The sequence below is a fragment of the Litchfieldella rifensis genome (assembly GCF_042646605.1).
GTDB lineage: Bacteria > Pseudomonadota > Gammaproteobacteria > Pseudomonadales > Halomonadaceae > Litchfieldella > Litchfieldella rifensis.
Map to the genome: position 1 here is coordinate 153,015 of NZ_JBHRUG010000031.1, position 390,226 is coordinate 543,240.

Below are 390,226 nucleotides of genomic sequence, written 5' to 3' on the forward strand. Positions count from 1 at the left end.
GCGTCGTCTGCCAGGGCATTACGCAGAAGAGTGGCCTGGGCTTCGTTCCAGAACGGGGCATCGGCCAGTGCGATGTCGTCAGGCAATGGAGCGTGGCTCTCGATGAATTGCTCGATGGCAGCGGCATCGGCGGGCAGGCCGAGTTGTTCGAACAGTTCGCTGAAGTGATGGATGGGCTGCTCCATGGGGCCTCCAGGCGGCTGGCAAGACTCTCCTACCTTAGTCCCTTTGAGGCCGCCGTGCCCGGAAGGTGCGGCATGTTTCTCAACGCTCGCCCACCAGCGGAGTGACGAAGCGTCGACGTCGTTCGTCGCTGGGCAGGGGTTGAGCCAGCAGGTGGATCAATTTGCTCATGACGGCTTCCGCGGTCATGTCGTCGCCGGACAGGACACCGGCGTCCGCGAGGCCGCGTCCGGCGGCATAGGCGCCGATGGCGATGGTTCCCAGGGGGCACTGGCTGATGGCGGCCAGCAATTTTCCTTCCCCGGTCGCCTTGGCCAGCGCGCCAAGCAGCATCGAATCTTCGGGGGCATTGCCGCCTCCCCAGACTTCCAGCAAAGCACCGTGGATCCGGTCGTCGTTCAGCCAGTCCGCGACCAGGTGAGGGGCGATGCCCGGCCATAGCACGATTCTGGCAACGGGAGATGCCCCCAGGGCGCGGTAGTCCTGGAGTTCGAAGCGCGGTGCTCCACGCTGTGGCATGTCGAGTCCCCGATCATCGAACAGGATGGCCTGATGGTCGACGATTTCGCCCAGCGGTGGGCAGTTGGGACTGATGAAGGCGTCCGGGGCATAAGTGTGCCACTTCCGTGCGCGTACGCCGCGCAGCAACTTGCCGGCAAAGCACACCGCCACTTCCTGCAGGCCGGGTTGTGCCGCGAATCGCAGCGCATCTTCCACATTGTCGAGGGCATCGCTGGACGGCGCCCCCAATGGGCGCATGGCTCCGGTCACCACCACTGGCCTGTCGATGCCTTGAAGCTGGAAGGCCAGACTGCTGGCGGTCCAGGCCAAGGTGTCGGTGCCATGCAGGATCACGAAACCGCGATAACGAGTATGCTGGGAGGCAACCAGCCTTGCCAGATCCTGCCAATCGCCGGGCGTGGCGCCACTGGAGTCGATCGGCCGGGATGTTTCCATGATCTCGAAGTCGGGTAGCGACTCGCGGCGCGCGGGAGGTAGCGATTGCAGCGCTTGTTGCAGGCGTTGTGAAAAATCGCGGCCCGGTTCCAGCCCGCGGGCGCCCTCGACCATCCCCAGGGTTCCCCCGGTATAGATGACGAGGAGGGAAGGGGGAAGCTGGGACATCGACAATCTCCTGTGCTGAGGATACGGCGTTGGCGTTCTGAATGGCGCCATGATAGCCGATGCGTGGCACCCGGCGGAATTTGTCGTCGACATCAGTAGCGCAGGATGGCCTTGGCGCGACCGGTGGAGGGGGGCTCGGCGTTGCGTGCGGGTCAGGCTTCCAGGCGAATCAGACGCCCGTGGAGTTCGTCCAGCGACTCGGCGATGCGCAGGACTTCCTCGGAGGGGATCTGGCGAATGGTCTCGCCACTCTCGCGATCGATGATGCGAGTCACGGTGCGATTGTCATATTCGTTGATATGAAATTCGACCCCGTAGGGGCGCATGACTTCGTTGATGCGAGCGATGGGCTCGACCAGTTCGCCATGGGTGGGGGGCGCAGCGGGACCGGTGACCGAATCCCTTTCGGGAAGCGGCGTCGTCGTCTTGCCGAGCTGAGCGAGCATGCTGTCGAGGCGCTGCTGGACACTCAGGCCCCTGGTGGCTTGGCTGATATCGTGGATCAGATCGCTCATGATGAGCCCCTCCTTGGTCATGGTGGCCATTGGCACAAACGATTATCGGCAGGCCGATGGATAACTTGAGGGGCGTCAAGAGGAGGCGGCGCGAGTCGGCGTCAGGCCTCTGCTATGGCGGCCTGGGGAGTGCCCAGGCGCTGGACCATGGCTTCGACCATGCGTGCCGAGTGCGTGGCGGCCTGATCGATGAACGCCTTGAAGGAAATATTGGATGCCTGGCCGGCGATATCCGACAGCGCGCGGATCACGACGAAGGGGCAGCCGTAAAGGTGGCAAGTCTGAGCGATGGCGGCGGCTTCCATCTCGGCGGCGAGCATGGTCGGGAAGCGTTCGCGCGTGAGAGTGACGGCGGCGGGGTCGGCCATGAAGATATCGCCGGTGGCGATCAAGCCTTCCGTGACGCGCAATTCGCCCAGGTCGTCAATGCATTCCCGAGCGACCCTCACCAGGTGCGGGTCGGGGCGATAGGCGGCCGGCATCCTGGGTACCTGTCCGTGCTCATAGCCGAACACCACCGCATCGACATCGTGGTGGCGCACTTCCGAGGAGATCACCACGTCGCCGACTTCGAGGTGGTCGCCGAAACCGCCGGCCGAGCCGGTATTGATCACCGCTACGGGATGGTACATGTCGAGCAGTAGCGTGGTGCCGACCGCCGCATTCACCTTGCCGATTCCCGATTGCAGGATCACCACCTCGACGCCGTGGAGTCGGCCGGTATGAAAGGTCGAGCCAACATGCTGGCGGGTCTGGCGATTGTCCAGGCGTGAGGTCAGCAGGGCGACTTCTTCGGCCATGGCACCGATGATGCCGATCTTCTTCATGCTAAGGGGTCCCTGTTCGGCATGGTATAGATGCCCAATAATGGCTACGAGCTACGAGCTACGAGCTACGAGCTACGAGCTACGAGCTACGAGCTACGAGCTACGAGCTACGAGCGTTTCATTGTCTGCGGGTGTTTGGTTTTCATTCGCGGACGACCTGGGTCTCAGGGGAAGACTTGCGTCCATTCGTCACGCTTGGCGAGGAAGCCGTGCGCGATCTCCTTGGCACCCTCCAGGCTGTGGCTCGCGGCCCAGCCACACTGCATCTCGTTGCAAGCCGGCACGGCGTCGGCGTTCAGCACGTCGTTGAGGGTCTTTTCCAGCAGGCGCAGGACGCCATCGTAATCGTCGTGGTTGATCAGGGCGATATAGAAACCGGTCTGGCAGCCCATGGGGCTGATGTCGACGATCTTGTCGCTATGGTTGCGCGACAACTCGGCCATCAAGTGCTCCAGGGAGTGCAGCGCCGGCATCTCCATGTGCTCCCGGTTGGGCTGGCAGATTCGCATGTCGTACTTGTGGATGGCGTCGCCGTTATCGCCGACCTTGATCCCGGCCAGGCGCACGTAAGGGGCCTTGACCTGGGTGTGGTCGAGGTTGAAGCTTTCCACGTTCATCTGCTGCTGTTCGCTCATGACAGGACCTCGAGGCGTATGAAACAAGATGCGAAGGGCGCGCATTCTACCGCAGTGCGCTCAGTCCTGCATGGCATCATGGAGTTCCGCGGCGAACAGGGTGTTCTCCAGTAGCGAAGCTACGGTCATGGGGCCGACGCCGCCGGGTACTGGGGTGATGTGGCTGGCGCGAGCCGCCGCCGGCGCGAATTCCACGTCGCCGACGAGACGGCCGTCATCTTCGCGGTTGATGCCCACATCGATGACGATGGCGCCTTCCTTGACCCATTCGCCCTGGACCAGGCCGGGTTTGCCGACCGCGACTACCAGGAGATCGGCGCGTCTGACGTGGGATTCGAGGTCGCGGGTGAAGCGGTGGCAGATGGTGGTGGTACAGCCGGCCAGCATCAACTCCAGTGCCATGGGGCGCCCGACGATGTTGGAGGCCCCGACGACGGTGGCATCCAGGCCGCGTACCTTGAGGCCGCTTTCCTGAAGCAGCGTCATGATTCCCTTGGGGGTGCAGGGGCGCAATACCGGCAGCCGCTGCGCCAGTCGCCCCAGGTTGTAGGGATGAAAGCCGTCGATGTCCTTGTGCGGCAGGATTCGTTCCAGAATCGGGCGCGGGTCCAGATGCTCGGGGAGGGGGAGTTGGACCAGGATGCCGTCGATACTGGGATCGACATTCAGGTCATCGACCAGCCCCTCGAGCTCCCGTTGCGTCGTGCTGGCGGGAAGTTGATGACGCAGAGAAGCGATGCCGGCTTCTTCACAGGCGCGGTGCTTGTTGCGCACATAGACTTCCGACGCTGGATCTTCGCCGACCAGAATGACGGCAAGCCCGGGAATTCGTGCGCCGGCCTGGCGACGAGCCTCGACCTGTCGGGCGACCTGTTGGCGGACGTGGGCGGCAATGGCCTTGCCATCGATCAGTTGGGCGGTCATCAATGTTTCCCCTGGGTATGGGCGGTAGCACGGATAAGGAAAGATCCCGATTTTCGCACGCCCGGGCGTGCAGTCAAAGCGCCGACATTTGCGCAAGTGCCTGATGATGTTGCTAAGGGCTTGACCAGCGGCGAAACATACGTAGAATACGCCTCGCATTGACGAGCCCAGGTGGCTGTCCGTCAAGGCCGTGCAATATGCCGGCGGGGTGTAGCGCAGTCTGGTAGCGCGCCTGCTTTGGGAGCAGGATGTCGGGGGTTCGAATCCCTCCACCCCGACCACAACCAATTGATTCTATTGTAATAATTTTATCAGGCGGTTGCAGGCAAGTGGCTTGAGGCCGTAGAATGCGCCCATAGCTCAACCGGATAGAGCAACGGCCTTCTAAGCCGTAGGTTGCAGGTTCGAGTCCTGCTGGGCGTGCCATCCTTCGATGGTGGCGGTTGGCAGGTTGGTCGGGCCGAGTGTCGATATGGTGGATGTAGCTCAGTGGTAGAGCCCCGGATTGTGGCTCCGGTGGTCGTGGGTTCGATCCCCATCATCCACCCCATTGTCGACGCCTAAGGTTTGAAGCCCCCTTTACGGGTGTCATGTTTCATGTGATGGTGGATGTAGCTCAGTGGTAGAGTCCCGGATTGTGGCTCCGGTGGTCGTGGGTTCGATCCCCATCATCCACCCCATTGCATGATCTCTTGTTGTTTCTTTTCTTTCCCGTCCCGTTCGCCTGGCCTTGCGTGCGCCGTGACTATCATGGATGGCGTGCCCGGCATGTGTCGTCATGATGACCCGTGGTCCGGGGTCGGTGGTGTCTCGCCCCTTGTATCCTGCCGCATCGCCCCCATAGTCAAGACACGGCGCGCTTGCCAGCGCGTGGCGAGGTTCTTAGAATTACTCTTTTGATCTTCCAACGCATTCAGTAGAACGCCCCCAGTCGGTAGAGGACTATTCATGCAAGTTTCCGTCGAAACGACCTCCCAGATCGAGCGCCGCGTCAAGGTTCAGGTGCCGGCGGGCGAGGTCGACCAGGCCGTCACGGCCCGCCTCAAGGACACCGCCAAGAACATCCGTCTGAAAGGTTTCCGTCAGGGCAAGGTGCCAATGGCCGTGGTTCGTCAGCGCTTTGGTCGTGACGTGCGTAACGAGGTGGTGGGCGAGATGATGCGTGAGCGCTATGTTCAAGCCATCACCCAGGAGAGCCTCAACCCCGCCGGCTACCCCCAGATCGAGCCGACCGTCAACGAGAACGGCAAGGACCTCGAGTTCATCGCCACTCTCGAGGTCTATCCCGAGGTCGAGCTCAAGGGGATCGAGGGCGCCGAGGTCGAACGCCCGGTGGTCGAGGTGTCCGACGCCGACGTCGAGCAGATGATCGAAACGCTGCGCAAGCAGAATGCCTCCTGGGAGGGCGTCGATCGTGCCGCTGACGAGGGCGATCAAGTCACTATCGACTTCCAGGGGTTCCTGGACGACGAGCCCTTCGAGGGTGGCCAGGCCGAGAACCATGACCTGGTGCTGGGCTCCGGCAATTTCATTCCGGGCTTCGAGGAGCAGTTGGTCGGCGCCAAGGCGGGTGACGAGCTGGAGATCAAGGTGACCTTTCCGGAGGACTATCAGGCCGAGACCCTGGCAGGCCAGGAAGCAACCTTCAAGGTCAAGGTTCACAAGGTCAGCGCCCAGCGGCTCGCCGACGTCGATGCGGACTTCATCAAGCAGTTCGGGGTGGAAGACGGGGACGTCGAGAAGTTCCGCGCCGAAGTCAAGAAGAACATGACTCGTGAAGTGGGGCAGGCTGTCGATAACCGCATCAAGCAGCAGGTGCTCGAGGCGTTGAAGAACGCCAACGATATTCCGGTACCTCAGGCGCTGGTGCAGCAGGAGACCGATGGTCTCAAGCGCCAGGCGGCTCAGCAGTTTGGCCTGGGAGAAGATTTCGACGTGTCCCAGTTGCCTAACGAGTTGTTCACCGAGCAAGCCAAGAGTCGGGTCCAGGTCGGCCTGTTGCTGGCCGAGGTGATCAAGGTCAACGAACTCGATGCCAGCGACGACGAGATCAAGGCCAAGGTCGAGGAGTTGGCCCAGCAATATCAGGAGCCGCAGCAGGTCGTCGACTATTATCTGAGTAACGAGCAGCTCAAGAATCAGGTGAAATCGTCGATATTGGAAGAGAAGGCCGTCGAAAAACTTCTCGAGCAGGCGACTGTCAAGGATGTAGAGATGTCCTACGAGCAGGCGCTGCAGGCGGCACAGCAGCAGGCGGAAGCCGATGAAGGTGCCGACGAGGACAGCGGCGAAGACGCTACCACGACCTGAGCGGCTGCTGAGAACGTTGGCAGGCCCGGGGGGAAAACCGGGTCATGTCACGGTTTCAAGGCGCGAGGGCTCTGTCTCAGAGCCCTGGCTTCAGTCATCGGATAAAGGACGCCTCACTGATGGGTAACGAGTTCGATATACAAAATACCGGCGGCCTGGTGCCGATGGTGGTCGAGCAGAGCGCGCGCGGCGAGCGGGCCTACGACATCTACTCGCGCCTGCTGAAGGAGCGCGTGATCTTCCTGGTCGGTCCGGTGGAAGATTACTCGGCCAACCTGATCGTGGCTCAGTTGCTGTTTCTCGAGTCCGAGAATCCCGACAAGGACATCCATCTGTACATCAACTCCCCGGGGGGGTCGGTAACAGCGGGTATGTCCATCTACGATACCATGCAGTTCGTCAAGCCCGATGTGTCGACCGTATGCATCGGTCAGGCAGCGAGCATGGGGGCATTGCTGTTGGCCGGTGGTGCCGCCGGCAAACGATTCTGCCTGCCCAATTCGCGGATGATGATCCATCAGCCGCTGGGCGGCTACCAGGGGCAGGCGTCGGATATCGAGATTCATACCAAGGAAATCCTCAATATCCGCCATAAGCTGAACCGGATCCTGGCGCACCATACCGGTCAGGATATCGACACGATCGCCAGAGACACCGACCGCGACAATTTCATGGACGGTGCTCAAGCGGCGGAATATGGCCTGATCGATGCCATGCTGGATAAGCGTCCGGCTTCCTGATAGCGTAAATTCAAGGCGCATTAGAGACAGGCAACTCCCGGCGGTCCTAGGGCCGCCTTCCGTTAAGAGGTACGCGAATGGCCGACGGCAAAGGCAAGGACGAGAATGGCAAGCTGCTGTACTGCTCGTTCTGTGGCAAGAACCAGAACGAAGTCCGTAAGCTGATTGCGGGTCCGTCCGTCTATATCTGCGATGAATGTGTCGATTTGTGTAACGACATCATTCGCGAGGAAGTCCTCGAAGCCGACGCAGAGGGCGAGGAAGATCGCCTGCCGGCTCCGCGTGAAATTCGTCACACGCTCGACGATTACGTGATTGGCCAGGACCGCGCCAAGATGGTGCTGTCGGTTGCGGTCTACAATCACTACAAGCGTTTGCGCGCCGAGGTGAAGTCGGACGATGTGGAATTGGGCAAATCGAACATCCTGTTGATCGGGCCGACCGGTAGCGGCAAGACGCTGCTGGCCGAAACACTGGCTCGGTTGCTGAATGTGCCCTTCACCATCGCCGATGCCACGACCCTCACCGAGGCGGGTTATGTCGGTGAAGACGTCGAGAACATCATCCAGAAGTTGCTTCAGAAGTGTGACTACGACGTCGAGAAGGCGCAGAAAGGGATCGTCTACATCGACGAGATCGACAAGATCTCGCGCAAGTCGGACAACCCTTCCATTACCCGCGACGTCTCGGGCGAAGGGGTGCAGCAGGCGCTGCTCAAGCTGATCGAGGGCACGACGGCCTCGGTGCCGCCCCAAGGGGGGCGCAAGCATCCACAGCAGGAGTTCCTGCAGGTCGATACCGGTAACATTCTGTTCATTGTCGGCGGTGCTTTCGCCGGCCTGGACAAGGTGATACGCGATCGTGCCGAGAAGGGCGGTATTGGTTTCAATGCCACGGTCAAGAGCAAGGACGATGGCAAGGGGGTCGGTGACATATTGGCCGATGTCGAGCCCGAGGACCTGGTCAAGTTCGGCTTGATCCCCGAGTTCGTGGGGCGTCTCCCCGTCATTGCCACCCTGACCGAGCTCTCCGAGGATGCGCTGATCCAGATCCTCACCGAGCCCAAGAATTCCCTGATCAAGCAGTATGCGAAGCTGTTCGAGATGGAAGGGGTGGACCTGGACTTCCGCGAGGACGCCTTGCGGGCAGTCGCGGCCAAGGCCATGGCGCGCAAGACGGGTGCCCGTGGCCTGCGCTCTATCCTCGAGTCGGTCTTGCTCGATACCATGTACGAGATCCCGTCTCTCGAGGGTGTCTCCAAGGTGGTCATCGACGAATCGGTGATCGCCGGCGAGAGCGAGCCGTTGCTGATCTATTCGCAGCAGGACGAAACCAAGGTGGCCGGCAAGGGCGGTTGAGCCGTCGAAGCGCTTGAGTCGAGCTGTCGAAGCGCTTGAAGAGGGGCCGCCAGCGGCCCCTCTTCTCGTGTTATCCACGGGCCGTCTGGCTTGTAAATTGCCATCCTCGCCCCCATCACCCGATTAAATCCCGATTGTTGAGGAACGTCTGCGATGCAGCAGAACGCCGAACAGACCCTGAGTCTGCCATTACTGCCCCTGCGTGATGTGGTCGTCTATCCGCAGATGGTCATTCCGTTGTTCGTGGGGCGCGAAAAATCCATCCAGGCACTGGAAGCGGCCATGGATGCCGACAAGCGGGTATTGCTGGTCGCCCAGCGTGAAGCCGGCCAGGACGACCCGGATAGTGCCGACCTGTTCGCCGTGGGGACGGTGGCCGAAATCATGCAGCTCCTGAAGTTGCCCGACGGCACCGTCAAGGTGCTGATCGAGGGAACTTCGCGCGCCGACGTTGGCAGGATCACCGTCACCGAGGAAGGTTACAGTCAGGCCGAGGTGGTGTTTCGCCAGAGCGAGCCGCTCTCCGAGCGTGAGCAGGAGTCGCTGGTGCGGGTGCTGCTTAACCAGTTCGAGCAGTACGTCAAGCTGTCCAAGAAGGTCCCCAACGAGGTGCTCAACTCCCTCACGGGCATCGAGGACCCGAGCCGTCTGGTGGATACCGTCTGCGCCCACTTGTCGCTCAAGATCGACGACAAGCAGCAACTCCTGGAGATGGACCGGGTGCGCGACCGGATCGAGCACTTGATGGCGCTGATCGAATCCGAGATCGATCTGTTGCAGGTGGAAAAGCGCATCCGCTCGCGGGTCAAGGATCAGATGGAGAAGTCCCAGCGCGAGTACTATCTCAACGAGCAGATGAAGGCCATCCAGAAGGAGATGGGCGAGCTCGAGAACGTGCCCAACGAGGCCGAGAAATACGAGCAAGCCATCAAGGAATCCGGTATGCCCAAGGAGGCTGCCGACAAGGCCAATCAGGAGCTCGGCAAGCTGAGGATGATGGCGCCGACCTCGGCCGAGGCCACGGTGGTGCGCTCCTACCTCGACTGGTTGGTTTCAGTGCCATGGAAGAAGCGCACCCGGGTCAAGCACGACCTGGCGCGTGCGGCCCAGGTGCTGGACGAGGACCATCATGGGCTCGAGGAAGTCAAGGAGCGTATCCTCGAGTACCTCGCCGTGCAGAAGCGGGTCAAGAAGCTCAAGGGGCCGGTGCTGTGCCTGGTAGGCCCGCCCGGGGTGGGCAAGACGTCACTGGGGCAGTCCATCGCCAGGGCCACCAACCGCAAGTATGTGCGTCTGGCGCTGGGTGGTGTGCGTGACGAATCCGAGATCCGTGGGCATCGGCGGACCTATATCGGTTCGCTACCCGGCAAACTGATCCAGCGCATGAGCAAGGCTGGGGTCAAGAACCCGTTGTTCCTGCTCGATGAAGTCGACAAGATCGGCATGGACCACCGCGGCGATCCAGCGTCGGCGCTGCTCGAAGTGCTCGATCCGGAGCAGAACGACAAGTTCAGCGACCATTATCTGGAGCTGGACTACGATCTGTCCGAGACCATGTTCATCTGTACCGCCAACTCGATGAACATCCCGAGTCCGCTGCTGGATCGCATGGAGATCATCCGTCTCCCCGGTTACACCGAGGACGAGAAGCTGGCCATCGCCAGACGCTACCTGGTGCCCAAGCAGTTGAAGGCCAATGGCTTCAAGGTTGATGAGTTGACCTTTGCCGATGAGGCGTTGATGGAGCTGATTCGCTACTATACTCGTGAAGCCGGGGTGCGCGAGCTCGAACGTCAGATCGCCAAGGTTTGCCGCAAGGTGCTACGTGAGCGATTGGAGGCCGAAGGCAAGGAGGGGGCGCAAGCGCCCCGTGCCCTGACGGCGGCGGACATCGAAGAGCATGCCGGGGTACGTCGTTACAGTTATGGCCTGGCCGACCAGGATGATCAGGTGGGTCGCGCGACCGGTCTTGCCTGGACGTCCGTGGGTGGAGAGCTGCTCAATATCGAGTCGGTCGTTACCCCTGGAAAAGGGCGTATCAACAAGACGGGGTCGCTGGGCGATGTGATGAAGGAATCGGTCAGTGCGGCGCTCACTGTGGTGCGTGCTCGTGCCGTTGCGCTGGATATCGATCCGGAGCGTTTCGAAAAGGAAGACCTGCATATCCATGTACCCGAGGGCGCCACGCCCAAGGATGGTCCCAGTGCCGGGATCGCCATGGTCACGGCCATGGTATCGGCATACACGGGGCGTGCTGTGCGTTGTGACGTTGCCATGACCGGCGAGGTCAATCTGCGTGGCGAGGTATTGCCGATTGGTGGATTGAAGGAGAAATTGCTGGCCGCTCGGCGCGGTGGTATAAAGAAAGTGCTTATACCCGAAGAGAACCGCCGGGACCTCAAGGAGGTGCCGGATAATATCAAGGATGCGTTGGATATCAGGCCCGTTCGATGGATCGATGAAGTCCTGGAAGCGGCATTGGTAGGAAAGCCGGAGATTGAGGGTGACGAAAAACGACCCGATGACCCCGCTTCTTCCCGTTCGATGATCAGTACGCATTAGTGATAATTGCTCTATCATGGCGGAGTGAAAACCCCGCCATGGTGGGGTTTGGCGCCAAAGGTTGCTTGACAGATGTTTCATCGCATTGCTATAAATTGCGCTTTGCTGTGATCGCGTAAGCCACCCAAAGATAACGCCGAGTAGAAGTCAATTTCCGTAACAGTCAAGGGGTGAAGTGTGAACAAATCCGAGCTGATCGAAGCCATCGCTGCGTCTGCCGACATTCCCAAGGCGGCAGCCAGCCGCGCGCTCGACGCCATGGTCGAGAGCGTTACTGAAAGTCTGAAGAAGGGTGACTCCGTGTCGCTGGTGGGGTTTGGTACCTTCTCTGTCAAGGAGCGTGCCGCGCGTACTGGCCGTAACCCGCAGACCGGCCAGCCGATCGAGATCAGCGCCGCCAAAGTGCCTAGCTTCAAGGCCGGCAAGGCGCTCAAGGACTCGGTCAACTAAGACGCTGACCCGAGGTTAGCGGGCTTAATGACCCGTCATCAGGCGCACCGCAAAGCGGTGCGCCTTTTTGTTGCCGGTTTTCCGGGCGTCGAGAGGGCAAGGTGGTCTGTCCAGATCCTTGTCGGGTCGGGCAGTGAGTCGAGCCTTGGCCGCGGTGCCGGTTTGCCGGGTATAATGCGTTGCGTTTTCGTGCCAATCTTCAACCGAGGCCAGCATGCTGCAAAGTATTCGGGATCGCTCCAGGAACTGGGGCGCAAAGATCATCATTGGGGTGATGGTCGCTGCCATGGCCCTGTTCGGAGCCGATGCCTTGATAGGCTTTTTCACCGGCGGATCGGATGACATTGCCAAGGTCAACGGTCAGTCCATCACCCGCCAGCAGGTCGAGATGGAAGTTCAGCGGGCGATCCGTAGCGGCCAGGTGCCACCGGATCAGGAGCGGGCCGTGCGGCGCCAGGTGCTCGATGAACTGATCACCACGTCACTGCTGGACCAGTATGCCGAGGAAGGCGGCTTGCATCTGTCCGACGAGCAGATCGATCAGGTGATCGTCTCGCTGCCCGAGTTTCAGGATCAGGACGGTCATTTTTCCCGTGATCTCTTCCGCAATCGCCTGGCCAGTGCCGGCTATACGCCTTTGGCGTTTCGTGAAGCCCTCAAGGTCGACATGCAGCGTCGGCAACTGCAGCAGGGACTGGCGTTCAGCGACTTCACGTTGCCTTCCGAGCGCGAACGCCTGGTAGCGTTGCAGCGTCAGACCCGCAGCTTTCGCTATCACACGCTGGGTGTCGACGACCTGGAGGCCCCGGTCGATGTCAGTGAGTCCGAGTTGAAGGCGTATTACGAAGCCCATACGCAAGACTACCAGCGTCCCGAACAGGTACGCCTGGAATATGTGATCCTCGACCGTCAAGCCCTGGCCGACAAGGCCTCGATCGATGAGCAGGACCTGCGCGATGCCTATGCGCGCCGCGCCAGCAACGCTGAGCGTCGAGTGTCGCATATCATGGTGACGTTCAACGGCGAACGTAGCCGCGAAGAAGCCCGTGCACGTCTCGAGGAAGTGCGCGGGCGTCTCGCTGAAGGGGGGGACTTCGCCGATCTGGCGGCCGAGTATTCCGACGATGGCACCACGGCTGAAGACGGTGGGGATCTGGGCTATATCAACCGCGGTTTCTTCGGCGAGGCATTCGAAGACGCCGCCTTCTCACTGGAGGAAGGTCAGGTTTCTCCTATCGTCGAAACCGACAACGGTCTGCATTTGATCAAGGTAACCGAAATCGAACTGCCGCCGTTCGAGGCGTTGCGCGATGAACTGCGTGACGAAGCGGCGTTGTCCGCCGTCAGTGACGAGTTCAACCAGCGGCTGCAGCAGCTCATCGACGAAAGCTTCGCGGCCGATGACCTGGAAAGCGTGGCGCAAAGCGTCGGTATCGAACTCCAGGAAAGCGACTGGGTCTCTCGTGCCGGTGGTGAAGGCGTGCTCTCCGAGCCTGGGGTCATGGACGCCGCTTTCAGTCCCGATGTGCTGGAGGAGGGCTTCAACAGCGAGGTCATCGAGCTCGATGAAGATCGCCATATGGTGCTGAGGGTCGCCGACCACCGTGAAGCGACCGTTCTCGATTTCGAGGAGGTGCGCGACCAGGTCGTGGCCGCCGTGAAGTCCAGCAAGCAGCGTGATGCATTGCTCGAGCTGGCGCGTGAGCGGGTATCGGCCTTGCAAGAAGGCGACGACACGACGCTCGAATGGCAGCAGGCCGACAATGTCGCTCGGCAGTCGCGGGGCGATGTTCCCGAGGCCGTGCATCAGGCGGCATTCCGTCTGCCTCACCCCGAGAACGATGCCCCGGTCTACGGTCACGCCGTCACCGAGAATGGCGTGGCGATCATCGCGCTCGATGCGGTCGAAGACGGCAACGTCAACGATCAGGCGGAAACCTTCGTGGCGCAAATGGCCGAGCGCCTGCGGGCCCAGGCAGCGATCCAGGCGTTGCTTGCCGATCTGCGCCGCAAGGCGGATATCGAGCGCCTCTGACGACGAGTGTATGAATGCGCGGTGAGATACCGCGCATTTTTTTCAATCATTAGTGTTATAGTATAACCATTCTTCGTCGATGAGTGAGGTCATCATGACGATCCAATCGCGCTCGGGGCCGATCCCCGTGCACGTGATCACCGGCTTCCTGGGCAGCGGCAAGAGCACCCTGATTCGCCATCTGGTGGCTCACAAACCGCACGAAGAGCGTTGGGCCATCGTCATCAACGAGTTCGGCCGGGTGGGCATCGATCAGGCGATGGTCGAGGCGGATGACGATGTCATCGTCAAGGCATTGCCGGGTGGCTGCATGTGCTGCCAACTGTCATTCGTGCTGCAGGCATCGCTGGTCAATCTGTTGCATCGCTACCGGCCCGATCGTCTGATCATCGAGCCCTCGGGGTTGGGGCACCCGGCAGGACTTCTCGATCTGCTACGCGGCGAGGCCTTTGCGGGTGCCCTGCAGGTGCATGAGGTCATCGCCTTGCTGGATCCCAGGCGTCTCGAAGATCCACGCTCGCGTGAACACGACACGTTCCAGGATCAACTGTTGATGGCCGATGGTGTGGCCTTGACGATGACGGATCTGGCGAGCAGCGCTCAGCGCCAGGCGGGCTGGCGCTATCTCGAGGCCATGTGGCCACCCAAGCGGTGGGTGCTGGAGGCTGAGCACGGTCGGATGCCAATGTCTCTGCTGCTCGCCGGTCACCAACATCTGCGGGAGGTCGAGACATCCGATCGACACGGTGCCGAAGCGCATCACGCCTTGAGGGATGCGGCACCGGCGATTGCCCTGGAGGAATTCCGCTACCGCGAGCCGTCACCGGGCCAGCCGGTATGTGAGTCGGGCGAGGCCCTGGGTCATGCAAGCCTGGGGTGGCGCTGGCATCCCGACGATCGCTTTTCGCTGGATGCGTTGACGATGTTTCTCGATCGTATGCCGGCAACGCTGCGGGTCAAGGGCGTGATGCATACCGATGATGGCTGGAAGCTCTATAACCGCGCCGGGGGCTGCACCACCTTGACATCCACCGCCTGGCGTCGCGATTCGCGTCTGGAACTCATCGGTCTGCAAGCGGGGTTGCCCGAGCGCGAGCCGCTCGAAAGTCGCTTGGCAGCCTGCCTGCTCGATGCCGAGGCGATGGGGGCCCGGTAGGTGGCCGGCTCGCCCCGCTCAATCGTGCAGCGGGAAGTCTCGTAGCCGGGGACGCTGGTCATCCTCGATGCGGACCTCCCAGCCCTGGTTCGGACGCCAGTCGCCGAGTACCAGGCGTGTGGCGGGATGGCCATTCACTTCCAGCCTGTGCTCGGCGGGGCGGTGGGTATGGCCGTGAATCAGTCGCTGGACACCATGCTCGGTCATGGTCTTCACGACCTCGTCCGGGGTGACGTCCATGATGTCATCGGCCTTGTTGGAGGTGGCCTCGCCAGATTGCAGGCGCAGGCGCTTGGCCAGTTCGAGTCGCTGGTCCAGCGGCATGGCGAGTACCTGTGCCTGCCATTGAGGACTGCGCGCCTGTTCGCGGAACGCCTGGTAGGCCGTATCGCGGGTACACAAGCTGTCGCCATGCATCAGCAAGACGCGCTCGCCGGCGAGTTCCACCACGGTGGGTTCGGCAAGCAAGGTCAGTCCGGCAGCGGTGGCGAAGCGCTCCCCCAGCAGGAAGTCGCGATTGCCATGCATCAGATAGAGGCGGGTGCCGCCAGCGCTGATCTCTCGCAATGCTACGATGACGCGTTGTGCCAGGGGCGCCATGCCGGGGTGGTCGAGAATGTCGTCGCCGATCCAGGCATCGAAGAAGTCGCCGAGAATGTACAGCGCATCCGCATGCCGGGCATGCTCGTCGAGATAGGCGAGAAAGCCCTCGGTGATCTCGGGAGCGTCGGCATGCAGGTGCAAGTCGGAAATCAGCAGAGTGGTCATGGGTCAGGGCCAATGGCTGGGTGAACGAAACACGCCCGCAGCGGAGGCGGCGGGCGTGTGGACGCGTCGCGAAGATCCTCAGGCGTCGCCTGCGTCGTCCTTGAGATAGGCGCGCTGAATCACCACGTCGTCGGCAGGCACGTCGGCATGCATGCCGCGACGGGTGGTGGGGACTTCCTTGATCCTGTCGACCACATCCATGCCTTCGACCACTTCACCGAACACGCAGTAGCCCCAGCCCTGCACGGTCTTGGCGCTGTGGTTGAGGAAATCGTTGTCGGCGACATTGATGAAGAACTGGGCCGTGGCCGAATGCGGATCCTGGGTGCGGGCCATGGCCAGCGTGCCGGCACGGTTCTGCAAGCCGTTGTCGGCCTCGTTGTCGATCGGATCGCGGGTCGGTTTCTGTTCGAAATCGGTATCGAAGCCCCCGCCCTGGATCATGAAGCCATTGATCACCCGGTGAAAGAGGGTGCCATCGTAGTGGCCATCGGTCACATACTGTTGGAAATTGGCGGCGCTTTTCGGCGCCTTGTCGAAATCGAGCGCGATGGTGATGTCGCCGAAATTGGTCTGCAGAACAATCATGTCAGAATCCCGAACGGTATTGGGTGGCGCGCCTTGGCGTAGCGCGACTGCGTCACGCTATAATAGCCGTTTTGCATCGGCGCGCGAAGTCGACACGAACAATGGCTCGCTGCCTGCTTCGCCGTCGCCGACCATCGCGAGCAACCAGAGGTTCCCAGACGCCCCATGAGCAATGACAGCACCAGCGCCCCGAACTTCATTCGCAACCAGATTCGTGAAGAAGTCGATGCGGGCAAGGTCGAGACCATCGTCACGCGGTTCCCGCCGGAGCCCAATGGCTTCCTGCATATCGGCCATGCCAAGTCGATCTGTCTGAATTTCGGGCTCGCCGAGCAATTCGGCGGTGGCTGTCATCTGCGTTTCGACGACACCAATCCGGCCAAGGAGGAGCAGGCCTACATCGATGCGATCAAGGAGGACGTGGCCTGGCTGGGCTTCCAGTGGGCGGGCGAGGTGCGCTTCGCCTCCGATTACTTTGGTCAGCTGTATGCCTGGGCGCAGCACCTGGTGCGCGAGGGCAAGGCCTATGTCGACGACCTTTCCCCCGACGAGATCCGCGAATATCGCGGTACCCTGACCGAGCCGGGCCGGCCCAGCCCCTATCGCGAACGTTCGGTGGACGAGAACCTCGATCTGCTGGAGCGGATGCGGATCGGAGAGTTCGCCGAGGGCGAGAAAGTCCTGCGCGCCAAGATCGACATGGCTTCACCCAATATCAATCTGCGCGATCCGATCCTCTACCGCATTCGCCATGCCAGCCACCATCAGACTGGCGACAAATGGAAGATCTACCCCTCCTATGACTTCACCCATGGCCAGTCGGATGCCATCGAGGGCGTGACGCACTCGATCTGCACGCTCGAGTTCGAGGACCACCGCCCCCTCTACGAGTGGTTTCTCGACAATCTGCCGGTGCCGTGCAAACCGCGCCAGATCGAGTTCGCGCGGCTCAACCTGAACTACACCCTGACCTCCAAGCGCAAGCTCAAGCTGCTGGTGGACGAGGGTATCGTCGATGGTTGGGATGATCCGCGGATGCCGACCATTTCCGGCATGCGTCGACGCGGCTATACGCCGGCCTCGATCCGCAAGTTCTGCGAAATGATCGGCGTGACCCGTGCCGACGGTGGGCTAGTGGATATCGCCATGCTCTATCATGCGATCCGTGCCGATCTCGAAGACAACGCGCCGCGTGCCATGTGCGTGCTGAAACCCTTGAAAGTGGTCCTGACCAATGTGCCCGCGGACCATGAGGAGGTCTTCGAGGTGCCTGGCCACCCGGCTCGCGACGACATGGGGATGCGCAAGCTGCCGCTCACACGCGAGATCTGGATCGATGCCGATGACTTCATGGAAGAGCCGCCGAAGAAGTTTTTCCGTCTGGCACCGGGCAAGGAAGTGCGGTTGCGCAATGCCTATGTGATCCGCTGCGACGAGGTGATCAAGAACGCTGCCGGCGAGATCGAGGCACTGCACTGCTCGGTTGACTTCGACACCCTCGGCAAGAACCCGGAAGGCCGCAAGGTCAAGGGCGTGATTCATTGGGTCAGTGCCGCCCATGGCGTGCCGGTGGAAGTGCGGCTGTACGACAACCTGTTCCAGGTCGAATCCCCCGACAAGGACAAGGACACCGACTTCCTGGCGCATCTCAATCCCGAATCGCTGGTGACCCTCGAGGGGATCGGTGAGCCCGGCCTGGCCGGGGTGTCGCCCGAGACGCGCCTTCAGTTCGAGCGGGTGGGCTATTTCTGCACCGACCGCCATGCCTGTCGTGATGGACGACTGGTATTCAACCGGACCGTGGGACTCAAGGACAGCTGGGCGAAGATTCAGAAGAAGGACTGACATGCAGATCTACAACACTCTTACACGGCGCAAGGCAGAGTTCGTGCCCCTTGAAGCGGGCAAGATCCGCATGTACGTGTGCGGCATGACAGTCTATGACTACTGCCATCTCGGCCATGCTCGCGTCATGGTGGCCTTCGATGTCATCACCCGCTATCTGCGGGCGCGTGGCTATGAGGTGACCTATGTGCGCAACATTACCGATATCGACGACAAGATATTGAGGCGTGCCGAGGAGAACGGGGAATCCATCTCCAGCCTGACCGAACGCATGATCGGGGCCATGCACGAGGACGAGGCGCGCTTGAACGTGCTGCGTCCCGATCATGAGCCTCGGGCGACCGATCATATCGACGAAATCGTCGCCATGATCGAGACCTTGATCGACAAGGGCTACGCCTATGCGGCGGACAATGGCGACGTCTATTACCGGGTGCGCAGGTTTGCCGACTACGGCAAGCTCAACAACCGCGACCTCGACGATATGCGTGCCGGTGCCCGCGTCGAGGTCGACGAGCACAAGGAAGACCCGTTGGACTTCGTGCTGTGGAAGGCGTCCAAGCCGGGTGAGGCCGGTTGGTCGTCGCCCTGGGGCGAGGGGCGCCCGGGCTGGCATATCGAGTGCTCGGCGATGTCGACCTGCCGCCTGGGCGAGACCTTCGACATCCATGGTGGCGGGCCGGACCTGACGTTCCCGCATCACGAGAACGAGATCGCACAGAGCGAGGCGGCCACCGGCAAGCCCTACGTCAATACCTGGATGCACGCCGGAGCGGTGCGCGTCAATGAAGAGAAGATGTCCAAGTCGCTGGGCAACTTCTTCACCATTCGCGATGTGCTCGAGGTCCACGATCCCGAAGTGGTGCGCTACTTGCTGGTGGCCAGCCACTACCGAAGCCCGATCAACTACGCGCCGGACTCGCTCGACGAGGCGCGCAAGTCGCTGGAGCGTTTCTATACCGCCCTGGAAGGGGTGACGCCTGCCGAAGGCGACGTGGAGACGCGTTTCGATGAGCGCTTCACCGCGGCCATGGACGATGACTTCAATACCCCCGAAGCCTTGGCGGTGCTGTTCGATCTGGTGCGTGAACTCAATCGGGCCAAGAAGGAAGCCCCTGAGCGGGCACCGGCGCTGGCCTTCGAATTGCAGCGGCTCGGGGGGGTGCTGGGGCTGTTTACTCAGGAACCCTCGACCTTTCTCAAGGCCGGTGCCGAGGCGTTGCCGATCAGTGAGGCCGAGATCGAAGCGCGCATCGAGGAGCGAGCCGCGGCCAAGAAGGCCAAGGATTTCGTTACCGCGGACCGCATTCGCGACGAACTGGCGTCCCTGGGAATCGTGCTCAAGGACTCCCGCGAAGGCACCTCCTGGGTCTTCGAGCGCCCCGTGTCTCAGGAGGAGTGAAGTCTCGCCAAGGGTTGCCAGGGGGTAGCGGTAGTTGGTGCGGCCAGTCGTCGCCGACCAGGAAGATGCGCTGCCAGCCGGTGTCGGGGGCATGCAGGCTCAATAGCAGCGGTGAGCGCGGCAGGCTGAAATGCCCCGCCAATTGGGCCTCCAGGTCGGGCAGTGGCTGCAGGACAGCCTGCGGCGGTGGGGCCAGCCAGTGTGGCTTGCGCAATATGCTGCCCCGTGTGGTGTGGGGCAGGCGCTCGCGAAATGCTGGCCATTGGCGCCAAGGCAACCACTCGCCGCGCAAGTGTTGGCGCGTGGCCTCTTGTGGGGCCGGCATGGCATGACCCCAAGGGTAGAAAAGAATGCCTGGCAGGGCGAGTCGCTGCTCGATATCGCATGCCTTGCCGAGCATCTCGCCCAGAAGGCGACGTGCCTGTCGCGCATTCGATAGGGGTAACTGGTGCCGGTGCAGGTGCTGGCGTTTGATGGCCAGGCTGTCGGCGCAGCCTGGCCCCACCCAGCGGGCCTGGCTGCTGGCCTGGCCTGGGCCTTCGGGCAAGCCGAGATAGAACTTGATGGCGACCTCGAGGTGGATCGGGCGGGGGGAATCGTTGCCGAGATAGAGCAGGTCCAGTTCTCCCAGGGTGCGCTTGTCCTCGACGATGGGCAGGTTATGGGCCAGCAGGTGGGTGCCCGGTGCCTCGGCAAGCATGAATTGCCACAGTCGCTCATGATAATGGCCGAGCCGCCCCTGGCGGTGAGCGGCGACATGGGCGTCCAGCGCCCGGGGATCCTGCGCCAGCGCTCCCAGCCAGGGGGTGAGACGCCCGTTATCCAGCCCCAGCTCATGCAGGCCGGGGCGGGCGGAAGTCGGCGTCTCGAGTAAGTCCGGCGCTGCGATCAGCCAGGCCAGATCGCGCACCAGGGGGTGCCGATAGCGTTCCCAGAGGAGGGGCGAGCGTTGACCGGGCATCTGACACATGTTGCTGCGTTCCTTATACTGACTGCACATCTTTTCATACCGGAGTGATCTCGATGAGCAGGACAATGGGGTGGATGATGGCGGCCGCGATGGGCTCACTGCTGTCCGTGGGGATCGCTCAGGCGCAGGACCCGGTCGTGGTGTCATCGAAGATCGATACCGAGGGTTCGGTACTGGGGCAGATGATCCTGCAGGTGCTCGAGCGCAATGGCATCGAGGTCGAGAATCGGCTGCAGCTCGGCGCTACCAGTATCGTGCGCGGCGCCATTACCTCGGGAGAGATCGACATCTATCCAGAGTATACCGGTAACGGGGCCTTCTTTTTCGACATGACCGACAGCCCGGTATGGAACGATGCCGAACGGGCCTATGCCACGGTCAAGGAGATGGACTACGAACGCAACCGGCTGGTCTGGCTGACGCCGGCGGACGCCAACAACACCTGGGCGATGAGCGTACGCGGCGACCTGGCCAGGGAGCATGGCCTGCACTCCCTCGAGGACCTGGCCGATTACCTGGAGCAGGATGGGACGTTCAAGTTCGCCGCCAGCGCCGAGTTCGTCGAGTCGGAGTCGGCACTGCCGGCCTTTCAGCGAGCCTACGGCTTCGAGCTGTCGTCCGATCAACTGGTGGTGCTCTCCGGTGGCAACACCGCGGCGACGATGCGCGCCGCCGCCTTGCAGACCGATGGCGTCAACGCCGCCATGACCTACGGTACCGATGGAGGGCTCAATGCCCTGGACCTGGTGGTGCTCGAAGACACCCTGGGCGTGCAGCCGGTCTATCAGCCTGCGCCCGTGGTGCGCGAGCCGGTACTCGACGCCTATCCGCAGATCGAGTCGCTGCTGAACCCGGTCTTCGAATCCCTGGACCTCGAGACGTTGCAACGGCTCAACGGTGAGGTGGCCGTGGGCGGCGCCGATCCGCGCCAGGTCGCCGCCGACTATCTCGACTCCCTCGATCTCTGATCACGTCGGCACCGTGTCCGACGCCAAGCGACAGGCAAACAGCGTCATCATCACCCTGATGGCGCTGGCTTTGGCTGCGATGCTGGGCCTGGAGTTGGCCAGTGTCCAGCCCAATCGCATCGTGCCCGGAACCGCCTACCGCCTGACGGAGATTGTCGGGGGGGAGGGCGCGCTGCTGCTGTCATTGCCGCTGCTGGGCAATCTGTGGCTGGCCAGGCGACCTACCGTGTCCCGCTTGTACCTGGTGCTGGCCATCACGGTGGCGCTGCTGATGGCATTGCCGTGGGGCCTGGCCGCTTTCACGCTGCACTTTGTCGATACCGATCAACCCTATGCCCGGACCGGTATCGGAGCGGGTGCCTGGACGATGCTGTTCGTGTTGCTGTTGACGCTGATCGAACTGCGCACACGGTTGTTCCTGAGACGTCGCGTACTGGCACTGATCGGAGTCCTGGTATTGGGGTCGCTGGCCTTGGCGCTGTCGTCGGGCTGGCTCGACCCGCTGGCACTGGCACGTGAATATGCGAGTCGCCGCGATCAGTTCGGTGCCGCAGTGCTCTACCATCTGGCGCTGGTCGGTGCGGCGGTGGCCCTGAGCCTGGTGATTGGCTTTAGTCTGGCCTTGGCGATTCGCCGCTTGACGCGCGCCCAGACGCTGACCTTCGGCGTATTGAGCGTTATTCAGACGATTCCCAGCCTGGCACTGTTCGGGTTGTTGTTGGCGCCGCTGGCCTTTCTGGCCGCGCGCTATCCCATGCTCGCCGAGCTTGGTGTCCAGGGCATCGGCTGGGCACCGGCGTTGATCGCGCTGGTGGGGTATAGCCTGCTGCCGATGACGCGCAATACCTTCGTCGCCCTGGAAGGTGTGCCAGCCGATGTGATCGAGTCGGCTCGCGGCATGGGCATGAGTCCCTGGCAGGTTTTCACCCAGGTGCGGCTGCCACTGGCCTTGCCGGTGCTGCTGGAGGGGATTCGCATCACCGCGATCCAGGCCATCGGCCTGGCCGCCGTAGCGGCCCTGATCGGTGCCGGGGGCCTCGGCACCTTCATCTTCCAGGGGCTGGGGCAGGCAGCCATGGACCTGGTGGTCCTGGGCGCGCTGCCGATCCTGGTCATGGCGCTGGTCGTCGATGCCTTCTTCAGTGCCCTGGCCGACTATTGCCGTCGTGGAGGGGCGCATGATTGAGCTGCTGAATGTCAGCAAGGTTTTCGGCGAGGAGCGCGCCGTCGATGGGATCTCGCTGACGGTGGCCAGTGGCGAGCTGTGCGTACTGGTGGGAACATCCGGCTGCGGCAAGTCGACCACGCTGCGCATGATCAATCGGCTGATCGAGCATAGTGGTGGTCAGATTTTGATCGATGGCCATCAGATTCGCTCTTTCAACGCGCAGGTGCTGCGGCGGCGCATCGGCTACGCCATCCAGAGTACCGGCCTGTTTCCTCACTGGACGGTGGCACGCAATATCGGCCTGGTGCCGCGTTTGCTGAAATGGGCCCCGGCACGAGTCGAGGCGCGGGTCACGGAGCTGATGGAATTGCTGGGGCTCGAGCCGGCGCTCTTTGCCGATAGAATGCCCGCCCAGCTTTCCGGTGGCCAGGCCCAGCGCGTCGGTGTGGCGCGCGCCCTGGCCGCCGATCCGGATATCCTGTTGATGGACGAACCCTTCGGCGCCCTGGATCCGATCACTCGCGAAACCTTGCAAGATGAACTGCTGCGCCTGCAGTCGCGGCTCAGGAAGACCATCGTCTTCGTCACCCACGACATGGATGAGGCGCTCAAGCTTGCCGATCGCATCGTGGTCATGCAGCGCGGGCGAATCGTCCAGCAGGGGTCGCCGCAGGCGCTGTTGCGCGATCCCGCGGATGACTTCGTCGAATCGCTGCTCGGGGGTCCCGACCGCGGGCTCAAACAGGCCGCCCTGACGCCGGTTTCGGCATTGATGCAGGCACAGGACCAGGACCTCCCCATGGGAAGCGCGGCATCGCCGTCGGTCAGGGTCGACGACAGCTTGCGCCTGGCGTTGTCATTGATGCTCTGGCATCGTCGCGAACGCTTGACGGTCATCGACCACACCGGCCGGCCTATTGGAACGCTGTCGCTGCATGACCTGTTGGGAGCGCCGCAATGAAGCGCGTGGTCGGTGCCTGGTGGCCCCGACCCTCGCCATGGTGGCGGTGGGGAGTTGCCATGGCTTGGCTCGTGGCGCTGCTGGTGATGGTGCAGGTCATGCCGGAGCTCGAGGGTTTCTTTCAGCAGGTCGCGCCGGACAGCCGTGCGGTGATCTACCGGCGCGACGACTTCTTCACGCTGCTGGGTAGCCACGTCGCCATCGTCGGCGCGGCGTCGCTGATCGCCATTGTCGCCGGGGTGGGAGCGGCGATCATGGTGACCCGCCCTTGGGGGCGGGATTTCCTGCCGCTGGTCGCACAGCTCGCTTCCATGGGGCAGACCTTTCCCCCCGTTGCCGTGCTGGCGCTGTCGGTACCATTGCTGGGCTTCGGTACCGAACCGACGGTCGTGGCCCTGGTGCTGTATGGCTTGTTGCCTATCGTGCGCAATACCCTGGTGGGCCTGCAGGACATCGATGTCGCCGTACTGGAAGCCGCACGCGGCATGGGCATGTCGGATAGGCAGGTCCTGTGGCAGGTGGAGCTTCCATTGGCTTTCAAGGTGATCGTGGCCGGTATCCGTACCTCGGTGACCATCAATATCGCCACCGCAGCCATCGGCTCGACGATCGGTGCCAAGACCCTGGGCGATCCGATCATCGCCGGCATCGTCAATGGCAACACCGCTTATATCCTGCAGGGCGCCATCCTGATTGCGCTATTGGCCTTGTGCGTCGACAGTGCCTTCGAGCGCTTGGTCCGCCGCCTGTAGAGGGGGCGGGGCTATCGACCATCGTCGTATCCTGCCGGGCGTCTCAATCGTGTCCCCGCTGCTCATTTTACGTTAACGTTAACGGTAGATTGGCGTTGACGGGGCGCATGTCGAATCCCCGGCACACTGACTACATTTGACATATCGATACCCTCACAAGGGGTATCTCGTTCCTCAAGCCACTACCCAAGGAAGAGGACCATGACGACAACAACACCCGAGGTCGTGTACACCCCGACCTTTACCGACGGTGATGAGTTTCGCATTCCTACCTTCAAGCTCCTGCAGCAGGACGGCACCCTGTACGAGGGGGCCGTAGCCCCGGACCTGGATCGTGACAAGGCCCTGCGTATCTACCGCACAATGGTTTTCACCCGGGTACTCGATGAACGCATGCTCGCTGCCCAACGACAGGGGCGGCTGAGCTTCTACATGCAATGCACCGGAGAGGAAGCCGCGGTCATCGGCAGCACTGCCGCGCTCGACGATGCCGACATGATCATGGCTCAGTATCGCGAACAGGGCGCCCTGGCCTACCGCGGTTTCACCACCGACGAGTTCATGAACCAGTTGTTCGGCAACGAACAGGATTACGGCAAGGGCCGCCAGATGCCGATCCATTATGGTTCGAGCAAGCTGCACTACATGACCATTTCCTCGCCCCTGGCGACGCAGATTCCCCAGGCCACGGGCTACGCCTATGGCCAGAAGCTGGCCGGTGACGGTCACTGCACGATCACCATCTTCGGTGAAGGCGCGGCCTCGGAAGGTGATTTTCATGCCGCCCTGAACATGGCGGCTGTCCACCGTGTGCCGGTGATCTTCCTGTGTCGCAACAATGGCTACGCGATCTCGACCCCGGCGGTCGAGCAGTTTGCCGCCGACGGCGTTGCCCCTCGTGCCTTCGGTTACAAGATGCATGTCATTCGTGTCGACGGCAACGATATCCTGGCCGTCCATGAGGCCACCAAGGCGGCCCGGCGCATGGCGGTGGAAGACAACCGGCCGGTACTGATCGAGGCCATGACCTACCGCCTGGCGGCGCATTCGTCGTCGGACGATCCTTCCGGTTATCGCAGCAAGAAGGAAGAAGAAGCCTGGCGCGAGAAGGACCCCATCCTGCGCATGCGACGCTGGCTGCAGGATCGGGAATGGTGGAGCGAGGATGAGGAGAAGCACCTTCAGGAGAGTCTGCGGCGCGAGGTTCTCGAGACCATGAAGCGAGCCGAGAAGCGACCGGCACCTCCCCTGGAAAGCCTGGTCTCCGATGTCTACGACGAGGTGACCCCGGCGCTCGCCGAACAGCTCGAGAGGCTCAAGGCGCATATCCGCAAGTACCCGGAGGCGTATCCCAAGAGTGCCCATCAAGCCAAGGGAGGGGCATGACATGGCGAAGATGAACATGCTGCAGGCCATCAACGATGCCCTGGATACCGCCATGGCCGCCAATGAGCGGGTACTGTGCTTCGGTGAGGATGTCGGCGTCTTCGGCGGAGTATTTCGCGCCACCAGCAACCTGCAACAGAAATACGGCAAGTCGCGTTGCTTCAATACGCCGCTGGTCGAACAGGGGATCGTCGGGTTTGCCAACGGCCTCGCCTCCCAAGGGTCGACTCCAGTGGCCGAGATCCAGTTCGCCGACTACATCTTTCCGGCCTTCGACCAGATCGTCAATGAATCGGCCAAGTACCGCTATCGCTCCGGCAATCTCTTTAACGTCGGCGGACTGACCATTCGCGCTCCCTATGGTGGGGGAATTGCCGGTGGCCTCTATCACTCGCAATCACCGGAAGCCTATTTCGCTCATACGCCGGGGCTCAAGATCGTGGTGCCGCGCAACCCGCATCAAGCCAAGGGGCTGTTGTTGGGAGCGATTCGCGATCCCAACCCGGTTCTCTTCTTCGAGCCCAAGCGGTTGTATCGGGCATCGGTGGGCGAGGTGCCGGAAAGCGACTATCAGCTGCCGTTGGGCGAGGCGGAGATCACCAAGGAGGGCGATGACATCACCCTGCTGGGGTGGGGCGCGCAGATGGAGGTGATCGAGCGTGCCGTCGAGATGGCCGAAAAGGAGGGCATCTCCTGCGAGGTCATCGACTTGCGAACGATCCTGCCTTGGGACGTGGAGACCGTTGCCGAGTCGGTGCTCAAGACCGGCCGTCTGGTGGTGACCCACGAGGCGCCCTTGACCGGGGGCTTTGCCGGTGAAATCGCCGCCACGATCCAGGCACGTTGCTTCCTCTACCTCGAGTCGCCGATCGCTCGGGTGACCGGGCTGGATACGCCTTTCCCGCTGGCACTGGAGAAAGAGTATTTACCCGATCATTTGAAGATCTTCGAAGCCATCAAGGCGAGTGTCGAATTCTAGGCCGATATCAGGACAGGAGAGCAACCATGAGCGATTTTATGCTGCCCGATATCGGCGAAGGTATCGTGGAGTGCGAACTGGTCAAGTGGCTGGTCAGTGAAGGCGACATGATCGAGGAGGACCAGCCGGTCGCCGAGGTCATGACGGACAAGGCGCTGGTGGAGATCCCGGCGCCCTACAAGGGGCGTGTCAGCCGTCTCTATTATCGCGAGGGCGAGGTCGCCAAGGTCCATGAGCCGTTGTTTGCCTTGATTGCCGAAGACGAGGAAGAGGACGCGGACGCAGGCGGCAAGGAGGGCACGCGCGACGCTGAGCGGCCTGATTCCGCAGCCACCGATTCACAGGCCGGCGTGCCACCCGATGCCGCGATACGTCGGGAAGCGTCCCCGGGGGCACCTGCCGGCGAGGAAAGCGAAGACTTCATCCTGCCGGATATCGGCGAGGGGATCGTCGAGTGCGAAGTGGTGGAATGGCGTGTCAGCGAAGGGGACGAGATCGAGGAAGACCAGCCGGTGGTCGATGTGATGACCGACAAGGCACTGGTCGAGATCACGGCGCCCAAGGCCGGTCGCGTGACCCAGCGCCACTACCAGAAAGGCGAGAATGCCCGGGTACATTCGCCACTGTTCGCCTTCGTCCCTCGCGAGCGAGAGGAAGGCGGGAAACCACGGGCTTCTGCAGTGTCGTCTCGTCAGGCGCCGGTTGACGAAGCCGGAGAAGTGTCGGTCACGCATGCCGCCACCAACCAGCGGCGACAGCGGATTCCCGCCAGCCCGGCGGTGCGGCGCCTGGTGCGCGAGCATGGGCTGAAACTGGCCGATATCACCGGTTCCGGAAAGGAGGGTCGTGTGCTCAAGGCCGATGTGCTGGCGCATCTCGAGCGGGCGCCCGCGGCCGAGCCTCGTGCCGCCCAGGCGGCAACGACGAGTGAGACGCACCTCGCGCCCGAACGCGAACGCGAGGTGCGGGTCGAACCGATCAAGGGCATGCAGGCGGTGATGGCCAGGCGCATGGCGGCCGCGGCGGCGACCATTCCGCATTTCACCTATGGCGATGAAATCGACGTCACCGAGCTGTTGGCCCTGCGCGAGCGGTTGAAGCCCGAGGCCGAAACCCAAGGGTCGCGCCTGACGCTGATGCCCTTCATCATGAAGGCCATGGCACTGGCGGTGAAGGAGTACCCGATCCTCAACAGCCGGGTCAGCGACGAGGTGACCGAGATTCACTACTTGCCGCATTGCAATATCGGCATGGCCGTCGATAGCCGAGCCGGCCTGATCGTGCCCAACGTCAAGGGGGTCGAGCGCCTGACCCTGCTGGAGATTGCCGCCGAGGTGGCGCGCCTGACCGAAGCCGCCCGCGAAGGGCGGGTGAGTCAGGAGGATCTCAAGGATGGCACCATCAGTATCTCCAACATCGGGGCCCTGGGCGGTACCTACGCCTCGCCGATCATCAATGCCCCCGAAGTGGCCATCGTCGCACTGGGGCGGACCCAGCGTCTGCCGCGCTTCGATGACAAGGGACAGGTCGTGGAGCGGGCGATCATGACCGTGAGCTGGGCGGGGGATCATCGCATCATCGATGGCGGCACCATCGCGCGGTTCTGCAATCGCTGGAAAGGCTATCTCGAGGCGCCGCAGTCGATGTTGCTGCACCTGGGCTGATACACGACCATGTCACAGGCACCGCTGCAGCAGTTCTACATTCCCGAAGAGCAGTCGATCTATCTGCTCAGCCATGACGATGCCAAGAAGCTCAAGGACTGGGTGGCGCTATGCACCACCCAGCTCGAGCAGCTCGGCTATCGGGATATCGAGCTGATCGGCAAGGGCGCCTATGGCTTCGTGTTCGCCGGGCTGTTGGTGCGCGACGGTGCGCCCGATCTCCAGTATGTCTTCAAGTTCACGCGTGTCACCCTGCCGCAGCATCTCCAGGACCGACTCGAGGAAGAGGCGTTCATGCTCGAGCAGGTCGAGCACCCCCGGGTGCCCCGCCTGATCGCCTATCAGCGGGTACGCAACCAGTCGATTCTGGTCATGGAACGTGCGCCCGGCATGAACCTGGAAGAGGTGTCGTTGCGTGAGGGACGACTGCGGCCACGGCTGGTGGTGCGTATCGCTGCCCAACTGGCGGATATCCTGCGAAGCCTGCGCCGCGAATCCGATCCTGTCGCAGAGCCGGGCACGGCTCGTCCCGGCATGGCGCGACCCAGCGTGGCCCGACCCATCGTGCATGGCGACGTCAAGCCATCCAATCTGGTGTTCGATGCCGAGCACGAGAACGTCGCGCTGATCGATTGGGGCTCGTCGGTGTTTGCCCAGCTCGACGAGAATCAGCAGTTCGTCGCTCCCAACGTCATGGAATTGATGTCCGACAATCTGCAACAGACCAATGCGCGGTTGGGGGATGTCTACTTCATCGGCGAAGAGCAGCTGAACGGTGGCCTGTCGTCACCGCGATTCGACGAGCAGGGGGCCGCCGGAACGCTCTATGCCCTGGCCTCGGGGCAGTCATGCCGTTTCGGCCATCGGGCGATTCCGGCCACGTCGCTGGGGTTGCCGATGGAATTCGCCCGCATGCTCGATGGCATGCTCGCCCCGGATCCCGGAACACGTCGGCGTGCAGGCGACTATTTCCTGAGAGAGATGCCACGCATCGCGCGGACCGTGATGCTCGATCTTCCCGAGCCGCCTGCCACCCCGTTGGTGCCGGTCTGGGTGCGCCCGTCGCGCCGTGAGATCGATACCGTGGTCTACAGCTCGCGCAAGTCGTTCCTGCGCGAGGAAGGGGCACCGGAAACGCTCAGCGACGTCAACGACGTACAGCTCGATCGCTACTACAAGAATTTCATGCAAGGCATGGGAGAGACCGAAAAGGCCTTTCTGGCCTCAGTCAGCCGGCTAGGCAAATACCCGGTGGTGGGAGGCCTGGCGGTACGCTGGGAAACCGACGGCATCTACATCGACACCTCGCTGAACTTGCACGATCCCAATCTCAAGACCGCCTTCGTGACGGCGGTCAACAACATGGTCAACCTGGCGCGGGCGATCTACCGCCAGGGGATCTTCAAGAGCTGCTTGTTCAATGCTCGCGATACCCTGCATATCGACCGCCCCGATCCCGAACGACCCTTCGAGCCGTCGCCGGAAATGCGCTTGCCCTATGAGGTGAGTGCCGCACCGGAGCTCGAGGATCGCTCGCGCGTACACTCGTATTTCGAGGATGGACCGGATCCCGAGGAATTCCTGGTCCTTCCCGAGAAGATCATTGCCTCGCTGGAGGCCCTCAACGCCATTCACCATACCGGCATGATCATCTTCGAGGCCCTGCCGAACCACCTGAAGATCCATAGCTACTATCGTCTGCTGGATCCGGACCGCGAGGAGGAGTTCCGTCGTCGACTCGACGACATCCTCTCCGCGGTGGGGCTGATCGAAGGGCTCGGGGTCTCGGGCTTCATGAAGATGCCCTACAAGGACACCAAGTTCTTCCCCCATATCGAGCGGCTTCCCGAGCGCTATTATCCCAAGAACCCCAGAGCCGAGGACGGTTCGCCCAGGCACTCGCGGATCGAGGATGCCTCGTGACGCCGGTGAAATGCGGCAGGGTCACAGCGAAGCGGCGGCGCGCGCCGCCTGGTCGTAGAGGCCGGACATGGCGCGTAGTACACCGGCGATCTGGTGCATGTCCTCGCGGCCGATGCCCAGCGACGCCAGTGAGTCGACCAGGCACGCCTCGCGAATCTCGGCATAGCGCTGGCAGGCGGTACGGCCTTCCTGGGTGGTGCGGAAAAAGGTTTCCTTGCCGCTCTTCTCGCCGACCACCAGTCCCAGCTTGGCGAGCTTCTTCAGCGCATAGGTCACGGTATGGGTGTCCTCGACATTGAGCACCAGGCAGATGTCCGCCTGACGCTTGGCGCGTTCGCGGTGATTGACACTGTGCAACACCAATACATCCAGGGCGCCCAGCTCGGGAAAGCCGGTGGCGGTCATGCAGCGCACCATCCAGCGACTGAAGGCATGGTTCGAGATGATCATGCCGAACTCGAACTCCGAGAGCTCCTGGGCATTGCGCGACAGGTGTTCCGAGGAAACGATCGGGCCGCGTGAATGGCCGAAGGAGCGGGAGTCGGTTTCCTGGTTCATCAACGGTTCCCCATGCTGTCAGGTAGATAGGTGGCGATCTGTGGAAAGAGGGTGATCAGGACGACACCCAGCATCATCAGGCAGAAGAACGGCAAGGCCGACTTGGCGATATGCAGGATGTTCTTGCCGGTCATGCCCTGCAGCACGAACAGGTTGAAGCCTACCGGTGGGGTGATCTGCGACATCTCGACCACGATCACCAGGAAGATGCCGAACCAGATCAGGTCGATGCCGGCGGCCTCGACCATCGGCAGCATGATCGACGTGGTCAGCACCACGACGGAGATGCCGTCGAGGAAACAGCCCAGGATGACGAAAAATACCGTGAGTGCCGCCAGCAGCATGAACGGCGACAGGTCGAGGGAGGCGATCCAGGCCGCCAGGTTGGTGGGAATCTGGGTGAACCCCATGGCGGCGGTCAAGAACGAGGCGCCGGCCAGGATGAAGGCGATCATGGTCGAGGTCTTGACCGCTCCCAACAGGGCGTCACGGAAGATGGCGACGTTCATCGCCCCTTGCAGGCGTGCCAGCAGCAGCGACAGCACCACCCCCACGGCGGCGGCTTCGGTGGGCGAGGCGAGGCCGGCATAGATGGAGCCGATCACCCCCACGATCAGGCCGAGCATGGGAATCAGGCGCTTGGAGCGGCGCAGCTTTTCCCGGAAGCTGGTGTGCTCGTCGGCGGCCGGCACCTTGTGCGGGTAGCGCCAGGACCACAGCATCAGATAGGCGGCGAACAGGCTGATCAGCAGCAGGCCGGGGAGTATGCCGGCGATGAACAGCCGGGCGATCGACTGCTCGGTGGCCACCGCGTAGACGATCAGGATGATCGACGGCGGGATCAACAGCCCCAGCGTGGCGGAGCCGGCCAGGGTGCCCAACACCAGGCGTTCGTCATAGCCGCGCCGCGTCAGTTCGGGAATCGACATCTTGCCCATGGTGGCGCAGGTGGCTGCCGAGGAACCCGAGACGGCGGCGAACAGGCCGCAGCCGACCACATTGGTATGCAGCAGGCGACCGGGAATGCGCGTCATCCAGGGCGAGAGCCCGGTGAACATGTCCTCGGCCAGGCGCGAGCGGAACAGGATCTCGCCCATCCAGATGAACATCGGCAGGGCGGTGAGCTCCCAGCTGTAGCTGGCACCCCAGATATCCGAGGCCATGACATCACCGGTGGGGACGGTGGTGAACTGGCTGATGCCCAGCCAGCCCATGCCCATCAGCGCAAAGGCGACCCATACGCCGCTGCCCAGCAACACCAGCAGGGCGGTCGTCAGAACGAGTATCATCGATAGCATGACAACATCAGCCTCGCTTAATAGTCGCCGCCATCATCGGCCTGATAGGACGATGGACGGCTCACGGCAATGGACAGGGTGACAATCCAGCTCTCGAGCAGTGCCAGACAGAACAACAGGATACCGAGCAGCATGGCGCTCTGGGGAATCCATAGCGGAATGCTCAGCAGACCATAGGAGGTCTCGCCGAAGGCGATGCTGTCCTCCAGCAGCCACACGACATTCCAGGCCAGGTAGGCGCATAGCAGCAGGGCAATGCCCAGACTCCACAGTTCGACGAAGACGCGAACCCTGGCCGGTAGATTGCCGATCAACAGGGTGACGCGAATATGACCGCCGTTGACGAAGGTATAGGCCAGGCCCAGGAAGCTGGCGCCGACCAGCAGGAAGCCCGAAATCTCCGCCAGGCCGGGAATGGCCAGGCCGATTCGATCGCCGCCGACCCAGGTGATGAATATATCGACGATGCGGCCGAGGACCTGGGCGGTGATCATGGCACAGATCAGGCACAGGCAGAGGGCTGCCAGATAGGCACCCAGCGTATAGAACGGGCGTAGGCGATAATGCATAAGGGGCACTCACGAGAATTCGACCAAGGGGCGATCCCCCGGCGCTGGCGCCGGGGGACGAAGGCTTACTGACGCGCCTGTCGATAGGCGTCGAGAATCCGCCTGCCTTGTTCACCGGCGCGCTCGCTCCATTCCTCGGTCATGGTGCGGCCGATCTCCCTCAGGTCCTCGGCCAGTGCCGGGGTCGGTTCGCTGACCTCGATGCCGTTTTCGCGCAGTGTCGCGAGGGCCTGCTCGGTTTCCTGCCGGCTCATCTCCCATCCGCGCTGTTCGGCGTCGTCGGCGGCGTCCAGAACGGCCTGTCGGGTGGTTTCGTCCAGGCGCGAGAAGGCCTGTTCGTTGACGATCACCATGTTCTTGGGAATCCACAGTTGCGCGTGGTTGAAGTGGCTCAGGTAGTCCCAGGCCTGGGTATCGGCCCCGGTGGCCGGAGAGGTGACCATGGCATCGACCCGTCCGGTGCTGAAGGCGGTGGGGATGTCCGGCACTTCGACCTGGGTCGGCACGGCACCGGCCAGCTGTGCCAGGCGTTCGCTGGCCGTGTTGTAGGCGCGCATGTTGAGGTTGCGCAGGTCGTCGACGTCTTCGATCGCCTGCTGGGTATAAATGCCCTGAGGCGGCCAGGGAACGGTAAACAGTAGGCGCAAGCGTTGCTTGGCCAGCTCTTCGGCGATCACCTCGCGGGAAGCCTCCCACAGGCTCCAGGCCTCCTCGTAATTGGTGGCCAGATACGGGATGGAGTCGACTTCGAAAATGGGGTTCTCGTTGGCCAGCCGTGACATGATCAGCTCGCCGATGGGTACGATGCCACGGCGTACCGAATTCTTGATCTCCGGGTGGGCGATCAGCGAGCCATTGGAGTGCACGGTGATCGAAAGCTCGCCGTCGGTGCGCTCGGCGACGTCATCGGCGAATTCACGGATGTTGACGGTATGGAAAGTACGATCGCCATAGGGAGTGGGCATGTCCCACTCGGTGGCGGCTACGGTCGTGGTGGCGAAACCCAGGGTGGCGGCCCCCAGCCCCAGGGCCGCGATGCTGGTCATGCCCATTAGGTGGTTCCTGGTGATCATCGAAGGGTCCTCATCTTGTTGGTCTGTTTTGTTGTTGGTCCGCCAAGCGGCCATGGCATGTCGCGCGGTGACGTCATGGCGCCATACTTGCGGGACGCTGAGATCACATCTTCACTGAGCATAGACGCCAAATCTCCATCAAGGTTAGGCAGCCTGATTGTGAATCGTCAATATTGTTTTGTCTTGTTGAAGATATTTTTATGGTAATTTATCTATAAATTCACGATAAAGAGCGAGCCCGAGAGGTGCCATCATGGCAGCACTGCTATTGAATGCAGATATGGGAGAAAGCTTCGGCCCGTGGATCATGGGGCTCGACGAGCAGGTGATGCCGTATGTCGATCTGGCCAATGTGGCGTGCGGTTTTCATGCCTCCGATCCCGATACCATGCGGCTCACGGTACGCCTGTCGGCGAAGCATGGGGTGACCGTGGGGGCTCATCCCGCCTACCCGGATCTGGTGGGGTTCGGACGGCGCTCGCTGGCTTGCTCGCCAACGGAAATCGAGAATCTGGTGCTCTACCAGATCGGTGCCCTGGCAGGGATCTGCCGTGGCGAAGGAACACGTCTCGGCTATGTCAAACCGCATGGCGCTCTGTACAACGACATGATTCACGACCCGGACAAGCTGGCCGCGGTCATGCGCGCTGTAGTGGCTTTCGACCCTGAACTACCGCTGATGGTCATGGCCACGCGCGACCCGGCTCCTGCCCGGGAGCTGGCGCAACGTGAAGGCGTGACGCTGTGGTTCGAGGCCTTCGCCGACCGCGCTTACGACGGCCAAGGCCGGCTGGTGTCGCGGCGCGAGCCGGGCGCGGTGCATCATGACCCCGCGGTGATCGTCGATCAGGCCCGACGTATCGCCCTGGGGCAGCCGCTCACCGCAAGCGACGGCAGTGAACTGGTCCTCGTCGCCGACACGCTCTGTGTCCACGGCGACAATCCCGAGTCGGTCGCCGCCGTCAAGGCGATCCGCCAGGCCCTTCGGGAAGTCGGGGCGTCGTCATGACTCGCGACTTGCCCCTGCCGCGTGTGGAACATGCCGGCATCGATGCCTGGCTGGTTCGCTTGTTCCACGATATCGACGAGGGCAACATGCCTTGGCTGACGGCCTTGGTACGCCGCTGTGAAGAGGCATTCGGCCCGGCTCTGGTCGATCTGGTGCCATCCTATACCACCCTATTGGTTCACTATGACCCGCTGGTGATGTCCGGTCTCGAGGCGCGACAGCGACTGCTTGTGATGTTGGCCGATCTGGCGCCGGAAGACGAAGTCTCCACCGCGGCGGCCAAGGAACTGCCGGTATGGTACGACGACAGCGTCGGGCCGGAACTTGCGCGCCTCGAGCGAGCCAGCGGGCTGGATCGTCGCGGTGTGATCGAACTGCACAGTGCCCATGAGTACCGCGTCTTCGCGTTGGGTTTTGCGCCCGGCTTCGCCTTCATGGGCAGTGTGGACGAGCGACTGGCCGTGCCTCGCCTCGAGACGCCACGACAGCAGGTACCGGCGGGCAGTGTGGCGGTGGCCGGCCGTCAGACGTCTGCCTATCCGCGGTTGTCTCCCGGCGGATGGAACCTGATCGGGCGCACGCCGGTGACGCTCTTCGACCGTGAGCGCGAAGGCTTCAGCCTGTTGCAGGTCGGCGACCGGGTGAGATTCGCCGCCATCGAGCGTCGGGAATTCGAACGCCTCGGGGGCGATACGACGCCAGTGAAGGAGAGAGCATGACGCCTGTCAGCGATGCCCAAGAGGCGCTTGTCGTCGAGCGTGCGGGTCCGCTGGCGCTGTTGCAGGATGCCGGGCGGTTCGGGGTGCGTCGTCTAGGGGTGACCCAGGGCGGGCCAGCGGACCTGCATGCCTGGGCCTGGGCGAATCATCTGTTGGACAATGCCTGGGGCGCGGCGGCGCTGGAGATCTCACTCGGGGGACTGGTGCTGGTGGCCGAGCATGACATGACGCTGTCGCTGTGCGGTGCCGACCTGGAGGCAACGCTGGACGACACCCCCTTGCCGAGGTGGCAAGTGGTGGCAGTAGCGGCGGGACAACGGTTGTGCTTCGGTTCGCCGCAGAGCGGGGTACGCGCGTATCTGGCGGTGGCCGGTGGATTCCGGGCCGAGCCAGTGTTGGGCAGTGTGGCCTGCGTGACCCGGGAGGGGCTGGGTGGACACGATGGCCAGGGAAGGCCGTTGGCGGAGGGAGATCGGCTGTGCATCGCTCGCTCCCATCAGGCTTCGGTATTCGAGCGCTGCAAGGGAAGGCAGGTGCCGGGGGTGGAACGCATCGACTATCGTCAGCCTGCCCGGCTGGCGCTGATGCCGGGGGCCCAGATTGCCACGTTCAGCGGAGCCAGCCTGTTCGATGCCTTCAATCGGTCATGGCATGTCGATGCGCGGGCCGATCGCATGGGGGTGCGTCTACAGGGTCCTCAGCTACGCTGCCGGCTGACGACGATGATTTCCGAAGGGATCGCTCTGGGAGCGGTACAGGTGCCGCCGGATGGCCAACCCATTGCTCTGCTCAACGACCGCCAGACCATCGGCGGCTACCCGCGCCTGGGCGCGCTGACGCCGCTGGCCTGTGCGCGACTGGCGCAGTGCTTGCCGGGGCAGGAGGTCAGGCTGGTCGCCCAGGCGCCGCAACGTGCCCAGCAGGAATACCGGTGGTTCCGGGCGCAGTTTGCCCCTGCGGCCTGATCTCCCTGGAAAAGCAGTGTCCGTCACTCATACCAGTCCTCGGCGCTGCATGACCTCGGTGATGATCGGTACTGGCGTCAGCAGGTGTTCATGCATCATGGCCGGGGCGCGTTCCACCTCGCGAGCCAGCACTGCGTCGACCAGCGCCGCATGTTCCTGACGCTTGGTTTCCAGTGCCTGTTCGGAAAAGACCGTTTCCCGCAGCCACAGGTGCCGATAGCGCTCGGCCTGGTCGAACAGGCTGGCGCGAACCCGCAGCAGATGGCGTGAACCGCAGCCCGCGACCATGGCCTCGTGAAAGGCCTTGTGGCGTGCATCCCAGACATCCAGCACCTCGTCGGCGCTCTTGACCTCGACCACCTTGGCCAGCGTGTGCGCCTTGGCCAGGATGTCGGCCTCCCAGCTATCGTCGCCGCGTTCGATGGCGAGTCTCAGCAACATGGCCTCGAGCTGTGAGCGGGCGTCGTAGATATCATGAAGCTCGGCCAGCGACATCGGCGCCACCCGGTAGCCGCGCTGGCTGATGGCCACCACCAGGCGTTCGGCGACGAGCTGCGACAACGCCTCGCGGAGGGGGCCGACGCCCAGGTCGTAGCGTTCCTTGAGACGGCTCATCAATAACTTGTCACCGGGCGGAAAGACGCCGCGAATGATATCGTGCTTCAACCAGGTGTAGGCGCTGATGCCGAGGTTCTGACGAGGAGGGCTGTCCATGGGCGATTCCGGCACGAATATGGCGTCATGATACGCAAAGTGGCCAAGGTTGGCGAAACTATGCGAAACAAGCTGATATTATGCAATAACGTCAACAATTAACGGCGAGGCGCTCGAGTGTACGACTTCATCATCATCGGGGGCGGCATCCTCGGCATGTCCACTGCCATGCAGTTGATCAAGACCTATCCGGAACGCAAGATGCTGGTGGTGGAAAAAGAAGCCGAGCTGGCGCAGCACCAGAGCGGGCATAACAGCGGCGTGATTCACGCCGGTGTCTATTACACGCCGGGGAGTCTCAAGGCTCGCTTCTGCCTCGAAGGCAACCGTTCGATCAAGGCCTTCTGCGACGAGCACGATATTGCCTATGAGGCATGCGGCAAGCTGCTGGTGGCGACCAACGAGGTGGAAGTGCAGCGCATGCAAGGGCTGTGGGAGCGTGCCGAAGCCAATGGCCTGGAACGCAGCTGGCTATCTGCCGAGGAACTCAAGGACCGCGAGCCCAATATCAACGGTGTCGGCGCGCTCTTCGTGCCTTCCAGTGGCATTGTCGACTATGCCGAGATCACGCGAGCGATGGCCCAGGAATTCGAGCGCCTGGGGGGGCAGATCCGTGTCTCGACTCAGGTGACCGGACTCGACGAGCGGCTCAACGAAGTGGTGGTGAAGACCCGAGAGGACGAGATTCCGACCCACTATCTGGTGTCGTGCGCGGGCTTGATGGCCGATCGGGTCGTCAGAATGCTGGGCAAGGACCCGGGATTCACCATTTGTCCCTTCCGCGGCGAATATTATCGACTGCCGCCCGAACACAACGACATCGTCAATCACCTGATCTACCCGATTCCCGATCCCAGCATGCCGTTTCTCGGCGTGCACCTGACGCCCATGATCGATGGCACCGTCACCGTGGGGCCCAATGCGGTGCTGGCGTTGAAACGCGAAGGGTATCGCAAGAGCGATGTCTCACTGCCGGACATGGCGGCAATGTTCGCCAATTGGGGGATTCTCAAGGTCCTCAAGGCCAACCTGCGCCCGGGCATGATCGAGTTGAAAAACTCACTGTTCAAGAGGAGTTATGTGGAGGAGGTGCGCAAGTATTGTCCCAGCCTCACCGCCGCTGATCTGATGCCATACCCGGCTGGTGTGCGTGCCCAGGCGGTATCACGCGACGGCAAGCTGATCGAAGATTTCCTGTTCGTCAACAGTCGGCGTACGGTGAACGTCTGCAATGCCCCGTCGCCGGCGGCGACTTCGGCGATTCCCATTGGCGCACATATCGTGAGCAAGGTCAGGGAACAGGTGGAGGGGTGAGTGCGGGATACCGTCAACCGGCTGTCAGTCCCTTGCTGGCTAGCCACTGCGGGTTGAAAAGTCGCGAAGAGTAGCGAGCTCCGCCGTCGCACAGGATGGTGGCAATGGTATGTCCCGGTCCCATGCGCTGGGCGAGTTGCATGGCCGCCGCCACATTGATTCCGGACGAACTGCCCAGAAACAGCCCCTCTTCGCGCAGCAGGCGATAGACGAAGGTGACCGCCTGCTGATCCTCGATCATCAGGGCATCATCGATGGGCGTGCCCGCCAGGTTGGCGGTGACGCGGGAGCTGCCGATGCCTTCGGTGATCGAGTTGCCACCCACGACTTCCGGCGTGCCGGTCGTCACGTAGCGGTAAAGCCCGCTACCGGTGGGGTCGGCGAGGATACAGTCGATCTCCGGGCGCCGTTCCTTCAAGTAGCGTGCGACGCCCGCAAGGGTACCGCCGGTCCCGGTCGCCGCGACGAAGGCATCGATGCGGCCATCGGTCTGGATCCAGAGTTCCGGGCCGGTCGTTTCATAATGGGCTTGCCGGTTGGCAAGGTTGTCGAACTGGTTGGCCCAGATGGCATTATCCAGGTCGGCGGCCATGCGGCCGGCAATCTTCTGGTAGTTGTCGGGGTTGCTGTAGGGCACGGCGGGCACGGTGTGCACTTCGGCACCGAGCGTACGCAGCAGGTCGATCTTCTCTTGGGTCTGGGTCTCGGGGATGACGATGACGCAGCGGTAGCCACGGGCATTGCAGATATGCGCGAGACCGATGCCGGTGTTGCCGGCAGTACCTTCCACGACCGTGCCGCCGGGGCGGAGCTCACCGCGTCGTTCGGCATCGAGCACAATATAAAGCGCGGCGCGATCCTTGACCGAACCGCCCGGGTTCATGAATTCGGCCTTGCCCAGAATCTCACAGCCGCTTTCGCGCGACAGTCTCTGCAAGCGGATCAGCGGCGTATTGCCTACCGTGCCAACGAAGCCATCGGATAGCTGCATGTTGCCTCCGCGATGCCGGGGACATCCTGTTGACGATTGCGGCAACGAGAGGGCTGCCCCCCTTCATGCAGAATTGACTAAAATTTTAGAAGGACAAACGCCCATCGTCGACAGGAGGTTGGGCCATGATTCAGTCGATACTGCTAGCCGTCGATTTGTCGCCGTCAGCCAGGGTGGCAGTCCAATGGGCGATCTATCTGGCACGCAAACTCGAGGGTGGCGTGCATGCGGTCTTCGTCACCGACGCCCGACTCACGGAGGTCGGTTTCTATGGAGAAGACGCGCGGCCGGAAATGGTCGAGGCCGCCTTGCGACTCAGGCGCGAAAACCAGGAGCAGCTCGAGGCGCAGGGCGAGCGCTTGCTGGCATCGATCAAACGCCAGGTCGAAGCGGCAGGTGTCGAGTGCCGCAGCGAAATGCTCAGTGGCGTGCCGGCGGTACGACTTCTCGAGGCGGCGTCCGATAGCGACCTGATCGTCATGGGGCGGCGCGGTGAGTCCGCCGGCCTGGGTGACACCAAGGGGTTGGGGGAAGTGGTGGAGCGGGTGCTGCGGACGGCCGAGCAACCGGTATTGCTCGCTGGGGCCGAGTTCCAGGATATCTCGCGTGTCCTGCTCGGGTTCGATGGCTCCAAACCGGCCCGTGAGGCGATGGTGTACGCCATCGAACTCGCACAACGGCTCGCGGTGCCAGTGCAGGTGGTCAGCGTGCATCATGATGATGTCATTGCGCGTCGCCAGCTATCGACCGTCGAGCATTATGCCGAGGGACACCGGATCGAGATCGAAACCGCGATCCGCAAGGGGGATCCGGCAGACGTGATTCTGGGCATGGCCCAGCCGGGCGATTTGATCACCATCGGTGCCTTCGGCGATGGGCGCATTCGCGAATGGTTGCTCGGGTCGACCACGGAGGCGATCCTGCGCGCGGCGGTCCAGCCGGTACTTCTGCACCGTTGAGCACGGTCTAGCGGAAAGCGATGCGTGTGCCGTGGGCCAGGGCCTCTTCCGGGCTGATGGACTGGCTGGGAATGCCGATCATTTCATCGCCGAGCTGATCCGCCCAGGTGAGAATCCCGTGCTTGATGCCCATCGGGCCCAGCAGGTCACTGACACGGCCGGTACCCGTGAAGCGCATCACGTCGCCATGCTCGTCCACCAGTTGTGCCATGCCGTGAGAGTGATGCAGGCGCACGACATAGATGCCATCCAGGGATAGTACCTCGACGATGGGAGTGTTGCCTGCGGCCAGGTAGTGGGACAGCTCGGAGACACTCATCATGTCGTCGCGGTGGCGGAGTTTGGCCATGTCGTTCTCCCTCTATGCCTATGGTGGGTACACAGGGTCGACTCGTGAATGGATGACAGGTTCCGGAAGACGCTGTCATGGCGTTTGTGTCGCCATGTTTTCATTCGGTGGGGCGCCGCCGCAACTCGCTCCAGGCGGCGAAGGTGCTGAGGAAGACGCGGCCGGTGAGTTCGTCGAGGAAGTCACTGTTGTTCAACCGGTCCATGACCGGACCCTTCACCTCCGCCAGATGCAGGGTGACATGGGAATCCTTGAGGCGCGCGTTGATGGCGTCGAGGCTTTCCAGTGCCGAGGCGTCGATCAGGTTGACGGCTGAGCAGATCAACACCACATGCTCGAGTTCCGGGCGGCTGGCGACCAGGTTGTAGACGGTATCTTCCAGGTAACGAGCGTTGGCGAAATACAGGCTCTCGTCGATACGCAGCAGTGCCACATGGCTGGCACTTTCGACCTCATGGCGTGCCACGTTGCGGAAGTGCTCGGTGCCCGGCACCCGGCCCACCAAGGCGCTGTGGGGACGGCTGGTGCGGTAGAGAAACAGGCCGACCGACAGCGACACGCCGGCGATGATCCCGGCTTCCACGCCTTCCACCAGGGTCAAGCCGATGGTGACCGCCATGGCGGCGAAGTCGCTGCGCGAGTAGCGCCAGGTCTGCTTGATCATCTTGATGTCGACCAGGGTCAGGATCGAGACGGTGATGGTGGCCGCCAGGGTGGCGATTGGCAGGTGATAGAGCAACGGCGTCATGGCCAGGGTGACCAAGCCGATCCCCAGGGCGGCGAAGGTGCCCGCGGCGGGTGTCTGGGCGCCGGCATCGAAGTTGATCACGGTGCGTGACAGACCGCCCGTCACCGGCATGCCCGCCGAAATGGCGGCGGCGATATTGGCACTCCCCAGACCGATCAGTTCCTGGTTGGGCGAGATGCGTTGGCGACGCTTGGCGGCCAGCATCTGGCCCATGGATACCGACTCGACGAATCCCACCACACTGATCAAGAGCGCAGGTACCAGCAGCTCTCGCCATAGCGGCAGGTCCACGCTGGGAAAGGTCAAAGGAGGGAGTCCCTTGGGAATGGCGCCGACCACGGCCACGCCCGAGGCCGCCAGGTCGAAACGCCAGGACACCAGGGTGGTGACAATCACGGCAAACACCGGCCCTGCCTTGGCCAGCAACGATGCCAGCCCCGGTCCCAGCCACAAGCGGGTCAACAGCCATTGGCCACGCCTGCGCATCAGGACCAGGAAGGCCAGGCAGCCAGTGCCGATGACTAGGGTTGGCCAATGCGTGTTGGTGATGTCGGTGACCAGGCTGACGGTGAGCTCCATCACCGTGAAGCCCGACCCGGAGATCCCCAGCAGGTTGGCCGCCTGGCTGGCCGCGATCAGGATACCCGAGGCGGTCAGAAAGCCCGAGATCACCGGATGGCTGAGGAAGTTGGCGAAGAAGCCCAGCTTCATCATGCCCATGGCAGCGAGCATCAGGCCCGAGAGCAGCGCGAGCACCATGGTCGCCTCGAGGTACTCGGCGCTGCCGGGTGGGGCCACGCCAGCCAGCGCAGCCCCGGTCATCAGGGCGAGGATCGCCACCGGTCCGACTGCCAGGGTGCGGCTGGTACCGAACAGGGTATACGCCAACAGCGGCAGGATACTGGCATACAGCCCGACTACCGCCGGCAGGCCGGCAAGGATGGCATAGGCTAGCGACTGGGGGATCACCATCACGGTCACGATGATACCGGCCAGCAGGTCGGCTCCGCACAGACGTGTGTTGTAATGGGGTAACCAGGCAAGAATCGGCAGGTAGCGCTTGAGCATCACGGGCCCTTATCGGCGGGCGGTCGAAAGCGTGAGCCTACCGGAAAACGGCGGATGATTTCACTCCGGAATGGCACCCGGTGAAATGCCGCTTCGCAGCGAGTCGGTGCATAAGGACCCTTCTAGTCTATCCATAACGTGAAGAAAGCAGTACGTGGAAACCAGCCTGGGCGGAATCGGCGGCAACCGCAAGCATTACGGTCGGCTACCCTATACCCGTGGGCAGGCGGTAACCGGCGAGGAGTTGGAACGGCTCTTCGATGCCGTTGCCACCACGCTCGATCATCTGGCTTGAGTCGTTTCGACCAGCGAACCGGTTGTCTACGGCTTTGGTGGATACGTCCAAAGTCCTACGCAGATTCCTCGGGGAATGCCGATAAGCTCCTGTAATGGAAACAATAACCACAGAGAGCTGAGATGATGGGCAAGATCATGATGGTGTTGTCTTTGGCGCTGGTGGCGGTGGCCGTTGGCGTCGTCGATCGGGTATCGGCCCCGTGGGGGAGCTATCTGGCGGTATTGCTGAGTGGCTTGGCCGGGGCGGGAGCGGTGCTGGCGGGAGGCGTATCGATCTATACCGCCGATCGCAAGACATTGACCGGTGACAGCCGACAACCCTGGCTGCCACCCCAGCGCGATTACCAGTCGCTCAAGCGCATGGCGCATCGCTTGATCCGACGGGCCGGACGCACGGCCATCGCCTCGGCAGAGGTATCGCATCATGCCGATCGCCTTGACCAGCGATTGGCGCGCCAGGACTCCGTGGTCAAGGAAGCGGTGTCGAGCATGGCGGCGATCACCGCGGCCATCGAGCAGGTCTCGATCAGTGCGCAGCAGGTCGCGGAATTGGCCAGTCGCTCGCGTGAGTCGAACCTGTCCAGCCGTGAGGCACTGGATCAGGTCATCGAAGAGATGCGTTCGCTGGCGTCACGCTCCGAAGAGGCGCTGGAGTTGCTCGAGGCGCTCGGCCGCAAGAGCGACAGTGTGCGACATGTGACGGCGCTGATCGAGGAAATTGCCGAACAGACCAATCTGCTGTCGCTGAATGCGTCCATCGAAGCGGCGCGTGCCGGGGAGCATGGGCGCGGCTTTGCCGTGGTGGCGGGGGAGGTGCGCGAACTGGCCAAGCGCACGGCCGATGCCACCCATCAGGTCGAGTCGCTGGTGGGGGAGATCGGAGACAGCAGTCATCGTGTGGTCGATACCATCGGCCATCTCATGAAGCGCGTCGGCGATCGCGCCAAGGAGGTCGAGTCGGTGGGTGGCCATCTGAACGACCTGTCCCGCGATTTCGATAGCGTCGAGCAAAGTATCGGCAGCATTGCCGAGGCCATGGCCGATACCAACGGTCATGGCCGTCAGGTGGCCAACACCCTGACCACCCTGGAAACGGAGGTCTGCGAGGGCACCCGCGACATGCACGACCTGGCGGCGCAAGCGCGTGCCCTGATGGAGGCCGCCGAAGGGGTCGACGGCGAGCTGGCCCAGCAGCGCCTGGACGGGCGTCACCAGCAGGTGTTCCTGGCGGCCAGGGCGGCGGCGGACCGCATCGGCAAACTCTTCGAGCAGGCGCTCAAGCGTGGCGAGCTCGATCAGCGGGCGTTGTTTTCCGACGATTACCGGCTCGTCGCCGAAACCAATCCTCCCCAGTACCGCACCGACTACGACGATTTCACCGACCGGTATTTGCCGGAGGTGCAGGAACCCCTACTCGAGGCCTTGGGGGTTTCCTATGCGATTACCTGCAATCGGCGGGGCTATGTGCCGACTCATAATCGCCATGTCAGTCGGGCGCCTACCGGCGACTATACCCATGACCTGCAATACAGTCGCAGCAAGCGGATCTTCGACGATCCCACCGGCAGCCGCTGTGGCGCCCACCGCGAGCCCCTGCTGGTGCAGACATACAAGCGCGACACCGGTGAAGTCATGCATGACCTGTCGGTACCCGTCTTCGTTCACGGGCAACACTGGGGAGGCTTCCGCATCGGCTACCAGCCCGATACCGCCTGACAGCCAATCATTCGGGCCTTTGACTGTGCCGATTGGAGCATGGGCAAGGCTCTTGCCGCTTATTTGCTCAAGTTTTCTACCGACAAGCCGTTAATATTGATTACATTGCGGTTAAATAAAATAACCTTTTACGGTGGGGAGCTGTCGGAGGGGGCATGGCGAAGGACTTTGGGCAATCGGGCCAAGGGTTGCAAGATGCGCTGCTGGGGCAGCCGGCCAGGCTGCTGTTCAACGACAGCGCTCTCATGGTCGATGTCACCAGTGCCTGTGATGAGATGGCTGGGCCCTTGCGGCGTTTGTCGGGCAGTAGTAGCGAAGCGTCCTGGTGTGGCGACTCTCTCAAACATCAGATGCTGGAAGCGGCACAGCGCTGGAAAGCCTTGGCGTGTGGCGAGCGGAGCCTGCTGAACTGGCTGGACGAAGTTCCCGGCGCGGGCGAGACCCTGAAAGACTTCGTCGATTTCGTGGCGTTGACGCGAGCCTTGGCGGCGCAGAGAAGCGGATCCGGCTGGCCACGACTCGAGCATTTGCTGGGCTTGGCCGCGCTGCGCCTGAAGCTCGATCCCGCTTCGGAGCTCGCGGAAACGACTGCCGAGCGCCTGGGGTTGGTGATCCACCGGCCGGGGATCGTCGACCATCGAGAGATCGCGGCGGCCTGTTCGTTGCGGTTGGCCACGGTACGCAACGCCTTGTCTCGTCGGGAAATGCACTATCGCCGAGGGCAGGGGGTGGTGATTGGCGAGGCCGTGGACTGGATGATCAAGCGCAAGGGATTTCTCTATCCTGTCGTCAATGCCGCCAGTCGCGAGCGTCGCATCAATGGCCGTCTGGCGGCGACCCATCTGGCGAAACTTCCCGAGGTCGAGCTCCGTCGGCAGATCAGCCGGTTGCGCTTGAGCGAATGGCAGGTGCGTGCCTCCGGACAACGCTTCGCCATCAACTCCCAAGGGATTCAACATTGCCTGGTGATGCTGCCCATCGACGACGCCGAACCGCTGTATCGGCTGGGCGTCCAGGCGCTGGAGAACCGCAGTCACGACCCGGGGGCCAGGCTGTATCTGGAGAGTTTTCCCACCGCACCGGGTCAACGGCTCTGGCAATGCCAGGTGCCGACCATGGCCGTACTGGACGCGCTGATCGCCTATCTTGCACGGCAGGCGGGGGACGCCGAGGCGGCCCCGACTCGCGAGCATGCGGATTCCTGACTCAGCCCTGGCCGCTGGATAGGGTGCTGCGTGATCTGGGGCGTGATTGCCAGGCCGACCAGGAGTAAAGTGCCAACCCCGTCCAGATCAGGGCGAAGGTGGTGAGTTGCACGGACGTCAAGGGTTCGCGAAATACCAGCAAGGCGATGAAGAACTGGATGCTGGGATTGAGGTACATCAGGAACCCCAGCGTGGCCAGGCGCAGGCGTCGAGCCGCACCGGCGAAGGCCATCAACGGCAGGGCGGTGATCACCCCGCTGGCGATCAACAGCAGGGTCGTTGAATTCGTTTGCAGAAAGTGCGAGGCCCCGCTGGCACTCAACCAGGCAATGGCCGCGAGACCCAGCGGCAACAGCAAGAGGGTCTCGACGAACAGTCCCGACAGGCCGTCCAGCGGAACCTGCTTGCGCAACAGGCCATAGGTGCCGAAAGACACGGCCAGAGACAACGTGATCCAGGGCACCTCGCCCAGTACCAGCAACTGAATGCAGATACCCAGGGTGGCGAACCCTACCGCGACCCCCTGAAGCCAAGCCATCCTCTCGCGCAGTACCAACATGCCCAGCGCCACATTGACCAGGGGCGTGAGGAAGTAGCCGAGGCTGGCCTGGAGCACCTGGCGACTCTCCACGGCATAAATGTAGATGCCCCAGTTGAGCCCGATCAACACGGCACAGGCGAGTACACGGCCCAGTCGGCGTGGCTTGCCGAGTGCCAGCCTGACCGGCGCCCAGCGCCTCAGCAAAGTCACCAGGCCGGCCAGAAACACGCACGACCAGATGACGCGATGGATCAGTACTTCCCAGGCGGGGATGCCCTCGAACAGGGCGAAGAACAGTGGGAAGCAGCCCCACATCAGGTAGGCGGCAAGACCAAAGCCCACACCCTTGCTGGCTTCTCGGTCGGCGAAGAAGGGGGCGCCGGATGCGGGACTCATTTCCACCTCATTATAGAAAAGTCCTAATCTAACACAGTGGTAGGCGAAGCCCAGTGCCACTGACCATCCATCGACACGCCGGGGCTACGATGAGGCGCTGTCTCGTTGTACGCTGGGAGCATAGCTCCAATTCAACAGTCGCCGGGAGGAATCAGAATGAGTGAACTGCGCACGACCCTCGTGCAGTGCGATCTGCGCTGGGAAGATCCCGACGCCAATTGCCGGATGCTGGAAGAGCTGCTCGGCGAGCTTAGCGGGGACGATACCGACCTGATCGTGCTGCCGGAAATGTTCGCGACCGGCTTCACCATGAATTCGCGGGACATGGCCGAGCCCATGGAGACCAGCCGCACCGTGGCGTGGCTGCGTGAGCAGGCGAGAACGCGCGGCTGTGTGATGACCGGCAGCGTGGCGATCAAGGCAGACGACGAGTATTTCAACCGCCTGATCTGGGCCACACCCGATGGCGAATTGGTGCATTACGACAAGCGTCACCTGTTTCGCATGGCCGGCGAGCACGAACGTTATGGCATGGGGCCAAAGCGTGTGGTCGTCGAACTCAAGGGCTTCCGCCTGTTGTTGACGGTGTGCTACGACCTGCGCTTTCCGGTGTGGCTACGGCAGCAGCCTGGCAGCGACGAGCCCTTCGAATACGACGCCTTGCTGTGTGTGGCCAACTGGCCGGCACCGCGTCGCCAGCCGTGGCGAACCCTGCTCCAGGCTCGCGCAATCGAGAACCTATGCTATGTGATCGGGGTCAACCGGGTCGGGGAGGACGCCAAGGGGCTCGCCTATGCCGGCGATTCGATGCTGATCGACTACAAGGGCGAGCCGCTGATCGACGAGCCTCGCGATGTGCCCTTCCTGTTGACCGGTACGCTCGACCGTCAGGCACTGGCCGATTTCCGCGACAAGTTCCCGGCCTGGATGGATGCCGATCGTTTCGAGGTGCGGGTTTGATGCGTCTGGACAAGTTTCTCTGCGAAACCACCGACCTGACCCGTAGCCTGGCCAAGAAAGCCATGCATCGCGAAGAGGTCAGCGTTGACGGCGAGGTGGTCAAGAATCCGGCGACCCAGGTCGATGCACAGAGTCGCGTGCAGTGGCTGGGACAGTCGCTCGAGTTGGTCGGGTTGCGCTATGTCATGTTCCACAAGCCGTCCGGGGTGGAGTGTACGGCCAAGCGCGGCCTCTATCCGCTGGTCACCGACCTGATCGGCTTGCCCAAGGTGGAACGGCTAAAGGTGGTGGGGCGTCTCGATGTGGATACCACTGGCCTGGTGTTGCTGAGCGATGATGGTCAATGGTCGCATCGGATTACCTCTCCGCGTCGCCACTGTGCCAAGGTCTACCGGGTGCAGTTGGCCGAGGCGTTGACCGGGGCGGCCGCCGAACGGGCCGTCGTGGCCTTCGGCGAAGGGATATTGCTGGATGGCGAGGACAAACCGACGCGTCCCGCCGAGCTTGTGCTGACGTCACCCCGCGAGGCCAGGCTCACCCTCCATGAGGGCAAGTATCACCAAGTGAAGCGGATGTTCGCCGCGATCGGCAACCACGTCGAGACCCTGCACCGGGAGTCGATCGGTGACATTGCGCTCGACCCGACCTTGGCACCGGGCGAGTGGCGCGAATTGAGCGACGAAGAAATCGACGCTTTCTAGTTTATACCGTTATCTTTTTTCGTGAGAGGCGGGTTGCCATGGCGCTGACGATAACTTCCATGGCACACCCGTCAGCGCGTTGCCAGGGGGGCGGGCGCCGTGAGTCCCGCTGCCTCCACCAGGGCCTGGGTATAGGGATTCCGTGGCGTGCCCAGCACTTGATCGCAGTCGCCCTCTTCCACCACCTCGCCGTCCTTGAGAACCATCACGCGGTGCGCCATGGCGCGCACGACCGCCAGGTCATGGCTGATGAAAAGAAAACTCAAGCCGCGCTTGCGTTGCAGTTCGCGCAGCAGGACGACGAGTTGTTTCTGCACGCTGCGATCCAGCGCCGAAGTGGGTTCGTCGAGGACGAGTAGGTCGGGTTCGAGGATGATGGCACGAGCGACGGCGATGCGTTGGCGCTGGCCGCCGGAGAATTCATGCGGATAGCGTGAGGCACAGTCCTGGGGTAGACCGACCTCCCTGAGGGTGTCCTGCACGCGCTGCCCGATGTCCCGTTCGTCGAGTTCGGGATGGTGGAATCGGAGACCTTCGCTGATGATCGCCGAGACCGGCAAGCGCGGCGAGAGCGAGCCGTAGGGATCCTGGAAGACGATCTGGAAGCGCCTGCGGCTCTTGCGCAGGGGGGGGCCGGTGAGGGTATCGAGGCGTTCGCCGTCGAAGCGTATTTCACCCTGACTGGGGACCAGGCGCAACAGCGCCATGGCCAACGTCGTCTTGCCTGACCCGGATTCGCCGACGATGCCGAGCGTCTCGCCGCGAGCCAGTTCGAGCGACAGCGGCTGAACGGCAACGAAGGGGGGCGGACGCTTGGCGAACAAGCGCTTGGGCCGGGAAAAGGTCACCGACAGTCGCTGGGCATCGAGCAGCGGATGTCGGGTGGCCAGAGCCATCGGGCTGCCTTCCGGTTCGGCATCGATCAGGCTGCGGGTATAGGGACTGCGCGGGGTGGAGAAGATCTCGTCGACCGGTCCGGTCTCCTGTTCGCAGCCCTGATTGAGTACACAGACGCGATCCGCATGGCGCCTGACCAGGTTCAGGTCGTGGGTGATGAACAGCATGCCCATACCGTAGTGATCGCGCAGCTCGGCGAGCAGGCCGAGGATCTCTTTCTGCACGGTGACATCGAGGGCGGTCGTGGGTTCGTCGGCGATCAACAGCACGGGGTCGTTGGCGATGGCCATGGCGATCATGACACGCTGGCGTTGACCGCCAGAGAGCTGGTGGGGCCAGACATCGAGCAACTCGTCGGGACGCGGCAGCTTGACCCGGACCAACAGCTCGCGTGTGCGCTCACGGGCAGCGCGGCCGCTCAGGCCCTGGTGCAGGCGGAGCGTTTCGCCGATCTGCTTGGCCACGGTGTGCAGCGGGTTGAGCGACGTCATGGGTTCCTGAAAGACGAAGCCCACGCGACCGCCGCGCATGGCACGCCATTCGCGCCCCGACAACCGGTCGAGGTCCGTGTCCTCGAGCCACCGTCCGCCGCGGACGCTGGCATTGGCCGGCAGCAGGTCCATGGCGCCAAGGGCGCTGACCGACTTGCCGGAGCCCGATTCGCCGACCAGTGCCAACGTCTCGCCACGGCGGATCTCCAGTGACAAGCGATCGACCACCGTCACGCCATCGAAGGCGACACTCAGGTCCTGCAAGCGAAAGAGAGAATCAGTTGGCATGGGGCGGCACCCTTGGTGTCGGGCTTGCGGAGGCCTCGATGTGACGAGGGTCGAAGGCGTCGCGCAAGCCTTCGCCGATGAAGACCAGCAGCGAGAGCATCACCGACAGGCTGACGAAGGCCGTGATTCCCAGCCAAGGTGCCTGCAGGTTGTTCTTGCCCTGGGCTACCAGTTCGCCCAGCGAGGGCGAGCCGGGTGGCAAACCGAAGCCAAGGAAATCCAGTGCGGTGAGGGTGGTAATGCCCCCGGTGAACAGGAAGGGGATGAAGGTCAGGGTCGCGACCATGGCATTGGGCAGTACATGACGCCACATGATCAGATGCGAGGGGAGTCCCAGGGCCTTGGCAGCGCGCACGTATTCGAGGTTGCGGGCACGCAGGAATTCGGCGCGCACCACATCGACCAGGCCCAGCCACGAGAACAGCAGCATGATCCCCAGTAGCCACCACAGGTTGGGTTCCACCAGGCTGGCGAGGATGATCAACAGGAACAGCACCGGTAGCCCGGACCAGATCTCCGTGAGGCGCTGGCCGATCAGGTCGGTCTTGCCACCGAAATAACCCTGGATGCCGCCGATCAGGACGCCGAGCATCAGCGAACCGATGGTCAGCACCAGCGCGAAGACGACCGACAGGCGAAAGCCGTAGATCACGCGCGCCAGCACGTCACGCCCCTGGTCGTCGGTGCCCAGCCAGTGACGGCTGTCAGGAGAAGAGGGGGCCGGCCGGCTGAGTTCCATGTCCAGGGTCTGGTAGGAAAAGGGGATGATCGGCCACAGCATCCACCCCTTGCTCTCGATCTCGTTTCGCACGTAGGGGTCGCGATAGTCGGCGGTGGTCGGCAGGAAGCCGCCGAACTCGGTTTCCGGATAATCCACCAGCAAGGGAAGGTACCATTGTCCCTGGTACTGCATCACGATGGGTTTGTCGTTGGCGATCAATTCGGCGGCCAGGCTGAACACGAACATGCCCAGAAAGACCCACAGGGCGATATAGGCACGGCGATTGCGACGGAATACCGACAGCCGGCGCCGGGAAATGGGAGACAGTCGTGCGCTGAGTCTTGCAAACATCGTGATCAGGACTCCCGCGTCGCGAAATCGATGCGTGGGTCGACCCACACATAGGTCAAGTCGGAAATCAGCTTCAGGATCAGTCCGATCAGGGTGTACAGATAGAGGGTGCCGAAGATCACCGGGTAGTCGCGTTGCATCACCGCTTCGAAGCCCAGCAGGCCCAAGCCATCGAGCGAGAAGATCACCTCGATGAGCAGCGAGCCGGTGAAGAAGATGCCGACCAGGGCCGAGGGCAGCCCGGCGATGATGATCAGCATGGCATTGCGGAATACATGACCGTAGAGGACCCGGCGGTCGCTGGCGCCCTTGGCACGTGCGGTCAGCACGTATTGCTTGTGGACCTCGTCGAGGAAGCTGTTCTTGGTCAGCATGGTGAGCGTGGCGAAGCTACCGATGGCGGACGCCAGCACCGGCAGGGTGATATGCCAGAAATAGTCGCCTACCTTGCCCAGGGCCGAGAGCTCGTCGAAGTTGGGCGAGGTCAGACCGCGCAACGGAAAGACACTGAAATAGCTGCCGCCGGCGAAAAGCACGATGAGCAGGATGGCGAACAGGAAGCCGGGAATGGCATAACCGACGATCACCAGTCCCGAGCTCCACACGTCGAAGCGCGAGCCATGGCGCAGCGCCTTGCGTATGCCCAGTGGAATCGAAACCAGATAGACCACCAGCGTGGTCCACAATCCCAGCGAAATCGATACCGGCAAGCGCTCGACCATCAGCTCGACCACCGGACGATTGCGAAAGAAACTGTTACCGAAATCGAAGGTGGCGTAATCGCGGATCATACCCAGGAAGCGTTCATGTGGGGGCTTGTCGAAGCCGAACTGGGCCTCCAGCCTCTCGATGAGCCGCGGGTCCACGCCACGGGAGCCACGAGACTCGCCGCTGGCGACGGTATCACCACCGCCGGCATCCAGGCGGGTGCTGGCCGCACTCTGGAGTCCCTCGAAACGTGCCAGCATCTGATCGATGGGGCCGCCGGGAGCGGCTTGCACGATGACGAAGTTGAGCAGCATGATCCCCAGCAGGGTGGGGATCATCAGCAGCAGACGGCGGAGAACGTATGAGCCCACGGTGATTCCTTCGGTACGGGGAACGGATCAGCGGCGTTGGCGGTTGGTGATCGCGGTGTCGCGCTCCGGGTCGACCCACCAGGCATCCAGGTCGAGATTGTACTCCGGGAACGGCTGCGGATAGGCGAATTTGTCCCACAGGGCAATGCGGGTTTCGCCGAGAAACCATTGTGGAATGACGTAGAAGCCCCAGCGCAGTACCCGGTCGAGTGCGCGTGCCGCGGTGTCGAGTTGCTCGCGGGACTCGGCGCGGATCAGGCGTTCGACGAGAGCATCGATGACTGGATTGCTCAGGCCGATCAGGTTGCGACTTTGTGGGCTGTCGGCATATTCGCTGGTCCAGTATTCGCGTTGCTCGTTCCCCGGATTGGCGGATTGGGGGAAGCTGCCGACGATCATGTCGAAGTCGAAGCTGCGCAGGCGATTGAGGTACTGATTGACGTCGACCGTGCGGATACTACCTTGTACCCCCAGCCGCGAGAGGTTGCGCAGCAGCGGCTGTACCACACGCTCGAACTGGGTGTCGAACAGCAATACCTCGAGCGTGAAGGGACGGCCGGTCCGGGAATCGATGAGAACGCCATCGCGCACCTCGTAGCCGGCGTCCCGGAACAGTTCCAATGCCTTGGCCAGGCGAGCGCGCATGTCCTCGGGTTGCTCGATGGGTAACGGTTCCTCGAACACGCGTGCCGGCAACTCGTCGCGGAAGGGCTCGAGTATGGCCAGTTCGGCCTCGCTGGGCATGCCCTGGGCGGCCATGTCGGAATTCTCGAAGAAACTGTGGGTGCGTTGGTAGGCACCGTAGAAGAGGTTGTCGTTGAGCCAGTCGAAATCGAAGGCCAGGTTGATGGCCTCGCGTACCCGTGCATCGCGAAACTTGTCGCGACGCAGGTTCATCACGTAGGCCTGCATGCCGGCCGGTTGGCCGTCGGGGACGCTGAGGCGCTTGACGAACCCCTCGTTGGCAGCAGGGAAATCGTAGGCGGTGGCCCATTGACGAGCGCTGCTCTCGATGCGCATGTCCAGATTGCCGGCCTTGAACGCCTCCAGGGCCACGGTCTGGTCACGATAATAATCGAAGATCAGGCGGTCGATATTGTAGCGGCCTCGATTGACCGGCAGGTCCTTGCCCCAGTAGTCGTCGACCCGTTGATAGACGATGCGGCGGCTAGGCTCGACGGCGGCAATACGATAGGGCCCGGAGCCAAGCAGCGGTTCCAGCGTGGGGGCGGTGAATTCCCGGTCGGCCCAAAAATGCGCAGGCAGAACCGGCAATTGGCCGATGATCAGCGGCAGCTCCCGGGAATTGTTCTCGGCAAATTCGAAGCGCACGGTGTCTTCATCGAGCACCTGCACCGATGTCACATCGGCATAATAGGCACCGTAGAAGGGTTGTCCCTCATCGCGGAGCGTTTCGAAGCTGAACACCACATCCTCAGCGGTGACGGGTTCGCCGTCATGAAAGCGAGCCTCGGGATGCAGGTCGAATTCGATCCACTGACGATCAGGAGCCAAGCGAATGCCTTCGGCCAGCAACCCGTACATCGAGAAGGGCTCGTCGGGATTCGAGACCATCAACGTATCGTAGATCTGGGCCAGGCCCGTGGCGGGAGTGCCACGAATGATGAAGGGGTTGGTGGTATCGAAGCTGCCGATGGCCGAACGTACCAGGCGCCCCCCCTTGGGGGCCTCGGGATTGACATAGGGAAAGTGGGTGAAGTCCGCCGGGAGTGCGGGATCGTCGTAGAGGGAGAGGCCATGCACGGTGGCGACGTTCTCCGCTTCCTCAGCCAGCGCTGCGGTGGTCAGAGGTGCGACGATAACCAGTGAAAGGCTCAACAGGCTAGCACGGGCAGCGATCATGGGATGACATCCTTGAGTCCTGACAGGCAACGAGATGGCAGCTCAAGGCCGCCGCATCGATAAGGTGTCAGGCGCTGCCGCAATTGTAAACACACCTCAGCCACTGGATGCCTGGGCCTGTGCCAGCGTGGGGCGGGGGATGTTCAGTGTCTGTCCCTCATAAATGAGATCACCGTCGAGGCCGTTGAGATCGCGAATCAGGGTCAGAGTCACGCCGTGCAGGGCGGCGATGGTCGACAAGTTGTCGCCGCGTTGGACCACGTAGGTGTCTTCGGCAACGGCGCGCTCGGCTGGCGACCAGGATTCGAGATTCGCCATCAGGGTGTCGTGATGCTCCACCGGTACCAGCAGCACGCTGGAATTGGAGGGCGACAGACTGCCGTTCAGCAGACCGGGATTGAGGGCTTCGAGTTCCGCGCGAGTGGTGCCGGCGAGCGAGGCGGCGCGGTTCAGGCTCAGAGGACCATCGAGTTCGACCGTGGCAAAGGCTGGGCGGTTGGCGATGTCCGCAAGCTCGACGCCATGTTTCTCCGGCTCGGCGACGATAGCGGAGATGGCCAGCAGCTTGGGAACATAATGCATGGTTTCGCCGGGCAGGCGCAGGTGCCAGTAGTCGTCAGGTTCGCCGCGGTGGGCTGCGGCGTGGCGGGCCTTGTTCACGGTACCGGCGCCCGCATTGTAAGCGGCCAGGGAGAGTTCCATGTCACCGTCGTACCACTGTTCGGCTTGTTGTTCGAGGTAGTCGAGGGCGGCACGTGTCGAGGCGACCACGTCGAGGCGACCGTCATACCCCCGTGAGCGGGATAACCCCAGCGCGTCGGCGGTTCCCGGCATGAACTGCCACAGCCCGCTGGCGCCGTGGGGGCTGCGGGCTGTGGGGGCGAAGGAGCTCTCGATGAAAGGCAGCAGCGCGATTTCGCCGGGTAGATCGCGCGCCTCGAGCTGCTCGAGGATCCAGTGCAGCCAAGGGCGGGCGCGTTCGGTGATTTCGGCGATATTCTCTGGGCTCGAGCGGTAATGCTCGATCCATTCCTGGACCCGCGGCTTATCGGTGTCGGATTGCCATTGAAAGGCATCACGCAGGCGGGTCCAGGCATTCAGGGGGGCAGGCTCGAGAATCAGCGCCTGCCAGAAATCGCTGGGTTCGGTGGTGGCGGTGAGACGACTGACCATCGTGTCGCCGATTTTGGCCTGAGCGGCAGCCTCCAGGCCGAGGGTAGTCAATAGTAGGGCGCCCGCCAGGCTAATCACCTGGCGGCGGGTCGTTCGGTATGTCATGGCAGGGAGTCCTTTCGGGAGCTGACCATCGAGCTGGCGTCCTTGGAGTGATTAGAAGTGGTCTTTCCAGGCTCGCAGCGTGGCAAAGGTGGATAGCGGGGAGTCGGCATTGCCTTGTGTCGCCGCGGCCTGTTGCACGCCGGGTTGGTTCGCCCGCAGGAAGGGGTTGACCTGGTGCTCCCGAGCCAGGTTGCTCGGCAAGGTGGGCTTGTCCTGCTCCCGGGCACGCCGGCATTCCTCGAGGTATTCGTCGATGGCCGTATTGTGGGGATCCGCCGCCTTGGCGAAGCGCAGGTTGGCGAGGGTATATTCGTGAGCGGCGAAGACCAGCGTCTCGTTGGGCAACGCCGCCAACTTCGAGAGCGAAGTATGCATCTGCTCGGGAGAACCTTCGAACAGGCGACCGCAGCCAGCGGAGAACAAGGTGTCGCCACAGAACAGCAGGGGCGGGATGCCGGCGGCGAAGAAGGCGATATGATCGAGCGTATGTCCCGGCACCTCGAGCACCTCGAAGCGACGCCCCATGACCAGGCACTCGTCGCCTTCAGCGAGGCGTTCGTCGATGCCCTCGATATCGGGGTTTTGCGGGCCGATGACGCGCGGGCGATACTGACGAATGAGTTCGGGCAGGCCACCGGTATGGTCGTGGTGGTGATGCGTGATCAGGATCGTTCCCAGCGTCAGGCCTTCACGCTCGAGCAGGTCGATCACGGGACTGGCGTCGCCGGGATCGACGACGGTAACGTCAGGACTCGTGTCCTGACGCAGCAACCAGATATAGTTGTCGCTAAAGGCCGGAATCGGTGTCACGCTCAACATGGGATCGCTGTCCTCGCTCCTAAGTCATTGACTTAACCATCCGGGCCGCTCCCGCTATAGTATCAAGCGAGCCATTTTACCGGGTCGACCGGTGGCAAAAGGAAGCGCTGCCTGGTAGCGGATAAGCTGCACAAAACCGAATACTGTGGGGAGAACACCGCGCTGTGTCAAATTCGGATGTTACGATATCGCTGGCGCAGTTGGTGCGCGATGGCCGCCGTTATTGGTCTTCGGCCGATGGGAAGGCGCATTGGCAGGCGGAGCGTGCCTGTGTGGGACCCGTCTGTGAACGCCTGTTTGGCGCGCATAGCCTGGAACTCGGCATGGCACCTCGCCTCACCGATATGTGTCCGGTACGCCATCCCATGCGTTGGGCGCCCACTCGCGAGTTGGCCGAGTCTGCCGAGACCCTGGTCTGCCAACCCGATCGGCTGCCACTGCCGGATGGCGCGCTGCAACTGGTGGTCATCCATCACCTGTTGGAAGTCGTGGCCGATCCGCATCATGTGCTGCAGGAAGCGGCGCGCGTCACGGCCGATAGCGGGCGACTGATCATTTTCGGCTGGGGGCCTCTGGGGATGAGTGGGCTGTCGCGGGTCTGGCCTCAGCGACGGCGGTATCTGCCTTGGCGGGGGCACTGGAGAACCCCTGGCCGACTGGGCGACTGGCTGACGTTTGTCGACTTCGAGATCGAGCGGGTAGACTACTGCGGTTTTCATTTGCCGGGCCGCATGCCACGCAATGCCATGCTGGAAACCCTGGGACGGCGTCATAATCTGCCGTTGGGCGATACCTTCATGATTCGTGCCCGGCGCAAGTCACAACTGGCTCAGATCCAGCGGCCCAGGATCGCCATCGGGGCGTCGTCCCTGGGGGGAGCCTCTCTCGGGCATGCCACCCGGATAAGCCGCCAACCAGACAGGATGACAGAGGGTGACTGACGCCTCCTTACCGCGTGTGACCATCTACACCGACGGCGCCTGCCGCGGGAATCCCGGCCCCGGCGGCTGGGGAGCGGTCTTGACCACCGGTCGTCACGAAAAGACCTTGAAGGGCTACGAGGCCCAGACGACCAACAATCGCATGGAACTGACGGCGGCGATCATGGCGCTGCGCGAGCTCAAGCGTGAGTGCGTTGTCGACCTGTGGACCGACTCGGAGTACCTGCGCAAGGGGATCACCGAGTGGATCCATGGCTGGCAGAAGCGTGGCTGGAAGACCGCCGCCCGTCAGCCGGTCAAGAATGCCGACTTATGGCACGCCTTGCTGGACGAGGCAGCCCGACACCGTGTCAATTGGCACTGGATCAAGGGACACAGTGGGCACCCCGGCAATGATCGCGCCGATGCCCTGGCCAACGAGGCCATCGATGAGCTTCAGGCCTCGCGAGCCTGATTTCCGAACCCGTCCCCGTCAACTTCGAGAGAGCGCATGCGTCAGATCATTCTGGATACCGAGACTACCGGCATCGACCCCAAGGAAGGCCATCGCCTGATCGAGATCGGTGGAGTGGAGATGGTCAATCGTCGTTTCACCGGCAACACTTATCATCAGTTCATCAATCCGCAGCGTGAGATCGAGGCCGAAGCCATCGAGGTACACGGCATTACCAACGAGCGCGTCGTCAACGAGCCGGTATTCGCTGCCATTGCCGACGAATTCTGGGACTTCATTCGTGGCGCCGAACTGGTCATTCACAATGCTGCCTTCGACGTGGGCTTCATCGACCATGAACTGAATCGGCTGAACAAGGAGCGAGGAGAGCCGCGCCTGGGACCCGTTGCCGAGCATTGCCGCATTCTCGATACCTTGAAGATGGCCCGCGACAAGCATCCGGGACAGCGCAACAGTCTCGATGCGCTTTGCAAGCGCTACGACATCGACAATGGACACCGGGTACTGCACGGGGCCTTGCTGGATGCCGAGATCCTGGCCGAGGTCTACCTGGCGATGACCGGTGGTCAGACCGCCCTGTCGCTGGATGCGACATTGCAGAGCGCGGACAGTGATCAGCCGGCGGCCGGTAGCGTCGGTATCCGTCGTCTGTCCCCGGAGCGTAGTCGCCTGCGGGTCGTGAGTCTCAGTGACGATGAGCTTGCCGCGCATCGCGACAAGCTGGAGAGGATCCGCCAGGCAGCCGGCCAATGCCAGTGGGATGCATTGCCAGGAGGTTCTCAGCAGGAGCCGCATTGATGTTTTGTCGTGAGCTGCCCCATGACGCCAGTCACGGCTATCTGATTCAGCTGGCCGGGGGGCATATCGCCCCGGGGGATGACGGCGGCTTGCTTCAGGCGCCCCAGGATTGGCCCGAGCCGGCCGTGCCCTTGGGATGGTGGCACGACACGCCCGTGGCGCTGATCGTCGAGGAGGGTGCGCCAGGTGAAAACTGGCCCGATGGTCGCGAATGGCTGTCAAGGCTGCCCGAGTCGCAGTTCGTGCTACTGTCCACGGCGCTGCAGGTCGGGGCCTGGTGGCGGGATCATCGCTTCTGTGGACAATGCGGCACCCGAACCGAGCGTTTGGCGCACGAGTTCGCCATGCACTGCCATGCCTGCGGTCATCGTAGCTACCCGCGTATCTCGCCTTGCATCATTACCCTGGTCACGCATGGCGATGCCATGTTGCTGGCGCGCAGTCCGCGCTTTCCGCCGGGACGCTACTCCACTCTGGCGGGATTCATCGAACCAGGGGAAGCCGCCGAAGAGGCGGTACGTCGTGAGGTGTACGAGGAGGTCGGCATTGTCGTGGGCCGGGTCAGCTACTATCGCAGCCAGGCCTGGCCGTTTCCGCATTCGTTGATGCTGGGTTTCTTTGCCGAAGCCGCCAGTCGTCGCATTTGCATCGATGGCCAGGAAATCGCTGATGCCGCCTGGTTTTCGCCGACAGCCTTGCCGCAATTGCCGCCGACCTATTCCATCTCCCGCGCGCTGATTGAGGCGCATCGGCGTGGGGTATTGCAGCGCAATCACTGACGGCTGCAAGGCGAAGAGAACGGCCACCCGACGGGCGGCCGCGACACGCAATCCCGTCAGGTGCTGGGGAATAGATTGGTCAGTTTGGTGGCCAGCATGACATTGCCGGTGGCCTTGAGTTTGCCGGTCATGAAGGCGTTCATGCCGTTGAGTTCACCGCTCATGATGCCCTTCAGGGTATCGGTGGCCATCGATAGGGTCACGGAAGGGTCGTCGTGTTCCCCTTGTCGAACGTCGAGACGGCCATCCTTGATCACCAGGTAATAGTCATCGGTGTCGCTGAAGATGAACTGAAAGACATCGTCCATGCCCTGGGCGGCATCGGCATCGAAGCGCGCCTGGAGCTTGTCGATAATGGGATTGGCCATGTCATGTATCCTTGATGTCGAATCACGGGTGACATCGAGAATATTTCAAACAATCGTTTGAAGCAAGCCTCTTCCAGGGCAATGGCAATGCTGGAGATGGTGGCTCAGGCGATGGTGAGCACAACGAGGAGTGCCAAGTGACCGAATGGTTGACGGATTATGGCATGTTTGTGGCCCAGGCGCTTACCCTGGTGGCCGTGGTGGTCTTGCTCATTGCGCTGGTGACGAGAATGCGCAGTGAGGGGGGAGATCGTACCCGATTGCGCATCGAGGACCTCAACGAGCGCTATTTGCAGCGCCGTCGACGCCTGCGGCTGGCGAGCACCGCTCGAGGATTGCGCAAGGGGCAACTCAAGGCCTTCCGCCGCGCCGACAAGGACGAGAAGCGTCAAGCCAAGGGAAAAACAGCGGCAGGGCCCTGTGTCTGGGTGCTGGATTTTCGCGGTGACTTGACGGCTTCGGCCACGTCCCGTCTGGCCGAGGAGATTTCCGCGCTGCTGGGTGTCGTCAAGGAAGGCGACGAAGTCGTGATTCGCCTGGAATCCGCCGGTGGCCTGGTGCATGCCTATGGACTGGCGGCGGCACAGTGGGATCGTCTGCGTGAGGCGGGGGTGAAATCCACTGCCTGTGTCGACAAGGTGGCGGCCAGTGGCGGTTACCTGATGGGGTGTTGCGCCGATCGGTTGCATGTCGCCCCTTTTGCCGTGCTTGGCTCTATCGGTGTCGTGGCCCAGTTACCCAATGTCCATCGCTTGCTGAAGCGTCATGATATCGACGTCGAGGTGCTGACCGCCGGGCGCTACAAGCGAACCCTGACGGTGTTCGGCGAAAACACCGAGGAAGGGAGAGAAAAGTTCGTCGACGACCTGGAGAGGACCCATGAGCTGTTCAAGCATCATGTCGCCGATCGTCGCCCTGAGCTGGACATCGATGCCGTAGCGACCGGTGAAATCTTTTACGGCTGCGAAGCCGTGCAGCGCGGACTGGCGGATAGTCTCGGTACCAGCGAAGCGTATCTGCTGGAGCGCATGAACGAGGCTCGAGTGATGACCGTGCGTCTGGAAACACGCAAAAGCATGAGCGAGCGTCTCGGCTTGGCCGTCACCCGCGGTGTGGAACGTGGCATCGAGCGTGTTATCGAAGTGATCGACGCCAGTCGTTGGTTGCGAAAATAGCCACGGCATCCGTTGTGTGGAGACAATCCTGGATACCGGGATCAAGCCAGATAAAGCTTGGCCAATGCGTCGATGATGCGTCTGGCATGTTCGCCTTGCAGTGAGTAGTAAATTGTCTGGGAGGAGCGACGTGTGGTCACCATGCCTTCACGGCGCAGGATGGCAAGGTGCTGCGAAAGTGCCGATTGGCTAAGGCTGAGCTTGGCGTTCAACTCCGACACCGACAACTCGGTACCGTCCAGCAGACACAGGATGCGCAGTCGATTTTCGTTGGCCATCGCTTTGAGGAGGGCGGTGGCGTCACCGAGTACCGGGTCCCCGGCGTCCAGCAGTTGGCTAGCGGATTGGCGTGTGCTCATGTCGAGTCTCCTGGCTGTCAGGCCACACAGGAGGGAGTCGTGATGCCAGTCTGTCACGGCCACCTACCGCTACCCGACACCATTGCAACGAGAGGGACGCTGCCGTCTTGTTGTTTGTTTTAGTGACGCATCTATATTTATTTAGTAAATCTTTAATAACTAAGCAAGCCTTGTCCGGGCAGGGATTTAACGTTGAATCAATGCGTGTGCCCCGACGAGTGCCGCTATGACGGGCAGTGTGGGGTTGTTGACAATAATGTGAGACTGGGAAGGATTAGGCGATGGTATGAAGGGAAAAATCGTTCTTTTGCTCTACAGTGTCAACAATCATGGGGTGTCGAATACCACTCGGCACTCAGTGGATTGTTGACCGTGAATAGGTACTGCCATGAGCTCTTATCAAGACGAATACCGCCAGTCCATTGAGCGACCCGAAGCATTCTGGGCCGAACATGCCAAGCGGATTCCCTGGTTTACCCCACCGCAAACCATTCTCGAATATGATGATCAGGGGCATGCACGTTGGTTTGTCGATGGCGAGATGAATACTTGCCACGCCGCCCTGGATCATCACGTCGACGCCGGGCGTGGCGATCAGATAGCGGTGTTCTGGGACTCACCGGTCACGGGCGGGCAACGGCGCCTGAGCTATCGCGAAATGCGCGACCAGGTGGCCAGTTTTGCCGGCGCGTTGGCCGGGCTGGGGGTCGAGAAGGGCGACCGGGTGGTGGTTTACATGCCGATGGTGCCGGAAGCCTTGGTCGCGATGTATGCCTGCGCGCGACTGGGAGCCGTGCACTCGGTGGTCTTCGGTGGCTTTGCCCCGCACGAACTGGCGGTACGCATCGAGGATGCCGAACCCAAGGTGGTCATCGCAGCGTCCTGCGGTGTGGAAGTGGATCGGGTGATTCCCTACAAACCGATCATCGACGAGGCGCTGCGTTCGAGCCGGTATCACCCGGAGGCCTGCGTGATCCTGCAGCGTGATCAGATGCATGCCGAACTGGGCGAGAGCGACCATGACTGGCAGGCGCTGGTGGCCAGCGCCACGCCGGCGTCCTGCGTCCCGGTCAAGGCCACGGACCCCCTCTATATCCTCTATACGTCCGGGACCACCGGCAAGCCCAAGGGCGTGGTGCGCGACAACGGCGGTCACGCCGTGGCCCTGCACTATTCCATGGAGACCATCTACGGCATGGCACCGGGCGAGGTATTCTTCTCGGCTTCCGATGTGGGCTGGGTGGTGGGGCACTCCTATATCGTTTATGCCCCCTTGCTGCGCGGCTGTGCCACCGTAGTTTATGAAGGCAAACCGGTGCGGACGCCGGATGCCGGGGCCTTCTGGCGCTTGATCGAGACGTACCGGGTCAAGGCGTTCTTTACCGCGCCCACCGCGTTTCGTGCGATCAAGAAGGAGGACCCCGACGGCCAGTGGCTGGAGCGGTACGACATCTCGAGTCTCAAGGCGCTGTTCCTGGCCGGTGAACGACTCGATCCTCCGACCTTCCACTGGCTGGAGGACATGCTGGACGTGCCGGTGATCGATCACTGGTGGCAGACCGAGACCGGTTGGCCGATTGCCGCCAACCTGCAAGGGCTGGAGCCGATGCCGACCAAGGCGGGATCGGCGACCGTACCGGTACCGGGATTCGGCGTTCGGGTGCTGAATCGCGATGGCGAGTCGGCGGAGGTCGACGAGCAGGGCAGCGTGGTGATCCGCGAACCCATGCCGCCGGGGTGCCTGACAGGAATCTGGCGCGATCCACAGCGTTTCCATGCCGCTTACATGGCTGCCTTCCCCGGGTATTACCTGACCGGCGATGGCGGTTATTTCGATGATGAGGGCTATCTGTTCATCATGGGGCGCACCGACGATGTCATCAATGTCGCGGGGCACCGATTCTCGACCGGCGAGATGGAAGAGGTGCTGGGGGCGCACCCGGCAGTGGCCGAGTGCGCCGTGATCGGCATTCACGATGCGCTGAAGGGGCAGCTTCCGGTGGGGCTGGTGATTCCCAAGGACAGCTTCGCCGGTGACGAGACTGTCCTCGAAGAAGAGTTGATCGCAATGGTCCGCGAGAAGATCGGTGCCATCGCCTGCTTCAAGCAGGTGCTGGTGGTCTCGCGACTGCCCAAGACGCGTTCCGGCAAGATCCTGCGCAAGTTGCTGCGCCATATCGCCGATGGCAAGGAGTACGGTGTGCCTTCGACCATCGATGATCCCACCAGCCTCGAGCACGTGCATAGCGCGATGCGCGATCGAGACCTGGGCCAGGCCGCGGATGCCCGGCAGGTGTGAACTTGCACATCGTGGCTCCCGCTCGGGTATAATCGCCGGCCGTTGATCGCCGCCACGGCACTGCCGTGGCGTTGTTTATCCAAAGGGCCGGTACTCGATGTTCACGCTGTCTTCCTCCCAGGCTCGCCGGCTATTGGCGGCGTTGGTCGCTTTCCATATCCTCGTCATCGCCGCCAGTAACTATCTGGTGCAGTTGCCATTCACGCTGTTTGGCTGGCACACCACCTGGGGCGCCTTCAGTTTCCCGTTCATCTTCCTGGCCACCGACCTCACGGTGCGTCTGTTCGGCAAGGAACCGGCGCGGGCGATCGTTGCGCGGGTGATGTTGCCGGCGCTGGTGATTTCCTATGCCGTGTCGGTGATTTTCCCCCGCGGGGGCTTCGCCGGTTTCGAGGGGCTGGGCGAGTGGAACCTGTTCGTGGCGCGTATCGCGCTGGCCAGCTTTATGGCCTATGTGCTCGGCCAACTGCTGGACATTCATGTCTTCGATCGTCTGCGGCGGTTGCGCTTTTGGTGGGTGGCGCCGGCGGTTTCCACGCTGTTCGGCAACCTGGCCGATACGTTCGCCTTCTTTTCGATCGCCTTCCACAACAGCCCCGATCCTTTCATGGCGGCCAACTGGCCGGAAATCGCATGGGTCGATTACGTGATCAAGCTGTCCGTCAGCCTGCTGTTCTTCCTGCCCCTGTATGGCCTGTTGCTGGGATGGCTCAGCCGTCGCCTGGTAAGGTTGACGGGGCAGCGGGACCTTGCTCCCGGCCTGCCGGCGCAGAAGGCACGCTGAAGGTCTCATGCTAAGGAACCGAACCGCGTAAGGAGAATCGCATGGCTCTGGAGCTTCATACCCTCGATACCGGTGGCGAAGGGACGCCGCTGGTGGTCATTCACGGCCTGCTGGGGAGTGCCGACAACTGGCGTTCGCATATCAAGCAGTGGCAGGACAAACGGCGCGTGGTGGCCCTTGATCTGCGCAATCATGGCCGTTCGCCGCATGCCGAGGGCATGAGCTACCGGGAGATGGCCGACGATGTGCTGGCGGTGCTCGATCGGCTCGAGATCGCGCGCTGCCACCTGCTGGGACATTCGATGGGAGGCAAGGTCGCCATCACCGTGGCGCGATTCCATCCGCAGCGGGTGGCATCACTGGTGGTCGCCGATATTGCACCGGTTCGCTACGGCCATGATCACGACGCCATCTTCGCCGCGCTGCGCTCCGTAGAAGCCGAGGCTCCGAGTAATCGTCGCGAGGTCGATGCCTTGATGGCGGACCATGTGCCGGAAAAGCCGATTCGGTTGTTTCTGGCCACCAACCTCGTGCGCGACGACGAGAGCGTGATGCGGTGGCGGTTGGGGCTCGACCAGATCCAGGCCGGTTACGAGGATATCCGCGGCGAGCCCGATGGCGACGTGCCTTACGAGGGGCCGTCCCTGGTGCTGCGCGGCGCCCGATCTCGTTATGTCACCGATGAGATGCTGCCGCGGACCCGGGAGGTGTTGCCGAACGCCGAGCTGGTCTCTCTCGATGCCGGTCATTGGCTGCATGCCGAACGGCCCGAGGCTTTCCAGGCGGCGGTCGATGCCTTTCTCGACCAGGTCGGTGACGGCTGACGCGACCCAGCGATGGCCTTCGCTCGAGGAGCATTCGACCTCAGGGCGCGCTCAGGTCGACGGCGAGCCGCTCGATCGGGTGGCGCTCGTCGATTACCCCTCGTTCATGGAGAAACGCCTCGAACGACAGGTAGCGACTGGCATCGAGGGCCGCCGGGCGCAACGATAGCCGGCGCAATATCTCCGGCCATGCCTGCCGGTTGGCGGCGGTATCCAGGCTGGGCTCGCTGAGCGTCACCAGTTCCCAGGCTTCCTCTGGGTGGTTGATGATCCAGTGCGTCGCATCCTCGATGGCAGTGATCAGGTGGCGGATATCGTCCCGCTTGCCGTTTAGCTGATCGCGATTGGCGATCAGGATCAATTCTTCGTAGCGTGGCAGGCCGTGCTCCTCGACCAGGAAGCTGCGCGAGCGAATCCCCTCTTCGTTGAGCTGGAAGGGCACGACGTGGCGCATGGCGCCGATCACGGCGTCGACGCGCTTATCCGCCAGCGCCGGTCCCAGCGCGAAGTCCACGCCTTGCACGCTGATGTCATCGAGTGAAAGCCCATGATGAATGAGCATGGTGGACAGGATCGGTTGAATGTCGTCATCGATGGCATAGCCAACCGACTTCCCCGCCAGCTTCGACAGGCTGTCGATACCGCTGTCCTCGCGCACCACCAGGCTGTTGAGGGGGGTGCCGACCAGGGTGGCGACCCGGATCAATGGTAGGCCCTCGGCGATTTGCCGGTGCAGCTGGGGCTGGCGACCGAGGGCCAGGTCGGCGCGCGAGGCAGCGACCAACTTGGTCGGCACGCTGGGGTCGGCAGGGGCGGAGATGCTGACAGTGAGTCCCTGTCGGTCGAATTCGCCCCGCTCACGTGCCACGATCAGAGCGGCATGTTGGGGGCTCAGATACCAGTTGAGTACCAGGCTCAATTCGCGCATGGGCGGGGGTGCGATGGGCTCGGGGGTGCGCAAGGTGATCGAAGGAGCGGTGGGCTGGTTGGGGGTGTTGACGCGCGGCCCACCGACCGGCCTCTTCTCCAGCCTGGTGACCCGGGACGCCGCGTCGATGGCCACCTCGTCGACTCGGTCTGCCGGTGCGCTCCCGGAACGGTCGGCCAGCAGAGGGGCGGCCAGGATCAGCGCCAACAGCAGGGCCAGGCTCAGCCTGCCCAGCCGACATTGCATGCTCGTCATCAGAGTGTCTCCACCAGCGAATACCCTGGCCATCATGGCGAGCATGACCAGCGACACGGAGCCCAAGTGTATCCTCGGGTTTCGTTGACTGCCTAGTCACAACGGCGGTCGCATACGGTTGCATTCGTCGCTGTTGATGCGGGGGCATGGCATAATCCGCTTTTTGGTCGTCAGCAGCTTGCCATGGATAGCATCAACAGCCTTTTCCTTTTCAGCGGTTTACTGATTGCGTTGAGCATTCTGGCCAGTCGCCTGTCGACGATGGTCGGCGTGCCCTTGCTGTTGATCTTCCTGGGGCTGGGAATGCTGGCCGGTGAGGAGGGCGTGCTGGGGATCCAGTTCGACGACTACTCGCTGGCCTTCTTGATCGGACACCTGGCGCTGGCGATGATCCTGCTGGATGGCGGCTTGCGTACGCGGCTGAAGACATTTCGTGTCGGCTTCAAACCGGCCTTGTCGCTGGCCACGCTAGGGGTGTTCATTACCAGTGCCCTGGTCGGCATGATCGCCATGTCGATCTTCGAGCTTTCGTTGGTACAAGGGCTGCTGGTGGGCGCCATCGTTGGCTCTACCGATGCCGCGGCGGTGTTCTCGATGCTCAGCGGGCGCGGGGTCAATCTCAACGAACGCGTTGGGGCGACCCTCGAGATCGAATCGGGCACCAACGACCCGATGGCGATCTTTTTGACCATCATGCTGGTCGAGCTGCTGGTGGGAGAAATCGGTGGTATCGGCGAGACGGTGATCTTCCTGTTGTCGCAGTTCGGCTTGGGGTTGGCCATCGGGGTTGGGGCAGGGTGGTTGATCGCGCGGTTGTTGCGTTGGCTGGATCTGGCCCCGGGGCTGTATTCCTTGTTGGCGTTGGCGCTGGCTTTCTGTGTGTTCGGGGTGACCAGTGGGCTCGGCGGAAGCGGCTTCCTGGCAATCTATCTTACCGGGCTGATGATCGGCAATCAGCCTGGACGCCATCTCAACTTCATCCTGCCCGTGCACGATGGGTTGGCATGGCTGAGTCAGATCGGGCTGTTCCTGGTGCTTGGCCTGTTGGTGACACCCAGCGAGATGCTCGAATATGCGTTGCCGGCCTTATTGGTGGCCCTGGCACTGATCTTTATCGCCAGGCCCTTGGCGGTACTGATCTCGATCAAGCCGTTCTTCAAGTTTCGCTGGCGCGAGATCGGCTTCATCTCCTGGGTGGGGTTGCGCGGCGCGGTCCCCATTGTACTGGCGATCTTTCCGGTGATCGGTGGCGTGGAGAATGCCTCGCTGTATTTCAACGTGGCCTTCGCGGTGGTCCTGATGTCCCTGTTGATCCAGGGGGGGTCGCTGTCGATGATGGCACGCTGGATGAAGGTCGAAGTGCCGACGGGCGTGACGCCCAACAGGCGAGGACCGTTGGGCATCCTGCCAGAGAATGACTATGAGATGTTCGTCTATCAGGTCGATAACGAAGATCTCGACGACGTACCGATCCGGCTGCTGCGCTTTCCTTCCGGCGCACTGATCTCGGCGATGTTCCGTCAGCACGCCATGCTGCATCCCAAGGGCAGTACGCGGCTACGGCTGGGGGACGTGATCTGTGTGATCGGGCGTAGCGGCGATCTGCCGGCACTCAATCGGTTGTTCAGCGGCGATGCCAAGCTAAAGCGCGAGCGTGCTTTCTTCGGTACCTTTACCTTGGATGGCGATGCCCTGATGAGCGATGTGGCGGCTGCTTACGGCCTGACCTTGAGCACGGGGGAGCAGGATATGACCCTGGGCGAATTCGTGTCGCTCCGGGTCGGTGGGCATCCGGTGGTGGGGGATGACGTGGGCTGGCATGGCATCCACTGGGTTGTCAGCGAAATGGAAGGCAACAAGGTCACCAAGGTCGGCTTGCGGCTCTATCATTAGGTTTCCTTGGGCTTGATAACACCTTGATCGCAAACCGGCTCTTGACGAAGGCATCAAAACTGGTAGTATTCAGCGCCGTGAGCCGGAGGGATGGCAGAGCGGTTGAATGCACCGGTCTTGAAAACCGGCGAAGGTGAGAGCCTTCCCAGGGTTCGAATCCCTGTCCCTCCGCCACTCACCCTGATTATCCGGCGCTTGTGAGGCATTTCACAGGCTGCCCGACAAAAAGCCCATCATCGGAAAATATGGTGGGCTTTTTGTTGTCCCATCGATAACAAGCATGGAAGATCGGCCCGAGTCTGGCGTGGGCCGGACTCCGAGCGAGTTTAGCCTCGAGTTAGGGAGTGGGTCTCGTGCCCATGATTGCCATGGCGTTCATTCCCTGCAGGTTCCCCGCCAAGCAACGATACTGTTTCTAAGCGTCTTGAGTGCAGGAGGCAAAATGCTTCAGCGCTTCTCGGCCAATACCGTGGGCCGCGACTTTGTCGTGAGCGATATCCATGGTTGCTATGATCTCTTGATGAACGAGCTCGACCGTGCAGGCTTCGAGCGCTCACGCGACCGGTTGTTCTGCGTCGGCGATCTGATCGATCGTGGGCCGAACTCTCGCGCTTGCCTGAGTCTGCCTTTCGAGCCCTGGTTTCATGCGGTGCGGGGCAACCATGAACTGTTGGCACGCGATGCCCTGGAACAAGGGCACTGGGGCATGTGGTTGCTCAATGGTGGTACCTGGGTGCGCGATGAAGACCCGGAAACCGTGCGCCAGCGGTTGCACGAGGCCTTGTCGCGGATGCCTTACGCCTTCGAGATCGAGGTCGCGGGCATGCGGCTGGGTATCGTGCATGCCGAGCCACCGACGGATTGGGCGATGATCGAGCGCGATGACGCCACTATCGCACACGATCTGGTGTGGTCGCGTCGCCGGATCGGCAAGGGCGATAGCTCGAAGGTGAGGGGGATCGATGCCGTGGTGGTCGGCCATACCATACTGCGGACGCCAAAATGGCTGGGCAATGTATACTTTATAGACACCGGAGCATTCATGACCGGCCGGCTCACGCTGCTGGCGCTCGAGGACATTGCCAGGACTGTCCCGCGATAACGGCGATGGCGAGGGCAGGGGGTAGACGTCCGTGTGACGTGGCCGACAAGAGGTAGCCGGAAGGGAGGTGTGGTGATAACGAGCAGCAGAGGGGGCAGCCCCGTTCCGGCAGTGTTGGCGGTAGTGGTACATGATCGCAAGGTGCTGCTGGTGCGGCGTGCCAACCCACCGGACGCCGGCTGCTGGGGTTTCCCTGGTGGCCATATCGAGTGGGGCGAGCGGCTTTTTGCCGCGGCAGAGCGCGAGTTGCACGAGGAAACCGGGGTGGAAGCCTGCGCTGACGAGGTGCTGACCGCGTTGGACGTGCTCGCCGGTGGAGCCGATGAGTGTGTCGCCCATCATTACGTGCTGGTGGCGGTGCGCTGCATTTGGCGATCCGGTTCGGGGAGGCCCGCCGACGATGCCCGGGCGGTGGATTGGTTCACCCTGGAGCAGGTCGCCGCGCTGGGCGATACTGCTAGTGTGGATGTACTTGCCCTTGCCGAAACGGCACTAAGCCGCCATCTTGAGAAAGCATGAGGTGAGGCCGGTCGGTCGCCGATAGACGCTTGGTGATCAAAACGTTAAGCGGTAAATCTTGCGTCGGGAACCTCGAAACGGCATCCTTGGCCGACTGGCTTGGTCAACAACAGAGGGAGCATCGATCGATGGCCTATCAAGATACGCAGGCGAGACAGCACCAGGTAAGTGCCGTCAGTGCCAATAAGGTACTGCGCAACACCTATGCCTTGTTGGCGATGACATTATTGTTCTCCGCCGTGACTGCCGGGGCTGCCATGGCCATGGGCATCGAGCGGATGAACATCCTGGTGTTCTTCATCGGCGCTTATGGACTGATGTTCCTGGTCCACAAGACGGCTAATTCCGCGGCAGGGTTGCTGGCGACCTTCGCCTTCACCGGGTTCATGGGCTTCACGCTGGGCCCGATTCTGAGTGCCTACGTGGCGCTTCCCAACGGTCCGGCACTGATCATGAATGCGTTGGCCATGACCGGCGCAACCTTCATCGGTCTCTCCGCCGTGGCACTGGTTACCAAGAAGGACTTCAGCTTCCTTGGCAACTTCCTGCTCGCAGGTGCGATCGTACTGGTTCTGGCCATGGTGGCGGCGCTGGTCTTCAACATCCCGACGCTATCATTGGCAGTTTCCGCCGGCTTCGTGCTGTTCTCTTCGGCGGCAATCCTCTACCAGACCAGTGAGATCGTCCACCGGGCAGGCGAGACCAACTATATTCTCGCGACCATTACACTGTATGTGTCGATCTACAACCTGTTCATCAGCCTGCTCTCGCTGCTGGGTATCATGAGCAGCGACTGACACGGCATACTCGTGGTGACCACTGGCCCCGCCGTCTCGGTGGGGCCAGTCCGTTTGTGATCCACATCGAGGAGGGCTGAGGTCATGCAATATGCGCTGCTGGTACAAGGTGGCCCCTATAGCTACCAGGCGTCACACTCGGCGCTGCGCTTCGCCCAGGCGCTGGTGGCGCGAGGGCACCAGCTGGCGGTGGTGTTCTTCTATCATGATGGTGTCTACAATGCGGCGCGTTTGTCGGCACCGCCCCAGGACGAGCCGCACCTGCTCGACGCCTGGCGCCGCTTGCACGACGAGCATGGCACCGAATTGCTGGTATGCATCGCAGCCGGCCTGCGCCGCGGCCTCCTCGACGAGCGCGAGGCGACACGGCATGGCAAGCAGGGTTACAGCCTGGAAGCACCCTTCGAGTTGACCGGGCTGGGCCAGCTGATCGAGGCCGGTAGCCGCCATGATCGCCTGGTGACCTTTTCGCCGTGACGGCTGGCAATGACAGGACTGGAAGATGAACGATATTCCCGAAGGCGACCTGCTGGTTATCCTGCGTCATGGGCCGCATGGCAGCAGTTGGTTGCGTGAAGGTCTCGAGGCGGCCTTGGTCGCAGCCGCTTTCGGCCAGCGGGTCAGCCTGTTGTTCCTCGGCGATGGTGCCATGGCCCTGCTCGACGGTCAGCAAGTCGGACCGCTGGGGCAGAAAGGCACACAACCGATGCTGGAAATGCTGGGCATGTATGATATCGACACTCTGCTGGTCGACGATCGGGCGTTGGCCGAGCGAGGAATCGATGTCGATGATCTGTCCGTGCCGGTCTCGCGACTCGAGGGCGGGACCATTGCCGGCGTCTTGGCGCGCCATCGGCAGATTCTGAATTTCTAGTCGAGTAGGCCGTGTGGCCCATCGAGGAGTACGCCCGCATGATTCTTCATATACTCAACCGGTCGCCGAGCGCGAGTCGCGTTTATCAGCAAGCCCTGGATGCCATGGGCCCGGAAGACCGTCTGCTGTTGATCGAGGATGCGGTGCAAGGGGCCTTGCCGCAACTGGTGCGTTACTTCGAACCGATCATCGGGCGGCTCTTCGCGCTGCGCGAGGATCTGGTGTCACGCGGTCTGGATGGCCGCTGCGATGACCGGGTACTGGTGGTCGATGTGGATGGCTTCGTCACCCTGACCGAGGAAGCCGACAAGACAGTGAGCTGGTTCTGATGGCTTCAGTAGAAATATACCGTTATCTCTCCGTGAATGAGCGGGAAATCGCTCTGGACCCGGAAGGTTATCTGGTCGATCTCGACGATTGGTCCCCCGAGGTGGCGCAGGCACTGGCGGCCGAGGAGGGCCGTGAGTTGACGGATGAGCACTGGGAAGTCATTACGGTATTACGGGATTTCTATGCTCATTTCGAGACGGCACCCGCCATGCGGCCGCTGGTCAAAGCAGTTGGACAGGCCTTGGGGCCTGACAAGGGCAAGTCACTCCATCTGCTGCGCCTGTTTCCCGATAGCCCGGCCAAGGTCGGCGCACGCCTGGCCGGGCTGCCCAAGCCGGCCAATTGTCTGTGAGGTCGTGTGAACTTTCTTGCGCATGCCTGGTTGGCCCACGGTGGGAGTGATGACTTCCTCTACGGCAACCTGATTGCCGATGGCGTCAAGGGACCCGATCTGACGGATTGGGTGCCGGCCATTGCCGCGGGGATCCAACATCATCGACACGTCGATGCCTTTGTCGATAGGCACGATATCGTGCTCGAGGCGCGCCACCGGGCCCCGGATGGTCAACGTCGCTATGCCGGGATCGCTCTGGATCTGATGTGGGATCATTTCTTGGCTCGTCGCATGCGGATGTCTCCGGTCCATCAGCGGCTGGTGGCGCGCTGCTACCGCCTGCTCGATGAACGCCCGGCGCCGGACCGGTTGGCGACGATGATGCCGGTACTGGTCCAGGAGGACTGGTTGCGCCGCTATGCCGATTTTGGCTTTACCTGTCGTGCCGTGACGGGGATCGGCCAGCGGCTCTCCGGGCCCAACCGGTTGGCGTTACTGGTGCCTTGGCTGGAAGGTGACTATGCACGCCTGGAAGCGGACTTCCAGGCGCTCTGGCTCGAGCTCCACGAGCAACTGGGAGTCGGCTCAGGCTTCGACCAGCCATAGACAATCCACCGGATCACCCGAGTGCAGTTCACTGTGGGCCGGAATCACCGCCAGTGCATTGGCCGTGACGCAGGACGACAGGACTGCCGAGTTCTGATCGGCAAAGGCATGGGCTCTGGCGCCGTCTTCGTCGAAAGTCAGTGAAACGCGCATGTAGTGGCGTCGTGCCTGGGTGCGGGTAGCAAAGTCGCTGCGCGCGCGAATGCGTGGCAGCGTCTTGAGCGCCGGGCAGCCCAGCAACTCCCCGAGCAGAGGGCGCAGGAACAGCCAGGCACCGACGTAACCGGATACCGGGTTGCCAGGCAGGCCGATGAAGCGCGCTTCCGCCCCCTCATGCGGTAACCGGCCCAAGGCCAGGGGCTTGCCGGGACGCATGGCCAGGCGCCACATATCCAGTTGCCCCAGGCGTTCCAGGGCATGCTTGACGTGATCCTCTTCGCCGACGCTGACGCCACCGGTGGTGATCACGACATCGGCGATTTCCGCTGCCTCGGTCAATGTGCGGCAAGTGGCCTCGAAGTCGTCGGGAACACCAGCGGTATACACCACGTCGCCGCCGAAGCGTTCCACAAGCCGTGTCAGCATGGGCCTGTTGGAGTTGTAGATCTGCCCTGGGGCCAATGGCTGACCGGGCGTAATTACCTCGTCGCCGGTGGACAACAGCGCGATCCGTGGGCGTCGGCGCACTTCGACCTCGGTCACCCCCTGGCCGGCGAGCTGGCCCAGGGCGGCGGCCTCGAGCCGCGTACCCGCGGCCAGCAATTCGTTGCCGGCCTGGACGTCGCGGCCGCGGCGGCGCACATTGTCGCCGGAGGGGATGTCGCCGGGAACCCGGATGCCGTCTTCGCGCACCTCGACGCGTTCCTGCATTACCACGCAGTCGGCGCCGGGCGGTATTTCGCCGCCGGTGAAGATTCGTGCACAGGTGCCAGCGATCAGAGGGCCGGCGGGCTGGCCGGCAGCGATACGCTGCGATATGGGTAGCACTCGGCCGGCATCCACGGCGCGTAGAGCGTAACCATCCATCGCACTGTTGTCGAACGGTGGCACGTCGAGGCGGGCGGCCACGGAGGCGGCCAGCACTCGCCCGGCGGTCTGGTCACAAGGCACGGTTTCAGCGGGCAGGGGAGCGACGCCATCGAGTAGGGCGCCCAGGGCCGCTTCCACACTCTGCAGCTCGTCAGCCATGCGTGCCTCGCCCGGGGATGACCAGATTGGCGTAGTTGCATGGCTTGTGACGACTGTCGAGCTGTTCGCGCAGAATACCGTCCCAGGCGGTACGGCAGGCTCCGGTGGAGCCGGGTAGGCAGAACACCACCGTGGCATTGGCCAGCCCGCCGAGGCAGCGGCTCTGGATGGTCGAACTGCCGATCTCCTGCCACGACAGGTGTCGGAACAGTTCGCCGAAACCTTCGATGGTCTTGTCCAGCAGCACACTCACGGCTTCAGGCGTGGAGTCGCGACCGGTGAAACCGGTGCCGCCGGTGGTCAGTACCACCTGAATCTCCGGGGCGGCGATCCAGGCCGCAACCTGGGCACGAATACGGTAGACGTCATCGACGACGATACGTTTCTCGACCAATGCATGGCCGGCCTCTCCAAGCCGCTCGACCAGCGCCTGACCGCTGCGGTCGGTGTCCTCGGTGCGGGTATCGGAGACCGTAAGGACGGCAAACTTCAAGGGCACGAAATTCGTGCGATCGTCGCTCATTGCCGTTCCTTCTTCTGCTGCTGACGAGCGTCCAGCGCGGCGAGCTGCTCGGCGGTGGCCGGGGCCTGATACTTGACCTTCCACTCCGCGTAGGGCATGCCGTAGACATACTCACGTGCCGCTTCGTAATCGAGCTCGGCGCCGCGCTCTTCGGCAGCGGCCACCAGCCACTTGGACAGGCAGTTGCGACAGAAGTCGGCCAGGATCATCAGGTCGATGTTCTGCACGTCCTTGTTGTCGTCCAGGTGCTTGAGCAGCCGGCGAAAGGCAGCGGCTTCGAGTTCGGTACGGGTACTGTCGTCTAGGTGATACATGACGTGAATCTCCTTGAGGAAACTGCCCCAAGCATAACAAAAGACACCGCCCGGGGGCGGTGTCTTGTGGGTGGCAACGATCAACTCGTTCGTTCGCCGGCCGGCGCGCTATCATCGGGCCCCGGGCGAGACCGCGCCGCGACCTGGTCGGCGTCGATGGCCTGGTCCTTGACCTGTTCGTACCACAGGTTGTGGTGTTCCTTGGCCCAGGTTTCGTCCACGTAGCCGGTGGCCATGCCCTCGAGCGAGCCCTCGGTGCCGAGCGTGCCGATGTAGATATGGCCCAGCGCCACCGCGGTCAGCCCCAATGCGCCGACAGCATGGACGATATTGGCCCACTGCATGGTATCGCGACTCTGCCCGTAGTTGGGGAAGTCGAGCACCAGGCCGCTGGCGATCACCGCCAACCCGGCGGTGGCGAGCAGCCAGTACCAGACCTTCTCGCCGCCATTGGCGAAACCGGCGTCGGGATGGCGTCCCTTGCCGATCAGGCCGCCACCTTGTTTGAACCACGCCCAGTCGCCTTTCTTCGGCAGGTTACGCATGAGGAACTTGGCGAGGATGATGATCAGCAGCGCACCGAACAAGGGGCCCAGATAGTTGTGCAGTACCTTGGTACCCGACATCATGCCGGCCCAGAAAGCATCACCGAACAGCGGGCGGAACACGAACTTGCCATACAGCAGGTTCAGCCCGGTGAGGGCCAGGACGATGAACAGCGTCGCCACCGTCCAGTGCAGGGATCGTTCGAGGACCGTCCAGCGCAGCAGTTTGCGGCCGGTACGTGGCTCGTCCAGATCCTTGCGGCCAAACACCAGATAGAAAAGCGTGATCATCACCAGCATCGCGCCGATGGCGATCAGGCCGAAGGGAGATACCCAGCGGTTGCGGATCTGGCGCCAGGTCTCGCCGCCGGCGTTGATCAGGTTGTAGTTGCTGTCAAAGCGGGAATCCCGGTAGTTGGGGCCGGTCTCCCCGCTGCGTACCTGACGCCAGGCATCGGCATTGATCGCCGGTACCGCCGTGGCGATCTCGGCATCGGGGTCGGACTGGGCCAGGGCCGGCTGGACGAGTCCCAGGCCGGCCAACAGGGCCAGGGCGAGCAGCGACATTCGCCACAGCGCCGGCCAGGCATTGAAAAGGATCATGACATGGCCTCCTTACCCCTGGCGGGTGGCGTCATAGGCCAGCGAATCCGCCTTGGCCCGGGGGTTGCCCGACCAGGCGCCATCCTCGTGCCCGCGCTGGACGACGCGCTGGCGGAAGATGTCGGCCACGGTCTGGGCGTCGCCGGCGAGTAGCGCCTTGGTCGAGCACATCTCGGCACACAGCGGCAACTTGCCCTCGTCGATACGGTTGGCGCCGTATTTCTGGTATTCCTCCTCTTTGGTTTCCGCCGGGCCGCCGGCACAGAAGGTACACTTGTCCATCTTGCCGCGCTCGCCGAAGGCGTTCTGTTTCGGGAACTGTGGGGCACCGAAAGGGCAGGCGTACAGGCAGTAGCCACAGCCGATGCAGAGATCCTTGTCGTGCAATACGATGCCATCATCGCGCTGATACAGCGTCTCGGTGGGACAGACGGCGATGCACGGGGCATCGTCGCAGTGCATGCAGGCCACCGAGATCGAGACTTCGGTGGGTTCGCCGTCGTCAAGGGTCACCACGCGGCGGCGCTGGACACCCCACTCCACCTCGTTGGCATTCTTGCAGGCGGTGACACAGCCGTTGCACTCGATGCAGCGTTCCGCGTCGCACATGAACTTCATCGTGGCCATTATTGTTCTCCTCAGCTTGCCTTCTCGATGCGACACAGGGTGCACTTGGTTTCCTGCATCTGGGTCACCGAGTCATAGCCGTAGGTGGTGGCGGTGTTGGCGGCTTCGCCCAGGATGTAGGGCGCCGAGCCCTCTGGATAGCGGTCGTGCAGGCTCTCGCCCTGGAACATGCCGCCGAAGTGGAAGGGCATGAACACGACTTCGCGAGCGACACGCGGCGTGACCAGGGCCTTGACGCGAACGCGTCCGCCTTCGGCGCCCTCGACCCAGACCATGTCGCCTTCCTGAATCGCCAGGTCATTGGCCAGTGCCGGGTTGATCTCGACGAACATCTCCTGTTGCAGTTCGGCCAGCCATGACATGGAGCGAGTTTCCTCGCCGCCACCCTCGTATTCGACCAGGCGTCCGGAGGTCAGGATGATCGGGTAGTCGCCGGTGACATCCTTCTCCTGGATGCTCTTGTAGAGCGTCGGCAGGCGATAGTGCGAGGCCACGTCGTCCCAAGTCGGATAGTCCGCGACCAGATCGCGGCGGCTGGTGTAGAGCGGTTCGCGATGCTTGGGGATGGGATCGGGGAAGGTCCAGACGTTGCAGCGCGCCTTGGCGTTGCCGAAAGGCGCGCATTCGTGGGCGATGGCCACCCGCTGGATGCCGCCGGAAAGGTCGGTCTTCCAGTTCTTGCCCTCGGCCTCTCGTTGTTCTTTCTCGCTAAGGTCGTCCCACCAACCGAGGTCCTTGAGCATGTCGGCGGTGAACTCGGGGTAACCGTCCTCGAGCTCGGAGCCCGCGCTGAAGACACCGTCGGCGAGGAGGTTCTCGCCGTTACGCTCGATGCCGAAGCGGGCACGGAAGGTCAGGCCGCCTTCGGACACCCGCTTGCTGGTGTCGTAGAGGATCGGCGTGCCGGGATGCCCCATCTCGGCGGTGCCCCAGCACGGCCACGGTAGGCCATAGTAGTCTCCGTCCGCCGGGCCGCCTTCGGCCCGTGAGGTGTGGAAGTCGAAGGTATGCCAGTTCTGCTGATGAGCCTTGAGTCGCTCCGGACTCTGGCCGGTATAGCCAACGGTCCACATGCCGCGGTTGAACTCGCGAGTGATGTCCTCGACCAGCGGTTCGGTGCCGTTGACCTCGATGTGCTTGCACAGCTGGTCGGCGAAGCCCAGCTTGCGGGCCAGCAGGTACATGATTTCGTGGTCCGGCTTGGACTCGAACAGCGGCTCGATCACCTTGTCGCGCCATTGCAGCGCGCGGTTGGTGGCGGTGACGCTGCCCGAGGTCTCGAACTGGGTGGCGGCGGGCAGCAGGTAGACCCCATCGCTGCGGCCATGCATGACGGCGGCCACGGTCGGGTAGGGGTCGACGATGACCATCATCTCGAGCTGCTGCATGGCTTTCTGCATCTCGGTGCCGCGGGTCTGGGAGTTGACCGCATGACCCCAGTAGAACATCGCCTTGAGCCGTGTTCGTTGAGAAATATGCTCCTCCTCCTCGAGTACCCCGTCGACCCAGCGGGAAACGGTGATGCCGTTGGAGTTCATCGGCTTGCCGTCGGCATACTCGGTCGGGTCGAAACGGCTCTCGAGCCACCCGTAGTCGAGGTCCCAGACGCGCGCCCAATGCCGCCAGGCTCCCTCCTCCAGGCCGTAGTAACCGGGCAGCGAGTGGGACATCAGACCCAGGTCGGTGGCGCCCTGGACATTGTCGTGACCGCGGAAGATGTTGGCCCCGCCACCGGACTTGCCGATGTTGCCCAGCGCCAGTTCCAGGATGCAATAGGCGCGGGTGTTGTTGTTGCCGGTGGTGTGCTGGGTGCCGCCCATGCACCAGACGATGCAGCCGGGACGGTTCTCGGCCAACTGGCGGGCGGTGTCGCGCATCACCTCCTCGGGAACGCCGGTGATGTTCTCGACCACGCCGGGCGGGAAGTTGGCGACTTCGTCACGGACCTCGTCCATGGCATAGACCCGTTGATTGATGTACTCGCTGTCCTCCCAGCCGTTCTCGAAGATGTGCCACAGCAGCCCCCAGATGAAGGCCACGTCGGAGCCGGGGCGGAGGCGGACGTAGCTGTTGGCCTTGGCCGCGGTGCGGGTGAAGCGTGGATCGACGACGATGATATTGGCGCCATGCTCCTTGGCGATCAGGATGTGCTGCATGGCCACCGGGTGGGCTTCACAGGGGTTGGAGCCGATGAACATGATCGACTTGCTGTTCTGCAGGTCATTGAGCGAGTTGGTCATCGCTCCGTAGCCCCAGGTGTTGGCCACCCCGGCCACGGTGGTGGAGTGGCAGATGCGTGCCTGGTGGTCGGTGTTATTGGTGCCGGCCAGGGCGGCGAACTTGCGCAGCAGATAGGCGCCTTCATTGCTGAACTTGGCCGAGCCTAGCCAGTAGATGCTATCGGGGCCATGTTGTTCGGTCAGCTCCAGCACCTTGTCACCGATCTCCTCGATGGCATCTTCCCAGCTCATGCGCTGCCACTCGCCGTCGACCAGCTTCATCGGATACTTCAGCCGTCGGCTGGAGTGGCCGTGCTGGCGAAGGGAGGCGCCCTTGGCGCAGTGGGCGCCACGGTTGATGGGGTGGTCGAAGGCGGGCTCCTGCTTGGTCCAGATGCCTTCCTGGACCTCGGCGTAGACACCACAGCCCACCGAGCAGTGGGAGCAGACGGTGCGCTTCGTTTCCACCGGCGTATCCAGCACCGGTGTCTTTTCGTCGGCCTCGGCCCGGCGCATCATGGGGGCGCCCATGAAACTGGCGGCAGCCAGTCCACCGGTGGTGGCCCCGCTACGCATGAGGAACTGGCGACGGGAAATACCCAGCCCGGCAGCCCTCGGGGTATCGGATTTTCGAGTCAAACGCATGGCATCGATCTCCTGGCTGTCGGGCCGTCAGTCACGCAAGGTGGCGTAGAAGGCACGGATGTGATCGGTTTCCCGGTATTGGCGGGTCGTGTCGGCCTGCTCGGGGGATTTCGATTCGGCCTGTGCCAGGGTGACGTGGCCGATGGCGGCTGCCGCCCCGGCGGCTGCGGTACCTACCCCGAGGGTCTTGAGAAAGCGGCGTCGCTCTGGGTTGCGTGTCTTGCGCATGGGGTATCTCCTCGATCATGCAATGGCCGTTGTTTGGCCTTGTTGTCGTTGTGTCATCACGGTCCGATGTGAGGGGGGCAAGGCTCGACGAGCCGAACGGGTTCCTGGCTCGCCTCTCTTTCGAGGCGACCAAGCTCCATGTCCGTAAAGGCCCGCCCGAGTTGGCCGAGCCGAGAATAGAAAGGGGTATCGACCGCTTCCAGGTCGGCGAAACAGCGCGCGGCCCAAGGTGCCAGGTGACGCATGAAGAACTTCGCCTCGGCAGGGGAGCGGGTCTCGATCAGCATGGCCATGACCTCGCACAGCGCGGCCAGGTGATCCTCCGGGTCGCGCGTGTGCTCGGTGCGCTCATAGCCGAGCTGCCTGAGGTCGCGGCGCAGGGCGAGCAGAGCCTCGTCCATCAGGCAACCGTTGCGATACCAGGAAGCGTAGGGAAGTACATCGCCCTCGATCACTCCCACCAGATGGCGAAAATGAGCGCGCGCCAAAGCCTCGGGCGAGGTTTCCCGAGCGGCCGCGGCCAGTGCCGCCCAGCCCGAGGCAAGGGCGCTGCCGTCATCCTCGGCTTCCAGTCCGGAGAGCCAATCGATCAGCGTCCGATCCGGCGCTTCGCGCAGCAGCCGTGCCAACAGTCGATAGACATCGGCCCGCAGGGCATGGGGTTCGTCGAGGTCGGGTAACTGTGTCGTGGTGGCATCGGTCATCTGTGTTACACCTTCAGTTGCGATTCGGGGTCGCGTGCCATTTCCTTCCAGACGTCCTTCACCCGGCAGTCTTCGCACATCTCGAGACGCGACAGGGCATCACCGGCGAAATAAGGATGATCGGCCAGCTTGGCCTTGATGTTGGCGATGGTGCTGACCGTGGCGAAGGGCTTGCCGCAGCGAATGCATTCGAAGGCCGCTTCTTCATGGCACACCCGCCGTTGCTCGCGCCCTTCGTCGGACAAGAACCCCGGGACCAGGGAAATGGCATTCTCCGGGCAGGCGTTGGCACAGAGTCCGCACTGAACGCAGTCGGCTTCGCGAAAACTCAACTGGGGGCTGTCCTGGCCGGCCGCCAGTGCGGGGGTGGGGCAATTGGACACGCAGGCCATGCACAGCGTGCAAGTCTCGGTATTTACCTCGATGCCGCCGTAAGCGGCGCCGGCGGGTACCGGGTGACGCTGTCCATCGGGCCGGCCCGGCGCGGTCAGCCGTGCCAGCACTTGATTCAGACGTTCGCGCTTTCCGTCCGCCTCGAAGGCCAACGGGGCGGTCGTCAGAGGAGGGAGTCTTGGCAAAGCATCACGGGACGCGCTATCAGCGGCGTCGATACGCCTCACGCGATCCCGCGAATGACCCAGAGCCTCGAGCAGGGCGTGAGCCTGGGCGAGTTGGTCGTCTATAAAGGTTGCGAGCCGCTCGGGCATCTTCGGGTGGCACTGGATACGCACCTCGGCGGCACCACCCGCCAGAGCGGTCAGCCACTGGTCGTGGCCGGCGGCACCGAGCTCTTCGAGAGGGATATCGAGGACATGGCCGGCGGTCTCGTCTTCCCCCGCGATATCCTCGGCCTCGGCGAAGCGAACCACCGGGGTCATGCCACCGGCCTGATGGTAAGCGTCCAACCAGGCCAGCAGGGTCTCCTGTTGACGCTGGGTTTCCGGCACGTGGTACTGGATGGCTCCAGTGGGACAGGCGCTGGTGCAACTGCCGACGCCATGACAGCGGAAGGGGTCGATCTCGATCCAGGCCTCGATGCGGCCCTGGTGGCTGGTGACGGCGTCGGCCGGACACACTTCCAGACAGCGAGTACAGCCGGTATTGCCGCTGGCGGCATGGGCGCAGATCTCGTTGTTGATCTGAAAGTAGCGCGGCTTGTCGAATTCGCCGACCAGGCTCGAGAACTCCTCGAGCACGGCATCACGATCGGCGTCTCCCGGCTGGCTGGTCAGGTAGCCGGGAGGAGGTAATTCGAGCGGCAGGGCGGGTGTCGTGCCGAGATCCAGAATCAGGTCGAAATGCTCACGAGAGGCCAGCGCCGTTGCCAGGTTCAGGAGTGCCTCGTCCTGCGCCAGGCTGACCGAGAAGCGGCCCAGATAGCCTTCAATGCGCAGGGCATGTGTCTGTGCGTGCGTCAGGGAGTGACTGTTCAGGTCGGCGGTGTCGGCCAGCAGGACCGCATCATCGTCCTGCGGGTGGCGAGATCCGTCAACGGGCTCGGTGAACAACAGGGTCAGGGAGGCGAGGCCCTTGCCTCGCAGTGAACGGGCAGCACTCCGGGCTTCGCGTTCGTTGCCCAGAATCAGGGCATGACCATCACTCACATACCCGATAGTGCTCGGTATGAGATTGATTGGCCATGATACCCTGCGGTGGGCGTCCTCTTTGGCGTGCCGGTTGAGTGGGTCATCCACCGGCATCAGGTCGATTCGCTGGTTCATGAGGGCTCACGGTCTGTGTTTCTATAGTTATTGTTAAGCCTTGCTAATACAGTGTTGGTTGGTTTGTGAGATTTTGCCAACGTATCCTTCGTCTAATCCCTGGACGTGATGCGCGACTTGGCATCGGCGATGGCCTTGCTTGCCGGTTCGATGGCGTCGCCAGCGTGATCTTCGTCATCTGAATCCAAGGATGCCGTTGTCGCTTCCCGGTCATTCGCTTCCATCCCGGGTTTCGTTTCGACGGTCTCGGGTTCCGTTTCGGTGGTTTCGGTCTCGTCAAAGCGGTCGGCCCATTTCCTCAGACGCTGTGCCACCTCGCTGGTCAGGGGCTTGAGGCATTGCCGGTAGTCATGGTCATAGTCATTGAGTCCGTCGCGAATGCCATAACGCTCTGCAGCGAAAAGGCGACGCAGGGCGCGCTTGCGCAAGCCAGCACTGACTCCCGGCGCCATGAAGGCTTTGATGTCACTGCCGGCCGGCAGGGTGTCAGGGTCGGGCAGGGTGTGGTCCAGGCTGCCGGGTTCGGGGTCGGGCGGAGCCGTGTCCTCCGCGCTGGGCGTCTCGATATCGTCAGGGCCGGGGTCCGGCATCTCGGCGTCGACTGGCGGCGCAGCAACTTCCTCGTTGTCGGCGCTATCCTCGCCCAGCTTGCGCCGTGACCAGCGGCTGAGTCGGCTCATGCGATGTCCTCCCGAGCGCGTCCCGCCCCCTTGCGCTTCTTCTTGCGTCCCTCCTCGGGCGCTTCTCCGTGATGAACGAGATAGGCCTCCAGCCAGGCCTGAATCGCCAATGGCATGCCGACTTCCAGTACCCGCTGCTCTCCATCCAGCCAACTGGCAGCGACATCCTGGCTAGCGGTAATGGCCGACGGGAGCGGCTTGTCATCGGACCCACCGCAACGAATGAACAGCCGTGGCGTGCGGGCCGTCAGGTTGAAGCGGTAGGCGGCTCGTTCGGTGAGATAGAGCTGCAGTTTCAAGACACAAGGGCCCTGGTCGCCCGGTTGCAGATCGACAATTCGCCAGTGGGTGGTGGCGAACCCTTTTATCCGTCGGGATTCACCCGTGAGAGCGAAGCTGAGTACTCGTGTGCTGCTGATGGACGTCATGACGATGGCACTCGCACTATTCAACATTGAGTAAAGACAGTAGAAGTGGAGAATGCCATCATCGTATTCAACGCTTTGCCAAGGAGCCTCTGGATGCACGCTATCAAGCTGAGTCGAGCACGGTTACCGACGACCCTGGAAATCGACGTCACCGACGAGTTCGGTGAATGCCGGCGTCAGGCGATCGCCGCCGAGCGGGCCTTGACGGTATACCTCAACCGCCACGAGATCGTCACCTTGATGACCCTGGGGGCACAGCCGGAAGCCCTGGTGGTGGGCTATCTGCGGAACCAGGGACTGGTGGGAGAGCGTGACGACCTGCTCGCGGTTCATGTCGACTGGGAAGTCGAAGCTGCCGCCGTGGTGACGCGACACTTGCCGGAGGACCTGCAGGAGCGGCTCGGTCAGCGCACCGTGACGACCGGTTGCGGGCAGGGCACGGTATTCGGCCGCCTACTGGACGCCACTGCCCTGAAGCCGCTACCCAGGACGTTGCTGCCGCAGTCGGTGCTCTACCGATTGCTGGAGAATCTTGGCGCCTACAACGAAACCTATCGCAGCGCCGGAGCCGTGCATGGCTGCGCCTTGTGCCGGCAGGACGAGGTGCTGGATTTCATCGAGGACGTGGGACGCCACAATGCCGTGGATACCTTGGCCGGGCGCCAGTGGCTGGAACAGTCCGAGTCCCAGGGCGCCGACATCTTCTACACGACCGGTCGTCTGACGTCCGAGATGGTACTCAAGGTTGCCCAGATGGGCATCAGCGTGCTGGTATCGCGCTCCGGGGTGACGCAGAAGGGCGTCGAACTGGCCGAACGTTTTGGCGTGCTGCTGATCGCCCGGGCCAAGGGGCGTCACTTCCAGGCCATTCATGCCAGTGATCGTCTGGTGCTGGATGCGGTGCCGGCCAAACGGCCGGGGGAAAAGCGCAGTACCAAGGTGGCCAGATCCTCTTGATGCGCTTTGACGTGAGGTTTGCGAATCAGGCCGAATCGCTTCGCGTGCAGACCGACAGCACCACGGCGTCTTCCTCGCTGACAGACACCAGGGCATGGCCCATGTCGCTGTCGAAGTAGATGCTATCGCCACGCTCGAGCTTCAGCGGCTCGTAGAATTCGGTGTAAAGCAGGATCTCGCCGTCGAGCACGATCAGAAACTCTTCGCCATCGTGGCGCACCCACTCGCTGAACTCCTCGAAGTGTCGTGCCCGGACGATGGTCTTGAACGGGATCATGCGCTTCTGAGCCAACTGGCAGGACAGTAGCTCATGTTCGTAGGTCGGGGTGGGGTGCAACTGGCCTTCACCGACACGCGTCAGATCACGACGCCCCAGGGTACGGCTCTGGGGTTTGGGGGGGCTGAGCAACTGGGGCAGGTCGATCCCCAGCCCGTTGATCAGCTTCTGCACGGCGCTGAAGGTCGGCGAGATCTGATCGTTCTCGATCTTGGAAAGGGTCGAGCGGGCCAGGCCGGTACGCTGGCTGACATCCTCCAGGGTCCATTGATTGGCCAGGCGGATTTCCTTGAGGCGCTCTCCCAGACGCAGGGGCTCGACGAAGGCCTTGCGGCCGGAAGCGATGCGTAGCGCGGCATCCTGATCGGTGGTGGCGGTCATGGTGGTTCACTATTGGAAACATTATTTCTCAATAGGCTACCACAAAACGTTTTGGTCACGTGGCGCAGACACGCTGCGCGATTGCTTCACCACGACACTTTTCAAGCTCCGCTTCGCCCCGAATACGGCTGAGCCGGCCTAGTCCGTTTCCTCAGCGCAGGAAACACGAGTCGGTCATGACGGGTATGGCAGACCCAGCAGCGCCTTGACATGGGCCTCGGCACAGCGGCCCAAGGACTCGAGATCGTAGCCGCCTTCGAGCACCGACACCAGGCGATTGTCGGCATAGAGTGCGGCGATTTCCATCGCCAGGCGAGTGACCCAGTAATAATCGTCCTCCTCCAGGCAGAGTTCGGCCAAGGGGTCGTTGCGATGGGCGTCGAAGCCTGCCGAAACCAGCACCAGTTCGGGCTTGAAGGCGTGCAGGGCGGGTAGCCAGTCGTCCTCGATGGCTTGGCGGAACTCGTCACTGCCGCTGCCGGCCGCCAGTGGTGTGTTGATGATGTTGTGCCATTCGCTTCTAAGGTAGCGCCAAGGATAGAAGGGGTACTGGAAGCTGGAGCAGACCAGGACATTCGGGTCGCCCTTGAAGATATCCACCGTGCCATTGCCTTGGTGGACATCGAAATCGAGAATGGCGACACGCTCGGCTCCATGGCGAGCACGGGCATGGGCGGCGCCCACCGCGATATTATTGATGAAGCAGAAGCCCATCGGGTCGGTGACCTCGGCGTGATGGCCTGGCGGGCGCACGGCACAGAAGACGTTGTCGGCCTGACCGCGGAAGACCTGATCGACTCCTCGCACCACGGCGCCGGCGGCCAGGCGGGCGGCGCTGAGACTGGCGGGATTCATCAGGGTGTCGCCGTCGAGGGCAACGAGGCCGTGTTCCGGCACGCACCTGGCCAGCGCCTGTAGATGGCGATCGGGGTGGACACGAGAAAGCTGTTCGTCGGTAGCCGGCTTGGCATCCGATTGCATGGTTTGCTGCAGCACGCCGGTCAGTGCCAGACGGGCACGGATCGCTTCCAGTCGCAAGGGGCTTTCGGGATGCTCCGGTCCCATGTGATGGTCATGGCAGTGGGGGTGAGAGATATAGGAAGTGATCATCGCTGGCTCCACTGAAGATGTTGTACCTTAAGCGTCGCAGCCCCTTGCATGACAGTGCCAATAAGTCGTACACAGGGGAAACGATTCGAGGAGGGCCAACCTTGGGTACGCGATTTCTGCGTCACTTTTTCGAGCCTCAGAGTCTGGCGGTCATCGGCGCCTCCGAAAAGCTTCACTCGATGGGCGGCCTGGTGATCCGTAACCTTCAGGAGGCCGGTTTCCCGGGATCGATATGGGCGGTCAATCCCAAGGGCTATGCCAGTGTGTTCGGACAGCCTGCCGTCAAGCGGGTCGTCGATCTGCCCGAGGTGCCGGATCTGGCGGTGATCTGTTCGCCGGTGGCATCGGTGCCCAAGCTGATCGAGCAGTTGGGACGGTTCGGTGTCAAGGCGACCATGGTGCTTTCCGGCGGCGCCCATCTGGATGACCGCAGCGCCGATGGTGGCTCGATCCGTGAGCGAATGCTCAAGGCCGCGCGGCGTTCCGGCATCCGCGTCCTGGGGCCGGAGTGCCTGGGGGTGGCAGTGCCGGGGCACAAGCTGAATGCGACCTACGCCAGCCAGCCGATCCTGCCTGGCCGGGTCGCCTATCTGGGGCAGTCGGGCATGCTCGGCAACGCCATGATCGACTGGGCAGCGGGGCGCGGCATCGGGTTCTCGCATCTGGTCACCCTCGGCGACAGCGTCGATGTGCTGTTGCCCGATCTGATCGACTATATCAACCAGTATGCACCCAGCCAGGCGATCCTGTTGCACCTGGAGCGTATCCAGGATGCCCAGCACTTCATGACCGCGCTGCGCGAAGCCTCGCGTCATCGCCTGGTGCTGGCGATCAAGAGTGGTCGCACGCCACAGTCGGATCTGTCCGGTCAACCGCCGACACCCGGCATTGCCAACCGCGATGTCATTGTCGACGCTGCCCTGGCGCGGGCCGGCGTCGTCAGGGTCGACAATTCCGATGAGCTCTTCGATGCCCTGGAAACCCTGTCGCGCATGAAACCGTTGCATGGCGATCGCCTGGCGATCGTTTCCAATGGCTTGGGCCCGGCGCTGTTGGCCATCGACAAGCTGACCAGCGCCGGCGGACGACTGGCGGAGTTCGATGAGGCCACGTGCCAGGCGTTGCGTGAGGGAGACTTCGACATGACGCTGCCGGGACGCAATCCTGTCGACCTGGGGGGCAATGCCACTGCGGAGAAAATGGTCGATGCGCTGGAGGTGGTGGCGGCCGATGCCAATGTGGATGCAGTGCTGGTAGTACACGCCCCGACGCGCATGGCGCCCTCCAGGATCACCGCCCAGGCCATCGTGGCCAATCGCAGGCGCTTCAAGCGCAACCTCCTGACCAGTTGGATGGGCCTGGAAGAAGCCTTGTCGGCGCGCCATGAAAGCAACCTGGCAGGTATCCCGACCTATATCTCGCCCGAGAAGGCGGTCAAGGCCTTCATGCACATGGTCGACTACCAGCGGGTGCAGGCGTTACTGCAGGAAACGCCGCCGAGTCTGCCGTTCACCACCACCGCCGGGATTCGCGCTCGCTGCCGCACCTTGCTGGACAATGCCAAGGAGCAGGGGCGCAATTGCCTGACCCATTCCGAGACCGCTCGTGTCCTGGAAGCCTATGGGGTTCCCGTCGCATTCGGTCGCTATTTTTCAACGGCGGAAGAGGGTGCCCGTGCGGCGGCTGATTTCGACGAGCGCATGGCCCTCAAGGTCGTGCACGAGCACAACTGCGTGCCGTATCGCTATCGCCGCCATCCCCACAAGCTCTCTGCCGGCCTGCTTCAGGACCTGGCAACGCCCGAGGAGGTCGTCGAGGGCGTCCAGCGCCTGGCTGACAAGGTGCGCGAGAAATTTCCCGGCACCGCGATTCACGAATACTGCCTGCAGTCCATGCAGCGTGGTAAACATTCCATGCAGCTCTGTGCCGGTGTGACGCGTGACTCGGTCTTCGGTCCGGTGATCGTGTTCGGTATCGGTGGGTACAAGGTGAATGTGTTGGCCGACCGCCATGTGGCCTTGCCGCCCCTGAACATGACCCTCGCCGACGATCTGGTGTCGAGCACGCATGCCGCCAAGCTGATTCGTGAGCACTCCTCGGATTCGCGGCGTGATATCGAGCGCCTGTGCCAGCTACTGGTCAAGCTGTCGCAGATGGCTTCGGACCTCCCGGGAATGAAGGGGCTGGAACTCAATCCGTTGCTGCTGAATCGCGATGGCCTGGTGGCGGTGGATTTCGCCATGGATCTGGGCGTGCCGGCTCGTCATGCGATCATGCCGTATCCTGAAGAACTGCGCGATTGGGTGACGCTCGACAATGGCATGCGCGTCGAGGTACGCCCGATTCGCGCTGAAGATGCGCCGCTGATCACCGCCTTCCATACGCAGCTTTCCGAGGAAAGCATTCGCTTTCGCTACTTCCACCACAAGGCCGATCTCACCAAACGCGACCTGTCGATGCTGGCGCACATTAACTACGACCGCCAGATGGCGTTTATCGCCGAGCACCATCGCGACGATGGCGGCAGGGAGATGCTGGGCGTGGTGCGGGTATGGAATGACCCCGACAACATCCGTACCGAGTTCTCGGTCATCATCCGCGATGACCTGCATGGCCAAGGGCTGGGAAGCCTGCTGATGAACAAGATGATTCGCTACTGCCAGAGCGTGGGTACCCTGGAAATGGTCGGCAAGGTCATGGTCGATAACCATCCCATGCGGGCGTTGATGAAACACCTGGGGTTCCGGCTGCGCTACAACATGGAAGAACAGGTGGTGGATGCGACCCTGCGCCTTAACGAACCGCACAGCGATTGGCAGCGCCATCGCCTGGAAAGTCTGCCTGACTGAGCGAAGCTCTCCATGCCCGGCACAAGGCCGGGCGTCTCTCGTCAGGAGATAACAATTGCTCGATCAGGGCGCGAGACGGTACTTCGCCCATCGCTCCTCGCGGAGCTCGTAGCGGATTCGATCATGCAGCCGGCTGGGCTGCCCCTGCCAGAACTCGATCATTTCCGGTATGACCCGATACCCCCCCCAATATGCCGGGCGAGGGATCTCTTGACCCTCGTAGAGTTGTTCGAAGCGACGCTGGCGCTCCTCGATCCAGTTGCGATCGGGAATTTCCACGCTTTGCGTGGCGATCCAGGTGCTGAGCTGGCTGCCCCATGGGCGAGTCTCGAAATAGCGATCCGACTCCTCGTCCGGCAACAGTTCCACGCTCCCTTCGATACGGACCTGGCGGTCGAGCGATGGCCACCAGAAGACCAGTGCAGCATGAGGCACATTGGCCAGTTCGCTCCCCTTGTGGCTTTGGTAGTTGGTGTAGAACACCAGGCCTTGCTCATCGGTGCCCTTGAGCAACACGATGCGCGCATGGGGCAAGCCCTGGCTGTCGGCAGTGGCGAGTGTCATGGCGTTACCATCGTCGCCTTCGGACTCCAGCGCCAGGGTCAGCCACTCGTCGAACAGTGGCATGGGGGTGTCAGGCGTGTTGGCTTCGTCCAGACTGCCTCCTTCATAATCACGCCGGATAGCGGCAATATCACGTGTCATGGCAATCTCCCTGGAGTTTTTATACATCTTCGCCGTTGATGGTGCCGGGCTCAACACCTGTCTTGCAATTGACGCCGGCCATGGTCACGACGGATTCCGCGTTCATTGCCGTTGCTGGCGACTGCGAAAGCGGGCATAGCACATGCTGCCGATGAACAGGGCCAGCGAGGCCAGGATCTCCAGCATGCCTAGCCAGGCTCGGTCGGGCAGGGTGGCAATCATTACGCCTTGCATGAAGTACAGCAGGCTGACGAACGCCAACCAGGCGTGGCCGCGAGGCCGCTTCCCGAGAATCGACGGCAGGAACAGGATCAACGGCAGCACCCTGAACAGGATCGGTGTCATGCCGCCCTCCGCGACGTTGTGCATGGTCAAGCCACCATAGCTCAACAGAACCAGCAACGCGATGTAACTGGCGAGGACGACTTGGCGGGACAGCGAGGTCAGGTTGTCGAGGCCATGACGGTCTTCCAGACGATCGAACAGTTGGCGCATCAGCGAGCCTCGTGCAAGGAATTCAGAACCAATGCCAGTCTTGCCACGCGGCGTCCCTGGGCGTATGCCAGCCGGCGTTCGTCGTCGTCGAGGGGGCGGTCGCTGCGCACCCCCGCGACGTGACTGGCGCCGTAGGGGGTACCACCGCTTTGGGTCGTGAACAAGGTGGTTTCGCTGTAAGGCAGTCCGGCATACACCATGCCGTGATGCAACAGAGGCATCAGCATGGTCAGCAGAGTGCTCTCCTGCCCGCCATGCAGGCTGGAGGTCGAGGTGAAGGCGGTGGCGGGACGATCGACAAGGCTGCCGTTCATCCACAGTTCGCTGGTGCCGTCGAGAAAGTATTTCAGCGGCGCCGCCATGTTGCCGAAGCGGGTCGGGCTGCCCAGTGCCAGGCCGGCACAGTGGCGCAAGTCGTCCAGGCTGGCATAGATGGCGCCTTCGGCGGGAATCTCGGGTGCCACCGCTTCACTGGTCGTGGAAACCGCGGGAACCGTGCGCAGCCGTGCCTCGATACCGGGCCAGGATTCGACACCGGCGGCGAGCCGTTCGGCCATGGCACGGGTTGCGCCGTGCCGGGAGTAGAAGAGGATCAGTACATAGGGCAGGTCAGAAGTCATGGAGGCTCCACTTGGGATGCGGAAGAGAGCGCCGGGATCAGTGGTCGGTCAGCAGTGAGAGAACGGCTTCAGGTGGCCGGCCGACCACGGCCCGGTCGCCGCGGTCGGCAATCGGGCGCTGCATCAGCTTGGGGTGCTGGGCGATGGCGGCGAGTACGGCCTGGCTATCATCGGGATCGAGGTTCAAGGCCTTCCACTCGGCTTCGCTGGTACGCAGCAGTTGCTCCAGTCCGCCATCGAGACGGTGCAGCAAGGCTTCGAGTGCCGGAGTGTCAAGCGGAGTATCGAGGTAGCGATGTATCTTGAGTTCGATATCCTGGGCTTCGAGCAGCTCGAGTGCCTGGCGTGATTTGGAGCAGCGTGGGTTGTGATAGAGCGTCAGTGTGGCCATGGCGTTTCGGTTAACCGTGAAATCAAGGAATTAGCGTATTGTAGAGTTGGCCGGATCGGCTCCACAACACCCAGAGTGGCATCACTCTATTTATACCGTTATCTTTCCATTGCGCACTCATCACAAAACCCGGCTCAAAGACGTCGATATACCCAAGCCCGTTGGCCGTTCGCTAGCGTCATGCATACGCGTTTATAGCGCAGTCCCCGACGTTCGTAACGATCGAGTCGCGCCAATTCCTTTGCATCGACGCGCAGCAACAATCCCCGGACACTTTCCCCCGGCGCCTTAACCAGGTCCAAAGCGTCACGCCGGTAGCCCTCGAGGGTGGCGGGCATGGGGTTGCCCGCTCTGCCGTAAACCAACCAGCGAACCGGTGCATAGCGTAGCGTGCCATAGACGAAGACCTGGTGCTCACCGCTCTCGATGGGCGCCAGATGCTCGGGAGCCTCATAGGTATAGGGGCTGAGCAAGATCAGCCATAGATAGCTGGCCAATGCCACGGTCAGGCTGGCAGTCCCGATCAGCAGGTAGCGCAGATAAGCCACGGCAGAGCTCCCTGGATATGCAATCCTTCCATACTGTCATGATTGTCATGGTGGTACCCGGTTACTCTGAGCATGAAGCGATGCTATCCAGGCAGCAAAGGCGTCCATGAAGACCGCCAGGCCACTTTGGTATCATGAATCGTGACAGTGATCCGGGAGGGCACTACATGACTCAGGACGACGTGAACTTCCAGCGCTTGATGAACGATGTAAGGCCGCTATCCCGTGGACGGGACAAGGCCGACCTGACACGGCATCGGCGTGGCTCCCCTTCCGAGGCCCAATTGGCCCGGCGCGAGAGTGCCTTGTCGAGCCAGGAGGAGGATAATTTCCTGTCCGATGATTTCGTCGACCTGGTTGGCGCCCACGATCCCCTCGAGTATCGACGCGACGGCATTCAGACCGGCGTGGTGGAGCGACTGCGCCATGGCGGGTATGCACCGGAAGCGCGCCTGCATCTGATCAGACATCCGCCCGCCGATTGTCGTCGGGAATTGTTCTCCTTCATCCGTGAAGCCTACGCACATGAGCTACGTTGCGTGTTGGTCGTCCATGGCCGCAGCCGAGAGATCGATGGTCCCGCCAATGTACTGCGCTCGTATCTAGCCAAATGGCTGTGCCAGTTCGATGAAGTTCAGGCCTATGCCTCGGCACAACCGGTTCATGGCGGGTTAGGGGCGACCTACGTCATGCTGAGGAAATCCGAGCGGGCACGGGCGCGTAACCGCGAGCGCCAGCAAAAGCGGCGTGGCTGAGAGAGCGCGTTCTCACGACGACGCCCGGCAAGGGCCGGGCGTCGTGTGCGACATCGCGTGCGAAAGGCTGGCTCAGGCGTGCCCGGACTCCCGCAAGCGGCGTTCGAACAACGCCTCCTTGACGTCGACGCCGGGCTGGTAGCTGACGCTGAAGGCACCCAAGGCGCGCAGTGCGTCATCGAGGTGTTGATCCTCGCGCAGCGCCAGTGCATCGAAGCCACAACGGCTCATGTAATAGAGCTGGTCGACCAGTACATCGCCAATGGCACGAATCTCGCCTTGATAACCGTAACGCTCACGCAACAGGCGAGCCAGGGTATAGCCGCGGCCGTCGGTGAAGGCCGGAAAGTCGATGGCGATCAATGGTGCACCGGCCAGGCGGTCGGCGAGATCCTGCGACAGTTCGGTATCGCTGGCGAGCCAAGGGGCCAGTTCCTCGTCAGCACTGTGCTCGAGCCATAGCGTGAGCGGCACGATGACCGGGCGTGCCCGGGGCAGGGCATCGTCGATGCGCGACAGCGACCAGGTATTCTGTTCGGGTTGACCCAGCTTGATCAGGGTCTGGGCATGCTCGAGTTGACTGTCAGGCATAGACCCGCTCCTTGAAGGGCTTCAAGCCGATACGGCGATAGGTGTCGAGGAAACGTTCGTCGTCGTGACGCTGTTCGACATAGACCTTGAGCACCTTGTCGATCACTTCCGGGACGTCCTCACGATAGAAGGAGGGGCCGAGGATCTTGCCCAGCGAGGCATCGTCGGTGGCGTTGCCGCCCAGCGAGATCTGATAGTATTCCTCCCCCTTCTTGTCGACTCCGAGAATGCCGATGTGCCCCACGTGGTGGTGACCGCAGGCGTTCATGCAGCCGGAAATGTTGAGGTCCAGCGGCCCCAGGTCATAGAGGAAGTCCAGATCCTCGAAGCGTTCCTGCAACGCCTGGGCAATCGGGATCGACACGGCATTGGCCAGACCGCAGTAGTCGCCGCCAGGACAGCAGATGATGTCGTTGAGCGTGCCCACCGTGGGGTTGGCCATGCCGAGCGTTTCGAGCTCCTGCCACAGGGCTTCGATCTGGTCGACGGGAACGTCGGAAAGCACCAGATTCTGTTCATGGGTCACGCGCACTTCGCCGAAGCTGTATCGGTCGGCGAGATCGGCCACGGCATCCATCTGATCGGCAGTGACGTCGCCCGGGGCATGTTCACGGCGCTTGAGCGACAGCGTCACAGCCTTGTAGCCTGGCACCTTGTGAGAGGTGACATTGTTGGTCACGAAGCGCGAGAAGGCACGATTGTCGGCTCTCAGTCGCTCGAAGTCGGCGATCGCCTGCTCGGGCACCGCGCGGCGTTCGGGATCGGGGAAGTGGGCGCGTGCGGCATCCACGGCAGCCTGAGTGAGGGTCTGGGGGCCGTCCTTCAGGTGGGCCCACTCGGCGTCGACGCGACGGCGATATTCTTCGGTACCCAGTGCCTTGACCAGAATCTTGATGCGCGCCTTGAACTTGTTGTCACGGCGACCGAACTGGTTGTAGACACGAACGCAGGCTTCCAGGTACGTCAGCAGGTGCTGCCAGGGCAAGTCGTCCCGGACCACGTCACCGATCATCGGCGTACGCCCCAGGCCGCCACCAGCGAGAACCCTGACCTTGAGTTCGCCCTGGGCGTCGCGCCATAGCCGCAGGCCGATATCGTGCACCTGAATCGCGGCACGGTCTTCATCGGCGCCGGTCACGGCGATCTTGAACTTGCGGGGCAGGTAGGCGAATTCCGGATGCAGCGTCGACCACTGGCGAATCAGCTCGCACCAAGGGCGCGGGTCCTCGATTTCATCCTCGGCGATACCCGCAAACTGGTCGCTGGTGGTGTTGCGGATGCAGTTGCCGCTGGTCTGGATAGCATGCATCTGCACCTTGGCAAGCTCGCCGAGGATGTCGGGGACATCTTCCAGCGCCGGCCAGTTCAGCTGCAGGTTCTGGCGCGTACTGAAGTGGCCGTAACCCCGATCGTAGCGGCGTGTGATGGATCCCAGCGCACGCAGCTGCTGGCTCGACAGCATGCCGTAGGGGATGGCGATACGCAGCATCGGCGCATGCTTCTGAATATAGAGACCATTCTGCAAACGCAAGGGACGAAATTCTTCTTCTCCCAGGCGACCGGCCAGGTAGCGATCCATCTGGTCCCGGAACTGAGCGACGCGTTCGTCGACGAGCGTCTGGTCGTAGGTGTCGTACCGATACATTCAGGCGTGTCCTGCTAGTCAGGGCGAATGAAGGAATATGACATGGATAGGACCATACTCCTCTCTGCATATTCTATGAAAGAATAAATGATCATAGAATTTTATTAAAGGGTTATTAAAAATCACTCGAGGCTATGCTCGGGGCGCAAGAGGCAAGCAAGGAAGCGCTCCGCCGGCAGAGGCCGAGCATAATGGTAGCCTTGCAGATGATCGGCGCCAACCTTCCGGCAATAGGCAGCATGCTGAGCATTCTCGATGCCTTCGACGGTGACTTTGAGGCCGAGGGCGTGACCCATCTCGATCATGGCTTTCACCAGTTGTGCCTGATGCGAGGCATCGGACAGCTCCTGTACGAAGCAACGATCGATCTTGATGATATCGAAGGGTAGGTGCTGCAGGTAACTGAGCGAGGAAAAACCGGTGCCGAAGTCATCGATGGCCAGGCGACAGCCGAGCGCTCGTATGGCGTGGAATTGCTCGAGAATTGCTGGACTGGATTCCAGCATCAGGTTTTCGGTGACCTCGAGAATAATGCGCTCGGCCATGAGCTCATGGCGAGCCAGAGTGCTGGTCAATCGTTCGACCAGACCGCCGTCGTGAAACTCGCGCACGGAGACGTTGAAGGACAGTGTCAGGTCCGGGTACCCCTGCGTGCTGACATCGGCTAGCCATGCCAGGCCTTGCTCGAGCACCCACTGACTGAGGGGAATGATCAGGCCGGACTCCTCGGCCACCGGTACGAAGATCTGCGGCGAGAGTTCGCCCCGTTCGGGATGTTCGATGCGTAACAGTGCCTCGGCGCCGATGATCCGCTCTTCGTCATGGCTGACGATTGGCTGCAGCACCAGGCGCAAGCCGCCGTGGTGCAAGGCATGATGCAAGTCGCGCTCCAGCGCGATCATCTCGCGGGCGGGTAGTCGCGATGGGGTTGGCTGATAGAGGCGATAGTCGCCGCGGCTGCGTTCCTTGCCTTGGTGCAGTGCCAATTCCACGCACTTGAGCAGGCTTTCCAGCGTCTTGGCATGCAATGGGAAGAGGGCGCCACCGATACTGAAGGAGATGAACAACTCCTGTCCGGACACCGTCAGGGGAAAGTGCATTCCTTGCTGGAGCCTGCGCACTTCACGTTCCAGCAAGGAGGCATCCGCATCGGCAAACGCAAGCACGAATTCATCGCCACCGAGCCGTGCCGGGGGGAGTGTCGCACGTCCCTCGCTGAGGGACATGAGTCGCTGGGCGACATCCTGCAGGACATGATTGCCGGCCTCCTGGCCGAAGCTCTCGTTGATCCAACGGAAGTGGTTGATGTCCAGATGCAGGATGCCCAATGAGCGTCCCGGGCAAGCGTCGAACCAGGAGGCGAGGGCTTCCTGGAAGCCCGCACGATTGAGCAGGGGGCTCAGGCTATCGCGGCGTGCCTGCTGCTCGATCTGATCATGGGCCTGGTCGAGCTGCGCCCCCAGCATGTTGAAAGCCCGTAGCGCCTGACCGACCTCGCCTGGAGCGTCGCTTGCGACCGGCGAAAAGCCCTGTCCAGCGCGTAGCGCTCTCAAGGTGTCGAGAATCGCATTGAGTGGCGCTATCACATGGTGCCGATTGAAACGCAGGGTCCACCAGGAAACGGTCAGCACCATCAGGCCCACCGCCAACAGGGTGTAAAGTATCGACCACAGGATCTGGGAGGCGAGGCGCTGTCGGGTGAACACCAGTTCGACACTGCCGAGTACACGCTGCAGCTGCGCATTTTCGAAGACGATCGGCTCGGAGCGAGCCTGCAGGCCATTGGGCCGGTGACCGTCGTGACGTGCCAGCATCAGGCTGCCAGCATTGTCGCGGATCGAGACGCTGGCCACATCCGGATCGGCCAGCAGGGCATCGGTGAGCTCGGTCAGGCTATGTTGATCGGAGTCCCACAGGGGCGCCGCCAACAGGGTAGCGCCAATCCGCAGTAGCTCGACTTGCTTGCGGGCCAGCTCTTCTTCGAAACGGTGCTGGAGGTGCCAGGCGTTGATCAGCCCCAACAGCAAGCTGATCACCAGGCCCAAGGGAATGACGCGCAGCAGAAAGAGACGATTCAATGAGGGATGGCGATACATTGGTATGTCTCCGTCAGCGCCGCGAGGGCTCGTGGGATCATCAGAGTATCAGACGCTGCCAACGGCGACGTTGCCAGATCACCGCGAACCACAAGGAATTCAGGCAGCGATAACCGAGCTGGGCCCACCAGATCCCCAACAGACCATAATCCAGTGTGACACCGACCCACCAGGCCAGCGGCAGAAAAATCAGCCACTGCGTGGCGAGGGTCGTGGTCATCACGGTACGGTTGGCACCGGCGCCGAGCAGGGCCTGGCCAAGCACCAGGGCGGCGGCGTCGAGTACGATCATCAGGGCGGTGAGCTGTAAGGGAACCCGTCCCATCTCGATCAGCGCTTCATTGTGCAGGAAGATACCCAGTACCAGGTCCGGGATGACCATCATCGGCAACGCCAGCAACGCCAGGCAGGCCCACGCCACTCGCACCACGTCCCAACCCCAGCGATGGGCATCGCCGTGAGCGTCTCGCCCCATGGCCTGGCCCACCAGGCTCATGGCGGCCAACCCTAGCCCCACGCCGGGAAGAATCAGAAACAGCGACAGATTGACCAGCACATGGCCCACCGCCACGCTGGCGGTATCGAGTTGGCCGAGGATCCAGAACAGCACCGCATAGCCGGCGGCGAACCACAACTGCTGGAAGGAGTGCGGTGTGGCCAGGCGCAAGGTGGCAACGAAGGTGTCGCGCCTGGGGAGGCGCACCAGAAAACCGCTGCTGGCGGCCCCTTTGACGCTGAACAGCGACCAGATCGCCAGTCCCGCGAACAGCGACAGGGTAGTACCCGCCCCCGCGCCGGCGGCGCCCATCTCCGGTAGGCCGAGATAGCCGAAGATCAGACCGATGCTGGCCAGCACATTGATCAGGTGCATGACCAGGATGATGCGCAGATAGATACCGGTCTGCTGGATACCGTTCCAGTAACCGCGGAAGCAGAAGATCATGGCCACGGGAATCAGGCCGGCGACACGCCAGCGGAAGTACTCGACTGCCACCCGATTGACCCCGAGATCCTGGTTGATCAGCCACAGCAACCGCGGTGCCTGCCACAGACACACCAGCATCAAGGGCAAGGCGACGGCCAGGGCGATCACCAGGCCGGCATTCAGGGCCACGGCGCGACGATGCCAGGCTTGTTCGCCATGGCGTCGCGCCGTCTGGGCCTGCACGCCGGACGATAGGCCGAAGACCATGGCCGTGATCAGGAACATCGCATAGCCGCCGATACCGACCCCGGCGAGGGCGATTTCGCCCAGCGAGCCGACCAGGGCGGCATCGATGAGATTGAGCAGGCTCTGCGAGAGCATGCCGGCGATGATCGGCAGGGCGAGTCTCAGGATAATGTCGCGGCGGGAACGCTCAGGCAGCATGCCGGATTCCGGTGAATAGATAGGAGAGGGCCCGCTTGCGCGGGCCCACGGAGAGTGCGCAGCCGGTCAATCCGGGTCGTAGGACAGTACCGGTGACAGCCAGCGCTCGAGTTCGACGAGCGACATCCGCTTGCGTTCGGCCAATGCCTCGACCTGGTCGCGAGTGATCTTGCCGGTGGAGAAGTATTTCGCCTGGGGGTGCGCGAAGTACCAGCCGGACACCGCGGCCGCCGGCCACATGGCGAAGCTTTCGGTCAGTTCGAGCCCCGAGTTCTTTTCGGCCTCGAGCAGGCGGAACAGGGTGGCCTTCTCGGTATGGTCGGGGCAGGCCGGGTAGCCGGGCGCTGGGCGGATCCCCTGGTACTTTTCGGCGATCAGCGCCTCGTTGTCGAGGGCTTCCTCGGGGACATAGCCCCAGAACTCCTTGCGCACCCGCTCATGGATGCGCTCGGCGAAGGCTTCCGCCAGGCGGTCGGTCAAGGCTTGGACCATGATGGCGTTGTAGTCGTCGCCGGCCGCCTCGTAACGCTTGGCCAATTCGTCGACACCGTGGCCGGTGGTCACCGCGAAGCCGCCGATCCAGTCCGCTTTACCGCTCGCCTTGGGCGCGATGAAGTCGGCCAGGCTGTAGCAGATGCCATCGCGGTTCTTGGTCATTTGCTGGCGAATATGATGCAGTTGCTCGACGACCCGGGTGCGCGATTCATCGGCATAGACCTCGATCACGTCGTCGTCGACGCTGTTGGCCGGCCACAGGCCGATCACGCCGCGGGCGGTAATGTGTTTCTCGTCGATCAGTTTCCTGAGCATCGTCTGGGCATCGGCGAACAGGTTGCGTGCCGCCTCGCCGACCACCTTGTCGTCGAGGATCTTGGGGTACTTGCCGGCCAGTTGCCAGCTCATGAAGAACGGCGTCCAGTCGATGCGTTCGACCAGCTCGTTCAGGTCATAATCGTCGAAGACCTTGAGGCCGGTGAAGGCCGGCTGGGGAGGCGTGAACGTCGCCCAGTCGGTACGGAAGCGGCGCTCGCGCGCCTCGGCGTAACTGAGATCGGCCGCCTTGGGCCGGCGCTTGGCATTGCGCTCGCGGACCTTTTCATACTCCTCGCGGATTTCGGCTACGTAGGCTTCCTTGAGCCCCGGCGAGAGCAGTCGGCCGGCCACGCCCACGGCACGCGAGGCGTCGGTGACGTAGATCACCGGATGCTGGTACTGGGGTTCGATCTTCACCGCGGTATGCGCCTTGGACGTGGTGGCGCCGCCGATCAGCAACGGTAGGACGAAGCCCTGACGCTGCATCTCCTTGGCCACGTGGACCATCTCGTCCAGTGACGGCGTGATCAGCCCCGACAACCCGATGATATCGGCCTTCTCGTCCTTGGCCGTCTGCAGGATCTTCTCGGCGGGCACCATCACACCCAGATCGACGACGTCATAGTTGTTGCACTGCAGGACCACGCCGACGATGTTCTTGCCGATATCGTGGACATCCCCCTTGACCGTGGCCATGACGATCTTGCCCTTGGCCTTGGTATCCTCGGTCTTCTCCGCCTCGATGTAGGGAATCAGATAGGCCACTGCCTGCTTCATGACGCGTGCCGACTTGACGACCTGGGGCAGGAACATCTTGCCGGCACCGAACAGGTCGCCGACCACGTTCATGCCGTCCATCAGCGGGCCCTCGATGACTTCGATGGGGCGCGTGGCACGCTGCCTGGCGAGCTCGGTATCTTCCTCGATGTAGGCGGTGACGCCCTTGACCAGGGCGTGTTCGATGCGTTTCTCGACCTCCCAGCTACGCCACTCGAGATCTTCCTTCTTGGCTTCGCCGCTGCCATCGCCCTTGTACTTGTCGGCGATCTCCAGCAACCGCTCGGTACCGTCGTCGCGGCGGTTGAGTACCACGTCCTCCACGGCGGCACGCAGTTCCTCGGGCAGGTCGTCGTAGACCGCCAACTGGCCGGCATTGACGATACCCATGGTCAGGCCGGCGCGAATGGCATGGTAGAGGAATACCGAGTGAATCGCCTCGCGCACCGGGTTGTTGCCGCGGAACGAGAACGACACATTGGACACGCCGCCGGACACCAAGGCGTGGGGCAGGTGCTCACGGATCCAGCGGGTGGCCTCGATGAAGTCCACCGCGTAGTTGTTGTGCTCCTCGATGCCGGTGGCGATGGCGAAGATATTGGGGTCGAAGATGATGTCTTCCGGGGGAAAGCCGATCTCGTCGACCAGCAGCCGGTAGGCACGCTCGCAGATCTCGGTCTTGCGCGCGAAGGTATCGGCCTGGCCGTCTTCGTCGAAGGCCATCACCACCACGGCGGCACCGAACCGTCGGCAAGCGCTCGCCTGCTCACGGAAGGCCGCCTCGCCTTCCTTCATCGAGATGGAGTTGACCACTGCCTTGCCCTGCACGCACTTGAGCCCGGCCTCGATGATCTCCCACTTGGAGGAGTCGATCATGATCGGCACCCGCGAGATGTCCGGTTCGCCGGCGATCAGGTTGAGGAAACGCACCATGGCTTCCTGGGACTCGAGCATCCCTTCGTCCATGTTGATGTCGATGATCTGGGCGCCGTTCTCCACCTGCTCGAGCGCCACTTCCAGGGCGGTGGTGAAGTCCTCCTCGACGATCAGCCGCTTGAAGCGGGCCGAGCCGGTCACGTTGGTGCGTTCGCCGACGTTGACGAACAACGAGTCGGCCCCGATGTTGAAGGGCTCGAGTCCCGACAGGCGACACGCACGTGGTCGTTCGGGCAGCGCGCGTGGCGTGGTGTTGGTCACCGCCTCGGCGATCGCCTGAATGTGTTCGGGGGTACTGCCGCAGCAGCCGCCGATGATGTTGACCAGACCGCTTGCCGCGAACTCGGCGACGATGGCCGCCATCTCCTCGGGGGTCTGGTCGTATTCGCCGAACTCGTTGGGCAGGCCGGCATTGGGGTGGGCCGAGACGAAGGTGTCGGCCTTGTTGGACAGTTCCTCGAGGTAGGGGCGCAGTTCCTCGGCACCCAGCGCGCAGTTGAGGCCGATGGACAGCGGCTGGGCATGCCGCACCGAGTTCCAGAAGGCTTCGGTGGTCTGGCCGGAGAGCGTACGGCCGGAAGCGTCGGTGATGGTGCCGGAGATCATCACCGGCAGGCGTTCACCGTGCGCCTCGAACAGTTCCTCCAAGGCATAGATGGCCGCCTTGGCGTTGAGCGTATCGAAGATGGTCTCGATCAGGATCAGATCCGCACCGCCGTCCACCAGCGCCTCGGCGGCTTCGTAATAGTTCTCGCGCAGTTCGTCGAAGGTCACGTTGCGCTTGGCAGGGTCGTTGACGTCCGGTGACAGCGAAGCGGTGCGCGAAGTGGGGCCCAGGACCCCGGCCACGTAGCGCGGTATGCCGGTTTCCCCGGCCACCTCATCGCAGACCTCGCGGGCCAGGCGTGCCGACTCGCGATTGAGTTCGGGCACCAGCTCCTGCATGCCGTAGTCGGACTGCGACAGACGAGTACTGTTGAAGGTATTGGTCTCGACGATATCGGCGCCGGCCAACAGGTAATCGCGATGGATCTCGCGCACCACGTCGGGCCGGGTCAGCGCCAGCAGGTCGTTGTTGCCCTTGAGGTCCGATGGCCAGTCCTGAAAGCGTTCACCCCGGAAGTCGGCTTCGCCGAGGTTGGCGTTTTGCAACATGGTGCCCATGCCGCCATCCAGGATCAGGATGCGGCGGGTGAGGCGCTCGATGAGAGTGGCGGTCAGGGGGGTGAAGGCGGCGGCCATGGTCGGGTTCGTTCTCCAGCGTCACTAACGGCGTCTTGGTCGCGTTTCACGCGTTCTCGATATCCGGCCTATGGTACCAGAAAGCGTCTGGTGCGGGGCAGTGGGGGCATAACCGAGTATTTCACTCGGGATTGTGTCGTTAGGCACTTTTCCTTACCATATGGATATATCGTCATTTCGCGTCAGGATTCCCGCATCATGAGTCAGCCTATCCAGATTACCGACAGTGCCCAGGAGTACCTCGCCGAATTGCTCGAGAAGCAGAACGTCGAGGGCATCGCGGTGCGCATCTTCATCACCCAGCCGGGCACTCCTTACGCCGAGACCTGTCTGGCCTATTGTCGGCCGGGCGAAGAAGAGCCCACCGACGAGAAACTAACGCTGGAGAAAATTACCGTTTTCCTCGACAAGCACAGCTTGGCGTTTCTCGAGGAGGCGGTCGTCGACTTCAATGCCGACCGCATGGGCGGGCAGCTTACCATCAAGGCTCCCAACGCCAAGATGCCCAAGGTCAATGCCGATAGCCCCTTGGAGGACCGCGTCAACTATATCCTCTACAGCGAGATCAACCCGGGGCTGGCGGCACACGGCGGTGAAATCAAGTTGATTCAGCTGACCGACGAGAATGTGGCCGTGCTGCAGTTCGGTGGCGGTTGCCAAGGCTGTGCCGCCGTCGATCTGACATTGAAGCAAGGCGTCGAGCGTACCCTGCTCGAGCGCATTCCCGAGCTGGTCGGCATTCGCGACGTGACCGACCATACCGATACCAGCCAGGCCTACTATCGCTGATAGCCGCTTCGCGCGAGCAGGACGATGACGATCAAGGGCCGCCAGTAGGGCGGCCCTTGGCGTTTTCACTCCCTAATACACGAAGGGCGGCAGCGATACTTTGGCCAGGCGCTCTTCGGCTTGCTTGAGTTGTTCGCTCAGGCGCTCCACCATCTGCGCCTTTTCGCTCAGTGCATCCTCGAGCTTGTCGTAGCGGTGTTGCAGGTCCCGGAGGCGATCTTGCTGCTGTTGTTCTTCCCAGGCTTGTTGCTGTCGCTCCCTCTCTTCTTCGGTGAGTCGCTGACGCAGCGCCTGTAGTTCGTGGTCGCGCTCGGTCAGGCGCTTTTCCCATTGCGTTTCGCGGCTTGCATGCTGCTTGTCGGCCGCCTGGCGTTCCTGGCGGGCGTTATCGAGAAGTGTCATCAAGCGCGCTTCGGCGGCCTCGTGACGCTGTTCTTCCTGCGCCAGCTGCTGCTGATGCTGTCCGGCAAGGGTGCGTAGGGCCTGCTGGTGCTCGGCGGCCTGTCGCTCGTTGCGTTCCTGCAAGTGGCTCAGTTGTTCCTGGAGCCGGCTGACGCGATCCTGGCACTGCGCTTCCTGGGCGGCCGATGCCTCGCGTGCGGCTTCCGCCCGCGCGAGTTGCGTGCCTCGCTCCTCGAGTCGCGCTTGCACCTGCGCCAGATGCTCCGACAGCGCCGTTTCTCGCTGTGTGGCATCCTCCGCCTGGCGAGCCGCTGCCATGGCCTCTTCACGCGCCTTCCTGACGCGCTGGTCGGCCTCTTCACGATAGTGTGCCAGGCCTTCCACGGCCGCTTCCCGTGCCTTGTGCCATAACTCCTGTGTCAGGGCATATAGCGGTTCGGGGATGTCCTGTGGCGGTGGTGCGTCGCGATTCTGCTCGCGCTGCAGGCGCCATTCGCGAAGATGGTCGCTGATGGTGGTGAAGCTGCCGGTGCCCAGTATCTCGCGTACTTTCTGCACGCTGGGTGCTTCCCCGCGTTGCAGCAAGGCATCGATCGCCCGCTGCACGTCCTCGTATTGCACTCCTGTGCGCGCCATCTCTTTCTCCTCGTGCGTCCCACCGAACATAGCTGCCTAGCTATCTCAGCATAACTGCGATCGGAAGGGGAATAAAGATTTATTACATTATATGTATTACGTAATTATATTTATTAAATCAAAGGAAAATTCATGATTACGCGGCTTATCTTGATTGCTTGCCAGGGATGCGGCGACAATGGCGTCGTATAAGGTTGAGCTCGCCGCCGCTGGCTCGTCGTTGGTCGACCGAGAAGGAAAAGCGTGTTGAATAACAAAGGGTTTCCGATTGTCGAAAACGATGAAAATGGAGCGGTGCGCTCAGTCAGTCAGGAAAGGGTGCGAGGGGCGCCACCGAGTCGGATCGCGGCCAACAGCGATGTGGAAGCGGTCGGCGAATGGCTAGCCGAATACCGGTACAGCGCGCAGACGTTGCGTGCCTATCGCAAGGAGGCCGAGCGGCTATTGCTATGGCTGGATGGGCAAGGGCTTGGCTTGCAGGAATTACGGCGCGACGACTTGGCGCGTTTCGACGGCTTCCTGGCCGATCCACAGCCAGCCGAGCAGTGGGTCGGGCCGCCGCGGCCACGCCAGCACCCCGGCTGGAGACCGTTTCGTCGCCCTTTGTCGGCGGCCAGTCGACGCCAGAGCCTGGTGATCCTGCAGGGACTCTATAGCTGGTTGGTGGAGGCAGGGTGGGTCGACCATAACCCCTTTCGGCTGATGCGTGGCAAGCGCCGGCGCCTGGACAACCGTCAGCCTGGCCTCGAGCGCTACCTGGAGCGCCCCCTGTGGGAATGGTTGTGGCAGTGGCTCGAGCGGCCGCCGGGGGAGGGCGCAAGCCCGCGACAGCGTCTGGTATGGCAGCGGCGCCGGCTGATCTTCGGTTTTGCCTATCTGCTGGCACCACGCATCGGCGAGATGGCTGAGGCTGCCATGAGTGACTTCGAACAGCGCGAAGGGCACTGGTGGTGGCGCGTGGTGGGCAAGGGGGACAAGCTGGCAACCATTCCCGTGCCACCCGATATGCTGGGGTTATTGACGGACTGGCGAGCAACACTGGGGTTGCCGGCCCTGCCGGTGCCCGACGAGGAGGGGCCGGTGTTGCGTGCGCTGAATGGTCGCAGTGGACTCGGCGATAACCAACTCTATCGCTTGATCAAGGCGACTTTCGAGGAAGCGGCAAGGGGGCTGGAGGCGGAGGCGGGCGAGGGCGCCACGCACCTGGCGGCGACGCTACGACGAGCATCACCGCACTGGTTGCGACATACCGCCATCACCCATCAGGCTCAGGCGGGGGTCGAGCTGCGCTATCTGGCGAAGACGGCGCGCCACTCGCGTCTCGATACCACGGCGCGCTACCTGCATGCCGAAGACGACGAGTGGCAGCGGCAGTTGGCGGTGCACGGACTGGCGCGACGCGACCGGCGGTGACGCGATATAATGAAGGCATTCAGTGAGAGGAGAGCATATGACACTACAAGATGCCCAGACCGAACTGGTCGAGGAATTCGAGATATTCGACAACTGGATGGACCGCTACCAGTACATCATCGATATGGGCAAGCAGCTCCCGGCTTTCCCGGAGGAGTGGAAGACTCCCGAATGCAAGATTCAGGGCTGCCAGTCGAACGTCTGGATACACCATCGCCGAGACGCTGACGTTCTCCACTTCGACGCCACCTCCGACGCGGCCATCGTCTCGGGGCTGATCGCCGTGCTGATGCGCATCTACAACGACCGCGCACCGCAGGAAATCGTCTCTACCCAGCCCAGCTTTCTGGAGGACTTGGGGCTCGACAAGCATCTTTCGCCGACGCGCAGCAATGGCCTGCACAGCATGTTGGCCCGTATCTACGAAGTGGCGGAGCAGGAAGCCGCCTAAGCATTGTCTGAAAAGTCGACGAGCGAAGGTCAGACAAGGCAAAAATCAGCGAATAAGTGGAGTTTACGTGGGTGTAAATGAGCATTTTGAGCTGATTTTTTAACGCAGTATGAGCGAGCGCAGACAGTTTTCAGATAGTGCTTAAGGTGGTTCAGTCTTCGTGCCGACTACCTGGCCGGCAGCAATAGTGCTCATCCAGCTCCTCATCCTCACGGCACAGTGCCTCACTGGGACCGCCCGGCACCGGATCGATGCCACCATTGCCGGAATGCCAGGGATGGCACTTGAGGACTCGTATGAGCGCTAGCCAGCCTCCCTTGAGCGGGCCATGGGTGTGGATCGCCTCCAGCGCATAGTGCGAACAGCTGGGCCAGAAGCGGCAGCGTGGGCCGAGCAGGGGGCTGATGCCGTATTGATAAACCTTGATCAAGGCGATCAATGGCCAGGACACCAGCTTGGCCACGCTACTGTGCCGCGCCGGCCGTCGAGCCATTATGTCCTCCGGTAGAGCTCGTCGGGGTCGATGAGGGGCGCGCTGTCGATTTCGCCGCCTTCGGCATCCAGCGCCATATAAAAGCAACTGCGCCGGCCGGTATGGCAAGCCGGGCCTGTCTGGTCGACGCTGAGCAGCAGGGTGTCACCATCGCAGTCCAGATGGGCGGCACGCAGTTGCTGCTCCTGTCCCGACGTCTCGCCCTTGCGCCATAGCTTGCCTCGCGAACGAGACCAGTAGCAGACGCGGCCGGAAACCAGTGTCTCTTCCAGTGACTCGCGGTTCATCCAGGCCATCATCAGCACCTCGCCACTGTCATGCTGCTGGGCGACGGCAGGCACCAAGCCGTCGGCATTCCAGGCGATGGCGTCCAGTATCTCGGCAATGGGGCGGCGGGCGCCGAGAGGGGCTTTTTCCAACTGCTTGAATAATTCGCTCATGAGGTGTCCACTTGGCTGCCACTGCCTTTGCAGACGTCACAGTTACCCAATAGTTCGATGGTCTGGCGCTCGACACGAAACCCCAGAGCACGGGCGCGCTGCGAGAGCTGAGCGTTCACGTCATCGAGGTGTAATTCCTCGACCCGGCCACAGTGGCGACAGATCAAGAGTTGAAAGCCATGGGCATGTTCGGGACAAGGGCAGGCGACATAAGCATTGAGTGATTCGATACGATGTACCAGGCCCTGCTCGATGAGAAAATCCAGGGCCCTATAGACGGTAGGAGGGCGCGCCGATGCGTGTTCCACCGCCAGCTTGTCGAGCAGGTCGTAAGCCTTGAGGCCACCGCGCGTGGCGGCAATCATCTCCAGGACACGGCGTCGGATCGGCGTAAAACGCGCACCATGCTGCTGGCACTGGCGCTCGGCTTGCTGCATCAGGGCGCTGATATCGAGCATGAGGGGCCTGGTCGTCAAATAGGAAACCTACATTCTACGTGTCCAGGGCGCCGACAGCCAGGCGATCGGGTTCGGCGACTGTCGGCGGCTCCTGCAGCTCGCCGCGGCGGGCGAAATGTTGCTGCGCGAAGGCGACACGCTTCGCGACGTCGGCTCCTTCAGGCTGCCGTTCGATAAGATCGAGGCGTGGACGCAGCCCCTCGCCATTGGCCATCTGGATTGCCAGTCCCGGCCGTGCGTTCAATTCCAGCAGCATGGGGCCATGCTCGCGATCGAGCACCATATCGGTCCCCAGGTAACCGAGCCCGGTCATCTCATAGCAGCTTGCGGCCAGGGTCAGCAGCGTCTCCCAGCCCGGGATTCGCAAGCTGGCCAGCTCATGGCCGGTATCGGGATGATCGTTTCTCGGGCGATCGAACTGCACGCCACGCAGCGCAGTGCCAGTGGCGATATCCAGCCCCACGCCTACCGCGCCCTGGTGGAGGTTGGCCTTGCCATCGGAGGCCGCCGTGGAGAGTCGCATCATGGCCATCACCGGGTAGCCCTTGAACACGATGACGCGAATATCCGGCACGCCTTCGTAGGTGTACTCGGAAAGTGTCACATCGAAGTTGATCAGCGCTTCGACCAGCGCGATATCCGGCGACCCACCCAGGGAATAGAGTCCCGAGAGGATGTTCGAGACGTGGCGCTCCAGGTCCTCGCGCTCCAGGCGAGCGCCACTGGGCTTGATGTACGTGTCGCCCTCGACATGCTCGATGACCAGGATGCCCTTGCCGCCGCTACCCTTGGCCGGTTTGATGACGAAGCCTCGATGGTCGGTCACCATCCGAGTGACCTGCTTGACGCCGAACTGGGTGGTGACGGTACCGATCAACGCCGGCGTGGTGATGCCGTATTCGTGTGCCAGCAGCTTGGTCTTGAGCTTGTCATCCACCAACGGATAGAGGCGCCGGGAGTTGTAGCGCCCGATGTAGCGAATGTTGCGCCGGTTCATGCCAATGATTCCCTTGGCACGCAGCTTGTTGGGCGAGCTCCACATGCTCGTCAATCCTCCGTGACCGGTTTGAAGCGGCGTAATTCAAGCAGCCGGTAACCGGTATAGTTACCCAGCAGCAGGATCAGCGACATCAGGATCATCTGCACACCGAGAAAGTTGAAGGTGATATGGCGTACCCAGGGATTGTTCATCGCCAGATAGGCCAGCACTGCCGTGAGCAGACTGCCGCCACCCTGGATCAGCACTTCCTTGGGGCCTTCCTCCTCCCACAGGATCGACATGCGCTCGATGGTCCAGGCGAGGATGATCATCGGGAAGAACGTGATGGTCAGGCCGGCGTTGAGGCCGAAGCGATAGGACAGTACCGAGAACACCGAGATGATGGCGATGACCGTGATGATCACCGCCGACACTCGCGCCACCAGCAGCAAGTTGAGATGCGATAGGTAGCTGCGAATGACCAGGCCTACTGCGACGATCAGCAGGAAGCCGACCAGACCGGTGATCAGTGTCGTCTGGATGAATGCCAGGGCGATCAGCACCGGCATGAAGGTCCCCGAGGTCTTGATCCCGACCAGCACGCGCAGAAAGACCACGACCAGAGCACCGATGGGGATCAGCAGGATGGTCTGGAACAGGGCCTGCTCTTCCAGCGGCAGGCTATGAATCGAGAAATTCAGCAGGGTATCGTCGACCAACTGGTTACGAACGGCAGCCGCCGCCGGTTGGTTGTGCTGAATCATCGAGAAGCTGATATTCGAATTGACCCCGCCCTGGACCTCCAGCACCGCCTGGCCGTTGTCTTCCCAAAGCAACAGGTTGTCGGGGCGCCCTTGTTTGCCGGTGTCGGGATTGAACAGTGCCCAGTCGCTCTCGCCACCATTCTCGCCGCTCTTTGCGTCGACATCCTCGCCACTCTTCTCGTCGAAGACCTGCAGCCAGGAGGTCAGGTTCTGGCGGCGGCGTCCGTCCTCGAGCAACAGGCCGCTGACCTCGCGGGCATGTACGCCTGCTTCGTTGAGCAGGCGTACCAGGAGCGGGGTGCGTTCGAATTGGGTCAGCAGCAATCTGGCATTCTCGTCCTGACGGTCACCGGTGAAGTCGCGCACCAACTCACGGGCGAACGTGTAGGGGTCGGCGCTGCGCTGATGGGCACGCTCGATGACCTGGCTGGCGGCGGTATCGAAAGGACGCTCCCAGATGATATTGCGAGGGAGAGGTGGACGCTCGCTAAGCGGGGCACGGCTATCCGGTGCCACCAGCACTTGTGCGGAATAATAAAGCTGCTGGGCACCGGCTGCTTGCCGGATCGACCATTGTGCTCGACGACCGCGCTGGTCCTCGAGAAACGAGAGGCCATACCCCGAGGAAGCGGTATTCTCGGTCAGTATACGGAAACCTTGCTGGTGAGAGGGCAGCGCCATGTCGACAAGGACCGGATCGCCCTTGGCACTGAAGCTGACCTGGGCCTCGATCTCCCAGACTTGTCGCTGTTCGCCGGGTGTCCAGGGGACTTCGAACTGGACATGGCGGTAGATGCTGAGGGCGATACCGGCGATCAACAGAACGCCGGTCAACAGATAGAAAGGTAAACGTGACATTCCGTGTCCTTATTCAGTGGCTTCGGCCGCATCGTCTTCATCGTCGCCGACTTCGTCTTCACGAGCCTGGTCGGAGGGGGCGCCACCAGGGAATTCCGGACGCGGATGAACATAGGACTGGGAGACGTCGATCATGGCGATATCCATCATGAATCGACGACCGAGCAAGACAGGGTAGTTGAGATGGCTGCGATCATTGAGCGTGAACTCGACCTGTTCCTGAATCGGCCCCAGGGTCATCGGTAAGCTGATGACGGGGCGCGAATCGTTGCCGGCGGCCTGCATGACGCGCACACGACGCACCACGGGCGCTTCGATCCATTCATCGCGTACCTGGTCGATGGCGATATCGTCGTCCGTCAGGGCCAGCTTGAAGCGTACCCAATTCTCGCCATCGCGCTCGAAACGGGTAATGTTCTTGGCCGACAGTGACGAGGTGTTGGCGCCGGAGTCGATCCGGGCCTTCAGGTAGGTGGCGATATCCGGCAGGCCGATCCATTCGCTGCGCCCCAGGACCGTCTTGTCGCGCAACGGGCTATCCTCGGCAACGTCGCACTGGGCCGCGACCACGGTCGGTTCATCGCCGAACTGTTTGACATCCGCACGCAGGTGGCGCACTTGGCTGCCGACTTCACTCACCGCGGCGAACAGGGCACGAGTCTGATCGGCCTGGTGCTCATGCGTCATTCGCTCTCGTTCACAGCGAGCCGCCAGTTGTTGCTCGAGCTGAGCGATACGTGTCTCGAAGGCTTGTGGATGCAATGTGGGAGTGGGCTCGGGTGGAGGGGATTGAGTAAATGCGCAGCCGGTTATCAGGCTGGCGGTCAATAGGGCCGCGGGAAGCAGGAGACGCCGAATTTGCATGACGAAGGATTGTTCCTTGAAGGATTCCTGTTGAAAAACCCCGTGGGGGAATTACCGTTCGGCGAATGTTACGGTGGGACTGCAGAGCTGTCCAATGCTGTAGTAGGGATCGCTGTAAAACGACGAGCGAGAGGTAGCGGTTTCTATAATTGCATCTCTAATTTAACATAATATACATTATGCGAAGTGCTGGGTAATCCTTGATCGAGTGAAACCTACGCCGGCCACGATCCGGTTTCACCCATAATGTGTCGCCTGGCCCAGGAACAGCTCGGCGCACTCGCCGACGGTTTCGCTCAGCGTCGGATGCGGATGTACGGTCAAGGCCAAGTCTTCCGCCACCGCTCCCATCTCTATGGCGAGCGCGCCTTCGGCGATCAGCGACTCGGCTTGGGGACCGACGATGCCCATGCCCAGAATACGGCCGCTGTGCGGTTCGACGATCAACTTGGTCATGCCATCCTCCGTTCCCATCGACAAGGCGCGGCCCGAGGCTTGCCAGGGAAATCGCAGTACCTTGATGTCGATGTCGTCGCGTTCGGCCTGTTGTTCCGTGAAACCGCACCAGGCCAACTGCGGCGTGGTGTACACGACCGCCGGCACGGCGCGGGCGTCGAATTTGGCAGAATGACCGGCGATGGCCCTGGCCGCGACCTTGCCTTCATGCATCGCCTCGTGAGCCAGCATCATGCCTCCGGTGACATCACCGATGGCATAGATGCACTCGTCGCCGGTGCGACGCTGGTCGTCCACCTCGATAAAGCCCTGGTCATCGCAGACCACATCGGTCTCGTCCAGGCTTAAGTCTTGCGTATTCGGCTGGCGTCCCACGGCAACCAGGACGCGCTCGAAGTTCCTGTCGCGGCTGCCGTCTTCGCCTTCCAGCGTGACCCTGACTTGTTTCCGGGTTTCTTTTAGCCTGCTGACCCGGGTCTTCAGATGGGTGGCGTCGAACAACGCCTCGACCTTGGAGGCAAGCGGTTTGACCAGGTCGGCATCGGCGTTGACCATCAGCCGATCGGCCATTTCAACCAACGTCACCCGGCTGCCCAGCGCCTGATAGACCATGCCCATCTCGAGTCCGATATAACCACCGCCAACGACCAGCAGCGATTCGGGAATTTCCTCCAGGGCCAGAGCATCGGTCGAGTCCATGATGCGATCGCTGGTGGCGAAATCGACGTCCGGCAAGGCCATGGGGCGTGATCCGGTAGCAATGATGGCATGGCCATAATCCAGCGTGTCGCGCTCGGCACCTTCGAGATGCAACTGTTGCTTGCCGGCGAAGTGGGCACGCGCCCGAACCAGACGAACGCCCCGCTGCTTGCACAGGCCGGCCAACCCATCGGTAAGCTTGACGATCACCTGGTCCTTCCAGTTGCGCAGTGCTTGGGGATCGATGTCGGGACGCTGGAATGCGATCCCCATGGTATCGGCGTCCTGCGTGGCATGCAGGAGTTCCGTGACATGCAACAGCGTCTTGGAAGGAATGCAGCCACGCAGCAGGCAAACCCCGCCGATACGCTCGTCATCACTGATCAGCGTGACGTCGAGTCCTTGGGCGGCCGCTTCGAAAGCCGCCGCATAACCACCCGGGCCACCGCCGATCACAGCCACATCGGTACGTTCAGGGACCGCTGAGTCTCGTTCCTTGCCTGCCATCCATCGCCTCTTCTGTGTCAGATCCTGAGCAGCAGCGATTGCGGGTCTTCCAGTGCACCGATCAACGCCGTGACGAAGTTTGCCGCATCGGCACCATCATTGACGCGATGGTCGAAACCGAGCGACAGCGGAAGCATTCGTCTTGGTTTGATCTCGTAGTCTTCCAGGTCGCCATGCACGACGGGCTGCAGCCGTGCCTGCCCCAGACCCAGGATCGCCACCTCGGGCAGGTTGATCAGTGGCGCCAGTGCGGTGCCGCCCAACGGCCCGGGATTGGTGAGGGTCATGCTGCCTCCTTCCATATCCTCGCGACGCAGCTCGCCATTGCGCGCTTTTTCCACCGTGGTACTGACCGCCTCCGTGAGCTCGATAAGGTTCTTGCGATCGACATCGCGAATGACCGGCACCAGCAACCCACGGTCCGTGGCGACCGCCATGCCGATGTTGTAGTAGTGCTTGAGCACGATTTCCTGGCTCTCGACATCCAGGCTGGCATTGAAGCGGGGGAAACGTTTCATGGCGAAGACCAGCGCTTTCATGACCAGGATGGTCAGCGTGAACTTGCCGCCATTGGCCTGGGCGCTGGCCTCGTACTCATGACGGAAGTGCTCCAGCTCGGTGATATCGGCCACGTCCTGATGAAAGACATGCGGTACCTCCTGCCACGATTGCGTCATGCGCTCGGCGGTGACTCGTCGAACGGAGCGCATCGGCTGGCGCTCGGTCTCGCCCCAGCGGCTGAAATCAGGTAAGGGGGATGGCTCTCGGCGTTCCCGCTTTCGTGTCTCTCCCCGGCTTGCGGCTTCGACGTCTTCGGTCGTTACCCGACCCTGGGGGCCGCTGGGTTCGACGTCGCGAAGGTCGATACCGCGCTCATGGGCGATGCGTCGTGTGCTCGGCGACGCGGGAACCGGTGTCTGCCGGCGGCCCTTTCGTTCCTCGCGCGGCTCTTTCCGTTCCTCTCGCGGCTCCTTCCGCTTCTCGTCATCGGTCTCTTCCGTTTCGCGGTCGCTCGGCTCCCCGCGTCCTTCATCACGCTTGTCGTCACCTTCTTTCGCTTCCGGCTGTCGCTCGTCCCCTTCGGGGGAATAGCTAAGCAGCACGTCATCGACCCGGATCACATCACCGGCCTTGACGTGAACCTTGTCGACCGTTCCGGTAAAGGGGGCGGGAATGTCGGTGGCCGCCTTGTCGGTTTCCACCGTCAGCACCGTATCGCCGTCATTGACGTGAGCCCCCTCCTCCACGTGGATTTCCAGTACTTCGGCTTCCTGCAGCCCCTCGCCGGGGTCGGAGAACGTGAATTCCTGGCTCATAGTCCGTTACCGCTCTAGTCGTTCATGGCACCGCGTGCGGCCTCTAGAATGCGTTCGACATCGGGCAGGTAATCCTGTTCGCGCGCAAACAGCGGCACGATGGTGTCGAAACCGGTGACCCGGCGAATCGGCGCCTCGAGGTAATAGAAGGATTCCTCGATCAGCCGGGCCATGATCTCCCCCGCGGGCCCATAGCTCCGATGCGCCTCGTGGACGATCACCACGCGCCCCGTGTTGCGTGCCGACCGGGTGAAACGCGCATGGTCCAGCGGCGACAGGCTCAACAAATCGATGACCTCCGCCTCCACGCCGTCTTCGTCGGCGAGTCGCTCGGCGGCCTCGAGGGTGCGGTGCAACATGGCACCATAGGAGATCATGGTCAGATCGTCTCCCTGGCGGGCGGTCCGTGATTGGCCGAGCGGCAGTGTCTCCTCTTCCTCGGGAACCTCCTCGCGAAACGCACGATAAATGGCCTTGGGTTCGAGGAAGACCACCGGGTCGGGGTCGCGGATGGCACTGACCAGCAGTGCGCGTGCATTACGCGGTGTGGAAGGAATTACCATCTTGAGGCCGGGCGTGTGGGCATAATAGACCTCACGACTCTCGGAATGGTGCTCGAGGGCGTGCACCCCTGCCCCATACGGCATTCTCAGCACCATGGAAATCGGGTAACGACCGCGGCTGCGCCAGCGCAGGCGGGCGGCATGCGATTCCATCTGATGAAAGCCCTGATAGCTGAAACCGGAGAACTGCATCTCGCCGACCGGCTTGAGGCCATATGCGGCCATCCCGATCGCGAAGCCGGCGATCGCCGTTTCCGCGACGGGGGTGTCGATGACTCGCCTCTCACCGAAACGATCGAGCAGGCCATCGGTGATGCGGAACACCCCGCCATCGACACCGACATCCTCCCCGAGGACGATGACATCCTCGTCCTTGTCCATCTCCTGCCTAAGCGCCAGGTTCAACGCATCCGCCATGTTCAGATTGGCCATCGAATCAACCCTCACTCTTGAGCCGTTGTTCGAACGCTTCTCTCTGCGCCTCCAGGTATTCCGGTGGTTGCTCGTAGAGGTGATCGAAGATCACCGACGGGTCGTCGAGCTGCTGCATCCGTTGGTCTGCTTTCTCCCAGGCCTCGTCGACCTCCTGCTCTATTTCCTCCTCCAGCTTGTCGACCTCCTTGTCTGTCAGGCGTTTCCTGGCCTTGAGGTATTTCTGCAGGCGCAGGATCGGATCCAGTTCCTGCCACTGCTTCACTTCCTTCTCATCCCGATACTTGCCAGGGTCATCGGCCGTGGTATGCACCGACATGCGATAGGTGACCGCTTCGATCATCGTCGGCCCCCCACCGTCCCGGGCACGCTTGGCCGCTTCTTGCACGGCCGCATAGACCGCGAAGACATCGTTGCCGTCGACCTGGAGCGCCGGAATGCCATATGCCAAGGCCTTCTGGGCCAGGGTCCTGGATCCACTCTGGCGCCTGCGTGGCATCGAAATGGCCCAGTGGTTGTTCTGGCACAGGAAGATAACCGGTGTCTTGAAGACACTGGCGAAGTTCATCGCTTCGTGAAAATCGCCCTCTGACGTCGCTCCGTCACCGAAGAAGGTGATGACGATCTCGTCGTTTTCCCGATATCCTGCGCCGTAGGCCAGGCCTACGGCAGGGGGGAGCTGCGATGCCACGGGGATGGAGATCGGCAGATCGTGGCTGTCTTCGGGGATCGCTCCGCCCTCATTGTAGCCGGCGTTGTATAGGAGCAGGTTTACCGGATCGAATCCTCGCCATAGCATCGCGGATGTCTCGCGAAACGCCGGTACGAACCAGTCGCGGGAGGAAAGCGCCGCCATGGCTGCCACTTGGCACCCCTCTTGCCCGATGGCTGGAGCAAAGGTGCCGATACGCCCCTGTCGCTGCAGCGTGAGCATCCGCTCGTCGAGGCGTCGGCTCAACAGCATCGTGCGATGCATCTGCTGCAGGCGTTCGTCATCGATCTGGGGGGCCAGCTTCTCATCCACCCGGCCCCGCTTGTCCATGATCGAAAGGTATTCGACGGAGTGTTCGAGCCGAACCTGCTTTCTCGGCATGCGTTGCCCTCCGAGGAAACAAGAGAAAGCTGTCGTGCCCACTGAAAAACAGTGAGTTAAGTCAGCTAGTAGCAGCTAGTGACTGTAGAAGCTCTGTCGCGAGAATACCAATCCCGTCCAGGCCATGGGGAAGCCTGCGAACACTCGCGCTGGCTGCCCAAGGCCGTTCCCATCATCGGCCCGCGCCAGTGCTGCCCGGAATGTAAAAAAAGGTCATTTTTTGTCGCCGCCCCTTTCCCCCTCCCTGTGTAGCGATCGGGCACGAAAAAGCCCAGCAGGCTCGCCTGCTGGGCTTTGAGAGTGAGCGGCAGATCAGGTGTCGTCGGCCGGCGCGTAGGAGCCGTCCTCGCGATGCACTTCCTTGCCGGTGATGGGCGGCGTGAAGACACAGGCCAGATGCATGGTCTTGGTGGCGCGAAGCAGGTGCTCGTCGTTCTGGTCGAGAATATAGATGTCGCCGGGCTTGATTGGCCAGATCTTGCCGTCGGCCACGGTTTCGACCTCACCTTCGCCTTCCATGCAATACACCGACTCGAAATGGTGCTTGTAATGGATGTGGGTCTCGGTCCCGGCATAGATGCGGGTGATATGGAACGAGAAACCACCCCCATCGCTGGCCAGCAGCAGGCGTGTACTATCCCAGCTGCCGGTTTCGGAATTGACCAGACGCTCGGACTGGCGAGCTTCTTCTATGTTGCGCACGATCATCGCGGAGTTCCTCCCGTCAGCGGAAGCCGATACGACTTCGCTATTCAAACAAACGACCGGTCCCGCATGCCTCGGACCGATCGGGTCAGGTACCACCCGAACGGGGCAGCAAGCACGTCACGATACCATTATCAGCCAAAGACTTTCTTGATGCTGGCTTCGAGGATATCGAGGCCCTCGAGCAGATCTTCGTCGCTGATGGTCAGCGGGCACAGGCACTTGACGACATGACCGTCGTGACCGCTGGTTTCGATCACCAGGCCGTTCTCGAAGGCTTCGGCGGTGATCTTGTCGGCATGGCCGCCACTGCCGACATCCAAGCCGCGCATCAGACCGCGACCGCGCTCGGAAGCCGGGATGCCTTTTTCGGTCAGCCAGGCGGCAAGCTTCTGGAAACGGTCCTCGACCACCCTGCCCTTGCGCTGCACGTCGCGCTCGAGGGTGTCGTCGCTCCAGAATTGGCGCATGGCCGCGGCGGCGGTGGTGAACGCCAGGCTGAAGCCGCGGAAGGTGCCGTTGTATTGGCCCGGCTTCCATTTGTCGAGTTCCGGACGCATCAGCACGTGGGCAAAAGGCAGACCGAAACCGGACAGCGACTTGGAGTTGGTGACGATATCCGGGGTAATGCCGGCATGCTCGAAGCTGAAGAACTTGCCGGTACGCCCGCAACCGGCCTGAATGTCGTCGACGATCAGCAGGATCCCCTGGTCACGGCAAATCCGTTCCAGGCGCTTGAGCCAGTCGATGCCAGCCGGGTTGATGCCCCCCTCCCCCTGCACCGTTTCGATGATCACGGCGGCGGGACGATCGAGACCGCTGGAGTTGTCGCCGAGCAGTTTCTCGAAGTAGTCGAGGGTGTCGATGCCTTCGCCGAGGTAGCCGTCAAACGGCATGAAAGCGCTGCCCTGGGTGGGAATGCCGCCGGTCGCCTCGCGGAACTTGCGGTTACCGGTGGTCGCCAGGGCGCCCATGGTCACGCCGTGAAAGCCGTTGGTAAAGGACACGATGTTGTGGCGGCCGGTCGCCACCCGTGCCAGACGAATGGCGGCCTCCACGGCGTTGGTGCCGGTCGGACCCGGGAGGTGGACCTTGTACTCCAGGCCACGTGGCTTGAGGATCACCTCCTCCAGGGTTTCCAGGTAGTCGCGCTTGGCCTTGGTCCACATGTCCAGCCCGTGCACGATCCCGTCACTGGCCAGGTAGTCGATCAGGGCCTGCTTGAGCTTGGGATGGTTATGGCCGTAGTTCAGGGTCCCGGCGCCGGCGAGGAAATCGATGTACTGCTTACCGTCCTCAGCGGTCAGGCGCGAGCCCTTGGCTTCGGTGAAGACCACCGGAAAGGAGCGTGAGTAGGTACGCACATCCGATTCCATGCGTTCGAGAATCTGGGTCTGCATCTTGACCTCCTGGTCGATGGATAAAAGAGAGCCCGCAGCCTGCCCAAAGGACCGGCTGTCAGCCAAAAAAGAGGCGGGTCTTCAGATCTGGTCGGGCTGGAAGGGACCGATTCGTACCAGATTTTCCGGATCATGCTCACCGCCGAGCTGATCGGTAGAAAAATATTCACGGCTGTTGAGAGGGGCTTGCCAGCGATCAGCCAGCCGGGTAAAGAGTCCCCATGAGGCCTCGTTGTCGGGCGTGATGGTGGTTTCCAGGTGACGCACTTCCGCAAGCTCCGGGCGGCTCATCACGGCTTCCACCAGACGGCGGGCCAAGCCGGTGCCTCGGGCCTTCTCACCTACGGCGACTTGCCACAGGAAATAAGTGTCCGGCGCGTTGCTTTTCACGTACCCGGATACGAAGCCCACGATCTCGCCATCCTCGTTGGCCGCCACGGCACAGCTGTCGCGAAACTGGGTTGCCAGTAACAGGTAGGCATAGGCCGAGTTCACATCGAGTGGCGGACAGGATTTAACCAATTCATAGATGCCCCAACCATCGTCGGGGTTGGGCCTGCGAATGAACAACGGGGTCTGGGTATTGCCGACCACTGCATCGGCGACGCTCGGGCGTGCCAGGTCGGCAGAAGGAGTGAAGGGCTGTGTCGATAGGTTCATGTCTATGCTTCGCTGTTGGCGAATTTGCGCCTTATTATAACAAAGGCTTATGTGCAAATCAAAGAACTTCTTATCGTTGAACATCGGTTCCATAAAACAATATTATAGATAATGTTTCCCCCCTCGGTTGTGACCCACTGCGGTGCACTTTCTCAGTTTAGTCCAGCCGGGGGGAGGCATCGGCCAGCAGGCAGCGAAAAGGCCACCTACGCAGGTGGCCTTAGAGTCTGGCTAGTCAGGATGACCGGCAGATGACGGAGAGGTTGTCGTCCCGCTATCAGCGGCGCGTCACGCTGCGCATGGTGACGAATTCCTCGGCGCCGGTCGGGTGAATACCTACGGTGGCATCGAAGTCGGCCTTGGTCAGGCCGGCCCTGACCGCGATGGCGATGCCCTGGATGACCTCTCCGGCCTCTTCGCCGACCATGTGCGCGCCCACCACGCGGTCGCTGGCATCATCGACGAGCAGTTTCATCAGGCAACGTTCGTCGCTGCCCGATAGGGTATGCTTCATGGGACGGAAGTCGGCACTGTAGACACGAATCGCGCCGTACTGCTTGCGAGCCTCTTCTTCGGATAGCCCCACGGTACCGATATTCGGATGGCAGAATACCGCGGTCGCGATATTCCGATAATCGAGCGGGCGCGGCGGATTGTCGGTGAAGTGGTGTTGAACCATGTGCATGGCCTCGGCCAGCGCTACCGGCGTCAGCTCGGGGCCGCCGGTGACATCGCCCAGTGCCAGGATCGAGGGGATGGACGTCTCGAAGCGATCGTTGACCTTGAGGGTGCCATCGTCATTCAAGGCGATATCCAGCCGGTCGAGGCCCAACCCGGCGAGGTGTGGCTTGCGCCCTGTGGCGACCAGCACCGCATCGACGTCGAGTCGTTCGCCATTGGTCAGGGTGACCTGCAGCCCGTTGTCGAGCTTGTCGATGCATTCGATGTTGGTCTCGAAATGCAGTTGGACGCCCTTCTTGCCCATTTCGTCGCGAGTGAATTCACGCACTTCGCGGTCGAAGCCGCGCAGGAAGAGTTCGCCACGATAGACCAGATGGGTATCGCTTCCCAGGCCATTGAAGATGCTGGCGAACTCCACCGCAATGTAGCCGCCGCCCAGGACCAGGAAACGCTCGGGGAAACGCGGTAGGTCGAAGATCTGGTTGGAGTTCAGGACATGCTCGTTACCCGGGAAGTCCGGCACCCAGGGCCAGCCGCCGGTGGCGACCAGGATCTTTTCGGCGCTGATGGTCTCGCCGGCCACTTCGATGCGGTGGGCATCGAGCACTTTGGCACGGCCGTTGATCAGGCGCACGTCGGCACCCTCCAGCAGGCGTCCATAGATGCCGTTCAAGCGCTTGATCTCTTCGATCTTGTTGTCGCGCAGCGTCGCCCACTCGAAGCGCGGTGCTTCGGGCAGGGTCCAGCCGAAGCCGGCACTGTCCTCGAAGGCATCGTGGAAGTGCGCGGCATAGGAATAGAGTTTCTTGGGGACACAGCCGACATTGACACAGGTGCCACCGAGATAGCGGTCTTCAGCGATGGCGACCCGCGCACCGGTAGCCGCGGCGGTACGCGCGGCACGTACGCCGCCGGAGCCGGCGCCAATCACGAAGAGATCGTAGTCGAACTCGGACACATTGAACTCCTGAAACATGAGACTCACGAAGAATAACCGTGATGATACCAGTCCTCGGCATTCGCCGGGAGTGTCAGCCGTTGACCCCGCGGTGGCATGGCGGTAAAAGAGGCGCACCCTCCGGCTTTCCTTTCAGGAATCGCGACCATGAAAAAAGACATGCAAGCTTTGCTCGAGCGTAACCGGCAATGGGCTGACAGCGTTCGCCAGCAGGATCCCGACTTCTTCGCGCGGCTTTCACAGCAGCAGAATCCCGACTACCTGTGGATCGGTTGTTCGGACAGCCGCGTGCCGGCCAATCAGATCATCGATCTGCCGCCCGGCCAGGTTTTCGTCCACCGCAATGTGGCCAACCTGCTGCATCACAATGACATGAATGCCCTCTCGGTGGTGCAGTACGCCGTCGACGTTCTCAAGGTCAAGCACATCATGATCGTCGGTCATTATGGCTGTGGCGGTGTGCGGGCGGCCGTGACCGGTGGCGAATTCGGTATCGTCGATTTCTGGCTACACACGGTACGCGAACTCTACAGCCGGCATCGGCGCAGCATGTCAGACCTGAGTCTCGATGAGCAGGTCGATCGCATGTGCGAGCTCAACGTCAAGGCCCAGGTCGACAACCTGTGTCGCACCAAGATCATCCAGCGCGCCTGGCAACGCGACCAGCCCCTGGCGGTCCATGGCTGGGTCTATGGGCTGGGCGATGGCCGGGTCACCGATCTGGGCTGTACCGTCGAAGGGCTCGATCAGGTGCCACAGTTGTACCGCGTCGATCGGCTGGATCCCGTCGATGGTGTCAGTGACTGACATCCGGTTTCGCCAGGGTTGCAGGGACATCATTCGGAGAGCGAATGATGTCAGTCATTATTTCGATTGTCTCACGGCTAGCTGGCTGACTATGGTGAAGCTCTGGCTGCTGCGCTTTCGTGGCGGTCCATAACAATCGACAAGTGGGGATCACCATGACCTTCAACAAGACCTTGCTGGCTACCCTGGTGGGTGCCGCCTTGACTGGCGCGGCATTGATGCCGATGACCGCCAGTGCCGAGACGACCCTGCGCATTGGCTACAGCGCCGACCCCGAAACCCTCGATATCCATGAGCAGCTTTCCGGCGGGATGCTGCGTTTCTCGCATCTGTCGTTCGATCCGCTGGTGCGCTGGACCAAGGACTTCGCCTTCGAGCCGCGCCTGGCCACCGAGTGGGAACAGGTCGACGACACCACCATGCGCATGACCCTCCGCGATGACGTGACCTTCCATTCCGGCAATCGCTTCACCGCGGAGGACGTGGTCTGGACCATCGAGCGCCTGAAGGAAAGCCCCGACTACAAGGCCATCTTCGAGCCGATCGCCGAGGCCAAGGCCATCGACGAGACCACGGTGGAGATCACCACCCACGAGCCCTACCCGATCCTGCTCAATCTCGCGACCTACATCTTCCCCATGGATCGTGAGTTCTACACTGGCACCACCGGTGACGGCGACGACAAGGCCGAGATCGTCAAGAGCGGCAACTCCTTCGCCTCGCGCAACGCTTCCGGCACCGGGCCGTTCATCGTCACCGAGCGTCGTCAGGGCGTACGCGTCAGCTTGGAGCGCTTCGACGACTATTGGGACAGCGAGTCCCCGGGTAACGTCGAGCGGATCGAGCTCACGCCGATCAGCGAGAATGCCTCGCGGGTTGCGGCGCTGCTTTCCAACGGCGTCGACTTCATCGACCATGTGCCGCCCAACGACCTGGAACGCGTGCGCAACGCAGATGGCGTCGACTTGGTGGAGATTCCCGGTACCCGCATCATCGGCTTCCAGTTGAACGAGGAACTGGTAGAAGCCTTCCAGGATCCTCGGGTACGCCTGGCGGTTGACTATGCCATCAACCAGGAAGGGATCGTCGAACGGCTGATGCGAGGTTTTGCCACCCCGGCCGCCCAGTTCTCGCCACGCGGCTATTCCGGTCACAACCCGGACCTGGCACCCCGCTATGACGTCGACCGCGCCTTGGAGCTGATGGCCGAAGCCGGCTACGAAGACGGTTTCGAGGTCGACATGATCGCGCCCAACAACCGCTACGTGAATGATGCGCAGATCGCTCAGGCGGTGGCCAACATGCTGGCACGTATCAATATCGACGTGAACCTGCGCACCATGCCGCTGGCCCAGTACTGGCCGGAGTACGACACTCGCCAGTCCGACATTGCGATGATCGGCTGGCACGCGGACACCGAGGATAGCGCCAACTTCTTTCAGTACCTGACCGCCTGCATCGATGAGGAAACCGGCGCCGGGCAGTACAACTACGGCAGCTACTGCAATGAGGAACTGGATGCGCTAGTGGCCGAAGCCGACAGCGAGACCGACATCGAGAAGCGCAACGCCATGCTGCGTGAAGCCGAACAGATGCTCTATGACGATGTCGGCTATATTGCGCTGCACTGGCAGAATCTGGCCTATGCGGCCCGCGACGGTGTCGATGCCGAGCCGATCCTCAATGCCATCGACTTCCCCTACCTGGGCGATCTGGTCATCGAAGACGCTGACTGATCCACCTATCCTTAGAGCATATCGCCCGTCCTCCGGTCACGACCGGAGGATGGCGAGGCATTGTCACGACCCTCCTTGAAAGGTGGCGCAAGCCATGATTGCTTTTCTGATCAAGCGGCTGATGCACGCAATTCTGGTGATGTTCGTCATCAGCGTGATCGCCTTCGCCATCCAGGACAACCTGGGTGATCCCATTCAACAGATGGTGGGCCAATCGGTACCCGAGAGCGAGCGCGAGGCCCTGCGCGAGCGTCTGGGGCTCAACGATCCCTTCCATGTGCAATATCTGCGCTTTGCCGGCAATGCGTTGCAAGGCGACTTCGGATATTCCTATTTCTACCGTGAGCCGGCGTTGGACGTGATCGCCCGCCATCTGCCTGCCACTCTGGAACTGGTGTTCGGCGCCACGCTGATCATCGTGCTGCTGTCGGTGCCGATCGGCGTCTACAGCGCCATCAAACCACGTTCGCCGATTTCGCGATTCTTCATGGGCATCTCGATTGTCGGTATCTCGGTCCCGGTGTTCCTGACCGCCATCGTGCTGATCCAGATTTTCGCCATCGGCATGAAGGTCTCGCTGTTCCCCGAGAGCACCGGCTGGGGAAGCTGGCTCAATGCCGTGTTCTCGACCGAAGGCGGCATGCCTTCCTTCGGCCGTGGCCAGGACCTGGTCCATGTGATGGGCTACTGGGACTCGAACCTGTTCAGCATCGGTGGCCTACGGCATCTGGTGCTGCCCTCCATCGCCCTGGCCTCGATCATGCTGCCGCTGTTCATCCGGCTGATTCGAGCGGAAATGCTGGAAGTGCTGCAGTCGGAGTACGTGAAATTCGCCCGAGCCAAGGGGATCTCACCACGTCGCATCTACTTCGTGCATGCATTGAAGAACACCATGTTGCCAGTGATCACCGTGGGTGGCGTCCAGATCGGCACCATGGTGGCCTATACCATTCTCACCGAGACCGTTTTCCAGTGGCCTGGCATGGGACTGATGTTCCTCGACGCCATCAACCGTGCCGACATTCCGTTGATCGTGAGCTATCTGATGATCGTGGGCGTGATCTTCGTGGTCACCAACACCATCGTCGACCTGATCTACGGCCTGGTGAACCCCACCGTCAAACTGACCGGGAAGCCCGCATGACGACTCAAGCTTCTTCTCCGACGCGCTGGGCCAGGTTACGTGACTCCTATTTGCTGTACAGCTTCAAGCGAACCTGGAGCGCGCAACTGTGCCTGGCGGTCTTCATCTGCCTGGTACTGGCGGCCTTCATGGCCCCTTGGCTGGCGCCGACCGATCCTTACGATCTGCGTCAGATCGACATCCTCGACTCCGAGCTGCCGCCGTTCTGGGTCGATGGTGCCGACGAGCGCTACGCTTTGGGTACCGATGCCCAGGGCCGCGATCTGTGGTCGATTATCCTCTACGGCACCCGGGTCTCGCTGATCATCGGCTTCGGGGCGGTGATTCTGCAGGCCGTGTTGGGGGTCACCTTCGGCCTGCTGGCTGGTTATCTGGGTGGGCGCGTGGATGCCATCCTGATGCGCCTGGCCGATATCCAGTTATCGTTCTCCACCCTGATGGTGGCCATCGTGGTCGGGGCCGTGGTCAAGGCCACGCTGGGCAGCAGCTTCTACAGCCACTATGCGGTGTTGATGCTGATCCTGATCATCGGCCTGGCGGAATGGCCGCAATATGCACGTACCGTGCGCGCCTCGGTGCTGGCGGAAAAGAGCAAGGAATACGTCGACGCCGCTCGTGTGATGGGGCTCGCCAGCCGGCGCATCATGTTCCGCCATGTGCTGCCCAATACGCTGTCGCCGATCTTCGTGATTTCGACCGTGCAGATCGCCAACGCCATCATCTCCGAGGCCGCCTTGTCGTTTCTGGGATTGGGCATGCCGGAAACCCATCCCTCGCTGGGCTCGCTGATCAAGTCCGGTTTCGATTATATCCAGTCCGGCTCATGGTGGATCACCCTGATCCCCGGGGCAGTGCTGGTGGCGCTGGTACTGGTCATCAACCTGCTTGGTGACTGGCTGAGAGACGTGATGAATCCGCGTCTTTACAAGGGGTAAGGAGTACAGCATGTCTTTGCTTGAAGTTTCCGATCTGGACGTGCGCTTTGCCCTGCGACAAGGCGAAGTGCGCGCCCTGCGCAACGTCGGCTTTTCTCTCGACCGCGGCGAGCGCCTGGGTATCGTCGGTGAATCCGGTGCCGGTAAGTCGGTTGCGGCTTTCACCCTGCTCAACCTGATCGCCAAACCCGGCTTCATCGCCGGCGGCAGTATCCGTTTCGATGGGCAGGAACTGATCGGCCAGTCCGAACGGGCGTTGCGCAAGGTGCGTGGCAACCGGATCTCGATGATTTTCCAGGACCCGATGATGACACTCAATCCGGTGCTGTCGATCGGCGAGCAGATGGTCGAGTGCCTGAAGGCGCATCGTCGCATCTCGGCTCGCGAGGCACGCGCCATCGCCCTGCACAAGCTCAACCAGGTACAGATCCCTTCGCCGGAGACGCGTCTGGACCAGTATCCCCACGAGCTTTCCGGCGGGATGCGCCAGCGCGTCATCATTGCCATCGCCCTGCTGCTCGATCCGGATATCATCATTGCCGATGAGCCCACCACGGCACTCGATGTGACCATCCAGGCCGAAATCATGGCACTGCTGCTGGAGCTGTGCGAGAAGCACAACGTCGGCCTGATCCTGATTACCCATGACCTGGGGGTGGTCAGCCAGGTCACGCAGCGCATGCTGGTGATGTATGCCGGCCGCGTCATCGAGCAGGGCCCGACGCGCGAGATCATCAACGACCCACAGCATCCTTACACCCAAGGCTTGATCAATGCCTTGCCTCAGATGGCCACGCCGGGCGAGCGGCTCAACCAGATCCCCGGCAGCATGCCATCATTGTCCAACTTGCCCGGTGGTTGCGCTTTCCACCCGCGCTGTGGCTTCGTCAAGGATGCCCACGGTCGGCCACGACGAGCCTGCCTGGAAGTGGTGCCGGATTTCGTCAGGTCCGGCAACTGTCGGGTCGCTTGCCATATGGTCGCCGAGATGCTGCAGGAGGAACAACGCCACGCCAAGGAGGAAACGCAATGACGCGCGTCGCCAATGCTCCAGACCCCGTAGCTACTGCGTCGTTGCCGAATGAGCGCACGACACGCTCCGAGGCGTTGCTGGAAATCCGCGACCTGACCAAGCGCTTCTCGCTGTCGGGGGATTTTCTCGAGCAATTGCGTTTCAAGGGAGGACGCCTGATCCGCCATCAGGAGCATGTGCATGCCATCAACGGCGTGAGTCTGGACATCCAGCGTGGCGAGGCGCTATGCGTGGTCGGTGAATCCGGTTGCGGCAAGTCGACCGTGGCGCGCATCGTGATGGGCCTGCTGACGCCGACCAGTGGTGAGATCCATTATGACGGTCAGCGTATCGATCACCTTAGCGCTCGCCAGCTGCTGCCCTATCGCAAGCGTATGCAGATGATCTTCCAGAATCCCTACGCGTCGTTGAATCCGCGCATGACCATTCAGCAGACCCTGGAAGAGCCACTGCGCCTGCACCAGCCCGACTGGACGCGTGACGAGGTGCGCGACAAGGTCATCGAGGTGATGGCCTCGGTGGGTATCGACCCGGACTGGGGCAAGCGCTTCGGCCATGAATTTTCCGGGGGACAGCGTCAACGCATCGCCATTGCCCGGGCGCTGGCTGTGGATCCGGAGTTCATCGTTGCCGACGAACCGATCTCGGCGCTGGACGTGTCGATTCAGGCCCAGGTGCTCAACCTGCTGATGGATGCCCAGCAGCAGCATGACCTGACCTATCTGTTCATCTCCCATGATCTGGCGGTGGTCGAACACTTCGGGACCCGGGTCGCGGTCATGTATCTGGGTACGGTCTGTGAAGTGGCCCCCACGGCGACGCTGTTTGCCACGCCTCGCCATCCGTATACCCAGGCCCTGATGTCGGCGATCCCACGGCTGGAGGATGACCGCCCTCAGCACATTCGTCTCAGTGGCGAGGTCCCCACGCCGGTCAATCTGCCCTCAGGGTGTGTTTTCCATGCGCGCTGTCCCCATGCCAGTGAACGTTGTCGTCGGGAAATTCCCGCCTTGATCGCGCGTGAGGACGGCACACGTGTTGCCTGCCACGGCGTCGAGGAAGGGCGTATCTAGGGGGCCGAGGGTATGGAAATCCGCTGGCTGGAAGACTTCGTCGCCTTGGCCAGAACGCGACACTTCTCACGCGCAGCCGACGAGCAGAATGTTACCCAGCCGACCTTCTCGCGGCGCATCAAGCTGCTGGAAGAGGAGATGGGGACCACGCTGATCAACCGGCAGACTCTGCCACTGTCGCTGACCCCCGCGGGCGAAGAGTTCCTGCAACTCTGCGAACAGGTCACCGACCGGGTACGCCTGACGCGTGAACGCATTCAACGACTCACCGATGAACAGGCGCGTCGAGTGCTGATCGCTGCGCCCCAGAGCCTACTGTCGCACCTGTTGCCGCAGTGGCTGGCTGACCACGGCCTGCAAGAACTCGTCGTTCCCTACCTGCGGGCGACGAGCTGGCTGTTGGCCGATTATTTCCAGGCGCTGGAGCGCGGCGAGTGCGATCTGGCACTGTGCTACTGGCCGGTGGAACGCTGTGAGCTGGAGTTGGATACCAGCGCCTTCCGTTATCGGGTCATCGGTGAGGAGCGGCTGGTTCCTCTTTCCGTGGCCGATGGCAGCGGGCGGCCGCGTTTCGTGCTGCCGGGCAGTCGTCGATCACCCTTGCCGTTGATGGCCTACCATCCACGCGGACTGTTGAGTTCGGCGATCGCCGCCCACTTGGCCAGGCAGCCCGAAGCCAGTCATTTCAACGTGGTCAATGAAAGTATCCAGACCACCAACATCAAGGAACTGGTCGGGCTGGGCTATGGCATCGGCTGGCTCCCGCAACGTGTCGTCCAGCGCGCCCTGGATAGTGGGCATCTGGTGCGTGCCGGTGACACGCGCTGGGACGTCCCGCTGGAGATACGCCTGTACCGCTACCACAGCCGTCAGCACGGTGGCCTGGAAGCGCTGTGGAAGCATTTCGAGCGTATCGGATCACCGCTCTCTTCCTTGTCATCCTAATCTGGAGTCCTATCATGACCCCTGCCCTCGCCACCTTTCACCTCAAACACCTGGACGCCCTGGAGAATGCCTACCAGCGCGTGCTCGACGAGCATGGCTATAGCGGAGTGCTGCTCTATAGCGGACATGCCCGGCAACACTTCGGCGATGACCAGACGGCCAGTTTCGCCACCTATGGGCACTTCCTGCACTGGGTACCGCTTCCCGGCATCGAACATGGCTGGCTGTTGATTCGTCCTGGCCAGCCGCCTCTGCTGCACTGGTACGCACCCCAGGATTTCTGGCATTTGACGCCAGAGCTTCCCGATGAGCCATGGGTCGAGCGCTTCCGGATCGAGTCGGTCACCGAGCCTGGCCCCCCGCGGTTACCTTCCGGACGCTTCGCCGTGCTTGGTGATGTGGAGGCCGATGTCGCCACCGCCCTGGGTGCCGAGTGCAATCCCGAGGCGCTGACCATCGCCCTGGACGAATTGCGTGTCCGCAAGAGTGACTACGAAGTGGCCTGCCTGCGTGAGGCCAATGCCCAGGCCTGGGCGGGCCACCGGGCGGCGCGCGAAGCATTCGATGCCGGCGCTGCGGAGCTCGACATTCAGCTCGCTTACCTGGCGGCCAGCCGCCAGCGCGAGTCTGCCGTTCCCTATCAGAACATCGTCGGTGTCAATCACCATGCCGGCGTCCTGCACTATCAGCATTACGATATCCAGCCGGTCCGCAAGCGCTATAGCCTGCTGGTCGACGCCGGCCACCGCCATCATGGCTACTGTGCGGACATTACCCGTACCTGGGCCGGTTGCGATGCCAGCGATACCTTTGGCGCCTTGATCGACGGGGTGACGCGGCTGCAGCGACGACTGATCGCATCGCTGGGGCCCGGCCAGTCCTTTGTGGCCCTGCACGAGCGAATGCATTGGGAACTAGGCCACCTGTTAGCCAGTCAAGAATTGGTAAGTTGTAGCGCCGATGCGGCCGTCGCCCAAGGCATCACCTATGCCTTCTGCCCGCATGGTCTGGGACATTTGCTGGGCATACAGGTACATGATGTTGCAGGACGCCGTCGAGCGGACGGTACTCCGTTACCGCCACCGGCAGGCTACCCTGCCCTGCGGCTGACCCGGGAGCTGGTGAGTGGCATGGTGCTGACTGTAGAGCCCGGTTGCTACGTGATTCCGATGTTGCTGGCACCGCTGCGTGAGGGAGCCGTCGGTCGGGATATCGACTGGGATGCCGTCGAGGCACTAGCCCCTCATGGCGGCATCCGTATCGAGGACAATGTGCTTATCACGACAGAGGGCCACGATGACCTGACACCGGCGGTCTGAACGACGCGACGGATTTGCTTGCCCGAGCAGTCGCGATAAGCTTAAGGAGACAAGATTCGAGCGAGGCCGGCATGTCACGCACTATCGTTTCTGCCGATTTCCGTGCCCCACGAGGATTCGGCAATCGTCATGTGCAAACCCTGCTGCCACGGCTATTGCCCAAGCCGTGGCTGGCGCGAGACACCGAAATCCTCAATCTGCCCGATGGCGACTTTGTCGAGCTGGCTTGGGTGCGACCGGCGCCATTGCGTGATGACGCACCGCTGTTCATGCTTTTTCACGGCCTGGAAGGCTCCTTCGATTCTCCGTACGCCAGATCGCTTCTCGCCATGGCATCGAAGCGTGGCTGGCGGGCGATGATGATGCACTTTCGCGGCTGTGGTCAGGCTCCCAATCGCTTGCCTCGGGCCTATCACAGTGGCGATACCGCCGATGCCTATTGGCTGATTGGGCAGGTGGCCCAGCGCTACCCCCATGCCATCAAGGTGGCAACGGGCGTGTCGCTGGGTGCGAACATGCTGGTCAAGCTGGTGGCCGAACAGGGGGGGGATGGCCTCGATCTGGCGGGTGCGATCGCCATCAGTGCCCCACTCGACCTGGCCGCCAGTGCCGATGCCCTGAACAACGGCTTCTCACGCTATTACCAGCGTCATCTGCTCAAGTCTCTGAAGCGCAAGGTCGCGGCCAAGATGGCCCAGGCACCGCTGCCGATCTCGCTATCGCCCCACCAGTTGAAGGAACTCGATAGTTTCTGGGCCTACGACAACGAGGTCACCGCTCCGCTGCATGGCTTCAGCTCGGCAAGCGACTACTATCAACGGGCCTCGGCGGGACGCCTGATCGGGGAGATCGAGCTGCCGACCCTGATCCTGCATGCGGCCGACGATCCTTTCATGCCTGGCGAACTGTTCGATCGTTTGCCGACGCCTTCCGATGCGGTGCGTGTGGAGATCTCCCGTCAGGGCGGACATGTCGGCTTTATGCACTTTCAGCAGGGGCGCCTGCGGTCGTGGCTGGTGCAGCGCGTGGCCCGCCAGCTCGAGGACTGGGCGAATCTCTCTCCTGCCAACGACTGGCTGCGGGCTGCACCGATCAGCCGATCGGACAACTGACGCCGGTGCCCTTCAGCCCACAATAACCGCCGGGATTCTTGGCCAGGTACTGTTGGTGATACTCCTCGGCCACATAAAACGCGTTCAGCGGTGCGACTTCGGTGGTGATGCGTCCCTTGCCGGCGGCATGCAGCGCCTTCTGGTACTGGTCGCGGCTGTGCTCGGCCAGCGCCTGCTGGGCATCCGTCGTGGTGTAGATCGCCGAACGGTACTGGCTACCCAGGTCATTGCCCTGGCGCATGCCCTGTGTCGGGTCATGGGCTTCCCAGAACACCTGCAGCAACTCGGGCAGCCCGATCACCCGGGGGTCGAAGACCACCCGTACCACTTCGGCATGACCAGTCAGGCCGGTGCAGGTTTCCTCATAGGTGGGGTTGGGCGTAAAGCCGCCAGCGTAGCCCACCGCCGTGACATGGACGCCGGGCAACTCCCAGAACAGGCGTTCGGCGCCCCAGAAGCAACCCAGACCCACGACCACCTCCTCCAGGCCCTGGGGAAAGGGTGGCAGCATCGTGCGCCCCGTCACATGATGCACACCACTGATCTTGAGCGGCGTATCGCGTCCGGGTAGTGCCTGCTCTGGGCTGACCAGGCGCGGTTGGGTGGATGTCCACATGGCTTTGGCCCTCATGATCGGATGACCCCGGAGTGGTATTGCTCCACGGAGTCACGGGCGTTGCTGTGCGCTGCCCAGGCTGAAACTGTATATCAGGTCTACCGCCTGGGCGGCACCGGATACGGCTTGTAGATAGAGGTCGCGCCACAGCGTATAGCGTAGCGTCAACTCGGCGATTGGCGAGAAGATGCCCACACCATAGCTGACACGCAGGTCCTCGAACAGGTAGCCGCTGACCACCACCTGACTTTCGTCACCGGTGCCCGCGGACTCCAGCGACAGGTCGCTGATCCCGAAGGCCTGTCCGATCTGGCCGACGGCACCGCCGGTGCGCGACAGTGACAAACCGATCAGTGCCGAGGTCAAGGCACCATCGCTATCGCCATCCTCGGGTGGTCGGCCGCGCAGCAGATAGGACAAGGCCCGCGACTCGTCCATGGCCGGCTCCGAGAAGACCTCTAGATTGGGCGCTTCGGCCGAGCCACTGACCCGCAGCCCGGCGATGACATCGTCTTCGGTGACGTTGGGGTTGCGGATGGCTTCGAACCGCAGCAGCGGTTGGTCCGCCGGACCGCTGAAGAACAGTTGCCCCTGCCGAATCAACAAGTCCTGACCGAAGGCTTGGAATCGACCATCGATCAGATTGACATCGCCGAACAGCTGCACGGGTCCACCCTGCTGGCGCACCTCGAGATTGCCACGCAAGCCCGTTTCAAGACCATAGGCCTCGAGCTGCATGTCTGGCCCCAGGACCAGGTCGATAAGGACATCGATGGTCATGCCCCTGTTGGCCAGCGCCTCCGCCGTCGTGCCGCCGACACCTTCTTCTGCCTCACGCCGGGCGCGCTGCTCATCGCGCTGGGTGATAATGATCTCGTCGCTGCTGGGGCTGACCGCCGAGGCAGGCACCTGCCCGACCTTCAGCCTGGCCCAGGGGACCTCGACGCGACCGCGCACTTGCAGCAGAGTGGGATCGATGTCGATCTGCAGGTTAGGGGCCACTCGCAGGCGTCCGAAGGCCGGCAACGCGACCAACAGTGGGTCGTCGCGCCCATCGATCCGCAGCGCCATCTCCCACGCGTCCGTACTGGGCCAGGCGGCATCCCCCTCGATGGCGAGACGCCCCTGTTCGGCGGCGATGAACCCATCGATGGTGCCGCGATCGCCGCGCAGCCGGACATCCAACTCGCCGTCGCGCACCTCCAGGGGGACACCTCCTCCTCGCACTTGCAAGCCCGACAGGCGAAGGTCACCGTCCAGGGTCGGGGCCTGCAGATTGCCACCGATGGCGACATCCCCCGATACGCCACCACGCAACCTGTCCATGCCCGCGACCAGGGCGCGATAAGGCGATAGCCGGATATCGTCGGCCACCAGTCGACCGCTGAGGCCGCCTCGGGTCATGGGCTCGGCGACGACGACCTCGAGGCGTATCTGGCCAGCCTCGGCCAACGTCACGTCGAGACCCGCCTCGGCACGCGCTTGCGTGGCATCGACTCGCATCGAGAGGCGTGATTCGGGGAGCTCCCAAGGCTGGCCGTAGGCATCTTCCCCGCTCAAGGCCAACTCACTGTCGAGATCGGCTTCCAGCGACCACTGCGCCCCACCCTGACGCCAACCGGCAATGACATTGGCACGCGTCTCGCCGTCGAGCTGCCAGCCTTCGGGCATCGTCTGCTCCAGCACGGCCATGGGCAGGTCGCGCAGGGCGAGCACCGCACGCCCCCGGACGGCGGAAGCCTCAACCGGTTCGGCGAGGCACAACTCTCCGCCCTGCTGGCGGCGCAGGCAGAATGGCTGCAGCGTCATGCTGCCGTCGCCAAGATTGGCGGCGAAGGCCATCGGCGAGGCGAGCCGCATGTCACCGTATTCGGTGTCCACCTCCAGTGGTGTCAACTGGCCTCGGTAGCGGCTGCGCTCGGCGTTCATGGCCCCCTCCAGTGCCAGGGACGCGCGCGACAGCGGCATGCCCTGCCCGGCCTGCGCCTCCAGGGTCAGCCGGTGTGCCGACTGCCGCCCCTCCAGGGTCAGGGCGATACTGCGGAAACGCTGGCCGCCGGCGTTGAGGCGCTCGATGTCCAGTTGCGCATCCAAGCGTGGGTCGTCGAGCCCACTCATGCTGGCCACGAGACGCAAGCGTTCCATGCGATTGTCGGCGACGCGCAGGTTCTCGCCCAGCAGGTTCAGCTCGATCCGGGGTGTCCCGAAGGTGCCGGACACGTCGAATTGGCCCCGCAATACCCCACCGAATTCGGGAGAGAGCGCCGCCAGCGCCGGAGCTTCGAGGTCGCCGCTCAGAGCCAGGCGCTCGCCCACTTGCCCTTGCGCGCTCAGGCGGTTATCGCCCTGGCGGAAGTCGAAACGCTCGATCTGCCAATGCATGTCGCTGTTACCGGTCAAGCGGGCATCCAGCGCGAGCGGCAGGTCCTGAAGTTCTCCGCGAATCGCCAGTTCGGGAATCGCAAGCCGCCAACCATCGGGTCCCTGCGCGAAGCGCAATTCCACATTACCGTTCAGACGACCGGCAACCGCTTCGGTGAACAGGCTTGGATCGACGTCGGTCAGCCGCAGCCCGGCATCGACCGTTACCCCCTCGACCCAGCGGACCTCCCCATGGCTGATCAGCGAGCCACGTTCGACGGCCACCGAAACGGGTGACCAGGCGAAGTGTTCCAGGTCGCCATTGCCGGTCAAGGCCAGCCTGGTTGCCGGAATCTGCGGTCCGGACGCCTGAAGCGATAGCGCCGCCCGGTAACCGAGCAGGTTGCCGTCGATCTTCATCAACAGTTGCCGGAGCCGATAGGGGGACGCATCGTCGCTGGACACTGTGTCGGCGTTTGCTGTCGTCCCCGGTAACGGCCAAACCAGCTCCTCGGCACGCAGCGTGGCGGTGAACGGCAAGGTCGGGTCCAGCGCGTCGAGATGGCCGCTCAACGCGAGCGTCACCGGCCCTTCGGCATCCAACTGAAGGGCGAGATCGGCCAGGCTGCCGCTGGCATGGAGTGTTACGCGCTCACCTGCGAGCTCGGGCATCCGTTCGGGTAGCCACAGTTCACCGGTGAGGTGCGCTTCGAGGGGGTAGTCGTCGCGTAGCTCGACGTGGGCCGACAGCTCGGCGTCGGCATCCACGCTGCTGACGCGTAACGGAGAGATTCGGACCTCATGCTCGTGCGCCTCGAGCGTCAGCGCCAGGTGTTCGACCCCATACTCGAAGGCGCCATCGACGCGGAAATCCTCGACCCTCAGGTCGGGTATCTCGATCGCCAGTGGCAAGCGCACGTCGGGCAGCGTCAGCCGTTCGCGCTGGTCAAGCGGTACCGCTTCCCGCTCCTCGGTCTCTGCCGCCACGGCGGGCGACGGGGATTGCGACGCCATGGCGGCATCGATCGCGTCGGCGGACAAGCGCCGGGGGGATGGAACCATCGCCTCGTCGTGTGCGGCTGACAGGGCCAGGGCGGCGCCCGGCGACACGGGTAGGGTCAGCCGCCCTCCTTGCCACAGGGTGGGTGCGAGGCGCAGGGTATCCTGCTCGGCGCGGGCGGCGGTGCTGAAATTGTCCCAGTAAAGCCGTGTGCCATCGGCCAGCCGAATCTCGACATCGCGCAGGAACAGGGCGCGGATCTCGACGGGAAACGGCAGGCTCAAGCGGGCTGGCTGTGCCGGCTCGGTGGGCGCGGTGTCCTGACGATCGGTGTCGCCGGCCGCGAGGCGGATGCTGGCCCCTTCCACTGCCAGAGCGTCGATGCACAGTTGGCCAGCAAGCACGCAGTCATCCGCCCAGGTCAGCGTGAAGCGCTCGAGCCTGATGCGTGCCGGCCCGGCCTCGAGCTGAAGCCCTTGCAGCACCAGATGGTCCAGTGGTGCCCCCTCGACGCTGTCGAACTGATACCAGCCTCGCGCCTGGCCCTGCTCCATCAGTACCTCGGTGCCCCAAGGCGACAGCGCCAGGCCAAGGGCGAAGATCACCAGACCCAGCAACCACAGGGGCAACCAGACCAGAACGCGTAAGAATGCCCAGATCAGAACGATGATTTTCAAAACTCAGGCCCGATCGCAAAATGAATACGGAACGGATCTTCGTCATCGAAGGGGTGGGCGATATCGAAACGGATCGGCCCTACCGGCGAGATCCAGCGCACACCGAGGCCGGCGCCGGTATTGAGCGCACTCGGCAACCAATCGTCGAAGGCGTCGCCGGTATCGACGAAGGCAGCTCCCCACCAGTCGCCGGTGACACGTCGCTGTACTTCCAGACTGGCAGTGAACAGTTGTTGACCGCCGCGTAGCCGTCCCTCTTCGTCGCGTGGAGCCAGGCTCTCATAGGAATACCCTCGCACGCTGCGATCACCACCGGCGAAGAAACGCAGCGACGGGGGAATCTTATCGAAAGTATCGGTGCTGATCGCTCCCAGACCGGTGCGACCGACGAAGCGGGTATTGGTACCCAGCATGCGGATCCACTGGGAATCGAGGGTGGCACGCACGAAATTGGCATCCGACCCCCAGACGCGGTTCGAGTATTCCAGCGCCAGACGCTGGCGATCCCCCCAGGTGGGGAAGCGCGGATTGCGGGTCCGGGTACGCGACCAACTGATGCCCGGATACAGCAGCAGCACCTGAGCCGATTCGTCGGCCTGAGTGAAATCTTCGAAGGTAGTGCGCCAGTACAGACTCTGCACCCAACCGTTGTCGAACTGCCAGCGCCGGGCGAGTTCCACGGACGTTTCCAGGCTGCGCGTATCTTCATTATCGCGCTGTCGGAAGCCGTATTGCAGACGATAGCTGTCGCGCAACGGGTCTTCCAGCGGGAGGACATACTGCCCTGTCAGGAGCTGCTCGGGGGCGGACAGGAACAGGTCGTGATCGAGGCTATGGCCGGCACGGTTGAGCCATGGCTGGTGCCAGGAGAACCGTAGCCGGGGACCGACATCGGTGGCATAGCCTATCCCCACCTCGAACTGGTGTCGGTCGGCCGGCGTCAGCGCAACATCGAGTGGAACCTCCCGGCGCTGGGTGTCGTACAGCGACGTGGCGCTCACCAGGGCGACGGGGTCGATGCGCGGAGCCTCCATTGCCGGCGCCGGGGAATCGGGTTGCCCGGCATCACCCCGGCGGTCCACCTGCTCCCACCAGTGCGTCGTGGATGCCGGTAGCGCCAGGCTTTCTTCCTCGTGCAAGCGAGGGCGCACCGCAATCGAGGAAAACCACTCGCTCTGTCCCAGGCGCTGGTTGTATTCGGCGAGATCGCCGGCCAGATAGGGGTCGCCCGGAGCGAACGGCAACATCCTCCGCAAGCGCTCTTCGTCGATCTGGCTGCCTTGGTAGTTGATCTCGCCGAAGCGGTAGCGGGGTCCACTGTCGAGATGCAGATACAGCCGCGCGCTTTGCTCCCAGGGGCGGATCTCCATGCGCCGGTCACGAAAGGCCGAGTCGAAGTAGCCACGCTCCAGTGCCAGACCCGACAGGCGAGTGCGCAGCCGGTCGTAAGGCGCATGCCGCAGAGGATCGCCTTCGCTCAGAGGAAAGTCATCGAGTGCTTCGCGAAAGGCACTGTCGTCTTCGGCTTCGCCACTGACGCGAAGGTCCAGCACGGTAATGACGACCCGCGGTCCTGGCTCGATCGTCAGATTGACCGCTGGCGGTTCCTCACCCTCGAATTCCACGGCGATGTCGGGCTCGTAATAGCCAAAGGCACGCAATGCCTCTTGCGTGCGCCGGCGCACTTCGCCTTCGAGATGGTTTCGGCTGTACTGCTCCGCGTCGAGCCCTTCCAGATAGTTCACGACATTGCTGGCCGGAGCGCCCGTCAGCCCGTCGACTCGTGCCTCCAGGGCCAGAGTGGGTGACGTCAGACACAGGGTCAACGCCGCCACGCCCAGGGGCGCAAGTGTGCGATGTTCCAATATCACCTCGACTTTCTACGGACCTTGCAGGGCTTCCAGACGAGCGCTGAGGGCGACCTGATTCTGCCGTAACTCGGTCAATGCCGCCTCGCTGCTGTTCAAGCGGCTGCGCAAGGCTTCCAATGCCTCACGGTCATTATTGCGTTGTTCCTCCAATGCCTCAACCGTGCTGATCAATGTTTCCAGTTCCTGTTCCAGACGCTGCTGTCGGTCGGGGTCCAGTGTCGGTATGGCTGCCACCCGTTCTTCAAGTTCTCGCTGCGCCTGGCGCAGCTCTGCGTGGGTGTCTTCGGTATGTTCGAGACGTCGCTCATGATCCCGCTGGGTTTGACGTATCGCCGTCTGATTTTCCTCGGTATTTTCGAGACGCTCGTCGTGGCGTCGCTGCGCCGCATCGAGACCGCTCAGGCGAGTCGCCAGGGCTGCCCTGCCTTCGTCGCCGGCACGTTCCAGGGCATCGAGTGAGTTACGGGTGGCGGTCACCACCGACTCCAAGGTGTCGAGACCCGCACTGAGGTCGTCCAGGCGCTGCGTGAGCGATGCCAATTCGCTGTCATCGACACTGGCCTGACGCACCGAATCGAGGAGGCGTTCCTGCTCCTCCACACGCTCGCGCAGGGAGCGCTGGTTGTCGGCCAGCGTTTCCAAGCGGGCTTCCAGGGTATCGACACCGCCGAGGCGTTCATCATCGAGCGTATCGAAGCGGGCATGGACATTGGAGAGTTGGCCTTCCAGACGGTGAACTTCCTCCAGCATGGCCTGACGCTCCAGCCAAGCCAGATAGGCAAACCCGCCTAGTGCCATGCATAACAGCAGGACCAGGCACCACAGTGGCCATAACCGGGGCGGGGGTGGATAACGCCATCGATGGGCCGTCACACTGGCTTCGGCATCCGGGACGATAGGGGGCGAGAGACGCTCTTCCTCCGGGCGCTCAGCCATAGAGACACTCCTTGAACCATGCACGGACGAGGCAGCGACACTTTGTCATCGTGGGGGGCGTTACTTTGTCCGAGTGACGCTATCGGAATTGGCGAGCATACCCCAGGGTGCTATGATGCCGCGACACCACCTTCGCAGATGCTTGGTATTGTAAGGTTTTTTTAGCCCGGACGGATAGCGGGCCAAGTCGTTTGATATCTTGCCCACCCCTTGACGACCGCGGCAGGAAGCCCCATAACACCAAGCGCTGTTTCCATTGGTGACAAAAAGGAGCAAACCATGGCATTTGAACTTCCCGCCTTGCCTTACGAGAAGAACGCGTTGGAACCGCATATCTCCGCCGAGACCCTCGAGTATCATTACGGCAAGCACCATCAAGCCTACGTGACCAAGCTCAATGAGCTGGTCGAAGGTACGGCCGACGCCGGCAAATCTCTGGAGGAGATCATCAAGTCGTCTTCCGGCGGTCTTTTCAACCAGGCAGCTCAGGTGTGGAATCACACTTTCTACTGGCATTGCCTGTCACCCAATGGTGGCGGTGAGCCGACCGGCGCCCTGGCCGACGCCATCAATGCCAAATTCGGCTCCTTCGACAAGTTCAAGGAAACCTTCAACGCCCAGGCAGTGGGCAACTTCGGCTCCGGCTGGACCTGGCTGATCAAGACCGACGATGGGGGCGTGGACATCGTCAACACCAGTAACGCCGATACGCCGATCGCTCACGGCCAGACCCCGCTGCTGACCATCGATGTGTGGGAACACGCCTACTACATCGATTATCGCAATGCGCGTCCCAAGTATCTGGAGAACGTCTGGAAACTGCTCAACTGGGACTTCGTCGCCCAGAACTTCAGCTAAGGTCCAGACCCTGGCGTGTCGTGATCCGCGGCATGCCAGGCCGACAGAGAAAAGGCCCCGCCATGGCGGGGCCTTGCTGCATTGGACCGAACGCTCCCTAGGGGTCGGCGCGCCGACCGATGCCGCGGTAGGTCAGGCCTCGCGCCGCCACATAGTGCGGGTCGAAGATATTGCGACCATCGAGTACCAGGCGTTCGTGGAGCATTTCCCTGAGGCGTCGCCAGTCAGGGTTCCAGTAGCATTTCCACTCGGTAACCAGCATCAGGGCGTCGGCGCCTTCGCACGCCTGATACGGATCGTCCGGACACAGTGTCATCAACTCATGCGCGCCGAAATGTGCCTCCAACGAGGCCAGCGCGGCCGGATCGTGCAACCTGACCTGGACGCCCTGAGCCCACAGCGCTTCCAGTAGCGTCAGCACCGGAGCATGGTCGATGCGTGCCGTACCCGGTTTGAAGGCGACCCCCCAGATCGCTATCGTGCGCCCTTCCAGTTGCCCGTGGAAGTGGGCCCACAGTTTGCGGAACAAGGTCTCCTTCTTGTGCTCATTGATATCCAGCACGCGATCGAGCAGGGCCGAAGCCCGCCCGCTGGCCGATTGCACATCGGCCAAGCGCATCAGGTCTCGTGAGAAATTGGGGCCACCGAAGCCGCAGCCGGGATACAGATACTCGTAACCGATGCGGGTGTCCGCCCCCATACCCTGGCGCACATGCTCGACATCGACAGCGAGTGAATCGGCGAGGCCGGCGATCTCGTTCATGTAGCTGATGCGTGTGGCCAGCATGCCGTTGATGGCCAGCTTGGTCAGTTCCGCTGCCCGACGCGGCATGCGCTGGAAGGTGTCCTGGCGACGGTTGAACGCTCGCAGCAATTCCCGTACCTGGATGGCCGCCTGGTCATCCTCACAACCCAGCAACCAGCGCGAGGGACGAGTGAAGACCTGCCAGGCACGCCCTTCCTCGAGCATGTCAGGCAGTGCGACCGCCACCTGGCCGACATGGCCGAGCAGCGATTCAAATTGCTCGGTCGTCCCCACCGGGAAGGTGGAATTGTTGACCACGACCAGCGGGCTGGTTTGTCGACTGGCCAGGGTCGTCACCAGCGTCTCGGCATCACTGCGCTGGTCCGGAGCGAGTGCCAGCCACAGGATATCGATGTCCTCGACACTCGAGCTATCGCTGGGCAGCGCATCGAAGATGCGCAGCGTGCCGCTCTGGCATGCGGCCTGCAGATGCACGAGCAGTTCGGGTTCGCGAGCCAGCCATTCGGCCTCGTGCAGCACGGCCCAGGGTTGCTCGTCGTGGGGTATCCAGTTCACCTGATGGCCGACGTTGGACAGCGCCGCCGCCGCTGTCGCCGAGGCCAGCTCGCTGCCATGAACCATGACGTGCATCGGGATCTACTCCTGATCGTTGGCGTAACGGGACAGCAATTCACCAAACTCACGCCCATGTTTGGGATGGCGCTTGGCGAAGGCCAGGATCGCTTCCAGATAGCCGAGTTGATGGCCACAGTCATAGGTCGCGCCTTGCATGCGATAGGCGGCAACGCCGGTCTGTCGGTGCAGGGTGTCGATGGCATCCGTCAACTGGATCTCGTTACCGGCGCCGGGAGGCGTTCGGGCCAGTAGCGGGAAGATCTCCCCTGGCAACAGGTAACGACCGATCACCGCCAGTGTGGAGGGGGCTTCCTCGACCGCAGGCTTTTCGACCACACTGGTGATGGCAGCCGATTGCCCGGGTGCCAGATCGGGATCGTCGAGGGCGACGATGCCGTACTTGTAGACCAGCTCACGTGGCACGTTTTCGACCATGATCTGTGCCTGGCCACTGGCATCGAAGGCATCTATCATGCCGGCCAGGTCATTGCGCGCCAGGCCCCGGTCATCGACCAGTACATCGGGTAACAACACGGCGAAAGGCTCATGGTCACCAACGATGGGGCGGGCGCAGAGTACGGCATGTCCGAGCCCCAGGGGCTCTGGCTGGCGCACGCTGATGATCTTCACATCCTCGGGAATGATATTGCGTAGTTCCTCGAGCAATTCGTGTTTGCCCTTCGCTTCGAGCGTGTTCTCCAGTTCAAAGTGCTTGTCGAAGTGGTTCTCGATAGCCGCCTTGCTGGAGTGCGTAACCAGCACGATTTCCTTGATCCCGGCGGCCACGGCCTCTTCCACCACGTACTGGATCACCGGCTTGTCGACGATGGTGATCATTTCCTTGGGAATCGCCTTGGAGGCCGGCAGGCAGCGAGTGCCGAAACCGGCGACGGGGAGAACGGCCTTGCGAATCATCACGGGTCCTTCCTGGTCGGTGGATTCATCATGGAGTATGTCACAGCCCTGCTTATCCACGAGCTGTGAACAAGTGCGAGATGGCGGATCGATCCGGTCGCTCGATGACGCCCTGCTCACAGACGATAGCATCGATCAGCGATGCCGGGGTGACATCGAATACCGGGTTGTAGATATCGACCCCTGACGGTGCCACGGCGCGCTCGCCCTGGTGGGTGAGCTCACGGGCGTCGCGGCTCTCGATGGGAATCTCGACGCCGCTGGCCAGTCCCAGGTCGAAGGTACTCGACGGTGCCACGACCATCACCTTGACGCCGAAGTGACGCGCCTGGACGGCCAGCGCCAGGGTACCGATCTTGTTGGCGACATCGCCGTTGGCGGCAACCCGGTCGGCACCGACGACGAGCCAGCCGATCCGGCCCTGTGCCATCAACAGCGAGGCAGCGGAGTCGACCGCCAGGGTCACGGGAATCCCCTCCTGCTCAAGCTCCCAAGCCGTCAACCGTGCCCCCTGCAGCCAGGGTCGCGTTTCGTTGGCATGCACCCGGGTGATCAGCCCCCTGCCCCAGGCACTGCGAATCACGCCCAGCGCCGTGCCGTGGCCACCGGTGGCCAGCGCGCCGGTGTTGCAGTGCGTCATTACCGCACAGGGAGCGCTGCGGGCGATCAGGTCGGCCCCCAATTCTCCCATGGTCAGGTTGTCTTCGAGGTCCTGGCGATGGATCGCGCGTGCGGCTTCCAGCAATGCCGCGACCGGGGCCGCTTCGGTATGCTGGTGGGCGGCGATGATCTCGCGCATATGCTTCAGGGCCCAGAACAGGTTGACAGCTGTGGGGCGCGATTCTGCGAGAGCCGTCATGGCGGACGCCAGCCGCGCTTGCCATGAATCATTGCCCTCCTCCAGCGCGGCCAGTACCACGCCGTAAGCGGCGGTAATGCCGATCGCCGGCGCACCGCGCACCACCATCTCGCGTATTGCCGTGGCCGCTTCGGCGGCGCTGGTCACGACCAATGTCTGGTGGCGATCAGGCAGGGCTCGCTGGTCGAGCAGTTCCAGGTGGCCATCGTCACACCAGCGAATCGGGGTAATGGAAGATGCGGACATGGTCTCTCCTGAAAGGCTCTCGAACGCGATGGGAAACCGGCAACGAGAGCGGGTAGAATGGCGCCATCATACCGAAGGAGTCTTGCGATGCCATCCACCGCACCGCGCGAAGTCGACCTGCTGATCGAGGCCCGCTGGGTGTTACCCATGAGCGAGGGGCTCCCGACACTCGAAAATCATGCCGTCGCCATGCATGAGGGACGCCTGTTGGGCCCCTGGCCCAACGCCGAGGCTCACCGGCATGTTCGACCGCGACGGGTCCTGCGACTGGAGCGTCATGCCCTGTTGCCGGGGCTGATCAATGCTCACAATCATGCCGGCATGAGCCTGATGCGTGGTTTCGCCGACGATCTTCCCTTGATGACCTGGCTTCACGAGCATATCTGGCCGGCCGAGGCCGCGCATGTGAACCCCGACTTCGTCGCCGCGGGAACACGCCTGGCCTGTGCCGAGATGTTGCGTGGTGGCACTACGACCTTCGCGGACATGTACCTCGCGCCGGAAGCGGTGGCCGAGGTTGTCACCCATGTGGGCATGCGGGTTCAACTCTGCACGCCGTTGATCGATTTTCCCACTCCCTGGGCAGCCGACTTCGTCACAGGGTTGGCGAAGACCGAGTCGCTGCTCGAACGCTATCGTGGACATCCGCGCATTTCCCTGGCGTTGGGCCCCCATGCGCCCTACACCGTCAGCGATGATAGCCTGGGGCGTCTGCGGGATGCGCGTCAGCGCCTCGCTCTGCCAATCCAGATGCATGTCCACGAAACCGCGGACGAAGTCGAACAAGGGCTGGCCAAGGATGGCAAGCGACCGCTCACGCGCTTGTTCGACGCCGGCCTGCTGGGCCCCGACTTTCAGGCCGTGCATATGACTCAGGTCGACGACGAGGACCTGGCGATCCTGCGCGAGACCGATACCCGTGTTGTCCATTGCCCGCAATCGAACCTCAAGCTTGCCAGTGGCTTCTGCCCAGTAGCACGCCTGCTCGAAGCGGGGATCACCGTGGCCTTGGGGACCGACGGCGCCGCCAGCAACAACGACCTGGACATGTTCGATGAGATCAAGTGCGCTGCGCTGCTGGCCAAGGGAGCCAGCGGCAATGCGGCGGCGCTACCCGCCATGGCCGCGCTGGCGATGGCCACCCGGGAAGGGGCGAAGGCGCTCGGGATGGGGGCACGGATCGGCCAGCTCCGGCAGGGCTTCGAGGCGGATGTGATCGCGGTCGATCTGGAGCGTCTCAACACGTTGCCGGTACACCATCCGGCATCGGCGGTGGTCTATGCCATGCAAAGCCAGCAAGTGAGCCATGTCTGGATCGGTGGGCAGCCGCAGCTTGTCGATGGCGAGTTCCAGACACTCGACATCGAGGCGGTGATCGCCGCCACCCAGCGCTACCAGGACGCCATGGCCACCACTCGGAAACAGGGAAAGCAATGACATGACGACAGCACGAGACAGCCAGCATCGCCACAACGTCGATCACGCCGAAATCGCCAAGTTCGAGGCGCTGGCCAGTCGCTGGTGGGACAAGGAAGGCGAGTTCAAGTCACTGCACGACATCAACCCGTTGCGCCTGGACTTCATCGAGTCGCGCGCCGGGCTGGCCGGCAAGACGGTCATCGATGTCGGCTGTGGCGGCGGCATCCTGAGCGAGGCCATGGCCCACCGAGGCGCCCGGGTCACCGCCATCGACATGGGCGAGGCGCCGCTGGAGGTGGCCCGTCTGCACCAACAGGAAAGCGGTGTCGACGTCGACTACCGACAGGCCAGTGCCGAAGAGATGGCCGCTGCGCACCCCGGCGAGTTCGATGTCGTTACCTGCCTGGAAATGCTCGAACACGTGCCCGATCCTCAGTCGGTAGTGCGGGCCTGTGCCACGCTGGTCAAGCCCGGCGGTCAAATCTTCTTCTCGACCATCAACCGCAATCCCAAGGCCTATGCTTTCGCGGTGCTCGGCGCGGAATACGTCTTGCACCTGTTGCCCAAGGGAACCCACGAATATCGCAAATTCATTCGTCCGGCGGAACTCTCGAGCTGGTGTCGAGCGACAGGGCTGAAAGTGTGCGAGCAAAGCGGCCTGGTCTATAACCCCGTCACGCGTCGTTACCGGCTTGCTCCGCGCGACGTTTCGGTCAACTATCTGATGCATTGCCGACTGGAGATGCCGTGATGGGCGATACGCCGACGCTGCCCCGCGCCCTGCTCTTCGACCTCGATGGCACCCTGGTCGATACCGCCCCGGACCTTGCCCGGGCGACCAATGCACTGCGAGCCCATCATGGCCTCACCGCCTTGCCCTACCCGGTGATTCGTGCCCAGGTCTCCAACGGCGGCAGCGCGTTGGTCCGACTCGCTCTGGGTCTGGACCACGAGGCCGATGGCCACGCCGAAGCCCGGGCCTTTCTACTCGATGCCTATGGCCGCGACGTTGCCGCCGAGAGTCGGTTGTTCCCTGGTCTGGAAAGCCTGATCGTTGCCTGGTCCGCGCCCCCTCGGGCGTGGGGCATCGTCACCAACAAGCCGCGCGCTTATGCCGAGCCATTGATCGAGGCATTGCAGCTGACCCCGGGAGCCCTGCTGTGTGCCGATGACCTGCCTGTCAGGAAGCCGGCCCCGGAACCACTATGGGAAGCGGCACGTCGCCTCGGGGTCGCGGCCGACGATTGCTGGTATATCGGCGATCACCGGCGCGACATGCAGGCGGCTCGGGCGGCGGGCATGGTGGGCATCGCCGTAGGATATGGCTATCTGGAGGAAAACGACGACATCCATGCCTGGCCGGCAGATGGCTGGTTCGACACCCCCCAGGCACTGGTCCGGGCGCTGCAGGGCGCATGATGACACTGCGCGCCTCCAAGGGGGCGGAGGCACGCACGGGAATCGGTGACGATGGTTCGCGGCCGACGCCCGATCATGCTCCCTCGGGCTGGGCGTCGAAGCGCTCACCGGTGTGGCCGCGGCTGTCGGGGCCCATCAGCCACAGATAGGTCGGCATGATTTCTTCGGGGTTGCGCAGCTTGTCGGGATCCTCGCCAGGATACGCGGTCTTGCGCATCTGTGTGCGGGTGGCGCCGGGGTTGAGGCTGTTGACCCGTATCGTAGTCAGGTTGTCCAACTCGTCGGCCAGCACTTCCATGAAGCCCTCGGTGGCGAACTTGGAAACGGCATAGGCCCCCCAAAAAGCACGCCCTCTACGCCCGACGCTCGAAGACGTGAAGATCACCGACGCATCATTCGCCGCCTTCAGCAGCGGCAACAGCGCCTGGGTCATCCACACCGGGCCATTGAAGTTGACCTGCATCACCTGATCCCAGAGCTCGGGATTGTACTGTTCGAAGGGCGTGATACGGCCCAGCAATCCTGCATTGTGCAAGAGGCCATCGAGACGGCCGAACTCCCTGTCCAGCGTCTCGGCCATGTCATGGAAGTCCTTGAGGGTGGCGCCTTCGAAGTTCAGCGGGAAGATGGCGGGTTGCGGTCCACCGGCAGCCTCGATCTCGTCATAGACCGTTTCCAGCTTGGCGATGGTGCGTCCCAGCAGAATCACCGTTGCGCCATGGCGGGCATAGGCCAGCGCGGCAGCACGGCCAATGCCGTCACCGGCGCCGGTCACCAGAATCACGCGGTCGGCGAGCAGGTCCGCCGGCGCTTGGTAATCGATCTTGCAACTCATCAATGTTCCTTTTGACGACAAAGAACGCTAAAACCCGGACTGATTGAGGAAGTCGTTGGCCAATCCCGCAGCGCTGCTCTCAGGGTAGTCATTGCGCACGCGGGTCAACAATTCCCGGCTGGCATCGGGCTGGCCCTGGCGAGCCCGCAGCAGTCCCAGCTTGTAGAGGGAATCAGGCACCTTGCTGCTCTGCGGGTAATCATTGATCACTCGCTCGAAGGCGCGCGCTGCCGGTTCGAGGTCGGATTGGGCCGAGTACAGCTCACCCAGCCAATAATACCCGTTGGCGGTCAGGGTAGTGTCAGGATAGTTGTTGACAAAGGCCTCGAAGGCCTGAATGGCTGCCGGGAAATTGCGATCCTGGACATGTTGGAAGGCCTGCTGATAGGTGGCCTGGGCATCGGCAGTGGGATTGCCGGGGCCACTCGGCGCCGTAGCCACATCACGGGCGACATCGGCATCTACCTGGCTATCGGGGCTAGGCCTACCGCCTAGGCCGCCGCCGCCTCCACCAGCCATGAAGCGCTCTTCCAGATCGAGATAGCGCTCCTGGGAAAGGCGCCGCAGCTGCTCCACCTGATAGCGCAGCTCTTCGAGCTGGCCACGCAACTGTTGGATTTCCTGTTGATTTTCCTGCAGCTGATTGAAGAGGATCAGGTTGCCACCGGCCTCTTCGCGAGCTTCGGTTTGTTCGTAGAAGCTTCGCGGCTGTGCCGTGAGGTCTTCCACTACGGGGGCGGCCCATACGGACAACGGGAGCACCAAGGCTCCCGCGCCGCACAGTCCTTTCAGACTGCGTTTCATGCTTCACTCCATCGGAGCCTAGTCACACGGTTCTCAGTAAGAGAATACCACACGACGGTTTTGCGCGTAGGCGTCTTCGCCATTACCACGGACGGCGGGACGCTCTTCGCCATAGCTGACGATCTCGAACTGTGACGGCGACACACCCTGTACGGTCAGGAAGCGCTCGACGGCCTTGGCCCGGCGCTCGCTCAACGCCATGTTGTATTCCCGGGTGCCGCGCTCATCGGTGTGCCCCTCCAGCACCACAGTGACATTGCCGTTGCTGCGCAGATATTGCGCATGGGCGGTCAATACCGACTGGAATTCGCTGCGAATCTGGTCGCTGTCAAAATCGAAATAGATGGTGCGCACATCGGGAATGCGGCCCTGCTGCCCGGCCTGCATGCCGGCGCCGCCCTGCTGACCGGAAGTCATGCCCTGGCCGCTCATGCTGCCAGTGCCGATGCCGTTGCCTGCGGTGCCATCCATGGCCCCATCCTGGGTACCGCCGCTGCTGGAACAGCCGGCCACGAAAGCGAGGGACAGGGCGACTGCCAGGCTCTTGGCGTACGGTTTGAATTGCATTGTCAACTCCTTGCTAGGATTGAATGACACGGGTCGTCGAATGACATTAGTTCAAGAACGGTGACCACGCGGGTTCGCGCACATCACCCTGTGCCGCGGGCAGCAGGAACGAGGCTCTGCCGTCTGCCGACACCGCTCCCAGCACTCCCCTGTTTCCCTGCTGGGTAGCGAAGATTACCATGCTGCCATTGGGCGCGACACTGGGCGATTCGTCCTGGCTTGAGTCGGTCAGAGTCACCAGGCGATCGGTCTCCAGATCCTGTTTGGCAACCTGATAACCATTGTTGCTACGGTGGATCAGAAACAGCGATTCACCGTCAGGAGAATACCGCCCACGCGAATTGTAATTGCCGGTAAAGGTTATGCGTTCCGCCTGCCCGCTGGCAATATCGTAGCGGTATAATTGTGGCCCACCACTGCGGTCGGAGGTGAAGACGAGGCTGTTACCGTCCGGCGACCAGCTGGGTTCGGTATCGATGGCATCGTTATTGGTCAGGCGCTGGAAGTTGCGGCCAGCGATATCCATCACATAGATTTCCGGCTGCCCATCCTTGGATAGTGACATCGCCAGTTTGCGGCCATCCGGCGACCAGGCCGGCGCGCCATTGATGCCAGGGAATGACGTTGCCCGGATGCGCTGGCTCGAGGCCAGGTCCTGGATGTAGATCGCCGGACGTTCGGTTTCGAAGGACACGTAAGCCAGTTTGTCCCCATCCGGCGACCAGGCCGGCGATAGAATAGGCTCTCCGGACGTCAGGATTTCCTGACTGTTGCGGCCATCGGCATCGGCTACATAGAGGCCATAGCGGATGTTGTCACCGCTTCCCTGGGACGTCACGTAGGCGATCTTGGTGGAGAAGGCACCACGTATGCCGGTAATCGCCTCGTAGATCTTGTCGCTGATGAGATGCGCCGCACTGCGTAGCTGGTCAGGGTTCGTGGTGATGTACTCGCCGAGCATGCGCCGCTCGCCATAGACGTCCAGCAACTCGTACTGGACCTGGTAACCGGGGCCTTCCTGAGTGACTTGCCCCACGACCAGATAGTCGCTGTCTACGGCCCGCCAGTCACGGTAGTTGACGTTGGCGCTGCTGTTGGGGCGAGAAATCAGCGAATTTCGCGCTAGCGGCTCGAATTGACCGCTGCGTTCGAGGTCGTCGCTGATCACCTGGGCGACGTCCTCGGGCAATGAGATTCCGCCTTCGGCAGCGAAAGGTACGATGGCAATGGGTGTGGCACGGTCGCTGCCACGGGTAATCTCGATGGTCAGGTCGGCCTGGGCCTGAACACCGATCATCATCAGCATCACGCCCAGCCATAGGGTCACATAACGTTTCATCAGCGGACATCCCCCGGTTGGAATCTCAAATTGAATTGACGGAATTCACGTTGCGTGGTGACGGGCAAACGCCTCAGCTCCGAGAACGGTTCCGCTCGCTGTACCGCTTGTAGTGCGGATTGGTCAAAGGCACTGTTACCACTGCTTTGGCTGATGGTGGCATCGAGCAGTTCACCCGAGGGGCCAAGCCGGACCGAGATCACTGCCAGCACACCGTCGGTGCTGCCTGGCGGAATCGACCAGGACTGTTCCACTGCCTGCCTGACCAGGTTGATAAAGCCATTGGCCGCTTCTTGCCCCTGGGCAGCATTGGCCACCGACTCTCCCGCAATGGCTTGTTCGAGGCTTTGATTGGCAGCAGCTTCGGCGGCACGCTGGGCGGCTTCCGCCTGACGTTGACGCTCGGCTTCCGCCTGGCGCTGGCGCTCGGCCTCCTCCGCCTGACGTTGACGCTCGGCTTCCGCCTGACGCTGGCGCTCGGCCTCCTCCGCCTGACGTTGACGCTCGGCTTCCGCCTGGCGCTGGCGCTCGGCTTCCGCCTGACGTTGACGCTCGGCTTCCGCCTGGCGCTGGCGCTCGGCCTCCTCCGCCTGACGTTGACGCTCGGCCTCCTCCGCCTGACGTTGACGCTCGGCTTCCGCCTGGCGCTGGCGCTCGGCTTCCGCCTGACGTTGACGCTCGGCTTCCGCCTGACGTTGGCGCTCGGCCTCCTCTGCCTGACGTTGACGCTCGGCTTCCGCCTGACGCTGGCGCTCGGCCTCCTCCGCCTGACGTTGGCGCTCGGCCTCCTCCGCCTGACGTTGGCGCTCGGCTTCCGCCTGGCGCTCGGCCTCTTCCTGCTGGCGACGCTGGGCCTGCTGCTCGGCTTCCTCGGCACGGCGTTGTGCTTCGGCTTCGGCCTGTTGACGTGCGGCTTCCCGCTCGCGCTGGGCGGCTTCCCGCTCGGCTTCCCGCTCGGCTTCTGCCTGGGCGCGCTGTTCCTCGGCGCGGCGCTCAGCCTCTGCCTGTTCGGCTGCCTGACGTTCGGCCTCTTCGGCCCGGCGAGCGGCCGCTCGCTCACGGGCTTCCTGGGCGCGTTGTGCCTGGTCGGTAGTGGTTTCGGTACTGACCAACGTCGCCTGAACGATCGACGACGAGGTCGGCTCGGGCTCCCCCGTCGGCAGGCTGATCGTACTCAGTATCACCATCAACACATGCAGTCCGATGGCGAGTACCGTCGGCAGGACATAGCCTACACGCCGATCGTGTCTGGCCATGACGAATCCTCAAGTCTCACTGGAATCACGGGTGGGCGGCTCGGAAATCAGCCCGACATTCGCGACACCGGACATCTGCAGGGTGCTCATCAGGGTGACGACCTGGCCATAGGAGGCGTTGCGATCGCCGCGCACCATCACCGGCGTATCCGGACGCCGGTCAAGGATGGTGATCACACGATCGGCGATGTCATCCAGCGATACCGGGGACTCCTCATCGCCCACCGAAATGTAGTACTGACCATCGCGATCCACCGAGACCACGATAGGTTCGCGGTCCTCCACATCCTCGATGGGTTCGGAACTCACCTGCGGCAGATCGACCTGCACTCCCTGGGTCAGCATCGGCGCCGTGATCATGAAGATCACCAGCAGTACCAGCATCACGTCGATGAAGGGCACCACATTGATTTCGCCCATTGGCTTACGGCTGCCGCCGCGATGGAACGGTCCATGCGTCATCATTGTTCCCCCTCAGGCCGCGTCACTGTCAGCACGACCTTGCAGGTTACGGTGCAGTATCGAATGGAATTCCTCGGCGAAATCTTCGTACTTGCCCAGCAACTTGTTGGATTCAGACGACAGCCGGTTATAGAAGATGACCGCCGGGATGGCCGCGAACAACCCCATGGCGGTCGCGATCAGGGCTTCGGCGATCCAGGGAGCCACCGTGGATAGCGTGGCTTGTTGCGCCAGGGACAGGCTCTGGAAGGAGCCCATGATGCCCCACACGGTACCGAAAAGGCCGATATAGGGGCTGGCCGATGCCACGGTGGCAAGGAATACCAGGTGCATGTTCAGGCGCTCTTCCTCACGCGACCAGGCAACTCGCATGCTGCGCTGCACACCGTCGAGAATCGCCTGTGGGCTGCGGGTCTTGGGCAGCAAGCGGTTGAACTCGCGGAAACCAGCCCGGAAGACATGCTCGGCACCGACGGTTTCCTGTTCGGAGGGAGTCTCGCGGTAGAGTTCATTCAGGTCGACGCCGGACCAGAAACGCTCTTCGAAGACTTGATGAGCCTTTCTGGCACGACGGATCACGAAGCTGCGCTGAAAAATCACGATCCAGGAGATGATCGAGCCCACCAACAGTATCAGCATGACGAGCTGCACGATGAAACTGGCGTTCACGATCAGATGGGGAATGGACATGGGGTCGTTCACGGGCATCCTCGTCTGTCTTGCAAATTAACCATTGAAAGCCGCGGCGAGCGCCGACGGCCAGCGTGTTGGCTTGAGCCGGGTCGCATCCAGGCAGGCGATGTCGACCTTGGCATCACAAAGGGGTTCCCCGCGACACGTGACTTCCTGGCGAAAACTCAGCCGGCAGGAGGTATGCGTTTCGACGTCGGCGCTGACCAGCAGGCTATCGTCGAGGCGGGCGGGCTTGGCAAAGCGACATTCCAGACGGTGCACGACCAACTGGATGCCGGCCTCGAGCAGTTCGCGTTGCGTGATCCCGAACCGTCGGAGCCATTCACTGCGTGCCCGCTCCATGTACTTGAGATAGTTCACGTAGTAGACGATGCCTCCCGCATCGGTGTCTTCGATATAGACGGTTACCGGCCATCGGAAGCCCTGCATCACGTCGCCCCATCGCTCGTTTGCGGCACGCTGTCGTCCGCCGCCAATCCGAAGTGCAGATAGGCCGAGCGAGTGACGACTCGTCCCCGCGCGGTACGCATCATGAAACCCTGCTGAATCAGGTAGGGTTCGATGACGTCCTCGATGGTGTCGCGCTCTTCGCTGATCGCGGCGGCCAGTGAATCGACGCCCACCGGCCCGCCATCGAACTTCTCGATCATCGCCAGCAACAGGCGACGGTCCATGTGATCGAGGCCATGGCGATCGACATGCAGCATGTTCAAGGCGCGGTCGGCGATCTCGGCATCGAGGCGACCGTCACCGCGCACCTCGGCGAAGTCGCGTACACGACGCAGCAGGCGATTGGCGATGCGCGGCGTGCCGCGTGCGCGGCGAGCGATCTCGGTCGCCCCATCGCGGTCGGCTTCGACTCCCAGGAGGCGAGCGGAACGTGCGACGATTTCGGTCAACTCTTCGATACTGTAGAACTCCAGGCGCTGGACGATGCCGAAGCGATCACGCAGCGGCGAGGTCAACAATCCCGCGCGGGTCGTGGCGCCTACCAGAGTGAAACGCGGCAGATCGAGCTTGATGGAGCGAGCCGCCGGCCCTTCACCGATGACGATGTCGAGCTGGAAGTCTTCCATGGCGGGATACAGCACTTCCTCCACCACCGGCGACAGGCGATGTATCTCATCGATGAACAGCACGTCGCCGGGCTGCAGGTTGGTGAGCATGGCAGCCAAGTCGCCGGCACGCTCGAGCACCGGTCCGGAAGTCGACTTGATGTCCACCTCCATCTCGGTGGCGATGATGTTGGCGAGTGTCGTCTTGCCCAGTCCTGGTGGTCCGAACACCAGGGTATGATCGAGGCTCTCGTCGCGTCCACGAGCCGCGGTGATGAAAATATCCAGCTGCTCACGCACCCCGGCCTGACCGATATAGTCCGTCAGTCGGCGTGGGCGAATGGCATGATCGACTCGCACCTCGCCGTCTTGCGGCTGGGCGGCGATCAGTCGATCACTTTCGATCATGGGGCATTCCCTTCATCGACATGTGCCTCTGCTTTCGTCCATGTCAGCCTGCCAGCTTGCGGGCCAGCGCAGCCTTGATCAAGGCCTCGGTAGACAGTCCCGCGTCCAGTCCGGACAGCATCCGTGTGGCTTCCGTCGGCTTGTAACCCAGCGATACCAGTGCCGCCTCGGCGTCAGCCAGCGGGTTCGCGCTCGGAGCCACGGCGCTGGCACCCTGTTCGGTCAGGCCATCCAGCGTGTCGCGCGTCCAGTGCGGGAAGCGGTCACGCATCTCGATGATCAGGCGCTCAGCGGTCTTCTTGCCGACACCGGGCAACCGGGTCAGTGCCTTGACATCGTCGTCCATGACACAGCGGATGAACTGCTCCTCTTCCATGCCGGACAGGATCGCCAGGGCCAGCTTGGGGCCGACGCCATTGACCTTGATCAAGGCGCGAAACAGGGCACGCTCCTGCTCACGGCCAAAACCGTAAAGCAGGTGCGCATCCTCGCGCACCGTCAGGTGAGTGAAGACCTGCACCGTCTCGCCGGGGCCGGGCAGCGCCACCAGGGTGTTCATGGACGCTTCGAGTTCGTAACCGACACCGGCCACATCGATGACCAGCCAGGGAGGATGTTTCTCCAGCAGAGTGCCGCGCAGGCGTCCTATCATGGGTATCGCACGATCCAGTGAATGGTTGCAGGCCACTATACTCATCGCCCAAGCGACTGGCCAGAGCTTATCTCAAACGCTGTTTGATAACCTTGTCGAGCAGGATGACCAATGCCCGTCAGCTGGGACGGAAATCCCGCCAGCGTTTGGCCTTGCCCTGCCCGCCTCGCCGACCGCCGTAGCTGCCGGTGCGCACCAACCCCAGTCGCGCATGAGCATGGGTCAAGGCGATGGCCAAGGCATCGGCGGCATCGGCCTGAGGGGTGCCGTCGAGGCCCAGGATGGCGGTGACCATATGCTGGACCTGATGCTTGTCGGCATTCCCGGTACCGGTCACCGCCTGCTTGATCTGGCGAGGCCCGTACTCGCTGACCGGCAAGCCATGATTGGCGGCGCACACGATGGCCGTCCCCCGGGCCTGACCCAGTTTCAGCGCCGAGTCGGCATTGTTGGCCATGAAGACCTGCTCGATGGCGAATTCCCCCGGCCGATGCACGGCAATCAACTCGCTGATGCCGGCATACACCTGGGCGAGCTTCTGGGCCAGGTCATCGGCCTGAATGCGAATACAGCCGCTGGCCACATAGGTCGGTTTGACGTCGCTGACATCGATGACGCCGTAGCCGGTAAGCCGCGAACCGGGATCGATGCCGAGGATCAACATCGGCGCCTCGTCTTACTCCAACTGCTCGAGGACATCATCAGCGAAATCGGCGTTGGAATAGACATTTTGCACATCGTCGAGGTCCTCGAGCATGTCGAACAGCTTGGTGATCTTCTGCGCCAGTTCGATATCGTTGATGGGCGTGTAGTTGTCCGGGTATAACCCCACCTCGCTGGACAGAGGCTCGATGCCAGCAGTGGCCAGGGTATCCTTGACGGCGCCGAAGCTCTCCGGGGTGGTGACGATTTCAAGCGTCCCATCCGGCTGACTCACGATATCCTCGGGCTCTGCCTCGAGCGTCGCCTCGATGGCAGCCTCTTCGCTAATACCTTCCGGCAACAGCACACGGCCCTGCTTATGAAACATGAAGGCCACCGAGCCGGGGGTCCCCAGGTTGCCGCCGTTCTTGGAGAAGGCATGGCGGACTTCCGATACGGTGCGATTGCGGTTGTCCGTCAGGCATTCGACCAGCACCGCCACGCCTTCGGGGCCGTAGCCCTCGTAGACGATTTCTTCCATGCTGTCGGCGTCGGCGTTGCCGGCCCCACGATCGATGGCGCGCTGGATGGTGTCCTTGGTCATGTTGTTGGCCAGCGCCTTGTCGATCGCCGCGCGCAGGCGAGGATTGTCGGCCGGCTCACCACCGCCGTGGCGAGCGGCTACGGTCAGCTCGCGAATCAGCTTGGTGAAGATCTTGCCGCGCTTGGCATCCTGGGCCGCCTTGCGATGCTTGATGTTGGCCCATTTACTATGACCTGCCATAAAAACACTCCCGTCATACGCTGCCGGCGCCCTAGGGCGCCGGCAGCATGGTTGACTTGGCAACGTCGCGTCCGTCTCCGCCGGTGCCTTACTCGCCGGCCGTCTCGGTCTTGGCCTTGTGGCGCAAACGGATATTGAGCTCCTTGAGCTGCTCGCCGGAGACGTCGCCCGGGGCGTCGGTCATCAGGCAGGCAGCGCTCTGAGTCTTGGGGAAGGCGATGACTTCGCGGATGGTACGGGCACCGCTCATCAGCATCACCAAACGGTCGAGGCCGAAGGCCAGGCCTCCATGAGGCGGCGCGCCGTACTTCAGGGCCTCGAGCAGGAAGCCGAACTTCTCGTTGGCTTCGCTCTCGTCGATCCCCAGGACTTCGAGCACCGCACGTTGCATGGCCTGATCGTGGATACGGATCGACCCGCCACCGAGCTCGGTGCCGTTCAGGACCATGTCATAGGCACGCGAGAGTGCCTCGATGGGGTTGGCCTTGAGCGTTTCGACGTCGCAGGAAGGTGCCGTGAAGGGGTGGTGCAATGCCTGCATGCGGGCACTGCCATCGTCCTCGAACATCGGGAAATCGACGACCCACAGGGGTGCCCACTCTGTTGTATAGAGGTCGAGGTCCTCGCCCAGTTTGACGCGTAGCGCCCCCAAGGCCTCGTTGACGACCCGCGCCTTGTCGGCACCGAAAAAGATGATATCGCCATCGCGGGCATCGACACGATCGAGGAGCCGTTCGACAACATTCTCCATGAACTTGACGATCGGCGACTGCAAGCCCTCCAAGCCCTTGGCGCGCTCGTTGACCTTGATCCAGGCCAACCCCTTGGCGCCATAGATGCCGACGAACTTGGTGTAGTCGTCGATCTCCTTGCGCGACAGCTTGGCCCCACCCGAGACCTTGAGCGCGGCAACGCGACCGTCGCTGGCCTGGGCCGGTCCGGAGAATACCTTGAAGTCGACCTCCTTCATCAGGTCGTCGATCCCCACCAGTTCCAGCGGGATACGCAGGTCGGGCTTGTCGGAACCATAACGCTCCATGGCTTCAGCGTAGGGCATGCGCGGAAAATCCGGCAGTTCGACTTCGAGCACGTCCCGGAACAGGCTGCGAATCATCGATTCGGTGATGCCCATGATGTCGTCTTCTTCGACGAAGGACGCCTCGAGGTCGATCTGGGTGAACTCCGGCTGGCGGTCGGCACGCAGATCCTCGTCGCGGAAGCACTTGGCGATCTGGTAGTAGCGGTCGAAGCCCGACACCATCAGCAACTGCTTGAACAGCTGCGGCGACTGCGGTAGAGCGAAGAAACTGCCGGCATGGGTCCGGCTGGGCACCAGGTAGTCACGAGCCCCTTCCGGCGTGGCACGCGTCAGGATCGGTGTCTCGATATCCAGGAATCCCTGGCTTTCGAGGAACGCCCTTACGCTGTGCGAAATCCGCGAACGCAGACGCAGCTTGTCGATCATTTCCGGACGACGCAGGTCGATATAGCGGTACTTGAGACGCACCTCCTCGCCGACCTTGCCATGCTCATCGAGCTGGAACGGTGGGGTTGCGGCGATGTTGAGGATCTCGACGTCCTTGGCCAGCACCTCGATCATGCCGGTCGGCATGTTGGGATTCTGGGTCCCTTCCGGACGCAGGCGAATACGCCCCTGAATGCGCAGCACGAATTCGTTGCGTGCCCGGTCGGCATTGGCGAAAGCCTCGGCGGTATCGGGGTCGACCACGACCTGAGCGATGCCGTCACGGTCACGCAGGTCGAGAAAGATCACCCCGCCATGGTCACGGCGGCGGTGCACCCAGCCGCACAGTGTGACCTGCTGGTCCACCAGAGTTTCGTTGAGCTGGCCGCAATAATGGCTGCGCATGTCAAATCCTGTTCTGTTGCGTTGTCTGAAATTCGTCGTGGTCGGAGCGACCGGCATCGACGCCGGTCTGACTCTCAAGCGGAGGCTGCCGTGCCGCTTTTGTCGGATGCCTTGGGCGCGACGCTATCCTTGGCGCCATCCCCGGCCAGGTTCTTCTTGCTGCCCGACTTGAAATCGGTCTCATACCAGCCACCGCCGGCCAGGCGAAAACCGGCGGCCGACACCAGGCGTGACAGCTCGGCGGCGTCACAGCTCGGGCAATCGGTCAGCGGCGCGGCACTGATCTTCTGCAGTTTTTCCAGACGATGGCCACAGGCCTTGCACTCATATTCATAGATCGGCATGGTTTTCATCACCCTCGGATACGAAAACGCCTGTAATAACGTGATAGCAGATGCATCACGCAGACTCTGACTGGCAACTGGCAATATGTGGCCACTCGTCGTACTTTCCAAGCTGAACCTGAAAGCCCAGTATTATAGCGTGTTGCGCCCCCCGGCGGGCAAGTTGGCGCTTGCGATGCCATGAAATAAGGAACCCTGATCATGAAAGCCGTGATTCTCGATGCCGCCAGTCTCGGTGATGATATCGATCTCTCACCCTTGCGTGAGCAGGTCGAGACTCTGGAGGTCCACGCCACGACCGCGCCAGAGGAACGCCTCGCGCGCCTCTCCGGCACCCAGGTCGCCATCGTCAACAAGGTGGTGCTGGACGCCGAGGTACTCAAGGCGCTGCCCGACCTCGAGCTGATCTGCGTGCTGGCCACTGGAACCAACAATATCGACATGGATGCCGCCGAACGTCTCGGCATCGCGGTCAGGAATGTTACCGCCTACGGTACTCAAAGCGTGGCGCAGCACACTCTGATGCTGATGCTGGCCCTCGCCAACCGCTTGCCGCTGTACCAGCGTGACGTGGCCGCCGGGCGCTGGGGAGAGAGCGCCTTCTTCTGCCTCATGGACCACCGCACCCTGCAACTCGCCGGCAAGCAGTTGGTGATCGTCGGCCAGGGAGCGCTGGGACAGCAAGTGGCGACACTGGCCGATGCCTTCGGAATGCGCGTCAGCTTCACCGCCCGCCCCGGCAATGAAGCCAATGACCGCCGCCCTGCGCTCGCCGAGGTGGCGGCAGATGCCGACATCGTCAGCCTGCACTGCCCACTGACGGCAGACACCCGACACCTCATCGATGCCGCCATGCTGGCTCGCATGAAGTCCGATGCACTGTTGATCAACTGTGCTCGTGGCGGAATCATCGACGAATCGGCGGCACTGGAAGCCCTGCGTAGTGGGCATCTGGGCGGGCTGGGTGTCGACACCCTGCCCGTGGAACCGCCCCGCGAAGGCCATCCCTTGATTGCAGCGCTCGCGGAGCCGCTCAATCTGATCGTCACTCCCCACAATGCCTGGATCACTCCCGAGGCACGCGCCAACGTGGTCCGTCTTACCAGCGACAATCTGCGTCGATGGAGAGACCAGAACGAGCAAGGCTGATGCCATCGAGACAATGCCCCTATCCGGCTTCAGGAGAACCCATGTTGTACAACTTCGGTTCGATCAATATCGATCATGTCTACCGGGTGGCGCATCTCGTGCGCCCCGGTGAAACCCTGGCCAGTTCGAGCTATCGCCAGGCACTCGGTGGCAAAGGGGCCAACCAGTCGTTGGCCATGGTGCGAGCCGGGGGCCGTGTCTGTCATTGGGGACGGCTCTGCAACGCCGACCGCTGGGTGCTGGATACCTTGTCCGCTGCCGGCGTTGATACCGCTAGTGTCGAGCTGACCGACGATCCCAGTGGTCATGCCCTGATCCAGGTCGATGACAGCGGCGAGAATGCCATCATTCTGTTCCCGGGAGCCAATCACGGTTTCGATGCCGCACGGATAGACGCCCTGATCGGCCAAGCCAGCGAGGGCGACTGGCTGTTGCTGCAGAACGAATGCAACGCTTTGTCGCGTGCCATGACCCGGGCACGGGAACGTGGCATGTCCATCGCCTTCAACCCGGCCCCCATGTCGGATGAAGTGAGACAACTGCCCCTGGAAACGTGCCAATTGCTGTTCGTCAATCGCGGTGAAGCCGCGGCCTTGGCCGGGCTCGACGCACAGAGTCCTTGCGAGGCTCTGCTCGATGCCTTGCATCGTCAACTGCCGACGGTCGAGGTCGTGCTGACCATGGGGGACGAAGGCGTCTGCTACCAGCATGGCCAACAGCGTCTGCGGCTGCCCGCCCACCGTGTCGAGGCCATCGATACCACGGCCGCCGGCGACACCTTCATCGGCTATTTCATGGCCGCTCGTCAGCACGGTCACGATGTCGAACGGTGCCTGCGCCAGGCCAGTGCGGCATCGGCACTGTGCGTGCAGCGAGCCGGTGCGGCGCCGAGCATTCCGGTATTCAGCGATGTCGAGGCGACCACTCGCGACTGGCCGTCACTGGAATTGACGTCATACTGAGAAAGGAAGGAAATCTCATGAACCATCCAATCATCTTCGATACCGATCCGGGCGTCGACGACGCCCAGGCCATCGCCATTGCCCTCGCCCATCCCGATATCGAGCTGCTGGGCCTGACCACCACCTACGGCAATGTGGACATCGCCACCGCCACTCACAATGCCTTGTTACTCAGCGAGCTGGCCGGTCAGCGAATCCCTGTTGCCCAAGGGGCGGCCGGCCCACTGGTCAAGACCAAGTACCCCGCTCCAGCCTTCATCCACGGTGAAAATGGCCTGGGCAATATCGAACTGCCACCGGTCAAGGGGCAGGCCGAGGCGACGAGTGCCGCCCAATTCATCATCGACCAGGTCAATGCCCGTCCGGGCGAGATCAGCCTGGTCGCTGTCGGCCCCCTGGGTAACCTGGCCGCTGCGCTGCAGCTCGATCCCGGCATCGTCGACAAGGTCAAGCAGGTCGTGATCATGGGCGGTTCGATCAAGGAAGGCGGCAATGTCACACCGGTGGCCGAAGCCAATATCTTCAACGACCCACATGCCGCTTTCCGAGTGCTGACCGCCGGTTGGCCACTGACCATGGTGGGGCTGGATGCAACCCATCGCTGCGTGCTGCGGCCTGCTGACATGGACATCATCGCTGTCGGCCAGGGGCGTCTGGGGGACATACTGGCCGGCAGCTACGCATTCTACAGCGACTTCTATCGGGGAGCCCTGGGCATCGATGGCTGCTGCCCGCATGATAGCTGCGCGCTGGCCTGGCTACTCAAGCCCGAGCTGTTCACCACCGCACGCGGCCATCTCATGGTCGTTACCGAGGGGGATGCCGAAGGGCAGACAATCTTTGCTCCCGAGGGGCGACCCTTCATCGATGCCCGCTGGTCACGAACGCCGCTGGTTGACGTTTGTACCGGGGCGGATGGCAAGGCGGTCGTGGAATGGATCGTCGAGACGCTCAAGTAGCGTCACACGATCGATGGCGGCAAGGCCGTCGGGGTGGTCGGCAGACTAGAGAGTGAGAAAGGTATCGTGATCGCGCCACTCGACACCCTCCAGTTCGACATGCGTGACCCGGGCGTCGGGCGGGCCCTGCCATAGCCACTGGGTCACGCTGTTGACGGCCTCCCCCTCGCCGCACAGCAGCACTTCCACGCGCCCATCGGGCAGGTTCCTGGCATGGCCGGTCACGTGGGCCTTGAGTGCCTGCTCCTGGGTCGCGCGACGAAACCACACCCCTTGCACCCTGCCCGACACCAGCGCCCTCACACAGCATTTCGACATCGTGACCTCCGTTCACTTGTGCCGCTGTTCTAGTTCTAGCAGCTTGCTCGCTCGCCGACCAAACCGAGCACTGGCAAGAACGCTCCTGAAGTGTTCTAGTCTAGATAGTGGAAGCCACAAGCTTCCTCTCTAGACGGTCACGGTCCCACCCGACCCGACCGAACAACAACGATCCTCATAAGGGAAATTACCATGCATGTCTTCCAGCATCCGGAATTCGACCAACACGAGCAAGTCGTCTTCGGTAGCGATACCGCCAGTGGCCTGCAAGCCATCATTGCCATTCACAATACGCATCGCGGACCGGCCCTGGGGGGATTGCGCATCTACCCCTATGCCAGCGAAGACGATGCCCTGACCGATGTGCTGCGCCTGTCGCGTGGCATGACCTACAAGTCGGCGCTGGCCAATCTCCCTCTGGGGGGAGGCAAAGCCGTCATCATTGCCGATCCCCGGCGCCATAAGACCCCTGCCCTGCTCGAGGCCATGGGACGCCTGGTCGACTCCCTGGGCGGACACTACATCACCGCGGAGGATTCCGGCTCCGACGAGGCGGACATGCAAGTGATCGCCAGGCGGACCGCGCATGTTGTTGGCCTGCGCAGAACCGCCAACGAGTCAGGAGACCCGTCCCCCTTCACCGCCCGCGGCGTGTTCTGCGCCTTACGCTGCGCCGTCCGTCACGGCCTCGGACGCTCTCAGTTGGATGGCGTGCGGGTCGCGATCCAGGGAGTAGGTCATGTCGGCGCTCACTTGGCCCGCGAGCTGCATGCCGCCGGTGCTCAGCTGGTCATCAGCGATGTGAATGGGCCGGTCGTATCACGCCTGGCCGAGGAGCTCGGCGCCAAGGTCCTGCCACCGCAAGCCATCTTCGATGCCGACGTGGACGTCTTCGCCCCTTGCGCACTGGGAGCGGTGATCGATGAGAAGGTCTGTGAGCGGCTGCAAGCCAAGGTCGTCGCCGGCGCAGCCAACAATCAGCTCGCCAGCCCGGCCGCGGGGCAACGGCTACATGAGCGCGGGATTCTCTACGCCCCGGATTATGTCGCCAACGCCGGGGGTGTGATCGAGGTTGCCTGGCAGCGTCGTGACGATTATCGCCGCGATGCCGTGATGGCCCACATCGACAGGATCGAAGCGACCCTGGACGAGATCTTCCAACGGGCTCGGCGTGAACGGACCCGCCCGGAAGAAGTCGCCGACCGGATCGCCGAAGAACGCTTCAAGCCACAGGCACACTGTGCTGCCTAGATGGTGGTTGCCTGCGCCTCGTGGAGGCGCAGGTATCGCTCGGCCTAGGCTAGGTATCGGTCAACAGCTCACGCTTGACCAGCACTGCAGAGTTGCGCGGCACGATAGCCAGCCCCCGACCCAACAAGTGGCACTTGGTGAAAGCCGCGCCGAACAGCAGAATCAGAGACGAGTAGTAGACCCATAGCAGAATCAGCACGACCGAACCGGCCGCCCCATAGGTGGAAGCCGTCGCGGTATAGGCCAGGTAAGCGGCGATGGCATAGCGCCCCAAGGCGAACAGCAATGCCGTGACGACGGCGCCGACCAGCACATCTCTCCAATGCAACACCACGTCGGGTAACACCTTGAAGATGGTGGCGAAAAGCACCGCGATCACCGCCAGCGAGATCAGAAATTCGGCGCCACCCGCCAGCAAGCCGATGAAGGGCAACAAGCCTTCGGCATGGTGCAGTATGGCTCGCAGAACCACCCCGAATACCAGTGAGACGAGCAGAATGAAGCCGATCGATAGCACGACAGTCAGCGATAGCAGACGATTCTTGAGAAAGATCAGTAGGCTGTTGCCGCTGGGCTTGGCGGTCACTCCCCATATGGTGTTGAGCGAAAACTGCATCTGTGCAAATACCGTGGTTGCCCCTAGCAGCAAGGCACCGATCCCCATCAGCGACGGCAGGAGCCCCGACTCCTCGATCCGCGACTGGGCCACGGCATGTTCGATAGCCGTGGCTGCCTCCCGTCCCATGGTGTCCTGAAGCTGCGCCACGACCTGGCCCTGCGCAGCGTCTTCTCCCATTACTATGCCGATTACCGTCACCGCAATGATCACCGTCGGCGCCAGGGAAAACAGGGTATAAAACGCCAGCGAACCGGCGTAGCTGAAGGCATTGCGCTCGATCCACAGGCGCATGGCGTCGCGTGTGATACGCCACCAGAAGAGGGTTGTATCCTTGATCACGAGTGCTCCCTAGTCATGTCACAAGACGTATGCAGCATAACAGTTCGCGCAATTAATCAAGCGTTTACTGTCAAAGCTGCATTGCAGCGAGAAGTCTTGCCGCGGATAATGACTCACGACCTGCCGCCGATCCATCGTCATTCGCAATGCCGGGAGTCCCCATGGCGTCACCGCCACCACCCTCGCCCACTCAGCCCCCCGACTTCGACTGCCTGGTCTTCATTGGGCGATTTCAGCCGCCCCACCTGGGGCACCTGGCGGTGATCCATGAGGCCTTGAAACGAGCGCGTCAGGTCATCGTGCTGGTGGGATCGGCCTGGCAGGCTCGCTCATTGCGCAATCCTTGGCGCTTCGAAGAGCGCTTGTCGATGCTGAGGAGCTGCTTCGACGACGAGGATAACCGGCGCCTGGAGATCGAACCGCTGCTGGACGCCCTCTACAACAACGATGTCTGGGTGCGTGATGTGCAACGCAAGGTCCGCGACATCGCCAGCCCCAGCCACGGCAAACTGCCGCGTATCGGCCTGATCGGCGCCAGTCGCGGACAATCGAGTTATTACCTTAGCCTGTTTCCGCAATGGGAGTCGGTCAGTGTTCCACTGGTCGAGGGGATTTCTGCCAGCCAGATTCGCGAGCGACTCTTCCGCTCACCCTCTTCGTCGAACGATTACCTGTCGACCGGTGCGGCCCATGACTTGCCGCCCAGCGTGCACCAGGCCCTGCGCGACTTCGATGCCAGTGATGCCTGGCAGCGGCTGCAGGAGGAACAGCGGCTGCTGAACCAGTATCGCCAGGCCTGGGCCGATGCGCCCTACCCTCCGATCTTCGTCACCGTCAACGCCGTCGTGGTGCAATCCGGTCATGTGTTGCTGGTCAAGCGAACGGCGGCTCCCGGCAAGGGGCTGCTGGCCTTGCCCGGGGGGTTCATCAACTCGCACGAGCGACTGCTGGATGCCTGTCTGCGCGAACTCCGCGAGCGCGTTCGGCTTAAAGTGCCCGAGCCGGTACTGAAGGGATCGTTGCGCGGGCAGCGTCTGTTCGACGAGCCGCATCGAAGCTGGCGTGGCCGAACCCTGGCGGAAGCCTTCTACTTCGCGCTGCGTCCCGAACAACAACTCCCCCAGCTCAAACCGACCAAGGGGGGCGAGCATGCACGCTGGGTGGCGCTGGCCGACCTGGAACCGGAGACGCTGTTCGAGGACCACTTCTTCATCATCCAGAATTTCCTGGGCTTGCCGGCCGACTTCAGCGGAGCCTGATGACTGTTGGGATGCCTCGTTCCGTGACCATCGTTCCCTGCCGGTCAAGGATTTCGACGGGATCACGCCTGAAGGAAATCGCGTGGTAGCTTCATCATCTGCCGCCAGAGTTTCTCCACGCCGGGTTTGTGGACCAGTGAGCAGCGATACAGACGAATCTCCAACGGCACGTCCCAGGCACTGTCTGCTGCCCGGACCAGACGGCCACTGGCCAATTCCTCGCGGATGCAGAAATCGGGGATCCAGGCCATACCCACCCCCTGCAGCATCATGCCCTTCAAGCCCTCGGCCATGGCGGTTTCGTAAACGGTGCGCAGGCGCAATCGCAAGGGGTCGTTCTTGAGCAACATGCGCACGCTGCGGCCGAGAAAGGCGCCCTGGGTGTAGGCCAGGTAGGGAATCGGCTCGCTACCCGCCAGCGGGAACCGCGGCTCCCCCTGTTCGTCGGGCAGGCAGACTGGAATCATCTTGACCTGACCGATCGAAAAGGACGGAAAGGCCTCGGAGTCGAGCTGCATACTGGCGTAGGGGTCGTAATAGCCGAGCATCAGATCGCAGTTGCCTTCGCGTAGCACATGAATGGCATCGCCGACATTCATCGCCACCAGCCGTGTGGGCAGTTCCCCCAGCCCCTGCTGCAGACGCGAGATCCACTGCGGGTAGAAGGCCAAGGCCAGGGAATGGGCCGCGACGATGTCGAGTGCCTCATTGGCCATCGACAGGCCACGCAGATGGCCGAGGCATTCGTTCAGTTGCTCGACCAGGTTGCGCGCCGTAACGAGGAAGAGTTGTCCTTCCGGCGTCAATCCCACTGGCGTGGTAGAGCGATCCACCAAGGTCACCCCTACCGCCTGTTCGAGCGAACGGATACGGCGACTGAACGCCGGCTGGGTGACATGGCGTTGCCGCGCCGAGGTGGAAAAGCTACGGGTATTGGCCAGGGCAACGAAATCTTCCAGCCACTTGGTTTCGAGGTTCACCGCGACTCCCGATGGCATGCCGTAAAAATCAACAGTTTACTTGAGTGCCGGTCAGACGACCAACGCCACGGTCGACTTTCTGCAAGCACCTGCCGCAGCATCGAAGATTGTGCAAACGATTCTGGTATCCGTCTCTATTGTATCGGCGACAGCAGATAGGCAGCACGTGCAATCAACTTGCTCCATAGGGGGCGCCGCTTGAGTTCGTCATAGCTGATGCGGCGACAGGCGGCGAAGTCTCGCTCGAGCATCAAGCGAACTTCCGCGGCGAAGCGCTGATCGTGCACGAAGGCGGTAATCTCGAAATTGAGACGAAAGGAACGGTTGTCCAGATTGACGGTGCCGACGGTGGCACTGTGATTGTCGATCAGCATCACCTTCTGATGCAGGAAGCCTGGTTGATAGCGATAGATCTTCACACCGGCACGCACCATGTCGGGCAGGAAAGCAAAGGCAGACAGGAAGACCAACAGGTGGTCGGGGCGCTCGGGAATCATCACCCTGACATCGACGCCGCGCATCGCCGCCAGGCGCAAGGCATCTTGGACCCCTTGGTCGGGAACGAAATAGGGGCTGGTTACCCAGAGACGCTCGCGCGCATTATGCATGGCCTGCTGCATCAACAGACTTGCAGTCTCGAGACGGTCGGCAGGCCCCGAGGGCACGATCACCACGTTCTGGCACTCGGTACAAGTCACCTGAGGAATCCAGGTCAGGTTGAGCACGTCACCCGTGGCCCAGTGCCAGTCCTCCCAGAATGCTTCCTGCAATCCCAGCACGCTTGGCCCGGTCAGCTTGAGATGCGTATCGCGCCAAGGGCCGTGCCGCTTGTGTTGGCCAAGGTACTCCACACCGACATTGAAGCCACCCAGCCAGCCGATGCGGCCATCGACAACCAGAACCTTGCGATGATTGCGAAAGTTGAGCTGGAAACGATGACGCCACCCCCGCGAGGAATTGAAGGCGCTCACCTCGACGCCTGCCGCGCCGAGATCCTTGAGATAGCCTTCGTTGAGCTTGCGGCTGCCGACTTCGTCGAACAGGAAATAGACTCGCACGCCACGCTCTGCGGCATGTTCGAGATGTTGTTTGAGCTTGAGCCCCAGAGCATCGTGGCGAACGATGAAAAATTGGATGAGGATGTATTCCTCGGCCTCGTCGATGCCCGTAAACAAGCTGTCGAAGGTAGCTTCTCCGTCCACCAGCAGCTCGGCACGGTTGCCACTGGTCAGCGGCATCCTGGCGAGCTGTTCGATAGCCAGGGTATCGCCTTGGTAGGTCGTGGCCAGATAAGGCTCGATCAGATGGCGGTAGCGTGCCAGCACGCGCCGCAAAACAGTGTCTCGCTCGCCGCGAGCCGAAACATAACCATAGAAGCGTGGTCGCCCGAAGACCCAATACGCAGGGAGCGCGGCATACGGAAAGGTCACCAGTGAAATGATCCAGGCGATGGCACCCTGTGAGGTACGACTCGACATCAGCGCCAGCACCGCGGACAGTACCCCCAGCAGGTGAACCATGAAGATGGCCAGCCCGATCAGCCAAGAGGTCATGTCGCTCCTCGTCTACATGCAAGTGCGGTAGATGACGCCACGTCAATGGCATGGCATGGTGCCTTGACGTGGCGGTTGCTCAGGCCCGTTCGGCGATGATCTCCTTCCACTTCGCCGGACCGATCCGATGCACTGATTCGCCTTGGCTATCCACCGCCACGGTGACCGGCATGTCCTCGACCTCGAATTCATAGATCGCTTCCATGCCCAGATCCTCGAAGCCTACCACGCGTGATTTCTTGATGGCCTGTGCGACGAGATAGGCAGCGCCCCCCACTGCCATCAGATAAGTGGCTTTGCTGTCGCGAATCGCGTCAATAGCGGTGGGCCCACGCTCCGCCTTGCCGACCATGCCCAACAGGCCAGTCTGCTCGAGCATGGTGCGAGTGAACTTGTCCATGCGTGTAGCGGTGGTGGGACCGGCCGGACCGACGACTTCGTCGCGCACCGGATCCACCGGGCCAACGTAATAGATAAAGCGCCCTTTCATGTCCACGGGCAAGGGCTCCCCCTTGGCCAGCATATCGACCATGCGCTTGTGAGCGGCATCTCGGCCGGTCAGCAATTTGCCGTTGAGCAAGAGAGTATCCCCGGGCTGCCAGTTCTGGACCTCCTCGGCGGTAATGGTGTCGAGGTCGACGCGCTTGACGTTCTCGCCCACTTCACGGGTGATTTCCGGCCAGTCCTCGAGCTTGGGGGCTGGCAGCTCGGCGGGACCGCTGCCGTCGAGGTGGAAGTGCACATGGCGGGTGGCGGCGCAGTTGGGAATGATTGCCACCGGTTTGTTGGCGGCGTGGGTCGGGTAGTCCTTGACCTTGACATCGAGCACCGTGGTCAAACCGCCCAGTCCTTGGGCGCCGATGCCACTGCTGTTGACCTTGTCGTATAGCTCGAGACGCAATTCCTCGGCGCGGTTGCTCGCGCCGCGGGCCTGCAACTCCTGGATGTCGATGGGATCGAGCAGCGCTTCCTTGGCGATCTCCATGGCCTTTTCAGCGGTGCCGCCGATACCGATGCCCAACATGCCGGGCGGACACCAACCGGCTCCCATCTTGGGCAACTGTTCCAGCACCCAATCGACCACGCTATCGGATGGGTTGAGCATGGCGAACTTGGACTTGGCCTCACTACCGCCGCCCTTGGCGGCCACGTGCACCTCGACACCGTCGCCAGGCACGATCTTGTGATGGATAACGGCTGGCGTATTGTCCCTGGTATTCTGACGCTTGCCGTCCGGATCGGCGAGCACCGAGGCACGCAATACGTTGTCCGGCAACTGATAGGCCCGGCGCACGCCCTCATTGATCATGTCATCGAGGCTCATGTCGGCTTCCCAGCGCACGTTCATGCCGACATGCACGAAGACCGTGACGATGCCGGTATCCTGGCAGATCGGGCGGTGGCCGGTGGCACACATGCGTGAATTGATCAGGATCTGGGCAATGGCATCCTTGGCCGCCGGGTTTTCCTCGCGCTGATAGGCGCCATGCATGGCGTCGATGAAGTCCTTGGGGTGGTAATAGGAAATGTACTGGAGGGCGTCGGCCACGCTTTGGATCAAGTCATCCTGACGGATCACGGTCATGAGGAAGGGACTCCTGGGCAGTGACGGATGGCCCGCCGCTGGCGCTGTCAGGTTGCGCAGAGCGGGCCCTGGTGGGCGCGAATTATACCCTATTACCTGGTAGACGTCAGATGGCACGTCCGGGTAGATGAGAGGTAAGCGCAGATAGATAACGGTATAAATTCTTGGTTACCCCAAGACCAGCAACTGCTCCTTATACTGATGAATGCGGTCGCGCAACCTTGCCGCCTCCTCGAACTCCAGGTTCTGGGCCGCTTCGAACATGGCATCTTCCAGGCGCGAGATCTCGCGCTTCAGTTCGTCGCCGCTCATCGGCTTGCCCTTGCTCTTGTCGTAGACCGCATCGCGTTCGGCCACCAGACGCTCGGCGCGTTTGCGCCCCCCCTTCTTGCCTGGGGTCTGGGCACCTTCCATGATGTCAGCCACCGACTTGGTCACCGACTGCGGCGTGATGCCATGCTCCTCGTTGAAGGCGATCTGCTTGGTGCGACGGCGCTCGGTTTCGTCGATGGCTCGCCGCATCGAGTCGGTCACCCGGTCACCATAGAGAAGTGCCTTGCCGTGGACATGACGCGCAGCACGCCCGATGGTCTGGATCAGCGAACGTTCGGCACGCAGGAAACCTTCCTTGTCGGCATCGAGAATCGCCACCAGTGACACCTCGGGAATATCCAGGCCCTCGCGCAACAGGTTGATGCCGACCAGCACGTCGAACTTGCCGAGGCGCAGATCGCGGATGATTTCCACCCGCTCCACGGTATCGATATCCGAATGCAGATAACGTACCCGTACATCGTGCTCGCTCAGGTATTCGGTGAGATCTTCGGCCATGCGCTTGGTCAAGGTGGTGACCAGCACCCGCTCCCCCACCTCGGTGCGCAGGCGAATCTCGGAGAGCAGATCGTCGACCTGAGTCGAGGCCGGGCGCACCTCGACCTCGGGATCCACCAGACCGGTGGGGCGCACCACCTGTTCGACCACCTGGCCGGCATGCTCGGCCTCATAGGGCCCCGGCGTGGCCGAGACGAAGATCGTCTGTGGACAGATACGCTCCCACTCCTCGAAGGTCATGGGGCGATTGTCCAGCGCCGAGGGCAGGCGAAAGCCGTACTCGACCAGTGTCTCCTTGCGCGAGCGGTCGCCACGGTACATCCCTCCCACCTGGGGCACACTGACATGGGACTCGTCGATGAACAGCAGGGCATCGGCCGGCAGATAATCGAAGAACGTCGGCGGCGGCTCGCCCGGCGCTCGCCCCGACAGGTAGCGCGAGTAGTTCTCGATACCGTTGCAATAGCCCAGTTCGTGCATCATCTCGATATCATAGAGAGTGCGCTGTTCGAGACGCTGGGCCTCGACCAGCTTGTCGTGCTTGCGCAGCCAGTCGAGTCGTTCGACCAGCTCGCTCTTGATGTTCTCGGCGGCCGCGATGATCGTTTCCCGCGGCGTGACATAGTGACTCTTGGGATAGATGGTCATACGCGGCACCTGTCCGCGCACTTCGCCGGTCAGGGGGTCGAACAGCCGGATCGAATCGATCTCGTCGTCGAACAGCTCGACACGCACTGCCTCATCCTCGGCATCGGCGGGAAAGACGTCGATGACATCGCCGCGTACCCGATAGGTGCCACGCCGGAAATCCATGTCGTTACGCGTGTACTGCAGCTCGGCCAGCCGCCGCAGGAAGCTGCGCTGGTCGATCAGCTCGCCACGATTGAAGTGCAGGCGCATCCTCAGGTACTGGTCGGGGTCGCCAAGGCCGTAGATGGCCGAGACCGAGACCACGATCAGCGCATCACGACGCTCCAGCAGCGCCTTGGTGGCCGACAGGCGCATCTGCTCGATATGGTCGTTGATCGAGGCATCCTTCTCGATGAAGGTGTCCGAAGAGGGCACGTAGGCCTCGGGCTGGTAGTAGTCGTAATAGGAGACGAAGTACTCCACGGCGTTGTCGGGCAAGAACGACTTGAACTCACCGTAAAGCTGCGCCGCGAGGGTCTTGTTGGGCGCCATGACGATGGTCGGGCGCTGCAGGCGCTCGACGATGTTGGCCATGGTGAAGGTCTTGCCCGAGCCGGTCACGCCGAGCAGGGTCTGGTGCGCCAGACCCGCCTCCAGTCCCCTGACCAGACTATCGATGGCCGTCGGCTGATCGCCGGCAGGCCGGAACTTGGAATGGATCTGAAAGGCTTTGCTCATCAGCGATCTCTCGTCATCGACGGGTAGCCCGGGATTCATGCGATGACTCATCTCTGGCGAGTGGTGATCTCGACCGTGGAGGTGGTCATCAGGCGGTGAATCGGGCAGCGGTCGGAAATTTCGGTCAGCCGCGCGCGCTGCGCCTCGTCCAGATCGCCACGAAAGCTTAGCGCCACGTCGAGTCGATAGACTCCATTGCGCTCGTCACGTTCATCACGGCTAACGGTGGCCGTGACACCTTCGAGCGGCCACCCCTTGCGATAGGCGTACATCTGCGCCGTGATCGACTTGCAGGCCGCCAGGGACAGGTCGAAATAGTCATGCGGATCGGGGGCGCTTTCATCGCCACCGACGATCCTCGGCGCATCGACGAACAGATCCTCGAAGTTTTCAAAGGTCGCCTGCTGGCGATACTTGCCATCACGTACACTGATCACCGTGATGGTCATGTCAATGCACCTTCACGCCGAGTGCCTCGACGGCCTCGATCAATGCTTCGCGACGCACGCGCCCTTCCACTTCGGCACCATGGCGCCCGACTTCGACACTGTCGACGCCATCGAGCATCATTAGCGCCGTGGTAATGCGATTGACCAGGTCGGCACTGTCGACGCCATCGAAGCTCAGGGAAATATGCGCCATGATCGGCTCCTATCAAAACGGTATGAACTCTCGCATTAGTCTATCATGCGTCCGGGACCGTGGGCCGACCTTGAATCGTCGCGCCAAGCCCCCAATACCATATACTGTGATGACGCCATGCCCGATGCGATAACGGAGTGCACCGTATGACCGACTGGAGTGCCCTGGTGGGCGCCACGCCCCTGAACGAGCGGCGGGTGACATTCGACACCCCCAACCAGGCACGCCAGGCGCTGGATGCCAGCGTCCGTATTCCCTTGATTCACCTGGGAATCCTGGAAGTCGCGGGGACCGATGCCGAACGCTTCCTGCAAGGACAGGCCAGCGCACAGCTTACCCTGACCTCTTCGGGATTCGCTCCGTTGACCTGCTTTTGCACGCCCAAGGGGCGCATGCTGGCCAACGCCCAGGTGGTACATGTCGAAGAACAGCGCTTCTGGCTGATTCTCGAGCGCAGCCTGCTGGCATCGTTGAAAACGCATCTCGACAAGTTCGCGGCCTTCTACAAGGCCGAGATGCAGGTTCGCGACGATCTGGCGCTGCTGGGCATGATCGGTAACGATGCACCGGCGCTGCTGGAAACCAAGCTGGATATCGAACCACCGGCCATCTGGCACCATGCCTGCCATGGCGATGTGCATGCGCTACGCCATCCCGGTCCTCGCCCACGCTTGCTGCTCATTGTCCCTGCGCGGGAAGTGAGTGCCGTCTGGGAGTCACTGGCTCACCAGACGTTGCCGGTGGGCAATGCCGTCTGGTGCCTGCACGACATCCAAGCCGGTCTGGCCTGGATGAGCGACGTGCACCGGGACGCCTACTTGCCGCAGATGATCAACTGGGAGGCCTTGGGCGGCATCAGTTTCAAGAAAGGCTGTTACACCGGCCAGGAGGTTGTGGCGCGTGCGCACTTCCGCGGCCAGGTCAAGAAACGCCTGATTCGCGCTCAACTCGACGGCGCGGAATTACCGGCCCCGGGGTCGCCGGTGGAAGATGCCGAAGGCAAGATCCAAGGGGAGGTATTCAGCGCCGAACTCGATGCCTATGAGCAGGCGGAAATTCTGGCAGTGATGACCACCAAGGAAGTGGCAAGTCCTCTATCGGTGGCCGGTCAGCGGCTCAAGCCGCTCAAGCTGCCCTACGCCGTGGAACGTCTCGACCCGGAAAGTCTGGCAGAGAAGGGATGACACAGGTGCCCAGCTGCGCTCGCTCAGCAGCTCCCTAAGGAACTGCCGAAAAGTCGTCTCGCCGTCGTTGAACTGTCGGCAGCCACTGTCTCGGCTGACTGCCCGCGCAAGAGGGCCACTGCCTCACAGACCGCGGCCACCCGCGCTGGCTCGTTACGGGTTCCCTGATAGCCCGCCAACGGCATATCGGGACTATCGGTTTCCAGCACATAGCCGTCCTTCGGCACGCCGGCCACGGCCCGCCGCAGCCGCTGGGCCCGTTGATACGTCACGGCGCCCCCCAGCCCGACCACGAACCCCAACTCGATAAAGCGTTCCGCCTGCTGCAGACTGCCGGCGAACGCATGAATCAGACCACCCTTGGGCAGGTCAAGCTGGCGCAAGCGCTTGGACACCTGGTCGTTGGCGCGCACACAGTGGATCACTACGGGTAGGTCATGTGACTTGGCGATGCGTAGCTGGGCATCGAACAGCGCCCACTGGGCGTCCAGCGTCTCGCCGAAGCGGGCATCGATCCCGCACTCGCCGACTGCCACCACCTCGGGATGGACGTCGAGCGCCTGTTGCAGTGCATCGAGATCGCCATCGTCATGCTCGGCCAGGAAGCAGGGATGCAACCCCAGGCACACACTGACATCGGCCCGCGCCCCGAGTGCCAACACGCCACTCCAGCGGTCACGGGTCGTCCCCGGCACCACGACATGCCCTACGCCCGCCGCCCGGGCCCGTTCGAACGTCGCCTCACGATCGATATCGAAATCGGGAAAATCCAGGTGGCAATGGGCGTCGATCAACATAAGGCAGCCGTAAGTTCGGAGCTGTAAGCTGTAAGCACCTCGCAGATCCCTTGAGCTTTAATAACTTAAAGCTTACGGCTTACAGCTTACGGCTGGGTTTAATGCTCGCGAGTGGCGGCGAAGCGAATCTCCGGCCAGCGCTCCTGGGTCATCTGCAGGTTGACCCGCGTCGGGGCGATATAGGTCAGATAGCCGCCACCGTCGACGGCGAGGTTGGTGCTGGCCTTGCGCTTGAACTCATCGAGCTTCTTGGCGTCGTCGCAATAGATCCAGCGCGCGGTCTGCACGTTCACGGCCTCGTAGACGCAATCGACCTTGTACTCTTCCTTGAGGCGATGAGCCACCACGTCGAACTGCAGGGCCCCTACCGCACCGAGGATCAGATCATTGTTGTCGAGCGGCATGAAGACCTGAGTCGCTCCTTCTTCGGAAAGCTGCTGCAACCCCTTCTGCAACGCCTTCATTTTCAGCGGATCCTTCAGCCGCACACGCTTGAACAGTTCCGGGGCGAAGTGGGGAATGCCGGTGAAGCGCATGTCCTCTCCCACGGTGAAGGTATCGCCGATCTGGATGGTACCGTGATTGTGCAGGCCAATGATGTCGCCGGGCCAGGCCTCCTCCACCTGGGCACGGTCCGAGGCCATGAAGGTCAGCGCATCGGCGATCTTGACGTCCTTCTTGATCCGCACATGGCGCATCTTCATGTTCTTCTCGTATTTGCCCGAGCAAACGCGCAGGAATGCGATCCGGTCACGGTGGTTGGGATCCATGTTGGCCTGGATCTTGAAGACGAAGCCGCTGAAACGCTCGTCATTGGCCGTCACTTCCCGAATATCGGTCTCGCGCGGCTGAGGGGCGGGGGCGTACTCGACGAAGCCATCGAGCATCTCGCGCACTCCGAAGTTGCCCATCGCGGTACCGAAGTACACCGGGGTCAGCTCGCCGCGGCGATAGGCCTCGAGATCGAACGCGTGAGACGCACCGCGCACCAGTTCCACTTCCATGCGCAGTTCCTCGGCCTGCTCCGTGCCCAGCACCTCGTCGACCTCGGGGTTGTCGAGCCCTTCGATACGCTTGTCGTCGGGGATACGGTTGCCCTGCCCCTGGGTATAGAGGTGAATGACATCGTTATAGAGGTGGTAGACCCCCTTGAAGTGACGTCCCATGCCGATCGGCCAGGTCATTGGCGCACACTGGATATCGAGTACCGTCTCGACCTCGTCCATGACCTCGATGGGATCGCGGGTATCGCGATCGAGCTTGTTGATGAAGGTCAGGATCGGGGTGGTACGCAGTCGACAGACATCCATCAGCTTGATGGTGCGCTCCTCGACCCCCTTGGCGGCATCGATGACCATCAGTGCCGAGTCGACCGCCGTCAACGTTCGATAGGTATCCTCGGAGAAATCCGCGTGCCCCGGCGTGTCGAGCAGGTTGACGATGCGCCCGTGGTAGGGGAACTGCATCACCGAGGTGGTCACCGAGATGCCCCTTTCCTGCTCCATCTTCATCCAGTCGGAGGTGGCATGGCGGTCGGCACGCTTACTCTTGACCGAACCGGCCAACTGGATGGCATTCCCGAACAACAGCATCTTCTCGGTGATGGTGGTCTTGCCCGCATCGGGGTGAGAGATGATGGCAAAGGTTCTTCTGAGCCCGACTTCACGGGCTAGCGATGTTTCGGACATGTAAGGCGATTCACGACGTCTGACGCGACAGAAGCCATGAAGGCCTGGTCGCGAGTGGATGGAGTTAGGCGGCAATTCTACGGGGTTGAGCAGACATCGTGTAGGCCTTGCGTGAAGGAAAGACCGACTCAGCGCTCTCGCTGATAACGAACCCCGTCTTTTTCCAGCTCCACGACATAGGCAAACGACTCCATGACACCGTCCAGATCGCCTGGCTCGCCGTGACTGTCATCCAGCATCGACTCGGGAATCACTTTCACTCCGGTTCCGGTTACATACTGGACACGGGCGGGATAGTGCGTGCCATCGTGATCGATGACGACGTGCTCACCGGCGAAGCAGCGCCGCAGTTTTTCGAAGAACACCTCATCGTTCACCGTTTCCGTACGCATGATAGCTCTCCATCCTTCGCTGATAGACATGCTTTCGAGTCTAGAACTCGCCGATAGCGCCGGCAACTGGCGCCATCAAGGCTGAGAAAGCGCGCCACGATCGGGTATCATGACCACCATTGCCTGAGCGGAGTGATCATGCATCCAGCCCTGCCCCTGCCGCTATCGACGCCCAACCGCAATCTGGTGCGCCTGACCATTGTGCGTGGCATCACCTGGACCGGCTTTCTGGCGGCCATCATCTTCGGCATCGAGGTACTGGGTTTCCAGTTGCGAGTGATCCCGGTGATCAGCGTCATCGTCGCCATGGGATTGGTCAATGTCGCCACCTGGTGGCGTCTGGGCCGGCCCCGGGCCGTGACCGACACCGAGTATCTGCTGCACCTGCTCGCCGACGTGGCCGGCTTGACGCTGCTGTTCTATTACACTGGTGGGTCCACCAACCCCTTCATCACCTACTATCTGGTGCCGGTGACCATCGCCGCCGCCACCCTGCCTTGGCTGTACGCCTGGATCATCGCCAGCGGCGCCATGGCCGGCTATACCTTCCTGATGCTACTCTACGAGCCGGTGCCACAGCTCAGCCATGGCGTGGTCGTCGGTGCCATCAGCCTGCACGTGCTGGGCATGTGGCTGAATTTCGGCTTGTCGGCGGGATTGGTGACGTTCTTCATCTACAAGATGGCGCATGCCTTGCGCCGGCGTGACCAGACGCTATCGCGCACTCGCGAGACGGCATTGCGCAACGAACAGGTACTGGCAGTGGCTACGCAGGCGGCGGGTACCGCCCACGAGTTGGGCACACCGCTTTCCACCATGGCGGTATTGCTCAAGGAAATGCGTCAGGACGTCTCCGAAAGCTCCCCGTTACGCCAGGACATCGACCTGTTGCGTACCCAGGTCGATACCTGCAAATCGCGTCTGCAGCACCTGGTGGCCAATGCCGACCGGCGACGCCTGGCGGAACCCGAAGTCAAGACCGCCGAGACATGGCTTACCGAAGTCGTTCAGCGCTGGTTGGTCTTGCGCCCGGATGTCAGTCACCGCTTCCAGGTGGCCGAGCGCCGTGGCACTCCCCACCTGGCCGTCGATGCCACCCTGGATCAGGCACTGATGAACCTGCTCAACAACGCCGCCGACGCCAATCCCGAGAATATCGTGATCAACCTCGACTGGGATGCCGACCAGGTCATTATCGACATTCGTGATCACGGGCCCGGGGTGGCCATGTCGATCGCCGACCAACTCGGCGATACCTTCGTGTCCACCAAGAGCAAGGGCATGGGTATCGGCCTATTCCTGACCCACGCCACCATCAACCGTTTCGGCGGCGGAGTCAGTCTCTACAATCATGAGGAAGGCGGCACCCTGACCGAGGTGAAGCTGCCTCGACGCGATGCCGATCAGAGTTGAGGAAGAGCGCCCGAGATGGGCCATCGAGAGGACACCATGCAAGACGCCAAGCAACGCCTGCTGATCGTCGACGACGACGAGATGTTCTGCCATGTCATGCAGCGCGCCATGGCACGCCGCGGTTTCGAGGTCATGGTCGCCACCGACGCCGACCAGGCCCTGGCCCTGGCTCGCCAGACCCCGCCGGCCATCGCCACTCTCGACCTCAAGCTGGAGCACAGTTCTGGACTCAAGCTATTACCCCAGTTGCTGGACATCGCCCCGGCGTGTCGGGTGGTCGTACTGACCGGCTATTCGAGCATTGCCACCGCCGTGGAAGCCATCAAGCTGGGTGCCGTGAACTACCTGTGCAAACCGGCCGATGCCGACGAGATCCTCGCCGCTCTCGACAAGGAAGGCGGCGACCCGAACACCGAGGTCGCCGACAACCCGCCGTCGATCAATCGCGTGACCTGGGAGCATATCCAGAAGGTGCTGCAGGAGCACGACGGCAATATTTCCGCCACCGCCCGGGCCCTGGGCATGCACCGCCGCACGCTGCAACGGAAGCTGCAGAAGCGGCCGGTGAGGCGATAGCCGTAAGCCGTAAGCCGTAAGCCGTAAGCCGTAAGCCGTAAGCCGTAAGCCGTAAGCCAAGACGATGAATCCACCTTTGCTCGATGCAACGGTTCTTCTTACAGCTTATAGCTTACAGCTCCCGTAGGAGCTATTGGGCCGTCCACCCCAAGTCGATATTCCAGCTTGCCCCGGTCACCGCGCCGGCGGCGTCCGACGCCAGGTAGGCGGCCAGTGACGCCACCTCCGAAGGATCGATCAGGCGCTTGATAGCGGCATTCTTGAGCATGATCTGCTCGATCACTTCCTGCTCCTCCATGCCGTGCATGCGTGCCTGGTCGGCGATCTGGTTGTCGACCAGCGGTGTCTTCACATAAGCGGGACAGATGGCATTGGCGGTGATGCCGAGCGCACCGCCCTCCAGCGCCGCCGTCTTGGTCAACCCGACCATGCCATGCTTGGCACTGATATAGGCCGCCTTACCGGGCGATGCCACCTGGGCATGCACCGAGGCGATGTTGATGATGCGTCCCCAACCCGCCTTGCGCATATAGGGCCAGGCCGCCTGGGTCAGCAGGAAAGGCGCGGTCAGCATCAGGTCGAGTATCTGGCGCCATTTGGCTTCGGGAAACTCCTCTATGCTTGCCACATGCTGGATACCGGCATTGTTGAGCAGGATATCGAGATGCCCGAAGCGCTTGACTGCCTCGGCCACTGCCGCGCGACAGGCATCGGCCCCGGTCAGGTCGGCCTCGAAGAAGGCGGCGCCCGCCGCATCGGCTATCGCCTTGCCGTCGGGATTGTAGTCCACCGCCAATACCTGATGCCCCAGGTGACAGAAATGCTTGACGACGGCCTCACCGATGCCGCTGGAGGTGCCTGTCACCAAGGCCACGCGAGGGATGGTCGGCTGGGAAGTGGGGCTCATTGTACACTCCTGAAAGTCGAAGGGCTCGGTGGGGAAATATCGTCGTCAGCATAAGCCGAGGGCGGGCCCCGAGGCTAGCGCGCCACGGCTCAAGGCTCTTGCGTATTGTCAACGGCCGGCGTCATGACCCGCTCCAGCAGATGCTGGGCCAGACGATTGGCATCCTGCAGCGAGTCCAGATCGGACAGGTCGTCGAGCAATGGGCACCGCCACAGCCACGTCTCGTCATCGATAGGTTCCGCGTGAAAGGGATAGCGTCCTCCCGGCAAACTGACCAGCCGTCTCTGCCCTTCGGCGGGCATGGCCTCCCCCGGAGGCGGCACGATGGCCAGTGACAGCGACAGTGGCGTGATCAGGGCCCCGACCAATTCCTCGCCGACGTCCCCATCCCGGTGCTGGCCGGGTAATGGCTGAAAGCACAACGCGTCCACGCCCAGGCGAGGATTGCGTTCGGAAGACCGTTTGATGGCCTGGGCATGGCGGTGTTGGTAACCACGTGCCAGGCGCTGCAAGCGCGCATATTGTTCAACGCCGAGAGCCTGCATGAAAGCGCCCCTACCTTGATGGTGAAAAAACCCAGTATAGAGGATACGTAAGCCGGCGACAGGAGCTGTTAGACTGACAACCAGACGCCACCGACACTGTTAGGAGACCCCATGTCACTTGCCAAGCGCCTAGAGGATGCCGTCGAAATCGCCCACCAGGCGGGGCAGGTCATTCGCGAGGCCCGCGCCGCACAGGATTTCAGCCAACGCTACAAGAATGGCAGCGAGCTGGTGACCGATACCGACGTCGCTGTGGACACTCTGATCGCCGAGCATCTCGAGCAGCGGTTTCCCCACGAATCCCGACTGACCGAAGAACTGGCGCCCGATCGCGACGGTCTCGACCTCCACGCGGCCCTATGGGTGGTGGACCCCATCGATGGAACCGTCAACTTCGCCCATGGTCTGGCCCATGTCGGGGTATCCATCGCCTGGGTCAAGGAAGGCCGCACGGAACTCGGCGTGGTCCATGCTCCCTTCCTCAACGAGACCTTCACCGCAATACGAGGCGAAGGTGCCTACCGCAACGGCGAACGCATTCGGGTCAGCCGGCAGACCAGCATGGCCCGCAGCCTGATTGCCACAGGCTTCCCCTACAATCGCGACCGTCGCGTTCCCCTGCTGCGACGTTTTTCCGCCGTGTTGATGCACTGTCAGGACATCCGCCGCAACGGCTCAGCGGCGCTGGATCTCTGCGACGTCGCCTGCGGTCGTCTCGATGCCTATTACGAGAGCGTCTCGCCCTGGGATTTCGCTGCCGGCCTGCTGATCGCGCGGGAAGCTGGGGCTCGCACAGGACACCTGTATCCTTGCCCCACTGGCATCCCCGAGGACCTGTACGGCGAGAACATCATCGTCAGCACCCCGGATATCCATGCCGAACTCGCCAAGCTGTTGAAACGCGCCGACGAAGACCGCCTCGAATGGCCGCCATAGCGCCATGCAATGACCAATTTAGCCAGTGCCTATTGGTAAAATCCCACACAGTGGGGAACAATGGCGCTCAACATTTACTCATTTCAGACATTCATCATTTTGCTTTGCAAAGGAGAACGCCATGTTCGTCGTGATCTTCGGTCGCCCTGGCTGCCCTTTCTGCGTCCGCGCCAAGGAACTCGCCGACAAGCTGCGCGATGCCGGGGCCATCTCCGGCTATCGTTATGTCGATATCCACGAAGAAGGCATTACCAAGGCCGACATGGAAAAGACCATTGGCAAGCCGGTGAACACCGTGCCGCAGATCTTCGCCGACCAGACTCACATCGGGGGCTTCACCGAGTTCGACCGGTACGTGCATGATAACGCGTTGATGCCGGCCACCACGCCTCAGTAAACCGGGCCGTTCGAAGCCTGGCCCTCCGGCCTCGATGCCGCCCTTTCGGGCGGCATCGTCGTTTACGCATCTCCTCTTGATGTACGTCAAGACGGTGATCGAAAGGACTGTCGAGACTGTTTTCATCTACCGTAAAGTGACGACTGACGCGTGGAGTGAACGGTTCAATGAAGGCATATCGAAATCTCGAAGGTGTGGCACCGGGACACCACCACACGGTTGGCGAACGCCACCGTCAATTGATCGAGTCGACCAGGACCCAGGCAGCGATTCGTACCGCTGTGGTGCACCCTTGCGATCCCGCCTCGCTGGGTGGCGCTCTCGCTGCCTGGCAAGAGGGCTTGATTGACCCCGTGCTGGTAGGCCCCAGGGAACGTATCGAAACCACGGCCCGGGCTCTCGACAGCTCCTTGGACGGCATCGAGTTGATCGATACACCGCATAGCCACGCCTCCGCCGATACCGCCGTGGCATTGGCGGCCAGCGGTAGTGTCACGGCCCTGATGAAAGGAGCCTTGCATACCGACGAGTTGATGGGCGCGGCATTGTCACGCGATGCCGGCCTGCGTACCGAGCGCCAGATGAGTCATGTCTACGCCCTGGACGTGCCGAGTTACCCCCTGCCCTTGTTGATTACCGATGCGGCCCTGCATATTGCCCCGGACCTCGTGGCCAAGCGCGATATCGTGCAGAACGCCATCGACCTGGCCCATGCACTGGGGCTTGAGCGCCCCCGCGTTGCCCTGTTGTCGGCGGTGGAAACCGTCAGGGCCAATATCCCTTCGACCCTGGATGCCGCTGCGCTATGCAAGATGAGCGAGCGTGGCCAGATTCACGGTGGCCTGCTCGATGGCCCCCTGGCCATCGATAACGCCGTGTCCCGCGAAGCCGCCCGTCAGAAGGGCATCGTCTCCGAGGTGGCCGGACAGGCGGACATTCTTGTCGCCCCGGACCTGGAAGCTGCCAATATGATCGCCAAGCTACTGATTTATCTGGCTGGAGCCCAAGCCGCCGGGCTGGTCGTGGGGGCCAAGGTGCCGATCATGCTGACCAGCCGTGCCGATGATATCGATACCCGGCTAGCCTCGGCAGCACTGGCCCTGCGGCTGGTGCATTTCCAATCCCGCAACGAGCGCCGCCCATGAGCCTGCTGGTCCTCAATGGCGGTTCGGCGACGCTCAAGTTCGCCCTCTACCGACGGCAGCAGGTAGTACTGCGCGGACGGATCGAACGCATCGGTAGCCGGCCGCAGCTGGTCGCCATCGTGGGCATCGGCAGCACTCTGCGTGACATTGCCTTCACCGGTAACGATCACGCCGCGGTGAGTAGCGCGCTGCTCGACTGGCTCGAGGAGCAAGACATGCTTGATGGCCTCGAGGGCATCGCACATCGCATCGTGCATGGTGGCCGCGACTTCGCCGATCCCGTGCGCCTCGACCATACGGTCCTGGCCCGGCTCGACACCCTGGTGCCACTGGCACCTCTGCACCAGCCGCAGGCGCTGGCGATTGTACGCCATCTCCTGGCCCGTTACCCCGAGGTGCCGCAGATCGCTTGTTTCGACACCGCCTTTCATCGTACCCAGCCCTGGGTCAACCAGCAGTTCGCCCTGCCGCGCACCCTGACCGAGGAAGGCATCCTGCGCTATGGCTTTCATGGCTTGTCCTATGCCTATATCACCCGACGACTGCGAGAGATGCTGGGAGAAACCGCGGGTGGCCGGGTCATCGTCGCCCACCTGGGCCAGGGATGTAGCCTGTGTGCCCTACGCGATGGCCGGAGCCAGGCGACATCGATGGGCTTCACCGCCTTGGATGGACTGATGATGGGCCGTCGCTGTGGCTCACTCGACCCGGGGGTGATCCTCTACCTGATGCAGCACAAGGGATTCAACGCTCAGGCGGTAGAGCACCTGCTCTATCACGACAGCGGCTTGTATGGAGTCTCGGGTATTTCCGACGACATGCGTGACCTCGAAGCCAGCGAGCATCCCCATGCCCAGGAGGCCATCGCGCTGTTCGTCCAGCGAGTGGTCCATGAGATCGGTGCTATGGCCGCGGTGAACGGTGGCCTCGACGCCCTGGTATTCACAGCCGGCATTGGTGAACATTCCCAGCGTATCCGTGCGGCGATCTGCCAGAGACTCGCCTGGCTGGGTGTGGCACTCGACGAGACGGCCAACCGCCACCACGCCCAGCGTCTGGACAACGGCAGCGGGCCTTCGCTCTGGATGATTCCCACCGACGAGGAAGAGGAGATCGCCACCGCCAGCCGCACCTTGCTGAGCGACATGACCCCAGGCTCTGGTTTTTCCACATAGCGTCGCCCTGGCGTTGAAAGCCCTGCCACACCTTGCGCCTATACTTCCGAATAATCATCAGGGCGCAGCAGAGGGAGAGGGCGTCGCATGCAACGGCAAGAGTTTCTGCAGCAGCTGTGGCTCGATTATATTCATCAGCACCCGGAACTGGGGGCGCTGCGCCTATGGCCTCTCGATAGCACGCCGGAGTACCTGGCACTGCTGACGCTCAACTACGGCCCCTTCGCTGCCGATGCCCTGGTCCCTACCCTGCAGCATTTCGGTTACCGTCCCGTCGACCGTTATGCCATGGCCGACCGTGGGCTGCTGGTGTCACTGCTGGCCGCTCCCGACGACGGCGCCTGGCTGGTGCTGGGCGAATTGCAACTCGGCACCTTGACACGCCAACCGCGCCATTATCTGGAGACCCTGATTGGTCAGACCCCGCTAGAAGAGCGTCGCGGGCAGAATCTGCTGGCGCGTGGCCGCCCCTGGCCGATGCCCGACTGGAATGGTTTCGAGCAACTGCGCAAGGCCCATCCCCTGGCGGCCTGGCTGTCGGTCATGGGTCCCAGGTTGCACCATGCCGGCTTCGACTGCGAACGCTTGGGCAGCGACCTGCTTAGCCTGGACCGGCAAATGCAACAAGCCGGCCTGATCGGCAATGCCGACCGCCACCATGGCGTGTTTCCCGTCTCGCCGCTCCTCAACTATCGCTTCTACCCCACCTGCTCACAACGGCTCCCCTTCGCAGGTGGCGACGAGCATCGCATTTCCCTCGGTGGCCTCGCCCTGGTACAGAAGTGCCTGCCAAGCAACCAAGAGCGTGCCGCCGAGCTCCTCCTGCCCCAACATACTCGCTGCGAGATCGTTTAGGAGCGTCCGGCTTGACCAATCGTCAGGTCCGGCAGCCCCTAGGCCTGATCCTCGTATGGCTGAGACGAGGTGACTTCCGGCTCGCCGACGAAGGCCAGGGGCTCCGGCTCCAGGTCGAGCTCATACTGCCGAAACTCGTGCCGTGGATCGAGTTCGCTGATGTAATGCATCGACTCCATGACCGGTACCGCCACATAAGGCTCCTGTTCGACCTCCGGCGCCATTTGTGGCTGGTCGTGCAAGCGAACCAGGACGAACATCGCCAGCGTCAGCGCCACCGCTCCCAGGAACAGCCACAGACCATCAGGGCCGACGACCTGCATCACCAAGGAGGCGCTGAAGGGGCCGACAATCGAACCGATACCGTACCAGATCATCAATTTGGCATTGGCCGCCACGGTTTCTGCCGGCTCCAGCCAGTCATTGGTATGCGCCAGGCTAAGGGAGTACAGCGTATGCAGCATGGCCGTATGGAAGCAGGCCACCACCAGCAGCATCGTGAAGTTGACCCGCGCCGCCGCCGAGATGAACACTCCGGCAATGGCCATGACCACCGCCATGCACAGGATCACCTTGCGCCGGTCGAAACGATCCGAGATTCGGCCCAGCGACCATTGGGCGCCCAGTGCCACGAGAGTGGTGATAGCCATGAACTGGGCGGTCTGCGCCGTGCTCAGGCCGATCTCCTGACCATAGAAGGGCGTCATGGCGAAGAAGGCCTGGACCATCAAGCCGGCGACGAAAGCGGCGACCAGTCCAACCGGCACGCGCTCATAGAGCACGCGCAGTTTGATCTTCTGAGGCTGTACGTCGCCGGCATGACTCGGCCCGTGAATCCGATGAATGGAAAGAGGCACCAACGACAATGCGAATAGCATCCCGGCCACCGAGAACAACACCGAGGTCGCCGGATCCGCGACATTGAGCAGCCACTGGCCACCGGCCAGGGATGTGGTCGAGATCACCATGTACCAAGCCAGCACCCGGCCACGGTTTTCGTTGGTCGATTCGCCCGACACCCATGACTCCATGACCATCAGCAATCCGGCGGTGGCAATGCCACCGAAGAGGCGCCACACCAGCCAGGCCCAGGGATTCACCCACAGGCCATGCAGCATGGCGGTCACCGCCAGCAAGGCGGCACAGGCCGCAAAGACACGGATATGGCCGACCGCACGAATTCGCTTCTCGAGCCAGTAGCTGCCTACCACGAATCCCAAGGAGAAGGTCGACATCAGCAAGCCTGCCATCTGCGAAGGGAACCCTTCCAGCGACATGCGCACCCCGAGCAGGGTCATGATCAGACCATGGCCAAGCAGGAAGCTGATTTCACACAGGAACAGAATCGGCAAGGTCGCTGGCAAACTGCGCACGAGCACCTCCCTGGATTGAGGAGAGCCTCGCTTCGAACGAGGCACCTCGGATTCCAACGTCATGCAAGCGGAGACCATGAAGCGAAGCTGCCATGGCCCAACAGCGATTCAGTGTGAGTGTTGCGCATTCTACACTTTGAATAATACCTATCCCAGCCGCCGTAACGCGCAGGCATTTATACACAGTTTCTGTGGATAACGCTGTGCAAAGTCGCTGCACAATCGTACCGAGCCGGGATGCGGGGGGAAGTCGTCACACAATGGTCAGTTTTTCGTCATCGCGCGGACTTCTTAGCATTTGGTATTACATGCAACGACTTGTGCGGTGCAGCAGCTTTGCATCACCCCGAAAGGCTGGCAGGCTATGGCCAGAACCACCCATCATTCAGCCCACAAGAAAGAAGGAGGGGCGTCAATGACCACCCCACTGTGGCAACCATCGCAGGCCACTATCGATGCCACCCAGATGACCGCCCTGATGCGGCATATCAAGGACAAGGCAGCCACCGATCTCAACGACTATGCCGATCTGCATGCCTGGAGTGTCGAGCACCTGGAAGCTTTCTGGTCATTGTGGTGGGACGAGAGCGGCGTCGTCGCCGATGTCAAGGGCGAAACCGTGCTCGAGCACCCCGATGCCATGCCCGGTGCGCGTTGGTTTCCCGAGGCGCGACTCAACTTCGCCGCCAACCTCCTCAAGCGCCGCGATGAACACCCCGCCCTGGTGATATGCGACGAACGCCTTCGCCGCAAGGTGATCAGCTATGCCGAGTTACATGACCAAGTGGCCAAACTCTCACATTCACTGCTGCTGAGTGGTGTCACCGCCGGCGACCGGGTCGCCGGCTTCGTCCCCAACAGCGAACATGCGGTGATCGGCATGCTGGCGAGCGCCAGTATCGGTGCGGTGTGGTCATCGTGCTCCCCGGATTTCGGCTTCAACGGTGTACTCGACCGCTTCGGCCAGATCCAGCCCAAGGTGCTGATCGCCACCGATGGCTATACCTGGAACGGCAAATCCATCGATACCCGCGAACGCGTGGCAAGAATCAGCGACGCCATCGACTCGCTCAACCAGGTGGTGATCTTCCCGTTCCTGAACGACGAACCCGATACGCACGGCATCGACAGGGCGGTAAGCTGGGAGGATTACCTCAACAACGCTGCCACCGAGGTCGCCTTCGAAGCCCAGCCCTTCGACCATCCGCTGTATATCCTCTATTCCTCCGGGACGACCGGCGCCCCCAAGTGCATCATCCATTCCGCCGGCGGCACGCTGCTGCAGCATCTCAAGGAACATCGGCTGCATACCGATCTCGATGAGCGGGACGTACTCTTCTACTACACGACCTGTGGCTGGATGATGTGGAACTGGCTGGTGTCGGGCTTGGCCTGCGGTGCCACCCTCGTGCTTTACGACGGATCGCCCTTCTCGCCGGGCCCGGAAGTCTTGTGGGAGATGGCCGAACGCGAAGGCGTGACGGTGTTCGGTACCAGTGCCAAGTATATTGCAGCTTGTGAGAAGGAAGGTCTGACCCCGGGCAGGAGTTTCGATCTATCGCGACTCCAGACGGTGCTATCGACCGGCTCGGCACTCTCCCACGAGTCCTTCGACTACGTCTATCGCGAAATCAAGGGTGACTTGCTGCTGGCCTCGATCTCCGGCGGCACCGACATCGTGTCCTGTTTCGCGCTGGGCTGTCCGATTCGCCCGGTCTATCGCGGACAGCTGCAATGTCGGGGGCTGGGCATGGCGGTGGATGTCTACGACGACGACGGCAATCCCCTGCGTGGAGACAAGGGCGAACTGGTATGTACCCGCCCCTTCCCCTCGATGCCCATCGGCTTCTGGAACGACCCGACCGGGGAGCGCTACCGTAATGCCTATTTCGCCACCTTCCCCGGAATCTGGGCGCATGGTGACTATGCCGAGATCACCCCGGAAGACGGCCTGATCATCCACGGCCGTTCGGATGCCGTGCTCAACCCTGGGGGCGTACGCATCGGGACCGCCGAAATCTACCGCCAGGTGGAGAAGGTCGAGGGCGTACTGGAGTCGCTATGCATCGGCCAGGAGTGGGAAGGTGACGTGCGCGTGGTCCTGTTCGTGCGCCTCAAGGAAGGCCTGAGCCTCGACGATACGCTGCGCGACGAGATCAAACGCACCATACGCGCCAATACCACCCCCCGCCACGTACCGGCCAAGATCCTGCAGGTCGCCGACATTCCCCGCACCCTGTCAGGCAAGATCGTCGAGCTCGCGGTCCGCAATGTGGTACATGGGCGGCCGGTCAAGAATCAGGATGCCCTGGCCAATCCCGAGGCCCTCAAGCTGTTCGAGAACCTCCCCGAGCTGCAGTACTGAGTCTCCTCCCGGCCATTGTCGAGAGCCGGAAGCCTGTCGAACTCGACCGATCGCCAGTAGTTCAGCGTTAAGTCGGCAGGCTCCTGGCGGCTGGGCAGCCATCGACACTTCCAGTAGCATTAGGATTCAGTCATCGAAGGCACGTCATTGAAGGAGACTGCATGTCGACCCTGAAAGGGATCGTCAGCATGCTGCTGCTGGTCATCGTCACGCTATTCTGGGCAACCCCATTGTTTGCCCTCGCCCTGCTCAAGCTGGTCACGCCGACACGCGCCTTGCGTCGCCGTGTCCTGATGGGGCTCAACCATCTAGCCCTGAACTGGATCGGCACCAACCTGTGGTGGATGCGTCGCTGGCTCAAGCCCAGACTAAGTGTCAAGCTCCCGCCCGGCTTGTCGCCGCATCAGTGGTGGCTGGTGATTTCCAATCACCGTAGCTGGACCGATATCTTCATGCTGCAGATGGCCCTGCATCGGCGCATCCCCATGCCACGTTTCTTCCTCAAGCGAGAGCTGATCTGGGTGCCGATCATCGGGTTGGCGTGGTGGGCTCTGGAATTCCCTTTCATGCATCGTTACAAGCGCGACCAGCTCGAAAAGAATCCACAACTGGCAAGACGTGACCGCGAAGCCACCGAACGCATGTGCCGACGAGCCCGGGAGATGCCGATAGCCATCTACAACTTCGTCGAAGGCACCCGCTTCACGCCTGCCAAACGCGATGCCCAGCGAAGCCCCTATCGCCATCTATTGCGCCCGAAAGCCGGGGGCACGGCACAAGTCATCAGCCTGATGGGGGAGCACTTGAGTGGCATTCTCGACGTGACGCTTCGCTACACCAATCCCAACCCCAGTTTCTGGGGATTCCTGTGTGGCCGCGAGGGTGCCGTTCACCTGCATGCCAGACGGCTGGAAGTTCCAGCCTGGATGCTGGGTGGTGACTATCATCAGGATCCGCTTTACAAGGAACGCTTCCAGTCATGGCTCAATGCCCTATGGCGAGACAAGGATGGCTCCCTCGACTCGCCTGCCTGATACTCTTGATGATACTGGCCGGTTGCGCCGCCAGCCCCTCGAGCACTCAACGCCTGCCATCGATTGCCGGCGACTGGATCACCATCCAGCGCGGTGACACCCTGGGCGCCATTGCGGCTCGCGCCGAGGTGCCGCTGGTTCGACTCGAGCGCTTCAACCCCGGCGTCGATGCCCGACGTCTGGCGGTGGGCCAGCGCATTCTGGTGCCCTCGACTCGGGAACGGGCGCCTTCCGGGGGCCCTTATCGTTATCAGGTCCGCCCCGGCGACACCTATTCCGCCATCGCACGACGCTTCGGCACTACCGCAGGGCGTATCCAGGCGGCCAACCACAGCCTCAACCCCAGCAATCTGAAGGTCGGCCAACTGATCCAGGTACCGCTGAGCGGCGGTAGCCAAGCCACTGCCCGTCGACGCAGCAGTACTGGCACTCGCTCGACTCCGCCACCCTCGCGTCCGGATCCGGGTCCATTGCCTGGGCAGGCCCGTGGTTGGTCCTGGCCATTGGATGACTACCGTGTGGTGCGCCAGTTCGGCACCGACTCCCGAGGCACCCTGCAGCCCATGCTGCTGGCCACCAGTAACGGTCAGCAGGCCAAGGCCGTCGCCGATGGTGAAGTGCGCTTCGCCAGCAGCATGCGCCAGCTGGGCCAGGTGGTGATCGTCCACCATGCCGACAACCTGCAGAGCGTCTATGCCTTATGCGACCGCCTGGCTGTCGCCGATGGAGACAGCGTCAAGCGGGGCACGCCCCTGTGTGAGATCGGCTACAGCAATGCGACGGAGCGCTACGACCTGCTCTTCGATCTGCGCCATGGCGGTAAGCCCATCGATCCACGCAAGGTGCTTCGTTAGGAGAACGGCTCACGCCAAGAAAGCAGCATGGGCTGGCATCGCGGTGCCGCTGCCTGTCATGGTTCGGTCATCGTGCTGTCCATCGCCTGTCATCGGATTTTGCGACAGTGTCGCAAAACGACGATAACGGGACACCGCATGCGCATTTGCCTGGTCAGCGAAACCTGGGCACCGGAGATCAATGGAGTCGCCCATACTCTCGGTCATCTGAGCCATGAATTGCAGCGCCGGGGCATCCGGCAGCAGTTGATTCGTCCCCGACCGGCAGACGGCTCCAGCGCCGACATGATGGAGGCCGAGCTGCAGGTCAGAGGCTTCCACCTCCCTCGCTACGCCGAGGTGCAGTTTGGCCGCCCCTCAGACCGGGCCATTGCACGGCTATGGGAAAAGCAACGTCCCGATGTCGTCTACATCGCGACACAAGGTCCACTCGGGTGGTCCGCACTGCGTACCGCCCAACGCCTCGCCATTCCGGTGACCAGCGGCTTTCATACCAATTTCGACCATTATGCCGGCGACTACGGCGTGCAATGGATGAAGCGGCCGATACAGGCACTACTGCGCCGTTTTCACAATCGCACACGAGCCACCCTGGTTCCCACTGCCAGACAGGCCGCCACGCTCGAGGAACAGGGATTCGCCAATGTGCGGGTCATGGGACGAGGTATCGACAGCCAACACTTCACTCCCGAAAAGCGCGACCCCATGCTGCGCCGACAATGGGGCGTCAATGAGCATCAGCCAGTCGCCCTGCACGTCGGCCGACTGGCCAGTGAGAAGAATCTCGCTCTCCTGGTAGACACCTTTCAAGCCATGCAAGCGGCCCATCCCGACCTGGTGACGGTTCTGGTCGGCGATGGTCCACAACGCGCCAAGCTACAACAGTGCCTGCCGCATGCCATCTTCACCGGCTTCATCGACCGCGATGCCCTGGCGCGCCACTATGCCAGCGCCGAGCTGTTCGTGTTTCCGTCGCTTTCCGAAACCTATGGCAATGTCGTCGCCGAAGCCATGGCCAGTGGCCTGGCCGTCGTTGCCTTCGACTATGCCGCGGCCAGCGAATTGATCGGCAACGATCGCCATGGCATCACGGTGCCATGCGGTGACGGCCGGGCGTTCGTTTCCGCCGCCGCCGAGCTCTGCCAACACCCCGCCCACTATGGCCGCCTGGGACGAGCTGCGCGCGCACGCACCCAGTCGTGTCGCTGGGAACAGATCGCCGACCACTTCCTCGCCATCCTTGCCAGCGTACAGGAGCCCCTCGATGACGCCTCGCACTCCTACCGTCTTTGAACGCCTGGACATGCTCGAGTGGCACCTCTGCCAACGCCTGGCCAGCTTCAGTGTCTACCGCCCCTGGCTTGCCATCCTGCGTCTGGCCAGTCGGCTCGGGGACTGGCCGGCCTGGGTCGCCCTGATCATGGCACAACCCTTACTGCATGGCCGCATGGGTTGGAAACTGCTGGTACAGTTTACGCTGACCGCGTTGCTGGCGATCCTGATCTATCGACTGATCAAGACACGTCTGTGCCGCGAACGCCCCTTCATCACGTTTCGCAGCATTCCCTGCACCATGCCGGCTCGCGATCGCTACAGCTTTCCGAGCGGCCACACCATGCACGCAGTGATGTTCTGCTGGCTTAGCGCCGCCACCCTGCCCTGGCTATTGGTGATCGTGGCACCACTGACCCTGCTGATTGCCGCTTCACGTGTGGGGCTCGGCCTGCACTACATCAGTGACGTCGTCGCGGGTGCCATGCTCGGCACCGCTTTCGCCTGGCTGAGCCTGTGGCTGATGCCGCTGAGCCCATGAGCTGACATGGGAGCCTGGTGCTGGCAATCTGGGTGCCATGACATCCGCTAATGACAATGGCCGTTGGCAAGCGCTGCTCGACGACCCACCGTTATGGCGGTTTCAGGGTGTGCTGGGCGATCGCGGGAGCCAGCAGTTGTTGGCGAGGCTCGATACCGAGCTGCCCTGGCAGCGACCGAGTCTGCGCCTGTATGGACGCGACCATTCGATTCCGCGCCGGCAGGTGTGGATGGGCGATCCGCATACCCGTTACCGCTATTCCGGTCAGGAGTTTCAGCCGATTCCCTGGCACCCGTCGGTGGAGGGACTGCGCCTGCACATCGAAGCCTTGCTCGAGGAAAAGGGCTCACCGGTACGCTTCAACAGTGTATTGCTGAACCGCTATGCCGACGGCAACGAACGCATGGGCTGGCACAGCGACGACGAGCCGGAATTGGGGCCAGACCCATTGATCGCCGCCGTCAGTCTCGGCGTCGAACGCCCCTTGCGCATGCGCTGGCGGGATCGACACGCTCCCGCCTTCAATGTCTGGCTGCCTCACGACAGCCTGCTGGTCATGGGGCCTGGCACCCAGCAGCGGCTCCAACATGCCCTGCTGCCCAGACGGCTACCGGGATTGCGGATCAGCCTGACCTTTCGCTGGATAACCCCGCTTTGACTCAACCGCGATAATATCCCGGGGTGACGAACGGCATCTTGCTGACCACCATCGGCAGACGCTTGCCCCGTACCTCGGCATAGACCTGGGTACCGATTGCCGCCTGGTCGATGGCAACATACCCCATGGCCACCGGCTTGCCGACACTGGGCCCGAAGCCGCCCGACGTCACCACACCGATCTTGCGGTCATCCTCGGAGTAGAGCTCGGCGCCTTCACGCACCGGGGCGCGGCCTTCCCCGAGCAACCCGACCCGCTTGCGGGTGTGATCCCTGGCCTCTATCTGCTGCAGGATCAGGTCCGCGCCGGGGAAGCCGCCTGCCCGCTCACCATCATGTCGACGAGGCTTGCCGATGGCCCAGATCAGGCTGGCTTCCACCGGGGTGGTGGTCGTGTCGATATCATGGCCATACAAACATAATCCCGCCTCCAGGCGCAGCGAGTCGCGAGCGCCCAGCCCGATCGGCTCGACTTCCCCTTCGGCCAGCAAGCGCCTGGCCAAACGCTCGGTATCCTCGGCGGCCACCGAGATTTCGAAACCATCCTCGCCGGTATAGCCACTACGACTGATCCACACCGGGATGCCGGCGATCTCGAAACGGCCATGCTGCATGAAAACCATGTCGCAGGCGGCAGGACACAAGCGTCCCATTACGCTAGCCGCCAGGGGTCCCTGCAAGGCCAGCAACCCCCGATCGAGCACCTCAACCTCGGTGTCGTGGCCAAGACCGGTACGTAGATGCGCGATATCCTGATCCTTGCACGCCGCATTGACCACCAGATAGAGAACATCGCCGGCATTGACCACCATCAGATCATCGAGGATGCCGCCCTCGTCGCTGGTAAACAGCGCATAACGTTGCATGCCTTCGGGCAACCCCACGATGTCCGCCGGCACCAGCGTCTCGAGTGCGGCTGCCGGCCCTTTGCCCCGGACGATCACCTGCCCCATGTGCGACACGTCGAACAGGCCACAGGCGGCGCGGGTATGCTCATGCTCCTTCTTGACCCCCAACGCGTACTGTACCGGCATGGCATAGCCGGCGAAGGGCACCATCTTGCCCCCCAGTTCGACATGCAGATCGTGCAGTGGAGTTTTTCTGAGTTCGCTCATCGCTTGCTTTCACCCCTAGGGTTGCATCGCTCAAGGTAGCAGAGGGGTGGCGCCGGAGCGTCACCCCTCTGACGCCCACTTATTCGAGTTCTTCGCCCGGCAAGACTTCCTTGCCTTCGAAGTAATCCTTGGTCAACTTGAAAACCACCGGTGACAGCAATGCCAGGGCAATCAAGTTGGGAATCGCCATCAAGGCGTTGAAAACGCTGGCCACCAGCCACACGAATCCCAGCGGCATGAGAGCCCCTAGCAGAATCGCCAGAATGTAGACCACCCGATAGATCTTGATCGCCCCCACCCCAAAAAGGTACTCGAAACACTTCTCGCCATAGAACGCCCAGCCCAGGATGGTGGTGAAGGCGAATACTGCCAGCGCAAATGACACCACGTACTGGCCAACACCCGGAAGAGCCTCATTGAACGACATCGCAGTCAAGGTGGCACCTGTCTCACCCGAGGTCCACGCCGTGGTTAAAATCGCCAGCGCAGTAATGCTGCACACCACAATGGTGTCGATGAAGGTTCCCAACATGGCGATCAGACCCTGGCGAACCGGGTTCTTGGTCTGCGCCGCGGCATGAGCGATCGGTGCACTCCCCAGGCCGGCCTCATTGGAGAAGACCCCGCGTGCCACGCCAAACTGGATGGCCTTGGCAACCGCTGCACCGGCAAAACCGCCCGCCGCAGAAATCGGCGTGAAGGCATGACCAAAGATCAGAGCAAGGGCGCTGGCGACTTGGTCGGCATTGATGATCAGCACCAGCAGGCCGCAGCCGATGTAGGCGATCGCCATGATCGGTACCAGTTTGCCCGCCACCTTGGCAATGCGCTTGATACCACCGAGGATCACGGCACCGGCGAGCACCATGATCACCACCCCGGTGATCCAGTGCGGCAGGTTGAGGGATTCCCCCAAGCCATCGGCCACTGAGTTGGATTGCACGGTATTGCCGATGCCGAAGGCCGCCACGGCACCGAAGAAAGCAAAGGTGCCGCCCAGCCAGCCCCATTGCTTGCCGAGGCCGTTACGAATGTAATACATGGGGCCACCGACGTGGTCGCCAGCCTCGTCGACCTGGCGGTAACGTACTGCCAGCACCGCCTCAGAGAACTTGGTGGCCATGCCTACCAGGGCGGTAATCCACATCCAGAACACTGCACCCGGCCCGCCGAGAAAGATCGCGGTCGCCACGCCGGCGATGTTGCCAGTGCCGATGGTTGCCGACAGTGAGGTCATCAGGGCATTGAAGGGCGACACCTCACCCTCACCTTCTTCTCCCGCAGCGGTGGTACGCCCCTGCCAGAGCAGCCGGAAGCCCATGCCCAGCTTACGAATCGGCAACACCTTCAGGCCTATTTGCAGGTAGCAGCCCACCCCAAGGAGCAATACCAGCATCAAAGGCCCCCAGACCACGCCTTCAATAGCGGTCAATAGACTCGTCAAGGTTTCCACGACTTAATCTCCCCAAAGCTGTCTTGTTGTTATGCACAGACGTGCATGCGGTGGTTGATCGGATAATCCCAACAAGTGGAATCCGCGTACCATAGCGGATTCCCCTGCCTTCTCACCAGAGCCCCATAGAAAACTTTGTCATATCCCGCCACTACGGAACAAAATATAGGGGACTTTGCCACTATCGGCCACTATCCTCGAACCGAAACCGCAGCCATTAAAAGAAATTTTGTTTCTTATTGGAAACAAGAGTACATTAGCCGTCATCGGGGCACGATACAAGCAGGTGGTGAAATCGGATGTCCTTCTTCCCAAGCGTAGCCACTATACCGGCGACATGGCGGTCACTTGTCCCGCTTGGCGACGAAACGATATCGCGGTTCTGGACGATACCGGCAAAGCCGGCCACCCTTAGGTGGCGGTCAATCGCTACGAACGATGAATCGGCCGGGAGCTGCCACCGGGCTCGCCATTCGGGCATAATGGCGTTACGATTCCCCAAATCAGAAAACCTTTTCGTATAGGAAAACGTGATGAGCACTATCCCCGCGAACCTGCGTTATACCGAAAGCCATGAATGGGTACTGGACAACGGTGATGGCACTATTACTGTCGGTATCACCGATCATGCCCAACAAGCGCTGGGCGACGTGGTCTTCGTCGAACTTCCCGAGGTCGGGCGCGAGCTCGATACCGGCGAGGAATTCGGTGTCATCGAGTCGGTCAAGGCTGCCTCGGACCTCTATGCGCCCCTCTCAGGTGAGGTTCTCGAAGTCAACGACGCGCTCGAGGACGCTCCGGAAACCATCAACGAATCCCCCTACGAAGATGGCTGGATCGCCAAGTTGAAACCCGTCGACATCGATGCCGCGCTCAACGGCCTGCTCGATGCCGATGCCTACGGCCAACTGGCCGAGGACGACGACTAACATCGCTGTCCGGGCGAGCCCCGCTCTCGCCGACTCCGATTGCCATTATCCGTCAGGGGTTTGACCGCTCCGCCACCATTACAGGGTGCTCCATGGCTCTAGACAATCGCCGCCTGGCCGAACTGGCCGGCCACGACGCCTTCCTCCATCGTCATAATGGCCCCAGCGCCGATGACAGCGCACGGATGCTCGAGGCACTGAACCTCGACAACATCGGGTCGTTGATCGAGAAGACCGTACCAGCCGGCATACGCCTGGGCCGTGAACTGGATCTCGATGGCCCGCGTGCCGAGGCCGAGGCGCTCGATTACCTGAAGCGCCTGGCGCGCCAGAACAAGGTTTTCAAGACCTATATCGGCCAGGGTTACCACAACACCCACCTCCCAGCGGTGATTCAGCGCAATGTGCTGGAAAACCCGGGCTGGTATACCGCCTACACCCCTTATCAGCCGGAGATCGCTCAGGGCCGGCTGGAGGGCCTGCTCAACTTCCAGCAGATGGTCATGGACCTTACCGGCATGGAGCTGGCCAACGCCTCGCTGCTGGATGAAGCCACTGCCGCTGCAGAAGCCATGGCCCTGTGCAAACGGGCCAACAAGAAGAACAAGAGTCAGGCGTTCTTCATTGCCGACGACGTACTGCCTCAGACCTTGGACGTGGTGCGCACCCGCGCTCATTATTTTGGCTTCGAGCTGATCGTCGCCCCGGCTGAAGAAATCGCCTCGCATGACGTCTTCGGCGCCCTGCTGCAATACCCCAGCCAGAGCGGTGAAGTTCGCGATCTCGCTCCGCTGCTGGCGGCTGCCGCGGAGCGCAACATCATGACCTGCGTGGCCGCCGACATCATGAGCCTGGTGCTGCTCAAGGAACCCGGCAGGCTGGGAGCCGATATCGTGGTCGGCAATACCCAGCGCTTCGGTGTTCCGATGGGCTTTGGCGGCCCTCATGCCGCCTTCTTTGCCACCACCGACAAGCTCAAGCGCTCCATTCCCGGCCGCATCATCGGTGTCTCCAAGGACAGCCGTGGACACCAGGCACTACGCATGGCCATGCAGACCCGGGAGCAGCATATTCGCCGCGAGAAGGCCACCTCCAACATCTGCACTGCCCAGGCACTGCTGGCCAACATCGCCGGCTTCTATGCCGTCTACCATGGCGCCGAAGGCCTGCGCACCATCGCCTCGCGCATCCATCGCCTGACCACCATCCTGGCCGAGGCCGTCAAGCGCAAGGGCATTGCCCTGGCTCACGATAGCTGGTTCGACACCCTGCGCCTGACCCGCGTCGACGCCGGCAAGATCCATGGCCGTGCCATGACCCACGAGATCAACCTGCGCTATTTCGATAACGGCGATATCGGTGTCAGCCTCGACGAGACCACCACGGCGGCAGACTTGGGAGTGCTGTTCGACGTCCTGCTCGGCGAAGAGCACGACCTGTCCGTGCCATCTCTGGACGACGAGGTCATCGCCAAGGGCTTGAGCGGCATTCCCGACGCTTGCCGCCGCGAATCCGGCTTCCTGACGCACCCGACCTTCCAGCGCTATCGCAGCGAGACCGAGATGCTGCGCTATCTCAAGCGGTTGGAAAACAAGGACCTATCGCTGACCCATGCGATGATCCCACTGGGCTCGTGCACCATGAAGCTCAACGCCACCAGCGAGATGATCCCGGTGACCTGGCCGGAGTTCGCGCATATTCATCCCTTCGCGCCCAAGGATCAGGTGGTGGGGTACAAGCAGATGATCGACGAGCTGGCTGCCTTCCTGGTGGAGATCACCGGCTACGAACACATCTCCATGCAGCCCAACTCCGGCGCGCAAGGCGAATACGCCGGCCTGGTGGCCATCCGCCGTTATCAGGCCGCGCAGGGGCAAGGACACCGCGATATCTGTCTGATCCCCAGTTCCGCACACGGCACCAACCCGGCCTCGGCCGCCATGGCACACATGAAAGTGGTCGTGGTGGAATGCGACAAGGACGGCAATATCGACCTGGCCGATTTACGCGCCAAGGCCGAACGGCACCATGACGACCTGTCGGCGATCATGCTCACCTATCCGTCGACTCACGGGGTGTTCGAGGAAGGCGTGCGGGAGGCCTGCCAGATCGTCCACGACCATGGCGGTCAGGTGTACATCGACGGCGCCAACATGAACGCCCAGGTCGGCCTCGCCCGCCCCGGCGACTTCGGTGGCGACGTCTCGCACCTCAACCTGCACAAGACCTTCTGCATTCCTCACGGAGGTGGAGGCCCCGGTATGGGGCCGATCGGCGTCAAGTCCCACTTGGCTCCTCATGTGTCCAACCATGTGGTCACTCCGCTTCAGGGGGTCAACGACGACTGCGGCGCGGTGGCAGCGGCGGCGTTCGGCTCGGCCTCGATCCTGCCGATTTCCTGGGCCTACATCAAGATGATGGGGGCTCGTGGCCTACGCGAGGCCACTGAACTGGCCATCCTCAATGCCAATTACATCGCGGCACGTCTCGGCGACCATTACCCGGTGCTCTACAAGGGCGTCAACGGTACCGTGGCTCATGAGTGCATCATCGATATCCGACCGCTCAAGGCGACTTCCGGCATCAGCGAAGAGGATATCGCCAAACGGCTGATGGACTACGGCTTCCATGCCCCGACCATGTCGTTCCCGGTGCCAGGCACCCTGATGGTGGAGCCCACCGAGTCGGAGTCACGCTACGAGATCGATCGGTTCTGCGATGCCATGATCGCCATCCGCGAAGAGATCGCACGCGTGGAAAGCGGTGAGTGGCCAGGCGACAACAACCCGCTGGTGCATGCCCCGCATACCATGGCGGATCTGATGGACGCTCACTGGGAGCGCCCCTACTCCCGCGAGCAGGGAGCCTTTCCCTCCGCCGCGGTCAAGGCCGCCAAGGTCTGGCCGGCAGTCAACCGTGTCGACAATGTGCTTGGCGATCGCCAGTTGATCTGCTCCTGTCCGGGCATCGACGAATACCGCGACTGATTCTCCTTGCCCATGCCGACAAGGCCCCGGACTGGTCCGGGGCCTTGCTATGCATCGAGGACTCCCTGCCGATCACAGGGAACTATCGAAGCTCGGTTCTTCGGTATAGCCATACAGCGCATGGCGACGGTGACTGCGAAAATCGTCCAGCAACTGAGCATAACGGCGCGGCAGCTCTCCATCGGAAGGCGTGACCACATGCAGAGCCTCGTGAACCGGCTGGGGCAATGCCAGTTCCTTGACCTGACGCTGCCAGGGCGATGTCTCGAGTACCAAGCGCGATATGACGGTAAAGCCGAGACCTCGTGCCACGGCATCCAGCACCATGGATATCTCGTTGGTATAACCCTGCTGGGGAAAATGGCTCATGGAGCGAAATTCTCCCGGGAAATTGGCACGCAGCAACTGACTGGCGTGGTTGATACCATCGGAATAGTTCATGAAACCCAGTCCCAACAGGTCGTTGAGAGAGGTGCCGGTAAAGTCCGCAGGCACCACGAGACACAGCGGCTCCTGAAGCCAAGGCTCATAATGCAGATCGGGATGTTTGATCACGTCGGTGACGATGCCCAGGTCATAGCGGCCAGCCAGCACATCCTGCACGATCTCGCCATTGAAGGCGAAGCTGTAGCTTACCGTGAGCCCCGGATACATTTGCTGATAGCCGAGAATGAAAGGGTAGAACATCAGGCCAACGCTGCCCGGCGATGCGATACGACATTCCCCGGAGTCGAGTGAGTCGTTATCCAGCGAATGGCGAAAGTGCTCATGCTCGGCGAACAGCTTGACGGCATAATCGTAGGCACGACGCCCGGTCTCGGTCAGCGTGAACCTGCGGCCATGACGGTTGAGCAAGGGCTTGCGCAGATACTGCTCGAGCTTGCGGATATGTTGGCTCACCCCCGGCTGGGTCATATCGAGCCGCTGCGCGGTATGCGTGAAGCTACCGGTTTCGACCAGGGTAATGAAGGTGCGAAAATACTGGGCGTTGAACATGGAGCAGCGGTTCACTCATTGGCCTGTTGGATGCGCGTATCTAGGCGGGTTCCCAATTTATCAGATTTCGGCAATCTACGCAGCGCTGCGAGTATGTCACGGACATGATAGCATCACGGAAGAACCGTCAACCAAGAGTTCCGACCGTCTTCGCCCCCGCGCCTGTCGAGCCGATGCCGCTCCTCAGGCACCCTTGGCAATGACGCCCCCGGGCCCGTTTGTCGAAGATGCCATGAGTCGCGATGACCAGTTGCCCCTTCGCCAATTGCTGACTCCAGACCGACACAAGGCCGACGCTGCATGACAAGGATTCCTACCGTGCCCGAAACGATCTCCACCACCATTTCCCCCGAAGGCAGCCTCGAGGTGCTGTCCCAGCACGAGGTGAATCGGCTGCGCGACACATCGGCCAGCGGTCTGCATGACCTGTTGCGCTGCTGTGCCCTGGCCGTACTCAACTGCGGCAACCCGACCGACAGTAGCCGCGAGGTCATGGAAACCTACCACGACTTCGATATCGAAGTGCTGCAGCAGGATCGCGGCATCCGCCTCAAGCTAAGCAATGCCCCTGCCGAGGCCTTCGTCGATGGCAAGATGATCCGCGGCATCCGCGAACTGCTGTCGGCGGTGCTGCGCGACGTCGTCTATGTCTATAACGAGATCCAGACCCAGCAACGCTTCGACCTCAGTACCGGGGAAGGCACCACCAATGCCATTTTCCATATCCTGCGCAAGGCCGGCGCGCTTAAGCCCTCCCGGGACCCCAGCCTGGTCGTTTGCTGGGGAGGGCACGCGATCTCCCGTGAGGAGTATGAATACACCAAGGATGTCGGCTATCACCTGGGCTTGCGTGACCTGGATATCTGTACCGGGTGCGGCCCGGGTGCCATGAAGGGGCCAATGAAAGGCGCCAATGTCGCCCACGCCAAGCAGCGTCGTAGCGTGAGCCGCTACCTGGGCATTTCCGAACCGGGCATCATCGCCGCGGAGTCACCCAACCCGATCGTCAATGAGTTGGTGATCATGCCCGATATCGAGAAGCGTCTGGAGGCTTTCGTGCGCGTCGGGCACGGTATCGTCATCTTCCCCGGCGGCGTCGGTACCGCCGAGGAAATCCTCTACTTGCTGGGCATCCTGCTGCATCCCAGCAATCGAGACATGCCCTTCCCGGTCATCTTTACCGGACCTGCCGACTCGGCCGACTACTTCAAGCGTATCGACGAGTTCCTGGCCTACACGCTGGGCGATGAGGCACGAAGCCGCTACCGCATCCTGATCGACGATCCGATCGGCGTGGCGCGCTGCATGAGAGTGGGCGTCAACGAAGTGACCGAATTCCGACGCGCCCATCAGGATGCCTTCTATTACAACTGGCGCCTGAATATCGCGAGAGACTTCCAGGCCCCCTTCGCACCGACTCACGAAGCCATGGCCGGGCTCGCCCTGCATCGCAACCAACCCGTTCACGAACTAGCTGCCAATCTGCGCCGAGCTTTCTCGGGTATCGTCGCCGGCAATGTCAAGGAACCGGGTATTCGCGCGATCGAAACCAATGGACCCTTCCGGCTGCACGCCGAACCCGACCTGATGGCGCGGTTGGACGAACTGCTCAGTTCCTTCGTCGACCAAGGGCGCATGAAACTGCCGGGCAGCACTTACGTGCCCTGCTATACCCTCGGCTGACCGGGAGAGATGCTGAGCGAGGCGCCGTGGTTGGTCGCGCCTCGCTTCTCGGCAGCATTCTACGACGCCTCCAGCCCCCTAGCGCTCAGGCGCCGGCTTCCACCACAATCCCAGCACGTGCAGCAGCACCCCCAATGTCGCGCCATGCGATATCAGGATCTGCCAGCGCCCCCAAGCGGAGGAAAACGCCTGCCAGACCGCCATCAGTGCCAAGCCGACCAGTACGGCACCCCCCAGGCGGCGCAGCAATGGTAACACCCGTGCGCGTGCCGCCGATGTCAGTAGACGCCAGTGCACAACGGCCATTATCGCCACCACCACGAACACCATGCCGATCAATGACAGGCGGGTATCCTGCCCTTCATTCACATAACGCGGTAGCGTGGCAAGAATCACCAGCAACAGGCCCAGCATCACGCTGAGCCGCTCGGGGCTAGGATTGATCCGCATCTCAGGCAACCTGAAGATTCTCTTCGTCGATCCAGGCCTCGGCCCAAGGCAGTGCCGCATCATCGGCCATGAAGGTTTCCATGGCGTCGACCTCGAGACGCTCGCCGAGGCGATACGCACCATGTTCGCTCAACAGCGCGTCCAGGGAACGCCCTGCGCCGCAGAACGTATCGCCGTAGGAACTATCTCCCAAGGCGATCAGGCCATAGCGAAGCTCGCTCAGGTCGGGCCCATCATCGACAATGGCCCGCGTGAAAGGCACCAGATTACCCGGGTAGTCCCCACTTCCGGTGGTGGAGACGCAAAACAGGGCCAGGTCGGTGGGAGAACCGACCAGGTCATCCAGAGTCGGCTGGTCATAGATGCTGACTTCATAGCCAGCCTGCTCGAAGAGCGGCTTCACCTGTTCGGCAACATCCAAGGCACCGCCATATACGGTGCCAACGAAAATCTTCAGAGTGGGCATGAGTGAGATTGCTTTGCTCGAGAAATTTTCTCGAATGGTAACATAGCCGGTGATCGAGCCGAATCCCGACTGCCATATGCGCCATTACACTGCCCACGTTGCGCCTGCAAGATACGAGGTTGGCAAGCTATACTTCGCTCTTTTCAACACGCAGGAGAGAACATGCAGCAGACGTTCGAGGCCTGGATAACGCCGCTCTTGATAGGTGGCTTGATCCTGTTCATGTGCTTCATCATCTGGGATCTGGCGCGCAAATCCAAGGCCGGAAGATTCGGCACCATCATGCTGTTCATCGTGCTGGGAGCAGGGATGCTGGGCTATATCGTCAAGGTCGTGATCGCCTACCTGATGGAAGGCAATGTTTGAAAAAGGAACCCTGTCATTCCGTTTTGGAATGACAGGGTTCCTGCCATGGCATCGAGACCATCCCTTCAGTGCTGCAAGGGACCATCAAAGCCTTCGACTCGGCCCTTGAGCTTCTGGCCGGGCCGGAAGGTCACTACCCGCCGCGCCGAGATGGGAATTTCCTCCCCGGTCTTGGGGTTGCGTCCGGGACGTTCACGCTTGTCGCGCAGATCGAAATTGCCGAACCCTGACAACTTGACCTGCTCGTTTTCGCGCAGACAGCCACGGATCTCTTCGAAGAAAGCCTCCACCATCGATTTGGCCTCGCGCTTGGACAGACCAAGCTCGACATGCAAATGTTCGGCCAGTTCCGCCTTGGTCAACGCACCCATGGTCATTCCCTCGTTGGATATCGCCACCACCTCGCCTCCTTCCGGCTCAACCTCTCAGCCGAGCCCCGAAACGTTGCTTGGACTCAGTGACGATTGCATCGACTAACTGATTGATTTCTTCATCATTGAGCGTGCGTGAAGGATGCTGCCAGGTCAAGCCCAAGGCGACACTCTTGTGCCCTTCTGCCACCCCCTTGCCCTGATAGACGTCGAACAAACGCAGTTCCGTCAGCCATTCGCCAGCCTGCTCGCGCAGGCAGTCGAGCAATGACTGGACGGGTAGCGTTTCATCGACCAGCAAGGCCAGGTCGCGACGGACTTCCGGATATCGAGATAACGGTATAAATTCCGGAAGAATCCCTTGTGACAAGGCTTCCAGCTGCACTTCGAACAATACCGCATCGACCTTCAAACCCAACTCGGCGCGTACCGCCGGATGCAGCGTCCCAAGCCAGCCGACGGCATCGCCCCGGTACAACACCCGTGCCGTCTGGCCCGGGTGCAAAGCGGGATGCTCACCCGGCTCGAAGCGCCAGGCCGAGATGCTCCCGCCCATCGCCAACAGGCTTTCCAGGTCACCCTTGACGTCATAGAAGTCGACCGTTTCGCGTCCTCCCGCCCAGCCCTCCGGATCTCGAGAGCCGCAGGCCAGACCACCCAGCATGGGAATCTGCGCGAGATCGTCCAGATCGCCGTGGAATACCAGCCCCGATTCGAAAAGCCGTATGCGGCTCTGCTGCCGGTTGAGGTTATGCTCCAGGGCCTTGATCAACCCCGGAAACAGACTCGCACGCATCACCGCCATATCGCTGGAGATCGGATTGGCGAGCCGGGGCGATATCGCCTGTGGCAACAGGGTCCGTTGCAGGTCGGGAGATACGAAGCTATAGCTGATGGCCTCCTGATAGCCCCGTGCCACCATCTGATGACGTAACCGGGACAATGGCTGACGACGCTCGCCATCCGGGCGCAGCGACAACCGGGCCAGAGGGCGACGCACCGGCAAACGGTTATAGCCATGAATACGTGCCAGTTCCTCGATCAAGTCTTCCTCGATAGCGATATCGAAGCGCCAGCTCGGCGCCTCGACCCGCCATCCCGCCACGGTGTCGGTCACCGACATGCCCAGGCGTTGCAGGATATCCACCGCCCGATCGGACTCCAGGCGCATGCCCAGCGCCTGCTCCAGACGCGCCGCGCGCAGCTCGATCCAACGCGAGGGCGGCAAATGGTCGTGGCTGGTGACATCGACCACCGGCCCTGGCTCGCCGCCGGTGACTTCGCGCAATAGCGCCGTGGCTCTCTCTACCGCCATGAGCGTCAGCTCAGGATCGACACCGCGCTCGAAGCGATGGGACGCATCGGTATGCAGGCCATAGGTGCGCGCCTGCCCCGCCACCGCCAAGGGCGTGAAGAAGGCCGACTCGAGAAAGATGTCGCGCGTCTCGAGTCCGACGCCGGAGTGTTCACCACCCATGACACCGGCGATGGCCAAGGCGCCCCGGCTATCGGCGATCACCAGGGTATCGTCCCGCAGGGCGATCTCCTGCCCATCGAGCAATACCAGGCGCTCCCCCTCCCGGGCCAGGCGCACCTCGATGGCATCGTGAAGATTGTCGAGGTCGAAGGCATGCATCGGCTGGCCAAGCTCGAGCATCACATAATTGGTAATGTCGACCACTGGATCGATACTGCGGATACCGCTGCGACGCAGCCGCTCGACCATCCATAGTGGCGTCTCGGCGCCGACGTCGACGCCCTTGATCAGCCGCCCGACATAGCGCGGGCAACGCTCCGGATCGCTGACATGTATCGTGAAACGGTCATCGTGCGTCGCCACCTGCGTCTCGATGGCCGGCCCCGCTACCGCCAGGCAGTTGAGCACACCAACCTCACGGGCCAACCCCTTTATGCTCAGGCAATCCCCGCGGTTGGGGGTAAGGTCGACTTCGATGGTGCTGTCGTCCAGCCCCATCCAGGCACGAAAATCCTCGCCCAGCGGTGCCGATGCGGGTAGCACGAAAATTCCGGCCGAATGCCCCTCTTCGAGCCCCAATTCGGAGGCAGAGCAGATCATGCCCTGTGACTCCACGCCGCGCAGCTTGGCCCTCTTGATCTTGAAGTCGCCGGGTAGCACCGCACCGACACGGGCAAACGGCACTTTCTGGCCCACTTCCACGTTGGGGGCGCCGCAGACCACCTGCCGAACCTCACCGCTGCCGTCATCGACCTGACACACATTGAGCTTATCGGCATCGGGATGCTGGGCCTTATGGGTCACGCTGGCCACCACGACACCTGCGAAGCCCTCGGCCACCGGTTCTACGGCATCGACCTCCAGGCCCGCCATGGTGATCTGGTCGGCCAATGCCTGGGTCGCCAGTTGTGGAGAGACCCACTCGCGCAACCACTGTTCGGAAAATTTCATGGGAGATCCTGTCTTCTGGTATCGGTCGGTGCGGTCAGGCGAACTGGCGCAGGAAGCGCAGGTCGTTTTCGAAGAACAGCCGCAGATCGTTGACGCCATAGCGCAGCATGGCCAAGCGCTCGGCGCCCATGCCGAAGGCGAACCCCTTGTAACGCTCGGCATCGATACCGGAATGCCGGAACACTTCCGGATGCACCATGCCACAGCCCATCACTTCCAACCAGCCGCTGTGCGAGCAGACTCGACACCCTTCCCCGCCGCACATCACGCACTGGATATCGACCTCGGCGGACGGTTCGGTGAACGGGAAGTAGGAAGGGCGGAAGCGCACCGAGAGTTCGTCGCGTTCGAAAAAGGCCTTCAGAAAGTCCTCGATGGTCCCCTTGAGGTCGGCAAAACTGACGTCCTCATCGACCAGCAATCCTTCGACCTGATGGAACATCGGCGTATGCGTCAGATCCGAATCGCTGCGATAGACCCGCCCCGGGCAGACAATGCGGATCGGGGGAGTGGTTTCCTTCATGGTGCGCACCTGTACCGGTGAGGTATGGGTGCGCAACAGTCGTGTGGCATCGAAATAGAACGTATCGGCCATGCCCCGCGCCGGGTGATGGGCGGGAATATTCAAGGCTTCGAAGTTGTGATAGTCGTCCTCGATTTCCGGCCCCACCGCCACATCGAAGCCAATGCGGGTGAACAACCCTTCAATGCGTTCCAGCGTGCGAGTGACGGGATGCAGGCCGCCACTGACCTGACCTCGCCCGGGCAACGTCACATCGAGGCGCTCCGCCGCCAGGCGTGCGTCCAGAGCGACTTTTTCCAGCGCCTGTTTGCGGCTCTCGAGCTCAGCCCCCAGTTGCTGCTTGGCCAGGTTGATCCGTTCGCCTGCTGCGGGACGCTCTTCCGCCGGTAGCTTGCCCAGCCCCTTGAGCAGGGCGGTGATCTCACCCTTCTTGCCGAGATAGCGCACCCGCACCTCGTCGAGGGACTGCATGTCCTGGGCAGCCTCGATGGCCTTGCGAGCCTCGGCAACCAGATTGGAAAGATGGTCCATCCGTTGCGCTCCGAAAGCGTTTCGACTGGCGCGGTGACCGTCGAAACGAGGTCATATGGTAAAAAAACAGGGGAAGAGCGGCTGCTCTTCCCCTGCGACGTTCACACGACGTTCCGGTACGCGGTCAGGCCGCCTTCGAAACGTCAAAACGGCCAGTGTCACTTACTGAGCAGCCTTGGCCTTCTCGACGATGGCAGCAAATGCCGCTTTCTCGTGAACGGCGAGATCGGCGAGAACCTTGCGATCGATCTCGATACCGGCTTGCTTCAGACCGGCAATGAAGCGACTGTAGGACAGACCGTTCTGACGAGCCGCCGCATTGATACGCGCGATCCACAGTGCGCGGAACTGACGCTTGCGCTGACGACGGTCACGGTAAGCGTACTGACCGGCTTTGATGACCGCTTGCTTGGCAACGCGGAATACCCGCGAGCGGGCGCCATAGTAGCCTTTGGCCTGCTTCAGAATTTTCTTGTGACGGCGACGAGCAACGACGCCACGCTTGACACGAGTCATAGCTTTCTCCTGACGTTAAAAAGGGTCAACCAGGCTTAGAGATTCGGCAACATGCGCTGAATCAGTTGCTTGTCGGCATCGTGGATCTGCTTCATTCCACGCAACTGACGCTTACGCTTGGTGGACTTCTTGGTCAGAATGTGGCTACGGAAAGACTGCTTGTGCTTGAAGCCATTGGCCGTCTTCTTGAAGCGCTTGGCAGCGCCGCTGTTACTCTTGATCTTCGGCATGAGGGAAAACTCCGCTCGGTGTTTTTCAGAAAATCCTAGGCCGATGCTCCGTCACCGCCGCAGCGATGGCGGGCATCCGTTTACCTGCCTATGGATCACTTCTTCTTGGGGGCAAGAATCATGATCATCTGGCGCCCTTCCATCTTGGGGAAGGACTCCACACTCGCCACCTCCTCGAGGTCCGCGGCGATCCGCTCCATCAGCTTGCGGCCGATGTCCTGGTGCGCCATCTCGCGGCCGCGAAAACGCAGCGTGACCTTGCCCTTGTCGCCACCTTCGAGGAATCGGATCAGGTTTCTCAACTTCACCTGATAGTCCCCCTCGTCGGTGCCAGGCCGGAATTTCACTTCCTTGACCTGGATCTGCTTGGTCTTCTTCTTCTGAGCAGCCTTCTGCTTCTTCTGCTCGAAGACGAATTTGCCATAATCCATGATCTTGCAGACGATGGGATCGGCATTGGAGATCTGCACGAGATCCATACCAGCGGCTTCGGCCTGCTCCAGCGCTTCGCGCGTGGGGACGATGCCAAGCTGTTCGCCGTCGGCGCCGATGAGGCGGACTTCGTCTTCGCTGATACGCTCATTCATTGGGGGGCGCTTGTCTTGGGGACGCCCACGCTGAGTATTCCGCTTGATCGTTACATCTCCGTGTTGGTTGACGTTGTCGTTATCCCCGCTCGGCCTCAAGCCGGGCAATGAGGTCATCGACTCTCATGGTGCCGAGATCCTCGCCACTGCGGGTGCGCACGGCAACTGCGTCGGATTCGACCTCCTTATCTCCCACTACCAGGAGATAGGGAACTTTCTGCAACGTATGTTCCCGGATTTTAAAGCCGATCTTCTCATTCCTCAAGTCCGCCTTGACGCGCAGACCAATTTTCTGCAGGCGCTGCTCCAGGTTCCGCGCGTAATCACGCTGCGCATCGGTGATGGTCAGCACGACCGCTTGCTGCGGAGCCAGCCAGAGTGGCATGGCACCGGCATAATGCTCGATAAGGATACCGATGAACCGCTCCATGGAACCGACAATGGCACGGTGCAGCATCACCGGGGGCCGACGAGAACCGTCCTCGGAGACGTACTGGGCGCCAAGACGGGCCGGCATCATGAAATCGACCTGCATGGTCCCGACCTGCCATGCGCGACCCAGGCAATCCTTCATGTGGTATTCGATCTTGGGGCCATAGAACGCCCCTTCTCCGGGCAACTCTTCCCACTTCACATCGCAATGGGCCAAGGCGCCGCGGAGGGCGCGCTCGGCCCGATCCCAATCCTCATCGCTACCGAGGCGCTTGTCGGGGCGCAAGGCGATCTTGACGGCAATGTCATCGAACCCGAAGTCGCTGTAGACCTTCAACGCTTGACGATGGAAGTCCGCAACCTCCGATTCGATCTGCTCCTCGGTACAGAAGACATGCCCGTCATCCTGGGTAAACGCCCGCACGCGCATGATACCATGCAACGCACCGGAGGGCTCGTTACGGTGGCAGCCACCGAACTCACCATAGCGTACCGGCAGCTCACGATAGCTGCGCAACCCGGAATTGAACACTTGCACATGGCCGGGACAGTTCATCGGCTTCAACGCATACTCACGTTTTTCCGATTCGGTAAAGAACATGTTCTCTGCGTAGTTGTCCCAGTGCCCCGATTTTTTCCATAGCGACACGTCCATGATCTGCGGACACCGGATCTCCTGATAGCCGCCGATCTTGTAGACATTACGCATGTACTGCTCGACAACCTGCCACAGCGTCCAGCCTCGCGGATGCCAGAACACCATGCCGGGCGCTTCTTCCTGCATATGGAACAGATCCAGTTTACGCGCCAGCTTGCGATGATCGCGCTTCTCCGCTTCTTCCAGACGCTTGAGGTAGGCATTGAGCTGCTTCTTGTCCGCCCACGCCGTGCCATAGATGCGCGTCAGCATGGGGTTGTCGGCATCGCCGCGCCAGTAGGCGCCGGCCAGCTTGGTCAGCTTGAAGGCCTTGAGGTGGCGCGTATTGGGAACATGCGGCCCACGACACATGTCGATATATTCTTCATGGTGGTAGAGACGGATGGTCTCTCCCTCCGGAATCCCGCGCACGATCTCCTCCTTGTAGGGCTCGTCGCGGTGCAGGAAGGTCAGCATCGCCTTGTCACGATCGACGTACTCGCGCACCACATCGTAGCCGCGTTCGATCAATTCCTTCATGCGCCGTTCGATGGCGTCCAGATCTTCCGGGGTCACCGAGTGACCGAAGTCGATATCGTAATAGAAACCGTCATCGATCACCGGTCCGATGGCCATCTTGGCCTCGGGGTAGAGCTGCTTGACGGCATGACCGACCACGTGCGCGCAGGAGTGGCGGATAACCTCGAGGCCTTCCTCGTCGCGGGCGGTGAGAATCGCCACTTCGGCATCACGGTCGATGACATCGGCGGCATCCACCAGTTTACCGTCGATCTTGCCCGCCACACAGGCTTTGGCCAGCCCTGGACCGATGGATTCGGCCAGTTCCATGACGGTCAGGGGAGCGTCAAAATGTTTCTGACTGCCGTCAGGCAGTGTCACGATTGGCATTACGAATATCCTTCAACGCAGTGGTGAGCCATACCAAGGCTCACATGTCGCAGGCTGTGGGGAAAGAACATGCCACTATCATACCGACTGGCCATCATCAGGGTACAAGACGACCTTGCCCTGCCCGGGATGAGACGGTGCCAGCAGTCATTGATGCAGCAGAGGGCGAACATTAGCAGCCTCGCCAACCCGACGTCCAGCACCAGAGGCCGTCTAGAACGCCGGCGAGCGCAGAGCGGACACAACGACGTCAGGGGCGCCCGAAGGCACCCCTGACCCCAGCAGGCGAATCAGCGCCTGCGATTACCACTCATGTCGAAAAACGACGCTTTATTCCCACTCGTCGAGCTCGACGCGGCGGTTCTCGGCGCGGCCGGCATCCGTCTCGTTGGTCGCGATCGGGCGCTCCTCACCGAAGCCTTGGGCACGCATGCGCTCCCGCTCGACACCGCGCGACTCCAGGTAATCGACAACCGATTCGGCACGCCGCTGAGAGAGGCGCTGGTTATAGTCGGCCGGACCCACGGAGTCGGTATGACCGTCGATGCTCACACGCACATTGGGATTGGCCACCAAACGCTCGGCAACGCCATCCAGGACCTGCTCCGCTCCCGGCGTCAGCTTGGCGGAGTCGAACTCGAAGTTCACGTCACGCAGCACCAGGCTCTCGGGACAACCCAGAGCATTGACCTCGGAACCTGCCGGCGTATTCGGGCATTGGTCGCGGTAATCCGGCACACCATCGCCGTCGGAATCCAGCGGGCAACCTTCAGCATTGACCTCAACGCCGGCCGGTGTACCCGGACACTGGTCACGATAATCCGGTACGCCGTCGCCATCGGAATCCAGCGGACAGCCCTCAGCATCGGTAGCAACGCCCGCAGGAACGTCACCGTAGGCCGGACACTGCGGCTCGACGGGCTCCGGCGTGCGATCGGCACACAACATCGCACCAGCGGTGGCACCAACAGTACCACCTATGGCAGCGCCATCCTCTTCATCGGACTCACCGCTGGTGGCATAACCGATGCCACCGCCAATCAGGCCGCCCGCAAGCCCGCATACCACCGGGTGCTGATACCAGGCACGATCTGCAGAGGCAGAAGCCTGGCCGGAGGTCTGCCCCCCCGAACTGGCGCAGCCCGAAAGGCCGACGACCAGAGCGGAACCGAGCATTAAGCCAGTCGTTGATTTCTTCATGTAAGACTCCTTCTTAACACAGCGCTAGTCGCAACTTTACGTTACACAGCAGGTCCATCGTTTTGTAGAACCCAAAAGCGGAGAGAGATTACCCCACCTCACCCCGCAAAAGAAAGCACAACACACGTGATTAGGCTAGTGCTTTATCACCATAGCAGGCTTGTCGGTCAGAATGACTTAATACCAAAAATGTCGCAAATCTTGATCTTCACAGCGTCGCTGAGCAGCACTCATCGGCTGACAAGGCCCTGGTGAATCGAGCCAGATCTCAGTGAAGACCTTCCGGCCAGCCTGACGTTAATTCACGCACAGCCTTCGCGGCATCGAACAAGTCCGAGCGATACTCGTCCTCTATCGCCAAGCGCTCACGATCTTCCTTCATACGCGCTCGGCGGCTCAAGGCCTTGCGAGCGGAATGGGTATGCAAGTGCGCGGTACGCGCATGCATCATGCCGAACACGTGAAAACATGGACGCTCCATCAGCGCCGGCTCGATAATTTCGAGCAGGACCTTGCAGCGCAGCGCCCCTTCGGTCAGATCAACCTGTTCCTGCAACATCGCTCTGGCAATCGCATCCAAGCTCGCCAGGCACTTCTCATTGGCGCGACGAATTTCATCGCGTTTGAATGCTTCCCGCCGTCGTACTTCCTGCCACAGGGAGCAAGCGTAGGCACCGAGGCCAGCCAGAAACACCAGCGCGATACCCAACAAAATCATCGCAGTCATTTCACTCATCGACGCAACATCTCACTTCGGTCTTTGCGCTGGGGAGTATACGTTGACTGAGCATTCGACCCAACCGGTCACGAGCCGATGAAATCATGCCAGAAACCGCCCGGGTCGACGCACACGAAGAAGGGATCGCGAAATCCTGCATATAGGAGGCAGTGTGAGAGCACCTGCCTATCAGCCTGGGATCCCGCTTCACGGCTCTTGCAAGAACGCGCAAGCCCCCTCGATCATGCCAACAGGCCTTCAGCTGATCCAGCCCCGAGCATAATGATCCAGCAACAGGACTCCGAACACGCCAAGGAGATAGCGAATCGAAAACCAGAAGGCCGCCAGCGGCGCCGCGGGATCCTGGCCGCGCCAGACCTTCCAGTTCCAGAACATGAAGCGGACATTCAACGCCATCACCCCTACCAGATAGAGCAAACCGCTCATGCCAATCACGAAAGGCATCAAGGTCACGGCAACCGTCAACCAGCCATAGAGCCACACCTGCAGCCGGGTGAAGGCATCGCCATGAGTGACCGGCAGCATCGGCACGCCCGCCTTGGCATATTCATCACGCTTGTGAATGGCGAGTGCCCAGAAATGCGGTGGCGTCCAGGCGAAGACGATCAGCACCAGCAGCAAAGGCTCCGGGCTCAACTGCCCAGTGACCGACGTCCAGCCCAGCAGCGGCGGCGCTGCACCGGCCACCCCGCCGATCACGATGTTCTGGGGTGTGGCACGCTTGAGAAACGCCGTGTAGATCAGCGCATAGCCAATCAAGGAGCCTAGCGTCAACCAGGCCGTCAGAGCATTGACTTGCCACAGCAGCAAGCCGATACCGGACACCGACAACAGGCTCGCCCAGACCAAGGCATAGGCCGTAGGCAATCGCTGAGTAGCCAGAGGGCGCCGGGAGGTCCGCAGCATCAACGCATCGAGACGGCGATCCAGGACATGATTGAACGCCGCAGCACCACAGGCCGACAGGCCGATTCCCACCAGGCCATGGACGACCACTGTCGGTGAAGGTAGCAGCGGTGATGCCAGTGCCATCCCCACCAATGCACAGGCGAGCATCACGACCACCACGCGCAGCTTGCACAGAGCGATCAGGTCTCGCCATTGCCAGGTGGCCTGCGACAAGGCTCCGTTTCGCTCTATTACCGCATTACGCATGCACCCACTCCTTCTTCGACCCCTGTTCTTCTTTCGCCGTGGTCAAGCATCCCGGCAATCGAGACTGCCACACGGCGAGTGCCATCACGATCACCAGCGCCACGGCACCTGCGGTATGCAATAACGCCAAACCCAACGGCAACCACCACAGGACATTGGCCACGCCCACCCCCACCTGTATCGCGTAGCCTCCCAGCAATGTCGCCAGCACCGGGCGTAAACGCCGCTCTCGCCAATGTCGCCACGCCAGTGCCAGGAGCGACAACCCCAGCAGCAAGGCACCAAGCCGGTGACCGACCTGGATCGCGGTACGCGCTTCGGCATGCAGTTTCCCGTGCAGGTAATTAGGCCCGACCGTCTGCGTCAAGTGAAAACCTTCACTCCAGTCCGTGTCCGGCCACCACTCGCCATTGCAGGTAGGAAACCCTTGACAGGCGATCCCGGCATAATTGCTCGAGGTCCAGCCACCCAGCCCCAGCTGCAGGACCAGCAGCGCCATGGCCACTCCCCACAAGGGTGACAAGCGTCGTCGCGCTAGCGGTGCCCGGCGTCGTTCATACTGGCGGAGGCGCAGATGCAACCACAGGAACAGCAGCATGACACTGATACCGCCAAGCAAGTGCAAGGTCACTACCTGAGGCCATAACTGCAGCGTCACGGTAAAGGCGCCAAAGGCACCCTGCAGCAGGATCACGGCCAACAAGGCGAGACAGACGCCCCAAGGATAGCCGGCATGGCGACGCAACGGCATCCCCACTAGGAGTATGGCCAGCACCAGCATCCCCAGCCCCGAGGCGATGTAGCGGTGCACCATTTCCACCCAGGCCTTGAATGTCTCGAGCGGAGCATCCGGCGAGTGCAGATTGGCCGTGTCGACATCAGGAACCACCAGACGACCATAGCAACCCGGCCAGTCGGGGCACCCCAGCCCTGCGTCGACAAGACGCGTCCAGACTCCGACCAGGATCACCGTCACCGTGAACACGACCCCCGCCAGGCTCAGCCGTTTCAGCAGTCGAAGCCTAGCGTCGACATCCAGCATGGCAGCTCCTCTTGTGCATTTTGGGCCTCCCTGAAGGAATCACCTTGTCGTCAGGGGCGGGTCAACCTTCCAGGTTCTCGGGCTTGTCCGGATTCATCCGCAACAGCCGGTTGAGATCATCCAGGACATCGTCAGGCTCGGCGCCAGCAGTATAGCTCAGCACCACCTTGCCCCGCGGGTCCAGCAGCCAGAGTTGCCCGTCGCTCTGCCAGTCGGGAGCCTCTTGCCACTGCCCCAGAACTTCCCCGGGGAGAGGTGTCGCGGCATCACCGATACGCAGACGCGTGACTCGCGGGGCTTCACGACCCAGCGCCCGATGCAAACGCCACCACTGATCGGCAAGCGCATCACACGAGGGTGGACAGTCGAAGGCCATGACCCAATCTCCCGCCTCTAGCACATGGGGCGCATCGCGCAAGGGCCACTGTGCCAGGGGAGGAACGTCGGGATTGAGCTCACCATGGGCGGTACGCTCTTCAGGAACTCCCAGACGCCATTCGACCATTACCCAGGCGGTGGCCAGCGGGGCCACGAAAACCGCTATCAGGGCGATTAGTTTCCAGCGTTGACGATTGGCAGCTGTCATCGATCTCACTCCTGCATGCTTGAGCCGGTTGCTCGCTCCTGACGATCATCGCGATAGAAAAGATGCCGTCCTCCCACCAGCATCACCACCAGCGCGGTAGCCGCCAACCCCCACCATTGCACGGCATAGCCCAAGTGGCGGCTGGGCGGCATCACATTGGGTTGCCACCAGGGTTTCAGAGCACCGCCTCCCTGCTCGAGATGTACCCAGCCATCATGGGCAAAATCGGGCAGCGACGACCAGGCAGCCAGGTCGATGCTCTGCAGCCTGCGACCTTCCTGATTGTCACCAAAGACCAAGGCATCGTCGTTTGCTGGCTGCCACTGGCCACTGAGGCGTACCGTTCCCGCTGGCGTCGCGACGCTTGGCTCGTCACGAGTGGGGCCGGTAGGCAAGTAGCCGCGCTGAATCAACCACAAGCGACCGTCCTCTCCCCGCAGAGGGGTCAGCGCCGCCACACCAACCCGGCCATCGACGACCCGGTTATCGAGGAAGTAGGTCTCCTCGGCCAGATATTCTCCGCTCAGCACGATGCGCGCCCCCTCCGGAGGGGTGTTCTGTGGCGCCTGAAGCTCCGGGGCCTCGTGCAGGCGCGCCAGATAGGCACGCTTGTCTCCCGCTCGCTCCCACTGCCATGTCCCAAGCCCCACGCCTAGCACGACCACTAGCCCCCAGAACAGCCACCAGAAGCTTTGCCGCTTGACATCATGCCCTCTCTTGCTTGAACTGATCACATTCTGCCTCACGGAGCTCTTCATGCTGAAAGCACTGATTGCACTGGTCTTTCTGGCCATGCTCACCAGTCTGGTGGCAGGCGCCGGCTTCTTGCTACGCGACCAAAGTCGCTCGCGCCGCTTACTGACATCGCTCAAGGTGCGCGTCGCCATGGCCAGCTTACTGGTCATCTTGCTGCTCTATGGTTTCTATATCGGCGATCTCGGGGGGTAAAGCGACCCGTGGACCGCTTTGAGGGCGGTCCTTTTCGGTCTTCGGTCATCTCGGCCTCTGGCTCGTCAGGGCTTAGAATACATAGACGAACAGGAACAAACCGATCCACACCACATCCACGAAATGCCAGTACCAGGCTGCCGCCTCGAAGGCAAAGTGGTTGTCGCGAGTGAAGTGTCCCTTGATCACGCGCGACAGAATCACCGCCAACGTGATGGCGCCGACAGTCACGTGAAGGCCATGAAATCCCGTCATCAGAAAGAAGGTCGAGCCATAGATCCCGGCCTCGAGGGTAATACCATAATGCGTATACGCCTCATGGTATTCGAATCCCTGGACCAGCAGGAAACATACCCCCAGCAGCAGGGTACCTATCAACCAATTGCGGGCAGTCAGGCGATACCCTTCCTTCAAGGCCTCGTGCGCAATGGTCAGGGTGATGCTGGAAGTGACCAGGAACAGTGTATTGACCAACGGCAACTGCCAGGGACTGACCGCCTCATGAGGCCCGCTGATATCGCTGCCCGGTGGGTTCATCAGCGGCCAACTCGCAGTGAAATCCGGCCACAGCAGTGCCGTCACTCCCTTGGCCCCCTCACCATCCAGCCAGGGCACCGCAAAGGTACGCACGTAGAACAAGGAACCAAAGAAGGCAGCGAAGAACATCACTTCCGAAAAGATGAACCATCCCATTCCCCAACGAAAGGAACGGTCCATCTGGGCATCATAGAGGCCTCCACGCGACTCGCGCACGACATCGCGAAACCACATCCACATGACGGTCAGCACGGCAACCAGTCCCACCAACATGACCAGGCTTCCACTGCCATGCACCAGCATCGTGCCGATACCCACCATCATGGTCCCCACTGCCAGTGAACCTAGTGCAGGCCACTTGCTGCTCGCCGGAACGTAGTAGCTGCCACCACTCATGCGTCACCTCCTTTACCAGACGCGGCCTGCGCCTGTAGCTGTGCTTGGGCACCCGATACGGGATACAGGGTATAGACCAGGGTTACCGTCTTGATCTCGTCAGGTAGGTCCCGGGTCAACTGAAACACCAAGGGCATTTCGACCCGCTCACCGGCCTGAAGATGCTGCTGCTCGAAACAGAAGCAAACCACCTTGCGCAGATGCAGGGAGGCCTGTGAAGGCGACACACTGGGAACCGCACGGCCTGACAATGCTTCATCGCTCTGATTGGTGAAGGTGAAATTGACCTCGGCGGACTGGCCGGGATGTATACGGATCTGCGAATGCTCCACGTCCAGGCGCCAGGGCAAGCCACCTCCCGAGCGGGTGATGAATTGCACGTTGATATAGCGCGAGGTGTCGACCTCCTCGTTGACGAGCGACCTGGCCCTGTCGCTCACCTTGCCGTTGAGGCCCGTCACCTGGCAGAAGACGTCATACAGCGGCACCAGCGCGAAGGCAAAGGCGAACATGCCGATCAAGGCTATCACCGTGCGAAAGACCGTTCGCTGAACCGGGTTCATGGCGCTACTCCCCCCGCCCCTAGGCATTGGCGGCGCATGAGCTGTCTGATTGCTGTCAGTGGGCGATCGGCTTGAAGTCCGGTGGCGTGTCGAAGGTGTGCAGAGGAGCCGGGCACGGCACGCTCCACTCCAGATCCTCCGCGCCATCCCAGGCTTTGGCGGGCGCTTTCTCACCGCCGCGCACGCACTTGACGACTACCCATATGAACAGTAACTGCGATGCTCCAAACAGGAAGGCGCCGAGGCTGGACACCATATTGAAGTCGGCGAACTGCAACGCGTAGTCGGGAATACGACGCGGCATGCCGGCCAGCCCCGAGAAGTGCATGGGGAAGAACGTCAGGTTGACGCCGATGATGGACAGCCAGAAGTGCCAGCGACCCAGGCGTTCGTCGGCGTAGTGGCCTGTCCACTTCGGCAGCCAGTAATAGGCTCCAGCCATGATGGCGAACACCGCACCGGGGACCAGCACATAATGGAAGTGAGCAACCACGAAATAAGTATCGTGATACTGAAAATCCGCCGGGGAGATGGCCAGCATCAACCCGGAGAAGCCGCCGATGGTGAACAGCACCACGAATGCCAGAGCGAACAGCATCGCCGTTTCAAAAGTGATCGAGCCACGGAACAGGGTCGTGATCCAGTTGAACACCTTCACCCCGGTCGGTATGGCAATCAGCATCGTGGTGTACATGAAGAACAGTTCCGCCACGAGGGGCAGGCCGACCACGAACATGTGATGCGCCCAGACCAGGAACGACAGGATGGCGATCGAGGCCGTGGCATAGACCATGGAGGCGTAACCGAACAACGGCTTGCGAGCGAAGGTCGGGATGATCGCCGACACGATGCCGAAGGCCGGCAGGATCATGATATAGACCTCGGGGTGGCCGAAAAACCAGAACAAGTGCTGGAACAGCACCGGGTCCCCGCCACCGGCGGCATTGAAGAAGCTGGTGCCGAAATTGATGTCCATCAGCATCATGGTGATCACCCCGGCCAGCACCGGCATCACCGCGATCAGCAGGAAGGCGGTGATCAACCAGGTCCACACGAACAGCGGCATGTCCATCAGGCGCATGCCCGGCGCCCGCAGGTTGAGGATGGTGGCGATGATGTTGATCGCCCCCAGGATCGAACTGATCCCGGCCATATGCAACGAGAGAATGAAGAAAGTGGTCGACGGTGGTGCATAGGTGGTCGACAGCGGCGCATAGAAGGTCCAGCCGAAGTTGGGCCCTCCGCCTGGCATCAGGAGGGTCGACAGCAGCAAGGTGAAGGCCACCGGCAACAGCCAGAAACTGAAGTTGTTGAGCCGCGGCAACGCCATGTCCGGGGCGCCGACCTGCAATGGAATCATCCAGTTGGCCAGGCCGGTGAAGGCCGGCATGACCGCGCCGAACACCATGATCAGGCCATGCATGGTGGTCATCTGGTTGAAGAACTCCGGCTGCACCAGTTGCAGTCCCGGTTGAAACAGCTCGGCCCGCACCACCAGCGCAAAGATCCCGCCGATCAAGAACATGGTCAGTGAAAAGACCAGATAGAGCGTACCGATTTCCTTGTGATTGGTCGTCAACAGCCAGCGCCAGAGACCGCCCGGCCGGTAATGCTCTTCATGAGCGATGCCGCCAGCAGAGGCCGTGCTGTGCTCCAGAGTCGGTTTGGGTGGCAAATTCGAAGCCATCGGAAATCTCCTGTCCTGTCAAAGATACCCAGAGGGAAAATCCTGTCATGAGCGACTATTCGAGCAGTGACTGGATTTCCGACGGTTGCACCACGTCGCCGCTTTCATTTCCCCAGGCATTGCGCTCGTAGGTGATGACGGCTGCCAGCTCCACGGGGTTGAGGTTGCTGCGGTATGCCGCCATGGGTGTCCCGGAGACACCGTTCAATACCACATCGATGTGCCGGTCGATATCGTTCAGGATACCCTCGTTGCCCGCCAGCGCCGGGAAGGTGGGCTCGACCCCCGAGCCGTCTGGCTGATGGCAGGTTGCACAGATCGAGCCATAGACCTGTTCGCCTCGTTCCATCAGCTCATCCATTTGCCACTCGCGATCGACACCGCTCGCTTCGGCTTCGGCTGCCGCCTGCCGCTCGGCCAGCCAGGTATCGAACTCCCCTTCCTCCATGGCATGCACCACGACCGGCATGAACGCATGATCCTTGCCGCAGAGCTCGGCACACTGGCCACGATAGATCCCGGGCTCATTGATACGCACCCAGTTCTCGTTGACGAATCCCGGGATGGCGTCCTGCTTGACGGCGAGCTCGGGAACCCACCAGGAATGGATGACATCATCGGACGTCATCAGGAAGCGGACCTTGCGGTCGACCGGCAGCACCAAAGGCTCGTCGACATCGAGAAGATAATGTTCGGTCCGCTCCTCTTCACCCCGCACCTGGGCGCGAGGTGTGCTCAGGTTCGAGGTGAAGGAGACGTTCTCACCCAGATAGTCATAACGCCAGCGCCACTGCTGGCCGGTGATCATCACGTCCAGATCGGCTTCCGAGGCATCGTACATGCGCTTGAGCGTGGCCGTGGCCGGCAACGCCATGCCCACCAGAATCAGCAGCGGGATCGCCGTCCAGATCACTTCGACGGTGGTATGTTCATGGAAGTTGGCGGACTTGGCGCCCTGCGAGCGGCGATAACGGAACAGGGAAAAGAACATCATCCCGAACACCGCGACCCCGATCACCACGCAGATCCAGAAGATCGTCATGTGCAACGCATGGATCTCACGGCTGACATCGGTGACCCCCACCGGCATGTTCCAGCCATTGGCCAAGGTGGCTGACGCCAGCCCCAGGAAACATCCCCCACCCGTCAACCAAACGAGCGTCTTGCGCATCGGCCCCTCCTTGTCATTGTCATGCCTACCTTGGAGCGTTGTGGCAATATTAGGCGTGTCTTTAACGTCTATAGAAAAGGATTGCAAGTCGAATGGCAAGCGTCCCTGGCGGTTTGCCAAACGCGAGCATCAACGCTAGGACACGGCAGCGTCAGCGAGCGGCCATGATCGCCACGCCGGCCATCAGGATCACCAGCACCACCCCCATGGCGACGCCTACCGCGACGAAGGTCTTGGGCTTGCCATGCTCGAAATCCCGTTGACGCTGACTTTCCTTCTGTACGCCGAAAAACGCCGCCAGCACTGACTTGATCACTTCCCACATCGGAGGCCTCATACTTCAGGGATTAACGAAAGAGCGCCCACCGGACCTAGCGTCCGCTTCCCTTGTCGCATGTCAAACAGAACATCGTTCGGATATACCATTTGCAACAACTTGCTGGCTCCTCAGCCACTATACTCAGGATTGCACTTGACACTATAAGTGAGGGCGAAGACATGACAACCGCAATGCATGACGTTGCCCCGGTGGGAGAGCCTGTTTTCGAGGTAACTCAACCGGTCGTCGAATGGTGGATGCAGCACTGGATGGATGCCGCTACTCCCATGGCTCGCATGCAGCTAGCATGGATGGAAACCGTCGGCGAGGCCATTCAGCATGAAGCCGAATTCCTGACGGCTTGCGCCATGTCTAGCGAGAGGATGGCCAAGTGCTTCATGGATCAGGAGATGCACAAGGATCCCGCCACACTAGGCGAGTGTTATCACAATATGGTCAAGCAAGTGACCGACGCCCATCTGACCCGGATGGGAAAGGTCACCGAACTGTCGAACGAGTTCCGAGAGCGAGTCTGGGAAGAGCTTTGATTGGCCTCTTATGTGCATGACTATGGGGTGTCCACTGCCGCGGCCACCCCTTTTTATTCCCGACAGACTCATCAACCTGCATTACGATCATCGCCACACCAGCATCCCTTGACGCAAAAAGCCGCTCCGGACGAATCCGTAAGCGGCTTTTCTGAAGATAGTTGGTCGGAGCGACAGGATTCGAACCTGCGACCTCTGCAACCCCATTGCAGCGCGCTACCAAGCTGCGCCACGCTCCGACTCGTCTCACGGCATGCCCCGAGAACGAGGCGTATACTACCTGGGTTCCCGGCAAATGGAAAGCCCCTTTTGGGCTTGCCTTTCAAAAGCTTGCCAGCGGCAAGCCGAAGAGTCAGTGGAAGAAGAACTCCAGGCGAGCCAGTAGCGTATAACGACTCTCGAGCGCCATCAGGCCCATGAAGAACACCAATACGCCGGGAGGCACCAGAACGACACAGATGATCGCCAGGCGTTCCCAGACCATATGCATGAAGACCGCCATGATCAGGCCCGCCTTCATCAGCATGAACGCGGTGATCAACGTCCACTTCAGATAGCCCTCGAGGCCGACATAGTCCACCAGATAGGAGAATAAGCTGAGTACGAACAACAGGAACCACACCCATAGATAGATACCGATGGGGTGTTGTTGAGCTTCTGCATGCGCCATGTCGTCCTCCACTGGTATCGCACGAGACGCCAACACGCGATGTCGGCTCGCGTACGACACTCACCAAAGATAGAAGAACGCGAAGATGAAGACCCAGACCAGATCGACGAAGTGCCAGTACAGGCCCAACGTCTCGACCATCTCGTAGCGCCCCTTTCGCCCGGTCAAGAAGCCGGGGCGGGCAGCATCCAGCGAGCCGCGCATGACCTTGAACGTCATGATGATCAGGAAGATGACGCCAATGGTGACATGCGTGCCGTGAAAGCCGGTGATCAGGAAGAAGGAAGCCCCGAACTGGGGAGCTCCCCAAGGGTTGGACCAGGGCCTGACCCCCTCGTGGATGAGCTTGGTCCACTCGAATGCCTGCATACCGACGAACGAAGCCCCGAGCAAGGCGGTCAGCACCAGCAGGGTCGCCGTCACGCGGCGGTTCTTCTCATAGCCGAATTTGACCGCCAAGGCCATGGTGCCGCTGCTGCTGATCAGGATGAAGGTCATGATGGCGATCAGCAGCAACGGCACATTCTGCTCACCGACATGCAGGGCGAACACCTCGCCGGTATCTGGCCAGGCGTCGGTGGACGAGATCCGTACCGTCATGTAGCCGATCAGAAAGCACGCGAAGATGAAGATGTCGCTGAGCAGGAACAGCCACATCATCGCCTTGCCCCAGGGAACCTTCTTGAACGCCCGCTGATCCGACGCCCAGTCCGCTGCCAGGCCTTTCATGCCCGACAGTGATGGGCTACGGGAATCTATCTCAGACATTGCCGCCTCCTCGCCGCGACGGGGCAACGTTCAGCCAGACAGCACCAGGCCAAACAGGATGATCCAGACCGCGAACAGGTAGTGCCAGTAGAGGGCACACAGCTCGACACTCGAGCACACCCTCATCGGCGCAACCCCCCGCCACACCTTGGGCAGCAGCCTGCCCCAGGCAATCAGACCGCCCAGCAGATGAAGTCCATGCAAGGCGGTCAACATGAAGAAGAAGGAGTTGGCCGGATTCCCTGCCATGTAGTAACCGGCTGCGCTGAGCTGGTACCACACCAGCAATTGCCCAAGGATAAAGACAAGGCTGCAGGCCCCTCCCACCATCAAACCGATTGTCAGCCCCGACTCGTCATTGCGTCTAACCGCATTCCAGGCCCACTGCAGAGCGATGCTGCCTAGCAGCAGTGCGCCGGTATTGAACCACAGCAGTCCCGGTATCGGCAGGGGACGCCAGTCACCACTGGCGTGCATGCGCATCATGTAGGCACTGATAGTCAGTGCGAACAGCGAGGTCGCTACCGCCAGAAAGACCACTAGCCCCACTCGTCCCGCCGTCATGGCAGGCGGCAAGTGGGAACCATGGGCCACCGGGGCCGATTGGGGCTCCCAGGGCCTGACATTGAATGACTGTCGCAATAACCAGCCGGCCAGGACGGCCATCAATATCGTCAGAAATACCAGGCTGACGGTCATGAGTGTCTCTCCACGGCTTCCGGCGGCACGTTCTGGGGGATGAAGTCCTGTTTCGCGCCCGGCACGGCATAGTCGTAGGCCCAACGATAGACCACCGGCAGGTCCTTGCCGAAGTTGCCATGCCGCGGTGGCGTATGCTCGGTCTGCCACTCCAGAGTGGTCGCCTCCCAGGGATTGGGACCAGCGTCACGGCCGCGGAAATAGCTCCGCACCAGGTTGAAGATGAACAGCACCTGCGCCACGGCCACGACGATGGCCGCCATCGTGATCACTGCATTGAGATCCTGGACGGAATCGGAAATGGAGGTGGTTTCACCATAAGCGTAATAACGCCGCGGCACCCCTTCGAGCCCGATGAAATGCATCGGATAATAGATCAGGTAGGTGCCCAGAAAGGTCACCCAGAAATGGATCTTGCCCAGGGTATCGTCAAGCAGGCGACCGGTTACCTTGGGGTACCAGTGATAGATGGCCCCGAAGATCACCAGTACCGGGGCCACCGCCATGACCATATGGAAATGCCCGACCACGAAATAGGTATCCGACAGCGGCACATCCACCGTGACATTGCCGAGAAACAGCCCGCTGAGACCGCCATTGACGAAGGTGAAGATAAAGCCAATGGCGAACAGCATCGGCACGGTCAGGCGGATATTGCCTCGCCATAGCGTCAACACCCAGTTATAGACCTTGATCGCGGTGGGCACGGCAATCACCAGTGTCGTGGTAGCGAACAGGAAGCCGAAGTAGGGATTCATGCCACTGACATACATGTGATGCGCCCAGACCACGAAGCTGAGAACACCGATGATGATGATCGCCCAGACCATCATGCGATAGCCGAAGATGTTCTTGCGGGCATGACAGGCCAACAGGTCGGAAACGATACCGAAGGCCGGCAACGCCACGATATAGACTTCGGGATGACCGAAAAACCAGAACAGGTGCTGGAAGAGAATCGGACTGCCGCCTCCATATGCCGATGCCTCGCCCATGCTCAGCATGTCCGGCATGAAGAAGCTGGTCCCCAGCAGGCGATCGCACAGCATCATCAGACAGGCTACCAACAGCGCCGGGAAGGCCAGCAGGGCCAATACCGTGGCCATGAAGATACCCCATACGGTCAGCGGCAAGCGCATCAGCGTCATGCCACGGGTGCGCGCCTGCAGGACCGTGACCACATAGTTGAGCCCCCCCATGGTAAAACCCATGATGAACACGGCCAGTGACACCAGCATCAAGATGATGCCCCACTCGGCACCCGGTGTTCCTTCGCTTATCGCCTGCGGGGGATAGAGGGTCCAACCGGCTCCCATCGAACCACCGGGCACGAAGAAGCCGGCCACCAGTATCAGCACCGAGGCCAGATAGAACCAGAAGCTGAGCATGTTGAGATAGGGAAAGACCATGTCCCTGGCTCCGCACATCAACGGAATCAGGTAGTTGCCAAAGCCCCCCAGGAAGAGAGCGGTGAGCAGATAGACCACCATGATCATGCCATGCATGCTCACATACTGCAGATACTCGCCAGGATCGATCAGGGAAAAGGTATCGGGAAACCCCAGTTGCAATCGCATCAGGATCGACAACACCAGCGCCACCAGGCCAATGGCGGTCGCGGTCACCGCGTACTGGATGGCGATGACCTTGGCATCCTGGCTCCAGATATACTTGCCGATGAAAGTCTTCGGATGGACCAGCTCCATCTCTTCGACTTCCGCCGGCGGCACATAGGATCCGGCATCATATTCGCGTTCGCCCATGAGTTACTCCTCGGCGCTTGCTTGACCGGCATCAGCCTGCGACGTCTCGGCCAGGCTGCCGATATACGCCACCACGTCACGCAAGGCGGCGTCGTCGACTAGTATCTGCGCCATATCGACCATCTGATTGCCGTACCAATCCTGAGGATGACGGCCACGAATCCCGTCCCTGAAATGCTGTAGCTGCCGCACCAGATACCAGTCGTTCATGCCCGCCAGACGCGGCGCCCTATGCTCCACTTTCCCCTGCCCCTGGGCACCATGACAGCTGCCGCAGGAACGGTAGAGCCGGGCTCCACGACGGGCATCCCCCGTGATGGTGGCTCGCGTGGGTTCGACAGGTAAGGTTTCGATATAAGCGACGAGATCCTCGATACTTGACTCGCTTTGCAGACTGAGAGCGAAGGGACGCATTTGCTGACCGAAAGTGTCGCCCTCATGTTGCCCGCGAGCACCAATACGAAAATTACGCAATTGGCGCCTGAGATAGTCAGCCCTCAAGCCGGCAAGACGCGGCGCATTGGTTGCCTGTTGCCCCTCGCCCTGGGGACCATGGCAGGCTACGCAACGAGCATATTGCTCGGCGCCAGCCTCGGGATCGCCAGGCCCGCGCGCCACCAGGTCCGCATAGGTGGGCTGGGTCCCCAGCCAGTCATCGAACGCCTCCTGCTCCACCACCTCCACTCGGCCGCGCATGGCGAAATGGGCGATGCCGCAGAGCTCGGCACAGACGGCCTCGAACTCACCGGTTTTCGTAGGCGTCAGCCACATATAGGAGACTTGCCCCGGCACCAAGTCCATCTTGGCGCGGAACGGGGCCACCGTGAAGTTATGAATGACGTCCTGCGAGCGCAGCCTCATCTTCACCGGTCGATCGACAGGGAGCTTGACGTGCGGTCTCGCCACCAGGACATCGTCCTGGCCCTGCGGATCGTCCGGGTCGAGGCCGAAAGGATTATCCTCGTCGACCAGACGGGTATGCACCGCACCGAAGCGGCCATCCTCGCCGGGGAAGCGAAAGCTCCAATGCCATTGCTGGCCCACCACTTCGACTTCGTGTGCGTCTTCCGGCACCGTGACAAAGGCCCCCCAAACGAAGAGCCCGGGCGCCAGCAGGGCGGCGATGCCCAAGGTGGTCAGCCCGGTGAGCCAGGCCTCGAGCTTCTTGTTCTCGGGTTCATAGTGCGAGCGCTTGTGCCGCTTGAAGCGGAAGCGAAAGATGGCGCAGGCCATGAATAGATTGACGGCAACGAACACGCCACCCGTGACCCAGAAGGTGATCAGAATCGTGTCGTCGATGGTGCCCCAGTTGGACGCCAGCGGCGTCAAGTTCCAGGGACTGAGAAAATAGAAGACGACCGACCCCAGCGCCAGCACGATCAGAGCAATCGCCATCGCCATAGGTCGCCCCCCTCCCTAACATCAAGAAGAAGCCTCGTTCAGAGAAAAGATGTTAGCGTTACCTCAATATAGTGACTGCCCTTGGGACTCGCCAATTTATAGCTTTACGTGATATGGCCTGCTACAAGCGTGCTAACCCTGAGCCTAACGCCCCTGTCGCTTGGTCCCGGCCGTCGCCTTCGCCGCCCACGGGTCCTCTGGCCAGGGATGCTTGGGATACCGCCCGCGCATGTCCTTGCGCACTTCGAAATAGCCCTGGCGCCAGAAGCTGGCCAGGTCGCGGGTCACCTGCAAGGGGCGCCGCGCCGGTGACAACAGGTGCAGTACCACCGGCACGCGGCCGCGCACCAGGCGTGGTGTCTCGGCGAGCCCGAACAACTCCTGCAACTTGACCGACAGAATCGGCTCCTGGCCCCGGTAGTCGAGGCGAATCCGGGAACCACTCGGTACCATGAGATGCATGGGAGTCTCCTCGTCCAGTGCTTGACGCTGCGGCCACGTCAAGGTATCGAGCAGCAGACGTGCCAAGGGCAGCCGGTCGATGTCCGCGAGTCGCAGGACACCAGGTCCCAGCTGCGGCGCCAGCCAATCGTCCAACGTGCCAAGCAATGCTGCCTGCGACCAGTCGGGCCACTCCTCGCCCAGCACTCGACGCATCAGTGCCATGCGCCCCAGCAACTGTTCGCTCTCGGTATCGAGAGCCAGGTAACCACGCCGCCTGAGCGCGGCCAGCAATGCCTGATGCACGGCCCCGGTGGGTAGTGTCGCCAGCGGTCGACGTGCCAGCACCAGCTCTCCCAGCCCCCTGACCTCTTCGCCCACCAGGCGTCCCTCGGCCTCCGACCACACCACTCGAGGCCGCCACCGCCTCGATTCAGGAAAGCACGCTTCCAACCGCTCCAGCGAGACGGCAGCCGCCCGGTAAATACGTGCCCCCCGAGCCTGGCCATCAAGTTCGACCGCGACCAGGGCCTCCGCATGAGCCAGTGGCTGGGCAACGTCCAGCAACGCCAGGCCGCCGTTGGCCAGCTTGAAACAACCGGGTTCCCGGCACCGTGCTACACGCTCGGGATAGGCCAAGGCCAGCAACTCACCCAGTGGCGCCAGCGAATCGACATCGAGGCTACAGCCGGCCAGTCGCGCCAAACGGCTGGTATCGCGATACCACTGCCCTGCCGGCCCGCCCGTCTTGCCAGCGGGCCGGCGCGCCAGGCTGACGGCCAGGTCACATGCATCGTCGCCGTCACGCCCCTCCAGCAATGCCACCAGCCAGCAAGCCAGCGGCCGAGCGTTCCGTTCGGCAGCACGTTCGAGCAGCACCGCCAGACGCGGATGCAACGGCCATCGAGCACTGGCCCGCCCCAGCGGTGTCAGGCCATACTCGGCATCCAGTACCCCAAGGCGCTGCAACAGCTCACGTCCGGCCGCCAGGGCCGCCGCCGGTGGCGCCGTTACCCAAGCCAGCTGTTCCGGCGCCTTGATGCCCCAACGCGCCAACTCGAAGGCCAGCCCTGACAGATCGGCCTGCTCGATTTCCGGTTCGCCATGCGTCGGTAGCGGCTGCTCCTCTGCCCACAGCCGGTAACAGACACCCGGCCCCTGGCGCCCGGCTCGTCCACGCCGCTGATCGGCGCTGGCGCGGTTGAGACGCTGAGTGGCCAGGCGAGTCAGGCCGGTACGCGGCTGGAACACCGGCACCCGTTCGAATCCTCCATCGATGACGGTACGCACCCCGTCCACGGTGACGCTGGATTCGGCGATGGCGGTGGACAGCACCACGCGCCGGCGGCCGAAGGGGTCGGCACGCAGGGCCCGTTGTTGGGCCTCCAGCTTGAGCCGGCCATGCAGCTCGAGTACCACGACCTCGTCCGACACCTCCGTCAGGAGGCGGGCCAATCGGCGGATTTCTGCCACCCCGGGCAAGAAGACCAGAACATCGCCGCCGTCCCGGGCCAGCGCCTCACGAACCACGGCGGCCTGTTGGGTGGCAGCATCGTCGCGACTGTTGAGCGCCCGGTAACGCGTCTCGACCGGGAAGGTGCGCCCCGGGCAATCGATCAGTGGCGCCGTTTTCCCCATCAGGGGACGCAAGGCCTCGGTATTCAGGGTTGCCGACATCACCAGCAACCGCAGGTCCTCGCGCAACCCGGCCTGGACATCCAGCGCCAGCGCCAATCCCAGATCGCCCTCCAGGCTGCGCTCATGAAATTCGTCGAACACGATACCGGACACGCCCTCGAGCATCGGGTCGTCCTGCAGCATGCGCGTCAGCACCCCTTGGGTGACGACCTCCAGGCGGGTGGCAGCTCCCACGCGGCTCTCCCCTCTGACCCGGTAGCCCACGGTTTCCCCCAGTGGCTCGCCAAGCTGCTCGGCCATGTAGCGGGCGGCCAGACGCGCCGCCACCCGCCTGGGTTCCAGCAACAACAGCTTGCCCGGTCGGCACCAGGGTTCATCCAGTAGCGCGAGCGGCACGCGGGTAGTCTTCCCGGCCCCCGGCTCCGCCACCAGCAGCGCCCGCGTATGACCGGCCAGCGCCCGGCGAATCTCGCCCAACCGATCATCGATGGGCAAGGCATCGGCGGCTGTCATGAACTGTCCTCCACCTCATATACGATGTAACATATATACTGAAAATCACCTGTCTTTTCGGCAAGGAGAACCCCCATGACCGAGCATGCCACTCGGCTGTTCAAGTGCCTGGCCGACGAGACTCGGCTGGCGATCCTGTTGCTGATTCAGGCCGAGGGAGAGCTCTGCGTGTGCGAACTGACCTACGTCATCGACGCTTCGCAGCCAAAGGTCTCGCGCCACCTGGCTCAACTGCGCAATTGCGAGTTGGTGGCCGACCGTCGCCAGGGACAATGGATCTACTATCGCTTGCATCCTTCGCTGCCTTCCTGGGCACTGGAAACCCTGACCTGCGCCGCGAGAGGCTGCCACACGGAGGTCGGTCGGATGCAGGACGCGCTGACACGGATGGGCAACCGTCCCGAGCGTCAGGCAGGCTGTTGCTGAGCGGGTGCATCAGACTCTCAACCGGCGCGCCTTGTGGCCGGATTCTTTACGAGCATTCGGCGAGCGAGGGACCGGCAGGGTCGAGGACAGGCAGTTTCCGTACGGACTCATCCTGCCTTGCCGAAAATCGCCGCCAGATCGATACGGGCCTCGTGGGGGCGCAGATCGAGCAACTTCTCCAACGCCGTGAGATGGGCTTGCACGCAGCGCCGCGCGGCCTCCGATTCGCCACGTTCCAGGTGTTTCAGCAGATCGGCATGATCGTTCTCCAGATAACAGGAGGCCAGGCCCGAGCGTTTGTAGAGGGCGATCACGATGGAGGTGCGCAGAATCAGGTCGGACAGCATCATGCCGAGGATGCGGTTGGGCGACTGGTCGGCCAGATAATGGTGAATGGCCAGCGAGTGTTCGATCCGCTGACTCTCATCGCCACGCAGATGTGCCTGATACTCGTCGTCGACATAGGCGGCCAGGGTCCGGCACTGCGCATGTCCGAGGTGACCGGCAAGTAGTGCCACGACCTCTCCTTCGATCAGGCGGCGGGCGGCAAAGATCTCGCGCGTCTCGTCGACACTGGGCGCACACACCCTGGCCACTTGATTGGGCTGCTGAGTGATCACGTGATCCGACGCCAGCCGCGTCAGGGCCTTGCGCACCACCGACCGACTGACACCGAAGATCTCGCCCAGCGCCACCTCGGGAAGCCGTGTTCCCGGCGGCAGGCGCTGCATCAACACCGCCTGGCGAATCCTGTCGACGATATGCCGATCATTGATGCGTCCCCCCGCCTTGGCGTCGGCGAGCATCTCGTCATGCCAGTTATCGCTCATCTTGCGTTGTCCCCGCGACTCCGTCGTTTTCCCTCACCATCGCATGTTGCGGGAAAATTGGCCATCATTTTGGATGGTATTTGTATACAAACTATGGACGAACGCCACAACCCTTGAGGATCACCCGGCACAGGAAGTCGGTGATCCGCCGATAGTCCTCGTCGCTCAGTGTCTCACGGTTGGTAATGCCCAGTACCTGGGACTCGAAATCGGCATAGTGCTGTGTCGCCGACCAGATCAGGAAGATCAACCACACCGGATCGACCGGGTCCATCAGGCCACGTTCGGCCCACTGCTCGAAGACTCTGGCACGGGCCCGGACCCATTCGCGCAACTCGCCATGCAGGTACTCCTGCAGAAAAGGCGCGCCGCCGAGAATCTCGGCGGCGAACAACCGCGACCCCTGGGGATGCTCCTTGGTCAATTGCATCTTGCTGCGAATGAAGGCCTCGAGCACTTGCGCAGGATCGTCCTCGACGCTGATATCGTCCAGCGTCGCGTTCCAACGCGTCACCATGCGTTCGAGAAGCGCGATGTAGAGCTGTTTCTTGCTACCCACGTAATAGAGCACGTTGGATTTCGGCAGACCGGCGACCTCGGCGATCGCCTGCACGCTGGCTCCCCGGTACCCATGCTGGGCAAACACACGTTCCGCCGCCTCGAGAATCGCCTTTTCGTTACGCAGCCGCGTGCGTGTCGCATCGGGCGTGCTCATCGATGTCATAACTCAAGCCCTTGAGTGGAAAGCCTCAAGCTTGCCGCAGCCACCGCCGGGCTGCAATGGGACAAAAACATGACGATCCCCCTTGCACTCGGCGTCACTTTGAGCCACGCTTTATGGAAGTTGACCAAATGGTCAAAGGAAGCGATACCTGGACAACACCCTGGCGACAGCATAACAAACAGCGGATTCTGCGATGATCGACTTCTATCTCAACGGCAAACGTCGGCAATGCGCCGACATTACCCCCGACACCAGCATTCTGGAACTGCTGAGGACACACCTCGGCCAGACCGGCACCAAGGAAGGCTGCGCTTCCGGCGACTGCGGCGCCTGCACCGTCTCCATTGGCGAGCCCGACGCCAGCGGCGAGTTGCGCTACCAGTCCGCCAATGCCTGCATTACCCCGGCGTATCAGCTCAATGGCTGCCACCTGGTCACCGTCGAGGGCCTGTCTCGCGGCGATGCCCTGCACCCCGCGCAGGCGGCGATGGTCGGGTGTCATGGCAGCCAATGCGGCTTCTGCACGCCGGGCATCGTGATGTCGCTGTTCACCTTGCATGAAGAACAACGTCGCCGCCCCGCACCACTGACCCAGGAACGGCTGGAAGCCGCGCTGGGTGGCAATCTCTGCCGCTGCACCGGCTATCGGCCGATTCGCGATGCCGCCCTGACGATGGACGATTACCCCGACACCCATCCCACCTGGGCCGACGATCCGGATCTGGCAACCAATGTCGCCGAGTTGCGGCGCAGTGCTGCCACGACTCCCGAGCTCGCCGCCCAGGGACACTTCACCGCACCACGCGATCTGGCCACCCTGCGTGAACTCAAGCGCGCTCGTCCGCGGGCCCGCCTGGTTGCCGGCGCCACCGACCTGTGGCTGGAAACCACTCAGCAGTTGAAGGCCCTGGACGACCTGATCGATGTACGTCAGGTCGCCGAGCTCAACACGATCGAAGAAGCCGAGGACGGCTGGTGGATCGGTGCCGCCGTGACCTACTCGCGCCTGGAGCCGCTTTTCCAGGCGCACTACCCGGCCTTCGCCCATCTGATGCACCGTTTCGCGTCGTCGCAGATCCGCAACCGCGGCACGCTCGGCGGCAACGTGGCCAACGCCTCGCCCATCGGCGACACCCCGCCGGTGCTGCTGGCCCTCGACGCCCGCGTGGCACTCGACGGGCCCGCCGGCGAGCGCGAATTACCGCTGGATGAGTTCTTCCTCGACTACAAGCAGACAGCCCTCGAGGCCGACGAATTCATCCGTGCCATCTTCCTGCCGCGCCCGGCAGCCGGACAGAATCTCAAGGTCTGGAAACTGTCGAAGCGTAGGGAGGACGATATTTCCGCCGTCCTGGCGGCCTTTGCCTGGCGCCTCGAGGACGGGGCGATGCGTGATGTCCACCTGGCCTTCGGCGGCATGGCGGCGATTCCGCGCCGTGCCCCACATGCGGAAAGGGCGCTGGAAGGTCAGCCGCCTACCGTCGCGGCCTTCGAGGCGGCCAAACGCGCGTTGCGCGACGAATTCCAGCCCATGACCGATGTCAGGGGCGGAGCCGAATACCGCCAAGTGGCTGCCGGCAACCTGCTCGAACGCCTGCGCCTCATGATTGCGGCATCCAACAACAGCACCGATGCGGAGGTGACCCTCGATGCGTACGCTCACTGACATTCCCCAGGACTCATCTCGGAACCGCCGCCAAGCGACCGCGCGAGATGGTGGTGCCGCGGGCAGTGCACGCGCTCACGAGAGTGCCATCAAGCATGTCACCGGCCGCGCCGCCTATATCGACGATATTGCCGCACCGGCCGATGCCGTGCATATCGCCCTGGGCCTGTCGCCGGTTGCGCATGGCCGCTTGACCCGCCTGGACCTGGAAAAGGTCAAGGCAGCCCCGGGAGTGGTCGACGTGATCACCATCGTCGACGTGCCCGGCCATACCGATATCGGCCCGGTGTTCCCTGGCGACCCGATCTTCGTCGACGACGAGATCAGCTATGTCGGCCAATGCCTGTTCGCGGTCGCGGCCACCAGCCACAAGGCGGCCCGACTGGCGGTGAAGGAAGCCATCGTCGAGATCGACGAGCAGCCGGCCAGCCTCGATCCGGTGGCGGCCGCCGAGCGCGGCGAGTTCGTGCGCCCCACCCATGTCCAGGAAAGCGGCGACTGGCAGCAAGCGCTCGACGGCGCCCCGCACGTACTGGAAAGCGAACAGTTCGTCGGCGGCCAGGAACACTTCTACCTGGAGGGCCAGGCTTGCCTGGTCACCCCTACCGAAGACGAAGGGGTGATGGTGTATACCTCCAACCAGCACCCCAGCGAAACCCAGAAGCTGGTCGCCGAGGTTCTGGATATCCCCTTCCATGCGGTGACCGTGGAAATGCGCCGTATGGGGGGCGGCTTCGGCGGCAAGGAAACCCAGGCCTCGCCCTGGGCTTGCATCGCCGCCATCATCGCCCGGCGCACCGGGCGCCCGGCGCGGATCCGCCTGCCGCGCGCCGAGGACATGCGCGTCACCGGCAAGCGGCACCCCTTCCATAACCGCTACCGTCTCGGCTTCGATGACGAGGGGGTGCTGCTGGGCGGCGACATCACCGTGATCGGCAACTGCGGCTATTCTCCGGACCTGTCCGAAGCGATCGTCGACCGAGCCATGTTCCACGCCGACAACGCCTATTCACTGGGCCAGGCGCGGGTCACCGGCCATCGCGCCCGGACCCATACCGCCTCCAACACCGCCTTCCGCGGTTTCGGTGGTCCCCAGGGCATGATGATCATCGAGGCCGCCATGGACGATATCGCGCGCCGGATCGGCGAAGACCCGCTGACGGTGCGCAAGCGCAACCTGTATCGTCCTGGGCGCGACGTGACCCACTACGGTCAGCAGGTCGAACAACTCGATCTTCTTCACGACATCGTCGCCCAGCTCGAGCAGAGCAGCGACTACTGGGCACGCCGCCAGGCGATCGCCAATTTCAATGCCAGGAGCCCGGTCATCAAGAAGGGGCTGGCCCTGACCCCGGTGAAGTTCGGCATCTCCTTCACCGCCAAGCACCTCAACCAGGCCGGCGCCCTGCTGCACGTCTATACCGACGGCAGCGTGATGATCAACCACGGCGGTACCGAGATGGGCCAGGGCCTGCACACCAAGGTCTGCCAGGTGGTGGCGCGCGAACTGGGGCTGGATCTGGAACGGGTACGGATCACCGCCACGCGTACCGACAAGGTGCCCAATACTTCGCCCACCGCGGCCTCGAGCGGTGCCGACCTCAATGGCCAGGCGGCTCGCGATGCCGCCAGCCAGATCCGCGAACGGCTGTTCGACTTCGCCGCCGAGCATTTCTTCAAGGATCAGGGCGGGCTCGACCGCGAAGGCATGCGTCTCGAGAATGGTGCACTGGTCGTCGGTCATGGTTCCGATGTCAAGCGCATTCCTTGGGGGGAACTGGTGCAGGCCGCCTACCTGGGACGTATCTCACTCTCGGCCAAGGGCTTCTACTCCACGCCGCTGATCCACTATGACCGCGAGACCGGCAAGGGCCGGCCCTTCTACTACTATGCCCATGGTGCCGCCGTGAGTGAGGTCAGCGTCGACACCCTCTCCGGCGAATATCAGCTGACTCGTGCCGATATCCTGCACGACGTCGGCGACTCCCTGAATCCGGCCATCGACATCGGCCAGATCGAGGGCGGTTTCATCCAGGGCATGGGCTGGCTGACCAGTGAAGAGCTCAAGTGGAACGAAGCGGGTCGCCTGGTTTCGGATGGCCCGGCAACCTACAAGATCCCGGCCTTCGGCGATCTGCCGCCGGTGTTCAACGTCGCCTTGATGCAGGGCCATCCCAACTCCCAGGCCAGCATCTACCGTTCCAAGGCGGTGGGCGAACCGCCCTTCATGCTTGGCATGTCGGTGTGGTCGGCACTGCGCGATGCGCTGGCCAGCCTGACCGGCTATCGCGAGTCCCCACGGCTCGACACCCCGGCCACACCGGAACGGGTACTGATGGCCGCCGAAGCCCTGCGCCAGCGCCAGATGACCACCACCAACGTGGAAGAAACCAGCGATGACCTGGTCTGAGTCACAGCCACTCCCCTGGCACGCGGCACTGCATCACCTGCAGCGGGAGGCCCGCCCACACGCCCTGGCCAGCGTGGTCGGGACAGCGGGCTCCACACCACGCGAGCCCGGCGCCAAGATGGTGATCACCGCCGAGGCCGTCTACGACACCCTGGGCGGCGGCACCTTCGAATTCCAAGTGATCGCCGCGGCCCGAGAGGCCCTCGAACGGGGTGACGGCGGACCGCACCTGGAAGCCTTTCCGCTGGGCGGGCGCAGCGGGCAGTGTTGCGGTGGCTATGTGCATGTGCTGATCGAGGTCTTCGGTGGTGCCGATATGTGCGTCGCGCTGTTTGGCGCCGGCCATGTCGGTCAGGCCCTGGTGGGATTGCTGGCCCCGCTGCCGTGGCGTGTGCTGTGGTTCGACAGCCGCGCAGACGCCTTCCCCGCGGGTAGCGAGTCACAGCCGCGGCTGAGCTGTCGGCGGGTCGAAACGGGGCCGGAGGGCCCGGACATCGAAGCCGCCGTGGCCTCGCTGCCGGCGGGCAGCCATGCCCTGGTGATGACGCACGATCATGGCGAGGATCGTCAGTTGGTCGACGCGCTGCTCAAGCGCGGCGACTGCGCCTCCATCGGCCTGATCGGTTCCGACAGCAAGTGGGCCAGCTTCCAGCGCCGCCTGCGCGACGCCGGCCACGACCAGGCGACCCTCGATGCGCGGGTGCGTTGCCCGATCGGCATCCCCGGCGCCAAGGGCAAACGGCCCTACGAGATCGCGGTAGCGGTGGTCGCGGAACTGCTGACCCTCAAACCGGCCACCGACCAGGACGATCGCCGTGGCGTCTCCCCCGAGACATTGCGAGACGCCTTCTCGGCACCGAATCCCCGGGACGCCGCATCCTGATAACGACAAAGCGGTCACACCGCCAACGACTTTTTCGGAGAAATCCATGACCGAGGCTCAACAACAGCGCACGCACGTGCTGCGCGGCCCCCTCCTGAGCTTTCTCAACGACCCCGGCGAAGGCGACAGCCCCGACCCGGGCAGCGTGCTGCATCTGGAAGACGGTGCCATCTGGATCGAAGGCGGCCATATTCGCGCCATCGGCGATTACCGTGAACTGGCCCCAAGCCTTCCCCAAGGCATCGAGGTGGTGGACTATTCGGGCAAGCTGATGATGCCCGGCTTCATCGACAGCCATGTGCACTATGTCCAGCTCGACATCATGGCCTCCTATGGTCGCCAGCTCCTCGACTGGCTGAACGAATACACCTTCCCCGAGGAGTGCCGGTTCGCCCAACAGGCACATGCCGAGAACGTCGCCGAGGCCTTTCTCGACGAGCAACTGCGCGTCGGCACCACCACCGCCCAGGTGTTCTGCACCTCGCATCCGGTCTCGGTGGACACCTTCTTCGCCGCGGCGCGCCAACGCGGCCTGCGCATGCTGGCCGGCAAGGTGCTGATGGACCGCAACGCGCCCGAGGGGCTGACCGACACGGTCGCCGACGGCATCCGCGACAGCGAACGGCTGATCGGCGACTGGCACGGCAAGGACCGCCTGGGCTACACCCTGACGCCACGCTTCGCGCCGACCTCGACAGCGGCGCAACTCGACGCCACCGGCGGCATCCTGCGCAACGCCCCGGACCTGCACCTGCAGACCCACCTGTCCGAGAACCAGGGCGAGATCGCCTGGGTCGCCGAGCTGTTCCCGGATTGCCAGGACTACCTCGGCGTCTATGAGCGCTACGGTCTGGTCGGGCCACGCAGTACCTTCGCGCATGGCATCCATCTGACCCAGGAGATGCGCAATCGACTCGCCGCGGCCGGCGCCAATGTGGCCTTCTGTCCGACCTCCAACCTGTTCCTCGGCAGCGGGTTGTTCGATCGCCAGGCATGCCGCGACGCGGGGCTGAACACCACCCTGGCCAGCGACGTGGGCGGTGGCACCGACCTCTCGGGACTGGCCACCCTCAAGGCCGCCTATCAGGTCGGTCAGTTGCTCGGTCAACCGCTGACTGCCTGGCAGGGCTTCTACCGCCTGACGCTGGGCAATGCCCGGGCCCTGCACCTGGATGCTCATATCGGCAGCCTGCGCGCGGGCGCCGAGGCCGACATCGTGGTGCTCGACCCTCGTGCTACCCCGCTGCTGGAGCGGCGCAGTGCCCGTACCCGCAACCTCGCCGAGCAGCTCTTCGCGCTGATGATGCTGGGCGACGACCGTACCGTCTTCGCTACCTGGGCGAACGGCCGCTGCGTGCACCGACGTCAGACGCCGGCACCACTGGCCTGATTCTTTACTCTTTTGCCTCGCGCTGTTGGGCGGCCCGTCATCGACGTGCCGCCCTTTTTTGCGCGCGGCGCTTGAGAACGCCGCCCGTCGATCAGGCTTCCATCACCACCCTGTCGAGCTCGGCCCGTAGTGCCTGGCGGCGGCTATCGTCCAGGAACGCCACCTCGATGGCATTGCGTGCCAGGATGGCAAAGGTCTCCTTCGACCAGCCGAAGGCGCGCTGACAGGCCAGATAATTGGCCAGCACGCCCCCGCCGAAATAGGCCGGATCGTCGGAGTTCAGGGTCAGCAGCAGACCGGCATCCATCAGCTTCGGCAGTGGATGATCGTCGATATGCTCCACCACCTTCAGTCGCACGTTGGACAACGGACAGACGGTCAACGGAATCCGCTCCTCACGCAACCGTTCGACCAATGCCGAATCCTCCAGGCAGCGCACGCCGTGGTCGATACGGCAGACATCCAACAGGTCGAGCGCCTCGCGGATGTAGCTCGGCGGCCCTTCCTCGCCGGCATGCGCCACCCGCGGGATCCCCAACGTCATGGCGCGGGCGAAGACCTCGCGGAACTTCGACGGCGGATGACCGCACTCGGCGCTGTCGAGTCCCACGGCGTCGAGCATTTCCCAGTAGGGAGCGGCCTGCTCCAGCACGCGCATCGCTTCGTCCGCCGGACGGTCGCGCAGGAAACTCATGATCAGCGCCGTGGACATGTCCAACTCACGTTCGGCCTGGCGCCGGGCACGGCTCAGCCCTTCCATCTGGACACCCAGCTCGATCCCGCGCGCCAGGTGCGCCTGGGGATCGAAGGAAATTTCCACGTGCACCACACCCTCGGCATGGGCGCGGCGGAAGTAGTCCATGGCCAGGTCGAAGAAGTCGTCGGCGCTGCGTAACACGGCCATGCCCTGGTAATAGAGATTCAGGAACGACTGCAGATCCTCGAATTCGTAGGCGGCACGCACCTCGTCCACCGATGCATAGGGCAACTCGATGCCGTTGCGTTCGGCCAGGGCGAACATCAACTCGGGCTCCAGCGAGCCCTCGATATGCAGGTGCAGTTCGGCCTTCGGCAGCCGCTTGAGGAAGTCTTGCATAAGGCACTCCACGCCGGAACTTTGACTAATCCTGCGACAATCTGACCGTTTGCGCAAAGTGCACGATGCTGCCGTGAGTTAAGGAAGCGCTGAACAAATCGACGAGCGGCGTGAAGCGCAAGGCACCCGGAGCACAGGAACCGGAGCCTATGGGGTATATGTGAGGATTCCGACCGGGCTGGCGCACCAGCACCGCGTAACGCAGCGATTTGCCCGCGTAGGCATTTGTTCAGTCTTTCCTGAACGCTATTGTTCCCGCTCCACTACTGACTCCAGCCGCCCCGCTACCAGCCGGAGGCTCCTCTGAATGCCTACGGGGGTGACCTGTTCATCGCCCAACTGATGGAGTAGATAGAGCACCGTGCGCCCGGCCAGCCAGGACTCGAGGCGAGTCGCAATGCGTCTTGCCAAGGGGCGATCCAGCCCGGTGAAAGGCTCGTCGAGGATCACCACCGGAGCGTCGAGAAGCAACACTCGAGCCAGGCCCAGGCGACGCGCCTGCCCTCCGGATAGCTGGCGCCCGCCCTCGCCCACCGAGGTTTCCAGCCCCTTGGGCAGATCACGAGCCCAATCGGCCAGCTCGACCGCTTCCAGAACTCGCCACAGTTCGGCCGCGTTGGCCTCGGGCCTGGCCAGACGCAGGTTGGCCGCAATGCTGTCATGGAACAGTTCGACCCGCTGGGTCAGATAACCGATGCGCGAGCGCAGGCTGCCCAATTTCAGCTCTTGCAGGTCCACCCCGTCGAGACGTACACGTCCCCGGTCCGGATCGAGCAGGCGGGCGAAAAGCAGGGCAACGCTCGACTTGCCGGCACCGGAAGCCCCCAGCAGCGCCAGTTGCTCGCCACGGCCGAGCGTCAGGGAAACCTCTTCGAGTGACGGCGTCAACGCGCCGGGATAACGTAGGCTGACCGCCTCCAGGCACAGCTCGGCGGGGCCATCACCGACCAGACGTGGTGCCGGGGACTCGACGATGGCGCTGCGCGATTGGCCCAGCGCATTGAGGCGACGCGCCGCGGCACGCGTCGCGCCCAGTTGGGTGAAGGCCACGGGCAGGCCGACAAAGGCCTCGCCGAGCGCCAGCACGGCCAATGGCATCATCACCATCAACGGCCCCGTCAAGGTGCCCGCCGCATATGCCTGCGCCGCCAGCCACAGCGCCAACAGCATGGCCAGACTCACGCCCAGCCCCACCAGGGCATTGCCCGATGCCGCAACACGTCCCAGATAGCGCTGGTCGCGGTAGAGGCTCGTTTCCACGCTGGCCATCTCACCCCGGTGCCTGCCCAGGCTGCCATAGGCACGCAACTCGGCGAGTCCCTGCAGATGTTCGATGGCGTGTGCGCGCAGGCGATCGAGTGTCGCCACCCGCCGCTGGCTGGCTGCCATCCCCAGCCACGCCTGTCCCAGCACCAGCCAACACCACAGCCCCAGCAGCACCAGCCCGACGGCAGTTCCGACGCGCGGTGCGAAGATACCCAGCAGCAGCGCGGCACCGAGAATCGCCAGCAGCGCCACCGCGGGCGGTGCCAATAGCCGCAGGTACAGGCTGTCGAGGGTATCGATATCCGCCGTCAGACGATTGAGCCACTCGCTGGCGCGGCGCCGTGACAACGCCTGGGCATCGAGTCGCGCCAGCACCTGAAACATGCCGCCGCGCAGATCGGCCAGCAGCCGCAACACGCTGTCGTGGTTATAGAGCCGTTCGAGATAGCGCGAGACGGTACGCATCACGGCGAACAGGCGTATCCCGCCGCCGGGCACATAGACGTCCAGGCTCGCCGCCCCCCCTGCCGCCAACAGAGCGCCGGCCACTGCCGTGGCGGTAATGAACCAGCCCGACAGTGCCAGCAAACCGATGGCGGAAGCCACGGTCATGACCAGCAACAGCGTGCCGAGAATCAAACGACGACGGCGCCGGGCCAGCAGCCGAAGCCAGGGAGCCAGCTCCCGATGCAACCGGCGCAGCGAGGTCATGACCATCCTCCCGCCACGCCTCGTCCCGGATCGAGCGCCACCACCCGCCCCTCGTCGAGGGTCATGACCCACTCGGCCATCGTCATCAAGGCCGGATGGTGGGTGGCGATCACCAGGGTGCGCCCCTCGTCGAGCAGTGTGCGAAGGGCCTCGATCACCCGCGCTTCGGATGCCTCATCGAGGCTCGCCGTCGGTTCGTCCAGCAGTACCAGGCGTGCCGGCGACAGAAAGACCCGCGCCAGCGCCAGGCGCTGCGCCTGGCCGCCGGACAGACCGCTTCCGCGTTCCGCCAAGGGTGTCGCCAGCCCCTCGGGAAGGCGTGCCATCAGCTCGCCTAGCCCGGCCCGCTCCAGCGCGGTACGCATCTGCATCTCACTGGCCTCGGGAGCCGCCAGACGCAGATTGTCGGCGATCGTGCCCTGGATCAGCAGCGGACGCTGATCCAGCCAGGCGATTCCATCGTCGGCGTCCACCGCCACCTCACCGGTCTCAGGGCCGATGAACCCGGCGATCAGCTGCAGCAACGTCGACTTGCCTGCTCCCGATGGGCCGACCAGGGCCAGCGAGGTACCGGCCGGCACCTCGAGGTCGACGGGGCCCAACACACGGCCGCGACCGGGATGGCTAGCACTGACGCCTTGCAGGGCGATCATCGATGCCGGCTTGCCCGCTTCATCGATCCTTGCCGGCTTTACTCCGCCACCTGCATCCGGCAACGGCTCGCCGAGCAGCGCCACCAGGCCATCGGCGGCCCCCAATGCGGCGGCACGATCGTGATAGTGCTGGGACAGGGTACGCAGCGGCTGAAAGAACTCCGGTGCCAGCAACAGCACCGCGAGACCACTGAACAGCGTCAGCCGTGGCGCGGGACCGAATTCGATATATCCCAGCAACCCGAAACCGATATAGATCGCCACCACGGCAATGGCCACCGAGGCGAAGAATTCGAGCACCGCCGAGGACAGGAAGGCCAGGCGCAGGATACGCATACTGCGACGGCGATAATCGTCGGCAGCAGCGAAGACCTCGTCGGTAGCTTGGGACGTGCGATTGAACAGTTGCAGTGTGGTGATCCCACGAACCCGGTCGAGGAATTGTCCCGCCAGACGATTCATCGCGGCGAACTGTTGTCGGTTGAGCCGCTCCGCACCGATCCCGACCAGTGCCATGAACAGCGGAATCAGCGGTGCCGACAGCAACAGAAAGAGTGCCGCCAGCCAGTCCAACCAGACCACCACCAGTAGCACCGCCAGCGGTAGCGCCACGGCCAGGCGCAGTTGGGGCTGGAAACGCGCGAAATAGCCATCCAGTGCCTCGACCTGCTCCACCAACTGTCCGCCCAGGCCGGCACTGTGGCGCCCGGCCAGACGCACCGGCCCCAGCGCCTCGAGACGCTCGACAAGCGCCGACCTGGCCGCCGAGCGAATGCGCAGGCTGGCCTCCTGAGCGGCGACCTCCTGTCCCCATTGGGCCAACGCCCGAAACGCGACAGTTGCCACCATGGCCATGAAGGCCCCGGCCAACTCGCTGGGCACGGCGCTCCGGACCAGCACGGCACTGACGGTCCAGGCCAACAGCAACATCTGGACGATCGTCGCCCCGCCGGCGGCAAAACCGGCCAGCATGGCGAGACGCAACAAGCGGCGCTGGCGAGTCGCCAGCGAGGCCAGCCAACGCCGCGGGGTCAGTTCACCATCGTCACCCATTGGCGTCGACATCGGCTCAATGATAGCCCTCGCCGACCTTGACCTTGCCGCGGAACACCCAGTAGGTCCAGGCGGTATAGGCCAGCACGATGGGGATCACGAACAGCATCCCGAGCAGCAGGAAGAGCTGCGATCCCGGTGCCGAAGCGGCATCCCAGATGGTGTGGTTCGGTGGCACGATCACCGGCCACTTGCTGACCACCAGGCCGAGGTAGGTGAAGACGAACACGCCAAGGGTGGCAATGAAGGGCTGTCCCTCACGGCGCTGCTTCACGGCACGCCACAGCAGCGCCGCACAGGCCAGGGCCAGGAACGGGAAGATCCAGATCAGGTGCAGATGACCGAACCAGCGATCACGCACGCTGGTATCCACGAACGGGGTCCAGAGGCTGATGATGAAGAAGACCGCCAGTACCGCGACCAGTAGCGGCGGCGTGATGCGATAGGCCCAGGCCTGGATATGGCCTTCGGACTTCATGATCAGCCAGGTGGCGCCGAGCAGCGCGTAACCGGCCATCAGCCCCAGGCCGGTGATCACGGTAAAGGGTGTCAGCCAATCGAGCGCCCCCCCCACGTAGACGAAGTCCTCCACCGCAAAACCCTGGATATAGGTGCCCACCACGGCCCCCTGAGCAAAGGCGGCCACCGCCGAGCCCCAGCAGAAGGCACGGTTCCACCAGTGGCGGTTCTTGCGCGACTTGAAGCGAAACTCGAAGGCGATACCGCGAAAGATCAGCCCGGCCAACATCAGGAAGACCCCGATGTAGAGTGCCGGCAAGAACACCGAGTAGACCAGCGGGAAGGCCCCCAGCAGACCGGCGCCGCCCAGCACCAGCCAGGTCTCGTTGCCATCCCACACCGGGGCGACCGAGTTCATCATCACGTCACGGGATTCCTCGTCCGGGGCAAAGGGGAACAGGATCCCCACCCCCAGGTCGAAGCCGTCCATCAGCACGTACATGATCACCCCGAAACCGATGATGACGGCCCAGATCAGAGACAGATCGAACATTTCCATGGCTCAGCTCCTCACCGGGTGGCCGGCATCATCATCGAAGGGTATATGCGAGGCGGAGAGGGGGCGCATGGCGCGTTCCACCTCGTCGACGATTCGATCTTCTTCCTCGGGCAACATGCCGCCCCGCACGACCCGGGTCAGGTAATAGACACCGGCCCAGAACACCACGCCATAAACGGCCATATAACCGAGCAGGGTGAACAGCGCCATGCCGCCGGTCAGCGACGGCGTCAGCGCCTCGGCCTGGTTCATGATGCCGTAGACCAGCCAGGGCGCCCGTCCCGTCTCGGTGACGATCCACCCCGCCAACACGGCGATGAAGGGCGTGACGCTCATCAGCCGCAGCAATTGCAGATAACCGCGGTGCTCGTACAGGCGACCGCCGCGACGCAGCCACAGACCCGCCACCGCCACGGCAATCATCAGAAAGCCCAGCGCCACCATCACCCGGAACGCCCAGAACACCAGCCATACCGGCGGCTGCTCCTGTGGCGGCATTTCACTGACGCCAGGCACCACACCATCCAACTCGTGGGTCAGAATCAGGCTGGCCAAGCGGGGAATGCCCAATTCGATGCGGTTCTCCTGCGCCGCCTGATCCGGCCAGGCAAACAGCAGCAGTGGCGCCCCTTCCCGGGTTTGCCAATTGCCCTCCATGGCCGCCACCTTGGTCGGCTGATGCTCCAGCGTATTGAGGCCATGGAAGTCGCCTACCACCGCCTGCGTCGGCGCCAGTACCAGCAGTAGCCACAAGCACATCGACAGGGCCTTCTTGTTGGCCGGCACATCACGCCCCAAGAGCAGATACCAGGCGCTGACGCCCGCCACCACAAAGCCGCCGGTGAGAAACGAGGCCAGCACCATGTGTGCGAAACGATAGGGGAAGGATGGATTGAAGATCGCCTCGCTCCACGAGGTCACGTGAAAGCGACCGTCGATCAGCTCCATGCCGACCGGGGTCTGCATCCAGCTATTGGCCGCCAGGATCCAGAACGCGGAGATAAAGGTGCCGGTGGCGACCATGATGGAGGCGAAGAGATGCACGCCCTGGGGCACTTTACCGCGGCCGAACAGCAGCACCCCCAGGAATGCGGCTTCCAGGAAGAAGGCAGTCACCACCTCGTAGCTGAGCATCGGCCCGAGAAAGTTCGCCGCCGCCAGGGAGAAGTTGCTCCAGTTGGTACCGAACTGGAAGGACATGACGATGCCGGACACCACGCCCATGCCGAAGACGACGGCAAAAACCTTGGCCCAGAATATCGCCAGCCGCTCCCAGGCCGGATTCTCGGTCTTGTAGAAGAGACCGTTCAACACCGCGAGATAGGAAGCCAACCCGATGGTGAACACCGGGAATATCGCGTGAAAGGACACCACGAAAGCGAATTGGATTCGCGACAGTAACAGCGGATCGAGCTCCATGAGCGACTCCTGATGACTTCAGCCAACAGACTACTGGCAGACACCCGAAAGCGAAACCATGGCACCCCGGCTAGACTGTGTCGTGTTGCCGCACTTGCACCGTAAAAGGCTGCGGTGGATTGCCGCAGCCGGGCTTCCGGGCATCACATGCCACGAGCCTGCAACACGGTATTGACCAGGTAGGTGGTGTATCCCAGGAACAGCAACAGCAAGGTCGCGCCTTCCAGACGATTGATCCGTCCCTGACGCCCTCGCCACCCCATGGCGAAAGCTGCCATCAGCAAGGTCATGGCCGCCATCATCGGCCAGTCGCGGGCAAGCACCTCGCCACCAACGTCGATGGGGTGGATGACGCCAGCCAATCCCACTACTCCCAGCGTATTGAACAGGTTGGAGCCGACCACATTGCCCAGTACCAGGTCATGCTCATTGCGTCGCAGCGCACTGATCGAGGAGGCCAGCTCCGGAAGCGACGTGCCCACCGCCACCACCGTCAAACCGATGATCAGATCACTGACGCCAAAGCGCTGCGCGATCGCCACCGCCCCCCAGACCAGAATCCGGGAGCTGACGATCAACACCGCCAGCCCCACCAGGGTCCACGAGAGCCCCGCGGTCAGCGACATCGGCTTGATCGCCAGACTCTCGGCGGTATCGCCGGCCAAGGGATCCTCGGCCGCGCCAGCCTGCCGCCCTCGCCAGATGCTGAAACCAATGAAGGCAACCAGCACGACCAGCAGTACGACGGCTTCCGTGTGGTTGATGAGGCCGTCTCCCAGTTGCCAGGCAGCCAGCAGGGTGACGACTCCCAGCAATGGCAGCTCCTGACGAAGTACCTGGGAATGCACCGCCAGTGGCGAGAGCAACGCCACCAGGCCCAGGATCAGGCCGATATTGGCAATATTGGAACCATAGGCGTTGCCCAGCGCCAGCCCGGGATTGCCCTGTCCCGCCGCCAATGCCGACACCATCAACTCGGGTGCCGAGGTACCGAAGCCGATCACCAGCATACCGATCAACAATGGCGACAATCCCAAGTGACGTGCCGACGCAGCGGCACCCTCGACGAAACGTTCGGCACTCCATACCAGCAGTACCAACCCCACCAAGACGGCAGCCACGGACAACAGCATCGACAGACATTCCTTTTGAGCAGCGATTATCCAGCCTGTTGCGTGAGCGACCACCTGCCGGCGCAGCTCCAACATTCAGGCATGAATGTTTGTATGTAGAATAACAACCGGCATAATGACATGCAGATGTCGTATTCGACCAATACTGCGGGATCATCACTTGTCCGAACGTGACTCTGAACATGGCTCCCGGCCAGCCACCGCAACGGGGATGACCCTGGCCTCTCCCGCGACACACACCTCGCGGCGGCGCCTGCGCGCCTGTCATGAATGCGACTGGGTCGTGGCATTGCCGCCGCTGCGGCCTGGAGAAAGGGCCGATTGCCCACGCTGCGGCCATACCCTGGCCAAGCGCCACTATCGGCCCGCCCAGCGCAGCCTGGCACTGGCCGTCAGCGCCCTGATCGCCCTGATGCTGGCGGTCTCCTTCCCCTTCGTCAGCTTCGAGGCAGGCGGGATCGGCAACCGTATCGAGCTGACACAGACGGCGACCACCCTGATCGGTTTTCACCAACCGCTCGTCGCGATCGGTGTCGCCTTGACCATCATCGTGCTGCCAGCGGTCTACCTGCTGGGAGTGATCTGGCTGCAGATCGGGCTGCTGCGTGACGATCCACTGCCCATCAGCCGGGGCATCGCCCGTTCGCTGTCCCATCTGCATCCATGGATGATGGCCGACGTCTTCATCATCGGGGCGCTGGTCAGCCTGATCAAGGTTGCCGGCATGGCACAGCTCGAACTGGGGGTTTCCTTCTGGGCCTTCTGCGCCTTCGCCATCCTGCTGCTGGCCACCACCCAGTCCATCGACGCCGACTGGATGTGGTTCTCACTCGCCGGCGAACCCCGCGCCCCGGAAGGCACCCACAGCGGACAGACTGCCGCGTCTCAGGGCCTGACCGGTTGCCCGACCTGCGGCCTGGTCAACCGACTCGGGCGCGACGGCCACGGACATTGCCGACGTTGCGGAGAGCACCTGCACGCCCGCTTGCCTTACAGTCTCCAGCGCACCTGGGCACTACTGGCCGCAGCAGCGGTCATGTATATTCCAGCCAATGTCTACCCGATCATGACCACCACCTCGCTGGGCCAAAGCGAGCCATCGACCATCATCGGCGGTGTCGTCGAATTGTGGCAGATGGGCTCCTGGCCCATCGCCGCCGTGATCTTCACGGCCAGCATCCTTGTCCCGGTGGGCAAGCTGATCGCCCTGTCCTGGCTATGCCTGGTCGTTCATCGCAGCGACGAACTCAATGGCCAGGCCCGTACGCGGCTCTATCGAGTGACCGAGTTCATCGGCCGCTGGTCGATGGTCGATGTCTTCGTGGTGGCGATTCTGGTGGCCCTGATTCGTGCCGGCACTCTGATGTCGGTCACGCCAGGCCCAGCGGCACTCGCCTTCGGTAGTGTGGTGGTGCTGACCATGCTCGCCGCCATGACATTCGATCCCCGCCTGATCTGGGACGCCCCCCGGACTCAGCGCCTTCGCCATAACCAAGGAAAGACCACATGACCGACGATCAGGCTCCCGCGACTCACCGCGCCAGTCGGCGCCCACAGACGCGCCTGTCGCCGATCTGGATCGTGCCCATCGTGGCCGCGCTGATTGGCCTGTGGCTGGTTTACGACAATATCACCAGCCGTGGTCCGCAGATCACCCTGACCATGCCCAGTGCCGAGGGCATCGAGGCTGGCAGTACCCTGATCAAATCGCGCAATGTGGAAATCGGTCGCGTCGAGCAGGTCCGGCTCTCCGACGACCTTAGCCATACCCTGATCACGGCCAGGATGAGCCCCGATGCCGAACGCATGCTGGTCGAGGATAGTCGCTTCTGGGTGGTAAAGCCGCGCATCGGACGCGAGGGCATCAGCGGCCTCGGGACCGTGCTTTCCGGTGCCTATATCCAGTTGCAACCCGGCGAAAGCGATGTCGAGAGGCGTGAGTTCAACGTGCTCGACCACCCGCCCGTCGCCCCCGCCGGCGCCCAGGGCATCCGTCTCAACCTGGTCAGTCAACTCGGCAACTCACTGCGCGTCGGCGACCCGGTCACCTACCAGGGTTATACCGTCGGTCGCGTGGAGGAAGCCCAATTCGACACCGAGTCGCGCCAGATGCGTCACCGCCTGTTCATCGAAAGCCCCTATGACTCGTTGATCACCGACAGCACCCGATTCTGGTCGTCCAGCGGGATCGATATGCGCCTGGATACCGAGGGGGTTCGCGTCAATATCGAATCCTTGGAAGCGTTGCTGGGCGGCGGCGTGACCTTCGGCTATCTCGAGGACGTTCCTCGTGGCGCCCCGGTGGCACCCGATACCACCTTCACGCTCTATGCCGACGAGGACAGCGCCCGTCAGGGCACTTTCAATCGCTATCTGGAGTACGTGCTGTTGATCGAAGACACCGTGCGCGGCCTGTCGCGCGGGGCCCCGGTGGAATTCCGCGGCGTGCGGGTGGGCACCGTGGCCAGCGTGCCCTGGCGCTTCAGCGCTCCTCAGCCGGACTCCCGCCAGCGCTTCGCGATTCCGGTACTGATTCGCATCGAGCCACAGCGCATCGCCAGCGACAACGGCCCCGTCGAGCTCGAGGAATGGGAGCAGCGCTTCGAGCGTATGTTCGGGCTTGGCTTGCGGGCCTCGCTCAAGGCTGGCAACCTGCTCACCGGTGCGCTATTCGTCGACCTCAATTTCCAGCGCGACCAGGCCGAGTCCTACCGCGCGGAAACCTTCGAGAACCGCAAGGTCTTCCCCACGACGTCCAGCGGCTTCGCCCAGATCGAGGCTCAGGTCACCAACTTGCTCGACAAGCTCAATGCCCTGGAAATCGAACCGGTCCTTGCCAGCCTGGACCGCAACCTGGCGACATCCGAGGCCATGCTGGCCGAAGTTCGCCAGTTCACCGAATCGTTCCAGACACTGCTCGATGATCCGGCGACCCGCGGCATGCCCGAGAACCTGAACCGCACCATGACCGAGTTGCGCAAGACACTCGAGGGCTTTTCGCCGGATTCCGACGCCTATCGGGAGCTGACACGCGCCATGCAACGCCTGGAGAACCTGATGCGTGACCTGCAACCGGTGGCACGCACCCTGAGCGATCAGCCCAACGCTCTGATCTTCGATCGTCGCAGCGGCGAAGACCCGCAGCCCCGAGCCCCGCGGCCGTAGGACGGCGAACCACAAGGAGACATCATGATAGCCATACGCCTGCTGGGATTGCTCATCGCCCTGTCACTGGTCACGGGATGCGCTTCGAGTCCAGCGTCCGCCACGCGTTACACCCTGCCGGAGGGCAGCGACTCGGTCACAGAAGGCAAGGCCTCGGCCCCTTATACGCTAGTGGTACGCCCGCTGCGGGTCGCCGACTACCTGGACGCCGAGGGCATCGTGCTGCAACTCGACGACATCACCCTCAACCAGGCACGCGAACACCAGTGGGCCGAAGACCTGAGCCGTCAACTCGAGCGTGGCCTGCGACAGCGCCTGGCCAACCGTCTCCCGGATACCCATGTGCTGAGTGACGATGTCGCCGACACCGACTCCCTGAGGCTGCTCCTCACGGTCGACCGCTTTCAGGGACGCTATGACGGCCTGGCGATCGCCGGCGGTCAGTGGCAGTTGCGTGATGCCCGCGGCCGACTGCTGGCACAGGAGTCGTTCAGCGCCGAGACCGAACTGGATGCCGATGGCTACCCCGCCCTGGTCAGGGCGCTGGGGCGTAGTTGGGACAAGGTTGCGGACCGGTTGGCCGAACGCATCGTCGAGCTGCGATAAGCGAGCCAGCGACGACGATCATGAGGCTTTTGCTGCGCTCGGTAGTCTTTTCTGTCATGATGGGCGCCCGCGGCAATTCATGGTCCCTCCTGCCGCGCCTGTCATCGACTTTTCCACGCATTGGCCCGGGACTCGCGCCTACACACGATCGAGGCGAGCGGCGGATGCGTATTTCCCGGAGTTTGCATGAGCTTTTCCGAACTTGGCCTGCGCGCCGAACTGCTGCGCGCGGTCGAAGAACAAGGCTATACCGTCCCTACCCCCATCCAGCGCCAGGCGATTCCTGCCGTCCTCAAGGGTGGCGATCTGCTGGCCAGCGCCCAGACCGGCACTGGCAAGACCGCCGGCTTTACCCTGCCACTGCTGCAGCGCCTGGCGGAGGGCTCTCGTCCCAAGGCACGCCAGATCCGTGCCTTGGTGCTGACCCCGACCCGCGAACTGGCCGCCCAGATCGGCGATAACGTCAGCGCCTATGGCCGCCATCTCAAGCTGCGTTCGCATGTCATCTTCGGCGGTGTCGGCCAACAGCCGCAGGTCGATGCCATTCGCCCCGGCCTCGACATCCTGATCGCCACCCCCGGCCGCCTGCTCGACTTGCACCAACAGCGCCACGTCGACCTGTCGCAGGTGGAGACCCTCGTGCTCGACGAAGCCGATCGCATGCTCGACATGGGCTTCATCCACGACATCAAGAAACTGTTGCGCCTGCTGCCGGCAAAGCGCCAGAACCTGCTGTTCTCGGCAACCTTCTCCAACGAGATCCAGCAATTGGCCAACGGCTTGCTGGACAACCCGGCCATGATCGAGGTCGCCCGACGCAACACGACCGCCGAGACCGTCGACCAGGCTATCTACCGTGTCGACCGTGACAAGAAGCGTGAGCTACTGGCCCACCTGATCACCAAGCATCGGTGGTACCAGGTCCTGGTCTTCACCCGCACCAAGCACGGCGCCAACCGTCTGGCCGAGCAACTGTCCAAGCAGGACATCCCGGCCATGGCGATTCATGGCAACAAGAGCCAGTCGGCGCGCACCAAGGCATTGGCCGCGTTCAAGGACGGTAGCCTGCAGGTACTGGTGGCCACCGATATCGCCGCCCGCGGCCTCGATATCAGCGAGCTGCCTCATGTGGTCAACTTCGAGTTACCCAATGTCGCCGAGGACTACGTACACCGTATCGGCCGTACCGGCCGCGCCGGCAGCGAAGGCCAAGCGGTATCGCTGGTATGCGTCGATGAACACGGCCTGTTGAGTGGCATCGAACGGCTGATCAAGCGCAACCTGGACAAGCATGTCGAGCCGGGGTTCGAACCCGATCCTCATGCCAAGCCGGAGCCGATCGAGAACGGCCGTCGCGGCCAAGGCGGTCGCGGCCGTTCCGGCACTGGCCAGGGACAAGACCAGCGCCGCCAGAACGGCACTTCCCAAGCCCGCAACGACAACGAACAACACGCCCCACGCCGTCGGCGGCGGGCCCGTCGTCCCCAGCAGGCCTGACCCTCACTGCCGCCGGTGGGCCTGATCCACCGGCGGACTCCTCCCTTCTGGATTCGATTGTCAGCCCCTTGATCCCGAGAGTAAGATCATTCCCATAATGCGAAGCCAACCGGCCACCACCATGGCACCAAAGGCTCATCCTCGGGGAACGACAGCAGGGAACCACCGTGATCACACCACAGGGTCCAACGGCGCCTTATCAGCAAGACGCACCCAGCACCGACTATTGCATCGCCCTGCAGCCCATCTGCGATGCCGAGTACCGTCACGTCGGCGACGAGCTTCTGTACCGCAGCCATGCCGGCGCGGACAGCGCCAGTATCAGCGATCCCTTGGTGGCGACTGCCCGCGCGAGCAGCATGGCCATTTACGAAATCGGCCTCGACAGGCTGGTCGGCGATCGCCTGTTGTTCATGAATGTTTCGCGGGAATGGCTGGAACGCCCCGAGCTACTTCCCCTGCCGGCCGACAAGGTGGTCATCGAAATACTCGAGAGTGTCGAAGCCAGCGAGCCGATCATCGCCGCCTTGCGGTTCATCAAGTCTCGCGGCTTCCGGATCGCCCTGGACGACTACGTGGTCAACAAGGGAAATGCTGCGTTGCTGTCGCTGGCCGACATCGTCAAGGTGGACGTCGTCGCGGGTTATGAGCCTCATCACCTGACGCTCTATCGCGACCATGGCTGCACTCTGCTGGCGGAGAAGGTGGAGAACCTGGAGGAATTCGAGCGCACCAAGGCCGAGGGCTTCTCACTGTTCCAGGGCTTCTTCTTTGCGCATCCCCACAATGTTGCGTCACGGCGCACCCAGCGCCGCAACAACAGCAGCATTCAAATCAAGCTGATCCGCGAGCTTTATCGCGAGCTGGTCAACCTCGAGCATGTCGCCGACATGATTGCCCTCGACCCCCATCTCTATCTAACGGTGATCAAGCGTGCCAACTCGAGCTATTTCGGCCACAGCGAAACCACCAACTTGAAGCGCTGCCTCCAGCTTCTGGGCTTGAACGAATTGCGCACCCTGGTGGCCACCGTCATGCTGTCGCAGAATGGTCCCATCTGTCGCTTGACCATGCAGCATGCCCTGACCCGTGCCTTCATGTGCAAGCATCTGGCCGCCCCCTTCCGCGATATCGACGCCGAAGACGCCTTTACCACCGGCCTATTCTCGCTGATGGATGCCATGCTGGGCGTCGAGATGCGTGACCTGCTCGAAGAGATACCACTGGATTCAGGCATTGCCCGCGCCCTGCTCACTGGCAACGGCACCCTGGGCGCCATTCTGACGCTGGCTCGGGATTATCAACAACTCGAGGCCGAGGAGGCGGCGCAACCCAGCCAGGAGCTACGTGGCTGTTATCTGAGAGCCGTGGAGGAAACCCAAGCCATCATGCAAGCCATCTAGAAGTACCGTTGTGTCCCAGTCATTTGACCAGTTTGGCTCGCAGGCGTGATACCGCCTGGCTATGGAGTTGACACACGCGGGACTCGCTGACGCCGAGCACGGCGCCGATCTCCTTGAGGTTGAGCTCTTCCTGATAATAGAGCCCCAGCAGCAGCTTTTCGCGTTCGGGAAGTTGCTCGATGGCCGCCACCAGGAGTTCCCGCCGCTCACCGTCGAGCAGCGCCGCGAAAGGAGATGGCGGTGCCCCCTCCCCCGCACCTGGCTCGCTGCCTTCGGCGACGAGTTCCTCGAAGGGCAGCAACTGCCCGCCATTGGCATCTCCCAGCAACTGGTGATATTCGTCGAGGCCGATACCCAGCTCAGCGGCGATTTCACGCTCATCGGCGGCTCGGCCAAGCTTCTGCTCGAGTCGCCGGATGGCTTCATCCAGAGCCCTGGCATTGCGCCGCACACTACGCGGCACCCAGTCGCGGCTGCGCAGTTCGTCGATCATGGCCCCGCGAATGCGCTGGCTGGCATAAGTGGTGAAGCTTGCCCCATGCTTGGCGTCATAACGCGCCAGGCAATCCAGCAGACCGACCATGCCCGCCTGGATCAGGTCATCGAGCTCTACACTCGCCGGCAGTTTCACCTGCAGCGCCAAAGCCTGTCGCCGCACTATGGGGAGGTACTGCTCGAGCAATGCCCCTTGGTCGATCTTGCCCTGTGCCGTGTACATCTTTCTCGCCTCGGGCAGCCCTAACGGAAAGCCTTGAATCCATGGAAAACCGATACCACGGGTCGATACACCGACCCGTCACGCATTCCATTATTGCCCCCCGCAGACTCCCGCCAAGCATCGAATACCCCGTCCAATGCAAGGCTTTTCCGAGTTTTGCCCTCTCAAGGGCCGCCGTTGGCGCCAGCGTCTCCACTCAGGAACGGCTTCTGGCTCGCACAGCATGGGGCCATCCGTCAGATCACCTTGCGACGCAACCAACTGGTAACGGCTTCCCCGACCAGCACGAGGATGATGATCGCGATCAGGATCGTGGCAACGGCCTGCCAGGCAAAAGTATCGATCGAACCCTGCAATATCACCCCGATACCACCGGCCCCCACCAGACCCAAGACGGTCGATTCTCGTATATTGATGTCCCACCTCAAGATGATGATAGCGAAAAAGGCAGGAATGACTTGTGGGACGATCGCATAGAAAACCACTTTCATCCTCGATGCCCCGGTCGCTTGTATGGCCTCGACCGGGCGCCGGTCGATCTCTTCGATGGCCTCGCCCATCAGTTTTCCTATGAAGCCAATGGAGCGAAACATGATAGCGAGAATGCCCGCCAGCACGCCTGGCCCGAAGATAGCCACAAATAGCAGTGCCCAAATAATGGTATTGACCGACCGGCTGGAGACCAGGATGAATCTCCCCAGCCACAGGCAAAACCGGTTAGGCGTCGTGTTCTGCGCAGCAATATAAGATACCGGAAGAGCCAGGAACACCGTCAGGAACGTCGCTAGCGTCGCAATATGCACGGTCTCGATCATGGCATTGACAATAAGCCCAAGATCCCGAATGTCGGGTGGCCACATGCGACGACCCAGGCTATGGATCTGTACAGGAGCATCCCAGACCCAGGGCCAGAATATATCGACATCTCGAACAGCCCATACGATAACAGCGACAATAGTTAAATAAATGAGAAGACGGACCAACTTCTCTTTCCGATCATAGCGAACCCAGACTCTAGTGGCCAAATCATCACGCTCTACCATATTTTCTTCCTCACCCAGCCACTAACACCCTCACTCACCAGGATCACACCGATAATTACCAGCAATATCGCAAAGGCAAAATCGTAATCATATCGTCCGAATGCATTCATCAAGGTAGCGCCGATCCCGCCGGCCCCCACGATCCCGACGACTGCTGAAGCACGCAAGTTACTATCCAACTGGTACATGGACAACCCGACTTGCCGAGGCAATATCTGCGGGAACACGGAATAGACAAGCGTTGCAAAATACCCGGCCCCCGTCGCGCGCACCGCCTCCACCTGCCCCCAGTCGATTTCCTCGATCTCTTCAGCAAGCAACTTTCCAACAAACCCTATCGAATAGATAGTTAGTGTCAAGATACCAGCCAAGGGACCGAATCCCACGGCCTTGACGAAAAGAATGGCCACGATAACGGGATGAAAACTGCGTGAAACGATGATAACGGCTCGGCCAAGGAAGTAGATCGGCTTTGGCGCGATATTGCGGGCAGCCATAATCGCAAAGGGGATGGACAGCATGACACCCAACAGCGTTGCCAAGATCGCTATCTGAAAACTTTCCTTGAACCCGGTCAGCAATAGTCCTGCACGTTCAAAGCTTGGAGGAAATCCGCCGCCGAAAATCCTGGCCGCTCGTGGCAGTCCCTCGGAAATCCGCTCCCAATCAAACGGAAGCGTGCTAAAAGCCCAATAAAAATAGACGACGGCAGCCGCCAGCAGACCATATCGGATAACAGGATTCACAATAAAAGGTGGTTTCTTCCATTTCCTGCCATATCCGACGTTGCCACGGGAAGAAAGATCACCTTGTGTCACGACACTTTCTCCCAGGTATTCTTCTCCAACATCTCCTCCGCCGCTTCTATGCCTCCATAAATGGCATCCAAGGCCTCCTTGTTGAAATCAGCGGGAGCGCCATCGAATATCATCCGGCCATGACGAAGCCCCACGATACGCTCGGTATAGGTCTTCGCTTGCGAGACGTTATGGATATTGATCAAAACGGGCAGCGACATTTCGTCCGAGAGACTCTGCAGCAATACCATGATTTGTTCTGATGTCTTGGGGTCCAACGAGGCCGTAGGCTCATCGGCCAGTAGAATTTCCGGTTCCTGCATCAAAGCTCGAACCACACCGACACGCTGACGCTCTCCCCCCGAAAGTTCATCAGCGCGCTTGTTGGCGTATTGCACGATGCCAACTCGCTGCATCAAGGTGAAGGCCCGGTCGATATCCTGTTGAGGAAAACGCCGGCTCACTGCCTGAAAGAAGTTCACGTACCCCAGTCTTCCGGACAGCACATTCTCCATGACCGTTAGCCGGTCAATCAAGTTGAATCCCTGGAACACCATACCGATCTTTCTTCTGGCTCGTCTCAATTCACCTTTTCCAAGACTTACCAGTTCCAGATCATTGAGCGTGATGGATCCCGATGTCGGCTCCACCAGTCGGTTGATACATCGGAGCATGGTACTTTTTCCTGCACCGGATGCCCCCACGATGGAAACGACGCAGCTTCCCTCGACCGTCAAATCCAGGCCTTTGAGAACCGGCTCATCACTGCCGTAGCGCTTGACAAGATTAGAGATCTTGAGCATATGACCTTTCCAGGAGCTACATTGATTCAAACAACAAGAAACAGGCCGCACCAACGACAGTGCGGCCCGTTCCACAGCCATCCGGCATCACTCAAGATCGTCACGAGTATAACGCACATTGTTTGCCTTCTGGATAGTGCGAATTACCGCCCAATCAGACTCGTAACGGATCGGGATAAATTTATCGACGCCTTCGAACTCATCTCCCAGCGCCGTCCCTTCAAAGTCGAAGGAAAAGAAAGCCTCTTTTATCTTCTCGACAAGATCGGGATGAAGATTATGCGCATAAGTATAGGAGGTTGTCGGAAAAGGGGCAGACTCAAAGATTATCTTGACATCCTCCTCCTCATACAAGCCGCGTGCTGCCATGCGCTCAACGACTTCCGATGCCACGGGTGCCGCATCATAGTCCTGGGCCACGACACCCAGCATGGATTGATCATGGCTACCCGAGTAAACGACTTCATAGTCGTCGCCGGGAGTGATGCCCAACTCAGGGAAAAGTGCTCTGGGAGCCTGGTTCCCCGAGTTGGAAGTCGGTGAGGTATGCGCGACTCGGCGACCCCGCAGATCCTCCATGCTGTCGATACCCGAATCCACATGGGTATAGAGTTGAAGGGTATAACCAAACCGGCCATCATCCGATCCCATCAAGGCAAACGGAACCGCACCGGCCAGATTGACGGCGAAAGGGGTCGGTCCAGTGGAAAAGCCGGCAATATGGAGCCGTCCACTTCGCATCGCTTCAACCTGTGCAGAATTCGACTGCACGGCAAAGAAACGCACACTCTTTCCCGTAGCATCTTGTAGATGATCGATGAAGGGTTGCCAGATATCGGAATAGATAGCGGGGTCCTCGACCGGAGTATAAGCAAAGATCAAGGTATCCGGATTCACCCACTCAGATTCGTCTTTAGGTAAGTCTGCCACCATGTCGCCATCTTCATCACAATAAAGTGCATCCAAATCGCCTCGCTCGCAATCGGCCAAGGCTTGACTCGCCAACAACAAGGTCAAGGGCACTGCTGCCAGCGATAACACTATTCCAGAGCGATATTTCCCTGACGTATCGATACCCTTGATAAATGAAAAACGGCTCATGGCGCGATCCTCTTATACTTATATTAATTTCATTGTTTGGTGTTATAGTAAAGCTTGGGTCTGTTGTTGTTATCAGAATAACGAGGCACAACTTATCCGTTTAGTCTAGATTTCCCATCAAGAATATGTCAATTTTTTTACAACGCCTGTGCTCGAAAGCGAGTCAGGCAATGGGACGGCAGAGCCTCAGCCGTCATGAACAGGTGACCCCCTGCGAGGTAAAGGCACCCGTGCTCCGACGTAACCGCTACCTTCTGATGCGCCATGGCCATAGTCAGGCCAACGAAGCCGGCCTGATCGTCAGCGATCCCGCACGAGGAGTCGAAGGTTTCGGTCTCTCGGCGCGGGGCGAGGCCCAACTGGCGGCCGTCACCAGTGACTGGCGGTGGCCTGTGCCGACTCGCGTCCTGCACTCCGACTTCCTGCGCACCACGCAGACGGCGGCACGCATCGCCGACCACTTCGGGCTGATCATGCAAGTCGAACAGCGGCTGCGCGAACGTTTCTTCGGCGAATTCGACACCCAGGCCGACACCCATTATCCCGACGTCTGGGCACTGGATGCCGAGGATGCCGGCCATCAATGCCGTGGCGTGGAAAGTGTCGTCGCCGTGGCCAGGCGCATGCAGGCGGTCATTTCAGCCCTGGAAGCGCAATACAGCGGCGAGACGGTGCTCCTGGTCAGTCATGGCGACCCGCTGCAGATCCTGCTTACCGCTGTCGCGGGCAAGCCGCTGCAACGTCATCGCGATCATCCGTCCCTGGCGCCGGCCAGCATCACCGTGCTGCGCGATGCCGGCTCTTAAGGCGCCGTACGAAAAGTCGGCGAGCGATGGCAGTTTTCGAGCGGGACCTAATAATAATCGACGATTACCTGCACCCCCTCCACCTGCACCGCCTGCCCTCCGCGAGGAAGCCGAAACCGGAAGTGCAGAGGGGCGGTTGCCGGCAACTCGGCCAGGGCCGTGCTTCGACCGGACGGGGAAGATAACGGTATACAGCGAGCCGGGTGACACAGCCAGGCTTGCAGGGGTCGCCTCGTCGAGGCCTCGAACCGCCAACGCAGTGTGGAGATGCGCGCGCCACCGGGGATGACATCGGGTGCTGCCAGGGGTGGCGAGCGCGTTTCACGCTCGGGTACGGCCACACGCAGCCCGGGCGCCTCTGCCACCCAACTACCCGATGCCGCCCAGGCTGGTGGTATCGACAAGGCACTCACCGCGATCATAGCGACTGCCAGCCAACGCAATACCGTCATGCGCGTCGTCCCACCCGGCCAGACGTGCTGCCGTCCAGCACCAGCAACTCGATACCGAGAAAGTCAGCGGCGGCCTGTTGCAGATTGTTGAGCAGGCCGGAACGCGAAGCGAATCCCGGATGAATCGCCAGCAGACGACGCGGCCCTTGCCGGGAACGCAGCGATTTGAGCGCCAGATAGGCGCGGCGAAAGCCCTCGAGATCGCTATCCACCCACAAGGCCCAGCGTGGCTGCTGATCGGCGAGTACCGTCAGATGGGGACTGGCCGCATCCAGGGCCACCACTCGCCATGCCCCAGGATCGCCGATCCAACGTTGACCACCGGCATGCCAGTCGTGCAGCACCTGCTCTACGCGTTGCCGTTGCTGCCGAGAGGAGTCCGGCAACCCTACCACCATCAAGGTCCGCAGCCGGGGAGCGACACGCCTGTCCGGCGTCTCCTCCACGGCAATGTCCTGCCGTGCCGCCCAACTGCGCAAGCCAGCCGCCTGGTCGTCATTCCCGGAAGTCGGCCGATTCATCTCAGAGTGCCTCTTGCCCACTGTGCCTCATCTGGCGAAAGACGTCCCGCGCAGCGAAGAGGTGCAACAAGGCCTCCAGCAATTGGCTCGGCTTGCGTTGTCCCTTACCGACCAACAGACTGAGCAACTGAGCGCGCACGTCCATGGCCCAGTCGGTATCGTCCTGATCCAGGCGCAAGGCGACAGCGGCCAGGCCGCTGGCCAGGCTCAGGCGCAGTGCCGGATCGCTGCGGGAAAGACCGGCATCCCCCAGATGACGCCAGGCATTGCGTACCAACACCGGCAATTCGGCAAGCGCGAGCGCGATACTCACGAGACGGCGAGACAGAGCGGGGTCGAGGGACGACGACAACCAATACCGCCGCCCCAGCTCGCGTCCGCTGTCGACATCGTTGAGCCGACCGAACCAGGCCGTGGCTGGTTGCACCGATACGGCGGCAGGGCCTCGCCGCCCGGGTAGCTCGATATCCAGGCATGCCAGATGCACTACAGCGTGGCGCCCATGCAATCGACAGGACAGCGCTGCCTCGCGACTAGCCAATTCGCCTAGCTGCGACAGGCTGCGGCGCTCTCCCAGGTGCGTGACACGACGGTTGCCCTTGGTCGCCGCCAGCCAGGGCAGTTGCCAGGCTCCAAGCCATTCCAGGGCAGCCGTATCCGGACACTGTGCCAACAGGTGGCGGTCGGCCCCCAGGTTATCGCCAGCCCACCCCAGCCGCTGGTCCTGCCCCGCCGGCAACTCATGATGCTGCCAGCTCAATCCCAACAGTCGGCCCTGTGGGTCGATGGCCTGAACCGGGCTCGCCCAGTCGCACCCACTAACCTTGAGCGGCCCCCAGAGCATGCCCAGCCCATCGTCGGTACGCGCCCGCTCGCGGGCCAGGCGACTGGTTTGCCTCTGCATCTCGGAGATGACGTCCTGCTGATGTTGCTGCGCAAGGAAAGCCGCATCCCATGCCGCTTCGAGCAAGGCGAAGCCCGGCAGCCGTTGTCGCAGGGAAGCCAGCGCCGCGGTCAGCGAGCGTCCCTGTCCCAACAGCCCCCGCGATAGCGATTGCATGCCGCGCACCTCCCGGGCAACGGGCACCAGGTCGCCCGCGTCCGGTGCAAAGGGAGAGTCACCGTCGACCATCAAGGCCTGCTCGACCAGTTGACGGGCATCGGCCAAGGCCAGGTCCTCGGGCACCTGCTGGCCATGAGAGACATAATGCAGTCGCAAGCCGTGGCGAATGACGGTATCCAGCAAGGGACCCAGCCTTGCCGCCTCATCGCTCTTGGTCAGGATGCAATCGACGAGCCGGTTACCTGCTGCTTCGGCGGCCCGCCGATAGGTGGCGATGACCTCTTCCAGCGTGTCGCCATGACTCGCCGCATTCAGCAATAGCATCAAACGAACCGCACCACCGCCACTGCCGAGCTGGGCCACCTGCTTGACCAGACGCTGGTCGCGTTGGCTCATGCCGACGGTATCGATGATCACCAGACGCTTGTCGGCGAGCCGCTCGAGCAGTGCCGGCAACGGCGCCTCGGCTTCCAGGGCATGCACCTCCACGCCCAATAGACGGGCATAGATGCGCAACTGCTCATGGGCCCCCACCCGGTAGCTGTCGGTGGTCACCAAAGCGACCCGGTCACTGCCATGGCGCATCACATAGCGTGCCGCCAGCTTTGCGGTCGTGGTGGTCTTGCCGACCCCGGTGGGCCCGACCAAGGCAATGATTCCCCCGGCATCGAGCAAATCCGTTTCATCCGCGGGAACCGCGAGCCGCGCCACCAGTTGTCGAACCAGCCAGGCCTGCAGGCTAGTGTCGCTGCTTTCGGCCATCTCCAGCTCACTCGGCCGTGTGGCCAGCAGTTCGGCTGCCAGCCGCGGCCCGACTCCTGCCGCCGCGAGGCGTTGGCACAACCGGGTAGTGACATCCGCCGCCGAAGTCGCCGGCGCCGGGGTTCCCTGACGGTTCAACAGGGCCCGCATGTCCTGCATCTCGCCCAGCAGTCGCTCGCTGAGCGCGGCAAAATCCATCGGTGTCGCTTGAACGGGGGCAACATCGGGTATCGTGGTAGCTTGCGGTGACTGAGAGCGAACCTCGCGAGTGCGCTCGACGCGTTCAGCCGATGCTGAAGACCGAGGGGCAGGAGTCGTGGCCGGCGCGGTTCTCGTCTCGGTCAAGCGACCATGCTCATCATCGGCCATTGCCAGGACTTCGACGCCCGCCTCGACCCGACGATTGGACAGAATCAAGGCGTCGTCGCCCAGCGCTGCGCGCACCTGGCGCATCGCCTCGCGGCTGTTGGCCCCCACGAAACGTTTCACACTCATTGTTGTGCCCCTACCAGGGTGGTGATCCTCAGAGTACGGTCATCGGGAATCTCGGCCTGGGACATCACCACCAGATGCCGCAAGCGTCGGCGCAGGAAGCGCGCCAGCAAGGCGCGCAGACTATGCTGCACGACCAGGACCGGTGGCTCGCCACTGGCTTCCTGGCGCTGCAGAGCCGCTTCGGCCTGTTGCATCAAGGTGTCAGCCAATCCCGGCTCCAGCGCCCCGCCACCGTTCATGGCCTGCATCAGCACCTGCTCGAGATTGGCATCCAGGCCGATGACATGGAGCTCGTCCTGCCCCGGGAACCACTGCTGCGTGATCGACCTGCCCAAGGCGATACGCACCATCGCCGTCAGTTCGTTGGCATCGGTCTGTTGTCCGGCGTGCTCGGCCAGGGTGTCGAGGATGGTCCGCATGTCGCGAATCGACACGTCTTCCTCGAGCAGGTTATGCAGGATACGCTGGAGTACCGTCAGCGAAATCGCCTTGGGTACCACGTCCTCGACCAGTGACTTGTTCTCCTCGCCCAGCTTGTCGAGAAGCTGCTGCACTTCCTGGCGGCCGAGCATCTCGCCGGCATGACGGTGCAACAGATGATTGAGATGCGTCGCCACCACGGTGCCGGCGTCGACCACCGTATAACCGTAGACCTGCGCGTGTTCGCGCTGCCCGCTATCGATCCATACCGCAGGCAGGCCGAAGGCCGGATCCTGGGTAGGCGTGCCATCGACATGCCCGGATACCTGGCCCGGGTCGATGGCCAGCCACTTGCCGGGGAAGGCTTCGGCACGCCCGACCTCCACGCCCTTCAGGGTGATCACATAGGTGTTGGCGCCTAGCTCCAGGTTGTCGCGGATATGCACCACCGGCGGCAGGAATCCGACGTCCTGGGCAAACTTCTTGCGCACACTCTTGATACGCCCCAGCAGTTCGCCCTGCTGACGATGGTCGACCAGCGGAATCAGTCGATGTCCGACTTCCAGCCCCAGGGTATCGACCAGTTGCACATCGTCCCAGCTTGCCTCCGGTGTTTCCGGTGGCGGCGGCGCTTCCGCCCTGACCACCTCCTCGGCCAGCTTGTTCTCTTGCTGACGCATCAGGAACCAGGCCAGGCCTCCGAGGATCGCCGTGAAGATCAGGAACACCAGGTTGGGCATGCCCGGCACCATTCCCAGCATGCCCATCACGCAGGCCGACAGGATCAGCACCTGCGGATTGACGAATAACTGGCTGATCATCTGCTGGCCGACGTCCTGGTCGGTATTGACCCGCGACACCGTGACACCGGCGGCCGTGGAGATCACCAGCGCGGGGATCTGCGCCACCAGGCCGTCGCCGATGGTCAGCAGCGTGTAAGTACGCGCGGCACTGCCGAAATCCATCCCATGCTGCAGCATGCCGATCAACAGGCCACCGATGATATTGACCACCATGATCACCAGCCCCGCCATGGCATCGCCACGCACGAACTTGCTGGCACCGTCCATGGAGCCGTAGAAGTCGGCCTCCTGGGCGACATCGGCGCGCCGCTGGCGGGCGTCGTCCTCGCCGATCAGGCCAGCGTTGAGGTCGGCGTCGATGGCCATCTGCTTGCCGGGCATGGCGTCGAGCATGAAACGCGCCCCGACCTCGGCGATACGCCCCGCACCCTTGGTGATGACCATGAAGTTGATGACCACCAGGATCAGGAAGACCACCAACCCCACGGCGAAGTTACCGCCGACCAGGAATTGGCCGAAGGCCTCGATGACCTTGCCCGCCGCATCGCCGCCCTGATGACCCTCCATCAATACCACGCGGGTCGACGCCACGTTCAGTGACAGCCGCAACAGGGTCGTGAACAGCAGCACCGCCGGGAAGGCGGCAAAATCAAGCGGCTTCTGGGTGAACATGCTGACCAGCAACACCATCACCGCCAGGGCGATATTGAAGGTGAAGAACAGGTCCAATGCGAAGGGCGGTAACGGCAGGATCATCATCGACAGGATCATGATGATCAGGATCGGGCCGGCCAGCAGCTTCATGCGGACATCGCCCATCCAGTCGCGACGTCCCAGGTAATCGGTCAGCGCTCTCATCGAGGCTCCTATGTTGACTCATCCCCCGGCACCGATGAATCGGCGGGCCGATGGTCATCCAGCGTCTCGGGAACCGGCAGGTCACTGGGAGTTTCGGGCATTTCGCCGCCTTCTTCCCGTACCCGCTTGAGGCGGAAGGCCCAGGCCAGCACCTCGGCTACCGCCGTATAAAGATCCACCGGGATCTCGCGGTCGAGATCCACGTGATGGTAAAGCGCCCGCGCCAGAGGCGGTGCCTCGAGCAGCGGCACCCGGTGTTCGCTGCCGAGTTCACGGATCCTGGCCGCCACCGCATCGGCTCCCTTGGCCACCACCCTCGGTGCCGACATCTTGCCATCGTCATAGCGCAGGGCCACGGCATAGTGCGTCGGATTGGTAACGATCACATCGGCCTCGGGCACCTTGCTCATCATGCGATTGCGTGCCATGGACTGTTGCTGGGAGCGGATCCGGGCCTTCAAATGCGGATCCCCTTCCGACTCCTTGTGCTCTCGCTTGACCTCTTCCTTGCTCATGCGCAGCTTCTTGGCATGACTCCATAGCTGATACGGCACATCGATCAGGATCACGACCAACAGGCTCAGGACGATCAGGCCGCAGGCCAATGCCGCCAATTCCAAGGCGCTCGCAAGCGCCTGCTGAATGGGCTGATCCATCAACCCCATGTACTTGCCCCGGTTGGCGAGCAAGAAAGTCAGCCCCACACCGCCTACCAGCACCGATTTGGCGATCGCCTTGGCCAGTTCGACCACGGCCTGGGTGCCGAAGATACGCTTCAATCCCTTGAAAGGATTGAGCTTCGAGAGTTGAGGCTGCAAGGACTTGGCGGAAATCAGCCATCCTCCCAGCACCGCCGGCGCGACCAGCGCCACCACCGCCAACAGCAGGAATAACGGCAGCATGGCGAATAGCGTGCGCTGGCCCAGCTCCCAGGCATGACTCAACATCGGCATCGTTTCGAAGGCCTGGCGTCGCTCGAAGAGAAACGCTTGTTCCATCACCAGCCCCAGCTGGTCGTAGAGCATCGCCCCCATCGACCACATGCCACCCACCCCGCCCAGCAGCAACATGAACGTGGTCAGCTCGCGGGACCGGGCGACCTGGCCTTCCTCACGCGCCTTCTCGAGGCGTCGTGGCGTGGCTGGTTCGGTCTTTTCCTGGTCGCTGTTCTGATCGGCCATGGCCTGGGAAACACACCCGAGGTTGGAAGTCCTGGATGCTGGCCATTGTCGTGAAAGAGGGCTAGCGGTGATACGCCAAAAAGCGCGAGTAATCGTGCGTTAATTCACGACTACTGCGCTCTTGGTCATCAGCGGGGGAAGAGTGGAACGAAACTAGAACCCCAGTTCATCGAGCAGGTCATCGACCTGGTCCTGGGAACTGACCACATCGGCTCCTTCGGGTTTGATCTGAGGCCCATTGAGCAGCGACTCCTCACGCTTCTTGGCATCGGCTTCCCACTGCCCTTCCGCACGACGCTGCATCTCCCGGCGCTCCTGGCCTTCCGGCACGCTATCGAGCAAGACCTGGACGAGCTGATGTTCGATCTCGCGGATCACATCCATCATCTTCTTGATCACCTGACCGGTCAGGTCCTGGAAATCCTGGGCCATCATGATCTCGAGCAGCTCGGCATTGGTCGCCTGCGTGCGGTTCGGCACCTCACCAAGATAGGCCCGGGTATCGCTGACCAGTTCCTTGGCCTCGCTCAGTTCGATGGGATCTTCGAACCACTGTTGCCAGCGCTTGTCGAGATCTCCAGCCCTGGCCCCCAGTTCGTCCTGGATGGGCTGTGCTCGATCGATGGCATTGAGCGCCCGGTCGGCCGCCTGCTCGGTCATCGAGGCGACATAGTTCAACCGATCCCGAGCGTCGGGAATCGCCTCGGCGGCCTTTTCGATTTCCTTGTCCAGTCCCAGTTCTCGCATGCTTTCACGCAGCATGCGCGTCAGATGACCGATTCGTTGAACCAGATCGTCTGCGCCCTGGGCTGATGACTGCTGCGCATCACCGCTCATGATCGCTTCTCCTTGGCATAGGCTGACCCAGGGCTTACTTCCCCAGCTTCTCGAAAATCTTGTTGAGTTTTTCTTCCAAGGTCGCCGCCGTGAAAGGCTTGACGACATAGCCATTGGCACCGGCCTGGGCCGCGGCGATGATGTTTTCCTTCTTGGCTTCGGCAGTGACCATCAACACCGGCAAATCTTTCAGGGCATCATCGGCACGGATCTGCTTGAGCATCTCCAACCCGTCCAGATTGGGCATGTTCCAATCGGACACCACGAACTCGAAGTTGCCGGTCTTGAGCTTGGACAAGCCGTCCTGACCGTCTTCCGCTTCTTCCACATTGGTGAAACCCAGCTCCTTGAGCAGGCTGCGGACGATGCGGCGCATGGTGGGAAAGTCATCCACCACCAGGATGCTCATGTTCTTGTCGGCCATTGGTCTTCCTCGTTACGTCATGGCAGTCGGGAGAGGCCGGCGACTATGCCGGCCACGTTCATCTATCAGAATTCTTCCCAGTCGTCCTCGGTCACCGCTTCGCGATGCACTGGGGGACGCTGAGGCTTTTCCTCCACCGGCTTGGTGGCATCCCTTGCCATCTTGGTGTGCGACGGCAAAGCAGGCGAGGCCGGCTCCCCGGTGGACACAGACAAATTCCGGCTCGCAGCGCCTTCCAGGCGGAATACCGACACGGCCCTTTCCAGCCGGTTGGCCTGCTCTTCCAGCGAGAGAGCCGCGGCAGCGGCTTCCTGCACCAGCGCCGCGTTCTGCTGGGTCACGTCATCCATCTGGCTGACCGCCTGGCTGACCTGCTCGATACCATCGCTCTGCTCCTGGGAAGCCGCGGAAATCTCATCCATGATGTCGGTCACACGCCTGACCGCCGCAACGACCTCCTGCATGGTTTCACCAGCCTGCTCGACCAGGGTCGAACCTGCCTGCACCTGAACCACTGAATTTTCGATCAACCCTTTGATTTCCTTGGCTGCTTCGGCACTTCTCCCGGCCAGATTACGGACCTCGCCGGCAACGACCGCAAAGCCTCGGCCCTGTTCGCCGGCCCGGGCAGCTTCCACCGAGGCATTCAAGGCCAGAATATTGGTCTGGAAGGCAATCGAATCGATGACACCGGTGATATCGGCGATCTTCTGCGAGCTGCCGGAGATGCCATGCATGGTGGTGATCACCTGGTTGACCACCTCGCCACCGCGGGTGGCGGTACTCGAGGCATCGTTGGCCAGCCCGCTGGCCTGACGCGCGTTATCGGCGTTCTGTTTCACGGTGGCGGTGAGCTGTTCCATGCTGGTCGCGGTTTCCTGCAGTGACGCGGCCTGCTGTTCGGTACGCGATGACAGGTCGGCATTGCCGCTGGCGATCTGACGGGTGCCGACATGGATCGAGCCGCTACTATCGCGTACCGTGCCCACCGTCTTGGCCAACCCCTGTTGCATTTCACGCATGGCGGCAAACAGCTTGCTGATCTCGTTGCGGCCCAGTACCTGAATCCTGTGAGTCAGATCCGCCTTGGCGATGTGCTCGAGGCCGATCACGGCCTCGTTGAGCGGGCGAATGACGACCTTGCGTAACCCCACATACAACAGCACCAGCATCGCCGCGGTCAGCACCAGAATCCCCAGACCGATCCACCGAAAGCGCTTGGTCTGCGCATCGTAACTTTCCATCAACCGCTGGCTACGCTCGAAGCCATAGCCCACGAAGGCCGTCATACTGGCCTGCAAAGCCTCTGCCGGCTCCTCCAGCTCATTACGCAAGCCATTGAACGTCGGGGTATCGAGCAGATCCAGTGCCTCATGCTGTGCCCGCACCAAGGTCAAGACCTTGTCGAAATCACCTTGCAACCGTTCGGCCAGCGCCTTGCCTTCGTCGCTCTGCGGTGTGGCCACGAAGTTGGCGAAGCGCTGTTCGGCACGCGCCAGTCGATCTCCGGCCACGGCAAGCATCGCATCGGCGGGCAGCGTACGCCCCAGCATCATGTGATTGGAGGCGATCTCGAGACTGACTCGTGCCACATTCAGCAACGCATCGGCACGGTTGATCTCGTTCAACTGCTCGGCATTGACCTGGTTCAGGGTCGAGACCGTATCGTGGGCAGCACGATCGGCAACAGCCCCCAGAGTCGAGATCACCGCCATGGAGCAGGCGAAGCAGGCCAGAGTGACTATCATGGCCGCATTGATGCTGATATTGCGCAGTAGACGAATCATGCCGGCGTTTCCTTTACAGTTCCCATTATTATCGTCAGGGGTCGCCCCCTGCTTCACACCCGCTGGGTACGCCCCGAAGCCGCGACCAACGCCATCAGCCGAGGGGCGATCTCTTCCAGGGCAACGATTTCACTCGCTCCACCCAAGGCGATGGCTTCGCGGGGCATGCCAAAGACCACACAGCTCGCCTCATCCTGGGCCAGGGTCGTCGAACCGGCCTGGCGCATTTCCAGCAACCCCTGCGCTCCATCGCGCCCCATGCCGGTCAGCAGTACTCCAATGGCATTGCGCCCCGCCTGCTGGGCGGCGGAATGAAAAAGCACATCGACCGACGGTCGGTGGCGGTTGATCGGCGGCCCGTCATCGAGCCTTGCGACATAGTTGGCCCCACTACGTGCCAACTTCAGGTGGGCATCGCCGGGCGCGATATAGGCATGCCCCGGCAAGACCCGCTCCCCGTCCTCGGCCTCCTTGACGGTGATCCGGCACAGCTTGTTCAGGCGTTCGGCGAAAGAGCGTGTGAAACCACCCGGCATGTGCTGGGTGATCAGCAACGCCGGTGCATTGGCCGGCAACGGTTCGAGCACATTGCGAATCGCCTCGGTGCCGCCGGTCGAGGCACCGATGATCAACAGCTTCTCGCTGGAAACCAGGGGCGCCTTGAGAGCCACCGGGGCCGGAGCGTCGGTGCGCCGCGCCTGACGTGGACGGGAACGCGCCGCCGCACGGATCTTCTCGGCGATCAATTCGCCGTACTCGAGCATGCCGCTGCGGATACCGAGCGATGGCTTGGCCAGGAAGTCCACCGCACCCAGTTCCAGGGCTCTCAGGGTGACTTCCGAACCGGCTTGGGTGAGAGAAGACACCATCAGCACCGGCATTGGACGCAGGCGCATCAGGCGCTCGAGAAAGTCGAGGCCGTCCATGCGCGGCATTTCCACATCCAGGGTCAGGACATCCGGGTCGTGACGCTTGATCAAGTCGCGCGCCGCCAGCGGGTCAGGCGCCACGGCGACGACTTCCATATCGTCCTGAGCGTTGATGATCTCGCTCATCAGGTCACGAATCAGCGCCGAATCATCGACACACAGCACCTTGATCTTGGCTGCACTCAAGGCAGACCTCCTTTCCGATGTCGACGCAGCCAGGCGACAGCGTGACGTTCAATTCTTGTGGGTTATTATCGGCACCGCCGTGAAAGGCTTTAGGCACGTTCCCATCAGGCACTCGGCTTGAGCATGTAAACCGTCTGACCACGCAACCGGAAAGCCTCACTGATATAGGAAAAATTCTCGGAATGGCCGGCAAACAATAGCCCATCGGGTTTGAGCAAGGGGGCGAAGCGCTGCAGAATTCTGGCTTGGGTCGACTTGTCGAAATAAATCATCACATTGCGGCAGAAGATGGCATCGAAAGGCCCCTTGATGGACCAGTTGGGCGCCAACAGGTTGAGCTGCTCGAATTCGACCATCGACGTGACTTCCGGCCGCACTCTGGCAAGGCCGATACGCTCCCCACTGCCCTTGAGAAAAAAGCGCTTGATGCACGATTCATCGAGTTTACGTACCTGCTCCATGGGATAGATGCCAGCACGCGCCCGTGCCAGCGCCTCGGTATCGATGTCGGTGGCCACGACCCGGGACTCGCTGGCTCGCGGCCCCAGCGTTTCGTGCAGCGTCATGGCGATCGAGTAGGGCTCTTCCCCGGTCGAAGCCGCTGCACTCCAGATTCTCACCGGCCCCGGCTTGCCCGCGATATGCGAGGCCAACAATGGGAAGTGGTGGGCCTCGCGGAAGAAGGCGGTCAGATTGGTGGTCAGCGCATTGGTGAAGGCTTCCCACTCTCGGGCCGCTGGCTGGCGTTCCAAACGGGCCAGATAATCACCGAAGCGTGTCATGCCATGATGGCGCAGGCGCTTGGCCAGCCGACTATAGACCATTTCACGCTTGTGCTCGGCCAGCACGATTCCGGCACGCTCGTAGATCAACTGTCGGATACGCGTGAAGTCGTCATCCGTCAGCACCAGATCACGATCGAACATGCCGGACGCCGGCCACTGAGACTGGCCGGCGTCATCCGGGGATGATCGGCTCAAAACTCCTCCCACTCATCGGCAGTCGCGGTCTTGCGCGAAGCCGTCGTGCTCAGCGACCGCTCGTGTCGCTGCACTTCCCCGGCCTCGATACGCTTGGCATCCTGAGCGATACGCTGGGGGCGAGATTCGAGCTGCTTGTCGTGGGTCGCTTGCCGAGAAGCTTCCCGGCGGCCGTCCCCAACACCCTCCATGCCACTGCCCTGCAAGCGGAAGGCGGCGATGGCGTTGGCCAGCATATGGATCTGCGCCTCGAGCTCGGCGGCGGCACGTGCCGAAGCCTGGACTCGCGAGGCATTCTGCTGGGTGACTTCATCCATCTGCGCAATGGCCTGGTTGATCTGCGTGATCCCACCGCTCTGCTCATCGGAAGCGGCGGTAATCTCGCCCATGATGTCGTTGACGCGCGTGGTTGCGGACACGACGTCCTCGATGGAGGTCTCGGCACGCTTGACCAGCTCGGCGCCACCGCCGATTTCCTTGGCGGAGCCGTCGATCAGGGCCCGGATTTCCTTGGCTGCCTCGGAACTGCGCCCGGCCAGGTTGCGAACCTCTCCAGCGACCACGGCAAACCCCCTGCCCTGCTCTCCTGCCCGGGCGGCTTCCACCGAGGCATTCAGGGCCAGGATATTGGTCTGGAAGGCAATGGAATCGATGACATCGATGATATCGGTCATCTTGCGCGAGCTCTCGGTGATGCGCCCCATGGTTTCCACGACCTGATTCATCAGCTCGCCGGTTTCACGCACGCGATTGGCGTTGTCCACCGCCAGTCCACTGGCCTGACGCGCATTGTCGGCATTCTGCTGCACGGTGGCCGTCATCTGTTCCATGCTCGACGCGGTTTCCTGCAGCGACGCGGCCTGCTGCTCGGTGCGTGATGACAAGTCCTCGTTGCCGTTGGCGATGTCCCGCGCTGCGGGCGTGACCACGGCGACTCCGCCGTTGACGTTGCTGACGATACTGCCCAGGCTCTTGCGCATGACATCGAGTGCGCGCATCAAGCGGCCGGCCTCGTCATTACGGTGAGCCGGCATAGAGGCCGCCAGATTGCCGGCAGCAATCTGCAATGTGAACCTCAGCGACTCGCGCAGAGGCTTGAGGAGTGCGCGCATGGTCAAGCCGCCGAGCAGGATCAATATCGTCAATCCCAGCGCCAACAGTACTCCCTGCGCCATCAGCATCTGCTGTTGCCCCACTCTCGCTTCCTCGGCCAGGGCCTGAGCATCGGCCTGCTTGTCGGCGACCAGGGCATTGACCGACTCGGATAGCTCCGCGCCTTCGGCTTTCAACACTTCGTTATGGGCGACATAGGCGGCATAGAAATCACCACTGGCCAAGCTGTCCACTGCCGTCACCAGGCCCGCCTGAATATAGTGATCCAGGCGTTCACTGAAGGACTCAACCGCATCTGTCTGGTTACTGGTCCCGGCAGCGAACTGCGCCCAGGTTTTTTCTAACGACGACACTATCTGCTCAACATCCTCACCGACCTTCTCGGCATCCGCCGACATGGGGTTGCTGACCGGCCGATCGAGACGCTGACGCCCTTGGGTCATCAACTGATCGATACGCTGCAAGCGCGCCACGTCTTCCAGCCCCTCGCGATTGAGCTCCTGCAGACGCTCTCCGGAGGCCTGCAAACCATAGAGACCGAGCCCGCCACTGGCGAGCAACAGCAGCATCGATACCGCCACCATCCCCGTCAACCGCGCACGCATGGTACGCAAGTTGACGCGCCTCAGCATCCCGACCAGCCCCCGTCTCTGCAAACGTCCGCGATCCAGTCGCAAATGCTTGCCACGGCCTTCACGGATCATCCCATACGCCTGCTCGGCGTGCTCGATGGCCTCGCGCTCGGCCTTGATGCGTACCGAGGCATAACCGACCACGTTGTCGTTTTCGACGATCGGCGTCACGCTGGCATTGACCCAATAATGATCGCCGTTCTTGCGGCGATTCTTGACCAGGCCATTCCAGGTCTCGCCGGCCTGCAAGGTCTGCCACAGGTTGGCAAAGGCCTCCGTCGGCATGTCCGGGTGACGCACCAGGTTGTGTGGCGCCCCGATCAACTCTTCGTGAGCAAACCCGCTGACCTCGATGAAAGCCGGGTTGGCATAGGTGATCCGCCCCTTGAGGTCCGTTCGCGAGATCAGGAAGTCATCGTCACCAAGTCGATATTCCCGGTGTGTCACCGGCTGGTTATTGCGCATGTTGCTGCCCCCTGCTGATGCGCCAGGCCATGGCGATACCGTGGCCTGGCCGGCTCGGTTTTGGTTATGGATTAAAAGGATTCCCAGTCGTCGTCACCGGTGCGCGTGGAGGCCGGGGCGAGAGAGTCGCGCCTGCCGCCATCCCTGACCTGGCGAGTACCGCCCGAAAGGTTGGGTAGCCAGCGTGACAGATCGTCCGTTTTCTCTTTTGGATGTGCCTCGCTCGCTTCCGTCTGCGACAGACGGAACAAGGCCACCGCTTCACGCAGCCGCGACGCCTCGACTTCCAGTTCGCCGGCTGCCGTCGCCGCCTGCTGCACCAGTGAAGCGTTCTGCTGAGTGACCTGATCCATCTGGGTAATGGCCTGGTTGACCTGGCCGATACCGTTGCTTTGTTCTTGAGAGGCGGAAGCGATCTCATCCATGATGTCGGTCACCTTCTGTACCGAGGCAACAATCTCCTCCATGGTGCTGCCCGCCTGATCGACCAGGGCGGTCCCGGCCTCGACCTTGGCCACCGACGCCGCGATCAGCTCACGGATTTCCTTGGATGCCTCACCGCTGCGGCTGGCCAGACTACGGACTTCTCCGGCGACAACGGCGAAGCCGCGCCCCTGCTCTCCGGCCCGGGCGGCCTCCACCGAGGCATTCAAGGCCAGGATATTGGTCTGGAAGGCGATCGAATCGATGACCTTGATGATCTCGGTCACCCGATGGGAGCTACTGCTGATCTCGCGCATGGTGTCGACCACTTCGCCGACCACCGCGCCGCCTCGACTCGCCGTCTGCGACGCACTGGCCGCCAGTTGACTGGCCTGACGCGCGTTATCGGCATTCTGGCCGACCGTGGCAGTCAGCTCTTCCATGCTCGATGCGGTTTCTTCCAGGGAAGCCGCCTGTTGCTCGGTACGTGAAGAGAGGTCGTTGTTGCCGTGGGCGATCTCCCGGGCTCCCCGGTATATCGACTGGCTGCTGCTGCGCACGCTGCCCACGGTGCGTGACAGGCTCTGCTGCATATGCAGCAGCGAGGCGTACAACTTGCCGATCTCGTTGTTGCCGCGCGTCTCGACACGCTCGGAGAGATCGCCCTGGGCCATGCGCTCGAAATGCTCGACGACCCGGTGCAGCGGACGGATCACATTGACCGTCACGCCCCACAACACCACGACGATGGTCGCCGCCGACACCGACAACGCGATCACGATCGCCAATTTGACGGCATTAGCGACGCTGAAGAAATTCTCGTACAGGGCGTGCCCGTCGTCTTCGGCGGTATGGAAGAACGCAACGGCATCGCGATAGAAAATGTCGTTGAGAGAAGACGCGCGGCTCGACAGCTCAGCGGCTTCCACCGTGTTCCAATCGGCGAGCGCCGCGAGTTGCGGGCGCAACCCTTCTTGCATAAGGGCTGAAAACGATGACCGCATCGGCTCGATCAACGCCTGTTGACCAGGCTGTCTCGGCAATGCCAGGAAAGCCTCGAACGTGGCCTGTGCCGTGTCGAGCGCTTGCGTCAATGCTGGGATATCGATGTCCTCGGATGACGCCCCGCCACCCGAGAGGTTTTCATAAGCCTCTCCCAGTGCCACCCGTGCGCTCAGCATCTGCGAGTTGGCGCGGTTGAGCGCCCCCTGTTGCTTCACATTCACGTCGTCAAACGTAGCCAGGGCATCCTCGCTGTAGTTGACGGCGTACAATCCCAGCGCGCTGAGCACCCCGATAAGCGTGGCGAACACCACCAGCACCAGGGCCCAACTGACCCTTACCGTCATGTTATCCAGTAACTTCACACCATCCCCTCGTTCGTTATCGCGACCGCGCCCGGGCGCGGTCGCTGCATCGCCCAGACAAGACCGGCGCTTACCGGCACATGCCGCTCTTTCCGTCATTAGGGTCGTGTCGTTTTATTGTTATGTGCATCCTTGTGTGCGCCGCTATCCGGATTATCGACCGCACATTCCCAGACTTGAGGGTCATGCTGTCGATAGGCACAAAAAAGCGAGGAAGCGCCACGCGCCTCCTCGCCACGGGGAATGACACTCACTCGCTGACGTGATCGACGATGGCCATCTCTTCGCTGGTGAGCAGCTTCTCGATATCGACCAACACCAACATACGATCCTCGAGGCTACCCAGACCACTCAGATAGTCGGAGGACAGCGTCACCCCGAACTCGGGCGCCGGCTTGATCTGTTCGGGCGTCAGGGTCATGACGTCGGAGACGCCATCGACCACGATCCCCACCACACGCTCGCCGACGTTGACCACGATGACCACCGTCTGTCCACCGTACTCGACCTTGTCGAGATGAAACTTGATGCGCAGATCGACGATCGGCACGATCACGCCACGCAGATTGGTCACGCCCTTGATGAAATCCGGAGCATTGGCGATGCGGGTCACGTTCTCGTAACCGCGAATTTCCTGCACCTTGAGGATATCGATGGCGTACTCTTCGTCGCCCAGTGAAAACACCAGGAATTCGCGGCTATGGGCCTCCACGGCGGCGACACTAGCGGAGTTCATGCTCGTCATGACGGTTCTACCTCCTTGAAAGGCACTAGCTTGTGAGACGAAGCCGGCAGGCGTGACTGCCGCGCTTCCTTCTTGGTACGGCTCAAGCGATGCAGATCGGCAATGTCGAGAATCAATGCCACACTGCCGTCGCCGAGAATGGTCGCGGCGGATACGCCTGGGACCTTGCGATAGTTGGTTTCCAGGTTCTTGACCACCACCTGCTGCTGGCCGACCAAGTCATCGACCAGCAAGGCATAGCGTCGGCCCTCCCCCTGGACAATCACGGCAATGCACTCGGTAGGCTCGGTACAAGCGTTCTCGACATCCAGCACCTCTTGTACCGCGATCACCGGCAGGTATTCGTCGCGCACCTTGATCAGGATGTCATCGCCAGCCATGGCATAGAGGTCCTCCTTGGTGGGCTGCAACGATTCGAGCACCGCGCCCAGCGGCAGGATGAAGATTTCCCCGCCGACCTTGATCGACATGCCATCGAGAATCGCCAGTGTCAGCGGCAGGACGATCCGCGTCGTCGTGCCCTCACCGGGTTGCGACAGGATCTCCACGTGACCGCCCATGGCCTGGATATTGCGCTTGACCACGTCCATGCCCACGCCACGGCCCGAGACGTCGCTGACCTGCTCCGCGGTGGAAAAGCCCGGCGCGAAGATCAGTTGCCAGACTTCGTCGTCGCTCATGCTGTCGGACACATTCAAGCCATTGGCTTGCGCCTTGGCCAACAGCTTCTCCCGGTTGAGACCAGCCCCATCGTCGATCACCTCGATCAGGATATTGCCTCCTTGATGCTGGGCCGACAGGGTCAGCTTGCCGGTGCCCGACTTGCCGGCAGCCTCACGGGTATCGGGAGTCTCGATACCGTGGTCGAGACTGTTGCGGACCAGATGGGTCAGTGGATCGATGATGCGCTCGGTCAGACTCTTGTCGAGCTCGGTGGACTTGCCTTCGGTGATCAGTTCCACATCCTTGTCGAGCTTCGCCGCCAGATCGCGCACCAAGCGCGGAAAACGGCTGAAGACATAGTCCATCGGCACCATGCGGATCGACATCACCGCTTCCTGCAGGTCGCGGGCATTGCGCTGCAGTAGGCTCATGCCGTTGACCATGGCGCCATGGGCCACGCCATCCAGCTCGCTGGCGGTCTGGTCGAGCATCGACTGGGTGATGATCAACTCTCCCACCAGATTGATGATCTGGTCGACCTTGTCCACCGGGACGCGGATCGAAGTCGACTCGCCGCCTCCAGCGGCCTTGGCCTTGCCTGCCGCCTTGGGTTTGGTCGCCGGGGGCTTGGGCGTGTCCTTTGCCGGCGCCGCTGGCACAGCCGGTCGAGGCTCCAGCTCGGGAGCTTGCTGCGAGGAGGAGTTCTCGACCGGTTGGTTCACGCTGTCATCGGCATCCGGCTCTGCCGTCAACGACCGGATTTCAAGCTGTTCGGGTTCGACGATAAAACACATCACCGCCTCGATATCCTCGGCCCCGGCGCTGGATTCCAGCTCCACGACGTAGCGCTTGGGATCGCCGTGTTGGCTGACGACATCACCGAGCTGCCCCAATTCCTCGACCAGCGTCACGCGATCCTTGTCACTGACGTCGAGCAAGGCCACGGACAGCCGGCCAGTTCCCCCGACCGCCTCCGCCGGAGCGGTTGATGGTGGCTCGGCATCCTCCATGACCGTTGGAGGGGAAGCCGGGGCCCGATCGGCAGCGGCGCCACCGTCATCGACACTTTTGCCCATTTCCTCCAACGCCAACTGCTGGAGCGTCTTGCAGATACGGTCGAAGGCTTCGGGGTCGGGCTCCTCGCCGTTGCGGTAGGCATCGAGTTGGTCGTGCAGCATGTCCTTGGCTTCCAGAAAGGTGTCGACGATATCGCGACGCAGGGCGAGCTCACCACGCCGCGTGTGGTCGAGCAGGTTCTCGAGCAAATGAGTCGTCTGCTGCAACACATCGAACCCGAAAGTGCCTGCCCCGCCCTTGATCGAATGCGCGGCCCGGAAGATGGCGTTTAGCTGCTCGGCATCCGGATCATCGATATCCAGCTCAAGCAAGTGCCGTTCCATATCGCCGAGAAGCTCTTCGGCTTCCTCGAAAAACGTGTCGTAAAAATCGCTGATATCCATGCTCGTTCCCACCCAGCCTCACGTCGTTATCGATATGCGTCAGTCGCCGGTGACGGCGTCCTTGAGTCCTTGAGAAAATTGTTCGATGGGCGAACGCGGCAGCTCACCCCCCAGCTGTGACGCTGCCGGAGACGGCGCGGCTCCCATCTCCCCACCCGGCAACCCTTGCGAACGAATCCGCTGTGCCGCCCGCTTGTCGAGTACCACCACGGCAATACGGCGATTTATCGGTGCACCGGGCGTGGTATCGACCAACGGGATGCGCTCCCCCATGCCCGCCACCCGCAGCAACTTGTCGGCATCCAATCCGCCGGCGATCAGCTCGCGCCGCGAGGCATTGGCACGGTCGCTGGACAGCTCCCAGTTGCTGTACCCCTGCTCCCCGCCGGCGTAGGGGATGTTGTCCGTATGACCGCTGATACTCAACGAGTTGGGCATCTCATTGAGCAGCGGCGCCATGGCCCGCAACAGGTCGCGCATGTAGGGTGCTACCTGGTCGCTACCGATCTCGAACATCGGCCGCTGCTCGGTATCCACCAACTGGATGCGCAAACCCTCGGGCGTCATGTCGAAGCGCATCTGGGCTTTCAAGTCGCGAAGTTGCGGGTCGCCCTCGATCAGGCTCTCCAGGCGACGCTGCAAGTTGACGAAGGAACGCTGCTCATCGCTGGGTCGCGTCTGGGTGCGCAGGTCGACGCGCATGCGTTCCCCTTCGGTATGTACCGGATCCGGCCCGCCACCGGGGATGGCGCTGGTGCTGGCCGTCGTCTTGTCACCGCCGGCGATGGCGGACGTCAACGGCGTACGAAAATACTCCGCGACTCCCTTGAGCTGTTCGTCGCTGGCCGTGGAAAGAATCCACATCACCAGGAACAAGGCCATCAAGGCCGTCATGAAGTCGGCCAGGGCGATCTTCCAGCTCCCGCCGTGATGGCCCTTGACCACCTTCTTGCGCTTGATGATGATCGGGCGTCGATCCTGGCTCATGCGCCCCCCGTACCGGTACCCTTGGCCGCTCGCACATGATCCTCCAACTCATCGAAGGTCGGGCGTTCGGCGGTGTGCAACGCCTTGCGACCGAATTCCACAGCCAACTGCGGCGCATAGCCGTTCAGGCTCGCCAGCAGGGTCACCCGAATGCATTGCAGCATCTTGACCGCCTCGTTGACCTGGCGATCGACACGACTGGCGAGCGGATTGACGAAACCATAAGCCAACAGGATGCCCAGAAAGGTACCGACCAAGGCGTGGGCAATCATCAGCCCCATCTGCTCGGCGCCGGCATCGGCGGAACTCAACGCCTTGATGACCCCCATCACCGCCGCCACGATACCGAATGCCGGCAGGCCATCGCCGACCTTGGCCAGGGCATCGGCGGGAATATGGGCCTCATGCTCGAAGGCCTCGATCTCGTGCTCCATGAGCTCGTCGATCTGGTGAGGGTCCATGTTGCCGCTGATCATCAGGCGTAGGTAGTCGGTGAGAAAATTCATGATCATGGGATCGTTCTGAATTTTCGGGTACTCGGAGAACAGCGCGCTGTCCTGGGGGTTGTCGACATCGCGCTCGATGGCCAGCATCCCGTCGCGGCGCGCCTTGGAGAGCAGCTTGTACTGCAACGCCATCAGCTCCATGTAGGTCGCCTTGTCGTATTTGACCGTGCGCTTGAGCTTGGAGGCCGTTCGCAGGGTTGCCACGATGGCCTTGCCATTGTTGGCGGCGATGAAAGACCCCACGGCCGCACCACAGATCATCAGGATTTCGGTGGGCTGATAGAGAGGCCCCAGGTGACCGCCGGACAGGGCGAAACCGCCGAATACGGACAGGGTCACGATAATGAATCCAATGGGTATCAACACAGCCAGGTTCCCTTCGTCGACGCGTATCAAGGCTTGAAGTGCCGGTATCTGAAGAGGCTATCGGCCAACGAGACAACAACTTGAGGGACTGGCGGGGAAATTCTCCACGCACATGAGCGATGGCATACGATCACGAGTGCCCATAAAGAGACGCCGCCTCCAAGCTGGGCTGGAGGCGGCGATGGACCGACGGCTGTCGCTTCCCCACGGAGGCGAATCAGCGCATTGCGACAGCAGGCATCACGGGGACGGAGGCAGACTTCGGCAATACGACGGTGTCACGCCGCTTGCGTGTCTTGCCGGCCCGCGAAGGAGGGTGACAGATTCCGCACACGAAATCGTGACTCGGCGTATGAGCATGAGCCACGAACTGGCCGCTGCAACTCGTGCACTCGGACAGCTCGAGCATCCCACTCTCGAAGAAACGCACCAGCGTCCAGGCGCGGGTCAGTCCCAATACCGGGTCGGCCTCGTCGAGCTGCATCTGTTCCAGATACAAACGAAAAGCCTTGACGAAGCCTTCCATGCGCTCGCAGCCCTGGTCGACCAGGCGACGATAGATGTTGAAGAATAGCGACGAATGGATGTTCGGCAACCAGGTGATGAACCAGTCGGTGGAAAACGGCAGCATGCCTTTGGGCGGCGACATGCCACGGACTTCCTTGTAGAGCTTGATCAGGCGTGCTCGGCTCAGGTCGGTTTCGGTCTCCAGGACCTGCAGACGGGCCCCCAGCTCAATGAGTTCGATAGCCATCTGCACCTGCAGCATTTCACTGACGAGACTCTTGCTGTCTGTCATCGCTCAACTCCCCCGTAAGGCGCTCATGCCAAGGTTCGATGAAGACGCCATCAGCAGCGCCGCATGGGTCTGGGAAAGCCCTTGCTCACGCTGGTTGTGGGTCAGCTTCATCACCTGGTCGGCATCTTCGTAGCACAAGCGACACAGCAGCTGATTGGTTCGTGAGAGCCTGCTGAGTTGCTTGGCCGAGAGTGAGGCTAACAGGTCCGCCATGGACTCGCTGATCTTGAGGCGAAAGATGGCGGTGGCACGATCCTCGTTCAACAGCCTCTGCACCAGAAGCAGATACGAGAGGTTGAGATCCTGGATCTCGTCCAGAATGCTATCGGTTTCCATTTTTCATTCCCTGCGTTATGCGCGTTATCAAAGGAGGCTCTAACGGCCAATGAGTTTTTATTGTGCCTTCATCAGTGGTTCTTGATATTCGACCACTTTCATTTAGCTACTAGCATTGTGAGACTTTTTTATGAAAGGTTTCAACACCCCTTTGATCAACGCAGAAACAGGCAAACGACTTAAGGATCTCAGTCGAACTGATACCAATTGTCACTATAACAAGCGGTTAGCTTACGTCCTCGACCTTGTGAAAAAATTTGTAACGAAATAACGCCGATTCAACGCTACAAAATGACACAAAATAGCACCAAACAGTAAATTAGCACTCTTGCATCCGGCATCTAGAGGGAAACACTGGCGTGATGACCAAAGTACTGAGCGTAGACAGGAAAGAAGCAAAGCAGAAGGGATGACAAAGGGGGCATGGGCATCTCAATCGAGCTTGGCGGTCCGCGCACAGAGCTCAGTCATTGCCGGCATCATCGTGCGCAGGCGCGATCTCGTATACCCACACCAGCAACTCAGCGATCACCTGATAGAGCTGCGGAGGAATACGCTCATCGATGTCGAGCCCCATCAGCAAGGCCACCAGCTCCGGTGCATCGTGTACGTAGACGCCCTGTCGGCTGGCTTCGATCACGATGCGTTCGGCCAGTTCTCCATATCCTTTGGCGAGGACGCGCGGTGCCCGGTCCTCCTCTCCGTAAGCCAATGCCACCGCTTGACGGCGCCTTCCTGGCGGTGACGATCCACCATTCATAGGGCATTCCCCTCCGCCACGGCCAGATTCACCCGCAGGGCCACATCATCGAGCCCACAATGCTCGAGCCGCTCCCGAAGCACTGCCTGTCCCCGCTCCAGATGCATCACGGCCGACGTCGATTCCGTCGTCAACGTCAGGGCCAGACGCCGATCCTCGAGGCGCAGGGAGACGCCAATCGTGCCCAGGCTTTCTACCTTCAGCGTCAACTCCGAGTGCCAGGCGGACTCGCTCTGGCCCTCTTCATCACCGCCCGCCTCCTGCTGTGGCGCCTGGCGCTGCGAGAAGGTTTCTTCCGGCACGTGAATCATCAGGGCCATGAAGATTCCCGACCAGACATCGCCTTCCCAACGCAAGACCGGCGTCACCAGCATTTCCAGTTGATGACGGACGATCCCTTGCAAGGCATCGCTCACGGAATCGTCAGGAAGCGACGTCACGGGAAGCTCAGCGCTTGTGGCGGGTGGCATGCTGGTCGTTATCGACGACGGTGACGCACCTGGCGCTGACGACGTCACCGTGGACCTGGCATCGCCTGACATCGGCGGTGCGGCAAGCGTAGTCGTGGCGGTAGTCGCCGTCGCTGCCCTGCCAGGTTCTCGGGTGGCGGAGCCAGCCCCCGAGAGGATCGTATCTCGCGGGGAGGGTGACGTCGTCCCGCCGACCATGATAGTAGTGCCGCCTGCTGCCGACGGCATCCATGGCGCTGGGGGAAGAGGTGTGGGGGCAGGACGGAACGGTCCCACCAGCACCGGCTCTCTGGGCAATGATCGTAACATCCGGGTTCGCCACATCTGTGGCTCGTGCTCGAGCGCTTGACGCGGCAACTCCCCCCGAAACCACTTGTTCAAGTGCGATTCATAGAACACACCGCTCTCGCTGATACTGGCCTGGAGACGACTGGCCAGCAAAGAAGTCGACGGCGCCGCCTCCGGGAGCGGCATCAAGGGAGACACCGGCTTGATCACCGAGGGTGGGGCGGGAAACTTGACCAGGATATCGGCAATGGTGGTCGCGGCGGGGCTGAAATGCGTACTGGTCGAGGGTGGTGCGCTCCCCTGAGCGGGCAATGAGGCCCCCTGTCTCGGCACCTCCCTGGCAGCCACTCCGGAAAGTGGTGCCAGGGGCGGCTGACGGGCATCGAGGCGCGAGTCGCTGCGGACCGCACGCAACGCGTCGGCGGGATTCAGTGGCTTGACCGGCTCGTTCAGGGGCCTTGATACGGGAATATCGACCCGCTTTCCCAACACCTGGTGCAGCAAGGTGTCGAGAATCGGTGTAATACCACTCACGTTCGGCCTTTAGGCAGATGGCTTACCTCACCCAATGGACGATAGGCGCGATTCAGGTCGCGTTTGCGCTGGGACACCTCGATCAGCTCACTCAAGGCATCACGACGCTCGACCAGACGTCGACGTATCTCCAGATCCTGCTCCAGGATCTGCTCCAGCAATTCCGCCTTGCGTTCCTGCTGCGCCATATCCAGGGCGAGACTGAGTTCGAGTTTCGAGAGACGCTCGACTTCGATGACGTAGCAAGACTCCTCACTGACCAGCGCCTCCCAATCTTCCAGACGAGCCCATTCGAGCATACGATTGGAACGTTCCCGCAAGGTCTCATAAGCGTCGAGAACCTGTTCCTGCGTCATTGGCTGTGTCGTGGCCATGTCAGACTCCGTTCGCCTGGGATCCGATTTCGCGCCAGGCCGAGCCGATGTCCTCAAGCAAACGCGTCGCCTCATCGAGACTCTTCTCGTCATTGTGCAGGTTCGCCGTCAACAGCAGACGAGCAATATAATCGTAGAGCGATGCCAAGCGCTCTGCCACCTCGCCGCCACGTTCGGCATCCAGTGCCGCCAGCAGTCCATTGTTGACGATATCCAGCGCCTTCGAGATTGCTTTTCCCTTGGCTTGGACATTGCCATCGTTCAGGTGCAGTTTGGCGGCTCGAATCGAGGACAAGGCCCCGTCGAACAGCATCACGATCAACTGATGCGGGCTCGCCGACATCACACCGCTCTCCACCCCCACTTTCGCGTAGGCTCCTGCGCCCCTGGAATAGGCAGCGGCACCGCGCATGGCACTCATGATTCGTTACTCCTGTACACTCGCTGAGATCGGCACCAGGTGCCAGTCGCCCTACTTGCGACCCAACTGGGCATTCATCATGTCAAACTGCTGGGTCAGATAATTGCTGGTCTGATTCATGCTGGCGATCATGCTGTCCAGCTGACCGAACTGTGTGCGATAGCGAGCAATGGTGGCCTCGATGCCTTGCTCCATGCGCGTATAACGCTGCCCCAGGCTCTCGAGGGACGTCTCCAGGCCGCTGGTGGCGTTATCCAACAATCCGTCATCCTGCAGCATCAACTCCAGTGTGCTATCCAGTTGACCTGCCATACCGCCTTCTTCGCTGCTACCAGCGAAGAACTCCGACACGGCAGTCAAGTCATTGGCAATAATGTCGTCGAGCTTGTCCTCGTCGATCTCCAGCGTACCGTCCAGTTGCAGGCTGATCCCCAGATCGGAGAGCATACTGAATTCGCCTTCCGTCACAGCGCCGCTCAGGGTGCTGCGCAAGCGTGACTCCACACTACGCAGGGTGCTATCGCCCAAAAGTTGACCAGCCACACCGGTTTCGGAGTTGAAGCTGGTCAACCCTTTCATGGTGCTACGCAGCGCGTTATAGCCATCCACGAAGCTCGTGATCGCCTCCTTGATGGACTCGGTGTCGCGCTCCACCGTCAGGGTCGAAGCTCCCTCCTCGGCGATATTCAGCGTCACGCCCTCAATGGCATCCTCGACGCGGTTGGACTGGCTGGTGATAGAGATACCATTGACCGTCAGGGCGGCGTCTTCTGCCACTACCTCGGTGGTAGCATCGATGGCAAGCTGTCCCGACAAGTCCCCGCCGAAGGTCACGCCAGTGATACCGGCCTCCGTTCCGGTCTCAGTGGCGGCAAACGCCAAACGGTAAGGAGTACCGCTGCCATCGTTGACGATCGAGGCGCTCACTCCCGCTTCTTCGGCATTGATGGCGTCACGGATCGCTTCCAGTGAACTGTCCCCTGCCGTGATATTGACATCGAGCGAACTTCCGTCACCAAAGGTAAAGCTCACCGTCCCCGCGCCCAAATCGGTGGTCTTGTCGGCCATTCCCGCGGTCGCCACACTCGATGCCTTGGCAAGGTTGGTCACATTGATCTCATAACGCCCTGTCGGAGCGTCTGCAGTGGAAGCCGCCGTGATACTGCTTCCCGTCACCGTGCTGGTCACACTCTTGAAAAATGAGGCATCGTTGAGCTTGGCACTCGCCGTCTGAAACTTCGACAAGGCACTCTCGAGCTTGCCATAGGCGGAGATCTTCGCCTGATAGCTCTTCTGCTGAGACACGATGGGAACCAATTTCTGACGCTCGGCACTCTTGAGCTCATCGAGCAGCCCATTCAGATCCAGCCCTGAACCGATCCCCAAAGACGAGATAGTGGCCATGACGCTCCTTCCTTAATTGGTGTCCTTTTTACCAGCCTTTCGCCATATCAGCGCAACGAATAGGCCCTTCATGGACGGTCAATTCATGCTATCGGCCACAAGCGCCCAACCTTTAGGGTTTTGCTTTATTCAGCACCTCATACGACGATGCCCGGCCTAAGCCGGGCATCGTTCGATCACGCTTTCCCCTGGAGACTCATCCAGGCGTCATGCCGCGCAACCGCTCACTGCGCCGACGCAACAACTCGAGCGTGGTCAGCAGCAGCATCGACAACAGCACCAGCAAGGTCGCCACCGCCAGAATGGTGGGACTGATCTGTTCCCGGATGCCCGACCACATCTGGATCGGCATGGTGCGCTGCTCGGGGCCGGAGATGAACAACACCACCACCACCTCATCGAAGGACGTGATGAAAGCGAACAACGCCCCCGACACCACACCGGGCGTTACCAGCGGCAACACCACCTTGAAGAAGGTGCGGGTAGGATTGGCTCCCAGGCTATGCGCGGCACGGATCAGCGTGGTATCGAAGCTCGATAACGTCGCTGTCACCGTGATCACCACGAAGGGAATTCCCAAGGCGGTATGGGCGAGGATCACTCCCAGATAGGTCTGCGCCAAGTGGATCTTGGAAAAGAAGAAGAACATCGCCGCTGCCGAGATGATCAAGGGCACGATCATCGGCGAAATCAGCAGCGCCATGATCGCCCCGCGTGCCGGCATGTGCCGGTTCGAGAGCCCCAATGCAGCGATAGTCCCCAGTACGGTGGCCAGTACGGTGGAAGCGATGCCGATAATAAAGCTGTTCTTGATCGAATTCAGCCAGGCGCTGGAGGTAAAGAAATCTTCATACCAACGCAGCGAGTAGCCCACAGGATCAAGACGCAACATGGCATCGGAAAAAGTGAAGTACGGCTCGGCATTGAATGACAGCGGGATAATGATCAACAAGGGGCCGACCAGGAACAGAAAAATCAGCCCACACAATCCCAGGAAGACGTAATGCCAGATACGTTCACCACGGGTGGCATAAGAAGGAACGGCCATCACATTACCCCAATTTGACTTTGTCGACGCCGATCAGGCGATTGAAGACCCAATAGAACACAATCACCACGAACAGCAGGATCGAGGCGATCGCCGCCGCCAGCCCCCAGTTGAGCGACGACTGCATGTGATAGGCGATGTAGTTGGTAATGAAGCGACCCGACTGCCCGCCTACCAATGCCGGTGTGATGTAATAGCCGATCGACAGAATGAATACCAGAATCCCGCCCGCGGCGATTCCGGGGATGGTCAGCGGGAAATACACACGCCGGAAGCTCAGGAAGGGACGACCGCCCAGCGAGCGGGCCGCACGCATATAGCTCGGCGGAATGGTCTTCATCACCGAATACAACGGCAGAATCATGAACGGCAGCAGAATGTGCGTCATGGCGATGATCGTGCCGAGCTTGTTATGGATCATCTGCCAACGCGCCTCGTCGGCAACCACGCCGATGGCGACCATCATGTCATTGAGCACCCCTTGCGATTGCAGGATGGCGATCCAGGTCGTGGTACGCACGAGCAGCGAGGTCCAGAACGGCAATAGCACCAGAATCATCAACAGGTTGGAATGGCGTAACGGCAAATTGGCGAGCAGGAAGGCGATCGGATAGCCCAGCACCAGCGTCATCACGGTGATCACGGCACTCATCCAGAAAGTCCGCCAGAAAAGGGCGGCGTGGATCTGCAGGTGCTCCGGGACCTTGACGATCTCGCCGTCCGGCGACAACTGCATGTCAACGGCAGCCAGATAATAGGACAACGTATAGGGCGATGATTCACGCTGAATCAACTTCCAGGTATCCAGCTCGCCCCACGCCTCATTTATTTCGATCAAGGATTCGCGATAAGGCGGCTCCAGATTGCCAGCCCTGCGACCGGTCCGGCTGATGGCCGAGCGCATCCCCGATTTCTCGTAGTTCAAACGGCTGGAGAGCAAACCCAGGTTACGGGCCGCTTGCCCCTCGCGCAGGTCTTCCACCAATGCGGCAAATGCCGGCTCACCGGGTAGCGACGCGCGATCCCAATCTTCCAGAGCAGCGACGGTGCGGGGCAAGGTGTTCGAGACTTCCGGGTTGTCGACGCTGCGCCACAGCATATCGAAGATCGGCATCACGAAGGCGATGACGAGGAACAGCAACAATGGCGATACCAGGAGAAACGCCTTGAGCTTCGAGCGCCGCACCGCGCGGCGCAGACTCGTTTTCAACGGCACACCATCGGCCGTGGTCAAGGGAACTGAGGGAGATTCGGACACGCAAGCCTCTCCATGAAGCGATCTGGCAAAATAAGAAGACAACAACACGATGAGCGCACCACCCGGACAACGTCCGGGTGGTGCAGCGGCCTTACTGGGCCAACCAGGCGTCGAAACGCTGGGTCAGCTCATCGCCGTAATCGGCCCAGAACTCGTCATCCTTGGGAATGGCGGTAGCGAAGTTGGGCGGGAAAGTCGGCATATGCGGCATCATATCGATACCCGCTTCAGCATGGGTCGACACCATATCCGCCGATGACTTGCGTGCCGGGCCATAGGAGATGTAACTCGCCTGGTCGGCCAGCCGTTGCGTGTCCGTGGCAAAGCGCAGGTAGTCCTTGACCTTGTCGAGCTTGCCGGTCGGGACGACCCAGCCATCCAGCTCGAAGACCTGGGCATCCCAGATGATCTCGAAGGGCTGGTTCTCGGTGACCATGGCATTGAAGATACGACCATTGTAAGCGGAGCCGAATGCAACCTCTTTATCAGCCAGCAATTGCGGCGGCTGAGCCCCCTCCTCCCACCAGATCACGTGGTCCTTGATGGTGTCGAGCTTGGCGAAAGCGCGCTGAATGCCCTCTTCGGTCTCGAGCACGTCATAGACATCTTCCGGGGCCACCCCATCGGCAACCAGGGCCCACTCGAGGTTGTTGATCGGCTTGCGCAGCAGGGTACGCTTGCCCGGGAATTTCTCGATATCGAAGACATCGGCAATGGTGCTGGGCCGATTGTCCTCGGGGAACATCTCGGTATTGAAGGCAACGACGTTGGAGTAGACGATCGATGCCACAAAGCATTCACCCAGCGCACCATCGACGAAGTCCTCGCTAGCCGGGGTGCCATCCGGTGCCGGGGCCAACAAGGCGTCATGATCCAGGGGCTCGATCAGTCCCTCGGCACAAGCGATCATGGCATCCGCCGGCAGCATGTCGACCAGATCCCAGGTCACGTTCCCCGCCTGCGACTGGGCCCGCAGGCCAGCCAGGGCATTGCCGCTGCGATCGATATTGATGATCTCGTCGCCGTTTTGCGCCGTCCACGGCGCATGGTAAGCCTTTTGCTGGCTTTCAGAATAAGCACCGCCCCAGGAAACGATATTGAGGGTTTCTGCGTGAGCGCTGACTGCCAGGGCCAGTGCCGACAGTCCTGCCACGGCAATCGTGGCCCCCTTGAACGTACGTGTCTTGATCATGCTGAAACTCCGCTTATCATTGTGACGTTGTCTTGCAGTGTCATTCGACATGTCGCTTCGCGACACGATTTCGTTATGCCGCTTGGCGGCACTTTTCCGTCATGCCGCTTGGCGGCACTAGGGGATGAAAGCCTGAAGCGAGACCTTCAGGCATCCAAGGCGCGGCAATCGGCGCTCGACCAGCCGATCTCGATCTCCTGTCCTGGCCGCAAAGCACTATGGCCTTCGGCATTGGGTGTCTTGATGATGAATTCCTCGTTGCCACAGACCGCCAGGCGAGTACGCAAGTGATCGCCCAGATAAATCACTTCCTGCACCTTGGCCGTAAAGCGGTTGTCGAAAGAGACTTCATCACCGCGCACGATGCTCACTCGCTCCGGACGCAGTGACAGGGTGGTTCTAGCGCCGACGCCGCCTACCGCCACGGCCTTGGCCACCACCGTGTCGCCACTGTCCAGGTTGACCTTGCAGGTATCGCCCATGCGCTCGACGACCTCACCCTGCAGACGATTGTTCTCACCGATGAAATAGGCGACGAAGGCGTTTTCGGGCTCTTCGTAGAGGGTGTCGGGAGCGGCGAGCTGTTGCACGATGCCATCGTTGAAGACCGCGATACGATCCGACATGGTCAAGGCTTCGGTCTGATCGTGGGTGACATAGATCATGGTCACCCCAAGGCTGGCATGGATGCGCTTGATCTCGTACTGCATCTCTTCACGCAGGTTCTTGTCCAGCGCCCCCAAGGGCTCATCCATCAACACCAGCTCGGGCTCGAAGACCAACGCACGCGCCAGTGCGACCCGCTGTTGCTGGCCACCGGACAGCTGGGCCGGGCGACGATCGCCGAAGTTCTCCAGGCGCACCATCTCCAAGGCCCGCTGCACCTTCTTCTTGACGTCTTCCCGCGTCAGGTGACGCACCTCGAGAGGGAAGGCCAGATTTTCCGCCACGGTCATGTGCGGGAATAGAGCGTAGTTCTGAAACACCATGCCGATACCCCGTTTGTGGGGCGGCAAGCCACTGATTGGATTGCCTTTCAGCAGGATTTCACCGTGGGTAGGCGTTTCGAAACCGGCCATCATCATCAAGCAAGTGGTCTTGCCCGAGCCGGATGGCCCGAGCAGGGTTACGAACTCCCCTTTCCGGATATCCAGATTGAAGTCCTTGACTACCAGTTCGATGCCGTCGTAGCTCTTCTGGACATTGGTGAAACGTGCAAAACAACTGTCTTCGATCGCAACATCCTGCGTTCTGGGTTCTGCTTCGAGGGTCTGGGTCATGCAACTTTCCTGTGCGTAGCCGATGCTATGGTTGTGGTTATCGCTGCGGGGCGTGCGATCCTGGGGCGGGTATCAATTTGTAAATTGTTGTTCAGTGGTTTTGACCTTATGAGGAAGGGCGCGTCATCACAACCCCCGTAGTGGACAATAAGCGTTGAACCCCATGGCTGTTTCACAGTGACGTTTTGACTATAGAGCGACACCTGCATGAGTCTCGACGACACCTGCCTTTTGTGAGAACGTAGCCGGCTAGTCAACGACCGCCATCCACAGGAGAGCACATGGACTCGTCGCCCCTCATTGCCGAGTACCGCCGCTGGCTCGTCTTCCAGCGTCAGGAGCAGCTCAGTCAGGAACATCGTGGAGCCGCCACGCGCCTGGCGCAGGCCGGTGCCGTGGCCGCACGGGTGACCGATGCCTACCGCAGCATGGCCGACAAGGGCGCCCAGGAAGGGGCCTGCTACCGTACCCTGTTCCTGCGTCAACGCGAGAGCGGTGACGTGTTGCCGTGCGAAGGCTGGCTGTTCGTACGCCGCGTGCTCGCCGAGGGCGGAATGACGCGCGTACGCGCCAGCTTGATCGAGACCTTTACCCTCGAAGAAGGCGTCATCGCGCCTGGCGAAAGACCAGCGAAAAAGATCACGCTGGAAATCTTCGACGAACTGCTGGTGGAAAAATCCATGGCCACCAGCTGCCGTGTCGACCGCATCGACCAAAGTGGCGACACCCGCTTCATCACGCTTCTCGATGCCGTTCGCGGCGACCTTCGCCAACATATGAAGTGAACGCGCGCCCATGTTCAAGTGGCTGAAACCCACCTCCCCCCCACGGGTATGGGTCGTCAAGCAGATCGATCACGACCTGTTGCACCTCTGTGGGCAAGGCATCGCCGAAAGCAAGGAACGCCACAAGGACACGTTAACCGCACTCGAAGAAGGCCGCTACCATGGCCCCATACGCCTGGCCAACAGCGGTGTGGTGCTCAATGCGGCCTTGTTCGAGGCGCTGGCCCCCATCGACTCGTTACGACTCGGTGACGACGACCAGGCCCATTGGCGAGGCAAGAACTATCGCGTGTCCTGGGTTCCCCAACGATGCTGGGCCTTCACGGGCAGACTCATCACCCAGACGGTCATGATCAACGGTCGACCGAGCCTGGCCAGTACCGAAGATGTCTCCGGCATTCGCGCCAAGGCAAATCCCTCCACTCAGGAGAATGACCTCGATTCACCACTCTTCGTGCCCCTGGAAGCTCGCGATGATCCGCGACATGAGAAAACCACTTCCAGCAGGCGTGAGGCCGGCGACTCTCCCGGTGGGCAGGGGCGTGAATGGCGCAACAAGGACCATGACTGACACCGCTCGACAGCCCCCCACCACGACCACCTCACCTCGCCAGGTCATCGGTTTCCTCATGCTGATGGTCCTGGTCGGACTCAACCTGAGGCCCGCGTTGTCCTCCCTGGCACCGCTACTGGCGCGCGTGCAACAGGACACCGGGCTTTCCGCATTGGGCATCGGTGCGCTCACCACACTCCCCGTGCTGTGTCTGGGACTCTTCGCCCCGTGCGCTCCGTGGCTATCGAAACGCCTGGGGCCCGAGCGCACGCTATCGCTGGCGCTGCTGGTACTCGGACTGGCACTACTGCTGCGTGCCAGCTATTCCCCATGGTTGCTATATAGCGGCACACTACTCGTCGGTGCCGCGATCGGTGTCTGCGGCACCTTGCTGCCGGCACTGGTCAAGCGTGAGTTGCCACAAGGCGCCGACCTGATGACAGGCGTCTACACCATGGCACTGTGCCTGGGGGGTGCGCTGGGTGCCGGCCTGAGCATTCCGCTGGCCGACTGGCTCGGCGACTGGCGCCGGGGGCTGGCGAGTTGGGGTGTGCTGGCACTGATCGCGCTGGTCGCCTGGCGAACGCGCATGCCCCACCCCAAACCCAGGGATCTGCCGACACCGGAACAGGGTCCACGCGTCAGGTTGATGACCCAACCGCTCGCCTGGCAGGTCACCGGCCTGATGGGCTCGCAGTCTTCACTGGCCTATATCGTCTTCGGCTGGTTGCCGGTACTGCTCCAGCGCCGCGGATTGGGCGAGCAGGAAGCCGGCTGGCTGCTCGCCATGTCGGTCATGGTGCAACTGATCGCCGCCCTGAGCGCCCCCTGGCTCGCCAGGCTGGGACGCGACCAGCGTCCGGCGATTCTGCTGGTACTCGGCGCCACGGCTACCGGCCTGCTGTTATTGCTGGTCGGCCCGTTGACCTGGCGCTGGGCTGGCGTGGTCTTGCTGGGACTGGGCCAGGGAGGGAGCTTCAGCCTGGCGTTGACGCTGATCGTACTGCGTAGTGGCAATCCGCGCCTGGCCGGCAAACTCTCCGGCATGGCACAAGGCGTTGGCTATAGCCTGGCCGCCACGGGCCCGCTCGGCGTGGGCCTGCTGCTCGAGTACGGCGCCGGCCTGGGCACCATCGCCGGTCTACTGATGCTGATCTGCGCCATTGCCGCCAGCTTCGCCCTGTTCGCCGGCCGCAACCGGCGCCTGGAGTTCGATGATGCGGGGCGCCTGACCACCCGGGCCTGATCAACATCTCGCCTTTCCTCTTCCCTCTAGCGACGAGCACTTTTCAAACCGGGTTTCGCAGCCCGCCGCGCGCAGCTGTTTCTTCCTTCACTCTTCGTGCAACGCCATCATCTTCCATGGCAAGCTCTCGCCGGCCATCAGCGGTACGATCACGTCGTCGGCATACGTCAGGGTCTCTGGCAGGGTCCACTCCTGGCGTGCGAGGGTGATCTGGCGTGAATTGCGCGGCAGGCCGTAGAAGTCGGGACCGAAGTGGCTGGCAAACCCTTCGAGCTTGTCGAGCGCTCCGGCCTGGTCGAAGGCGGTGGCGTAGAGTTCGATCGCTGCCGGTGCGGTGAAGGCACCGGCACAGCCACAGGCCGACTCCTTGGCACCACGCGCATGCGGGGCACTATCGGTCCCCAGGAAGAACTTGTGACTGCCCGAGATGGCTGCTTCCAGCAGTGCATGGCGATGCGTCTCGCGCTTGAGTACCGGCAGGCAGAAATAATGGGGGCGAATCCCGCCGACCAGCATGTGGTTGCGGTTGAACAACAGATGGTGGGCGGTAATGGTGGCCGCGACATTCGCCGGCGCCTGGCGTACGAATGCTACGGCATCGGCGGTGGTGATGTGTTCGAACACCACCCGAAGATCGGTAAAGCGTTCGAGCAAGGGCGCCATGACTCGCTCGATGAACACTGCCTCGCGGTCGAAGATATCGATCTCGGCGCTGGTCACCTCACCGTGCACCAATAGCGGCATGCCCACCTCGGCCATGGTCTCGATAGCGGCATGGCAATGGCGAATATCCGTCACTCCCGACGCGGAGTTGGTGGTCGCCCCAGCCGGATACAGCTTGACGCCATGTACGATGCCGCTGTCCCTGGCCCGCTCGATTTCCTCGGCCGGCGTCCGATCGGTGAGATACAGCGTCATCAACGGCTCGAAGTCGCTGCCTTCGGGCACCGCCGCCAGAATCCGCTCGCGATAGGCCACAGCCTGGTCGGTGGTGGTCACCGGCGGGGTGAGGTTGGGCATGATGATCGCACGCCCGAACTGGCGAGCACTGTAGGGCACCACCGAGCGCAACGGCTCACCGTCGCGGACATGCAGGTGCCAATCGTCGGGTTGGGTCAGGGTAATCTGGTTCACGGTGCGGGCCTTGATCGGTCGGATAATCTCGCTATTCGAGCGACAAGTATACCGGTTAATGCAACACGATGCGGCCCCGTCACTCATCCTCTTGCTTCGAGCGTCGCCGGCAGATCCTCCAGGAAGCGCATCAGTACCTGTGCGGCGACCTCGGCATCCGCCGCGCTGATAGCCTCGTCGGGATGATGACTCAGGCCATCACGGCAGCGCACGAACAGCATGCCGATATCGGTGAGAGAGTGCATGGCCAGGCCATCGTGGCCAGCCCCACTGAACAACCGGAAGGGAGGCTGGCCGCAGCCCTCGCTGGCCCGCTCCAGCGCCGCGATGATCCATTCGGCGCAGGGCACACCCTCGGCGCGGTAGGTACATTCGATGTCGAGAGCCAGCCCTCGCTCCCGAGCGATATCCGTCACAGCGTCCATGACTTGGCGGGCCCCTTGCTGTCGAATCTCGCCCTGTGGCGATCGCAACTCCAAAGTGAACTCCACAGCGGCGGGAATCACGTTGACCGCGTTGGGCCTGACCTCGAGCTTGCCGACCACGCCGACGAAGTCCTCGATCTCGTTAAGCAGCCGATCCACCTCGACTACCATCCACGCCGCACCGACCAGAGCATCGCGACGCCCCGCCATCGGCGTGGTACCGGCATGACCGGCCTTGCCGATGACTGTCACCCGATGCCGCTCGATCCCGGTTATCGCCGTCACCACACCCACCGGCAGCGCACGCTGTTCGAGCAACGGACCCTGCTCGATATGCACCTCGACGAAGCCCAGGGTCCGCGACGCCTCGCGAGCCAGCCCATCGATCGCCTCGGGGTCGCCACCAAAGTCGCGCAGCGCATCGCGCATGCTCACGTCCTCGGCATCGCGGGCCTCGAGCATGGCGTGATCGAAGTCTCCCGCCAGCGCCTTGCTCCCCACCAGGGTCGACTGAAAGCGAGTCCCCTCCTCGTCACCGAAGGCCACCACCTCGATGCCATAGGGCAGCGTCGTACCGCGATTGGCCAAGGCTTCCAGCGCGACCAGCGGCAATACCACGCCCAGCATGCCGTCATACTTGCCGCCCTCGACCACGGTATCCTGATGCGAGCCGAGAATCAGTGTCGGCTCGCCGGACTGGGCACGCGGGCAACGGCCAACCAGATTGCCGGCCGCGTCCAGCTCGGCGGCAAGCCCGGCGCGATGCATCCAGTGCTCGATCAACGGCAAAACGCGACGGTGCTCGTCGCTGCAGAATGTTCGGGTGACGCCGGGCCCTGGCCACGAACAGTCACCGGCCTGGTCGAGTCGCCTGAGAATCTCCTGTCCCAACATGGCGGAGCTCCTTGTGAGGAATTGATGAGCGGCGCCACGGATACCGGCACAGCTTAGTGGCGATGAGGATCAGCGGCCGTCGGCAACCGCCCGAGAAATGCCTGGAACTCCCGGTCGGCCTGGATGCGCCGATAGAGTCTGCCCAGCACATCCACCGCTCTGACGCCATCGTCGATACGCAGATCCAGCGGCACCCCTCCTTCACACCGAACCTTTAACGCTGCCGACAAGGTTCCACGGATGTCGCCTCCCGCCGCCTGGCCAGCTACCAGGCCGGCCAATAGGGCCTCGGCCAGCCCACGTCGACGATTGGCCAGGAACGCCTGCAGCATCGCCTCGCCCACCAGGGCACTGACCAGCATGTTGCCGGCCACCACCAGATCCGGCTCGCAGCGCAGGAAAACGCTGGCGACATTGTGCTCCCCCGTCCACCCTGAACTGTTGCCGGCGGCATCCATCACCGCCACCTGCCGCCAGCCCGATCCGCGGTCTTCGCCTTGCAGGATGGCAACGGCCGCGGCTGCCGACCGCCCCTCGGCCAACAGCGACAGACCACGTTCGGCCGCCGGGATGCTGGTGCTATACCCCTGGGTGATCACCGCGCCGACACCCGCTAACAGGTGCGGCACGAACCCGCCCACGGCGGGGCCACCGGTGGCTGTGGCGATCCCCAGGGAACCGTCGGTGGGATCTCGCGCCATCAGGGTGAATGTCATTTGCGCATCCGTGGTCGATGTGCCATATCTGAAAGGGCCAATTTATCATGATAATTACAAGAGACTCTCGTAGCGTAGCCACAACCGCTCACACACGGCAAGCACCACAACGACGCAAGCACGAGATCGACGCAAGGAGACAACCAAAATGAAACGCTCACTCAGGCGCATCGCGACCTGGCTGATACCGGCCCTGGCCGCCATGCCGTTCCAGACCCTCGCCCAGACCCCACCCAATGTGCTGGTCGTCGGCCAGGTCGCCGAGCCCAAGTCGCTCGACCCGGCGCAGGTCACGGCGGTCAACGATTTCCGCATCATGATGAATCTCTACGATGGCCTGGTGCGTTACCGCGACGGCACACTCGATGTCGAACCGGCGCTGGCCACCGAATGGGAGATCAGCGACGATGGCACCGTATACACGTTCACCCTGCGCGATGACGTGACCTTCCACGACGGCAGCGCCTTCGATGCCGACGCCGTCGTGTTCAATTTCGAACGCATGCTCGAGGAGGAGCACCCCTACCACGACACCGGTCCTTTCCCGCTGGCCTTCTTTTTCAGTGCCGTGGAGGATGTCGAGGCCACCGGCGAGCATGAAGTCCGGTTCACGCTCAACGAGCCTTATGCCCCCTTCCTGTCGAACCTCGCCTACCCCACCGGCCTGATCGTTTCACCCGCCGCCGTCAAGGAGCATGGCGACGAGTTCGGCCGCCAGCCTTCCGGCACCGGCCCCTTCAAGTTCGAGGAATGGGTCAGCAACAGCCGGGTGGTCGCCTCTCGCAACGAGGACTATTGGGATGGCGCACCGCCGCTCGAAGCCGTGGTCTTCCGGCCGATCACCGATGCCAACACCCGTGTCGCCGAGATGCTGGCCGGCGGCATCGACCTGATGGTCGAGGTCCCTCCCGACAATGTGGCCATGTTCGAAGAAGATCCGCTGTTCAACGTCTACGAACAGGCCGGGCCGCACCTGTGGTTCCTGATCCTCAATCTCAGGGAAGGTCCCTTCACCGATCAACGCATGCGCCAGGCCATCAACTACGCCATCGACAAGCGCGCCCTGGTCGACGACGTCCTGCAGGGCACCGCCGAGGTCGCCGCGGGCCCGACACCGCCCGCCTTCGCCTGGGCCTACAACGAGGAGCTCGACCCCTACCCCCATGACCCCGAGCGCGCCCGTGAACTGATCGGCGAAGCCGGCTTCGAGGGCGCCGAGCTGACGTTCTATGTCACCGAGGGCGGCTCGGGCATGCTCGCCCCGATTCCCATGGGCTCGGCCATCCAGGCCGATCTGGCCGCCGTGGGGCTGGACGTGAAGATCGAAACCTACGAATGGAACACCTTCCTCGGCCAGGTGAACCCGGGGCTCGAGGGCAAGGCCGACATGGCACAGATGGCATGGATGACCAACGACCCGGACACCCTGCCGTTCCTGGCCCTGCGCACCGACGCCATGCCCGATCAGGGGGGCTTCAACTCGGGCTACTACAGCAACCCCGAGGTCGATGACCTACTCGAGCGGGCACGTCGCAGCGTCGACCAGGAGGAACGCGCCGCGCTGTACAAGGAGATGCAGGCGATCGTCCACGAAGATGCGCCCTGGGCCTTCATCGCCAACTGGAAGCAAAACGCGGTGGCCAGTGCCGCTATCGAGAACTTCCAGCTGCAGCCATCGTTCTTCCTGCTGCTGCACGACGTCGCCAAGCCCTGAGGCCAAAAATGCGGCGGGCCCGACGCCTGGAAGACGCCGGGCCCGCCATTCCGCAACCGGGTAGTTCATGTCATGTATCGCTATATCCTGCGCCGCTTGCTGATGACGGTCCCGGTATTGCTGGGGCTCACGGTGATCGTGTTCCTGATCATGTCGCTGATCCCCGGCGACCCGGCACTGGCCATTCTCGGTTCCTACGCCACTCCCGAGAATCTCGCCCGGCTCCGCGCCGAACTGGGGCTCGACTTGCCGTTGCCGCAGCAGTATCTGGTATGGCTGAGCAATATTCTGCAGGGCGACTTCGGCCGCTCCTACACGCTCAATCGCCCGGTACTCGATGAAGTGCTGGAACGCTTTGGCGCGACCCTGATCCTCGCCGGCACGTCGCTGGTGATCTGCGTGGTGATCGGCGCTATCGCCGGCATCGTCTCGGCAGTGCGCCAGTATGGCTGGACGGACCGCATCATCACCCTGCTGGTGCTGGTCGGCATCTCGGTACCGGCCTTCTGGCTGGGCATGCTGATGATCATGCTCTTCGCCGTGGAGCTGCGCTGGCTACCGGTCAGCGGCATGTACGCGATCTACGGTGGTGGCGACTGGCTCGATCTGCTGCGCCATCTGGTGCTGCCAGCCATCGCTCTGGCGGTAGTGGCGGCCGGGGTCATCGCCCGTCTCACACGCTCCAACATGCTCGAGGTGTTACGCCAGGACTATATCCGCACCGCACGCGCCAAGGGCCTCGACGAGCGCCGTGTGGTGTTCGGCCATGCCTTCAAGGTGGCACTGGTCAACCTGATCCCGGTGATCGGCGTCCAGGCCGGCTTCGTGATCGGCGGCGCGGTGTATATCGAGACGGTATTCCAGTGGCCCGGCATCGGCCGCATGCTGGTCAACGCCATCGCCACCCGCGACATCCTGCTGGTCCAGGGCGGCGTGCTGGTGGTGGCTGCCAGCTATGTGCTGTTCAACCTCTGCGCCGACCTGCTGCAACACCTGCTCGACCCGAGGATCAAGGCATGATGGCCTTCATCAAGCTCCTCGCTCGCAACCGCCTGGCGGCGTTCGGCGCCCTGGTATTGCTGCTGCTCCTGGTTCTGGCCCTGGTCACCCCACTACTGCCGCTGCTCGATCCCGATATCACGGCACCGGCCAATCGCCTGCAGCCGCCATTTTCCGCTGGTCACCCCCTCGGCACCGACCAACTCGGTCGTGACATCCTGTCACGCCTGCTGTGGGGCATGCGCGTCAGCCTGGCCGTGGGCATCGCCGCCTCACTGGTCGCCGCTCTGGTCGGCTCGCTGATCGGTATCCTTGCCGGTTATTTCGGCGGCCGCACTGACAATACCCTGATGCGCGGCATCGATATGCTGATGGCGTTTCCCTATATCCTGCTGGCACTGGCCATCGTCGCCGTGCTCGGCCCGGGACTGATGAACGCCCTGTATGCCATCGCCATCGTCAATATCCCGTTCTTCGCCCGCAATATCCGTGGCGTCACGGTCGGCATCGCTCATCGCGAGTTCATCGATGCCGCCCGCCTCTCCGGCAAGGGCGATACCCGGATCCTGGCCAGCGAGATCCTGCCCAATGTGCTGCCGGTCATCGTCATCACCCTGTCGACCACCGTGGGCTGGATGATCCTCGAGACCGCCGGCCTGAGCTTCCTGGGCCTGGGGGCCCAGCCGCCGCAGGCGGACCTCGGCTCGATGCTCGGCGAAGGCCGGCGAATGATGATCAATGCCCCACACGTGGCGACCCTGCCGGGGATCGTCATCTTCATCCTGGTGATGAGCATCAACCTGCTCGGTGACGGCATTCGCGATGCGCTCGACCCGCGACTGAAATCCGGCGCCCTGTCCCGCCCCGCCCCGATGACCCGCATTCGGCGCCGGCAGCGTCAGTCTTCCACCACCGGAAGCACAGCCACTCGGAGCACTGCGCTGCTCAGCGTCGACGACCTGCGCACCGATTTCGAGGTCGGCGACGACACCTATCATGCCGTCAATGGCGTCAGCTTCTCGATCCAGCCCAACGAGTGCTTGGGCCTGGTAGGCGAATCCGGCTCGGGCAAGTCGGTCACGGCGCTGTCGCTGCTGGGTCTGGTCGCCTCGCCACCCGGCGTGATCAGCGGCGGCAACGTGCAGCTCAATACCCATCGCCACCCCCAGCGTGACCTGCTGAGCCTCAAGCCCCGTGCGATACGCCGGATACGCGGCAACGACGTGGCCTATGTGTTCCAGGATCCGCTGTCGACGCTGCACCCGTTGATCAAGGTCGGCGATCAACTCGTCGAAACCATCCGCATTCACCAGCCCCTGTCCCGCCAGGCCGCCCACGAGTTGGCGATCAAGCTGCTGGGGCAAGTACGCATTCCCAATCCCGAGCAGCGTGCCCACCAATACCCGCATGAGCTCTCCGGCGGGATGCGCCAGCGCGTCGGCATCGCCATGGCCCTGGCCAATGATCCCGAACTGATCATCGCCGATGAGCCCACCACGGCGCTGGACGTCACGGTGCAAGCGCAGATTCTGCGGCTGATTCAGCGTCTGCGTGAGGACAAAGGCACCGCGGTGCTGTTCATCACCCACGACTTCGGTGTGGTATCTCAAGTTTGCGACCGTGTCGCGGTCATGTATGCCGGATGCATCGTCGAGATCGGCACGACCCGAGAGATCCTCGACAATCCACGCCATCCCTATACCCGGCGCTTGATCGATTGTGTGCCACGCCTGGGCGAGCCCGACAACGAACCCGCGGCCATTCCCGGCTTGCCTCCGGCCGCCAATGCCTTACCCTCCGGCTGCGCCTTCGCCGAGCGCTGCGACCTCGCCGAAGAGCGCTGTCGCCGGGGCAGTATCGACTTGATCGTCACCGACAGCGACCGGCAGGTACGGTGCATCAAGCCGCTCGGACTGGAAGCTCCGCTCTCGGCAGGAGTCGAACATGACTGAGCCACTCCTCGACATCACGGCACTCACGCGCACCTTCGGCGGCGGCCAACGCTGGTTCGGCGTCGACAAGCCTGGCGTACGCGCGGTACAACAGGTCGACCTGCAGGTCATGCGTGGGGAGACACTGGGTATCGTCGGCGAGTCGGGGTGCGGCAAGTCGACCCTGGCTCGCATGCTGGTGGGCCTCGACCGGCCCACCGACGGGCAGATCCTGTATGGCGGCGAAGACCTTCAGACCATGGTCAAGCGCGACCGTCACGCGCTGTCTCGGCGCATCCAATATGTGTTCCAGGATCCCTTGAGCTCACTCAACCCGCGCATGCGCATCCGCGATATTCTCGCAGCCCCCTTGCGTCATCTACGAGGGCTCACAGGCCAAGCCATGGAGACGCGCCTGGCCGAGCTGATGGACGTGGTCAATCTGCGCCCGGAATTCATTTCTCGCTACCCACATGAATTTTCCGGTGGTCAGGCTCAGCGCATCGGCATCGCCCGAGCACTGGCTGCCGAACCCGAGGTGCTGGTCCTCGACGAGCCGGTCTCGGCACTGGATGTCTCGGTACAGGCCCAGGTCCTCCAACTGCTCAAGCGCCTCAAGGCCGAATTCGACCTGACCTATCTGTTCATCAGCCACGACCTGTCGGTGGTGGAGACTATCAGCGACCGTATTGCCGTGATGTATTTCGGCCGCATCATCGAACAGGCGCCGACATACACACTGTTCCAGACCCCGGCTCATCATTACACTCGGCTGCTGATCGCCAGCGCCCCGGTGCCGGGTGGACCACCCATCATCGCTGAATCCGGCGATGCCGAACTGCCCGATCCCTTGGCGCCCCCTCCCGGCTGCGCCTTCGCCCCGCGCTGCCCTCGGGCCAGCGAGGTCTGCAGGCGCCAATTGCCACCACTGGAATCGTTACCTCGTCAGCCGGCTGCGGAGGCACCTGACACCCACCGGGTAGCCTGTCTGTTTCCGGCCCGAGGCCCGCTCACCCGCGCGCCCCAGCCATCGACACCCAACGAGATATCTTGATGACACAACCCCGTCGCCTACTGACCACTAACCAACGCCGCAAGCGCACCGAGATCATCGGAGACGCCCTCAAGGACTTCATTGCCCAGCAAGGGCTGCGCCCCGGTGACCGCCTGCCCCAGGAGCACCACCTGATCGAAGCGCTGGGCGCTTCCAAAGGCACCATCCGCGAGGCCTTGCGTGCCCTCGAATCCCAGGGATTGATCCAGACTCGCACCGGTCCCCAGGGCGGGACCTTCATCACCGAGGTCAGCGCCGAGCGCACCCTGGAACTACTCAGCAATTACTTCTTCTTTCGCCCTCCGACCATTCACAACATCTACGAGATTCGCAAGCAGCTCGAACCCGCACTGGTCGAAAGCATCACGGATCTGCTGGATGAAAACGCCTTCCAACGTCTGGAAGGGGTAATGGCATTCTATGACCATCCGCCGCTGTCGCTCGAAGAGGAGCGAACTCAACGCATGAAGGAGCTGGAATTCCACCTGGTCCTGGTGGAGTACTGCCCGAACCCCTTGATGGCCATGATGTGTCGTTTTCCCCTCGAATTGCTGATGAACCTCACCGTCTGCCAGCGCATCTACAATCAGCCCTATCCGGAGCTGCGGCACAAGGGCCTGAACTACCAGAGCCGACTGCTGGAAGCATTGCGCCGATGGGATGCCGGTGCCGCACGCGACATCATGGCCGAGCACATGCAGGCCGCCCAGCAGCTCATGGAAGCTCGTGAAGCGATGCTGGTCAGGGAGTTTCTCAAGGTCGGCAAGGCAGACGGCCAGGATCACAGTGCCGAATACCTGGCATTGCGGGCCTACCGGCCCACCCCGCGAGATTAGGGGATCAAAGTAACGTCGTATGGTCGAGCGCAGACAGTTTTCAGACAAAGGAAGCGCTGAATAAACCGACGAGCATGTTCAAGCGCAAGGCGCACGGAGCACAGGAACCGGAGCCTATGGGGTATAGGTGAGGATTCCGCGCACCGCGCAACGCAGCGATTGAACAGCGCAGGCATTTATTCAGTGTTTCCCAAAGCGTTGTGTCACTCCGGCACCACGACATCCAGGTCACGACCATGCTCGACGGCCATGGCCAGCAACGCTTTCTGAAGAGCCTGCTTGGCTTCCCCATCGCCATGCACCAAGCGCACCTCGCGTGGCCAGGGCCTCATGCGGCCGATGAAGTGCAATAGATCGCGCTGATCGGCATGTGCCGAATAGCCGCTCAGACTCTCGACGCCGGCACGGATGGTGTAGCGCTGGCCATCCAGTTCCACCCAGCCGCCCTTCGGGCCATATTGCTGAATGGCCCGTCCCGGCGTCCCCGCCGCTTGATAGCCGACGAACAGTACGTTGTGGCGCGGCTCCCCGAGCATCGCCTTCAGATAGTTGACGATCCGCCCACCGGCCGCCATGCCGCTGGCGGCGATGACCACCGCTGGACGCAGGCTCTCGGTCAGATAGGCCACGGTCCGCTCGTGTTCCTGATGCGAGTTAACGGTATAAAGGCTGTCGAAATCCAGAGGATGGCGCCCAACACGCACCCGTCGATGAGCTTCCTCATCCCAGAAAGGTTCCAACTCGCGATAGACCCGCGTGAAACGCGACGCCAACGGCGAGTCGACGATGATCTCGAGACGATCCCAGTGTGCCGCCGAATCGTCTCCTCTTGCTCGGGCACGATGGATGATGCCTTCCAGTTCGTAGAGCAGTTCCTGGGTACGGCCGATACTGAATGCTGGAATCAGCACGGTCCCGCCATCGGCCAGGGCTCGTTCGATCGCGGCTTGCAAGCGTGCCCGACGATGGCGTCGGTCCTCATGTCGGCGGTTCCCATAGGTGCTCTCCAGCACCACCACATCAGCGCTGTGCGGTGATTCTGGGGCCGACAACAATGGTGAATACGGTGCTCCCAGGTCACCGGAAAACACGACGCGTTGCGCGAGCTGGCTCAGCTTATCGAAGACGTCCACCTCGACATAAGCCGAACCGAGGATATGCCCTGCACGCTGCAGTCTGACCTTGACCCTCAGCCGATCGTCATCGATCAGCACATGCCACACACGGTATGCCAAGGGAATGATCTGCTTGCCAACGCGCTCCAGGAAGCGCTCGATCAATTCACGATCGTGGGTAAACCCCACGCGCAAGGCATCCTCGATCACCAGCGGTAACAATCTGGCCGACGGCTGGCTGCACAGGATTGGCCCGTCGAAGCCGGCGGAGAGTAAGTAGGGCAAACGGCCGATATGATCGATGTGCACGTGGGTTACCACCAACGCCCACACGCCTTCCAGTGGGAACTCGATACGGTGGCGTGACAAGCTACCCCCGCCATTGCCCACTTCATCGCCTTGGAACAAACCGCAATCGACCAGCAGCGAGCGGTTATTATCGACATGCAACTGATGACAACTGCCGGTTACGCCGTCTACGGCGCCGTGATGTGTGAAACGTGGAGTAAAGCGGACGTCCGGCATGGCCAACTCCCTTTGGCGGTCACTTTACTAGCCAATCCAACTTTTTATTTAATCAACCCTAGCCTCGTGCTGCGAGCAACGAAAGCCACGACAGAAAACACCCGCAGCCCGCAGCCCGCAGCCCGCAGCCCGCAGCCCGCAGCCCGCAGCCCGCAGCCCGCAGCCCGCAGCCCGCAGCCCGCAGCCATTATGCACTTATGGCGTACTCAGCAATTTTCCCTTTAAGTACCGCCCAGAGTCCTACGCTCAGCCCCAAATAGCCTGCCAACCCACGCACATCGCGCAGCATCGACTGGGTCAGCCCGAAATCGATGAAGGCCACCGGAATCAGCACACCAGCCAGTGCGAGTGCACGAATATCGGGATCGGGATGCCGGAGGAACCGAGCAAACAAGTACAACGGCATTCCATACAACATGCCCAGCGTCATCAGCCCCAGCATGCCTCGGCGAGCTGCCGTGTCGATGATATCGCTATGCAGCTGATCATGCTCGCTGGCACTCCCAGCCAGGGTTCCTTCGGCCACCATCTCGTCACGGGCAGCCTCCATACGTCCCTCACCCCAGCCTAACAGAGGGGCTTGCGAAAACAGTACCACTCCCCCTCGCCACAGTTCCAGGCGCACCCCTACCGAACCATTTGTGCTTTCTCCAGTCCAGTACTGCTGCACGTCAGCTACCGTCTCGGCTAACCGCTGCGTCACACCCGACTGCGGTAACAACGCCACCAACAGCACAAGGCCAAGGATCGCGCCCCCAGTCAGACGAAGATACAACTTGGACAACACCTCACGATAGGTCCGAAAAATCAGCAACAACAGCAACGGCATCGCGATCCAGCCCCCTCGCGTACCGGAAAGCAACGATGCCGTCGTGCCAGCCAATACGGCAGCCAAGGCCAAGTACAGCCAAATGGCATGAAAGTTGCGATTCCACCGCTGGCATTCCATTAGCCATAACAGTGCAACCAACGACAAGACTCCCATCAGCAAGGACAGGTTGCCAAACGGAATCGAATTGATGCCATTGCTGGCACGATCATGACCCAACACCCACCGCTCAAAAAGCGCAATGGCTCCCACAGCCAATGCGGCACAGCCAACACTTAGCCACCAGCTTTTTATCGAAGGTGGATAGCGACGCAGCCAGATCAATAGCAATATCGCCAAGAGCGGCCACAGCGGTAACGCCACCCCTTGGTTCTCCTCACCAACCGGCCAATAGCCGGTGCGCCATACATCCAGCAGCCATACCCCACTAAATGCCAGAAGCGCCAGACACCATCCCCCATCCTGGACATCAAGGCCCCATGATCGGCTCCCGGAGCGAGGAAAAGCAGCCCAGCCCATCAGCGCCACTATCGCCACCAAGAGCGGCACCACCGCATACCCCCAAGGCACCACAATCAACAGCGCCACAAAGGCGAACAGCAACCAGGTATTAAGTCGCTGCCAAACGGAAGACACCGGCAAATATTTCCCATCCACCATCATGGACTCGTATCCTGCGATGAACTGGTATGTTGGATCCCGCCAGCATTTTATAGCGTAATACCGTGCACGGCACCAGCCAAGCCGGCAGAGCTTCTCTCCAGAAACAGGCTTTTATTACCTCAGATGAGTACCACCTATCCAACGTTTTGCTTATGGAATCCAGCCCAGCAATGAAATGGAGCAAACCCAAAATAAGGAAAAGCGATCAGGCGTGAAAACGAGATTTTTCACACAATAGCTTGATTCAATATTTCATTCTCTTGTCTTTCTCTATCACTGCATTCTTAAGTATGACTTTTACCATCACTTGAAGAAACACACTTCATCACTCACATCACTCATTGCCCTGATCCCTTCCCCAAGCAATCCATTAGAAAAATCAACTTGGGAGAGCCGAGGTTTTATCTTAGCCTTATAGGGTGATTAACATTGAGTTACCAATAAAAAAATTGAAATTCAATATCATAGAAGCACATCACTAGCCCAACATCCATGACATACCTGACTAAAATTGGTCTGCCATGATATAGGCAAAAATACCACATGGAAAAATTCTAATTCTTTTAGGCGGGGAAATAATAAAGGGATGTTGTAATGATCCAAACAATGGAACAGTTATTCCGTTTGCCACGTCGGCAAAAGCGGGTCATTCAAGTACTGGTTGATGTCGTTCTGTTAGCGGGAAGTTTCCTGGGCGCCATGATGCTGCGGCTGGATAACTGGTCGCCAATCTTCGAATGGGAGACATGGCTTTCGCTGCTCGTGACGATTCCCTTCAGCGTGATGGTTTTCAAGTGGTTGGGCTTCTATCGTGCTGTCATACGGTATATCAACCTCAAGGCCCTGCAAGCGATCGTGGCCGGTATCCTGGTATCTGCGGTAGCTCTCGGTGTGACCAGTCACCTAGTAGACTTGGGCCTTCCGCTCACCGTACCGTTCATCTATGCCATGCTGGGGCTGCTGACAGTTGGCGGAGTACGCTTTTTTCTTCGCGGCTTGTATCTGCGTAGTCTGATGCGCCACAAGATGCGCGTGGTGATCTATGGTGCCGGTTCGGCTGGCTCACAACTGGTCACCTCGTTGAGCCACGGCAATGAGTATGCCCCCATCGGCTTCATCGACGACTGGCGCGGCATGTATGGCACCCTGGTCGAAGGTTTGAAAGTTTACTCACCCAGCGAACTACCACAGTTGATCGAGAATTATGGTGTCGAACGTATTCTTCTGGCGATCCCAAGTGCGACACGATCCCGCCGCCGAGAGATTCTGAAGTCACTGGAAAACCTACCGATTCCGGTACAGACAGTACCGGCAATGGATGATGTGGTCGCAGGACGCGCCCGTATCAATGAGATCCGTGATGTTGCCATTGAAGATCTGCTAGGACGTGACCCTGTCCCCTCCCTCCCGAACCTCCTGGATGCCAATATACGTAACAAGGTGGTGATGGTCACTGGTGCAGGCGGCTCGATTGGTTCGGAGCTATGTCGACAAATCGTCATGCAACAGCCTCGCCAATTGCTGTTACTGGAGATCTGTGAATATGCGCTATATCGCATCGAGAGTGAACTGCAGCAACTCGTAGCGTCACAAGATTTACAGATATCGATCAAGGCATTGCTAGGCTCTGTGCAGCAACGCACACAAATGGATGCCTTGATGCGTATCTTCCAGGTGCAAACCATTTACCATGCAGCTGCCTACAAGCATGTGCCCATGGTCGAGCACAATGTCGTGGAAGGCATTCGCAACAATGTCTATGGCACTCTGGAAACGGCGCGCGCGGCAATCGATTGTGGCGTGGAAACCTTTGTTCTCGTCTCCACGGACAAAGCGGTCCGCCCGACCAACGTAATGGGCACCACCAAACGTCTGGCGGAACTGATCTGTCAGGCATTGGCCCACCACCAGCAAACCACACGCTTCTGTATGGTGCGTTTCGGTAATGTGCTGGGCTCCTCCGGCTCGGTGGTGCCGTTATTCCACCAGCAGATCAAGGCGGGCGGGCCAATCACTGTGACGCACCCGGAAATCACCCGCTACTTCATGACCATTCCCGAAGCCGCCCAGCTGGTAATCCAGGCCGGTGCCATGGGCCGCGGAGGGGATGTCTTCGTGCTCGACATGGGCGAACCGGTAAAGATCGCCGAGTTAGCTCGCCAGATGATTCGCCTGTCGGGACTCGAGATGATTACCGAAGATAATCCTGGTGGTGATATTGCCATAACCTATAGCGGCCTTCGTCCCGGGGAGAAGCTCTACGAAGAACTCCTGATCGGGGAGAACGTGACCCAAACCGCTCACCCCAGAATCATGACTGCCAACGAAACGTTCTGGCAATGGCCGCAGCTTAATGCCTATCTACAGCAACTTTATATGGCCGTGTCCAACGCTCAGCACGAATGGATCCGTCAGCTATTGCAGCAAGCACCGACCGCCTATCGCCCGGAAGGCCCGATCGCTGACCTGGTATGGAAGGAGTGCGACGTTCCAGCTGTCAGAGTCGTCAAGCCGCTCCGTCACAGCCCGACTGAACAGGCGGCCAATCACGCTGACTTGCTAAAGGTCTCCACCGTCTCGCTGGCTAAGGGTGGCACCCACTCGTGATCCCTTTCACCTGGTTGTTGCGAGGAAACCGAAATATGGATATGACGCTCGATCTGGAAAAGGTTCACGTGGCAATCATCGGCCTGGGCTATGTCGGGCTCCCGTTGGCAGTGGAGTTCGGCAAGCAGATGCCAACCCTTGGATTCGATATCAATGGCCAGCGTATTGCTCAACTCCACGATGCCATTGATGTGACCCGAGAGGTGGAGCAAGACCAGCTTCGACAGGCGAACCAGTTGAGTTTCAGCAGTGAACTCGAGGCGTTACGTCAATGCAATGTGTATATCGTGACGGTTCCCACACCGATCGACCATCAGCATTGCCCTGACCTGACGCCCTTGATCAAGGCCAGCGAGACCGTCGGGCAGGTCATTTCCAAGGGCGATGTGGTCATCTATGAGTCGACCGTGTACCCCGGCGCTACCGAGGAGGAGTGCATCCCGGTCATCGAGCGGATTTCCGGCTTGACCTATAACCTCGACTTCTTCGCCGGTTATAGCCCCGAGCGCATCAACCCGGGTGACAAGGAACATCGTGTCACCACCATTCGCAAGGTGACCTCGGGCTCGACCCCAGAAGTAGCCGATTTCGTCGATAAACTCTACGCATCGGTCATCACCGCCGGCACCTTCAAGGCCAGCTCCATCCGCGTCGCCGAAGCGGCCAAGGTCATCGAAAACACCCAGCGCGACGTGAATATCGCCCTGATCAACGAGCTGGCGATGATCTTCAACCGTCTGCACATCGATACCGAGGAAGTGCTGCAGGCGGCCGGCACCAAGTGGAACTTCCTGCCCTTCCGTCCTGGCCTGGTGGGCGGCCACTGCATCGGTGTCGACCCCTATTACCTCACCCACAAGGCTCAGCAGGTCGGCTACCACCCGGAAGTCATCCTCTCCGGTCGGCGCATCAACGACGGCATGGGTGCCTATGTGGCTGGCCAACTGGTCAAGCAGATGATCAAGCGGCGCATTCACGCGCAAGGCTCGCGGGTGCTGATACTGGGTCTGACCTTCAAGGAGAACTGTCCTGATCTGCGCAACACTCGGGTGATCGACATCATCCATGAACTGGCCGACTTCAATGTCAGCGTGGATGTCTACGACCCCCATGCCAATATCGACGATGCAGTGCTTCAATACGGCGTCCGGCTGGTGGATCAACCGCAGGACGGAGCCTATGACGCCGTCATCCTTGCCGTTGCCCACCGCGAATTCCGTGACCTTGGCATCACCCGCATACGCGCCTGGGGCAAGCCCGAGCACGTGCTCTACGATCTCAAGTACATGTTGGGTAATGGAGACGCGGATTTACGACTCTAATGATGGAGGAATCCCGAGGGTTAAGCTTTGTCTGAAAAGTCGTCGAGCGATGATCAGACAAGGCAAAAATCAGCGAAAAGACGGGGTTTACGGGGTGTAAATGAGTACTTTGAGCTGATTTTTAACGCCGTATGATCGAGCGCAGGCAGTTTTCAGACAAAGCGTAGGGTTTCACCTCGCCATAGCGGCTGCCGACATAGCGTGTGATGGCAAGTTAAGGTCAGTGAGTATAGCGGCGTGAACCTGCGGCAATAGTTCGTATCCCGAGGAATAGCGCAGTCGCTTCACCGGCACGTTTTGTGTGATCTTGGCCAACCGGTGAAACCGGCTAGCGCGCAAGCCTCCCACTTCAGCACCATTATCGTCCCCACGATAGAAGCCATTGTTGCTGCCGTGACCGTCAAGGACCTCGGCAAGAAAAGCGTGTCGGACAAGCTGGATAAGCGCTTCCCCTGCAGCGACTGGCGCTAACCGTACCCCGGCCTCATGATCGACGACGGCGTCGCGTACACGACGTTCCAGTAAATAGATTCGGGCGACCGGAAGCGCCACTGTGGCAACCTGCCCCACCTGTTGGGCGGGAACACTCAGTTTGCTGAAAGCGGGATGCACCAATGGAAAGCCATCGGCGTGTCCGGCAAAGCGCAGAGCCTGCTCGGGGGTAAGCTTCAGCTGCGGGAACCCGTGTCGGCAAGCGACCGTCCCGCTTCGCTCTTCGAGTGCCGCAATATCATCGGCAAGCAGCGGAAAGCCCGCTTCGACCATGGAAGCCACCAACGTGCTCTTGCCGCCAGTGCGGTCCGCGGCGAACAGCACCGCCCGGTTGTCGATAGCAACCGCACCGGCGTGAATGGCCGCTATGCCGGAGAGTTCCAGGTAATAAGACAAGACATGCCCCAGCAAACAGATCTCGACCATGTAATCGAGCCTGAGGTCATACAGCTGGCAGGTGATCTCACCTGGGTTAATCAAGAAGTCAGCTACACGTGGAAAACGCATGAGGTAGCCGGATGACATCGCATATAGCTGCACCACGCTTTCGCCGTAGCGGTTCTTTTCCGGACTCAGGTAGAGACAGTCATCAGCCGACAGGCTGCGGCCATGGGTAGCAAGCACACAGCTAAAGCGCAGCTCCGTCTCCTCCTCGAGCGGCGCAGGGGTCATGGGCGAACGGAAGCGGTAATCGGTTTCCAGGCAGAGACCGTAGATGCGGTATCGGTGTTGTTTCATGCCACCACGGTTCCCTCGCGGACAGTGATTTATGTTAACGACGTGTCAGGATACCGTTATTCTCAAGATCCGAGACGAATGCGGCCAGGTCATGCCGAAGCGTTGCCGGCTCAACGTCGTAGCGCAGGAGAAGCGCCGCCTCCGCGGCGTCGAGTGTGCCCTGCTCGAGCACACAGCGCCACATGTCTGCCGCCGTGCCCTCGAGCCGAAAACACGGGGTGGTCTGGGACGTGCCTTCCGGCATGCGCGCAACCGCGATTTCCGAATCGATCTGGGTCCACAATACACGGTCTGCGGCACGAAGGGGGCCGGGACCATCAGCCACGAAAGTTAACCCATCATACCCCCCTTCATCCGCACGCTCCGGATTCGCCGCAGAATAACGCTGCTTGAGACTGAGGTGGGGCGGTATCAAGTTCCAACTGGCCTCGTATTGCTCGGTTTCGGTGTTCCAGTATTTCGTTTGCGGCTCGCACCAAGAAAACGCGATATGCTCCGGAATGCCATCCCAGTAACCGTATCTACCCATGCGTTCTCGCTGAGTGGCACACCACCGGGAATAGCCTTCACCGAATCGTTCAGGAGCAAAGTCATACAGATCTTCTGCACTGATACAGGCTTCAACTCTCGGCTCCGCTTCCTCGATTGCACGACAAAGCTCAGCAGGTGCAAACAGCGGGCAAAAGATAACTCTCGCGTCGTCAATTTTTCCCAGGAATTGCCGAAAGCGAACGCCGGACAAGGCACAGTCATCTACTATCACCAACGCCTCGAAGTCTGGACCACCCTCTGACCTTCCAGTAACCAGCTGTTCAGGCCGCAGGTCAAGCATATACGAAAGCATGCCGAGAACAATCCACCCACCACGGGGAATGGCTGTAAATCGGAAATGCATGAGTGCTTCTTTTCCAAAGCGCATCATCAGCATTTTGGCCAAATTGTCGGCGGCAGCCTCGGCGGCAAAGTAATCAATATACCGATGACGATCGGCAAAACGATGAAGCAGGGTCGACAGGTCATACAGTCGTTCACGCTCATCACGGCTAAAGTTACCGAACACAGCAAGCAGAGGGGCTGGATGAACTCGACCTACCAAACACGCAGAATCCATTTTCGTCCATAGCGGGTTAGTCGATATAGCCTTGGCCAATGACATCAGGGCAAAACGCTCATCATCGTGACGCGTCATCGATAGATAGGAATCAAGAACGCCGCCTCGCCCATCAATGAGCAAAGCGGCGTCAAGTGAAACAAGAAAGGATCGCAAGGCCAATTCACTTATAATTATTGTTTATAATTCATCCTCAAGTGCCAAGCCCAGGATTATCTTCATGACCTGGTGGATTGATGCTACCCCCTCTAATATCGTTACCGGGGTTGGTGAAACCTACCTTTGTGATATCCGAAACACTACCCCAAGCCTTACACTGCGGTGCAGTATATGGCTTGCGGATGGGCTGCTCATCCATTTTCATCTTGATCACCTCAGCATTCGTGCTGCAACAGCGCTGTTAAGTTGAAACTAACTCAACACGGCCCACATTAGAAATTGTGCTACATAAGAGAGAAAAAAACAACATGGATATAGTGCCTAGTCAAGTACTAGAAAAACAATGCAAGAAATACAGCGAGAATGAAAAGAAAACCCGTGGATAGTATGAATCGCACAGTCATCCATGATGCCAAAGATCATGCTAGAAAGTAAGGAAAAATATGTCGCTGAAAATTATTTCATCAAAAACTACGACTGGCACCAGTATTTCTTTAACCACTTTTCAAGAGAAATAATTGACCATATATCAAAGTAAGAAATCTTACCTCTAACAAAATCATCAAACTTCTCCTGGAGCAAAAATTCATCAATATAGCCACGCTCTTTGCAGCAACTATTCGTGATAAGCTGCATCACCTTTTCGTAAGCTTGATTACGAAGCGCCTCTTCATACAAAGGAGATGGAGATGTCTTGCGAGCAGAGCTGATGGCATCATCAGGCATTATTTCTTGCATCGCCCTTCTCGCGATACGTTTAGGCTCAGTGGCTCGGTTTACATAGTGCTGGGGACAGGCAAGGATAAACTCAGCAATACGACGATCGCTCCAAGGGTCACTGTACTCAACGCCGTGTTTTGCACACTCTCTTTCATTATAAATCAAGCCGCGCGTGAGAAATGGTGCGAAAATGCAAATATAGCGCTGCCTGGTAGCAGCTTGTTTCCAAGCCGCAGCTGCAGCATACACAGGATCTTGCGACGGCAATTTCACCCGATCCAGAAAACTATTGCGCACATACAAGCCGATCCTACCACCGGGTCCTGCTCTAACCCGAAGAGCATGAATGCCGTCTTTCCTCGTTGCTAGCAATCTCAACCACAGGACTTTACGCCGGCACTTGCTGATGACTCGTGGAGGTACAACGCTAGCAATCGTTGGGCGTAAAACGTAACGTGACACGCTAGATATCCTTGATTGCCCATGGATGCGAGATAATAGCAATAACTCACGGTATGCTTGGGAAACAAGCCCTGCACCCAGCATGCCCGGAACATCGTTCAAGAAATTACCGCAGATCATGTCGCCCCGATCACCGTAGAACATTACGGTGGCTCGGTCAGCGGCAGCAGCAGATAGGCCTCTGGAGACAAACGCCTGATACATCATCATAAATGGGTCATCTTCATCAGGCTCATGAGCAGCATCATCAACCAGAGGTCTGGTTTCCTCAGCGGGTATTTCATGGATCGGGATGCCATAGCGCTCTGCCATGCGGTAGCTATTCTCGCGCTCATCGCATTCGGAAAATTCGTTGAATGCCCAGCTGTAGGCGCGTATTTCAGAGGCGCTTTCCCCTCGTTCACCCAGCCAGCCGGCAACCGTGGCGATCGTACCGGAATCTATCCCTCCACTCAGGCTCACTCCCACTCGATTCCGTGCACGTAGCCGGCAGCGCATGGCGTCAACAATCAGCTCGCGAAAGTGTTCTGCGTATTCGCGCTCATCCCGATAGCGAATTCGCTTGTCAGGATCAGGTTGCCACACGGTACGTTGGCGAACGTGCCCCAGCATGTCGATGAGCACTTCCTCGCCCGGCTTGACCTCTTCGATACCTTCATAAAATACGCAACCGGGAGGCGTCTGCATGCCGGCGAGGTGCCAAGCGACTGCTTGCTCATTGAGGCGTCGCGAAGCGTTGTTGGCGGCCAGAATCTGCTTGACCTCGGTAGCGAACAAAACACGCCCGTGCTCAACACGGTAATAGAGCGAGCGCATGCCCATGGCATCTCGCGACAGGCGAAGTTCGAGACGTCCTGCATCCCACAGTGCGTAAGCGTAATCACCGATCAGGTGTCCGGGTCTACGTTCGCCATCATCAAGTAATGCACCAAGCATCAACTCGGCATCAGTGGGTAACGCACCATCTCGTGATTTTCCACCGGCAATGACTGCAGCTTGTGAGTCCCACTGTTGGCACTCATCGCGATTGTCCAGACGTGCGTCAGCCGCGAGCACCACTCTGCCACGGCGTGCCACCACAGGGCGACACGCACCGGTCCCATCACCAGTTGGGTCCATCGAGAGACACGCCAAGCCGACCCCAGCCTGGTAGTGATAATGAATGCCATGTGGCCCGCGATGGGCGACTCTAGCGGCCATACGCTCAACTTCAGCGCGATCGACGGGCGAGCCATCGAATTTGATGATGCCACACAGGCCGCTCATCAGGCCTCGACCTTCCGGTAGTGATAGGCCTGCCGACTGAACAGTTCGCAATACATGCCTTGTTGCCGTATCAATTCGTCATGCGTTCCCGCTTCACGAATCACCCCCTGATCCAGCACATAGATGTAATCCGCCATGCGTACCGTCGACAGCCGGTGGCTGATCACCAAGGCGGCGCGGTGGTCGATGCGTTCGCGAAAGTTTTCGAACAGCTCGAACTCGGCCCCTGGGTCAAGGGCGCTGGTCGGCTCGTCGAGGATGATCACGTTGGAACGGTGCATGAAGGCTCTTGCCAGGGCGATTTTCTGCCACTGACCGATGCTGATCTCCTGACCATTGTCGAACATGCGAGTCAAGGGAGTATCGTAACCAGCCGCAAGCCCCTGAATGAAAGGGTCGGCACCTGCCTTGATCGCGGCCTCCTCGACCGACGGTGTATCGACGGGCTGACGAATATCCCCGAAACGGATATTTTCCCGCACCGTGGCCGCATAACGCCCATAGTCCTGGAAGATCACACTGAACACTCGACGATACTCCTCCAGGCCGTACTCGCGAATGTCCACGCCATCCAGGGTGATCCGACCCGACGTCGGGTCATAGAGCCGACAGAGCAACTTGATCAGCGACGTCTTGCCGGATCCATTGGCGCCGACCAAGGCGACGATCTGCCCAGGGCGAATACTCAAGTCGATATTGCGCAATACCATTTTGTCGGTGCCGGGATAGTGGAACCCTACCTGCTCGAAACGAATGCCCTCCCGTGGCTGAGCCGGCACCGACACCGGGCATTCCGGTTCGGCAATTGCCGGACGAATATCGAGAAACTCGAACAGCAGCCCCACATACAGGTGATCCTCGTAGAACTTGGCAATCTCCTGCACCAGTTCCTGACCCATGGACTGGGCACGCTGGAAGATCAGCAGAAACAGCACCAGGTCGCCGACGCTATTGTTCCCTTCCGCTGTCTGCCAGGCCAGGTACGCCAAGGCGCTGAAGAAGGCAATCGTGGAGATGCTCCCCACGGCCAGCTCGACCCGGGTTCGCCGCTGGGTAATGCGCATGCGCTCGCGCCGAATCAAACCGCGTAGATCGGCATAGCTTTGGCGCAGATAGTCGCCCAACTGGTTGAGGCGCAGCTCCTTGGCATGGATATCGGAGGTCATCAGCCAGTCAAGATAGCTGGCGCGTCGCTCCATCTGGGTACGCTGGCGCTGCCATTCATAGAGGTAGCGGGTAAAGTGAATACGAACCAGCAGCGCCGGCACGATGGCAATCAGCAGCACCGGTAGCAACAGCCAATTGATGGTGATGATCAGCACCACGATGGCCGCCAACATCAGGCTGTTCTTGATCAACATCATCAGGTTGCCAACGACCTGAGCCGGACGCTGGTTCCCGGTCTGCCGAGCCCGTTGCAGGGTATCGAAATAGCGTGGGCTTTCGTAGAAGGCCAAGTCGGCGCGTACTGCGCGCGAGTGTATTTCCTGGTCGACATGGTCGGCCACCAGTAGCCCCTGCGCCTCCCTCGCCAAACTCGACATGGCGCGGGTGGCCAGAAAGGCCAGCGTACAGCCTCCGGTCAAGGCCACGTACCATAACACCGGTCCCACGCCTTCGACGGCCGCATCGCTGCCGAGCAACTCGGTGACCACATCCACCAGTTGCTTGAGCAGATACAGCACGGCCATACCAAAGGCCACCTCCAACGCCATCAGCACGGTGCTCAGCAGCGTCCACTTGCGGCTGCTTTGCCACAGCAGTGGCAGAATGCGGCGCAGGGTAAGCAGCGGAGCAAGAATCTTGTCGGCCTGGATCATAAGTTCTCGCGTAATAGAGGGGTTATTTAGCGGTGGAATTGGGAGTCATCCGCGCGAATAGCTCTCGAAACGGCCGAGTGACACGATAGAGCCATTGCCAGCGCGGCGGCAGCGGCCAGCTCTTGTAATCGGCATAGCTGGGACGAAATAGCCGAAGCCAGCCCAACGTCTGCCATCGCAGCCAATGGGTTGTTCTAGCCTGCCAGGCAAAGGAGAAGTCCGGGGTGGCCTTTTTCTTATGCATTTCGAGCTCCTTCGCCAGCCCACCTTGAAGCGCCGCCAGACTGGCCTCGAGCAGTTCGCCGGCATGTCCGGAGTTCGGCTGATACCGCCATGGCTCAGGAGCCGACATTGCCCGATAGAAATCCAGACATGCTTCTACCGTCGCTGTCAGGTTGCGCCGCGCAGCGTAGGCACGCACCGCATCCAGGTCGAACGTTGGATGACGCTGAATGGCATCGAGGTCCACCAGCCAGTGCAGGTGCGACCAGAAGTGCTTGGTATGATGCAGGCAAATGTAGACGAACAACTCCGCCGTCGGCATGACGGATATCTCGGCCTCGCCTAGCCTCATTGGCTCAGCACTGGCGAGCAGCTCATCCGTGTCGTAGATCGTACCGGTATTGTCGATACGCTGATGAAACTCGATCGCGACGCCCTGCGGCGATAGCAGGGTTATGACCCCCTGCACACGCGCCAGAAAGGCCAGGCTGGTACGATCCGTTCGTGGCTGCTTCGGATCATGCGGGATATACCCATGACCCAAGGCGGCTTCGAGCAATTCGACCATTCGCTTGTGGGGCACCAGGACGTCAATATCGCGTGAAAAGCGCATCGCCGGTTCGTCATAGTAGCGCGCCGCCAAGGCCGGCCCCTTGAAGAAAAGATGGCGCATGTTCAAGGGAAGCAACAACTCCTTGACCAGCTTCCGCTGCGCGGTGATCACAAACATGTTGTGCTGAACCGCGGCCATACACTGGTGCTTCATGATATCCAACTGCTGTGATGACAGGGTTTCAGGAGCAAGTCGACGCAGATGTCGATACACCAGCGGCAACACGAAACGCTGCTGAGCTTGGCGGGAGACTTGCGACCAATCATCAATCCGCTGGCAAAGTGTCAGGGCGGCCTTTTCCTGCATCTCGGAAAGCTCCAGCCGGGAAAGCAGGACCAGAAGCTGTAGAGAAGGGGCCATCAAGGAAGCAGATTTGGATATGATAGGCATTGAAAAGCAATCCTTTCTCGTCACGGCAAATTGCCTGATCGCTACGTGTCGGCCAGTTGTGGCGAAACGAAGCAGCTGACTACCGTATAGTGGCCAAAGCTTGTGCCTCCCGTGACGGACACCCGCCCGGCAGCGACCCATGCGTGGGCCTTGAACTCTCCCGTGTCAGGATCACGCTTCAGCCCGAAATACAGGGCATAGGGGATGCGATAGAAGCTCAATAACAGGCGTGCGGCGACCGCTTGCGGGAAGCAGTTGGAGGTCCAGGGTGTGTAACGGGCAGCCAACCGAATGACTCGACCAATCTTCAGGGCACGGGCTTCCTGAGAGGGAGCCAGCAAGGGAACCCAAGGCGTAACACCAACCGCACTACCTAGATACGGTGCCAAGCGACGGAAGGAAACCGTGAAGATCACCACCTTGCTGAGGCCGAGGAGACACCAGACCGGAACAAACCAGAGCCGAGCAAAGTACGATTGGCGTGTGAAGCTGATGGCCTTACGCTGAAACGTGCTCAGCATACCTACTGCTTGACAACCGAGACGAGGCCGAGCTGGAGCAGTTCCTCGACGAAGGACTGCATATCGGCCAGGCAAGTGTCTTCATCCGTATCATACTCGGCACAAATCACCCGGGCGATGTCCACCACGGCGATCGGTGAGGCGAGGAGTTCCCAGGCACGGGAACCGACACCGGTGATCCCGTAGTACTCCCCCTGCTCGATGCTCATCATCACCACATCGCCATCGATGTTCGCTGCGACCAGATCCGGGTTGCGGGTGACAAGTGAGGTAGAAATTATAGTAGACATTGTAAATATATCGCCATTATTATCAGGCAAACTTCCCATCACCATCAGCATGGGAAACTTGCCTAAATACCATTAGTTAGAGGCTAATCGGTTGCCGGAAGAAACTAATGCTCGCGTACAACACAGGAAAGCATGCTGTACGCGAGCTTTGCCACAATGCTACAACCAAGCTCAGGATGGTTCTGTCGGGTTCGGGAAAGCGTTGTCGGCAGTGATTGCGTCATCGGAATTCGTCTGCATCTCGCTGGCTGTAATGGCAGCCGATGAGCCCAGTCGCAGCACGACAGGAGGAGCATACTCGCCCTTCCCCCCTCTACCTTTCAACTCACGCATAGTCATTCTCCTTGTTGCGATTATTGGCAGCACTCCAGACTACCAGCATTATTACACCCACGACTCACGCATCATCCATTATCTATTACACTTACCTCCCTGCAATCCACTAATTGCTTCTACAGCATAGCGCATAAAAACACCCAGCAACAAACCACGGAGCAACTTGAGACGATTGGTTTTCTCGATCCCTTCTCCAATCTTCCCGGCGGGCGCAACCGTCTCGCAAGAAAGATAAAACCATAGTAATTATGGAAAATGGTATCGAAATTGTCAGACAAGCCTATCTGTCACTTTTAATGCGAAAACAATACCACGGCACCATGGATAGAAACCAGCCTTGTGGCTTGAGCATAATGGACACAGGTCGCCCTATCGCATCGATGTCTGCAACACCAGGCAGGAGACACGCTAAAGTATTAATGTCTTGATCAACCGGGATTGAAAATAAGGCTTGCGTGCGTATGACCATCATGCGCACGCAAGCATTAATAAAATGCAACTCAAGATGGACTTGTCGGATTCGGGAAAGCATTGTCCGGACTGATAGCATCATCAGAGTTCATTTGCTCTTGGCCAGTCGTCATGGCAGTCGATGAGCCCAGTCGCATCACGACCGGAAGCGTATATTCGCCCTTTCTCCCCGAATTATTCAATTCTCGCATAGTCGTTCTCCTTTCTTGTGGGCCACAGGGACACTCAAGGCGATAAATTCCCGCGTTCCCTGGGCTCCTTAAGCCGGCTGATTACCAGCTTTCCAACACCTTCTTGCTCACGTGCAGCACACAGCCATCGTGCTGCACGTGAGCATTTCTATACGAAACTCCGACTAAACAATGTTGCTTAGGATGGACTGGTTACACTTTGAGCGGTGTCCGGGTTTTCCCCGTCATCGGAATTCATTTCCGCCCCGGCCGCTGTAATGTCAGCCGATGACCCCAGTTGCAACACGGCGGGAGGAACATACTCGCCCTTCCCCCCTGCATGCTTCAACTCTCGCATGGGAATTCTCCTTATTTATGGCAGTTTTTTAAGGGCACTTCTAGTTACCAGCATTACTGCATTTACTACTCAAGTATTATTATTGTTATCTAACTACAGACAACTTCCCTGCAAACTACTCGTTACCTTCGTCAGCATAGCGGATAAAAGCACCTACAGACAAACCACGCAACAACTTGAGTCGATAAGTTTTCTCGATCTCCAAACTTCCCCAGCCGGAGTCGGGCCATTCTTCCAACGCTTGCCCCAGCGCTTCCAAGTCCAGGTAGTCCCCGGCGTTGCCGTGGGCCATCAGTTGAGCCAACTCCTCGCGTAGGCGGGGCAGCGCTTGGCCCGTATCCTCGTACCAATCCGCAGCCTGTAAACCACGGGTGCGCGCGTGCAAGATCTCGGCCGGCAAGACATCGCCCATGAGTCGCCGAAGCAACCACCGCGACTGTCCCTCACGTAGGTACTGGGAATCCGGCACGGCGAGGCAGAATTCGATCAGATACCGATCGGCGGTGGGGTCGCGCAACTCCAATCCCCACGGATTGACGGCGGAATAATAGTCGCCATTGTCGAAGCGATTGAGGCCCGCAATACGCATGCGTCGGCCGTCCGCCCAAGGCCGGTAGCTGAGATCCCAACCCGCTTTCTTGGCGCGTTCGCGGGTGCGCATGCGTGCCATGAAGGCGGGATGGATGGCCGAATGGGCGGTAAGGTCCCAGTCCCTGCCTCGATACCTTTCAAACGCCGTCCAAAGTGCGACCGGCGTATAGGCGGCCAGGGAGTATTTCAGCAGTCGGCGCCACCGGACCTTCAAACGGCGATTCAGGGCTCGGTTTTCCCGCCACCATGTGAGCCACTCCCCGCGCCCGAGTAGTGCCGGGAGATACGGCGCACCGTCGTAGGAAATGGTCATGTTGCCCATCGTGGCGCTAAGCAAGACCTTGGCGCCGCGCCGAGCGGCGTCGGCACGGATGGCATTGACCCAGACCATGTTGCAGGGATTGAAAGGGGCCCGGTCCATGGTTTCGGTGTCTTCTCGAAGGCTATCGATCGGTGAGGTGCCATCGGTGCGTATAAGGATATGCTCGATATTGGCAAAGCGTGCCGCCAGCGCCCGCGCGCCAGGCTCTTCGTCGGCATGACGGCCTCGCGGCACGGGCCCGCTGAATCCCTTGCGGGGAACGGCGGTGTACGCCAGCAACGGTGCGTTACGTTCCGCCAGTTGTCGAGCGGCAACGGCCGTCACGGTGGAGCTGTCGAAACCGGAGCTCAAGTGAGTGGCGACCGGGCCGATGGCTCGCAGGCGGCAAGCCACCGCCCGCTCCAGTTGCTCTCTGAAGGCCTCCAGGTAATCATCGTCGTTGGGCAGGAGGATTTCGCGCTCCGCGTCGAAGCGGTGATAGCGGTGTGTGGTGACCCGCTCGCCCTCGAGCACCAGCGTGTGGCCCGGTTCCACCCTGTAGATGTCCTTGAAAAACGATTCCGGCCCCGTCATCGGCAACAGACACAGGTAATCGTGCAGTCGTTCCTCGCACAAGGCCTTGGTGATGCCGGGGATGGCGAACAGGGCCTTGGGCATGGTCGCGAACGCAAAGCTCCCGGGCTGCTGGTGCCAGAATAGCGGCCGTGTTCCCAACGGATCACGAGCCAGCCAGAGCCGACGCCGGGACGCCTGCCAGCAAGCCAGGGCAAAATCGCCCAGCAGGTGCTCGGCGGCCTGGGTATCCCAGCGCAGGCAGGCGCGTAGGACAAGGTCGCTGTCGGCCATCAGTGCCGTTTCCGCAGCGGGCAAGTCTAGCGCTCGGGCGATCTCATCTCGGTTGTCCAGCCGCCCATCGAAGACCAGGGTAATGCCACTAGCGGCATCGACCAGCGGCTGATGATCGAGGCGGTCCTCCGGCGTTGTGCGCAACAGCGTACGCAACAACGTGGCGGAGCCTTGGTACCAGTGGTTCTGGGCATCCTGTCCGTAGGGTGTCAACAGCGTTTGCATGCGCTCCAACGTGGTCCGATCCACCGGGCGGCCATCCGAGCGGATGATTCCTGCAATCGCACTCATCTCATGTTCCCGTCAGGTTGAGCCCGGGTGAGAAGATCCCCCAGGCGCTCGAACAAGACTTCTGCGACTGCCTCGGGACGACGTACGGTCATGGCATGACGATAGAAGCGGCCCACATCCTGACCGGTACCGATAGCCACCAGATGGATGGGGCTGGACTCGACCTCGGCAATCACCGCGCGCAGGTGGTTGTCCAGGAATTCGCGGCCGTTGGCGCGCACCGTGTCCTCGTCATGGGGAGCGCCATCCGAGAGAACCACCAGCACCTTGCGCGCCTGGGGCATGCGCATCAGGCGCCGTGCCGCCCAGTACAAGGCTTCGCCATCGATGTTTTCGTGGCCGAAGCCCTCACGCAGCAAGAGGCCCAACTGGGGGCGCGCGCGGCGCCAGGGCTGCTCGGCGGTCTTGTACAGGATATGCCGCAGGGCATTGAGTCGCCCCGGCGAATTGCGACAACCTGCCTTGCGCCAACGTTGGCTTACCGGATTGTCAGCGCTGAAGCGGGTGGTATAACCGAGCACTTCGCAACGCACCTGACAGGTCTCCAGGGTGTGTACCGCAAGATCGATGGCCAAGGCTGCCATATGCCGACGTATTCCACGCATGGAACCGGACTGATCGACCAGCAGGGTCACGCAAGCCTCGGGGACCGGCGCTTCATTTTCGATACGGAAAACCCTATGGTTCGGTTTCGTTCCGACCAGACGCGCCAGTCTTCGACTGTCCAGGCGTCCCTCCTCCTGATCGAAGGACCAATGCCGCAGTCGAGCGGCCAGCAACTGCCGCTGCAGGCGATGCGCGAGTTGCCGGACTCGCTGGCGATCAAGGGTGTTCAGAGCCTTGAGTGCTGCCGCATCGTCGGGGCGATACCAGCGAGTGGCGAGGTGCTCTTCGTCCCAGTCACGGGTGAATACGGTGTAGTCAGGAAAAGCCTTGGTGAAAACAGGATCTTGACGTTGGCCACCGGGGCGCTCGATATCGGCATCCGGGTGTTCCTCGTCCGAGCTCGAGTCGGCATCCGGCATGGCGTCGTCGGAAGGCGCTGAATTCTGCGCCGGATCGTCTCGAGAGCCATGTCCATGGAAACCCACCAATACCCGTATCAGGGGGTGCAACATCTCGGCGAAGCGCCCCCCATCGGTCAACACGCTTCTTGCCGCTTTTAGACCTTCGATAATCTCGGCATCGGTCAGTGGCTTCGACATGGCTTCCCGAGTCACTGGAGCCGGCTGCCACGACAAGCGCCATCCTTTCAGCGAAGGTCGTGGCAACATCCTTTTCTTGGGTTCCTCCTCTCGTACCAGGATGGCGGTGCCAATGTCGGCCTGGCCATCGAAGATGCGCCGAGCGGCCCGGTAGAGACGTGCCATCCCGGGATCAGCCGGCAGCAGTGCCTCCAGGTAGCCGAGATTGCGCGCCATGCCCGGCAGATGCTCACTGGCCATGGTCTCTACCCGGGCTCGCTCCAGCACGGCATACCAAGGCCATTCGATATCGGTGAAGCGTAGGTCTTCTCTCGGCTCGTGCCAGCGCTGCCAAGCGGCCTGCGCATCCGATTCCCTGCGATTCCTCACGGAGAATGGTGCAATCGGCTCATGGAAGCGGGTCAACGGGCGATCCCGACCGTAGGTCCGGCACCAGGCCTCCACCAATCCCTGGATCCGCGGGGGCTCAATAGAAGTCCGAGACATAGGAACTCTGGATCAATTCAACATCGAGACAGCGTTGGAAGAACTCGGCCACCAGAGGGCGCTCCGTCTCGTCACAACGGTTCAGAAACGCCAGACGAAAAGCTTCTGCGGGATCGTTCAGCAGACCGATATTCTCGCCCCAGGTGATCAGGGTGCGCAGGGATACGAGTGAGGACAGGTCGCCCTGCCCATAGGCTTGGCGGCAGAGCCCGGCCAGTGCCACCATGCTTTTGCTCCGCTCGGCGTCCAGATTCGGCAACCGGGCCTGGAGGATCGCCTGCTCCTGTGCGGCGGGCATGTAACCGAGTTCCACCACGACATGCCAACGGTCCATTTGTGCCTGGTTCAGGGCCTGGGTACCGGCATAAAGACCCGATGCGTCGCCCTGACCGGCAGTGTTGGCGGTCGCGAATAGCCGAAAGGCGGGATGCGGTGTCAATACGCGGTTCTGGTCGAGCAGAGTCAGCCGACCTTGGGATTCGAGAAGCCGCTGGATGACGAACATGACATCTGGACGCCCCGCGTCATATTCATCGAACACGAGGGCAACAGGACGCTCCAAAGCCCACACCAGAATGCCGGGGACAAACTCCGTAACCTGCTGCCCATCGCGAAGCACCACCATATCGCGGCCAATCAGATCGGCCCGGGTAATATGTCCATCCAGGTTCACGCGCACACAAGGCCAGTTCAGCCGCGCTGCGACCTGCTCGATATGCGAGGACTTTCCGCTGCCGTGGGGACCGTGGACGTAAACCCGTCGGTTGTGCGCGAACCCCATCAGGATGGCCCGAACGACATCCGGCACAAACCGAAAGGCAGGATCCGGCTCCGGGACATGGGTCTTCGCCAGGCTGAAAGCGGGAACAGGCCAAGGGACAGCCAATCCAAACGCTTGTTCGGTATCGCAAAGAATGTCCGGGATCGACATGGTTTCAGTCTTGACGGCTTCAGTCATGATAAAGAGGTTCCCTCTATATGCCGCAACAGGGGCTCGATACTGGTATCCATCTCATCGAGCGACCATGGCCGACGAAAGCGGTAAACTTCGATCCGGTCTGCCAACCGGGCACTCTCCCGCAACAACCGTGCCGGGCCATTGAACTCCTTGCCCAGTTCCGGGCGGTAAAGCGACGCCATTACCACCTGGAAGGCCGCCACCCCCGTAACCGGCTCAAGGCATGCGGTTTCACCCTCCTCCGCCCGTTCCAGAAGTACCAGCGCGCGTAGTGGCTGTGGGTCAGCCTGGAAGCCCTTCTGCAGCATGAGGTGGTATTTGTCGGCACGCGTCAGGTCACGCACCAGACCTTGCCGGTCGATATCCAGCGCGGCCAAGGCATCCTTCCAAAGCTTGAGTCGCGCGGGACCAGGGTAGAGGTTCGGCTGCTCATCTTCCGGCTTGATCACCGCCACATCGTCGCTGACTATTGGCCAACCGAAGGTGTAGTGTAGCCAGGCGCCAAGGGTGGATTTGCCCGCCCCCGAATGGCCAGTGAAGGCCCACACCCCGGAAGGCGTTTGCAGTGCACTGACATGCAGCGGCAAGCAATGCCGCTGATGCAGCAGTATCCCCAGTGCGGCGCCCAACAGATATAACCGCACATCCCCGGCCACCGGCAGGCGGCCCTCTTTACGCGGTACGCGGCGATCCACCAGGATACGCCGCCCCTGTTCGATCCGATAACGGGCAATCCCCTCGACCAGCAACTGGCAACGTTCCTCAGCAACCTGTACCCAGGGGCCATTGAAACTTGCATCTTCCATCACTTCAGACACGTCAGGGGTCAGGATGTCGATATCGGGCTCGGAACAGTTCGGTGTTGCGGAAAGCTCCGGCAGCTCCAACTGTGAGGATAACTGCAGACCATAGGTGTGGTAGTAGTATCGATGGGGTACCGAGTCAGACACCCCGCGACGTTCGTGATGTTCGGTTTTCGCCGCGGCGATCGATATGTATTTTTCCCGATGCATACTCAAGAACCGTCCCTATTCGAGTTGGTGTCAACTGGCATAGCCTGCAAATTGTCTGGAAGAGGCGCTGCCTCATGTTCACATGGGTGATGTGCCACTCTGTTCAAGGTGACCTTTATTGCTCGCCGCCCTTGGTGTCGAACCATCTGCAACTCCGCGATAGCCCTGAGGATTCTGGCGTTGCCAACGCCAGGTGTCGGCCATCATTTCATCGAGGCTGCGGCGGGCCTTCCAGTGGAGTTCCCTCTCGGCCTTGGTAGGGTCGGCCCAGAATGCAGCAAGATCACCTTCACGCCGGGAAGCGAAGCGGCGAGGAATCGGCTGGCCCGTGACCCGTTCGAACGCCTCCACCATCTGAAGTACGGAGTAACCGTGCCCCACTCCAAGGTTGTAAATATGGACACCGGGTGTGTCCAGACTGGCCAGTGCCTGCAAGTGCCCCTCCGCCAGGTCCATGACGTGTAGATAGTCACGCACGCAAGTACCGTCGGGAGTCGGATAATCATTGCCAAACACGGCAAGTTCTGGCCTTCGGCCCACCGCCACCTGGGCAATGAACGGCATCAGGTTATTGGGGATGTCCCTCGGGTCTTCGCCGATCAAGCCACTTTCATGGGCGCCCACGGGATTGAAATAGCGCAGTAATGCTATCGCCCACCCTCCATCGGATCGGCATAAATCCTCCAGCACCTGCTCCACCATCGCCTTGGAACTGCCGTAAGGGTTGGCAGTGGAGCCTCTCGGCATGCTTTCTTGATACGGCACGGCGGCGTCAGGACCATAGACGGTAGCGGACGAGCTGAAGACCAACCGGGTGACACCAGCTGCCTGCATCGCCTGGCACAACGCCAAGGTGCCATGCACATTGTTGTCATAATATTCAAGTGGCCGTTTAACACTTTCTCCTACCGCTTTAAGTCCAGCGAAGTGAATCACTGACGAAATTTCATAATCATGAAATAGCCGGTCCAGGCATCTCCGATCCCGGATATCTCCCTGAACGAAATCAATTAACTTCCCCGTTAACCTTTCCACTCTCCGAAGTGATTCAGGCGAAGAATTGACAAGATTATCGAGAACCACAACCTCATATCCCGCCTCAAGCAGTGAAAGCACCGTATGAGAGCCGATATAACCAGCTCCACCAGCCACAAGAATCGGCATGCAGTTTCTCAAGTTGAAGGATAATTTGGTACGGACAAACCCAGTCAGGCATCAGTCTGCAATCAAGGCTTGGTAAACTTTCAAGTAGTTCGCTTCAAGAGCTTCTCGAAACCATGCCTTCTTACCAAAATTCTTCACGATCGGTGTCTTTAAGACATTATCATCCAGCTTGGACATGAGCATCACGTGAAGAGAGTCATCTTTGCGATATTTCTCTGGCACTGAAAGCATAAGACCAAGCAGCTTCCTGTTGTTAAAAATAACCGTTGGATTGGTATAGTAGTCGGCATCCTGCAGCACAAGTGCCTGCCAAGTTCCGACGCGGACCTCCCAATAGTAGAAATCCAGCCAGTCATAGCCATATTCTTCTATTTCCCTGAAGCTTGAGCTCTCCATCCATGCTTCGAATTTCTCACGAATGAAATTATGCCACTCCCTGCTGAATGGAACGCGCTTATAGATCGGTACCATAGCATCAGCAGTGAGAGCCAATTCACCTATATGAAACTTTCTCTTTATGAAGCTCCTGGACACTTCCGAAATGCTCGAACGCACTTCAAAATTATCATGAGTGCCAAAATACTGTTGCCTAGCGAAGGTTTCCTGAACGTTTGGTACGCGGGTTTCACCCTGCAAATTGCGATAAAGTGAACTAAACTCTTCGGTCGGACACTTATCATCCAGCCATATCTCATTGAATTTAAAAGACAAGTTCTGGGACAAATTCTTGGTACAAAGCAAATCCCTGCCGGCATTTCCCTCGCCTGCGAAGGTGAAGAACTGAACTTCATCTCGCTTCTCCACTGCTGCGGCAAGTGTCATACGACTATCAATGCCACCACTCAAGGCACAGTGAATCGGCTTCCTGAACTTGGTCAGGCAGTCTACCGAGCTTAACAAAGCACGAGATACGTCACCGACAACTTCTTTAACACCACGTTCGCTTCTATATGAGCGAGGAAATAGGCGCTGGATTTTTATCTCGCCTTCCCGATGAATAAGTGAAAGGTTTGGGGTCAGCATTTTAACGCCTTCCACTTCTGTCAGGTCGGCCGGACAGTGCCTAATGCCAAGATGATAAAATCTTGTCTTGGAAATTTCGTTGACATCCGAACATGAAGGCAAGGCAAAAGCTTCTTTTATAAAGTAGGCATGAGAGCTAACAGCAACTTTTATTGACCCATGAGGGTCTAAAAAAGTCAAATAATTGACAGGCAAGGATGCGCAAGCATCGGGTAGTACCTCCAACATCCCATTGCCACTGCCGATAAGAGCAACGAACCTTCCACTGCATTCCGAAAATATATCGTAAAACCCATTCTTGGATTCAGAATACATTTCAACAAGATCCAAGACAGCATCTTCTGCCGACTTTCCTGAAAATGGGTTATAAATATGCCCAAGAACAATCACCTCAACGGCCATCTTGCCAGACTTGATGTAATACTTATCGAAAAAATTATGCTTAATCTCCAATCCAAAAGCTTTCATGGAACATGGAAATCTAACATTGAGTCTTTCAGGGATAACCTTTCCCTCAGGTAATGCAAGATAGCTGTTGAAAGGCATGATCGGAGCAGTCATAAAAGCTTTTTTCAGTAACCCAACTCGATACTTACGGGTGTCGTAAACGGCAGGCCTTGTTGCTGTGCTCGTAAGTTTTCGACAAAGACACCCAACGCCCTCTTCAGATAGAATGGCGTGGTGCCGGCAACATGTGGAGTGATCAAGATGTCATCACGCTTCCACAGCCGGGACTCCTTTGACAGTGCCCGTTGTTCGAACACATCCAAGGCAGCGCCTTGAAGGGTGCCGTTATCCAGTGCCCGCAACACGGCCTCCCCTTTCACCACACCGCCGCGGGAGATATCGACCAGCAGCGCGTGCGGCTTCAGCTTGGCGAGTAACTCGTCGTTGACCAGCCCTCGGGTGTCATCGGTAAGCGGCAAGCACACCACCAGGAAATCGGTGCGAGCAAGTTCTTCGCCAATGAGCGACCAGGGCACAACCCGGTCGACATGCTTCACCGGGCGCAGGTGACGTAGCGTGCCAACGACCCGCATATCGAAGGCTGTGGCACGAAGCGCCAGGCACTGGCCAATGTGCCCAAGCCCCAGCACGGTGAGCTGACAGCCGGTCAATTCGCCAAGCCAGGTACGCTGCCATTCGCCACGCCTGGTCTGATCGTGGAAGCGGCCGAACTGCTTGGTGAAGTAGAGAATGGCGCCGATGACGTACTCGCTTATCGGCGCGCCGTGTACGCCGCAGCTCTTGGTCATCAGGGTGTGCGTCTTATCGAAATCCATCTCCCAGATCTTTTCCACCCCGGCGGAGAGGAAGTGGATCCAGCGGTAGCCATCGAGCTTATGAAGCGCGTCCGGCAGCCAAGGCAGAGTAGGGGCAATCACGACATCGAACGCAACACCTTGAGGTACGCTTTCCACATCACCAGCGAAGACGATCTCAGCCTCCGGCAACGCGTCTTTCAACAGACTGGACACCAGCTCGCGCTGCTGTTCGAGCAGCTGACTCTTCTGCAAGTAGAGAATGTGCCTGATCGGGAATGGGGTATCCTGGGCGGTTGGAGCGCCTAGCTGGCTCATGCTAGCCTCCCTGACCTTCCCAGGCGAAAGGCACAGGCGGCCAGCTCTTTCTGGTTGGCTTGCAATGCAGCGCAATCGGCGTGGCGCCACTGGACTTCGGCTTCGCGCAACTTGGCAATCTCATCCGCAAAGTCGAGCTGTTCCATCAGTTCCGAGGAAGACACTGCCCCGCCGTGGAAGGTACGAGAAAGAATCACCCACTGCGATTCCAGGCGCACATATTCACCCAGTACGGTTTCCGCTGCCAGCTCACCGTGGCCGATACAGGCGATGCCACCGATACCCCAAGTCACCCCTTGCTGGTTGAGCAACTCAGCGCTGGGGTCCAGGAGCCGTGCCGCCATCGGTTCAAACAAAAAATTCAGCCCCATTCCCAGGGAAAGATCATTCAAGCCGATATGCACTTCGTCATGGCCCGGAGTGAGCAAGGGAAGCCAGTCGGGTAAGCGCACCAGCGCCTGAGGAGTTTCCGCCAGGAAGGTCGCTGGTACGCGGCCGCCGATGAGATCAAGAAAGGCCGCCACCTCGTCACGCGTGGTAAACATCGGCAGCATCAGACGTTGGGCTCCGTGATCCAGGACAGAATCGATCTCCAGTCGAGTGCCAGCGTACAGCGGGTTCAGGCGAACCATCAGCTCGGCCTGGTTCAGCACGCAGGCCACAGCAGCAATCTCTTCCAAACTGTGTACGACCATATGGGTATCCAAGTGGCCCTGGCGCTCCGCCTTGCCCCTCTCCTCCTGATCCATGAAGATGCGTGCCACGCCATGCTGCTCAATAAAGAGCGCTATCTCGGGACTGGCGGTAATCATCATATAATTGAGCTGACTCATTTCAGCGTCTCCTCGACGTCCTTATCATCAGGTGGATGGCCATTGAGGCGGTTGCGATAAGCGCGCCAGTTGAGCCCATCTCCACCATAGATACCTCTGCCCAGAAACACGACCCGGATGGTCTGCAGAACGATACCAAGATCGTAGAGGAAGCTACGTTTCTCCACGTACTCGGCATCGAAGGCCAACTGCTGCAACCAATCCAGGCTACGCCGACCACGCACCTGTGCGAGCCCGGTAACTCCCGGGCGTACCCAAAAGCGTTTCATGTAACCAGGTGGCACTACCTCCTTTTGTTCCATCAGTACCGGGCGCGGTCCCACCACGCTCATTTCGCCTTTGAGGATATTGAAGAGCTGAGGCAGCTCATCGAGACTCGTGGCGCGAAGAAATCTCCCGGCACAGGTGATGCGCAGATCTCGACCACAGCTAACCACTGGCTCCTTGTGTTGATCGATCGCTTCCGGGGCACGGTGAACCATGGTGCGAAACTTGAAGACCAGGAACGGCTGGCCATAAAGACCTGCGCGTTGCTGGCAAAAAAACACCGGCCCCTTGCTGTCCAGCTTGATCCACAACGCTATCACCAGCAGCAGCGGGAAAAGCACAATCAGCGCCGCAGCGCTGGAAAGCATATCGAAGAGCCGCTTCATCGCATCATTCATGCCAGCTCCATGGCCTCGAGGATCCCCTTGTTGACCTTGTGCACATCGTAGTAACGCTCTACCAGCTGCCTGGAGGCCTCGGCCATCCGCACAACCAGTGCGGGCTGTTCCAGGAAGAGCCGCATGGCATCTGCCAAAGGTGTGCTCTGACGCGGCTCCACGAGAAAGCCGTTCTCTCCTTCCACGACGGTTTCGCGACATCCTGGCGCATCGCTGGTGATGATGGCCCGTCCCATACTCATGGCTTCCAAGACCGAGCGAGGCGTGCCTTCGCGATAGGACGGCAGCACGAACACCGAGCACCGTTCGATCCAGGGCCGCACGTCCTTTACTCCGCCAACGAATTCCACCACCCCTTGCGCCTTCCAGCGCTCCAGGTCTTCTTGCGTACAGGAATGGGGCAATTCAGAATTAAGCGGCCCAACGGCAATAAAGCGTGCTTGAGGGAAATCGGTAGACACGGCACGCGCCGCTTCACAAAATTCGGCAATGCCCTTCTCTATGAGCAGCCGTCCAATGAACAGAAAGACCGGCGGCCCTTCTGGTAGCGGCTTGCGAGCAAAGTGTTGCATATCGACGCCGGAGCCATAGGTGCGAACGGATTTCTCCGGGTGACGCAAGATACCGCGGTCGATGAATTCCTGGCGATCATCCGGGTTCTGAAAGAACACCTTGCGGTTGCATGCCAAGCCGGCGAGGTACAGCACCGAGATGATCCGCCGCAGCCGGCGTGTCTTGGCGCTGTCCGTAGTGAATACATGACCCAGTCCGGTAATCATCGAATAGATACGCGGGACACCTGCAGATTTCGCCGCTAGGCTGCCATACACCACCGGCTTGACGGTATAGCCAAACACTACCTTCGGCTTTACCTGCATGATCAGCTTGCGAAGGCTGAGCAGGGTTTGTAGATCATGCAATGGATTGACGCCGGTGCGTCCCATATTTATAGGGTGAATCTGTATACCAAGATCCTCCACTTCTGTCAGGTAGTCTGCCGTGGGTACGGCAGCAGCAACCAACAAGCCGGCAGCCAGCATATCGCGTATCAGATCGCCACGATTGGCAACCAGTGAACGAGCATTTCCGGCAATAATCAAAACATCCATATTCAAGATTTTCTAAAACGTATCTTCAAAGAATTGAATGATGAGGCAGCGAGGATAACAAACAGCCCAAGAAACTTGGTTCTATGTCGAATAGCCGTACCTATATTAGTTACCCCAATAGAAAAGATAAAAACAAGGGCTCCAAATATCAAAAGCAGCGCAATACACTCATCTTTCTTCTTGACGACTGGCCATCCTTTGTAAAGACGCCAAGCCAGGAAAGAATACATCAGCATTGCAACCATCCCGAGCGCATGGCGTGGACTTCGAATATCCCAAGGAAAAGGCGAAAACATGAAGTAAAATACCCTCACAGGAATAAGCCAAGGTTGAGTGTAGGGATTCCCCGTGGCGACAAAACCGGGATAGGCTGACCCGCCGAGAGGATCTTTTTCAAACCGTGATTCAATCAAATCCGCAACACCTTCTTCTTCACTTTCTCCGCCAATCGTAATCCCCTTAGCCAAGGTTATTCCACCACTACCAGCAATGAAGGCCAAAGAAATGAAAAGCACCGCGACAGAGGAAATAAGTTTGCTGATATTACGGCGATTGGTGACAGCTCCCTTGAAGCTAGAAAGTACCAACCTTGCTGAAAAGTAAGCCAAATACAATGCCACACCAACTACAGCTCCAATCCATCCTGGATGGATCATCACAGCCATCGGAAAAAACAGAAAAGCGATACAAATCCAGGCAAAACCTTTTCCAGAGACCCATTTTAAAAAGAAAAACAAACCCATCAAGAAAACCAGTATGGAAAACTCTTCCCTCAAAGCAATAACGGAATTAAAAGCGGCAAATGGAAATAAGGCCATGATATAAGCACTTATAATTGCCGGCTTACGGCCCCATAAATCATACGTCATGCTGGCAGCAAGAAAAATCACTATCATACCTGCAAGAAAATTCAAGCTAGGTAGAACCAAATTGTGAGCGCCAAATGTTTTAAAGAAAATAGCACCTATCGTACTGTAGACATAGGACGCACTATAATTAAACGTGGCAAAAAGATTCGGCCAGTCTAGTTGTGACCATTCAAAAGCCCGTCTCGTAAATACCAACGCATCTGCATTTCCGCCGGGCGGGCTAAAAATTTCGTTATAATCCAAAACAATAAGAACAATACGGAAAAAGAAACCCACCATCATTGGCATCATCAGCCAACGGTACCTTACCGCCACGAACAAACAAAAAACGAAGGAAGAAAGAAGCACAAGGCTCAAGAAAAGAAATGTCATTAATGTAGCACCAGAATGATGGATAGTTGAGGCGATCTAAGTTTTCATAACATTATTATAAAGATCAATATGCTTTTTTGCTGACATCTCAATCAAGTAGTCATCAGAATAACGAAGAGCATTGCAAGAAAACATGTTTCTCATGTTTACATCATTAATTATCTTAGAAAGTGCTGCACAATAATTTTCTGCGTCAAACTCATCGACCACTATACCATTACATACCCTATGTACGATTTCAGAGCACCCACCCACATTAGTAACAATAACAGGCAACCCGGTCAGAGTAGCTTCAATTTGCGCAATCGGCAGCCCTTCCCATGAAGAAGACATCACAAAGACATCGGAATCATGCAAGAGATCATGTACATTGTTTACATTCCCAAGGAACACCACATTATCTTCAAGACCCAACTCTCTTACCAGGCACTCAAGTTTCTCTCTTTCAGCACCCTCGCCAGCCACATTCAGCAAGAACCTCCGATCAGCCAGCTTTGATAGTGCGGAAATCAAAAGAGTCAAATTTTTTTGCCGATACAACCCACTGACACTGACCAACCTTACCTTTGCATTATTTTCATAAGGAGTGTGTTCATTTGTCTCTTTACGTTTTATTCGATTCAGGGAGACACCGTTATCGATTCTTACCACTGGGCGTCGAGTCAAGTCTTCAAGGAGGGTTTTACACGCCAAACATATACCAATATATCGAGACACTCGAAAATCCATAAGTTTATAGATATGCTTATTAACTCGAATTTTTATATTATGATGCGTGTATACAACATTAAAACTTTTTTTTATGAAAAATGAAAAGAACACTGCATAATACAAGTGACAGTGAATAATATCAGGCAAAAACTTATTTACAATATTTCTTAAGAAAAAAATACCTTTCCATGGTTTCTTTCTCGCATCAGCGCCGATAAAATCATAACTAATGCCACTGTTTAATAATTGCTCGAGAAATGAACGTTCAAAATTTTCATCTCTCCCGGATTCTTTAGCACGATCTAGAAAAAGTATGAAAACTTGATGCTTTGCTTTCACGAGCTCTATAGAGAGGTCTCTCACATATATTTCGGCACCGCCTGCCGCTGCCGAAGAAATTATATGTAAAATCCTCATGGAGAGCACTCTTTTCTAAAACTCATAACCGAACAATTCAACATCTTTTTTATATATATATCCAACAGCATTTATCATGTCATCATTGTGATACAGGTCGTGGAAATCAACGTTTGTTAATGTGCTATTTTCAAATCCAACCTCAATTTCTTTGCCAATTGTTTTTTTTACCTGCACTATATCATCATCAAGGGTTTCAACCTTTCCTAGAAAGTCAATTATCAACTGGTCTCTCACATCACAGACGTAAAAATATTGGGGTTGGAACACATAATCGACCTTTTTTAAATTCTGATGAACAAGCCATTCAAACAAAAATTTTTCAAAACTATCAAACTCAGGTATTTTATACTGCTCCGGTTTATACATCCCCATTGTCTTAGTTCTTCCTGCTTTTGCAAAACGATAAGCTGACAATACTCGATCCCATGGATTTCGCACAAAAGAAAATACGAATGATCGTTCAAATAAGACTGGAAAGAGCGATTTTATTTCCTCCGCAGTATAATGACCCAGTGTCCGCCCATATATAGCCTTGTTGATGCTAGTGCCCGCAGCCTTCGGGATATGAATATAAATACAAGACTCCCGCCTCCAGTACGCATAGCGTCGAAGCAAATTAACCTTGTGCCTAAGAAGCTTCATGAGGGCCAACTGAGTTTTGACACTGATTCAATATATTTATTTACAACAAATGGAATTGTAAACTGCTTCAGATGTTTTTTTAATTCAATATTTACTGAAACATCATCATCGCTTGAATGAATTAAAAAGATTCCTTGATGGTAAACTTCAGCAATACTTTCAGCCATGGCTTTATAGTCATCTATTTTTACTAGCTTACCAAATCGCCCATCTTTAAGTATTTCTCTAGGTCCACTAGGACAATCGGTTGCTATAATGTAAACTCCGCTTCCCAAGGCTTCTATCAAAGCATTAGGCAATCCTTCCCATCGAGACGAAAACAAGAAAACATCATAGTCGCTTATTTTCTTCTCAATATTTTTATCAAATCCTTTAAGAAATACCCTGCCTTCCAATCCCAAGCGTTTTATCTTTAATAAAATCTCATCAAATAACTCTCCATCCCCATAAATATCGAGTGACATATCTACCTTAAGGCTATTAATAGCATAGTATACCGACTCCAATAACATATGATGATTTTTTGCCTTGGTTAATCTCCCTATTGTGATGGCGGACAATACGTTTTTTCTTTTTGTTTCATGTGCTTTTTCAATGAAACATGGAAGGTGCAGATCATCAAATACTGGATTATAAATACATACAACTTTATCAGGCTTTACTCCGAAGTGGGAAATCGCCGCATCTCTTGATTCTAAAGAATTGCTAATCGTCATAGCAGCACTACGACATGCTACGCCATGAAGTTTGGAAATGGACTTCACAACTATATTTTTTTCTACATTTCGGGACTTCTCCAGCACATTGGTTCTTATATTCGGTATTCTTAAAAACTTATGTTTGGCAATTTTTTCTGCATAAAAAACCACAATATTTGGCACATCCGCGAATGAAAAAATAACATCGGGTTTTGATTTATCAATGATCTCACGCGCTCTTAATATCCTGAGCAGTATGTTCATGTCCTGAATTTTCACTACTTCAACACCTGGATAGAAATCGTATTCTTGATTTTTTTTCTCTTTCCAATACATATAAACAACTTCATTTCCAAGTTGAGAGATTGCATTGGAAAGCCTGACTGCGACCCGTTCTGCCCCTCCTCCCCCACAGGAAGAACACACAAAAAGAAATTTCATGAAGCTTTTTTCCTGAAAAATAGCATAAGCCTAATTATTGGCAACGGAGAAAGCAGCTGAACGATCTTTAGCCAATCATTAATCCCCAAACAACTTATGAAAATTATTCTTAACTGACGAAGGGAGAACTCATGGCTCCTTTTCCTTGCCAAAGCCCAAGAAATGTTTTTACGGTTGGCTAAACGCTTCAGATCCTCTGCCATACTGCTAGCAGGATTTTTTTTTAAATATCCAATCACTGTATTATAGATAGGATGCCTTTCACCAACTTTACCTTTCCCGTATATAACACCACTATTATCTATGACATAACAGGAGGTTATTTCTTGAGACACCACTATACTTTTACAGCTTAACAACATCCTTAGCCATAAGTCACCATCCCCTCCTCGACAGCACTTACCAGCCGGGAATCCTCCAGTTCTTTCAAAAAGGCTTTTGCTAATGACAACTGAGTTTGTGTGGAAAACATCTTTCCTTGAATATTGTGCAATAGCATCCTCACTACTTATTACACCTTCTTTTAAATGAACAAATCTTGTCTTTTTCCCTCTTTCAATCTTTTCTCTCGAGAAATTAAATGACTCAATGTGAGGATACTTCATTATAAGTTTTTCAGCATGATGCAAATGATTTTTATACCAAAAGTCATCGGCATCCAGAAAAGCTATCCATGGATAACGGGCCTTGGAAACCCCAAGATTTCTGGCCGCATACCCCCCAAGACCAGGTTCATGTCTCTTGAAAGTACGTATTTTATTATTTTTATATGAATCAATGATTTTTGCGCTTTCGTCCGTCGAACAATCATCAATTAAAATCATTTCATAATTATCATTCTCTTGATTCAAAACTGATTCTATAGCTGATTTAACATGTTTCTCTTTATTGAAAACAGGTATTATCACAGAAAACATGATATTATTATGATTGTCCATAAATTAAATGCCGACAAGCGGTTCCAGGCAATAAAGAAACACAAATTTCTATTTCGTCATCGATGATATACTGCCGCCTCGGTGGAAATTTACTCTCCTTTAAGAATTTCCATCGTCATGGCGTCATTACATTTACTGGTTCGGTTGACAAGCATTTCTTCTTTCAGTCACTCTTCTGATGATAACATCATATCTATACAGCACAGAAAAGAATAACTTCTAAGCTTTCTATCATTTTAAACCTTCCGCTTCCTATAAATTTCAAATAAATAATCAATCACATTGGATCTAAGAAGATACGAAATAATCAAATAACCAAAACAAAACACCATCCCAAAAACAAGGACGGATATTATGGGTTGAATTTCCAATAACGTATATGAAAACAGTACTGCCCAGCCAAGAGTAAGTGAAATCAACAACTGAAGCCTAATATCTTCCCATTGTTCTCTAAAGGAATAGCCAATAAGCTTTTCTGAATAGTATTTATTCGGATAATAAGCAACAACGGACTGGACTATCTGAGCCACTAAAACCCCAATTACACCATACTTAAGTCCAGCCCAAAGAAAAATCACTAACAATATCTTTTTGAAAACCTGTAAGCCCAGCAGTATATCCGATCGCCCCAAAACTCGTAAAATATTTAGATTAATAGAATTTAGAGGGGATAGCACAGAAGCAAGACATAGGAGTTGGAAATAAAGGTGTGCGTCGTACCATTTTTCAGAAAGTAGAATCAAAAATATTGGTTCTGCTAATGCTGCAAGCAACGCGACTATTGGAAAGTAGACAAATGATGTGACTTGGATGACTCTGCGATAGCCTCTTTTCAAACTTTCTATATCATTCTGCTTTCTTGAAAGTGCAGGGTATGTGACTGTCTGGACTGAATAAATAAGCTGACTAATAATCAGCTCACGAATTCTATCTGCAAAAAAGTATAGGCCCGCGATATTTGCTGAGAATATTTTTGCAATAACAATGACATATATGTTCTTGAAGATAGTTTCCAATACTCCTGAGAGAAAAATCTTATAGCCGAATTTATACATTCCAACTAAAGATTTGCGGCTCAACGTGAGCGTTGGCTTCCATCCTTGGACATACCACAGTAATACTGTGTGAAGAAAGGACGCCAGTACCATCTGCATCACCAGCGCCCATACCCCCACCCCCAAGTACGCCATAAAAACTGCTACACATCCCGATATTATACTAGATGGAAGACTGGTTTTGAGTTGAGCCTTAAAATTGAGATCACGACTCAGACTGGCTATTTGGACTACTTGGAAAGCATGGATAATTATTGCAAAAGATGCGACACGGATTAAATCCGTCAGTCTAGGCTCTTCATAAAACTCCGCAATTAGAGGTGCTGACAGGTATAAAATAAAATAAGATAAAAGCCCTAACACCAAGTTAGCATAAAATGCTGTATTGAAATCTGCCTGAGTGATATTTTTTAAACGAATCAAGGCCTGTCGAAAACCGGAATCCATCAACGATTGCCCGAGAGCCAGGAAGACTGCCATCATTGCTACCAAGCCAAAGTCTTCTGGCGTAAGGAACTTCGCAAGCAGCAGGGTGACAAGAACGCCAACTCCACGCCGTCCAAGCTGTTCGGTAAAGCTCCAGACAACACCGATTGTTGTCTTGTTAACGAGAGACAAAAGAAAGCCTACCTTTTGTTTATTAAATAGCACCTGATTGCATATATGATTCAGATGCTTCATTTATGGGTACAGTATGATGCTCACTGTATAATGTTTCTCTGCCTTTTGACACACTTTCGGCGACTACAAAGCATGAATCCGTCACATATTTCAGAGGACTGAATAGTGAACTCCCGGCACATAACATCAAAGCGATAACGCCCAGCAGTTTTGCTGTCGTCCGCTCTCCCAGGTTCTCGCAGCAATAGTCCCATTATACCGCTGATCTTGAAAGCCCCTATTTGTTTAGCTGTTTGATAATTTATAATCCTTGAATTTATTTTCAATATCTTTATGTGATAGATCGTTTGTACAAATTAAAAAACCTAACCAACCGAGAGTCATTGCTTTCAGCCTTATGAAAGCTTTTCTGTAAAAACCACCACCTTGTAAAGCATTAATAGCTGAAAGATTGTATTTATGAATAATGTCAGAGGTTAAGGAAATCGCACTGGGGAGTGAAAGAACAGGCGTCCTTGACATTTCTAACAACTTACTAAACCAAAGGTCATCCGTTGTTGGTGCGCAGTTAAGGAAATCACCCATGCTTAAAAGTTCAGCATTAAAAAAACTTCGCCTATAAGCAACTCCTCCACAACCTATAATAACAAAATCATCATGAAACTCCATCTTTTCTCTTACAACTGGCCATAATATATATGAAGTATATTTTCCAAAAACATTCCGCCTTTTTCTTCTTACTCTGGATGATATAACATGATTAGGATACTCCTTACTTGCTTCAGCAATAGCTTTCAGCCACTCTTTGTGATAAATAACGTCATCATCAACAGTGATCACCAGGTCATTCTCATCAACTTCTAATATGATAGGCAATAGCTTTCTATATGGTCCAGTGTTTTCGACCCAGCGAATATCTAGTATATCACTTAGTTCAGGAAATGATTCCACCCATGAAGGAGGCTGACTAAACCCGTCATCTTCTAAATATTTTTCTTTTGAAATCGATAGTATAATTTTATCTGGAGCAATGCTTTGCCTACAAAGTGATAAAACACTATGCAAGCAAATTTCAGATCTAGAATACGTGGTAGTCAATGAAACGATGATCATAGATTATTTTAAATAACGGAAATAGGGGTTGAAAAATCATAGCCAAATTTTCCTGCACTATCTCCACATATTTTTATTATAGTTTCATAATTTTTTGTGCCAAAAAATTCAATGAATCTGATCTCATTATTCCCTTTACGCTGATATTGAATATCCACATCTTGAAATATGTTATACTTCACAGAAAATCCCATATTTTGAGCTAAAATGTCAATTACATGTTTTTTATCACGCAAGAAATCTTCATATCGTACGAGACGAAAACTTTCCTTGTTATTCAAGTAAAGTTTTGCCGAAACATCCCACCTGTGTGCTAAAGCCTCAATATAGTTCCTACTTAACCTTCCATTCCAACTGCTGTTTAAAGCCAACCTCCATATTTTTTTATCTCTAAGGATACTGTAATCATCATAATCAATGGATTCAAGATTACCTGGAATCCTTAGCCTATTCAAAACACTTCTTATGGTATCAAGAGGATGTCGCATCACCATTATATATCTGGAATCGGGAAACAGTCTTACTAAGTCATCATAGAAGTAAGTTAACCACGGCTCCTTAACTATTGGCTTAGAAAAATCTTTCTTATACTTAACTGCAAAAGATGCAAAGCTTTGACAACCGTAAGATATTCTTAAAGGCCAGCTACTATCTTTAACTGAATCTAACAAATCTAAAGTCACTGGCATTTCCGTTGCTTTTGCTAATAATGCAGCTATAGCAGTTGTACCTGATTTCTGAGTACCCAATACAAACACAGTCTGAAAACTTTCAATTTCTTTAAGACTCTTTATCTCGCGCCTATGGTTATAATTTATCAACTCGCTCTTGATGCGCCTTTTCATTTGGAACAATTTCTTCCTCTTCATACGCTTTTCGCAGAGTTGGAGTTTGTCTTTGTTTTCGTTTTCGTTTTCGTTTTCAATCAGCGTTGTATTTTATCAAAATAGTTTACTGAAAAAAATTTTTCAGCCAAAAAAATCAACTCGTCATCCCCTAATATATCTGCAAAAGTCTTATCATTTTTATACACTAGCCACCTTTCAAAAACATTTTCTTGTGTTATGGTGCTATTGATTCCTGAAAAACTACTCCCTCCCCCAAACTCTGGAATATCATTCATTGCTTGTTCCGCTTCAATAAAATTGTCCAGTGAAAGCTTTACAAACAAATCTTTTCGGTATTCGCAACTCGAAACAAATTTATTGTAATCAATGAAAATGAATTTCTCATCTTCCCTGCGAGAGTAAAATTTACGCAAATATTTTTTCAAAATTTCCTTTTTCTTTACTAGCTTTTCTTGAGTTGACCTTCCATGTTTCATGCTGCTTGCCAGCCAATTGCATGGATCTCTCAAAATAACTACAACCTTATCAGCAATACAGTTTAAAGTTCTGTAAGGCAATCTATTAAAGTCAACATCTTCCATTGAATATATTTCCTTGCGATAGCTGAACTCCTGAGAAAAGCCAAATACATTTTCTTTTCCTTGCTTTCCTGAATCTACTTCTCTCATTCCACTATTGTAAATAATGACTCTTCCGGCAACAGGAACAAAAGAAAAACTCACCCCTTTTCTATGAAAACGACAGTGATTAAAATGCGCCGACTTCCCATCCAGACCACGCCCAATCCAATCTAATACTAAATGTTGCCCAGACCGTTGTAATGAATATGTGTTTAATATAAGATTTCCATCTTTGTGTAGCTCTTCGGGATATTTGAATAAATTAAACCCCCTCATAACCGTTACCTATAAGATTTATCAAACACCGACTTATCGTCACTTGATAAGAAAACATCGATACGTATCTTTTTCACCAACTGGAACGATATCTTTCATACTGCTTCCATTCGTATCATGCCCAGCCGCTCACGCTGATAACTGCCGTCCTGCACACGCCGGCACCATGTCTGATTATCGAGATACCACTGCACCGTCTTGCGGATGCCACTTTCGAAAGTTTCTGCAGGTGTCCAACCCAGCTCACGCTCGATTTTGCCAGCATCGATGGCATAGCGCCGGTCATGTCCCGGTCGGTCCTCCACGAAGGTGATCAGTTCGCGGTAGCGTCGTAATGAGGATCGGGTATGTAGCAAGTTGGCGTTCCTGGATACCGGGGCAAGCTCATCGAGCAGTGTACAAAGCATATTAACCACATCGATATTGTTTCTTTCGTTACGGCCGCCGATATTGTACGTTTCACCGACCTCTCCCTTGGTCACCACCATATACAGTGCGCGAGCATGATCTTCCACGTAGAGCCAGTCACGAACCTGTTCCCCCTTGCCATAAACCGGCAGAGGCTTGCCTTCCAGAGCATTGAGAATCACTAGAGGTATCAGTTTTTCGGGGAAATGGTAGGGACCATAGTTGTTGGAACAGTTGGTGATAAGCGTCGGCATGCCGTAGGTGCGCTGCCAAGCACGCACCAAGTGATCCGAACTGGCCTTGCTGGCCGAATAGGGTGAACTGGGAGCATAATGTGTTTGTTCGGTGAAACGCCTGTCAGATTTTCCTAGATCGCCATAGACCTCGTCGGTAGAAATATGATGGAAGCGAAATGCAGCCTTGCGTATTCCGCTCAACCTTTGCCAGTAGCCTCGCGCCACTTCCAGCATCGTATAAGTGCCGACGATATTGGTCGTAATAAAGGTGGAAGGGCCATCGATCGAACGGTCGACATGGCTTTCCGCTGCCAAGTGCATTACAGCATCCGGCTGATGTTTTTCGAAGACATGCTCCAGCGCAGCACGATCACAGATGTCTACTAGCTCGAAGGCATAGCGGCGACTGCTGGTCACTCCGTCAAGCGATTCAAGGTTGCCTGCGTAGGTGAGCTTATCGACATTGACAACCTCGTCAATGGTGTTGCCGATAATATATCGAATAACGGCCGAGCCGATAAATCCTGCACCACCGGTAATAAGTAATTTCATAATAGCAACTATTAAAAGTGATAAAATAGCGCAAGAAAAACTCCGGCATTGTGAATACCGAAGAGTTCAAATAATCGTCAATAGATTATTTGACGTTATTTATTTGTATGCATAGTGATGGTAGCCATATCCCACAGCCGCTTTATTCTCCATGGCATTGAGAATACAGCCCTTGACCGTAACACCCGCTGTCTCCAGACGGCGCAGAGCGGCACTGATTTCGCGTGGTGTATTCATCCGAAAGCGTGCAACAATCAGCGTAGTACCTACCCGCTTGCCGACGATGGCGGCATCGGTCACCGCCAGGGCCGGGGGAGTATCGATAATGACCAAATCATACTCAGGACTGAATCCATCCAGAAATCGATTGAAACTCTCATGCACCAGCAGTTCGGATGGATTGGGAGGTGCTTCTCCACGCGAAATATAAAACAGGCCAGGTACTTTGGTTGGGCGAATGACCTCTTGCCATTCCACCTTTCCGGCTAACAGCTCTGAAAGACCACCTTTTGAAGATTCAGCGAAGGCGTTATGCACTTGTCCCTTGCGCATGTCAGCATCGATGATCAGTACTTTTTGGCCTGCTTGGGCGCAAGTGACCCCCAAGTTGATCGTCACAAAGCTTTTCCCAGCCCCAGGACTTGAGCCGGTGACCATGATAAGGTTGTTCTTGGCTTCCAGCATGACAAAATGCAAGCTGGTACGAAGGCTGCGTAAGGCTTCGACAGCCGTGTCGGTAGGATTGAGGCTCGCCAGAATACCACTGATCACCTGTTTCCCGGCACGATCCCGACGATGCTTGACTCGCTTGACCAGTTTCGATTGGCCATCGGACAGGGGAATCGTGGCATAAACCGGCACGCCCGTTGCCTCGATTTGTTCGGGTGTTTCCACACCGCGGCGTAATAGGGCACGCAACAGCACACCACCTACCGCCAACATGCACCCGATCAGGGTTGCCAATATCACGATCCGTGTCTTGTTGGGGGCGATGGGCCAGTATCCGACTTGTGCCCGGTCGATGATACGAACATTACCGATAGAACCTGCCTTGGCTACCTGCAGCTCCTGGATTTTATTTAGCACGTTGACGTAAATAACCTGGGTGACCTCGACATCGCGCGTCAACCGCAACACTTCCTGCTGGGCAGCCGGCAGTTCGTTCACCCGAGCATTGAGCTCGGCTTTTTCCTTCTCCAGATGACGTCTCTGACGCATCAAGGCCTGATAGTTAGGGTGGCTGGGCTGAAAGAGCTGAGCCAGTTCAGCCTCCTCGATTTCCAGCTCGCTGAGCCGCCCTTCGATCTCGATGTATCGCTGTATGGCGGTCTGTGCCTCACTGGAGACATCGATGCTGTCCAACTTGGCTCGATATTCATTGAGGCGCTCTTCCGCCAGTTTAAGCTGGTTGCGCAACTCCGGCGCCTGTTCTTCCAGGAAGGCCAGGCTCTGTTCGGCTTGCGCCGACTGCCTTTCGATGTTCTGAGTCAGGAAGGTTTCGACAACGGCATTCAATGAGTCCTCGATCTCCTGCCTGTCAGTGCCAGTCATAGAAAGCTGCAGCACACCGGTTGACGTTCCACGCCCACCAGCTTCCAATATCAGCAATCTACTGCCTAGCGAACTGATCGCCGAACTACGATGCATTTTGAACAGTTGGAATTGCGCACCCGGTGGGGCATTGAACGCGTCGATGCGTAACTCGAGTTCGCCATCGAGGAAGACGCCCACTCGGCCAATCTCACCGATCCCTACGGGCTGGTCGTTGATCAAGACACGGTAACGCTCATCATTGGCGCGCTCCACGACAATGACTTGCCCACGTCGCGCAGCAGCCAGTTGGAAACGCGCCACCTCGATGCTCTCTCCTCCCCATATATGTGGCTGTCCTTCCATGAAACTTGGTCGCGGAATACCACGACGCATGATGTAGTCACCGATGTAGGGAAGGGATACGGGCATGATTAACGTATCCCGTCCCAACCGATCAACGGCTTGGCCGAGCACCATTCTTGACTGGAGGATCTGGATCTCAGCCGACGTGTTGAAGTCCTCGACACCCAGCACATTGCTCAGGTCTCCTAGAGGGCTGACGGTGGAGCGGCGCTCGATCTGCACCAGGGCATCACCTTGATAGATAGGAGTCGACAGTGTGGCATAGACGATGCCGATGAAGGCGGATAGAGCCGTGATGAGGATGATCCACCACTTATGATCGATCAACACGCCGAAGATGCGACCGAGCTCGACGTCATCGCTCTCCTTGGAAACGCTCGGGATCGAAGGCATTTGAGTCATGGGGTGCCCTAATGAATTAAGCCAGTCTGCGCTGCCATTCGGCAGCAGCTATTGCCAGCAGGCGGTGGACATGGACATAGGCCTCGCGGCTCTTGCGATAAGGGTCGGGGATGTCCTGACCTCGGCCGTCTTCCAACCAATGTCCCAGGCGCATGGTCTTTCCCAGGGCGGCTGGCCAATGTTTGCCGATCTCACACCGCTGGCCTTCGCTCATGACCAGCACCAGATCGGCCCCGGCTAGCAAGGCAGCATCGAGCTGGCGTGCCTGGTGCTGACTGAAATCAAGCCCATCGGCTTCGCCAAGCTGCCGGGCTGTGGGGTCGACACCCTGGCCGACAAGCGCCGTCACCCCTGCAGACTGTATCCGGTGGCCCGGCAGTCGCTGCCGAAGCATGGCGGCCGCCACTGGGCTACGGCAGATATTGGCTCGACAGACGACCAGAATTGAATCGAACATCGAAACTTACAATTCGTTAAGATCAGCCGAGGTATCGGCGAATGTGCCCGGTAATACCACCGACGGAAGCAACAAGCTGATCACAGTGTTCCAGCGGGCCAGCGGCGCAGTGGTGACATAGACCACATCCTGCGGCTCCAGGGGGAAATGGGTACCCATGGTCAGCGACGTGGCATCGCTGATATCGAGTTGATAAACGGTGGCTAGCTTGTCGCTCTCTTCCGGCTGGACGCGGATCACGAAGATGCCCGAAGGTTCTGCCCGTGTCTGCACCACCCCACCCGCTCTAGCCAGCGCGTCGGTCAGCGAGATGCGCTCGTTGCCCAAGGTCAGGTTACCTGGGCTACGCACCTCTCCGAGGACTGCCACGTTCTGGGTCTCCTGCGTCGTTACATGCAGGGCATCCCCATCGCGCAAGAGACGATTCTGGGTCTGATCCCCTTGCCGCAGTAGTGCAAACAGAGACAGCTCCTCTTTCCGACCATCACGATTTAGAATCACATTGTGCCAATTCGCCTCGCCCGAGGGACCACCAACCTCGCTGATGGCATCGAGTACGGTCAGCGGTTCGTTGGTGATCGGCAAGGTGCCAGGGGCATTAACGGCACCACTGATATAGACTTTCTTGGAACGATAGGCGGCGACACTTACTTCGATCTGGGGATCGGTAATATAGGTGGCCAGGCGTCGCGTAAGAATGACGCGGATATCATCAACGGTTCTGCCTGCCACCTGCACACGACCAATATAGGGATAAAAGATGGTGCCATCAGGATGCACGGTATTACCGCTTTCCGCCGCACTACGCTCGGCGCCAGCGGGAATCGTCAGCTCGGGATGGTCATAGACGATAATACTCAGGATATCGCCTGGTTCAACCAGATACAGATAGTTGTCAATTTCTTGTTGCAATTGTGGCGGCATCAGGCTTGCGGTATCACCGTTTATCTTACGGCGATAAGCCGCTACTAGCTCTGGCGTAATTGGCTCAATATCCACCAAGTGGCTGATATCCGGTCCCTCGGTGTCATAATCCATGTGCCCACCGGGTGCCATGGCGCAACCGGACAAAGTGCCGGCCAGCAGCACGAAGAATAGCCATGTCCCCGCAGGGCGTCTGGTTCCGGTAGTATCCATTTTTCTTCCCCACGCTACCGCCCCAGGGTTGTTGTTGCGATCATCCCTGAAGCCGTTGAAATTAACCGATTGTTACAAATAATTTCGCCGTTGCGTCGTATGTAACCAAGTGCCTTGAGCGATATACGCCCACCCCATTACACAAGCTTACATACCATTGAGTTTTTCACATGCTGATTTTTTTATTTCTTCCTATATTAGGGATACCACTAACTGGAGCTTGGCCATACTGAGAGAGTGCTCCGTTATTAGTACTGTGAAAATCATCTTGACCTTGGTGATTATTAGGCTACTAAAACGCAAAATCCCGCAGTTTGACTTGCGTAAGCCTTCCCGCGGGATGAAATTCAGGTTTCCACTACGACATGACGTATTGCGACGATGAAGCAGATCCATTTGCCCAAGCCGGGTGCCGGGCAAGAAGAAGACAACAAGCGCGACCCCATTGCCGATGAGAGCCGTGATCATCGACACTGGAGTCACCGTATGACGTTTTTAGTCGTCGTCCTTCAGCACCTGACGCTGATCGAACAGGGCATTGATTGGTGCCAAGCGAATGCCTCCGCTGTCACCTCCCGCAGCACCTGACAGGTCTTGTCGATCTCAGCCTCGGTAAGGGTGGGGTGACAGAGAAACATCAAGCTGGTCTCGCCCAACTCCTTGGCCACCGGCAAGGGCCGCTTGGGACGCCAGCCGGTGCCATCGAAGGCCTTCTCGAGATAGACCTCAGAGCAGGAACCAGAGAAGCACGGCACACCGCGGGCAACGATCTCACTCAGTATGCGGTCGCGATGCCAGTCGGCAGCTAGATATTCGGGTTCGACGAACACATAGCACTTGTAGGCAGCGTGTTCGATATACTCTGGAAGCCTCGGTACACGCAGGCCCGGACACTCGCTGGCCGCCTGCCAGATACGTTCGGCGTTGGCCCGGCGGATGGCCTTCCACTCGGGCATCCGCGCAAGCTGAATCCGCCCGATGGCTGACTGCATCGCGGTAAGGCGCCAGTTGGTGCCAAAGCTCTCGTGCAGCCAGCGAAATCCCGGCGGATGCTCGTGCTCGTAGAAAGCGTTCCAACTCTTGCCGTGATCCTTGTACGCCCACATGCGCTGCCATAGATCGCGGTCATTGGTGGTGACCATGCCCCCTTCCCCACCGGTGGTAATGATCTTGTCCTGACAGAACGACCAGGCGCCGACATGGCCGATCGATCCCACCGAGCGCCCCTTGTAGACCGCACCATGGGCCTGAGCGCAATCCTCGATGACATACAGGCCATGTTCCTCGGCCAGCGCCATGAGTTCCTCCATCTCACAGGGCCAACCGGCCAGATGCACGGCGATGATCGCCTTGGTGCGAGACGACACCACCCTGCGTACCGAGTCGGCTGTGATATTCTGCGAATCGCGGTCCACATCGGCAAAGACAGGCACCGCCCCCGCCGTCACGATCGAGGATACCGAAGCCAGGAAAGTGCGAGATGTGACGATGACCTCATCGCCATGTCCAATCCCTAGTCCTCTAAGTGCCAGATCGAGGGCTGTGGTGCCATTGCAGACCGCAATGGCATATTCGGTGTCAGTGAATCGGGAAAATTCACTTTCGAATTTTCGTCCTTCATCCCCGGTCCAGTAATTGACCCGATTGGATAACAGAACCTGAGAGACGGCCTCGGCCTCGGCTTTGCTGTAGGACGGCCAGGGAGAAAAGGGACCATTTAACATGAGAGTCACCCTGCTAGTTGGAAAGAACAAAAGCTAGTGCGGCGGGAAGTGGCCCGCCAAGGGCAATCGAATCCATAGAATGGAAGTACGACTGCTGCCGATTTCCATCGGTTCTTGGTTTTCAAACGTCGGGAAATCTAACGAATAACTGGTGCTTACACCGAATGTTATCTTCCATTTTACCAGAACCGATACCAATCTAACCCACCAGGGTCTTCCAGATCAGTCGAAGGTCTTTCTTGAAGCACCAGTTCTGGAGATATTCGATATTGAGGCGAACTTTCTCAGGGTAAAGCACAAGGCGATTGTAGGTATCCGGATCCGGTTGTGCGGCAAGGATCTCTTCTTCACGGCGAAAATGCAGTGTTGCCGGCCCAGTAATACCGGGACGTACGCTAAGGATTACCAAAGCATCTCCATTCAGTTTATCGGCAAAACCAGGGACATCCGGCCGAGGGCCAACAAAACTCATATCGCCAATAAATACATTCCATAGCTGGGGAAGTTCGTCGATCTTACTTTTGCGAAGGAAGCGACCGATACAAGTAATACGGGGGTCGTTTGCGGTCGTCACCGTGGTCTGTATATGCTGACTGGGACGCATGGTCTTGATTTTATAAAGGGTGAAAGTTCGCCCCCCCTTCCCAACCCGCTGTTGAGTGAAAAGACCATGGCTCCGTGTATCCACGCTAGCAATGAGATAGGCTAAAACAATTAACCATCCGGTAAGAAAAATCCCCAGAAGCGCTAATGTGATATCGAACCCCCGTTTCTGAATTCCCTGAATTCGACTCAGTGTTTTCATAATGCATCACTTGTAAAATGACATCCCTTGACTAAGAGAAGAAAATCAACAGCCTCGACGAATTGATTCCTGCGTCAGGAGAGCTTCGGCCTTATCGAGCAGTGGGAAGCGCCCCCTGGCGCGAGATCCAAGGAAGTGGCGAAAAAAATAGGCACTAGAAATTAGTCCACCTAATAGTGGTGTATAGGTCACTTCTAGCTTGGCGAACTGACATGTAAATCCGAAACTACCTATAAAAAAATTCTGCACCTGTGTTTGATGATAGATGGAGCGATTTCCATCAGTTACATAATAAAAACCTCGGGTATTGAGATAATCATCAAGCATTACATGAGTCAGCGCATAGCTGGAGTAATCACGCAGTGAATCGGGCTCATACCAGATATTCTCCCAGAAGACAGCTTTCGACTGTAGATGATTTTCGGAAAAGGCGACCATGCGTTCGCCTTGAAAGGCCGCGTAATATTCCACAACATCAGGATAGCCTGCTGCAGCCTCGAGGCGCCTTTCGAAGTCATCATGTCGCGGTAGGCTGGCGACCCCAGCGGGGTCGTAGCGTGCCGCCGCCTGCACGCAAACGGCATGTCCCTGTTCACGCATCTCGTCAAGGCTAGCCTGTCGCACCGTCAGACGCTTCAGCCCGCGACGTATCTTGCTGCGGGTGTTGGCGCTGCACTGCTGGAGTGAATAGGGTCCTCGCCGAATCACGAACCACCAGGGACTCGGTTCGGCCCTGTCGAAGCCGCAAGTCCATCGAGCAAAGGGGCGACGAGAAGCTTTCAGTAGCCGCCGGGCCTGCTCGGTGTTGATCTCGGGCACGACATGCGGCAGATACGCCGGCATCATGAATCCCTGATAGGCATACCATTCAACACCATCCATGCGAACCACTTGATGGCCGGCTGCCTCGAGAAAACCGGCATACTCGTTCTCCTGAGCCATATCTCTCCCCGCGCTGCGCTGCATGCAGTCGCATCAAGCGCTGTGTTGAGGTGCTAGATACTGCACGCGTCCGCCCTGTACGAGGCTTTTCAGCTCATCGTCACCATGACGACCGTCAAAGTCCCCTGCGTCTAGGCATTCCTGCAGCAACGTCAGCAAGGCCAGTCGGAGCAGCACCTGATGATGGGAAGTCGCCATCTGTCGTGCCTGCAGGCCGGTCAGCCGCATGACGAAAGGTTGCACCCGCCTGACAGCACTCCCGAGCCACTGCGAGCGACTGACCTGACGGCGAAGATCGTACAAGCGCCGATGCAGCAGGCTCCCGCGGCCACTACTGCCCGACTGGCTGGCGAAGAACTCGGCCACGAAGGCACGCATGCCATCGGGATCAATATCATCGCCCAACGGTAGCGCTTCGAGGCGCTCAGGTGCCAAACGAGGTAGCAGCGCATTCCTAAGTCGTTCCTGCTGCCGCATGAGACAAGGCCAGTCGATACCCGCTTCCACAGCGGTAACCGGAATCCCTCCGAGTTCGGGAAACCGTTGTTTCAACAACGCCACATAGGCTGCCTTGTCGACTCGCAACAATGGTGAAAGCTGAGTGACCACGTCCATCACTTCGGCCGTCATCAGTGGGCGGCGCACTGCCAGCATGGGGGACTTGAAATTACCCGGCGCCAGGATCCAGCGGGCGATATAGGTATGGAAGTAGAGGTAGTCCTGGATATCCTTGGGCGAGTCGTTAGGGCCCGCATCGATCAAGGCGTCGAGCTCGTCGGCGAAACACTGCCGAGTCTCGCAGACCGCCGAGTCGTTCAACAAGCGTTCCAATGGCCCCCGGACCGTGCGCAAGGCATCGTGCAGAATGTTGGCGACGGCCTCGTCACGACCGGCGGGTAATGGCCCGGCACCAAAGGCCTGGTCACCCAGTACTACGAAACGCGCCTCATGTGTCTGCCACGCATCGAAGGTCTGCAGAGGACTTGCAAAGCTGCTGGCATTGTCGGTCAGCAATTCACTGATACGGCACCAAGGCTTGGCGTGCTCGACCCAGTCGGTGCCGTCGAGCCGGCAGACATCGAAACTGACCCCATGAACAGCGGCCAGACGACGACTGAGGTCGGGGTCCGAATGTGCCAGGTCATCCCTGGCCGCCCAGGTCAGCGCCTTATCGGGCAGTCGGCCGAGGCGGTGGGTGTAAGCCAGGATGCCTCGTGAGTCGAGTCCTCCGGTAAGAAACAGCTGATAGCGATCGGTTTCGCCCAGTTCGGCAAGCATGGAGTGATGCGAGCGGTACAGGGTCTGGTACAAGGTATCCACCGCCTCCGCCCGTGAATGGATCCGGGACTCGAAGTGCAAATCCCAATAACGCCTACGCTGCAACTGCTGCGTTGCGGGCTGGTAGTGCAGTAGCTCCCCCGGCCCGAGAAGAGCCACGCCCTCGAACATCGTGCGACTACCGACCAGATAGCGGCTCATCAGAAACTGCAAGGTACTGCCTCGATCGAGTTGAGCCGGAACGGCCAGCAGTCTCAGTACCGCCTTGGCTTCGGGGGCAAACGCTAGCGCGCCTCGCTGCATGGCATAGCACAGCGGAATGGTGCCGATGGGGTCGGTAAACAGCCACAGGCTACCTTGGCGCCAGTCCCACAGGGCAACGGCATGACTGCCTTCTCCTTTCAACAGGCTGTCCACCCCTCGCTCACGATACCGCTGGGCCAACGCTCGTGCATCGAGATATCTGCCATCCAGCGCTACGCTACCGTGCAGCACCAACAGCATCCCATCGCCGTCATGCCACGAAAGCTCATTTGGGTAAGCCGCTGTGTAGAGGCCGCCAAGGTCGATACCTCTGCTAGTCGGCAGCCATCGCGCCATGGCGCTTTGTGCATGCAGCAAGCTCGCCGCTGCGACATCGAGCCGATGGCGCGGGGCGTTGAGGTGCGCGCCTCCCAGGATGCCGCTCACTGATGCACCTCTCTGGCGCGGCTGTCGCTAGACGTAACGTTCATCGCCATGGATGCCAGAAGCGACGGTATGACGACATCAACGTGATAGCTAGCGGCAGCCTCCCTGGCCGCTGCTTTCATGGCAAGCAGGGTCTCACTGTTGTGGATCAGCCAGTCCAGTCGCTCCTTGAGGGCCTGCGCATCACCCCACGGGAATAGCAGACCCGTGATGCCATCGATCACGACCTCCGCATTGTCCTGCCAGTCCGAGGCAATGACAGGAAGTCCGGCGGCGTAGGCTTCCACGACAACCCCCGGAAATCCCTCTCCCTCGTAGCGGGTCGGAAAGATCAGGGCATCGTAACGACTCAATGTTTCGAGGACAGATTCCGGCGCCAGCGCTCCCCGGTAAGCAACCGCCTCCCCCCTGCCCCGCAACACCCCCGAAAGCCAGTCACTATCATCGTCGGTTAGCGGGCCATAGAGATCGAGCGAACAACGAATCTGTTTGCAGGAGGCATTGAGCGAGTCCACGGCCTGAATGGCCAGGTCGGCACCCTTCTCGGGGATCATGCGTGACAGGAAGACTAGCCTGAGTGGCTCGCCTACCCCGCTGGATAGCGGTCGCTGGGTTGGAAAATCACGAAAATTGGGCAGCCAGCGCAGATTATCAAAACCTAGGCTTTTCAGGGATTCGACCATACGGAAGCTCTGGACATGCAGACTATCAAGCTTGCGTAGCCCGCGTACTAGTCGAGGGTGGCGATCGATGAATTCGGGAAGCCAACCACCAACCACCAGGTAGTGCACAGACACCGAATAACGCCTCCGCCAATAAAGGTAAAAGGGCAGTAAATACGTCAACCCTCGCTCGGCGGGCATGATGATGACCTGTTCGGAGTCCCGAAAACCATGCTGGATGTCGAGAAGCTTAGCCAGGGGGCGGGTGCTAAAGTCGTGCGTATCGATGCAGTGCACCCGATCACACCCCAAGCGCTTTTGAAGCTCTGCAGCCACCAGACGGGTTCTCAGGATCTGGCCATTCTGTCCGGGGCCCGCTCCGCCCAGATTTCCGATCAGGCATATCTTCACAGCAGCGCCCAGCTCACGCCTGGCGCTGTCGTTCTTCACCGATATCGCCTTCATCCAGCGTCTCCTTCAACAGTGCCTCCAACTCATCGGTCAGCCGGTCGCGAGAAAAGTGCGTACTGGCCAGCTCCAAGGCTTTGGCGGCGGCATGTTTCTGGCCTGCCGAGTCGGCAAACCACTCGCGCAACTGCAAGGCCGCCTGCAATGGATCGCGACTGAGCACCAGCCCGGTACCGCTCTGTTCGATCAGCTCCGCCTGCCATCCCCCGTAATTGATGGCAACGGGAGTCCCCGAAGCCAGTGCATCGAAGAACTTGTTGGCGGAATTTTTCTCCATTTCCGGCAACTCGATGAAGCACGAAGCTGCAAGATCTGCCGCGGCAAAGGCCTCGACAATGCGCTGCTTGGTCATCTGTAGATACATGAACAGATTCTGGTCCAGAACCCCTAGCTTGCTGGACAATTGCCGCACCTTTTCGACCTCGGCACCGCCACCGATGATGACGATTCTCAGTGAGGGAACCACTTCACGGCACGCCGCCGCCAGATGCGCCAGATATTCAACACCGTTGATCCTGCCCAAGGTGCCGGCATATAGCAGGATCTTGCCGCCTTCGAGTTCAGGGTGAATTCGCCGAAATTGCTCGGTTGCAGATGAATCTGAAGTGAACAGCTCAAGATCACAACTATTGGGAATGACACGGATGCGACTGGGTTCATAGCCTGCTGCCACCACCCCATCACGCATCCCTGGCGACAATGCCACCACTCTAGCAGCATTACGGTAGGCGAAGCGCTCAAGTGCACGGGCCATGCGGATCAAGATGGGATGACGCAGAGCACCCACGGCGATCGGCATCTCAGGCCAGAGATCACGCACTTCAAACACCATCGGACACCGCTGCCGCCGGGACACGAACACCGCAGGAAGGGCAATGGTAAGCGGAGTGCTGGTAGCAAACACCAGATCGCCGGACAGACTCGCGGCTCTGCGTGAAGCGCCGATGGCAAAACGGAAGAAGGCTCGTAGGCGTTGCGCATAGCTCATGGCATTGTCATAGGGCACTGGTAACCAGTGCACTTCGATTCCCTCTTCGTTGGTGACGAACCAATCACGCCGCCCGTCCTCCTCACGCCAGGAAGTCAGCATGCGAACCCGATGCCCACGACTCACCAGGCGCCTGGCGAGTTCATAAGATCGAGTACTACCGTTCATGCCAGGAGTATTGAAGTACTGATGCAGGTAGATGATCTCCACATATTTCTCCTTCCTCGAATTTCAGACAAAGCCAAGAACTGATCGCTGATTTCTTTCGGATCCATGAAAGACTCGAGCCACCAGCAGTCAAACTCCGACGGCAAGTACCCTGAAGTTTGTCGCTATCAATGATGATCAGTGTCCTAGATTGGCCTGTGTTGAAACGAGTGCAGTGGGATACGATAAAGGGATCAACTGATAGGCACCCACATTAGCGGCCAGGGCTAGCGTCACCCAGAAGTAGCGATTGAACGCCATAGTTCCAGTTAGACCAAACCACAGCCCAGTGACCACTAAACTGATCAACAATGCACCACTCGGCGTATGTCGAACTTGCCAACAGCGGCGAAGTACCGAGCCCAGAAAGCCCAACCACAGTATGAGTGCTGGTATGCCGAAAGAGATAGCTACATGCAGATAAGCATTGTGAGTGGTGAGTGCTACACCACTCAAGTAGCCACCCAGCAATTCCATGAAGTCGGGACCTTGTCCCATCAAGGGTTTCTCAGCGATAAGTTGCCATGACCAATACCAGATTTTGAAGCGACTCATATCCTCTTGACCTGCCACGGTATTTTGCAGCCTTTCAATGACCAGATCAGTGCTGAGGACAAACCCGAGGCCGGCAAATAGCACAGGGGGGAGAACATATATATAGGCTGAAGTGTTTCGACTTCTCGCTTCCAGTATCAGCAACATGGTGATGCCAACCATCATGGAGAGGAAGCCCCCACGGCTGCCTGATTTAAGGATAGCCAGCATCAAGATTGCGCATCCCAATAAGAGTGCCATGACTTGCCACAGTTGCATGGTTCGAACCCTTTCTATTAGCAACCACAATAAAGTGATCAGCCCTAGGGTATAGAAGTATGCTTGCTGGTTGAGATTGATCTCTTCAAAACCACTGCGGCCTTTTGAAAATTCAGCACTCCCTAGTAACAAGCCCATCATGGCGATTAGTAACACTGCAGCCACTACACTGCCCAAAAGAATAGGCAATGCTCTGGGATCACGGGACAAGTCAAGGAGAATAATGGCGAGAATAAAGACCTGAAACCACTGCAGATAGAATATGAGTTGCGTGGTGTCGCCAGCAATCCAGCGCAACAGCTCCACGACCATAGTGGCAACGAAAAGTAGTAACAGCCATACCGTTGGCCCTTTGTAAATTCGATAGTGGGAAACCCCATGCATCGCAAAGGCCAGCGCCAGGATCATCCCCATGGCCGCGGAAGGTGTGCGCAACAATGGCAAGCTGGTCAATGTCAGGTAGTCAAACATCGACAAGAACAAAAAAAGACCAGCAAACACCAACAATATCAGCGGCTTGCGCTCATACCCGAGGTAGGAAACCCATGGCATGGTAATCTCTCACGGACTTGGTGATAAGGAACGATAGCCACCTTGTAACCAGTGATAACACTCACGCAGTGGGTGGAAGGGGCCATCGAGTTCGGCTTCCAAGTGATGGCTAGGTGCATTGGGCAAGCCTAGCCGGGATAGTGTGAAGGGGGTGGTATTGACCACAGTGTTATAGCGCTTCTGTTGGTTGGGGATGAAACAGGAACGGAAGCCAGTTTGCTTTATGCAACGAATCACGTCGTCGCTATAACTCCCCCCAGGCAGACAGAACGGCGCAGCCTCCAGTCCCAGATGATCACGTAGTTCTTCCCGGCAGCGTCTAATCTCGTGGCAGGCCTCTGCAATGGGTACTTGACCCAGCAGAGCATGGGAATAACTATGGCCACCGATCTCGACCCCACTTGCCTGCAGCAGGCGGGCGTCCTGCCAGCTCAGCATTTGGTCTAGTGGTGGTTCGACCCCTAGCTGGTTTGCCAGGCCGCTGATGAGGGTGTCACGCTCGCCTCGTTGAAGAGGAGCAATCCCGAGCTTGATGCGCTGGTAGGCAGCCCGGCGCTGGTGGGAATCGTTCAGTGGCGCTGGCTGCTCGCCCAGTAGTGGATGAGACATCTCCAGGACATATGTGCGCTGAAAAATGACACCGAGACGCTGTGACCAAGGCAGCTCACCGTTGGTCAGAGAACGCGTCACCATGAAGATGGTCGCCGGCACGCGGTAACGTTCCAGTATCGGAACGGCATTTTCAAGATTGTCACGAAAACCGTCATCGAAGGTCAGTACGACCGATCGTGCCGGCACTGCCCTTCTCTGTTCCAGGCAATCAATCAATGTCTTGAGCGGGATGACCTCGTAATGGCGAGTCAGGTAAGCGACTTGGTCAGCGAACCACGCCGGGCGAAGCCCTTGCAGGTAGCCATCGTCATCATCGCTGAATCGGTGCCCATAGAGGATGAATGCCCCTTCGTGTCGCCTCAAGCCTCGCCCCATGGAGCTGAGTCCACAACTCACTACCGCACGACTAGCCAGGTCCCTAACAAATTCTTTCATGGGAGAAATGCTCCAAGGCATAGCGAAGACGCTCATTGGCACAGGCGTTGCGTGCGAAATCACCCGGATCAAAGTGCCATTCACCTTCTGGATCACGTGCCATACGCCCGGGCGTTCCATCCAAGCGCAGTTGGTCGATGGAAACACTGGCACCAAAGACAGTCTGCAATTCGTTGACCAGTAGAGTTCCGTCGGCGGTCTCGAAAATGTCGACATCCATACTGCGAAACCCCGCCGCCTCGGTAATGTGATGCAACATTTCCAGTTGTCGACGGCGTGGCGGCTCCCAGTCCACCTGGCCAGAGCCGCTGTGGAAGTCACCGGCACGGCCCTTGCGATGACCGAAATAGGAGTCACCGATACGCACCATGCGCCATTCGCGAATCTCCGGGAGATATTCCTGGAGCAGCAGACTGCCCCACTCGCGATCGCGCTTATCATGCCCCGACGGCACATGACCACTACCAAAGGCCCGCTCGACGATGCGCTGCAGAGCCCAGCGAGTGCGTATGATCTGCACACCGGTAGCAGCGGCACCGAAGCGAGTCTTGAAGACGATGGGCAATGCGCACTGACGAGCAAAGTCTTTGGCCTGATGTACCTCGAAGAACACCCAGGTACGGGGATGGGGAATATGGTGCGCCCTGAGCCAATCGCAGGTGCGAATCTTGTCTTCATACATCCAGCTCTCGACGAAGCTGGGGAACACGGCTAGACCAAGGTCGTGCTCCAGCAACTTGCAACGATCCTTGAAGAGCCTGGCATAGGGCCCCAAGCTGGCATCAGGCCAGACCAGGAACAGCTGGCAGCCGCTGTCGATAACATATTCCAGCCAATTCGGGTGCGCAATATCGATTACTTTGAACGGCACCCCCATTTCCTGGCAAGCGCGCACGTAGTGGGTATGACGCTGGACCCGGCTCTTGAGAATGCCGACTTTTACGGGACTGCCATAGCGGTTGATGTCGCTTTCAGTCACCTCGGACAAGGGATCACAACGGGCAAAATAGCGGCGCTTGACTTCAGAAAATGACACATGGCGCTGTATCGCGTATCTAAGGTCGCGTGGTACCCAGCGACGCGCCAAGTCAACCCAGTCGGTGGACATTGTCATCCCTCAACATCTCGGCATACAGGTTCAGGTAATCATCGATGAAGCGTTCCTGATGGAACCACTCCATGGCGAGTCGACGCGACCGCTCTCCCATTTGCAGACGCTGCTCTGCCGATGTCAGCAGCATCCATTCCATGGCACCGGCAATCGACATGGAGTCGGTTTCATCGCAAAGAAAACCATTACGTGCTTCCTTGACTACCAAAGGTAGGTCGGAGACGCGGCTGACCACGATGGGCAAGCCACAGGCCATGCCCTCTACCACCGCATTGGGAAAACCTTCCTGTAGAGAAACATGGACCAGCGCATGGGCCTGCTGGTAAACGCGCTCGATATCCCGCGTCTCACCGTGGAAGCTAATCAGCTCCTGCACTCCCAACTGATCGGCCAGGGCCACCGCACGGCGGTAGTCAGCCGATGGGGCATGATCACCGCCCAGGCCACGACGCCCAAACCAGTCGAGATGGAATCCTGCCCCCTGACGCCGGTATAACTCAGCCACGGCCCGTACGACGCGTTCGGGATTCTTCACGCCATATACGCTACCGACGACACAGAAGCGAAACGGAGATTCGCAGGGAGATGAAAGGGCCGGGCGGAACTGAGTGACGTCGAGACCATTGCGCACCACCGCCACCCGACCACGCAGCCATGGGGCCAGCGCCTCCAGACTGCGGCGGTTGAGGTCAGTTTGGGTGACGACTCGGTCGGCCAGAGCAAACAGGCATAGAGCAGCCCACAGAGAAGGCTTGTGACGGCCATAGGTCGCCGTCGAGAAGTCACTGGCCAGTACTCTGCAAGCCGGACCAACCAGCCGGGCCAGTACGGCGACACCGGACGCACGCTTCATGAAACCATGGGCGATGTCCGGCTCGAAGTCCCTGAGCCAGCGACGAACCACGCCGATCTTGGCCAGCCTGCCACGTGACGCATGATGGCGTACGACCACTCCCTGAGCCTCGAGGGCCGTGTCATGGGGTGACCCACCGTCGTAGCAGAACACCTCCACCTGGTGTCCCCCCTGCACCAGTCCTCCGGCCAGGCGCATGAGTTGACGCTCCGCACCTCCCTGGCAAAGCCCGCCGATCAGCAGCCCGACTTTCATGTCTCACCTCGCGCAGGAGGATATCCCGCATTGTCAAGTACAGGAGTCGCATCGGACTCTCCTGACATCCCCAGGAAGGGCGCGCAGCACTGCCAGTCATGCGCATTCTCCTGGCGAAAGAACCGATGCGGCGGCCGGACATGGGAGCGAAAATAGGCATAGCAGTCGCGCATGATGCGTACTTCGCTATGACCCGATTGCCAGTAATCTTGATGGGGCTCAAAGACATCGAACGCTACCGCGTCCCCAAAGATGGCATAGCAACTCTGATAGGCACTGGAATATAGCGTCGCCACCCTGGCCGGAGGTAGCGGTTGGCGGACCAGTTCCAACTCGATCGGCCCCGAACGACTGACGACCTCCATTCCCGTAGCACTGGCCAGCCTGGCAAGGTTATCCCGGCACTCACGAGGATGGGGCCAGTACAGTACGCGCTGCTCGGCATAAGTGCCGCTCCGTATGCTTTGCACGAGTTCCAGGTAGGCGGATAACGATGTCACGCCAAACTCGACCAGGGGCTGGCCAAGAAACCAGATATCTCGTGCGGCACCTCCCCCCGGTGAGCGCTTCATCACATACGAGCGCAGATAATCATAAGTATTGTGCAGAGTTCTTGTTCCTGGTCGCACATCAGCATAAGCCGTGAACTGCCAGGCGTTATCGAGAAGGGGTCGACGAATGCCCAGCAAACGTCGGCGTAGCCACTTGCTTCGTGAGCGATCTGCAAATCCCGAAAGCGTGGACGTACCATCGTCACAGATCAGCAGCTCCTGCCCACCTCCCTGTGAGGCAAAGTCCAGGTGCAAGACCTCGTTGGGGTTGCCGATGACCAAGAGTTCTGACGTAGGCCACCGCACCAACATCTGCGCTATTCGACGATGAGTCGCGACATCTGCCAGCACATCGGCCAAGCAACGTAGCAACAGGCTCAGTCGCACATGGGGCAGCAATCTACCGGCCTTTACGGTATCGATACGGGTCCAGTTCGCGAAGCCAGGCAGATCAACGAAGTCCCGGAGCCTATAATGCTGTTCGAGGATCACCAAATAACGTTCCCGGCTGCCCAGCAGCTCAACCAGTTCCTTGGCGTTGAGATATTGCAGGGGTGTCGACACCATGACATGGCAACGCCGTCCATGAAGGTCAGCGGTCGTCTGCTGGCGGGCATGGTCGCCGACAGCAAGCCGCGTCTCACGCTTCATGACAGTGCCACCAAGCCCCTGGCGGCCCATTTCCCCAGGTAATCCTCGACCACGGAGATCGGCAGGCCGACACGTTCCGCCAGCAGGGCGACACTCGTTGGTCTGGAAAGCGTAGGAATGAGCTCCATCAGCTGCCGCATGCGACGGCGTTGGTCGTCGGGGATATCGCCAAAGGCCACCTGCCCTGGGTCGATGTAGAGGTCGTAGTCCGGATGCGATAGACAGATGTTGCCGATAAAACGCTTGCTGACAATGGCACTCGACTCGAGTGTCTCGATGGCCTGCAACAAGACCTGCAGCGCCCCGTCGAGGCGTTCGGGGCGCATCAGGGCCAAGTTGTCGCGATCGCTGTGGTATTCCGGATAGGGATAGCGTGACAGCGAAGCCATTGGAATACCGTAAGCCTCCCAGATATATTCGTCATTGATCAGGGCACTGGCAAACTCGCCGGTGTGATGTTGGCAACCGCCTTGTTGCAAGGCGCCGGCCAGGGCCAGCTCGATATTCGACTGCTGCTGGCGCGAGAACTGGAGAGCCAGTTCGGTGGGTGAACCCAGCATTTCCAACATGACACCTTCCAGCAAGCATTCCCTTTCCTGCTGCGGGAGGTGGCCGAGATAATATTCGTTGCCGATGATCCCCGGCGCCAACACAAGCCGATAACTGAAGTGGGTCTGTGGCCGGTTCTGCAACGCCTTGAACAGGGCGACTCCCACCGCCACTCCCGAGAGGCCGTCATTCGCCACGCCCGGATGGTCCAGGTTGGCACCGAAAACGATGGTATCAGTCGAGCGCCCTTGAAGAGAGTAGTCGAGCACGCGCAGCATACCCGGTGCTTCTGTGGTTTCGATCACCACCTCGTAGTCACCTTCGTCAAGAGAGTCGTAAAAGGTTTGCGGCACACAAAATCCCCAGTCGCGCCGCCAGCTACGAAACATCTGACGAAAGTGGAAGGGAATGATATCGGGATCGCGGTGATCGTAGTGCAGATGACGGCGTAGCTCTTCCCGGTTCACAGTGCCCCGGAAGGGGGAGGAAAGCGCCATGACCGCCAAGGGGTGCCGTCGACCGTCGTAAATCCTGCGTCCGCCGTGATAGATGGCGGCCACCTTGACGTCCCATTTCGGCGGGATCAACCATCCGTTGTAATGATCCTCCGATGAATAGCTCAGCGCCCTGAACGGTAGCCGCGACATCATGTACTCAACGGTATGGTCATAGTCGCTCGAGCAGACTACCCGGTTAAGCGGAGTCAGATCCGCCAGGATCTCCATCATGTCGTTGGTGACAGTATCTCGTGTCATGACGTCTCCCGGGACACCGCATCGAATAAGGGTTCACGGCCCTGTCCCCCGAAGTCCATCGGCGGCGGCGCCTCCACATCTGTCGGCAGGTCATTGGTGTCGATACGAGGCAGGATCAGGGGATCATTCGCCGTCAGGTCTGCCAGTGCCACTTCGGTCGTCAGGCCAAGCGCGCACCCTCGCGCCCGCAGGATACTCAGCAGCGAGTCATCATAGCCGCCGTAGGGGTAACACATGACCCAGTCATCCCGGCATGCCCCGAGCACTTCGAGAAAACGCAGTCCTCGCTCGACTTCCTCGATCTGATGTGCGGGACTCAGGCTGTTCAGCCAGTAGTGCTGATCGCCATGGCTGCCAATGAACATGCCGGCCTCCAGCAGATGGCGCAACTGTCCCTCACTCATGTACAGCTCTTCGGCAAAGGCCTTCTCATCACTGGTGACATATTGGCTGAACAGACGCTCGGTCAGCTGCTGACGGAAATCCTCGGGCAGTTCTCGTTGCAGTGCCCGCTTGACGAATGTGGTGGGCGGATCGTCATAACGGCTATCGCTGGAAAGCCCCGAAAAATAGACGTGGTTGGGCTCAAGACCATAATGAACCCTGGCTTCATCCATGGCGGAGAAGATGAAATCCACCAGGACGCCAGGATCCTCGACGCTCGCCAATATGAAGTGAATCTTGTTGACGTCCAGGACCCGTCGCTCGAGCACCGCACAGGCCGGGGGGAAAAAGCTGCCCTGCAGGCCACGCTGCGTCAGCAATGGCAGCACATGGTCATGATGATCCCGGTAGCCATCATCGAACGTCAGCAGCAAGGGATGTGCAGGCAAGGCGTCCCTTGCGTCCCGCGAGGCAGCGATCACCTGCTCCATGCTGACGACCCGGTAGTGGCGTTGAATATAATCGAGCTGCCCACGAAAATGCTCTAGCTCCAATGCTTTCAGGCGAGGATACCGGGACGCCTCGAGCGGCCGCACATAGTGGTACATGACAATGGTAAGACGATTGGGCATCACAGAATCCTTTCACTCAGGTGTTCGTTACCAGGCACTCAGGCCGCCGTCGACATACAGGTTCTGTCCCGTGACATAGCGCGAGGCATCCGATGCCAGATAGATCAAGGCGCCAACCAGGTCATCGGCATTGCCCATGCGCCCCAAGGGAACCCGCTGCGAATAACGGTCCACGAACTCACGGTTCTGACCGCTCTGCACCCCTCCCGGCACCAGCGTATTGACGCGAATGCCATGCTCCGCCCACAGGGTGGCCAGGTAGCGCGCCAGGCCTGCCACGCCAGCCTTGGAGGCGGCATAGACCGGAGGGGTATTGATCGCCAGCCCCAAGTATTCTGAACCCTGGTAAATGCGCGCATCCGCACCCAAATGGCCATAGATCGAGCCGGTATGAATGATACTGCCTCCCCTGCCCTGCTCGATCATTCGACGCCCGACCGCACGCGAGACGAGGAACACACCATCGAGATTGACGGCCATGATCTTGCGCCATTCGGCGAGCGAATAGTCCTCGGCCGGCGCAAAGAACGCCGCCAGGTTATCGGATTTGCTGGCGGCATTGTTATGCAGCACATCGATGGATCCGAAGCGCTCCATGGCCCTGTCGACGAGTGCCTCCACGGAGGCCTCACTGGTGACATCACACTCCCACCCTTCACAGGGTATGCCTGAAATCTCGGTGATCTCCCTGGCATAATGCCGGGCGCCCTCGCCATCCAGATCGGCCACGACGACATGGGCACCGAACGCTGCCAGCGCCTCGCAGAAGGCACGTCCCAGAATGCCGAGCCCACCGGTGACGATGGCGGTGCGACCGGTGAGATCGAAGAGATTGCGATAGTCACGGCTCATGGGAACTCCGGGCCTGGCGTTGATCGGGAAATAGCCATTTTCTCGACGCAGTTGACATTGAGCCACGCGCGCCGGGCACATTCGCGCGCCCCGTCACTCAGAACAGCGCGCAGTCGATCTCCCTGTTCGAGACAGTCCCTCACCCGGGCGGCTATCTGTGGTGCCTGTGTCGCCAGCTCGAAAGGATCGAAGGGCGTGCCAGGCTGACCGCTGTCATGCAGGAAGGCCTGCATCTTTGGCGTGTAGGCGCCCAGTGCGACGACGGGGGTGCCCCCCGCGTGGGCAAAGATGGCGGAGTGCCAACGCCCACCTATATATACCCCGGCATTACCGATGACATCGATGGCCTGCTGAAACGGGGAAGACATACCGATCAGGGGAAGCCCGAGCTCGTTTTTCACGGCCTGAAAGATATGTTCGTCCTGCCAGGAAGCGGCAACCAGAACGACCTGGTCACACTCGGCCAACAAGCGCCGGCATAGCTCCACGTATCCTGCCACGGGCTTGACTTGCGTCTCGCCGCGGCGCAGGTAACTCGAACTGCCACCGACACAGACATAGGGTCGACTGGGCTCGAATTCCTCCACACGCGATGACCAGCTCTCGACAGATGCGGGTACATAGAGGTAGGCGGCATCGGCTCCGGTCGTCGAGGAACAGAACTCGGAGCAAGCCAGAGCCGAGTCGGTTTCGCGAAAGACCACCTCATCCAACAGGGGGTATACGTGGCGGGCGATACGATTGAGGTTCGGGTGGCGAAGATCGGCACTGTGGTTGACCATCACCGTTCCCCTGCCCAGATAGTGCTTGGCCAGATACGCAATGAAGAACAACATGCGACTGTGACGTATGTTGCCGTAGATGCAGCCCTCCCCATTGATAACGACCAAGTCACTGCTCCCGAGGGCCTCACGAATGTCTCCCAACGCCTTATGCTGCATGACACGAAGGGCTTGACGATCGAAATCCTCCCAGGAGGCGGGCACCACGTCCGGCAATTGCTGCGCCAGACGGTTGAAAAAGGCACTATTCAAACGCCTGGACATCGGCCATGTAGAGAGCCACCGGTCGCAATGGCCCCCGAGATAAGCGATAGCTGGGTAGTCTTTGCTCTGCTTTTCATCCAGTCGTGAGGCTGGTAATGTCCGCTCCACGTTACCACCCGCGTTGTGAAGTAGCTTGCACAGCGCTATCGATGTCGCTTGTGCTCCCCAGTTGCGGGTATTCGCGTTGTCATTCACTAGACAGACCTTCACACTTGGCACTTGAGTGCGTGGTGAAGAAGCATCATGGATGGGCTGCGTGGAAGCTCGTTCATGCTGCATGAACGACGACCTCCCGGCGCAGTCGTATGGCGTCTTGTCCCGCAATCAAGGTCCTGATGACATCCAGGGTGGATAGCGGTCTGATGGGTGGCCGAGCGTCACGGATCATGGTCGCGAATGACCAGAGGGCGCGTCGAAACATGGTGAAATTATCGCGGATGCTATGACAGCTGATATGTTCGCTGCCGAACAATTCCACGTTGAAGATACCAGGTGCCTTTCCCAGCGCATCGATGATCACCGGGGTGCCATCCTCGAGCATGATCAGTAGAGACTCATGCCTCGCAGGTAAGGCACGCACGCTGATGGGGCGAGAGGGTGCCAACGACAGAATCGCCTCGAGCAGGTGAATGCCGTATTTCGGCCAATCATTGAGGATAATGCCGCGGATAAGTTTCAGCTCACCATAACTGGCAAGCCCCTTACGCAGCTCATCCAGCTCCATGGCGTAGCGCATCGCCGAGCAGGACATCAGTAGTCCTTGTTCCAGATAAGGAACGAAATATTCGAGCACTATCCTGTCTAGCGTCAGCGGCTTGTCGATGAAGACAGGAATCCCCGCCTCAAGAAATGGGCGTGCAAGGGACCAGTGACTTTCGGCATCGTCTCGAGCGATGATCAGCGCGTGCACTTCCCCCAGCATGTCGTCGGGGTGGGTTACGGCATAAGCGATATTGGCCGCTCGGCAAAGGGCGCGCGTAATTTCAGGGTCCTGGGTCCAGGCGTGGGTCACTCTCAAGTCGCCGACACCGAAGTCGGCTGGATGCCGTCGGCTTACATAGGTATGAATAACCGGCCATCCGGCTTCCCTCAGCCCTGCTTCGGAATAGCCATTGATGATAGCGGAGAAGGAAAAGGGATGTCCGTTACCTTCACTGTGTCCAATCATCCCGACGCGAGTCACCATGTAGCCCAGCCCCCATCCACGCAGATGTTCTGGCCCGTCATGTAGGACCCGGCATCACTACACAGCAGTGCAATCGCCCCTTTCAGTTCATGAGGCTCTCCCAGACGCCCCAGCGGGACCTTGTCCTTCAGGCGCTGCATGAATGCCTGATTATCCTGAGTAATGGCATGCGGAAATGCACCGGGACTGATGGCATTGACGCGAATGGCATCAGGTGACAGGAAGCTTGCCAGATAACGCGTAAATTGCAGCACACCGGCCTTGGCCGCGCCGTAGCTGGGGGGGTTGGCATGGTCGGTACCCGCATAGAGGCGGTAGTCCGGCGCCACATGTCCATACATGGAGGCGATGTTGACGATGCAACCCGAACGCTCCTTGAGTAACGGATAACAGCGCTTGACCATGCGGAAGACCGAATTCAAGCTGATGTCGACATCGTAGTACCAGTCATCCTCATCGATGCTATCCCAACTGTTCTTGCGCCCGGACCAGGCATTGTTGATCAGGATATCCAGGCCACCATATTGTTCCCGAAGCGCTTCCACTCCACGTTCCACCGAAGCTCTGCTGGTAACATCCAGCTCGATACCCCGGTGATGTCCTTGCGGCCCTGCGCCATACAGCGCTTCGGCCTGGGACTCGCAACGCTGCCTGTCACGGCTGGCGACCACCACGCTGGCCCCCAGCTCTGCGAGCGCCTCGCAGATGCTGCTGCCGAGGTAGCCGCCCCCGCCACTGACCAGCGCGATGCGACCGCTGAGATCCAGCAACTCATGCAGTGACTTGTTCATCCTGAAGCTCCCGCGCAATGAGTTCTGCCATAAGGAAATCTCGTTCGCTATCGATGTCGAGGGAGTAGTCACCGTTAACGATCACGGCACCCACTCGACCGAACAACATGCCGTGAGTGGCCAGCGCAAGCCGATCGCGGCGGAAAGCATAAACATCACCACTGAGCTGGAAGGCTTCGGGCAGTTGCTGGCGGGGTAACCAGGGGACGCTGCCTTCGACGAAGGCCCGTGGTGCATCGCCGTCAATGCGCCAGGCACGATGGGGATTCAGATCGGCAGGCTTGAAGGTCGCTACCGAGTCGAGTCCTTGGAAATGCAGCTGCTGCACACAAGAGAGCACATCCTCCTCCCGACGCAGGGGAGCGGTCGGCTCGAGCAGCAAGCCGTATATGCCTCGCTCGCCTTCTCGGTCCAGGCGTTGGGAAAGGTCGTGGATGGTATCGATTACCAGTGCCGTATCGGTGGCCAGCTCGGCGCATCGCTCATACACTTCGGCACCGTTTTCTCGTGCGACCCGAGCAATATCGGTACAATCTGTCGAGACAATGACCCGGTCGATGACATCAATGCGCTTGGCCAAATCCAGTGTCCAGGCAATCAATGGTTTTCCCAGAATGGGACGAATGTTCTTCTCCGGAACACTCTTGCTCCCTCCTCTGGCTGGAACGATGGCAATGACCCTTTGATTATCGATCATCTATCAAGTCCTTGGAAGATTCGGCGAAGTCAGTTTGATATAGCGAAAATTCAGACCGATGCCGCCCTCAACTGAGCAATACTCTCGCAATATTGCTGCCACTCGCCGGTATCCAGCCAGGCCTTGTCACTAATGGGAAAGACACCAACTCGGCCCCCGCGTTGTCTGACATCCTCGATCAGCTCGGTCAGGTGATAGAATTTATTCTCGGGAATCAAGTCCAGTACTGCCGTACGAAGAACGTAGAGACCGGTATTGACCAGGAAGTTGTAATGCGGCTTCTCCCGCATTGCGCAAAGCTGCCCATTGTCGACGATATCGCAGATACCATAGGGAATATCGTAGTTGCGTAACGACACGACCATGGTGATATCGTTGTTTTCCTGACGATGATGATCTACAAGGGCGTGATAGTCTGCCTTGATGATCACGTCGCAATTGGTGACGATCAAATCGCCTTCCAGCTTCCCGGCAAGGGCATGCAGGCCGCCGCCTGTCCCCAGCGGTTGATCCTCGTAGACATAGTGAAGACGGTAGGACGGTGCGAGTTCGTCGAAGAAGGCCTTGATCAGCTTCGACTTGTAGTTGACAGAAAGATAGAATTCACCGACACCAGATTCGACAAAGGAATCGATGATCACTTCTATGGCTGTCCTATCCCCCACAGGAATCAGTGGCTTGGGCAGTACATTGGTGAAGGGGGCAAGCCGCGATCCTTTTCCCCCAGCCATGACCACCACGGGCAATTCCAAGGGGGCAGCGCGCGTGCGAGGCACGCTCGGTTGGAAGATCTCTTCCCAGAACAAGACATCTACGATACGCCCTTCGGCATCCAGCACCGGTACCGATGAGATATGCTGATCGAGCATCGTGTTTTTCAACTCGGCCGCATCGTGGCACTCATGAACGACATGAGGCGAGCGATTGCACACATCCCCTACCACACCATCCAGGTTTCCACCGCCAAGGATCCACCTGCGGACATCACCGTCGGTCAAGGTTCCTAGCAGGCGACGACCTTCATCAGTGACGAACAGAATCTTGCGTTGGGTTTCTTCCAACTGGTACAGCGCCTCAAGGACCTTGCGCTCTTCACCGATCAATAATGAGTCGAGCATCATTGCCTCCCTTTCCGACCCTATCCATCAGGGCTCGGGAACGTGAAATCGCTTCTTCAACAAGTCCGCATCGAGCGGAATGTACTTCAGAATTTCCTTGATTCTTAGCGAGACGCCGCCATCGCCGAAGCCATCATAGGGGTTATGCATATCGACCAGCTCAGCGCGAAATGCTGGACTCAAGGCCCGGACAATGCCCTGACGAATGGCGCTGGTATCGTTATCTACCTGGATGACGTTTCGGGCCTGTATCCGCCCTTCCTGGCGATTGCCCACATTGACTACCGGTAGACGAAAAGAGGGAGCCTCGATCAGACCACTGGAAGAATTACCGACCATCAGGTCCAGATGGTGAAGGCAGCTCAGATACAGACGGTGCCCCAGGTTATCGAACAACCGGCCTCGCTCTGGGTGCTGCTCGCACCAACGAGCCAATAGAGCATTGATGGTGCGACCCTGGGCATCGGCATTGGCCTTGGAAAAGACCACGAACAAGTCAGGAAAGGATTCCAGTGCTTCCAGTAGGGCCTTGACCTGGTCCTCGGCGGTATCATCCGCCTCGCCGGTGACCGGGTGGTAGGTCACAATGGCCGCTGGTCGCTCTCGAGGCAGCCCCAAGGCTTCGCCCAGCGCCTCTCGGCTCAGCAGTTCGGTACGCTGCAGGTGATCCAGCCCGGGGGCGCCGAAGTTGAAGACCCGGTCCGGATTCTCTCCCATCTGCAGAATCCGCCGACGATACGGCTCAGTGGCCGGAAAGTGGATACTGGCCAGCTTGGTCACGGCATGCCGAAAGTACTCGTCCAAGGCACCACAACTGGTTTCGCCCCCATGCAGGTGCGCCACCGGGATCCCCTCGACCACAGCGGCCAACGCCACCGGTACGATCTCGAAGCGGTCCCCCAGGAGCACCACCAGGTCGGGATGATCCTCGGACAGGGCGTCACCAAAGGAGAGCATGGCCAGTCCCATGGCGCGGGTCATGGCACTTCGGCTGTCCGAGGCCAGCAAGACCTCTATTCGACGGTGGACGCGAAAACCGTCGCGTTCGATTTCGCGAACGGTCAGACCAAACTCCGTGGAGAGATGCGTGCCAGTGACCACCAGCATCAATTCCAGTTCAAGGTCGTCGTCGATCTCGCGCAACAACCAATACAGCAGGCCATAGTCGGCCCGCGTGGTGGTCACCACGCACAACCGTCGCCGGGTCATGCCAGATCCCGCCAGTCAATGAGTTCATCGGTGCCAATGGCGCGCCCGGCACGGCGCCCCACCACAGCGTCAAGCCATAGCGGCGAGAGCCCCGAACCCGGTCGCTTGAGCGTCAGATCCTCACGAGAGATGATTTCCCCGGCAGCGATGTCCCGTTCGGCAGCGATACTCTTGCGCACCACCTCGAGGTTGGCCAATTCGCAGGGCGCAGGCCGTTTTCGTCCGTCCCCCCTGGCACTCTCCACGTGCCGGATAGCTTGTACCATGCTTCGAAAGTCTGCCGGCGATAGAGAGGCGGAGTGATCGGGGCCAGGCATGCCGGTATCCAAAGTGAAGTGCTTTTCGATCAGCACCGCCCCCATGGCCACCGCCGCGATGGGAATCTCGATGCCCGCGGTATGATCGGAGTACCCTACCTTCACGCCGAAGGCGCTGGCCAAGGTATGCATGGCCGACAGATTGATCTCGGCATAGGGTGCGGGGTACTCGGTAACGCAATGCAGAAGCGTAATTTCACCGGCACCCGCGGCCACCAAGGTCTTTATGGCAGCTTCTATTTCTGCCAGCCAACTCATTCCTGTCGACAGGATGACCGGTTTGCCAAAACGTCCGACGGTCTCCAGCAGAGGGCCATTGGTGATTTCCCCCGATGGGATCTTGAAGAGGCGCATGCCAAGCCTATCGAGAAACTCTGCGCTGTCTTCATCGAAGGGGCTCGAGAGGAATTCGATATCACTGGCTCGACAATGCGCTTGAATCCTTACAAAATCGTCTTCCGACAATTCCAGCGCTTTCAACATGGCATGCTGTGAAGGTGCTTGCGGTACCGCCCGTCGTTGGTAGGCCGCGCTAGCAGCGTACTGGGTAACGAGACGTTCGGTCTTGAAGGTCTGAAACTTGACGGCATCGGCGCCACATTCACGGGCACGTGAGACCAATTCAAGGGCGAGATCCAGCGAGCCGTTGTGATTAACGCCAGCTTCAGCGATCACGAAACAAGCAGCAGTATCGATCATGCGATTCTCCTGGCGGGAGTCCCCACATAAACTCCGGGTATGCTGATGTCACGAACCACGGTGGCTCCGGCACCTATCATGCAGTCGGCACAAACGCGAATGGCCTGAATGAGGTTGGCACCGGTCCCGATCATGCAGTGGTCTCCGACTTCGACACCACCGCTGAGCGTCGCGCCCGGTGCGATGTGTACGTCATCCCCCAGCACACAGTCGTGGTCGACGGTGGCATTGGTATTCACGATACAGGCACGACCCAAGCGGCTGCCGATCACGACGACTGCACCGTCCAGTACAACAGTGCCTTCACCGGCCTGGACCCCTGCGTGGCAGATCGCTCCCGGGGCATGAATGACGGGCACACGAAATCCCAACGCTTGAAGTTTGTCGAGAAAGTCGAGGCGTCGAGTCTGAACACCGGTCTTGCCGATCCCCAAGGCGGCACAGGAAGATAGAGACCCTTGAAGTTGCTCGAAAGCGTCATCGGTGCCCAGATAAGGCGTCTGCATGAATTCCCCTTCATCGCTCAGCGCCGTATATCCATGCACGTCATGGCCGAGTCGCTTGAGAGCATGAATCAACACGCGAGCATGTCCGCCCCCACCCAACACGAAGAAATCGCTCACATTATCCTCTATTGCTGAACAAATCGTTGATCAGCAAAGTCCTGGCCAGGACTTCGACAGCAGTCTTGAAATCTATTGTTTTACGTGGTTGCTCATTGAGGCCACACCCAGCTCTTTCTTGAAAATTTCGCAAGTGTCTTTTCTATTATGCACGTCATACTTCAACCATTCAGGCAAGTTGTTTAAAAAATCGCCTTCATCATCCTCATGGAACACGAGGCGACCTTTACCTGAGGATTCCAAAAGCCCACCAAACCAGAAATATTTCACCTTCTTGATTGTATCTAAAGTATCTGGTTCATATTTCGTTAATTCACAATCATGTATAAAGTACTTAAACAAATTAATGCCAGCATCGACAAAGAGCTGAGAGGGCCCCCAAAAACGAGGATTTGCCTCTATCATGTATGGCTTTTGTTTATGCTTTTTCACTTCAACCATGACTAACCCATAAAAACCCAGAAAATTAAATAACGCCTCGTATTTCAAAGATTCATCAGATTGATGGAAATCAGAACTTTCAGCTGCAATAATTGACTTCCCCCCTGGCTGCTGCACAAAATTTTTCTGTGAGAACTTGATCACCCCACCACTTTTTTTAAAGTAATAAAGCAAATAGTAACTTTCACCGTCCACGAACTCCTGATAATAAAAATCTTGTTCATCGCAAGTTGACAAAAAAGCTGCCTTGTCGTAAGCGTTAAAAATCAGCATCGGAGAATAAACATGGCGCTCTCGTGAAAAATATGTCTTTGGTTTCGCCACAAACGGATAGCTTGCTTGAGCTATCTCTTCATATTCATTTGGCACGGCAATACCATTACTCCTGCATATCTTTCCAAAAGGATGCTTATCTGATATTTTCTTATATGTATCAACATCAACCAAAGGGACTTCGCAACCAGCTTCTAAAAGAGCGTCTTGATTATCCAATAAAACTCGATTAAGTGCTTCAGTTGAAGGAGCAATCACATATTTCTCCGCCTGCATCCTACTCTGTAATATCTTGATCTTTCCCATCATGTCGAAAAAATCAAGATATTTACAATCTCTAACTGCTAAAATTTTTTCCTTGTAGCTTGTCTGATAAATCGAGTCATGGTTAGAATGTGCGATTATTCCATATGGAACATTGACTTCCTCAAGAGTTCTCAAAAAAGATATCACAGCTCTTTGATTAAACCCTGAAAAAACAATTACAGCTTTACTGATCATTCCCTAGCCCCCGGATTCACAAATAAACGAAAAATTATTTTCCATAAAGTGGAGTCAGGAGGCCGGGTGCGGCCAACGATATTTCATGAAAATATTTTTGGCCAAAAAGGAAACCCAAAGACATAACAAAATCACACACTACAATCATGAGAAACTAAAAGGTTGTGCTTTCAGATCATACTGCACTATACAATCCGTCAACAACCCATTAACGTCATCACTTGAGAGCTCCTTTCTCTGATGAATAACATTAAGAACAAAATCAGAATTCACTTCAATTCGACCAATTGTTTCCTTATTGCGGGACGAATTGAACTGAATTATACAATCACCAAAAAGAAACTCCATCTTTTTTTGCAGACTTTCGCTATCAATTAAACATCCCCCCTTATCTAAATAAAAATAGTCCATTACATACTGATCCTTCTTTCTAAAACGCATATTGTCTTCAATATTCCCCCCAGTTATCAAATCAATGTACACATCAATCAAATCAATGCCTTCAATCACTGATACATAATTTCCAAAGTATTCCCCGCCGCCAACACCAATATCCACTTCAATCAATTTGATTCTACCTTTATCTATCAACACATCAGCTTTTAATATCGTGTTATTTACCTCCATCTTAAGCAATAGACTGTCAAAGTAGCTTCTCAACAAATCCAACACATCCAAATCAACCGATAGACGCCCTAACAGATATCCACCCTCCTTGGACTCTCTTTTTATTGGAGACAATATTTTAATAGCTTTTTCATGAACCAGAACCAAAACACGATATTCCTTTCCAGAAATACATTCTTGGATAACCTCATCACCCTTTAACTCTTTTCTAAAATATTTTTTAATCAAATCCAAACCTGGTATTTTATAAACACCAGAACTTCCTCGCCCTACAGATGGTTTGACGATATAGTCTTTTTCAAACTTAATGTGAGCAATGTGTTTCATAAGCTTACCCACAGGAAAAGTCTCAATATGGCCTGCACCCAGATCTTTATACAAAACTTGCTGCATAAATTTATTCATTCCTACTGAAAGCTTCTTTGGGATTTTTGTGCACAAGGAGAATTCTCGATCAATGTGCTGGAGTGTATCGATCGCCTTTCCACCCGAAAAGGAGCCGGCTCCTGAAATTTTTCCTTCTAGTGTTTTAAGCCAACGGATAGCTTCTTCAGCATTTGCTGTATCAATATCCTTGAAATAATCGCACAAGGCTACTGTATCAGGGTCATTTTTCCCATAGCCAAATGCTGCAACCTTGTATTCTCTCGCTTTAAGCTTCTCAATAAAAACTCTCTGAGCAGATCCAGCGCCAACAGAAACAACTAACTGTTTAACCATTGGGTTCTCCAAGAGACAAATATTAGTTTTAAACTTTGAAACATGGCACAATTAATTTTAGCAGATTTATCAATTGGACCGATCACCTACTTTACAGAACATTAAATCCCATAATTTGAAGTGGATATGTTTTTAATGCGAAAAAAATTTCTCAACTTTTTAAGCCATGCCTCATCACCTATGCTTACACGACATGACCTGACATATTCATCAATATTCTCAATAACATCGACAATATTCACATCTTCGATCTCTTCTGAAAATGCATCATAGTAGTGCCGCCACTTCTCACGACTCTTGTTGGACCATCCATCTTCTAAACTATAAACACCTTTATGAATTGAAGAATAACGAGAAGCCAGAAATATAAGAGTGTTTGCCGAATCAGGTCGATAGCCTCCGCATTCCAATTTGACACGCTCATGGCGCGCTATCATTGGTAAGCTCCAAACCTCTTTTCCGGCCATCTCTACCACCATTCCCCATAGGACATCAATCGCAACAACCATTCCTGAGCTGCGGATCGCATAGACATCCATATATCCTGGATAGTCTTTATTACTTTTATCGCTGTCGAATTTTTTCAATACTTCCAAAAATATCCCCTTATCTCCGGGGTCAACTATAATATCTATGTCATTCCCCCAAGGAAGCACCGAGACTGGAAGAAGCGAAGAGTGTTTTACATAATTTATTTGGCATTCATCCATTATTTTAAAAAGATCAGAGCCAGTCGTTTGGAGAACTTCTTCATGAGTCATATTTTATTCTCCGGTATTCATTGATTTTAAATAAAAACACCTTCTGATGAATACCAACCTCTATTAAATATTCACAGCAACAAGACAATACAAAGTTAATATTCCTGACTTCTTCATTCAGCACTTCTGAGGATCATATTCTTCATGAAATCCTTTGCAGAAGATAAAAGGCAGTTAAAATAAAGGGTGGCCATTATTAACTTTTTATCATTTGGACTAGCATCCATAATATTATTTAAACTGCGAACTACGTGCCGACGAGCAGAACGCGGGTTCCCCTGCTCATAAAGGTACTGTGCGACCCAAAAATTAGTTTGCGAGCGTTGCAAATTAATGAACTCTGAATCTTTATCAATCAAACCACCAAAGACACCACCCGAATGTTTTCTCCATACAGCAGTAACATCATTTAGAGTATAAAAATCACCTTGTGTTCTCAGAACTGCTTGTAAGAATATATCGCCAAAATAACAGCGGCATGCAAATTTTTCCGGGATTTTAATTCTTGATGGATACATAAATGTTCTCGTCCCACCGGCTCTCAAAGGTGATATAATAACCCCATCCTCCACTGACAAGTCTTTTGTTTTTAATAATGAAATATTATCGTTTTTCTCTAAAAATCTTACTTGTTTTTGAATCTTATATTCATCAATCCAGTAATCATCGCCTTCACAAATAGCTATATATTTTCCTTGCGCAGCGGATAAAAGTATTGGCAAAGCTTTTACAGTTGGCCAACGATTCATGGCTTCAAAAATCGTCCGTATGATTTTGGGATATGCTTTTTGATATCTATCCACTATCTCTCTCGTTCCATCTGTAGAACAATCATCTCGTATTATCACTTCATATCTGAATCCAGTCTTTTGGCCAAGAAAACCCTTTATCGCATCCTCAATGTAGCCAGCATGTTGAAACGTTGGACAAAGAATGCTTACCATAACTTCCTTATCATTCCAATTTTTAGTAATTTCTTCTTCGCACAGAGGCTCAAGCGAATAAGGAGCCGGATCACCTTCTTTAAACATTAAAAGCCCCCAATACTAGACAAGTTTACCTATTAGACTTTATATATAAATTCAGAACGCAATCAATATTCTGATTGGGCCTTCAACAGTCAATGTAAAATTTATCTTTAGGTACGTCATGCGAGTCTTGGTCGAGAAATGCTAGAGATTATAAGAGTGAGACTTGTAACGAGCCAAGTTAGCAGGTTCGCAAAACCACTTGATAGTTTTCCCTAGCCCATAACGCAGTCCAGTAATTCCACCAAGGACTGGTCTGTGTGCCAGCAATCTTTCAGCCTTCTCGGTACTCGCCCACAACCGTTCGACCTCGCTCGCCCCAGGGCGCAGGCGCTGCGGATCGGTCTCGATTTCGATCTCACTTTCCATCAGCTCGGCGATCAAGCGCGCCGTATCTCCGATACTGATCTCGAATCCGCTACCGACGTTGATGACCTCACCCACTGCGTCATCACACTCGGCTATACGAATAAAGCCATCGACTGTATCGGATACGAAACTGAAGTCACGAGTGGGATGCTGCGCGCCCAACTGCAAGCGGCGTGATCCGGAGGCTATCTGAGTGATGATAGTGGGAATGACCGCACGAGCGGATTGTCGAGGTCCATAGGTGTTGAATGGTCGAATCAGTGCGACTGGTGTGGCGAATGAACGATGAAAGGAAAGCGCAAGCTGGTCGGCACCGATTTTGGACGCAGAATAAGGCGATTGGCCCTGCAGAGGGTGGTCCTCCGTGATGGGAACGTAGCGAGCTGTACCATAGACTTCACTGGTCGATGTATGCACCACCCTCAAGACTTCCAGGTCGCGTGCTGCCTGCAGGATATTCAGTGTGCCCTTAATGTTGGTATCAATATAGGTATCTGGGGAATAATACGAGTAGGGTATGGCGATCAGGGCTGCGAGGTGAAAGACAATATCGCAACCGTGCATGGCATGACGTACCCAGTAAGGATCGCGGATATCACCGGCGGCAACCTCCAGGTTGCGCTGCACCGCTGGTGCCGCCTGGTCCAGCCACCCCCTGCTATTGAAGGCGTTGTACATCACCAAGGCTTTCACCTCGTGACCACGCTCGACAAGCGCTTCCGTGAGATGTGAGCCAATGAAGCCGTCCGCTCCAGTGACGAGAATCCTGGCACTGCTCAAATCCATTGTTAGTACTCCCCGACAAGACAACAGCTAGACAACTTAAATTTCACAATATAAAGAAATCAATTGGAAATATTTTTTTAAAGACGAATCACCATTTACAAATGTGAGAGTTTCATAATTATCAAGTCGCTCGCTGCGGCAGGATATAGCGTCTTTTATCAAACATGCTGGGCCATTCGTTGGAAAATCTCGTTTCTGCCTACCAACTCCTCATAACTCCCCTTGTCAACAACTCTCCCGTCAACCATCAGATAAATGCAGTCACACTGACTCACTGTTGCCAGTCGGTGAGCAATCATGACAATTGTCTTGCTTCCGGAGAGATCATGGATAGCATCCATAATCATCTTTTCCGTGATGCCATCAAGTGCACTAGTAGCCTCATCAAGAATCAAAACACTGGCATCACAGTATAAGGCCCGAGCTATCCCGATGCGTTGACGTTGCCCTCCTGAAAGCTGAACCCCTCGCTCACCCACTCTTGTGTTTAGACCACGTGAAAGACTTTCTAGAAGCTCATCTAGATGCGCCAAGCTAGCTGCCTTCTTCACTCTATCCTCATTTATCTTTTCCGGTGGCAATCCAAAAGCAATATTTTCACGAATAGTAGCATCGGCTAGAAAGATACTTTGAGGAACATACCCAACCGTGTTCTTCCATACTCGATCATCAAGAGAATAAAGTGGTTTTCCGTCAATAAGAACCTGCCCTGAGTCCGGATTGAACAATCCTAGAAGGATATCGACAGCAGTAGATTTTCCCGACCCGGAAGATCCCACCAAACCCACGACCTTGTTGGCTGATATATCGATAGTCAAGCCATTCAGCGCTGGTGAGTCCTTACCAGGATACTGAAATATGATATTTCTTAGCGCAATGCTGTGATTAAGAGTCAGAGGCGGAGTGCTCTCAGGTTCACCGTCGCTATCACGCGCTACCAGCCGCTGGCCATAAGACGCTTTCAAATCTTCATGGATAGCTTCGAAAGCGGCTATATTACTTCGGATACTAGAGATGCTACGATAGACTTGTTGAAATGCTGGCAGCATCTTGAAACCTGCCAGTGCATATACAGAAAGAATGGGCAGAATATGGCCAAGGCTGCCTTCATGCACTGATAAAAGATAAAGCACCAGGAAAATAATAGAGCCAAATGCGATTAATTCCATTGCGTAACTAGGGACCTGCCCTAATGCTTGAGTTATTCCATAAGCATTCGCATATTCATCACTTGTTCTACTAAAACGATAAATAAAGCTCTTTTGTCTACCTAATACCAAAGTGTCTTTGATACCTCCAAAACCCTCCGCCATTATATTGAAACGAAATGTCTGAATTTTCGACATCAATCTACCATTTTTAATCAGCCTGCGCCGTACACTGATATAGAGAATGAAATATGAAAATGAAAATATCAGCAACCCGGCAATTGCAACCACAGGATTATAAAGAAATATGGCTAAAGCCATCATGACAGACAGAACCAATTTTGCGTTCATTTCCATCAAGGGCTTTATAATTCCCGTGCTGACTCTCTGACATTCTTGAGCTATCTGCTTGGTCAAGGTGCTACTGCTTCCACCAACATGGAATAACCACGGCTGTTGCATGTAATAATTAAATAAACGGTTACTTATGTCGGCACCAACCTTGGCACCATACATGCACATTCGCCAAGTGGTATACATAGAGACTATTGCCGCCATAATCAAAACCACCAACACGACGATGCCTAGCCAGAATAAAAACTCGAAAGGTGAGCTCAACCCGCTGCCTTGATAAAGCCTGGCTAGCACTCCCTGTCCTTCCAATCGGCTCATGTCGCCGACGATAGCCATGAAGGGTCCGATGGATATTACACTGGCTATCTGCGCAAAGGACATGATGACGACCAACACCTGAAGCCAGAGCAATTTCTTACGCTGCTCTTTCGTCAAAAGAAAGTAAAGAGACTTAATGGATTTATACATAAGTCAAGCATTACCTTTATTAATAAAACTAAATGATCGAAAATCACGTTTTAGCCTGGATTGTAGAATCCCAAATACTGACTCAGAACAAACAAAAAAATAAGAATTTAAAGCGCTTGCCAGTATTATTTGATCAATCATTAGGGGTGATCATCACTTGAAGAAATGCCAGGTTTCTCAACCTTGATTAGCTTGATACAGCCTTTCTGCAACAGGTTTATACCACTCATCATGATTAGTCGGCACTCTGCAATTATATCCCAACACCTGCCTTGTGAACTCTGACAGGTCTTTGCCGTACTCTTCTCCTAGCATTCTTGCATAGTCGAGTTGGGGTTTTATAAAAGGCCTCCCAAAGCTTAGAGTGAGTGCAACCCTATTCTTTTTAGTGGTATTAGCACCTCCCTTGTGCCATAGGTAAGAGTTAAACAAGGCTACAGAACCAGCCGGACCAAGGATCGTGTCACATTCCTTATCAAAGTCGTAATCACTCGGTTTGTCTTCTCTCAGATGTGCACCGGATAATACTTTAGTGGCCCCATTTTCCAATGTAAAATCATCAAGCATAACCAACATATTAATTCTCAACTTGTAACCAGGTATGTAGCTACCAACATCCCGGTGCACCTTATGGATATAGATATCAGCGCTGGGAAAACCACCAACCGGGGTACATGCATTTAAGGCGTACGGCTTGCCATCGAAGAATCGTGAAAGATAGTCATGAAAAAGATGCATGTCGAGAAAATCATCTATGCTGTCTCCTTTGCCCACAGCTTGATGAGCGGTACCGTCCCCAGCCTCGTTAATATTATTCTTGATCTGATATTCAGCGCAAATACCAATCCATTTTAGACAATCTTCTCTCAAATTATTAACCAAATTATCGGGAATCGCGTTTCTGAAAACCACCCATCCCTTTCCGTCCATTTCCCTATCAAATGATCCAACATCCATTAATTCATACATTTCTCATCCCTCAGTATTACATATCGACAAGATTCTATAAGAAAGCTGAGAAACTCAGATTAGCAATTCCATAATATAACTTACTTCATCTTGACTCTTGACCTTAAATCCTTTCTTTTCATAAAACCTAAAAGCCCGATGATTGCTTTTTTTCACTTCAAGGCAGACCTTTTTCATTTCGTTTCTCTTTGCCATGAACACCACAGTCTCTAACAGACTGCAGGAAACACCAGTACTTCTCATTTCGGGAGAAACAACAATCATGCTGACAAAAGCTTGTTTCATTGTTTCATCATTGCAATAAAACGCAACAAAGCCAATCAGGCTTCCGTTCTTGTAGTGCGCTACTACATCAGCCGCACTCATGATCTTGTCAATGTAAGCATTTATATCAGTAATAGAAAAAAAATCAGTCTGCTGACTTTGTTGCTCATTAACAATCATGTTTTTTATATCTTCTCTTATCATGCGGCCACAGCATAGAAACTTAGATTTTCAATTCATGAGGTAGAACAGTTACACCAAGTCGTATTTGTGGAGAATTTCCCCAACTTCGTCCTTGGAACATCGCATTAGCGTATCGATCATGGACAAGTTAGAAATAAAGCAACTCACACCAGCCTGTGAATAGCCAAAATCATTGGTTCTTAAAAACGAGAGATTATATCCTCTGGATGAAAAATAATGTTTATCATACAATTTCTCCCCACCAACACTATTCACATAATCGCGAGCACCTAAAGAATCACAAATATTCATCAACTTCTCAGACCCACAAAGCTCTCTATCATAATCAATCTGACTAGAACTACACATAGAAACATTGACGCCGAGATAGTCAAAAACACTTTTTATTCCGTCGCAACAAACCTCAGATATATCTCTATCCCTACCTTCAAAAACCTTTTTTATAATTGGAAAAACATCATCGTAACAAGGAGCTTTTGAATAGGCGTGCTGTATGCCTTTCAACTGGGCCTCAACATCACTGGAAAATTTTAACTCTGATATTTTCTTGTGAATTGAGGCACCAGGGACCGGAATAGTAAACCGTCTCTTTTTTCCATGATCCAATATATAGTTTCTGTTAATATAGCCTCTTTTTATATAATTCACATCATCATAGATGACAAATTTATCCGCACAGGCAACAAGCTGGTAATAGCCGATATAAGGAAAAATATATGGCTGCATGATTGCCACTTTCATTTCACCGCCCGATAGATGACATCGATGACTTTCTGAGAATCTTCTAGGCTCATTTCAGGATAAAGCGGTAGGCACAAAATTCTCTCGGAAATAGACTTGGAATTTTCTTTTCTTACACAAGGCGTAGTATACAATAGATCATCTAAAGAGGGATAGAAATAACGCCTAGCATGAATGTCTCGTTCCTCAAGAGAGGATTTAACTTTCATTAACATGGTTTCGCTTTCAAATACAACCGGAAAATACGAGTAGTTTCTAGTGCAATTTTCACTGGTTAACTGAAATTTAACTATTTCATTCAATTTTGAGTGGTAATGGCACCAGAGCTCAGCACGCTTCTCCATGATTTCATCAATATCGTCCAGGATACACAGTCCCATGGCAGCTTGGAACTCGCTCATCTTTGCATTAATGCCTAAGTCACCTATCTCGCCGGTGACCGACATCCCGAAGTTAATCATCCGGCGAGCCCTCTCAAGGTGCTCCTTGCGGCGGAAGATAATGCCTCCGCCTTCGATAGTGTGGAACAGCTTGGTGGCATGGAAACTGAGGGTGGTGGCGTCGCCATGCTGGAGTAGGCTCTCTCCCCGATACCTGACGCCGAAAGCATGTGCCCCGTCAAAGATCAAGCTGAGCCCATGGGTGGCGGCAATGAGCTCCAATGCCTCAACGGCACAAGAATTTCCAAACACATGTACCGGTACCAATGCCCGAATATCTTCACTCAAGTCCGCTTCCACTTGCTTGGGGTCGAGGCACCAACTGTAAGGATCAATATCAGAAAAGATTGGCTCAATGCCTTCCCATTTCAACGAACTGGTGGTGGCAACGAAACTGAATGGAGTGGTAATGGCTGCGGCTCTACTCTTTCCATCACACAGCCCCAAGGCTCGATAGGCAATCTGCAGAGCAAGGGTACCGTTGGCCACCAACAGCAAGTTCTCTATCTCTAGATACACTTCAAGTCGCCGAGTCAATTCCTGTACAAGAGGGCCATGATTGGTCAACCAATGGCGAGCATAGATGCTGTCGATATAGCGAAAATATTTTTCACGATCTGGCAAGTAAGACTTGGTAACCGGGATCATAGTTCTCTCACCAGCTCCAGAAGGTACTTTCCGTATCCATTCTTGGAAAGGTCGTTTCCTGCTTTGGAGAGTTCATTGGCTGTCAGCCATCCATTATTGAAAGCTATTTCTTCCAGGCAGGCAACCTTGAAGCCTTGGCGTTTTTCAATTGTCTCTACAAATTGCGAAGCTTCCAACAAACTTTCATGAGTCCCTGTATCCAGCCATGCAAAACCACGCCCCAGCACCTCCACTCTCAAATCTCCACGTGCAAGATAAGCTTGGTTGATACTGGTGATTTCCAACTCACCACGACCGGAGGGAACAACCTTCTTGGCCAGATTAACCACATCATTATCATAAAAATACAACCCGGTCACAGCAAAACGCGACTTGGGATATTCAGGCTTTTCTTCAATAGAGATAACTCGCTTTTCTTCATTGAATTCCACTACGCCGAAACGCTCCGGATCCTTGACCAAATAACCGAAGACTGTTGCCCCTTTGTCCTGCCTAGCTGCTTTCTGAAGCATGGGGGAAAACCCCTGACCATAGAAGAGATTGTCTCCCAACACGAGGCATACGGAATCATGTCCAACAAACGATTCACCAATGATAAATGCCTGGGCGAGACCGTCAGGACTGGATTGCACAGCATATACAAGGTTTAAGCCAAACTGACTGCCATCACCCAAGAGGCGCTTGAAGCAGTACTGTTCATCGGGAGTGGTGATGACTAGAATATCTCGGATTCCTGCCAGCATCAGAACCGAGAGAGGATAGTAAATCATCGGCTTGTCGTAGATGGGCAGCAACTGCTTAGATATTCCCATGGTTATAGGATAAAGACGTGTACCGGAACCACCGGCGAGAATGATCCCCTTCATGCGACCTCTCCATTAATATGCGCCCTAAATATCGTCGCTGATAATTCAACTACTGCGATGCACTTGATGATACCTCTCACTCATCTATTAAATTTTCACAGCATAGAAATTATACATGCTCAGCCAGACCTTTCCTTTGCCGACCGGAAGTATATGAATATTGGTAATAACCATAGCCGTAGGCAACCGCCGCCTTGCGCTGCATTCCATTAATGATGCAGCCTCTAACTTCAACACCAGCATTTTCCAACCGACTGAAGGCAAGCTTTATTTCCTTGGGAGGGTTCATCTGGAAACGTGCTACCATAAGCGTGGTTCCCGCCAACTTGCCAATAATCGCCGCATCGGTAACAGCCAATACCGGTGGGGTATCCAGAATCACGAGATCATATTCTTCACTAACCTTCTCCATCAATTCGGCGAAACGAACGTTCATCAATAGCTCCGAGGGATTAGGTGCAGCTATACCACGAGAGAGATAATCAAACCTGTCGACACCGCTGGATCTGATCGCAGCTGAGAGATCTAACCGGCCACTCAGCACTTCTGAGAGACCTTTTGCAGATGCATGACCGAAAGCATAATGCAAGTTACCTTTTCGCAAATCCGCGTCGATGACAAGAACACGTTGCCCCCCTTGCACACACACTGCGCTTAGATTTAAAGCCACGAAGCTCTTGCCAATACCGGGGCTCGGCCCACAGATCATGAGACAGTTATTCGAAGCATCCAGCATGGCAAAATGCAGGGCAGTGCGAAGCCCTCGAAGCGCTTCGACAGCGGTATCGGTAGGATGGCTATTGGACAGAATGCCGGGATTTCCAGCTTTGTGGCGTCGCTGCCGAAATACACGGTCCAATCGTGCTTGATCGCCCGACAAGGGAACAGTAGCGTAGACGGGGAAACCCAAGCTCTCGAGTTGCTCCGGGCTTTCTACCCCACGATTGAATAAACCACGAACCACAACAGCAATAATTGCAACTAGCAGACCCAATACGAATGATATTCCGACCATACTGGCTTTTTTCGGGTAGATAGGAACACCGCCAACGGCAGCGGTATCGATAACGCGAAGCGTGCCAACGGTACCAGCCTTGACCAACTCCAGTTCCTGAAGTTTATTGAGCACATTGACATAGATGGCCTGCGTCACTTCCACATCTCGAGTACGGCGAATGACTTCTTGTTGAGCAGCGGGCATTGCATTGACACGTTGATTGAGACGATCACGTTCTGTAACCAGGTAAGATTTTTGTCGAGACAACGACTGATAAGTCGGGTGATTGCGAGTAAAACGTTGCGCCACATCGGCTTCCTGGATGCTAATTTCGTTGACTTGGCGCTCGATATCAATGAATTGCTTGATAATGGATTGCCCTTCGGCATCGACATCAACACTGTCTACACTTGCACGGTATTCACTCAGTCGGTCCTCGGCACTTGCCAATCTAGTGCGAAGCTCAGGTGCCTGCTGTTCAAGGAAGGCCAGGCTCCGCTGAGTCGCCTCCGCCTTTCTCTCGACATTCTGTATCAGGAAAGTATCGACGATTGCATCCAGAGTTTGGCGGATTTCATTACGATCGGCCCCTGTCAATGTTACTCGAAGCATACCAGTGCTGGGCCCCCGGTTAGTCCCCCCCACTTCGGATATTGACAGTCGAGAGGCCAATGCATTGATAGCACCGAGTCGAGATAACTTTATCAGTGTGAATTCAGCACCTGCGTGTGCATTCAGTGCTTTTACTCGCACTTGAACAGCATCATTAAGGAAATGCGCTTCCGTACCCGGACTACCCTCGCCCAGAATCTCTTCATTCATATAAAGACGATATTTTTCCCCTCCCAATACCTTGAGTATCAAAGGTTGCCCACGGAGATCATCGATTACATCAAAATGCATGATCTCAATGTTCTCGTCAGCCCATAATGCAGGATGATTGGCATTATTCAACCACTCACCGATCAGCGGCAGTCCACTAAAGTCAGGTCGGGTAATATTATTTCGCAACACATAGTCCCCGATCACTGGTAATTTTTGTGGGAAAACGATAGTATCAAGGCCTAGCCTATCAACGACCTTACCCAACACCATGCGTGAACGGAGAATCTCTACTTCTGCCGCGATGCTTGCTCCTTGAATCGTCTCATCGCCGTTATTTTCAGGCCCTCCTATGGGACTCACCGACCTTCGACTCTCCACCTGCACTAGAGCATCGCTTCGATAAATCGGTGTCTGCAGTGATGCATAGACGATGCCTCCTAGTGTGAACACCAAAACGACACAGGCGATCCACCATTTATAGTCAAGAAGCATACCCAACAAGCGGGCCACATCAATGCTATCGCTGGGTATCACAGGATTATAAATTATGGCAGGAGTGCCAGGCTTTGGAGGCATACCATCATGCGGAGAAAAGTTATTCACAGAAACCGCTCCTCCAAGTAAAAATTCGATACAGGAGAGAGCCACTAAGCCATTTGAGCCGGTGTGGCATCAGAATGCTGCAGATTTCATTAACGGTTCTGCCAGCGATCCGCGCACAACCGATGTAGGGATAAAAAAGGTAGAGACAAAAAAAGGAGCCATCACGACGCTCGGCATTATCAATCTCTGCCTCACGGCGCTCGGCTCCTGCTGCCATCGTCAACTCAGTAGTCAACAACTCGATATTCACCAAGTGGTCGATACCCCAGGCGTCAGTGTCATCGTCGATGTACCCACCAGGCGCCGCATATCCAGATATGGTACCTGCCAATGGCACTACGAGTAACCGCCTCTCCAAGGGAGACCAGGTTTCATCAACAGTCATTCTTTTCCCCACGCTACCGCCCCGGGGTTGTTACTTGGCTATCCCCAAGGCCATGTAAGTATCTTATTGTGTAATTCGAGTGCCAATATTCGTTATTTAGGTATCATTGATTACAAGAAGACACCCCTCGATACACAAGTTTACATGTCATTGGAATTTTTACATGCTGATTTTTTTATTCCTGCCTCAATGAGGAACACTAATAACTAGTGATAAGTCAGACTGAGAACAGGCTTCGGAATTAGTATTATGAAAATGGCCTTGACCTCGGCATTTTTTAATGCTAGCGCATAGCCTTCATGGGCCGTCATCTAGAGGCTTGCGGGGCAAAAAATAGCGGAAATATCAAAGGGAGGAGTCACACAGCCAGGCTTGGAGATCGCAGCACGGCTTGCCATCAGAGGAGGAGCACATTCATGGTTCGAGCCAATAGGCTGCCGACAACAAGCGCAATATCCCGTACCATCGGCATGACGCCATCAAGAGGGTTTTCAATGCGTGTAGCCCGCACTTCAGCAGATGCCATCGCCATGCTCGAAGGCTTGATGTGGTTGTTACTGTCCTGGTCGGTGTCGTTCTCGATCCATCAAGGTACCACCATGCCCACCATGGGCGCCTTGAGCCTGGTCGGCACCATCATCCTGGTTACCTGGGGTCATCGCCCCATGCGCCTGATACTGGGCCGCTTCCGGATTCGCCGCCGGCGTACGGAAATGTGGATGCACGTTCTCGCTTTGCCACTGCTGCTGGCACTATTGCTGGCGGTATTGATCGAGGCGTTGGTGTCGCCACTGAACGGCGCACAGAAGATGCTGCTGTTCAACGTGCTGGCCAGCGCCGGTTGGATGGTGTTCGCCATTACCCTGCTCATCAAGGGCGCCATGTTCACGGTCAGCAGCAAGAACAAGAAGAAGAAACCGAATCGCAGGACACAGGATTGAGATGAAAAGCCGTCGAGCGATTTTCAGCCTGTCCTAATCCAGGTGTACGATCACCTCGACCCGCCGATTCCTTCCCCGCCCTTCCGCGGTATCGTTGCTGGCAATGGGACGCGTGTCACCCAAGCCCACCGCCCTCAAGCGCGAGCCATCGATACCGGCCGCCTGCAAGTGCCGCAATACGGCAATAGCGCGGGCACTCGACAGCTCCCAGTTGGAAGGGAAACGTTCGGTGTTGATCGATTGGCTGTCGGAATGTCCTTCCACCGACACCTCGCCCTCGTAGCGCTGGATGATAGCCAGCAGGCTGTCGATCACGTCACGGCCTGAGCCGATCAGTTCCGCGGCGGCCGATTCGAACAACAGGTGATCCTCGACACGCAGGCTGATGCCTTCGGCCACGTGCGAGACGGTTACGCCTTCCAGACTCGGCAGGCGCGGGGCTGCGGCCAGGCGCTGCTCGAGCGAGTCGGCCAAGGTCGACGCCACTTCGATAGCCCGCGGATCGAGTTGCTGCATGCCCGACGGCTCGCTCGCCGTCACCACCACCACGAGGTTCTCCAGTGGCGTATCGAGCTTCAGGTCCATTGGGGCAACCACCTCGGGTGTCTCGGTGACCGGAGCTTCCGGCTGACGACGTGCCTCGCCCAACGCCACGACCACCGCTTGCGGATCGATGTGACGGGCATCGTTGACCGTCGGCGAGCTCGGCGTTGCGACAGGGGTGGTCAGGGCCGCTTCCGGCAATGGCACCCCCAAGCGCGCAGGCGATTGCTGCATCAAGGCCAGTGCCGGCGCTGCCTCCACCGGCTCGCTCATGTCGCTGCTCCCTCCGACCCGGCTGGAAAGCGACAGCAGCAACACGAAGGTGGCCACCAGCAGGGTCATGACATCGATATAGCTGACCATCCACACCGTGCCGGTCTCTTCCTGCATCCCTGGGGTCAGGAGCTCCTCATGCTGAGCGCCGCTGCGGGCATCGAGGCGATAATCGTCACGCATCGGCGGTTCCCGATCTCACCCGCCGGTTCAGCTTGGTGCGCCAGCTTGCTGGCGCGGGCGCTGCGCCATCTGCCATGGCTACGTCACGGATTTCGTCGTGGTGATTGGCCATGAACGACTTCAGGGTCTCCTCGATGAACGATGGCAAGCGCCGTCGCGACATCAACGACACCCCCTCCATCACCATGTTCATGGCGATCAGGCGTTCCTCGGTTCGCCGCTCCAGCTTTACGGCGATCGGCTTGAACACCAGGTTGGCCAGCACGATGCCATAGAATGTCGTCAGCAGCGCCACCGCCATGCGCTCGCCGATGATGCCGACCTCCGAGCTAGCCATCACTTCCAGCATATTCACCAACCCCACCAGGGTACCGATCATGCCGAACGCCGGCGCATACAGCGCCATGGTGCGGAAGATCTGTGCCTCGGCGCGCTCACGGGCTTTCATGCGGGCGATGCGCCAGCGCAACAGATCGAGGATTTCCTCCTCGCGGGTATTGTCGATCACCAATTGGATGCCGGTGCGCAGGAAGGGGTTGCGGGTGCGCGTCAAGGCAGTCTCCACGGCCCGTACATTGCCCTTGAACCACAACCGGGCCATGCTCACCAGTTCCTGGATATCGTCATGCACGTAACTGTTTTCACGACGAAACACCAGCCCCACCAGGCGTACCACCCGTACCACCTCCTGCAGCGGATAGCTGATGAAGGTCGCCGCCAGGGTGCCGGTCAGCACGATGGCGAGGCCAGGCAGGTTGATGAAACTGGCCGCCGACTCGGCGCTCAACAACAACACACTGGCCAGCATCATGACGCTGGCGGCAATACCGATCAAAGTGGAAGGATTCATGAATCGCGCCTGCATGAAGAAATGGCAATATCGGGAGTCTTCATGATAACGGCGGGCAAGCCGGTCAAAGCGGCGAAAAGGCGCCAGGAGTGGGCGTAACTTATGGGCGCCAAGTCTTCGTGGTGCCTTCCATCGTCGGAACGCCGCCCGGGCTGAAGCCGCGATGGCACATGGCCAGCAGGAATCACGGATACCTCCGCTCCTGCGAAACCCGCCTTATATGCAGTGGCGGATATTGGCGCCGCGGCAAAGGTAGGAGTGGCTTTAGCCGCGATCCGGCCTACGGCCGGCTTACTGGCTCCCCCAACGGCAGAGGAACAGCGCGTAGGCCTTCAGCACGTGGCGGATCGACTCGATATCGACGCACTCGTCCACGCCGTGGATGCGCTCCGCGACCGGGCCATAGCAAGTGCCGGCGACACCGGCGCCGACATGGAAGGCATGCAGGTCGGTGGTGCAGGTCGAGAGGTAGTGCTCGGGCTCTTCACCGGTAAGCGACCGGTGACACTGCGTCAACAGGCGCACGCCTCGGCTGTCGAGGTCGACCAGATGCCCCCGTGAGCGGAAACCGTGGAAATCGACCTGGGGCGGCTCGACCTGCCCTCCCAACTCGGCATGGGAATTCGCCACGCACTCGCGCATCTTCTCCATCGCCGTCTCCGGCGGCATGTCGAACGGAAAACCGATTCGCCCCTCGAGAATGGCATGGGCGGGCACGCTGGAGGCCCAGTTGCCGCCTTCGATACGCCCGATATTCAGGTTGAAGGGATGCTCCAGCGCATCGTAGGGCGGCGTTCGAGGTGACTCATTGAGTTCCGCTTCCAGTGCCTTGAGCCCGGGAATCAGCTGCTGGAGGTATTCGATCGCATTGCTCCCGGCCGTGGTATCCAGCACATGGGCCGGCTCGCCATAGACACGGACTCGAAAGCGCAGCACGCCGATCTGTCCCGCATAAATCTGCGCCCCGAAGGGCTCCGGAATCAATACGAAGTCGCCGGCATGGCCGCGATTGACGCAGGCCAAAGCGCCATTACCCGTACACTCCTCTTCGATCACCGTCTGCAGGGTCAGCGGAAAATCGATGGATGGGCCCGCCTCTCGAACCGCATGAACGGCCATCACCGTCGCGGCGATTCCCGCCTTCATATCCCCGACCCCTCGGCCATATAGCCAACCATCCCGCTCCCACGGCTCCCAGGGAGGGCGTGTCCACATGTCGGTCGGCTCGGCAGGGACGACATCGAGATGCCCGTTCAATACCAGATGCGGACGCCGGGCGTCGGGATTCAGACGAGAAACCAGATTGTAGCGGCCCTGATTGGACCACTCGACCGCGACATGATGAGGGTTGCGAGACAGGTCCGGATCGTCCATCGGCACCTGCTCCACCGGAAGCCCCAGCCGCCGAAGCCAGGACGCCATGGTCTCCAGCGCGCCATGCTCGTTGCCGAGCACGCTGTATTGTCCGACCAGATCCCGCGTCATCTCCAGGGTCTTGTCGAACAAGCTATCGCACCGTTCGAGGACACGTTTTTCGCTATCGCTCAACATCCGGATTCTCCTTGAAACACTCACCTCTCCCCAGGCGACGGGCTCACTCCTTGAATCACATAGTCCCGGGCCACACCGATGTGATAGTCGACGGCATCCCGGCAGCGGGCGGCATCACCGCTTTCCAGGGCCTCCACCAATGCCCAGTGGTTGGTGGCGATACTGCCGGGATCGGCGTGGGTGCGCTCGATCAACGCCATGCACAACCGCAGTTCATGGGACAAGTCATTGAAGGCCTTGAGTAGGCGACGATTGCCGGCCAACTCGAAAACCAAGCGATGAAAGCGCAGGTCCTCCTCGATCTTGCGCCCCTCGTCGCCCTCTTTTGCCACATCGCACATGACTTCCACCTGCCGGTACAGGATGTCATGCATCTCGGGCGTAAACCGCGCCACCAGCAGTTGAAAGGCGTGGCGTTCGTAGCACAGCCGTAGATCGAATACATCCGCCAGATCGTCGCTGTCCAGTTCGCGCACGAAGAACCCCTTGCGCGGCCGCGACACCAGCAATCCCCGGCTCTCGAGCAAGCGGGCCGCCTCCCTGACCGGGGCGCGGCTGATGTCCAGGTTGCGCGACAACTGCACCTCGGAAAGCCGCTCCCCGGGCTGGAAGCGCCTGGCGATGATCGCTTCGGTCAGGAAATCGGCCACCTGGTCGACAAGGTTCATCTGTTTGAGACTCGGGAAGCCGTCGGCGTGCTTGGCATGCATGGTGGTTGTCCTGATCGTCGCGAAGCTCCTGATACCCACAGTATGGCGCAATCCTTTTTTCTGTCGACTATCGACTGTCGACAGCTTGAAGGACCACTGCTATGTTCAAAACCATTGCCTTTCGACATCCCGGGCCCAGCGATCCAATAGATAAAACGCCGACGAAGCGGCCATGGCATAGATGTTTTTGAGTAAAGGAACATGCATGCAAACGTTGTTGAACGACATCAAGCAGGTAGTCGGCCCCTCCGGGCTGCTCACCGGTGACGACGTCACCCAACGCAGCGTCGACTGGCTCAGCGGTGAACGCTGCCGGGCCGGGGCCATCGTGCGCCCGGCCGATACCGAGCAGCTCGCCGCCATCATGACGCTCTGCCATGACGCCGCACAGCCGGTAGTGACCCATGGCGGCCTGACCGGCCTGGTCCATGGTGGCCGGGCCGCTCCCGACGAACTGGTCATTTCCCTGGAACGCATGACCGCCATCGAAGATATCGACCACGTGGGAGCCACCATGACGGTACAGGCCGGCGTGCCGCTGCAGCGGGTCCAGGAAGCGGCCGCAGCCGCAGATCTGCAATTCCCGCTGGACCTGGGGGCCCGCGGCTCCTGCACCATCGGCGGCAATATCGCCACCAATGCCGGCGGCAACCGCGTGATTCGCTACGGCATGATGCGCCAGCAAGTGCTCGGGCTGGAAGCCGTCCTCGCCGACGGCAGCGTCATCAGCTCGCTCAACCACATGCTCAAGAACAATGCCGGCTACGACCTCAAGCAACTGTTCATCGGCAGCGAGGGCACACTGGGCATCGTCACTCGCGCCGTCCTCAAACTGCAGCCGCGCATGACCAGCGAACAGACGGCACTGGTCGCCACTCCCTCCTTCGCGGCCCTCACCCATCTGCTGGGCCTGATGCGGCAACGGCTCGGCGGCCAGCTCAGCGCCTTCGAGGTCATGTGGCAATCCCACTACCGCCTGCTGACCGTGGACAGCGGCCGACACTCGCCGCCACTGCCCGCCGAGCATCCCTACTACGTGATCGTCGAATCCCAGGGAACCGATGCGGAACAGGACGCAAGCCGGTTCAATCAGGCATTGGAAGCCGCCTCCGAGCAGGGACTGATCAGCGACGCCGTGCTGGCCCAGTCGAGCGCCCAACGCCAGGCCATCTGGGCGATTCGCGAAGACGTCGACGGGCTGATCGAAAGCCTCTCGCCGCTGTTTACCTTCGATGTCAGCCTGCCGATACCCGACATGCAGGACTACGTCGACACCCTGCAAGCCGGTCTCGCCGAAAGATGGCCGCATGGACGGATGGTGGTCTTCGGCCATCTGGGCGACGGCAACCTGCATATTTCCATCGGCATCGGCAGCAACGATACCGATATGCGCCAGGCGGTCGAACAACTGGTCTACGCGCCGCTGGCCCCGCTGGGCGGATCGGTCTCGGCCGAGCATGGCATCGGCCTGGAGAAGCGCGACTACCTCGGACTCTCCCGCACGCCCCAGGAAATCGCCCTGATGCGCACCCTCAAGCAGGCGCTCGACCCCAAGCACCTGCTCAACCGCCACAAGGTACTTGGTTAAGGAAACAAGCGCCCTGATAGAAGCCACTGCAGCAGTGGTAGGAGTGGCCATGGCCGCCTTCAGCGGATGTTGGCACTATCGCCCGAGTAGGAGTGGCTCAGCCCGGATCGTCGGAACGCCGCCCGGGCTGAGCCACTCCTACGAAAATCTCCATCCATGCACATGGCGGTTATCGCCACCAAGGCAGAGGTGAGCAATTATCCCTATAGGGATAATTCTGCCAGCATAACTACCTCACACCCCAAACTATCCCGATCGGGAAATTTCTTGTATATCCTCCAACCCATCATGCATTATTATCCCGATCAGGAAAAAAACTAGTCGGGAAGCGATATGACAGCACCCAACGCGGTCCCTATCCGCGATGCCGAGACGCTCGGCCAACTGATTCGTCGCACGCGCAAGCACCAGGGGTTGAACCTGGAAACCCTGGCCGGCCTGTGTGGGCTGAGCATTCGCTTCCTGAGCGAACTGGAGAATGGCCGCGAATCCTGCGGCTTCGGGCGCATCATGATGGTGCTCGAGGCACTGGGTATCGACCTCGTCGCCTATCCCACCGAGGAGACCCCGTCGTGACGCGACAGCAAGAGCTGCATGTCTGGCGCGACGCGCAGCGCGTCGGCACCCTATGGCGCGGTGACGATGAACGACTGATGGGGTTCGAGTACGACGACGCCTGGCAAGCGACGGGGCTGGCCATTTCGCATAGCCTGCCATTGAGCCGGAAGACCTGGCTGCCGGAAGACCAACGTGCCCATCGCTGGTTTGGCAACCTGCTGCCGGAAGAACAGGCACGTGAGGCCCTGATCAAGCGGCTAGGCATCCCCGACGACGACTTCTCGTTGCTGGCCGCCATCGGCGGCGACTGCGCCGGTGCCCTGACGATCCTGCCCCCTGGGCAGGCCCCGTTGCCACGCGGGCAACCATCCGAGGGGCGGTCATCGCACGGCCAGGGCGACTATCGAGCCCTCGAGCTCGACCGGCTCGGTCAGTGGGCCGCCTTCCGCGAGCGCTATGCCCTGATGACCGACGACGACCCTGCCAAGCGCCCTCGCCTATCCTTGGCCGGTGCCCAGGACAAGATCCCCGTACTCGTGTGGGATGGCACACTCTACCTGCCCTCAGGGGTCGCGCCTTCCTCGCATATCCTGAAGTTCGCCGTCGAGGGGCGCGAACAGGTCATCCTCAATGAACTGTACCTGAATACCCTGGCACGATTGGCCGGGCTGGCCTGCCCACCTACCGAGATGCATTATGCCGGCCGTCATCCCTACCTGGTCGTCGAACGTTACGATCGTCATGGCATCGGCACACACCATATCGAGCGCTTGCATCAGGAAGACCTGTGCCAGGCGATGGGGCTGTCGCGCACCCAGAAGTACCAGGCCTTCAATGGACCGCGCTTTGGACAAGCCGTGCAAACGGTACGCGAGGCCTGCAGGCCCTCGGCGGCCTCTATCCAGCACCTGCTTCGCTGGCAGATCTTCAACGTCCTGGTCGGCAACAGCGACGGCCATGCCAAGAACGTCTCGCTGCTGCAGGATGCCCGTGGCCGGTGGCAGATCGCCCCGGCGTACGACCTGGTCGGCACCATCGTGCTCGGCTACAACCCCGAACTGGCCTTCTCGGTGGGTGAGCAGTTCAACTCGAGGCAACTATTACCGCGGGACTGGCAAGCCTTCGCCCGGGAATGCCGCTTCAGCTACCCGTTCGTCAAGCGCCAGATCCAGGAAATGGCCGCCACGCTCGCCGAGCTTGGCGACTCGTTCTCCTTGAGGGAAGTCCTGCAACAAGCAGGCCTAAGAGATAATGGCTGGGTGCGCCTGCAGCAGCAGCGCCGGCATATTCATAAGCAATGTCGGCGGGCAGAGCGTTGGTAGGATAACGCCATCCCCTCACAGGACACCGCCATGATCTTCGCCACGCTTGGCCCGGCCGGCAGCAACTACGAGTTCGTATTGGAGCGCTCCTACATTAGCTTTGTTTCATTCACTGAACTGGGTAACAACTGGTACGACACCTGAGACAGATGCCACCGGCCGGCAAAGCTCGGGAAAAGGTCGCAAGGTGGCCAGACAAGTGTAGGAGCGCCCGTGGGCGCGAACCGGCCGCGAGGCCGGTTGGGTTCAGAATGATATGGCAAGCTAGCACATAGTTATGCCCGCGGGAGCGATGCTGCTGGCGATCTTACCCTCTTGGCTATCACAACCACTTGGCATCCCACAACGGATAATCACCGATATCGTCCACCAACCCAGCCCGCAAGGGATTGGCAACGATATAACGCGCCACCGCGCGAATGTCCTCTTCGTGCCTGATGGCCCGATCATGGTAGCCCCGTTGCCAGATACTTCCTTCGCCCCCCAGGACGCGATTCACCATCATGGATGATCGCCCCTTGAACCGTCGCATCACCATACTCAGGGAAGCCAGATCCCCCAGACTGAATAGCCAGTGAATATGGTCGGGCATGACGACAAACGACTGGGAATCGAGCCATCCCAACTCATGTAAGGCACGCATTTCATTGACGATCAACCTGCCAAGTAGCCAATCGTGGAAGATCGGCAAGCGATCACGTGTGCAAGTCGTGACGAGATAAGAACGAAACGATTGGGAGAAGCGCCCTTTTCTCAGGGTATGGGCATGGGGAGGCAGCGATGTATCCATGTCGTGATTTCCTTTCCGCCATCAATGGCAATGGTAGTGTAACCCGACATTCCAGGGCATCATCATGTGGTGGTGCCGTTGGACACTCAGCCGGCCTGACGGCCGGATCGCGACCACGGTCGCTCCTACCCTGGCGTTTGTGCCACGGGGCCGGCTTGGCTGACATCTCCCATCGCGACCACGGGCGCGCCTACGCGGCAAGCGGTCGCCCTCTTCCTGATAGGGGTCGGGAAGGCATAGCCTCCCCGCCCTCCGAACCGTGCATGCGGTTCTCCCGCACACGGCTCTCCAGTCGATGGTTTCAACATCGTGATTGG

At 59.9% G+C, this 390,226-nt stretch carries 358 protein-coding genes and 6 tRNA genes; 118 read left to right on the forward strand and 246 right to left on the reverse strand.

Annotated elements, in window-relative coordinates; genetic code table 11:
• The 6 genes from ACFOEV_RS16445 to folD all read right to left on the reverse strand — a co-directional run.
• The coding region (locus ACFOEV_RS16445) for a DUF2789 family protein (protein WP_386775892.1) at positions 1–185 on the reverse strand (185 nt) is incomplete at its 3' end.
• Between the two features lie 79 nt (positions 186–264).
• A complete protein-coding gene (locus tag ACFOEV_RS16450; protein WP_386775894.1) occupies positions 265–1,308 on the reverse strand; it encodes an asparaginase in 1,044 nt (347 codons plus the stop codon).
• A gap of 152 nt (positions 1,309–1,460) precedes the next feature.
• Complete coding sequence (locus ACFOEV_RS16455; protein ID WP_386775896.1) at positions 1,461–1,823, reverse strand: flagellar protein FlaG; 363 nt, start codon at positions 1,821–1,823, stop codon at positions 1,461–1,463.
• 101 nt (positions 1,824–1,924) lie between these two features.
• Positions 1,925–2,650 carry a 5'-methylthioadenosine/S-adenosylhomocysteine nucleosidase gene (gene mtnN / locus ACFOEV_RS16460; protein ID WP_386775897.1) on the reverse strand — a complete coding sequence of 242 codons (726 nt, stop codon included), beginning with the start codon at positions 2,648–2,650 and terminating at the stop codon, positions 1,925–1,927.
• Positions 2,651–2,814: 164 nt separating this feature from the next.
• Positions 2,815–3,285, reverse strand: a complete 471-nt coding sequence (locus ACFOEV_RS16465; RefSeq protein ID WP_386775899.1) for an S-ribosylhomocysteine lyase — start codon at positions 3,283–3,285, stop codon at positions 2,815–2,817.
• A gap of 60 nt (positions 3,286–3,345) precedes the next feature.
• A complete protein-coding gene (gene folD / locus ACFOEV_RS16470) occupies positions 3,346–4,209 on the reverse strand; it encodes a bifunctional methylenetetrahydrofolate dehydrogenase/methenyltetrahydrofolate cyclohydrolase FolD (RefSeq protein WP_386775901.1) in 864 nt (287 codons plus the stop codon).
• A gap of 204 nt (positions 4,210–4,413) precedes the next feature.
• On the opposite strand from folD, the gene ACFOEV_RS16475 reads away from it, so the two are divergent.
• The 9 genes from ACFOEV_RS16475 to hupB all read left to right on the forward strand — a co-directional run bounded on the left by ACFOEV_RS16475 (position 4,414) and on the right by hupB (position 11,629).
• A tRNA-Pro gene (locus ACFOEV_RS16475) sits at positions 4,414–4,490 on the forward strand.
• 68 nt (positions 4,491–4,558) lie between these two features.
• Positions 4,559–4,635, forward strand: a tRNA-Arg gene (locus ACFOEV_RS16480).
• 49 nt (positions 4,636–4,684) lie between these two features.
• A tRNA-His gene (locus tag ACFOEV_RS16485) sits at positions 4,685–4,759 on the forward strand.
• 55 nt (positions 4,760–4,814) lie between these two features.
• A tRNA-His gene (locus ACFOEV_RS16490) sits at positions 4,815–4,889 on the forward strand.
• A gap of 268 nt (positions 4,890–5,157) precedes the next feature.
• Positions 5,158–6,519, forward strand: coding sequence for a trigger factor (gene tig, locus ACFOEV_RS16495; protein WP_386775902.1), 1,362 nt, complete (start codon positions 5,158–5,160; stop codon positions 6,517–6,519).
• Positions 6,520–6,638: 119 nt separating this feature from the next.
• Entirely contained in the window at positions 6,639–7,259 is a 621-nt protein-coding gene (clpP, locus tag ACFOEV_RS16500; RefSeq protein ID WP_386775904.1) for an ATP-dependent Clp endopeptidase proteolytic subunit ClpP, read from the forward strand.
• 77 nt (positions 7,260–7,336) lie between these two features.
• Positions 7,337–8,617, forward strand: a complete 1,281-nt coding sequence (clpX, locus tag ACFOEV_RS16505) for an ATP-dependent Clp protease ATP-binding subunit ClpX (protein ID WP_386775906.1) — start codon at positions 7,337–7,339, stop codon at positions 8,615–8,617.
• Between the two features lie 153 nt (positions 8,618–8,770).
• Positions 8,771–11,179: an endopeptidase La gene (gene lon, locus ACFOEV_RS16510; protein WP_386775908.1), complete on the forward strand. Its 2,409-nt coding sequence runs from the start codon at positions 8,771–8,773 to the stop codon at positions 11,177–11,179.
• A 177-nt stretch (positions 11,180–11,356) separates the two neighbouring features.
• Positions 11,357–11,629 (forward strand): nucleoid-associated protein HU-beta, encoded by a 273-nt coding sequence (gene hupB / locus ACFOEV_RS16515; protein ID WP_386775910.1) that lies wholly within the window; start codon positions 11,357–11,359, stop codon positions 11,627–11,629.
• Between the two features lie 24 nt (positions 11,630–11,653).
• On the opposite strand, the gene ACFOEV_RS16520 is transcribed toward hupB, so the two are convergent.
• Complete coding sequence (locus ACFOEV_RS16520; RefSeq protein ID WP_386776332.1) at positions 11,654–11,917, reverse strand: hypothetical protein; 264 nt, start codon at positions 11,915–11,917, stop codon at positions 11,654–11,656.
• On the opposite strand from ACFOEV_RS16520, the gene ACFOEV_RS16525 reads away from it, so the two are divergent.
• Both ACFOEV_RS16525 and ACFOEV_RS16530 read left to right on the forward strand, forming a co-directional pair.
• Complete coding sequence (locus tag ACFOEV_RS16525; RefSeq protein ID WP_386775912.1) at positions 11,844–13,664, forward strand: SurA N-terminal domain-containing protein; 1,821 nt, start codon at positions 11,844–11,846, stop codon at positions 13,662–13,664. The two genes, ACFOEV_RS16520 and ACFOEV_RS16525, sit on opposite strands and share 74 nt — an antisense overlap.
• Before the next feature lie 94 nt (positions 13,665–13,758).
• Positions 13,759–14,820, forward strand: a complete 1,062-nt coding sequence (locus tag ACFOEV_RS16530; protein ID WP_386775914.1) for a CobW family GTP-binding protein — start codon at positions 13,759–13,761, stop codon at positions 14,818–14,820.
• Between the two features lie 18 nt (positions 14,821–14,838).
• Here the strand turns inward: ACFOEV_RS16530 and ACFOEV_RS16535 are convergent, their stop codons facing one another.
• Both ACFOEV_RS16535 and ACFOEV_RS16540 read right to left on the reverse strand, forming a co-directional pair.
• The gene (locus tag ACFOEV_RS16535; RefSeq protein WP_386775916.1) at positions 14,839–15,588 is read right to left on the reverse strand and encodes a UDP-2,3-diacylglucosamine diphosphatase; all 750 of its coding nucleotides are present in this window, start codon (positions 15,586–15,588) and stop codon (positions 14,839–14,841) included.
• A 78-nt stretch (positions 15,589–15,666) separates the two neighbouring features.
• Positions 15,667–16,176 carry a peptidylprolyl isomerase gene (locus ACFOEV_RS16540; protein WP_386775918.1) on the reverse strand — a complete coding sequence of 170 codons (510 nt, stop codon included), beginning with the start codon at positions 16,174–16,176 and terminating at the stop codon, positions 15,667–15,669.
• Between the two features lie 165 nt (positions 16,177–16,341).
• Here ACFOEV_RS16540 and ACFOEV_RS16545 point away from each other — a divergent pair, with 165 nt between their 5' ends.
• Both ACFOEV_RS16545 and cysS read left to right on the forward strand, forming a co-directional pair.
• On the forward strand, positions 16,342–18,021 hold the full coding sequence (locus ACFOEV_RS16545) for a glutamine--tRNA ligase/YqeY domain fusion protein (RefSeq protein ID WP_386775920.1): 1,680 nt from the start codon (positions 16,342–16,344) through the stop codon (positions 18,019–18,021).
• 1 nt (position 18,022) lies between these two features.
• A complete protein-coding gene (gene cysS, locus ACFOEV_RS16550; protein WP_386775922.1) occupies positions 18,023–19,423 on the forward strand; it encodes a cysteine--tRNA ligase in 1,401 nt (466 codons plus the stop codon).
• Here cysS and ACFOEV_RS16555 read toward each other — a convergent pair.
• Positions 19,362–20,393, reverse strand: coding sequence for a DUF1853 family protein (locus ACFOEV_RS16555; protein ID WP_386775924.1), 1,032 nt, complete (start codon positions 20,391–20,393; stop codon positions 19,362–19,364). The genes cysS and ACFOEV_RS16555 overlap by 62 nt on opposite strands.
• A 65-nt stretch (positions 20,394–20,458) precedes the next feature.
• On the opposite strand from ACFOEV_RS16555, the gene osmF reads away from it, so the two are divergent.
• The 8 genes from osmF (at position 20,459) to ACFOEV_RS16595 (ending at position 30,194) form a co-directional block, all read left to right on the forward strand.
• Complete coding sequence (gene osmF / locus ACFOEV_RS16560; RefSeq protein WP_386776325.1) at positions 20,459–21,361, forward strand: glycine betaine ABC transporter substrate-binding protein OsmF; 903 nt, start codon at positions 20,459–20,461, stop codon at positions 21,359–21,361.
• A gap of 13 nt (positions 21,362–21,374) precedes the next feature.
• Positions 21,375–22,547 (forward strand): ABC transporter permease, encoded by a 1,173-nt coding sequence (locus ACFOEV_RS16565; RefSeq protein WP_386775926.1) that lies wholly within the window; start codon positions 21,375–21,377, stop codon positions 22,545–22,547.
• The gene (locus ACFOEV_RS16570) at positions 22,540–23,490 is read left to right on the forward strand and encodes an ABC transporter ATP-binding protein (protein ID WP_386775928.1); all 951 of its coding nucleotides are present in this window, start codon (positions 22,540–22,542) and stop codon (positions 23,488–23,490) included. Before ACFOEV_RS16565 ends, ACFOEV_RS16570 begins: the two co-directional genes overlap by 8 nt.
• Before the next feature lie 59 nt (positions 23,491–23,549).
• Positions 23,550–24,242, forward strand: a complete 693-nt coding sequence (locus tag ACFOEV_RS16575) for an ABC transporter permease (RefSeq protein WP_386775930.1) — start codon at positions 23,550–23,552, stop codon at positions 24,240–24,242.
• Positions 24,243–24,443: 201 nt separating this feature from the next.
• Positions 24,444–25,628: a thiamine pyrophosphate-dependent dehydrogenase E1 component subunit alpha gene (locus tag ACFOEV_RS16580; protein ID WP_386775932.1), complete on the forward strand. Its 1,185-nt coding sequence runs from the start codon at positions 24,444–24,446 to the stop codon at positions 25,626–25,628.
• Position 25,629: 1 nt separating this feature from the next.
• Positions 25,630–26,607, forward strand: coding sequence for an alpha-ketoacid dehydrogenase subunit beta (locus ACFOEV_RS16585; RefSeq protein WP_386775934.1), 978 nt, complete (start codon positions 25,630–25,632; stop codon positions 26,605–26,607).
• Between the two features lie 26 nt (positions 26,608–26,633).
• Positions 26,634–28,271 carry a dihydrolipoyllysine-residue acetyltransferase gene (locus ACFOEV_RS16590; protein ID WP_386775936.1) on the forward strand — a complete coding sequence of 546 codons (1,638 nt, stop codon included), beginning with the start codon at positions 26,634–26,636 and terminating at the stop codon, positions 28,269–28,271.
• Between the two features lie 9 nt (positions 28,272–28,280).
• Positions 28,281–30,194, forward strand: coding sequence for a protein kinase domain-containing protein (locus ACFOEV_RS16595; RefSeq protein WP_386775938.1), 1,914 nt, complete (start codon positions 28,281–28,283; stop codon positions 30,192–30,194).
• A gap of 21 nt (positions 30,195–30,215) precedes the next feature.
• Here the strand turns inward: ACFOEV_RS16595 and ACFOEV_RS16600 are convergent, their stop codons facing one another.
• From ACFOEV_RS16600 to ACFOEV_RS16615, 4 genes are all read right to left on the reverse strand, one after another.
• Positions 30,216–30,752 carry a winged helix DNA-binding protein gene (locus ACFOEV_RS16600; protein ID WP_386775940.1) on the reverse strand — a complete coding sequence of 179 codons (537 nt, stop codon included), beginning with the start codon at positions 30,750–30,752 and terminating at the stop codon, positions 30,216–30,218.
• Positions 30,752–32,050: a TRAP transporter large permease gene (locus tag ACFOEV_RS16605; protein WP_386775942.1), complete on the reverse strand. Its 1,299-nt coding sequence runs from the start codon at positions 32,048–32,050 to the stop codon at positions 30,752–30,754. The genes ACFOEV_RS16600 and ACFOEV_RS16605 overlap by 1 nt, the downstream gene beginning before the upstream one ends.
• Before the next feature lie 17 nt (positions 32,051–32,067).
• Entirely contained in the window at positions 32,068–32,619 is a 552-nt protein-coding gene (locus ACFOEV_RS16610; protein WP_386775944.1) for a TRAP transporter small permease, read from the reverse strand.
• Between the two features lie 65 nt (positions 32,620–32,684).
• Positions 32,685–33,692, reverse strand: a complete 1,008-nt coding sequence (locus ACFOEV_RS16615; RefSeq protein ID WP_386775946.1) for a TRAP transporter substrate-binding protein — start codon at positions 33,690–33,692, stop codon at positions 32,685–32,687.
• 253 nt (positions 33,693–33,945) lie between these two features.
• Here ACFOEV_RS16615 and ACFOEV_RS16620 point away from each other — a divergent pair, with 253 nt between their 5' ends.
• From ACFOEV_RS16620 to ACFOEV_RS16630, 3 genes are read left to right on the forward strand one after another with little or no spacing between them, the layout of a single operon-like run.
• Positions 33,946–34,701: a 5-oxoprolinase subunit PxpA gene (locus tag ACFOEV_RS16620; protein WP_386775948.1), complete on the forward strand. Its 756-nt coding sequence runs from the start codon at positions 33,946–33,948 to the stop codon at positions 34,699–34,701.
• On the forward strand, positions 34,698–35,420 hold the full coding sequence (gene pxpB / locus ACFOEV_RS16625) for a 5-oxoprolinase subunit PxpB (protein ID WP_386775950.1): 723 nt from the start codon (positions 34,698–34,700) through the stop codon (positions 35,418–35,420). Before ACFOEV_RS16620 ends, pxpB begins: the two co-directional genes overlap by 4 nt.
• Complete coding sequence (locus ACFOEV_RS16630; protein ID WP_386775952.1) at positions 35,417–36,385, forward strand: 5-oxoprolinase subunit C family protein; 969 nt, start codon at positions 35,417–35,419, stop codon at positions 36,383–36,385. Before pxpB ends, ACFOEV_RS16630 begins: the two co-directional genes overlap by 4 nt.
• A 27-nt stretch (positions 36,386–36,412) precedes the next feature.
• Here ACFOEV_RS16630 and csiR read toward each other — a convergent pair whose 3' ends face one another.
• Complete coding sequence (gene csiR, locus ACFOEV_RS16635; RefSeq protein WP_386775954.1) at positions 36,413–37,099, reverse strand: DNA-binding transcriptional regulator CsiR; 687 nt, start codon at positions 37,097–37,099, stop codon at positions 36,413–36,415.
• Positions 37,100–37,216: 117 nt separating this feature from the next.
• Here csiR and lhgO point away from each other — a divergent pair, with 117 nt between their 5' ends.
• Complete coding sequence (gene lhgO / locus ACFOEV_RS16640) at positions 37,217–38,413, forward strand: L-2-hydroxyglutarate oxidase (protein WP_386775956.1); 1,197 nt, start codon at positions 37,217–37,219, stop codon at positions 38,411–38,413.
• Between the two features lie 13 nt (positions 38,414–38,426).
• Here lhgO and ACFOEV_RS16645 read toward each other — a convergent pair whose 3' ends face one another.
• Entirely contained in the window at positions 38,427–39,404 is a 978-nt protein-coding gene (locus ACFOEV_RS16645; RefSeq protein ID WP_386775958.1) for a cysteine synthase A, read from the reverse strand.
• Positions 39,405–39,529: 125 nt separating this feature from the next.
• On the opposite strand from ACFOEV_RS16645, the gene ACFOEV_RS16650 reads away from it, so the two are divergent.
• Positions 39,530–40,363, forward strand: coding sequence for a universal stress protein (locus ACFOEV_RS16650; RefSeq protein WP_386775960.1), 834 nt, complete (start codon positions 39,530–39,532; stop codon positions 40,361–40,363).
• Between the two features lie 7 nt (positions 40,364–40,370).
• On the opposite strand, the gene ACFOEV_RS16655 is transcribed toward ACFOEV_RS16650, so the two are convergent.
• Positions 40,371–40,712: a hypothetical protein gene (locus ACFOEV_RS16655; RefSeq protein ID WP_386775962.1), complete on the reverse strand. Its 342-nt coding sequence runs from the start codon at positions 40,710–40,712 to the stop codon at positions 40,371–40,373.
• Between the two features lie 100 nt (positions 40,713–40,812).
• A complete protein-coding gene (locus tag ACFOEV_RS16660) occupies positions 40,813–42,528 on the reverse strand; it encodes a SulP family inorganic anion transporter (RefSeq protein WP_386775964.1) in 1,716 nt (571 codons plus the stop codon).
• A 154-nt stretch (positions 42,529–42,682) separates the two neighbouring features.
• Between ACFOEV_RS16660 and ACFOEV_RS16665 the strand changes: the two genes are divergently transcribed.
• The 3 genes from ACFOEV_RS16665 (at position 42,683) to ACFOEV_RS16675 (ending at position 45,746) form a co-directional block, all read left to right on the forward strand.
• Positions 42,683–42,823: a hypothetical protein gene (locus ACFOEV_RS16665; RefSeq protein ID WP_386775966.1), complete on the forward strand. Its 141-nt coding sequence runs from the start codon at positions 42,683–42,685 to the stop codon at positions 42,821–42,823.
• 122 nt (positions 42,824–42,945) lie between these two features.
• The gene (locus ACFOEV_RS16670; RefSeq protein WP_386775968.1) at positions 42,946–44,541 is read left to right on the forward strand and encodes a methyl-accepting chemotaxis protein; all 1,596 of its coding nucleotides are present in this window, start codon (positions 42,946–42,948) and stop codon (positions 44,539–44,541) included.
• 155 nt (positions 44,542–44,696) lie between these two features.
• Entirely contained in the window at positions 44,697–45,746 is a 1,050-nt protein-coding gene (locus ACFOEV_RS16675) for a hypothetical protein (RefSeq protein WP_386775970.1), read from the forward strand.
• 1 nt (position 45,747) lies between these two features.
• On the opposite strand, the gene rarD is transcribed toward ACFOEV_RS16675, so the two are convergent.
• On the reverse strand, positions 45,748–46,683 hold the full coding sequence (gene rarD, locus ACFOEV_RS16680; protein WP_386775972.1) for an EamA family transporter RarD: 936 nt from the start codon (positions 46,681–46,683) through the stop codon (positions 45,748–45,750).
• 156 nt (positions 46,684–46,839) lie between these two features.
• Here rarD and ACFOEV_RS16685 point away from each other — a divergent pair, with 156 nt between their 5' ends.
• Together ACFOEV_RS16685 and ACFOEV_RS16690 are read left to right on the forward strand one after the other, a co-directional pair.
• Positions 46,840–47,643 (forward strand): amidohydrolase, encoded by an 804-nt coding sequence (locus ACFOEV_RS16685; RefSeq protein WP_386775974.1) that lies wholly within the window; start codon positions 46,840–46,842, stop codon positions 47,641–47,643.
• On the forward strand, positions 47,643–48,344 hold the full coding sequence (locus tag ACFOEV_RS16690; protein WP_386775976.1) for a pseudouridine synthase: 702 nt from the start codon (positions 47,643–47,645) through the stop codon (positions 48,342–48,344). Before ACFOEV_RS16685 ends, ACFOEV_RS16690 begins: the two co-directional genes overlap by 1 nt.
• Positions 48,345–48,415: 71 nt before the next feature.
• On the opposite strand, the gene ACFOEV_RS16695 is transcribed toward ACFOEV_RS16690, so the two are convergent.
• The 6 genes from ACFOEV_RS16695 to gloB all read right to left on the reverse strand — a co-directional run bounded on the left by ACFOEV_RS16695 (position 48,416) and on the right by gloB (position 56,131).
• Entirely contained in the window at positions 48,416–50,020 is a 1,605-nt protein-coding gene (locus ACFOEV_RS16695) for an ABC transporter ATP-binding protein (RefSeq protein WP_386775978.1), read from the reverse strand.
• Positions 50,010–51,092: an ABC transporter permease gene (locus ACFOEV_RS16700; protein WP_386775980.1), complete on the reverse strand. Its 1,083-nt coding sequence runs from the start codon at positions 51,090–51,092 to the stop codon at positions 50,010–50,012. Before ACFOEV_RS16700 ends, ACFOEV_RS16695 begins: the two co-directional genes overlap by 11 nt.
• A gap of 5 nt (positions 51,093–51,097) precedes the next feature.
• Positions 51,098–52,171, reverse strand: a complete 1,074-nt coding sequence (locus ACFOEV_RS16705) for a microcin C ABC transporter permease YejB (RefSeq protein WP_386775982.1) — start codon at positions 52,169–52,171, stop codon at positions 51,098–51,100.
• Positions 52,172–52,198: 27 nt separating this feature from the next.
• On the reverse strand, positions 52,199–54,034 hold the full coding sequence (locus tag ACFOEV_RS16710; RefSeq protein ID WP_386775984.1) for an extracellular solute-binding protein: 1,836 nt from the start codon (positions 54,032–54,034) through the stop codon (positions 52,199–52,201).
• Positions 54,035–54,130: 96 nt separating this feature from the next.
• On the reverse strand, positions 54,131–55,312 hold the full coding sequence (locus tag ACFOEV_RS16715; RefSeq protein WP_386775986.1) for a transglycosylase SLT domain-containing protein: 1,182 nt from the start codon (positions 55,310–55,312) through the stop codon (positions 54,131–54,133).
• Positions 55,313–55,363: 51 nt separating this feature from the next.
• Complete coding sequence (gene gloB, locus ACFOEV_RS16720) at positions 55,364–56,131, reverse strand: hydroxyacylglutathione hydrolase (RefSeq protein WP_386775988.1); 768 nt, start codon at positions 56,129–56,131, stop codon at positions 55,364–55,366.
• A 164-nt stretch (positions 56,132–56,295) separates the two neighbouring features.
• Between gloB and ACFOEV_RS16725 the strand changes: the two genes are divergently transcribed.
• The 4 genes from ACFOEV_RS16725 to nudC are packed head-to-tail and all read left to right on the forward strand — an operon-like array spanning position 56,296 to position 59,103.
• Entirely contained in the window at positions 56,296–57,072 is a 777-nt protein-coding gene (locus ACFOEV_RS16725; protein ID WP_386775990.1) for a class I SAM-dependent methyltransferase, read from the forward strand.
• Positions 57,065–57,526, forward strand: coding sequence for a ribonuclease HI (gene rnhA / locus ACFOEV_RS16730; RefSeq protein WP_386775992.1), 462 nt, complete (start codon positions 57,065–57,067; stop codon positions 57,524–57,526). Before ACFOEV_RS16725 ends, rnhA begins: the two co-directional genes overlap by 8 nt.
• A gap of 36 nt (positions 57,527–57,562) precedes the next feature.
• Positions 57,563–58,324 (forward strand): DNA polymerase III subunit epsilon, encoded by a 762-nt coding sequence (gene dnaQ / locus ACFOEV_RS16735; protein WP_386775994.1) that lies wholly within the window; start codon positions 57,563–57,565, stop codon positions 58,322–58,324.
• Entirely contained in the window at positions 58,324–59,103 is a 780-nt protein-coding gene (gene nudC, locus ACFOEV_RS16740) for an NAD(+) diphosphatase (protein ID WP_386775996.1), read from the forward strand. The genes dnaQ and nudC overlap by 1 nt, the downstream gene beginning before the upstream one ends.
• A gap of 56 nt (positions 59,104–59,159) precedes the next feature.
• On the opposite strand, the gene ACFOEV_RS16745 is transcribed toward nudC, so the two are convergent.
• Positions 59,160–59,471, reverse strand: coding sequence for an SCP2 sterol-binding domain-containing protein (locus tag ACFOEV_RS16745; protein WP_386775998.1), 312 nt, complete (start codon positions 59,469–59,471; stop codon positions 59,160–59,162).
• A gap of 137 nt (positions 59,472–59,608) precedes the next feature.
• Between ACFOEV_RS16745 and sohB the strand changes: the two genes are divergently transcribed.
• Complete coding sequence (gene sohB, locus ACFOEV_RS16750; RefSeq protein WP_386776000.1) at positions 59,609–60,646, forward strand: protease SohB; 1,038 nt, start codon at positions 59,609–59,611, stop codon at positions 60,644–60,646.
• Positions 60,647–60,687: 41 nt separating this feature from the next.
• Here the strand turns inward: sohB and ACFOEV_RS16755 are convergent, their stop codons facing one another.
• On the reverse strand, positions 60,688–61,005 hold the full coding sequence (locus tag ACFOEV_RS16755; RefSeq protein ID WP_386776002.1) for an ArsR/SmtB family transcription factor: 318 nt from the start codon (positions 61,003–61,005) through the stop codon (positions 60,688–60,690).
• A gap of 388 nt (positions 61,006–61,393) precedes the next feature.
• Here ACFOEV_RS16755 and ACFOEV_RS16760 point away from each other — a divergent pair, with 388 nt between their 5' ends.
• The 3 genes from ACFOEV_RS16760 to ACFOEV_RS16770 all read left to right on the forward strand — a co-directional run bounded on the left by ACFOEV_RS16760 (position 61,394) and on the right by ACFOEV_RS16770 (position 64,912).
• A complete protein-coding gene (locus tag ACFOEV_RS16760; protein WP_386776004.1) occupies positions 61,394–63,304 on the forward strand; it encodes a propionyl-CoA synthetase in 1,911 nt (636 codons plus the stop codon).
• 97 nt (positions 63,305–63,401) lie between these two features.
• Positions 63,402–64,088 carry a 7-cyano-7-deazaguanine/7-aminomethyl-7-deazaguanine transporter gene (locus ACFOEV_RS16765; RefSeq protein WP_386776006.1) on the forward strand — a complete coding sequence of 229 codons (687 nt, stop codon included), beginning with the start codon at positions 63,402–63,404 and terminating at the stop codon, positions 64,086–64,088.
• A 41-nt stretch (positions 64,089–64,129) separates the two neighbouring features.
• Positions 64,130–64,912 carry an alpha/beta fold hydrolase gene (locus ACFOEV_RS16770; protein WP_386776008.1) on the forward strand — a complete coding sequence of 261 codons (783 nt, stop codon included), beginning with the start codon at positions 64,130–64,132 and terminating at the stop codon, positions 64,910–64,912.
• Positions 64,913–64,952: 40 nt separating this feature from the next.
• On the opposite strand, the gene ACFOEV_RS16775 is transcribed toward ACFOEV_RS16770, so the two are convergent.
• Positions 64,953–66,095: an ABC transporter substrate-binding protein gene (locus ACFOEV_RS16775; RefSeq protein ID WP_386776010.1), complete on the reverse strand. Its 1,143-nt coding sequence runs from the start codon at positions 66,093–66,095 to the stop codon at positions 64,953–64,955.
• Between the two features lie 183 nt (positions 66,096–66,278).
• Between ACFOEV_RS16775 and ACFOEV_RS16780 the strand changes: the two genes are divergently transcribed.
• From ACFOEV_RS16780 to ACFOEV_RS16825, 10 genes are all read left to right on the forward strand, one after another.
• Entirely contained in the window at positions 66,279–67,988 is a 1,710-nt protein-coding gene (locus ACFOEV_RS16780; RefSeq protein ID WP_386776012.1) for a potassium/proton antiporter, read from the forward strand.
• A gap of 84 nt (positions 67,989–68,072) precedes the next feature.
• Positions 68,073–68,162: transfer RNA gene (locus tag ACFOEV_RS16785), tRNA-Ser, on the forward strand.
• A gap of 268 nt (positions 68,163–68,430) precedes the next feature.
• A complete protein-coding gene (locus tag ACFOEV_RS16790) occupies positions 68,431–69,090 on the forward strand; it encodes a metallophosphoesterase (protein ID WP_386776014.1) in 660 nt (219 codons plus the stop codon).
• A 72-nt stretch (positions 69,091–69,162) separates the two neighbouring features.
• A complete protein-coding gene (locus ACFOEV_RS16795) occupies positions 69,163–69,609 on the forward strand; it encodes an NUDIX hydrolase (protein WP_386776016.1) in 447 nt (148 codons plus the stop codon).
• Positions 69,610–69,737: 128 nt separating this feature from the next.
• Positions 69,738–70,406 (forward strand): Bax inhibitor-1/YccA family protein, encoded by a 669-nt coding sequence (locus ACFOEV_RS16800; RefSeq protein ID WP_386776018.1) that lies wholly within the window; start codon positions 69,738–69,740, stop codon positions 70,404–70,406.
• Positions 70,407–70,490: 84 nt separating this feature from the next.
• Positions 70,491–70,883, forward strand: a complete 393-nt coding sequence (tusD, locus tag ACFOEV_RS16805) for a sulfurtransferase complex subunit TusD (protein ID WP_386776020.1) — start codon at positions 70,491–70,493, stop codon at positions 70,881–70,883.
• 25 nt (positions 70,884–70,908) lie between these two features.
• Positions 70,909–71,280, forward strand: coding sequence for a sulfurtransferase complex subunit TusC (tusC, locus tag ACFOEV_RS16810; RefSeq protein WP_386776022.1), 372 nt, complete (start codon positions 70,909–70,911; stop codon positions 71,278–71,280).
• Positions 71,281–71,318: 38 nt separating this feature from the next.
• Positions 71,319–71,609, forward strand: coding sequence for a sulfurtransferase complex subunit TusB (gene tusB, locus ACFOEV_RS16815; protein ID WP_386776024.1), 291 nt, complete (start codon positions 71,319–71,321; stop codon positions 71,607–71,609).
• Positions 71,609–71,962 (forward strand): TusE/DsrC/DsvC family sulfur relay protein, encoded by a 354-nt coding sequence (locus ACFOEV_RS16820; protein ID WP_386776026.1) that lies wholly within the window; start codon positions 71,609–71,611, stop codon positions 71,960–71,962. The genes tusB and ACFOEV_RS16820 overlap by 1 nt, the downstream gene beginning before the upstream one ends.
• 6 nt (positions 71,963–71,968) lie before the next feature.
• Positions 71,969–72,550: an acyl carrier protein phosphodiesterase gene (locus tag ACFOEV_RS16825; protein ID WP_386776028.1), complete on the forward strand. Its 582-nt coding sequence runs from the start codon at positions 71,969–71,971 to the stop codon at positions 72,548–72,550.
• On the opposite strand, the gene ACFOEV_RS16830 is transcribed toward ACFOEV_RS16825, so the two are convergent.
• From ACFOEV_RS16830 to ACFOEV_RS16880, 11 genes are all read right to left on the reverse strand, one after another.
• Entirely contained in the window at positions 72,530–73,738 is a 1,209-nt protein-coding gene (locus ACFOEV_RS16830) for a molybdopterin molybdotransferase MoeA (protein WP_386776030.1), read from the reverse strand. The genes ACFOEV_RS16825 and ACFOEV_RS16830 overlap by 21 nt on opposite strands.
• The gene (moaB, locus tag ACFOEV_RS16835; protein WP_386776032.1) at positions 73,731–74,261 is read right to left on the reverse strand and encodes a molybdenum cofactor biosynthesis protein B; all 531 of its coding nucleotides are present in this window, start codon (positions 74,259–74,261) and stop codon (positions 73,731–73,733) included. The genes ACFOEV_RS16830 and moaB overlap by 8 nt, the downstream gene beginning before the upstream one ends.
• On the reverse strand, positions 74,258–74,575 hold the full coding sequence (locus ACFOEV_RS16840) for a DUF1244 domain-containing protein (protein ID WP_386776034.1): 318 nt from the start codon (positions 74,573–74,575) through the stop codon (positions 74,258–74,260). Before ACFOEV_RS16840 ends, moaB begins: the two co-directional genes overlap by 4 nt.
• A gap of 80 nt (positions 74,576–74,655) precedes the next feature.
• Positions 74,656–75,723 (reverse strand): formate dehydrogenase subunit gamma, encoded by a 1,068-nt coding sequence (locus ACFOEV_RS16845; protein WP_386776036.1) that lies wholly within the window; start codon positions 75,721–75,723, stop codon positions 74,656–74,658.
• 12 nt (positions 75,724–75,735) lie between these two features.
• Positions 75,736–76,350 carry a formate dehydrogenase FDH3 subunit beta gene (fdh3B, locus tag ACFOEV_RS16850; RefSeq protein ID WP_386776038.1) on the reverse strand — a complete coding sequence of 205 codons (615 nt, stop codon included), beginning with the start codon at positions 76,348–76,350 and terminating at the stop codon, positions 75,736–75,738.
• Positions 76,351–76,361: 11 nt separating this feature from the next.
• Positions 76,362–79,214, reverse strand: coding sequence for a formate dehydrogenase subunit alpha (locus ACFOEV_RS16855; RefSeq protein WP_386776040.1), 2,853 nt, complete (start codon positions 79,212–79,214; stop codon positions 76,362–76,364).
• A gap of 27 nt (positions 79,215–79,241) precedes the next feature.
• The gene (locus tag ACFOEV_RS16860) at positions 79,242–79,442 is read right to left on the reverse strand and encodes a twin-arginine translocation signal domain-containing protein (protein ID WP_386776042.1); all 201 of its coding nucleotides are present in this window, start codon (positions 79,440–79,442) and stop codon (positions 79,242–79,244) included.
• A 56-nt stretch (positions 79,443–79,498) separates the two neighbouring features.
• Positions 79,499–80,146 (reverse strand): TorD/DmsD family molecular chaperone, encoded by a 648-nt coding sequence (locus ACFOEV_RS16865; protein WP_386776044.1) that lies wholly within the window; start codon positions 80,144–80,146, stop codon positions 79,499–79,501.
• A 5-nt stretch (positions 80,147–80,151) separates the two neighbouring features.
• Positions 80,152–81,867, reverse strand: coding sequence for a 4Fe-4S binding protein (locus tag ACFOEV_RS16870; RefSeq protein ID WP_386776046.1), 1,716 nt, complete (start codon positions 81,865–81,867; stop codon positions 80,152–80,154).
• 92 nt (positions 81,868–81,959) lie between these two features.
• The gene (locus ACFOEV_RS16875; protein ID WP_386776047.1) at positions 81,960–82,547 is read right to left on the reverse strand and encodes a DUF3306 domain-containing protein; all 588 of its coding nucleotides are present in this window, start codon (positions 82,545–82,547) and stop codon (positions 81,960–81,962) included.
• Complete coding sequence (locus ACFOEV_RS16880) at positions 82,544–82,975, reverse strand: DUF3305 domain-containing protein (RefSeq protein WP_386776048.1); 432 nt, start codon at positions 82,973–82,975, stop codon at positions 82,544–82,546. The genes ACFOEV_RS16875 and ACFOEV_RS16880 overlap by 4 nt, the downstream gene beginning before the upstream one ends.
• A 93-nt stretch (positions 82,976–83,068) precedes the next feature.
• Here ACFOEV_RS16880 and ACFOEV_RS16885 point away from each other — a divergent pair, with 93 nt between their 5' ends.
• A complete protein-coding gene (locus tag ACFOEV_RS16885) occupies positions 83,069–83,932 on the forward strand; it encodes a formate dehydrogenase accessory sulfurtransferase FdhD (protein WP_386776049.1) in 864 nt (287 codons plus the stop codon).
• A gap of 25 nt (positions 83,933–83,957) precedes the next feature.
• On the opposite strand, the gene ACFOEV_RS16890 is transcribed toward ACFOEV_RS16885, so the two are convergent.
• Together ACFOEV_RS16890 and ACFOEV_RS16895 are read right to left on the reverse strand one after the other, a co-directional pair.
• Positions 83,958–84,590, reverse strand: coding sequence for a helix-turn-helix domain-containing protein (locus ACFOEV_RS16890; protein WP_386776050.1), 633 nt, complete (start codon positions 84,588–84,590; stop codon positions 83,958–83,960).
• Between the two features lie 174 nt (positions 84,591–84,764).
• Positions 84,765–85,700 (reverse strand): histone deacetylase family protein, encoded by a 936-nt coding sequence (locus tag ACFOEV_RS16895; RefSeq protein WP_386776051.1) that lies wholly within the window; start codon positions 85,698–85,700, stop codon positions 84,765–84,767.
• A 101-nt stretch (positions 85,701–85,801) separates the two neighbouring features.
• Between ACFOEV_RS16895 and ACFOEV_RS16900 the strand changes: the two genes are divergently transcribed.
• Positions 85,802–88,549 (forward strand): bifunctional acetate--CoA ligase family protein/GNAT family N-acetyltransferase, encoded by a 2,748-nt coding sequence (locus ACFOEV_RS16900; protein WP_386776052.1) that lies wholly within the window; start codon positions 85,802–85,804, stop codon positions 88,547–88,549.
• A gap of 63 nt (positions 88,550–88,612) precedes the next feature.
• On the opposite strand, the gene pdxH is transcribed toward ACFOEV_RS16900, so the two are convergent.
• From pdxH to ACFOEV_RS16925, 5 genes are all read right to left on the reverse strand, one after another.
• A complete protein-coding gene (gene pdxH / locus ACFOEV_RS16905; protein WP_386776053.1) occupies positions 88,613–89,254 on the reverse strand; it encodes a pyridoxamine 5'-phosphate oxidase in 642 nt (213 codons plus the stop codon).
• A 102-nt stretch (positions 89,255–89,356) separates the two neighbouring features.
• Positions 89,357–89,749 carry a DUF2069 domain-containing protein gene (locus ACFOEV_RS16910; RefSeq protein WP_386776054.1) on the reverse strand — a complete coding sequence of 131 codons (393 nt, stop codon included), beginning with the start codon at positions 89,747–89,749 and terminating at the stop codon, positions 89,357–89,359.
• Complete coding sequence (gene wrbA, locus ACFOEV_RS16915; protein ID WP_386776055.1) at positions 89,749–90,369, reverse strand: NAD(P)H:quinone oxidoreductase; 621 nt, start codon at positions 90,367–90,369, stop codon at positions 89,749–89,751. The genes ACFOEV_RS16910 and wrbA overlap by 1 nt, the downstream gene beginning before the upstream one ends.
• 37 nt (positions 90,370–90,406) lie before the next feature.
• Positions 90,407–90,760 (reverse strand): arsenate reductase (glutaredoxin), encoded by a 354-nt coding sequence (arsC, locus tag ACFOEV_RS16920; RefSeq protein ID WP_386776056.1) that lies wholly within the window; start codon positions 90,758–90,760, stop codon positions 90,407–90,409.
• Between the two features lie 134 nt (positions 90,761–90,894).
• Entirely contained in the window at positions 90,895–91,308 is a 414-nt protein-coding gene (locus tag ACFOEV_RS16925; protein WP_386776057.1) for a gamma-glutamylcyclotransferase family protein, read from the reverse strand.
• Between the two features lie 167 nt (positions 91,309–91,475).
• Between ACFOEV_RS16925 and smrA the strand changes: the two genes are divergently transcribed.
• Positions 91,476–92,063, forward strand: a complete 588-nt coding sequence (gene smrA / locus ACFOEV_RS16930; RefSeq protein WP_386776058.1) for a DNA endonuclease SmrA — start codon at positions 91,476–91,478, stop codon at positions 92,061–92,063.
• Between the two features lie 72 nt (positions 92,064–92,135).
• Here the strand turns inward: smrA and ACFOEV_RS16935 are convergent, their stop codons facing one another.
• From ACFOEV_RS16935 to metH, 5 genes are all read right to left on the reverse strand, one after another.
• The gene (locus ACFOEV_RS16935; RefSeq protein WP_386776059.1) at positions 92,136–92,654 is read right to left on the reverse strand and encodes a DUF934 domain-containing protein; all 519 of its coding nucleotides are present in this window, start codon (positions 92,652–92,654) and stop codon (positions 92,136–92,138) included.
• Entirely contained in the window at positions 92,647–94,299 is a 1,653-nt protein-coding gene (locus ACFOEV_RS16940) for a nitrite/sulfite reductase (protein ID WP_386776060.1), read from the reverse strand. Before ACFOEV_RS16940 ends, ACFOEV_RS16935 begins: the two co-directional genes overlap by 8 nt.
• Positions 94,300–94,421: 122 nt before the next feature.
• A complete protein-coding gene (locus ACFOEV_RS16945; protein WP_386776061.1) occupies positions 94,422–96,395 on the reverse strand; it encodes a putative bifunctional diguanylate cyclase/phosphodiesterase in 1,974 nt (657 codons plus the stop codon).
• Between the two features lie 40 nt (positions 96,396–96,435).
• Positions 96,436–97,764, reverse strand: a complete 1,329-nt coding sequence (locus tag ACFOEV_RS16950) for an MATE family efflux transporter (protein WP_386776062.1) — start codon at positions 97,762–97,764, stop codon at positions 96,436–96,438.
• Between the two features lie 66 nt (positions 97,765–97,830).
• A complete protein-coding gene (gene metH / locus ACFOEV_RS16955; protein ID WP_386776063.1) occupies positions 97,831–101,532 on the reverse strand; it encodes a methionine synthase in 3,702 nt (1,233 codons plus the stop codon).
• 198 nt (positions 101,533–101,730) lie between these two features.
• Here metH and nfuA point away from each other — a divergent pair, with 198 nt between their 5' ends.
• Positions 101,731–102,321 carry a Fe-S biogenesis protein NfuA gene (gene nfuA / locus ACFOEV_RS16960; protein ID WP_386776064.1) on the forward strand — a complete coding sequence of 197 codons (591 nt, stop codon included), beginning with the start codon at positions 101,731–101,733 and terminating at the stop codon, positions 102,319–102,321.
• A gap of 72 nt (positions 102,322–102,393) precedes the next feature.
• Here the strand turns inward: nfuA and ACFOEV_RS16965 are convergent, their stop codons facing one another.
• Entirely contained in the window at positions 102,394–103,359 is a 966-nt protein-coding gene (locus ACFOEV_RS16965) for a DNA-binding protein (RefSeq protein ID WP_386776065.1), read from the reverse strand.
• Between the two features lie 294 nt (positions 103,360–103,653).
• Here ACFOEV_RS16965 and ACFOEV_RS16970 point away from each other — a divergent pair, with 294 nt between their 5' ends.
• The gene (locus ACFOEV_RS16970) at positions 103,654–104,772 is read left to right on the forward strand and encodes a tyrosine-type recombinase/integrase (RefSeq protein ID WP_386776326.1); all 1,119 of its coding nucleotides are present in this window, start codon (positions 103,654–103,656) and stop codon (positions 104,770–104,772) included.
• Between the two features lie 37 nt (positions 104,773–104,809).
• Positions 104,810–105,223, forward strand: a complete 414-nt coding sequence (locus ACFOEV_RS16975; protein WP_386776066.1) for a SufE family protein — start codon at positions 104,810–104,812, stop codon at positions 105,221–105,223.
• A gap of 151 nt (positions 105,224–105,374) precedes the next feature.
• Here the strand turns inward: ACFOEV_RS16975 and yidD are convergent, their stop codons facing one another.
• The 14 genes from yidD to gorA all read right to left on the reverse strand — a co-directional run bounded on the left by yidD (position 105,375) and on the right by gorA (position 119,549).
• Positions 105,375–105,716 (reverse strand): membrane protein insertion efficiency factor YidD, encoded by a 342-nt coding sequence (gene yidD / locus ACFOEV_RS16980; RefSeq protein WP_386776067.1) that lies wholly within the window; start codon positions 105,714–105,716, stop codon positions 105,375–105,377.
• Positions 105,716–106,156 (reverse strand): phosphoribosyl-AMP cyclohydrolase, encoded by a 441-nt coding sequence (gene hisI / locus ACFOEV_RS16985; protein ID WP_386776068.1) that lies wholly within the window; start codon positions 106,154–106,156, stop codon positions 105,716–105,718. The genes yidD and hisI overlap by 1 nt, the downstream gene beginning before the upstream one ends.
• Positions 106,153–106,614 (reverse strand): Fur family transcriptional regulator, encoded by a 462-nt coding sequence (locus ACFOEV_RS16990; protein ID WP_386776069.1) that lies wholly within the window; start codon positions 106,612–106,614, stop codon positions 106,153–106,155. The genes hisI and ACFOEV_RS16990 overlap by 4 nt, the downstream gene beginning before the upstream one ends.
• A 34-nt stretch (positions 106,615–106,648) precedes the next feature.
• The gene (locus ACFOEV_RS16995; RefSeq protein ID WP_386776070.1) at positions 106,649–107,656 is read right to left on the reverse strand and encodes an alpha-L-glutamate ligase-like protein; all 1,008 of its coding nucleotides are present in this window, start codon (positions 107,654–107,656) and stop codon (positions 106,649–106,651) included.
• A 5-nt stretch (positions 107,657–107,661) separates the two neighbouring features.
• Complete coding sequence (locus ACFOEV_RS17000; RefSeq protein ID WP_386776071.1) at positions 107,662–109,215, reverse strand: inactive transglutaminase family protein; 1,554 nt, start codon at positions 109,213–109,215, stop codon at positions 107,662–107,664.
• A 9-nt stretch (positions 109,216–109,224) separates the two neighbouring features.
• Positions 109,225–109,902: an ATP-dependent zinc protease family protein gene (locus tag ACFOEV_RS17005; protein ID WP_386776072.1), complete on the reverse strand. Its 678-nt coding sequence runs from the start codon at positions 109,900–109,902 to the stop codon at positions 109,225–109,227.
• Between the two features lie 414 nt (positions 109,903–110,316).
• Entirely contained in the window at positions 110,317–111,741 is a 1,425-nt protein-coding gene (gene lpdA, locus ACFOEV_RS17010) for a dihydrolipoyl dehydrogenase (protein ID WP_386776073.1), read from the reverse strand.
• 17 nt (positions 111,742–111,758) lie between these two features.
• Positions 111,759–113,057 (reverse strand): dihydrolipoamide acetyltransferase family protein, encoded by a 1,299-nt coding sequence (locus ACFOEV_RS17015; RefSeq protein WP_386776074.1) that lies wholly within the window; start codon positions 113,055–113,057, stop codon positions 111,759–111,761.
• 14 nt (positions 113,058–113,071) lie between these two features.
• Entirely contained in the window at positions 113,072–114,052 is a 981-nt protein-coding gene (locus tag ACFOEV_RS17020) for an alpha-ketoacid dehydrogenase subunit beta (RefSeq protein ID WP_386776075.1), read from the reverse strand.
• Between the two features lie 4 nt (positions 114,053–114,056).
• Complete coding sequence (gene pdhA, locus ACFOEV_RS17025) at positions 114,057–115,145, reverse strand: pyruvate dehydrogenase (acetyl-transferring) E1 component subunit alpha (RefSeq protein ID WP_386776076.1); 1,089 nt, start codon at positions 115,143–115,145, stop codon at positions 114,057–114,059.
• A 312-nt stretch (positions 115,146–115,457) separates the two neighbouring features.
• On the reverse strand, positions 115,458–115,853 hold the full coding sequence (locus ACFOEV_RS17030; RefSeq protein WP_386776077.1) for an ectoine synthase: 396 nt from the start codon (positions 115,851–115,853) through the stop codon (positions 115,458–115,460).
• Between the two features lie 131 nt (positions 115,854–115,984).
• Positions 115,985–117,250 carry a diaminobutyrate--2-oxoglutarate transaminase gene (ectB, locus tag ACFOEV_RS17035; protein ID WP_386776078.1) on the reverse strand — a complete coding sequence of 422 codons (1,266 nt, stop codon included), beginning with the start codon at positions 117,248–117,250 and terminating at the stop codon, positions 115,985–115,987.
• Positions 117,251–117,331: 81 nt separating this feature from the next.
• A complete protein-coding gene (gene ectA / locus ACFOEV_RS17040; RefSeq protein ID WP_386776079.1) occupies positions 117,332–117,910 on the reverse strand; it encodes a diaminobutyrate acetyltransferase in 579 nt (192 codons plus the stop codon).
• Between the two features lie 277 nt (positions 117,911–118,187).
• Complete coding sequence (gene gorA / locus ACFOEV_RS17045; RefSeq protein ID WP_386776080.1) at positions 118,188–119,549, reverse strand: glutathione-disulfide reductase; 1,362 nt, start codon at positions 119,547–119,549, stop codon at positions 118,188–118,190.
• Positions 119,550–119,696: 147 nt separating this feature from the next.
• Here gorA and can point away from each other — a divergent pair, with 147 nt between their 5' ends.
• The 9 genes from can (at position 119,697) to ACFOEV_RS17090 (ending at position 129,653) form a co-directional block, all read left to right on the forward strand.
• Positions 119,697–120,356 (forward strand): carbonate dehydratase, encoded by a 660-nt coding sequence (gene can, locus ACFOEV_RS17050; protein WP_386776081.1) that lies wholly within the window; start codon positions 119,697–119,699, stop codon positions 120,354–120,356.
• 155 nt (positions 120,357–120,511) lie between these two features.
• On the forward strand, positions 120,512–122,092 hold the full coding sequence (locus ACFOEV_RS17055; RefSeq protein ID WP_386776082.1) for an ABC transporter substrate-binding protein: 1,581 nt from the start codon (positions 120,512–120,514) through the stop codon (positions 122,090–122,092).
• Positions 122,093–122,186: 94 nt separating this feature from the next.
• Positions 122,187–123,236, forward strand: coding sequence for an ABC transporter permease (locus ACFOEV_RS17060; protein ID WP_386776083.1), 1,050 nt, complete (start codon positions 122,187–122,189; stop codon positions 123,234–123,236).
• Positions 123,233–124,171: an ABC transporter permease gene (locus ACFOEV_RS17065; protein WP_386776084.1), complete on the forward strand. Its 939-nt coding sequence runs from the start codon at positions 123,233–123,235 to the stop codon at positions 124,169–124,171. The genes ACFOEV_RS17060 and ACFOEV_RS17065 overlap by 4 nt, the downstream gene beginning before the upstream one ends.
• A gap of 10 nt (positions 124,172–124,181) precedes the next feature.
• Positions 124,182–125,204, forward strand: a complete 1,023-nt coding sequence (locus tag ACFOEV_RS17070; RefSeq protein ID WP_386776085.1) for an ABC transporter ATP-binding protein — start codon at positions 124,182–124,184, stop codon at positions 125,202–125,204.
• A complete protein-coding gene (locus ACFOEV_RS17075; RefSeq protein ID WP_386776086.1) occupies positions 125,201–126,277 on the forward strand; it encodes an ABC transporter ATP-binding protein in 1,077 nt (358 codons plus the stop codon). The genes ACFOEV_RS17070 and ACFOEV_RS17075 overlap by 4 nt, the downstream gene beginning before the upstream one ends.
• Before the next feature lie 12 nt (positions 126,278–126,289).
• A complete protein-coding gene (locus ACFOEV_RS17080) occupies positions 126,290–127,222 on the forward strand; it encodes a LysR family transcriptional regulator (protein ID WP_386776087.1) in 933 nt (310 codons plus the stop codon).
• 14 nt (positions 127,223–127,236) lie between these two features.
• Complete coding sequence (pepQ, locus tag ACFOEV_RS17085) at positions 127,237–128,541, forward strand: Xaa-Pro dipeptidase (protein ID WP_386776088.1); 1,305 nt, start codon at positions 127,237–127,239, stop codon at positions 128,539–128,541.
• A gap of 71 nt (positions 128,542–128,612) precedes the next feature.
• Positions 128,613–129,653, forward strand: a complete 1,041-nt coding sequence (locus tag ACFOEV_RS17090; RefSeq protein ID WP_386776089.1) for a hydrolase — start codon at positions 128,613–128,615, stop codon at positions 129,651–129,653.
• Here ACFOEV_RS17090 and msrA read toward each other — a convergent pair.
• From msrA to ACFOEV_RS17110, 4 genes are read right to left on the reverse strand one after another with little or no spacing between them, the layout of a single operon-like run.
• Complete coding sequence (msrA, locus tag ACFOEV_RS17095; protein ID WP_386776090.1) at positions 129,634–130,269, reverse strand: peptide-methionine (S)-S-oxide reductase MsrA; 636 nt, start codon at positions 130,267–130,269, stop codon at positions 129,634–129,636. The two genes, ACFOEV_RS17090 and msrA, sit on opposite strands and share 20 nt — an antisense overlap.
• 51 nt (positions 130,270–130,320) lie before the next feature.
• A complete protein-coding gene (gene tamB, locus ACFOEV_RS17100) occupies positions 130,321–134,307 on the reverse strand; it encodes an autotransporter assembly complex protein TamB (protein WP_386776091.1) in 3,987 nt (1,328 codons plus the stop codon).
• Positions 134,304–136,172, reverse strand: coding sequence for an autotransporter assembly complex protein TamA (gene tamA / locus ACFOEV_RS17105; protein WP_386776092.1), 1,869 nt, complete (start codon positions 136,170–136,172; stop codon positions 134,304–134,306). The genes tamB and tamA overlap by 4 nt, the downstream gene beginning before the upstream one ends.
• Before the next feature lie 15 nt (positions 136,173–136,187).
• Positions 136,188–137,114, reverse strand: a complete 927-nt coding sequence (locus ACFOEV_RS17110) for a hypothetical protein (protein WP_386776093.1) — start codon at positions 137,112–137,114, stop codon at positions 136,188–136,190.
• A 279-nt stretch (positions 137,115–137,393) separates the two neighbouring features.
• Here ACFOEV_RS17110 and ACFOEV_RS17115 point away from each other — a divergent pair, with 279 nt between their 5' ends.
• Positions 137,394–137,972, forward strand: a complete 579-nt coding sequence (locus ACFOEV_RS17115) for a superoxide dismutase (RefSeq protein WP_386776094.1) — start codon at positions 137,394–137,396, stop codon at positions 137,970–137,972.
• Positions 137,973–138,069: 97 nt separating this feature from the next.
• Here the strand turns inward: ACFOEV_RS17115 and ACFOEV_RS17120 are convergent, their stop codons facing one another.
• Genes ACFOEV_RS17120 through mtnA form a run of 3 tightly spaced genes read right to left on the reverse strand, consistent with a single transcriptional unit; the run spans position 138,070 to position 141,373 of the window.
• Positions 138,070–139,368: a nucleotide sugar dehydrogenase gene (locus ACFOEV_RS17120; RefSeq protein ID WP_386776095.1), complete on the reverse strand. Its 1,299-nt coding sequence runs from the start codon at positions 139,366–139,368 to the stop codon at positions 138,070–138,072.
• Positions 139,369–139,374: 6 nt separating this feature from the next.
• Positions 139,375–140,268, reverse strand: coding sequence for a UTP--glucose-1-phosphate uridylyltransferase GalU (gene galU / locus ACFOEV_RS17125; protein ID WP_386776327.1), 894 nt, complete (start codon positions 140,266–140,268; stop codon positions 139,375–139,377).
• 52 nt (positions 140,269–140,320) lie between these two features.
• A complete protein-coding gene (mtnA, locus tag ACFOEV_RS17130) occupies positions 140,321–141,373 on the reverse strand; it encodes an S-methyl-5-thioribose-1-phosphate isomerase (RefSeq protein WP_386776096.1) in 1,053 nt (350 codons plus the stop codon).
• 87 nt (positions 141,374–141,460) lie between these two features.
• Here mtnA and ACFOEV_RS17135 point away from each other — a divergent pair, with 87 nt between their 5' ends.
• The 3 genes from ACFOEV_RS17135 to ACFOEV_RS17145 are packed head-to-tail and all read left to right on the forward strand — an operon-like array spanning position 141,461 to position 144,211.
• Complete coding sequence (locus ACFOEV_RS17135) at positions 141,461–142,810, forward strand: TRZ/ATZ family hydrolase (protein WP_386776097.1); 1,350 nt, start codon at positions 141,461–141,463, stop codon at positions 142,808–142,810.
• A 1-nt stretch (position 142,811) separates the two neighbouring features.
• On the forward strand, positions 142,812–143,543 hold the full coding sequence (ubiG, locus tag ACFOEV_RS17140; protein ID WP_386776098.1) for a bifunctional 2-polyprenyl-6-hydroxyphenol methylase/3-demethylubiquinol 3-O-methyltransferase UbiG: 732 nt from the start codon (positions 142,812–142,814) through the stop codon (positions 143,541–143,543).
• Positions 143,543–144,211 carry an HAD family hydrolase gene (locus tag ACFOEV_RS17145; protein ID WP_386776099.1) on the forward strand — a complete coding sequence of 223 codons (669 nt, stop codon included), beginning with the start codon at positions 143,543–143,545 and terminating at the stop codon, positions 144,209–144,211. Before ubiG ends, ACFOEV_RS17145 begins: the two co-directional genes overlap by 1 nt.
• A gap of 73 nt (positions 144,212–144,284) precedes the next feature.
• Here ACFOEV_RS17145 and ACFOEV_RS17150 read toward each other — a convergent pair whose 3' ends face one another.
• From ACFOEV_RS17150 to ACFOEV_RS17215, 14 genes are all read right to left on the reverse strand, one after another.
• On the reverse strand, positions 144,285–145,046 hold the full coding sequence (locus tag ACFOEV_RS17150; RefSeq protein ID WP_386776100.1) for a YciK family oxidoreductase: 762 nt from the start codon (positions 145,044–145,046) through the stop codon (positions 144,285–144,287).
• A gap of 27 nt (positions 145,047–145,073) precedes the next feature.
• Positions 145,074–145,850, reverse strand: a complete 777-nt coding sequence (ybgF, locus tag ACFOEV_RS17155) for a tol-pal system protein YbgF (RefSeq protein ID WP_386776101.1) — start codon at positions 145,848–145,850, stop codon at positions 145,074–145,076.
• A 33-nt stretch (positions 145,851–145,883) separates the two neighbouring features.
• Positions 145,884–146,417, reverse strand: a complete 534-nt coding sequence (gene pal / locus ACFOEV_RS17160) for a peptidoglycan-associated lipoprotein Pal (RefSeq protein WP_386776102.1) — start codon at positions 146,415–146,417, stop codon at positions 145,884–145,886.
• 46 nt (positions 146,418–146,463) lie between these two features.
• Positions 146,464–147,756, reverse strand: coding sequence for a Tol-Pal system beta propeller repeat protein TolB (gene tolB, locus ACFOEV_RS17165; protein ID WP_386776103.1), 1,293 nt, complete (start codon positions 147,754–147,756; stop codon positions 146,464–146,466).
• Positions 147,756–149,012: a cell envelope integrity protein TolA gene (tolA, locus tag ACFOEV_RS17170; RefSeq protein WP_386776104.1), complete on the reverse strand. Its 1,257-nt coding sequence runs from the start codon at positions 149,010–149,012 to the stop codon at positions 147,756–147,758. Before tolA ends, tolB begins: the two co-directional genes overlap by 1 nt.
• Positions 149,013–149,021: 9 nt before the next feature.
• On the reverse strand, positions 149,022–149,477 hold the full coding sequence (gene tolR, locus ACFOEV_RS17175; RefSeq protein ID WP_386776105.1) for a protein TolR: 456 nt from the start codon (positions 149,475–149,477) through the stop codon (positions 149,022–149,024).
• Positions 149,478–149,486: 9 nt separating this feature from the next.
• Positions 149,487–150,176 carry a protein TolQ gene (gene tolQ / locus ACFOEV_RS17180; RefSeq protein WP_386776106.1) on the reverse strand — a complete coding sequence of 230 codons (690 nt, stop codon included), beginning with the start codon at positions 150,174–150,176 and terminating at the stop codon, positions 149,487–149,489.
• Between the two features lie 24 nt (positions 150,177–150,200).
• Positions 150,201–150,596, reverse strand: coding sequence for a tol-pal system-associated acyl-CoA thioesterase (gene ybgC / locus ACFOEV_RS17185; protein ID WP_386776107.1), 396 nt, complete (start codon positions 150,594–150,596; stop codon positions 150,201–150,203).
• Positions 150,596–151,630, reverse strand: coding sequence for a Holliday junction branch migration DNA helicase RuvB (gene ruvB, locus ACFOEV_RS17190; RefSeq protein ID WP_386776108.1), 1,035 nt, complete (start codon positions 151,628–151,630; stop codon positions 150,596–150,598). Before ruvB ends, ybgC begins: the two co-directional genes overlap by 1 nt.
• Before the next feature lie 43 nt (positions 151,631–151,673).
• Positions 151,674–152,282 (reverse strand): Holliday junction branch migration protein RuvA, encoded by a 609-nt coding sequence (gene ruvA / locus ACFOEV_RS17195; RefSeq protein WP_386776109.1) that lies wholly within the window; start codon positions 152,280–152,282, stop codon positions 151,674–151,676.
• A 118-nt stretch (positions 152,283–152,400) separates the two neighbouring features.
• The gene (gene ruvC, locus ACFOEV_RS17200; RefSeq protein ID WP_386776110.1) at positions 152,401–152,946 is read right to left on the reverse strand and encodes a crossover junction endodeoxyribonuclease RuvC; all 546 of its coding nucleotides are present in this window, start codon (positions 152,944–152,946) and stop codon (positions 152,401–152,403) included.
• 12 nt (positions 152,947–152,958) lie between these two features.
• On the reverse strand, positions 152,959–153,708 hold the full coding sequence (locus tag ACFOEV_RS17205) for a YebC/PmpR family DNA-binding transcriptional regulator (RefSeq protein WP_386776111.1): 750 nt from the start codon (positions 153,706–153,708) through the stop codon (positions 152,959–152,961).
• Between the two features lie 88 nt (positions 153,709–153,796).
• On the reverse strand, positions 153,797–155,578 hold the full coding sequence (aspS, locus tag ACFOEV_RS17210) for an aspartate--tRNA ligase (RefSeq protein ID WP_386776112.1): 1,782 nt from the start codon (positions 155,576–155,578) through the stop codon (positions 153,797–153,799).
• A gap of 74 nt (positions 155,579–155,652) precedes the next feature.
• Positions 155,653–155,922, reverse strand: coding sequence for an FmdB family zinc ribbon protein (locus tag ACFOEV_RS17215; RefSeq protein ID WP_386776113.1), 270 nt, complete (start codon positions 155,920–155,922; stop codon positions 155,653–155,655).
• Between the two features lie 201 nt (positions 155,923–156,123).
• Here ACFOEV_RS17215 and ACFOEV_RS17220 point away from each other — a divergent pair, with 201 nt between their 5' ends.
• The 3 genes from ACFOEV_RS17220 to ACFOEV_RS17230 are packed head-to-tail and all read left to right on the forward strand — an operon-like array spanning position 156,124 to position 158,992.
• A complete protein-coding gene (locus ACFOEV_RS17220) occupies positions 156,124–157,071 on the forward strand; it encodes a D-2-hydroxyacid dehydrogenase (RefSeq protein ID WP_386776114.1) in 948 nt (315 codons plus the stop codon).
• 41 nt (positions 157,072–157,112) lie between these two features.
• Positions 157,113–158,033, forward strand: a complete 921-nt coding sequence (locus tag ACFOEV_RS17225; RefSeq protein ID WP_386776115.1) for a ribokinase — start codon at positions 157,113–157,115, stop codon at positions 158,031–158,033.
• A gap of 17 nt (positions 158,034–158,050) precedes the next feature.
• On the forward strand, positions 158,051–158,992 hold the full coding sequence (locus ACFOEV_RS17230; RefSeq protein ID WP_386776116.1) for a nucleoside hydrolase: 942 nt from the start codon (positions 158,051–158,053) through the stop codon (positions 158,990–158,992).
• 45 nt (positions 158,993–159,037) lie between these two features.
• Here the strand turns inward: ACFOEV_RS17230 and ACFOEV_RS17235 are convergent, their stop codons facing one another.
• Positions 159,038–159,310, reverse strand: coding sequence for an acylphosphatase (locus tag ACFOEV_RS17235; protein ID WP_386776117.1), 273 nt, complete (start codon positions 159,308–159,310; stop codon positions 159,038–159,040).
• A 192-nt stretch (positions 159,311–159,502) separates the two neighbouring features.
• On the opposite strand from ACFOEV_RS17235, the gene ACFOEV_RS17240 reads away from it, so the two are divergent.
• Entirely contained in the window at positions 159,503–160,561 is a 1,059-nt protein-coding gene (locus ACFOEV_RS17240; protein WP_386776118.1) for a Glu/Leu/Phe/Val family dehydrogenase, read from the forward strand.
• Between the two features lie 49 nt (positions 160,562–160,610).
• On the opposite strand, the gene ACFOEV_RS17245 is transcribed toward ACFOEV_RS17240, so the two are convergent.
• A complete protein-coding gene (locus ACFOEV_RS17245; RefSeq protein WP_386776119.1) occupies positions 160,611–161,519 on the reverse strand; it encodes a YihY/virulence factor BrkB family protein in 909 nt (302 codons plus the stop codon).
• 161 nt (positions 161,520–161,680) lie between these two features.
• Between ACFOEV_RS17245 and ACFOEV_RS17250 the strand changes: the two genes are divergently transcribed.
• A complete protein-coding gene (locus tag ACFOEV_RS17250) occupies positions 161,681–162,778 on the forward strand; it encodes a bifunctional nicotinamide-nucleotide adenylyltransferase/Nudix hydroxylase (RefSeq protein ID WP_386776120.1) in 1,098 nt (365 codons plus the stop codon).
• Positions 162,779–162,840: 62 nt separating this feature from the next.
• On the opposite strand, the gene ACFOEV_RS17255 is transcribed toward ACFOEV_RS17250, so the two are convergent.
• The 6 genes from ACFOEV_RS17255 to ACFOEV_RS17280 form a co-directional block, all read right to left on the reverse strand.
• Positions 162,841–163,758 (reverse strand): LysR substrate-binding domain-containing protein, encoded by a 918-nt coding sequence (locus ACFOEV_RS17255; protein WP_386776121.1) that lies wholly within the window; start codon positions 163,756–163,758, stop codon positions 162,841–162,843.
• A 134-nt stretch (positions 163,759–163,892) separates the two neighbouring features.
• Positions 163,893–165,311, reverse strand: a complete 1,419-nt coding sequence (gene cls, locus ACFOEV_RS17260; RefSeq protein ID WP_386776122.1) for a cardiolipin synthase — start codon at positions 165,309–165,311, stop codon at positions 163,893–163,895.
• A gap of 79 nt (positions 165,312–165,390) precedes the next feature.
• Complete coding sequence (locus ACFOEV_RS17265) at positions 165,391–166,896, reverse strand: fumarate hydratase (protein WP_386776123.1); 1,506 nt, start codon at positions 166,894–166,896, stop codon at positions 165,391–165,393.
• Between the two features lie 168 nt (positions 166,897–167,064).
• Positions 167,065–169,095: an excinuclease ABC subunit UvrB gene (gene uvrB / locus ACFOEV_RS17270; protein WP_386776124.1), complete on the reverse strand. Its 2,031-nt coding sequence runs from the start codon at positions 169,093–169,095 to the stop codon at positions 167,065–167,067.
• A 47-nt stretch (positions 169,096–169,142) separates the two neighbouring features.
• Positions 169,143–169,544 carry an OsmC family protein gene (locus ACFOEV_RS17275; protein ID WP_386776125.1) on the reverse strand — a complete coding sequence of 134 codons (402 nt, stop codon included), beginning with the start codon at positions 169,542–169,544 and terminating at the stop codon, positions 169,143–169,145.
• 1 nt (position 169,545) lies between these two features.
• Complete coding sequence (locus ACFOEV_RS17280) at positions 169,546–169,737, reverse strand: hypothetical protein (RefSeq protein WP_386776126.1); 192 nt, start codon at positions 169,735–169,737, stop codon at positions 169,546–169,548.
• 146 nt (positions 169,738–169,883) lie between these two features.
• Here ACFOEV_RS17280 and ygfZ point away from each other — a divergent pair, with 146 nt between their 5' ends.
• Positions 169,884–170,921, forward strand: a complete 1,038-nt coding sequence (gene ygfZ, locus ACFOEV_RS17285) for a CAF17-like 4Fe-4S cluster assembly/insertion protein YgfZ (RefSeq protein WP_386776127.1) — start codon at positions 169,884–169,886, stop codon at positions 170,919–170,921.
• A 23-nt stretch (positions 170,922–170,944) separates the two neighbouring features.
• On the opposite strand, the gene ACFOEV_RS17290 is transcribed toward ygfZ, so the two are convergent.
• The 3 genes from ACFOEV_RS17290 to ACFOEV_RS17300 form a co-directional block, all read right to left on the reverse strand.
• Positions 170,945–171,718: a TatD family hydrolase gene (locus ACFOEV_RS17290; protein WP_386776128.1), complete on the reverse strand. Its 774-nt coding sequence runs from the start codon at positions 171,716–171,718 to the stop codon at positions 170,945–170,947.
• A gap of 98 nt (positions 171,719–171,816) precedes the next feature.
• Positions 171,817–173,406: a peptide chain release factor 3 gene (locus ACFOEV_RS17295; RefSeq protein ID WP_386776129.1), complete on the reverse strand. Its 1,590-nt coding sequence runs from the start codon at positions 173,404–173,406 to the stop codon at positions 171,817–171,819.
• Between the two features lie 128 nt (positions 173,407–173,534).
• Complete coding sequence (locus tag ACFOEV_RS17300) at positions 173,535–173,798, reverse strand: hypothetical protein (protein WP_386776130.1); 264 nt, start codon at positions 173,796–173,798, stop codon at positions 173,535–173,537.
• A 138-nt stretch (positions 173,799–173,936) separates the two neighbouring features.
• On the opposite strand from ACFOEV_RS17300, the gene ACFOEV_RS17305 reads away from it, so the two are divergent.
• Together ACFOEV_RS17305 and ACFOEV_RS17310 are read left to right on the forward strand one after the other, a co-directional pair.
• Positions 173,937–175,211: an ATP-binding protein gene (locus ACFOEV_RS17305; protein ID WP_386776131.1), complete on the forward strand. Its 1,275-nt coding sequence runs from the start codon at positions 173,937–173,939 to the stop codon at positions 175,209–175,211.
• A 36-nt stretch (positions 175,212–175,247) separates the two neighbouring features.
• Positions 175,248–175,787 (forward strand): response regulator transcription factor, encoded by a 540-nt coding sequence (locus ACFOEV_RS17310; RefSeq protein WP_386776132.1) that lies wholly within the window; start codon positions 175,248–175,250, stop codon positions 175,785–175,787.
• Positions 175,788–175,917: 130 nt separating this feature from the next.
• Here ACFOEV_RS17310 and ACFOEV_RS17315 read toward each other — a convergent pair whose 3' ends face one another.
• A complete protein-coding gene (locus tag ACFOEV_RS17315) occupies positions 175,918–176,694 on the reverse strand; it encodes a 3-hydroxybutyrate dehydrogenase (protein WP_386776133.1) in 777 nt (258 codons plus the stop codon).
• An 89-nt stretch (positions 176,695–176,783) separates the two neighbouring features.
• Positions 176,784–177,239 (reverse strand): [NiFe]-hydrogenase assembly chaperone HybE, encoded by a 456-nt coding sequence (gene hybE, locus ACFOEV_RS17320; protein WP_386776134.1) that lies wholly within the window; start codon positions 177,237–177,239, stop codon positions 176,784–176,786.
• 111 nt (positions 177,240–177,350) lie between these two features.
• Between hybE and ACFOEV_RS17325 the strand changes: the two genes are divergently transcribed.
• The 5 genes from ACFOEV_RS17325 to ACFOEV_RS17345 all read left to right on the forward strand — a co-directional run bounded on the left by ACFOEV_RS17325 (position 177,351) and on the right by ACFOEV_RS17345 (position 181,747).
• Positions 177,351–178,175 (forward strand): inositol monophosphatase family protein, encoded by an 825-nt coding sequence (locus ACFOEV_RS17325; protein WP_386776135.1) that lies wholly within the window; start codon positions 177,351–177,353, stop codon positions 178,173–178,175.
• Positions 178,176–178,296: 121 nt separating this feature from the next.
• Positions 178,297–178,572 carry a GrxA family glutaredoxin gene (locus ACFOEV_RS17330; RefSeq protein WP_386776136.1) on the forward strand — a complete coding sequence of 92 codons (276 nt, stop codon included), beginning with the start codon at positions 178,297–178,299 and terminating at the stop codon, positions 178,570–178,572.
• Positions 178,573–178,739: 167 nt separating this feature from the next.
• Positions 178,740–179,717 (forward strand): bifunctional enoyl-CoA hydratase/phosphate acetyltransferase, encoded by a 978-nt coding sequence (locus ACFOEV_RS17335; RefSeq protein WP_386776137.1) that lies wholly within the window; start codon positions 178,740–178,742, stop codon positions 179,715–179,717.
• Positions 179,714–180,892 carry an acetate/propionate family kinase gene (locus tag ACFOEV_RS17340; RefSeq protein ID WP_386776138.1) on the forward strand — a complete coding sequence of 393 codons (1,179 nt, stop codon included), beginning with the start codon at positions 179,714–179,716 and terminating at the stop codon, positions 180,890–180,892. Before ACFOEV_RS17335 ends, ACFOEV_RS17340 begins: the two co-directional genes overlap by 4 nt.
• Positions 180,893–180,979: 87 nt before the next feature.
• Complete coding sequence (locus ACFOEV_RS17345; RefSeq protein ID WP_386776139.1) at positions 180,980–181,747, forward strand: DUF1338 domain-containing protein; 768 nt, start codon at positions 180,980–180,982, stop codon at positions 181,745–181,747.
• Positions 181,748–181,785: 38 nt separating this feature from the next.
• On the opposite strand, the gene ACFOEV_RS17350 is transcribed toward ACFOEV_RS17345, so the two are convergent.
• A complete protein-coding gene (locus tag ACFOEV_RS17350; RefSeq protein ID WP_386776140.1) occupies positions 181,786–183,120 on the reverse strand; it encodes an MFS transporter in 1,335 nt (444 codons plus the stop codon).
• 415 nt (positions 183,121–183,535) lie between these two features.
• Here ACFOEV_RS17350 and ACFOEV_RS17355 point away from each other — a divergent pair, with 415 nt between their 5' ends.
• The 6 genes from ACFOEV_RS17355 to ACFOEV_RS17380 all read left to right on the forward strand — a co-directional run bounded on the left by ACFOEV_RS17355 (position 183,536) and on the right by ACFOEV_RS17380 (position 189,844).
• Positions 183,536–185,485 (forward strand): acetoacetate--CoA ligase, encoded by a 1,950-nt coding sequence (locus tag ACFOEV_RS17355; protein ID WP_386776141.1) that lies wholly within the window; start codon positions 183,536–183,538, stop codon positions 185,483–185,485.
• A 161-nt stretch (positions 185,486–185,646) separates the two neighbouring features.
• Positions 185,647–186,519: an acyltransferase gene (locus tag ACFOEV_RS17360; protein WP_386776142.1), complete on the forward strand. Its 873-nt coding sequence runs from the start codon at positions 185,647–185,649 to the stop codon at positions 186,517–186,519.
• Positions 186,520–186,527: 8 nt separating this feature from the next.
• Positions 186,528–187,373: a LysM peptidoglycan-binding domain-containing protein gene (locus ACFOEV_RS17365; RefSeq protein WP_386776143.1), complete on the forward strand. Its 846-nt coding sequence runs from the start codon at positions 186,528–186,530 to the stop codon at positions 187,371–187,373.
• A gap of 138 nt (positions 187,374–187,511) precedes the next feature.
• Positions 187,512–188,666 carry a glycosyltransferase family 4 protein gene (locus ACFOEV_RS17370; RefSeq protein ID WP_386776144.1) on the forward strand — a complete coding sequence of 385 codons (1,155 nt, stop codon included), beginning with the start codon at positions 187,512–187,514 and terminating at the stop codon, positions 188,664–188,666.
• Complete coding sequence (locus ACFOEV_RS17375; RefSeq protein WP_386776145.1) at positions 188,638–189,186, forward strand: phosphatase PAP2 family protein; 549 nt, start codon at positions 188,638–188,640, stop codon at positions 189,184–189,186. Before ACFOEV_RS17370 ends, ACFOEV_RS17375 begins: the two co-directional genes overlap by 29 nt.
• Positions 189,187–189,223: 37 nt before the next feature.
• The gene (locus ACFOEV_RS17380) at positions 189,224–189,844 is read left to right on the forward strand and encodes an alpha-ketoglutarate-dependent dioxygenase AlkB family protein (RefSeq protein WP_386776146.1); all 621 of its coding nucleotides are present in this window, start codon (positions 189,224–189,226) and stop codon (positions 189,842–189,844) included.
• A 1-nt stretch (position 189,845) separates the two neighbouring features.
• On the opposite strand, the gene gcvT is transcribed toward ACFOEV_RS17380, so the two are convergent.
• Together gcvT and ACFOEV_RS17390 are read right to left on the reverse strand one after the other, a co-directional pair.
• A complete protein-coding gene (gene gcvT / locus ACFOEV_RS17385) occupies positions 189,846–190,958 on the reverse strand; it encodes a glycine cleavage system aminomethyltransferase GcvT (RefSeq protein ID WP_386776147.1) in 1,113 nt (370 codons plus the stop codon).
• 79 nt (positions 190,959–191,037) lie between these two features.
• Positions 191,038–192,411: an alanine/glycine:cation symporter family protein gene (locus ACFOEV_RS17390; RefSeq protein ID WP_386776148.1), complete on the reverse strand. Its 1,374-nt coding sequence runs from the start codon at positions 192,409–192,411 to the stop codon at positions 191,038–191,040.
• Positions 192,412–192,944: 533 nt separating this feature from the next.
• Here ACFOEV_RS17390 and gcvH point away from each other — a divergent pair.
• The gene (gene gcvH, locus ACFOEV_RS17395) at positions 192,945–193,340 is read left to right on the forward strand and encodes a glycine cleavage system protein GcvH (protein WP_386776149.1); all 396 of its coding nucleotides are present in this window, start codon (positions 192,945–192,947) and stop codon (positions 193,338–193,340) included.
• Between the two features lie 92 nt (positions 193,341–193,432).
• Positions 193,433–196,327 (forward strand): aminomethyl-transferring glycine dehydrogenase, encoded by a 2,895-nt coding sequence (gene gcvP, locus ACFOEV_RS17400; RefSeq protein WP_386776150.1) that lies wholly within the window; start codon positions 193,433–193,435, stop codon positions 196,325–196,327.
• Between the two features lie 72 nt (positions 196,328–196,399).
• On the opposite strand, the gene ACFOEV_RS17405 is transcribed toward gcvP, so the two are convergent.
• On the reverse strand, positions 196,400–197,323 hold the full coding sequence (locus ACFOEV_RS17405) for a LysR family transcriptional regulator (RefSeq protein WP_386776151.1): 924 nt from the start codon (positions 197,321–197,323) through the stop codon (positions 196,400–196,402).
• A gap of 300 nt (positions 197,324–197,623) precedes the next feature.
• Between ACFOEV_RS17405 and ppnN the strand changes: the two genes are divergently transcribed.
• Positions 197,624–199,006 (forward strand): nucleotide 5'-monophosphate nucleosidase PpnN, encoded by a 1,383-nt coding sequence (gene ppnN, locus ACFOEV_RS17410; RefSeq protein ID WP_386776152.1) that lies wholly within the window; start codon positions 197,624–197,626, stop codon positions 199,004–199,006.
• 78 nt (positions 199,007–199,084) lie between these two features.
• On the opposite strand, the gene ACFOEV_RS17415 is transcribed toward ppnN, so the two are convergent.
• Positions 199,085–199,456 carry a hypothetical protein gene (locus tag ACFOEV_RS17415; RefSeq protein ID WP_386776153.1) on the reverse strand — a complete coding sequence of 124 codons (372 nt, stop codon included), beginning with the start codon at positions 199,454–199,456 and terminating at the stop codon, positions 199,085–199,087.
• A gap of 1 nt (position 199,457) precedes the next feature.
• Complete coding sequence (locus tag ACFOEV_RS17420; protein WP_386776154.1) at positions 199,458–199,922, reverse strand: flavodoxin domain-containing protein; 465 nt, start codon at positions 199,920–199,922, stop codon at positions 199,458–199,460.
• Between the two features lie 162 nt (positions 199,923–200,084).
• Here ACFOEV_RS17420 and ACFOEV_RS17425 point away from each other — a divergent pair, with 162 nt between their 5' ends.
• Positions 200,085–200,288, forward strand: coding sequence for a DUF2788 domain-containing protein (locus ACFOEV_RS17425; RefSeq protein WP_386776155.1), 204 nt, complete (start codon positions 200,085–200,087; stop codon positions 200,286–200,288).
• Positions 200,289–200,353: 65 nt separating this feature from the next.
• Here the strand turns inward: ACFOEV_RS17425 and ihfA are convergent, their stop codons facing one another.
• From ihfA to ACFOEV_RS17490, 13 genes are all read right to left on the reverse strand, one after another.
• Positions 200,354–200,659 (reverse strand): integration host factor subunit alpha, encoded by a 306-nt coding sequence (ihfA, locus tag ACFOEV_RS17430; protein ID WP_386776328.1) that lies wholly within the window; start codon positions 200,657–200,659, stop codon positions 200,354–200,356.
• Positions 200,660–200,705: 46 nt separating this feature from the next.
• Positions 200,706–203,087: a phenylalanine--tRNA ligase subunit beta gene (gene pheT / locus ACFOEV_RS17435; protein WP_386776156.1), complete on the reverse strand. Its 2,382-nt coding sequence runs from the start codon at positions 203,085–203,087 to the stop codon at positions 200,706–200,708.
• Between the two features lie 34 nt (positions 203,088–203,121).
• Positions 203,122–204,141 (reverse strand): phenylalanine--tRNA ligase subunit alpha, encoded by a 1,020-nt coding sequence (gene pheS, locus ACFOEV_RS17440; RefSeq protein ID WP_386776157.1) that lies wholly within the window; start codon positions 204,139–204,141, stop codon positions 203,122–203,124.
• Between the two features lie 162 nt (positions 204,142–204,303).
• Positions 204,304–204,657, reverse strand: a complete 354-nt coding sequence (rplT, locus tag ACFOEV_RS17445) for a 50S ribosomal protein L20 (protein ID WP_092850218.1) — start codon at positions 204,655–204,657, stop codon at positions 204,304–204,306.
• A gap of 35 nt (positions 204,658–204,692) precedes the next feature.
• On the reverse strand, positions 204,693–204,887 hold the full coding sequence (rpmI, locus tag ACFOEV_RS17450; protein ID WP_102586569.1) for a 50S ribosomal protein L35: 195 nt from the start codon (positions 204,885–204,887) through the stop codon (positions 204,693–204,695).
• A gap of 95 nt (positions 204,888–204,982) precedes the next feature.
• Positions 204,983–205,591 carry a translation initiation factor IF-3 gene (gene infC, locus ACFOEV_RS17455; RefSeq protein ID WP_386776158.1) on the reverse strand — a complete coding sequence of 203 codons (609 nt, stop codon included), beginning with the start codon at positions 205,589–205,591 and terminating at the stop codon, positions 204,983–204,985.
• Entirely contained in the window at positions 205,554–207,452 is a 1,899-nt protein-coding gene (thrS, locus tag ACFOEV_RS17460; RefSeq protein WP_386776159.1) for a threonine--tRNA ligase, read from the reverse strand. Before thrS ends, infC begins: the two co-directional genes overlap by 38 nt.
• Before the next feature lie 330 nt (positions 207,453–207,782).
• Positions 207,783–208,652, reverse strand: a complete 870-nt coding sequence (locus tag ACFOEV_RS17465) for an OmpA family protein (RefSeq protein WP_386776160.1) — start codon at positions 208,650–208,652, stop codon at positions 207,783–207,785.
• Between the two features lie 268 nt (positions 208,653–208,920).
• On the reverse strand, positions 208,921–209,388 hold the full coding sequence (locus tag ACFOEV_RS17470; RefSeq protein ID WP_386776161.1) for a DUF2489 domain-containing protein: 468 nt from the start codon (positions 209,386–209,388) through the stop codon (positions 208,921–208,923).
• A 240-nt stretch (positions 209,389–209,628) separates the two neighbouring features.
• Entirely contained in the window at positions 209,629–210,546 is a 918-nt protein-coding gene (gene cyoE, locus ACFOEV_RS17475; RefSeq protein ID WP_386776162.1) for a heme o synthase, read from the reverse strand.
• On the reverse strand, positions 210,539–211,588 hold the full coding sequence (locus ACFOEV_RS17480; RefSeq protein ID WP_386776163.1) for a COX15/CtaA family protein: 1,050 nt from the start codon (positions 211,586–211,588) through the stop codon (positions 210,539–210,541). Before ACFOEV_RS17480 ends, cyoE begins: the two co-directional genes overlap by 8 nt.
• A 61-nt stretch (positions 211,589–211,649) precedes the next feature.
• Positions 211,650–212,174, reverse strand: coding sequence for a hypothetical protein (locus ACFOEV_RS17485; protein WP_386776164.1), 525 nt, complete (start codon positions 212,172–212,174; stop codon positions 211,650–211,652).
• A 5-nt stretch (positions 212,175–212,179) separates the two neighbouring features.
• The gene (locus tag ACFOEV_RS17490) at positions 212,180–212,908 is read right to left on the reverse strand and encodes an SURF1 family protein (protein WP_386776165.1); all 729 of its coding nucleotides are present in this window, start codon (positions 212,906–212,908) and stop codon (positions 212,180–212,182) included.
• Positions 212,909–212,930: 22 nt separating this feature from the next.
• On the opposite strand from ACFOEV_RS17490, the gene ACFOEV_RS17495 reads away from it, so the two are divergent.
• A complete protein-coding gene (locus tag ACFOEV_RS17495) occupies positions 212,931–213,122 on the forward strand; it encodes a DUF2909 family protein (RefSeq protein WP_386776166.1) in 192 nt (63 codons plus the stop codon).
• Positions 213,123–213,194: 72 nt separating this feature from the next.
• Here the strand turns inward: ACFOEV_RS17495 and ACFOEV_RS17500 are convergent, their stop codons facing one another.
• From ACFOEV_RS17500 to ACFOEV_RS17520, 5 genes are all read right to left on the reverse strand, one after another.
• The gene (locus tag ACFOEV_RS17500) at positions 213,195–214,055 is read right to left on the reverse strand and encodes a cytochrome c oxidase subunit 3 (protein ID WP_386776167.1); all 861 of its coding nucleotides are present in this window, start codon (positions 214,053–214,055) and stop codon (positions 213,195–213,197) included.
• Positions 214,052–214,618, reverse strand: coding sequence for a cytochrome c oxidase assembly protein (locus tag ACFOEV_RS17505; RefSeq protein WP_386776168.1), 567 nt, complete (start codon positions 214,616–214,618; stop codon positions 214,052–214,054). The genes ACFOEV_RS17500 and ACFOEV_RS17505 overlap by 4 nt, the downstream gene beginning before the upstream one ends.
• Before the next feature lie 55 nt (positions 214,619–214,673).
• Positions 214,674–216,305, reverse strand: coding sequence for a cytochrome c oxidase subunit I (ctaD, locus tag ACFOEV_RS17510; protein WP_386776169.1), 1,632 nt, complete (start codon positions 216,303–216,305; stop codon positions 214,674–214,676).
• A 55-nt stretch (positions 216,306–216,360) separates the two neighbouring features.
• Positions 216,361–217,476 carry a cytochrome c oxidase subunit II gene (coxB, locus tag ACFOEV_RS17515; RefSeq protein ID WP_386776170.1) on the reverse strand — a complete coding sequence of 372 codons (1,116 nt, stop codon included), beginning with the start codon at positions 217,474–217,476 and terminating at the stop codon, positions 216,361–216,363.
• A 151-nt stretch (positions 217,477–217,627) separates the two neighbouring features.
• Positions 217,628–217,801, reverse strand: a complete 174-nt coding sequence (locus ACFOEV_RS17520) for a DUF2970 domain-containing protein (protein WP_386776171.1) — start codon at positions 217,799–217,801, stop codon at positions 217,628–217,630.
• A gap of 173 nt (positions 217,802–217,974) precedes the next feature.
• Between ACFOEV_RS17520 and ACFOEV_RS17525 the strand changes: the two genes are divergently transcribed.
• Complete coding sequence (locus ACFOEV_RS17525; protein ID WP_386776172.1) at positions 217,975–218,343, forward strand: hypothetical protein; 369 nt, start codon at positions 217,975–217,977, stop codon at positions 218,341–218,343.
• A gap of 162 nt (positions 218,344–218,505) precedes the next feature.
• Here ACFOEV_RS17525 and ACFOEV_RS17530 read toward each other — a convergent pair.
• The 7 genes from ACFOEV_RS17530 to hrpB form a co-directional block, all read right to left on the reverse strand.
• A tRNA-Pro gene (locus ACFOEV_RS17530) sits at positions 218,506–218,582 on the reverse strand.
• Between the two features lie 113 nt (positions 218,583–218,695).
• Positions 218,696–219,013 carry a cytochrome C oxidase subunit IV family protein gene (locus tag ACFOEV_RS17535; RefSeq protein WP_386776173.1) on the reverse strand — a complete coding sequence of 106 codons (318 nt, stop codon included), beginning with the start codon at positions 219,011–219,013 and terminating at the stop codon, positions 218,696–218,698.
• A gap of 60 nt (positions 219,014–219,073) precedes the next feature.
• Positions 219,074–219,781 (reverse strand): heme-copper oxidase subunit III family protein, encoded by a 708-nt coding sequence (locus ACFOEV_RS17540; RefSeq protein WP_386776174.1) that lies wholly within the window; start codon positions 219,779–219,781, stop codon positions 219,074–219,076.
• Between the two features lie 30 nt (positions 219,782–219,811).
• Positions 219,812–220,480: a cytochrome c oxidase subunit 3 gene (locus ACFOEV_RS17545; protein ID WP_386776175.1), complete on the reverse strand. Its 669-nt coding sequence runs from the start codon at positions 220,478–220,480 to the stop codon at positions 219,812–219,814.
• Positions 220,477–222,243 (reverse strand): cytochrome c oxidase subunit I, encoded by a 1,767-nt coding sequence (locus tag ACFOEV_RS17550; protein WP_386776176.1) that lies wholly within the window; start codon positions 222,241–222,243, stop codon positions 220,477–220,479. Before ACFOEV_RS17550 ends, ACFOEV_RS17545 begins: the two co-directional genes overlap by 4 nt.
• Positions 222,244–222,246: 3 nt before the next feature.
• Entirely contained in the window at positions 222,247–223,644 is a 1,398-nt protein-coding gene (locus ACFOEV_RS17555; protein WP_386776177.1) for a c-type cytochrome, read from the reverse strand.
• A gap of 144 nt (positions 223,645–223,788) precedes the next feature.
• Complete coding sequence (gene hrpB / locus ACFOEV_RS17560) at positions 223,789–226,236, reverse strand: ATP-dependent helicase HrpB (RefSeq protein ID WP_386776178.1); 2,448 nt, start codon at positions 226,234–226,236, stop codon at positions 223,789–223,791.
• 75 nt (positions 226,237–226,311) lie between these two features.
• On the opposite strand from hrpB, the gene ACFOEV_RS17565 reads away from it, so the two are divergent.
• Positions 226,312–226,662: a metalloregulator ArsR/SmtB family transcription factor gene (locus ACFOEV_RS17565; protein ID WP_386776179.1), complete on the forward strand. Its 351-nt coding sequence runs from the start codon at positions 226,312–226,314 to the stop codon at positions 226,660–226,662.
• Positions 226,663–226,769: 107 nt separating this feature from the next.
• Here the strand turns inward: ACFOEV_RS17565 and ACFOEV_RS17570 are convergent, their stop codons facing one another.
• Positions 226,770–227,492: a GntR family transcriptional regulator gene (locus ACFOEV_RS17570; RefSeq protein WP_386776180.1), complete on the reverse strand. Its 723-nt coding sequence runs from the start codon at positions 227,490–227,492 to the stop codon at positions 226,770–226,772.
• Positions 227,493–227,583: 91 nt separating this feature from the next.
• Positions 227,584–228,216: a TetR/AcrR family transcriptional regulator gene (locus ACFOEV_RS17575; protein ID WP_386776181.1), complete on the reverse strand. Its 633-nt coding sequence runs from the start codon at positions 228,214–228,216 to the stop codon at positions 227,584–227,586.
• Between the two features lie 193 nt (positions 228,217–228,409).
• On the opposite strand from ACFOEV_RS17575, the gene xdhA reads away from it, so the two are divergent.
• The 4 genes from xdhA to guaD are packed head-to-tail and all read left to right on the forward strand — an operon-like array spanning position 228,410 to position 234,565.
• Positions 228,410–229,882, forward strand: a complete 1,473-nt coding sequence (gene xdhA, locus ACFOEV_RS17580) for a xanthine dehydrogenase small subunit (protein ID WP_386776182.1) — start codon at positions 228,410–228,412, stop codon at positions 229,880–229,882.
• On the forward strand, positions 229,866–232,292 hold the full coding sequence (gene xdhB / locus ACFOEV_RS17585) for a xanthine dehydrogenase molybdopterin binding subunit (protein WP_386776183.1): 2,427 nt from the start codon (positions 229,866–229,868) through the stop codon (positions 232,290–232,292). The genes xdhA and xdhB overlap by 17 nt, the downstream gene beginning before the upstream one ends.
• Positions 232,279–233,175, forward strand: a complete 897-nt coding sequence (gene xdhC / locus ACFOEV_RS17590; RefSeq protein ID WP_386776184.1) for a xanthine dehydrogenase accessory protein XdhC — start codon at positions 232,279–232,281, stop codon at positions 233,173–233,175. Before xdhB ends, xdhC begins: the two co-directional genes overlap by 14 nt.
• Positions 233,176–233,221: 46 nt before the next feature.
• The gene (guaD, locus tag ACFOEV_RS17595; protein WP_386776185.1) at positions 233,222–234,565 is read left to right on the forward strand and encodes a guanine deaminase; all 1,344 of its coding nucleotides are present in this window, start codon (positions 233,222–233,224) and stop codon (positions 234,563–234,565) included.
• A 91-nt stretch (positions 234,566–234,656) separates the two neighbouring features.
• Here guaD and ACFOEV_RS17600 read toward each other — a convergent pair whose 3' ends face one another.
• The 6 genes from ACFOEV_RS17600 to ACFOEV_RS17625 all read right to left on the reverse strand — a co-directional run bounded on the left by ACFOEV_RS17600 (position 234,657) and on the right by ACFOEV_RS17625 (position 242,914).
• Positions 234,657–235,661 (reverse strand): adenosine deaminase, encoded by a 1,005-nt coding sequence (locus ACFOEV_RS17600; protein WP_386776186.1) that lies wholly within the window; start codon positions 235,659–235,661, stop codon positions 234,657–234,659.
• Positions 235,662–235,907: 246 nt separating this feature from the next.
• Positions 235,908–237,638, reverse strand: coding sequence for a thiol reductant ABC exporter subunit CydC (gene cydC, locus ACFOEV_RS17605; RefSeq protein ID WP_386776187.1), 1,731 nt, complete (start codon positions 237,636–237,638; stop codon positions 235,908–235,910).
• Complete coding sequence (gene cydD, locus ACFOEV_RS17610; RefSeq protein ID WP_386776188.1) at positions 237,635–239,356, reverse strand: thiol reductant ABC exporter subunit CydD; 1,722 nt, start codon at positions 239,354–239,356, stop codon at positions 237,635–237,637. The genes cydC and cydD overlap by 4 nt, the downstream gene beginning before the upstream one ends.
• Positions 239,357–239,360: 4 nt before the next feature.
• Positions 239,361–240,362: a cytochrome d ubiquinol oxidase subunit II gene (gene cydB, locus ACFOEV_RS17615; RefSeq protein ID WP_386776189.1), complete on the reverse strand. Its 1,002-nt coding sequence runs from the start codon at positions 240,360–240,362 to the stop codon at positions 239,361–239,363.
• A gap of 3 nt (positions 240,363–240,365) precedes the next feature.
• Positions 240,366–241,781 carry a cytochrome ubiquinol oxidase subunit I gene (locus tag ACFOEV_RS17620; RefSeq protein WP_386776190.1) on the reverse strand — a complete coding sequence of 472 codons (1,416 nt, stop codon included), beginning with the start codon at positions 241,779–241,781 and terminating at the stop codon, positions 240,366–240,368.
• 143 nt (positions 241,782–241,924) lie between these two features.
• On the reverse strand, positions 241,925–242,914 hold the full coding sequence (locus ACFOEV_RS17625) for a calcium/sodium antiporter (protein WP_386776191.1): 990 nt from the start codon (positions 242,912–242,914) through the stop codon (positions 241,925–241,927).
• A gap of 211 nt (positions 242,915–243,125) precedes the next feature.
• Between ACFOEV_RS17625 and ACFOEV_RS17630 the strand changes: the two genes are divergently transcribed.
• The 5 genes from ACFOEV_RS17630 (at position 243,126) to ACFOEV_RS17650 (ending at position 249,585) form a co-directional block, all read left to right on the forward strand.
• On the forward strand, positions 243,126–244,424 hold the full coding sequence (locus tag ACFOEV_RS17630; RefSeq protein WP_386776329.1) for a PqiA/YebS family transporter subunit: 1,299 nt from the start codon (positions 243,126–243,128) through the stop codon (positions 244,422–244,424).
• On the forward strand, positions 244,421–246,079 hold the full coding sequence (gene pqiB / locus ACFOEV_RS17635) for an intermembrane transport protein PqiB (protein ID WP_386776192.1): 1,659 nt from the start codon (positions 244,421–244,423) through the stop codon (positions 246,077–246,079). The genes ACFOEV_RS17630 and pqiB overlap by 4 nt, the downstream gene beginning before the upstream one ends.
• A gap of 24 nt (positions 246,080–246,103) precedes the next feature.
• The gene (locus tag ACFOEV_RS17640) at positions 246,104–246,685 is read left to right on the forward strand and encodes a PqiC family protein (protein ID WP_386776193.1); all 582 of its coding nucleotides are present in this window, start codon (positions 246,104–246,106) and stop codon (positions 246,683–246,685) included.
• 186 nt (positions 246,686–246,871) lie between these two features.
• Positions 246,872–248,182 carry a DEAD/DEAH box helicase gene (locus tag ACFOEV_RS17645; protein ID WP_386776194.1) on the forward strand — a complete coding sequence of 437 codons (1,311 nt, stop codon included), beginning with the start codon at positions 246,872–246,874 and terminating at the stop codon, positions 248,180–248,182.
• Positions 248,183–248,349: 167 nt separating this feature from the next.
• Positions 248,350–249,585: an EAL and HDOD domain-containing protein gene (locus ACFOEV_RS17650; RefSeq protein ID WP_386776195.1), complete on the forward strand. Its 1,236-nt coding sequence runs from the start codon at positions 248,350–248,352 to the stop codon at positions 249,583–249,585.
• Positions 249,586–249,604: 19 nt separating this feature from the next.
• On the opposite strand, the gene ACFOEV_RS17655 is transcribed toward ACFOEV_RS17650, so the two are convergent.
• The 5 genes from ACFOEV_RS17655 to phnD all read right to left on the reverse strand — a co-directional run bounded on the left by ACFOEV_RS17655 (position 249,605) and on the right by phnD (position 254,047).
• A complete protein-coding gene (locus tag ACFOEV_RS17655; RefSeq protein ID WP_386776196.1) occupies positions 249,605–250,303 on the reverse strand; it encodes an RNA polymerase sigma factor FliA in 699 nt (232 codons plus the stop codon).
• Positions 250,304–250,539: 236 nt separating this feature from the next.
• Complete coding sequence (gene phnE, locus ACFOEV_RS17660; RefSeq protein ID WP_386776197.1) at positions 250,540–251,346, reverse strand: phosphonate ABC transporter, permease protein PhnE; 807 nt, start codon at positions 251,344–251,346, stop codon at positions 250,540–250,542.
• Complete coding sequence (phnE, locus tag ACFOEV_RS17665; protein ID WP_386776198.1) at positions 251,340–252,164, reverse strand: phosphonate ABC transporter, permease protein PhnE; 825 nt, start codon at positions 252,162–252,164, stop codon at positions 251,340–251,342. The genes phnE (ACFOEV_RS17660) and phnE (ACFOEV_RS17665) overlap by 7 nt, the downstream gene beginning before the upstream one ends.
• Positions 252,161–252,946 (reverse strand): phosphonate ABC transporter ATP-binding protein, encoded by a 786-nt coding sequence (gene phnC, locus ACFOEV_RS17670; RefSeq protein ID WP_386776199.1) that lies wholly within the window; start codon positions 252,944–252,946, stop codon positions 252,161–252,163. Before phnC ends, phnE (ACFOEV_RS17665) begins: the two co-directional genes overlap by 4 nt.
• 87 nt (positions 252,947–253,033) lie before the next feature.
• Complete coding sequence (gene phnD, locus ACFOEV_RS17675; protein ID WP_386776200.1) at positions 253,034–254,047, reverse strand: phosphate/phosphite/phosphonate ABC transporter substrate-binding protein; 1,014 nt, start codon at positions 254,045–254,047, stop codon at positions 253,034–253,036.
• A 257-nt stretch (positions 254,048–254,304) separates the two neighbouring features.
• On the opposite strand from phnD, the gene ACFOEV_RS17680 reads away from it, so the two are divergent.
• Positions 254,305–254,853 carry a histidine phosphatase family protein gene (locus ACFOEV_RS17680; RefSeq protein ID WP_386776330.1) on the forward strand — a complete coding sequence of 183 codons (549 nt, stop codon included), beginning with the start codon at positions 254,305–254,307 and terminating at the stop codon, positions 254,851–254,853.
• Between the two features lie 47 nt (positions 254,854–254,900).
• Here ACFOEV_RS17680 and ACFOEV_RS17685 read toward each other — a convergent pair whose 3' ends face one another.
• From ACFOEV_RS17685 to ACFOEV_RS17815, 27 genes are all read right to left on the reverse strand, one after another.
• Positions 254,901–255,305 (reverse strand): flagellar protein FlhE, encoded by a 405-nt coding sequence (locus tag ACFOEV_RS17685; RefSeq protein ID WP_386776201.1) that lies wholly within the window; start codon positions 255,303–255,305, stop codon positions 254,901–254,903.
• Entirely contained in the window at positions 255,302–255,826 is a 525-nt protein-coding gene (locus ACFOEV_RS17690; RefSeq protein ID WP_386776202.1) for a hypothetical protein, read from the reverse strand. Before ACFOEV_RS17690 ends, ACFOEV_RS17685 begins: the two co-directional genes overlap by 4 nt.
• A 1-nt stretch (position 255,827) precedes the next feature.
• A complete protein-coding gene (gene flhF, locus ACFOEV_RS17695; protein ID WP_386776203.1) occupies positions 255,828–258,146 on the reverse strand; it encodes a flagellar biosynthesis protein FlhF in 2,319 nt (772 codons plus the stop codon).
• On the reverse strand, positions 258,143–260,227 hold the full coding sequence (gene flhA, locus ACFOEV_RS17700) for a flagellar biosynthesis protein FlhA (protein WP_386776204.1): 2,085 nt from the start codon (positions 260,225–260,227) through the stop codon (positions 258,143–258,145). Before flhA ends, flhF begins: the two co-directional genes overlap by 4 nt.
• Before the next feature lie 8 nt (positions 260,228–260,235).
• Positions 260,236–261,408: a flagellar biosynthesis protein FlhB gene (gene flhB / locus ACFOEV_RS17705; protein ID WP_386776205.1), complete on the reverse strand. Its 1,173-nt coding sequence runs from the start codon at positions 261,406–261,408 to the stop codon at positions 260,236–260,238.
• A gap of 153 nt (positions 261,409–261,561) precedes the next feature.
• A complete protein-coding gene (gene cheZ / locus ACFOEV_RS17710) occupies positions 261,562–262,245 on the reverse strand; it encodes a protein phosphatase CheZ (RefSeq protein WP_386776206.1) in 684 nt (227 codons plus the stop codon).
• Between the two features lie 34 nt (positions 262,246–262,279).
• Positions 262,280–262,669: a chemotaxis response regulator CheY gene (cheY, locus tag ACFOEV_RS17715; protein WP_386776207.1), complete on the reverse strand. Its 390-nt coding sequence runs from the start codon at positions 262,667–262,669 to the stop codon at positions 262,280–262,282.
• Between the two features lie 65 nt (positions 262,670–262,734).
• The gene (locus ACFOEV_RS17720) at positions 262,735–264,456 is read right to left on the reverse strand and encodes a methyl-accepting chemotaxis protein (protein ID WP_386776208.1); all 1,722 of its coding nucleotides are present in this window, start codon (positions 264,454–264,456) and stop codon (positions 262,735–262,737) included.
• 53 nt (positions 264,457–264,509) lie between these two features.
• Complete coding sequence (locus tag ACFOEV_RS17725; RefSeq protein WP_386776209.1) at positions 264,510–265,571, reverse strand: protein-glutamate methylesterase/protein-glutamine glutaminase; 1,062 nt, start codon at positions 265,569–265,571, stop codon at positions 264,510–264,512.
• A 104-nt stretch (positions 265,572–265,675) separates the two neighbouring features.
• Complete coding sequence (locus ACFOEV_RS17730; protein ID WP_386776331.1) at positions 265,676–266,497, reverse strand: CheR family methyltransferase; 822 nt, start codon at positions 266,495–266,497, stop codon at positions 265,676–265,678.
• Between the two features lie 50 nt (positions 266,498–266,547).
• Positions 266,548–268,761 (reverse strand): methyl-accepting chemotaxis protein, encoded by a 2,214-nt coding sequence (locus tag ACFOEV_RS17735; protein WP_386776210.1) that lies wholly within the window; start codon positions 268,759–268,761, stop codon positions 266,548–266,550.
• Positions 268,762–268,832: 71 nt separating this feature from the next.
• The gene (locus ACFOEV_RS17740) at positions 268,833–270,551 is read right to left on the reverse strand and encodes a methyl-accepting chemotaxis protein (RefSeq protein ID WP_386776211.1); all 1,719 of its coding nucleotides are present in this window, start codon (positions 270,549–270,551) and stop codon (positions 268,833–268,835) included.
• A 250-nt stretch (positions 270,552–270,801) separates the two neighbouring features.
• On the reverse strand, positions 270,802–271,296 hold the full coding sequence (gene cheW, locus ACFOEV_RS17745; protein WP_386776212.1) for a chemotaxis protein CheW: 495 nt from the start codon (positions 271,294–271,296) through the stop codon (positions 270,802–270,804).
• Positions 271,293–273,419, reverse strand: a complete 2,127-nt coding sequence (gene cheA, locus ACFOEV_RS17750) for a chemotaxis protein CheA (RefSeq protein ID WP_386776213.1) — start codon at positions 273,417–273,419, stop codon at positions 271,293–271,295. Before cheA ends, cheW begins: the two co-directional genes overlap by 4 nt.
• Positions 273,420–273,458: 39 nt before the next feature.
• Positions 273,459–274,406: a flagellar motor protein MotB gene (motB, locus tag ACFOEV_RS17755; RefSeq protein WP_386776214.1), complete on the reverse strand. Its 948-nt coding sequence runs from the start codon at positions 274,404–274,406 to the stop codon at positions 273,459–273,461.
• A complete protein-coding gene (motA, locus tag ACFOEV_RS17760) occupies positions 274,403–275,278 on the reverse strand; it encodes a flagellar motor stator protein MotA (RefSeq protein WP_386776215.1) in 876 nt (291 codons plus the stop codon). The genes motB and motA overlap by 4 nt, the downstream gene beginning before the upstream one ends.
• A gap of 217 nt (positions 275,279–275,495) precedes the next feature.
• A complete protein-coding gene (flhC, locus tag ACFOEV_RS17765; RefSeq protein WP_386776216.1) occupies positions 275,496–276,077 on the reverse strand; it encodes a flagellar transcriptional regulator FlhC in 582 nt (193 codons plus the stop codon).
• A gap of 3 nt (positions 276,078–276,080) precedes the next feature.
• Positions 276,081–276,413, reverse strand: coding sequence for a flagellar transcriptional regulator FlhD (flhD, locus tag ACFOEV_RS17770; protein ID WP_386776217.1), 333 nt, complete (start codon positions 276,411–276,413; stop codon positions 276,081–276,083).
• 463 nt (positions 276,414–276,876) lie between these two features.
• Positions 276,877–277,173, reverse strand: coding sequence for an EscU/YscU/HrcU family type III secretion system export apparatus switch protein (locus tag ACFOEV_RS17775; RefSeq protein WP_386776218.1), 297 nt, complete (start codon positions 277,171–277,173; stop codon positions 276,877–276,879).
• On the reverse strand, positions 277,170–278,465 hold the full coding sequence (gene fliK, locus ACFOEV_RS17780; protein WP_386776219.1) for a flagellar hook-length control protein FliK: 1,296 nt from the start codon (positions 278,463–278,465) through the stop codon (positions 277,170–277,172). Before fliK ends, ACFOEV_RS17775 begins: the two co-directional genes overlap by 4 nt.
• Positions 278,462–278,839: a flagellar protein FliT gene (gene fliT, locus ACFOEV_RS17785; RefSeq protein ID WP_386776220.1), complete on the reverse strand. Its 378-nt coding sequence runs from the start codon at positions 278,837–278,839 to the stop codon at positions 278,462–278,464. The genes fliK and fliT overlap by 4 nt, the downstream gene beginning before the upstream one ends.
• Position 278,840: 1 nt before the next feature.
• Positions 278,841–279,260, reverse strand: coding sequence for a flagellar export chaperone FliS (gene fliS, locus ACFOEV_RS17790; protein WP_386776221.1), 420 nt, complete (start codon positions 279,258–279,260; stop codon positions 278,841–278,843).
• A 51-nt stretch (positions 279,261–279,311) separates the two neighbouring features.
• Positions 279,312–280,664 carry a flagellar filament capping protein FliD gene (gene fliD / locus ACFOEV_RS17795; protein WP_386776222.1) on the reverse strand — a complete coding sequence of 451 codons (1,353 nt, stop codon included), beginning with the start codon at positions 280,662–280,664 and terminating at the stop codon, positions 279,312–279,314.
• Positions 280,665–280,860: 196 nt separating this feature from the next.
• A complete protein-coding gene (locus tag ACFOEV_RS17800; RefSeq protein WP_386776223.1) occupies positions 280,861–281,712 on the reverse strand; it encodes an ABC transporter permease in 852 nt (283 codons plus the stop codon).
• A 4-nt stretch (positions 281,713–281,716) separates the two neighbouring features.
• Positions 281,717–282,970, reverse strand: coding sequence for an ABC transporter permease (locus ACFOEV_RS17805; RefSeq protein ID WP_386776224.1), 1,254 nt, complete (start codon positions 282,968–282,970; stop codon positions 281,717–281,719).
• Between the two features lie 91 nt (positions 282,971–283,061).
• Complete coding sequence (locus tag ACFOEV_RS17810) at positions 283,062–284,162, reverse strand: extracellular solute-binding protein (protein ID WP_386776225.1); 1,101 nt, start codon at positions 284,160–284,162, stop codon at positions 283,062–283,064.
• 146 nt (positions 284,163–284,308) lie between these two features.
• Complete coding sequence (locus tag ACFOEV_RS17815) at positions 284,309–285,442, reverse strand: ABC transporter ATP-binding protein (RefSeq protein ID WP_386776226.1); 1,134 nt, start codon at positions 285,440–285,442, stop codon at positions 284,309–284,311.
• A 281-nt stretch (positions 285,443–285,723) separates the two neighbouring features.
• On the opposite strand from ACFOEV_RS17815, the gene ACFOEV_RS17820 reads away from it, so the two are divergent.
• From ACFOEV_RS17820 to ACFOEV_RS17830, 3 genes are read left to right on the forward strand one after another with little or no spacing between them, the layout of a single operon-like run.
• Positions 285,724–286,227, forward strand: a complete 504-nt coding sequence (locus ACFOEV_RS17820) for a hypothetical protein (RefSeq protein WP_386776227.1) — start codon at positions 285,724–285,726, stop codon at positions 286,225–286,227.
• Between the two features lie 10 nt (positions 286,228–286,237).
• Positions 286,238–286,798 carry a hypothetical protein gene (locus tag ACFOEV_RS17825; RefSeq protein ID WP_386776228.1) on the forward strand — a complete coding sequence of 187 codons (561 nt, stop codon included), beginning with the start codon at positions 286,238–286,240 and terminating at the stop codon, positions 286,796–286,798.
• Positions 286,791–288,026: a CynX/NimT family MFS transporter gene (locus ACFOEV_RS17830; protein ID WP_386776229.1), complete on the forward strand. Its 1,236-nt coding sequence runs from the start codon at positions 286,791–286,793 to the stop codon at positions 288,024–288,026. Before ACFOEV_RS17825 ends, ACFOEV_RS17830 begins: the two co-directional genes overlap by 8 nt.
• Before the next feature lie 87 nt (positions 288,027–288,113).
• On the opposite strand, the gene pyrC is transcribed toward ACFOEV_RS17830, so the two are convergent.
• From pyrC to ACFOEV_RS17845, 3 genes are all read right to left on the reverse strand, one after another.
• The gene (pyrC, locus tag ACFOEV_RS17835; protein ID WP_386776230.1) at positions 288,114–289,160 is read right to left on the reverse strand and encodes a dihydroorotase; all 1,047 of its coding nucleotides are present in this window, start codon (positions 289,158–289,160) and stop codon (positions 288,114–288,116) included.
• 83 nt (positions 289,161–289,243) lie between these two features.
• The gene (locus tag ACFOEV_RS17840; protein WP_386776231.1) at positions 289,244–290,479 is read right to left on the reverse strand and encodes a M20 family metallo-hydrolase; all 1,236 of its coding nucleotides are present in this window, start codon (positions 290,477–290,479) and stop codon (positions 289,244–289,246) included.
• 53 nt (positions 290,480–290,532) lie between these two features.
• Complete coding sequence (locus tag ACFOEV_RS17845; protein ID WP_386776232.1) at positions 290,533–291,195, reverse strand: DUF1028 domain-containing protein; 663 nt, start codon at positions 291,193–291,195, stop codon at positions 290,533–290,535.
• A gap of 148 nt (positions 291,196–291,343) precedes the next feature.
• Here ACFOEV_RS17845 and ACFOEV_RS17850 point away from each other — a divergent pair, with 148 nt between their 5' ends.
• The 5 genes from ACFOEV_RS17850 (at position 291,344) to ACFOEV_RS17870 (ending at position 297,729) form a co-directional block, all read left to right on the forward strand.
• On the forward strand, positions 291,344–292,909 hold the full coding sequence (locus tag ACFOEV_RS17850; protein ID WP_386776233.1) for an ABC transporter substrate-binding protein: 1,566 nt from the start codon (positions 291,344–291,346) through the stop codon (positions 292,907–292,909).
• Between the two features lie 72 nt (positions 292,910–292,981).
• Complete coding sequence (locus tag ACFOEV_RS17855; RefSeq protein ID WP_386776234.1) at positions 292,982–293,929, forward strand: ABC transporter permease; 948 nt, start codon at positions 292,982–292,984, stop codon at positions 293,927–293,929.
• Positions 293,926–295,860: a dipeptide/oligopeptide/nickel ABC transporter permease/ATP-binding protein gene (locus ACFOEV_RS17860; RefSeq protein ID WP_386776235.1), complete on the forward strand. Its 1,935-nt coding sequence runs from the start codon at positions 293,926–293,928 to the stop codon at positions 295,858–295,860. Before ACFOEV_RS17855 ends, ACFOEV_RS17860 begins: the two co-directional genes overlap by 4 nt.
• Complete coding sequence (locus ACFOEV_RS17865) at positions 295,853–296,893, forward strand: ABC transporter ATP-binding protein (protein ID WP_386776236.1); 1,041 nt, start codon at positions 295,853–295,855, stop codon at positions 296,891–296,893. Before ACFOEV_RS17860 ends, ACFOEV_RS17865 begins: the two co-directional genes overlap by 8 nt.
• A complete protein-coding gene (locus tag ACFOEV_RS17870) occupies positions 296,893–297,729 on the forward strand; it encodes a FadR/GntR family transcriptional regulator (RefSeq protein ID WP_386776237.1) in 837 nt (278 codons plus the stop codon). The genes ACFOEV_RS17865 and ACFOEV_RS17870 overlap by 1 nt, the downstream gene beginning before the upstream one ends.
• A 203-nt stretch (positions 297,730–297,932) precedes the next feature.
• Here the strand turns inward: ACFOEV_RS17870 and ACFOEV_RS17875 are convergent, their stop codons facing one another.
• Positions 297,933–299,369: an MBL fold metallo-hydrolase RNA specificity domain-containing protein gene (locus ACFOEV_RS17875; RefSeq protein ID WP_386776238.1), complete on the reverse strand. Its 1,437-nt coding sequence runs from the start codon at positions 299,367–299,369 to the stop codon at positions 297,933–297,935.
• A gap of 187 nt (positions 299,370–299,556) precedes the next feature.
• Entirely contained in the window at positions 299,557–300,861 is a 1,305-nt protein-coding gene (locus ACFOEV_RS17880; protein WP_386776239.1) for an O-antigen ligase family protein, read from the reverse strand.
• A gap of 594 nt (positions 300,862–301,455) precedes the next feature.
• Between ACFOEV_RS17880 and ACFOEV_RS17885 the strand changes: the two genes are divergently transcribed.
• On the forward strand, positions 301,456–303,468 hold the full coding sequence (locus ACFOEV_RS17885; protein ID WP_386776240.1) for a polysaccharide biosynthesis protein: 2,013 nt from the start codon (positions 301,456–301,458) through the stop codon (positions 303,466–303,468).
• Positions 303,469–303,503: 35 nt separating this feature from the next.
• Positions 303,504–304,790 carry a Vi polysaccharide biosynthesis UDP-N-acetylglucosamine C-6 dehydrogenase TviB gene (gene tviB, locus ACFOEV_RS17890; RefSeq protein ID WP_386776241.1) on the forward strand — a complete coding sequence of 429 codons (1,287 nt, stop codon included), beginning with the start codon at positions 303,504–303,506 and terminating at the stop codon, positions 304,788–304,790.
• Between the two features lie 171 nt (positions 304,791–304,961).
• Here tviB and ACFOEV_RS17895 read toward each other — a convergent pair whose 3' ends face one another.
• The 65 genes from ACFOEV_RS17895 to ACFOEV_RS18215 form a co-directional block, all read right to left on the reverse strand.
• Positions 304,962–306,020 (reverse strand): hypothetical protein, encoded by a 1,059-nt coding sequence (locus ACFOEV_RS17895; protein WP_386776242.1) that lies wholly within the window; start codon positions 306,018–306,020, stop codon positions 304,962–304,964.
• 34 nt (positions 306,021–306,054) lie between these two features.
• Positions 306,055–307,287: a PqqD family protein gene (locus ACFOEV_RS17900; protein ID WP_386776243.1), complete on the reverse strand. Its 1,233-nt coding sequence runs from the start codon at positions 307,285–307,287 to the stop codon at positions 306,055–306,057.
• 474 nt (positions 307,288–307,761) lie between these two features.
• Positions 307,762–309,738 (reverse strand): asparagine synthetase B family protein, encoded by a 1,977-nt coding sequence (locus ACFOEV_RS17905; RefSeq protein ID WP_386776244.1) that lies wholly within the window; start codon positions 309,736–309,738, stop codon positions 307,762–307,764.
• Positions 309,738–311,558: an ABC transporter ATP-binding protein gene (locus tag ACFOEV_RS17910; RefSeq protein ID WP_386776245.1), complete on the reverse strand. Its 1,821-nt coding sequence runs from the start codon at positions 311,556–311,558 to the stop codon at positions 309,738–309,740. The genes ACFOEV_RS17905 and ACFOEV_RS17910 overlap by 1 nt, the downstream gene beginning before the upstream one ends.
• Positions 311,559–311,580: 22 nt before the next feature.
• Positions 311,581–312,783: a nucleotidyltransferase family protein gene (locus ACFOEV_RS17915; protein ID WP_386776246.1), complete on the reverse strand. Its 1,203-nt coding sequence runs from the start codon at positions 312,781–312,783 to the stop codon at positions 311,581–311,583.
• A gap of 41 nt (positions 312,784–312,824) precedes the next feature.
• Positions 312,825–313,304: a lasso peptide biosynthesis B2 protein gene (locus tag ACFOEV_RS17920; RefSeq protein ID WP_386776247.1), complete on the reverse strand. Its 480-nt coding sequence runs from the start codon at positions 313,302–313,304 to the stop codon at positions 312,825–312,827.
• Positions 313,305–313,306: 2 nt separating this feature from the next.
• A complete protein-coding gene (locus tag ACFOEV_RS17925; protein WP_386776248.1) occupies positions 313,307–313,645 on the reverse strand; it encodes a PqqD family peptide modification chaperone in 339 nt (112 codons plus the stop codon).
• Positions 313,646–315,044: 1,399 nt separating this feature from the next.
• Complete coding sequence (locus ACFOEV_RS17930; RefSeq protein WP_386776249.1) at positions 315,045–316,979, reverse strand: asparagine synthetase B family protein; 1,935 nt, start codon at positions 316,977–316,979, stop codon at positions 315,045–315,047.
• Positions 316,976–318,670: a cobaltochelatase CobT-related protein gene (locus ACFOEV_RS17935; RefSeq protein WP_386776250.1), complete on the reverse strand. Its 1,695-nt coding sequence runs from the start codon at positions 318,668–318,670 to the stop codon at positions 316,976–316,978. Before ACFOEV_RS17935 ends, ACFOEV_RS17930 begins: the two co-directional genes overlap by 4 nt.
• A complete protein-coding gene (locus tag ACFOEV_RS17940; protein ID WP_386776251.1) occupies positions 318,651–319,628 on the reverse strand; it encodes an AAA family ATPase in 978 nt (325 codons plus the stop codon). The genes ACFOEV_RS17935 and ACFOEV_RS17940 overlap by 20 nt, the downstream gene beginning before the upstream one ends.
• On the reverse strand, positions 319,625–320,578 hold the full coding sequence (locus ACFOEV_RS17945; RefSeq protein ID WP_386776252.1) for a hypothetical protein: 954 nt from the start codon (positions 320,576–320,578) through the stop codon (positions 319,625–319,627). The genes ACFOEV_RS17940 and ACFOEV_RS17945 overlap by 4 nt, the downstream gene beginning before the upstream one ends.
• Before the next feature lie 141 nt (positions 320,579–320,719).
• Positions 320,720–321,805 carry a UDP-glucose 4-epimerase GalE gene (galE, locus tag ACFOEV_RS17950; RefSeq protein WP_386776253.1) on the reverse strand — a complete coding sequence of 362 codons (1,086 nt, stop codon included), beginning with the start codon at positions 321,803–321,805 and terminating at the stop codon, positions 320,720–320,722.
• Positions 321,806–321,856: 51 nt separating this feature from the next.
• Positions 321,857–323,389 carry a hypothetical protein gene (locus tag ACFOEV_RS17955; protein WP_386776254.1) on the reverse strand — a complete coding sequence of 511 codons (1,533 nt, stop codon included), beginning with the start codon at positions 323,387–323,389 and terminating at the stop codon, positions 321,857–321,859.
• 11 nt (positions 323,390–323,400) lie between these two features.
• A complete protein-coding gene (locus tag ACFOEV_RS17960; RefSeq protein ID WP_386776255.1) occupies positions 323,401–324,408 on the reverse strand; it encodes a D-2-hydroxyacid dehydrogenase in 1,008 nt (335 codons plus the stop codon).
• Positions 324,405–325,241, reverse strand: a complete 837-nt coding sequence (locus ACFOEV_RS17965; protein ID WP_386776256.1) for a hypothetical protein — start codon at positions 325,239–325,241, stop codon at positions 324,405–324,407. The genes ACFOEV_RS17960 and ACFOEV_RS17965 overlap by 4 nt, the downstream gene beginning before the upstream one ends.
• Entirely contained in the window at positions 325,238–325,906 is a 669-nt protein-coding gene (locus ACFOEV_RS17970) for a sugar transferase (RefSeq protein WP_386776257.1), read from the reverse strand. Before ACFOEV_RS17970 ends, ACFOEV_RS17965 begins: the two co-directional genes overlap by 4 nt.
• Positions 325,903–327,015: a glycosyltransferase family 4 protein gene (locus ACFOEV_RS17975; protein WP_386776258.1), complete on the reverse strand. Its 1,113-nt coding sequence runs from the start codon at positions 327,013–327,015 to the stop codon at positions 325,903–325,905. Before ACFOEV_RS17975 ends, ACFOEV_RS17970 begins: the two co-directional genes overlap by 4 nt.
• Before the next feature lie 2 nt (positions 327,016–327,017).
• The gene (locus tag ACFOEV_RS17980; RefSeq protein WP_386776259.1) at positions 327,018–328,256 is read right to left on the reverse strand and encodes a hypothetical protein; all 1,239 of its coding nucleotides are present in this window, start codon (positions 328,254–328,256) and stop codon (positions 327,018–327,020) included.
• Between the two features lie 36 nt (positions 328,257–328,292).
• Positions 328,293–329,384: a glycosyltransferase gene (locus ACFOEV_RS17985; RefSeq protein ID WP_386776260.1), complete on the reverse strand. Its 1,092-nt coding sequence runs from the start codon at positions 329,382–329,384 to the stop codon at positions 328,293–328,295.
• Positions 329,385–329,399: 15 nt separating this feature from the next.
• Entirely contained in the window at positions 329,400–330,029 is a 630-nt protein-coding gene (locus ACFOEV_RS17990) for a sulfotransferase family 2 domain-containing protein (protein ID WP_386776261.1), read from the reverse strand.
• Positions 330,026–331,168 (reverse strand): glycosyltransferase, encoded by a 1,143-nt coding sequence (locus tag ACFOEV_RS17995; RefSeq protein ID WP_386776262.1) that lies wholly within the window; start codon positions 331,166–331,168, stop codon positions 330,026–330,028. The genes ACFOEV_RS17990 and ACFOEV_RS17995 overlap by 4 nt, the downstream gene beginning before the upstream one ends.
• Complete coding sequence (locus ACFOEV_RS18000; protein WP_386776263.1) at positions 331,165–332,085, reverse strand: glycosyltransferase family A protein; 921 nt, start codon at positions 332,083–332,085, stop codon at positions 331,165–331,167. Before ACFOEV_RS18000 ends, ACFOEV_RS17995 begins: the two co-directional genes overlap by 4 nt.
• A 257-nt stretch (positions 332,086–332,342) precedes the next feature.
• Complete coding sequence (locus ACFOEV_RS18005; RefSeq protein ID WP_386776264.1) at positions 332,343–333,842, reverse strand: lipopolysaccharide biosynthesis protein; 1,500 nt, start codon at positions 333,840–333,842, stop codon at positions 332,343–332,345.
• 225 nt (positions 333,843–334,067) lie between these two features.
• The gene (locus ACFOEV_RS18010; protein ID WP_386776265.1) at positions 334,068–334,847 is read right to left on the reverse strand and encodes a glycosyltransferase; all 780 of its coding nucleotides are present in this window, start codon (positions 334,845–334,847) and stop codon (positions 334,068–334,070) included.
• Between the two features lie 56 nt (positions 334,848–334,903).
• Positions 334,904–335,740: a sulfotransferase family protein gene (locus tag ACFOEV_RS18015; RefSeq protein ID WP_386776266.1), complete on the reverse strand. Its 837-nt coding sequence runs from the start codon at positions 335,738–335,740 to the stop codon at positions 334,904–334,906.
• A gap of 80 nt (positions 335,741–335,820) precedes the next feature.
• Positions 335,821–336,639, reverse strand: a complete 819-nt coding sequence (locus ACFOEV_RS18020; RefSeq protein WP_386776267.1) for a hypothetical protein — start codon at positions 336,637–336,639, stop codon at positions 335,821–335,823.
• Between the two features lie 95 nt (positions 336,640–336,734).
• Positions 336,735–337,835: a dTDP-glucose 4,6-dehydratase gene (gene rfbB, locus ACFOEV_RS18025; RefSeq protein WP_386776268.1), complete on the reverse strand. Its 1,101-nt coding sequence runs from the start codon at positions 337,833–337,835 to the stop codon at positions 336,735–336,737.
• A gap of 99 nt (positions 337,836–337,934) precedes the next feature.
• A complete protein-coding gene (locus tag ACFOEV_RS18030; protein WP_386776269.1) occupies positions 337,935–340,133 on the reverse strand; it encodes a polysaccharide biosynthesis tyrosine autokinase in 2,199 nt (732 codons plus the stop codon).
• 16 nt (positions 340,134–340,149) lie between these two features.
• A complete protein-coding gene (locus ACFOEV_RS18035; protein ID WP_386776270.1) occupies positions 340,150–340,590 on the reverse strand; it encodes a low molecular weight protein-tyrosine-phosphatase in 441 nt (146 codons plus the stop codon).
• A 6-nt stretch (positions 340,591–340,596) separates the two neighbouring features.
• A complete protein-coding gene (locus tag ACFOEV_RS18040) occupies positions 340,597–341,727 on the reverse strand; it encodes a polysaccharide export protein (RefSeq protein WP_386776271.1) in 1,131 nt (376 codons plus the stop codon).
• 509 nt (positions 341,728–342,236) lie between these two features.
• Positions 342,237–343,451 (reverse strand): DegT/DnrJ/EryC1/StrS family aminotransferase, encoded by a 1,215-nt coding sequence (locus tag ACFOEV_RS18045; RefSeq protein WP_386776272.1) that lies wholly within the window; start codon positions 343,449–343,451, stop codon positions 342,237–342,239.
• Between the two features lie 199 nt (positions 343,452–343,650).
• Positions 343,651–344,256, reverse strand: a complete 606-nt coding sequence (locus tag ACFOEV_RS18050) for a sugar transferase (protein WP_386776273.1) — start codon at positions 344,254–344,256, stop codon at positions 343,651–343,653.
• A gap of 45 nt (positions 344,257–344,301) precedes the next feature.
• The gene (locus ACFOEV_RS18055; RefSeq protein ID WP_386776274.1) at positions 344,302–345,198 is read right to left on the reverse strand and encodes a hypothetical protein; all 897 of its coding nucleotides are present in this window, start codon (positions 345,196–345,198) and stop codon (positions 344,302–344,304) included.
• 33 nt (positions 345,199–345,231) lie between these two features.
• Entirely contained in the window at positions 345,232–346,980 is a 1,749-nt protein-coding gene (locus ACFOEV_RS18060; protein WP_386776275.1) for a hypothetical protein, read from the reverse strand.
• A 182-nt stretch (positions 346,981–347,162) separates the two neighbouring features.
• A complete protein-coding gene (locus ACFOEV_RS18065; RefSeq protein WP_386776276.1) occupies positions 347,163–348,293 on the reverse strand; it encodes a glycosyltransferase family 4 protein in 1,131 nt (376 codons plus the stop codon).
• Positions 348,253–349,494: a glycosyltransferase family 4 protein gene (locus ACFOEV_RS18070; RefSeq protein ID WP_386776277.1), complete on the reverse strand. Its 1,242-nt coding sequence runs from the start codon at positions 349,492–349,494 to the stop codon at positions 348,253–348,255. The genes ACFOEV_RS18065 and ACFOEV_RS18070 overlap by 41 nt, the downstream gene beginning before the upstream one ends.
• Positions 349,495–349,629: 135 nt before the next feature.
• Positions 349,630–350,856 carry an O-antigen ligase family protein gene (locus ACFOEV_RS18075; RefSeq protein WP_386776278.1) on the reverse strand — a complete coding sequence of 409 codons (1,227 nt, stop codon included), beginning with the start codon at positions 350,854–350,856 and terminating at the stop codon, positions 349,630–349,632.
• Positions 350,857–350,865: 9 nt separating this feature from the next.
• Positions 350,866–351,903, reverse strand: a complete 1,038-nt coding sequence (locus tag ACFOEV_RS18080) for a polysaccharide deacetylase family protein (protein ID WP_386776279.1) — start codon at positions 351,901–351,903, stop codon at positions 350,866–350,868.
• The gene (locus ACFOEV_RS18085) at positions 351,887–353,011 is read right to left on the reverse strand and encodes an ATP-grasp domain-containing protein (RefSeq protein WP_386776280.1); all 1,125 of its coding nucleotides are present in this window, start codon (positions 353,009–353,011) and stop codon (positions 351,887–351,889) included. The genes ACFOEV_RS18080 and ACFOEV_RS18085 overlap by 17 nt, the downstream gene beginning before the upstream one ends.
• A complete protein-coding gene (locus tag ACFOEV_RS18090; protein WP_386776281.1) occupies positions 352,992–354,122 on the reverse strand; it encodes a glycosyltransferase family 4 protein in 1,131 nt (376 codons plus the stop codon). Before ACFOEV_RS18090 ends, ACFOEV_RS18085 begins: the two co-directional genes overlap by 20 nt.
• Positions 354,119–355,324 (reverse strand): hypothetical protein, encoded by a 1,206-nt coding sequence (locus ACFOEV_RS18095; protein ID WP_386776282.1) that lies wholly within the window; start codon positions 355,322–355,324, stop codon positions 354,119–354,121. Before ACFOEV_RS18095 ends, ACFOEV_RS18090 begins: the two co-directional genes overlap by 4 nt.
• Positions 355,321–356,628, reverse strand: coding sequence for a DUF4910 domain-containing protein (locus ACFOEV_RS18100; RefSeq protein WP_386776283.1), 1,308 nt, complete (start codon positions 356,626–356,628; stop codon positions 355,321–355,323). The genes ACFOEV_RS18095 and ACFOEV_RS18100 overlap by 4 nt, the downstream gene beginning before the upstream one ends.
• Positions 356,625–357,644 (reverse strand): polysaccharide deacetylase family protein, encoded by a 1,020-nt coding sequence (locus ACFOEV_RS18105; RefSeq protein ID WP_386776284.1) that lies wholly within the window; start codon positions 357,642–357,644, stop codon positions 356,625–356,627. Before ACFOEV_RS18105 ends, ACFOEV_RS18100 begins: the two co-directional genes overlap by 4 nt.
• A gap of 27 nt (positions 357,645–357,671) precedes the next feature.
• Positions 357,672–358,496 carry an SDR family oxidoreductase gene (locus tag ACFOEV_RS18110; protein WP_386776285.1) on the reverse strand — a complete coding sequence of 275 codons (825 nt, stop codon included), beginning with the start codon at positions 358,494–358,496 and terminating at the stop codon, positions 357,672–357,674.
• The gene (locus ACFOEV_RS18115) at positions 358,493–359,821 is read right to left on the reverse strand and encodes a polysaccharide pyruvyl transferase family protein (RefSeq protein WP_386776286.1); all 1,329 of its coding nucleotides are present in this window, start codon (positions 359,819–359,821) and stop codon (positions 358,493–358,495) included. Before ACFOEV_RS18115 ends, ACFOEV_RS18110 begins: the two co-directional genes overlap by 4 nt.
• Positions 359,811–360,728, reverse strand: a complete 918-nt coding sequence (locus ACFOEV_RS18120; RefSeq protein ID WP_386776287.1) for a Gfo/Idh/MocA family oxidoreductase — start codon at positions 360,726–360,728, stop codon at positions 359,811–359,813. Before ACFOEV_RS18120 ends, ACFOEV_RS18115 begins: the two co-directional genes overlap by 11 nt.
• Entirely contained in the window at positions 360,722–361,519 is a 798-nt protein-coding gene (locus ACFOEV_RS18125; protein WP_386776288.1) for an SDR family NAD(P)-dependent oxidoreductase, read from the reverse strand. The genes ACFOEV_RS18120 and ACFOEV_RS18125 overlap by 7 nt, the downstream gene beginning before the upstream one ends.
• Entirely contained in the window at positions 361,500–362,216 is a 717-nt protein-coding gene (locus tag ACFOEV_RS18130; RefSeq protein WP_386776289.1) for an acylneuraminate cytidylyltransferase family protein, read from the reverse strand. Before ACFOEV_RS18130 ends, ACFOEV_RS18125 begins: the two co-directional genes overlap by 20 nt.
• A gap of 50 nt (positions 362,217–362,266) precedes the next feature.
• Positions 362,267–363,337, reverse strand: a complete 1,071-nt coding sequence (locus tag ACFOEV_RS18135; RefSeq protein WP_386776290.1) for a nucleotidyltransferase family protein — start codon at positions 363,335–363,337, stop codon at positions 362,267–362,269.
• A gap of 24 nt (positions 363,338–363,361) precedes the next feature.
• On the reverse strand, positions 363,362–364,543 hold the full coding sequence (neuC, locus tag ACFOEV_RS18140) for a UDP-N-acetylglucosamine 2-epimerase (protein ID WP_386776291.1): 1,182 nt from the start codon (positions 364,541–364,543) through the stop codon (positions 363,362–363,364).
• Positions 364,540–365,559 (reverse strand): N-acetylneuraminate synthase, encoded by a 1,020-nt coding sequence (gene neuB / locus ACFOEV_RS18145; RefSeq protein ID WP_386776292.1) that lies wholly within the window; start codon positions 365,557–365,559, stop codon positions 364,540–364,542. Before neuB ends, neuC begins: the two co-directional genes overlap by 4 nt.
• A complete protein-coding gene (locus tag ACFOEV_RS18150) occupies positions 365,556–366,182 on the reverse strand; it encodes an acetyltransferase (RefSeq protein ID WP_386776293.1) in 627 nt (208 codons plus the stop codon). Before ACFOEV_RS18150 ends, neuB begins: the two co-directional genes overlap by 4 nt.
• A gap of 72 nt (positions 366,183–366,254) precedes the next feature.
• Positions 366,255–367,397: a hypothetical protein gene (locus ACFOEV_RS18155; RefSeq protein ID WP_386776294.1), complete on the reverse strand. Its 1,143-nt coding sequence runs from the start codon at positions 367,395–367,397 to the stop codon at positions 366,255–366,257.
• Positions 367,398–367,541: 144 nt separating this feature from the next.
• Positions 367,542–368,744, reverse strand: a complete 1,203-nt coding sequence (locus ACFOEV_RS18160) for an ATP-grasp domain-containing protein (protein ID WP_386776295.1) — start codon at positions 368,742–368,744, stop codon at positions 367,542–367,544.
• A 101-nt stretch (positions 368,745–368,845) separates the two neighbouring features.
• Entirely contained in the window at positions 368,846–369,505 is a 660-nt protein-coding gene (locus ACFOEV_RS18165; protein WP_386776296.1) for a hypothetical protein, read from the reverse strand.
• Between the two features lie 113 nt (positions 369,506–369,618).
• Positions 369,619–370,536, reverse strand: a complete 918-nt coding sequence (locus ACFOEV_RS18170) for a glycosyltransferase family 2 protein (protein ID WP_386776297.1) — start codon at positions 370,534–370,536, stop codon at positions 369,619–369,621.
• Positions 370,537–370,677: 141 nt separating this feature from the next.
• Positions 370,678–371,688, reverse strand: a complete 1,011-nt coding sequence (locus ACFOEV_RS18175; RefSeq protein WP_386776298.1) for an NAD-dependent 4,6-dehydratase LegB — start codon at positions 371,686–371,688, stop codon at positions 370,678–370,680.
• A gap of 158 nt (positions 371,689–371,846) precedes the next feature.
• On the reverse strand, positions 371,847–373,658 hold the full coding sequence (locus ACFOEV_RS18180; RefSeq protein ID WP_386776299.1) for an ABC transporter ATP-binding protein: 1,812 nt from the start codon (positions 373,656–373,658) through the stop codon (positions 371,847–371,849).
• Positions 373,659–373,835: 177 nt separating this feature from the next.
• Positions 373,836–374,627: a phytanoyl-CoA dioxygenase family protein gene (locus ACFOEV_RS18185; protein WP_386776300.1), complete on the reverse strand. Its 792-nt coding sequence runs from the start codon at positions 374,625–374,627 to the stop codon at positions 373,836–373,838.
• Positions 374,628–374,681: 54 nt separating this feature from the next.
• Complete coding sequence (locus tag ACFOEV_RS18190; RefSeq protein WP_386776301.1) at positions 374,682–375,095, reverse strand: GNAT family N-acetyltransferase; 414 nt, start codon at positions 375,093–375,095, stop codon at positions 374,682–374,684.
• 48 nt (positions 375,096–375,143) lie between these two features.
• Positions 375,144–375,836 (reverse strand): WbqC family protein, encoded by a 693-nt coding sequence (locus ACFOEV_RS18195; protein WP_386776302.1) that lies wholly within the window; start codon positions 375,834–375,836, stop codon positions 375,144–375,146.
• On the reverse strand, positions 375,833–376,924 hold the full coding sequence (locus tag ACFOEV_RS18200; protein WP_386776303.1) for a DegT/DnrJ/EryC1/StrS family aminotransferase: 1,092 nt from the start codon (positions 376,922–376,924) through the stop codon (positions 375,833–375,835). Before ACFOEV_RS18200 ends, ACFOEV_RS18195 begins: the two co-directional genes overlap by 4 nt.
• Positions 376,921–377,790, reverse strand: a complete 870-nt coding sequence (gene rfbA / locus ACFOEV_RS18205; RefSeq protein WP_386776304.1) for a glucose-1-phosphate thymidylyltransferase RfbA — start codon at positions 377,788–377,790, stop codon at positions 376,921–376,923. The genes ACFOEV_RS18200 and rfbA overlap by 4 nt, the downstream gene beginning before the upstream one ends.
• Before the next feature lie 109 nt (positions 377,791–377,899).
• A complete protein-coding gene (locus ACFOEV_RS18210; RefSeq protein ID WP_386776305.1) occupies positions 377,900–380,215 on the reverse strand; it encodes a polysaccharide biosynthesis tyrosine autokinase in 2,316 nt (771 codons plus the stop codon).
• Positions 380,208–380,600, reverse strand: coding sequence for a hypothetical protein (locus tag ACFOEV_RS18215; RefSeq protein WP_386776306.1), 393 nt, complete (start codon positions 380,598–380,600; stop codon positions 380,208–380,210). The genes ACFOEV_RS18210 and ACFOEV_RS18215 overlap by 8 nt, the downstream gene beginning before the upstream one ends.
• 494 nt (positions 380,601–381,094) lie before the next feature.
• Here ACFOEV_RS18215 and ACFOEV_RS18220 point away from each other — a divergent pair, with 494 nt between their 5' ends.
• Positions 381,095–381,541 carry a hypothetical protein gene (locus ACFOEV_RS18220; RefSeq protein WP_386776307.1) on the forward strand — a complete coding sequence of 149 codons (447 nt, stop codon included), beginning with the start codon at positions 381,095–381,097 and terminating at the stop codon, positions 381,539–381,541.
• 33 nt (positions 381,542–381,574) lie between these two features.
• On the opposite strand, the gene ACFOEV_RS18225 is transcribed toward ACFOEV_RS18220, so the two are convergent.
• The 4 genes from ACFOEV_RS18225 to ACFOEV_RS18240 form a co-directional block, all read right to left on the reverse strand.
• On the reverse strand, positions 381,575–382,540 hold the full coding sequence (locus ACFOEV_RS18225) for an OmpA family protein (RefSeq protein ID WP_386776308.1): 966 nt from the start codon (positions 382,538–382,540) through the stop codon (positions 381,575–381,577).
• A complete protein-coding gene (locus ACFOEV_RS18230; RefSeq protein WP_386776309.1) occupies positions 382,533–383,390 on the reverse strand; it encodes a motility protein A in 858 nt (285 codons plus the stop codon). Before ACFOEV_RS18230 ends, ACFOEV_RS18225 begins: the two co-directional genes overlap by 8 nt.
• Before the next feature lie 291 nt (positions 383,391–383,681).
• Positions 383,682–384,941, reverse strand: a complete 1,260-nt coding sequence (locus ACFOEV_RS18235; RefSeq protein WP_386776310.1) for an ArgE/DapE family deacylase — start codon at positions 384,939–384,941, stop codon at positions 383,682–383,684.
• A 20-nt stretch (positions 384,942–384,961) separates the two neighbouring features.
• Positions 384,962–385,651: a GntR family transcriptional regulator gene (locus ACFOEV_RS18240; RefSeq protein ID WP_386776311.1), complete on the reverse strand. Its 690-nt coding sequence runs from the start codon at positions 385,649–385,651 to the stop codon at positions 384,962–384,964.
• 205 nt (positions 385,652–385,856) lie between these two features.
• On the opposite strand from ACFOEV_RS18240, the gene ACFOEV_RS18245 reads away from it, so the two are divergent.
• The 3 genes from ACFOEV_RS18245 (at position 385,857) to ACFOEV_RS18255 (ending at position 389,119) form a co-directional block, all read left to right on the forward strand.
• Positions 385,857–387,239: an FAD-binding oxidoreductase gene (locus ACFOEV_RS18245; protein ID WP_386776312.1), complete on the forward strand. Its 1,383-nt coding sequence runs from the start codon at positions 385,857–385,859 to the stop codon at positions 387,237–387,239.
• A 333-nt stretch (positions 387,240–387,572) separates the two neighbouring features.
• Entirely contained in the window at positions 387,573–387,815 is a 243-nt protein-coding gene (locus tag ACFOEV_RS18250) for a helix-turn-helix domain-containing protein (RefSeq protein WP_386776313.1), read from the forward strand.
• Entirely contained in the window at positions 387,812–389,119 is a 1,308-nt protein-coding gene (locus tag ACFOEV_RS18255; protein WP_386776314.1) for a type II toxin-antitoxin system HipA family toxin, read from the forward strand. The genes ACFOEV_RS18250 and ACFOEV_RS18255 overlap by 4 nt, the downstream gene beginning before the upstream one ends.
• Before the next feature lie 322 nt (positions 389,120–389,441).
• On the opposite strand, the gene ACFOEV_RS18260 is transcribed toward ACFOEV_RS18255, so the two are convergent.
• Positions 389,442–389,909 (reverse strand): REP-associated tyrosine transposase, encoded by a 468-nt coding sequence (locus ACFOEV_RS18260; protein ID WP_386776315.1) that lies wholly within the window; start codon positions 389,907–389,909, stop codon positions 389,442–389,444.
• Positions 389,910–390,226 lie beyond the last annotated feature (317 nt).

Excerpts from the sequence above, each read along its gene's own strand:
- ACFOEV_RS16450 (WP_386775894.1), bottom strand. The coding sequence starts at position 1,308 with ATGTCCCAGCTTCCCCCTTCCCTCCTCGTCATCTATACCGGGGGAACC.
- ACFOEV_RS16455 (WP_386775896.1), bottom strand. The coding sequence starts at position 1,823 with ATGAGCGATCTGATCCACGATATCAGCCAAGCCACCAGGGGCCTGAGT.
- mtnN (WP_386775897.1), bottom strand. The coding sequence starts at position 2,650 with ATGAAGAAGATCGGCATCATCGGTGCCATGGCCGAAGAAGTCGCCCTG.
- ACFOEV_RS16465 (WP_386775899.1), bottom strand. The coding sequence starts at position 3,285 with ATGAGCGAACAGCAGCAGATGAACGTGGAAAGCTTCAACCTCGACCAC.
- folD (WP_386775901.1), bottom strand. The coding sequence starts at position 4,209 with ATGACCGCCCAACTGATCGATGGCAAGGCCATTGCCGCCCACGTCCGC.
- tig (WP_386775902.1), top strand. The coding sequence starts at position 5,158 with ATGCAAGTTTCCGTCGAAACGACCTCCCAGATCGAGCGCCGCGTCAAG.
- clpP (WP_386775904.1), top strand. The coding sequence starts at position 6,639 with ATGGGTAACGAGTTCGATATACAAAATACCGGCGGCCTGGTGCCGATG.
- clpX (WP_386775906.1), top strand. The coding sequence starts at position 7,337 with ATGGCCGACGGCAAAGGCAAGGACGAGAATGGCAAGCTGCTGTACTGC.
- lon (WP_386775908.1), top strand. The coding sequence starts at position 8,771 with ATGCAGCAGAACGCCGAACAGACCCTGAGTCTGCCATTACTGCCCCTG.
- ACFOEV_RS16525 (WP_386775912.1), top strand. The coding sequence starts at position 11,844 with ATGCTGCAAAGTATTCGGGATCGCTCCAGGAACTGGGGCGCAAAGATC.
- ACFOEV_RS16520 (WP_386776332.1), bottom strand. The coding sequence starts at position 11,917 with ATGGCAGCGACCATCACCCCAATGATGATCTTTGCGCCCCAGTTCCTG.
- ACFOEV_RS16530 (WP_386775914.1), top strand. The coding sequence starts at position 13,759 with ATGACGATCCAATCGCGCTCGGGGCCGATCCCCGTGCACGTGATCACC.
- ACFOEV_RS16535 (WP_386775916.1), bottom strand. The coding sequence starts at position 15,588 with ATGACCACTCTGCTGATTTCCGACTTGCACCTGCATGCCGACGCTCCC.
- ACFOEV_RS16540 (WP_386775918.1), bottom strand. The coding sequence starts at position 16,176 with ATGATTGTTCTGCAGACCAATTTCGGCGACATCACCATCGCGCTCGAT.
- ACFOEV_RS16545 (WP_386775920.1), top strand. The coding sequence starts at position 16,342 with ATGAGCAATGACAGCACCAGCGCCCCGAACTTCATTCGCAACCAGATT.
- cysS (WP_386775922.1), top strand. The coding sequence starts at position 18,023 with ATGCAGATCTACAACACTCTTACACGGCGCAAGGCAGAGTTCGTGCCC.
- ACFOEV_RS16555 (WP_386775924.1), bottom strand. The coding sequence starts at position 20,393 with ATGTGTCAGATGCCCGGTCAACGCTCGCCCCTCCTCTGGGAACGCTAT.
- osmF (WP_386776325.1), top strand. The coding sequence starts at position 20,459 with ATGGGGTGGATGATGGCGGCCGCGATGGGCTCACTGCTGTCCGTGGGG.
- ACFOEV_RS16570 (WP_386775928.1), top strand. The coding sequence starts at position 22,540 with ATGATTGAGCTGCTGAATGTCAGCAAGGTTTTCGGCGAGGAGCGCGCC.
- ACFOEV_RS16575 (WP_386775930.1), top strand. The coding sequence starts at position 23,550 with ATGGCTTGGCTCGTGGCGCTGCTGGTGATGGTGCAGGTCATGCCGGAG.
- ACFOEV_RS16580 (WP_386775932.1), top strand. The coding sequence starts at position 24,444 with ATGACGACAACAACACCCGAGGTCGTGTACACCCCGACCTTTACCGAC.
- ACFOEV_RS16585 (WP_386775934.1), top strand. The coding sequence starts at position 25,630 with ATGGCGAAGATGAACATGCTGCAGGCCATCAACGATGCCCTGGATACC.
- ACFOEV_RS16590 (WP_386775936.1), top strand. The coding sequence starts at position 26,634 with ATGAGCGATTTTATGCTGCCCGATATCGGCGAAGGTATCGTGGAGTGC.
- ACFOEV_RS16595 (WP_386775938.1), top strand. The coding sequence starts at position 28,281 with ATGTCACAGGCACCGCTGCAGCAGTTCTACATTCCCGAAGAGCAGTCG.
- ACFOEV_RS16600 (WP_386775940.1), bottom strand. The coding sequence starts at position 30,752 with ATGAACCAGGAAACCGACTCCCGCTCCTTCGGCCATTCACGCGGCCCG.
- ACFOEV_RS16605 (WP_386775942.1), bottom strand. The coding sequence starts at position 32,050 with ATGCTATCGATGATACTCGTTCTGACGACCGCCCTGCTGGTGTTGCTG.
- ACFOEV_RS16610 (WP_386775944.1), bottom strand. The coding sequence starts at position 32,619 with ATGCATTATCGCCTACGCCCGTTCTATACGCTGGGTGCCTATCTGGCA.
- ACFOEV_RS16615 (WP_386775946.1), bottom strand. The coding sequence starts at position 33,692 with ATGATCACCAGGAACCACCTAATGGGCATGACCAGCATCGCGGCCCTG.
- ACFOEV_RS16620 (WP_386775948.1), top strand. The coding sequence starts at position 33,946 with ATGGCAGCACTGCTATTGAATGCAGATATGGGAGAAAGCTTCGGCCCG.
- pxpB (WP_386775950.1), top strand. The coding sequence starts at position 34,698 with ATGACTCGCGACTTGCCCCTGCCGCGTGTGGAACATGCCGGCATCGAT.
- ACFOEV_RS16630 (WP_386775952.1), top strand. The coding sequence starts at position 35,417 with ATGACGCCTGTCAGCGATGCCCAAGAGGCGCTTGTCGTCGAGCGTGCG.
- csiR (WP_386775954.1), bottom strand. The coding sequence starts at position 37,099 with ATGGACAGCCCTCCTCGTCAGAACCTCGGCATCAGCGCCTACACCTGG.
- ACFOEV_RS16645 (WP_386775958.1), bottom strand. The coding sequence starts at position 39,404 with ATGCAGCTATCCGATGGCTTCGTTGGCACGGTAGGCAATACGCCGCTG.
- ACFOEV_RS16650 (WP_386775960.1), top strand. The coding sequence starts at position 39,530 with ATGATTCAGTCGATACTGCTAGCCGTCGATTTGTCGCCGTCAGCCAGG.
- ACFOEV_RS16655 (WP_386775962.1), bottom strand. The coding sequence starts at position 40,712 with ATGGCCAAACTCCGCCACCGCGACGACATGATGAGTGTCTCCGAGCTG.
- ACFOEV_RS16660 (WP_386775964.1), bottom strand. The coding sequence starts at position 42,528 with ATGCTCAAGCGCTACCTGCCGATTCTTGCCTGGTTACCCCATTACAAC.
- ACFOEV_RS16670 (WP_386775968.1), top strand. The coding sequence starts at position 42,946 with ATGATGGGCAAGATCATGATGGTGTTGTCTTTGGCGCTGGTGGCGGTG.
- ACFOEV_RS16675 (WP_386775970.1), top strand. The coding sequence starts at position 44,697 with ATGGCGAAGGACTTTGGGCAATCGGGCCAAGGGTTGCAAGATGCGCTG.
- rarD (WP_386775972.1), bottom strand. The coding sequence starts at position 46,683 with ATGAGTCCCGCATCCGGCGCCCCCTTCTTCGCCGACCGAGAAGCCAGC.
- ACFOEV_RS16685 (WP_386775974.1), top strand. The coding sequence starts at position 46,840 with ATGAGTGAACTGCGCACGACCCTCGTGCAGTGCGATCTGCGCTGGGAA.
- ACFOEV_RS16690 (WP_386775976.1), top strand. The coding sequence starts at position 47,643 with ATGCGTCTGGACAAGTTTCTCTGCGAAACCACCGACCTGACCCGTAGC.
- ACFOEV_RS16695 (WP_386775978.1), bottom strand. The coding sequence starts at position 50,020 with ATGCCAACTGATTCTCTCTTTCGCTTGCAGGACCTGAGTGTCGCCTTC.
- ACFOEV_RS16700 (WP_386775980.1), bottom strand. The coding sequence starts at position 51,092 with ATGTTTGCAAGACTCAGCGCACGACTGTCTCCCATTTCCCGGCGCCGG.
- ACFOEV_RS16710 (WP_386775984.1), bottom strand. The coding sequence starts at position 54,034 with ATGATCGCTGCCCGTGCTAGCCTGTTGAGCCTTTCACTGGTTATCGTC.
- ACFOEV_RS16715 (WP_386775986.1), bottom strand. The coding sequence starts at position 55,312 with ATGACATACCGAACGACCCGCCGCCAGGTGATTAGCCTGGCGGGCGCC.
- gloB (WP_386775988.1), bottom strand. The coding sequence starts at position 56,131 with ATGTTGAGCGTGACACCGATTCCGGCCTTTAGCGACAACTATATCTGG.
- dnaQ (WP_386775994.1), top strand. The coding sequence starts at position 57,563 with ATGCGTCAGATCATTCTGGATACCGAGACTACCGGCATCGACCCCAAG.
- nudC (WP_386775996.1), top strand. The coding sequence starts at position 58,324 with ATGTTTTGTCGTGAGCTGCCCCATGACGCCAGTCACGGCTATCTGATT.
- ACFOEV_RS16745 (WP_386775998.1), bottom strand. The coding sequence starts at position 59,471 with ATGGCCAATCCCATTATCGACAAGCTCCAGGCGCGCTTCGATGCCGAT.
- ACFOEV_RS16755 (WP_386776002.1), bottom strand. The coding sequence starts at position 61,005 with ATGAGCACACGCCAATCCGCTAGCCAACTGCTGGACGCCGGGGACCCG.
- ACFOEV_RS16760 (WP_386776004.1), top strand. The coding sequence starts at position 61,394 with ATGAGCTCTTATCAAGACGAATACCGCCAGTCCATTGAGCGACCCGAA.
- ACFOEV_RS16765 (WP_386776006.1), top strand. The coding sequence starts at position 63,402 with ATGTTCACGCTGTCTTCCTCCCAGGCTCGCCGGCTATTGGCGGCGTTG.
- ACFOEV_RS16770 (WP_386776008.1), top strand. The coding sequence starts at position 64,130 with ATGGCTCTGGAGCTTCATACCCTCGATACCGGTGGCGAAGGGACGCCG.
- ACFOEV_RS16775 (WP_386776010.1), bottom strand. The coding sequence starts at position 66,095 with ATGACGAGCATGCAATGTCGGCTGGGCAGGCTGAGCCTGGCCCTGCTG.
- ACFOEV_RS16780 (WP_386776012.1), top strand. The coding sequence starts at position 66,279 with ATGGATAGCATCAACAGCCTTTTCCTTTTCAGCGGTTTACTGATTGCG.
- ACFOEV_RS16790 (WP_386776014.1), top strand. The coding sequence starts at position 68,431 with ATGCTTCAGCGCTTCTCGGCCAATACCGTGGGCCGCGACTTTGTCGTG.
- ACFOEV_RS16800 (WP_386776018.1), top strand. The coding sequence starts at position 69,738 with ATGGCCTATCAAGATACGCAGGCGAGACAGCACCAGGTAAGTGCCGTC.
- tusD (WP_386776020.1), top strand. The coding sequence starts at position 70,491 with ATGCAATATGCGCTGCTGGTACAAGGTGGCCCCTATAGCTACCAGGCG.
- tusC (WP_386776022.1), top strand. The coding sequence starts at position 70,909 with ATGAACGATATTCCCGAAGGCGACCTGCTGGTTATCCTGCGTCATGGG.
- tusB (WP_386776024.1), top strand. The coding sequence starts at position 71,319 with ATGATTCTTCATATACTCAACCGGTCGCCGAGCGCGAGTCGCGTTTAT.
- ACFOEV_RS16820 (WP_386776026.1), top strand. The coding sequence starts at position 71,609 with ATGGCTTCAGTAGAAATATACCGTTATCTCTCCGTGAATGAGCGGGAA.
- ACFOEV_RS16830 (WP_386776030.1), bottom strand. The coding sequence starts at position 73,738 with ATGGCTGACGAGCTGCAGAGTGTGGAAGCGGCCCTGGGCGCCCTACTC.
- moaB (WP_386776032.1), bottom strand. The coding sequence starts at position 74,261 with ATGAGCGACGATCGCACGAATTTCGTGCCCTTGAAGTTTGCCGTCCTT.
- ACFOEV_RS16840 (WP_386776034.1), bottom strand. The coding sequence starts at position 74,575 with ATGTATCACCTAGACGACAGTACCCGTACCGAACTCGAAGCCGCTGCC.
- ACFOEV_RS16845 (WP_386776036.1), bottom strand. The coding sequence starts at position 75,723 with ATGATCCTTTTCAATGCCTGGCCGGCGCTGTGGCGAATGTCGCTGCTC.
- fdh3B (WP_386776038.1), bottom strand. The coding sequence starts at position 76,350 with ATGGCCACGATGAAGTTCATGTGCGACGCGGAACGCTGCATCGAGTGC.
- ACFOEV_RS16855 (WP_386776040.1), bottom strand. The coding sequence starts at position 79,214 with ATGCGTTTGACTCGAAAATCCGATACCCCGAGGGCTGCCGGGCTGGGT.
- ACFOEV_RS16860 (WP_386776042.1), bottom strand. The coding sequence starts at position 79,442 with ATGCGCAAGACACGCAACCCAGAGCGACGCCGCTTTCTCAAGACCCTC.
- ACFOEV_RS16865 (WP_386776044.1), bottom strand. The coding sequence starts at position 80,146 with ATGACCGATGCCACCACGACACAGTTACCCGACCTCGACGAACCCCAT.
- ACFOEV_RS16870 (WP_386776046.1), bottom strand. The coding sequence starts at position 81,867 with ATGAACCAGCGAATCGACCTGATGCCGGTGGATGACCCACTCAACCGG.
- ACFOEV_RS16875 (WP_386776047.1), bottom strand. The coding sequence starts at position 82,547 with ATGAGCCGACTCAGCCGCTGGTCACGGCGCAAGCTGGGCGAGGATAGC.
- ACFOEV_RS16880 (WP_386776048.1), bottom strand. The coding sequence starts at position 82,975 with ATGACGTCCATCAGCAGCACACGAGTACTCAGCTTCGCTCTCACGGGT.
- ACFOEV_RS16885 (WP_386776049.1), top strand. The coding sequence starts at position 83,069 with ATGCACGCTATCAAGCTGAGTCGAGCACGGTTACCGACGACCCTGGAA.
- ACFOEV_RS16890 (WP_386776050.1), bottom strand. The coding sequence starts at position 84,590 with ATGACCGCCACCACCGATCAGGATGCCGCGCTACGCATCGCTTCCGGC.
- ACFOEV_RS16895 (WP_386776051.1), bottom strand. The coding sequence starts at position 85,700 with ATGATCACTTCCTATATCTCTCACCCCCACTGCCATGACCATCACATG.
- pdxH (WP_386776053.1), bottom strand. The coding sequence starts at position 89,254 with ATGACACGTGATATTGCCGCTATCCGGCGTGATTATGAAGGAGGCAGT.
- ACFOEV_RS16910 (WP_386776054.1), bottom strand. The coding sequence starts at position 89,749 with ATGCGCCAACTGTTCGATCGTCTGGAAGACCGTCATGGCCTCGACAAC.
- wrbA (WP_386776055.1), bottom strand. The coding sequence starts at position 90,369 with ATGACTTCTGACCTGCCCTATGTACTGATCCTCTTCTACTCCCGGCAC.
- arsC (WP_386776056.1), bottom strand. The coding sequence starts at position 90,760 with ATGGCCACACTGACGCTCTATCACAACCCACGCTGCTCCAAATCACGC.
- smrA (WP_386776058.1), top strand. The coding sequence starts at position 91,476 with ATGACTCAGGACGACGTGAACTTCCAGCGCTTGATGAACGATGTAAGG.
- ACFOEV_RS16935 (WP_386776059.1), bottom strand. The coding sequence starts at position 92,654 with ATGCCTGACAGTCAACTCGAGCATGCCCAGACCCTGATCAAGCTGGGT.
- ACFOEV_RS16940 (WP_386776060.1), bottom strand. The coding sequence starts at position 94,299 with ATGTATCGGTACGACACCTACGACCAGACGCTCGTCGACGAACGCGTC.
- ACFOEV_RS16945 (WP_386776061.1), bottom strand. The coding sequence starts at position 96,395 with ATGTATCGCCATCCCTCATTGAATCGTCTCTTTCTGCTGCGCGTCATT.
- ACFOEV_RS16950 (WP_386776062.1), bottom strand. The coding sequence starts at position 97,764 with ATGCTGCCTGAGCGTTCCCGCCGCGACATTATCCTGAGACTCGCCCTG.
- metH (WP_386776063.1), bottom strand. The coding sequence starts at position 101,532 with ATGGCCGCCGCCTTCACCCCCCTGACCGCCACTCTCATCGAGCGCCTC.
- nfuA (WP_386776064.1), top strand. The coding sequence starts at position 101,731 with ATGAGTCAGCCTATCCAGATTACCGACAGTGCCCAGGAGTACCTCGCC.
- ACFOEV_RS16965 (WP_386776065.1), bottom strand. The coding sequence starts at position 103,359 with ATGGCGCGCACAGGAGTGCAATACGAGGACGTGCAGCGGGCGATCGAT.
- ACFOEV_RS16975 (WP_386776066.1), top strand. The coding sequence starts at position 104,810 with ATGACACTACAAGATGCCCAGACCGAACTGGTCGAGGAATTCGAGATA.
- yidD (WP_386776067.1), bottom strand. The coding sequence starts at position 105,716 with ATGGCTCGACGGCCGGCGCGGCACAGTAGCGTGGCCAAGCTGGTGTCC.
- hisI (WP_386776068.1), bottom strand. The coding sequence starts at position 106,156 with ATGAGCGAATTATTCAAGCAGTTGGAAAAAGCCCCTCTCGGCGCCCGC.
- ACFOEV_RS16990 (WP_386776069.1), bottom strand. The coding sequence starts at position 106,614 with ATGCTCGATATCAGCGCCCTGATGCAGCAAGCCGAGCGCCAGTGCCAG.
- ACFOEV_RS16995 (WP_386776070.1), bottom strand. The coding sequence starts at position 107,656 with ATGTGGAGCTCGCCCAACAAGCTGCGTGCCAAGGGAATCATTGGCATG.
- ACFOEV_RS17000 (WP_386776071.1), bottom strand. The coding sequence starts at position 109,215 with ATGTCACGTTTACCTTTCTATCTGTTGACCGGCGTTCTGTTGATCGCC.
- ACFOEV_RS17005 (WP_386776072.1), bottom strand. The coding sequence starts at position 109,902 with ATGACGCATGAGCACCAGGCCGATCAGACTCGTGCCCTGTTCGCCGCG.
- lpdA (WP_386776073.1), bottom strand. The coding sequence starts at position 111,741 with ATGGCAGGCAAGGAACGAGACTCAGCGGTCCCTGAACGTACCGATGTG.
- ACFOEV_RS17015 (WP_386776074.1), bottom strand. The coding sequence starts at position 113,057 with ATGAGCCAGGAATTCACGTTCTCCGACCCCGGCGAGGGGCTGCAGGAA.
- ACFOEV_RS17020 (WP_386776075.1), bottom strand. The coding sequence starts at position 114,052 with ATGGCCAATCTGAACATGGCGGATGCGTTGAACCTGGCGCTTAGGCAG.
- pdhA (WP_386776076.1), bottom strand. The coding sequence starts at position 115,145 with ATGCCGAGAAAGCAGGTTCGGCTCGAACACTCCGTCGAATACCTTTCG.
- ACFOEV_RS17030 (WP_386776077.1), bottom strand. The coding sequence starts at position 115,853 with ATGATCGTGCGCAACATAGAAGAAGCTCGCCAGTCCGAGCGTCTGGTC.
- ectB (WP_386776078.1), bottom strand. The coding sequence starts at position 117,250 with ATGCAGACCCAGATTCTCGAACGCATGGAATCGGATGTGCGTACCTAC.
- ectA (WP_386776079.1), bottom strand. The coding sequence starts at position 117,910 with ATGAACCTATCGACACAGCCCTTCACTCCTTCTGCCGACCTGGCACGC.
- can (WP_386776081.1), top strand. The coding sequence starts at position 119,697 with ATGAAAAAAGACATGCAAGCTTTGCTCGAGCGTAACCGGCAATGGGCT.
- ACFOEV_RS17055 (WP_386776082.1), top strand. The coding sequence starts at position 120,512 with ATGACCTTCAACAAGACCTTGCTGGCTACCCTGGTGGGTGCCGCCTTG.
- ACFOEV_RS17060 (WP_386776083.1), top strand. The coding sequence starts at position 122,187 with ATGATTGCTTTTCTGATCAAGCGGCTGATGCACGCAATTCTGGTGATG.
- ACFOEV_RS17065 (WP_386776084.1), top strand. The coding sequence starts at position 123,233 with ATGACGACTCAAGCTTCTTCTCCGACGCGCTGGGCCAGGTTACGTGAC.
- ACFOEV_RS17070 (WP_386776085.1), top strand. The coding sequence starts at position 124,182 with ATGTCTTTGCTTGAAGTTTCCGATCTGGACGTGCGCTTTGCCCTGCGA.
- ACFOEV_RS17075 (WP_386776086.1), top strand. The coding sequence starts at position 125,201 with ATGACGCGCGTCGCCAATGCTCCAGACCCCGTAGCTACTGCGTCGTTG.
- ACFOEV_RS17080 (WP_386776087.1), top strand. The coding sequence starts at position 126,290 with ATGGAAATCCGCTGGCTGGAAGACTTCGTCGCCTTGGCCAGAACGCGA.
- pepQ (WP_386776088.1), top strand. The coding sequence starts at position 127,237 with ATGACCCCTGCCCTCGCCACCTTTCACCTCAAACACCTGGACGCCCTG.
- ACFOEV_RS17090 (WP_386776089.1), top strand. The coding sequence starts at position 128,613 with ATGTCACGCACTATCGTTTCTGCCGATTTCCGTGCCCCACGAGGATTC.
- msrA (WP_386776090.1), bottom strand. The coding sequence starts at position 130,269 with ATGTGGACATCCACCCAACCGCGCCTGGTCAGCCCAGAGCAGGCACTA.
- ACFOEV_RS17110 (WP_386776093.1), bottom strand. The coding sequence starts at position 137,114 with ATGGCTGAGCGCCCGGAGGAAGAGCGTCTCTCGCCCCCTATCGTCCCG.
- ACFOEV_RS17115 (WP_386776094.1), top strand. The coding sequence starts at position 137,394 with ATGGCATTTGAACTTCCCGCCTTGCCTTACGAGAAGAACGCGTTGGAA.
- ACFOEV_RS17120 (WP_386776095.1), bottom strand. The coding sequence starts at position 139,368 with ATGCACGTCATGGTTCATGGCAGCGAGCTGGCCTCGGCGACAGCGGCG.
- galU (WP_386776327.1), bottom strand. The coding sequence starts at position 140,268 with ATGATTCGCAAGGCCGTTCTCCCCGTCGCCGGTTTCGGCACTCGCTGC.
- mtnA (WP_386776096.1), bottom strand. The coding sequence starts at position 141,373 with ATGTCCGCATCTTCCATTACCCCGATTCGCTGGTGTGACGATGGCCAC.
- ACFOEV_RS17135 (WP_386776097.1), top strand. The coding sequence starts at position 141,461 with ATGCCATCCACCGCACCGCGCGAAGTCGACCTGCTGATCGAGGCCCGC.
- ubiG (WP_386776098.1), top strand. The coding sequence starts at position 142,812 with ATGACGACAGCACGAGACAGCCAGCATCGCCACAACGTCGATCACGCC.
- ACFOEV_RS17145 (WP_386776099.1), top strand. The coding sequence starts at position 143,543 with ATGGGCGATACGCCGACGCTGCCCCGCGCCCTGCTCTTCGACCTCGAT.
- ACFOEV_RS17150 (WP_386776100.1), bottom strand. The coding sequence starts at position 145,046 with ATGAGTTGCAAGATCGATTACCAAGCGCCGGCGGACCTGCTCGCCGAC.
- ybgF (WP_386776101.1), bottom strand. The coding sequence starts at position 145,850 with ATGAAACGCAGTCTGAAAGGACTGTGCGGCGCGGGAGCCTTGGTGCTC.
- pal (WP_386776102.1), bottom strand. The coding sequence starts at position 146,417 with ATGCAATTCAAACCGTACGCCAAGAGCCTGGCAGTCGCCCTGTCCCTC.
- tolB (WP_386776103.1), bottom strand. The coding sequence starts at position 147,756 with ATGAAACGTTATGTGACCCTATGGCTGGGCGTGATGCTGATGATGATC.
- tolA (WP_386776104.1), bottom strand. The coding sequence starts at position 149,012 with ATGGCCAGACACGATCGGCGTGTAGGCTATGTCCTGCCGACGGTACTC.
- tolR (WP_386776105.1), bottom strand. The coding sequence starts at position 149,477 with ATGATGACGCATGGACCGTTCCATCGCGGCGGCAGCCGTAAGCCAATG.
- ybgC (WP_386776107.1), bottom strand. The coding sequence starts at position 150,596 with ATGCAGGGCTTCCGATGGCCGGTAACCGTCTATATCGAAGACACCGAT.
- ruvB (WP_386776108.1), bottom strand. The coding sequence starts at position 151,630 with ATGATCGAAAGTGATCGACTGATCGCCGCCCAGCCGCAAGACGGCGAG.
- ruvA (WP_386776109.1), bottom strand. The coding sequence starts at position 152,282 with ATGATAGGACGCCTGCGCGGCACTCTGCTGGAGAAACATCCTCCCTGG.
- ruvC (WP_386776110.1), bottom strand. The coding sequence starts at position 152,946 with ATGTTGATCCTCGGCATCGATCCCGGTTCGCGGCTTACCGGCTACGGC.
- ACFOEV_RS17205 (WP_386776111.1), bottom strand. The coding sequence starts at position 153,708 with ATGGCAGGTCATAGTAAATGGGCCAACATCAAGCATCGCAAGGCGGCC.
- aspS (WP_386776112.1), bottom strand. The coding sequence starts at position 155,578 with ATGCGCAGCCATTATTGCGGCCAGCTCAACGAAACTCTGGTGGACCAG.
- ACFOEV_RS17215 (WP_386776113.1), bottom strand. The coding sequence starts at position 155,922 with ATGCCGATCTATGAATATGAGTGCAAGGCCTGTGGCCATCGTCTGGAA.
- ACFOEV_RS17220 (WP_386776114.1), top strand. The coding sequence starts at position 156,124 with ATGAAAGCCGTGATTCTCGATGCCGCCAGTCTCGGTGATGATATCGAT.
- ACFOEV_RS17225 (WP_386776115.1), top strand. The coding sequence starts at position 157,113 with ATGTTGTACAACTTCGGTTCGATCAATATCGATCATGTCTACCGGGTG.
- ACFOEV_RS17230 (WP_386776116.1), top strand. The coding sequence starts at position 158,051 with ATGAACCATCCAATCATCTTCGATACCGATCCGGGCGTCGACGACGCC.
- ACFOEV_RS17235 (WP_386776117.1), bottom strand. The coding sequence starts at position 159,310 with ATGTCGAAATGCTGTGTGAGGGCGCTGGTGTCGGGCAGGGTGCAAGGG.
- ACFOEV_RS17240 (WP_386776118.1), top strand. The coding sequence starts at position 159,503 with ATGCATGTCTTCCAGCATCCGGAATTCGACCAACACGAGCAAGTCGTC.
- ACFOEV_RS17250 (WP_386776120.1), top strand. The coding sequence starts at position 161,681 with ATGGCGTCACCGCCACCACCCTCGCCCACTCAGCCCCCCGACTTCGAC.
- cls (WP_386776122.1), bottom strand. The coding sequence starts at position 165,311 with ATGACCTCTTGGCTGATCGGGCTGGCCATCTTCATGGTTCACCTGCTG.
- ACFOEV_RS17265 (WP_386776123.1), bottom strand. The coding sequence starts at position 166,896 with ATGACCGTGATCCGTCAGGATGACTTGATCCAAAGCGTGGCCGACGCC.
- uvrB (WP_386776124.1), bottom strand. The coding sequence starts at position 169,095 with ATGAGCAAAGCCTTTCAGATCCATTCCAAGTTCCGGCCTGCCGGCGAT.
- ACFOEV_RS17275 (WP_386776125.1), bottom strand. The coding sequence starts at position 169,544 with ATGACCATCACGGTGATCAGTGTACGTGATGGCAAGTATCGCCAGCAG.
- ACFOEV_RS17280 (WP_386776126.1), bottom strand. The coding sequence starts at position 169,737 with ATGGCGCATATTTCCCTGAGCTTCGATGGCGTCGACAGTGCCGACCTG.
- ygfZ (WP_386776127.1), top strand. The coding sequence starts at position 169,884 with ATGACCGACTGGAGTGCCCTGGTGGGCGCCACGCCCCTGAACGAGCGG.
- ACFOEV_RS17290 (WP_386776128.1), bottom strand. The coding sequence starts at position 171,718 with ATGTTGATCGACGCCCATTGCCACCTGGATTTTCCCGATTTCGATATC.
- ACFOEV_RS17295 (WP_386776129.1), bottom strand. The coding sequence starts at position 173,406 with ATGTCCGAAACATCGCTAGCCCGTGAAGTCGGGCTCAGAAGAACCTTT.
- ACFOEV_RS17300 (WP_386776130.1), bottom strand. The coding sequence starts at position 173,798 with ATGCGTACGGAAACGGTGAACGATGAGGTGTTCTTCGAAAAACTGCGG.
- ACFOEV_RS17305 (WP_386776131.1), top strand. The coding sequence starts at position 173,937 with ATGCATCCAGCCCTGCCCCTGCCGCTATCGACGCCCAACCGCAATCTG.
- ACFOEV_RS17310 (WP_386776132.1), top strand. The coding sequence starts at position 175,248 with ATGCAAGACGCCAAGCAACGCCTGCTGATCGTCGACGACGACGAGATG.
- ACFOEV_RS17315 (WP_386776133.1), bottom strand. The coding sequence starts at position 176,694 with ATGAGCCCCACTTCCCAGCCGACCATCCCTCGCGTGGCCTTGGTGACA.
- hybE (WP_386776134.1), bottom strand. The coding sequence starts at position 177,239 with ATGCAGGCTCTCGGCGTTGAACAATATGCGCGCTTGCAGCGCCTGGCA.
- ACFOEV_RS17325 (WP_386776135.1), top strand. The coding sequence starts at position 177,351 with ATGTCACTTGCCAAGCGCCTAGAGGATGCCGTCGAAATCGCCCACCAG.
- ACFOEV_RS17330 (WP_386776136.1), top strand. The coding sequence starts at position 178,297 with ATGTTCGTCGTGATCTTCGGTCGCCCTGGCTGCCCTTTCTGCGTCCGC.
- ACFOEV_RS17335 (WP_386776137.1), top strand. The coding sequence starts at position 178,740 with ATGAAGGCATATCGAAATCTCGAAGGTGTGGCACCGGGACACCACCAC.
- ACFOEV_RS17340 (WP_386776138.1), top strand. The coding sequence starts at position 179,714 with ATGAGCCTGCTGGTCCTCAATGGCGGTTCGGCGACGCTCAAGTTCGCC.
- ACFOEV_RS17345 (WP_386776139.1), top strand. The coding sequence starts at position 180,980 with ATGCAACGGCAAGAGTTTCTGCAGCAGCTGTGGCTCGATTATATTCAT.
- ACFOEV_RS17355 (WP_386776141.1), top strand. The coding sequence starts at position 183,536 with ATGACCACCCCACTGTGGCAACCATCGCAGGCCACTATCGATGCCACC.
- ACFOEV_RS17360 (WP_386776142.1), top strand. The coding sequence starts at position 185,647 with ATGTCGACCCTGAAAGGGATCGTCAGCATGCTGCTGCTGGTCATCGTC.
- ACFOEV_RS17365 (WP_386776143.1), top strand. The coding sequence starts at position 186,528 with ATGATACTGGCCGGTTGCGCCGCCAGCCCCTCGAGCACTCAACGCCTG.
- ACFOEV_RS17370 (WP_386776144.1), top strand. The coding sequence starts at position 187,512 with ATGCGCATTTGCCTGGTCAGCGAAACCTGGGCACCGGAGATCAATGGA.
- ACFOEV_RS17375 (WP_386776145.1), top strand. The coding sequence starts at position 188,638 with ATGACGCCTCGCACTCCTACCGTCTTTGAACGCCTGGACATGCTCGAG.
- ACFOEV_RS17380 (WP_386776146.1), top strand. The coding sequence starts at position 189,224 with ATGACATCCGCTAATGACAATGGCCGTTGGCAAGCGCTGCTCGACGAC.
- gcvT (WP_386776147.1), bottom strand. The coding sequence starts at position 190,958 with ATGAGCGAACTCAGAAAAACTCCACTGCACGATCTGCATGTCGAACTG.
- gcvH (WP_386776149.1), top strand. The coding sequence starts at position 192,945 with ATGAGCACTATCCCCGCGAACCTGCGTTATACCGAAAGCCATGAATGG.
- gcvP (WP_386776150.1), top strand. The coding sequence starts at position 193,433 with ATGGCTCTAGACAATCGCCGCCTGGCCGAACTGGCCGGCCACGACGCC.
- ACFOEV_RS17405 (WP_386776151.1), bottom strand. The coding sequence starts at position 197,323 with ATGTTCAACGCCCAGTATTTTCGCACCTTCATTACCCTGGTCGAAACC.
- ppnN (WP_386776152.1), top strand. The coding sequence starts at position 197,624 with ATGACAAGGATTCCTACCGTGCCCGAAACGATCTCCACCACCATTTCC.
- ACFOEV_RS17415 (WP_386776153.1), bottom strand. The coding sequence starts at position 199,456 with ATGCGGATCAATCCTAGCCCCGAGCGGCTCAGCGTGATGCTGGGCCTG.
- ACFOEV_RS17420 (WP_386776154.1), bottom strand. The coding sequence starts at position 199,922 with ATGCCCACTCTGAAGATTTTCGTTGGCACCGTATATGGCGGTGCCTTG.
- ACFOEV_RS17425 (WP_386776155.1), top strand. The coding sequence starts at position 200,085 with ATGCAGCAGACGTTCGAGGCCTGGATAACGCCGCTCTTGATAGGTGGC.
- ihfA (WP_386776328.1), bottom strand. The coding sequence starts at position 200,659 with ATGGGTGCGTTGACCAAGGCGGAACTGGCCGAACATTTGCATGTCGAG.
- pheT (WP_386776156.1), bottom strand. The coding sequence starts at position 203,087 with ATGAAATTTTCCGAACAGTGGTTGCGCGAGTGGGTCTCTCCACAACTG.
- pheS (WP_386776157.1), bottom strand. The coding sequence starts at position 204,141 with ATGGACCATCTTTCCAATCTGGTTGCCGAGGCTCGCAAGGCCATCGAG.
- rplT (WP_092850218.1), bottom strand. The coding sequence starts at position 204,657 with ATGACTCGTGTCAAGCGTGGCGTCGTTGCTCGTCGCCGTCACAAGAAA.
- rpmI (WP_102586569.1), bottom strand. The coding sequence starts at position 204,887 with ATGCCGAAGATCAAGAGTAACAGCGGCGCTGCCAAGCGCTTCAAGAAG.
- infC (WP_386776158.1), bottom strand. The coding sequence starts at position 205,591 with ATGACCTCATTGCCCGGCTTGAGGCCGAGCGGGGATAACGACAACGTC.
- thrS (WP_386776159.1), bottom strand. The coding sequence starts at position 207,452 with ATGCCAATCGTGACACTGCCTGACGGCAGTCAGAAACATTTTGACGCT.
- ACFOEV_RS17465 (WP_386776160.1), bottom strand. The coding sequence starts at position 208,652 with ATGAAGAAATCAACGACTGGCTTAATGCTCGGTTCCGCTCTGGTCGTC.
- ACFOEV_RS17470 (WP_386776161.1), bottom strand. The coding sequence starts at position 209,388 with ATGAGTGAAATGACTGCGATGATTTTGTTGGGTATCGCGCTGGTGTTT.
- cyoE (WP_386776162.1), bottom strand. The coding sequence starts at position 210,546 with ATGCGTAATGCGGTAATAGAGCGAAACGGAGCCTTGTCGCAGGCCACC.
- ACFOEV_RS17480 (WP_386776163.1), bottom strand. The coding sequence starts at position 211,588 with ATGCTGGATGTCGACGCTAGGCTTCGACTGCTGAAACGGCTGAGCCTG.
- ACFOEV_RS17485 (WP_386776164.1), bottom strand. The coding sequence starts at position 212,174 with ATGACAGCTGCCAATCGTCAACGCTGGAAACTAATCGCCCTGATAGCG.
- ACFOEV_RS17495 (WP_386776166.1), top strand. The coding sequence starts at position 212,931 with ATGCTGAAAGCACTGATTGCACTGGTCTTTCTGGCCATGCTCACCAGT.
- ACFOEV_RS17500 (WP_386776167.1), bottom strand. The coding sequence starts at position 214,055 with ATGAGTGGTGGCAGCTACTACGTTCCGGCGAGCAGCAAGTGGCCTGCA.
- ACFOEV_RS17505 (WP_386776168.1), bottom strand. The coding sequence starts at position 214,618 with ATGAACCCGGTTCAGCGAACGGTCTTTCGCACGGTGATAGCCTTGATC.
- ctaD (WP_386776169.1), bottom strand. The coding sequence starts at position 216,305 with ATGGCTTCGAATTTGCCACCCAAACCGACTCTGGAGCACAGCACGGCC.
- coxB (WP_386776170.1), bottom strand. The coding sequence starts at position 217,476 with ATGCGCAAGACGCTCGTTTGGTTGACGGGTGGGGGATGTTTCCTGGGG.
- ACFOEV_RS17520 (WP_386776171.1), bottom strand. The coding sequence starts at position 217,801 with ATGTGGGAAGTGATCAAGTCAGTGCTGGCGGCGTTTTTCGGCGTACAG.
- ACFOEV_RS17525 (WP_386776172.1), top strand. The coding sequence starts at position 217,975 with ATGACAACCGCAATGCATGACGTTGCCCCGGTGGGAGAGCCTGTTTTC.
- ACFOEV_RS17535 (WP_386776173.1), bottom strand. The coding sequence starts at position 219,013 with ATGGCGCATGCAGAAGCTCAACAACACCCCATCGGTATCTATCTATGG.
- ACFOEV_RS17540 (WP_386776174.1), bottom strand. The coding sequence starts at position 219,781 with ATGTCTGAGATAGATTCCCGTAGCCCATCACTGTCGGGCATGAAAGGC.
- ACFOEV_RS17545 (WP_386776175.1), bottom strand. The coding sequence starts at position 220,480 with ATGACCGTCAGCCTGGTATTTCTGACGATATTGATGGCCGTCCTGGCC.
- ACFOEV_RS17550 (WP_386776176.1), bottom strand. The coding sequence starts at position 222,243 with ATGGGCGAACGCGAATATGATGCCGGATCCTATGTGCCGCCGGCGGAA.
- ACFOEV_RS17555 (WP_386776177.1), bottom strand. The coding sequence starts at position 223,644 with ATGGCGATGGCGATTGCTCTGATCGTGCTGGCGCTGGGGTCGGTCGTC.
- hrpB (WP_386776178.1), bottom strand. The coding sequence starts at position 226,236 with ATGACAGCCGCCGATGCCTTGCCCATCGATGATCGGTTGGGCGAGATT.
- ACFOEV_RS17565 (WP_386776179.1), top strand. The coding sequence starts at position 226,312 with ATGACCGAGCATGCCACTCGGCTGTTCAAGTGCCTGGCCGACGAGACT.
- ACFOEV_RS17570 (WP_386776180.1), bottom strand. The coding sequence starts at position 227,492 with ATGAGCGATAACTGGCATGACGAGATGCTCGCCGACGCCAAGGCGGGG.
- ACFOEV_RS17575 (WP_386776181.1), bottom strand. The coding sequence starts at position 228,216 with ATGACATCGATGAGCACGCCCGATGCGACACGCACGCGGCTGCGTAAC.
- xdhA (WP_386776182.1), top strand. The coding sequence starts at position 228,410 with ATGATCGACTTCTATCTCAACGGCAAACGTCGGCAATGCGCCGACATT.
- xdhB (WP_386776183.1), top strand. The coding sequence starts at position 229,866 with ATGCGTACGCTCACTGACATTCCCCAGGACTCATCTCGGAACCGCCGC.
- xdhC (WP_386776184.1), top strand. The coding sequence starts at position 232,279 with ATGACCTGGTCTGAGTCACAGCCACTCCCCTGGCACGCGGCACTGCAT.
- guaD (WP_386776185.1), top strand. The coding sequence starts at position 233,222 with ATGACCGAGGCTCAACAACAGCGCACGCACGTGCTGCGCGGCCCCCTC.
- ACFOEV_RS17600 (WP_386776186.1), bottom strand. The coding sequence starts at position 235,661 with ATGCAAGACTTCCTCAAGCGGCTGCCGAAGGCCGAACTGCACCTGCAT.
- cydC (WP_386776187.1), bottom strand. The coding sequence starts at position 237,638 with ATGACCTCGCTGCGCCGGTTGCATCGGGAGCTGGCTCCCTGGCTTCGG.
- cydD (WP_386776188.1), bottom strand. The coding sequence starts at position 239,356 with ATGTCGACGCCAATGGGTGACGATGGTGAACTGACCCCGCGGCGTTGG.
- cydB (WP_386776189.1), bottom strand. The coding sequence starts at position 240,362 with ATGGAAATGTTCGATCTGTCTCTGATCTGGGCCGTCATCATCGGTTTC.
- ACFOEV_RS17620 (WP_386776190.1), bottom strand. The coding sequence starts at position 241,781 with ATGGAGCTCGATCCGCTGTTACTGTCGCGAATCCAATTCGCTTTCGTG.
- ACFOEV_RS17625 (WP_386776191.1), bottom strand. The coding sequence starts at position 242,914 with ATGCTGTTGTCCGTGGCTGCCGTCTTGGTGGGGTTGGTACTGCTGGTA.
- ACFOEV_RS17630 (WP_386776329.1), top strand. The coding sequence starts at position 243,126 with ATGACCCTGGCCTCTCCCGCGACACACACCTCGCGGCGGCGCCTGCGC.
- pqiB (WP_386776192.1), top strand. The coding sequence starts at position 244,421 with ATGACCGACGATCAGGCTCCCGCGACTCACCGCGCCAGTCGGCGCCCA.
- ACFOEV_RS17640 (WP_386776193.1), top strand. The coding sequence starts at position 246,104 with ATGATAGCCATACGCCTGCTGGGATTGCTCATCGCCCTGTCACTGGTC.
- ACFOEV_RS17645 (WP_386776194.1), top strand. The coding sequence starts at position 246,872 with ATGAGCTTTTCCGAACTTGGCCTGCGCGCCGAACTGCTGCGCGCGGTC.
- ACFOEV_RS17655 (WP_386776196.1), bottom strand. The coding sequence starts at position 250,303 with ATGTACACGGCACAGGGCAAGATCGACCAAGGGGCATTGCTCGAGCAG.
- phnE (WP_386776197.1), bottom strand. The coding sequence starts at position 251,346 with ATGGTAGAGCGTGATGATTTGGCCACTAGAGTCTGGGTTCGCTATGAT.
- phnC (WP_386776199.1), bottom strand. The coding sequence starts at position 252,946 with ATGCTCAAGATCTCTAATCTTGTCAAGCGCTACGGCAGTGATGAGCCG.
- phnD (WP_386776200.1), bottom strand. The coding sequence starts at position 254,047 with ATGAGCCGTTTTTCATTTATCAAGGGTATCGATACGTCAGGGAAATAT.
- ACFOEV_RS17680 (WP_386776330.1), top strand. The coding sequence starts at position 254,305 with ATGCGCCATGGCCATAGTCAGGCCAACGAAGCCGGCCTGATCGTCAGC.
- ACFOEV_RS17685 (WP_386776201.1), bottom strand. The coding sequence starts at position 255,305 with ATGACGGTATTGCGTTGGCTGGCAGTCGCTATGATCGCGGTGAGTGCC.
- ACFOEV_RS17690 (WP_386776202.1), bottom strand. The coding sequence starts at position 255,826 with ATGAATCGGCCGACTTCCGGGAATGACGACCAGGCGGCTGGCTTGCGC.
- flhF (WP_386776203.1), bottom strand. The coding sequence starts at position 258,146 with ATGAGTGTGAAACGTTTCGTGGGGGCCAACAGCCGCGAGGCGATGCGC.
- flhA (WP_386776204.1), bottom strand. The coding sequence starts at position 260,227 with ATGAGAGCGCTGACCGATTACCTGGGACGTCGCGACTGGATGGGCGAT.
- flhB (WP_386776205.1), bottom strand. The coding sequence starts at position 261,408 with ATGGCCGATCAGAACAGCGACCAGGAAAAGACCGAACCAGCCACGCCA.
- cheZ (WP_386776206.1), bottom strand. The coding sequence starts at position 262,245 with ATGAGCGGTGATGCGCAGCAGTCATCAGCCCAGGGCGCAGACGATCTG.
- cheY (WP_386776207.1), bottom strand. The coding sequence starts at position 262,669 with ATGGCCGACAAGAACATGAGCATCCTGGTGGTGGATGACTTTCCCACC.
- ACFOEV_RS17720 (WP_386776208.1), bottom strand. The coding sequence starts at position 264,456 with ATGATTCGTCTACTGCGCAATATCAGCATCAATGCGGCCATGATAGTC.
- ACFOEV_RS17730 (WP_386776331.1), bottom strand. The coding sequence starts at position 266,497 with ATGTTCGATCGTGATCTGGTGCTGACGGATGACGACTTCACGCGTATC.
- ACFOEV_RS17735 (WP_386776210.1), bottom strand. The coding sequence starts at position 268,761 with ATGCGCAATAACCAGCCGGTGACACACCGGGAATATCGACTTGGTGAC.
- cheW (WP_386776212.1), bottom strand. The coding sequence starts at position 271,296 with ATGACGAGCATGAACTCCGCTAGTGTCGCCGCCGTGGAGGCCCATAGC.
- cheA (WP_386776213.1), bottom strand. The coding sequence starts at position 273,419 with ATGGATATCAGCGATTTTTACGACACGTTTTTCGAGGAAGCCGAAGAG.
- motB (WP_386776214.1), bottom strand. The coding sequence starts at position 274,406 with ATGAGCCAGGATCGACGCCCGATCATCATCAAGCGCAAGAAGGTGGTC.
- flhC (WP_386776216.1), bottom strand. The coding sequence starts at position 276,077 with ATGACAGACAGCAAGAGTCTCGTCAGTGAAATGCTGCAGGTGCAGATG.
- flhD (WP_386776217.1), bottom strand. The coding sequence starts at position 276,413 with ATGGAAACCGATAGCATTCTGGACGAGATCCAGGATCTCAACCTCTCG.
- ACFOEV_RS17775 (WP_386776218.1), bottom strand. The coding sequence starts at position 277,173 with ATGAATGGTGGATCGTCACCGCCAGGAAGGCGCCGTCAAGCGGTGGCA.
- fliT (WP_386776220.1), bottom strand. The coding sequence starts at position 278,839 with ATGGCCACGACACAGCCAATGACGCAGGAACAGGTTCTCGACGCTTAT.
- fliS (WP_386776221.1), bottom strand. The coding sequence starts at position 279,260 with ATGAGTGCCATGCGCGGTGCCGCTGCCTATTCCAGGGGCGCAGGAGCC.
- fliD (WP_386776222.1), bottom strand. The coding sequence starts at position 280,664 with ATGGCCACTATCTCGTCTTTGGGGATCGGTTCAGGGCTGGATCTGAAT.
- ACFOEV_RS17800 (WP_386776223.1), bottom strand. The coding sequence starts at position 281,712 with ATGGCCGTTCCTTCTTATGCCACCCGTGGTGAACGTATCTGGCATTAC.
- ACFOEV_RS17810 (WP_386776225.1), bottom strand. The coding sequence starts at position 284,162 with ATGATCAAGACACGTACGTTCAAGGGGGCCACGATTGCCGTGGCAGGA.
- ACFOEV_RS17815 (WP_386776226.1), bottom strand. The coding sequence starts at position 285,442 with ATGACCCAGACCCTCGAAGCAGAACCCAGAACGCAGGATGTTGCGATC.
- ACFOEV_RS17820 (WP_386776227.1), top strand. The coding sequence starts at position 285,724 with ATGGACTCGTCGCCCCTCATTGCCGAGTACCGCCGCTGGCTCGTCTTC.
- ACFOEV_RS17825 (WP_386776228.1), top strand. The coding sequence starts at position 286,238 with ATGTTCAAGTGGCTGAAACCCACCTCCCCCCCACGGGTATGGGTCGTC.
- ACFOEV_RS17830 (WP_386776229.1), top strand. The coding sequence starts at position 286,791 with ATGACTGACACCGCTCGACAGCCCCCCACCACGACCACCTCACCTCGC.
- ACFOEV_RS17840 (WP_386776231.1), bottom strand. The coding sequence starts at position 290,479 with ATGTTGGGACAGGAGATTCTCAGGCGACTCGACCAGGCCGGTGACTGT.
- ACFOEV_RS17845 (WP_386776232.1), bottom strand. The coding sequence starts at position 291,195 with ATGACATTCACCCTGATGGCGCGAGATCCCACCGACGGTTCCCTGGGG.
- ACFOEV_RS17850 (WP_386776233.1), top strand. The coding sequence starts at position 291,344 with ATGAAACGCTCACTCAGGCGCATCGCGACCTGGCTGATACCGGCCCTG.
- ACFOEV_RS17855 (WP_386776234.1), top strand. The coding sequence starts at position 292,982 with ATGTATCGCTATATCCTGCGCCGCTTGCTGATGACGGTCCCGGTATTG.
- ACFOEV_RS17860 (WP_386776235.1), top strand. The coding sequence starts at position 293,926 with ATGATGGCCTTCATCAAGCTCCTCGCTCGCAACCGCCTGGCGGCGTTC.
- ACFOEV_RS17865 (WP_386776236.1), top strand. The coding sequence starts at position 295,853 with ATGACTGAGCCACTCCTCGACATCACGGCACTCACGCGCACCTTCGGC.
- ACFOEV_RS17870 (WP_386776237.1), top strand. The coding sequence starts at position 296,893 with ATGACACAACCCCGTCGCCTACTGACCACTAACCAACGCCGCAAGCGC.
- ACFOEV_RS17875 (WP_386776238.1), bottom strand. The coding sequence starts at position 299,369 with ATGCCGGACGTCCGCTTTACTCCACGTTTCACACATCACGGCGCCGTA.
- ACFOEV_RS17880 (WP_386776239.1), bottom strand. The coding sequence starts at position 300,861 with ATGATGGTGGATGGGAAATATTTGCCGGTGTCTTCCGTTTGGCAGCGA.
- ACFOEV_RS17885 (WP_386776240.1), top strand. The coding sequence starts at position 301,456 with ATGATCCAAACAATGGAACAGTTATTCCGTTTGCCACGTCGGCAAAAG.
- tviB (WP_386776241.1), top strand. The coding sequence starts at position 303,504 with ATGGATATGACGCTCGATCTGGAAAAGGTTCACGTGGCAATCATCGGC.
- ACFOEV_RS17895 (WP_386776242.1), bottom strand. The coding sequence starts at position 306,020 with ATGAAACAACACCGATACCGCATCTACGGTCTCTGCCTGGAAACCGAT.
- ACFOEV_RS17905 (WP_386776244.1), bottom strand. The coding sequence starts at position 309,738 with ATGAGCGGCCTGTGTGGCATCATCAAATTCGATGGCTCGCCCGTCGAT.
- ACFOEV_RS17910 (WP_386776245.1), bottom strand. The coding sequence starts at position 311,558 with ATGATCCAGGCCGACAAGATTCTTGCTCCGCTGCTTACCCTGCGCCGC.
- ACFOEV_RS17915 (WP_386776246.1), bottom strand. The coding sequence starts at position 312,783 with ATGCCTATCATATCCAAATCTGCTTCCTTGATGGCCCCTTCTCTACAG.
- ACFOEV_RS17920 (WP_386776247.1), bottom strand. The coding sequence starts at position 313,304 with ATGCTGAGCACGTTTCAGCGTAAGGCCATCAGCTTCACACGCCAATCG.
- ACFOEV_RS17925 (WP_386776248.1), bottom strand. The coding sequence starts at position 313,645 with ATGCTGATGGTGATGGGAAGTTTGCCTGATAATAATGGCGATATATTT.
- ACFOEV_RS17930 (WP_386776249.1), bottom strand. The coding sequence starts at position 316,979 with ATGAGTGCGATTGCAGGAATCATCCGCTCGGATGGCCGCCCGGTGGAT.
- ACFOEV_RS17935 (WP_386776250.1), bottom strand. The coding sequence starts at position 318,670 with ATGTCTCGGACTTCTATTGAGCCCCCGCGGATCCAGGGATTGGTGGAG.
- ACFOEV_RS17940 (WP_386776251.1), bottom strand. The coding sequence starts at position 319,628 with ATGACTGAAGCCGTCAAGACTGAAACCATGTCGATCCCGGACATTCTT.
- galE (WP_386776253.1), bottom strand. The coding sequence starts at position 321,805 with ATGCCGATTCTTGTGGCTGGTGGAGCTGGTTATATCGGCTCTCATACG.
- ACFOEV_RS17955 (WP_386776254.1), bottom strand. The coding sequence starts at position 323,389 with ATGACTGCTCCGATCATGCCTTTCAACAGCTATCTTGCATTACCTGAG.
- ACFOEV_RS17960 (WP_386776255.1), bottom strand. The coding sequence starts at position 324,408 with ATGAGCCAGCTAGGCGCTCCAACCGCCCAGGATACCCCATTCCCGATC.
- ACFOEV_RS17965 (WP_386776256.1), bottom strand. The coding sequence starts at position 325,241 with ATGAGTCAGCTCAATTATATGATGATTACCGCCAGTCCCGAGATAGCG.
- ACFOEV_RS17970 (WP_386776257.1), bottom strand. The coding sequence starts at position 325,906 with ATGAATGATGCGATGAAGCGGCTCTTCGATATGCTTTCCAGCGCTGCG.
- ACFOEV_RS17975 (WP_386776258.1), bottom strand. The coding sequence starts at position 327,015 with ATGGATGTTTTGATTATTGCCGGAAATGCTCGTTCACTGGTTGCCAAT.
- ACFOEV_RS17980 (WP_386776259.1), bottom strand. The coding sequence starts at position 328,256 with ATGACATTTCTTTTCTTGAGCCTTGTGCTTCTTTCTTCCTTCGTTTTT.
- ACFOEV_RS17985 (WP_386776260.1), bottom strand. The coding sequence starts at position 329,384 with ATGAGGATTTTACATATAATTTCTTCGGCAGCGGCAGGCGGTGCCGAA.
- ACFOEV_RS17990 (WP_386776261.1), bottom strand. The coding sequence starts at position 330,029 with ATGAAGCTTCTTAGGCACAAGGTTAATTTGCTTCGACGCTATGCGTAC.
- ACFOEV_RS17995 (WP_386776262.1), bottom strand. The coding sequence starts at position 331,168 with ATGAAATTTCTTTTTGTGTGTTCTTCCTGTGGGGGAGGAGGGGCAGAA.
- ACFOEV_RS18000 (WP_386776263.1), bottom strand. The coding sequence starts at position 332,085 with ATGTTTTCTGTGATAATACCTGTTTTCAATAAAGAGAAACATGTTAAA.
- ACFOEV_RS18005 (WP_386776264.1), bottom strand. The coding sequence starts at position 333,842 with ATGAAGCATCTGAATCATATATGCAATCAGGTGCTATTTAATAAACAA.
- ACFOEV_RS18015 (WP_386776266.1), bottom strand. The coding sequence starts at position 335,740 with ATGAAAAGGCGCATCAAGAGCGAGTTGATAAATTATAACCATAGGCGC.
- ACFOEV_RS18020 (WP_386776267.1), bottom strand. The coding sequence starts at position 336,639 with ATGAGGGGGTTTAATTTATTCAAATATCCCGAAGAGCTACACAAAGAT.
- rfbB (WP_386776268.1), bottom strand. The coding sequence starts at position 337,835 with ATGAAATTACTTATTACCGGTGGTGCAGGATTTATCGGCTCGGCCGTT.
- ACFOEV_RS18030 (WP_386776269.1), bottom strand. The coding sequence starts at position 340,133 with ATGACTCAAATGCCTTCGATCCCGAGCGTTTCCAAGGAGAGCGATGAC.
- ACFOEV_RS18035 (WP_386776270.1), bottom strand. The coding sequence starts at position 340,590 with ATGTTCGATTCAATTCTGGTCGTCTGTCGAGCCAATATCTGCCGTAGC.
- ACFOEV_RS18040 (WP_386776271.1), bottom strand. The coding sequence starts at position 341,727 with ATGGATACTACCGGAACCAGACGCCCTGCGGGGACATGGCTATTCTTC.
- ACFOEV_RS18045 (WP_386776272.1), bottom strand. The coding sequence starts at position 343,451 with ATGTTAAATGGTCCCTTTTCTCCCTGGCCGTCCTACAGCAAAGCCGAG.
- ACFOEV_RS18050 (WP_386776273.1), bottom strand. The coding sequence starts at position 344,256 with ATGAAAACACTGAGTCGAATTCAGGGAATTCAGAAACGGGGGTTCGAT.
- ACFOEV_RS18055 (WP_386776274.1), bottom strand. The coding sequence starts at position 345,198 with ATGGCTCAGGAGAACGAGTATGCCGGTTTTCTCGAGGCAGCCGGCCAT.
- ACFOEV_RS18060 (WP_386776275.1), bottom strand. The coding sequence starts at position 346,980 with ATGCTGTTGGTGCTGCACGGTAGCGTAGCGCTGGATGGCAGATATCTC.
- ACFOEV_RS18065 (WP_386776276.1), bottom strand. The coding sequence starts at position 348,293 with ATGAAGGCGATATCGGTGAAGAACGACAGCGCCAGGCGTGAGCTGGGC.
- ACFOEV_RS18075 (WP_386776278.1), bottom strand. The coding sequence starts at position 350,856 with ATGCCATGGGTTTCCTACCTCGGGTATGAGCGCAAGCCGCTGATATTG.
- ACFOEV_RS18080 (WP_386776279.1), bottom strand. The coding sequence starts at position 351,903 with ATGAAAGAATTTGTTAGGGACCTGGCTAGTCGTGCGGTAGTGAGTTGT.
- ACFOEV_RS18085 (WP_386776280.1), bottom strand. The coding sequence starts at position 353,011 with ATGTCCACCGACTGGGTTGACTTGGCGCGTCGCTGGGTACCACGCGAC.
- ACFOEV_RS18090 (WP_386776281.1), bottom strand. The coding sequence starts at position 354,122 with ATGAAAGTCGGGCTGCTGATCGGCGGGCTTTGCCAGGGAGGTGCGGAG.
- ACFOEV_RS18095 (WP_386776282.1), bottom strand. The coding sequence starts at position 355,324 with ATGAAGCGTGAGACGCGGCTTGCTGTCGGCGACCATGCCCGCCAGCAG.
- ACFOEV_RS18100 (WP_386776283.1), bottom strand. The coding sequence starts at position 356,628 with ATGACACGAGATACTGTCACCAACGACATGATGGAGATCCTGGCGGAT.
- ACFOEV_RS18105 (WP_386776284.1), bottom strand. The coding sequence starts at position 357,644 with ATGCCCAATCGTCTTACCATTGTCATGTACCACTATGTGCGGCCGCTC.
- ACFOEV_RS18110 (WP_386776285.1), bottom strand. The coding sequence starts at position 358,496 with ATGAGCCGTGACTATCGCAATCTCTTCGATCTCACCGGTCGCACCGCC.
- ACFOEV_RS18115 (WP_386776286.1), bottom strand. The coding sequence starts at position 359,821 with ATGCAGCATGAACGAGCTTCCACGCAGCCCATCCATGATGCTTCTTCA.
- ACFOEV_RS18120 (WP_386776287.1), bottom strand. The coding sequence starts at position 360,728 with ATGGTGACTCGCGTCGGGATGATTGGACACAGTGAAGGTAACGGACAT.
- ACFOEV_RS18125 (WP_386776288.1), bottom strand. The coding sequence starts at position 361,519 with ATGAACAAGTCACTGCATGAGTTGCTGGATCTCAGCGGTCGCATCGCG.
- ACFOEV_RS18130 (WP_386776289.1), bottom strand. The coding sequence starts at position 362,216 with ATGATCGATAATCAAAGGGTCATTGCCATCGTTCCAGCCAGAGGAGGG.
- ACFOEV_RS18135 (WP_386776290.1), bottom strand. The coding sequence starts at position 363,337 with ATGATGCTCGACTCATTATTGATCGGTGAAGAGCGCAAGGTCCTTGAG.
- neuC (WP_386776291.1), bottom strand. The coding sequence starts at position 364,543 with ATGACCCGGCGACGGTTGTGCGTGGTGACCACCACGCGGGCCGACTAT.
- neuB (WP_386776292.1), bottom strand. The coding sequence starts at position 365,559 with ATGATCGATACTGCTGCTTGTTTCGTGATCGCTGAAGCTGGCGTTAAT.
- ACFOEV_RS18155 (WP_386776294.1), bottom strand. The coding sequence starts at position 367,397 with ATGATCAGTAAAGCTGTAATTGTTTTTTCAGGGTTTAATCAAAGAGCT.
- ACFOEV_RS18160 (WP_386776295.1), bottom strand. The coding sequence starts at position 368,744 with ATGGTTAAACAGTTAGTTGTTTCTGTTGGCGCTGGATCTGCTCAGAGA.
- ACFOEV_RS18165 (WP_386776296.1), bottom strand. The coding sequence starts at position 369,505 with ATGACTCATGAAGAAGTTCTCCAAACGACTGGCTCTGATCTTTTTAAA.
- ACFOEV_RS18170 (WP_386776297.1), bottom strand. The coding sequence starts at position 370,536 with ATGTTTAAAGAAGGTGATCCGGCTCCTTATTCGCTTGAGCCTCTGTGC.
- ACFOEV_RS18175 (WP_386776298.1), bottom strand. The coding sequence starts at position 371,688 with ATGGATTTGAGCAGTGCCAGGATTCTCGTCACTGGAGCGGACGGCTTC.
- ACFOEV_RS18180 (WP_386776299.1), bottom strand. The coding sequence starts at position 373,658 with ATGTATAAATCCATTAAGTCTCTTTACTTTCTTTTGACGAAAGAGCAG.
- ACFOEV_RS18185 (WP_386776300.1), bottom strand. The coding sequence starts at position 374,627 with ATGTATGAATTAATGGATGTTGGATCATTTGATAGGGAAATGGACGGA.
- ACFOEV_RS18190 (WP_386776301.1), bottom strand. The coding sequence starts at position 375,095 with ATGATAAGAGAAGATATAAAAAACATGATTGTTAATGAGCAACAAAGT.
- ACFOEV_RS18195 (WP_386776302.1), bottom strand. The coding sequence starts at position 375,836 with ATGAAAGTGGCAATCATGCAGCCATATATTTTTCCTTATATCGGCTAT.
- ACFOEV_RS18200 (WP_386776303.1), bottom strand. The coding sequence starts at position 376,924 with ATGATCCCGGTTACCAAGTCTTACTTGCCAGATCGTGAAAAATATTTT.
- rfbA (WP_386776304.1), bottom strand. The coding sequence starts at position 377,790 with ATGAAGGGGATCATTCTCGCCGGTGGTTCCGGTACACGTCTTTATCCT.
- ACFOEV_RS18215 (WP_386776306.1), bottom strand. The coding sequence starts at position 380,600 with ATGACTGTTGATGAAACCTGGTCTCCCTTGGAGAGGCGGTTACTCGTA.
- ACFOEV_RS18220 (WP_386776307.1), top strand. The coding sequence starts at position 381,095 with ATGCGTGTAGCCCGCACTTCAGCAGATGCCATCGCCATGCTCGAAGGC.
- ACFOEV_RS18225 (WP_386776308.1), bottom strand. The coding sequence starts at position 382,540 with ATGCGTGACGATTATCGCCTCGATGCCCGCAGCGGCGCTCAGCATGAG.
- ACFOEV_RS18230 (WP_386776309.1), bottom strand. The coding sequence starts at position 383,390 with ATGAATCCTTCCACTTTGATCGGTATTGCCGCCAGCGTCATGATGCTG.
- ACFOEV_RS18235 (WP_386776310.1), bottom strand. The coding sequence starts at position 384,941 with ATGTTGAGCGATAGCGAAAAACGTGTCCTCGAACGGTGCGATAGCTTG.
- ACFOEV_RS18240 (WP_386776311.1), bottom strand. The coding sequence starts at position 385,651 with ATGCATGCCAAGCACGCCGACGGCTTCCCGAGTCTCAAACAGATGAAC.
- ACFOEV_RS18245 (WP_386776312.1), top strand. The coding sequence starts at position 385,857 with ATGCAAACGTTGTTGAACGACATCAAGCAGGTAGTCGGCCCCTCCGGG.
- ACFOEV_RS18250 (WP_386776313.1), top strand. The coding sequence starts at position 387,573 with ATGACAGCACCCAACGCGGTCCCTATCCGCGATGCCGAGACGCTCGGC.
- ACFOEV_RS18260 (WP_386776315.1), bottom strand. The coding sequence starts at position 389,909 with ATGGATACATCGCTGCCTCCCCATGCCCATACCCTGAGAAAAGGGCGC.